The sequence below is a fragment of the Mesorhizobium sp. WSM4828 genome (assembly GCF_055811175.1).
On sequence record NZ_JBVVQK010000001.1, the window covers coordinates 53,548 to 509,645 of the forward strand.

A 456,098-nucleotide genomic window follows, 5' to 3' on the forward strand; every position below is an offset into this window, starting at 1 on the left:
CACGTCGCAACAGGCAACGCCCTGGGCGGCAGGCTCGGGATTGGGCTCGAACTTCCACTTCATCGGCGCGCCGGGCTTGGTAAGGTCAAGCGCGTAGAGGATGTTGGGAAACGGCGTCACGATGTACATCGTGTTGCCGACCACCAGGGGCGCAGCCTCCTGACCTTTGTTGACGCCGGTCGAGAAGGTGAAGGCCACCTGCAGGGTCTTGACGTTGTCTTCGGTGATCTCCGCGAGATCGCTGTAGCGGGTGGAGGCGTAGTTCTTTGCCGGCATCGCCCACTGGCCGTCGTCGGGCGGAGCGGCTGCGGCCGGCGGATTTATCGCAGGGCTTGACGTTGACTGAGCAACCGCCGCGGTAATCAGCGCGAAGCCCGCCAGCAGCGTCCATCCCAGCATCGCGGCCATTGGTCTTTTTCCCTCCTTAGACACGCTGATTCTTGCCACCTGTCGCGCTTTCCTCATTTGCGTATCGAGCCGCCGACGCCGGCGCCGAGCTCGGCAGCCACGTCCGCTTCGGTTCCGGCACACAATGGATGCCCCCATCCGGAAGGGCTCTTGCCGCCGGGATCGAGGTCGTAAATGATAGCGTCCTTGCGGTTTGGGTTGACGCCGGCCGGTACCTTGTTAAGCCCGAGTGCGGCACGCACGCGCCAGGCGACATTGTGGTCGGCACAGGAAGAATCGCCGCTTATCCCGAGAGCCCCGACGATCCCCTTGCCGTCGTAGAGAGCCAGGCCCCCGCCAAACACGACGACACCGCCGATCGGCTTTCCCAGCATCGGATCGCTGGAGCTTCCAAATGTCGAAGGGTCGCCCGCATAGGCCACCGCTGGATTGACCGGAGTGGTGGCCTGCAGGCCGAATAGAGGCCCGCCAGGCTGCACCGGCGCATAGAGGTTCGCGGTCGACAACGCCATCTGGGCGAGGCTGAGCCCGTTGGCGGTATTGGCTTTTTCGGCGGCGATCAGCCGGCTGCCGGGCCACTGGGCATCGGCGGTAGGCCCGCTGAACGCGACGGCGCAGACCGTTCCGTCGCGAGCCACGACTGCCGCCCATTCATTAGTGTCGAAACCGCCATTGCCGGGGCCGCCGCTGGCTTTGACGTTGGCCTTGAGAGCGGCCAACAATTTGTCGTGGTCGGCCGGGCAGGGTGCCTGGGCCCAAGCCTTTTGCTGGATGGCGCCGATCGTAAGCAGGAACAGACATAATGCTACTGAGGCAATCCGCTGGCGATCCATTAGCTGCGCCGTCTTTGTTGAACACTCTCCAACGCGTAGGAGGCGCAGAAGTGCCAAAGAGAATGAAATAAATATCGGATTCGGTCGGCCAAACCGCAGGGACCGGAGCTCGGAACAGCCGATCTGGGTGTTGGCAGTCCAGGCGCCGTCGGAACAGAGCAGCACTTCTGACAGTTGTGTCGAATGCTGTCTGCAGTCGAGCAACTGGCTCAATCGGTAAAAGAGCGACGAGCGATCCTGTTCGTTGGAGCCGGGGTGTCGATGAGCGTCGGCTTGCCGTCTTGGCAAAAGCTCATCGAACATATGCAAAACGAGCTCGGCCTTCACGAGGACATGATCGGCGCGCCTGAGGCCAGCTATCAGGCCCTTGCCGAATATTACCGGCTGAAGCAGGGGAGCCTCGGCCCTTTGCGCAGTTGGATGGATCGTGAATGGAGCGTCTCGCGGGAAGAAGTGCTGCGGTCGGCGATCCACAAGCTCATCGTATCGCTCGATTTTCCGATCATCTACACCACCAATTATGATCGCAACCTCGAGGTTGCCTTCGAGATACATGGCCGGCCTTTTGTGAAGGTGGCCAATGCCAAGGATTTGCCCAAGGCCACTAGCGAGGTGACGCAGATCATAAAATTCCACGGCGATTTCGACGACGACAAATCGCTGGTTCTGGCGGAGACCGATTATTTTGAACGGCTTTCGTTCGATTCGCCGCTCGATGTGAAATTTCGGGCCGACGCGCTCGGGCGCACCATCCTGTTCATCGGCTACAGCATGTCGGACATGAACATTCGTCTGCTGTTGCACAGGCTTTGGCAGACCTGGCGCCGCTCCGGCTACGAGAAGAACCGTCCGAAATCCTTCATCTTTATGCCGCAGCCGGGCATCGTCCAGGAGGCTGTCCTAGGCCACTGGGGCATCGATATGCTGACCGAAGAGGCCGACGATCCCGAAGACGCGCTGCTCGCATTCCTGAACGAACTCATGGACAGGGTCGGCCGGCCAGACCGCGCGTGAGAAACTTGCGCAAGCAAATTGGTCAGGGAGTGGGAACTGGCTGATCCGATGTGAGTTCGGGAGGACTAACGCATCCGGGACCGAGCCTCGATGGGCGCGCGCAAACACAAGCGAAGAATGCATGCAAAAGACGACCTGCCGGCCGAGTTGGCCCATGAGATCGAGTTTTTTGCCCGCAGGTGCGGCCTGACGAGGGACGAAGCGCTCAAGATGATACGAGATGCCGGCCGGTTGAAGGACGGCGCGAAGGCATCTTACGAAACCGGGGCGAAGTAGCGGCATGGATCCCGCTTCGTGGACGGCATTTGTCGGAACGGTCATCCTGATGCAGATGCCGCCGGGGCCCGACAGTCTGCTAGTGATTGCGCGCGGCATCGGGCAGGGCCGTGATGTTGCCCTGTTCACCGTCCTGGGAATGACCTTCGGCGCCGGCATGGTCCAGTTGCCGCTCCTTGCCCTCGGCATATCGTCGCTCGTCCAGGCATCGCCGCTTGCCTTTGCCATGCTTCGCTGGGCAGGCGCAGCCTATCTGGTTTGGCTTGGATCGCGTCTGGTGTTGTTGCCGTCAGCCAGCGTGGCCGTCGAGGAGCCGCACAATGTCAGACCGGTTGTAGCCGCACGCGAAGGAATGATCGCCAATCTGATAAATCCCTGGCCGATAACCTTCATGGTGGCTTTCCTTCCGCAGTTCGTCGATCCTGCTCGCGGATCGGTCACGCTGCAATTGCTGCTGCTCGGTGGCACCCAGAAAATGACCGGTGTGCTGGTGCTGGGCACCTATGCACTCGCATCCGGCACGCTCGGGACCTGGATCATGAAAAGGCCGAAGGTAAGGCTCTGGCAGCAGCGGGTGGCAGGTTGCTTCGTCGTCGGTCTCGGTATCCGCATGGCAGTCGGTGGTGGCGCGCACCGCTGAGGATCGAGCTATGCGGCGGCCGCCACTGATGGAACATCCATCGACAATTTTCGTTGACATGCTCCACAAGGCGAGAGGTCGAACATGTCGAAGTTCCAAGCCGCCACCCCGGAGCGTTTGCAGCAGCTCAGGCTCGAGGCGACGGCGCACTTTGCGCCGCTCATATTGCGCGAGGCGTTGGTCCGTCTCTGCCGCGCCTGCGGAAGCGACAGCCTCGACCGGTTCGAGAAGACTATGGTCGACCAAATCGAGGCATCGCGTGACGAAAAGGCCGATTTCGACACGATGAAGGAATTTGCCATCGAACAGCTCTATGGCTGGATTCGAGAAGTCAGGTCTTCACCGGACATGACACAGCCGCTGGAGAAGTTGGACGCCCGCAGGACGTCCGGCCGATCGGAAGAGCCGCAAACGCTGGAAGACCAGTTGCAGGCAGGCCTGGAAGATTCCTTCCCGGCAAGCGACCCGCCGGCGGTCGTCTCCACTGCGATCCCCGGCGGATCGAAGAAGCTGGTCGGAACGGACGAAATCCTCAGGCAAAAGCGGGAGAAGGAGGGCGAGGGCGCGAGCCATTCGTGATAGGGTTGGCCTGGACGGAACTGCGGGAAGGCAGCCCCTGCCGGTTCATCCGCTGTCCGACATGAGGGCTGTCGGGGCACGCGCGTCATGCGGCTCGCCTTCGACAAGAATGTTCGCCTCCCAAGTGGCGTCGACAAATGCCTGGCGTGCTTCGGCGGCCGTGATTTGACCGGTCCGGGCGCGGTTCAATACATCAGCGGCTACCAGCGCCAGCGGAGCGTTGCGCGCCGGCCATTTCTCGCTTTTCAGGCAATATATTGCTTCGAAAACGGAACTGACCAATCGCGATCGGCCGGGCTTGCCGAAATAGATGCAAACAGGTGTATCGAACTCTATTCTCGGCACCGTATTCCTCCCGGTTCAAGCAAGCTGGCCGCTTCAAGTAAGCTGGGTGTCTCCAGGGTCTACAGGGCCGTCCGATGGGCGCTTCAGCCAAACGTCGTGCGCCTTCGCAGGTGTTGTGGCGCGTGCTGGTGTTTCGGCTGCGATATCGTAGGCCAAAATACCCGCCTTGCGCGCGAAAGTGTCGAACGCCGCGCGTACCGTCTCGGCATCGACCTCATCGGCCAACCCGGCGCGACAGGCGTCGAACGCCGCCTTGTGCGCCGGACCGCGGCTCGGCCATTCGTTTAAGACGTCATAGGCCTGCCAGATATTTTCGACATGGCGAGGGAAACCAAGGCCGACGAGAATTGGAACGGGGCGGCCAAACGATCTTTTTGTCATCTGTGTCTCCGCGAAAGAGCCGCCGGGTCAACGCGCAAAGTGGACACGAGGCCCATGCTCTTTAACGCGGGATTGCTGCACGGGTTGCAGCGGGTTTTTTCGATCGTGCGCAGCCGGTCCTGGCGTCACTTTTTGGTCCGCATCTTTTGCCGGGGATTGATACCGCCTTGCGGCGTGGTGTCGTTCTCGACATCGCCTTCGAACGTGTTGTTGCCCTGGTCGAGCCGGTCGCCCTCCTTGATCGTGCCCCTGGAACTGCCGATGCCGGGATCGTTGGCAAGATCGCTATCGGCCGACGTTTTGCCTTTTGCGTGCTTGTTTCCTGTCATGGAGTCCTCCTGTTTCTTGAGGTGGGCCGTCCTTGAGGTGGCGCCAAGGCTCGCTGCAAGATCGCATTCCGATGCGCCAAATGGCGGCGCCCGACTTGTCGGACGACCTTGATTTGAACTCGGCGATCCCGCTGGTTGTTCCGTCAAAAATGCCGCCGTCGGCCGGGATTGCCCAGCCAAGCCCTCTCCGGTTTCTGGAGCCGGGTGATTTTCGCCAACCGGAACGATCTTTCGCCCAATGCATTTAACTGGTCTGCGCTCACGAACTCATTCTGGACGGGAGCTGGACCATTGCCACCCACAGCCTACGCCTTGGCGACTCGCGAAACCGAAGAAGTTTCCATCGTCGACCTCATACCCGCTTTGAGGGCTTTCGCCCGTACCTTCTGCCGCACACCCGATGATGCCGACGACCTGGTCCAGGAGACGCTGACCAAGGGCCTGGCCAACATTGACAAGTTCGAAGCCGGAACGCGCATGAAGTCATGGCTCTTCACGATCATGCGCAACACCTACTACACGCGTGTCAGGGCCGCGGTGAGGGAAGCGCCCGGCCTGCTCGACTGCGCTTCGCTGCGGCCGATCTCGGAAGCGACGCAGGAATGGTCCGTACAGGGCAAGGAAGTCCACCAGGCCATCCAGAGCCTTCCCGAGCACCAGCGCGAGGTTCTGATGCTGATAGGCGTGCTGGGCGTCAGCTATGAGGAAACGGCCGAAATATGCGGTTGCGCGGTGGGAACCGTGAAGAGCCGGCTCAACAGGGCACGCGCCGGCGTGCTGGAATACCTTGGCGAAAGTTCCTCGCAAACCCTGATGGAAAGGCGCAGCTATCTGTCAGAAGGACAACTGGACTTCGAAGCCGAGAGGCGCCGCTAATACACGTCACGTTAGTTACTGGTCTCGCGCAAGCGCTTTTCGACAAGCGCATGCTGCAATTCGATTGCAAGTTTGGTCAGCCGGTCAGGAACCCTTTCCTGTTCGATGGCCGCAAGCAGGGAAGCGATTTCCCGGTCTATCGTCAGATCGGCACGCGTGCTGACGGAATCTTCCCTTGAGCGAGACATCGCGTTCTCTTGGCAAATGTTGGTCCCTTCACCTCACTCTGGTGGCAACAGTGCGAGTTTGCAAGAATTTGCAGGTATCCATGCGACCGGCTTCGGTCCTTGCACAGCTTCCTCAGCAGTGGGGGCTCTCGCTGCGTTTCAATTGCTGGCTGCAAGCCACATGCCTGCCGCAACGATCAGTCTTCAGGCCGCCGATCCGCTGAATGATCCTGGTACTGCTCAGATTTGACCCGATTGCCGTCGAGCCCACGCTCCTTGGTGTGCTGCTTCTTGTCTCTGTTGGACAGAACGGCGTTCTCTCCGATCTTGTCCTTGGGAAGATCGGTAATCGCGCCAGCGCCAGCGCCAGCGCCTTTGCCGTGACTGCCGCGACCGATGTGCTTCTTGCTGCCGGACGCCATCTTGTCCTCCTTCATACTGTCGAATAGCGGCTTATCCCGTTCGGCATCCGAACCAGCGTTGGGCCGCAATGTTCCGCTGGAAATCGTAAGCAGGAAGGCATCGCCGTCCCAGTGCCGGAACGGCTTTTCGCCGTCGATGAGGACTTGCATGCCATTTGCATTGGCGAAGTCATGGACATCGGCGCGATCCAGCGCTGGCGATCCGCGATATGAATAATTCAAAAGCACGGCCATGCCCGGCCTCTTCAGCACGCGCGCGATTTCCACGAAATGGTGCTCCGCGAGGCCGGCCAGCACCAGATAGGGAAAGCTGTCGACGGCCAGCACGCGGTCGAAGCTGGCATCGCGAAAATCGGCAAGATCGAAACCGCGAGTAGGGTGGAATTCTACATTGCCGAGCCCGGCGCATCGCCGGCGGGCGATCGAGATCATCGCTGGGGATATATCGCTGCCGACGATCCGGTGCGACAGAGCGGAGAGCGCTTGTTCGAACCGACCGATACCACAGCCGATATCCAGTATGTCGCGGCTGGTGCCGGTAAAGCCCCGCCTCTCCAGCCATGCAACGATCTCAGCCGTCGCGGCCGAGAGCTTTTCCTCATCGCCCAGCGATGACAGCTGGACGCTCGCCGCCGGGGAGATCGCCGCCGCCGCGTCAAACCCGGCCGCCAGCCGCTTGACGACCGCATCGTCAGTCTCTCCCTCGCCGCGCTCGTGCCGAACGGCAGCACCCGTTTTGCGCAGCGTGGCGAAGATCTCGGGCCTGCGCTGAAGCAGGTCCGCAATCCGTTGCAGTTTTGCCGTCTTTCGCGGATCGGCCGAGTGCGTGTTTTGCGCAATCTTCGCTAGTTCTGCGGCTTCGATTGCTGTCTCGAAACGGAGAGCCAGCCTGGCGATGACGGCTTCGACGCCAGCACCGTCTGCCATGCAGTCCTCCAGCACCCGCCTTGCTGATGTCGACCGCCGAGATCCCGGCTGGGTCGCGCTCATCGCCCTTTGCTCCGCGTCCAGATCTTGCGCATCGTCCACCGGTCGACGGCGCCCCAGCTGTATTTGTAAGCCTCTTGTCCGCGCAGAAAATCGAACTCTTCCGCGCCTTCGCAGATCGCCTGCCTTATCGCCTGGCCGATGAGCAGCGCGCCAGGACTTTCCTCGGCATAGGCCGGATCGAAGCCACCGAGATAAGCGTAGGCGCTGCCACGATGATGGAACCCGTAATAGGCGCCCACGATCGCGTCACCGATCGTGATAAGCCAGCATCGGGCAAGCACTTGTGCGACCAGCTGCGGCAGCGCCTGACGGTGGAATGCTTCCACGCGGGTATCGGACAGAACGCCGTCGCCGTGTCCGGCCCAGCGCGCGCGGTGAAGGTGGATCAGGTGATCGAGGAATGTCTGCGGATCGGACAAAGCGGGTTCGATGGAGACCCTGCCGCGTCTCGACGCGGCCCTGTGGGCGCGGCGCAACTGGCGCCTCCGCCGCGCCGGAACGCAGCCTTGGAGCGTCTGGTCGCCGGCGAGGGCGAGCACTGGGCAAGCGGCGTGACCGATGGCTTGGCACGATTCGAGCGCGGCATGCCTGATGGCAAGGCCGGCGCCGCCGGGAGGCAGGTCCTGCAAGATCCACTGTGACCAGCCGACGGAGAAAACGGCACCGGCGATGGCGGCGCCCACCGGTTCGGCGGTTTCGGGAATGCAAAGGACATCCAGATAGTCGCTCAACGAAATGCCGAGCGGAAGCAATCGCGCGCCGGCGTCGTGGCGTTCCAGATAGAGTGGCGCCAGCCCGACCAGATCGTCGCCACGCCAGACGGCGACCGTCGCTAGCTCGCCGGGAGCGAATGTCCGCCACCACGGCAGTAGCCATGCGGGAGACTGGAACGGCGTCGCCGAGGGACTGCGCGACCAGAGTTCCCACCAGTGCGACTCGAGGGCTTCGAGGTCCGCCGGATCGTCGATGATCTCACTGCGGAGCATGTCCCGCTCACCTCGCCGTCGCGAGCTGCCCGCTGTCTGTGCCGAGCCGTGCGAGCGCCCGATAGGCGTCCATGTAGGAGGAAACCATGCGGTCGAGTGAAAAGCGCCGCCGCGCCTCGGCCCGGCAGGTCTCGGGGTTCAGGCCGGGTGCGGCAGCGATGGCTTCGGCCATCTCGTCGACATCCGCGACCAGATACCCGGTCTTGCCGTGCTCGACCACATCCGGCAGTGCGCCATTCGGGAAGGCCACCACGGGGGTGCCGCAGGCGAGCGCCTCCATGGCGACGAGCGAACTGGTTTCCGCGGCAAGGCTCGGGATGACCAGGCAGCGGGCTGTGTTCAGCAGGCGGCGCTTGGCGACAAAGCCGAGCGGACCTAGGAAGCGGCGCCGACCGTCCAGCCGGGGTTCGACCTCGTCGCGAAGATATGCGGTGTGGGTTTCGTAGGGGTAGACTTTGCCGCCGACCACCAGCGGCACACCGGCCTTCTTGGCTGCGTCCAGTGCCAGATGGATGCCCTTTTCCGGGCAGACGCGGCTGAGCACGAGGGCAAAGTCGCGTTTGGCCTGCGGTTCGCTCAGCGCGTTGATGTCCACTCCGTTTGGGATCGGTTCGATGAGCCTGGCGCCCGGCGGCGCGGTTCTTTCCTGAGCCGCCGATACCGCATGCAGCCACAGGTCCTCCCGCGCCGGATTGAGAGCGTCGGCCGGATACCAGTCGAGCGGCAAATGCAGGGTCACCAAAGTTGGCCCGTCGCCCGGCAGATAGGCGTCGAAATCGATACCGTGCAAATGGACCACGTCGATCGGCCAGCGAGCGCGCGTGGTAGCAATTGCGGCGCGATGAGCACGCTGCGCCCGGCGCTTCGCCGCTTCATCGAGCACGCCCGGTTCGGCCGGCGTCTCGATGAGCACACCCGCAGCGCTCGAGCCTTGGCAGCCGATCACGATCGAGCGGTGTCCGGCCTGTACGAGCGCTTGGTCGAGCATCGAAAGCACCTGCTCGGCACCACCGACCGCATCCGGCCCGACCGGGGCGAGGGGATAGGCGACGTTGAGGACGGTGAGCGTCATGGCTGGAGAGCCGAAGCTCCTCACGCTGCGGAGGCGCGCAGCCTGCCGACGGAAGGGGCAGCGATGCTGCCGGCATAGCGGCGCGTCATTGCCGCGCAGAACTCGGCGAATTCCTCCGGCACCAGCGGCGGGCTGCTGTGGTGCGGCATCATTCCGCGGTGTTCCGGCGTGAAGCAGAAAGTAACGGTCACGTCGAAGTCGGCCAACGCCTCCATCTGCCTGTCGAACCAGTCAAGCGCGTTCGGCCTGAAGCTGTCGGCCCAGGAAAGCCCGGTGCGCAGATTGGTGACGCCGAGGCGTTTCATCCAGGCAACGGCGTCGTCCAGCCGGTGATCTTCGAAATGGAACCACTGCACCAGTCCCATTGCCGGGGTATGGTGCAGGAACTCCTCGAGCGCGGGCTTTGGCGTGCCGTCCTGGCGAAGCAGGCCCATGTAGAAATGGCGATAATAGGAAGAGCCTTCCGCCTCGCGATGGCGCGTCGTCGCTTCCCACTCGCGCGGCAGGTCGTAGAGGCTGTACCATTGGATGCGCGGTGCGTTGCCGATCAGCAATTCCGCGGTCCGGCGCAGGCCCCAGACCTGTACCTCCTCGGCGCCGAAGGTCGACACGCCGACCTCGCTGACCCATACCGGAAGATCGGTAACAGCCGAGATCTCGCCGATTTTCTGCGGCCATTCGTGGATCTGCCAGAGGTTCCAGTCGAGCGGAAAGCCGTGCACGGCGACCGCGTCGACATGATCGAGCACGCCGAACTCCTTCATCCGTGTCATGAAGCCGGCATCGATCGGCGAGATCCCGCCAAGGACTTTGGTCAAGGCGGAATTCTCCGACGCGATCGCGTCGGCGGCCAGGATTGCCGTGGTGGCGAAGCGGCTCCAGTCGGGGTCGAGCTCGGGATCCCAGTGGGATTTGTTGTTGGGCTCGTTCCAGATCATCGCGGCTTCAATCATTTATCTGTCCTTTCGACGGGTAGACGGCGCCGCCGCCGGCCGGCGCGTCGGCGGTGCGGCAGAAATAGACCTCCTGCTCGGGTTGCAGCACGATCTCGAAGCCGGCGCTGCGCAGCATGGCTTCGGTGCAGGCGCGATTGGGAATCCACCAGTTGGTCGGGTCGTCGGCGTAACGATGCTCGATGAAATGCAGCTTTGGGAACTCCGGCCGGTCGAACAGGTCGTGAGTCCAGAAATGATAGTTCTGCTCGAGCGCCGGCACGTTGGTGCTGCCACGCTGCATCGACTGGAAGATCATCAGGTCGTCGGCGACATGCTCCCGGATCAGATCGAGAGCGAGCAAAGGATGGCGCAAGTGGTAGAGCACGCCCATGAACAGCACGATGTCGAACCGCTCGCGCAGCGCGCCAACGTCGTAGACCGAGAGCTGCCGGAATTCGATGTCGCAGTCCGCTACCTCGGCGGCAAAGCGCGCCTGCGCCAGGTAAGCCTCATCGAAATCGATGCCAAGCACGCGGCCGGCGCCGCGGCGTTTCATCTCGATCGAATAGAAACCCGCATTGCAGCCTATGTCGAGCACCGCCTTGCCGGAAAGATCGGCGGGAATCGCGTCGGCGAATTTGCGCCATTTGATTAGCGGATAGTTGCCAAGGAAATGGTCGGGAGCGGTTTCGATGCCGGCCAGTTCCATATTGTGGAACCATGGGCCGAGCGCGTCGATACGGCGGCGGATTTCGGCATCGGAATGCAGCATGGCTAGCCTCCTTCGCCTGCGAGGATAGGAACGTGCTGGTGGCCTGGCAGCGTAATGGCGGCTTGGTCGTCCTTGGTACCGGCGGCGCTTTCAAGCAGCCGCAGTGCGGTGCGGTAGCCGTTGAAGGTGCCGACGTCGACATAGGCGTTGCCTGCCTTGATGCCATAGGCTTCGCCTCCGGCGGCGAGATAGGCGTTGACCAGCGTGCCGATGTATTCGTCGCACCGGTCCCGTTCCCGCCACAGCGCGGCGAGCCGGTGAAGGGTGCGGCCGGGCATCTTGAACGCACCCCAGATCCAGTTCGATTGGGCATTCTGCTGCTTGACCTGGATTTGCTTCACCCGATCGTCCTGGTCGACAACGACGGCATCGAAGAACTCCGGCTGGTCCACCGGAAACAGCAGGAAGGACAGGCCGTCGTCCGGGAGGGCCAGGAAACCGTCTTCGGGAAACCAGATTGTATCGGGCAGCCCGACCAGAACGGTCTCGTCGGCTGCGACGAGCGGCGCGGTGCGGAAGATGGCGTCGCAAAGGCCGACCGGAGAGGGCTGCACCACAAACAGTGCAGTCGCGTCGGCATAGCCGGCAGAATAATATTCGAGGATATCCGACTTACCCGAGCCGATGACGAAGCAGATCTTGTCGGCCCCCGCGCGCACCATGCGGCGCACCAAATATTCACTGACCGCGCAAGGCCGCTCGGTGTTGCCGTCGATGCGGCTGCCGACCGGCAGAAGCTCCTTCGAAAAGCCGAGCGGCTGGATGCGGCTTCCCCGTCCGGCTGCGGGCACGATGCCCAACATCAAACTGCCTCCTTCAACGGCTCGCCATGCGTGGAGCCGTGCAGTGCATCGGACAGGATGCGGTCGAATTCCTTCGCGCGCCGCGCCGAGGTGTGTTCGTCCAGCACCCGCTCGCGCGCACGGCGGCGGATCGCGTCAAGCTCGGCGTCGGACAGGTCGAGCGCGGCGACCACGTCGTCGGTGCTGTTGGCCACGACGATCTCTTCACCGGGCCGGAAAAAGGCCTCCAGTCCGGGCCATGTGTCGCTCACCATCGCAGCACCGCAAGCGGCGGCTTCGAACAGCCGGCCGGAAGGACACCAGCCCCGTTCGGCCATCGCCTCGCGGGTCACGTTCAGGGTCAGTCGTGAAGATGAAAAGAAGGCGGGGTGGTCGGCCGGCGGCAGATGCCGGACGAAGAAGATATTGTCGCTCCACGGGAATTCTTGCGGATATTGTGCGCCGCCAATGATGAAGCGGCGATCCGGCAGGCGCGCAGCCGGACTGACCAGCAGCCTTTCGACCCCGGCCTGGCGGTCTGCCGCATAGGTCCCGAGATAGGAAAGGTCGCCGGCAAACTCCGGCCTGGGCGGGGCGGGCCGGTGTCGCTCTGGATCGACGTGGCCGTAGAGCGGCATGACGCGGCGTGCACCCAGCATCGACCTCAATGCGTCGATCGCGGTTCCTCCCGTGTAGCTCAGCACGAGATCGAAATCGCGAAGCCCTTCCGGCCCGAAATAACCCGGAGGCTCACCTTGTTCGATCCGGGCCAGCGTCACCGGCGTGTCCAGATCGTAGAACACCTTCAGCCCGCGACAGGCCTGGTGGGCAAGGCGCGACGCGCTCACGGCATCGGGGCAATACGAGGTGACGATGACGACATCGGCCTCGTTCATCGCCTGCTCGGCAACGTGCTGGACGTCCTCCCAGTCCGGGTAAAGGACAAGGCTGCCGCCATCCAACTGGTCGAGGTCGCGCGTCCCGGCATAATAGGGAGTGTTGCGTTCAAAGAAGGTGATGGACCAGCCCAGCCCGGCCATCGCCCGGATCAATCCGCGCCACAGCGTGGCGTGCCCATTGCCCCACGACGATGTCACGGTAAGACCGAAAATGACCATGCGCATCCGGCAATTCCTCGTCAGGCAGCTTCGTTGAGTCTAATCAGCTTCGACCCCCAATCTCCCCAAACAACCGTGGTGATCGACGCTGGGTCGATATCGAAGCGAAAGCAGTTCCCCAGCGACAGGCCGAGCACTTTGCACACGGCGGCCTTGATGACATCGGCATGGCTGACCAGTGCAACGCACTGGTTCTGGTAAGTGCCGCGGACCTGCTCGATCAGCGAGACGACGCGTTGCTGCACGTCCAGCATGGTCTCGCCGCTCGGTGTTCTCGCCTGCTGGCGCTGGTCGTTCCACACCCGCCAGTCGGCATCCTGGTTCAACTCCTCGAAGGTCTTTCCCGACCAGGTGCCGAAGTCGATCTCATCGAGTTCCTCGCGGATCACGATTTCACCGGCATTGCAGGCGAGCGCGATCGGATTGGCCGTCTCCTGCGTGCGTTCGCGCGGGCTGCAGAAGATTGCCGCTATCGCCTCGCGTGCCATGCGGTCTGCCAGGTGCGAGGCCTGTGCCTTGCCGGCTTCGCCGAGGCACACGCCAGCCATCCGTCCGGCAAGATAACGGCCGACATTGTCGTGCGCGGCGTGGCGCACCAGAAAGAACGTCGTCGTCATTCCGCGGCATCGAGCATCGGCTCGTCCTTGCCGGCGATGAAAGAGAGCGTGCGCTGGCGGGCTTCCGCGTCGGTGAACTGCTCGGGCGGCGATTTCATGAAATAGCTGCAGGGACCGGTCAGCGCGCCCGCGATACCGCGATCGAGCGCCAGCTTGGCGCAACGCACCGCATCGATGACGACGCCGGCCGAATTGGGCGAATCCCACACTTCCAGCTTGAGCTCGGCATTCAGCGGCACACCGCCGAAGGTCGTGCCTTCGACCCGGATATAGGCCCACTTGCGGTCGGTCAGCCACGGGACATGGTCGCTCGGCCCGACGTGAATATTGCCGGGCTCCAGAGGAACGTCGATCTGGCTGGTCACGGATTGCGTCTTTGAGATCTTCTTCGATTCCAGCCGCTCGCGCTCCAGCATGTTGAGGAAGTCGGTGTTGCCGCCGAAATTGAGCTGGTAGGTGCGATCGATGCGCACGCCGCGCTCACGGAACAGGTTGGCGAGCAGCCGGTGGACGATCGTCGCACCGACCTGGCTCTTGATGTCGTCGCCGATCAGCGGCAGGCCGTGCTGCTCGAAGCGTCGGCGCCACTCCGGCCGCGAGGCGATGAAGACGGGTATGCAGTTGACGAAGGCGCAGCCCGCCTCGAGCGCGCACTCGGCGTAAAAGCGCGTTGCCTCCTCCGAACCGACTGGCAGATAGGACACCAGGATTTCGGCGCCGCTCTCGGCGAGGATCTTGCCGACGTTGGCGACCGGCTCGTCGGCCTCCTCGATCTCGTCGCGCAGATATTTGCCGATGCCGTCCAGCGTCGGTCCGCGTTCGACGCGAGCGCCGACAGGCGCGACATTGGCAAAGCGGAAAGTATTGTTCGGCGCGCTGTAGATCGCGTCTGCCACATCGCGTCCGACCTTTCCCTTGGCGACATCGAAAGCGCAGACCACCTCAATGTCCTTGACGTGGTAGCCGCCAAGATCGGCATGCATCAGCCCGGGTATGGGTTCATTGCTCCTTGCGTCGCGGTAATAGGTGATGCCCTGTACAAGAGAGGAGGCGCAGTTGCCCACGCCTACTATTCCGATCCGAACTTTCTTCGATCCCACGAAACCGCTGCCTATGCTGTTGAAGGTAAGTTCTTCGTGCCAAACCACCTGCCTCGCTGATTGTTCCTTGCCGGCTGCAAAAATCGTGCAACCGATGGTGGATCAAAGTAGCGCCCACCGAGTTTGTGCAGCTGGGAGTGAGGCCAACCGGGACCGACAATGATCGTCTATGGCGACCACAAGCAAATGCGGAGCGCGCGATATGTTCGCGCCTCGGCCTGCGAAGCGGCCGGGCACATTGCGGACATGCCAAGCGGGATCGGACGGCACGCAGCACTGGTCGGCCTGTTCATCAAGGCTTCGGAATTGGTCCAGGGCCTTGCCGACGCGGAATTCGAGGCCAACGGCACGGACAGGATTTCCCCGCAGCGGATCGTGGGCGCGAACCTCCTGGTCGGCTTGGCCCGGGACGTGGGCAGATCGTGGGACGCCGGATTCGCTATCGACGGCCCGGTCGATGCCGAAGTGCCGCGAATGCTGGCCGAACTCGATTGCGATGGCGAAATCCTCATCGGCACGGCCGAGGGCTACGCCCATTACGCGCTCTATCCGGAGAGCTATTTCGTCGCCGCACGGCAGTCGGGTCTCGATGCTAACACATGCGTGATCGGCATCCGCAGCATCGGCCTGGGGCTGGCAGCGATGGTGGCGGCGGCCATCGGCGCACCGGCACCCGTCAGCGTCCGACCGGCCGGTCATCCGTTTCGCCGGCGGCTTGCCGCCGATCCAGAGTTGATCGGCGGCTGGAGGACAAGGCCGTCGGCCCATTTCGCTGTCGTCGATGAGGGCCCAGGCCTGTCCGGCAGCTCGTTCCACGCCGTCGTCACATGGTTACAAGCGCTGGGCATCGGTGCCAGGCGCTTCCATCTGTTCCCCAGCCATTTGGGTGGCCCGGGTCCCGAAGCATCGGCGGACGGCCGTGAGGCGTGGACTGTTTGCCAAAAACACACGGCGGATTTCGAGCGGACTTTCACCACTGGATCCGCTGTCCCGGCGCTGCGGGATTGGGTGGCCAGGACGATCGGCAGCACAGCGGTCAAGCTGACGGAAACATCCGCCGGGGAGTGGCGTCACTTGCACTATGGCTCGCAGGATCATTGGCCCCCCGTCCACCGTGGCTTCGAGCGGCGAAAGTTTCTTGCTTCTGCGGCCCGGGAAAAATGGTCGGTCAAATTCGTCGGCCTCGGTGAAATCGGCAGGCACAAGGCCGAGACTGCAAGGAGGCTGCATGATGCAGGCTTTGGCCCGGAAGTCGCCGGGCTGTGCCATGGCTTTCTCGTCGAACGCTGGATCGACGGAACAACGCTGGACCGGGCAAGGCTTTCGAAAGAAAAAGTAGTCGCGCATCTCGGACATTATCTGGCCTGGCGCGCAGCCAATCTGCCCGCCTCCGAGCCGGGCGCCTCGCTGGAGGCGCTTGCCGACATGGCCGTGCAGAATACAAGTGAGGCGCTTGGCGAAGGCCGTGCCACGGAGTTGCGGAACTGGTCCTCGAAACAGGTTCCACCCAAGACCATGCAGCGGGTCGAGATCGACGGGCGGCTTCATCCGTGGGAGTTCATCGTTTCGCGCAGTGGAACGCTCGTCAAGACGGACGCCCTCGACCATTGCCGATCGCACGATCTGATCGGCTGCCAGGACATCGCCTGGGACATTGCCGGCGCCCGTGTCGAGTACAGCCTCTCCAATGCAGCGACTGCGGCAGTGTGCAAAGCTGTCGAGGCGACTACGTCTCGTCCCGTCGATGCCAATCTGGTCCACTACTACGAGCCCTGCTATCTCGCCTTCCAGCTTGGCTTGTGGAGCATGGCTCAGCGATCGGGCGATGATCGGGAACAGATCCGGCTGGCGGCCGCGGCAAGACGTTACGCTGCCGCGCTGCTTCGCTTCTTGGAAAGCCAAGGCGACCTGCCGCCGCTCGAGCGGGATCAGTCCAGCCGGCGCAGCATATCCGCTTCCTTTTCGAGGATGGCCGCTACCTCCTCGCGCTGAAGATGCGTCAGCATCAGACTCACGCAACATTCCAGATAGGTGATGGAGGCGCGCCGCAGGAAGGCAGCCGTCTCTCTTGCGGCCATTTGCTCGATGTCTTTGGCAGATCGTTTGGGATGCACAATCGTCTCCACGCCGGTACCTTGGCAGAACCAGAAGCTGGACGGGTTGTTCCCGCGACGAGAAAAAGTGACCAAATCCGAAACGAGGGCGCTTTCCGTCGTGACCAAGCAGCGGCCAGACGCTCCCCGCCATCAGGCCGTCAGATTTTGCAGCCGGCCTGATGCAGAACGCACGGCGGGGGCAATTCGACGTCTTCTGTCGATCATCTGCGCCGCCTCAAGCTCGGCAAAATAGCCGATTGTGCGCATCAAACCCTGCCTGAGCGGCACTTTTGGCGACCAGCCGAGAAGCTTCCTCGCGCGGGAAATGTCGGGTTGCCGACGACGAGGATCGTCTTGCGGCAGCGGCAGGAATTTCAAGCCCGATTTGGTTGCGGTCATGCCTCTCACCAGGCTCGCCAGTTGCAAGATGGTGAACTCCCCCGGATTGCCCAGATTGACGGGCTGCCGCGGATTGGGATCGACCTCCATCAACCGCATCAAGCCGTCGACCAGATCGGAAACATAGCAGAACGACCTGGTCTGCAGTCCATCGCCGAATATCGTCAGCGGCCGTCTCTCGAGTGCCTGCATGATCAGATTGGAAACGATCCGTCCGTCCGCAGGGTCCATCCTGGGACCATAGGTGTTGAAGATGCGCGCGACACGGATATCGGCCTTTCCCATTCTCAAATAATCAAAGCACAAGGTTTCGGCGGTGCGCTTGCCTTCGTCATAGCAGGCGCGGGGGCCGATGCAGTTCACGTGGCCGACATAGTCTTCCTTCTGCGGATGCTGTTCGGGATCGCCATAAATTTCGCTGGTGGACGCCTGCAGGAAGCGGGCGCCGTTGCAGGCGGCGAGCTCCAGCAGATTGAGCGTCCCGATGACACAAGTCCGCGTCGTGTGCACCGGGTCGGCCTGGTAACGCGGCGGCGAGGCGGCGCATGCCATGTTGAAGATGCGGTCCACCGGTTCGCCAAGCTCCAACGGCCGGCAAATGTCTTGCTTGATCAGCCGAAAATCCGGACGATCGGCGATCGATGCTATGTTGTCCATGCGGCCGGTAAGGAAATTGTCGACGCAGATCACGCGCCAGCCTGCCTGGAGCATTGTCTCGCAAAGATGCGAACCGAGGAAGCCTGCGCCGCCGGCGACAAGCACGGTCCTGGTCCGTTGCGCCTTTCTTGATAGCTGCATCTCTATCTTCTCCCGTCTGCGGGTCATGCTGCGCTCTCGACGTCCAGATCGAGAACAGAACGTGGCGATTTGGCCTGCGCCAGCAGCGAAACGAATTCGCGGGCTCTTGCGATGCTTGTGTGAGCTGCCAGGATGAGCACGCGCGCCTGCTTGGCCATGGCAAGCCGGGCGCCGTCGGATTCCCCAGACAGGATACCGATTACGTCCTCGGTCCTGCGCGCCGTGTGGATCGTCCGCTCTGGAAACAGGCTGTCCAGTCCGGCCCAGCTATCGCTGATGATCGCCGTGCCGCAGGCGGCCGCCTCGAAGAGTCGCACGCTGGGCGACCATCCGGCCGCGATCATGGAACTGCGCGTGATGTTCAAAGTGTAGCGTTGGCGGCTGTAAAAGGCGGCGTGATCTGCCGGCGGCAGGTGTTCGATGCGATCCACATTGTCCGGCCAGGCGATTTCGCGCGGATATTGCGAACCTGCCACGACGAAGCGGCGCTCCGGCATGCGACGCGCCGGTTCGAACAGCAGGGCCTCCAGCGTCGCCTGGCGGTCGAGGCTGTAGGTGCCGAGATAGCCGAGATCCCAGCGGATTGGATCGCCGGTTCCGTGATGCCGCTCCGGGTCGACGGAGCAGTAGAGCGGCTCGGCGCGCCTGGCGCCGAATTCCGCCGTCAGACGGGCAAGCGTCGGCCCGCCGGTGAAGGAGAAATAGACGTCGAAATACGGGACCTGCCGCCTGGCAATATACTCGCAATCATCGGTTGAAAGCTTTGCCAGCGTGACCGGCGTGTCGATGTCGTAGAAGCAGAACTGACCCGTGCACAGCGATGCCACGACGTCGATGATTTCAGGGCCTTCAGGAACGAAGGAGCCGACGACCACGATATCGGCCTCGCCCAGGCAGCGCGCAAAATTGCGGCGGAGATCATCGGTCGTTTCGTAGTAGCGCAGGGCGCAGAACTCGGGATCGCGCAGGTCCCGGTGACTTGCGTACCACGGCACATCGCGTTCGAGAAAAGTGACGCGGTGGCCGAGTTCGTGGAGACCTTTGAGCAGCCCCCGAAAGGTGGTGGCGTGGCCGTTTCCCCAGGATGAGGAGAGCGACAGGCCAAGAAAGACGATGTCGAGCGGCTTCGTCATTCGGCCGCCTCCACGGTCGGACGCTCGAAATGGCGCCTGAAGATGGCGTCGGCCAAAACGGCCCGTGTCGTATAGGTATGTTCGCCAAGCACCCGCCGAAGCGCCGACGCCCCGATCGCCTTGGCCCGTTCGGCGCTAAGGCCTTGCATGATTTCGGCGACATCGTCGCCATCGCGCGCGACCAGGATTTCCTCGCCGGGTTTCAGGAACAGGTCGACACCGAGCCAGGCGTCGGTGATGAGGCATGCGCCGGCGCCCGCCGCCTCGAAAACGCGCGTCGCAGGTGAAAAGCCATTGGCCGCCATGCTGTCGCGGCTGATGTTCAGCACCGCCTTGGCCGTGACGTTCAATGCATTGTGGTCGCGCGTGCCGACATGGCCGAGCCATCGGACATTGGCGGGCATCTGCTTGTCGCCCCAGCCCGATCCGCCGAGCAGGAAGCGCTGATCGGCCGAGCGGCCGGCCGGGTCGAGGAAGAAGGCCTCGACGCGCGCCTCGCGGTCCGGCAGCCGGTTGCCGAGAAAGGCGAGATCGCAGTCGAAGCGCCTATCCTTGCCGACCGGATGATGCGTTTCCGGATCGAGCGCATTGTAGATCGGCACGCATTCGGCCGCCCCCATTGCCCGATAGGCCCAGACCACCGGGTCGCCGCCGCCATAGGTCAGCACGAGGTCGATTTCCTGCAGCGCGCGATGCAGCGGATGGTCGGGCTCGTCGCGCAACTGGCCAAGCGTCGCCGGCGCATCGACATCCCAGAATACGGTGAGCGCATCGGCACGGGCGTGATCGAGCACCGCCCGCAACAGCGCGTCGTCGGCGAAACCGACGCCACTCGCCTTGACGACGACATCTGCCTCCGCCGCCCGCGCCGCCACCTGCATCATGGCATGCGGAGTGGCCTCGTAGACGACGACGGCACACCAGTCGGGCGCCTCGATATCGCGGTTCTTCTGGCGATCGTAGACGTCCGGCTCGTAGAAGGTGATGTCATAGCCCAGCCTTGCCAGGGCCTTGAGCAGTCCACGGTAATAGGTGGCCGCGCCGTTCCAATAGGACGACAGCAGGCTCGACCCGTAAAATGCGATCTTCATTCGGCGGCCTCCTTTGCAAGGATCGTATCGGCGGCTTCGCGGTGCCCGCATTCGGCGAGCACGCCGAACAGCTCATCCGCCCGGTGCCGGCATGTGTGCCGTGAGCGAATAGTCTCGAGGCCCGATGTCGCCAGAGAAGCGGCGAGATCCGCGTCACGCAGCACGGCGCGAAGATGATGCCGCATCTCGAAACCGGTGTTTGCAAACAGGAAATCGGTGCCCGGCCTGAACAGACGTTCGACATCGGACCACGGCGCCGAAACGAGTGGGATGCCGCAGGCGAGCGCTTCGAACATGCGGATGGTCGGGATGCCGGGCAGGCTTTCGCGATATGGACGCCGCGGGATGTGAACTGTGATGCGGTTCGCCGCGAATGCCTTCGGCACGTCGGCATTGGCGATCCAGCCTTCGTAGCGCAGTCCGGCGGCCGCAAGGTCGGCGAGCGCCTCGCGCGGATAGCGAACGCCGTGGACGGTTCCGCTCAGGCCGAGCTCACGCACCGGGTCGACCAGGAACTCGCTGATTTCGGCAGTGCGCTCGTCGTCGCCCCAATTGCCGATCCAGATAAGGTCGGAACTACGCTCGATTTCAGGATAGGGCTGGAACAGGTGGTCATCGGCTGCCTCGTGCCAGGTGAAGACCCGCTTGCCCCATCCGGCGCGGAGATAACTTTCCCGCAGCGCCTCGCCGAAGGCGAGCACGCCGTCATAGTGTTCAAGCCGCAAGGCGGAAATCGCTTGCGTGGCCGAGATGGCGCGATGGTGCGTGTCGTGGAACAGCAGCGTGAAACGCCCCCCAATTGCTTTCGCCCTGCCCAGCCGCGCGACAAGGTCCGGCGCGGTCCACTCATGCACGATCACCACATCGGCATCGGAGATCCAGGCTTCGTGGTCGAAGGCGGCGTCATAGGTGACCGGCATCAACTCGGGAAAATCCTTCCGGAATCGCTCGATCGCGAAGGACCCTTTCTCGGCCAGCAGGTTCGACCGGCTCCAGCCGTCGGCGGGCTCCAGCGCAATCGCCTGGTGCCCGCGCGCGACCAGCTCGCGCATGATGCCGCGCAGGAAATGTGCGTTGCCGTGGTTCCAGTCGGAAACGATCGAATGGGTGTAGAATAAAAACCGCATGATCAACTATCCGCCATGGTGGCCAGGGCCGCCTTGTCGTAGACGCCGCGCATGGCGGTCGCCTGTCTTGCCAATGAAAATCTGCGGCTTCGGCGGGCCGCTGCCTCACCGAGTTCTCGGCGGCGCTGCGCGTCGCTGCAAAGGCTGTTGATGCATCTGGCGAGATCGTCCGAATCGCGGGCGTCGTAGAACATGGCCGCGCCGCCCCACAATTCGCGATAGGTCGAGATATCGGCGAGCACCAAAGGCGTTTTCGACATCGCGGCTTCCAGCGTGGCCAGGCCGAACGGTTCGTAGAGCGACGGCGATACGAAAATGCCAGCCCGCGCCATCAGCAAGCGCACTTCCTCGTGTGGCACCGGCCCGACGGGAACGGCGTGGCTGAAGCCAACATGCTGGCCGTCCGGGCCTTGCAAGGAGCCGGCAACGAAGATCGGCCACTGCGTCAGGGAGGCGGCCTGGTCCAGTACCGCCGCATTCTTTCCTTCGTCCCACCAGCGCGCGGCGGCGAAAACGACCGATTCTGGTCTTTCGCTCTTGGGGCCGGGCCGCGCGCCGTTGCCGACGACGCTCAGCCGCGTGATCGGCCCATAGCAGGTTTCCAGCATGTCGGCATGGCTGCGGCTCGGTGCAACGACAATGCCTGCTTTGTCGAAACCGCGCCGGTTGCGGTCCTTCTGCCAGGCCCATTCGCCGTCCGCCGCCTGTCCTTTGACGGCGTGGAACCATGTCACCACGCAGGAATGCGACACCGCCACGACCGGGCAGGGCACATCGAGCCCCGCCGCCTGCGTCGGCGCGTTGAGATGGACGACGTCGATAGCGTAGTCACGGATGAGTGGATGCAGCTCCTGCTGCAATGCGTCGAGGTCGTGCTCGTTGCGGGTCATCCAATCGGGCGGCGTGTTGAGCCATGTCAGCGCCGCGAACGACTGGGCTTCTTCGGCCTGCTGCGTGGACGGTTGCGGACCAAGCCCGGCAAGCACGACGCTGTCGCCGCCGGCGACCAGTTGCCTGGCCAGATCGAGCGCATAGCGCCAGACGCCGCCAACGGCATCGACAGTCATCAGGATACGCCGCGGCGGGCTCAGTGTCCGCAACATGTTGCCTCCAATTCGGCCAGCGGACGCGGACGCTTCTCCTGGATGTCGCTGAACGTTCGGAAGGATGCGAGATAATGTTCATGCGCGCGCTCCCAGGCGAGGTCGTCGGGCTCGCCCCAAAGTTCGCGGTAGCTCGGCGAACTCGGATAGGGATAAAGCGGCACCGGCTCGTTGGCCCAAACGCCGTTGTCGATCAGGTGCTTTCGCCAATAGTCGACCAGCGCGGGGTCGTCCTCGACCACGCCGATCAGATTGGCCTGCACGAACGGCACGTGGCGCCTTGCGTCGACCAGCAACGCGGCCAGTTCCTCGGTGCCCAGCCGGCAGCGTTTTGCCAGCATGGCGCGGCCCTCCACCGTCAGGCTTTCGAGCCCCGCTTCGATCGAGACGCAGCCGGCGGCGCCGAGCAGTTTCAGCAGTTCCGGCTTCCAGAGGTCGATACGCGTCTGCACGCCGAATTTCACATCACGATCGACCAACGCTTCCAGCAATGCCTTTTGCGGCAGGAAGATCTCGTCGATGAAGTAGATGTAGCCGACGCCCTGTGCGATCAGCCGGTCGATCTCTGCGATCACCGCCTCGTGGTTCCTGCGGCGGTAGGCATCGCGGAAATCGATCTTGGCGCAGAAGCTGCAATTATACGGGCAGCCGCGCGACGCCTCGACCTCGGCCCCGAAACCGACCTGGTCGTCGTCGAAGCGGTGATGATGATGCTGATGCGCGGCAATCCAGTCCGACGGCCATTTGAGCGCTGGGTGATCGATGAACGAGCTGGCATGGACGCCGCCGTTCGAGACCAGTTCTCCATCCTTGAAATGGGCGGTGGACGGCACAGCGCTCCAGTCTTCGCGCCGGGCAAGTTCCGCGACAACTTCCTCGCATTCGCCGCGCACGACGATGTCAACGCCGAGCTTGCGCAAAGTCGGCGTCGGCGTCGCCGAACCATGCGGCCCGACGGCGACGGTGCGGCCGCCGCGCCCGGCAAGATGGTTGAGGAAATCGGCCGGCACGCGCAACTCGGGCGGTGCGCAGCGCCAGAACAGGTAGGTCGGCGCGGTGCTGACGACGGTCATGTCAGGCTCGAAGGCGGCGACGCGATCGGCTAGCGCGGCGTTGTCGAGCTTCTGGATCTGCCCGTCCAGCATCAGCGCATCGTGGCCGGCGGCTTCGAGCAGCGCTTTCGAATAGCCGAGTTCGAGCGGCAGATGCGGCTGGCGGCAGCCGAAATAGATGCTGTCCTGGTACGTCCAGGACGGATTGACCAGAGCGACCTTCATGCCACGTACCTCGCCGGTTCGGGATGCGGGTCGAGGCGATGACGCTGCAGCCAGTCGGCGAGGTCGCGAATGCCGTTTTGCCACGAGACGTGCGCTTTCCATCCCAGCGCCGCCTCGATCGCGCGCGTGTCGGCGACGAAGAACGGTTGATCGCCAGTGCGTTCGCGGTCGTAACGAATCGGAACGTCCCGTTTCGTTACGTCGCGAATCTCCTTCAGCAGCATGCGCAGGCTGACGGCGTTTTCCGGTCCGCCGCCGAGATTGAATGCCTGGCCCTTGACCGCCTCGATCCGGTCGAGCACGGCGCGGTAAGCCGCGACCGCGTCGGCAACGTGGAGGATGTCGCGCACCTGCTTGCCGTCGCCATAAATGGTGATCGGCCGGTCGGAGAAGGCGCTAAGCAGGAAATGGGCGACCCAGCCCTGATCCTCCGTCCCGAACTGGCGCGGGCCATAGATGCAGCTCATGCGCAGCACCGCCGTCGGCAAATCGTATGACTTGGCGTAGTCGAGGACATATTGGTCCGCCGCGCCCTTGGAGCAGCCATAGGGCGTGCAGAAATCGAGGCCGCGCGTCTCGTCGATGCCGTGCGCACGGATGGCCGCGTCGCGAGGCACGTATTTGGCGTCCTCTTCGCGCATGGCGAGATCGGCGAGGCGGCCGTAGACCTTGTTGGTGCTGGCGAAAACGACGGGGATGCGCTTGCCGGTGCGGCGAGCGGCTTCCAGGACGTTGAACGTTCCGCGCAGGTTGATGTCGAAATCCTCGTCCGGCCGAACCAGGCTCGTGGTGACGGCGGTCTGCGCGGCAAAGTGGAAAACCGCCTTCGAACCAGCCACCAGCGGCATCAGCGCCTCGGCGTCGCGGATGTCGGCTATTTCGACGGTGAGGCGGCTGCCGTGCCTTTGCGTCAGCCATTGCAAGTTCTGCTCGACGCCGGGACGGCTCAGATTGTCGATGACCAGCACCGGCTCACCGTCCGACAATAGGCTGTCGGCGAGATTGGAGCCGATAAAGCCGCTGCCGCCGATAATGGCGACGGGCGCTTCGCGAAAATTGTGTGAATCCGGTCTCATGACACCAGCCCTCGCGCTTCAAGTTCCCGCTTCATCTCGGCGCTGCGATCGATGGCGACGGTGTTGCGCACCCATGCGACGAAATCGCCGAGCGAATGCTCCAACCGGTACTGCGGCTGGAAGCCGAGCAGTTCGCGCGCCTTGGAGATGTCGGCAAAGCAGTTGCGGATATCGCCGGAGCGTGCCTTGCCGAGGATTTCCGGCTGGCGGCCAGGCACGCCCATTGCTTCGGCGAGCAGCCGGGCGACGTCGCTGACCGCGTAGGCTCGCCCGCTGCCGATGTTGATGACGTGGCTGCGTGCCTGGGGCTGTTCCAGCGCCAGCCGGAAGGCGCGGGCAACGTCGCGCACATGCACGAAATCGCGCTGCTGCTCGCCATCCTCGAAAATCAGCGGCCGCTGGCCATTGGCGATGCGCGAGGCGAAGTTCGCCAACACGCCGGTATACGGGTTCGAGAGCGCCTGTCCGGCGCCGAAGACATTGAACAGGCGCAGCGCCACCGCGTCGACGCCATAGGCTTCGCCGAAGATCAGTACGGCGCGTTCCTGGGCGTATTTTGTCAGTGCGTAGATCGAGGCGAGGTCGACCGGTTTCTGCTCGTCGGTGGGCAGCGGCGACAGGACTTCACCTTCCGGCGACAGGGGATTCCATTGGCCGCTGCGGATGTCGTCCGGCTGCCGTCTTGCATTGTCGATGCGCCGGCCGTCTGGCGTGGCGTAGAGACCCTCGCCATAGACGCTCATCGAGGAAGCAACGACGATCCGTTCGATCGGCCGTTTGATCAGTGCCTCCAGCAACGTGGCGGTGCCGAGGTCGTTGGCGCCGACATAGCGGGCGATCTCGTACATGGACTGGCCGACGCCCACTTCAGCCGCCAGGTGAATGATCGCGTCGACATCCTCGACCGCCTCTGTGATGGCGTCGCGATCGCGAACGTCGCCTTTGATCAGCTTGGCGCCCGCCGGCAGGCTGATTGCCTCGCCGCCATGCACCTGGTCCAGCAGCACATCGAGAATTGAAACTCCATAAGCATGTTCAACGAGTTCCTGGGCGACGTGGCGGCCGATAAAACCGCAGCCTCCCGTGACCAGTATACGTTTCACGACAACTCCTCATATGAATGGCTTTGCCGCCCCAAACTTCCGGGCGAAAGGTTTGTTCCCTTGCTTCAACAAAGTTCCCGGAGCGCCGCGCTCGCGAAAAGCATCGTTGCCTTGGGCACGGGAACATCGAAGCGCGCTTGGTGTTAGGAGCCATAGTCGACCAACCGCGCGCACATGCCGGCCGGCGATGCATCTGCTGGTTGCAGGAAGGCGGACCGGGATCTCGCGGTGTGCGGTGGAATCGAAGGGAGATTGGAATGTCTGAATCGAAGACGACCACCGATCATGATGAAATCCGCCGTTGGGCCGAGGATCGCGACGGCCGGCCGGCGGTGGTGCGCACCAAGGGCGAGGGCGGCATACTGCGCATCGACTTCGGCGAGCCTGAAGAGACGTTCGACCCCGTCGAATGGGATGAGTTCTTCAGGATATTCGATGAGAACGAACTGGCCTTCCTCTACCAGGATGAGACCAGCGGCGGAAAAACCAGCCGCTTCAACAAATTCGTCGAACGCAGCCGGAAGTAAGGTCGCGGCCAACAGCGGCTGCGGTCAGTGCAGCAGGTTTGGCCCGCGTGCCCTGACGATGCTTCGCATGATGCCGTTGAGCCAGTCCTCGGTGGAGGAGCCGGATCGTCTCTTGTCGATTTCGCCGATGGCCTGTTCGAGCGTTCGCTCGACCAGCCGGTCGGAGGCCTCCACATCTCCCAGCAGCAGACGCGCCGCGAGCCTGAGCTTGGGAAGCAGCGAAAATACGTCATCCGAGGGCTCCGACGCTCGAGCTCCTTTCGACGACGACGTCTCGGCTGGGAAGAGAGCATCGAAAACAGCCTGGCCGTCCGAGGATTTTCGGAGGCTGCTGGCATACCGAAGGCGCTCGGGAATAACGATGTCTTCATCGCCGCTGAAAAACACGAACGGCACGCCACGGCGCATCAGTTCGTCGGCGATCGGGAATACCCGTCGTCCGTTGAGATTGACGTCCAGGATCGCGGCCTCCGCCTCGTCCGTATGTTTCGATGCCTGTTCGACTGTCGCCACCGGGCCAAGCACGACGGCGCCCATCTTGCTGAAATAACGTGCAAGATCGCCCGCCAGCATCCATTCGTCTTCGACGATCAGGATATGCAAGCCTTGCAGGTCGCGCACCTCATTGTTCCTTCTTCCTGCGGGATTTACGGCTGTCGGCGCGGACTTCTGCAAAGTGGCGAGCCAGTACCTCTTGCAACCGTTCCGCGAGCGCGAGCAGGCGAGGCGGAATATTTTCAGAAACCGGGAACTTGGTCAGATCCGGCGAAGGCAGCAGGATTCGCTTTGCCGGCTTTATTTCAGGTGATCGTTTTGCCATTGGAACCGCCTCCAAAGTCAAATGTTAATGCCCACCGGCGGTACTTTGTTCCGTTGGTGGACTATTTACTGGCCTCAGGCCCGGCCCGGTCTTAATCTGAGGCGCGATTTGGGTCTAAGGCCCGATTTGACGGCTTTGTGTTTGCGGCTGTTACCAGGGGCTTGGCGTGGCATCCCAGAATGGAAGATTTCCAATTGTCGGCGTCGGTGCATCGGCCGGCGGCATTCCCGCGATGGAGGGCCTGTTCAAAGGGCTGACCGACGGCACCGGCATGGCGTTTGTCGTCGTCACCCATCTCAGCCCGGAACGGGAGAGCCTGCTGCACGAGGTCATCCGGCGTTACACCGAAATGCCGGTCGTCGTGGCCGAGGAGGGCGTGACGGTCCAACCCGACCAGGTCTATGTGATGCCGCAAAACGTCGTCCTCACCATCCGTAAGGGTGCGCTTTCGCTGCGCCGGCCGAATACGCTCAACCGGGAGCGCAAGCCAATCGACATCTTCTTCAGCGCATTGGCCGAGGACCAGGGCGAGTATGCCGTCGGCATTATCTTGTCGGGTGGCGATTCGGACGGCACGCTCGGCGCCAGGGCAATCAAGGAGCATGGCGGGCTGACGATTGCCCAGGCGTCCAACGGGTACGGCCCCCGCAACCCGGACATGCCGCAGAGTGCGATTTCGAGCGGCCTGATCGACATAGCGGCGCCCGCCGAGCAGATCGGTGCAAAGCTTCAGGCGTTTGTCCGCGGCTTCGATGTGCTGAGTGGACTGGCCGAAGCGGATGACGAGCACAAGGCCGACCTGGATCGGGCCCGCGATGAAATCTACGCCATTTTGCGCAGCCATTCCGGTCACGACTTCTCCGGCTACAAGACCAAGACGTTCCTGCGTCGCGTAAAGCGGCGCATGCAGATCACGCAGCTGCAGTCGATCACCACCTACATAGAACGGCTGAAGAGGGACACCGACGAGGTGGCGAAGCTGTTTCGCGACCTGCTCATCAACGTCACCAGCTTTTTTCGCGACGCCGAAGCGTTCAAATTGCTGGAGGAAAAGATCATACCGCAGATTTTTGAAGGCAGGAACGCCTCCGATTCGGTGCGTGTCTGGGTGCCCGGCTGCGCCACCGGCGAGGAGGTGTTCTCGATCGGCATGCTGATGCGCGAGCGCATGGAAAAGCTTTCCGCGCCGCCGCGCGTCCAGATATTCGCGACCGACATCGATGAGCGGGCTCTCGCCGTGGCGCGTGCGGCGCGTTATCCCGAAGCGCTGCTGCACGGGCTATCGGCAAAGCGCAGGCAACGGTTTTTCCACAGCGACGGCGAGAGCTATGTGCTCGGCAAAGAGGTGCGCGAACTGTGCATTTTTTCCCCGCACAGCGTTATCCGCGATCCTCCTTTCTCGCGCATGGACATGATTTCGTGCCGCAACCTGTTGATCTATTTCGGCCCGCAGATCCAGAACCGGGTCATCCCGATCTTCCATTATGCGCTGCGGCCGGGCGGTTATCTGTTCCTCGGCACGTCGGAGAGCGTCGGTCAGCACGGCGACCTGTTCGCCACGGTCGACAAGAAGCAGCGGATATTCCAGGCGCGGGAACATGCCACGCCGCGGCCGCTGGTCCTGATCGGCAATGGCCGCACGGGTGCCCTTCCGGTCGGAAGCGGCGGCTCGAAGAAGGACGCCGCCAGCCATTCACTGCGTCAGGCGATCGAGGCTCAGGTGCTGGAGCGGTTCGCCCCGCCTCACGTTCTGGTCAATGGCGATGGCGACATCGTCTACTATTCGGCGCGCACGGGCAAATATCTGGAAGCGCCGCAAGGCGCCCCGAGCCGGCAGTTGCTGACCCTGGCCCGCCGCGGGCTGAGACTTGAGCTGCGCGCCGCATTGCGGGAAGCAGCCACGACGCGCCGCACGGTCGTTCGGGAAAACATAGCGGTCGAGGAAGACGACGGACAGCTTCAGTTCATTACGCTGACAGTCGAGCCCTACACGGAACGCGGCAAGGGCGAGCCCCTCTACCTCGTCCTGTTCAATTCGGTGGCACAGCCCCGGATGCGTTCCGAGCCGGCACGCGAAAACCGCGGCGCCGACGACGCAGCCGATCTCGAACGGGAGTTGCGCGACACGCGCGAACGGCTGCAGTCGACCATCGAAGAATACGAAACCGCGCTGGAGGAGGTAAAGTCTTCGAACGAGGAACTCGTCTCCGTCAATGAAGAGGCGCAGTCGACCAACGAGGAGCTTGAGGCCTCGAAGGAGGAGATGCAGTCGCTCAATGAAGAGCTCAACACCATCAACGCGGAGCTCACCGGCAAGATAGAGGAGCTCGACCGCGCCAACAGCGACCTCAGAAACCTGTTCGAAAGTACGGAAATCGCCACCATCTTTCTCGACCGCAACCTTGTGGTGCGGACCTTCACTCCCGCCGCATCATCCTTCTTCAATTTGCGTCTTTCCGATGTCGGCCGGCCACTGACCGATCTTTCGAGTCAACTCGACTACCCCGAGCTGAAACGGCACATCGAGGCGGTGTTCGAGACCGGAGAGACCCTGAACCATCATCTTGCGCGCGACCACAACGGCCGGTCTCACCTGGTTCGCATCAATCCCTACCGGGACAAGAGCGGCAGCATTCAGGGCGTGGTCGTGACGCTGATCGACGTGACGACGCTGGCGCAGGCGGAAGAGCGTCAGCAGGTGCTCATCTCCGAGCTGAACCACCGGGTCAAGAACATGCTGGCGGTTGTCGCCAGCATCACCAACCGGACGCGTGAATACTCGGCGTCGAAAGACGAGTTCGCCGAAGCCTTGATCGGTCGCCTGCAGGCAATGTCACGAGCCTACAGTCTGCTCTCGCGTGAGAGCTGGACGGAAGCCTCTGTCGAGGAATTGCTGCACCAGGAACTCGATCCTTTCGGGCCTGAACGGTTTAAGCTTGATGGCGAGAGAGTGAGCCTCAAGCCAGCACAAGGGCTTTCTTTCGGCATGGCGATCCATGAGCTGGCGACCAATGCCGCCAAATATGGTGCACTGTCGAAGCCAGCCGGGCGGATAGTTGTTAAATGGTCGGTGGTCGACGGGACCTTCAAGCTCACCTGGCGCGAGAAGGGCGGTCCCCGGATCAAGGAGCCAACCGACATCGGCTTCGGCCTAACCCTCCTGCGCGGAGAAATTGGCTACAGGCTGGGCGGAAAGGTTGAAACAACTTTCCACTCAAATGGTTTGGAGGCGCATATTGCATTCCCTCTGACCCGCGAGGGCTCGTCGTGACCGGACAGATGCGCGTGCTGATCGTCGAGGACGAATGGCTGATTGCCGACGACGCGGCGGCCTACCTGCGCAAAGCCGGCCATCAGGTGGTTGGACCGGTTTCGTCGGTAACGGCAGCCCTCCGGCTCGTCGGCGAAGGCGGCATCGACGCGGCGCTGCTGGATATTCAGTTGAACGACGAGACCAGCTATCCGATCGCGGAAGCGTTACGGACGCGCGGTGTTCCGTTCGCCTTCCTCTCCGGGTATGGCGAACGCGAAATTCCGGCAGGTTTCCGCACTTGCAGGATCGTGCAGAAGCCGGCGAGCCAGAGTGCGATCCTGAATGCCGTGGATGAACTCGCGCGAGCCTGCTGAGGTCGCGATTTGAAAGTCGCGCCGGGTCACATCGGCGTGGTGCGTGCCTGCCGCGAACAACGAACGCCTATGGCAAGATCCGCACAGGTACCGATTTGACTGCCGGAACATGAGCCTTCTCGGCTCTGTGCCACAAAGGAACCAATGGGTTGAGCTCGGGATAGTAACCGGCGCAATTTCCCTCCGGCACCGAGAAAGGCGTGATGCGCAGCCCGTGCACGCGGCGCTCCACGCCATCATGCGCATTGGCTTCGAGATCGACCTCCTGTCCGGCGCTCAAACCGAGGCGCTGGATATCCTTTTCATTCATTAACAGCACCATACGTGTGCCGCTGATGCCGCGCAGCCGGTCGTTGTAGCCATAGACGGTCGTGTTGAACTGATCGTTGGAGCGCACCGTGATCAGTGTCAGCACATCGCGGCCGGCGACATCGATGTCAGGGTCGGTTTCAAGGCCGCTTGGCAGCTTGAAATTGGCCTTCTTGTTCGGCGTCTCCCACACCCGCTTGCTCGCCTTGATGTCGCGATGGAAGCCGCCGGGCGTCAGGAAGCGCTTGTTGAAGTCGCGGAAATGTTGGGGATAGCAGCGCTCGATCTCGTCGCGGATGCGCGAATAATCCCCAACCCACTCATCCCATGGGATCGAACTCCTGCCCGGCACTGTCGCCTTGGCGAGCTCGGCGACGATCCTGGGCTCTGAAAGCAGATGCGGCGAAGCCGGAGGTCGCGATCCGAACGAGCCGTGGATGCAGGCGGTGGAATCCTCTACCGACACCCTCTGATCGCCGCTCGCCTGATGGTCTCTTTCCAGCCGCGACAGGCAAGGCAGCAAATAGGTTGTCCGGCCGGCGATCAGGTGGCTGCGGTTGAGCTTGGTCGCGATCTCGACATGCAGGTCGAGCCCACGCCAGGCTTTTTCGACCAGGCCGGTTTCCGGAACGGCCCGCACGAAATTGCCGCCCAGCCCGACGAAGCCCTTGACCGATCCGTCGATGACGCCTTCGCAGGTCTCGACCGTATCGAGACCTTTTTCGCGCGGCGGTTCAAAGGCGTAGAATTCGGCGAACTTGTCGAGCGGGACGAGCTCGGGTTTTTCCGATATGCCGACCGTGCGCTGCCCCTGGACATTGGAATGGCCGCGCAGCGGCGAAATGCCGGCGCCGGGTTTTCCGATATTGCCGCGCATCATCAAAAGGTTGCACAGCATCTGGACGTTCTCGGTGCCGTGCCGATGCTGGGTCAGGCCCATGCCGTAATTGCCGATCACCGCGTTGGCATGGCTGTAGACCTCGGCGACATGCTCCAGATCGGCCTGTGCGATGCCCGATCGTGCGACGATATCGCTCCACTGGGTGTTGCGCAGGAAAGCTTCGAACTCGGCGAAGCCATGCGTGTGCTCGGCGATGAAAGCCGTATCGAGGACACGCGTCCTGCCGCTTTCGCGGGCGGCATCGTCGAGCGCCAGCAACGCTTTGGCGATGCCCGTCATCGCGGCGATGTCGCCACCGGAACGAACCTGGAAGTAATCGCTGGACATTTTGGTGCCCGGCCCGGGCGACAGCATGTCGATGGGGTTTTGCGGGTTCTTGAAGCGCTTCAGTCCCCGCTCGGGCAACGGATTGAAAGTGAAGACGGGCACGTTGCGTTGACGTGCCTCCTGCAGCGGATGCAGCAGGCGCGGCGCCGTCACCCCGGTGTTGTGCCCGAAGAAGAACATCATGTCGCATTTCGCAAAGTCTTCGAGCTGCACGGTCCCGACCGGCGAGCCGATCGATTCCGGCAAGCCGACCGAGGTCGATTCATGGCACATGTTGGACGAATCGGGCAGGTTCGAAGACCCATAGATCCGCGCAAAAAGCTGGTACATGAACGAGGCCTCGAGCGAGGCGCGGCCGGAGGTGTAGAACACCACCGATTTCGGATCGAGCCGCCGCAATTCGGCAGCTATGTCGCGGAATGCATCGTCCCAGGAAACCGGCTCGTAACGGTCGACGGCGGCATTGTAGCGCATGGGCGCGGTAAGCCTGCCCTGCTTCTCCAGATCGTGGTCCGGCCAATCGAGCAAGTCCGCCACCGAGTGCTCGGCGAAGAATGCGGGTTCGCAGCGCAGTTTGGTCTGGTCCCACATCGTCGCCTTGGCGCCGTTTTCACAGAACTCGAAAGGCCTGGGCTGGGCTGGCTTTGCCCATGAGCAAGACACGCACATATAGCCGTCGGCCTTGTTCTGCTTGAGCAGCGTGCTCCATATCCCGGACAATAGCAGGCCTTCGCCTCGCGCCTTGCGGACCAGGGATTTGAGCGATCCCCAGCCGCCTGTCGGGTGGTCGTATTTCTTGGTTTCGATGCGATCGGTTACGGCGGGTCTCATGCAAGCCACTCCCTGTAGAAGAGCACTCATACGAACCCGCGGTGAGGCTGAATGTTCCCGGCCGGCTCCGTCCCGTCACGCCGTCCGTCTTACCGGAACCATTTCTGCCATCGTTTGTTCGGCTCGGAGAAAGGAGCCGTGCGAATGGAGCGACGTAACGCGTTAATTGCAATGGTGATTTCGGCCATCATCATCGTCGGCTTTCTCATAGGCTTTTTGTACGGCGATATGGGCTGGCAAACCTCGCCGCTCAAAAGAGCCCCTGAGCAGAACCAGGGTGGCAATGCTCCAGCCGACACCTCGCCTGCCGCCGGCATCAAGAAGAACCCCAAGGAAAATACCGAAATGCCGGGCCAGCAATGAAGGCCGGTCCAGCAATGAAGTTAGCCAATGCTACGAACTGAGACGGGTTCCTGTTTTTGCGGCGCCATAACGGCGCAAATGCGCGGCGAGCCGTTCTGGGTTTGCTCCGATCATGATGACGACTGTCGCAAGGCGATAGGAAGCCCGCTAACGGTGTGGGTCGGTTATCGGCCTTCTGAATTCACATTGCTCACCGGCACACCGAAGACCTTTTCGAAAACCCCCGGCGTGCTCCGGTCCTTCTGCGCGGATTGCGGAACATCGATCGGCTATGTCGACCAGGGCCTGCCCGACGAACTCTATCTGGCGATCGGCTTTCTCGATCACCCCGAACGGTTTCCGCCACAGGCCCACGCATATTGGAACATGAGGCTTCCCTGGGTCGAGTTTCCAGACGAGCTGCCGCGGGTCAGGACGTATTCGAGGCAGCGCGACCCGGCGTTCGGAAATCCGGCAGACCGCTAGCTTTCGATCCCCTCGCTGGTTGGAAAACGTGCCATTCGGGCTTGCGTACGAAAACGACGATTGGCGCGCGGCCGAAAACGCGCAATTATCGGCCGATGGGCCGCCGTTTGGATCACAAGCTCGATTGCAAGGCGTGCGGGACGATCCTGATGGAGATTCCCGACAACCGAAGGATTCGACGCCGATCTATTGCAGCAATTGCGGCGCCTATCTCGGCGAATGGGGCGATCTGCAGGAGGATTTCTTCAGGCAGGCTTTCGGCGCCCAGGCCTTCGATCTGAACAACGGAAACATCATCAAGAAATAGTCCTGGATTGTGCCGGCCTCCCGCCGGCCAAGCCACGGCCTGTGGACCCGACTCGTTGCGGCAACCGCCCTTCGTATCGGACCCTCGGGAACCTTTCTCCCGAGCCGCTTGTTTGGGTTGCGGAAGGAGACACGCCATGAGCACAAAACCTCCCCCTGTGCCGCCGAAGAATCTGAGCCCGAAGGGCGCCGGCGACAAAAAATCGGTAGCGGCCGACCAGGCACTGCAATCCACCGTTCCGGATCCCGACAAGCAGGGCCAGCAAGGCAATACGAAGGTAAACACCACCCATCAAGGCAACGTCCAAGATCGCTAGGCCATGTCCACGTCGAAAAAAACGCCTGCCAGCATCCGCCAGGGCGGTCCTGGCGCCGCGCACGAAAACGCCAAGAAGCCGCTGAGCGTCGAAAAGCCGCCCGCCGCGCCCGACCGTCGCAGCCACAGCAAGGTCTCCGGCGGCGGCGGCGAACGCGACAGCCACCATACCCACGACCCCGAAAAGAAAGGCGACACCCGGCCCGCGGATCAGGACAAGTGAAGTCGGGCAGCGAGGCGGAGATCGGTAGAGTTCGAGCGAAATGTCAGCGGGGACGTCGCGCCAAAGCAATCGGCACGACATTGTCGACATTTACTACCGGGACCATCGGCAAGTCGAACAGCATCGCAAGCCCCCGCGTCGCGGCCATTTCCACGATCAGCTCCTCGATGGATTGATCGGTCAGGCGGGTCTCGATGCTCCGCCGGATCATCGCTGCAAGCTTATGGACCGGCACCGGCACCGACTTCGCCCGGTCGTCGAGCAGCTTGCTGATCTCTATCACGACGTCAGCGTCGATATTCCTGGGCAAGTCTCGCACAAGCGCCTCCCCGCCAAACGAAACGAAAAGCCCGCCGCACCTTTCGATACGGCGGGCGATCCAGTAGTGCGCACCGGCGAGGGGATCGGGTGGGCGTGCCGGCGCGCGCAGATCGCAAGTAATTTTAGTTAAATCCGCCAGCTTCGATGTGTCACGGGAAAACGTCTGTACGTTTTTTACCGAACCGCGCCGATCGTCAGCTGTCCCGCCGTCGCGCGGCGTGGCAGCACGGATGGCGCGATCCTCTGCCCTCCGGACAGCGAACTCAAACAGTATACACTATAAACTTAAAACATCTTGCCAGGCGATCCAGCCTGTGCTCCACTTCGCATTGGAACGTGGCCTGCAGATCGAATTCTATCGACATGTGGCTGCATTTCAACGGATCACTGCGGGAAGACCAGCCTCAAACGATATACGAAATCTTCGCATGGGAAGGCGTGGATGACGGAAACGATAGAGCTCAAACGGGTTGGCGATGGCAATCTGCGTGCCCAGGTCTATCAACAAATCCGGCTGACCATTCAGCATGGCGATTTGGCGCCTGGCCAGAAGCTCGTAGATGTCGACATTGCCGCCCAGCTCGGTATTTCCAGAATGCCTGTCCGCGACGCCTTGATGCAGTTGGTGCATGAGGGCTACCTCGTCGGCACCACACGCGGCTTCACGCTACCCACACTTACCGCAACGGATGTCGCCGACATCTTTGAGGTCCGCCGCTTGCTCGAGCCGCGTGCCGCCGCACACGCTGCGCGGACACTTGACGCCGCTGGCCTCAAGACGCTGGCAGCCGCGCTTCGGGAGGCGGAGGCTGCGGCCGCAGCCGGCGATGCCGACCGCTTTTTCCAGGCCAATTCGGCATTCAGGAATTGTTGGCTCGGTGCCGTCGAGAACGAGCGCCTTTCACAAACGATTGCCCGCTTCGCCGACCACGTGCTCGTCGTCCGTTTAAGGACGCTGTCGCACCAGCCGACACAGGCCGTCGTCGTGGCCGGGATGCGCGCCATCTACGAGGCATTCGTCAAGCGCGACGCCGTCGCCGCCTACGACCGCATGACGCACTTCATTCAGAACGCCGAGGAGCGTTTCATGAAGCTGAGCCCACCGGCTCAACGTTCCAGCGGTGAAGGTGAGAGCATGTCGCAGCGGGGGAAATCATGATCAGGAAGCAGCACCCGCTGAAAGGGCCGAACCGGTTCAAGCTCGGCGTCTTTTCCATGAACGCCGATGGCGGCCTGGCAATGACCACCGTCCCCGAGCGCTGGCGCGCCCGCTGGGAGGACAATCTCAATTCTGCCTGCATCGCCGATCGCGCCGGCCTCGAGTTTCTGCTGCCGATCGCCCGCTGGCGCGGCTTCGGCGGTTTGACGCATGTGCGGGAATGGTCGTTCGAGACTTTCACCTGGGCGGCGGGTCTTGCTGTCGCCACGGAAAACATCGGCCTGTTCATGACGGTGCATGTGCCGCTGGTTCATCCGCTGCAGGCTGCAAAAGCGCTGGCGACGGTTGACCACATCTCCAACGGGCGTGCCGGCTTGAACATCGTCTGCGGCTGGAACCCGGACGAGTTCGCCATGTTCGGGCAGACGGTCGGCGATCGAACCTACGATCAGGCCGAGGAATGGATCAACATCATCGTGCGTGCCTATCAATCGAGGGAGCCGTTCGACTTCAGCGGCGAGTTCTATGATCTGAAGGGTGTCGTCAGCCGGCCGCCGAGCCTGCAGGCGCCGCGACCGGTGACCATGAACGCCGCCTTCGGCGCGCCGGGGCGCAACTATGCGGCGCGCCACTGCGACTATCTGTTTTCGACTTTTTCCGAAATCGCCGACGGCCGTGCGCATGTGGTCGACATCACCAACCGAGCGGCCGAAGTCGGACGCGAAGTCGGCGTCTATACGGTCTGTCATGTCGTCTGCCGGGAGACCCAGCAGGAAGCCGAGGATTATTACCGGCACTACGCGCTGGAATGCGCGGACGAAGGCGCTGTCGACGAGCATATGCGCAAGAAGAAGGAATTCGCGAACTCGCACGACGCGAAGGCCTTCACCGAATATCGGCAGAGGTTCGCCGGCGGTGCTGGAACCTTCCCGCTCATCGGCACGCCGGAAAAGATCGTCGACGACCTCACTGCGATCATGGAACAGGGTTATTCCGGCGCCGCCCTCACATTCGTCAACTACACCTACGAACTGCCCTTCTTCTGCGACCGCGTGCTGCCGCTGATGCGCCAGGCCGGGCTTCGAGTAAATTGATGCCGGCGGCCGCCATTCCGACGCCGTGGGTGCATGGGCACGACGCCATCAATCCGCGCGCCTTCAAGCAGGCGATGCGGGCCGTGGCGGGCTCCGTCGCCATCCTCGCCTCGGAGCATGACGAGATCGGCTTCTGCGGTATCACGGCGACGGCCCTCTGCTCGTTGAGTGCCGAGCCGCCGTCCCTGCTGGCCTGCGTCAACCGCAGCAGCACCTTTGCCTCGGCCATTCGCGAAGGCTTGCCCTTTTCCGTCAATCTGCCCGCCGGCGACCAGGAGAACGTTGTGCGTGCCTTTGGCGGCTTGACCAAAGCCAGGGGCGCCGCGCGGTTCTCGTCCGGATCATGGGTGCGCGGCGAAACCGGCGCGCCCTTGCTTGTCGGCGCGCGGGCAATGTTCGAATGCCGGGTCGCCGAAATCATCGTGCGGGCGTCGCACATGATCGTCATCGGCATCGTCTCAGGCGTCGCGCTGGATCGCGCTCACCGATCGCCGGTCTTCTACGCGCGTGGGCGGTTCCTGACAGTAGGAGATGATGTCAACTAACCGCCGTTCGTGTGGCGGCGCAGCGTGCAATTTCAGATCGGCCCGATGATGGGCCCCGGCGAAGTGAATCTATCAGAGGGAGTACGGCAATGCGCATTTGGAAATCCCTTGTTCTGGCGGCAGTCATGTCGGGTGTAGCGGGTATCGCCACGGCCGAAGAGGTCGTCCTCAATGCCGTGCATTTTACGCCGACGCAGAACGGCTACGCCCAGAGCTTCCTGAAGTTCGTTCAGAAGGTGAACGAAAAGTGCAAGGGCGTGGTCCAGATCAACGTGCGTGGCGGGCCGGAGGTCATTCCACCGATCCAGCAGGGCGCGGCGCTCAGGAGCGGCCTGATCGATGTGATCGACACACCGGCAGGGCAGTTCCTCGAGCTCGTGCCCGAAGGCGAGGTGTTCTCCGCATCGACGAAGACGCCGTGGGAGGTTCGCGAGAATGGCGGCTGGGACTTCATCAGCGGGATTTTCGAGAAGAAGGCCAATGCCCATCTGCTGGCGCATGTCGACGCGGGCTCGGGCTTCAACGTCTTCACCATCGATGAACCCAAGCTCAACAGCGAAGGCAGCATCGACTGGAGCAGCCTGAAGATCCGCTCGTCGCCGCTCTATCGCGATTTCCTCGAATCCCTGGGCGCGACGGTCATCGTGCAAGCGCCGGGGGATGTCTATACCTCGCTCGAGCGCGGCGTCGTCAATGCCAACGCCTATACCGTATTTGGTTATGCGTCCTTCGGCTGGGACAAATTCACCAAATACCGCGTCGATCCGCAATTCTTCAAAACCGACGTGCTGATCTCGATCAACAAGGCGAAATGGGACACGCTGTCGCCCGAGGCGCAGAAGCTGCTTGCCGAAACGGCCGTCGAGTACGAGCGCGCGAGCTATGACGCCAACCTTGCCGAGTCCGAAAAGCAGGCACAGGCGATGATCGCCGGCGGGCAGAAGGTGATCAGCTTGACCGGCGCCGGCCGCGACAAATTCCTGGCGGCTGCCACGCAGGCGAGCTGGGCGAGAATGGCCAAACGCGATCCCACCAACATCGATCAGTTGAAGAAATTCTTTCAGTAGCCCAAGCCGAGGGTGCCTTGTGTGCCTCCATCAAAGCTGGGCCAAGGGGACGAAGGTGGACATGAGGGTCGTCGGGCATGGATAGATTGTTTGCAGCGATTGGGAGGCTGAGCCTGGCGTTGGCGGCGGCGGCAAAAGTGGTGCTTGGCCTCATCATCGTCGCGGTGGTTGCTGATGTATGCGTCCGCAATCTGGGCCTGAGGCCGCTTGCCTGGGCGGTGTCGGCGACGGAATACGGCCTGCTCTACGCGGCATTCCTGCCGATGCCCTGGCTGGTCCACAGCAAGGGCCATGTCTTCGTCGAGTTCCTGCGCAAGGCGCTGCCGGTGCGGGCACGGTCGGTGCTTGAAAAGCTGGTCTACCTCGCCTGCATCGGCGTCAGCCTCTACCTTGGCAGCGTCGCTCTGTCGTCCCTGACAAGTGCCGTTGCGGGCGGCGAATATGAAACGCGCAGTTTCGATATGCCGAAATGGCTGGTGTTTCTGCCCATCATGCTCGCCTTCTACCTCTCGGCGCTGGAATGGCTCAGATATCTGCTCGGCCGTGACACGCTGTACACGCTCGATCCGCTGGAAATGGAAGGGCTCTGACCGGTGGCCTGGCTGTTTCCATTCGCCGTGCTCGTTGGCACCATCCTGGTGTTGATGGGGCTTGGGCTGCCGGTCGCCTTCGCGTTCTTCGTCACCAACGTGATCGGGCTGTACCTGTTCTTCGGCGGTTCGATCGGCGTGACGCAGATGGTCGCCAACTTCTCCGACGCCGTCTCGACCTATGCGCTTGCTCCGCTGCCGATGTTTCTCGTCATGGGCAGCCTGTTCTTCCGCTCCGGCCTGGGCGAGAAAGTCATCTACGCGCTCGACCTGTGCGTCGGCAATCTGCGCGGACGCCTTGCCTATGTCGTCCTCGCCGCCGGCACGATCTTTTCCGCGCTGTCGGGCTCGAGCCTCGCCAATACCGGCATGATGGGCTCGCTGATGGTGCCCGAGATGCTGAAGCGGGGCTACAAGCCGCATATGGCCTACGGCCCGGTGCTTGGCGCCGGAAGCCTTGCCGTCATCATCCCGCCATCCTCGCTCGCCGTCTTGCTCGGCTCGCTGGCCCAGATCGACGTCGGCGCGCTGCTCATAGCGGGGGCTTTGCCCGGGCTGCTGCTCGTTGTCATGTACGCGGCCCTGATCTTCGCACAGACCAAGATCGATCCGGACGCCGCTCCCCACTATCCGGTGCCCGCCGTCCCCGCGGCCGAGAAGGTGAGGGCGGTCGCCGTCAACATCATTCCGATGAGCGTCATCGTGTTCATGGTGGTCGGCACGATCATCCTTGGGATAGCGACGCCGACGGAATCGGCGGGACTCGGCTGTGCAGCCGTCGTCGCCTTGTTGTTCGTCTACCGGCGGTTCAGCTGGTCGGTTGTCTGGAAGTCGCTGGACGATGCGATGAAGGTCACCGGCATGACCTTCCTGATCATCTCGGCTTCGACGACGTTCTCGCAGATATTCGCCTTCTCCGGCGCCTCCAACGGCTTTATCCAGTTCATCGTGGGCTACGATCTTGGACCGTATCCCATGCTGCTCATGATGGTGCTCGTCATCCTGCTGCTCGGCATGTTCATGGATCAGGTCTCGATGATGCTGATCACGCTGCCGATCTTCCTGCCGATCGCCCAGCAATTCGGCTACGAGCCCGTATGGTTCGGGCTGATCCTGCTGCTCGCCTATGAGGTCGGCTTCACCACGCCGCCCTTTGGTCTGCTGCTGTTCATCATGATCGGCGTTGCGCCGAAAGGCACATCGCTCAAGACGGTTGCCATGTCAGCGGCGCCTTACATCGCGCTGACGCTTTTGCTGATCCTGCTGATTGTCCTCTTTCCGCAGATCGCTCTCTTTCTTCCGAATTTGATCTAGTCGAACTCGATCCAGAGGTTCCACATGCGCTTTGCCTATCTTGCCTTCTTCCATGATGACCGCGAGGCAAATTTGGCCATCGCCGGTGAAGATGTTGACGCTGTGCGCCGTGTGATCGCATCGACGCCGGGCCTTGCGCTTGCAAACATCTATCTGCCCGAAGTGGCGACGGACATGTTCAACAACGATGGTCCACCGCCGGTCTTTGGCTTCCAGCTCTATTTCGACGAATTGGCGGACATGGAGGCGGCGCTGGCGCCGTCCGGCCATCTGCAGGCGCTTGCCGGACCGGGTATGCTGTCGAGCATCGCCGGTTCGAGGCCGACGCAACAGGCAATGTGCGTGCGTCCGTTTCCCGTCGACGACGCTGGCGTCAAGACGTCCGGGCTGCCCTGCAGCTATCTTGTCCACTATCCCGGGCCGGCCGAAGACATGAATGTCTGGCTCCACCACTACGTGACGCACCATCCGCAATTGATGCGGGGCTTCCCCGGCATTCGCCACATCGAGGTTCTGTCGCGACTGGATTGGTGCGGTTCGCTGCCCTGGCCGCGGATCGACCATATGCAGCGCAATCGCGTCATGTTCGACAGTCCCGCGGCATTGACGCACGCGCTGCAATCGCCGGCGAGGCTGGAGATGCGCGCCGACTACAAGACATTCCCGCCGTTTTCAGGCGGCAGCCGGCATTTCCCGATGTCGACGGAAGCCGTGCATCCTTCGTCAAGGGCCACATAGCGCAAACAGGTTTTGCCGACGCCGAAAAATTTCTGGAGATTTCATGTACGACTTTCGCAAGAAATGTGTTTCTCTCGATCGCCTCATCGGCACCTTCTGCGCCATCCCGCACCCTGTGGCGGTAGAAGTGGCGGCCGCGAGCGGGGTCGATTTCCTGTGCATCGACTGGGAGCATTCGCAGATCGGCCGCGAACGGCTCGAGGATCTGGTCCGCGCCGCCGATGTCCACAAGGTTCCCGCGATGGTGCGCGTTCCCGGCCACACGCCGGAGTGGATGGCGGCCGCGCTCGACGCGGGCGCGTCGGGCGTCCTGGTACCGCGCGTCTCGACGGCCGAGCAGGCCCGCATGGCGGTCACGGCCTGCCGTTACCCGCCGGTCGGCGCACGCGGTGTCGGCCCAGGCCGCGCCGCCGGTTATGGCTATATGATTCCGGACTACCTCAAATCGGCCAACGAGGTCCTGACGGTCGCCATCCAGGTCGAGACGGCCGAGGGCCTCGCCAATATCGACGACATCGTCCAGGTCGACGGCGTCGACGTGATCTTCATTGGCCCCGGCGACCTCTCGGTCTCGATCGACGCCATGGGGCCGGCCGGCCAGGACAAGCTCAATGCCGCTATCGTCAGGATCGCGGCCGCAGTGCGCGCAGCCCGCAAGGCCGTCGGCATCTTTCGTCCTTCGGCGGATGATGTCGGCAAATGGTCGCGGCACGGCATCAGCTTCTACATGCTCGCCAGCGACACGATGTTTCTCGGCGCCGGCCTTGCCGCCGGTGTCGTCTCGGCGCGCAGCGCCTCATAGCAAGAGTTTGCCATGAAGATCATCAAGACCGACGGCGTATTGTCAGTCGAGGAAGAGCAGCTGCGCTACCTCGACGGCTTGAGCGCCGAGTTTGTCGAAAAGACGCTGCTCACAGAAGATGCCCTGATCGAACACTGCCGCGACGCCGACGCATTGATGGTATTGCGGGAGCCGATCACGGCTCGCGTTTTGGCGGAACTGAAGAGGCTCAAGGTCATCGGCCGGTTCGGCGTAGGGCTCGACTCGATCGACGTCGAGGCCGCCAGCTGTGCCGGTGTTCAGGTGACCTACGTGCCGGACGCCAATCTGGTTGAAGTCAGCACCCACGCCATGGCCCTGATCCTGGCCTTGACGCGCAGGCTGAAGCAGTTCGACAGCGCGGTGCGCGCCGGCCGCTGGGCTGCAATGACCGACGGCGCCGGCATCATGCGGCCCGACAGGCAGATCCTCGGCCTGATCGGCTTCGGCCAGATCGGGCGGCTGACTGCCGAGCGGGCGCGGGTCTTCGGCTACCACATCATCGCCTACGACCCGCACATGCCGGCAGAGCGCATCGCGGCCGGCGGTGCCGAACCGGTCGGCTTCGACGAGCTGCTGGCCAGGGCCGACATCGTCTCGCTGCACGTTCCAGCGACACCGGAAACCAGAAACATCATGTCGGCACAAGCCCTGTCGCGGATGAAGCAAGGGGCGATACTCATCAACGTGTCGCGCGGCGGCCTGGTCGACGAGGTCGCCTTGGCGGATTTGATCCGGAGCGGCCATCTGGCAGGCGCCGGCATCGACACGTTCGAGCGGGAGCCGCCTTCGCCCGACAATCCGCTGCTGGCGCTGGACACCGTCCTGGTCAGTCCACACGCGGCGCACTACTCGACCCAGTCTTACGCGGAGGTTCGCAACAAGGTGTTTGCCGATGTCGCATCGGTCCTGCGCGGCGGCAAGCCGGTCTATCCGGTCAACCGGGTATGACCAATTCCCGATGTCGGCGCCGCCCCTCATCCGCCTGCTCTCTCCCGCTCCGCGGGCGAGGAACCCAAGTCCTGCAAGCCGGCGTTCGCAAGGCGATGAGGGGCGGCGCAAACCTATCAAGATTGTCCGGATTGCCACATTTTGTTCTTGCTTTGTGCCGGCAGCTATGCTACTAATTTGGGTATGGTGCTGATTCGGACCGAGGACCCGCCGCAAGGCGGTTTTTTGTCTTTAGGTTTCGGCGCCATCCGTCGAGGCTCTGCTCGGCTTGTCGCGGCGCTCGACAATGTAGATGTGGTCGGCGACCAGCACCACGTCGCCATGCTGGTTGATCACCTCGCAGCGCTCGACGACCCGGCCTGAATCGGGTCGCTTCGGGTCGTCCTCCTTGGCCGAGATGGTGGTGCGGGTCCTGATCGTATCGCCGATGAACACCGGCTTGATGAAGCGCAGCCGGTCGTAGCCATAGGAGAAAGCAACCGGGTTGACGACGCTTGCCGTCAGCCCGACGCCGACCGAAAAGACCAGCGTGCCGTGGGCAATGCGCTGGCCGAACGGCGTCGTCTTCATGAACTCGGCGTCCATGTGGTGGGGAAAGAAATCGCCGGTATGGCCGGCATGGACGACGAAGTCGGTCTCGGTGATGGTGCGCCCGCTGGTCATGCGCGACGAGCCGATCCGGTAGTCCTCGAAATAAACAGTCTGCTCCATGTCAGGGCCTCGCCGCGATCGGTGTTGCCGGCGCCGCGCTCGATTGATAGGCGGCTTCGACCAGCGCCATGGTGTTCCAGCCGTCCTCGACGGAACTGACAAGCTCGGCGTCCTCGCCTGACGCGTAGCGCTGGACATTGGCCATGCGGCCGGCAAAGGCGTCCGGAAACCATGCGCCGACGAGCGGAACCGTAATCCAGTCCGTGCCGCCTTTGGGGTAGATTTCGAGAATGTCCGGCTCGCCGCGCGGATAGTCGAGGTTGACGCCCAGTTTGAGGTAGGCGGCGCCTTCGGTGCCGCAGATGCGGAATTCGCAGGCCTGGTGTTTTCGACCGAACTTGTGATCGTGGTTGATCGACAGCGCACAGCGCACCGTGTCGCCATAGTCGAGGATCGCGCTGGTGCGCGTTTGCGCAACCTTATGGCCGGGGTGGCCGAGCGTCTTGGCGTGAACCCCCTTGGGGTCGCCGAGCAATTGCCGGATCAGGTCGAGATAATGGATCGAATGCATGGCGATCTCGACGCGCGGCGCCTGCAACAGGAATTCCCAGAGCTGCCAGGGTGTCGCCAGCGCCAGCCATGCGTCGAAATCGACCACGTCGCCCAGCCAGCCCTTGGCGATCGCATCCCTGAGCGCCAGCATCATCGGTGCGAAGCGCAGCTGGAAATTCACCGCCGCCTTGAGGTCTTTGGAGCGGCAGATTTCGAGGATCTCGGTCGCCTCGGTGAGATTGCTGCCCATTGGCTTCTGGATCAGCGCCACCGCACCATCGGGCAGCGCGCTGAGCACGCCGGCATGATAGGCCGGCGGCGTCGCCAGATCGAAGATGGCGTCCTTGATTGCAGCGGCTTCCCCGACCGACCGGTAAGCGGTGACGCCCCATTTCTGCGCCAGTTTTTCCGCCTTGGCCAGGTCGGGGTCGAAAAGCCCGGCAACCGGGAAACCGGCTTTCCCATAGGCCGGGAAATGCGCATCGCCGACGATCGAGCCGGCGCCGAAAATCACGATCGGCCTGGGCTTTGACGGCTGTGCCCAGGCCTGGGAGAGCGAGGAAGGATCGAAAATGTCATCAGTCATAGTGGAAGACTTCGTCCATCGACGCCCACCACTCGCCCTCCTTGCGGGTCGGCAGTGGCTCCTGGCACGGCATGCACAGCGCCCACCATTCCTGCGTCGTGGGATCGGCAGCCATCTTGGCCATGTCGGCGGCATAGTCGGTGCCGTGGTACTCGAAGGTGCTGAACAAAAGGTGCTCCGGCTCCCTCAGATAAATCGAATAATTCTTGATGTTGCAGGCGGAAATCATCTTGAGGACGTCCGGCCACACGGCAGCGTGAAGCCGCACATACTCGGCGACTTTCTCCGGCTTGAGGCCGAGCACCATTCCCATTCGCTGCATGTCCGCCTCCTATTTCACTATCGTCGTGGTGAATTCCGCGATGCTCTTCGCCTTGATCGCATCCCAGTCCCAGTCGATGCCGATGCCGGGCTCGTCCGGCGCCAATGCGTGCCCGTCCTCGATACGCATTTTCTTGCCGGTCAGCTCGTCGAGCTGGGGAATATACTCGGCATATCTGCCGTTCTGAACGGCGCATGTCAGGCTGACATGCAGTTCCATCAGGAAATGCGGGCAGACCGGTATGTCGAACGCCTCGGCTGCATGCGCCACCTTCAGCCACGGCGTGATACCGCCGATGCGACCGACATCGACCTGCACGATCGAACATGCGCCCTTTTGCATATATTCGCGGAAATGCCGGATCGAATAGAGCGACTCGCCGACGGCGATCGGCGTCGATGTGGCACTCGACAGCCGCACATGGCCGTCAATGTCGTCGGCCGGCAGCGGCTCCTCGATCCAGGCGAGGTCGAGTTCCCGCAGGCGCTCGGCCCGGCGGATTGCCTCGTCGACCGAAAAGCCCTGGTTGCAATCGGTCATGATCTCGTAGGAGTCTCCAACCGCCCGGCGCACCGCCGTCAGCCGGGCAAGATCCTCGGAACCGTGCGGCTTGCCGATCTTGACCTTCGAGCCGCGAAAACCCTTGGCCTTGGCGGCCAGCGCATCCTCGACCAGCGCCTCGGTTTCGATATGCAGCCAGCCGCCTTCTGTCGTGTAGAGCGGGCAGCGGTCCTTGGCGCCACCGGCCAGTTTCCACAGCGGCAGGCCCTGCTTCTTCGCCCGCAGGTCCCAAAGGGCAGTGTCGATGGCCGCGAGCGCGATTGCCGTGATCGCGCCGATCGTCGTGGCGTGGGTGGCGAATTCCAGCTCGTGCCAGATCGCCTCGATCATGTCGGCGTCGCGGCCGATCAGCCGCGGCGCAAGGTGGTCGGCCAGCAGTCGCATCACCGAGGAGCCGCCGGTGCCGATCGTATAGCTGTAGCCGGTGCCGACCGCGCCGTCGGCGTCGGTGATGGTGACGATCGGTGTTTCCTGGCTGACAAAACTCTGGATGGCATCGGTGCGCTTGACCTTAGGCACCAGGTCGACCATCCGCAGTTCGATTTTCTCGATCTTTGCCATGATTTTAACCTCGCAATGTCTTGCCTGTTTCGGCAGAAAACAGATGGGCCTGCGACAGGTCCAGGCTCATCTTGACCCGGTCGCCGGCTTTGAGCGGCTTTGGATTGAGCATCCGCGATACCCAGTCGCTGCCGTTGAATTCGGCGAACACCAGCGTTTCGTTGCCGAGCGGTTCTGTAACCGTCACCGGCAGTTCCACCTGGTGCACGTCGACCTCTTCGCCGGAGCTGATGCCGTGCCCCGTCGGATAGATGTCGTCGGGCCTGAGGCCGAACACGACTTTGTCGCCGGTTCCGACATTTGCCTTGAACTGGCTGGGCAGGGGCAGCCTCTCGCCGCTGGCGAACAGCAGCTGTCCGTCGTCGACGTCAGCCTCATGCAAATTCATCGGCGGCGAGCCGATGAAGCCCGCCACGAAGCGGGTCTGCGGCCGGCGGAAGACCTCGTCGGGCGTGCCGACCTGCTCGATGAACCCGTCGCGCATGATGACGATGCGGTCGGCCAATGTCATCGCTTCGACCTGGTCGTGGGTGACGTAGATCACCGTCGACCGGACCTTGGCGTGCAGTTTCTTGATCTCGGTGCGCATCTGCGTCCGAAGCTTGGCGTCGAGATTGGAAAGCGGCTCGTCGAACAGGAAGACGTCGGGATCGCGCACGATGGCGCGGCCCATGGCGACGCGCTGGCGCTGTCCGCCGGACAGCTGCGACGGCCGGCGGTCGAGCAATTGGTCAAGGCCGAGAATGCCCGATGCCTCTGCGACACGGCGGTCCATTTCCTCTTTCGCGGCGCCGGCAATCTTCAGCGAGAAGCCGAGGTTTTCGCGCACCGTCATGTGCGGATAGAGCGCGTAGGACTGGAACACCATCGAGATGTTGCGCGACCGCGGCGGCAGGTCGTTTACCATGCGGCCGCCGATCTCGATGACCCCGTCGCTGATCGCCTCGAGGCCGGCGATCATTCGCAGGGTTGTCGACTTGCCGCAGCCGGACGGCCCGACCAGCGCGATGAACTCGCGGTCGGCGACCTCCAGGTCGATGCCGTGCACCACCGCCACCGGACCGTAGCTCTTGGTGAGTTTCTTGAGCGATACAGTTGCCATGTCAGCCTTTCACCGCGCCGGAAGTGAGGCCGCCGACGAGGTGTTTCTGGACGATGAAGGTAAGCGTGAGCGCCGGTATGATCATGACCACGGCCAGCGCGCACATGCCGCGCCAGTCGATGGTGAATTCGGCCGTATAGTCGAGCAGGCCGACCGGCAGGGTCTTGGAGTTGATCGAGCGTGTCAGCTGCGAGGCGAGCGCGAATTCGTTCCAGGAGGTGAGGAAGGCAAAGATGCCGGCCGAGGCAATGCCGGGGCCGGCGAGCGGAAACTCGACCTGCCAGAAGGCCTGCCAGCGCGTGCAGCCGTCGATCTGCGCGGCTTCGGCGAGGTCCTTTGGCACCTGGCGGAAAAAGCCGTCGATCAGCCAGACGGTGAACGGCACGTTGAGCGCGACATAGACCAGGATCAGCCCGAAATGCGTATCGATGATGCCGAGCCGCGCAAAGACGAAGAACAGCGGCAGCGACAGCGCGATGCCGGGCACGGTGCGCGTCAGCATCAGGCCGAGGAACATCGCCGACTTGGCGCGGAAGCGGTAGCGCGCAAAGGCATAGCCGCCGGCCATACCGATGACGATGGCGATCACCGTCGAGGTCACCGAGATGATCAGCGAATTGCGGAAGTAGTCGAGCACCGGAATGCCGCCCTGGCCGACGCCGCTGAACATGGCGATGTAGGCGTCGAGCGAGAGTTGCTGCGGGATCCACACCGGCGGCTTGGCCATGATCTCGACAGTCGGCCTGAGCGACGACAGCACGATCCAGATGCCGGGCAGGCAGATGACCAGCATGGCCAGGAACAGTCCGATGCCGTGAACGATGCCGAGCGCTTTGTTGCCGACGCGATGCAGGCTGTTCTGGTCCATCCTCACCACTCCGCCGCGATCTGCGTGCGCGCCGCGGCGAGCTTGCGGTAGAAATAGACGGTGAACAGGATGGACAGCAGGATCGAGAAATAGGCCATGGCATTGGCCATTCCCATCCTGGCGTCGCTGTAGGCGGTGCGGGCGATCAGCGTCCAGACCAGTTCGGTGCGGCCGGCAGGGCCGCCGTCGGTCATGATCTTGACGATGTCATAGGCGCGCGCGACGTCGAGCGAGCGGATGGTCATGGCGATGAAGGCAAACGGCATGATGAACGGCCAGGTGACATAGCGGAATGTCTGCCAAGGCGTACAGCCGTCGACGCGGGCGGCCTCGACCGGTTCGCGCGGCATCGCCAGCAGCCCGGCAAGGATCAGGATCGCGAACACCGAAGTCGACGACCAGATCTCGGCGATCAGGATAGCGATGAAGGCGAGATTGCCGTCGATCAGCCACGGGATGGCGCGGTCGGTCAGGCCGAGCCCCTGCAGGGCGTTGTTCACCAGTCCGATATTGTCGTTGAACATGAATTTGAACTGGAAGCCGACGAGGATCGGCGAAAACATCATCGGAAACATCATGATGGTCCGCAGGATCCGCTGGCCGCGCGATGCCTTCTCCACCAGCAGTGCAAGCCCGAGCCCGATCAGCATTTCCAGGTTGAGCGCCACCGTCAGCAGCACCACGGTGCGGGCAAAGGCGACCCAGAAAGCGCGGCTGGTCAGGATGGCGACGTAGTTGCGCGCGCCGATGAAGACCCAGAACGTCTCCGGCCTGGTCAGCCGGAACGGCGTGAAGCTGGAGTAGAGCGATAGCAGCAACGGCACTACCACCACAGCCGCCAGCACGATCACAGCCGGCAGCAGGAGCAGCAATGGCGGCGAAGGTCTCCAGCCTTTCATGGCGATCCGGTTCTGGTTGGTGCCCGGACACCGTAGGCCGCCATTGGCGAGCCGGGATCAAGACAAAGCGTGTTGCGCATGGTTCGTAAAAAGTTCGGGGGCGCCGCTCTTCGATGAGCGCGGCGCCCCTTGGGAGAATGGTCAAAGCTTGCCGGCGTCTTCAAGAATCTGGGTAGCCTTGGCGGCAGCGTCGTCCAGCGCCTGCTTGGAGGTCTTGTCGCCGAGGATGGCGGCCTGCAATTCGGGATAGACGGCGTTGGAGATTTCGATCCATTCGGGTGTCTGCGGCACGGCAAAAGCGTGCTTTGCCTCCTCCTGGAAAGCCGCCAGCACTTCCTTCTTGTAAGGATCGCTGGCCGCCTGCTGGATATCCCAGTCCCACACCGCCGTACGGGTCGGCAGTGGGCCGCTTGCCGCCTCGAGCTTCTGGCTGTCCTCATTGGTCAGGAACCAGACCAGCGACGCCGCAGCCTCCTTGCTGGCGCAGTTCTCGGTGACCGAAAATCCGTGGTGCCCCGACCAGCCGGTGCGAATGCCGGCCGATCCCTTCGGCGCTACCTTCACCCCGACATTGCCGGCGACCTTCGACGACTTTGGATCATTGAAGAAGCCTGCCCAGCCTGGCCAGTCGAGGTTGATGGCGACGGTACCCGAGGCAAAGCCCTGGCCGAGATCGTCCCAGAGATAGTTGGTGGTGCCGGCCGGCACCGCCTTGGCCTTGTAGAGATTGACGAACCAGTCGAGCGCGTGCACGCCGGCTTCCGAGTTGAAGGCCGGCTTGCCGTCCTTGTCGAGGTATTCGCCGCCGTCGGCGATGAGCATCTCGTAAAAGCGGCCGTTGATCGCCTCTTCCTTGCCGGCGAACTGGGTGCCGTAGAAATCCGGCGGGCTGGCGAAGAATTCCGCCTGCTGGGCGACCTCGTCCCAGGTGTCGGGCGGTGTCAGCTCCTTGCCGTACTTGGCCTTGTAGGCGGCCTTCTTGGCTTCATCCTGATAGAGGCTCTTCTGGTAATAGAGCGCCGAGACGTCGAATTGTGCGCGCGGCAGCATCACCAGCTTGCCCTCGAGCGTCGAGGCCTTGATCGTCGACGGCACGAAGGCGTCGATCTCCTCCTTCGGCAGCAGCTTGTTGAGGTCGGTGTAGATATCAGGATATTGCGGCGCGAAGGACGAGTGGTTCGAGCCGACGCACCAGTTAATGCTGCCGGAGGCGATGTCCGACTTGATCTCCTTGTCGAGCTCGAAGTGGTTCTTCTTCGAGATCACGTTGACCTTGGCGCCGGTCAGTTTTTCCCATTCGCCGATGCGCGCGTACAGCCCTTCATATTGCTGGCCGCCGATCAGCTTGGCGTCGATGGTGACGCCGTCGAATTTGCCGGGCAGTTCGGCAGCAAGGGCACTCGCACCCATTGCGAGCAGCGTTACGCCGGCCGACAGGCCGCAAAACAGTTTAGTCATTGGTATCCTCCCAAGAGTCTGCGTCGATCCATAGCGAGGGCTGATCGGCAGCTTCATTCATATACAAACAAAATATTTATAGGATCGTCAAGCCGAAAGTTCTTCCGGAAGCAACCGTTATGCGTATATGAAATGTGAAATTCACTGGAGAAGCCCAATGGCAGAGGACGAGGAAGACGAGCGCTATCGAGCCCCGGCGTTGGACAAGGGGCTCGACATCCTCGAGCTGCTGGCCGGCGTCGATGGCGGCCTGACGCAGGCGGAAATCGCCAAGAAACTCGACCGCAGCCCGAACGAGTTCTATCGCATGCTGGATCGGCTGGTGCGGCGCGGCTATGTCACGCGGCCGGATGGCGACCGTTATTCGCTGACGCTCAAGCTGTTTGGCCTGGCGCAGCTGCACGCGCCGGTGCGCCGGCTAGCCTCCTATGCGACGCCGCTGATGCGCGAACTGGCCGAAACCACACAGCAGGCAAACCAGCTGGTCGTCTTCGATCGCGGTTCCGCCGTGGTGATCGCACAGCAGGAGGCGCCGGATTACTGGGGCATCTCCATCCGCGTCGGCTCGCATATCAGCCTGTTCGACACCGGCTCCGGCCACGTGTTGCTGGCGTTCCGCCCGCCGGAAGAGCGGCAGATGATGATCTCAGAACATCTGCGCAGCACCGACAAGCCACCGCAGTCGCCGGAATTCTTTGCCCGCCTCGACCAGATTAGGGAACGCGGCTACGAGATGATGGCATCGCTGCAGACGGCCGGCGTGTTCAACCTGTCGACGCCCGTTCTCGGCTCGGACGGCAAGGCGATCGCCGCACTGTCGATCCCCTACATTACCCTGGTCAACGCACCCAAGGCGCCCGACATTACCAGGACGATCGAGCTGTTGCTGACGGCGACCGAAAAGCTGTCGCAACTGGCGGGATCGACCGTCAAGCAATCGCGATGAATTCTTATTTGAATGAAGAATTTCTCCGTGAGATGATCTCGAAGTCGCCAAGGAGGAGCGCGCCACCATGATCTTCGACACCCATCTGCACCTGATCGACCAGTTCGCGCTGCGCTACCCCTGGCTCTCCGGCGTGCCGGCGCTCAACCGCGATTTCTCCTACGACGAATATGCACTCCAGGCGCGCCGGGCCGGCATCGAGGGCGCATTGCATATGGAGGTCGATGTCGATCCAGCCGACATCGAGGCCGAAACCAGCCGTGTCAAAGCGCTGTCGCAGCAGAAGAACAGCTTGCTACGCGGGGCAATCGCCTCCTGCCGTCCGGAAGAGCCCGGCTTTGCCGCCTATCTCGAGCGCCAGCGTGCCGATCCTTTCGTCAAAGGCTTTCGCCGCGTGCTGCACGTCATGCCGGACGAGCTTTCGGAAGGCGCGCTGTTCCGCGAAAACATCAAGCGGCTTGCCGGCAGCGGCCTGACCTTCGACCTTGTCGTTCTGCCGCACCAGATCCCCAAGGCGATTGCACTCGCCGACCTCGCGCCGGATGTGCAGTTCGTGCTCGACCATTGCGGCGTGCCCGATATCAAGGGCGGTGCCGAGCACCCCTGGCGCGAGCACATGGCGGAGATCGCGCGGCGCCCGAACGTCGTCGGCAAAATTTCCGGTGTGGTCGCCTATGCGGATGCCGGATCCTGGACTGTCGAAACGCTGCGTTCCTATGTCGAGCACACCATCGAATGCTTCGGCTGGGACCGTGTCGTCTGGGGCAGCGACTGGCCGGTCTGCACGCTTGGCGGCGGGCTTGCGACCTGGATTGCGACAACGCACGCGCTGCTCAGCGGCGCTAGCGCTGACGAACGGCAAAAGCTGCTGTCCGCTAATGCGAAGCGGCTGTGGAGTTTGTAGGCGCCTCAGATTGTCGCCGACACGTGCCGCTCGCGGCCGTAGAGCGAAACCAGGAGCACGATGACCAGGCCAAGTGCCGCCTGCACCGTTGACGGCCTGAAGCCGAGGCCGATCAGCAGCGTGTTGATCTCCGTCAGCACCAGCACGCCGGCGATGGTGCCGAAATAGCTGCCGCGGCCGCCGACAAGGGCGGCGCCGCCGACCACCACTGCCGCGATCGTCTGGAACAGATAGGGCTGGCCGACATCGCCATAGGCAGAGCCGGTGAAGCCGAGCAGCAGCACGCCGGCCGCGGCGGCAAAGAAGGCGCTCGCGGCATAGGTGACCGTCCACATGCGGACTGGATCGATCAGCGCCAGCGGCGCAGCACCTGGGTTGCTGCCGAGGGCATAGAGACGGCGGCCATATGGCGTACGCGCCAGTACCAGCGCTACCAGCAAGGTCAGCACCACGACGCATGGCACCAGCCCCGGCACCGGCAGCGGTCCGACCGAACCGCCGATCGAAACGAAGGCGGAAACCGCAGCAGGCGCCGATCCGGATGGAAAGCCGCCGGTCCACAACAGCACGGCACCTTGCACGATCATGCCGACGCCGAGCGTGACAATCAGCGGGTGGATGTCGAGCCCGCGCGAGATCAGGCCGTTCAGCGCCCCGATCAGTATGGCGAGCGCGACGACGACCGCGCAGACAAGAGCAAAATTCCAACCGCTGCCGTAGAGCTGTGCGGCAACGACATTGGCAAAGCCGATGATGAAGGGGATCGACAGATCGATGCCGCCCAAGATGACGACGAGGGTCTGGCCGATCGATGCCACCGCCAGCAGCGAGGCGATCACCAACAGTGCCCGGATGGCGAAGGGCTGGGAGTAGCCCGGAATGAGCAAGGTGCCAAGGAGATGCAAGGCGACAGCGACGGCAAAGGCACCGGCGACGCGGGCATTGGTGGATTGGAACCAGGTCTGGCGCATGCTTCTCAGCCTTTCCGCCCTGATAGCCGCTCCTGCAGCGCCGTCATGATCACGGCCACAACCAGGATCGCACCATAGGCGATCTGCAGCACATAGGTGGAGACGTTGAAGGCGGTCAGCACGCTCTGCAGCAGGAAGATGTCGATGGCGCCGATCGCGGCCCCGGCGAGCCCGCCGCGCCCGCCGGCAAGGCTGACGCCGCCGAGCGCCACCGCGGCGATCGCGATCAGCGTGTAGGTTGGCCCGATATTGGGGTCGGCCGAGCCGATCAGCGCGGTCAGCATCAGGCCGGCACAGGCGGCGAGAATGCCGGTCATGACATAGGCGATGAAACGCACTTTCGTCACCGGAACGCCCGCCGTGTAGGCGGCGCGGTCGTCGCTGCCCACCGCCATCAGCTGGTTGTAGTAAGGCGTCTGCCGCACCAGCCACCAGAACAGGAAGATCAGCGCTAGCGGCAGCGCCGACCAGGGTCCGGCCATTGCCTTCAGCCAGCCCGGCGCCGGCCCGATCGGCGCCGGCAGGACAGTCAGCGTCATGCCGGTGAGGATCAGGTAGGTGCCGAGCGTCGCAACGATCGGCTGGATGCGGACGATGGTCGCCAGAAAGCCGTTGGCGGCGCCGACGATCGCGCCGATCAAAAGCGCCGCCGGCACAATGACCAGCGGCGAAGACATCCCAAGCCTGAGGAACAGCAGCTGGATCACCATTGCATTGACGAAGCCCATCAATGGCCCGACGGAAATGTCGATGCCGCCGCGCCCGGCGAGGATCACTGGAGCCGAGGCGAGCGCTGCGCCAACCAGCGGCGCGGCGAGCCCGATCAGCGCGCCCCAGGCGGCAGGATGGAAGCGCGCCGGATTGAGCAGCAGATTGACCGCGATCAGGATCACCAACAGCACTGCCGCAAAGCCCGCGCCGCGCCATCGCGCCGCCATGCGCCGCAAGCCGCTCATGCGGCGCGCCCGAACATGGCGGCGATCACCGCATCGCTTTTCATTGCGTCTCCGGTGATTTCAGCCGCCACCTGCTGTTCGCGGAACACCAGCACGCGATGGCAAAGCAGCAGGATCTCCTCGATCTCGCTCGACAGGATGACCAGAGCCATGCCGTCCGCCGCCAGTCCACGAAACACATCGTAGAGGACATGGCGCGTCGCCACGTCGACACCGCGCGTCGGATCGTTGAGCAGCAGGATCGCCGGTTCCAGCGCCAGTGCACGGGCCAGCAGCACCTTCTGCTGATTGCCGCCGGAGAGCGTTGTGATCGGGGCGTCCGGCTGTGGCGCGACGATGGAGAGTTTTTCGCGATAAGCGTCATAGCGCCGCCGCCGTGCGGCGAAGCTGAGCAGGCCGAAACGTATATCGCGCGACAGCGTCGAGACGGCAAAATTGTCGAGCACCGATTGCGTCGGGAAAATGCCGGTGGTGCGCCGGTCGCGCGGCAAATAGGCGATGCCGCCGGCGACTGCCTTGCGGAAATTGATGATCGCGCGCGCTCCGGTTGGCGCCTCGACGGTCACCTCGCCGCCAGCCGGGCGTTCCAGGCCGGCCAGCACTTTCAGGAACCGCTCCTGGCCGTGGCCGTCGAGGCCGGCAAGGCCGACGATCTCGCCCGGCGCAATGGTTTGCGTCACGGGGCTTGCGCCCGGCGCGATCACCAGGCCGCGCACCGAAAGGCTGGCGCGATCAGCCATGCGCCAGTTCCGCCGCCGTGCGTGGCGCCATCGCCCTGAGAAGTTCGGATGCGGTGGACGTGCCGCGTTCCTCAGTCGTCACCACGCTGCCGCCGCGCAGCACGGAAATCCGGTCCGAAAGCGCCATCACCTCGTCCATGCGATGGGTGATGAACAGGATCAGGCAGCCTTCCGAGGCAAGCTTGCGCATCATGGCGAAAACCGCCTCGCGATCGGCAAAGTCTAGCGCCGCTGTGACCTCGTCGAGGATGAGAATGCGCGGGCTGCGTACCACGGCGCGGGCGAGCACCACCAATTGCTGAACCGCCAGCGGCAATTGCCCGGCCAACTGGTCGAGCGGGATCTCGGTCACTGCGAAGCGCTTCAGCACCGCTTGCGCGCGTTGCCGCCGCTCGGCGCGGGGCACCGTGCGCGTCAGCAGGCCGTCGAGGCCGAGCAGGATGTTGTCGGTCACCGAACGGTCAGGCGCGATCAGCACTTCCTGGAACACGGTGGCGAACCCGGCGCCCTGGAAGGCCGCCGGCGAGAGGCCGGTGAAGGGCGCTCCGTCGAGCAGGATCGCGCCGCTGTCCGGCTGGACGATCCCCGACAGCAGCTTGACCAGCGTGCTCTTGCCCGAACCATTCTCGCCCAGGATGGTGTGGATCGTGCCGGCACGGAACGCAATGGAGGCATTGGCCAGCGCAATCGTTTCGCCGTAGCGCTTCGAGATGGCCTGGACTTCCAGCATGAGCAATCCTGATGGAGAAAGCCGGCACCGCTGGTGCGGAGCCGGCTTTCATAAATGCTACTTGGCGCAGGCGTCCGGCACCTTCGAATAATCCCAGCCCTTGGTCGGTGCCGGATTGGCGAAGTAGGCATCGAGCCATTCCTCCGGCATCGGATCCTTCGGCGGGACCGGGAAGATCGAGACGGCGTCCGGCGTCATGCAGTCCTTGTACCAGGTGCCGAGGTCGGCATTGTGCACCGGCGGAATCGGGATCAGCAGCGTGTTGAGCTTGGGCTTCTGCCCATCCAGCATGCGCGTCCCGACACGAAACAGCGTCTCGGCCGTCCAGTGCGGCAGAACCGCATGGCCTTCGAAGCGGTATTTGTCGGGATTGGCCTTCCAGTAGCCGAGCGCATCTCCGGTGATCGAGCCTGTGATCAGCGGGGCAGGGCGGCCGGCCTCGGCAAAGGCCTCGGCAACGACGCGGCTTTCGCTGCCGGTCGTCCACACCGCATCGATCGGCGCCGGATTGGTGGCGATCGCCTGCAGCACCGCCGTCTTGGTGACGTTAGCGGTCCAATTGCCGTTGACGCTGCGCGAGACCTTGAGCTTTGAATTTTCGGCCAGCGCCTTGTCGGCGCCCTGGCGCTCCTGCACGACGATCGGGTGACCGGCAATGCCCTCGACCAGAAGCACGCTGCCGCCGTCCGGCATCGCTTTGCCGATCGCCGTCATCATGTCATAGCCCCAGCGCGCATAGTTGGAATCGACGTTGATCGCATTCGGGCTGGTCACTGACCCAGCTGCCGTGATGAAGGGGATGCCGGCTTTGGCTGCGGCATCGATGGCATCGTCCAGCGCCGTGGCCGAGCCGGGGATCGAGGTGATGATCGAGCATTTCTTGTCGATGAAGGCGCGGATCTGGTTGATCTGCTGACTGGCGTCGTTGTTGGAATCCGACACCTCGAAGCTCGCCACGGTGCCGTCGGCGATCAGGCCGTCGACCAGCCGCTTCAACTCCTTGGTGACGGTGACGCGCCACGGATTGCCCTGGTAGGACTCAGAGTGGCACCATTTCCACGGCTTTGGCGGCGGCGTGAAATTATCCCAGGCCGACGGCAGCACCTTCTGAGGCGCGCCGTCATATTGCGCCTTCAGTTCGGTCGGCAATCCAGCAATCACGCCCGAAACGTCTTGAGCGCAGGCTATGGTCGTGACCGATGCAAGTGCGGTTGCGGCCATAAGGCCGCGGATCAGGCTGTTCATGTTCTCCTCCGTTCGCTTGTTTTCAGGCTCCTCCGCCGGCAACGCCGGACACCTGCGTCGAAAGGCTCTCCCGAAACAGGCGATTGAGATCGGCAACGACGCGAGCCGCATTGTGCCTTTCGCTCAGGCCGAGATTGATGCGATCGGACGCCGCCTGCTGGAACGCCATGTAGCCGTCATGCCGCGGCCTGACCCAGGCACCTTCGAGCGTGGCCCGCGTGTCCTTGTAGAAATTGCCGGCGGCGGCATTGACGGCGGCATCCTCCCAGGCCGCGGCGTGGCCGGGCTGGCCGCCGGCCGCGGCGTAGAGGCCGCGCTGCACCTCGCCGCTGGCGATCCAGTAGGCGAAGTCGATGGCTGCCTGCCTGGCCTTCGAGAAGGCCGACACGGCGAGGCCGGTCCCGCCGAGCGCCGAGCCTTTGGGGCCGGCATTGCCTGCGACCGGGATATCCGCGAAAGCCAGGCGGTTGGGTCGAAACCCTGCAATGGCATAGGAGACGTAGCCATAGATCAGCGGCGCGCAGGCGATCCGCGAGCCGGATCCGGCCATTTGGTCCAGAACCGCGATCGGATCCATGCCAAGACAGGCCGGGTCGACGAGGGCTGCGATCTCGCGCATCATCTCGAAGACCTGCTTGCCCGTTGCCGGATCCACATGGTCGCCAGGGCCTTCGCCGGCGGGCCGGCCGAGATTGCCGGCAATCGTGTAGAACGTCATCAGCGAATGCGGCGGCCTCAGCGGCAACAACACGTGGCCTTGCCGCGCCAGATCGAGCGCGTCGGCCCAGCTCGCCGGCGCGGCCGAAAGCATGTCGGGCCGCCAGGCCTGCACCTGGCTCGCCGCGTCGATCGGAAACGCCCACTGCCGGCCTTGCCAGTTGTAGCTCGGAAAGGACCGGCCGACACTGCCCGCCGCAAGTGCCGCGCGTTCGGCTTCCCGGCCGGCGACATCGAGCGGCGTCAGGCAGCTCTCGGCGGTGATCTGGCCGACATGCGGATGGTCGATGACGATCAGATCATAGCCACGAGCCAGTTCCTCGACCGGGAAGGATTCGAAATCCTGCAGCGAGCGCTTGCCCCATTCGATTACGACGCCGGTCCGTTCCGTCCATAGCGCCGAACAGGCGACCAACGGGTCATAGCCGCGCGGATGGCTCCAGGTCATGCCTTTGAGCGTTAGGTCGCTCACAGCCCGAACTCCGCGCGGATCTTTGCGCTGTGCTCGCCGATGCGCGGCGCGGCCCGCTCGACCTTGGCGCGGATGCCGTCGACCCTGAGCGGCGAGCGCGTGGTGAGGATCGAAACGTCATCCTCGCGCGTCACCGTCTGCAGCATGTCGAGGACCTGGAAGCCTTCGCTGGCCATCATCTCCGGCCATGTCAAAACCTTAGCGCACCAGATGTCGGCAGGCTCGAGAATGCCGAGCCACTCGTCGACCGTCCTGGTCGCGATCTTTTGCGCGATGACCGCCTTGATCTCGTCGCGGGCGGTGAACCAGGTCGACGGCTGGTCGCGGTAGGGCGCAAGTTCCTCGAGCCCGAGGAGATCGGCGAGTTTCGAGATCGGTGTCATCGCGATCGCCAGATAGCCGTCCTTGGCCGGATAGACGCCGTAGGGCGCCGACAGATAGGCGTGCGCGCTGCGGAAGCTCGACCGCCGCGGTAGCCGGCGCCCGTCATTGAGATGCGTGGTCAGCACCTCGAACTGGAAGTCGACCAGCGCTTCGAGCAGGCTGGTCTCGACGTGGCTGCCCTTGCCGGTCATGCCGCGCCGCACCAGTGCCGCAAGAATGCCTTGCGCGGCGGCGGAGCCCGCCAGCATGTCGGCGATCGCCAGCCCGAAGGGCACCGGCCCCTGGTCCTCGTCGCCGTTCAGCCACATCACGCCGGAGCGGGCCTGCGCCAGCAGATCCTGCCCGGGCCGTTTGACCCACGGGCCTTCCTCGCCATAGCCGCTGATCGAGGCATAGACCAGGCGCGGATTGATCTTGCGCACCGCCTCGTAATCGAAGCCCAGGCGTTCGATGACGCCGGGCCTGAAATTCTGGATCAGCACGTCGGCCTTGGCCAGCAGGCCGCGCAGCGCCGCAAGGTCAGCCTCGTCCTTCAAGTCGATTGCAAAGCTTTCCTTGGCGCGGTTGATCGCGTGGAAAATAGTGGAATCGCCGCCGATCTCGGTGTCACTGAGATAGAGCCGGCGCGACAGGTCGCCGCCATCCGGCCGTTCGATCTTGATGACGCGAGCACCGAGGTCGAGCAGTCTGAGCGAGCAGTAGGGCCCGGACAAGAACTGGCTCATATCGACAACGATGAGCCCGGTCAGCGGCAGTTCGGCAATGGCCGCCATTGCCTATTTCTCCGTCTTGCCGGCGAAATCGGCCGGATTGCGGTACTTCACCGTCTGCAGGTGCTCGCAATAAAGCACGAGCTCGCCTTCACCCTTGAAAACTTCGTAGCTGGCGCGGATCAGCCCCATTTCCTTGTATTTTGGCTTCTTGTCGAGGTTGGAGCGGATCGAATAAATCGTGTCGCCGATGAACACCGGCTTGATGAAGCGCAATTTGTCGTAGCCATAAGAAAAGGCGTTGATGCAGTTGGTGGCGACCAGCCCGAGCCCGGCCGAGAACACGAAAGCGCCGGCGACCAGCCGCTTGCCGAAAATGCCTTCCGTTTCGGCGAACATCTGGTCCTGCACGTATGGATGGATATCGAGTACCAGCGTGTTGAAGAGATGGCTGTCGCCCTCGGCAATGGTCCGGCGCAGCGAGCGGATCTTCTGGCCGACCGGCCAGTCTTCGTAGAACCAGTTCTCCGCATTCCAGACAGGAAGGTCGGCATGATCCCTAGGCATATTGGCGGGGTGTGTCGATGCCACGCCCACGGTTGGCGCGAAACCGCTCATGACGGCTTCCCCGGGCAGCGGGAATCGTCCATCAGGGCGCGCCGCAGACCAGCGAAATGCATGATCGATCCTCCCGTCAATCTTCTTTTGTGAATAGTATTTTCACATATGGGGTTGTGTTGCAAGCGAGTCTCGGCGAAATTTTGCCTGCTCCGTCGCGGCCAATGCCGGCGGAACAAGGGAGGAAGCGATGCAGAATGCCTGTCTGGTTTTCGTCGGCAGCCTCAATCGCGACGCCCCGTATTTTCAGGGCGCGCGCGGTGTCGGGTTGGGCGTCTACAGTTTCGACGAGGGGACGCTGGAGACAAAGAAACTGGCCGAGACGGAGGACATCGACAATCCGACCTTCCTGTCGGTGACGCCGGACGGCTCCCACGTTTACGCCAACTCCGAAGTGTTCACCTGGCGCGAAGGCGTGGTCTCGGCCTACCGTTTCGACAGGCAGACCGCCACGCTGTCCTACATCAACAAGCAGCCGACGCTGGGCAGTATCACGGCGCACAACACCATCACGCGCGACCGGACAAAGCTGCTGGTCGCCAATTACGGCATGGGCGAGGGCGGCCCCGATCGCTCGGTCGTGGTCTTGGGGCTGCGCGAGGATGGCGGCCTGACAGCGCCGTTGTCGAGCGTCGCGCATAGCGGGACCGGACCAGATCCTGCCCGCCAGGAGCGGCCGCATGCCCATAGCGTAACCGAGACGGTTGCCGGCGGCATGGCGATCGTCGCCGACCTCGGCATCGACCGGCTGGTGTCTTATCGCATCGGCTCAGACGGCAGCCTGACGAAGCTCGCGGCGTCGGCGCTCGCGCCGGGCGCCGGTCCGCGCCATTTGGCGCTGCATCCGGGCGGCCGCTTCGTGTTCGTCATGAACGAGCTGGATTCGACAGTCGTCTCGCTGGCGCTGGATGAAGCATCAGGCAAGCTTACGGTGATCGACAGCAAACCGGCCGTGCCGCCCGAGGCACGCGACGGCAATCACTGCGCCGACATCCAGATCTCGCCCGACGGCCGCTTCCTCTACGGCTCCAACCGCGGCCATGACAGCATCGCCGTGTTTTCGGTGGACCAGCAAGCCGGCAGCCTTGCCCTTGTGGGCTATACGCCTTGCGGCGGCGCCACGCCGCGCAATCTGGCCCTGACACCCTCGGGCGGCCATCTGTTCTCGGCCAACCAGAATGCCGACCGCATCTCGATTTTCGCCCGTGATGCCGCAACCGGCCGGCTGACCGACACCAGCCGATCCATCGACATTGGCACGCCGATGTGCGTGAGGATCGTGCGTTGACGTGATCTCAGAACTCGAGCGCCTGCCTGAGTGCCGGGCCGCTCCTGACGCGCAAATCGAGGTCGGCCTCGATATGGTCGATGTGGTGCAGCATCAGCGCGCTGGCGCGTTCGGTATTGCCGTTTTCCAGCGCCTCGAGGATCTGCGTGTGTTCGTTGTGGCCGCAGCTCGAGATACCCGAGCGGCCATAGAGTGCGATCACCAGCGATGAACGAGCGACCAGCTCCTCCATGAAGCGCTGCAGGATGACGTTTCCCGCGACCGACGCCAGAAGCAGGTGAAAATCCCCCGACGCCTTGATCTCCGATCGCCTTGCGTTCGGTCCGCGCTCGGCGATGAAACGGCCTTCTTCGTCGAGCTGAGCCTTGAACGCGGCGACATGCACCGGCGTCATCCGTCCGGCGGCGGCAATCGCGATGCCTGGTTCGATGAGGCGGCGCGAAGCAAAAACCTGCCGCGCCTCCTCCGGCGACGGATTGGCGACGAAGGCGCCGCGGTTGCGCTCGGTGCGCACCAATCCCTCGAAGGAAAGCATCTGCAGTGCGGCGCGCGCCACGGTGCGGCTGACATCGAACAGCGTGCCGACTTCGCCTTCGGAAAGCTTGGTTCCCGGCGCCAACCGGCGATCGACGATCGCGTCGCGCAACTGGTCGCGGATCGCCTGCGCGCGATCCTCGTTGACGGCCTCGATAGCAGGGAAAGTCTGGTCGGCAATGTTCATGGCGGTGATCCTGCGTACTTCTACCCTGAATCGCATCGCTTGGACGAGAGACAAAGTGAATACAGGGATTAAAAAGATTGCATACGATTTCTGCGAGGATCGGCGGCAATCGCCTATAATTTGTGCATTGCACAAGGATGCCGTATCGGCAGCCACGTAGATACAGCCCCGATTTCTTCGAGGATTCAGTCGGTTGGTGCGGCGGCGCGCAACTGGCACGCATGATGCTTTGGCTAATCCGACCAAAGGGGAAGCTGGATGTCCAAAGCCGCCGAAATCGACATTGTGTCCGTTTCGAAAGTCTATGGCGCGACGACTGCCGTCGAAGGCATCAGCCTGAAAATCCCTGCGGGGACCTATTGCTGCCTGCTCGGTCCGTCCGGCTGTGGCAAGACCTCGACGCTGCGCATGATCGCCGGGCACGAGAGCATATCGAGCGGCGATGTGCGGCTCGGCAACACAGTGGTTACCGACCTGCCGCCGGCCAGGCGCGGCACTGCCATGATGTTCCAGTCCTACGCACTGTTTCCGCATCTCGACCTGATCGACAATGTCGCGTTCAGCCTGAAGATGAAAGGCGTGGGCAAGGAGGAGCGCCGCGCCAAGGCACTCGACATGCTGAAGCTGATGCAGATGGAGGCCTATGCCAGCCGTCGTCCGGCGCAGCTTTCGGGCGGCCAACAGCAACGCGTTGCTCTCGCCCGCGCACTGATCACCGATCCCGAGGCGCTGTTGCTCGACGAACCGCTATCGGCGCTCGATCCGTTCCTGAAAATCCGCATGCGGGCCGAACTGAAGAAGCTGCAGACGTCGCTCGGCATCACTTTCGTCCACGTCACTCACAGCCAGGAAGAGGCGATGGCGCTGGCCGACCTGATCGTGGTGATGAACGACGGCCGTATCGAGCAGGCGGCGCACCCCCGCATCGTGTTCGAGCGGCCGGCCACTGCCTTCGTCGCCCGTTTCATGGGCGACCACAATGTCATCTCCGGCCGCGTCACCGGCAGTCGCGACGGCATGGTCGTTTTCGATGTGTCCGGCGGCGTCACGCTCGCCGCCAGCGGGCAGGGCAGGGAGACCGGGGAGCCCATCGATATCGCCATTCGCACGGACCACGTGCGCATCGGCGAGCCGCCGGCAGCCGGGCTCGGCTTCACCGGCATCGTTTCAAACGTCGAGTACCGCGGTTCGACCGTGAAGCTCTCGGTCAATGGCGCCGGCATCGACGATTTCACGGTGATCGTCGACGACACCAGCTTCTTCGCCAGGCCGGTTGCCGTCGGCGACGCCGTGCAGATCGCCTGGGACGCTGAGGACGCGATCGTCCTTGGCCGTCTCCATTCCTGAATCCAGCATAACCAACCAAAACAGGGGAACTGAACATGACCAAGACCACCGACAAGAAGACTGGAATATCGCGACGTTCGCTGCTCAAGACAGGTGCCGCCGTCGGTTTTGCCGCCGGTTCCGGCGCCATATCGGGCTTTCCGACCATCTGGGCGCAATCGAACATCACGCTGCGCCAGTTCGGCACCGGCGTGTCTAACCTCAATGCCATCGCCGACAAGTGCAAAGCCGATCTCGGCATCACGCTGGAGATGACGGCAACCGATTCCGACGCCGCCGCGCAGCGCGCCGTGACGCAGCCCGACAGCTACGACATCGCCGACATCGAATACTGGATCTGCAAGAAGGTGTTTCCGACAGGCGTCCTGCAGCCGATGGATGTCACCAAGCTGAAATACTACGACGAGCTGGTGCCGCTGTTCAAAACCGGCAAGCTGACGCCGGACAGCGTCATCGCCCAGGGCACCGCGCCGCACACGGTCGGTTACGTCGAGGCGCAGGACAGCAAGGCCTTCGCCAAGGCGCCGACCAATTGGTTCACCATGGTGCCGACGATCTACAATGCCGATACGCTCGGTATCCGCCCCGACCTCGTCGGCCGCGATATCACCACCTGGGCCGACATCATGGATCCGGCCTTCAAGGGCAAGACCGCCATCCTCAACATCCCATCGATCGGCATCATGGATGCGGCGATGATCATGGAAGCCACCGGCAATATCAAGTATGCCGACAAGGGCAACATGACCAAGGAGGAGATCGACAAGACGATCGATTTCCTCATCAAGGCCAAGCAGGACGGCCAGTTCCGCGCCTTCTGGAAATCCTTCGACGAGAGCGTCAACCTGATGGCTTCAGGTGAAGTGGTGATCCAGTCGATGTGGTCGCCGGCCGTGGCCGCGGTCCGCTCCAAGGGCATCGCGTGCCGGTTCCAGCCGCTCAAGGAAGGCTACCGCTCCTGGGGTGGCGGGCTTGGCCTGGCAGCCCACCTCTCCGGCGCCGAACTCGATGCCGCCTATGAATACATCAACTGGTACACGTCCGGCTGGGTTGGCGGCTATCTCAACCGCCAGGGCTACTACTCGGCCAACATGGTGTCGGCCAAGAAGTTCATGTCGGAGGACGAGTGGGGCTACTGGATCGAAGGCAAGCCGGCAAAGGGCGATATCCTGTCGCCGGACGGCAAGGTCATGGAAAAAGCAGGCGCCGTGCGTGACGGCGGCTCGTTCGAAGAGCGCATGGGCAAGGTCGCCTGTTGGAACTCGGTCATGGACGAGGACCGCTACATGGTGAAGCGCTGGAACGAGTTCATCGCTGCTTGATGCCAGGCGATAACTGAGATGTTGCATTCCTTCGCGCCCCCCTCTGTCCTGCCGGACATCTCCCCCACAAGCAGGGAGATCGGCTGTGGCTTTCTTCAGCACTCTTCGTCATACGGCGATGATTGGCGAAGGCCGGCTTGCAAGCCAATCTCCCCCCTTGTGGGGGAGATGTCCGGCAGGACAGAGGGGGGCGCGAAGGATCACAGCCCGGCAAAATACCACCGAGGCTGTTCCAGATGACAGTGGCACTCGATCAGCCCGCAACCATTGCCACAAAGCCGGCCAGACGTAAGCGCTCCTTAGCCGGCCTCGCACCCTATCTCCAGGCGGCACCGCTGGCGCTGATCCTCGGCGCGTTTCTCCTGCTGCCGATCCTGATGATCGCCGTGGTCTCATTCTGGGACTACGATTTCGCGGCGATGTACCCGGATTTCCTGACCACCAACTACGCCGACACGCTCGGCTCCTGGGTCACCTGGAAGACCTATCTGAACACGCTGAAATACGCCGCCATCGTTTGGGCGCTGACGCTGTTCATCGGTTTCTGGGTCGCCTATTTCCTCGCCTTCCATATCAGGACCACGGCCATGCAGATGGTGCTGTTCCTTGTCTGCACGGTGCCGTTCCTGACCTCCAACATCATCCGCATGATCTCTTGGATTCCGGTGCTTGGCCGCAATGGCCTGGTCAACTCGACGCTGGTGCAGATGGGGCTGGTCCCGAAGCCGATCGAATGGCTGCTCTATTCCGAATTCGCCGTGGTGCTGGCCATGGTGCATCTCTACACGCTGTTCATGGTGACGCCGATCTTCAACACGCTGATGCGTATCGACAAGTCGCTGATCGAGGCCGCGCGCGACGCCGGCGCTTCCGGCTGGCAGGTCCTGTGGAACGTCGTCATTCCGCTCGCCAAGCCCGGCATGGCGATCGGCACCATCTTCGTCGTCACCCTGGTGATGGCCGACTTCTCGACGGTGCAGGTGATGTCCGGCGGGCAGAGCGCCTCCGTCGCGCTGATGATGAAGAACCAGATGTCGCTGCTGCAATATCCGGCGGCGGCTGCCAACGCGGTCGTGCTCTTGGTACTGGTCCTGCTGATGGTCGCGGGCATCCTGCGCATCGTCGACATTCGCAAGGAGCTGTGAGACTTTGAGTCACGACAAGCGGACCCTCGAATTCTATGTGCTGGCGGCGTTCTTTGCGCTTTTCGTGCTGTTCCTCTACGGCCCGCTTTCGGCGATCCTCATCCTCTCCTTCCAGGGCGAGAACGGCGGTTTGACATTTCCGTTGAACGGCGTTTCGCTGCACTGGTTCGCCAATTTGTTCGAGCGCCAGGCGGTCGGCGACTTCGGCGGCAGCTTCAAACGCTCGCTCATCCTTGGCCTGATGGTGATGGTCGTCACGGTCGCCGTGTCGCTGCTTGCCGGTCTGGCCTTCCGGCAGAAATTTCGCGGCGCAACCGCACTGTTTTATCTGGCCGTCGCCAGCCTCGTCGTGCCCTCGATTATCATCAGCCTCGGCATCGGCGTTGTCTTCCAGCAGATCGGCTTCCGTCCCGCCTGGTACACGTCTGCCTTAGGCGCCCATCTGACCTGGACCTTGCCTTTCGGCGTGCTGATTATGTTTGCTGTCTTCAACCGGTTCTCGCCGGCCTACGAGGAAGCCGCGCGCGATCTCGGAGCATCGTCCTGGCAAACCTTCGCGCACGTCGTGCTGCCGATGATTGCACCCAGCCTGATCGGCGTTGGCCTGTTTGGTTTCACTTTGTCATATGACGAGTTCGCCCGCACGCTGATGACCGCGGGAACCTTCAACACGCTGCCGCTCGAGATCTACGGCATGACGACCAATGTGACGACACCGGTGCTTTATGCGCTGGGCACCGTGACGACCGTGTTTTCCTTCCTGGTGATCCTGCTGACGCTCGGCGCGATCGTCTATGTCGGCCGCCGCCGCGAGCGTGCCTGACAGTGCAGATCCTTGTCGTCAATCCGAACACCACCGCCAGCATGACCGACACTATTGCGGCGGCGGCCCGATCGGTCGCTGCTCAATCGACGAAGATCGTTGCTGTCACCTCGACAATGGGCCCGGTTTCGATCGAAGGCTATTACGATGAAGCGCTTGCCGTACCCGGCCTGCTGGTCGAGATCGCCGCCGGCGAACGCTCAGGCGCGCAAGCCGCGATCGTCGCCTGTTTCGACGACACCGGCCTTGATGCCGCGCGCGCCATGGCCAACATTCCGGTCATCGGCATCTGCGAGGCCTCGCTCAGCACGGCCTCGTTCATCGCCCAGCGCTTCACCGTCGTCACCACCACCGGGCGTTCGCGCGTGCCGGTCGAAGGGCTGGTGCAGCGCTATGGTATGGCGGGGCGCGCGCGCGTGCGCGCCGCCGACATCCCGGTTCTTGCCCTCGAAGATCCGGCGTCCGACGCACTCCTGAAGCTGCGCGACGAGATTGCGCGCGCCATCGACGAGGATTGCGCCGAGGCGATCGTGCTCGGCTGTGCCGGCATGGCCGACCTGGCGGTGGCGCTGCAGCGGGAATTCGGGCTTCCGGTCGTCGACGGCGTCGGCGCTGCGGTGAAACAGGCCGAGGCATTGATCGCGCTTGGCCTGACGACATCCAAGCGCGGCGCCTATGCAAGCCCATTGGCAAAGCCCTATCATGGTGCGCTGAAATCCTTCGCGCCTGGTGCCGCCGATTGATCGCAATGCCCCGAACGATCCGAACGCTCGCACGTGAAGAAGTGGAAACCCTTGTCGATTGGGCGGCGGCGGAAGGCTGGAATCCCGGCCTCGGCGACTCCGCGCTGTTCCAGGCAGCCGACCCGCAGGGCTTCATCGGCGCCTTTGTCGACGGCGAACTGGCGGCCGGTATTTCGGCCGTTGCCTATGGCGAGGATTTCGGCTTCATCGGCCTCTACATCTGCCGGCCGGACAGGCGTGGCCAAGGCCACGGCAAGGCCGTTTGGGATGCCGGCATGGCGCGGCTCGGCAAGCGCACGATCGGCCTCGACGGCGTCGTCGAACAGCAGGCCAACTACCGCAGCATGGGCTTTGCGCCGGCCTACCGGACGATCCGGTTCATGGGGTCACCGAATGTCCCGGCAGCCGCCGACAACGACATTCGCGCCCTAGGGCCGGAACTCGTGCCGGACATACTGGACTATGACCGCCGTTTCTTCCCCGGCCCGAGGCGATCATCCCTGGAACACTGGCTGCGCCCGCCGCATATCGCGCTTGCGATCCTCAAGCACGGCGCCATTGCGGGATACGGCGTCGCGCGCCAATGCCGGGACGGCTGCAAGATCGGCCCGCTCTTTGCCGACGATCTGGACGCGGCAAGCCATCTCTTCACCGCGCTCGCGCACATGTCCGGTCCTGGAAACGTCCATCTCGACGTTCCCGAAACCAGTGGACAATTTGCAGATTTGCTGTCGTCCGCCGGCCTTCAACCGGGCTTCGAGACCGCTCGAATGTACAAGGGAAAGGCGCCGCAGCTCATGCAGTCCGGGGTTTTTGCGATAACGACGCTGGAGTTGGGGTGAGGCGGTGCAAGCCGACTTCCAGCGCAAAGTCGGGCAACAGGAATATGTGATCTACTTTTCCTGAACTGAAATGCCGGAATCGTCGATACGAAGTTCCACGCCTTTCGGCTTAGTCTCCTCGCGATAAACGTAAATCCCCAACGCAATGACGGCGACGACCAAAGCGCCGATGATGAGATAAAGATAGTTCTGCTTCATCCGCTGTCGTTAACAACATGATGTGGGCGAGTCTAGCAGTTCGGGTATCAGGACGGCGGACGGACACGCACGTCGATCAGCGATCCAGCCGGTCGCGCAGCATGCTCCAGGGGAGGACCATGTTTGGTGCATGCCGTATCAGGCTGTGGAACGGGATCGGCGACGGCGGCGCAAACGGCAGCGGCAAATCCTGAGGCTTTGTTCGATCAACCCAATCTGCAAGCACCTTGCCCATGGCGGTGGTCATGGCAATGCCGCGACCGTTGCACGCGAAGCCCGCAATCAAGCCGGGGCCGAGATCGACGAGGTGGGGCAGGAAGTCGGGCTCGACGGCAGCCATCCCCGACCAGCTATATTCAAGCGGCGGGATTTCCGGGAGATCGAGATGCTTGGCGAGCCGTCGCCAGATCGCCCGCGGCACCCGCGTGTCGGCACCGGGGCCAAAAACATGCATGCCGCCGGTGATCAGCCTGTTTCCGCTGTCGAAGCGGAAGGTGAAAAGATTGCGCCTGGTGTCGCCGACGCCTTGCCCGCCCGGAAGCAACCGGGTGCGTGTTTCGCGCGGCAGCGGCGCCGTCGCGATCTGGAAGATTTTCAGCGGGAAATAGGTTCGCTGCAGCGCGCGATCCAGCGCGCCGCCATAGGCGTTGGTGGCGACCAGCACTTTTTCGGCACGCACCGAACCGGCGGCCGTCTTCAGAGCCCAGCCACCCCCTGTCCGGTCGATCGATTTAACCCGTGTATATTCGAAGATGCGGGCGCCGGCCTTTTCCGCCGAGTCGGCCAGCCCGCGCGCATATTCGACCGGATTGAGGACACCGCCCGACCTGTCCATCCAGCCGCCGAGATAGCCGCGAACACCGGTCAGCTCCTCGGCCGCCTGACTATCCAGCGCAATAGCCGGCCTTCCGCGTCGTGCCCATTGTTCGGCGCGCGATCTAGTTTTTTCCAAAGCGGCCGGCGAATGGGCGGGTTGTATCCAGCCGCTCTGGACTGCATCGCATTCGATGGCATGCCGCTTGATCAGGTCGAAGACGAGGTCGGCGCCGCCGGCGGCGAAATCGACAAGGCGTTCGCCGCGTTCGGGCCCAAGCTGGGCAATGATATCGTCGGGGTCTCTTTTCGCGAAATTCGGCACGACAAAGCCGGCGTTCCTGCCGGTCGCGCCCCAGGCGATGGTTTCCGCCTCGAGGACGGCGACCGCGACGCCTTTCTCGGCGGTGTGCAGCCCGGTGGAAAGGCCCAAGAATCCGCCGCCGACAATCGCCAGATCGACATCGAGTGCACCTTCGAGAGCCGGCCGGTCGCGGCGGTTGCGGCCGACCGCGTGCCATAGCGAAAGGCCGCGTGGCACGGCAATGCTGCTCATGACCTTGCAGCGCTCTCGTCTGGTGTCACTTTCGTGCTCTTGCCAAACCTCACACGCCGCGGCCTGTCGCCGAACAGGCCGTTCGGCCTGACCAGCAGGATGACGCACAGCATCACGCCGATCGCCACGATCTGCAGCGAGGCGGCGCGGGCCTGTTGTTCGGGCGAGAACAACACACTCGTCAAGGCTCCCGATCCGGCCCATATCGCCCAGACCAGGATGCTGCCGATGACGGCGCCGATGTTGCTGCCCGAGCCGCCGACGATCAGCATCACCCAGACCTGGAAAGTCAGCGCCGGCAAATAATTGTCCGGAGCGATGAAGCCGGTGAAATGCGCCTGCAGCGCACCGGCAAGCGCCATGATGGCGCCGCCGACGGCAAAGGCCTGGACGCGGTAGAACCGCGCGCTTTTGCCTAGGGATATCGCGGCCCGCTCATCCTCGCGAAGCGCCCTCAATACACGCCCCCACGGGCTGCGCGACAGATGCTCCAGCGCGAGATAGACGATCAGCGTCATCACCGAGACGATCGCAAGGTTCGAAAGGTTGAACAGCAACGGCGTTTCGGCAAGACCGCCGAACGGACGCGGAATGAAGCCGATGCCGAACGGGCCGCCGGTCAGCTTCTGGGCATTGAGCGCTACCAGTTGCACGACGACGGCGACGCCGAAAGTAGTGATCGCCAGATAGTCCGATCTCAGGCGCAGCGTGGCGATGCCGGTGATGGCGGCGGCGACACCGCCAACCAGCATGGCGCCGAGCCAGCCGACAAGGATCGGCAGACCGAAGCCGCCCAGTCGCGCGGCATCGTCGGGCGTGGTCAGCAGCGCCGAGGTGTAGGCACCGATGGCAACGAAGCCGGCGACCCCGACATTGAAAAGCCCGGTCAGCCCCCATTGCAGGTTGAGCCCGAGCGTGACGAGCGAAAAGATCAGCGCGGTGGTCAGGAAGAAGGCGCCGTAGCCGAGCAGATCCATCAGCGTTCCCTCACTCCGAAAAGGCCGATGGGCCGCATGAACAGCACGGCCATCAGGATGATGAACGAGACGGCCGCCCGCCATTCGGCGCCGATCAATTGCACGGCACCCGCTTCGGCCATGCCGATGATCAAACCGCCGAGAACGGCGCCGGGCACGCTGCCGATGCCGCCGAGGATGGCGGCCGCGAAGATCGGCAGCAGCATCTCGAAACCCATGAACGGGCGGATCTGGATGAGAATGCCGATCATGACGCCGGCGACGCAGGCCAGCGCGCCGCCGATGATCCAGGTGACGCGCACCACCCTGGCGACGTCGATGCCGACGATGCGGGCAAGTGCCGCGTTCTGGCTTAATGCCTGCATCGAGCGGCCGATCTGGGTCCGCGTCATCAGGAGATGCACGCCAAGCACCAGAATGGCGGTCAGCAGCAGCAGCGCGATCTGGTCCGGGGTGATGCGAATGCCGAAGCCTATCGGCATGGCGATCTGGATGGCCCGGCTGAAATAGGTCGGCCGCGAGGTGAAGATGAATTCGAGCAGGCTTCTCAGCGCCATCGAGGCGCCGAAGCTCGCCATCACCACGATGATCGCCTGGCCCTTGGCCCGTAGCCGCGCGAACAGCACCATGTCGAGCGCCAGCGCCAGTAGGCCGGTGGCCGCCATGCCGATGATGAGCGCCGCGATTAGCGGCCAACCGAAGGAGAGGGGCGCGATCGGCGCGATCTTGCCGAACATCGCGCCGATGGCGCTAACCACGGCCAGCGTCGCATAGGCGCCCCAGGCCATGAAGTCGCCATGGGCGAAGTTCGAGAACCGCAGGATCGAATAGGTGAGTGTCACGCCGATGGCGCCGAGGCCGATCATCGACCCTGCCAGCAGTCCGTCGACGACAAATTGCAGGTTCATGCCGCGCCTCCTTTCCCTAGCTCACGGCGGCGCTGGCCAAGGTAGAGCTCGGCGACGACCGGGTCGTTCCAGAGCTCGGAGGCGACGCCCTGGTGCCGGTCCTTGCCCTCGACCAGCACATAGGCGCGGTCGCCGATGGCAAGCGCTGCCTTGGCGTTCTGCTCGACCAGCAGGATGGTGACGCCGGACTTTCGGATGCCGGCCAGCATCTCGAACACCATCGATACGAATTTCGGCGACAGGCCGGCCGACGGCTCGTCGAGCACCAGCACCTTGGGATGGACGATTAACGCCCGCGCGACGGCCAGCATCTGCCGCTGTCCGCCCGAGAGATTGCCCGCCGCCGTTCTGCGCTGACGGGCGAGATCGGGAAAGGCCGCATACATTTCCTCGATGCGGGCGGGGACCTCGCGCGGCCTCAGGATGCCGCAGGCGACCCTTAGATTGTCCTCGACCGACATCAGCGGGAAGATGTTCTCTGTTTGTGGCACGAAGGCAAGGCCAAGGCGGACCATGGTGTGGGCGGGCGACGCCGTGATATCCTTGCCGTCCAGCAGCACCGTGCCGCCGGTGATCGGGACAAGGCCGGCGATTGCCTTGATAAGGCTCGACTTGCCGGCGCCGTTGGGACCGAGAACGACGACGATCTCGCCCTGGTCGACGGTGATCGAAGCGCCGCGCACGATCGGAACGCCAGGCTCGTAGCCGGCTTCGAGATCGCGGACATCGAGTACCCTTTGGCTCATGCCGCGCCTCCGAGATAGGCCTCGATGACGCGTGGGTCGCGCGCCACCTCCTCCGGGGTGCCTTCGCACAGAAGCTGGCCGCTCGCCATGACCAGCACGCGGTGGCAAAGCCGCGCCACCATGTCGATATTGTGCTCTATCAGCAGGAAGGTGATGCCGCGCGCATTGATGTCGCGGATGCGGTCGATAATGATCTCGAGCAGGGTTGCGTTGACCCCGGCCGCCGGTTCGTCGAGCAGGATGATCGCCGGATCGGCCATCATCACTCGGGCCAGCTCGAGCAGCTTGCGCTGGCCGCCTGACAGCACGCGCGCCGGCTCGTGTGCGAGGTGAGCGATGGTGACGAGTTCGAGTAGTTCGATGGCTCTTGTCTCGGCAGCCCTTTCTTCGGCAGCGACCCGCCGAGGGGTCAGGAAATTGGCGAGCAGTTTTTCTCCGGCCTGCCCTTGCGCGGCAAGCATGACGTTTTCGATCAGCGTCAGCTTAGGCAAGGGCCGGGGGATCTGGAACGTGCGGCCAAGGCCGCGGCCGATGCGGCGATGGGCAGCTTCCCCCGACACCGATACGCCGTTGAGAAGGATTTCGCCGCTGGTCGGCAGAATGCTGCCGGCCAGGAGGTCGAACATCGTGGTCTTGCCGGCGCCGTTCGGGCCGATGAGGCCAAGTATTTCGCCCGGCCGGACGTCGAACGAGACATTGTTGACCGCGACCAGGCCGCCGAAGCGTCTGACGACGTTCCTGGCCGTGAGGACCGGCGCGCGGATCTCCTCCTGCCGTTCCGTCGTGTCGCTCATCAATCCCTCTGGCCGAAAAGCGATCTTCGTCGCCTATGATTTGATTTGTGATCACACTTGCTTTGATCACGCTATTCGGCTTTAATTTCTTCCGCAAGCCGAAAACGGCCACGACCGGGATTGCCCATGCAGAAGGCCGCCATCGAAAAGAACAATGAGGTGATCGCGGCCCAGCTTACGCCGGTCGGCCGCGAGACCGTGCAGGATCGCGTCTATTCGGAGCTGCGCCGCGCCTTGATCGGCGGCCTTTTCGAGCCGAGCCAGGTTCTGACGATCCGCGGCCTCGCCGACGCGCTGGTCACCAGCACCATGCCGGTGCGCGAGGCGCTCGGACGGCTGATCACCGAGAAGGCTCTGGAGGCGCTTCCCAACCGCTCGGTGCGTGTGCCGCCGATCACGCTGGAGCGCATCGACGACCTCTTGCGGGCTCGCTCCCTGATCGAGGGTGAAGCGATCGCCCTGGCCGCCACGCGCATGAACGCGCGCCAGATTGCTTCGGTCGAAGCCATGCTCGGCGAGTGGGACGAGATGCGGGCGCTGAAGCACAAGAAGGATATCGACCGCGAGGCCACGCTCAACCAGAGCTTCCACTTCGAAATCTACCGCTGCTGTGGTTCCGCCGTGCTGATCCCGATGATCGAGAGCCTGTGGCTGCAGTCGGGGCCATGCATCCGCGTCGCCATCTACGCTTTTTCAGACGCTGGGGAAGTGGATACGGCCCATTACCACCGCAGCATCGTCGCAGCGCTTTCCAGGCAGGATGCAAAAGCGGCGCGCGAGGCGCTGGTGGCCGACATCAGCCGGCCTTTCGCTTTCCTGCGCGACAAACTTCAGTCCACAAGCAAGGAAGGATTGAGGGCATGACGGCGCCTGGCATCAGCATCACCGAGCCGCGCTCACAGCTTTCCGTGACCGCGCTGCTGTTGCCTGAAAAGGCGCCTGACAACGCCGCCTTCCTGCTGGCCTATCTCGAGCAGCCGCGCGTCGTTGCCGGCATCCATGCGATGTGGACGGGGCCGGAAATCTCCTGCCCGGTTCCAGCAGCCGAACTTGAGGGCCAAACCTATGCCCGGCCCTTGCCGGCGGAGAACGCAACGCTGACGCCGCAGCCGGGCGACATCGTGTTGTCCTACGTGCCGCCGCGTATGTGGGGTGGCAACCCGAATGCCATCTTCGATATCGGCTTGTTTTATGGACAGGGTGCGCGTCTGCTGTTCCCGATCGGCTGGCTTGCCGGGAGCGTCGTCGCGCAGGTGGTGGTTGAGGAGCGCGATAAATTCGCAGCCGCTTGCGGCGTGATCCGCCGCAACGGCGCCTGCGACATCACCTTCACCCGGGTGGAGATCTGAATGGCTGAGACCGACGACAGTTTCGAACTCTTCGACCTTCGCGTTGAGGCGGTTATCCCCGAGGACAAGCCGATCTATTGCGGCGCCAAGCCCGGTGACTATTTCGAGTTGAAGGGCGAGATGCTGTCGATGCCGGCGGGGCAAGGTTTCTCGATCTATTCCATCGCGGCCGTGTTGCCGCTGCTGGCCGCAAAGCAGCGCCCGACCCACAGGAACGACTGGATGACATCGGACGCCGAGATCGCCTGTCCGGATCCCAATTGCGCCAGCCGGCTGCGGATCATCAGGACCGGCAAGCGGCGGTTCAGCCATGCCGAAACGACGGCGGTGCCGCTGCCGAAGGAGAATGACCGGAGATGACCGCCAAGGCTTTCGAGCTCAGCCCCGGCTATACGATCTCGCGGGTCATTCGCGGCGGCTGGCAGCTTGCCGGCGGGCACGGCGCGATCGACCGCCAACAGGCGGTGACCGACCTGATCGCCACCTTCGACGCCGGCATCAGGACCTATGATTGCGCCGATATCTATACCGGTGTCGAAGAGCTGATCGGCGCGGCGCGCCTGCGCCTTGCCAATGAGCGTGGCCTCGACGCTGCCACCAAGATGAAGGTGCACACCAAGCTGGTGCCTGACCTCGAGCGGCTTTCCACGATCAGCCGCGACTACATCAGCAGCATCGTCGACCAGTCGCTGCGGCGGTTGAAGACTGAGCGCCTCGATCTTGTGCAGTTCCATTGGTGGGACTATTCGGTGCCCCGCTATGTCGATGCGATGGGCTGGCTCGACGAAATCCGCAGGGAAGGCAAGGTGCGCAACATCGGCACCACGAACTTCGATACGCCGCGGCTGGCCGAGATCCTGGCCGCAGGTGTGCCGCTGGTCAGCCAGCAATTGCAATACTCGGTGCTCGACCAGCGGCCGGCCAACAGCCTTGCAGCACTCGCCAGCCGGCATGGCGTCAGTTTCCTCTGCTACGGTTCGGTGGCGGGCGGCTTCCTCAGCGAAAAATGGCTTGGCGTTACCGAGCCGCAGACGCCGCTCGAAAACCGGTCGCTGGTGAAATACAAGCTGATCATCGACGACTTCGGCGGTTGGGAGCTTTTCCAAGAGTTGCTTCGCACACTGAAGGCCGTCGCCGACCGCCACGGCGTCGATATCGCCACCATCGCCAGCGCCTGGGTGCTGGAGCAGCCGCAAGTGGCGGCCGTCATCGTCGGCGCCCGCAACCAGGCGCACGCCCTTGCCAATGCCAGAATCATGGACATCGCGCTCGATGTCGACGACCGGGCGAGGATTGCTGCCGTGATCGCGCAAAGCTGTGGGCCGCTGGGCGACGTCTACACATTGGAACGCGACCGTCACGGCCGCCACGGCTCGATCATGCATTATAATTTGAATGCAGGCAGGAAATGAACGCGGCCATGGACGAAAAGCCCTCCTTGCTTTCCCGCGCCAGCGCCGAGGTGGTCGATCTCCACCGCTTCTTCGTCGACTGGTTCAATGCGGCGAGTGCGGACAATGCAGATTTCAGGCGCTTCGAGCGCGTCATGGGCGAAGGCTTCTGCATGGTTGCGCCGGATGGCCAGGTCCTCGATCGCGACGCGGTGCTCGACCATGTCAGGGCAAGCCGCGCCAGCTGCGACGGCGATTTCAGTATCTCGATCGAGGATATCCGGGCCGGCTGGCAACAAGGCGACATGATCGTCGTCTGTTACATCGAAGCACAGCAGCGCGCCGGCAAGCACAGCCGCCGCCGCTCGAGTGCGGTCTTCACCACCAGTTCATCGGCGCCCAACGGCGTCGAATGGCGACATCTGCATGAAACCTGGCTGCAGATGCCGGAAGACTGAACAGGCTCAAGGCGTCAATGAGAGTCATGTAACGAAAGGGGAACAACAATGAAAAAGACCATACTTCAGATCACCAGTGCGCTGGCTCTGGTGACAGCGGCCGGTGCAGCGCAGGCCGCCGATTGCAAGATCACAGTCGGCCTCGTCATGGAACTGACCGGTCCCGCCGGCGAATACGGCCAGGCCGGCGCCAAATCGGTCGAAATGGCCTTCCGCGATATCAACGATGCGGGCGGTGTGCGCGGCTGCGATCTAGCGACCGACACCCGCGACAGCCAGAGCCAGGGCAACATCGCGGTCGATGCCGCGACACAACTCGTGCAGGTCAAGAAGGTGCCGGTCATCATCGGCGGCATCATTTCCTCGGTGTCGATCCCGATCCTGACCTCGGTCACCGCTCCGGCCAAGATCGTCCAGGTGTCGCCTGCTTCCTCGTCGCCGACACTGACGGCGCTTGGGCGCGACGGCAAGACCAACGGCATCTTCTTCCGCACCATCACATCTGATGCGCTGCAAGGCGTCGCCGCCGCCAAATACGCTATCGACAAGGGTTTCAAGAAGCTGTCGGTCATCCACGTCAACAACGATTTCGGCGTCAACATGGTGGCGGAATTCTCACGCGCCTATAAGGCGCTCGGCGGCACCATCGTCTCCGACACGCCCTACAATGAAAAGCAGTCGAGCTATGCCTCGGAAGTGACCGCGGCGATGGCCGGCGAGCCCGACGGGCTTTATCTCGTCAGCACACCTGTCGACGGCGCAACCATCGCCCGCACCTGGATTTCGCAGGGCGGCGTCCAGAAGTTCCTGCTCAATGACGGCATGAACAGCCCGGACTTCATCGAATCCATTGGCGCAGATTACCTGAAGGATGCGTACGGCACTTCATCCGGCACCAGCCCGACCGCATCGACCGAGTATTTCACAAAGAACTACAAGGAATTTTCGGGCATCGAACCGTCCAATCCCGCAGCCGACCGATCCTATGATGCCGGCGCCATTGTCGGCTTGGCAATCGCCATTGCCGGCTCCGAGGATCCAGCCAAAATCAAGGACGCGATGTACAAGGCGGTCGATCCGGCCGGTACGCCGATCTATGCCGGCAAGGACGAGTTCGCCAAGGCGCTCGGCCTGATCAAGGAGGGCAAGCCGATCCGCTACGAAGGCGTCATCGGTCCGGTCGCCTTCGATAAGTATGGTGACATCACTGGCCCGTTCCGGCTCTGGAAGATCGTCGACGGCAAGGTGACGACCGACGGCGAAATGACGACGGATGACGTCAACGCCTTGCAGGCGAAGCTTCAGTAGACTGCCTATGTCTTGTCCGGCATCGATCCCCTTCCATTGAGGTCGATGCCGGACAGTTGCATGTCCTGCCGGTTAGCCCGGCCCGGAAACGACCACCGCACCAGCGGCCGGTATGATCCAGGGGCAGGCATAGTAATCGGTGATGCGATTTATGATCCTGCCAGCGGCTTCGATCCGAACGGGATGGGCCGGCTTCCAACCGTCTTCGCCATGGTGGAGCACGAGCAGCACTGCCTCGCCATCGATCTCGCCAATCGCCATTTTCCAGGCCGTCGAGGCTCTTTCGTATTCGACGAAGTAAGGTGATTCCGACAGCCTGCCCTTGAAACAATCCGCGACTTGCAATTGGGCATCCGCGCTGGTCAGTGCCCGTACCCCGTCCCAGTCGCGGCGGTTGAACAGTTCGACATAGCGCCTGAGCAATTCCAGAAGTTCCGGATCGCTTTGGCGCTCCGAACGCACGATCGGCTCGCCCGACAAGGCAGCCAATTTCGAGCGGCCACGGCTCAACGCAGCCTTGACGCCACCCACGGTCGAGCCGACGAGATCGGCAGTCTCTTCCAGCGAATAGTCGAAGACATCCTTGAGCAGGACGCAGGCGCGCTCCTTGGGCGGCAGGTGAATCACCAGCCGTTCGATCGCGCGATCGGCACCCTGGCCCGCCGGCTCGACCAGCAAGATGATCTCATCCTCGGCGAAATTGGCCTCAGCCTGCTGGCGCACCTGCCGGCTTCGCAGGAAATCGATGCAGCGATTATGCGCGATGCGAAACAGCCAGGGGCGAAGGGCGCTCGCATCGTCCAGCGTCTCGATCTTCCGATAGGCCTCGAACAGCGCCTCTTGCATGACATCTTCGGCGTCGAGCGCCGAACCGGTCATGCGTGCGCAGTAGCGGTGCAGCCGGCCACGCAAAATGCGCGACCGTCTCCAGGAAGCCGGCGTAGCGGACGTCGAAAAGCCCTGTCGGGTCAAGTCTTGGCTGCATCTTTATGATACACGATCACAGCGGGACATAGGTCAGCGTAATGACGCCGTTCTTGAAGCGGTGCGTATCTATAAGCTCCAGCTTGACCAGGGACGGCTCGACATCCTGGAAAGCGCGTTTGCCATGGCCCACACGGGTCGGCACGATCGAGGGTTGATACTCGTCGACAAGCCTGTTGGCGAGCAGCGCCTGGTCGAGATTGCTCACTCCATACTTCAATATGTTGCCGCCGTTTTGCTGCTTGATCCCAGCGATCTCGGCAGCGACGTCGCCTTCGATCAGCGACGCGTTCCAGCTCACTTCCTTGAGGCTGCGCGACGCGACGAGCTTCTTCAGCCCGTTCATGCGGTCCATGTACTTGCTGCCTTTGACCTGCGGCCAGCGCGCCGAAAACATTTCATAGGTGACGCGGCCGAGCAGGAAAAAATCCGCCTCGCCGGCCTTTTCATAGGAGTGCTCCTTCATCTCCTCATCGAAGAAGGGTGACGCCCACTCCATTGGTGCCTCGATGACGCCGTCCAGCGAAATGAAGCTGCCCACTATCAATTTTCTCATCGCGTGTCTCCGGTTGCGCAACAGACATCCCGTCGGACCCAAGGAACCGGCGAAAACGAAACCGGCCCGATCCACAGGATGCAGTGCCTAAGACGTTCCCGGTTCGACTTTGGATACGCGTGAGGATCGTTTGAGTTAATAGACAGGCTTGGCCATGTGCCGGGGCGTCGGCCACTCCGTCGTAATCCCCGGCTGCACCGGCCGCTCGAGATAGGTCGAGAGCACGACGTAGCTTCGCGTCGAGGTGACGCCGGGTGTTTCGTAGAGGCGCGACAGCAGGCCTTCGAGTGCTCGCGTGTCCTCGGTGCGGACCTTGATCAGCATGCATGTGTCGCCGGCCACCGAATGGATCTCCTCGACTTCGGGGTGTTCGGAAATTGCCATCAGCTCCGGCGTCTTTCCCCATCCCTTCGTGTCGATATGGACGAAGGCAAGCAGCGGCTTGTGCACCGCCTTGGGATCGATGATGACCGCGGTGTTGCGGATGGCGCCGCTGCGCCGGAGGCGCTTGACGCGTTCATGGGCTGCCGGCGGTGAAAGGCCGACGCGGTCGCCGAGCTCGGCATAGCTGATCGTGGCGTCGTCGACCAGAACGCCTAATATTTTTCGGTCGGTTGCATCGATATCGCGGGCGGCAGGCCTGTTCTGCGGAATGCCATCTGTTTCTTCATCCATATTAAAATTCCCGATTGATGCAGAATTTAATACGGCCATTATTGCCATATGTCGAACACTGATCAAGTCGCCACATTCGCAGCGGCCCCCAAGCCGCCAATCCCGGCACTAGCTTACCTGCTGACCGGGTGCATTGCCGTGATCGGCTCGAACTCGCTGGTGCTCGGTCCGATCGCACCGGCTGTGGCCGCATCGTTCGGCACAAGCGTGCCGGCGGTTATGATCGCGTCCGCCGCGTTCGGGCTCGGTACGTCGGCAAGCGCCTTGTTCCTGGCGCGCTACATCGACCGGCTCGGCGCCCGCCGCATGCTGCAAGCGGCGTTGCTGCTGCTGGCAATTGCGCTCGTCGCCAGCGCCGCTGCGCCGACCGTGCCGGCGCTGATCGCGGCCCAGCTTCTCGCCGGCATCGCTGCAGGTGTCGCCATGCCGGCAATCTACGCCAGCTCCGCCGCGATTGCGCCGCCCGGTCGTGAAAGCGGCACCATAGGCGTCGTGCTGACCGGCTGGACGCTAAGCATGGTCGCCGGCGTTTCGCTGTCGGCCGTACTTGCCGACCTGATGCACTGGCGCGCCGTTTTCGCGGCGGTCGCGGTGCTGGCAGCACTCGCCTTGGCCAGCCTGTCGCTGACGTCGTTGAGCGATGTCAGGAAGTGCGGTCCGGCGCCGACGCCGCTGGGCGCCTTGAGCGTTCCCGGCATCGTGCCGCTTCTGGTTGCCTGCGCCGCCTTCATGACCTCGTTCTACGGCGTCTACGGCTATCTTGGCGATCACCTTCACAATGGCTTGGGGCGGCCGGTCAGTGCCAATGGGCTTGCCGCGCTCGCCTATGGCGCCGGCTTTGGTGCGGCGGCACTTCTTGACGGCGTTATCGACCGCCTGGGCCCGCGGCGTGTCATGCCGTTCGCCTATCTGCTCGTCGCGGCCGTCTATGTCGCGATTGCTGCGGCAGGTGGCAGCTTCGGCCTGACCATAGCGATGATAGCCGTCTGGGGCCTTGCCAATCATTTCGGGCTGAACGTCCTGGTGATGCGCCTCTCGGCGCTCGATCCTGCGCGCCGCGGCACGATCATGGGTCTGAACAGCGCGGTCACCTATCTCGCGGTGTTCGTCGGCACCACGGCGTTCGGACCGCTTTATTCCACATTCGGTTTTGCGGCATCCGCGATGGTTGCAGCCTTGCTCATGCTGATCGCTGCTGCGGCAGCGGCGTGGCGTTCACCGAAGCTATAGCGCAGCCAGGCTTGCGTGTCGGTCCGGTCCTTCGATAGATGCTTGATGGATGGACAATACAACGCTTGAGACAACCGCCAATCCCCTGCCGCAGGAACTCGCTTTTCTCGGGGAGCGGCTTGCGGCGTTCAACGACAGTGATGTCGGCGCCTCCTGCAGGAAGGCATTGGCCGTGTTCGTGCGCGATGAGCACGGCGGTATTGTCGCCGGTATCTCGGGATATACCGCCTGGGGCTGGCTGTATGTGCAATGGCTCTGGGTCGATGAAAAACTGCGCGGCCAGCGCATGGCCGGCCGGATGCTCGAGGCGGCCGAGAGGGAGGCGATCGCGCGCGGCTGTCACGGCGCCTGGATCGACACGTTCAATCCCAAGGCTGCCAAGGCCTATGAGCGCCAGGGCTATCTGCCCTTCGGCGTGCTTGCCGATTTTCCCGTCGGCCGCAGCCGTATCTTCCTGCAGAAGAGATTGTTGGCTTGACTAGCCGGCAAGGCGTCCACCGCGCATCGGCCGGGGCACGCCGGTCGTGCTGGGGAAGCTGATCGGCAAGCCCCTAAGCACCCGCACTGCCAGGAAGGCAAAGCACTCCGCCTCCACCGCATCGCCCTTCCAGTCCATCGCCTCGGCCGGAACCGCTTCGACGCCGGCGCGGCTGGCAAGCATGGCCACCATCGTCGGGTTGTGGCGACCGCCGCCGCTGACCACCAGCCGCTTCGGCCGGTGTGGCAGAAGATCGAGCGCCTTGCCGACGGCGGCCGCGGTGAAGGCCGTCAGCAGGGCTGCGCCATCCGCGGCGTTCATTCCGCCCGCCATCGAGGCGCCGAAATCGAAACGGTCCAGCGATTTCGGGTAGGGTTTGGTCAAATACGGATGCTGCAGGAGCTTGGCCAGCCGTGCCTCGTCGACCGTGCCGGCGCGGGCAAGGGCGCCGTCGCGGTCCATTTCGCCGAGCCCCTTCGACTTGATGAAGTCGTTCAGCGGTGCGTTGGCCGGCCCGGTGTCGAAGGCGATGACATTGTCCTTGCCGTCCCACCAGGTGATATTGGCGACGCCGCCGAGATTGAGCACCGCCGTGTCGCCGCTGGCGTCGGCTTCGCGCAGCAGCGCGGCGTGATAGGCGGCCGAGAGCGGCGCACCTTGTCCGCCGGCGCGCATGTCGGCCGAGCGGAAGTCATAGGCAACTTTGGTGCCCAGGATTGCGTGCATCAGCTCGCCGTCGCCGAGCTGGCGGGTCTGGCCCAGTCGGCCCACTTGCGGGGCACGGTGCAGCACGGTCTGGCCGTGGAAGCCGACGACGCCGATGTCGGCCATGGTCAGGCCGTGGCTTTCGACAAGATCCTTGACCGCCGCGGACTGGGCGCGCGTCAGCGCCTCCTCTGCTTCGTGGAAGATTGCCGGTTCCGGCCCGGTGAAGTTCCACCTCCTTGCCTGCCTAAGCGTCTCTTCCAGCAAGGTCCGGATCGACTGCGGGTAGGGGGCCAGCGTGTAGGTGCCGAAATCCGCGATCCGCTCGCCGTCGGTCTTGATCAGCGCGACGTCGATATTGCCGTCCAGCACGGTGCCAGTCATCAGTCCGACGGCCCAGATTGGTTCGCCATTTTTCGGATTCATGATTGTCAGGCTCCATTGACGAGATCGCCGACCGCTTGCCGTAGCGCTGCGATCCCGCTGTTGAAATGACGTGTCGGATGGATCCGGTTGGTGAGCAAGGTCCAGGCTCTGCCTTTGTCAAAGTCGACCCACAGCCCGACACCGGTAAAGCCGGTATGCCCGATGGTTTCGGGGCTGCACAGCCGGCCGCCGGACCAGCCTTCGTAGGGCAGCTCCCAGCCATGGGTGCGGGTTGCCGACAAGGGCGTGCGCATCAGCGCTATCGAACTCGCGGATGCGCCGCTCCCGTCCAGCAGCCCTTGCACAAAGTCGAGGACCGAAGCCGCCGTTCCGAACAGGCCGGCGTGACCGGCACCTTGCAATGCCGAGCAATTGTCGTCGTGGACTTCGCCTGACAGCACGCGATGGCGCCATGTGCAGTCTTCTGTGGCCGCCGCTCCATCCGGTTCGGTGGAGAACGCGAAGCCCGGACCGGGATCCATGTCGCGAATGGTCTTGCCGGACAGGCGCTCCAGGGCGAAGCCGAGCAGGATGAAGTTGATATCGGAATAGACCGGCTCCCCGACTTGCCATTCGCGCTGCAGGACAAAGGCGCGCAACAGCTCGGGATCGCGGCCATAGGTGTAGATTGGAGCAACGGCGGGAAACGGCGTCTGATGGCCGAGGCACTGGCGAAACGTCACCTTCCGCTCCCAGGCTTTTTCGTCATATTGTCGAAGGTCGGGCAGGACCGAAATCAGTGGCGCGTCGAGGTCGATGACACCTTCTTCCGCCAGTGCCAGGATACGCGGCGTGGTGAAGATGACTTTGGTCAGGGATGCCAGATCGAACCAGGTCTCGGCATGCATCGGCCGCACCGTCGGCACGCGCTGGGCTGAGCCGATTGCCCGGACGATGCGTTGACCGTCCCGGTCGACTATGCCGAGCACGCCGCCCGGAATGCGCGACGCAGCCACGGCCGCTTCGAGCGGGGCGAATGCGCGGTCGAAGAGATCATGGTCGATCAATTGCGGCCTCCGTCTGAACGGCAGCGAGGAGGCTGTCGGCCTGACTCTGCATGCTTTCGGGTGATAATCATCACAAGTCCACCCGCGCTCTATGATCCGGCCCGAATTGCTGCCAATTGGCTGGGCCTGGCTCAAATCCCGGCGGACGCACGAGCGAGGGGACCTGGCGCGTGTCGAGCTCGAAACGTTCATGCCGCCGGTCTATGGAGGGAACGGCCGCGATAAGCTGTTTGGTATAGGAGTGCTTCGGCTCCGAGAGCACCGATCTGGCATCGCCGATCTCGACGATCTGGCCGGCATAGATGACCGCAATGCGATGGGCGATCCGCTCGACGACAGCCATGTCATGCGAGATGAACAGATAGGCCAGCCCGAATTCACGCTGCAGCTCGATCAAAAGCTCCAGCACCCTGGCCTGCACCGACACATCGAGCGCCGAAACCGCTTCGTCGAGGACGACAACCGAAGGATTGAGCATCAGCGCGCGAGCGATGCACAAGCGTTGCCGCTGGCCGCCGGAGAATTCGTGCGGATAGCGCTGCAGGCTGTTCTCCGGAAGGCCGACGCGTTTCAACAGCGCGGCCATTTTCGCCCTGGTTTCAGCAGTTATCCGTCCGCCGGTGGCGATCACCGGCTCTGCGAGGATGCTTTCGATGGTGAGTCTGGGATTGAGCGAGCCATAGGGATTCTGGAACACCATCTGCACGGGAAGCGCGCTCTGCCCGGCGGCGGCCTTGCGCGTGCTGGCCGAGATTGTGCCGCGCGTCGAGCGCACCAGCCCCAGAATCGCGCGGGCGGTGGTGGACTTTCCGGAACCGCTCTCGCCGACGACCGCCAATGTCTCGCCCGGCATCAGCTCGAAATCCACACCGTCCACCGCATGGATGGCACCGCTGGTACGACTGAGAAAACCACCCTTGACCGGAAATCGCACTACGAGGCCATCGACCTTCAGCGCCGGCTCGGCAGCTTTTTGCTTTTCACGTTGCGCGTCCCTGCGTGTCGCACCGCCGCCGGCGAAATGCGGCACCGCATGTAGCAGATGCCGCGTATAAGGATGCCGCGGGTCGTCCAATATCTGGTTCAGCCCGCCCTGCTCGACAGCTTCTCCGCTTTGCATCACCATGATCTTGTCGGCGATGCCCGCAACCAGACCGATGTCGTGGGTGATGAAGATCATCGACATCCCGGTTTCCTGCTTCAACTCGGCGAGCAGCGCCATGATCTGCGCCTGCACTGTAACATCCAGCGCCGTCGTTGGCTCGTCGGCAATGAGCAGGCGCGGGTTGCAGGCAAGCGCCATGGCGATCATCACCCGCTGCAGCATGCCGCCCGAAAGCTGGTTGGGCGTGTATTTCAGCCGCCGTGCAGCGTCGGGAATACGCACGCGGTCGAGCGCGTCCTTGGCCGCCGCCGTCGCTTGCCGACCGGTCAGGCCGCGATGCAGGCGAAACGATTCCTCGATCTGCCTGCCGATGGTCAGCACCGGATTGAGCGAGCTCATCGGCTCCTGGAAGATCATGCCGATTTCGCCGCCGCGGATCTTCGTCAGTTGCGGCTCGGCCGCGGCGGTCAGGTCGAAGATGCTGTTGTCGGCCCGCCTCAGCTTGATCGAACCCGCGGTGATGCGGCCGCCGCCATAATCGACAAGGCGATTGATCGACAGCGCGGTGACCGACTTGCCCGAGCCGCTTTCGCCGACGATGGCCAGCGTTTCGCCGTCGGCGAGATCGAAGCTGACACCGCGCACGACCTCATTGGCTTGCGGGTTGCGACCGAAGCCGACGCGCAATCCGCTGACGGACAGCAGGGGGATCATGCGATCGATCTCCGCATCTTCGGGTCGAGGACATCGCGCAACGCATCACCGAGCAGGTTGAAACCGAGGATGCTGATCATGATCGCCACGCCCGGGAAGATCATCAGCCAGGGAGCTGTCTCCATCAGATTGCGGCTGTCGCTCAGCATCAGGCCGAGCGAGGCGGCCGGCGGCTGCGTGCCGAGCCCGAGGAAGCTTAAGCCGGCTTCGGTCAGCAGTGCCCAGGCCAACGCCAGCGTCACCTGAACCGTCAGTGGCGCCACCAGATTGAGCAGCAGATGCCGTGTGACGATATAGCCCGCACTGCTGCCGAACGTGCGGGCCGCGTCGACGAACTCGCGCGCCCTGAGCGATAGAGCCGGACCTCGCACGACGCGCGTGAATATCGGCGTGTAGACGATGGCGATGGCAATGACGCTGGTCGAGGTTCCCGGTCCCGCAACCGCGACGATCAGCAGCGCCAGCAGGATCGCCGGGAACGCCAGCAGAACGTCCATGATGCGCATCACCAGGCCGTCCCAGCGGCGCCCGAACCAGGCTGCCGCCAGCCCGAGCACGGTGCCGGCCAGTGTCGCGACGGCGACCGAAAAGAAGGCCACGATGAAGGACTGGCCGATCCCGGTCATCAGCCGGCTTGCGACATCGCGGCCGAATAGATCCGTGCCCATCCAGTACGTGCTGTCAGGCGCATGCAGCCGCTCGACCCGGTGCTGCGTCAGCGGGTTGTCCGGCGTCAGCCCCAGCATGCCAAGTATGGCAAGCAGCAGATAAAGCGCAACGATGGCACCGCCGATGCGGCCGCTGGTGTGCGCAAGTATAGCCCGCAATGTCGCCATCAGTGCTCGCTTAGCCGAATACGCGGATCGAGCGCGACATAGGCGAGGTCGACTAGGAGATTGACGATCATGAAGTTGAAGGCGATGAACAGTACGCTTCCCTGCACCAGCGCATAGTCGCGCTGCAGGATGGCGTCCAGCACCATCCGGCCGAGACCGGGCAGCGCAAAGATCTGCTCGACGATGACTGCCCCGCCCAGGAGATAGCCGAACTCTATGCCGCTCAACGTCACGACCGGGATGAGCGCGTTGGGCAAAGCATGCCGCCAGATGACGCCGCGCGCCGAAACGCCCTTGCTGCGCGCCGTCCTGACATAGTCGTCGCTGAGCACATCGAGCATCGCCGAACGCGATATGCGGGTCACCGAAGCCGCGAAGGCAAAACCGAGCGTCACGGCGGGCAGTAACAACTGGCCTAGATTGCGCAGCGGATCCCGCCACAGCGGCGAAAACTCGCCCATCGCCGGCAAAACGCCAAACCCCGCCGACAGCGTGTAGATGATCAGCAGGGCAAGGACGAAGTTCGGCGTCGACTGCCCGATCATTGCGGCAACGCGCACGCCGAGGTCGGACAGCTTTTCATTATGGGTGGCGGCAAAAATCCCGGCCGGCATGCCGACAACCAGGGCGATGACCATCGACAGCAGGGCGAGCTCCAATGTTAGCGGGAAACGCTCGAGGACGACGTCGAGCACCGGCCTGCCATAGGTGGACGAAATGCCGAGATTACCTTGGAAAAGACCAAGCAGCCAGCGCCAGTACTGGATGAACCAGGGCTGGTCGATGCCGAAATAAGCTGCAAGCGCATCGCGCTGCTGCGGCGTCAGCAGGCCGGCTTCGGTCCCCAGCATTGCCGTGATCGAATCGCCCGGAACCATCCGGATCGCCAGGAACACCACGATGGACACGCCAAGCAGGACGAGAGGGAAGGTCGCCAGTCGCCGCATCAGATAGTTCACGCGAAGAACATCCTCTCGTCCGGCATCAAAGAGCTACTGGATCGTCACCTTGGCGAGGCTGAACAGCGAACCTGTCGGCACCGGTTCGAATCCTGCGATATTCTTCTGCTGTGCCGTGTAGCTGTAGGACGTGTAGAGCCAGATCCAGGGCGACATCTCGGTGATGTGCTTCTCGAAGTCGGCGAAGATCGCTTTGCGCGCCGCCGGGTCGGTCTCGGTGCGGCCCTTCTGCATAAGGCTGTCCAGCGTGTCGTCGATATAGTTCGCGACCTTCTGCAGATTGCCCGTCTTGGTCCAGTAGCGGTTGTACATAGTGTAGGGATCGGCCCTGCCGCCGTTCAGCGCGATGGCCATGTCGAAATCACCCTTCAGCCAGGCATCGACATAGACATTGAGCTCCATCATCTTGATGTCGAGCTTGACGCCGATTTCTGCGAGTTGCGACTGGATGACCTGGGCTTCCGCCGCTGCCGTCGGCGGCTCGCCGGTGGCGCCGATCACGGTCGCCGAAAAGCCGTCGGCGTAGCCGGCCTCAGTCATCAACTGCTTGGCCTTCTCAATGTCGCGCTTATAGCAGAACAACTTGCTTGGATCGGTCGCCAGCGCCGGGATGGTCAGCGGGCCGGTGACCTTGCCTTCGCCGAGCGAGGCGGTGTCCAGCACTTCCTGCCGGTCGATGGCGCAGGAGATCGCCTGACGCACCTTGAGTTCGGTCATCGGCTTGCGGGAAGGATTGAGCTGCAGCACGTGATAGGCAAGCACCGGCACGCGGTTCAACTGCAGGCTGGCTTCCTTGGGCACCAGCGTGGCGACAAGCGGGTCGTTGAGCAGGGCAAAATCGATCTGCTTGGTGCGCATCGCTGCCAGGATCGCCGTCTCGTCCGGCAGCACGCTGATCTCGATGCCGTCGACACCGATCGTGCCGCCCGCCCAATCCTTGTTGGCGACAAGCACTTCCTTGGAATTCGGATCCCATTTCTCGAGCTTGAAAGGACCTGAGCCGATCGTCGTCGTGCCAATCGAGCCGGCCGTGATTTCGCTTGCCGGGACGATCGCCGCATTGACGTCGCTCATCGCCGTCAGGATCGGCACATCCGGCTGCGAGAGGTGGAACACGACGGTGGCTGGATCGGGCGTGTCGATGCTGGCGATCGAGAGAAAGTTGGCGCGCGCCGCAGCACCCGTCTTCTCGTCGAGTATGCGCTCGAACGATGCCTTGACGTCGGCCGAGGTCACGGCGGCGCCGTTCTGGAATTTTGCTTTCGGATTGAGCTTGAAGCTCAGCTCCTTGCCGTCCGGCGAGAACTGCCATGAATCGGCAATCGCGGGCGTGATTTGCAGGTTTGCGTCGAGCCGCACCAGCGGTTCGTAGATCAGCTCCAGCAGCCGCAGTGAGGAGAATGCCGTCTGCTTGTGGGGATCAAGACCGGTGGCGTCCTGCGACCACGCCATGTGCAGCGTCGCCGCACTCGCCTGCACCGGGAGCGCGGCGAGGCCAACCATTGCCGCGAGCGTCATGCCGGAAAGCAGTTTCTTGCCAATGTACCGTACCATTGTCGTCTCCCATTATCGTTAAACGTGATGCCTTGCAGTTCCCCGGACCGCTTCAAAGGGACACACGCCCCGGAACATCGGCCCAGTATCCATGCGGTCTTACACCGTCTTTTCGCCTATCGCCTTGCGCAGGAAACCTCCCGCGTTGGCAAGCGCCTTACGTGCTTCTTCGACACCCATGCCGGTGATCGTCACCAGGATTGCCAGTTTTACATCATTGCCGGTCTGGTCGAGTGCCTGTCGTGCCTGCTGTGCCGCGCAGCCGGTCGTCTGCATCACGATCCTGACCGCCCTGGCGACAAGCTTCTTGTTGCTTGGATTGAGGTCAACCATAAGGTTCTGATAGCTCTTGCCGATGCGGATCATGCTGGCGGTAGACAGCATGTTGAGCACCAGCTTTTGCGCGGTTCCCGATTTCAGCCGGGTCGAGCCGGTGAGGACCTCCGGGCCAACCACCGGGGAGATGGCAATATCGGCAATGCCGGCAATGGTCGATCGAGGATTGCAGGACAGCGCCACGGTGGTGGCTCCCACCTGCTTGGCATAGGTCAAGCCGCCGATGACATAGGGTGTGCGTCCGCTGACAGCGATGCCGACCACCACGTCGTCGGCGGTCAGCTTGATGTCCTGCAGCGCCTTTATTCCCTGTTTCGGATCGTCCTCGGCGCCTTCCGCAGAGTGCACCAGTGCGTCGACACCGCCGGCGATCAGGCCCACAACCATGTCCTCGGGTACGCCGAAGGTCGGCGGACATTCCGAGGCGTCGAGGACGCCGAGCCGGCCGCTGGTGCCGGCGCCCATATAGACAAGGCGTGCACCCTTCTGGAACGCGCTCACGATCCGGTCCACGACCGCAGCAATATCGGGGATGACCTTCTCGACGGCTGCCGCAACGCCTTTGTCCTCGTCATTGATCTTGCGCAGCACCTCGAGGGTCGGCAACAGATCGATGTCCATCGTCTTCGGGTTCCGGTCCTCGGAAACCAGCCGCTCCAGCTCCGACATCAACCCTTGTTCGACCACTTCGCTTACTTTCAAGTGCGACTGCGAGCCCGCGGCAAGCGGCGTCCAGTGCCTGCACCTGGCCGTCGGCTCCGTACCGGCTGCGCCGGCTCTATTTTGTTAACTTTTTAGAATTCGATATTCCCTGTGTCAACGGAAAGCAGGAATATTATATTCCTTGCCGGGCAAGGCATCACTAGCGGCAGAGCGATTTTCTGGCCAGGATTATGGCTCCCGAAACCGCGTCGCCGTCGGCCGGCTTCAGTCGTCGGCGGACGTCGGGAGCGAGCCATGGCTCAAGCGGGCTGGACAAACCTCCGAGCAGCGTTACCCGCGGCGCGCCTTTTTCGAACAGCACCCGCACGAACGTGTCGATCTGCTCGGCAGCGCCCTGCACGATCCGCCGACCGGCCGGATCGCCCTGGTCGGCATGGCGGATCACCATCGGCGCCATGGCGGCATAGTCGGTCGCGCTGGCGCGGTCCATCCAGGCCACCGCCTCGAACGGATCGTCCTTGAAGCGCTGCATCACCTCGGCCAGCAGCGCCGTCCGCTCATGCCGGCCGTCATGGGCTCGCAAGGCAAGCTGCACTGCCTTCAGTCCGAGATCGGCGCCGCTGCCCTCGTCGGAAATCGGAAAACCGTAGCCGCCGACGCGCAGGTCTCGCCCTTCGACAAAGCCGAGCCCGATCGAACCGGTCCCGGCTATGACGATAGCGCCGTCTTGACCCGAATGCGCGCCAAAGCAAGCCGCGATGCCGTCGCTGACGAAGTCGATGGTCGCAAAGGGATGTTCGATGCCACGAAACGCCTCGAGCGCACCCTTACGGCCGATACCGGCAACACCGACACCGGCGCGGATTCTGGCGATTTCCGCCGCCGCGAACCCTGCCTCGTCGATCGCCGCGCCAAAGGCTTTGGCAATCGAGGCCCAGGCCGCCTCTATACCGAGCCGCGTTGTCGCCGGGCCCGACAGGCCTTGCCCGAGCACGGTTCCTGCCTCGTCTTCGACACGCGCCCGGCAGCCGGTTCCGCCGCCATCGACGCCCAGGAAATAATGCGGAGACGCCGTACGGGTACTCATTGCCTTATTCGTTCGATCTGGGCGCCACACAGCCGAAGCTTGCGGTCCAACTGCTCGTAGCCGCGATCGAGATGATAGACGCGGTTGATCGTCGTCTCGCCCTCCGACACCAGCGCTGCCAGCACCAGCGAGACTGAGGCGCGCAGGTCGGTCGCCATCACTTGCGCGCCCTTCAGCTTCTCGCCTCCGCGCACCAGCGCCATGGTGCCTTGCAGCTTGATGTTGGCGCCGAGCCGCATCAGTTCGGGCACATGCATGAAGCGGTTCTCGAAGATCGTCTCGCGCAACAGCGAAGCGCCCTCGGCACAGCACATCAACGCCATGAACTGCGCCTGGAGATCGGTCGGAAAGCCCGGATAAGGCTCCGTCGTCACGTCGACCGCCTTGAGCGACCCGTCTCTCGATACGATCAGCCCGCGGTCGCCCGGCCATATTTTTACACCGGCTGCTTCGAGCAGCTGGACGACGGATGCCATGTGCTCGAGCCGCGCATGGGTCAGCTCGAGCTGGCCGCCGGTGATAGCCGCTGCGACGGCATAGGTGCCGGCCTCTATCCGGTCCGGGATGATGTCGTGCGTGGCGGCGCGCCAGTCTGTGCTGCCCGCGATCAGGATACGGTGCGTGCCGGCGCCCTCGATCCGCGCGCCCATGGCGTTCAGGCAGGCGGCAAGATCGGCCACCTCCGGCTCGCGCGCCGCATTGAGGATCTCGGTTTCTCCCTTTGCAGTCGTCGCCGCCATTATAGCCGTTTCGGTAGCGCCGACCGACGGCGAGCTCAAAACGATGCGCGCGCCTTTCAGTCCGCCCGGCGCAGACGCGACGATCAGTCCGTTTTCGATCGCGATATCGGCGCCAAGTGCGGCAAGTGCGGTGACATGCATGTCGACCGGCCGTGCGCCGATGGCGCAGCCGCCAGGCAGCGAGACCCGGGCATGGCCGAAGCGGGCAAGCAGTGGACCGAGAACCAGCACCGTCGCGCGCATGCGCCTGACTGTATCGTAGCTTGTCTCCCTGGAGACGGCAGCACTGGTATCGATTGTGGCAGCATGCGCCGATCTGGTGACTTCGGCCCCATGAAGGCCGACGACGCCAAGCATGTTGTCGACATCCGTCACCTCAGGCAGGTTGGTCAGCTGCAGCGGATAGGGGTTGAGCAACGCCGCCGCTATTTGCGGCAAGGCCGCGTTCTTGGCGCCGGAGATCGTCACCGCGCCCTCAAGCCTGTGCCCGCCGACGATCCGCAATTTGTCCATGGCTCTGACCTAATCCCGAGCTGTCGCCGAGTCTACGATCTTTCATATCCGAATTGTCGACGTGCCCGAAGGCTGGGCCGCAACCGCACCAGTCGAGATTTGATGGATCATTCTTGGCTGTCAATCAGAGACGGAATAATTTATTCCTTGGCTTGGCATTGTCGATGATAGGCAATGGGGGAACGCATGTCCGTCCTGAAGAAGATCGAGGCCAAGCTCGAAATCATGGCGCCCGGCGACCGCGAGATCGGTCGGTATATCGTCGATAATCCCGACCAGATGCTCCGTCTGTCGACGGCGGCGCTTGCCGCCGAGATCGGCCGCAGCCAGTCGAGCGTCGTCAAGTTCAGCCAGAAGCTCGGCTATGACAGCTATCAGGAGCTTAAGCTCGCCGTCAGCGAGGCCAAGTCGCAGGAGTGGCACGTGCCGGCCGGCATGATCCACGGTTCGATCGAGGTCGGCGACAGCTATCTGGTCATCCTGCGCAAGCTGATCGGCAGCAAGCTTTCGTCGATGCAGCAGACCGTCGCGGCCAACACCGAGCAGGAAATCGGCAAGGCCCTTGAAGCCTTGAACGGTGCGCGCCGCATTCATTTGGCTGGCGTCGGCGCATCCTCGCTGGTGGCGCGCGATTTTTCCTACAAGCTGATGAAGCTCGGCCGCAACGTGCTGCACGACAGCGACAGCCATGTGCAAATGGCCAATGTCTCGACGCTTGGACGAGGTGACGTGCTGTTCGCGCTCTCCTATTCCGGGGCGAGCATCGAAACCCTGCGGATATCCGAACTCGCTCGCAAACGTGGCACCACCGTTATCGCCGTCACCGGACTTCGCGACAATCCGCTGAGCCGGGTTGCCGACATTCGCCTCTACACGATCGCCGATGAAGAGCGCGCGCGCTCTTCATCGATAACCGCGCGTGATGCACAACTGACGCTAACCGACCTGCTGTTCATCCTGCTCGTGCAGAAGCAGCCTGACGCCAATGAATACGTCCACAACAGCGAATTGGCCGTCTCGGTGCTGAAGGCTTAGTCGTTGGACGCGTCTCACCCGCCCTCCTTGACCAGTGCGTTTACTAGCGACCCAGAAGGTTGCGCTCGACTGTCTTGAGATGGGCGAGCATCGCCTGGTTGGCGCTTTCCGGATCACGGCGCAGCAATGCATCCAATATCGTCTGATGCTCGTCGCAATAAACGCGCCTGCGCTCCTCCGAGAATGAGCGCTTTTTCATTTCGAACCAAGGCGATTGGTTGCGGATAGTGCGCATGAGATTGTGGATCTCTTTCAGGAAGTCATTACGGCAGCAGGCGAAGACGCGGTGGTGGAACTCGGCGTCCCAATGCCGGCGCCGGCGGCATCGGCCAGCTTTTGGTGCAATGGGCACGCCATCTCGGCGCAACGGTCATTGCAACGGTGTCGAGCGACGATAAGGCGCGTATTGTCGAACGCCTCGGGGCGCATCATGTCATTGTCTATTCGCGTGAGAATTTCACTGAGGCCGTCATGCGGCTGACGGGAGGCGTCGGCGCCGATGTCGTCTACGATGCGGTCGGCAATGATACGTTCGGCGGCTCGCTGGCGGCGCTTCGCATTCGCGGTCACCTCGTCAGTTTCGGTCAGGCGTCAGGGCCGATCGGCAATTGGGACATCGGCCGCTTTGCATCGAAGTCGATCACCATATCGCGTCCCAACTACGCGCATTACACCGACACGCCCGAAAGACTGGCCCCGCACGTCGAGCGGTTTTTTGCTGCGCTACGACAGGGTGTCGTCAGGATTGAACCGCCCAAGCGCTACAGCCTATTCGATGCCGGCGACGCTCACCGCGACCTCGAAGCCAGGCGAACGACGGGCGCATTGGTGCTGGTGCCGTAGCCGACACTCGGTCGAAACAAATGTTGACAATGTCATCTGTTGTTGCGACAGCGTTCAGCCTCGAATTTGACGGCCGGGTGGCACAATGGACGACCTTGGAGCACAGGAACAAGCGGTTCTCGACCTCATTGCGGCGAACCCGTTTGCCGGCCAGCAGGATATAGCAACCGCGCTCGGCATCGCCCGCTCGACGGTCGCAGCCCACATCGTGCAACTCGTCAACAAGGGCTACATTCTCGGCCGTGGTTACGTCTTGCCGACGTCCAAGCGCATGGTCTGCGTCGGCGGCGCGGTGCTCGACCGCAAATACCACGCCAGGAAGGATCTGATTTTCGAGACGTCGAACCCGGTCGACGGCTATCGCAGCTTCGGCGGGGTTGCCCGCAACGTCGCCGAAAACCTTGCCCGCCTCGGCGTCGACATAAGCTTCGTCTCGATCGTCGGCGACGATGAAACCGGCCGCTCGCTGGTGCGGCACCTGCGCGATCTTGGCGCCGATGTCAGCCAGGTCATCACCACCACGGAGCGGCCGACGGCGGAATACGCGGCCATCCTCGACCGCAACAACGACCTCGTGCTCGGCATTGCCGACATGGAGATCTTCGATCTGTTTTCGTCGTCCTATCTCGACCGCTTCTGGCCGCATCTGGCTTCGGCGACATGGGTGTTCATCGACTGCAATCTGCCGGCCGCGACTATCGCAGCACTGATGTCGCGCAAGCAGGGTGCGCGCTTCAAGCTCGCAGTCGACACGGTATCGGCGCCGAAATCAGCGCGCCTGCCGAAGGACCTGACCGGCATCGATCTTCTGTTCACCAATCATGACGAGGCCAATACGATGCTCGGCATGACAGATGCCGACAGGCGGCTAACGCCGGAGGAGGCAGCGGCAGCGCTGCGCGGGGCCGGCGCCGGCGAGGTGATCGTGACCGTGGGCGCGCATGGATTTGCCGTTGCGACCGAGAGCGGTGTGACGACCATGCACTCCGTCCCGGCGCAGCCCGTCGATATCACCGGCGCCGGTGACGCGATGATTGCCGGCACTCTGTACAAGGTGCTTTCGGGTGAGCCGGTCGCTCATGCCGTGCGCACCGGCGCGCTGCTTGCCACACTGACCACCGAGAGCGAATCCAGCGTCCATCCCGATCTGTCGCCGCGCTTCCTTGCCGCCGGCATGTATCGCGTTCCTGCCTGAAAGCGAGATGATATGAAACCTTCCCTTGTCCACTTGAACGACGAAGTCGCTACGGCGCTTGATGAAGGCCGCGCCGTGGTGGCACTGGAATCGACGATCATCACCCACGGCATGCCCTATCCGGCCAATCTGGAAACTGCTCGCGGTGTCGAGACCGTGGTGCGTGAAAACGGCGCCGTTCCCGCCACGATCACTGTGGTCGCCGGCAAGATCAAGGTCGGACTTGACGACAATGAACTGGAAGAGTTGGCAGCGGCAAAGGGCGTGGTCAAGGCTTCCGGGCGCGATCTCGCCGCCATCATGGTGCGCGGCGGCTCGGCCGGAACCACCGTCTCGGCGACGATGCGGATTGCCGCTTTAGCTGGGATCGGTATTTTTGCGACCGGCGGCGTCGGTGGCGTGCATCGCGGCGCCGAAGCCACTTTCGATATCTCCGCCGACCTGACCGAACTCGGCCAAACCGGCACGACCGTTGTCTGCGCCGGAGTCAAGTCGATCCTCGATATTGCGAAGACGCTGGAATATCTGGAAACGCAGCGCGTGCCGGTGATCGCATACCGGAGCGACGATTTTCCGGCCTTCTACACCCGCTCCAGCGGGCTCAGGGCCGATCATCGCCTCGACACGCCCGACGAGATCGCGCGAGCCATGCTGCTGCATGACGAGATGGAATCCGGCACCGGCATTCTCGTCGCCAACCCTATCCCAGAAGCGGACGCGCTCGATCCGGCGTTCATCGACGGCACGATCGCAGCGGCCGTGGCTGAGGCCGAGAAGCGCGGCATCGGGCGCAAGGAGCTAACGCCGTTTCTGCTCGCACGCATCAATGAGCTTTCGCAGGGCCGCAGCCTGAAGGCCAACATCGCGCTGGTCCGCAACAACGCCGCGCTTGCTGCCCGCATCGCGGTTGCGCATGCGGAATTAAAGGGCGCGACCGGATAGAGGCAGCACCCGGCCAGCGCTACCTGCCTTCGATTTCAGCCCGGCGCGAGGTCGAATATGCGCCCGGCATTGAGGATGTTGTTCGGGTCGAAGGCTGCTTTCAGGCGGCGCATGGCCGCGATCTCTGCATCGCTGCGCACAAGGTGCAGCCATTCCTTCTTGTCGAGGCCGATGCCATGCTCGGCCGAGACGCCGCCGCGGGCGGCGGCAACACCGCGGTACACGACGCCGTATGCGGCCGCCGGATCCGCGGTGCGAACCTGATAATGCAGATTGCCGTCGCCGAGATGGCCGAAGACGTAGATGTCGGCGCCAGGGTCGACGGCCCTGATGGCGGCTTCTGTTTCGCGCAGGAAAGTCGCCATTCTCGCCAGTGGGATGCTGAGATCGACGCCGATCAGGCCTGCCATCGAAAACAGGAAACGGTTGACCTCCTCGCGCACCGCCCAGAGCGCCCGGAATTCGCGCGGCGATTGCGAGACGACCACGTCGTCGATCATGCCATCTTCAACCGCCTGCATCAGCACCGCGGCAAAACGTTCGCCGTCGCGGTCGGGCTCGCTGCCCTGTATCTCGGCAAGCACATAGACGGGCGAGCCGGCGGGCAGCGGCGCCGGCGCCTCCATTCCGGCGATCATGGCGCCATAGAGCGGTGCGAAATTCACCTCATAGGCCGACAGCAAGGGCCCGAGCTTTCGCTTGAGCAGCGCAAGCAACGTGATCGCTGCGTCCAGCGAAGCGAGCGCGCAGAAGGCGTTGACCTCGGTGGCTGGCTTCGGATGCAGCCGCAGGGATGCGCGCGTGACCACGCCGAGCGTGCCCTCGCTGCCGATGAACAATTGGCTGAGATCGTAGCCGGAGTTGTCCTTCGCCAAACCCTTGAGCGAGGTCAGGATACTGCCGTCGGCAAGCACCGCTTCCAGCCCAAGCACCTGCGCCCGGTACATGCCGTAGCGCAGCACGCGGATGCCGCCGGCATTGGTGGCGACATTGCCGCCGACGGTGGCCGATCCGCGCGCTCCGATGTCGACGCCGAACAGCAAGCCGGCCTCATCGGCGGCGTCCTGCACCGTTTGCAGCGGCGCGCCGGCCTCGGCGATGATGGTCGCCGCCTCGCGGTCGAGGGCTTCAACGGAAGTCATGCGCTCCAGCGACAGCACAGCTTCGCCGGGTTGGATGCGAGCGCCGCCGGCGAGCCCGGTCCGGCCACCTTGGATCACAAGCCTCTGCCCGATTTCATTGCACAGGCGCAGTATGTCCGACACCTCGCCGGCAGTGCGCGGTCGCAGCACGACCTCCGGCCGCGCACCGGTCTTGCCGTCGGGGTCTTCCCTGTAACGCGGCCCGGCCTCATCGGCCGAGACGATCGCCGACCGATCCAGCCGACCCTCAAGTCGCGACAGAAGCTCGGCGGTCAGCGGGGACAGAGCGCTCACGGATGTTGTCGTCATGCGCCGCTCCTGCAACAGGCCGACGATAGACATGGACTGCTGTTTGTCAAACCTGTGCGGGACTGCCAATCGTGGACGGCCTCAGGCTCTGCCTTTCAGGAACTCGATCACCATCGCTGCGGTCCAGGTGAAGCGATTGCCGCCGAGCGGCTCGCCACTGAGGGGATCGTAATATTCGGCAAAACCGCTCTCGGCGATCAGCTCGAGACTGGATTGCGTGATCCGTTGTGCGATTTGGCTGTGGCCGGCGGCGGCAAGGCCGTCGGCGATCATGTAATTGACCACCAGCCAGACCGGGCCGCGCCAATAGCGCTTGGCATCAACGCGGGGATCATCGAGATCGTGCGAGGGGACGATGTAACGCGCCTTGCCGGCGATGCGCTCGATCGTTGCAGCGATGGTCGCTGCCCGGCTTTCCGGGATGGCCGAAAACACCGACAGAATGCCGCCGACCGACGCGCTGTCAACGAGCTTTCCGGCCACTCGGTCGAAACAAATGTACTGGCTATGCGCGTCGCTCCACAGCCGTTCCATTGCCGAAAGCCCCTTTTCGGCACGGGCGCGGTTGGCCTTGGCGATCTTCATTTCGCCAAGTGTCTCGGCGAGATCGGCAAGATCGGCAGCGGAACGGATCAAGATGGCGTTGAAGCCGGGATCGACGACCTGGAATGGCGAGGCATCGTGCAGTCTGGCATTCTCCCAGCCAAGCCCGCGGAAATGCTGCAACAGCCAGATATAGCGGTCATACTGTGCCTCGGTTGGACGATGCGCCGGATCGGCGTGCAGGATGTCGCGGCGGGTGTAGGGCTCGACGCCTTCGGTCGGCACGCGCTCGAAGGCGTCGTCCCAGTCAATCGAGTTGTCGCGGCCGGACTCCCATGGGTGGATTATGGCGACCAACCCTTCGCCGTTCGGGTCGCGATTTTCGTAGAACCAGCGGTGCCAGATATCGATTTTTGGCAAGAGCGCACGGGCGCGCTCGGCCGCCAGTTTCTTGTCCTTTGCCCGGTCGAACAGGCGGCGCACGGCAAAGCCGGCGACCGCCGGCTGGGTGATGCCCGAGGTGGCGGTCGGGCGGTCCGTTCGCCAGACCTCAGGTCCGGGGAAATAGCCGTCGCTCCAGACATGGAAGACGATGTGCGGCACCATGCCGTCTGGCCACTGGTGGGCGAACAGCGTGTCGATCTCGGTCCAGGCCCGAGCCTCATCGTAGTGGGCAAGACCGAGCGCGGTCAGGCAGGAATCCCAGTTCCACTGGAACGGGTAGAGGCCCTTGGTCGGGATGGTGTAGTCGCCGTGGTCGTTTTCCCTGAGCACCTCGACGGCACGGGCGATGGTTTCGTTGACGGCAAGAGAGATCATTGAAGCGTTCGTACTTTCGAGATTGAGGGCGTTGGCGGGATCAAAGGGCGTTGGTGGTTTCAGGATCGAACCAGCGGATGCGATCGGCTTTGGGCGCAAGCCGCAAGTGATCTCCGACGGCGACCGCGGCGTTCGATTCGAGGATGGCGCGGAACAGGCCGCCCTCGACATCGCAGGTGACCAGCGTGTGCGGGCCGAGCGGCTCGACGACGCGCACGGTGGCATGCAGCCCCTCGTCACCTGGATCGACATCTTCGGGGCGAATGGCGAATTCAATTTTGTGCTTGTCGAATTTGGGGCCAGGCAGCGTCAGCCCGGCGACGGTCCAACTGCCGTCTGCCGCCTTGGTCGCTGGGATGAAATTCATCGGCGGGTTGCCGATGAAGGAGCCGACGAAGCGGGCCGCCGGATTGCGGTAGACCTCTACCGGCGAGGCGGCCTGGACGATACGGCCCTGATGCATGACGGCGATGCGGTCGGCGAGGCTCATCGCCTCGACCTGGTCGTGGGTGACGTAGATGGTGGTGGTCTTGGACGCAGCGAGCACGCCCTTGAGCTCGGCGCGCATTTCGAGCCGCAGCAGCGCGTCGAGGTTCGACAGCGGCTCGTCCATCAAGATCACGTCAGGCTCCATCGCAAGTGCCCGGGCCACAGCCACGCGTTGGCGCTGGCCGCCGGAAAGCTGGCCCGAATAGCGCTTCAAAAGCTGCTCGATATGCATAAGCTCTGCAGTGCGGTTGACGCGCCCCTCGATCTCCTGCTGCGGCAGCTTCTTCATGCGCAGGCCAAAGGCGATGTTTTCGAAGACGGTCAGGTGCGGAAAGACGGCGTAATTCTGGAACACCATGGCTATGCCGCGCTCGCGCGGCGGCAGATGGTCGACGCGGCGGCCGCCTATCCAGACCTCGCCCTGGCTTGGCGTTTCCAGCCCGGCGACGATCCTCAGCAGCGTCGTCTTGCCGCAACCCGAGGCGCCAAGCAGCACCATGAATTCCTGGTCGGCGATGGTCAGGTCGATCGAATGCAGCGCGGTGAAGCCGCCGAAACGTTTTGCGACCTGCTTAATGGCGATCTCAGCCATCGGCGTTCTCTTTTGTGCGCGTCATCGGTTGGCGATCCCCCACATGGCGAACAGATATTTGCGAACGGCGAAGATGAAGATCAGCGCCGGGATGACCAGTGCCGCGCCACCGGCGAATTTGAGGTAGAGCGGCGATTCGCCGAGGCTCTGCAGCAGGAAGGCGGTCAGCGTCCGGTTCTCGATGGTGAGCACGGCGGCGGCAAACACCTCGTTCCAGGAGATGGTGAAGGCAAATACCGCCGATGCCGCGATACCCGGCAGCGCGAGCGGTAGAATGATTTTTCGGAATGCCTGCAATCTCGTGCAGCCGAGCGTCCAGGCCGCTTCCTCCAGCTCGACGGGAATGCCGGAGAACAGCGAGAAGGTGATTAGCACCGCAAACGGCAGCGCCAGCGTGGTGTGGACCAGCGCCAGCCCGATCGCGGTGTCGTCGAGGCCGGTGCGGATGAACATCACCGCCAGCGGCAGTGCCAGCAGCGGCAGCGGAAAGGCGCGGGTCATCAGCACCAGGAAACGGAACGTCTCCTTGCCCGGGAATTCGAATCGCGACAGCGCGTAGCCCGCGGGTGCGCCGAAGCCGATCGAGAGGAGCATCGTCAGCGTGGCGACGAGGACGGAGTTCCACAGTGCCTTGGCGACACCGGCGAAATTGATGAAGAAAGAAAGGCTGCCGAAATCGAATGACGGGAAGAAGCGCTTGGGAAAGGCGGTCACCTCTTCCGGCGACGACAGTGCGTTGACGATCAACAGATAGATCGGCAGCAGCACCCAGACGCAAAGCAGGATGACGGTGGCGACCAACAACCAGTTGCCGGCTTTGCGGGCCTCAGGCGCGGCAATCGAGAGCTCCGCGACGGTGCTCATATGCGAGCCTCCTTCGGCACACGCAGCACCCGCAGGAAGAACAGCGTGAAGCCGATCGAGATGGCGAGGATGAACAGCGCCATGGCGGCGGCGACATTGTGGTCCTGCAGCGTGAACTGCCAATTGTAGGTCTCGCCCATCAGCACCGGCAGATTGGTGCCGCCGAGTGCTGCAACCACGGCAAAGACCTCAAAGGCAAGGATGACGCGCAGGATGATCGCCGTCTGCAGGCTTGGGCGCAGCAGAGGCAGCGTGATCTTGATGAAGCGCTTCCACGGACTAGCGCCAAAAACCTCCGCCGCCTCGTAATATTCCCGGGGGATCAGCCCCATGCCGGCGACCAGAATGACCATCATGATGGCGGTCGCGCGCCAGATCTCGGCCAGCGCCACGGCAATGAAGATCGTCAGCTTGCTCTGGTAGCCGAGGAACATGACCGGCCTGTCGATGACGCCGAGATTGGAGAGCAAGGTGTTGAGGAAGCCGGACTGGTCGAAGATGGCGAGCCAGATCAGCCCGGCGGCGAGATCGGAGATGCCAAGCGGAATAGCGAAGATGTAAAGCGCAGCGCTGCGCCCGGCCGCAAGTCGCGACACCATCGTTGCCATCAGCAGCGCCATGACCAGCTGGATGGGCACGACGACGGCGCTGAGAAGCAGCGTGTTGCGAACAGTGACCGGAAACTTCCAGCTGCTGGCCATGGTGCGGAAATTGTCGAGTGTAAAGCTGCCGTCGCGGGTGAACGCCTCGAAGGCGACCAACACGAACGGGTAGAGGAAAAAGACGCAGAGGAACAGCGTCGCCGGCATCAGCAGCAGATAGGGCAGGGCCTTGCCGTGCATGGAGCGATCCCTGTTCGGCGTTTGAAAGGGTGGGCGCCCGGCGCGCTAGGTCCGGACGCCCGGGAGGATTCTTAATCGACCGGGCAGGCGCCTTGCGAGGGCTTGTCGGGCGCCCAGCACGGCGCCTTCGCCTCGTCGATGATCGCCTTCAGCGCCGCTGCCTGTTCGTCGAGTACGCCGTGCACGTCCTCGCCGCCGAGCACGATGCGCTCGAAGCTGTCGGTGTAGATTTGATTGAACTTGCCGCTGAGGCCGCCAAGTCCCATCGGCAGCAGCGCCGGCAGCGCATCCGGGGCACCGGTCATGGTGGCGATCACTGGGCTGAAGGCCTTTACCGAGGCCGGCATGTCGTCGGGCAGCTTGACGTCGACGATCGGGAAGAAGTTTGTCGCCTTCAGCGTCGCGATCTGGGTTTCCGGTTTCAGCATATAGGCGACCAGCGCCTTGGCCTTGTCCATGTCGGGCGAGGTCCTCGGGATAGCGACGCCGGCCACCACTGGCATGTAGCCGCGGCCTGCCGGGCCAGCCGGCGCCGGGAAGGCGACGAAGTCATCGGGTCTCTGGTTGAAGGCGTCGGCGAGGCGCGCGACGTGATCGAATGCCACCCAGACTTCGCCGGTCAGCAGCGGCTCCTGCATGAAGGCGTAGTTGGTCGAATTCGGGTTGGTGTATTGCCATAGTTCCTTGAACTTGTTCCACGCCGTCTCGGCCTCCGCCGAGCGGAACTTGGTCACCATCGAGCCGGTATACGATGGAAGGAGAAAACCCTCGAAGAAACGGTGCTTCAGCCCTTTCGGGCCGGCCGGAAAACCGAATTTGGGCGAACCGGTCTTTTCAGCGATGTTTTTCGCCCACTCGATCAGTTGGTCATAAGTGATGGTGTTGAGATCGGTGCCGGCCGGCAGATATTGTAGCGCCTGCTTGTTGGCCGCCATCAGAAAGGTGGCCTGCATCCATGGCAGGTACTTCTGCTCTCCGGTGCCGAGCATGCCGAGCTTCTTGTAGGTCTCGTTGACCTTGACGCCACCGAGATCGACGCCAGAGAGATCGACAAGGTTCGCGCCGACGGTGGAGAAGTCTCCGTGCAGGCCGCCGAGCACGCCTATGGTCCCGGAGCCGGCCTGCAGTTCGGCCTGAAGGCGGGTGAGCCAGGGCCCGTCCTCGGCGACCTGATAGTCGACCTGGCCATCAAACCCCTTCAGCACTTCGCCGCGCATTTTTTGCGTCTCTTCCACAGGTCGCGCCTGTGTCGACCAGAACAACACCTGCTGGGCTTGCGCTGCACCGGCAGCGAGCGACAGCGCCAGCATGGCGCCGGCCAATATCCGCAAAGCATTCATCGTCATCTTCCTCCCTGGGTTGCGCCGCGAAGCGGGCGTCAGTTCTGTCTTGTGGGTGCCGGGCCATGGCTTGCCCGCGAGACAAGTGTCGGCCGGACCAGCCGTGTCAGTGGCGCGTCCGGCCTGTCGCCGATGACGGTCAGCAGCATCTCGCCGATCTCGCGCGCGCACTGGCGGATCGAGGCGTCGAAAGTGGTTAGCCCCGGCGGCGCATAGGCTGAGGCGGCTATGTTGTCGAAGCCGATCACCGAAAGGTCGCGAGGAACGGCAAGGCCGGCGCGGGCAGCCTCTTGCATCACCGTCAGCGCCAGCTCGTCGAACAGCGCGACAATGGCCGTCGGCCGCTCGGTGGCGTGCAGCAGCCGGTTGATTGCCTGGATGCGGGCACCGCGATCGAACCGCGGCGCCGTCGCCACATCGAGCCTGACCGACGGGTCGCCTCGGCGGGCGATCGCGGCAGCGAGCCCATCCTGCCTGAGATGGCGAAACGTCATCGGCTCGGAAATCGTCACCAGGCCGAAATGGCGGTGTCCGATATCGTAGAGCATGTCGAAGGCCTCGCCGAATGCGTGCGCGCCATCGGTATCGAGCCAATGATAGGCAAAGTCACCGTCGAGCAGCCGGCCATGCGCGACGAACGGAAAATTGCGTTGACGCAGATAGGCAAGCCGCTCGTCGACCTCTGCGATGCGGGTGACGACGACGCCATCGGCGCGTCCGGATTCGACGACATGGCGAAGTACGGAAAGTTCCGACTGGCCCTGCGCCGCTGCGGCCAGGATCAGGTCGGAGCCGTGCGAAACCAGCCCTTCGCCGAGCCCTGTGACGAATTCGCCGAGGAAGGAATCGACCAGATTGGGGCCGCGGATCGGCAGCACCATGCCGACAAAACCGCTGCGGCCGGAGACCAGCGTGCGGGCTGCCGTGTTCGGCACATAGCCGGCCTGGCGCGCGGCCTCGGTGACACGTTGGCGCGTTTTCAAGGCGATCTGCTCGTGGCCGGCAAGGGCGCGCGAAACGGTGGTAATCGACAGGCCGAGCTGCGCGGCAAGTTCCTTAAGGGTCGTAACGCGGGCCGGCATCGTTCCTCCCGAACGAAGTTTGAAACGTTTGTAATGCGTCCAAGCGAAATTGCAAACGTTTTAAATGCGAATGGTCGGTGTTGTTTCTTGCCGGTTGGTTCGCGTGGCTCCTGTTCGGCCCCGACCGGCTGGCTCCCGGACAGCGATTTAAACGCAGCGGTTGCTTGACTCGGGCGATGCCTTGTGAAAAATTTTGCAGCAACTGATAAAAATATCAAAGGGCGGAAATGGTTGGTTTTGGTAACGGCCTGCTGCGCGACGATGAGACAGGTATGGCAGCCCGTGCCGCCTGGCTTCACTATGCCGGCGGCCTGACCCAGTCGGAGGTCGCCAAGCGGCTCGGCCTGACCAGCCTCAAGGCGCATCGCCTCATCACGAAGGCCAATCAGGAAGGCCTGGTCAAAGTCTACATCGACGGCGAAGTCTCAGAATGCGTGGAACTCGAGGACGAGTTGTCCGGCCGTTACGGTCTCGACTATTGCGAGGTAGTTCCGGACTTCGATGCCGAAGACCTGCCGCTCAAGGCGCTCGGCATCGCCGGCGCGCAGTTTCTCAAGCGCGAGATCGAACGCGGCGAGGAGGCGCTGATCGGCGTCGGCCATGGCCGCACGCTTGCCGCCTGCGTGGAATATCTGCCGCGCATATCGGCCGGCAGGATCCGTTTCGTCTCGCTGCTTGGCGGCCTGACGCGCAAGTTCTCGGCCAATCCGCATGACGTCATCCACCGCGTCGCCGAACGGACCGGTGCGGAGGCCTATGTGATGCCCGTACCGATGTTCGCCAACACGGTCGAGGATCGAACCGTGTTGCTCGGGCAGAAAGGCGTCAGCGATGTCTTCGACCTCGCCAAGTCCGCCGACTTGCTCATCGCCGGCATCGGCACCGCCGAGCGTGAGGCCTCGCTTGTCGCCACCGGTATGATCGAGAAGGGCGAGATGGAGGAGATCCGCCGCAACGGCGGTGTCGGCGAACTGCTCGGCCATTTCTTCGACGATGCCGGAAAGGCCGTTGCGACGACGCTTTCCGACCGGGCGCTGGCACTGGCGCGCGAAGACATCAGCAACCGCAGGATTGTCGCCGTCGCCGGCGGCAAGGTGAAGGTTCGCGCCATCAAGTCAGTGCTGGAGGGCCGCTATCTCAAAGGCTTGATAACCGACGAGCGGACGGCGCGATCGCTCGTGGAACAGACGCCGGTCGGGTAGCCGGCAACCATTTCGTTGAAACTACCCTGTGGAGGAGAAGAGAAATGCATGAGAAAGAGAAAGACCTCATCGACGCATTCCTGCGTGGACAAGTCGACCGCCGTGGGCTGATCAAGGGCCTCGGTGCAATGGGCCTTGCCGCCAGCACCGCCGGTACACTGCTCAATTCCGGGCAGACCCGCGCCCTGGCGGCTGATTTCGACTGGCAGGCGCACAAGGGCAAGACCATCAAGCTGTTGCTCAACAAGCATCCTTACGCCGATGCGATGATTGCCAACCTCGACAATTTCAAGAAGCTGACCGGCATGGAAGTCGTCTATGACGTGTTCCCCGAAGACGTCTATTTCGACAAGGTTACCGCCGCGCTGTCGGCCAGCTCGCCCGAATACGATGCCTTCATGACCGGCGCCTACATGACCTGGACCTACGGCCCGGCCGGCTGGATCACCGACCTCAACGAATGGATCAAGGATCCGGCCAAGACCAACCCGAAATATGCCTGGGACGACTTCCTGCCAGGCGTCAAGAATTCCTGCGCCTGGAACGGCCAGCCGGGCGGCGCGCTCGGTTCGGAAGACGCCAAGCAATGGTGCATTCCGTGGGGCTTCGAGCAGAACAACATCACTTACAACAAGGGCATGTTCGACAAGGTCGGCGTCAGCGTTCCCGGCAATATGGATGAGATGGTCGCTACGGCGGCGAAACTTACCAAGGATGTCGGCGGTGGCGTCTACGGCATCGGCGTGCGCGGCTCGCGCTCCTGGGCAACGATCCACCCGGGCTTCCTGTCGGCCTACGCCAATTTCGACCAGAAGGACCTGAACGTCTCGGCTGACGGCAAGCTGTCGGCCGCGATGAGCACCGCCGAATCCAAGGCTTTCCACAAGCAGTGGGTTCAGATGATCCAGGAGAGCGGCCCGAAGGACTGGTCGACTTACACCTGGTACCAGGTCGGCACCGATCTCGGTGCAGGTGCCTCGGCGATGATTTACGACGCCGACATCCTTGGTTACTTCATGAATGGCGGCGACAACAAGATGGCCGGTAAGCTCGCCTTTTCGGCATTCAAGGCCAATCCTGCCGCCAAGGCGCCGACGCCTAACATCTGGATCTGGTCACTGTCGATGTCCAACTTCTCGAAGGACAAGGACGCCACCTGGTACTTCATGCAATGGGCATCCGGACCCGAGCACGCGTTGTTCGGTGCGACCAAGATGGACTTCGTCAATCCGGTTCGTCAGTCGGTCTGGAACGACCAGATGTTCCGTGACAAGCTGAACAAGAGCTATCCGGGTTATGTCGAAATGTTCGACGTCTCGGCGCCGGGCGCCAGCATCAAGTTCACTCCGCAACCGCTGTTCTTCGATCTCACCACCGAATGGGCGGCGACGCTGCAGAAGATGGTGGCCAAGGAAGTGCCGGTCGACGAAGGCCTCGACAAGCTGGCCGAGAGCATCAACAGCCAGCTCAAGGAAGCCGGGCTCGGCTAGGCCGCGGCCAAGGCTGACCCGTCCGCGGGCCAGCCTCTGAGATGTGATACGTTTGCGACGCGGTCCCGAAAGGTGCCGCCTGCTCGCCCGACCGGCCGCCTTGCTCCCTTGGGCGGCCGGGACGGCGAAGCAACAGGATGACGGAGCAGCCGATGACTGCGGCAACAATACAAAGAAACAGGCCGTCGGGCTTCAGGATCAGCAAGCGGGTGCTGCCCTATCTCCTCAGCTTGCCGGCCCTGCTGGTCTGCATCGGCATCCTGATCCCGTTCTTCACATCGGTGGTCTATTCGTTCCAGCGCTACCGGTTAAGCCAGCCCTGGGCGCGGCAGTTCAACTGGGGCGACAACTATATCTCCTTCTTCACGGACCCGAAGTTCTGGAACACGCTGGAGATATCGCTGCTCTACGCCGGCATCACCGTTGTGCTCGAACTGCTTCTCGGTCTCGGCATCGCCATGCTGCTGCAGAAGCGTTCGACGCTGAACAACTTCATCTCGATCATGCTGTTGATGCCGCTGATGACGGCACCGGCGCTCGCCGCGCTGATGTGGAAGCTGATGACCAACCCCGGTTTCGGCGTGCTCAGCTATCTTGCCAGCCTGATCGGCCTGCAGGATTTCCGCTGGGCCTCGTCGCCGTCGACGGCGCTGCTCACCGTCGTTCTCGTCGACATCTGGGTCTACACGCCCTTCATCATGATCCTGCTGCTTGCAGGCCTGCGCAGTCTGCCGACGCAGCCATTCGAGGCGGCAGCACTCGATGGCGTGCCACGCAGCTTCGTCTTCTTCCGCATCACACTGCCGATGCTGACGCCCTACATCCTGACGGCGACTTTGTTCCGCCTGCTCGATTCCATCCAGCAGTTCGACATCATCTACGCCATGACGCAGGGCGGTCCGGGCGATACGCTGACCGTGTTCCAGGTCGAGGCCTATCTCAACTTCTTCCAGTCGACCAATGTCGGCCGCTCGGCGGCGCTGATGATCATCCTGTGGGCGATCACCTATTTCCTCTCGAACATTTTCATCAAGAACTGGCTGCGGCTGCGCGAACGCGCCCGCGGCCAGGCATAGGAGGCTGGCGTGGAACACACCTCGCTTCTCGAACGCATCCTGCGCGGCATTGCCCTGGCGCTGGTCGTGATCTTCTTCATGTTCCCGATCGTCTGGATCCTGATGATGTCTTTCCAGACCAACGAGACGATCCTGCGGATTCCGCCACAGCTTGTCTTCGAGCCGACGCTCGCCAACTACACTGCCTTGATCACCGGCAAGCTGATGACGGCAGCCGGCACGCTCGACATCGCCTTCATGCGCAATCTCTGGAATTCCGTCTTCCTGTCGGTCACCTCGGTTGCCGTCGCGTTGCTGCTCGGCGTTCCGGCGGCCTACGCCTTTGCGCGGCACAAATTCCGCGGCTCGGAGGACATTGCCTTCACGCTGCTGTCGTTCCGGTTTGCGCCGGCGCTGCTGGTGCTCCTGCCGCTCACCCTCTATTTCCAGAAGCTCGGGCTGGCCAACACCTATATCGGGCTGATCTGGGTCTATCAGCTGATCTGCCTGCCGTTGATCCTGTGGATCGTGCGCGGTTATTTCGAGGATATCCCCGCCGATATCGAATACGCCTACCGCATCGCCGGCCATTCCTGGTTTGCCACCTTCCGCAAGATCGCGCTGCCGCTCGCCGGCCCAGGTATTGCCGCTGCCGGTCTGCTCGCCTTCATCTTTGCCTGGAACAATTTCGTTTTTGCATTGGTGCTCGCCTCGGCCGACAAGCAGCCGGTGACGGTCGGCGCGCTCGCCTTCATCACCTCCTCGGGCATCCAGTATGGCCAGATCTCGGCGGCGATCGTGCTGTCGATCACGCCGACGCTGGCGCTCGCGCTCTATGCGCAACGCTATCTCGTCGAAGGCCTGTCGCTTGGCGCGGTGAAAGGATAGTCCGATGGCAAGCCTCGAACTGCGAAACATCGTCAAGCGCTATAAAAGCCAGACCGTTCTCGACAATCTGTCGCTGACCGTCGCCGACGGCGAAACGCTGGTCCTGTTCGGGCCGTCCGGCGCCGGCAAGACGGTGCTGCTGCGGCTGGTGGCCGGCGTCATCGACCCCGACGAGGGAAAGATCCTCATCGGCGGCGAGGACATGACCGATCTCGACGCCGAGTTCCGCGGCGTCGGCATGGCCTTCCAGAACTTCGCGCTGTTCCCGCATATGACCGCGTTCGACAATATAGCGACTCCGCTGCAGGCGAAGCACTCATCGCAAGGCACGATAAAGACCGGCGTCGAGAGCGTCGCCAAGCTGTTGAAAATCGGCCATGTGCTCAGCCACAAGCCACGCGCGCTGTCCAACGGCCAGAAGCAACGCACCGCGCTCGCCCGCGCGCTGGTCGGCTCGCCGCCGCTGCTGCTGCTCGATGACCCCTTGCGCAACGTCGATGCCAAATTGCGCTTCGAGATGCGCCTCGAGCTGCCAAGGCTGCTCGCCGATCGTGGCGCGACCGTCATCTACGTCACCCAGGACTACAAGGAAGCGATGGCGCTCGGCGACCGCATCGCGGTTATGTCGCAGGGCGTCGTCAAACAGCTCGGCACGCCCGAGCAGATCTATCGCGAGCCGGCCAATGTCGAGATCGCCCGGCTGTTCGGCGACCCGACGATCAACCTTCTGGACGTCAAGCCGTCGCGGGACGCCAAGGGCATCTATGTCGGCCTGTCCAACGTCCAGGTCCATCTGGCCGGCGCTCATGAGGCGGCGGTCGGCCGCGACTGCGTGATCGGCTTGCGGCCAGAGGCACTGGCCTTTGTCGATGAAGGCACGCCCGGCGCCATCCCGGTGACGGTCGAGGCTGAGACGCCGCTCAACGAGAAGATCGTCACGCTGGTGCGAACCGTGCGCGGCCGTGAAATCCTGGTCTCGCGTCCGTCCGGGACGCCGGGCCAATCCGAAGGCCGGGCGCATATCGCCGTCGATAGCAAAAGCGCCGTGCTATTCGATCGGGCAAGCGGCGAGCGTATCGGCTCGAAAAACGTCGTTAATTTGCGCAGTGGAGAAGCGGCATGAGCCCGACCGCAATCACCATTTCGGGCGTCGACAAGTTCTACGGCCCGATCGACCGCGGCGTGCACGCCGTCAAGAACCTGACGATGGAAATCGCCAAGGGCGAGATCGTGGCGCTGCTCGGCTCGTCCGGCTGCGGCAAGACCTCGACATTGCGCATGATCGCAGGCTTCGAAGAGGTCTCGCGCGGAACCATCGCGGTTGCCGGCCGCAAAGTGCACACGTTGCCGCCGGTCAGGCGCAACGTCGCAATGGCCTTCGAGGGCTATTCGCTTTACCCGCCGCTGACCGTGCGTGAGAACATGGCCTTCGCCCTCAAGGCCGCCAGGCTGGCGAAGAGTGCGGTCGATGGAAAGGTTGCCAATATCGCCAAGCTGCTCGAGATCGAGGACATTCTCGAGCGCTATCCGAGCTCGATCTCCGGCGGCCAGCAGCAGCGCGCCAGCCTCGGCCGGGCGCTGATCCGCGAGGCCGACCTGCATCTGCTGGACGAGCCGATGGGCCAGCTCGAGCCACAGCTTCGCGCCGTGCTGCGCGGCCGCATCAAGCATTTCATCAAGGAGCGCGGCCTGACGGCGATCCTGGTCACGCACGACCAGACCGAGGCCAATGCGCTGGCCGATCGCATCGCTGTCATGGAGGGCGGGGTGCTGCAGCAGTTCGACACGCCTGACAGGCTCAAGGAGCGGCCGGCAAACCTGTTCACCGGTACCTTCGTAGGCGAGCCGCCGATGAATGTGTTCGAAGCCTATGTCGGCACGGCTGCCGGCAAGATCAGTCTCAAGCTGCCCGACGGGCTTTCGCTCGACTACGACAAGGATGCGTTCAGCGGCCCGGTTCGCGACGAATTGCTCAACCGGCAGCGCGTCGTCATCGGCGTCAGGCCCTATGCGGTCCGCCGCTCGAAGGATGGTGTGCCGGCGACGGTTTCGGCCAATCAATGGCTCGGCGACCAGACCCATATCGCCGCCGATTTCGCCGGCGGTTCGCTGGTCCTGGTCGAACATGACCGAACCCGCCTGGAGCTTGGCGCGCCAATCAAGATCAGCATCGATCCAAAAAACCTGCACGTCTTCGATCAGGCGAGCGGCAATGCCATTTCGCACGGCACGGAGCTTGCCTGATGCAGGATGTGCTGATCGGCATCGACGCCGGCACGTCTGTCATAAAATCCGTCGCTTTCGACACGGCGGGCCGGCAGATCGCGGCCGCCGCGCTGCCCAATAAATACGAGACACTGCCGGGCGGCGGCGCCGAGCAGGACCTGACACGCACCTGGGCCGATACCGCGACGACCTTGCGCGAGCTTGCCGACAAGGTGCCGGATCTCGCCGGCCGGACCATTGCCATCGCCGTGACCGGGCAGGGCGACGGTACCTGGCTGATCGACAAGGATGGTGAGCCGGTGGCCAAGGGCTGGCTGTGGCTCGACGCGCGCGCTGCCGCGGTCGTCGAGGAGATCCGCGCGCGGCCAGAGGACCGGCTGCGCTTCGAAAAGACCGGCAGCGGGCTCGCTGCCTGCCAGCAGGGATCGCAGTTCGTGTTCATGAAGCGCCACATGCCCGCGATGCTTGCCAATGCAGCGACGGCGTTCCACTGCAAGGATTGGCTCTATTTCAAGTTGACCGGCCACCGCGCCACCGACCCGTCCGAGGGCACCTTCACCTTCGGCGACTTCCGCACGCGCGGCTATTCAGATGATGTGCTCGAGGTACTCGGCGTCACCGATCTCCGGCATCTGTTGCCGCCCATCGTCGATGGCACAAGGCAAAGCACCTCGCTGTCGGCGGCAGCAGCCGATGCGACCGGCCTGCTCGCCGGCACACCGGTCGTTCTGGCCTATGTCGATGTCGCCTGCACGGCGCTCGGCGCCGGCCTGTTCGATCGCGAGCGCAAGCCGGGATGCTCGATCATCGGCTCCACCGGCATGCATATGCGGCTCGCCGAAACGCCGGACGAGGTTCTGCTCAACGAGGCTGCAACCGGCTACACGATGACGATGCCGGCACCGGGCGTCTTTGCGCAGATGCAGTCGAACATGGCGGCAACGCTCAATATCGACTGGGTCCTTGGCCTCGCCTCCGGCATTCTCGCCTCGCAAGGCATCACGCGGACCAATGGCGAGATGATCGCGCTGGTCGACCAGTGGATATCGTCGTCCGAGCCAGGCTCTCTGCTCTACCAGCCCTATGTCTCGGAGGCAGGCGAGCGCGGGCCATTCGTCGATGCCAATGCCAGGGCAGGCTTCGTCGGCATTTCGTCCAGGCACGGCTATGCCGACATGGTCCGCGCGGTGTTCGAGGGGCTGGCTTTCGCGGCACGCGATTGCTACGCCGCCATGGGGCCACTGCCCAAGGAAATCCGCCTGACCGGCGGAGCGGCCAGGAGCCCGGCGCTGCGCAAGATCTTGGGTGCTGCGGTCGGCGCCGACATTCGCACCAGCGAGCGCGAGGAGGCTGGTGCTGCGGGCGCTGCAATGATTGCTGCGGTCTGCGTCGGCCAGTACGCATCGATGGACGATTGCGTCAGTGAATGGGTCACGCCTTTGCTCCGTGCGGCCGAGCCCAGCGACCGGAAACTTGCCGTCGCCTATGAGGCGATGGCTCCGTCCTACACATTGGCGCATGAGGCGCTGCGGCCGGTCTGGCGTTCGATGGCTGCGTCCAGGCAAACCGACGTGAATTGAGAAGAGCATGCGCAAAAAGATTGCGATCATCGGCGACCGCTTCATGCTTCCGGAAGTGTTTCGCGAGAAAATCGAGGCGGCCTGCGGCGACAATATCGACATCCGCACCGTTGAGACCGCTTGGCCCGACGAGCCGATGCAATTCGGCAATGCCGCGCTTGGTCTGGACAAGGTCAAGGAGTATTTCGGCGATCCCGACGAGGTGGTGGACTTCATCGGCGACGCCGAAATCTTCGTCACCCAGCTTGCGCCGCTCTCCGAAAGCATGATGCAGCGCCTGCCCACGCTCAAGCTGGTTGCGGTGTCGCGCGGCGGGCCGATCAACATCGACATGGCGGCCGCCAAGGCCCATGGCATCACGGTGGTCAATGTGCCCGGTCGCAATGCCAGCGCCGTGGCCGAGTTCACCATCGGCGCCATTCTCGCCGAGACGCGGCTGATCCGCGTCGGCCACGAAGCCTTGCGCAATGGCGAGTGGCGCGGCGATCTCTACCGCGCCGACCGCACCGGCCGCGAACTCAACGAAATGACCGTCGGCGTCATCGGCTATGGCAATATCGGCACCAGGCTGGTTCGGCTGCTGCGCGCGTTCGGCTGCCGCATCCTGGTTTGCGATCCCTATGTGCAATTGAGCGCCGAGGACCGCAATGCCGGCGTCGAGCTGGTTGCGCTGGACGATCTCTTGTCGCGCTCCGATGTGGTCACGCTGCACTCCCGGGTCACCGAGGAGACGCGCGGCCTGATCGGCAAGGACGCCATAGCCCAGATGAAACCCGGCGTAATCTTCGTCAATACCGCGCGCGGACCGTTGGTCGACTACGATGCGCTCTACGAGGCGCTCGTCTCGGGACACATCGGCAGTGCTATGCTGGAGACGTTCGCCGTCGAGCCAGTGCCTGCCGACTGGCCGCTGTTGCAGCTGCCGAACGTGACGCTGACGCCGCATATCGCCGGCGCGTCGGTACGCACCGTGACCTACGCGGCCGAGCAGGCGGCGGAGGAAGTGCGCCGCTTCATCGCCGGCCTGCCTCCGGTCAATCCATGCTGACGACAGGGCATAGAGCGAGATGAGCGGTGAAACCGAAATCGTCGACCTCTTCGTCATCGGCGGCGGCGTCAATGGCGCCGGCATCGCGCGCGATGCGGCAGGCCGCGGGCTGTCGGTCATTCTTTGCGAGAAGGATGATCTCGCCGAGGGCACCAGTTCGCGATCGGGAAAGCTCGTCCATGGCGGTTTGCGCTATCTCGAATATTACGAGTTCCGCCTGGTGCGCGAGGCGCTGATCGAGCGCGAGGTGCTGCTGGAATCCGCGCCGCACATCATCTGGCCGATGCGCTTCGTGCTGCCGCACAGCCCCGACGACCGGCCGGCCTGGCTAGTCCGGCTCGGCCTGTTCCTCTACGACCACCTTGGCGGCCGCAAGCGGCTGCCGGCCACGCGTACGCTCGACCTGCGCACCGCACCCGAAGGCGCGCCGATCAAGGACGCCTTCAAGCGCGGCTTCGAATATTCCGACTGCTGGGTCGACGACGCCCGCCTGGTCGTCATCAACGCGCTCGACGCCGCCGAGCGTGGAGCCAGGATATTCACCCGCACCGCCAGCATAGCCGCCCGTCGCGAAAACGGCCTGTGGTCGGTGGAGATGCGCGACGGTCGAACCGGCGTTAGGACCACAGTCCGGGCACGGGCGCTGATCAATGCCGCCGGTCCTTGGGTCAATGACGTCATCAACCGCGTCGCTGGCCAGAACTCCAGGCGCAACGTGCGCCTGGTCAAGGGCAGCCACATCGTCGTGCCGAAATTCTGGGAAGGGCGGCAGGCCTATCTCGTTCAGAACAGCGACAAGCGGGTGATCTTCATCAATCCCTATCAGAACGACCTCGCGCTGATCGGCACCACCGACATTCCCTATGAAGGGCGGCCGGAGGACGTGACCGCCGATGCGAGCGAGATCGATTACCTGATCAAGGCAGTCAATCGCTACTTCAAGCGCCAGCTCGCACGAGGCGACGTCGTCTACTCATTTTCCGGCGTCAGGCCGCTCTATGACGACAATGCCGACAATCCGAGCGCGGTGACCCGCGACTACATATTCGAACTCGACGCACCGGCTGAACAGGCGCCGCTGCTTTCGGTCTTCGGCGGCAAGATCACCACCTTCCGCAAATTGGCCGAGCACGCGCTCGACCGTATCGCCCCGTTCATTCCGAAGATGGGCAAGCCGTGGACCTCGAAAGGGCACCTGCCGGGCGGCGATATCGCCAATGCCGATTTCGAGCAGTTTCTGGGCGACCTCGGCCATGAATTCCCCTGGATGCCGGCATCGCTGGCCAAGCATTACGGCAGGCTCTACGGCACAAGGACGCGCGATCTGGTCGGCGCGGCCACCTCGCTCGCCGAACTGGGCCGGCACTTCGGCAAGGATTTTTTCGAGCGCGAAGCCAATTACCTGTTCGAGCATGAATGGGCCGAGACCGCCGCCGATATTCTCGACAGGCGCACCAAGCACGGCCTGCATCTGTCCGCCGCGGAAAGAACCGCCTTCGAGGACTGGTGCTCGAGCCGGCTGGCAAAGGCCGGCTGATGGCCTTCACGCTTTCGCTCAACACCAATCCGCTGGTCAACCGCTTTGCCGAGCCGGACGACCTGATCGACGCGATCGCCTACCAGATCGGTATCAGGGACGTGCAGCTCACGCATGAATTCGTCAATCCCGGCTGGCCGGCGGCGACGATCGCGAAATTCGTCCGCCTATTCCGCTCCGCGCTCAACCGCACCGGTGTGCGCGTGACCTCCGCGATGACCGGCCCTTACGGCCGGCTCAATCATTTCGGCCATCCGGATGCCGACGTGCGGCGCTACTACGTCGACTGGTTCAAGACCTTTGCCGAAATTTCGGCTGAGTTCGGCGCTGCCGGCATGGGCACGCAATTCGCGATCTTCACCCATCGGGATTACGACGATCCTGAACGTCGCGCGCGGCTTTTCGACATCGCGCTGCAATGCTGGCGCGAGGTCGCCGAGCATGCCAAAGCAGCCGGCTTGACCTACCTGTTCTGGGAGCCGATGTCGGTCGGCCGCGAGTTCGGCCATACGATCGAGAGCTGCCGGGCACTGCAGCGCGAGATCGATGCCGCCGGCATGGCGATGCCGCTCAAGATGATGGTCGACATCGACCATGGCGACGTGACCTCGAGCAATCCGGCCGACATCGATCCTTATGCCTGGGCCGAAGCCTTTCCCCGGCAGTCGCCGATCATCCACGTCAAGCAGTCGTCGATGAACAAGGGTGGCCATTGGCCGTTCATTGCCGCCCACAACAAGGACGGCCGCATCACGCCGGAAAAGCTGCTGGCGACGGTTCGCCGTGGCGGCGGCGTCGACAACGAGATCTGCCTCGAATTGTCGTTCCGCGAGCGCGAGCCGGTCGACCACCAGGTCGTCGCCATGATCCGCGAGTCGGTCGACTACTGGGCGCCATTTATCGAGACCGGCAGGGCCGCAATTCTGCCGCGGCCTGGTGGATGAACAGGAGCCGACGCGGCTCCTGCTCATCCAGAACGTCAGCCGAATTTCGGGTCGAGGCTGCCGGACTTGTAGCGCTTGGCCATTTCCGACAGCGGCAGCGGCTTGATCTTCGGTGCGTTGCCGGCGGTGCCGAATTGCTCGAAGCGTTCCTTGCACAGCTTCCGCATGGCGGCCATTGCCGGCGTCAGATATTTGCGCGGATCGAATTCGCTCGGGTTCTCGGTCAGCACCTTGCGGATCGCGCCGGTCAGCGCCATGCGGTTGTCGGTATCGATATTGATCTTGCGCACGCCATGCTTGATGCCGCGCTGGATCTCCTCGACCGGCACGCCCCATGTCGGCTTCATCTGGCCGCCATATTTGTTGATGATCTCCTGCAGCTCTTCCGGCACCGAGGACGAGCCGTGCATGACGAGATGCATGCTCGGCAAGCGGCGGTGGATTTCCTCGATGACGTTCATGGCCAGCACGGCGCCATCCGGCTTGCGGCTGAACTTGTAGGCGCCGTGGCTGGTGCCCATGGCGACGGCCAGCGCATCGACACGGGTGTCGCGCACGAATTGTTCGGCCTGCACCGGGTCGGTCAGCAGCTGGTCGTGGCTGATGACGCCCTCGACGCCATGGCCGTCTTCCTGTTCGCCGCCGCCCATCTCCAGCGATCCGAGAACGCCGATCTCGCCTTCCACCGAGACGCCGCCCCAATGCGCCATGTCGACGACGCGGCGGGTGATGCCGGAATTATAGGCGTAGTCGGCCGGCGTCTTGCCGTCTTCCTTCAGCGATCCGTCCATCATCACAGAGGTGAAGCCGTGCTGGATCGCGGTGACGCAGGTCGCTTCGTTGTTGCCATGGTCGAGATGCATGCAGACCGGGATATCGGGATGGATTTCGACCAGCGCGTCGATCAGCTTGGCCAGCACCACGTCGTTGGCGTAGGCTCGCGCGCCGCGGCTCGCCTGCAGGATAACCGGCGATTTGGTCTCCTCGGCTGCCTCCATGATGGCGAGGCCCTGTTCCATATTGTTCATGTTGAAGGCAGGCACGCCATAGCTGTATTCGGCGGCATGATCGAGCAATTGTCTCAGTGTGATGCGAGCCACTCGGTAGTCTCCCGTATCCGGTTTCGAGCCAGTGTTTGCGGGCAGTCGGTTGTCGTCGAGCCCCTGATGCTTCTGGCCGGATTTCCGCGGCACCGCAACCGCTGGGCGCTCGGACGGCAGCAATTCTTGTTACAGCACGCGACCGGAAGCGTCATGATATCCCATAGAGATTTAACATTATCACAAAAAATGTGGTGGCTTGTACGACGTTTGCTGTTATATCGGAACCGGGTTGCACGGGAAAGCCGCGGGAATGAAGAGCGACGGCCGTCGGCAAGGCATCATGGATTTTCTGATCGACACCGGCACCGCCAGTGTCGACGATCTTGCTTCGCGCTTCGGCGTGTCGAAGATGACTGTCCACCGCGACCTCGACGAGCTCGAGGAAAGCGGTTTTCTGCGCAAGGTGCGCGGCGGCGCCTCGATCCAGCCGAGCAGCCTTTTCGAGAGCGATTTCCGCTATCGCCAGCGGCTGGCCGGCGACGAGAAGAAGCGCATCGCCGCCGCTGCCGTGACGATGATCGAACCGGGCCAGACGGTGATCATCGACGACGGCTCGACCGCGGGCGGCGTTGTTCGGCACCTTGCCGATCTGCGTCCGCTGACGGTGATCTCGAACAATCTGGCCGTCATCCAGGATTTGGCGGGCGTTGCCGGCATCAACCTGATTGCGCTTGGCGGCCAATACAGCAAGAAGTTTCACGGTTTCTTCGGCCTGCTCGCCGAAGACACGCTGAAATCATTGCGCGCCGATGTCGCCTTCCTGTCGTCGTCGGCCGTCCATGGTGCCTCTGCTTTCCATCAGGATCAGGAAGTGGTCCAGACCAAACGTTTGATGATGGCCGCAGCGGCGCGCAAATATCTGCTGGTCGATCATGGGAAATTCGGCCGCACTGCCTTGCACTTCCTGACCGATCTCAAGGCCTTTGACACGGTATTCACCGGCCGCGAGCCGCAACCGCAGATGCGCGCCGCGCTGGATGGTGCCGGCGTTTCGCTGACGGTGATCGCAGAGTAGGAGGGCACGTATGGTTTATTGGGTCGGCACCAGCTGGAAAATGAACAAGACGCTCGCCGAGGCGATGGCTTTCGCCAAGGCATTGGACACATTCGTGCCCGGTTTCGACGAACGCGTCCAACCTTTCGTCATCCCGCCCTTCACGGTGATCCGCGAGGTCAAGAAAGCGCTGTCGCCGACGCGCATCAAGGTCGGCGCGCAGAACATGCATTGGGCCGACGCCGGCGCCTGGACCGGCGAGATCTCGCCGGTAATGCTGAAAGACTGCGAACTTGATATGGTAGAGTTGGGCCACAGCGAACGGCGCGAGCATTTCGGCGAGACCGACAAGGCTGTCGGGCTGAAGACTGCGGCCGCGGTGAAGCACGGCTTGGTGCCGCTGATCTGTGTCGGCGAGACCCTGGCACAGCGCGACAGCGGGCAGGCCGCTGCGGTGCTGGCCCTGCAGGTGCACGGCGCGCTGCAGTTTCTCGAAGGCGCGGCGAAGGCGGCGACGATCCTGTTTGCCTATGAGCCGGTCTGGGCGATCGGCGACAAGGGCGTGCCGGCCAGTTCGGACTATGCCGACAGGCAGCAGGCGCTGATCAAGAAAATCGCCCGCGACCTGCTGCCGGTGGTGCCGCCGGTGCTTTATGGCGGCAGCGTCAATCCGCAAAATGCCGCCGAACTGGTCGGCCAGCCCAATATCGACGGCTTGTTCATCGGCCGCTCGGCCTGGCAAGCGGACGGCTATATCGACATCCTCAAGCGCGCCTCGGCGGCGATCTGAAGCATCGAACAGGAAGGAAACCGAACATGAAAATAGCTATTGGAGCCGACAGCGCCGGCAAGCCGCTGCTCGACGTCATTGCCGCTCACCTCGCCGCCAAGCCCGGCCTCACGGTCAGCGATCTCAGCCAGGCGGGCTACTATGCCGACCTGTCGCAGAAGCTCGCGCAGACTATCCTGGACGGCGAGAACGATCGCGGCATCCTGTTTTGCGGCACCGGCATCGGTGTATCCATATCCGCCAACAAGGTGCCCGGCATTCGCGCTGCACTCACCCACGACACCTATTCGGCCGAGCGCGCGGCAAAATCCAACAACGCCCAGATCATCACCATGGGCGCGCGCGTCATCGGCCCGGAACTGGCCAAGTCGATCGTCGACGCCTGGCTCGCATCGGAATTCGATGAGAAGGGACCATCGGCCGGCAATGTCCAGGCGATCGACAGGCTCGACGCGGCGAAACGGGGTTAGACCAGACTGTTCCACATCGCCCTGATGATCGTCACGGCCGACGCGGCGCCGGGGTCCATATGCCCGAGCGAGCGCTCGCCGAGCCGCGATGAGCGGCCCTTGGCGGCGATCATGTCCTTGGTCGCCTCGGCACCTCGTTCGGCCGCTGCAAGTGCAGCATCCAGGCTCTCGGACAGGCTCTTGCCGGCTTCCTGCGCGGCACAAGCTGCTTGCGCCGCCGGCAGCCAGGCGTCGACCATGGTCTTTTCGCCGAGCTCGGCCTTGCCGCGATCCTGGATGCCTTGCGCCATCGCCCGGAACATGGCGACGACGTCTGCGTCCTCTAGAATTGCCTTGCCTTTGACGGCGACGGCACCGCGCATGAAGGCCGTCGCATAGAGCGGGCCTGACGAGGCGCCGACGGCGTTGAGGAAGGATTTAGCCGCGGTGTTGAGCAGCGCCGTCGGCTCGGTCGCCGCGAGGTCGAGTTGCGCCAGTGCATCGCGCGCAGCAGTGAAGCCTAGTGCCATGGCGATGCCATGGTCGGCGTCGCCGATGACGCCGTCGAGCCGGCAGAGCCGGTCCTTGTCGGCGTCGATCGCCGCCGCGATCGCATCGAACATTCTTTTCAACCCGGCTGTGTCGATCGAGGTCATGACGCCCTCTCAGCCGGCACGGAACATGGCGCAGTCGCAGGGATGGTCGAGCATCGCCTGCAACTCGCCGTCGAGATGCATCAGCGTCACCGAGGCGCCGGCCATTTCGAGCGAGGTGCAGTAATTGCCGACCCAGGTCGCGTGGACGGAAACGCCGATATCGTCGAGCCTCTGCTTGACCCGCCGGTTCATGATGTAGAGTTCCATCAGCGGCGTCGAGCCGAGCGAGTTGACCAGCACCGCGACCTTGTCGCCGCGTGCCGGCGCCATCTCGTCGAGGATTTTGTCCAGCATCTCATCGGTGATCTCGTCGGCTGTTTTCAGTTTTCCGCGCGCGATGCCCGGCTCGCCGTGAATGCCCATGCCGATCTCCATCTCGTCCGGACCGATCTCGAAATTCGGCCGGCGGGTCTGCGGCAGCGAGCAGGGCGACAGCGCCACGCCCATGGTGAAGGTGTGATCGTTGGCCTTCCTGGCGATACGCTCGCACTCGTCGAATGACAGCATCTGGTCGCATGCGGCACCGGCGGCCTTGAATATGAAGAAATTGCCGGCGACGCCGCGCCGCTTCTGCCTCTGGTCGCGCGGCGCCGAGGCGACATCGTCGGTGGTCAGCACGGTGCGCACCTCGATGTCGTCCATTGCCGCCATTTCGGCGGCCATGTCGAAGTTCATCACGTCGCCGGCATAGTTGCCGTACATGAACAGCACGCCGGCGCCACCGCTGGCCGCCTTGGCGCATTCGAGGATCGGGTCCGGCGGGGGCGAGGCGAAGACGTTGCCAATCGCCGCGGCGTCGGCCAGCCCCTTGCCGACGAAGCCGAGGAAGGTCGGCTCATGACCCGAGCCGCCGCCGATGACAAGGCCGACCTTGCCGGGGCGTGGGCCGTCGCGGGCGATGATGGAGCGGGGGCTTCCGTCCGCACGTCCGAGATGGCGCGGATGCGCGGCCAGAATGCCCTCCAGCATCTCGTCGACAGTGCGGTTGCCGTCATTGATGATCTTCTTGGTCTGCACCGGCATCCTCCTGTTTCGTGAGATACTACAGCGCCTTACCGGGATTTCCACCCGGCGGGTGGAGGTTTCACGCCGCGATGTGTTCGCGTGCCGCCAGCAGTTGCACGCAGGCATTGGCCGCCTCTTTGCCCTTGACCCTGAAATGCTCGAAGAAGAAGCGGTGATGGTCCGCGCTGTCATGGTAGTTGTGCGGCGTCAGCACCGCCGAAAGCACCGGCACACCAGTCGACAGTTGCACGTTCATCATGCCGTCGAGGACCGCGCTTGCCACAAACTCGTGCCGGTAGATGCCGCCATTGACGACAAATGCCACGCCGAGGATAGCGGCATAGCGGCCGGTTTCGGCAAGCGTCTTTGCATGCAGGGGAATCTCATAGGCGCCGGGAACATCGAAGACATCGACGGCAAAGCGTTTCTCTCCGAGAACCGCCAGTTCCGCCTCGAATGCTTCAACGCATTGGTCGACGATATCGGCGTGCCAGCGCGCCCGAATGACGGCGACGCGGATCGTTTCATAGTCGTTGTGGGAATGCTGATTCATGGGTCCATCCTTCCGTTTCGAACCAGAATCAGGACGCACGATACGGAGTCCGAACCGCGAAAGCGGACCGTCTTCCATTTCGTTCTCTTCCATCCGGACTGTGACCGTCGGCTCCGGAATCGCACCGGATCTGCTGACCCCTCCGGCTAACCGGAAAGCGCTCGCGGGCTTGGGCCGAGACCCTTACCGCCGGTGGGGACTTTCACCCCGCCCTGAGAACATTGACGGCGTTTGTATGGAAGGGCCCGATAGTGCTGTCAACCACCGGCATCGTCGCGGATTGCGCAGAAATAGCCATCCGTTCCGACCTGGTCACCGTTGCGGGCGAGGGAAGAGAGCATCAAATAGCGATCACGGGCAAGGCAGGCAGCACCTTGTCCAAGGTGATGGGAAATTCACGCACTCGCGCGCCGGTCGCGTTGTAGATGGCGTTGGCGACAGCAGCCCCCGCACCGCACACGCCGAGTTCGCCGAGACCCTTTGCGCCAAGCGGGTTGGCCTTGTCGTCGTCTTCCTCGAGGAAGACGACCTCCATCGCGGGGACGTCGCCATTGACCGGCACATGATACTCGGCAAGATCGTGATTGACGAAGTGGCCATAGCGCGGATCGAGCACCGTCTGCTCCATCAGCGCTGCACCGATCCCCCAGGTCATGCCGCCGATGATCTGCGAGCGCGCGGTCTTGGCGTTGAGGATACGGCCCGCGCCGATCACAGCCAGCATCCGGCGCATGCGGATTTCACCGGTATCGCAATCGACAGCGACCTCTGCGAAATGCGCGCCATAGGAATGCTGCGAATAAGTCTTGTATGACTGGGTGGTGGCGCCCGCGGCTACGGAGCCTTCGGCCTCGAACCCGTCGGGAGCGATCCCTCGGATGAGATCGGCCAGGCTCGCCGACCGCTGGCCGATCCTGACCGCGCTGTCGGTAAAGCTTGCCTCGGTGGTGTTCGCGCCGCGCAACGGCGAGGCTTCGCTCGACTGCGCCGCCTCCAGGATCCGTTCCTTGAGGGCGTTGCACGCATTATACAAGGCCGAACCCGCGCTTGCTGCGCCCCAGGACCCGCCGGAGCCGGCGGTGCGCGGGAAGCGGCTGTCGCCGAGCTCCACCTTGACGGACGAGATCGGCAGACCGAGGCTCTCGGCGGCAATCTGGGTCAGGATCGTATAGGTGCCGGTCCCAATATCGGTCATGTCGAGCCGCGCCGTAACCCGAGCCTCCCGGTCGATCGCAACGCGCGCCGTCGCCGCGCCGATGTAGTTCGGACGGATCGCCGCCGCCATGCCGTAGCCGATGAGCTTGCGGCCCTCCCCGGTTCGGCCCGGTGTCGGGTTTCTCCGCTTCCAACCGAAACGGCGGGCGCCTTCCTCCATGCAGGCGACGAGATTGCGGGTGGAGAACGGCACGCCGCGCTCGGGATCCTGTGCCGGTTCGTTGCGGATCCTGAGTTCGATCGGGTCCAGGCCGACCCGCTCGGCGAGTTCATCGATTGCGCATTCGAAAGCCAGCATGCCGGGCGCTTCGCCGGGCGAGCGCATCCATTCGCCGCGGTTGATGTCCAGCGGAACCAGGCGATGGCGGGTGAGACGGTTCGGCGCCGCATAGAGCGAGCGCGCAAAAACTGCCGTTTGTTCGCAGTACTCCTCGAAGCTGGACGTTGCTGACCAGACATCGTGCGCGATCCCGGTGAGCCGCCCGTCGGTGTCCGCGCCGAGACGTACCTGTTGGATCATCTCTGCGCGGTGACCGGCATTGGCGAACATCTGTTGTCGCGTCAGCGCGATCTTCACGGGGCGCTGCAGCACCTGTGCTGCAAGCGCGGCCAGGATCGTATCGACATGGGCAATCAGCTTGGAGCCGAAGCCTCCGCCGATGAAGGGGCTCACGATGCGCACTCGCTCGGGCGGGATGCGAAGCGTGCTGGCGACCCCGGCCCGGAAGTTCGCGAGAGTTTGCGCCGATGTATGGATCGTCAACTCGTTGCCTGACCAGGCAGCAAGCGTCGCATGCGGCTCCATCGGATTGTGATGTTCGAAGGGGGTCCGGTAAGTGGCATCGATCTTGACCGGGGCGGCCGCAAAGGCGCTCTCGAAGTCGCCTACCGCGCTGTCGGTCTCGAAGCCGGCATTTGTCCGCTTTGGTGCATAGGCGTCGGCCTGATGGCCCGTTAGATCGTAGAGGCCCGGCTCCTCGTCGTAGCGTACTCTGATGAGGCCGGCAGCAGCGCGTGCCGCCTCGAACGTCTCCGCAACGATCAGCGCGACGGGCTCGTCGTAATACCGCACCCGATCGCTGTTGAGCGCGGGCCGGGCGCGGGTAAAGACCTCCGGCACCGTCGGCGTGATCGATGGGCCGAAATCCGGCTGGGCCGGCGCATTGCGGTGCGTCATGACGAGCAACACCGCCGGCGCCCGTTCGGCTTCGGTCGTGTCGATCTCGGCGATGCGGCCCTTGGCGACGGAGGCGCCGAGAATGTAGCCATAGGCTGTACCATCCAGCTCATTCTCGTAAGCATATGTGGCGCCGCCCGTCACTTTGAGCGGACCGTCGATGCGGTCGATCGGCCTCCCGATGATGCCAGCATCGGGACGAGGTTTCACCCTTGAATGGGTGGCGGAGCCGGGCAGTCCGGGTATGGTCTCGTTCATAAGTCACCTAAAGATTTTCATTTGGAGTTCGGAAGCATCGAGGCTGCGACGACGCCTCTCCTCGCACCTCCATGTTCGTCGCGCGGCGGGCCGGAGCTCACGCGGCGATCTCGCCGAAATACTCGCGAAACTCGACCAGCCTCCCCGTCGGGCCGGCCCGCATGAAGATCGCATGCAGGCCAGTGTAGGGCGCGCCACTGATTGTCCCGCTCCCGCGATCGCAGACGATGACCCAGTCGGCCGCGAAGAGCTTGAGATCGACGGTCGATTTCGTGATCCTGTTTCCCTGCGCTTGATGCGCGGCGGTCCAGGCTGCGAGTGCCCGCTTGCCTTCTGGCGGTCCGTGTCGGCCTCGTTGCTCGCCGACAGGGAATTGGAAGGTCATCGTCTCATCGCAACAATCGAGGAATGCCATCCAGTCGCCAGAGGCCCAGCCGGCAAAGAAGGCGTCGACGGCCGCCTCGAGCACGTGCCGAGCTCCCGGGTCGGATGTGGCGCCCCAAGCTGCGGCGGCAGAAACAAAAAGGCCGCCACCCGCGGCGGCAACGGCGCGTCGCGTGAGTTTCATATCGATCTCCTGCTCGGCGCCTGCATCCGGGAACCGCTGTTCGGGGTCGTCGTCTCTGTCATCGTGTCACCTCACGCACTCTCGACGGCAGCAGCGATTGTGTGCCGCATCGTCCGTTTCGCCAGCGGGATCTTGAAATCATTGCCGCCATGCCCGACGGCTCCGGCGAGTGCGACTTCGGCCGCGTTGGTAAAGGCAGCGTCGGACGCCGACGCTCCTGCGAGCGTGCGCTCCGCCTCGGTCGCGCGCCAGGGCTTCGCGGCCACGCCGCCCATGGTGATCCGAGCGCTTCGGATACGATCGCCGCTTTTCTCGACGATTGCTGCCACCGACACCAGCGCGAAGGCGTAGGAAGCACGGTCGCGCACCTTCCGGTAAAGCTGCCGGCCGGGCGGTGGCGGCGGCAGGGCAACCGCGACGACCATTTCGCCGTGGCCGAGCACGGTCTCCACATGGGGCATCGTCTCGGGCAATCGATGGAAATCGTCGATCGGGATCGTGCGGGTCTCGCCGCTGGGCGAGACGGTCTCGATCCTGGCGTCGAGCCCAGACATGGCGACCGCCATGTCCGAAGGATGGACCGCGATGCAGGCTTCGCTCGCGCCGAGTACGGCGTGCATTCGGTTGAAGCCTTGAAGCGCCGCGCAGCCCGAACCCGGCTGGCGCTTGTTGCAGGGCATGTTGCGGTCGTAGAAGTAGGGGCAGCGCGTGCGCTGCAGGAGATTGCCGCTGGTCGAGGCCTTGTTGCGTATCTGGCCGGACGCTCCCGCCAGCAGCGCTTGCGTGAGCATCGGGTAGCGCGACCTCACCCGCGGGTCGGCGGCAAGATCGCTGTTGCGGACCTGGGCACCGACCCGAAGCCCGCCTTCCGCCGTCTCCTCGATCCGATCAAGCGGCAGCCGGCTGATGTCGACGAGATGCGCTGGGCGCTCGATCTCGAGCTTCATCAGGTCGAGCAGGTTGGTGCCGCCGCTGATGAACCTGGCGTCCGGCCGGGCCGCGACCGCGGCGGTCGCCTGCTCGGCACTCGTTGCACGCTCATAAGTGAAGGACTGCATTGCTCATGCCTCCTCTGCCGCGTCGCGGATTGCAGCGACAATGTTCGGATACGCGGCACAACGGCAGATGTTGCCGCTCATCCGCTCGCGGATCTCGGCATCTGTGAGAGCGACGGAAGCCGCTGCCACGTCGGCGCTCGCATGGCTTGGCCAGCCGGCCCGCGCCTCGCCCAGCATGCCAACCGCCGAGCAGATCTGGCCTGGCGTGCAGTAGCCGCACTGGAAACCGTCGCGGGCGATGAAGGCGGCCTGCACCGGATGCAGCCGGTCACCCTCGGCAAGGCCCTCGACCGTGGTGATCTCGTCGCCTTCATGCATTGCGGCAAGCGTCAGGCAGGAATTGATCCGGCGTCCATCGACAAGCACCGTGCATGCGCCGCACTGGCCGTGGTCGCAGCCCTTCTTCGAGCCGGTGAGGCCGAGATGGTTGCGCAGGGCGTCGAGCAGCGTCGTTCGCGGGTCGAGCTCGATGGCAAGATCCTTGGCGTTGATCCGCAACGACATCGTCATCGTCGGTACCGGCGTGGCCGATGCCGCCGCCGTGACGGTCTCGGCCGGCTCGGCGTCAACCGGTATGCCGGTAGCCAGGAGCACCCCGGTCGCAACACCGCCTTCCAACACCATCCGACGCGTCGGCCCGCTCGTGTTGTCCGTTTTGGCCATGCATGATCTCCCAGTCGCAATGAAGCGCAGACGGCAACTTGACCCGAGCGAACCCTCGGGTTCTGTCACCCAACGACACTGGAGGTGGGAGTGCGGGCGGCGGCTTTCTTTCAAGAAACCGGCGGCACTATCAGGATTCTGGAGAAGAATTCACCCGATAGGCACGAGGCGTCATGCCCCTCAGACGTCGGAAGGTCGTGGTGAAGTGGCTCTGGCTTGAGAAGCCGAGCCGAAAGGCAATGATACCGATCGACAAACCCGTCTCGCGCAGCAGCGCCTCCGCTTGCCGCACCCTTTCCTCGATCACATAGGCATAGGGTGGAAGGCCGGTCGTCGCCTTGAAGCGACGCGCAAAACTGTCGACGGCCATGCCCGCGACGGCTGCCAGCTCGCTTAGCGAAATGTCGGAATTCATATGCGTATCGATGTAGTTCCGAACGCGACCAAGTGCCCGGCGGCTGAGACAGCCGTGACGTACAAACCGCTGTTGCTCCCGGCTCAGGTTGGCCACGCGGAGACTGACGAGGGCGACCAGATGCTCGACATAGGCAGTGTCCGGCTTGTGGCCGAGTGCCATCTCGTCACGAAGCGAACTCAGCAGCGTGGCGACGACCGCGTCTTTCTTGTTTACCAGTATAGGCAGGTTCCTCAGGCGTTCGCATCCGGGAAGCCCGATATCGGGATCGATCCACAGGGCTGAATAGGAGAGGTTTACATCTCGATAGAAGCCGTGTCGCTCCGCGCCTGCCGGGACGAAGGTGAGGGCTCCGGGACGGTCCCTTCCGTCGTAAAGGGATCGTGCCCCGTGCCGAATGGATGTGTGGGACGTGCCGCCTTCTTCGGTCAGCACGATCAGATGATGAGGGGCTGTCCAGCGGAGCTCCGCCTCCCGGCACGCCCACCGCCGGTTGTCGAAAACGATCGAGGAGCTGACCCATGACGCGGTTTGCAGGGGCTCCGACTTCTCCTCCTGGCTCCGAATCCGTCCGTCACCAAGCAACGGTCTGAATGACATCGCGGCATCCCGCTGGTTCACTCGCCGGCCCGTGGTCAGCCCCGGCTTCGAGCGTTGGGCGCCGCCCCGCCGCTACGCATACGGCCGTCTATGTGGGACAGGCAACCGGCGTTTTTAACCGTGCCGTGTTCAAGAAATCGTGAGATCAGGCAAATCCAGAGCGCCCTCCCGGCAAAGCGGATTATCCGCGCTCGGGAAACATCGCCTTCAGGCCTTCGCGCGAGGCCGTGGCGACACCGCGTTCGGTGATCAAGCCGGTGACCAGCCGCGCCGGCGTCACGTCGAAGGCCGGATTGGCCGCCGGCGTGGCTTCCGGTGACACGCGTACCTGGGCGATCTCGCCGGAAGCGGTCTTGCCCCAGACCAGCGAGACCTCGTCGGGTGAGCGCTGTTCGATCGGGATTTCGGCCAGCCCGTCGCCCACCGTCCAGTCGATCGTCGGCGACGGCAGCGCGACATAGAACGGCACGTCGTTGTCGTGGGCCGCCAGTGCCTTGAGATAGGTACCGATCTTGTTGCACACATCGCCGTCGGCGGTGGTCCTGTCTGTGCCGACGACGACCATGTCGATCTGGCCGCGCTGCATCAGATGGCCGCCGGCATTGTCGACGATCAGCGTATGCGGCACGCCGTGGCCGGCCATCTCCCAGGCGGTCAATTGGGCACCCTGGTTGCGGGGTCGCGTTTCGTCGACATAGACATGGACTGGAATGCCGGCTTCCGTCGCCAGATAGATCGGCGCGGTTGCGGTGCCGTAGTCGACCGTGGCCAGCCAGCCGGCGTTGCAGTGGGTCAGGATATTGACCGGTTCGCCCGGCTGCTTGCGCGCCGCGATCGCCTTGATGATTTCGAGCCCATGGGCGCCGATGGCGCGATTGAGGCCGACATCCTCGTCGGCGATCTCGCCGGCACGCCGATATGCAGCCGCGGCACGTTCTGGCAGGGGAAGCGTCAGCAGGAAGCGCTGCATTTCGTTCAGCGCCCAGCGCAAATTGATCGCCGTCGGGCGCGTTTCGTGCAAGGTTGCCCAGACGGCGTCGAGTGCCGCATCCGACGGATCATCGGCCATCTGCATGGCGACGCCATAGGCCGCGGTGACGCCGATCAGCGGCGCCCCGCGAACCCACATGTCGCGGATTGCCGTGGCGATGCCGGCGACGGTATCGATCTTTTCGATGCGGAAATCATGCGGCAGCCAGCGCTGGTCGATGATCTCCACCGAACGCCCGTCGTCACTCGGCCAGATGGTGCGGTAGTGGCGGTCGCCGACGTTCAAATCCTGCTCTCCCGTTCGATCAGCGCGGCCAACCGGTTGACCTCGTCGATGCTGTGGATCTGGCGCCGGTTGACGGCGAGGTGACGGCCGAATTTCAGCGCCTTTGCTTCACATCTGGCGCGCAGATCCGGATCGGCAATGGTCTCGAAATCAGCATTATGGGCAAGGCCGAGAATGCGCCGGTGAACCTCGACGCCGGCAAAGCCGAGCAGATCGGTCCAGATCGACTGCAGCATGTGGTCGAGCGCCTGCTCGGCGCCAAGCCTGTCGCCCTGATCTTCGAACAGGCTCTTCTGGTAGAGCATGCCGGTACGCTCCGTCCGCCACAGCTGCGAGAACTCGGCGCGGAATACCGACCATGTCTCGACCGTAACGCCGAGTAGATAGTCGCGCATGGAATCGCGGCTTCCGCCCTGTTCATGGCCGCTCTGCGAGAAGTACGCCATCCAGAAATTGGCGAGCAGCATGCCGACGTCGAAGGCGATCGGCCCGTAGAAGGCGAATTCGGGATCGATCATCCGCGTTTCGGCGTCGGTCACCATGATCGAGCCGGAATGCAGGTCGCCATGCAGCAGCGTCTCGGCATTGGCAGCGAAGATGTGCTTCATCCGCTGCGCCTCGACCTTGAGGTCGCGGTCGGCACGCAGCTCGGCGACAACGCCATCGAGCTGTGGGCTGGTGTGCCGGTTCATCTTGGCATCGAAATATGGATCCGAGAAAACCAGGTTCTCGGTGATGTCGCAGAGTTCGACATTGTCGGCGAACAGCGCCAGATCGGCCTTGCGATCCCTGGTCGCCATATGCAGGTCGGAGCCGCGAAACAGCGTGCGGGCCATGAATAGGCCGATGTCTGTCGCGATGTTGGGCAATTGCCGGCCCTCGATCAGCGCCCGCCGCAAGATAATGTGCGGCGACAGATACTCCATGATGATCAGCGCCTGGCCTTCGTCGAAGTGATATATAACGGGCACCGAACCCGGCGCCCGCGCCTGTTGCCGCGTCAGCGCATGGTATTCGAAGAAGGAACGCTTCAACGGCAGCGGCCAGCTGTCGCCGACCAGCCGGACGTAGGGCAGGGCCTGCTTGACGACGGCCGCACCCTCAGCCCCCTCGACGATGAACACAAGGTTCAGATTGCCGTCGCCGACTTCACGAACCTTCCACTGGCTCGTATCCTTGCCGATCTGCGAACACAGGGGCTCGTTGGCACCGAGACGGCCCGCCAGTGTCTCGACCGACAGTGCTTCGAACGGCGATTTCCCAGTCATCCTCACCTCCCGCTCATGTGCTCCGATGATAGCGGAGCCAATGCGGCCGGGCCAAGCTAGGAACCCCGCTGGCAATTGTCAATCGTGTTGACAATTGCCGATATAGCCCATAGCGTCACGGTCAGGGAGGAACGAATGGGCAATGATGCCGTGTTCCGCGTCGACGGCCTGAGGAAATCCTTTGGCCATATCGAGGTGCTTGGCGGCGTCTCGCTCGAATTGCATGTCGGCGAAGTGACCGTGCTGATGGGCGCCAACGGCGCCGGCAAATCCACCCTCGTCAAGATCATCAGCGGCGTTTACGACCATGGCGGCGGCTCGATGTCGCTTGCCGGGCATGAGTTCGACCCGAAAACGCCGGCGGAGGCGATCCGCGCCGGCGTCGTTACCGTCCACCAGAACATCAATGACGGTGTCGTCGCCGACCTCGACGTCGCCACCAATCTCACCCTCGACAGGTTGAGCGGCAGCGGCGTGCCGACCCTGTTCAATCCAGGCCGGGTGCGTCGCGAGGCCAAGGCGGTGGCCGACCGCATGGGACTGGCCATCGACCTCAAGGCCCGCATCAGCGATCTCTCGCTTGCCGACCGCCAGATGGTGGCGATCGCCCGCGCCATGGCGCACCGGCCGAAAGTGCTGATCCTCGACGAGCCGACCTCCTCGCTGTCCAGCGCCGAGGCCGACCGGCTGTTCGCATTGCTCGACCGGCTCCGCCAGCAAGGCGTGGCGATCCTCTACATTTCGCACCGTATGTCTGACATCAGGCGGCTTGCCGATCGCATCATTTCGATGCGCGATGGGGTTATCTCAGGTATCTTCGACAAGAAGCCGCTGGATTACGAAGGTGCGGTCAACGCCATGCTCGGCCGTAAGATCCAGCTCGAGCGGATCGTCGCCAGGAATTCGGCCAAAGCAATTTTCACTGCCGACGCGCTACGGATTGCCGAAGGCGCCAGGCCGATTTCGCTGACGCTCGGCGATGGCGAGGTCGTTGCCATCACCGGCCTTGTCGGCGTCGGCAAGACCGCGCTCGCCGAGACGCTGTTCGGCCTGCGCCAGCCGCTGGCCGGCACCATGATGCTGAACGGGAAACCCTATGCGCCGGGGTCGACCGGCGAAGCGATTGCCGCCGGTGTGTTTCTCGTCGCCAAGGACCGGGGCGAAAACGGCATCGTCGGCGACTTCAACATCCAGGAGAATATCAGCCTGCCGTTCCACAGGCGCATGTCGCGTCTCGGTGTCCTCAAACGCCGTATCGAACGCGCCATTGCCCGCCAGCAGATTCAGGAGCTCGGCATCGTCTGCCGCTCGGAAAAGGACGAGATGTCCGCCCTTTCCGGCGGCAATCAGCAGAAGGTGATGGTCGCCCGCTGGATGTCGCAGGCGGCAAGGCTTTTCATCCTCGACGAGCCGTTTCAGGGCGTCGACATTTCGGCCAGGCGCGACATCGCCGCCAAGCTGCGGGCCAGCGCCCATGGCCGCGCGACACTGCTGTTCGTCACCGAACTCGACGAAGCCCTGGAGACGGCCGATCGCATCCTGGTGATGTCGGAGCAGACGATCGTCGGCGAGCACCGCAATACCGATGTCGATGTCGAGCGTCTGCTGGCCGAAGTGGCGGGCGGGCCGTTGCACAGCGCAGCCTGACGGCGGGAAGACGACGAGAATTGGAATGGAGAGGGCATGAGTTCAGGTTGGGTAAAGACGTTGCCAGCAGGCAGGAGCGCTGAATGATCCTGCGCGACAATGCTATTCGCTACGGCTTCATCGTTCTGTTGTTCGGGCTGATCGCCTATTTCGCTGTTGCCGCTGATGGTTTCGTCTCGCCGCAAAGTGCTGTCTTCATCTTCCAGTCGGTCGCCATCACCGGCGTTCTGGCGCTCGGCGTCACCGCCACGCTGGTCGTCGGCGGCTTCGACCTGTCGATCGGCTCTGTCGCCACGAGCGCCATGATGGCGGCTGCCTATGTCATGGTGGTGCTGGAGCAGAACGCAGTCGTGGCGGTCGTCGTCTGTCTTGTGATCGGCGCCGTCGTTGGCCTGATCAATGGCTGGCTGATCGTCTATATGCGGGTGCCGGACCTCTTGGCGACGCTCGGCATGATGTTCCTGCTTGTCGGCCTGCAGCGCATACCGACCGAGGGCCGTTCGATCGCCACCGGCATGACCATGCCCGACGGCTCGGTCGCCAACGGCAGCTTCGGCGCCGCCTTTCTGGCGCTTGGTCGCCATCGCTTCGATTTCTTCATCCCGAACCTCATTCCGGTGTCGGTCGTCGTCCTGCTCGTGCTGGCGGTGCTGATCTGGTTCTTTCTCGAATACACCCGTTTCGGGCGCATGATGTACGCCGTCGGCAGCAACGAACGCGCTGCCGAACTCGCCGGCGCGCCTGTCAAGGCATACAAAATCTGGGCCTATGTGATTTCGGGAGTATTTGCCTCGATCGGCGGCATTTTGCTCGCCGCCCGGCTTGGACGCGGCGACATCGCCTCGGGTAATAATCTGTTGCTCGACGCGGTGGCTGCGGCACTCATCGGTTACGCAGTTCTCGGCGCCGCCAAGCCGAACGCCTTCGGCACGGCCGTCGGCGCGGTGTTCGTCGGCGTGCTGCTGCAGGGCCTGACGATGATGAACGCGCCTTACTACACGCAGGATTTCGTCAAGGGCGTGGTTCTCGTGGTCGCCCTTGTCTTTACCTTCGCCCTGTCCGGCAGGGGCAGGAGATAGGTTTCGACCGGTTACATTTTGGGTTCAACAAGTGGAGGAAGCGACGTGAACATCACAAGAAGACTTTTGGGGAAGGCAGCGCTCGGGCTTGCCGGCGCAACATTGCTGATGCAGTGGCCGGCAATGGCGCAGGACAGGCCGGCGCCGTTCGACAAGCCGGGCGCCGTCAAGATAGCGCTGGTCCGCTATCTCTCGACCGGCGACTTCTTCCAGGCGTATTTGTCCGGCGTCGAGGCGCAGGCCAAGGCGCTCGGCGTCGACCTGCGCGTGCTCGACAGCCGCCAGGACGCGGCGCTTCAGGCGGACATGGTCGACCAGGCCATCGCGCTCGGCGTCCAGGGCATCATCATCCAGCACGGACTGACGGAATCGATGAAGGACGCCGCCCAGCGCGCGGTCGACGCCGGCATCAAGGTCGTTGCCTTCGACGTCAATGTCGAAAACCCCAAGATCCCGCAGATCGAGCAATCCGACCGCGACCTCGCGCGCCTGGCGCTCGAACAGGCGGTCAAGGACAATGGCGAGAGCTGGAAGGCCGGCTATGTCTATGTCGCCGGCATCGCGCCGCTCGATCGCCGCAACGAGACCTGGGTCGAGTTCAAGAAGAAATATCCGGGCATCGACGAAGCCGCCATGTTCGGCACGCTCGACAACCCGATCGCCAATTCGGTCGCCAACCAGGCCCGCTCGGTGTTGTCGGCCCACCCCGACATCAAGGTGATGTTCGCGCCCTATGACGAATTCGCCAAGGGCGTGAAGATCGCCGTCGACGAGGCCGGACTGAACAAGGACATCAAGATCTATTCGGCCGACATCTCGACCTCGGACATCGCTGCGATGCGCGAGCCGGACAGCGCCTGGGCGGCAACCGCCGCCACCAACCCGGCCGTCGTCGGCCAGGTCTCGGTGCGCGCGCTGGCGCAGCTTCTGGCCGGCGAAGACCCGGGCCACAACGTCATCGTGCCGCCGACGCTGATCACCCAAAAGGATCTGATCGACAAGGACATCAAGAACATGGAGGACCTCTCGGCCAAGCTGCCGCAGTTCGCCCATGCCGATGTCGCGATGCCGGCCTGGATGCCGAACCCGAACGCGAAGTAGTCTTTCACTATCGGCAAAGGAAAAGAGCGGCTCGCGGGCCGCTCTTTTTTGTTGGTCCGGTGTTTAGATCTACCTCAACGCCGCCGCGATGTTGCCACCGTCCACCGTCGTCACGTCGGCGGTGGTCCGCTCGGCCAGCGCCTGATGCAGGAAGGCCTGAGCGACGTCTTCGGCCGTTACTTCCTGCCCGAGCAGGTTGCCGGACATATATTCCTTCTCCGACACGCCGCGCGCGCCCGAGCGGCTGGCGATCATGGCATCGGTCAACAGCCCCGAACGGATGCGGTCGGCGTTGACGGCATTGGAGCGGATGCCATGCGCGCCGTAGTCGAGTGCATATTGCCTGGACAAAAACAGCGTTGCCGCCTTGGGAATGCCATAAGCGCCGAACTTCGGCCCCGGATTGACCGCCTGCTTGGAGGTGTTGAACAACAGCACGCCGCCGGTGCCCTGCTCGAGCATGATGCGCACGGCATTTTGCGCCGCCGACTGATGGGCGAAGAAATTGAGTTCGAAGCTCTTGCGCAAGGTTGCGTCGTCGAGCTCGCCGATCCGGCCCTCCCAGGCAGCACCGGCATTGGAGACGAGAATGTCGAGGCCGCCGTAGACGGCGACCGCTTTGTCGAACGCAGCGCGCATCTGCGCCGGATCGGTGATGTCGGCGCCAAAGCCGATCGAACCGTTGCCGGCCTTTTTTGCCGCCTCGGCAGCCCTTGCCGCGTCGAGATCGACGACGACGGCATGGGCACCGTTGTCGGCGAACAGCTTTGCCGTGGCAGCACCGATCGCGCCGGCGCCGCCGGTGACCAGCACCACCTGGCCGGTCAGCGGCTTCGGCTTGTTGGCGGCGAGTTTGGCCTGTTCCAGCGACCAGTATTCGAGCGGGAACAGGTCGGCTTTGGAGAGCGGGCGGAAATCGCCGACGGCTTCGGCGCCGCGTACCGCCTCGATCCACATTTCGCCGACGTCGGAGGCAATCTTCGCATCCTTAAGCGTGCGGCCGTGGCCGAACATGCCGAGGCCGGGCACCAGCGTCAGCCGCGGCATCGGGTCGAGCATGGTGCGCTTCACTTCGTCGAGCGCATCATTGGTTTCGAAATAGGCGCGATAGTCCTTGGCGAATTTCTCGACATGCTGTCGGATGACGGATTTGTAGTCGCCGACCTTGTCAGCGTCGGGCGCCGGCAGTGCCATCGGTCCGGTCTTGATGCGGATCGACAGGTCGGGTGTCGACACGCCGCGCCCGGCATAGTCGGCAATTTTCGCCGAATTGATGAAATCGACGATCGCATCCGAGGTGCGGAAATCGCTGACCATGCGGTCGAAGCGGCCTTCGCCGCGTGCCACCGCCACCGCGCCGCGTAGCATCGGCGCAATCTCCGCGGGCTTCGCCAGCCCGGCCGGCAGTGCCACCTTTTCGGTGCGCGGCTTGCCGTGGCTGGCGATGAAATCCTCGGCGACGTTCACGTAATGGATCATCCGGTCGTAGGCCTGCTTGGCATCGTCGCCGAAGGTGAAAATGCCATGCTTGTCGAGGATCAGGCCTTCGACCGTCGGATCGGCGTCGAAAACATCAGCGGCCGCCTTCGCCAGATCGAAGCCCGGCATGATGTAAGGAACGAAGCCCATCTTTTCGCCGAACACCGTCCGGCTCAGCGCCTCGCTGTCCTCCTGGTCGACGATGGCGAGGATTGCGGTCGAATGCGTGTGGTCGACGAATTTGTGCGGCAGGAAGGCGTGCAGCAGCGTCTCGACGGAGGGATTGGGCGAGGACGGATCGATGAGGTTCGCCCGCTGCAGCGCGACCATGTCCTCGTCGGAGAGCTTCTTCAGCGACCGCGCCTTCAACAGCGCGCCGAGCTTGACCGCCGGCAGGCCCTGCGGCTCGATGACGCCCATGTCCCAGCCGCTGCCCTTGACGCAGAGCACGTCCCATTCGTCGCCGACAAGATCGGTGGCCCTGGTCTTGCACGAGGTGTTGCCGCCGCCATGCAGGACGAGCCGCGGCTCGCCGCCCAGCAGCCTGGTCGTGTAGACGCGCAGCGCCAGGTCGCGGGCCACACCCTTCTTTGCATAGTCGGCGACCAGCTTCTCCGCCTCGCCGTCATTCCACAGGTTCTTCATGTCAGCTTCGTCCGATTTCTCTTTGTTGTGAACAGGAATGCCGCGACGCTTTGATGACAATGCACCGGCGGCTGGAATTAACTATCAGGCGACCTTTTCTGCTGCCGCTCCGGCATTGTCGAGCAGCCGTCGCGCCATGCGCGCGCCGACGACGAGATGGGTGCAGAGCCCGCCGGCGATCGCCGCGACGAGCGGTTCGAACTTGCTCTCTTCCTGCACTACCACAAGCCGTTTTTCGATCTGGCGCAGCGATGACAGCTCTGCCGAAATCAGTCGGCGGTTGTAGCTGCAGTCGAGCGCCTGGCCGTGGGCGTCGATGATCTGTCCGGCAATGACGCCGGCCGCACCCACTTTGCGCAATACAGCCATTTCGCTTGGCGTCAGCGCGCCGCATTTGACCAGATGGCTGTCGGTGTCCACCGAGCCTACCGAATACAGCGCCAGGTCGCATTCGCCGATGCCCGACAACTGCTCGCGGATCACCGGCTCGGCGCGCAGGCCGCGTGCCAATTCTTCCGTCGTCAGCACCAGCGGCGCGTAAAAATTCAGCCCCTTGGCATTGAGCCGGCGTGCGATTTCCATCGTACATTGGTCCGGCCGGTACGAATAGGGGGCGCCCAGATTGCCGCAGAGCTGCACCACGGTGACGTCCTGCAGATCGGCATAGGACATGATGTCGGCGATGGTGTAGATCGTCCGTCCCCAGGCGACGCCGATGCGGTCGCCCTTCCTGACCAGCTCGAGAAAGACGCTTGCCGCCAGCACGGCAATGTCGGTCGAGGGGTCGGCGACATAGCCGTTTTCCGGCGCGATCCAGACCGCGTCGAGCTTCAGCGCGTCTTCCAGCTTGCGCGCCAGCACGTCGTCGGTGAAAAGCTGGGTCGAGGTCGAGATGTTGACGATGCCGGTCTCGCGCGCCTTGCGCAGATACATCGCCACCGAGGCACGGGAAATCTTGAGCTGGCTGGCCACCTGGTCCTGGCGCAGGCCGTGTGCGTAGTAAAGCCAGGCGGCCTTGTGGATAAGCTGTTCTGCCGGTCGGATCGCCATGCCATCTCCTCGCTGACATTATTCACGGCTCTCGACAAAAGTCAAATTGAGTGAGGAGGCATGATATGGCATGGGAGCATTGCCGATGTCAGTAATTGCACATTTATTGTTATTGCGGTACCATTTGATCAGACAGGAGATCCGAGAATGAACGTATCGTTGGGAGAGCGATGGGAAACCTTCGTGTCCAATATTGTCAAACGCGGCCGCTACGGTTCTGCCAGCGAAGTTGTGCGCGAGGGCCTGCGCCTTGTCGAAGAGCGCGAAGAAAAGCTGAAGGCGCTGCGTATCATGATAGACAAATCGTTTGCTGAAGGCGGCGAAGCCACCGAGCAGGATATTGATGCCTTGGAAGCCAAGGCCAAGCAGCTCGCAAAACAAGGCTTTTAGGGGTGCCACGGCTGCGCATGCTGCCGTCGGCGATGCACAAATCCTACACCGTGTTCAAAGCCAGGTGGTAAGAAGGCCTAATAACCCATTTGGGGAGGACTGGATGGGCAATTCCTACGAACAGGACCTCGATCGAAACCCGGCCAACCATCAGCCGCTGACGCCGCTGACCTATTTTGAGCGGGCGGCAAAAACCTTTCCCGACCAGACCGCCATCATCCATGGCCGCCAGCGTACGACCTATCGCGATTTCTGGAAGCGCTCGCTGAGGCTTGCCTCGGCGCTGGCGAAGCGCGGTATCGGCAAGGGCGACACCGTCACCGTCATGCTGTCCAACACACCGCCGATGCTGGAAGCGCATTTCGGCGTGCCGATGACCAAGGCGGTGCTGCACTCGCTCAACACCCGCCTCGACGCCGCCGTCATTGCCTTCCAGCTCGATCACGCCGAAAGCAAGGTGCTGATCGTCGACCGCGAATTCGCCGGCGTGGTTCGGCAAGCGCTGACGCTGGCCAAGGTCAGGCCGCTGTTGATCGATTACGACGATCCCGACTATGCCGCCGATGCGCCCTATCCCAAGGGGGAGCGGATCGGCACGCTGGACTATGAGGCGTTTGTTGCCGACGGCGACGAGGATTTCGCCTGGTCGATGCCGGACGATGAATGGGATGCTATCTCGCTCAACTACACCTCCGGCACGACAGGCAATCCGAAGGGCGTCGTCTGTCACCATCGCGGTGCGGCACTGATGGCCTATGCCAACACCATCCATGCCGGGATGAGCAAGCACCCGGTCTATCTGTGGACGTTGCCGATGTTCCACTGCAACGGCTGGTGCTTTCCCTGGACGCTTGCCGTGCAGGCCGGCACGCATGTCTGCCTGCGTTGGGTGCGGCCGAAGCCGATCTACGACGCCATAGCCGATCACGGCGTCACCCATCTGTGCGGTGCACCCATCGTCATGTCGGTGCTGATCAACGCCAGGGACGAGGACAAGCGGCAATTCCCGCAGACCGTCACCTTCAATACCGCCGCGGCGCCGCCGCCCGAGGCGGTGCTGTCGGGCATGGCCGATGCGGGCTTTGCCGTCACCCATCTCTACGGCCTGACCGAAACCTATGGCCCGGCCGTCGTCAACGAATGGCATGGCGAGTGGGACCGACTGGAGAAAGGGGCAAGGGCGGCGAAGAAGGCCAGGCAAGGCGTACGCTATGCTGCGCTCGAAGGCCTGACGGTGATGGACCCGCAGACGATGCAAGAGACGCCGGCCGACGGCGAGACGATCGGCGAGGTGATGTTCCGCGGCAATATCGTCATGAAGGGCTATCTGAAAAACCGCAAGGCGAGCGACGAGGCCTTTGCCGGGGGCTGGTTCCATTCGGGCGACCTCGGCGTCATGCATCCGGACGGCTACATCCAGCTCAAGGACCGCTCCAAGGACATCATCATCTCCGGCGGCGAAAACATCTCCTCGATCGAGGTCGAGGAGGCGCTCTACAAGCATCCCGCCGTCGCCTCTTGCGGCGTTGTCGCCCGATCCGACGACAAATGGGGCGAGGTGCCGGTCGCCTATGTCGAGCTGAAGCCGGGCAAGGCGGCGACCGAGGCCGAAATCATCGGGCACTGCCGCGCGCTGCTCGCCCGCTTCAAGGTGCCGAAAGCGGTGATCTTCGCGGAAATCCCGAAGACTTCGACGGGCAAGATCCAGAAGTTCCGGCTGCGGGAGATGGCAAAGCAGCCTTAACGCCTGATCCGAAACGGAACCGATTTCGGAAAGCATCTTTTCAAGATCCTTCGCAAAAAAAAGACGGGCGGCTTGCAGGCGCGCCCGGCGGAAACCACATGCGTTTCATGGGCCAACTCCGTCCAGAGATGTCACCATCTGTCATCAAGGGCACCGGCTGGCGAAAATCGCGCCTTGACAGGTGATGGTTTTCAATTTACGAGTGACGAAATTCTAAATTCGTCATTCGTAAATTGGCCAACGAGATGCTTGAAACCCTAGACACCACCGCCGATTCTGCCCGCCAGGAAAATGTCACGCGCATCCTGGATTGCGCGGAGCGACTGTTCCGCCACTACGGCTACGGCAAGACCAACGTCGCCGACATAGCGCGCGAACTCGGCATGTCGACTGCCAACATCTATCGCTTCTTCGCCTCCAAGGTCGAAATCCACCAAGCGGTTTGCGGCCGTATGCTCGAGACCTGCTATCGGTTGACCTACGAAGCCTGCCATGGCCCCGGCACGGCCAGCGAAAAACTCCGCCGCTATGTGCATACGCACTATCAGTGGACGCTCGAGACCATGATCGACCAGGAGAAGGTGCACGAGATGGTCATCGTCGCCATCGAGCGCGACTGGCACGTCATCGAAAAGCACATCGACAGCATCCATGAACTGGTCGCGGAAGTGATCCGCGAGGGCATCGCCACCGGCGAGTTCATCGATCAGGATCCGGTGATCGCTTCCCGGTGCTTCGGCGCTGCCATCATCAGCCTCTGCCATCCGCAGATGATGGCCCAGTGCCTCGCCAAGAAGAACCGGGCGACGCCGGACGAGCTGACAGAGTTTGCCATCAGAGCCTTGAAGAAATGACCGTTGCCGCCCGTCGGGCGGTGATACCGGCAATTCATCCCCACAGTTCGGGAGTACGAAAAGTGTCTTTGTCCAAGTCCATCACCTACAGGCGACCGGCCGCCGGCCTGGCGCTGATTGTCATTGCCGCTCTCGGCCTCGCCGGCTGCTCGCAGGAGAAAGCCGAGGTCACCGAGATCATCCGCCCGGTCAAGGTGGTCGAGATCGCCAAGGCGAGCGATACCCGGCAGCTTTCCTATTCCGGATCGGTGCGTGCCCGCACCGAGATGAATCTCGGCTTTCGCATCAACGGCAAGATCACCGAGCGCCTTGTCGACATCGGTGACCGCGTCAAGCCGGGCGACGTTCTCGCCCGCATCGATCCCACCGACTACGAACTTTCGGTGAGAAGCGCTCAGGCCAGCCTCGATGCCGCCGACCGTCAGGTCGAGACAGTCGAGCTGACGCGCAAGCGCGCCGAACAGCTCTACGCCAAGAATTTCGCGCCGAAGTCGCAGCTCGAGCAGGCGACGCTCGCCTATAACCAGGCGGTCGCCACGCGCGATTCCGCCCGCTCGCAGCTTGCCCAGGCCCAGAACCAGGTCCGCTATACCGATCTCAAGGCGGACAAGAACGGCATCGTCACTGCCGTTGCCGCCGATGTCGGCCAGGTGGTCGGCTCCGGCACGCCGGTGGTGACCGTTGCCATCGACGGCGAGAAGGAAGTCCTGATCGCCGTTCCGGAAACCGATATCGCCGAATTCAAGCCGGGCAAGACCGTCAAGGCGGGCTTCTGGTCCGATGAGGCGCTGACGCTTGACGGCAAGGTCCGCGAAGTCGCTGGCAGCGCCGATCCGCAATCGCGCACATTTGCCGTTCGCGTCAGCCTGCCCAACGATCCGCGCGTGCTGCTGGGCATGACCGCCTCCATCGAAGCCGCGGCGGACAACCGGCAGCAGCTGGTGTCGATCCCGCTGGCCGCGTTGGCGCAAAAGGACAGCCAATCGATCGTCTGGACAGTCGACCGCAATGGCGGGACCGTCCATGCGCATCCGGTCAAGGTCGCCGCCTTCACCCCCGACGGCGTCAGTGTCGCCGACGGGCTGAAGCCGGGCGACGTGGTCGTCGCCGCCGGCACGCAGTTCATGACCGAGAATCTGAAAGTCAAGCTGACCGGTGATGCAGCGCAACAGTCGGCATCGGCCGATGACGCTGCAAGGCGCTTGCGCTGACGGCCAGGCAATTCACGGTTTCCGGGCGGCAGGCGCCCGATTGTCGAGATCTCAGGTCGATGTAACCCCCACGTCGATGCTCGCGTCCCACCGCGATGTAGATCTCTCAACTCGGTAAGGCCTCGCCGTCCGGAAGCCCACATCGGAAGTTCCGTGGGCATGCCAAGCGCGTGCTCTGTTGATCAAATTGAAATGGACTGACGCCGATGACCATCGACACCAATGAAAAGCGGTCTTTCAATCTTTCGCGCTGGGCAATCGGCCATCCGAGCATTGCCCGCTTCCTGTTCGGTCTGATCATCGTCGCCGGTGCGCTCGGCCTGATGCGCATGGGCCAGAAGGAAGACCCCGATTTCACCTTCCGCGTCATGGTCGTCCAGGCGATCTGGCCAGGCTCCTCGATCAAGGAGATGGAGGACCAGGTCGTCAACAAGATCGAGCGCAAGCTGCAGGAAACGCCGCATCTCGATTTCGTCCGCTCCTACACCCGCGCCGGCAGCGCCATCATCACCTTGCAGGTCAAGGGCGACACCAATCCCGCGCAGGTCGCCGATGCTTTCTATCAGGTGCGCAAGAAGGTCGGCGATATCGCCAATGAGCTGCCGCAGGGGCTGCTCGGGCCCTACTTCAACGACGAATTCGGCGATACTTTCATCACCCTGCATTCGATCAGCGGCGACGGCTACAGCTATCCCGAGCTGAAGAAATTCGCCATCCAGGCGCGTGACATGCTGCTGACGACGCCTGGCGTCGAGAAGGCCGTGATCATCGGCGACCAGCCGGAAAAACTCTACATCGACGTTTCATCCAAGGCGCTTGCCGAACGCGGCCTGACGCTGACCGACCTGCAGAATGCGATCCGAGGCCAGAACAATGTCGACCCGGCAGGTTCGGTCGACACCGGCCAGCGTTCGGTGCGCATTTCGGTCGAGGGCGACGTCACCAGGGCGGCCGACATCCGCGAGCTTCGCCTGCGCGCCGGCAACCAGGTAACGCGCCTCGGCGACATCGCCACCGTGACCTCCGGCCTCGAGGATCCGTACCAGCGCAAATACCGTTTCAACGGTCACGACAGCGTCCAGCTCGGCGTCGTCATGGCCAAGGGCTTCAACGTCACCGACGTCGGCAAGGACGTCGAAGCGACCTATAAGCGCTTCGAAGAGGCGCTGCCCTATGGCGTTTCGGTCAATCAGATTTCCGACCAGCCGCACGTCGTGAAAGAGGCGGTGAGCGAATTCATGGAAGCGCTCGGCGAAGCGCTGCTGATCGTGCTTTTCGTCTCGTTCCTGTCGATCGGCTGGCGTTCGGGCCTGGTGATCGCGATCGTCATTCCGCTGGTCCTGGCGGCTACGTTTGCCATCATGTACGAGCTCGGCATCGACCTGCAGCGCATTTCGCTCGGTGCGCTGATCATCGCCCTTGGCCTCTTGGTCGACGACGCGATGATCGTCGTCGAAATGATGGAGCGAAAGCTCGAGGAAGGATTGGTCAAGGTCGAAGCGGCGAGCTTCGCCTACTCCTCGACCGCCTTCCCGATGCTGACCGGCACGCTGATCACCACAGCCGGCTTCATCCCCGTCGGTTTCGCTGCCTCGACCGCCGGCGAATATGTGCGCACCCTGTTTTACGTCGTCGGCATCGCGCTGATCGTGTCCTGGTTTGCCGCGGTCTACTTCACGCCGTGGCTCGGCCACATGATCCTTAAGCAGCGCAAGCACGCCGGCAACCATCACGATGTCTTCGACACCAGCTTCTACCGCCGTCTTCGCTCGACGGTGGCATGGGCGGTGCGCCATCGCATCATCGTCCTGGTGATGACACTGATGACCTTTGCCACCAGCCTGTGGGCGTTCCAGTTCATCCCGCAGAATTTCTTCCCGCAATCGTCGCGTCCGGAAATCCTCGTCGATCTCTGGCTGCCGGAAGGCACCAGCATCAAGGAGGTCGAGACGCAGGCCAAGGCGCTCGAAGCCAGGATGATGGACGACAAGGACAAGCGCTTCATCGCCACCTATATCGGCGAAGGCGCGCCGCGCTTCTTCCTGCCGCTCGACCAACAGCTTCGCAATCCGAACTTCGCCCAGCTTCTGGTGATGGCCAATGACGAACCGGCCCGCGAGCGGCTGATCGTCAAGCTGCGCACCATCCTGGCCGAGGATTTCCCATCGATCCGCGCCAAGGTCGATCGCCTGTTCCTCGGTCCGCCGACCGGCTGGCCGGTGCAGATGCGCGTCATGGGTCCGGATCGCCAGGAGGTGCGCCGCATCGCCGACGAGGTGAAGGCGAAGTTCCAGGCAAATCCGCTGCTCGGCGCCATCCACGACGACTGGCTGGAGCCGGTCCCGGCGATGAAGCTGGTGATCGACCAGGATCGCGCCCGTGCGCTCGGCGTCACCTCGCAGCGCATCCGCCAGATGCTGCAGGCAAGCATGTCGGGAGCACCGCTCGATGACTTCCGCGACGGCGAGGAGACGGTTTCGATCGTCGCCCGCGAACCGGAGGCAAGCCGTCACCTGCTGTCGGCGGTCGACTCCGTCTATATCCCGACCGATTTCGGTGGCTCCGTGCCGCTGTCGCAGGTCGCCAAGATCGTCCCGGTGCTGGAGCAAGGCGTTGAATGGCGGCGCGACCGCTTGCCGACCATCAGCGTACGCGCCACGCTTCCGGACGGCGTGCAGCCGAACGATGTCGCCATGAAGATGTACAGCGACATGCAGGGCCTGCGCGCCGGCCTCGCCCCCGGCTACAAGATCGAGATCCAGGGCGGCGCCGAGGATGCGGCCGAAAGCCAGGCCTCGATCGCGGCGAAAGCGCCGATCATGCTGGCCGTCATCGTCGTGCTGCTGATGATCCAGCTGCAGCACTTCGGCAAGGCGATGCTGGTGCTGGCGACCGGTCCGCTCGGCATCATTGGCGCGGCGGCGGCACTTTTGATCAGCGGCGCGCCGTTCGGCTTCGTCGCCATCCTCGGCGTCATCGCCCTGCTCGGCATCATCATGCGCAACTCGATCATCCTGGTCGACCAGATCGACCAGGACATCGCCGCCGGCGTGGAGCGCTCCGAGGCCATCATCGGCTCGGCGGTCCGCCGGTTCCGGCCGATCGTGCTGACGGCGTTGACCGCGGTGCTGGCGCTGATCCCGATCTCGCGCGGCGTCTTCTGGGGGCCGCTCGCCTATGCCATGATGGGCGGCATCCTGGTCGCCACGGTGCTGACCATCCTTGTCCTGCCGGCAGCCTATGCGCTGTTCTTCGGCAGGGAGCCCAAGAAGGTGGTGGAGCAGGCGGCCGAGACGGAAGAAAAGAACGAAAGGCCGCAACTGGCCCTGGCGGCCGAATAGCGGTCGAGGCAATCGCGCAGGTTGGCGCCGCCCCTCATCTGCCTGCCGGCATCTTCTCCCCGTATAGTGACGGGGAGAAGGACGCCTCGCCAGGATTTCGCCAATGTCCAGCGCTGCAAAAGGGCACTGAGGTTGCGGCCAGCCCCTTCTCCCCGTCTCTATACGGGGAGAAGTGCCCGGCAGGGCGATGAGGGGCGGCGCCGAGATCGACAATTGGTCTGAAGCGATTCCACTTGGCGTGATACCGATCACGCCTCTTGGCGATACCAACAAATTCGTTACAGATCACCCAACAGAGACTAGCGTGCTTGGTTGGAGGACCGTCATGACCATGGCTCAGACAAAGGCACCGCTGCGGCTGCCGATCGACGGGCGCCATCGCCAGATGTTCGTCGGCGGTGGCTGGGTCGATGCCCGCTCCGGCCGGACCATGGAGAGCCGCAACCCCGCCACCGGCGCGGCCATCGCCACGGTGCCGCGCGGCGACCGCCAGGACGTCGACTTGGCGGTGACTGCTGCCCGCAATGCGTTCGAGGGCCCGTGGAGCCGGTTCAAGCCTTATGAGCGGCAGGTGCTGCTGCTGAGGATCGCCGACCTCTTCGAAAAGCACTGGGAAGAGATCAGCCTCTCCGACACCACCGACATGGGTATGCCGATCGTGCGCACCCGCGCCAATCGCAACCGCGTCATCGGCATGCTGCGCTATTATGCAGGCATGGCGACGGCGCTGCACGGCGAGACGATCGAAAACTCGCTGCCCGGCGAAATCGTCTCCTTCACCCGCAAGGAGCCGGTCGGCGTCGTCGGCGCCATCATCCCGTGGAACGCACCGACGGCAGCGTCGATCTGGAAGATCGGCCCGGCGCTGGCGACCGGCTGCACCATCGTGCTGAAACCGTCGGAAGAGGCGCCGCTGACGCCACTTTTGATCGCCGACATCATGAACGAGGCCGGCGTGCCGGACGGCGTCGTCAACATTGTCACCGGCACCGGCGCGGAGGCGGGCGCGGCACTCGCCGAGCATATGGGCGTCGACAAGATCGTCTTCACCGGCTCGACGGCAACCGGCCAGTCGATCGTGCGGGCCTCGGCCGGCAATCTCAAGCGCGTCTCGCTGGAGCTCGGCGGCAAATCGCCGGTCATCGTCTGCGCCGATGCCGATCTCGACAAAGCGGTGCCGGTGGCGGCGATGTCGGTGTTTGCCAATTCCGGCCAGATCTGCATTGCCGGTTCGCGCCTGTTTGTCGAACGCGCCGTCCATGACGAGTTCGTCGAGCGGCTCGCGGCATATGCCAAGGGTCTCAGGGTCGGCGACGGCATCGACCCGGCGACCGAGATCGGTCCGCTGGTCTCCGAAAAGCAGCTGCAGCGGGTCACTGGTTACCTCGAAGCCGGCACCGCGGAAGGGGCGAAACTCGTCACCGGAGGCACCCGGCTTGTGGAAGGCGCGCTTGCCGCCGGCAATTTCGTCGCTCCGACTGTCTTTGCCGACGTCTCGGACGAGATGAAGATCGCCCGCGAGGAGATCTTCGGGCCGGTGATTTCAGCCTTGCCGTTCGACACGTTGGACGAGGCGGTCGAGCGGGCCAACAACACGCCCTACGGCCTGGCTGCAGGGGTCTTCACCCAAAATCTCGCCACCGCCCACCAGCTGTCGCGCAAGATCCGCGCCGGCTCGGTCTGGATCAACACCTATCACGCCATCGATCCGGCCGTGCCGTTCGGCGGCTACAAGATGAGCGGTTACGGCCGCGAGGGCGGCGCCGAGCACCTCGACGAGTATCTCAACACCAAGGGCGTGTTCATCAAGATCGACTGAGCCTTGCGCCAAACAGGGTCAGAAACGAAAAACCCGCCCTGGAGGGGCGGGTCTTTTGGAGCCAGTTAGCACCATAACCAAATTAGTAGCATAGCTGCCGGCACAAAGCAAGAACAAAATAGGGCTATGCCTCAAATAATCGACGTGCCGGGCGTCTCGATGTTCCGGCAGGGGATCGGGCGCATGGCGCACCCGATCCCTCAAGGCAAGCCTCAGATGACGAACAGCCAGTTGGCGAGCAGCATCACCGCGACGCCGGCGACCAGCGTCAGATAGGGCAGCATGCCTGCCTTTCGCACCGTAAGGTCGGACGAGCTCATGCCGAGATCGGCCAGCATATGGTCGGGGAACTTGCCCTTGTCCTGGATGTAATGCCGGAAGCAGAACACCGGGATGATCAAGGCTGCAGTGATCAGCCCGGCCCACAATGCCATCGGGTTCCAGACCTTGGCGCCGGCGCCCATGAAGACCGCGTTGACATAGGCAAGGATCGCGCCGAGGCCGAGCAGCCAGCTCGGCGCCTTCCATGGCCGCGCAATGTGGCCATTGTCGATGCGGTGGATCCAGCCGGCATTGAGGTTGAGGAAGTTGAAGATGATGTAGCCGCAATTCGACACCGCCAGGATGAAGAAGAAGCTCGTCGCGTCGGCCGAAGCGATGGCCAGCACAATCAGGTTGAAGATCAGGTCGGTCCACATCGCCCGCGTCGGCGCACCATGCTCGTTGACGTGGCTGAGGTAGCGCGGCAGCCAGCCGTCGACCGAACCCTGGTAGAGCGTGCGCGAAGAGCCGGCCATCGCCGTCATGATGCAGAGCACCAGCGCCAGGATCATCAGCATGACCAGCAGGCTGTGGATCAGCTGTCCGCCGCCGACCATGCCGGCCAGCGCATCGGCAACGCCGGAGCCGTCGACGATCGGCGTCGCCAGCATACCGTTCAAGCCGAGCACGCCCTGGAAGGTGAATGGCACCAGGATGAACAGCAGCATGCATAACAGGCCGGAGTAGAAGATCGCCTTGAAGGTATCGGTGCCGGGGTTCTTGAACTCGGAGGTGTAGCAGACGGCGGTCTCGAAACCGTAGGTCGACCATGCCGCGATGAACATGCCGCCGAGCACCAGCGTCCAGCCGGCGATGTTCCACGCACCGGGCTCCGGCGCATAGGCTGCCGCAAGCGGCACCAGCGGCGAGAAGTTTGTCCAGTTGATCTGGCCGGTGACGATCGGCACCACGCCGACGATCAGCATCGGGATGATAACCAGCAGGCCGATATATTTCTGCACATTGGCCGTGCCCAGGATGCCGCGATGCTGGATCGAAAAGATGATCAGCATCAGCACCGCACCGATGAAGAAGGTGGCGTTGAAGGTGAAGGAAACCGGGCCAAGCGTGTGGCCGTAGAGCGTCCAGCTGCGGATCGCCGGCGTCGCCGCCGCGGTGACTGCGGTGATGGCGTCGGCGGCGCTGGTTCCAGCATGGGCCGCGATATAGGCGGCGACTTCCGGCGAGGTGTCGGTGAACAGCGGCACCGGCGCCAGTGCGTTGAGGATATAGGCGGCGGCGATCGAGCAGCCGAGCGACAGCACCGGCGACCAGGCGAACCAGTTGCACCACACCGAAAGCGGCGCGATGAATTTGGAGTAACGCAGCCAGGCAGTGGCGCCGTATACCGAGGCGCCGCCGGATTTGTTCGGGAACAGCCCGGCGATTTCCGCATAGGTGAAGGACTGCAGGAAGCCCATCATCATGGATACCGTCCAGATCAGGAAGGCCAGCGTTCCGGTGGTGCCGGCAATGCCGCCGATCGAAAACAGGACAAGGGCCGGAACGCCGCTTGCCACCCAGAAGGCGCCGCGCCAATCGATGTTCCGGTGCAGCTGCCCTTCGGCAGGCGGCACCAGGGTGGTGACTATCGTGCTCATTTACGTGGATTCCCCATTTTTGATGTTCCCCATCGGCAACAGCCGCAATCCCGCGAGGCGTCATCGACGCTCACGTTGACCGGCCCAGGCGTTTTCCGCTCAGTAGTATTTTTTTCTTAGCAGTGAAGATTGACCCAACGCGCTTTCACGTCAAGCGCTTTGTGACGCTATGCACATTGCGCTTGTGAAACAGGCGAGCTTCGTTGGCGCTGCCAACAGGTGCGGTCTTTCCTTCTCCCCTTGTGGAGAAGGTGGCCGAGCGTAGCTCGGTCGATGAGGGGTGTTCCAGCTTGGCAAAACCGCACTTCGTCCAGCACCCCTGAACCGTCTTGGCGCTGCGCGCCAATCCACCTTCTCCCACAAGGGAAGAAGGGGAGAAGGGAAGAACCAGGCAGCGTCGATCAGGAGCGCGGTCTGGTCTTTTGCGGGTCGTAATGGGCAAAGGCGACGACGCGCGCCGGCAGCCGCTTGCTGTGGCCGTCGAGCTTGCCGATCTCGACCTCGGTGCCGATCGCCGAATGCGCGACGTCGAGCCTGGCCAGCGCGATGGTCTTGTTCAGCACCGGCGAGCGCATGCCGGAGGTGACGACGCCGATCTGGGCCCGGCCGACATGCACGCAATCGCCGTGGCCGACCGCGACATTGGCTTCGATGTCGAGGCCGACCAGCTTCTTCTGCGGGTTTTCCTTGCGCCGGATCAGCGCCTCGCGGCCGATGAAATCGTCACTTTTGGTCTTCAGCGGCACGGTGAAGCCGATGCCGGCCTCGAACGGATCGGTCTGGTCGGAAAACTCGTAGCCGGCAAAGATCAGCCCGGCCTCGATACGCACCATATCCAGCGCCTGCAGCCCCATCGGCTTCAGGCCGTGCGGCTGGCCGGCCTGCCAGATCGCGTCGAACACCTTTTCGGCGTCGCGCGGATGGCACCAGATCTCGTAGCCGAGCTCGCCGGTGTAACCGGTGCGCGAAACCACGACCGGAATGCCGTTGCCGCCGTCGATGCGGGCGACCGCGAAACGGAACCATTCGAGCTCGTCGATCGACGGCTGCAGCGGCGAGGTCCAGATGATCTCTCTGAGGATGTCGCGGCTTTTCGGTCCCTGCACGGCGACGTTGTGCATCTGGTCGGTCGACGAGCGGACCAGCACGGTGAGGCCGAGTTTTTGCGCCGTTTCTCGCAGCCATTCGCCGGATAGATCGTCGCCGCCGACCCAGCGGAAATTATCCTTGCCGAGCCGAAGCAGCGTGCCGTCGTCGATCATGCCGCCATGCTCGTAGCACATGGCGGAATAGACGACCTGGCCGACGCCGAGCTTCTTGATGTCGCGGGTCAGCGTGTATTGCAGCAGCGCTTCCGAGTCCGGCCCGGTGACCTCGAACTTGCGCAGCGGCGACAGGTCCATGATCACGGCGTCCTGCCGGCAGGCCCAGTATTCGTCGATCGGCCCTTGCCTGGCGAAGGAATTGGCCAGCCAATAGCCCTTGTACTCGACGAAGTTGCGGGTGTGCTTGGCAAAGCTCGAATGAAAGGCGGTCTCGCGGGTCATTTTCGGTTCCGAATCGGGCGTCATGCGTCTGGCGATCGCTCGCGAGAATTTGTGCTGGCCGGAATATGTTCGCACATGGATGTCGGTCAGGTTCCAGCCATTGGCCGGCGTCGTATCGTCGGGGCAGGCGGACGAGACGCAGACGATGTCGGTCAAGGCGCGCAGCAGCACATAGTCGCCCGGCCGCGACCACGGCTCGTCGGAAACCACGACGCCATGCGCGTCGATCGCCGTGTTGAAGAAGAAGTTGATCGCCATCCAGCCGGCGCGGGGCGTCACACCCTTGTCGGCTAGCGCCCGGTTGAAATTCTCCGAGCAGTTGGGATGGCCGGGGTAGCCGATGTCGTCGTAATATTTGGCCGCGCAGGCGAGCGCGAATGCATCGTGCCGGCCGCAAGTGTCCTGGATAACCTCGACCAGCGGCTCCATGTCCTGGTCATAATATTTCGAATGCAGGCCGGGCATTGGATAGCTCGAACCCATCAGCGTGCGCGTCGTCGTCACGTCGAGCGGATGATCGCGTCCCTTGTCCAACTTGCGCGCCGAAAAGCACTGGAAATCTGTACATTGGCGCCCGTCGACATCGATGATCTGCAGATAGTCGCCGGCTTTGACGAAATAGGCCTCCGCCGTCGCCGAATGGACGCGCAGGTCGAGCACGGGATCGGCCAGCGGGTCGGCAAGCCTGGATTTCGCCGCCGGGCGGATGGTGGCGCGCCGTACGATGACGCTGAGCGGCGTCGCGGTGTCGTGGCCGTCGACCAGCATCGGACCACCGGGCGCCGCAATCACCATCGACCCATCGCGGGCGACGGTAAACGCTTGTTCGGTACCGGCAGGGGTGGCGCCGCCGAAGACGCGAACCGCCTTTGCCTGGTCGAGCCGCACCTGGCGTCGCTTGAGCCCCCGGCGCAACGAAGCGAGGCTATCGTCGCCCTCGGCCAGCAGCGCCTTGATGCCGGCGGCATTGCTGTTCGATTTCTCGCCAAAAATGCCGGGATCGGTCGCGCCGCCGCTATCCCATGCCAGCAGCTCGCAGGCCTGCCCACCTTCGACGTTGCGCACGCTGATCGTATCGCCGGCCTCGACCTCGATCAGCACCGCGCCATTGCCCTGAACCGAATGGCGCTCCATCCCGGCCGGCAGCGCAATCTGGCCTGGCCGCAAGATCAGGCTCGGCCGCGGCGGTCCGGCGGCGATTACGGGGTAGGGCGACTGGCTCATCTCAACCCTGTGGTCCGAGAAACAAGTTTGCCTGTGTGTGAAATTATTTTAGCGGGAAGAATAGGGCAGAAGAGCCGGAGTTGGCAAGGTGAAGGTGGGGCAGCTCGGCCTTACCTTTCCGACGTCGGCCCTGCCCCTCATTGCCCTGCCGGGCATTTCTCCCCGTATAGTGACGGGGAGAAAGATCCTGTCACCAACGATTTCGCCAATTATCGGCGTTGCAGGAAAGGCGCAGCCGTCGCGGCAAGCCCCTTCTCCTCGTCACTATACGGGGAGAAGATGCCGGCAGGCAGATGAGGGGCGGCGCCGACGCAGATAGTTTACCCCAACTCCTCGGAATGCCCGATGTCGACGCCATATTCCGCGGCGGCATCGAGCATCGTGTGCCACAGGCTTTCGGCGAAGGTCGCGAACACCAGAAGGTTGAACACCGCCCGTCCGTCCGTCCGGTCATTGCCGCGCCAGAAATTGATGCTGGTATGGTCGATCGATGTCGCGGCAGCGGTGCCGGCCGGGAACGCCGCGGGGTGCAGGTCCAGCGACGACAGTTTGGCCAGCATCGCGCGTGCCTTTTCTCCCGAAACGCTGATCAGCACGCGGGCATGCGACTGGTGGGACAACGAGGCGGATTGCGCAAACGCCTGGCTCAGCGGTTCGATCGCGTGCTTGCCGCCATTGGACAGGACCAGGAACTGATCCGGTCCCGACCAGATCAGCGTAGCGTCGGGAACTCGGACCGCCTTGGGCGTTACCGGGGCGGCAACGCCGAAGCGGGCTTCGGCAGCCTTCGCCAGTTCTGCCGCTTTGCCGCGCCGCGCCATCACCTGGATCAGGTCGAAATTGCGGATCTCGATGAGCGATACGCCGGCCGCCGTGCCGCGCGCGCCATAGCCGCCGACAACAAGCGCCTTCTCCAGCGGACTGCGGGCAATCCAGGAAAACTCAGCCACGCTGGCGCCCTCCATCCGGATCGTAGAAGACGGGACTGCACAGCTCGACATCGTAGTCTTCGCCGCGCAGTGGATCATGCGCATGGACGATCTCGCCAATGCGATCGCGGCCTCGTTCGACCAGGCCAAGCCCGATCCACTGGTCGAGCACCGGCGAGAAGCAGACCGAGGTGACGTAGCCCTGGTCGTTATCGGGACCGGGTGTCTTGTCCTTCGGGATGATATGCGCCCCGGAGCGCAGGCGGCGCGTCTTGTCCGTCGGCTTGATGCCGATGACGACCTGCCGGTCCGGCGCAATCAGCGCCTCGCGCCCGGCCATGACGCGGCCGATGAAATCCTTCTTGGTCGACATCATCTTGCCGAGACCAAGGTCGGCGACGGTCGTCGTGCCGTTCAGCTCCGGGCCGGCGACATGGCCCTTTTCGATGCGCATGACGCCGAGCGCCTCGGTACCGTAGGGCGTCACGCCGAACGGCTTGCCGGCCAGCATCAAATTGCGCACCAGCGCGTCGCCATAGCGGGCCGGAACGGAGATCTCGAACGCCATCTCGCCGGAGAACGAGATGCGAAACAGCCGTGCCCTGATGCCGCCGCCGAGTAGCACTTCCCGCGCGCCCATGAACGGAAAGCCCTCGTTCGACAAATCCTCGGCAGGGTCGACGATTTCGCGAAGCAGGTCCCGCGTCTTCGGCCCGGCGACCGAGAACTGCGCCCACTGGTCGGAGACCGAGGTCAACTGCACGTCGAATTCGGGGAACAGCACCTGCCGGCAGAATTCGAGATGCTGCATCACCAGCCCGGCCTTGGCGGTGGTGGTGGTCAGGAAGTAGTGATCCTCGGCCAGCCGCGACGTGGTGCCGTCGTCATAGACGATGCCGTCCTCGCGCAGCATCAGCCCGTAGCGGGCTTTGCCGACGGCAAGACTGGAGAAGGTGTTGATGTAGACGCGGTCGAGGAAGGCGCCGGCATCCGGGCCGTGCACGTCGATCTTGCCGAGTGTCGAGACGTCGCAGAAGCCGACGCCGGAGCGCACCGCCTTGACCTCTCGGGTGACCGATTCCAGCCAGTCCTTTTCGCCGGCGCGCGGATACCATTGCGCGCGCTTCCACAGGCCGGTGTCGACGAACACCGCGCCCTGTTCGGCTGCCCAGTGATGCGACGGCGTCAGCCTTGTCGCATGGAAGTTCTCGTCGCGATGATGGCCGGCGAAGGCGCCGATGGCGACCGGCACATAGGGCGGGCGATAGATCGTCGTGCCGGTTTCGGGGATCGATTTGCCGCTGATTGCCGCCATGATGGCGAGACCGGCGACGTTCGAGGTCTTGCCCTGGTCGGTGGCCATGCCGAGCGTCGTATAGCGCTTGAGATGCTCGACCGATTCGAAACCTTCGCGCTGCGCCAGTTCGATGTCGGACGCGGTCACGTCATGCTGGTAGTCGACGAAGGCTTTCCCTTTGCCGGCGACATGCCAGAGCGGCGTCAGCGAAAAGGCTTCTTCGTCGGCGACCGGCGGCGTGCCGGCATTGCCGCCGCGTCCGGCGCCTTGTGCTGCTGCCGATCCGGCGGCAAAGCCCTGGCGCAGGCACTCGCCAAGTCCGAAGGCGCCGTTGGCGGCGCCGACGGCCACCATGCCGGGTGGCGCGCCGTCCGGCACGAAGGCTGCAATATCGTCCTGCCATTTCGGCCGGCCGCGATGATAGGAAGTCAGCCCGACCGCCGGATTCCAGCCGCCGGAGACGGCAAGTCCGTCTGCCTCGACCTCGGCGCGTGCGCCGCCGGTGAGCGCCACCGCAATTTTCCTAACGCCGTCCTTGCCGCCCTCGACCCCGCTGACCGAGCCGTTGAGCACGGCAAAGCCGCCTTTGGCGGCAAGCGCGCGATGCGCGGCGGAGACGTCCGGGCGTCCATCGATCACCGCCGCGATCTGCAGACCGGCGGCAAGCGCGGTCTCGACCGTGCGCCAGCCGTCCTCATTGTTGGTGAATAGGGCGATCCGCCTTGCCGGCGTCGCCGCGTAGCGCGCGACATAAGTCCGCATCGCCGAAGCCATCATCACGCCCGGCGTGTCGTTGCCGGCAAAGACGATCGGCCGCTCGATGGCGCCGGCGGCAACGACGCAACGCCTGGCTACGATCCGCCACAGTCGCTGGCGCACCTGGTGCTCGGGCGGCGAGGGCAGGTGGTCGTTGACCCGCTCGATGGCGCCATAGGTGCCGCCATCATAGACGCCGAACAGTGTCGTGCGGTTCATGATGCGGACATCGGGGAGCGCGGCGAGTTCCCCCAGCGTGCGCGTAATCCATTCGGCTGCCGGCTCGCCGTCGATCGTGCCGCCGTCGGCAAGCAGACGGCCGCCGAACGCAAAGTCTTCCTCGCACAGGATGACGCGGGCGCCGCTGCGCCCCGCCGCCAATGCCGCCGCCAGTCCGGCCGGGCCGGAACCGGCGATCAGCACATCGCAATGCGCCCACGCCTTGTCGTAATGGTCGGGATCGGCGACGCCGGCAGCGCGTCCGAGGCCGGCGGCGCGGCGGATCGCCGGCTCGTAGACCGCTTCCCAGAATTTCGCCGGCCACATGAAGGTCTTGTAGTAGAAGCCGGCGACGAAGATTGGCGCAAACAGCTGGTTGACCGCCATCAGATCATGGCGCAGCGACGGCCAGCGGTTCTGGCTGGCCGCTTCGAGCCCGTCATAAAGTTCGGCTGTGGTCGCCTTGGTGTTCGGCTCGCGCCGCGCACCGCTGCGCAGTTCGACCAACGCGTTGGGCTCTTCGGATCCAGCGGTCAGGATGCCGCGCGGCCGATGGTATTTGAACGAGCGGCCGACCAGCTTGACGCCATTGGCGATCAGCGCCGAGGCCAGCGTGTCGCCCTGGAAGCCGGCAAAGCTCTTGTCGTCGAAGCGGAAGCCCAGCGGCGCGGAACGATCGATGAGACCGCCCGATACGAGACGATAGGGCTGGCTGGAGGTCACGTTTGCCGGCCCCCATGCACGGGCGCCGCGCTGCCCCTCATCGCCCTGCCGGGCACTTCTCCCCGTATAGTGACGGGGAGAAGGACGCCTTCGTTGAGGGTTTCGCTAATCTCCAGCGTGACAGGAAGGGCGCCGAGGTTGCGGCCATATCCCTTCTCCCCGTCTCTATACGGGGAGAAGGTGCCGGCAGGCGGATGAGGGGCAGCGCTGAGTTGGCAGAGAATACTCATTTGGCAGCCAGCCTCGCACCAACGCCCGCCGCCGGCTCGACGGAGGAAATCTCATGCGTCAGCGTGTTGCGGGCGACCTTCAGCCAGGCCCGGCAGCCGCCGCCATGGTACCAGTATTCGCTCATCGGCCCGGCGACATTGTCGCGCAGATAGACGTAGTCGAAGACCTCGTCTTCGGTGGCGCCGGCCGCCGGGCGCGCCGGCTTGGCGTCGCCGAGATAGGTGAACTCGCCGAGTTCGCGTTCGCCGCAGAAGGGACAGACAATGCGCATGCTTCTTCAGCCAGCCTTCAATGCAGGTTCGGTTGGGCGCCCTGGCCCTTTTCGTCGATCATCGCACCTCGCCGGAAGCGGTCGAGGCGGAAGCGCGCCGCCTCCTTGTGCGGCTCGTCGCGCGCCAGCAGATGGGCAAAGACCAGGCCGGAGCCGGGCGTCGCCTTGAAGCCGCCATAGCACCAGCCGGCGTTGAGATAGAGCCCGTCGACCGGCGTCTTGTCGATGATCGGCGAGCCGTCCATCGACATGTCCATGATGCCGCCCCACTGACGCAGAAGCCGTATCCGGCCGATCATCGGCATCAGCGCCATGCCGCCCTCGCAAACGTCTTCCATGACAGGCAGATTGCCGCGCTGGGCGTAGGAATTGTAGCCGTCGATGTCGCCGCCGAACACCAGCCCGCCCTTGTCGGACTGACTGACGTAGAAATGCCCGGCGCCGAAGGTCATGACATTGGGGATCAGCGGCTTGATCGCCTCCGAGACGAAGGCCTGCAGCACATGGCTTTCGATCGGCAGCCGCATGCCGGCCATCGCCGCGACGCGCGACGAGGAGCCGGCGACCGCCATGCCGACCTTGGCGGCACCGATCCTGCCGCGCGACGTCTCGACGCCGGTCACCTTGCCGCTGCCGTCGCGGACAAAGCCGGTCACCTCGCAATTCTGGATGATGTCGACGCCGAGCGCGCTCGCCGCATGCGCATAGCCCCAGACCACGGCGTCGTGGCGTGCCGTGCCGCCGCGTCGCTGCAAAAGCCCGCCCTGCACTGGAAAGCGCGCATTGTCGAAGTTCAGGAACGGCATCATCTTCCTGACCGCCGTCAGATCAAGCAGTTCGGCATCGATGCCGTTGATGCGCATGGTGTTGCCGCGCCGCGCATAGGCGTCGCGCTGTGCGTCGGAATGGTAAAGGTTGATGACGCCGCGCTGGCTGACCATGGTGTTGTAGTTGAGGTCCTGCTCCATGCGTTCCCACAGCTTCATCGAAAGCTCGTAGAAACCGGTATTTCCGGGCAGCCCGTAATTGGAGCGGATGATGGTGGTGTTGCGGCCGGCATTGCCGGAGCCGATCCAGCCCTTTTCCAGCACCGCGACATTCCTGATGCCGTATTCGCTGGCGAGGAACCATGCCGTCGCCAGGCCATGGCCGCCGCCGCCGATGATCACCACGTCGTAGTGGCTCTTCGGGCTGGCGTCGCGCCAGGTCCGCTGCCAGTTCTTGTGGCCGGAAAATGCCGCCCGGGCGAGGGAGAAGATCGAGTATTTCATGAACCTGTTTCGCGCCGGGCGTGCAACAATTCCGGATCAGATGTCGAGCGTGTGGTCGCGCTCCCACTGGGTGAAGTGGGAAGCATAGGAATTCCATTCCTGCTGCTTGAGCTTTAGATAGGCCGACGAGAATTCCTCACCCAGCGCCGCCTTGAGCGATTTGTCGTTGTCGAACTCGCGCAACGCGTCGAGCAGGTTGAGCGGCAGCTTCGGCGCGCCCTCGACCGTATGGCCGAACTGGTACATGTCGATGTCGTAGCGCCGGCCGGGATCGGCCTTGGAGCGGACGCCGTCGAGCCCGGCGGCGATGATCACGGCCTGCAGCAGATACGGGTTTGCCGCGCCATCGGGCAGGCGCAGCTCGAAGCGGCCGGGACCAGGCACGCGCACCATGTGGGTTCGGTTGTTGCCGGTCCAGGTCACCGTGTTCGGCGCCCAGGTGGCGCCGGAGATGGTGCGCGGTGCGTTGATGCGCTTGTAGGAATTGACCGTCGGGTTGGTGATGGCGGCAAGTGCCGAGGCATGTTTCATGATACCGCCGAGGAAATTCCTGCCCTTGGCCGACAGGCCGAGCTCCATCGCATTGTCGGCGAAGACATTGGTCTTGCCGTCCTTGTCCCACACCGAGATATGCGCATGGCAACCATTGCCGGTCAGGCCCTGGAACGGCTTCGGCATGAAAGTCGCGCGCAAGCCGTGCTTTTCGGCAACGGATTTCACCATGAATTTGAAGAAGGAATGCTTGTCGGCGGTCGCCAGCGCATCGTCGAAGGCCCAGTTCATCTCGAACTGGCCGTTGGCGTCCTCATGATCGTTCTGGTAGGCGCCCCAGCCGAGCGCCAGCATGTGATCGCAGATCTCGGCGATCACGTCGTAGCGGCGCATCACCGCCTGCTGGTCGTAGCAGGGTTTCGACGCCGTATCGTATTCGTCGGAAATCGTCTTGCCGTCCGGCGAGATCAGGAAGAATTCGGCCTCGACGCCGGTCTTGATGTGCATGCCGTCGCCAGCGGCCTCCGCGATCAGTCGCTTCAGCGTGTTGCGCGGCGCCTGCTCGACCGATTTGTCGTCCATGATGCAGTTGGCGGCGACCCAGGCGACTTCGGGCTTCCAAGGCAACTGGATCACCGAGGCGGGATCCGGCACGGCCAGCATGTCGGGATGCGCCGGCGTCAGGTCGAGCCAGGTGGCAAAACCGGCAAAGCCGGCACCGTCCCGCTGCATGTCGGCGATCGCCTGCGCCGGCACCAGCTTGGCACGCTGCCCGCCGAACAGGTCGGTGTAGGATATCATGAAATATTTGACGCCCTTCTCCTTGGCGAAGGCGGCGAGATCGTTCCCCATTATAGTTCCTCGCTTACTGGCATTTGGTTTGTTTTAGAAGCCGTTCTTGCCCGGTATCCAGTTGGTGCCGGCCAGCGGCACGCCGGCCATGGCGGCGGCTTCGATCGTCAAGGCCACAAGATCCTCGGGCTCGAGATTGTGCAGGCTGTTCTTGCCGCAGGCGCGGGCGATTGTCTGAGCCTCAAGTGTCATCACCTTGAGATAGTTCGCCAGCCGTCGTCCGGCCGCAATCGGATCGACCCGTTTCATTAGCTCGGGATCCTGCGTGGTGATGCCGGCCGGGTCGCGTCCCTCATGCCAGTCGTCATAGGCGCCGGCGGTGGTGCCGAGCTCGTTGTATTCCGCTTCCCAGCGCGGGTCGTTGTCGCCGAGTGCGACAAGCGCTGCCGTGCCGATCGACACCGCGTCGACGCCGAGCGCCAGCGCCTTGGCGACGTCGGCGCCGTTGCGTATGCCGCCCGAGACGATCAGCTGCACCTTGCGGTGCATACCGAGATCCTGCAGCGCCTGCACGGCCGGCCTGATGCAGGCAAGCGTCGGCTGGCCGACATTTTCGATGAACACTTCCTGGGTAGCCGCCGTGCCACCCTGCATGCCGTCGACGACGATAACATCGGCGCCCGATTTCACCGCAAGCGCGGTATCGTAATAGGGCCGCGCGCCGCCGACCTTGACGTAGATCGGCTTTTCCCAGTCGGTGATTTCGCGCAGTTCGAGGATCTTGATCTCGAGGTCGTCCGGCCCGGTCCAGTCGGGGTGGCGCGAGGCCGAGCGCTGGTCGATGCCTTTCGGCAGCGTGCGCATTTCGGCGACGCGGTCGGAGATCTTCTGGCCGAGCAGCATGCCGCCGCCGCCTGGTTTCGCACCTTGTCCGACGACAACCTCGATCGCGTCGGCCCGGCGCAGATCGCGCGGGTTCATGCCGTAGCGCGACGGCAGGTACTGGTAGACCAGCGTCTTCGAATGGCCGCGCTCTTCCTCGGTCATGCCGCCGTCGCCGGTGGTGGTCGAGGTGCCCGACAGGGTCGCGCCACGGCCGAGCGCTTCCTTCGCCGGGCCGGACAGCGAGCCGAAGCTCATACCGGCAATGGTGATCGGGATTTTCAGCTCGATCGGTTTTTTCGCATAGCGCGAGCCGAGCACGACGCTGGTGTCGCAGCGCTCGCGATAGCCTTCGAGCGGGTAGCGCGAGATCGAGGCGCCGAGGAACAGAAGGTCGTCGAAATGCGGCAGCTTGCGCTTGGCGCCGGCGCCCCTGATATCATAGATGCCGGTCGCCGCGGCGCGGCGGATCTCGGAAAGCGTGTAGTCGTCGAAGGTCGCGGATTTGCGCGGCGTCGTCGGCGGGTTGCGATAGGTCATTGAGCCTCAATACGCGTCGGCGTTGTCGATATTGAAATTGTAAAGCGTGCGCGCCGAGCCGTAGCGCTTGAACTCCGCCGCCTTGACGCCGGTCACGCCGGCGCGGTCGAGCAGGTTTTGCAGCAATTCGAGATGCTCGGGCCGCATCTCCTTGGCTATGCAGTCGGCGCCGAGGCTTTCGACCTTGCCGCGCACGAAAAGCCGCGCCTCGTAGATCGAATCGCCGAGCGCATCGCCGGCATCGCCCAGCACCACCAGATTGCCGGATTGCGCCATGAAGGCCGACATGTGGCCGATATTGCCATGCACGACGATGTCGATGCCTTTCATCGAGATGCCGCAGCGTGACGACGCGTTGCCTTCGATGACCAGCAACCCGCCCCTGCCGGTGGCGCCGGCATACTGGCTGGCATCGCCCTTGACGACGATCTGGCCGGACATCATGTTTTCGCCGACGCCGGGTCCGGCCGAGCCATGCACGGTGATGCTGCCGCCGTCGTTCATGCCGCCGCAATAATAGCCGACGCTGCCGCGGACATCGATGGCGACCGGCTGGTCGACGCCGACGGCGACCGAATGGCTGCCTCGCGGGTGAAGTACTTCCCAGGCGGTCTCGTTCGAACCGGGCGCCAGATCGTGCAGCGCCTGGTTGAGCTCGCGCAGCGACATTTCGGCCAGGTCGAAGACCCTCGACGCCTGGCCCGGCTCTCGCGCGGCCTTGGAGAGGTTGCCCGTATTTAAGGCGTTGATTGCCGGCATCAGATCAATGCTCCCAGAAATAGACGGTTGCGGGCTCGGGTTCCCAGACCTTCGCATTGTCTATGCCGGGCAGTTTGGTGAGCGCTCGATATTCCGAGCCGAAGGCGACATACTGGTCGGTTTCGGCCATTACGGCAGGCTTGCAGGCGATCGGATCGCGCACCACGCCGAAACCGTTCTTGGTGCCGACGACGAAGGTGAAGAAGCCGTCGAGGTCGCTCAGCGTACCTTCCAGCGCCTCGCCCAGGTTCTTGCCATGCGCCATTTGCGAGGAGAGATAGGCGGCAGCGACCTCGGTATCGTTCTCGGTCTCGAATGTCATGCCTTCGCGGATCAGCTCGCGCCGGACATTGTTGTGGTTGGACAGCGAGCCATTGTGCACCAGGCACTGGTCGGCGCCGGTCGAGAACGGATGCGCGCCCATCGTCGTCACCGCCGATTCGGTCGCCATGCGGGTATGGCCGATGCCGTGGGTGCCGGTCATCTCGCGGACACCGAAACGGTCGACGACCGCTTCCGGCAGGCCGACTTCCTTGTAGATTTCGACGACGTCGCCGGCCCCCATGATGCGGATGTCGGGACGCAGCGCCTGGATCGCCTCGCGCGCTTGGTCGATCTTGGCAGGCGTCGTCCGGACCACCGCATGCGTCGACTTCGCAGCAATGCTCACCGGCGCGCCGATTGCCTTGGCGAGTTCGGCGTCGAGGCCGCGGAAATCGCGCTCCGGCTTGGCCGACTGGATGGTGATCTTGGCTTCACTGGAGGGCGCGCCATAGATGGCGATGCCGGCGCTGTCGGGACCGCGATCGCTGAGCGAGATCAGCATCTCCGACAGCATCGCGCCAAGCTGGGGCTCGAGCGACTTGTCCTTCAAAAACAGTCCGACGATTCCGCACATGTCAGGCTCCCGAGATTGTTCCCTTGGAGATGTATCGAATGAGTCCGGGGAATTCAATTGGTATGAAAAAAATTTTCCTGTCGTTATACATCAGCCTGGGGCGCGGCCGGGCGCACTATCGCCGCGCCCACCGCGATTGTGAACCCATTTGGCATAGCGGATGCGGGCGATCTTATAGGCATCCAGGATCGACAGGGCATAGATCAGGAAGCCGCCGGCATGGCGTCCGACGAAGCTGGCGTCGGGCGGCGCGATCTTGGCGGTGACCCAGGCCAGGATCACCATGAAGAACAGGAATTGCAGGCCGCGCACCGGCACGCCGAGCACGACATGCCCGCTCGCGGGCAAGACGATCGCAGCGCCCAGAACCAGATAGGGGCTCGGTGGTGCGGGGGAGGTGGTGATCTGGCTGGTCATGCCGCCTGCCGTTCGCTTCGATTGATGGCATCGCGCAGCGCCGAAGCCGACGACAGCAGCCTCTCGATCAGCCCCGGATCGAGCCTGACCGTGCCGAATTCGGCTTGCCGGAATACGCCGTAGCGCGCCCGCTCGGCCTCGGCCAGCAGCCAGACGATGCGCACGCCGTTCGGCGTGATTAGCAATTCCTTGGCGCGCCCCTCGGCAAAGATGTCGAGGTGACCGGCGATAAGGGCCTCGGGAAAGCGCACGCCCTTGCGGTCGGTCCGCAGCACCGCCTCGGCCGGAAATCCCGCCGCCGTCTGCAGCGTGTGGTCGAGATGATCGAAATTGGAAAAAGCCGTCGGCGATCCCGGCCGCATCATCAAATCGAAAGTGCCTGGTATCGCGACCTTTTCGGTGATCGAAACGCTCAGCCAGCGCGCCGGCAGTTTCCTGATCGCCAGCGTGTCGACGATGGTCCGCACCTGCACCCGCCGGCCGTTCCACGAGCCGGCGAAGGTGACGACGCCGGCAGTGCCATCCGAGATGATGGCCACGTCGGGGATGATTTCGCGAAGCCCCGCTTCGTCGGCGGCAAGCGCGGTCGAAGCCTTGGCGCGGTTCGAGCGCGCAAGCCAGGTTATGTGGAGGACGAGAGCCAGGGCAATCGCCCCGGCGAGCAACGCTGAGATCACCTAACGCACCTCGTCACGCAAATGCCCGCCCAGACCGGGCGCGCCGTCAGTACCCCTGCGGCTTCGGCCACGGCATGGTGAACTGGGCACCACGGCGCACGAATTTGTAGCGGTAGAAGTGGAACCACAGCGAGATCAGGAAGTAAAAGGCGACCATGGCGATCAGCTGCGAGCCGAAGCCGAGGAAGATCGCAAAGAAGGTGACCACGCAAAGGCAGAACAAGACGATCGCCGGCAGCGGATGGAACGGATGGGTGTAGCCGCGGCGGATCGAGCCGAGCGGCCACTTCTTCCTGAACATGATGATGTTGATGCTCATGAAGGTGTACTGCAGCACGCCCGACAGGATCGAGAAGGTGATCGCCTGGTTGAGGTCGGCGATGAAGGCAAAGGCGAGCGCGATCGGCAGCAGGAACAGGATCGAGCGATAGGGCGTGCGGTATTTCGGATGCACCGCCGAGAACCACGTCGGCAGATAGCGGTCGCGGCCGAGCGAGAACCAGGCGCGCGCGGCGTCGTTGATGCAGCCATTGGCGGAGGCGAGTGCGGCAAGCAGCGTCGCGATAAACAGCAGGTTCTCCAGCAGCGCGCTGCCGGTCAATTTTCCCGCGTCCCACAGCGGATAGTAGGTGATGCCGAGATATTCCCAGGGCATCAGCGAGGCGCAGACATACCAGGTCATGGCGGCCGCGATCAGAAGCGTGATCATGCCGGCCATCGTGCCGTAAGGCAGCGAGCGCGCCGGCGAGCGCACTTCCTCGGCCGCCTGCGTGGTGCCCTCGATGCCGAGATAGTACCAGATGCCGAACTGGAAGGCGGCGATGACGCCGATCCAGCCATAGGGCAGGGCGTTGCCGGGGGTGACCAGCTCGTTCAGCTTCAGCACCGCGCCTTGCGTCCACGGGCTTACCGAGAAGAACAGGATGACGATCGAGACATAGGCGATGGCGGTGATGACGAAGTTGACGTTGAGCGTCATCAGCACGCCGCGATAGTTCAGCCATGCCAGCACGACGATGGTCGCGGCAATGAAGGAATTGTGGTTGAGGCCCTCGACGCCGGCCTTGGCGACGATCGTGTCGCCGAGCAGGATCGCGTCAGACACTTCGAGCATGGTGTAGGCAAAGACCAGGAACAGCGCGACGTTGAAGGCCATCAGCGGCCCGACAATGTGCTTTGCCTGGGCATATTGGCCGCCGGCCGCAGCGACCGTCGAGGTAACTTCGGAATCGATCATCGCCACCGACGTGTAGAGCAGCCCGACGATCCAGCACACGATCAGCGCCGCCAGCGCGCCGCCCTTGTCCGCCGCGAAATTCCAGCCGGTGAATTCGCCGACCAGAACGATGCCGACGCCGAGCGCCCAGACATGGGCTGGGCCAAGCACCCTGAGCAGCGAAACCCTGTCGCCTTGCACTTGCACCGCCGGTTCAGCCGTGACCGTCATCGTTCAATCCCCCACTCAGATCCGGTGTTTTTCGGACACGGCTTCAAGTTCGCCTTCCCTCGACGAGGTCAGCGTCTCTTCGGAATAGGTCGTGTCGATCTTGAACCAGTCGTAGAGCATCCACAGCGCGAGCACGATCGAGATGCCCCAGCATGCGTAAGAGAGTGCCACCCACATGACGATGCTTCCCTATCTATTTGTCGCCGAACTTTTCGTCGATGACGTCGCGGTATTCGCGGTCCGATGCGCGGAACAGAAAGATGAAATAGCCGATCAGCACCGCGGCCATGATGACCAGCGTCGGCCAGTCGATGATGTAGTGGAACCGGTTCTGGATGATGTCATGCGCAGTTTCCGGGGTGTAGCCGAGCTTTTCCCAGATCGAGGCCATGGTCGGGTTCTGTCCGAGCGCTTCCCACGTCTTGGCGTCGAGCGCGTCGATGGATTTTGCCGCCCCTGCCAGTCCTAGTTTCAGCGGCAGCCACAGCGCGACGAAAATCGCGACAACGACGACGGCGATATCGAAAACCTGTCCGGCCTTGCTCTGTTCGGGCGGTGTATAGCGGGCCATGCGTCTCCCCCTCAGGACTTGCGGTTGCGGTAGGCGTCGGCATTCTTGATGTCGAGACCGTAGATGAAGTCCTTGTCTTCCTTGTAGTGGTTGACCATCGCAAGGATCGCGGCGGTGTTGAAGATCAGCACGGCGGCGGCGGCGACCGCGACGACGAGCTTGATGCCGGCGTCGGGGATGTACGGCCATGTCATGAACAGGACGAAGAGGATCGTCGCCCACAGGCAGACGATCAGGAGCATAGATCCACGCACGTCGGAACGGTACAACGCTTCCACGCGCTGTTGCAGGTCGGACATCGGCTTTCCCCTTTTTCAACGCCGGTCCAGATTGGCCGGTCATTGCCCTCTTTCAAGAGAGTGAAATTTTTTTCATAAAATCCGGCCGAATTCTGGAATTGTCAAGACGATTTTACGCGACGTTAACCGTTTGTTTGGGCTCGCCGGATTTGCCTGACAATGAAATTATTTGCTTACGGGTATTGCAGGCTTCCGGCGTTTGCGATCAATATTCAAGGCAACGCTCCCGCCTGTGTGCAGGGAGCAGGGGAAAGCAAAAAGTTCTTTCGAACGGAGGACCAGCGGATGACGGCATCCTGGAGATTTTCGACGCTTGCGGACCGCCATCGGGCGCTCGGCTCGAAGCTCGAGGACTGGAGCGGCATGGGCACCGCCTGGACCTACGACAAGGATGCCGACGAAGAGTATATCGCCATCCGCACCAAGGCCGGCCTGATGGATGTGTCCGGCCTGAAGAAGGTCCACATCACCGGGCCGCACGCCTCTCACCTAATCGACCTGGCGACGACGCGCGACGTCGAAAAGATCTATCCCGGCAAGTCGGCCTATGCCTGCATGCTCAACGAGGCCGGCAAGTTCACCGACGACTGCATCCTCTACCGCACAGGCCCGAATTCCTGGATGGTCGTGCATGGCTCGGGCACCGGCCATGAAGAGCTGCAGCGCGCTTCCGTTGGTCGTGACGTGTCGCTGCGCTTCGACGACAATCTGCACGACCTTTCGCTGCAAGGGCCGCTAGCCGTCGACTATCTGGCAAAGCATGTGCCGGGCATTCGCGACCTCAACTATTTCCATCACATGCAGACGCAGTTGTTCGGCTTCCCGGTGATGATCTCGCGCACCGGCTATACCGGCGAGCGCGGCTACGAGATATTCTGCCGCGGCCAGGACGCCGGCACGATCTGGGACAGGATACTCGACGAGGGCAAAAGCGCCGGCATCATCCCGTGCCGCTTCACCACGCTCGACATGCTGCGCGTCGAGAGCTACCTGCTGTTTTACCCCTACGACAATTCGCAGAAATACCCGTTCGAGAACGAGGGCCCTGGCGACACGCTATGGGAGCTCGGCCTCGACTTCACCGTCAGCCCCGGCAAGACCGGCTTTCGCGGCGCCGAGGAGCACTACCGGCTCAAGGGCAAGGAGCGCTTCAAGATCTTCGGCGTACTGCTCGAAGGCAGGGAGCCGGCCGATGAGGGCGCACCGGTCTATCGCGACGGCAAAAAGGTCGGCGTGGTGACCTGCGCCATGTATTCGCCGCTGGTCAAAAAATCGATGGGCATCGCCCGGCTCGACGTCGACTGCGCGGTGCAGGGCACCAGGCTCGAGATCCGCAACAAGAGCGGCGCCATCAGCGCAACCGCCGAGCCGCTTCCCTTCGACGATCCGAAGAAGACCAAGCGCACGGCGAAAGGCTGAGGCATACTGCGGGTATGGCAGCGAAAAGCATCATCAGCCGGCCGGTCTATGGGACTCTGTCTCCGCAGCTCGGCAAGCATCATCTTTTCATAGCGGATGCAGAGGGAGCGCTGGCCATTGCCGATCTGGCCGCCAAGGCACCGGCGGATTTCTTCGGCGGCGCCCACATCATCTTCATTCCCGGCCGCGACGGCAAATATGCCGATGCGCTCGAAGCCCTGAAGCCGGCGCAGTTCTACCTCGGCCATTCCTTCGCCAGTGCCCTGCCGCGGCTGAAGCAGACCCTGGCCAACGCGCATATGGGCCTCAGGCTCTATCTCGCCGGCACCGAAGGGCTGATCGGCCAGGCCATGCAGGCGGCGCTCGAAGCCGGCATCGATCACACCTCGATCCAGACCGAGCATCGCGGCTCGCTGGCGCGCCGCATGCAGTGCGTCCACTGTAAGGGCATCACCGAGAACGTGACGACGCAGCCGGCGACCTGTTCGCATTGCGGCCTGCTGCTTCTGGTGCGCGATCATTATTCGCGGCGCCTTGCCGCCTTCCAGGGCGTCTGTATCAACGCCGAGGACCGCAGCGAAATTCCTCCGATCGAGGAGGTCTTTCGATGAGCACCGGCACAACCAAGCTCGATGTCGTTGTCAGCGATGTCGTTCCGGTCAACGAACTGGTCACGCGCTTTCACTTCCGCAGGCGCGACGGCGAGCTCTTGCCGACCTTTTCCGGCGGCGCCCATGTCGTCGTCGAGATGCGCGATGGCGAGCGCACCAGGCTCAATCCCTATTCGCTGATGGGCTCGCCGCTCGACACCCGCGAATACACCATCTCGGTGCGCCGCGACGATGCCGGCCGCGGCGGCTCGCTGTTCATGCACAGGCAGGTCAGGCCGGGCACGGAGATGGTGGTCAGCTATCCCGTCAACCTGTTCTCGCTCGATCTGCGCGCCAGGAAGCATCTGATGCTGGCCGGCGGCATCGGCATCACCCCGTTCATGGCGCAGACCGCGCAGCTGGCGGCGGAAGGCGGCAATTTCGAATTGCATTACACCTGCCGCACCGCCTCGCTCGGCACCTATGCCGACCTGCTGAGAGAGCGCTACGACCGCCGGGTCAGGCTCTATCACGATGACCGCGACGAGCGCGTCGATCTCGACCGGCTGCTGTCGTCGCAGCCGCTCGGCACGCATCTCTATGTCTGCGGCCCGTCGGGCATGATCGGCTGGGTGCGCGAGCGCGCCGCCGCTCTCGGCTGGCCGGCGGAAACCGTGCATTTCGAGCATTTCGCGGCACCCCAGCCCGGCGCGCCGTTCGACGTGACGCTGGCGCTCAGCGGCAAGACAATCCGTGTCGACGAGCAGCAGAGCCTGCTCGAGGCGATCGAGGCGGCCGGCGTCGATCCGCCCTATCTCTGTCGCGGCGGCGTCTGCGGCCAGTGCGAGACCAACGTCATTTCGCATGACGGCAAATTCATCCACAGCGACCACTGGCTGAGCGAGGAAGACCACCGTTCGGGCTGCAAGATCATGCCCTGCGTCTCGCGCTTCGAGGGCAGGTCGCTGGTGCTGGAAAGATAGGAGGCGAGCTTGGGCATCACCTTTCGCAAGGAAACGTTCCGCGACGACTTCACTTTCAGGAACAGCCCCGAGCACATCAGGCGGTTCCCATTCCCGTTCCACGAAGACAGCTACATGTATGCGGTCAATATCGAGCCGCATGTCGTCGGGCCGAAGGGCAGCGTGCTGGAGAATCTGATCGACGTCGACGAGCACTATGTCGCCGAGATGCAGGACCGCGCTTTGGTGCTGGCGGAAGACCCGCTGCGCTGCCAGTCGCTGCCGCATATGACGCTGGCCGGCTGGGATCTGCTCGAACTTTTGATGGAGCAGCAGGCGCTGGGCTATCCAGAGCATTTCACGCTGATCCGCGACGGCGACCGCTGGCGCTGGGTCAACCGGCCGCTCGGCATCGACGACAGCTTCACCTTCGGGGACGTCTCGACGCTGCCCTATGGGCCGATGGAGTACATCACCCGGCAGAGCCAGGGCGATTTCTGCATCCTCGACCAGCGCGACGGCAATCTGTGGATGGATGCCGGCATGGTCACCACCCAGGCCGACTGGTCGCTCGATTTCGACATCGGCATGAACTTCTTCGAATGGCACGCGCCGGTGCCGCTGGCGCATGAGAAGGGCATATTCGTCCGGGCGCTGAAGTTCCTCACCAACATCCAGCAGGGCAAGCCGGCACGGCGGCTGAACTGGACGATGACCATCAATCCGCGCCTCGACACCAGCCCGGAAAACTACCACAAATGGGGTCCGGACCGCGCCACGGTGACGCCGGAAAACGTCGGCGACAAAGTGCATCTGCGCGTCGAGCTGCAGAGCTTCTGGCGGCTGCCGCGCTCGAACGCGATCGTCTTCCCGATCCGCTGCTACCTGATCAAGATGGACGAGCTGGTGACGCAGCCGAAATGGGCTCGGCGCCTGCACCGCGTCATCCGCGACCTCCCCGACGAACTCGCTAATTACAAAGGCCTGACGCGCTACCGGACGACGCTGGTCGAATGGCTGTCGAGGTTGGATGATGGCAGTGCGACGTCGCCGGGGTTCGGGCCGGATTGAGTTTTTCTTTGCGCGGTGGCGCTACCCCTAAAGCAGCCAATCTCCCCCCTTGAGGGGGAGATGCCCGGCAGGGCAGAGGGGGGCGCCGTGGAGCGCCGGCCTTGCCCAATGTCCACTCCAGCGCCTCCGCGAAGCTCACGACGCGCCGCCCAGCCCAGCCACGATCACGACATGCTGGCAGACATTGTCGATATCGCGAATGACATCGTCGTTCCAGAAGCGCAGGACTGTCCAGCCCAGCGCTTCGAACTTGGCGGTTCTTGCAGCGTCCGATTCCGATGTTTCGGCCTGGCCATGCTGGGAACCATCAAGCTCGACGATCAGCTTTTTGTCCGGGCATGCAAAATCGACGACATGGCCGGCGATAGGCATCTGGCGCCGAAACCCCAGTCCCATCAGCCTGTGTGCCCTGATCTCATTCCAAAGCTTGAGTTCGGCATCGGTCATCACCTTGCGCATCCTGCGCGCATTGCGGCGGTTGTTGGCGGATACTAGATTATGCGTCATCGCGGTTCGCCCCCCTCTGTCCTGCCGGACATCTCCCCCTCTAGGGGGGAGATCGAATGTCACTTCGGCTTTCGCCAACTACCAATGCTGCAAAAGAGTAGCCGTCGCGAAGCCGCCGATCTCGCTCCCAAGGCGACCAAGGGGGAGACCGATCTCCGTTACCCCGCGCTTTGCGGGTAGCAGATGATCGAGAGATAGCGCATCGGCAGGACGCTCAGCACTTCCGGTCCGTGCGGCGCGTCTGCGTCGAAGAACAGGCTGTCGCCGGGTTTCATCGGGTAGAGATTGCTGCCGTGCCGGTAAACCACCTCGCCTTCGAGCATATAGAGGAATTCCATGCCCTCGTGCTGGAAGGTCGGGAACACGTCGGAATCCTCGGTCAGCGTGATCAGATAGGGTTCCACGACGACGCCGCTGGTGTTGGAGCCGATATGGCCGAGCAGATTGTACTGGTGGCCGGCGCGCGTGCCGCGGCGCTCGACGTCGAGGCCTTCGCCGGCCTTGACGAAGACGGCGCTGCGCTCTTCTTCGAAGCGGCGGAAGAAAGCGGTGACAGGGACGCCGAGCGCCCGTGACAGCGCCTGCAAGGTGGTCAGCGACGGCGAGGTGATGCCGTTCTCGATCTTCGACAGCATGCCAAGCGAAATGTCGGTGGCGGCAGCCAGATCGGCGACGGTGATGCCGAGCTTCTTGCGGAAGGCCCGCACCTCGCGGCCGATGGCGACCTCCAGCACTTTTTCGCGGGTGTCGCGAATGGCGTGCGGGTTCTGGGTGAGCGGCGCGCGTATCTTGCGCGGATCGATTGCAGCGACCGACGGCTTGGCTTTGGCGGCGACGACGGCCGCAGCAGGCTTTAGACTGGATGCTTTTTTTGCCATTTTCGCCACCCCGGACCTTGCCGATTCATTTCACTCCCGGTGAACATATTCGGTGCCGATACAGAAGCGCAACTCTTACGGCAAGCCAGCCGTGTCGAATTGCGCAATGTCCGGATTTCGTCCGAGCTACCGCGTCGCCTGGAAATCCAGCTTGGTGAACCGAGGGTTTCGCGACAAGCCCTGTTGACAGCATCGAAGGGGCAATTACTGTCCTGTCAGTGAAATTTGTTTCGTTAGAGAAATGAGATCGGGAGGCCCGCAATGAAAGATCGTGTTGCCGTCATCGGAGCCGGGCCATCCGGCATGGCCCAGCTCAGGGCCTTCAAGTCGGCCGCCGACAAGGGCGCCGATATTCCCGAGATCGTCTGCTTCGAAAAGCAGTCCGACTGGGGCGGCCTGTGGAACTACACCTGGCGCACCGGCCTCGACGAGCACGGCGACCCGGTGCATGGCTCGATGTACCGTTACCTTTGGTCGAACGGCCCGAAGGAATGCCTCGAATTCGCCGACTATACGTTCGAGGAGCATTTTGGCCGGCCGATCGGCTCCTATCCGCCACGCGCCGTCCTGTGGGACTACATCAAGGGCCGCGTCGAAAAATCCGGCGTGCGCCAATGGGTGCGCTTCAACAGCCCGGTGCGCATGGTCACCTTTTCCGACGCGACGAAGAAGTTCACCGTCACCGCGCATGATCGCACCAACGACGTCACCTACTCGGAAGAATTCGACAATGTCGTCGTCGCTTCGGGGCATTTCTCCGTGCCCAACGTTCCCTATTTCGAGGGCTTCTCGACCTTCAATGGTCGCATCCTGCACAGCCACGATTTCCGCGACGCGATGGAATTCAAGGGCAAGGACATTTTGATCATCGGCCGTTCTTATTCGGCCGAGGACATCGGCTCGCAATGCTACAAATACGGCGCCAAATCGATCACCTCGAGCTACCGCTCGAAGCCGATGGGCTTCAAATGGCCGGAGAACTGGAAGGAAGTGCCGCTGCTGCAGAAGGTCGTCGGCAAGACGGCGCATTTCAAGGACGGCAGCACCAGAGACGTCGACGCCATCATCCTGTGCACCGGCTATCTCCACTCCTTCCCGTTCCTGACCGAGGACCTGAAGCTGAAGACCGCCAACCGCATGTGGCCGGACGGGCTCTACGAGGGCGTCGTCTGGGAGAAAAACCCGAAGCTGTCCTATATCGGCATGCAGGACCAGTTCTACACCTTCAACATGTTCGACGCGCAGGCCTGGTTCGCCCGCGACGTCATCATGGGCCGCATCAAGCTGCCCTCGGCCGAAGCGATGGCCGAGCACGGCAAAAAGTGGCGGGCACGCGAGGAAACGCTGGAAGACGCCGAGCAGATGATCTGGTTCCAGGGCGACTACACCAGGGAGTTGATGGAGCAGACCGACTATCCCGGCTTCGATGTCGAGGCTGTCAACCAGACCTTCATGGAATGGGAGCACCACAAGGCGGAAGACATTATGGGCTTCCGCGACAACGCCTATCGCTCGCTGATGACCGGCACGATGGCGCCGCTGCACCATACGCCTTGGCTGCAGGCGATGGACGATTCGATGGAGAGCTATCTCGAGGTAAAGGGCGTCGCGGCGGAGTAGGCAGTCCGAACGACGATTGCCTTGCCTCAGATAACTTCCCGCGCCGGGTTGGCTGCCAGCGCCAGGGAATTTGCGACGTGCTCGAGGTGCTCCTCGTCCAGGATGCTGGTCGCGACGCGGACAGCGTTCGTTTTTCCTGTCGAAAACTTCGCTCCGGCATGGACCGCGATGCCGTGCGCGGCCAGCGTGACCATTGCGTAAGGTTCCGAGGCAACCGGAATGAGGACGCTGAGACCGTATCCGGCGTCGATCGCGACATCGCGTTTCGCCAGTTCGCCGGCGAGCCGTTCGCGGCGGCGGCGATAGACCTCCTTCGCCTGCTCGACCAGGGCGGCCGTGGCCGGGTCCTGCAGCAGCCAGGCGGTGGCCGCCTGCAGGATACGGCTGGTCCATCCCGAGCTGAAGCTGCGGTAGGACTGGATCTGCTCGACGATCGTCGCCGATCCGGACAGGACGGCGAGCCGCAGGTCCGGGCCATGGGTCTTGGAATAGGACAGGATATGGACGACGCGATCGGGAAAACGCCGGCCCAGCGAGATGCGCGGCGCCGAGGCAATATCGCCGACGCCGTCATCTTCGACAATCAGCACGTCGGTGCCGGCGAGCAGGTCGCCGATGACTTCCAGCCGCGCCGACGACATGCAGGCGCCGGTCACCGAATGGACGCGCGGCTGGAACAGGAACGCGACGGGCCGCTGCCGCAGAGCGTCGGCAAGTGCATCCGGCAAGGGGCCTTCACTGTCGCAGTCCACCGGAATGATCGGCACGTCGAGATCCTCGAGGATGTCGAGCAGGCGAAGCGCCGTCGGGTTCTCGATGGCCACCGGCGCTCCCGGCGGGACCAGCGCATGCAGCAAGGTGTAGATGGCGTTGTAACCGCCATTGGTGGCCAGGAACGCGCCGGGATCGTACGGCCATGACGGGCGCACTGCGGCCTCCAGCTCGGGCAGGATGCGCACCCGCTCGTAGCTGTTGAGCTTTTCGGCGCGCGCGCCATGCGCCAGCGCGATGCCGAGCGGCGGCAAGAGCTGCACATCGGGCTCCGCGATCGCCAGGTTCAGAACGTCCGCACCGTAATTGCCGCCGCTCATGTGGCGCTCCGGCCGGGCGGCAAAGCGGTTGCCCATGATCCAGGTGCCGTTGCGCCCACGGCCGCCGATGATCTTGTAGCGCCGCAGCTCGCTCCATGCCTGCGAGACAGTCGCCGGGCTGACGCCGAGCACATAGGCCAGATCGCGCACCGGCGGAAGTTTTGCGCCAACAGGCAGCGCGCCGTTTCTGATTAGCGCACTGGTCTCGCGCGCGATGCCGCGCGTCGTGCGGTCGCCAAGGCGTTCAGCGAACCATCCTGCATCGAAATCCATCGGCACCCGCGACCGTTAAAGCTAATGTTCAATAACATAATAACATTTGATCGGCCAAAAATAAACATTTACCAATCGCCGGTCAAACATAGCTTTGAAGTTCATGCCGATGCCCGTCTCCATCACTATAGCCACCCGCGATTGGGATTATCTCACCCCTTTGGTGCTGGGTGACGTCGCCTCCAGCCGCTTGTCGGTGAAGGTTGACCGCGTCGCCACGCTGATCGCGGATCTCGGCACCGATCCGAAATACGATGCGGCGGAGGTCTCATTCAGCCGTTATGTGTCGGCCATGGCGGCGGGCCGGGATACGGTGGTTGGACTACCGTGCTTCATCATGCGCGGCTTTCGCCACCGCTGCATCATCACGGTCGAGGACAGTCCGCTGGAGCGGCTCTCCGACCTTGCCGGCAAACGCATCGGCGTGACCGGCTGGCGCGATTCCGGCAACACATGGACACGCGCGGCGCTTCGCCGGGAAGGCATCGGCGTCGAGGATGCCTATTGGTTCGCCGGCAGGCTGACATCGGAGCACCCGATCGCCGACCGCCTCGACGGATTCGGCAGGCCGGGGCGCATCGAAGCGGCACCGGGCGAACGCCCGATGATGGAGCTGCTGGCGCAAGGCGAGCTCGACGCCGTTTTCACGCCCTTCATGCCGGACGGCTTTTTCGACCCGGCTTCCGGCTTCCGGCAAGTGCTGCGCGATTTTCGTTCTGCCGAACGCGCCTATTTCGCCGACGTCGGTTATGTCCCGGGCATGCATCTGGTCGCCGTCAAGGCCGCCCTGGCCAGGGAGCATCCCTGGCTGCCTCACGAACTCGCCAGGCTGATCGACGAAAGCCAGCGCGTCTGGACGGCAAAGCGCCGAAAATATGCCGACACCTCGCCCTGGATCCTCGAGGAGCTGCTTCATGCGGGGCGCGACCTGCCTGCCTCCTGGAACGCCAGCGGCCTGCCTGCCAACCGGCGCATGATCGAGGATTTCGTCACCGAGCTCCATGCCCAGGGCATTCTGACGGAACCGATTTCCGCCGAAGCCTTGTTTCCTTTCGAAGCCAGGTCGCGGGCCACCGCAGCCTGACAACGCGCAACGAAGAACACGAAGGAGAATGCCATGAGGACAATCAGCTTCATATTCGCCTCGCTCGTCACCATGCTGGCGCAGGCCAGCTTTGCCCAGGATATCCAGAAGCAATCGGTGAACGAAGACTTGCGCGCCCGGCTGCCGGAAGAGATCCGCACGGCGGGAAAGATCACCGCCGTCAACAACGGCTCGTTCCCGCCCTATGAGATCGTCACCGGCACCGAACTGTCGGGGGCGACCAGGGACATTTCCGACGCCATCGGCCAGCTGCTCGGTGTTGAGGTCGATCACGCCTCGGTCGCCGGCCTGCCGGCTTTGCTGAGCGGCATCAATGCCGGCCGTTATCAGTTCGCGATGGGGCCTGTCGGCGACTATCCCGACCGGCAGAAATCCAACGACTTCGTCGATTGGGTGCGCGAATACGTCGTCTTCGCCGTCGAGAAGGGCAACCCGCAAGGCATCACCTCGCTCGACACCGCGTGCGGCAAGCGCATTGCCGTGATGTCGGGTGGCTCGGCAGAAAAGGTCATCAAGCAGCAGGCGCAGAAATGCACCGAGGGCGGCAAGCCGGCCGTCGAGGTGCAATCCTTCACCGACCAGCCGAGCTCGATACTGGCCGTCCGGTCGAGACGCTCTGACGCATTCTTTTCCTCGCAGGCGCCGCTGACCTTCTTCGTCGAGCAGGCGAAGGGCCAACTGGAACTTTCAGGTGTCGGCCAGGCCAATGGCTTCAAGGACATCTATCAAGGCGCCGTCGTCAAGAAGGGCTCGCCGCTGGGCGGTGTACTGCTCGACGCCTTCAAGATCCTGATGAAGAACGGCACCTACGCCGCGGTCATGAAGAAGTGGGGCCTCGAGAAGAACATGATCGACGCGCCCGGCATCAACCAGGGCCAGTAGAGGCTGCCATGACCGACGCGACCGCTGCCTACGCGGCCGAGGTGCCGCGACGTCCGGACGACGCGCTGCGCGACATCAAACGAGCCCACCGGCCGTTTCCGCTCGTCCGGCTGGCGCTCTGGGCATTCACCGTCGTGGTGGCGGCAGGCTTCGCCTATATCGTTGCGGTCAACCCGAATTTCGGCTGGCCTGTGGTCGCCCAGTATTTCTTCGATCCGACGGTCATGCAGGGGCTTTCCGTAACGCTCGGCCTGACGGTCGTGGCGATGATCCTGGGTATCGTGCTCGGATTGCTGCTCGCCATCGCGCGTATGTCGAAGGACAGGCTGGCTTCCCTTCTCTCCGGCCTGTTCATCTGGTTCTTCCGGGGAACGCCGCTGCTGGTGCAATTGATCCTGTGGTACAACCTTTCGACGTTGTTTCCGCGCATCTCCATCGGCTTCGCCAGCTGGGACACCAACGACCTGATCACGCCTTTGACGGCCGCGGTTCTTGGTCTGGCGCTGAACGAGGCCGCCTACATGGCCGAGATCATCCGTGGCGGGCTGCTGTCGGTGGACAAGGGGCAGGCCGAAACGGCTGAAGCCTTCGGCATGACCCGCGCGCGGGCCTTGCGGCGCATCATCATCCCACAGGCGATGCGGTCGATCGTCCCGCCGACCGGCAATCAGCTGATCAGCATGATCAAGGCGACGTCGCTGGTCAGCGTCATCGCCATGGCCGACCTGCTCTACTCGGTGCAGTCGATCTACAATCGCACCTTCGAAATCATTCCGCTGCTGATGGTTGCAGTGCTCTGGTATCTGCTGATCACCTCGGTTCTCAACGTCGCGCAGGGCGCGATCGAACGCCACTACAGCCGCGGCGACCGCGGCGCCCGCGAGAAGACGGCGACCGCCGCCCTGGAGGCCGCCAATGAGCGCGCATGACACGCCCCTGGTCCGGGCGCGCAACGTTCACAAGGCCTTCGGCCCGCTCGAGGTGCTGAAGGGCATCGATCTGGACGTCGCGCCTGGCGAGGTGGTGGTCATTCTCGGGCCGTCCGGCTCCGGCAAATCAACCTTCCTGCGATGCATCAATCATCTCGAGGCGATCGATCAAGGGTCGATCGAGGTGGACGGCGAGCAGATCGGTTACCGGCTGCACGACGGCCGCCTCGACAAGCTTTCCGACCGCGCGATCGCCGCGCAGCGGCGCAAGATTGGCATGGTGTTCCAGCAGTTCAATCTCTATCCCCACATGACGACCCTGCAGAACGTCATCGAGGCTCCGGTCGGCGTTCACCGGGAGAACCGCAAGGAGGCGATCGGCTACGCCCGCGAACTGCTGACCCGTGTCGGCCTCGCCGAAAAGATCGACGCCTATCCGCGCCAGCTTTCAGGCGGCCAGCAGCAGCGCGTCGCCATCGCCCGCGCGCTCGCCATCCGCCCGAAATTGATGCTCTTCGACGAGCCGACGTCGGCGCTCGATCCGGAGCTGGTCGGCGAGGTGCTCGCCACCATGCGCGATCTCGCCAGGCAGGGCTTGACCATGATCGTGGTCACGCATGAGATCGGCTTCGCGCGCGAAGCGGCGGATCGGGTGGTGTTCATGGACGACGGCAATGTGATCGAGGCCGGGCCTCCGGACGAGGTTCTCGCTAAACCCAGGCACCCGCGCACGCGGGCTTTCTTGAGCCGTTTCATCTAAAGCAAAGCCGGCGCGATTACCTGCTCGGCCGGCAAAGGACCTCCCATGCCAAAGACCTCCAACCAGTTCGCCGATATTTCCGACTTCGCCGACAAGGCCGCCGAGCTTGCGGCGGCTCGCCAGCACCTGCACGCGCATCCCGAGCTTTCCTTCCAGGAGCACGAAACCGCTGCATACGTTGCTGAACGGCTCGAAGGCTGGGGCTACGAGGTGACGCGCAATGTCGGCGGCCTCGGCGTCGTCGGCCGCCTGCGCCAGGGCAGCGGCCGCAGCATCGCCATCCGTGCCGACATGGACGCCTTGCCGATCACCGAAGCGACCAATCTCCCTTATGCCAGCCAGGCCAGCGGCAAGATGCACGCCTGCGGCCATGACGGCCATACCACAATGCTGCTCGGCGCGGCTGAATACTTGGCGCGCACAAGGCACTTCAATGGCACGGTCAACCTCATCTTCCAGCCGGCCGAGGAAGCCGGCAAGGGAAGCGGGGCGCAGGCGATGATCGCCGACGGCCTGTTCGAACGCTTTCCCTGCGATGCGATATTCGGGCTGCACAACCATCCGGGCGCGCCGGCGGGTTCATTCTTGATGCGCGCCGGGCCGCTGATGGCGGCGAGCGATACCGTCACCATCAGGATCGCCGGGCGTGGCGGCCACGCCTCGCGCCCGCACCTGACGGTCGACCCGATCGTCGCCGCCGCCAACATCGTCATGACCCTGCAGACGGTTGTGTCGCGCAACGTCAACCCGATCGAGACGGCTGTCGTTACCGTCGGCACCATTCACGGCGGCACGGCCTCCAACGTCATCCCGGAACACGCCGAGATCACGCTGAGCGTCCGCTCCTTCTCGGCCGAGATCCGCGACACGCTCGAGCAGCGTATTCGCAACATCGCAGAACTTGTGGCGCAGGCGCATGGCGCAATAGTCGAGATCGATTACGAGCGCGGCTACCCGGTGGTGATCAATTCCGAGGGCGAGACGTCCTTTGCGACAGACGTCGCTGTCGAACTCGTCGGCAAGGATAAGGTGTCCGTCTGCCCGTTGATCCCCGGCAGCGAAGATTTTTCTTATTTCCTCGAACACAAACCCGGTTGCTTCCTGCGCCTCGGCAACGGCGAGGATTCAGCCATCCTTCACAGCTCGAAATATGATTTCAACGACGGCAATTTGACCGTCGGCGCCGCGCTCTGGGCTCGTTTGACCGAAAGATTCCTGGCCGCTTGATTCATAACTGCGGCTTGGATTGTCGATCGGCCGGTCGAGCAGAATTGGGGCGACCGGCCGCGCGACGATGCACAACGAATTCTCACGCATTCCCGCTCTTCGAATGCGATAAGAGCTTCGCTTTCAGACGAACAAAAAGTCACTCGTCGTCAGCGGGTTCGTAAAGTTTGCGAGAGTAACTTGATCGACTCCCGCGGTAATGATGGTGTCGGTTCCACTTTGCGCAATTGTGAGATCATCGAACGATTGCACGCCCTCCACGCCACTAAACACAATGGTGTCGCCTTGGGTCTGGCTGAAGTCGTAGATGGTGTTTTGGGTTCCGACCGTCATTGAACCATCGTCCTTGAATATGAACTGGTCTCTGCCGCCCTGAGCCAGTTCGCTCAGTTGTCCGTCACCCCACATGTCGTTGATGACCGTGCAGCCGGGTGCCGCGCTCCCGGCGTACAGGGTATCGTTTCCACCCTTGGCCGAACCGGACATTTGCAGGGCGTCGCCGCACAGGAAGTTGCGGACCTGGCCGGTTTCGTTGTTGTCGCCCCCGGTAAGAATGTCGTTGCCGCCCTGGCCGGAACCGGACATGGCGAGGGCATCGCCGTACAACTCGCTTAGAACATCCGGACCGGAGCTCCTGTCGCCGCCGGTCAGGGAATCATTGCCGCCCACAGCGCTGCCGAGCATCGTGCCCGCATCGCCATACCCTAAGTTATGAGTGCCTTGCAGCACGGCCGTGTCGTCGCCGCCGCGAGCGTGGTCGGACATGTTGGCGCCCGCGTCACCGTAGAAACTTGTCTGGGACCCACCAGCGCTCGTGAAGTTGTCGTTGCCGCCTTTGGCAAAACCGGAAAGATCCCCGCCCGCGTCGCCAAAGAGGGTTTTGTTCGGGATCGCCCCACCCAGATCCGTGTAATGGTCGTCGCCGCCCTGAGCATGGTCCGACATGTCACCGCCGGCATCGCCGAAGAAAGTGCTGGTGGAAAAGAAGGCGCCCGTGAACGTGTCGTCGCCGCCCTGAGCATGGTCCGACATATCGCCGCCGGCATCGCCGTAGAAAGTGTTGAGCGAGTCGGTCCGGCTCGTATAGCTGTCGTCGCCGCCCTGGGCATTGCCGGACATGTTGCTGCCGGAGTCACCGAAGAAGGTGTTCGTGGCCTGCCTGGAGCCTTGGAAGGTGTCGTTGCCGCCCTTGCTGTGATCTGACATTTCGCCGCCCGCGTCACCGTAGAAGGTGTGGGTAGCTCCTTGTACAGTGCTGGTCAGGAAAGTGTCATCCCCGCCCCGGGCATAGCCGAACATCTTGCCGCCGGCGTCACCATAGAAGGTATCGACTACCTGCCTTGCCACTCCACTGTTGAAGATATCGTTGCCGCCCCTGCTATGGTCCGACATATCGTCGCCCGCGTCACCAAAGGCAGTGGTGGTGGAGGATGACAGCCCCGTGGTGAAGGTATCGTCACCGCCCCGAGCAAAATTGAACAAGCTCCGAGCCGCGTCGCCGTAGAAGGTGTAGGTCGACGGTGCGGTTTCCGTAAAGGTGTCGTTGCCGCCTCTTGAGAAATCGAGCAGGCTGCCGCCAGCATCGCCTGTCAAGATATTCGTATTCGGATCACCTGTGAGGGCGTCATCGATACCCCACTGATGATCTGCTAGATCACCGGTAGTAAAGGGAACGCGTTTAGACATAATCCGCTCTCCTGTTTAGCCTACCCGTCCCATGACAGCCGTACGATGTGAGGCAAAGCCGAGCAATAATCCCGAATGGCTATGTCTTTAGGCGTAGGGATCGGTGCCTCGTTACTGGCGCGCTTGGCGGCAGCTTACTGAGGCCGTCCTGTTCCGGACTATCCCAGCCTTGCCCGAGCCTTCGCCGTCCAGGCGTTGAACAGCCGGTCTGCGACGATGCCGATGAAGGCGATGGCCAGGCCGGCGACGATGCCGCGGCCGGAATCGGCCTTGGACAGGGCGATGAACACCTCCTGGCCGAGATCGCGGGTGCCGACCATGGCGCAGATGATGATCATCGCCAGCGCCATCAGGATCGTCTGGTTGACGCCGAGCATGATCTCGGGCAGCGCCAGCGGCAGCTGCACGCGAAAGAAAGTTTGACGCGGGGTGCAGCCCGAGACCTTCGCCGCCTCGATCAGCGCCGGCGGCACCTGCCGGATGCCGTGATTGGTGTAGCGGATCGCCGGCACCACGGCGAAGGCGACGGTGGCGATCATCGCGGTGACGTCGCCGACCCTGAACAGCATCACCACTGGAATGATGAAGCAGAACGACGGCAGCACCTGCAGCGTGTCGATGACCGGCGTGACGATCTTTTCGAAGCGGTCGCTGCGCGATGCCATCAGTCCGATCGGAATACCGATCAGGCAGGCGATAAAGGCCGAGATGCCGCACAAATAGACCGTCGCCATGGTCTTTTCCCAAAGGCCGGTGACGGCGCAGAACGCTGTCAATGCCGCGACCAGGGCGGCGAGGCGCAAGCCGCCGAGCTGGTAGCCGGCAAGGCCGAGGAGACACACCGCGCCGAGCCAGGGGAAACCCTCGCAGAAGGCGCGCACCGGGTTCAGCACATTGAGGATAAGCGCGACGCGGAATGCTTCGATCGTGTCGAAGAAGTTGATGGTGATCCAGTTCACCGCCGCCTTCCACAAAGGCGCGGTGGTGAAGGTGATCGCTTTCGGCACCGCGGCGAAGGCCGGCACGAACAGGCCGAGCAGCGTGCTGACGGCGAGGATGGCAACGGCCAGCGTCAGATTGGGATAGCGCCGCCAGAAACTGGTGCCGGGCTGATGGCGGACATTGCCCTTGGCGTGATTGCGGGCGATCGCCTGGCTCAGCCGGTCGAGGGCAATTGCCAGTGCGACGATGGCGAGGCCAGCCTCCATGGCCTCGCCGACCTTGAGCGCGCGCAACGCCAAAAGCACGTCATAGCCGAGCCCACCGGCGCCGATCATCGAGGCGATGATCACCATATTGAGCGCCAGCATGATGACCTGGTTGACGCCGACCATCAATGTCGGCCGCGCCGACGGCAACAGCACCCGCCACAGCTTCTGCCGAGCCGTGCAGCCGGCCATCTCGCTGAAATCGTCGATCTCCGACGGCACCCGCGACAGGCCGAGCATCGTCGCCCGCACCATTGGCGGCGTCGCGAAAATTGCCGTCGCGATCATTGCCGAGACTGGGCTGTTGCCGAACAGAAGCAGCATCGGGATCAGATAGGCGAAGGTCGGGATCGTCTGCATCAGATCGAGGGCAGGGGAGATCAACAGCCTCTCGGCCCAAGGCTTGCGCCATGCCCAGATGCCGGCGAACAGCCCGGTGACAATGCAAAACGGCACGGCGATCGAGATCAGGCCCAGCGTCAGCATGGCGCTGGTCCACTGCCCGAACAGCGCGATGTAGAGAAAACAGCCGCCGACCAGCGCACCCAGCTTCCAGCCGCCGGCGGCGCGCCCGGCAAGGTAGGCGGAAGCGCAGACGCCGACCCAGGACAGGCGCGGCAAGACGATCATATCCGCGCCATGGCCGATCTTGAAATTCTTGGCCAGAAGACCGAGCGCGAAATCGAGCGGCACGCCGAGCACCGCGGTGATCGAGCGGGTCAGCCAGGAGAAGTTCGACTTCAACCAGTTCATCAGCGCACTGACCCAGTCGGCGACAGGAACGGTCGCGCCGGCCGGGTAATTGACCGCCCAGGGCAGGCTTTCCTGCAGCCGGAAGACAATAAGCACGGCGGCGAGCGCACAGGCCCAGATCGCCAGCCAGGTTTGAACCGGCCGGGGCCTCGCTGCGCTGGCGCTTGCCGCGACCGTCATGCGCCGGCCCCACGACGTTCTATGCCGGCCAGAAGATCGATCACCGCCTGCGGCGTGACTTCGCCGATAGGCTTGCCCGTGCCGTTGACCACCGCGAACGGTTTGCCGGCGGAGACGATATCAGCCGAGAAACTGGCGATCTTGGCATCCGGCGCGACCGTGCCGCCGTACTCGGCGCCGTCGCAGGCGCGCATCAGGCTGCGCGCCGAGATCACCTTGGCGCGGTCGACGTCGCGGGTGAATTCGGCGACATAGTCGGTCGCCGGGTTGACCACCAGCTCTTCCGGCGTGCCGATCTGGATGACCTCGCCGTCCTTCATGATGGCGATACGATCGGCTAGCCGGATGGCCTCGTCGAAATCATGGGTGATGAAGACGATGGTCTTGTGCAGCATGGTCTGCAGCCGCATCAGCTCGTCCTGCATCTCACGGCGGATCAGCGGATCGAGGGCCGAGAACGGCTCGTCGAGGAACCAGATTTCCGGCTTCGTGGCGAGGCTGCGGGCGATGCCGACACGCTGCTGCTGTCCGCCAGAAAGCTCGCGCGGATAGAAATGCTCACGGCCGCGCAAGCCGACCAGCTCGATCACTTCGCGCGCGCGAGCCTCGCGCGTCGGCCGGTCCTGCCCCTGTATGCCGAGTGGGAAGGCAATGTTCTCCAGTACGTTGAGATGCGGCAGCAAGGCAAAATTCTGGAACACCATGCCCATGCGGTGGCGTCGCAGCTCGATCAGCGCGGCATCGGAAATCTTGAGCAGATCCTTGCCCTCGAATTCGACCTTGCCGTGGGTCGGCTCGATCAGCCGCGACATGCAGCGCACCAGCGTCGACTTGCCGGACCCCGAAAGTCCCATGATGATGAAGATCTCGCCCTGGCGGATTTCGAGATCGACGGCGCGCACCGCGCCAACCAGTCCGGCCGCGGCGATGTCCGCCAGGCTGGCCTTGCCGTCGCGCCGGCGGATGAAATTGGCCGCGTCCGCCCCGAACAGCTTCCAGACATTGCGACAGGCAAGCTTTATCGGGCGGGCATCGTTGCCCGCTTTCGCCGCCTGTTCAATCGTATCGGTCATGCAATCGTCCTTCTGGAACACGAGATCGAGACCCGGCCACGAATGGCCGGGTCGTCGGATTTCCAGTCAGACGGTCACTCGGCCCAGGCTTTCCAGTCGGCTTCGTGGGCGGCGATCCAGGCGGCGGCGACGTCTTCCGGCGTCTTGCCTTCGAGATCGATCTGGCCGCTCATCTTGTTGAGCTCGTCGGTATCGACCGTGTAGTTTTTCGCGACCTTGTAGGCGACCGGCCATTTGTCCTTCATGCCGGCCCAGGAATATTTCCAGATCTCGCCATGCGGCTTGCCGCAGTCATATTTCGCGTCGGGGTTCACACCCCATTTCGGGTCGGTGTAGCACTCTGTCGTATAGTCGGGGAATTCGACCCATTCGCCCTTGTATTTGGCCGGCGCCCAATGCGGCGAATAGATCCACAGCATGATCGGCGCCTTGCGCTGATAGGCCGAGTCCAGTTCGGCGAACATCGCCGCATCGGTGCCGGCATGGATGACGGTGAAGGGCAGTTTCAGCGCCTCGACGCGTTCGTCGTCAAAACCTTCCCATGTCACCGGGCCGCCGAGATAGCGCCCCTTCGGTGTGGTTTCGGCCGTCGAAAAGGCCTCGGCGCATTTCGGGTCTTTCAGCGCTTCCCAGTTCGGCAGGCCGGGGCATTTCTCTTTCATGTATTCGGGAAACCACCATTCTTCCTTGGCCTTGGGCCCGAGCTTGCCGAGGCGTTCGGTCTGGCCCGTCGCGTCCGAGGCCTTCATCGCCTCGCCGGCCGTCGTGTCCCAGAATTCCAGGCCGACATCGATGTCGCCATTGGTCAGGCCGGTGGTCAGGCTGGAGAGATAGTCGGCGGTCGGATACTCGACGGTATAGCCGAGCTTTTCGAGGATGCCGCCAAGGATCTTGGCGTTCAGATTGACGCTGGTCCAATCGAACAGTGCGATCTTGATCGGGTCGTTGGATTCCGGCGCTGCCGCATAGGCCGAAGATGTCAGTGCGGCTGCGGCAAGTGTTAAGGCTCCCATTGAGAAATTCGAAATCATGCTCCGAAGTGACATGCTTGTTCTCCTGTCAAGCTCTGGTGGAAGTTATCGTAGTTCCCTTCTTGCGTCTTTTTTTGATTGTGTTGGAAAAGCTGGTCGTTGCGCAAGGCCGTAGGCGCCACAATGCTGCCGAAGCGGATGCCGGCGCAAAACGGGGTGGTGCCCAAATTGGTGAAGATGTGGCGGGACAGGCCGCGTCATGATTGCCGAAGGATTGCTGCCGAAGCAGTCATCCACGGATCGATCGCCGGTCTTGAGGGGCAAACCATCAAAGTCCCATGATCTCGGCTGTTGGCTCGGCAACTCGACCAGAGCCACTTTCATGAGATGAAATTATATATACCAACGTTCACGTCGCGCAACGATTAACGCCGGTGCCGATTTTCACGGCCGTCTTTTTGCATGGACCCGTGGATCGGTTCGAAAAAAGCCAAGGTTGCCAGTCATCGGGTTATCAGCCGCGACGACACAATGCGGCAGACCAAAGCGCCTTACTTCAGCCGATGGGAAACACCTGAGATGACGGTATCGCCGTCCGCTTCTGACCGAGGCTTCCATGACCTCTTCCTTGAACAGACTGCGTATTGCCGTGCTCTTTGGCGGACGTTCCGCCGAGCATGACGTTTCGGTGCTTTCAGCAACCAATGTCATGCGGGCGCTGCTGCCCGCCAAATTCGATGCCGTCCCCATCTTCGTCACGCGCGAAGGACAGTGGCTGCTGAGCAGCTTCCAGGATGGTACGCTCGCAAAACCTGCGGGCGGCATGGAAGTTTGCCTGGTTCCGGGTGGCCGCGGACGGATGATGGCGATCCCGGCCGACGGCACGCCCTATGATCTGCAGAAGATCGACATCCTGTTTCCCGTCCTGCACGGCCTCCACGGCGAAGACGGCTCGGTGCAGGGGGTGGCCGAGGTGGCTCGAGTGCCGCTCGCCGGCTGCGGCATCCTTGGTTCGGCAACCGCGCTGGACAAGGACGTCGCCAAGCGGCTCCTGAAAGCGGCGGGGCTGCCAATCGCGCGCTCAGTGACGATTCATGAAGGAACGGCGCCTGCCCTCGCCACACTGGAAAGCGAACTCGGCCTGCCGCTCTTCATCAAACCGGCGCGTCAGGGATCGTCTGTCGGCGTCAGAAAAGTCCATGCCAGCCAGGAATTCGATGGAGCGCTTGCTGAAGCCTTCCGGCACGATTGCAAGCTGTTGGCCGAGGAATTCATTCGTGGGCGCGAGATCGAATATAGCGTGCTGGAGGACCCGGCAGGTGACCTGTTCGTCTCGCGGCCCGGCGAGATCGTGCCGGCGGAAAGCCACGGTTTCTACAGCTATGATGCCAAATACATCGACGAGAACGGCGCGGCGCTGAAAGTGCCGGCCGATCTGCCGCCGGAGGTCGAGGCAGGCATGGGGGACGTGGCCGCAAGGGCTTTCAGAGCCGTCGGCTGTGACGGGATGGCCCGCATCGACTTCTTCCTGACGCCGGACATGCAATTCCTGGTCAATGAAATCAACACCATCCCCGGCTTCACCGATATCAGCATGTATTCCAAGGCAATGGCGGCAAGCGGCGTCAGCTATTGCGAAATCATCGACCGGCTCGTGGAACATGGATTGGCACGGGCCGGCCGAGCAGCCTGAACGCAGCGAAGCGGCTTTCATATCCGGTCGATGGTACGTTGGCCCGCGCTGCTCACGACATGATCAGGCCGCCATCGACATTGATGGTCTGGCCGGTGATGTAGGCCGCATCGTCGCTGGCGAGAAAGCTGACCAGGCCGGAGACATCCTCGCCGCTGCCGGCGCGGCCCATCGGGATATTCTTCACCCATTCGGCCATCAGCTCGCCGGGCTTGTAATCGCCCATCAACTTGCCCCACGCGGCATCGTTATAGGCCCACATGTCGGTGTCGATGATGCCGGGGCAGATCGCGTTGACGGTGATCTTCTCCTTGGCCACTTCCTTGGCCAGGCTCTGGGTGATGCCGACGACGCCGAATTTCGAGGCCGCATAATGCGGCGTGTAGATAAAACCCTGCCGCGCCTGGCCGGATGCGGTGTTGATCAGCCGGCCGCCGTCGCCATGCTTGCGGATACGCGCGATCGCCTCCTGGCAGCACAGGAACACCCCCTTGGTGTTGACCGCCATCACCTTGTCCCATTCGGCCTCGGTCATCGCCTCGATCCTGGCGATGGTGATGACACCGGCATTCTGTACGGAGATATCGACGCGGCCGAACTCCTGCTCGGCCAGGTCATAGAGGGCGACGACCTCGTCCTTCTTCGTCACGTCCATGCGCAGCGATGCGACCCTGGCGCCCGCAGCCTTCAGGTCGGCGGCAACCTCGTCGACGCGCGCGTCGATGGCGCTGACGACGATCGCAGCACCTTCCGCGGCGAAGCGCCTGGCCATTGCCGCGCCGATGCCGCCGCTGGCGCCGGTGATCACCGCCGTTTTTCCCTGGAATCGCTTCTGCATCTTTTCTCCTACCAGCAGACGAAGCCGCCATCGACGATCAGGTCGATGCCGGTGACGAAACTCGCGGCGCGGCTGGCCAGGAACACGGTCGGGCCGACCATCTCTTCCGGCGCCGCCATGCGGCCCATCGGCGTGTCGCGCTCGAAGATCCTGACCTGGTCGGCGACCTCCGGCCGCTTGTTCATCGGCGTCAGCGTGTAGCCGGGGCTGACGACATTGACGCGCAGGCCGCGATCCGCCCATTCCATGGCGAGGCTCTTCGACATGTGGATCACTGCGGCCTTCGACGAATTGTAATGCGCCTGGGTCAGGCCGCGATTGACGATCGAGCCCGACATCGACGCGATGTTGATGATCGAGCCCTTGCGCCGCGTCAGCATGGCGCGCGCCTCGGCCTGGCAGGACAGGAACACGCCGCTGACATTGACGTCGTAGAGCTTCTGCCATTTCTCCAGCGACAGCGTCTCTGCCGGCTCAGCTCCGGCGACGCCGGCATTGTTGACGGCGACCGTCAGCGCGCCGAGTTCCTTCTCCGTACGCTCGATCGCGGCCGCGAGATCGGCCTCTGAAGTCACCGTGCCGTTCAGCACCAGCGCCTTGCGGCCAAGTGCCGTGATCCGGTGCGCGGTCTCCTCCAGGCCGCCTTTGGAGGCGTGGCCGAAGCAGGCTATGTCGGCGCCGGCCTCGGCCAGGCCAATGGCGATCGCTTGCCCGATGCCGCTGCCGGCGCCTGTCACAAGTGCCACGTCACCATGAAGTTCGAATAGTTTCATCGTCGGTTCCTCTGCTCCAACCGCCGTCCTCCGGAAATAAAGGGGCGCCAACTCTGTTGCTGGCGCCCCGCGCGGTCTGGTGCTTGGGAGGATACCACCTGCTGCGCTTTGTTTCGATCCTAGCTCGTGGCGAGTTCCATCACGGCGATATTGCTTGCTTCGTTGCGGTCGAGAATGCCGCGTTGCCGGCCGCGGCTCAGCACCAGCACGCGATGCGACAGGCCGAGCACTTCTTCGAGGTCGGAGCTCACCACCACCACCGCCATGCCGGAACGGGCAAGGTCGGCGATGACATCATAGATCGCGGCGCGTGCACCGACGTCGATGCCGCGCGTCGGCTCATCCAGGATAAACACCTTGGGCGGGCGCGACACCCATTTGGCGATGATCACCTTCTGCTGGTTGCCGCCTGAAAGCTTGCTGACCGCCTGGTTCGGCCGGCCCTTGACGCCGAGCCGGCGAATGCCGGCCTCGGCGAATTTCTGCACCGCCTTCGGGAAGACCCAGCCATTCGGCGCGACATGGTCGAAATTGCCGATCGCCAGGTTCTCGCCGATCGTCTGGTCGAGCACCACGCCTTGTGCCTTGCGGTCTTCCGGCACCAGAACGACGCCGGCCTTGATCGCCGCCGCCGGGCCATTGAGATGCACCGGCTTGCCGGCGACGCGCACCGAGCCGGATGAGATCGGATCGGCACCGGCGATCGCCCGCACCAGCTCCGTGCGGCCGGCGCCGATCAGCCCGGCAATGCCGAGGATTTCGCCGGCCCGCACCGAAAAGCTGACATTTTGAAAGCTGCGTTCCGGCGAGGACAGGTTCTCGACCTCGAGCAGCGTGTCGTTGCCCGGCGCCGATACCGTAGGGAACATCCGCTCGACACTGCGGCCGACCATTTGCTCGACGACGGTGCGCACCGGAATGTCGGCGCGCTCGTGCCGGGCGACGATGCGCCCGTCGCGCATCACCACCACGCGGTCGGCGATTTGGGCGATCTCGTCCAGCCGGTGGCTGATATAGATGAAGGACATGCCTTCCACCTTGAGCTTGCGGATCTGCTGGAACAGGAGCTCCGTTTCCTCGCCGCCAAGGGCTGCCGTCGGTTCGTCGAAGATCAGCAGCTCGGCATTGAGCGTCAGCGCCTTGGCGATCTCGACCTGCTGCTGGGCGGCGATACGCAGCGTGCGCACCTTGCGCTCAGGCGAGACATCGAGGCCGAGACGCTTCAACTGGGCCGATGCCCGTGCATTCATTGCCGCGCGATCGATGCGGCCGCCACGCATCGGCAGGCGCCCGACATAGACGTTTTCGGCGACCGACAGATCGGGCAAGAGCTTCAGCTCCTGGTGGATCATGCCGATGCCGGCGTCGATCGCCGCGGCAGGATTGGCGGGGGAATAAGCGTTCCCCCGCCAGGTGATGGTGCCGGCATCGGGTTTCGTCGACCCGGCGATGATGTTCGAGACGGTCGACTTGCCGGCGCCGTTTTCGCCAAGCAGCGCCACGACCTCGCCCGGCCGCACCTCGAAGCTCGCATCGGCCAGGACCTGCACCGGCCCGTAGCTCTTGCAGAGGCCGCTGACGACGAGCCCGTTATGGGGGCTGTGCGTGTGGCGAGGATCGGTGGACATCGTTGCGCTCGTCGACTGCCGGACTGGTCTCAATCAGGGATGCTTGGCGATGAACTGCTCGACATTGTCCTTGGTGGTCAGCGTCGCATCCTGCAGCTGTTCTGCGGGAATGGTCTCGCCGGCCACCAGCTTGATTGCCGCATCGACGGCAAGCCGGCCCATGCCCTGGGTCTGCTGCGTCGCCGTCACGTCGAAGACGCCGTCCTTCAGCGCCTTGAGCGCCGCCACGTCGCCGTCGAAGCCGGCAACCCAGACCTTGTGGCCGGGATTGGCGACCTTGACCGCCTGCGCCGCACCGAGCGCCAGCGCATCGGCCTGGCCGATGACGATCGACACGTCGGGATGCGACTGCAACAGATCCTGCGTCAGCTTGAAGCCTTCGTCCTGGTGCCAGCCTTCGCTCCACAATTCGCCGACGACCTTGATGTCGGGATAGCCCTTCAGCGCTTCGCCGCAGCCCTTCGAGCGATCGACCTCGGGCGTCGTACCCTTCTGGCCGTGGATGATGATCAGCTCGCCCTTGCCGCCGGCCTGCTTGGCGATGTAGTCGCAAACCGCTTTCGCCGATGCCACGCTGTTGGTGGCGATGAAGGTGTCGCCGGGCGCGCCGTCGGCGTTGCGGTCGACATTGATGACTGGGATGCTGGCAGCCTTGGCCGTCTTGGTCGGCACGGTGGCGGCGGTGGCGCCGGCCGGAATGTAGATCAGCGCGTCGATATTCTGCGTGATCAGATCCTGCACCTGGCTGACCTGGGTCGCCGAATCGCCCTTGGCGTCGACGGTGACGACCTCGATGCCCTTTTCCTTGCCGTAGGCTTCGACGGACTGCTTGATCTGGTTGAAGAAGTCGGCCTGCAGATTGGCGACGGCGAGGCCGAGCTTCTTGGCTTCCTTGGCCGAGGCCATGTCGGACAGGCTAAGCAGCGGGATGATGGCCGCGGCGGCAAGCAGCAATGAACGTTTGGTCAGCATGTTTATTCCTCCGTTGATGTTCAATCTGTCCTGCCCGCGCATCGCGGCGCCCCTTGGCCGAACAACTCCCAGTTTCGGATCACCGATCCGTTTTCGCCCGAATATCGGGGCGAATCTCATTGAGCCCAATTCTTCATTGTGCCCCATTCTTCATTGTGCTCGGCGCCGCCAGGTGTCGGTGGCCACCGCCAGCGCGATCACCACGCCGATAACCACTTGCTGGATGAAGGGCGAGACGCCGAGCAGGTTCAGCCCGTTACGCAGCACGCCGATGATGAGGACGCCGATGGCTGTGCCGCCGATCGAACCGACGCCGCCCGACAGGCTGGCGCCGCCGATTACCACCGCGGCGATGGTGTCGAGTTCGTAGCCGAGGCCGGAGCTCGGCTGGACGGAATCGAGCCGCGCGGCAAGCACGATGCCTGCGAGACCGGCCAGCACGGCGCAGATCGCATAGACCCAGTTTGTCAGTGACTTGACCGGTATGCCGGACAGCCGAGCGACTTCGGCACTGCCGCCGATTGCGTACAGGCTACGGCCGGTGGTCCGGTAGTTCAGGAAGATCGCGAAAATGACGGCAAGCACGATCATCAGCCCGACGGTGACCGACAGGAAGCCGAAATGGCGGATGATCGACAGGCTGGTGAACCAGTCGGGAAAGCCGACGATCTGCGAGCCGTCGGTGATCATGTTGGCGAGGCCGCGCGCCACCGACATCATCGCCAGCGTGGCGATGAAGGGCGGCAGCTTGGTGACCGTCACCAGCAGGCCCGAAACCAGCCCGCAAAGGCCGGCGACGACGAGGGCTGCGGCGATGCCGGCCGGCAGGCCGAGATTGAGATAGTCCGGATGGGCGACGAAGCCCATCACCATGGAAGCCAGCGCCAGCACCGAGCCGACGGACAGGTCGATGCCGCCGATCAGGATGACCAGCGTCATACCGATCGCCATGATGCCGAGCACGGTGACCTGGTCGAGCACATTGAGAATGTTGCGGACAGTCAGGAAGGTGTCGGTGGTCAGCGAGAGCGCCAGGCACAGCAGAACCAGCCCGATCAGCGGACCCATGGTTCCGGCAAAGACAGCCGAAAACTTTGCGCCCGCCGTAGCCTGCGCACCAGAGCCTGCTTTCAACTCGCTTGCGTCGTTGCTCACAGCCACTTTGTCTCCTCCACAGCAATCCGGCGCTGCATCACCGGGCCACGTTGTTCACCCAGGCCCCTCCCTGTGAACAATTTATCTTTAGTATGCAATTTTGTTCAGCTAAACTGTTCGTCGGAAAATTGTCAAGGCCTGCCGCTTCATTCGACGACGGGTTTGCGCTGTCCGCCGGTTTGCCTTACGCAAGGTCTCCGAAATCTTGGGCATTTCGAAGTCGCCGGATTGGAATATCATGAGCAGAGCCGGCGGCTGCGGCAAGGCAAACAGATGACGATCGTAGAGAACGAAAGAGCCTCGCGCTTCCCAGACGCCGAACTCAAGGCCCGCGCCGCCTGGCATTATTATGTCGAGGGCCTTACACAGGAGCGGATTTCCGAAATTCTCGGCGTCGGCCGCATCAAGGTGCATCGCATTCTCTCCGCCGCCCGCGAAGAGGGTGTCGTTCAGTTTCGCATCCGCGACAGCGTCGTCGAATGCGTGGTTTTGGAGGAAAGCCTCAAGCAGCGGTTCGGCCTCAGCCAGGCCGTGGTCGTGCCGTCCGCGGCCGACCGAAGCAACGCGCCGCTGATGATCGGCCACGCCGCCGCCGCCTATCTGGCCGACCATGTGAATGCCGGCGATGTCATCGCACTCGGCTGGGGGCGGACACTGAAATTCGCCATCAATGAATTGCCGCGGCGGCCCATCGCCAGGACGACGGTGGTTTCGATGCTTGGCGGCCTTACCCATGCACAGCCGCTCAACCCGACAGAAAGCGCCTGGGATTTCGCCGAAAAGATCGGTGCGGAGTGCTTCCTGCTGCCGGTGCCGGTCTACGCCGACAGGCCGGAGCAGCGCGACGCTTTCATGAGCCAGCGCAGCGTTCAGGATGTCGTTTTCCGTGCACGCCGGGCAAACATCGCCGTGCTCAGCGTCGGCTCGTTTTCCAATGACAGCCCGATCGCCAATTACGGCTTCATCAAGCCAAGCGAACTCGAGGAACTGCAGGCGGCCGGTGCCGTCGGCGATATTCTGTGTCATTTCATCGACGCCGAGGGCCGGCCGGTCGACCACGAGGTCAACCGCCGCGTCTGCGCCTATCCGCTGCAGGATCTGTCGGATATCCCGAGCATCATCCTGGTGTCGGGAGGCAGCGAGAAGGTTGCGGTGATGCGGGCGGCGCTCGCCAACACCAAGGTATCGGTTCTGATCACCGACGAAGACGCGGCCAAGGGCCTGCTAGGCCGCTAGATTTCGCTGAGAGCGCCGAGGCGGGTGTGGATGTCGCGCGTCGCCTGATAAAGGTCGCGGTAGATTGCCTTGCGGTCGCGATAGCCGGCGACAAGTCCGTCGACCGGATCGACATGCCTGGTGGGAGCGGCAGCCATTACTTCTGCGGCGGCTTCCGGCGAGGCAAACCAGCCGATAGCCGAGGCCGCCAGCATGGCAGCGCCGAGCGCGGCGGCTTCGTTGACCGGCGAAACCGAGAGCGGCCGCTCGAGCACGCTTGCCATAATCTGCATGAGCAGCGCGCAATTGGTGCCACCGCCGGCGGCAATCATCGCCGTCGGTCTGCTGCCGGCCTGGGCTTCCATGGCCTCGGTGGCGACGGCCTGCTCGAAGGCGATGCCTTCCAGGACAGCGCGGAAGAGATGCTCCGGCCGGTGATCGAGCGACAGGCCGACAATGGCGCCGCGCGCCGCACCATCCCAATACGGACTCATGACGCCGGCCCAATAGGGCATGATGAGCAGACCCTCGCTGCCTGCGGCAACGTCCAGCGCCGCTTTCTCCAGCGCTGCCGCTGACGGCGAACCTGTCGTGCGAACGATCCAGTCGACCAGTTGCATGCCCGAGCGCAGCACGGTCTCAAGCATGAAACCGGAGCCGGTCGGCGAGACCAGCGTGCGAAAGGCGTCCGAGGTTTTCACCTTGCCGCAATAGCAGCCGCTGACCACGCCGGAGCCGAGCGAGAGGTAGCTCTTGCCCTCGCCGTAGACGCCCATGCCGAGACCCATAGCTTGCCCGTCACCGGCTCCTGCCACAACCGGCGTGCCAGCCTTCAGGCCGATCAGTTGCGCCGCGGTTGTGGAAAGCCCGCCGCAAATTGCGCCCGGCGCGACCAACTCGGGCAATTGCTCCATCTGCAGTCCGGCGGCCGCAACGAGGCGGGGATGCCAGGTACCTTTCTCGACGTCGAGCAGCCCGAGCGGATCCGCACTTGCGGTGCTGGTGACCAATCGCCCGGTCAGCCGCTGAACGAAGAAGCCGTGCACGTCGACCAGCGCCGCTGCCTGGCGAAGCACTTGCGGCTGGTGCTCGGCAAGCCAGGCAATGGCGTAGAGTGCCGGCGTCGGGTCCGGCGGCTTGCCGCTCCAGTCGCGGATCGCCTCGCGGCCGAGTTCGGCCGAAAGCCTGATAACCTGCGGCCGGGCGCGTTCGTCCAGCCACAGAATCGCCGGGATGAGCGGCTTGCCGGCGCTGTCCACCAGCGTGAAGGTCTCGCGTTGGTGAGCGATGCAGATCGCCGCCACCCGCGCCGCGCCGACCGCCTCGGTGACCTGCTTCAATGCCCCAAGCAGCGCCGTCCACCAATGTTCGGCGTCCTGCTCGAAATGGCCGGGCTTCGGATTTGAAAGCGGATAAGTCTCGCGCGCCTGGAACAGCTCCGCGCCGGCGCGCGTGAAGGCAATCGCCTTCACGGCCGTGGTCGAGGCGTCGATCCCGATTACGACATCGTCCATCAGGCGGAGATCCGGCGGGGTCAGGCTGCGTTTGTAACGAACCGTCCGTCCGACTGGTCGAGACGGCGGCGGATCTGGGTTATCACCATCGAATCGTCGGGTACACAATTTTCATAGGTCAGGAAGTCGCCTGTCTTGAGCGGCTTGACCACCTTGGCGCGTTCGGCAAGGCCAAGCGGCAGGGCGCCGCGGGCGCGTGCATCGTCCCAGGTCATGGCGAAGCCGCGATAATCGTTTTCGCCGATCATTCCAAGCGACTGGCCAACGCCAAGATCGCTCTTGGCAACCGCCACCGCCTCGGCCACCGGATGGTCGAGCGGCTCCATGTCGGCCCGCTTGTAGACCACGGCGCGCGCCGCCGACAGCGGCACTTCCAGGCTGGTCAGATGATAGGGCCGGAAGATCGTGAAATAGGGGCCTTTGCCGACCTTGAGGTCGATCATGCGCTCCAGCACACGCGGATGCCGGGTCTCGATGATGCAGAACACGCCGGGCGCCACACCCTTGCCGATGGAATAGTCGACCACGCCCTTGCGATGCAGCACGCCGCCATCCTCGCGCGGGCAGAGCACGCTTGCGAGTTCCTCCAGCGTCGCGGTCGGGCCGTGCATGCCCGGCACGTCGGGCACCAGGCCGGTCGCATTGGCGATCGCCACCATTTCGATCGCCGTCTTCGAGCCGTCGACGAATTCGACCAGCATGCGCGCATTCATGTTGCGCTCGGCCGCCTCCTTCTCGTAGTCGGCCGGCATGGCGTCGATCTTCAGCGGATTGTTCTTGCCCTTGCCGGCGGCGATGATGTTGAAGCCGAGGCTTTTGGCAAAGCCGATGATCTCCAGCGTGCAGGCCGGCTCGTCGCCGGCGGCACCCGTATAGACGACGCCGGCCTTGCGCGCTTCGTCCTTGAGGAAACGGCCGATGGTGATGTCGGCCTCGACATTGAGCATGACGATGTGCTTGCCGTTCTTCATCACTTCGAGCGCAAACAGCGTGCCGATGTTGGGATTGCCCGTCGCGTCGATGATGACGTCGATACGGCCGGCCGCCGCCAGCGCATGCAAATCTTCGGTCACCGCGATCTTGCCGGCCTCGATGGCGCGGTCGATCGCCGCGGCATTGCCGGCCTGGACGATGTCGGAACGGTCGTGGCCAGCGAGCAGCGCCGCGTCGATCGCTGCCTGCGGCCTGACTTCGGAAATAGCGCCGATCCGCATGCCCGGCATCAGCGCCACCTGGACGACGATGTCAGTGCCCATCTGCCCGGCGCCGGCAAGCCCGATGGTGATCGGTCCCTGCTGTTCAGCGCGCTGCAGAAGTTCCGCTGCAAATTGCGGATGGGACATGTCGCTTCCTCCAGTTCCGGACGCGCCGCAGCGTCCAAATCAACGTTTTGAACATTTCTATTTCCAAATGAAAAATATTTCAACCGGCAATTGGGCATTGTCGCTCTGCAATCGGCCAAAGACTATTGGATAAGCGGTCAATCCACACGGCCGTGCCTCTGCAGTCAGAAGGACGCGGCATATTCAGGTTGATGGGGGTACAGCGTTATTGCAGCTCAGCTGCCGATTTCGAAGAAGGCCGCACCAAGCAGGTCGGGAACGACATCGATACCGAGTCCCGGCCCGTCCGGAATGCCCATGCGGCTGCCCGAAACCGGCGGCATGTTGGATGCGGTGCGCACCGTCACCCATTCGTGGAAGGCAATGGCGTGCAGCCGGCGCTCCTCCGGCGTCGACAGCGACAGATGCGCCATGGCCGACGTGTCGATCTCGGCGCCGCCAGTGTCCTCGACAGTGATCATGAAGCCGAGGTCGACGGCCAGGTCGCGGATCTGGCGCGTTTTGGTGACGCCGCCGAGGCGCGAGATCTTCAGCGTCAGCCCGTCGGCGGCGCCCTTGCGATGGATGTCGAGCATATCGTCCAGCGAGGCGACGGATTCGTCGAGCACCATCGGCTTGTCGAGCGAGCGGCGCACCGACATGCATTCGTCGATCGTCGTGCAGGGCTGCTCGAACGTATAGTCGATGTTGCGCGTCGCATCGGCGAACTGGCGCGCCTGGTAAGGGGTCCAGCCGGCATTGGCGTCGCAGAAGATGACGGTGCCCTTCGGCACCGCGGCGGCAACGGCTGTGACGCGTTCGATGTCGTCATGGACGTTGCCGCCGACCTTGACCTGAAGCCGGCGAAACCCTTCCCCGACGATGCGCTTGGCGAGTGCGGCCATAGCATCGACCGTGCCGTGGGTGACGACCTTGTAGAGTTCGGCCGTCTCGCTCTCGCGTCCGCCAAGCAGGGTGACCAGCGGCACGTCGGCGGCGCGCGCCGCGAGGTCCGAGCAGGCCATGTCGAGCGCCGACTTGATGTAGGGATGGCCCTTGAACACCGTGTCCATCAGCCTGTTGATACTGGCAAGCCCGCGCGGGTCATGGCCGACAAGATACGGCGCGATCTCGACGACGCCGGCGCGAGCACCGGCGGCGAAGGCCGGCGAATAGAAATTGCCAAGCGGCGCCATCTCGCCCCAGCCGGTGAGCCCGCTGTCGGCGGTGACGGCGACGATCACCGCGTCGAACGCATCGGCGACGCGCCCCTTGGACATGCGATAAGGCCCGTCAACGAAGGGCTGCACGACATGGTGGGCTTTGATGGTTTTGATCTGCACGTTTTCTGTCCGTTGCCTATTTTTCGGGATGACCGCCAAACTTGTCTGGCTCAGCCGCCTTTAGGCGACCGGCACGATTGGCGCCGGCGCCATTTGGGCCGCGTCGCTCCAGCCCGCGCGCATAGACGAGCAATGCTTCGAAATCGAAATCGATGTGCTCCTTGGCATGGCGCTGTGCGGCGCGCATGTCGCTGCCCTTGAGCAGCCGCACATAGGTCTCGTGAGCATCTTCCGCAGGCACCGGCTCGTTGCGGGCCCGCTGGTGCAGCGCGAAATACATCTGCAGCCGGCTGGTCAGCCGTTGCCACGTTTCAAGCAGCACCGAATTGTCGGCCCATTCGTGGATCAGGCCATGCAGTTGCAGCGCCGTCTCGATCTGCCGCGTCGTGTCCAGTTCGCGCGTCGCCTGCTTCACCGCCGCATGGCGCCGGTCGAGTTCGTCGAAGAAGCGCTGGTCGCGAAGCGGCCAGGTCCGCGCGATGGCGAACTCGTCCAGCACCTTGTTGAGCGAATAGGCATCGTCGATGTCCTTGGCGGCAACATCAATGACGAAGGTTCCGGCGTAGGGGATGCTGGTCAGGATGCCTTCCTGCACCAGTTCGCGCATCGCCTCTCGCAGCGGCGCACGGCTCACCCGCATCTGCTCGGAAATCCTGAGTTCGTTGAGCTTCTGCCCCGGCTCCATCTGGCCGGTCAGGATCGCCCGCCGGAGCAGCGCCACGATCTCGGCCCTGCGTGTCGTATCCGCGATCGGATTGAAATCCAGCTTTGCCATCTGGCTGCTCCAGGAGACCAAAAGCAACAGAAGCAGGTTGTCGACAATCTAACAAGACTAATTTCCGGATTCTCAATCCTGCATCACATTGGCGCCCTTCCGACCTCGGCCAGCCCTGGCCACGCAAGCCTGCGCTCCCTCGCTGAGCGGCAGCTGGCTTCTGGCAGCGCGAAACGGACTGGTGCGTAGGCTTAGCAATGTCCATTGACGACTAAGAAATTTTGTGCCACTAGCAGTGACATGAATTCACAAGTGATGACTCAGAAATACGATAGCCCGCTGCGGGCAGAGCAGGCGCAGGCCACGCGCGAACGCATCCTCGCGTCCATTCGAACGATCCTGGAGCAAAATCCGTACAGCCTCCTTGGCTTCGATGAGGTCGCCGAGGTTTCGGGCGTAAACCGAAGGACGATCTTCCGCCACTTCCCGACGAAGGAAGCGCTTTTGGAAGCTTTTTGGGCCAGCACCAATGCCTCCCTGGGAGTGCGGTTCTGGCCTGAGCGGGAGCAGGATCTGATCGATCTTCCTCCCGACCTTTTCGCCTCGTTGGACGCAATCGAAGGCGTAGTCAGGGCCTCGCATGCGAGCGCTACCGGGCGCGAGATGCGCCTGCAAGCCAACGGTGAGCGGCAACGTGCCTTTCGGAGCAGCCTTTCGCAAATCGTAAACGGAATGGACCCGAAGGCGGCGCGCCAGCTTGAGGCCGTGATCCAGCTTCTGTTCAGCGCCACTGCCTGGCAGACAATGAAAGACTACTGGGGTCTTACCGGCCGTGAGGCGGGAGAGGCAGCCGCCTGGGCAATTCGCGCCTTGCTCAATGCGGCAAAATCGCAGCAGGGCGCCGTTCAAAAGGGAAAAAGCAAGTGACTTGGCATAAGACGAAAGCGACGGTCCATCCGGCCGATTCGGTTCAAGGCTTCTGGGTGATGGGCGATCAGGTCGCTGTCCGGGCAAAGCTCGCTGGGACGGCACTCAACGTGATCGACGTCACGGTACCTCCTGGAAGCGGCACGCCGCCCCACACGCATCCTTCCGCGGAAATTTTCCGCATTCTCGAGGGCACCCTCACGATATGGACAATGATCGATGGTGTCGGGCAAGAATATGAGGTGGAACCCGGTGACGTCGTCACCATTCCGGGCAACGCGCCCCATGGCTATCGCAATGCTGGTCCCGTGCCGGTTATGTTCATGGCGATCGTCGACGACGAGATGATCGCATTCTTCGAAGAGGCTGCATCCAAGGACGCGCCCTCCGGCCCGCCGACCGCCGACATGATTAACCGCGTGATCGAGCTTACCGGACGGCACGGAATCCAGATCCTGCAGGCGGCCTGAGCGGCGAAACCGTTGCTCAGGCTCGGGACTTGACCTGGAGGACGGTGCCTTATGCCGCCTAAATCCAGCAGTCCATCCATCCAGGGTCGAAGCGGGCCTTCGCGCGAGTGATACGTGCAGCCGCGATAAGCCGTCGGCTGGACGGATGTCTCGTGCTGATCCACAAACTGCTTTCACAGCTAGAGCGCGCCTCTATGCTGCCATTGTCGCCAGAGCCGCCGCTTGCACGGCTTGAATCGACCGTGTCGAAACTATCAGCAAAAACGGCGCCCTTGGCGTGGGAGCCGAGGGCGCCGCGGGACCGGACCTGATGGGGGTTATCAGGTGGCCGGTTTCTCGGGCAGCGGCGAGATCGGCATTCCCGGGCCGATCTTCTGCAGATTGCCGGTAATCACCCGGTCGCCTTCGACCACACCGCTCAAGATGGCAACCTGATCGCCGTTGGTCGGTCCGAGCGAAACGATGCGCTGGTCGACGGTGTTGTCCTTGCCGACGACATAGAGGTATTTGCCGAGTTGGCCCGAGCCGAGTGCCGTCTGCGGCACCATCAGCGCATCGGGCTGCTCTTTAACGTGCAGCCGGACGCGGACATATTGGCCGGGCAGCAGCGTGAACTTGCCGTTGCCGATCGTCGCCCGTGCCGTGATCGTGCCGGTCGAGCGATCGATCGTGTTGTCTATGAAGGTGAGATCGCCCTTCTGGCGCGGTTCCGTTTCACCGGGAAGCAGGACGTCGACACTGATCGGTCCAGCGGCGCGGGCCTCCTCGATCTGCGTCAGGTCCGTCTCGCTCGGATTGAAGGTGACGTAGATCGGATCGAGCTGCACCAGCGAGTTGAGCACGGTGCCGGCAACGCTGACCAGCGTTCCGACGGAAGCCTGGCTGCGACCAATGCGTCCCGCGAACGGGGCACGGATTTCGGTATAGCTCAAATTGAGCTCGGCGGTCCGCAAGGCGGCCTGGTTCACGGCGAGCGAGGCCTGAGCCTCGCGCAAGGTGCTGGTGCGCTGGTCGAACACGTCCTTGGCGAGATAGCCGCTCTTGGCGAGCTCGCTGCCGCGCCCGAGATTGGAGCGCGCATAGTCGAGTGTTGCCGTGTCGCGCTGGATAAGCGCCTTCGCCTGCTCGAGGGCAGCCTGGAAATCCTCCGGGGCGATCTTGTAGAGAAGGTCGCCCTTTGCAACGTCGCTGCCATCGGTGGCGACCTGCTCCTGCAGATAGCCCGGCACGCGCGCCTGCAGCGTAATGCTGCGGATCGGCTCCACCCGGGCGGCATAGTCGAGATAGATCGGGATCGTCTTCTTGACGACGCTCACCACCGGCACCGGCATGACAAAGGCTTCCGGCTTGGGTGTCGCCGCCCCGGCTGTGCCGGCGTTGAGGCTGAGGCTGCCCATGTCGAGCAGGTGAACGCTCGCCACCGAAATCGCCCCAAGGGCGACGGCCGTTCCCAGCGCGATTTTCCATTTACGCATGATCAATTCTCCAGTCCTATTCAGCCGCTTCGGCCAATGGCTCGAATGCGGGTTCGGCAGTTGGTTGTTCGGTCGCTTTGGAAACCGGTTCGCTCTCGCTGCGGCGCTCGCGCAGCTGCTCGATCACCGCGTAGAAGACCGGCACGAACACCAGCGACAGGATCGTCGCCGCGACCATGCCGCCAAAGACGGTGGTGCCGATCGACTGCCGGCTCGCGGCACCCGCACCTGTGGCGAACATCAGCGGCAGCACGCCGAGGATGAAGGCGAAGGCGGTCATCAGGATCGGTCGCAGCCGAAGCCGCGCCGCTTCCATCGCGGCGTCGACGATGCTGAGGCCTTCTTCGCGCCGGCGCCGGGCAAACTCCACGATCAGAATCGCGTTCTTGGCCGCCAGTCCGATCAGCATGACGAAGCCGATCTGCGAATAGACGTCGATCTGCATGCCGCGCAGCCACAGCACGACGAACGCACCGAACAATGCAAGCGGCACCGCCAGCAGCACCATGAACGGCATCGCCCAGCTCTCATATTGCGCGGCGAGGATCAGGAAGACGAAGACGATCGCGAGACCGAAGACTACGGATGCGATCGATCCCGCCTTGAGCTCCTGATAGGTGATGCCGGTCCATTCGTAGCCGAAATCTCTCGGCAACGCCGTGGCAGCGGCACGCTCCATTGCCGCCACCGCCTGGCCGGACGAAAAGCCGGGCGCGGCGCCGCCATTGATCAGGGCCGACGCATTGTTGTTGTAGTGCGGCACGGTCTCGGGACCGACGATGGGCACAAGCTTGCCCAGCGTGCTGAGCGGCACCATGCCACCCGACGCATTGCGGACATAGAGCCGCGAAATGTCGGCCGGACCCGCACGAGAGTCCTTGTCGGCCTGGATCGTCACCCGGAAGGTGCGGCCGAACAAGTTGAAATCGTTCACATAGAGCGAGCCGAGATAGATCTGCAGCGTATTGAAGACGTCCGGCAGGTTGAGCCCGAGCAGCTTCGCCTTGGCGCGATCGAGATCGTAGTTGAACTGCGGCGTCGAGGTAGAGAAGGACGAGAACAATTGCTGCGGGTTGAGCTCCGGCTGCTTGCGCGCCTCGGCAATCACCGCTTGCGTCGCATCGTTGAGCGCCACGCTGCCGCGGCCGGTCAGGTCCTCGACCTGGAACTCGAAGCCACCAGTGGTACCAATACCCGGGATCGACGGTGGGTCGAAGCTCAGCGCAAAAGCCTCCGGAATTTGCAGCAGCTTGTTGCGCACGTCGGCGACTAGCTTCGAGGCGCTCTGGTCGGGGCCGCGTTCGTCCCATGGCTTCAGGATGGCAAATTCCACCGCCGAGTTCGACTGCGCGGCACTGGTCAGGAAGTTCAAGCCGCTGATCGAGCCGACGATGTCGACGCCGGGCGTGTTCTGCAGGATGTCGCGTGCCTTTTGCGCCACCGCGTCGGTGCGTTCCAGCGAGGCCCCATCGGGGAGCTGGATGACAACGAAGAAATAGCCCTGGTCCTCGACCGGAAGGAAGGTCGAGGGCAGGCGCTGCCAGACGAAATAGGTCGCGACAAGTCCGGCCGCGAACACGCCGAGCATGATCCAGCGCAGGCGGATGAGAATGCGCACACCATTCGCATAGGCATGCGCCAGCCGTTCGAAGCCCATGTTGAACCAGCGGAACAGCACGAACTGCGTTTCCGGCCGGTGGCGCAGGAAGGCGGCGCTGAGCGACGGGGTAAGCGTCAGCGAGACGAAGGCCGAGATGCCGAAGGAGATCGCCACCGTCAGGGCGAACTGGTTGTAGAGCCGGCCGGACACGCCGGGAATGAAGGCGACCGGCACGAACACGGCCATCAGCACGGCGGTCGTGGCGATGATCGGGCCGGTGACCTCGGCCATAGCGGTGCGTGTGGCAGCCAGCGGTTTGAGGCCGGCCTCGAGCTGTCGTTCGACATTCTCGACGACGACGATGGCGTCGTCGACGACGAGGCCGATCGCCAGCACCATGCCGAGCAGGCTGAGCATGTTCAGTGAGAAGCCAAGCATATGCATGACGGCCAGCGTCGCCACCAGCGACACCGGAATTGCGATCGTCGGGATGATCGTGGTGCGCCAGCTTTGCAGGAAGATGAACACCACGGCGACGACCAGGACCAGCGCTTCGCCGAGCGTGATCAGCACGTCGTGCATCGAGGCCGAAACGAACCGTGTCGTATCGTAATGCATGGCGTAGCTGACGCCCTTCGGGAAGCGGGCCGACAGCTCCTGCATCTTGTCCTTGACGCGCTGCTGCAGATCGAGCGCGTTGGAGCCCGGCATCTGGTAGACCGCGAGCACCACCGTCGGGTCCTTGCCGAAGAAGGCCGACGAGGAATATTGCAGCGCGCCGAGTTCGATGCGCGCAACGTCGCGCAACCTGACCAGCGAGCCGTTCGCGGTATTGGCCCGCACGACGATGTCGCCGAACTCCTTGGGATCGCTCAGCCTGCCGACCGCGTTGACCTGCATCTCGAAGGCGGTGCCGGCCGGAGCCGGCGACTGCCCGATCTTGCCGGCCGCCACCTGGACGTTCTGCTCGGCGACGGCGTTCTGCACGTCGACGGCAGTAATGCCGAGATTGGCGAGCTTGTCAGGGTCGAGCCAAATGCGCATCGAATAGCGCCGCTCGCCGAAGATCTGCACGTCGCCGACGCCGGGCAGGCGCTTCAGCGGATCGACCACCTGCAGATAGGCGAGATTGCTCAGCGCGACCGGGTTGACGGAACCGTCCGGCGAGGTGAGGTCGACGATCAGGACGAAGTTCGGGTTCTGCTTCTTGATCGTCACGCCGCCCTGATTGACGATGGCCGGCAACGAGGACGCCGCCTGCGAAACGCGGTTCTGGACGTCGACGGCCGCCGTGCTCAGGTCGTAGCCAACGTCGAAGGTGATGGTGATCGTCGAGGAGCCGTCATTGGAGCTCGACGACGACATATAGGTCATGCCCTGGACGCCGTTGATCTGCTGTTCGAGCGGCGTCGTCACCGTGTCGGCGACGACCTGCGCGCTGGCGCCCGGGTAGTGGGCGCTGACCACGACCTGGGGCGGCGTGATGTCGGGAAACTGCGAGACGGGCAGGAGGAAATAACAGATCCCTCCGGCGAGCACCATGATGATGGCGATCGCCGACGCAAAGATCGGACGATGAATGAAGAAGTTTACCATGAGATGCACGCCTCGCCCGATGCTCTGGCCCGGCCAAAGGCCTTGGCCACCCTGGACAGCCGCCGGCTGCGCATTGAGCCGGAATCTTCGAGAAAGCCGAAATCTTGCAGGGGGCGGCGCGGCGCATTGCGGCGTTCGGCCTGCTCATCCGCCAGCGCACGCAGCATCGCCTCGAAAGACCGCGGGTCGACACGGTCGGCCTTCATCAGCATGCGGATCATCGGATCCCTCACGACTTCATCGATCGTCAGATCATTGCGCTGCGACATCGAAGCGGCTCCTGCTTTTTGGCGATCCGCGGCAGGCCGCGGATCGGGTGTTCTCCTGCTCGTCGGCCGAGGCCGTAAGGTGCGGTTCGTCCCCTTGCCGATCGCGGCGGGGCGGGTGGCCGGCACTTGCGAGTTTGACATGATGCAATGCGGGTGTTACAGGTAAGTAACATCTCTAACGTTACAGACCGGTAACACCCTAGTCAAGAGGTGCACCGAGGGAATTTCGGGAAACGCAATCACGGAGGTTTTGATGACAGACGGTGTTGTGGAGCGTGTTCGCCCCCGGGACAGGATCCTGGAGACGGCACGGGACATGTTTCACAAGCATGGCATTCGCGGCGTCGGCATCGACGCCATTACCGAGGCCGCCGGCACCAACAAGATGACGCTCTACCGGCATTTCGAGTCCAAGGACGACCTGATCATCGAATGTCTGCGGGCGACCGCCTGCAGCGCCAACGCGATGTGGGAAAAGTTCGAGGCCGAGAATCCGGGCGACAAACTCGCGCAGCTGCACGCCTGGGTCCGGATGGCGGCCGATTGCCTGATGTCCGACCGTCGCGGTTGCGACATGGCCAACGCCGCCATCGAGCTGAGCGAGACCGATCATCCGGCAAGGCAAGTGATCAAGGAACTCAAGGAAGCGCAGCGCGAGCGTCTGGTCTCGCTGTGTCGCGATGCCGGTATCGGACAGGCCGAACTTCTTGCGGACACGCTGTCGCTGTTGCTCGAGGGCGCCCGTGTCAGCCTGCAAAGCGTCGGCGCCGAGGGCCCGAGCGCGCAGTTCGTCCGCATGGCGGAAGGCCTGATCACTTCTTTCAGGGCCAGATAATCTCGCGAGCGGCGAAACGATCCGTGGCGTTTCGATTGCGCGCCGCGCCGCCGGGTGATGTCTCGTCCCCTGTGCCATCTCGCGTGTCCCTTGTCGGTCCTCGCATCATTGCCGGCGCGGCGTTGTTTGCTGCTCGTGAGGCAGGATAGGGCCGCCGGCGAACCGGTGCGAGTGACAAGTGTGACAGGATTCTGCCCGCCAAGCCGCGGCGATCGCAGCCAAGCTCACAGACCCGCGGATCAACAGTCGTGTCCTGGTCACGACCCCAAGCGTCGGCCGCTATCCCAGAGCCGGAATAAAAAAAGCCCGCTGCCGGGAGGAGGTGGCAGCGGGCTCGATTTCGAATACGGCACGGGAGGAGGTGTACCGCACTCAGCGTCGGCATCGCATCTGGGAGGAGTAGATGGCCGACACCTGCGAAACTATCGATTGCCCAATGATTCGGCAACCACAAAAGTTGCATAGGTGATGTGCAGATTTGCGGTATCAACCGAATTTTAACGATCGAGGCCCGAGCGCCATCGCCTCGCGCGACATCACTGCACCGGGACATTTTCCTTGAAGATCAGGCGCGGCTCGATAAATTTCCGCGTCAGATAGGGCGCCGACGAGGCGATCGAGCCGAGCAGGCGAATGACCGACTGTTCGGCAATCAACCGCGCATTCTGGTCGATCACGACGTCGAGCAGATCGTCGACCAGATAGCCGCGCGTCTCACGCGTCAGATCATGGCAGATGAACACCGGTTTCTTCCGCGGCCTGGCTTCGAGCAATGCTTTTGCCACGCCCGAGCGCCCGGCGCCGATACAGTAGATACCGAGCAGCTCCGGCTCGTTGTGCAGCGCCTTCATGGTCGCGGTATAACTGACCTCCGGCTCGTCGTTGATCTCGACAGCGCTGGTGACGGTCAGGTTGGGGAACTCCTCGCCGAGCACGGAGCGAAAGCCCATTTCGCGCTCCTCGTGGCCGCGATAGGATCGTGAGCCGACGACCATCGCCAGATGGCCTTGGCGGCCGCCGAGGAACCGTCCCATCAGCAGCGCCGCGGTGCGGCCGGCCACCCGGTTGTCGATGCCGACATAGGCCGACCGGGGCGCGCCGGGAACATCGGACACCAGCGTGACCAGGCGGATGCCGGCCTCGACGATCTCGCGCAGGATGTTGCGCGTTCGCGGATGGTCGATGGCGATGACGCCGACCCCGTCCGCCTTGAGCGAGAGGTTTTCGACGGCCGCCTGCAAGGCACTCGGCGAGATGCCGGCGAGCTTGTGGATGCGGCAGGAGGCGACCAGCGGCAGGCGCGCCGCATAATCCTCGATGTGCCTGGCCAGATCGGCCATGAAGGCATTGCTGCCGATCGGCAGGAAGAATTCGAGATGTGCCGGCCGCGAGGGCAACGCGACCTGGTCGACGACCGGCAGATAGCCGAGCTGCTTGGCCGCCTCCATTACGCGCTGCCGGTTGGCGGCACTGGCTCCCGGTCGGTTGTTGAGCACACGGTCGACCGTCGCGGTCGACAGGCCGCAGCTTCTGGCAATATCCGAAACGGTGGCTTTCATATCGCAACCATGTGGCGATGCGATCCAGTGCCTCGACGATAAGCCCGGCCCGGCTGCTCAGCCGGGCCGTTGCGTGCCCTCGACCAGCGCGTCATGGATCTCCTTGTCCGACATGCCGGTGATGACGCGTTCGACTTCGGCGACGCTGGTCTTCTTCGGGTCGATATCGTCGGCGACCACCTTGCCGCGGCGCATGACGACGATGCGGTCGACCACCTGGAAGACATGATGGATGTTGTGGGCGATGAAGATGCAGGAATGGCCGGAATCGCGGGCGTTGCGCACGAAGCTCAGCACGCCTTGCGTTTCGGCGACGCCGAGATTGTTGGTCGGTTCGTCGAGGATGATGAGGTCGCTGTCGAAATGCATGGCGCGCGCAATCGCCACCGCCTGCCGCTCGCCGCCGGAGAGCGAGCCGATCGGCGTCGTCGGCGGGATGTTCTTCGAGATGCCGACCTGCTTGAGCAGGTCGCGGGCAACTACGTTCATCGCCTCCTGGTCCATGCGGTTGAGGAAACGCGGCGGCTTGATCGGCTCGCGTCCGAGGAACAGGTTGCGGGCGATCGACAGCTGCGTCACCAGGGCCGAGTCCTGGTAGATCGTCTCGATGCCGTGGGCGATGGCGTCGCTGGTGCTACGCAAATTCACCTTCTTGCCTCGGATGAAGATGTCGCCGCTGGTCAGCGGGACCGCGCCCGATAGCACCTTGATCAGCGTCGACTTGCCGGCGCCGTTGTCGCCGAGCAGCCCGACGATCTCCCTTTCGTTGACATGGAAATTGGCATCAACCAGCGCCTGTACACGGCCATAGGACTTGCGGATGTTTTCCATGCGGACAAGCGGTTCGGCCATGGTTCAAGTCCCTGCCTGATGCCGGCGTTCCAGCCATGAGTGGAGCGCCATCATGCCGAGAATGATGGCGCCGATGAAGATATTGTAGGCAAGGCCGGGCACGCCGATCAGCACGATGCCGTTGCGCATCACGCGCAGGATCAGGATGCCGAGCACAGTGCCGATGATTGTGCCGCGCCCACCGGTCAGCGCCGTGCCGCCGATCACCACCATGGCGATGACTTCGAGCTCGTAGCCGGTGCCGCTGTTGGGGTTGGCCGCCGAGGTGCGTAGCGAGGAGATGACGCCGGCAAGCGAGGCCAGGATCGACGACAGGATGAACAGGCCGATCTTGACGCCGCTGACATTGACGCCGCGCGCCCTTGCAGCACTCGGGTTGCCGCCGGCCGCCTGGATCCAGTTGCCTGTCCGGCTTTGCGTCAGCACGTAGCCGAGCGCGATCGCGGCGGCGATGAACCAGAACAATGACATGTAGATACGGAACGGCCCGATGAAGAAATCGCCGACCAGCGCTTCCGCCAGCCAGCTGCCCTCGGCGCTCCAGGTCCGCTGCGGAAATCCGTTGGTGACGAACAATGCGGTGCCGCGCACCACCAGCAGCATGCCCAGCGTCACCAGGAACGACGGGATCTTGAGCTGCGTCACGAACCAGCCATTGACCAGTCCAATGAACGCAGCGACCACCAGCGCGATGACGAAGGCGGCTTCGAGCGAGGCGACGCCGCTGTTGAAGAGGGTCCACATCAAGACCGGCGAGAAGCCGAACAGCGACCCGACCGACAGGTCGAATTCGCCCGATGTCATCAACAGCGTCATCGCCAGCGCGATCAGCCCGAGCTCGACCGTGAACGCCAGCGTGTTCGAGATGTTTTGCGGCGACAGGAAGTCGTGGTTGATGCCCCAGAACACAGCAATCTCGACGACGAGCAGCACGAACGGCCCGAACTCGGGCCGCGCGATCGAGCGTTGGATAAGAGAACGATTTTCCACCTTGGACCCGCGATAGGATTGGATTTGGCCGAGACCGCAACCGGCTTCGGCGGAATGATGAGACGGTCACGGCCGCCGAAGCGGCCGTGACCAACTCGATCGCGGATTTATTTGCCGGACAGGATCTTGTCGTAGACTGCCGCGGTGTCCTTCTCGTAGAGCGCGCCGGTGATCACGTCGAAGCCGGGCGGAATACCGCTCGCCGCCATGTTGGCGAGCGAGAGCGCGACATAGCTGGTCGCCTGCGGATCCTGCCACTGGCCGGCATTGACGTAGCCGTTCAGCACCTCCTGGGTTGTGTCGAGCGAGTTGCCCCAGCCGACGACCGGGATTTCGCCCGGCTTGACGCCGACCTGGTCGAACACCCGCTTGATCGAACCGGTGACAAGGTCGCCGAGGCCGATAACCGCCTTGACCTTGGCCCTGTTGGCGGTGAGGTAATCGACCATGCGGTTGATCACTTCGGCCTGGTCGAGCGTCGCTTCGGTGATTTCGTAGGTGATGCCGAGCGGCTCGAACACGCTCTTGATGCCTTCCTCTTCCTGGACGCCATAGGTGGCGCCGGGAATTTCGACCGGCATCCAGACGAAGTCGCCCTTCTTCACCAGGCCCTTGTCGACCAGATATTGCGCCCAGTGCTTGCCGAAGGTGACGTTGTCGCCACCGACATAGGCGTTGAAGTCCGCCTTCGGGTCGGGCGTGTTGAAGTTGATGATCGGGATGTTCGCCGCCCGCGCTTCCTTGACGATCTCGACAAGGCTGCCCGGATCGGGGCTGGTCGTGGTGATGCCGTCGGCCTTGGCGGCGATTGCGGCGCGGACGGCTTCCTGTTGCGACGCCACGTCGCCGTTGTGGAACGAGGTGTTGACGGTATTGCCGGTGTCCGCCGCCCATTGCTTGGCGCCGGCAAGGAAGTAGGTCCAGACCGGATCGGCTGGGCCGCCATGCGAAATCCAGTAGAACGTCTTGGCCTGTGCCGCGGCCGGAATGGCCAGCGCCATCACCAAGCCAAGTACAAGCAGTCTTAGCCTCGTCAGCATTTGATTTCCTCCCATTTGAACCGAACTCCTCCTCCGACGACGATCACCGCGAAAAGCCGTGCGCGGCCAAAACGGTGGTCGCATTTTGCCAGCGTCGACCTGGACGCATTAGAGCATTCCCTTTTTCGATCGATGGCAAGCCTCGATTGCCAATGGACGTTGGCGCAAGGCACCACGCCATCAGCAATCCCATCAGATTGCATCAGTTTGGCTGATATTTTCCAGGCGGCCGACGATCGGCCTTGCGACCGTCATGCAATGCCGCGCGGCGGCGCGCCGAGCACGGATTGCTCTAGGTCGATAAGCGTCCCGGTCATCAGCCCGGAGGCGTCGCTGAGCAGGAACAGCGTTAGCTGGGCGACTTCGTCCATGGTCAGCAATCGACCAAGCGGCAGGCCGGCGGCGGCGATCTTTGCCCAGTTTTCGCCCTTGCCCAGCGTGCGCGCCTGCATCTCTTGTTCGGCCGGCGTCGCTACCCAGCCCATGTTGATGCCGTTGACGCGGATGCGATCGGAAAGATGCGCGTTGGCAATGTTTCTGGTCAGCGTCGAAAGCGCGCCCTTGGTTGCGGAATAGATGGCAAGGTCCGGCGCACCGCAATGCGCATTCACCGACAGTATGTTGACGATGGCGCCCGCCGCCCGCCGTGTCTTGATGTCGGCTACGGCCGCCTGCATGAGGAAGAACGGCGCGCGCGCATTGACGGAAAACAACCTGTCCCAGTCGTCGATTGTGCCAGTTTCCAGCGAGGCCCGGTCGGTGAGGGCCGCGGCGTTCACCAGACAATCGATGCGGCCGAGTCTTTTGATCGCTTCCGCCATGACAGCTGCAGGCGCGGCCGGATCTCCAAGGTCGGCCTGGATGAAGACGACGGGCCGGCCTGGTCGTGAAAGCTCTTCGGCGATGCGTCTGCCACGCTCGGCGTTGCGGCCGACAATGGCGATCCCTTCGCCGCCGCCGGCTGAGGCCAGCCGGGCGATGGTCTCGCCAAGCCCTTGCGTCCCGCCGGTAACGACAAGGGTCTTGCCCTCAAGAGCGACGATCAATGGACTCTCCCGAATGCCGACGAGCAGGTAATTTCCAATCAGAGAATTCTAGAATCTATCGGATGTTGGGCTGTTAGATGAGGTCGGCCCTTGCGAGGTCGCGCATCAGATGGCTGGCGCCGTAGGTCCAGTGTGGGCAGTCGGGCGACAGCCGCACGCGGTTGACCAGGGCACCGAACTTCTCCGACGAGATGGTGACGATGTCGCCGACCTTGTGGGTAAAGCCCTTGCCTTTTTCGCCGCGATCCTTCGACGGCACGAACATCGTGCCGAGATAGAGCGCCAGCCCGTCCGGATACTGGTGGTGCGGCCCCATGGCGGCGGCGACCAGCTCTTCCGGCGAGCGGCTGATCTCGGCCATCGAACTGGCGCCCTCCAGCGAGAACCCATCCTCACCCTCGACCTTCAACCGTACGATCGCCTGCTTCACGTCGCCGATGGAAAACGCCTCGTCGAACAGCCGGATAAAGGGGCCAAGTGCTGCCGAGGCGTTGTTGTCCTTAGCTTTGCCGAGCAGCAGCGCCGAGCGCCCCTCGACGTCGCGCAGATTGACGTCGTTGCCGATCGTCGCCCCGACAATCCTGCCGCTGCTGGCGGCAATCATGGCGATCTCCGGCTCCGGATTGTTCCATGTCGAAACCGGATGCAGGCCGACATCGGCGCCGAAGCCGACCGAGGCCATCGGCTGGCATTTGGTGAAGATCTCGGCGTCGGGGCCGATGCCGACTTCGAGATATTGCGACCAGGCGCCGCGCGCAATCAGCTTGGCCTTGATCTTCATTGCTTCCGGCGAGCCGGGCTTGAGCTTCGACAGATCGTGGCCGATCAGCCCGGCGATGTCGGCGCGAATGGCGTCGGCCTTTTCGGCCGAGCCGCGCGCCTGCTCCTCAATCACCCGTTCGAGCAGGCTGACGACAAAGGTGACGCCAGATGCCTTGATCGCCTGCAGGTCGACGGGGGACAGCAGGTATGGTTTCCCCGGATCGCGCGCTGTCTCGAAACTGTTGGCGGCAATGGCATCGAGCGGACCGATCGGCCGCCCCTTGGCCGAGCGGACGTGCCCCGCCGGATCCGGGAATTCGCAAACGTCGCGTACGGTCGGCGCCACATTTGACGTGATGTCGAAGACCGTGCCGTCACGCACCGTGACCACCAGCGGATGGGAAGCATCGCTCGCCTGGGCGCGGCCTACGAAGAGGCCTTCGGTGGGCAAATGTGTGGCGTTCGTCATGGCTTACATTTCCTGTTGTCTTGTCCTTCGGCCGCGGCACTTTCAACAAATTCCCGCCAAAGGTCTATCCCGCTTGCAGGGGCGAGCTTTGTCAATTCTTTCAACCAGTCTTCGCATCGCTGGACCTTGATCGAGGCTGACGTGCGCCAACGGGAGGGAAAACGCTCTTTCAAAATAATGAAACCGTCGCTAGGGTTTTCACCTACTGAAATCTCCAGGTGACGCTTGCTCCTACGGTTTTCCGATCCAATCTGGCAGAAGCCGCGGACAGCCACCGCGTTCCAGTCGCTTTTTCCAGCCGGCCAATGCGTCGATGTCGTCATCGTCGGCGGCGGCATTCTGGGTCTGTCAACGGCCTTGCACGCTGCCCGGCTCGGCCTTGCCGTCCAGGTGCTGGAGGCCGGCGAAATCGGCAGCGGCGCGTCCGGCCTGAACGGCGGCCAGGTCATTCCCGGCCTGAAATACGATCCGGACTGGCTGCTGGAGCATTTTGGTCTCGAGCGCGGCGAAGCGCTCGTCAACTTTGCCGCCTCGACGGCGGACGCCGTTTTCGAATTGATCCGCGACGAAAGAATGGCGGTGCCGTTCGTCCGCAATGGCTGGATCCAGGCCGCGCATACCGAGACCGCGCTGAAAGCGGCGGCGAACCGGGATCGGCAGTGGCGCGCCCGCGGCGCCGATGTCCGGCTGCTGAGCGCGACGGAGATCGCGACGATGACCGGCGCGCAGGGCTATCTCGGCGGCTGGCTCGACCGCCGTGCTGGTGTCATCGATCCGCTCGCCTACATATCGGAACTGGCGCGCGTCGCTGCAGCGGTGGGCGTAAAGATCGCCGAGCGCCAGAACGTGATGCAGATCAGCAAGGATGCCGGCATTTGGCACGTTTCGACGGAAAGTGGCGCCGAACTCAAGGCCAAGGCGATCGTTCTGGCGACCAACGCCTATACAGGCGGCCTGCTTCCCGGCCTCGCCGAGACGATCGTCCCGCTGCATTCCTTTCAGATCGCGACAGCACCGCTATCGTCCAATCTCGCGGCGGCGATCCTGCCGGACGGGCAGGCGGTTTCGGATTCGCGCCGCATCCTGGTCTATTACCGCAAGAGTGCCGACGGTCGGCTGGTGCTTGGTGGGCGCGGCCGCATGACTTTGCCGAACGGCCCGGCGGACTGGGCGCATCTTGAACGCGCGCTGCTGCGGCTCTACCCGGCGCTTTCCGATGTGGCCATTGAAAAGCGCTGGTTCGGCCGGGTGGCAATGACGCCGGACCATCTCCCGCATATCCACGAGCCAGAGAAGTGTTTGCTGGCGGTCGTCGGTTGCCAGGGCCGCGGCATCGGTCTGATGACCGCGCTTGGTGAGCGCATCGCCTCCTACCTGTCGAGCGGCGACACCAGGCAATTGCCGTTCCCGATATCGCCGATCCGGCCGATCCCGTTTCACGCGTTTCGGCAGGTCGGCGTTGCCGCGACCATCGCCTGGTACCGGATGGTGGACGCCTTCGAACGCTGACGTTCATGCCCAAGCGTGAAACAGCTTGACAGCTTCACCAATATGAAAAAAGCTTGGTCGATTTCAAATTATGATGGGCAGTCGATGTCGACCATCGCCGCAACGCAGCCGCTGCCGGAAACCCGGTCTTCGCCGGGTTTTCGCTTCGCCATGCTGCTGCCCGGCGGGTTGGTCACCTTCTTGCTGATCCTTTTCGCGCTTGGCCTGGTGTTCTTCCTGGCCTTTCGCGGCAATGACGGCTCGCTGCTGGGGGCCGGTTTCACCCTTGCGAATTTCGTCACGGTGGCCACCGATCCGCTGTACTGGACGGTGACGCTGCGCTCGCTTGGCATCGCCGGCCTGGTGACGCTGGCAACCGTCGTCACCGCCTACCCCGTTGCCTACTATCTGGCTTTCCATGCCGGGCGGCGGCGTGGGCTGCTGCTGTTCCTGCTGACCCTGCCGTTCTGGACCAGCTATCTGCTGCGCGTCTTCGCCTGGAAGATCGTGCTTGCCTATAATGGCGTCCTCAACTCGGCATTGATCGAAAGCGGCCTCTGGTCGGAGCCGACATTGGCGTTCTTGAATACGCCGGCAGCGGTCGTCGTTACGCTTGCCCACGCTTATGCCCCGTTCGCCATCCTGCCCATCTATGTGGCGCTGGACACGATCCCGAAATCGCTGCTCGAAGCCGCTTCCGATCTCGGCGCAAAACCGTTCACCAGCTTTCGCCGCGTCGTGCTGCCCAATTCGATGCCTGGCGTGCTGGCTGCGGCCCTCGTCGTCTTCGTGCCGACCGTCGGCGACTATGTGACGCCGGCGCTGGTCGGTGGTCCGGCCAGCACCATGATCGGCACGCTGATTCAGGCCGAGTTCGGCAAGGCCAATGACTGGCCATTCGGCGCCGCACTTGCCGTCGCCGTCATGCTGGTCATTCTCGCCGTGGTGCTGGTGGTGCGCTTCGCCGACCGCCGATACGGCAGCCGCACATGAACACGGCGCGCCTGGACGCAAAGCAAGGCGGCGGCTGGCTTGGAGCCTACGTCCTTGCCTATCTGGTGTTCCTGTATCTGCCGATATTGCTGATCCCGCTGTTTTCCTTCAACAATTCGATCCAGGCGGCATTTCCGCTGCAAGGCTTCACGCTTGAATGGTATGGCACGCTGGTCGGCAATTCGGCGTTGTCCGGTGCGCTTGCCACCAGCCTCATCATCGGCGCCATTGCCGCCACCGGCGCAACGCTCTGCGGCATCACCGTGTCCTATATAGACCTCTACGGCCGCTCGCCGCTGGCCGCAACGATCAGCGCCATTGCGCGGCTGCCGATCCTGATCCCCGGCGTTATCATAGGCATCTCGCTGTTGATCCTGGTCAATCTCGCCGGTTTCGGGCCGTCGCGCATTGCCATTGTGCTCGGCCACATATTGGTGGCGCTGCCGACGACGGTGGTGGTCATGCGCAGCCGCTTCGCCGCCATCCCGAAGACCATCCGTGAGGCAGCGCTCGACCTCGGCGCCTCGGACTGGACGACCTTCAGACGGGTGATGCTGCCGCTCAGCCTGCCCGCCATTATTTCGGCGTTCATGCTGGCCTTCCTGACCTCGTTCGACGAGTTCATCGTCGCCTTCTTCCTCGCCGGCTCCGAGCCGACGCTGCCGCTTTATATCTGGAGCCAGCTGCGCTTCCCGAAATCGCTGCCGACCGTCATGGCGCTCGGCACCGCGATCCTGGCCGTGTCGTTCGTCATCGCCGCACTCGCTGAAATCCTGCGCCATCGCGGGCTCGCTGCCACCCGGCGGCCAGCGCCCGCCAACCTGTCAAAACCAGAAGAAACCGAAAGAGGAGAACTGCAATGGCATTCGACCTGAAATCAATAACGGCAAAGACAGCGAAAACCGGACTGGCCGCCTTCGCGCTGGCACTTGCGTCGACTGTCGCCTTTGCCGGCGACAAGCTGCAATATTTCACCTGGTCGGGCTATGAACTGCCCGACTTCAACAAGAGCTTCCTCGCCGCGCACCCCGATGGTGTCGAAGCCTCGATGTTCGGCGACGACGACGACGCTTTCACCAAGGTCAAGGCCGGCTTCCGCCCCGACATCGCGCATCCCTGCTATGACAAGGTGGCGCGCTGGAACAAGGAAGGCCTGCTGCAGCCGATCGACACCAAGCGCATCAAGAACTGGGATTCGATCTTCCCGGTCTTCAAGAACCTGCCCGACCTGCAGGCCGGCGACGGCAAGGTCTGGATGGTGCCGTGGGACTGGGGCAACACGTCGATCCTCTACCGCACCGATCTGGTGAAGAATCCGGAAGCCAGCTGGAACCTGCTCTGGGACAAGCAATATGCCGGGCGCATGGCGACCATCGATGCCGTCCACGACACACCGGTGGTGGCGGCCCTCCTCGCCGGCGTCAACCCGTTCGATATGACACCGGAACAGATGGACAAGGTGGCGGAAAAACTGCGCGAGCAGCGCCCGTTGCTCTCGAACTACACCACCGACATGACCTCGGTCGAACAGGCACTGGCGAGCGGCCAGCTGGTCGCCGCCATGACCTGGAACGCCTCGGCCACCTCGCTGAAGAAGCAGGGCGTGCCGGTCGAGTTCATGAAACCGAAGGAAGGCATGCTGACCTGGGCTTGCGGTTTCGTCATGCTCAAGGACGCCAAGAACGTCGACCTCGCTTATGACTTCATCAACAGCCGGCTTGAGGCGGACTCCGGAAAATACCTGATCCAGGCCTACGGCTATGGCAGCTCGACCAGCTCGGCTTTCGCCGCCGTGCCGAAGGAGGAGCTGGAGAAACTGCAGCTGCCTTCCGATCCCGAGGTGATGCTGAAGACCACCATCTTCACCGGGCCGATGAAACAGAATGACGAACTCGCCAAGATGTTCGAGAAGGTCAAGGCAGGCGGCTGAGCCTGGTTCTTCCTTCTCCCCTTGTGGGAGAAGGTGTCGCCGAAGGCGACGGATGAGGGGTGTTCCAGATGACACCGACGGCACTCCGTCCAACACCCCTCATCCGTCTCAGCGCTTCGCGCCGATCCACCTTCTCCCACAAGGGGAGAAGGGAAACCTTACCAAACAAGGACGAACGAATGGACATGCTGGACGAAGCGGCTGAGAAGCCGAAGGACGACGCCGACGTCAGGGTCGGCCGGCGAGTGCGGGCGCTCAGGCTGGAGCGCAATCTCTCGCTGGCCGAACTTGCCGCCAAAGCCGGCGTGTCGATCGGTGCGCTGAGCCAGATCGAGCGCGGCATGTCGTCATTGCGGGTACGCGTGATCTGGCCGCTTGCCGCCGCCCTCGACATCGAGCCGTCGGCGCTCATCGTTGACGGCAACGATGTCGGCAACGACCTCTATTGCGTGCGCGCCAACAGCCGGCGTCAGATCCCGGTCAAGTCGGAAGGCATCGCCAAGGCGCTGCTGTCGCCGCCGGCCGCCACGCTGACCGGCATGCTGGTGACGGTGGAAGCCGGTGGCGGCACCGCCGAAGCCTACGCCCATGCCGGCCATGAATTCGGCTTCGTCCTGTCGGGCGAGGTCGAGCTGGTGGTCGATTCGACCAGATACGGGCTGAAGGCCGGCGACAGCTTCGCCTTCAAGAGCACGTTGCTGCATGCCTTCCGCAATCCGGGCAGCGAGCGTTGCCAGATCCTGTGGGTCAACACCACCAAGCCGTCCGAGGTTCGCGATGGCGCCTGATCCGCTCGTCCGGCTGGACAAGGTCTCCAAGATTTTCCCCGGCGGCATCGTCGGGCTCGACACCGTCGATCTCGATATTTCGCGCGGCGAGTTCCTGACCCTGCTCGGACCGTCCGGCTGCGGCAAGACCACCAGCCTGCGGGTCATTGCCGGCTTCGAGAGCCCGTCGAGCGGCAGGGTCCTGCTCGAAGGGCGCGACATCACGGCGCTCAGGCCCTTCGACCGCCCGGTCAACACCGTATTCCAGGATTACGCGCTGTTCCCGCACATGAACGTCGCCGAAAATGTCGGCTTCGGCCTGTCGCTGCGCAAGCTCTCCGGTGCCGAACAGGCAAAGCGCGTCGGCGCAGCGCTCGACATGGTCGGCCTTGCCGAAAAGCTCGGCGCCCGCGTGTCCGAATTGTCGGGTGGCCAGCGCCAGCGCGTCGCGCTTGCCCGCGCCATCGTCTGCGAGCCGCGTGTGCTGCTGCTCGATGAGCCGCTATCGGCGCTCGATGCGCATCTGCGCGAGCAAATGCAGGTCGAATTGAAGCGGCTGCAGTCGCGGCTTGGCACCACTTTCGTCATGGTCACGCACGACCAGACCGAGGCGCTGTCGATCTCTGACCGCATCGTCGTCATGAACAAGGGCCGCATAGAGCAGATTGCGCCGCCGGCGACCCTTTACGACCGGCCCGCCACCAAATTCGTCGCCAGCTTCATCGGCACCATGAACCTTCTGCAGTCGCGCTTTGTCGGCCGTGACGGCGAGCGCTTGCGGTTCATCGCCGGCGCTCTGCCGCTGGAAGCGATTTCGGATAGAGGAGAATTGCCTGCCGAGGGCACGGTGCGCACCATTGGCGTGCGTCCGGAGGACCTTTTGGCCACGACCGAGGCCGCGGCCGGTACTGCACCGGTGCGGGTGAACAGCATCGTCTTTCACGGCCGCACCTTGCGCCTTCATGCAGAGCTCGGGCAGGGGACACAGGTGGTGATCGACGCACCACGCCGGACAGAGGGTTTTCAATTCAGCGTCGGCGACGTGGCGCATATCAGCCTGCGCCGCGGCGCCAACTGCCCTATGCTGCCCAGCTAGTCTGACTCATTTCCAGAAAACCGGAGCACAGCCCATGAGCAATCATCTCAATTTTTTCATCGGCGGCAAATGGGTCGGCCCCGTGGTTCCGGCAACGCTGGATGTGATCGATCCGTCCACTGAAGAGGTCTACACCAAAATCTCGGTCGGCTCGAAAGCCGATGTCGACAAGGCCGTGGCGGCAGCCAAGGCGGCATTCCCGGCCTTTTCGCAAACGACCAAGGCCGAGCGCCTGAAGCTACTGAAGCGCATCCTCGAAGTCTACAATGAGCGCTACGAAGACATCGCCCAGGCGGTCAGCCAGGAAATGGGCGCGCCGATCAGGTGGGCGCGCGAGGCGCAGGCCTGGGCGGGCAGGGCGCATATGGAAGCCACCATCAAGGCGCTTGAGGACTACGAATTCAGTGAGAAGCGCGGCACCACCATGGTGGTCAAGGAGCCGATCGGCGTCTGCGCGCTGATTACACCGTGGAACTGGCCGCTCAACCAGATAGTCTGCAAGGTGGCACCGGCCATCGCCGCCGGCTGCACCGTCGTTTTAAAGCCTTCCGAAATCGCGCCGATCAGCGGCATCATCTTTTCCGAGGTGATGGACGCAGCCGGCACGCCGAAGGGCGTCTACAATATGGTGAATGGCACTGGTCCCGATGTCGGCCAGGTCATGGCCGGCCATCCCGATGTCGACATGGTCTCGTTCACCGGGTCGACCCGGGCTGGCATCATCGTCGCCAAGACGGCGGCCGAGACCGTCAAGCGCGTCGCGCAGGAGCTGGGCGGAAAATCGGCCAACATCGTGCTGCCCGACGCCGACTTCGAGACGGCGGTGCGCAAGGGTGTCAACGCCTGCTTCGGCAATAGCGGCCAGTCCTGCGATGCGCCGACCCGCATGCTGGTGCCGGCCGCCCGTCACGACGAGGCGCTGACGATCGCCAAGAAGGCCGCCGAACGGCACAAGGTCGGCGACCCACGCTCCGAGGAGACCAAGCTCGGGCCGGTGGTCAGCAACATCCAGTTCGACAAGATCCAACGGCTGATCGAGGCAGGCATCGCCGAGGGCGCGACGCTGGTCACCGGCGGCCCCGGCCGGCCGGAGCACCTCAACCGCGGCTATTATGTGCGGCCGACCGTTTTCGGCCACGTCAGACCCGGCATGACCATCGAGAAGGAGGAGATTTTCGGGCCGGTCCTGTCGGTCATCTCCTATGATGACGATGATGATGCGGTGAAGATCGCCAACGACACCGTCTATGGGCTGGCAGCCTACGTGCAGTCCCGGGATATCGACCACGCGCGCAAGATTGCCGGCCGGCTGCGCGCCGGGCAGGTCTCGATCAACTATCCGGAATGGGACACGTTCGCGCCCTTCGGCGGCTACAAGCAGTCCGGCAACGGCCGCGAATACGCCGACTGGGCCATCCACGATTTCCTCGAGATCAAGGGCATCATCGGATACGGCGCCTGAGCCTTCGACATTGGCATCACGCCAACCGTCAAGTTTGTTGCAATGGTTGGTGCCTTCGGCACCGGCGTTCGCTTGAACGGCCACGACGATTCCGTGGCCGCAATGTGAGTGCGAAGCAGGGTCGCCTCAGATCGTCTTGAGATAGCCGGCCAACTGATCCGCCACCGTGCCCCAGCCGTCGTAGAAGCCCATCTCCTCGTGGCTGTTGCGCGTTGCTTCGTCGCGGTGGATGGCGGTGGCGGTGTAGCGCGTCGTCTCGCCATGCGATTGCAGCGATATGACCGCTGTAATGAATGGATCGCCTGACGGCCGGTAGCCTGGCAGCAGCGCATCGGTCCACACCAGCCGCTCGTTCTGGACGATCTCGAGGTAGCAGCAACGCCTGTCGTTGATCTCCTTGCCGTCGGGCGACTGCATGCGGGTGCGGAACAGGCCGCCGGGCCGCAGGTCGATCTCGCAATCGGTGATGATCCACGGCTTCGGCGTGAACCATTGTCGGACATGCTCGGGCTTCGTCAAGGCCGTCCACAGCAGTTCCCGTGGCGCCTCGATCGTCCGTTCGAGCACGAGGTCGAGCTTCGGATCGGGCTGGAACAACGGCACCATATTCATCTGTCTGTCTCCTTGAGTTTCAGCACGTAATCGTCGAACTGGTCGAGACGGCGCTCCCACAGCGCACGCTGCTCGGACAGCCAGTTTTCCGCGAGCTTCAGCGGCTCCGGCGCAAGCCGGTAGGTCCTGACGCGGCCTGCCTTCTCCGAATGCACCAGCCCGCAGCCTTCCAGAACCCTGAGATGCTCGATGAAGGATGGCAGGGCCATCTCGAACGGCTGCGCAAGCTCGCTGACCGAGGCGGGGCTTCGGTTCAGTCGCTCGACCACGCGTCGCCGGGTCGGATCGGCGAGCGCCCGGAAAACGCCGTCGATCGGCTGGGGGCTTTCGGTCTGCAGGCTCGTCATGGTCGTTTCCTTGCCTCGGCCATTCCGCGTGACAGAGTTGGCTTAGAAAACACTTAGGGAAATTCCTTACTATTGGCAAGCGCGAAAATCGCAGATGCCCGGCGAGGCCGCTGGAAAACCGAGAGGCGCGGTTTTAGGGTGCCGTCAGATTCGACTGGTCCGAGGACGCGTTTTGACGATCACCATGTACGGCATCACCAATTGCGATACGGTCAAGAAGGCGCGTGTCTGGCTGGCGAGCCATGATGTTGCCTATCGCTTTTACGACTACAGGGCAGACGGGCTTGACGCGGATCGGCTGAACGGCTGGTCAGGCAAGGTCGGCTGGGAAATCCTGCTCAACAAGGCGAGCACAACGTTCCGTGAACTGTCGGAGGAGGACAGACTGGGCCTGGACGAGAACAAGGCCAAGGCGCTGATGCTGGCCAAACCAACGATGATAAAGCGACCGGTGCTGGAAATCGGCGACAGGATTCTCGTTGGCTTCAAGCCTGATGTTTATCAGCAGGCGGTGAGTGGGAAATAGGACCGACCCGCCGCGATCCGTCGCGCCCCCCTCTGTCCTGCCGGACATCTCCCCCTCAAGTGGGGAGATTGGCAGCTTCGCCGAAAGCGCCCTTCGTTGGAGACCAGCGAAAGCCGAAGTGACATCCAATCTCCCCACTAGAGGGGGAGATGGCCGGCAGGCCAGAGGGGGGCGCTGTCCCGCCGGCGTGACTAATTGATCCCACGCAAATAGCTCGCCAGTGCCACCGCATTATTGTGGGCCTCGTCATGGGCGCCGTAGAGCAGCGTCACCCGGCCTTTGCCCAGCAGAGCGCGCAGTTCCGCCACCGCCTCGCCGTTCCGGTCGAGCTCATCGCGGTATCGCCGCTGGAACTCCGCCCAGCGCGCCGGCTCATGGCCGAACCATTTGCGCAACCCATCGCTTGGCGCGATGTCCTTCAGCCATAGTGTCAGTGCCGCGTCCTCTTTGCGGACGCCGCGCGGCCATATGCGATCCACCAGCACCCGCTGCCCGTCATCGGGCGACGGCGGCTCATAGATGCGCTTGACCGCGAGCTCCATTGCCAACTCCGCATGGGCCAGCAGGCGACGCTGCTTGCCGGCTTTCGCTTACAGATCCCCGGCCTAAACCCACTCGCCCTTGCGCATCACCGGCACGCGGCTGCCGTCCTTATGGACGCCGTCTATGTCGATCTTGTCCGAGCCGATCATCCAGTCGATGTGGATGAAACTCTTGTTGCCGCCGCGCGCCGCGATCTCGTCCTGGCTGAGCGAGGCCCCGTCGACGAAGCACTTCGAATAGCACTGGCCGAGCGCGATGTGGCAGGCGGCGTTCTCGTCGAACAGCGTGTTGAAAAACAAGAGCCCGCTCTTTGCGATCGGCGAGGAATGCGGCACCAGCGCCACCTCGCCGAGACGGCGCGAGCCTTCGTCGGTATCCAGCACCTTTTGCAGCACATCCTCGCCCTTCGTGGCCTTGGCCTCGACGATACGGCCCGCCTCGAAACGCACCGCAATGCCGTCGATCAGAGTACCCTGATAGGACAGCGGCTTGGTGCTGGTGACATGACCCTCGACGCGCCTTGCATGCGGCGTGGTGAAAACCTCTTCGGTCGGGATGTTGGGGTTGCAGGTGATGCCGTTCTTGGCGGTCGAGGCGCCGCCCATCCACTCGTGGCCATCGGCCAGCCCGACGGTCAGGTCGGTGCCGGGGCCGGTGAAATGCAGTGCGTGGAAATTGTGGCCGTTCAGCCATTCGGTGCGGCTCTTCAACGCCGCATTGTGCGCCGTCCAATTGCCGATCGGGTCTTCGACATCCACCCGCGAGGCGGCAAAGATGGCGTCGGCAAGCTTGGCCACGGCGACGTCTTCGGCGTCGTCCGGGAAAACCTGCTTGGCCCAGGCCTGATCGGGATAGGCGACGATGTTCCAGTTGATGTCGAAACCGGTGATCTTCTCCAGCGCCGGCTGGTAGGCCATCGAATTCGCCTTGTTGGCACGCGCCACCCTTGCCGGGTCTTGAGAAGAAAGCAGCGACGGATCCTCGCCGCGCACGGCAAGCCTCGCCGCATTGCTGGCGAAGGCTTTTGCCATGCCTTCATAGAGCCAGCCGGCGGCGCGGTCGAAACCAGCGTCGGCGCCGTACCGGAAGCGCGCCAGCGTGATCTCGTCATCGTTGAAGATCGGCGTCACCAGGCCCGCACCTGCCTTGTAGGCGTGCTCGACGATCCGCCGCGTCAAAGGCAGCGCTGCAATAGACGAGGTCAGCACCAGATCCTGACCGGGCTGCAATTGCAGCCCGACCTTGACGGCGACCTCCGCCAGCCTGTCGAGCTTTACCGGGTCGATGGTTGCGGAAACGCCGCGCGAATGTGTGGTCATGATCCTGCCTGCCGTGATTGGGGACTGTTTCTTACATAGACCGGCGCTACCGACCTTTCCACCGTGATGATGCCGGCAGCCTCAGCTGGCGCTCTCGAGCGACCTGAACTGCGCCATCGTCCCCTCGATCTCTTCGCGGATCCAGATCTTGAAATCCCTGACCTTGCGGCTTTCGCTCTTGCTGGCCGAGGTCACCAGCCAATAGCCGAGCCCGCTCTGGGCGCGTATGCCGAACGGCGCAACGAGACGGCCGTCGGCCAGCGCGTCGGCGGCCAGCAACTGCCAGCCGAGCATGACGCCGTGCCCGGCAATCGCCGATTCCAGGCACAGCATCGGATCGGTGAAGCGCGCGCCTTTCATGAAGGTGACCGGCTTCACCCCGGCCGCTTCGAACCAGCTCTCCCAACTGATCATCGATCTTTCGTCGGTGATCGCACAGGTCAAAGCAAGGTCCTCTATCGATTTCAGCTTGCTGGCGATCACCGGTGCACAGACCGGAAACACCTCCTGCGCCAGCAGCAATTCGGCCCGCCCGCCGGGCCATTTGCCGTCGCCGAGCCGGATGGCGACGTCGATGTCCGAACGATCGAGATCGGCAAGCCGCACCGAGGCATCGATGCGCAGGAGCACGTTCGGATGCCGGGCAAAATGCCGCGACAGCCGCGGCAGCAGCCATTTCGAGGCGAAAGCCGGCGCCACCGAAACCACCAGCGTGCACTCCGAGCTTTCATCGGCAAGCGCTACCGCCTGTGCGAGCTCGCGAAATCCGGCGCTGAGCCGCGCGGTAAAGACCGTGCCGAACTCCGTCGCCACCAGGCCAGCTGGCGTTCGTTCGAACAGCGCCCGGCCGAGCTGCTTTTCTGTCCGGTTGATCTGCTGGCTGACGGCGCTGACAGAGACGTTGAGCTCGCCGGCCGCCGCTGCGAGCGAGCCCAGGCGGGCGACGGCTTCGACGGCGCGCAAGCCGTTGAGATGGACGCGGTTCAGCATAGCCATACAGTTTTTCTAAACTCGAACGGCTGAAATCTCAATTGCCAGACACTCCCGGATGCCGGATTCTAAGTGGGTTACTCAGAGTGAGGAGGCAAACCTGATGAAGATTTTATCATGGCTCAGCGCCTTTTCCCCGATCGGAACGCAGCCACACTGGCATGACAGCGAGGCCACCAGCTGGGTGACCGATCCGCTGGCGCATCCGGTGCTCGACACCATGTCGGAGCGCGAACTCGCCGACATGCCGTTCAGGCTGACCGCGCGTCGTACCCGCTTCGAGACGGCATCGACCTGCTGCGGCTGAGTTCCTGAACGAGGATCGTGCTTGGCACCTCAGGCGAGCCGGCCGCCGACGTGGCTGCGCAACCCTTCTGGCCCAACAAAAGGCGGATTGTCTCACCGGCAGGCGCACCTATGGTGCACCGCGATGAACATCGCTTCACCCTTGCGCCTGGCAATCGCCGGCATGATTGCCCTGGCCGTCGCCATGGGCATCGGCCGCTTCGTCTATACGCCGATCCTGCCCGGCATGATGGAAGAGCTCGGCCTGTCGCCGGCTGATGCCGGCTGGATCGCATCGGCCAATTATCTCGGCTACCTCGTCGGCGCACTTGCCGCCACCGGCGGCTGGGCGCAAGGCCGCGAGCGCCAGCTGATGCTGGCCGGCCTTGCCGCCACCGCGATCCTCGCCGGCCTGATGGGCCTGACCGGCACCATGCCCGCCTTTCTCCTCATCCGCTTTCTTGCCGGCGTTGCAAGCGCCTTTGTCCTGGTCTTCATGACCAGCATCGTTTTCGGTCATCTCGCCGCGGCCGGGCGAAACGACCTGCAGGCGCTGTATTTCGGCGGTGTCGGCCTCGGCATCGCAGCGTCCTCGGCGCTGTTGGCAGTCCTCGTCACCGAACATGCCGGCTGGGCCGCGGGCTGGCTGTGGTCCGCGGTGATTTCGGCCTGCGGCTTTGCCGCCGTCGCCTTGCTGGCCGGCGGCACCTCGGCCGCGAACAGCACCATCGGGAGCGAGCCGGCACTGCCGAAAGACCGGTCGCTGGTGAAGATCATCGTCGCCTACGGCCTGTTCGGCTTCGGCTACATCGTCACGGCAACGTTCCTGGTCGCCATCGTCCGCCAGGGCGGCGGCGGCCGCGTCTTCGAGGCCGTGGTCTGGATGGTCACCGGACTTGCCGGTTTTCCCTCGGTCTGGCTGTGGCAGAAGCTTGCGCCCAGGATCGGGCTCTATGTCACCTACGCCCTGGGGTGCCTGGTCGAGGTGGTCGGCGTCAGCGCCAGTGTCGTCATGGGCGGGCGCACCGGGCCGCTGCTCGGCGGCCTTCTTGTCGGCGGCACCTTCATAGCCATCACCGCGCTTGGCCTGCAGGCCGGCAGGCAGCTTGCTCCGCAAGCACCACGCAGGATGCTGGCGGTGATGACCGCAGCCTTCGGCCTCGGCCAGATCATCGGCCCAATCGTCGCCGGGCTGCTCGCGCAGGCCTCGGGTAACTTTTTCCTTGCCTCGATCGTGGCCGCCGCCGTCCTGCTGACCTCGGGTGCGATCGCCTGGTCGGCTGCGCCAAAATCGCCATGATTATGGTCTTGCTCGGCGCCGGGCGTCGGGCACGGGCATTTTCTTTCCCACTAATGTGTGACTTTATGCCCGCTGAACAACGCCGCTGATTTGCGCATCGAGCGAGGATTTCCCCACAGTGTTTGTATCCTTCTTCCCGCAGCCGAAGCTGTTCTTCAGTTCGCTGGCCGTCTGGAGCCTTGCCGCTATCCTGTTCTGGTTTTTCGGTGGCGAACAGGTGGGCGCTGTGTTCGGCTTGCCGCCGGCTGCGGCTGATGCACCGCCCATTATTGGTATTGCCGTGCTCTGGTCGAACCCGTTTCTCTGGTTCTATCTCTATTTCGCTTTTTGCGTTGCCGTCTTTTATGCGTTCTGGAGTTGGTATGCACCGCATCCGTGGCAAAACTGGTCGATATTGATCAGCGCGGTCATCCTGTTCCTCATCTATTTCAATGTACAGGTCAGTGTCGCGGTCAACGCCTGGTATGGGCCTTTCTTTGACTATATCCAGGGATTGATGTCGGGGACTATTAAGTCCACCGACGCAGAGTTTTATGCCGGATTGGCCAGCTTTTCGTGGCTCGCGCTGATAGGAATGAATGTGCAGGTCGTCAATGCCTTCATCGTGAGCCACTGGATATTCCGCTGGCGCACCGCGATGAACAATTACTTCGTGGAGAACTGGAGCAGGCTCCGCCACATCGAGGGCGCCTCACAACGTATTCAGGAGGATACGATGCGGTTCTCGCAGATCATGGAAGATCTGGGTTCCAGCTTTGTCCAGTCGATCATGACCTTAATCGCATTCCTGCCGGTGATGATCCAATTGCAGAGCCATATCAGCGAACTGCCAATCGTCGGTGCGATTCCTCAGCCTTTGGTCGTTGCCGCATTGGCCTGGTGCCTGTTCGGAACAATCTCAGTCATGGTTGCCGGATTGAAACTGCCGGGCCTGCAGTTCCGGAACCAGCGTGTCGAGGCAGCTTATCGTAAAGAACTCGTCTATGGCGAAGATCACGAAGATCGAGCTCAGCCTGCAACCACTGCCGAGCTGTTTTCCAAGGTTCGTCACAACTATTTCCGGCTCTATTTTCACTACATCTATTTCAATGTTGTGCGTTACACCTACCTGCAGGCCGACAATATCTTCGCCATGCTGATCCTTGGACCATCCTTTGTGGCTCACAGAATAACTTTCGGAGCCTTCCAGCAGATTTCCAATGCGTTTGGCCGGGTAACAGGATCGCTCCAGTTCCTGCTCACATCCTGGTCGACCATCGTTGAATTGCAGTCGGTGCACAAACGCCTACGCGCCTTCGAGGCGACGCTGGAAGGGGAACCGCTGCCTGAAATCGACCAGCGCTATCTGGAACGTGAGCAAGCCGGCTTGCGCCCTGAGGACCAGCCGGTAAGCTGATGATGGCGGGCGGCGATCACTTGGGCTCAGCCGCCCACCGCCGCCTGCCGTTCGCCTCGCCGCGAAACATAGTCGCGAAAGCTGATACACTCGACTTGTTTCATCACGCAGACCTCGCCGGCAAAGCGTTCCAGCGCGTTCCAGTAGGCGCCGTCGTTCATCAGCGTGAAGTGGAAGCCGAGCTCAAGCGGAATGCGCTTGCTCTGGTATTGCGCATCGAAGGCGGCGCGAAAGGCATGATAGGTCCGCTCAGTGAACTCTTCCGCCATGCTCGGCCGCTCGAAGCCGCCGGAATGCCTGACATAGAGATTGTAGTCCATGGCGACCACCCGCCTTGAGCTCGGTCCTTCCGGGATCTGCGGCAGCGAAAAGCGCGTGACGCCCTTGACGGTCGGCGGCTCGACCGGCCCACGCGAGACGCCGCTTGCGTCGAGCAGGAAGCCGGCCGCGGGCAGCGCCTCGTAGAGCGCCTTGTTTGCCGACAGGTAGGGCGCGCGAAACCCGACCACCGATTTACGTGCGAAATCGCGCCAGCCCTTCGGTTCAGGAGCAATGCCGTTGATCGAATAGGCGTTTTCGAGAATACGCTTGAATGAGCCGAACTCGCTCAGCCAGTCGGCCTTGCTCCAGTCCTTGCCGTCGAAATGGCCGCAGCCATGGCTGCCGACATCGTGGCCTTCCGAGGCGGCGAGGTTGATCTGCTCGAGCCGGTCGGCGACTTCCTGTCTGGAGGCGGCGAAGCCGATATTCGATTTGCCCTCTGTCTTGCCCGGCGCGGTGTATTGCTTGCGTGTCTCGGGCGACAGCAGAAACACGCAGGAGACGAAATAGGTGAAATGCGCACCTGTGCGTGCGGCTAGCGCCCGGCTGCGCTGCCACTGCGAAATGTCGCGGGCGCTGTCGAACGAGATGATGACGACCTGTTTCGGCTTTGCCGGCGCCGCCGGCGGGTCGGAAAAAGCCGCGCCCGCCGCAAGCGACGCGATCGAAAACGCAACAACGCGGGACAAACGGGGCAAAGGCATCTGACTGGATTGAGGAACGTAGAAGCACCGCCTACCGGTGAAATATGGCACGGATACGATCGACCCGTGCGGCCGCCTTTGGCGGCGACTGCCTCGTGAATAGGCGATTTTCCTGCCGAACCCCTTCCATGCCGGCAAAATTTCGCTAAAACGCGGGCTCATCAACCGCCCCGGCCGGGGCATGAATGGTTTTGATCCATGTCGGACGACAGTTTTATCCGCGAAGTCAACGAAGAGATTCGTCGCGACCAGGCGCATGCGCTGTGGGACCGTTTCGGTCCCGCCTTGCTCGTGCTGGCCGTGCTGGTGGTGCTCGGCACTGCTGCCGTCGTCGGCTACCGCTATTGGGACGAGACCCGCGCTAACCGCTCGGGCGATGCCTTCTCGCAGGCGCTCAAGCTCGCCAATGACGGCAAGAACGACGAGGCGCTTGCCGCTCTGGAGGCGTTGGAGAAGGACGGCTACGGCGCCTATCCGCTGCTCGCCCGTATGCGCGCGGCAACCGTCAAGGCGGACAAGGGCGACGTCGACGCCGCCGTCAAGGATTTCGACGAGGTCGCCGCCGACACCAAGATCCCCTCCGGCATTCGCGACATGGCGCGCCTCAGGGCCGCTCTGCTGCTGGTCGATCACGGTTCTTTCGCCGATGTCTCCAGCCGCGTCGAGGCGCTCACCGCCGACACCAACACGCTTCGCCATACGGCGCGCGAGGCGCTTGGCCTTGCCGCCTGGAAGGAAGGCAAGGCGGCGGATGCATTGAAGCTGTTCGACCAGATCGCCGCGGACGACGGCGCCCCGCGCAACACGCGCGAGCGGGCGACATTGATGTCCGAGCTGATCCGCGGCTCGGGCGGCGTGTCGTGATATTCCATGACTTTCAAAGTCGCCATCATCGGCCGGCCTAACGTCGGCAAATCGACTCTTTTCAACCGGCTGGTGGGAAGGAAGCTGGCGCTTGTCGACGATACGCCGGGCGTCACCCGCGATCGTCGCGTCCATGCCGCAAAGCTCTACGATCTGCATTTCGACGTCATCGACACCGCCGGCTTCGAGGATGCGGCTGCTTCGACGCTGCCCGGCCGCATGCGCGCCCAGACCGAGATCGCCATCCGCGAGGCCGACCTGATCTTTTTCACGATCGATGCCAAGTCCGGGCTGATGCCCGACGACAAGACGTTCGCCGAGATCGTGCGCAAATCCGGCAAGCCGGTTGTCGTCGTCGCCAACAAGGCTGAGGCGCGCGGCGCCCAGGGCGGCATGCTGGAGGCCTGGGAGCTCGGCCTTGGCGAACCGATCCCGGTCTCGGCCGAACACGGCCAGGGCCTGCCCGATTTGCGCGACGCGGTGATCGCAGCACTTGGCGAGGCGCGCGCCTTCGGTGAGGACGAAGAGGCCGGTGACGAGGAGATCGCCGCCAGCGAGGTGCTGATCGGCGAGGACATCACCGACCCGGACGCCGAGCCGAGCTATGACGACACCAAGCCGATGCGCATCGCCGTCGTCGGCCGTCCCAACGCCGGCAAGTCGACGCTGATCAACGCGCTGATCGGCGAGGAGCGGCTGTTGACCGGCCCCGAGGCCGGCATCACTCGCGATTCCATCTCGGTCGACTGGGACTGGCATGGCCGCCGCTTAAAATTGTTCGACACCGCCGGCATGCGCCGCAAGGCGAGGATCCACGAAAAGCTCGAAGTGATGTCGGTGCAGGACGGCTTGCGCGCCATCCGCTTTGCCGAGATCGTGATCATTGTACTGGACGCGACCATTCCCTTCGAGAAGCAGGATCTGCAGATCGCCGACCTGATCATCCGCGAGGGCCGTGCCCCGGTGATCGCCTTCAACAAATGGGACCTTGTCGATCATCCCCAGGAGCTGCTGGCCGAGCTGCGCGAAAAAACCGAGCGGCTGCTGCCGCAGGCGCGCGGCATGCAGGCGGTGCCGGTTTCGGCCGAGACCGGGCGTGGCCTCGACAAGCTGATGGATGCCGTCATCCGGACGCATCGAGTTTGGAACAGCCGTGTCTCGACCGGCAAGCTCAACCGCTGGCTGGAAGGCATCCTGGCGCATCATCCGCCGCCCGCCGTCGCCGGGCGTAGGCTGAAGATCAAATATGTCACGCAGGCCAAGACGCGGCCGCCGGGCTTCGTCGTCTCCTGCTCGCGCCCCGATGCGATGCCGCAATCCTACGTCCGCTATCTCTCGAACAGCCTGCGCGAGGCTTTCGACATGCCCGGCGTGCCGATCCGCATCGCCTTGCGCACCTCGGACAATCCTTTCGCCGGCAGGGCGAAGAAGCGCCGCTGAGCTGCGCGTCTTCTGGGCGCCAGCATCAGGCTACGCTCCGCAGGCCGCTCGCGGGCAGCGCCTGCACATTTTCGGGGAGGCGATTCCACCGACACCTGCAGCAGGATGTCGGCAAGTCGCGCCGCCACCGGGTCTGGCTCGGCCTTCCTTGCGATGCGGCAACAGCGCCATCTCAGGCAGTGCGGGCAGCCCGGCGATCTCCGGCGTCATCGCCCTGACGGTGGCCGGCGCGAGTGGGGGCAGCCTCTGCATCTAATGGGCGGTGTAAGCTCCGTCCACCAGATGGTAGCTCCCAGTGATAAAGCTGGCCTGGTCGGACAAGAGGAAGCATACAAGAGCCGCTACCTCTTCCGGTTTCCCGCGCCTGCCCATCGGCTGAAGACCTGCCATGCGCCGGCTGGCTAATGCCTCCATTTGCTCCGATAAAAGAGGCGTTTCGATCCAGCCGGGGCCGACGACATTGATCCGGATGCCCATCCTAGCATATTCAATCGCCGCAACCTTGGTTAATCCAACGACCCCGTGTTTCGCTGCCGTGTAAGCGGACGCAGTTGGCAAGCCGACGGAACCGAGAACGGAGGACATGTTCACGATGGCACCTCCGCCTCGATCCAGCATCGCGGCGATTTCGTACTTCATGCTGTAGAAAACGCCATTGAGATTAACGTTTATCAGTTTGTGCCAGTTGTCGAGCGGATAGTCTGCCGTCGCTTTTCGAATGCCGTCGATACCTGCATTGTTTACCGCCATATCCAGTCCGCCGCATTTCTGGACAGTGAACTCGATCAGCTTTTCCACGGCTGCCGCATCCGTGACATCTACCGCAAAGTCGTAGGCCCTGCCTCCTTGCGAGCTTATTTCGGCGGCTGTGCAGTGCGCGGCCTCGGCATCAAGGTCGGCGACAACAATCTCGGCTCCTTCTTGCGCGAGTTGCCGTGAAACAGCCGCCCCTATTCCTGAGCCTGCGCCGGTCACAATCGCGACTTTACCTTGGAAGTCAGGCTTCATCGGCTCTGTCCTATGCCCATTTTTGACATAACCGAACAGAGGCAGACGGTCATCGCAAGAAGTTTCACTCCAATTCGCTTGTCAATCCTGTGAATTCATTTTGCCACCACACAGCGAGACTTGGCCCGCAGCCCTTGGAATGGTAGAGACGAGGGCGGCGGTAGATGACCAGTTTCCTAGCAGGTAGAAATGGAAGAACACCACATTGCGCGCCGGGGGCTCGTGCTGGGTAGTCTGGCTCTGATGGTCTCCGGATGTACGTCGATTTCATCCGCGTTCGGACCAAGGCTTGGCCTGAATCCTCGTTACCGACGGCAGCATGTGCGGTACGACGGAAACGAGCCGGCCGGAACGATCGTCGTCGATACTTCGCAACATTTTCTCTATGCCGTCGAGACGGACGGGTGGGCGACGCGCTACGGCGTCGGCGTCGGCGAGCAGGGACTTTCGTTCAAGGGTACAGCGACCGTCGGCCGCAAGGCGGACTGGCCGTCGTGGACACCCACCGCCAGCATGATGAAGCGCAAGCCGCGCCTGGTGCAGTATGCAGGGGGGGTTCCTGGCGGACCAAACAACCCGCTTGGTGCGCGTGCTCTTTATCTCTATCAAGGCGGGCGCGACACCCACTTCCGGATACATGGTACAAACGAGCCATGGACGATAGGCACAGCGGTATCGAACGGGTGCATCCGTATGATAAATGACGACGTCATTGACCTCTACGACCGTACTCCTTTGGGCACGACGGTGGTGGTTGTTTGATGGTGGGCAGGCCTGATCTCCGTTGGATGGTGAACTCTGCCAGCACGTCACCGCAAAGGTGCCGCCGGCAACTGGGTGCCAACTGTGTCATTTCTGCACTAGGCGTTGGTGTAGATCGCAGCTAACTTTGTGAGGCTGCATATCGTTTATTTGTGGCGATTCTATAGGCTATTCCGCCCCCGGGGAAAGGATTGCTTGATGAACAGGATATTGATTGCAATGGTTGCTGTGCTCGCCGTTGCCAGCCTGAGCGGCTGCGCGAACGACTGGATCGGCAAAGGAAAGGGTAAAGCTCCGGCGCCCGCTCCGGTAGAGCAACCAGTGATTAAGTAAGGACCGGCTTGTATGGGGAAGGGGTGCCAAGCCCTTCCCCATACATACGCAGCCGGGGCTTTGGCCGGCTTCATAGCCTAGGGCGCGGTTGGCGGGCATAGGCCGTTATTAAGTCTGTGCTTTGTGAAGTTCGGGAATGGACGCGGCGATGACGCTTGTAAATAGCCGTCTCTTGCTTGTGGCGTTGGTGGCCCTCCCGGCAGCGGCATGTCAGACGAAAGACCTGCCGCCCCAGCCGAATTTCGTATCTTATGCCGATGGCGGAGCTGCGCCTCAAAAAAACGACGAGCGGTACTTCATCGAGTTCCGCTCCCGCTACGCCCTAAGCTACGGCCACACCTACGCAGTTTTTGGGCGCGTGGACCGGGCCGGGAGAATGATCGATCCCCAAGTCGCGGGCCTTCACCCGGCTTCGAACAGTGCGGTTCCCTATGTTCTGGGCCATGTCGTGCCGGTGCCAGCCGAAACCGGGTGGAGCGACGGTGATCTGGAAGAACCATACAGATCCGCAAGCTGGCAAATCATACTGACCCGGGCCGAATACGACAAAGTCGTTGCCTACATCCGCAAGCTGCAGGCGAGTTCGCATGTCTGGCAGGCGACGGTCTTGAACTGCAACGGCTTCGTGGCGAACATCGCTCATTCCATGGGATATAAGACTCCCGCCATTCAGCTCCGGCCGCAACAATTCATAACCGAGCTTCGGGAGATGAATACATAACCAAGATTCGAGGGATGAATGGGACCGAATGCGATCGGTACTGCCCCTCCGGCTTTCGCGTCTGCGGACTAACTCGGAGAGGATCGCTGCGCCTGAAGGTCGGCCGGTGACGAAATCGAGGGCGATGGGTGAAGTGGCCATACCTAGGGGCAGCTGCTACAGTCGCGATCGCAGAAAGGGCGCTGGTGACCTGAAGTGAGCATTGCGGCAGCCTCACTTGGCGAGGTCATCTGGTTGATCGGCATCGTTGCTTGGTACGTGATCCGGTATCCCTTCGAGCGCCGGGCAAGGCGCGTGCGAATTGTAACTGGCTACCGCTCACGTTCCGACATCGTCGGGCTTGCATCTGCTCTGTTTGGCCTCGCAATCCTGCCTGCCTTCTATGTTGTCACCGGCATGCCCGCAGCGGCTGACCACCCGGCCAGCGCGTGGGCCGTGGCTCTCGGCACAATCATCTTCTGCTCCGCGCTATGGGTTTTTCGCAGGTCCCACAAGGAACTTGGCCGTAACTGGTCGATTACGCTGGAGATCCGCGAACGGCATGAACTCATCTGCGCCGGACCATACGCTTTGGTCCGCCACCCGATGTATACCTCGTTCCTGCTCATGGGCCTCGGCCAGCTCTTTCTGCTGCCGAACTGGGTTGCGGGCATATCGGGTTTGATTGGGTCCGCAGTCCTTTTCCTGCTGAGAGTGGACGAGGAAGAGCGTATGATGCTGGAGAATTTCGGCCCGCAATACCGTGCCTATATGGAAAAGACCAAGCGAATATTCCCTTATCTTTATTAGAGGTACGTTTGATGCGAGGCCGAGCCCTCAAGCTTTCCGCGCCCCGGCGCCTTGTTGGCGATCTGATGAGGTTTTCGATCGGCGTGCCACGGGTCGCGGTGCAGCGTCAGATGAACCTCGGCCCACTCGTAAGGGCTAGAATGGCGCAGCAGACCAGGCCTTCGTGGACCGCGATCTTCCTGAAAGGATATGCGCTTCTTGCCCTAGAGATGCCGGAGCTGCGGCGCGCCTATGTCAAGTTGCCCTGGCCGCAGCTTTACGAGTATCCGGCAAGCGTAGCCTCGATTGCCCACGAGCGCGAATATGATGGCGAGCCGGCCGTTCTGCTGAGCTGCATCAAGCGCCCGGAGCGCTACTCCATCACGGAACTTGAGGAATCCATCCACGCGGCTCGATCACGGCCGATCCTGGAGGTCCCGGAGTTCCGGCGCGCCTTGCGGATGGCAGGTGCGCCCGCGCCAGTCAGGTGGCTGCTTATGTGGCTAGGGTTGAACATCGCCCGGCAAAGGTCAAATTACTTCGGTACCTTCCAACTGTCCGTCTATTCTGGTCTCGGTGCGGAATCACTCAACCCGCTGACACCATTGACCACGCTTCTCAACTACGGTCCGATCGGCAAAGACGGATCGGTGAATGTCCGCATCCACTACGATCACCGGGTAATGGATGGAGCGAACGTCGCACGTGCACTGGAGAGATTTGAAAAGATCCTGAACGGCACTGTCGCCAATGAAGTGGTGCTGCTCGGTCAAAGTGTTGCCGCTCCTGCAAAACAGAGGAACGCGACATGATTTCGCACTGTGAATTCCGGCCAGCTATCGTCGTGATTGGCGGCTCGGGTGGAATTGGCCGGGCAATTGCGAGCGTCGCTGCACAGGAGCGCGGTGCGGTTGTGCTGGTTGCCCGCTCGCCCGAGGGTTTGGCCGCTGCGGCGTCTGAGGTTCGGGAGAGGGGCGGCGAGGCATTCACGCTCGAGTTGGATCTCGTGGCAGGCGATGCGCCAACGCGCCTGGAGGGCTTTCTGTCGGCACACGGCCTAGTCTGTGATGTCCTGGTCAACAGCGCCGGCTATGGCCTGCGGGGCGCGACGACGGCGCTGCCTATTAATGGTCAACTCGGCATCATCGATCTCAACATACATTCCCTCACAGAACTGACCCTCCATTTTCTGCCGGGAATGGTGGCGCGCCGACGGGGCGGGGTGCTCAATCTCAGTTCCGTGGCCGGGTTCGTTCCCGGGCCTTATATGGCTCTGTACTTCGCTAGCAAAGCTTTCGTGCGCTTCTTCTCAGAAGCGCTTCACCAAGAATTGCGCCGAACCGGTGTGACGGTCACATGCGTTGCACCAGGCCCGGTGTCGACGGAGTTTCTCGCAAGGTCAGGCGCCAATCAGACGGTGCTCTTCAACATCTTGCCCAAGGTGGATCCGGAGTATGTGGCCGAACGGGCGTGGCGAGGGTTCAAATCCGGTCGTCGCCTCGTCGTACCGGGAATCTCGGCCAAGTTGGCTGCCCTTGCGGCAGCGCTCCTGCCTTCCGCAGCGCTGCTGCCCCTGGTCGGCCGGCTGCAACGCGGCGGCAATGATCAATGTCCTTGCGGTTCAGGTATGAAGTTCAAGAAATGCTGCGGTACCCGCCAGTTTCAGCTACGCCGGGGCCCTCGGGGAATTAGCCCCTGACCGCAGCGCGCCACCGAAAAACCTCATCGAAGCAAGAGACCGCTCGCCGATGAAGGGCGTTAAGCATGTTGGTAGCATAGAGGCGAGGCTTTCGACATGCCTGGCGTGCCGATCCGCATCGCCTTGCGCACCTCGGACAACCCGTTCGTCGGCAGGGCGAAGAAGCGCCACTGAGGGGAAGCTTACGCAGCGCTGGCGGGCCAGCACCCCCCTCTGTCCTGCCGGACATCTCCCCCTCAAGGGGGGAGATTGGCAGCTTCTCCCCCGCGCCTTTTCCCAGCGTCTGAGATTGGCGAAAGCCGACGTGACAGCCAATCTCCCCCCTTGAGGGGGAGATGTCCGGCAGGACAGAGGGGGTGTGACGGAACGCGACGCTGGTATCTGGTGTCTAGGCGACTTCTCGTAGCACCTCTTTCCCCCGAGCACTTCCCGGCAACGCTTCCAGCGCCGCCTGCAGCAGGATGTCGCCAAGCCGCGCCGGTGCCGGGTCGGGCTCGGCCTCCTTGCGATGCAGGAACAGCGCCATCTTGGGCAAGGCGGGCAGCCCGGCGATCTCCGGCGTCATCGCCCTGACCGTGGCCGGCAGGCCGATATCGGTGCGGATCGTCAGTCCGAGCCCGGCGGCGACGGCTGCCCAGATGCCGCCAAGGCTCGGGCTGGAGAAGGCCATCCGCCATGCCAGGCCGGCACGGTCCAGCGTTTCAGTCGCCACGCTGCGCAGCAGGCATGGCGCCTCGAGTGCTACCAGCGGCAACGCCTCGCCTTCGCGCAGGCTGGTCTCGATCTGTTTTGCCGGGCCGACCCAGCGCATCTGGACGTCGGCGACATGCCGGCTGTAGGGCAGCGTCGCGCCATTGTGCCAGGCAAGCGCGATATCGAGGCTGCCCGACATGATCCTTTCGGCAAGCTCATGGCTGCGTGCGATCCTGGCCTCGATCTTGACCTTGGGATGGGCGCGGGCGAAGCGCCCGAGCACCTCCGGCAGCACCGCCTCGCCGAAATCCTCCTGCAGCCCAAGCCGTACCCAACCCTCCAACTCGACATCGTGGATGGCGGAGGCGGCCTCGTCATTGAGCTCGATCAGCCGCCGCGCGTAGCCGAGCATGGTCTCGCCCGCGTCCGTCAGCGCCAGGCCACGCCCAGATTTGCGGAAGATCGGCGTCGCCGCCTGCTCCTCCAGCTTCTTCAATTGCGCACTGATTGCCGAGGTCGAGCGGCCGAGCCGGTCGGCGGCCTTGGCGAAGCTGCCCAGCTCCATGCCGGTGACGAAGCTGCGCAGGACGTCGAGATCGAATGTCACGCGTCGCATGGCAATAATCCTGATATTTGGGACATTACGTCAAAAACTTCCCGATATTCAGTACGAAGCTATGGCGGTAGAGACAGCGCGTCAAGACCGAATGCAACCAGCCCATGCAGGAGCTGAACCATGTCCGCTGTCGCCACACGAGCAGATTGCAAACCGCTTCGCCCGGGCGCCATTGCCGCCCCGTCGGAAGCGGCGGCACTGCGAGCCAATCATCGCTGGAAGGTGCTGGGCATCGGCGTCGCCGCCAATGCCTGCTTTTCCGCAACCTTCTCCGGCATTCCGGCGACGGCGGTGTTCCTGCGCTCGGGCTATCATCTCTCCAATGGCGAACTCGGCCTGGCGCTTGGCCTTCTCGGCCTGGGCGTAGCGCTGAGCGAATTGCCGTGGGGACTGCTGACCGATCGCTGGGGCGACCGCCGCGTGCTGCTGACCGGGCTCGGTGCAACCGCGGTTTGGCTGCTTGTCATGGCCGCGCTGATCGTGCCGTCACCGGCCCACATTCCCGGCATCGCGCTTCTCGCCGCTGCCCTGCTGGTCACCGGATTGCTCGGCGGCAGCGTCAACGGCTCCAGCGGCCGCGCCATCATGGCCTGGTTCGGCGAAGGCGAGCGCGGCTTTGCCATGAGCATCCGGCAGACGGCGGTGCCGCTTGGCGGCGGGCTTGGCGCGCTCGTGCTGCCGTCGCTCGCTTCAGCCCATGGCTTCACGGCGGTCTTCGGACTTCTGGCGGCTGCATCCGCCGTCTCGACCTCGCTCGCCTGGCGCTGGCTGCATCAGCCGCCGGCGCATGACGATGCCAATTCGGCCGGCACGGCATCGCCGGCCGGCACGGCGCCGCTGCGCAATCCGGCCGTCTGGCGCATCGCAACAGCCATCGGCCTGCTGTGCTTTCCGCAGGTGGCGGTGCTCACCTTTGCTTCCGTCTTCCTGCATGATTTCGCCGGCATGGGAACAGCCGTGATCAGCGCCAGCCTCGCTGCCGTGCAGGTCGGCGCCATGGTCATGCGCGTCTGGAGCGGCCGCTACACCGACCGTCACGGCAACCGCCGGCCGTTCCTGCGTCTGTGCAGCATGCTGAGCGTGGCCGCCTTCACCGTGCTTGCGGCGCTCGTCTTGTTTTCGGCCCAATTCTTGTCAGGCCAAGCGCCGATGCTTTCGCCGACGATCGTTGCGGTGCTGGTCGTGGCCGGCATCTGCGTCTCCTCCTGGCACGGCGTTGCCTACACCGAGCTTGCGACGCTGGCCGGCGCGAGCCAGGCCGGAACGGCGCTCGGCCTCGCCAACAGTCTGGTCTTCATTGCCTTCTTCCTGGTGCCGATCGCCATTCCGGGGCTTCTCGTGCTCTGCTCATGGGCAGGCGTCTGGCTGGGTGCGGCTATTTGCGCGCTGATCGCCTGGCCGATCTTTCTTCCGTCAACGGATAGCCGCAAAAGCGCCTGACTTCGACATGAGATGGGAAAACAACGTTCTAAGCTGTTAACGCCCCATCAAGGTTAATGCATCATTGTAGCTCTCCAGTGGGGTCCGTCGCGTTTCTGGAGAGTTCCGTGCATCGACGTGTTTTGACGCGGCTTGTCGCCGCCGCCGGTGAAAAAAAGCGTTCGTTCCTGTCTCCGCTCGTTGTTGGCCTTGGTATCTGGATCGGCTTTCCGAGTGTCGTTGCCTATCAGGACATGACCAGCTTGGTCTCCGGCCTGGAGGCGCCGAGCGTCCGCTGGAACGCCTATGTCGAGAAATCCGTCGCCGGCTCGGTTCACGCCGCCGAAATGCCCTTCCTCGATTCCAGCAGCACCGGCTCGCTCTCAGGATCCGGCGTCCAACTGCCCGGCATCGGCGCTGTCTCATTTCGTGGCAAGGGCAGCATCGCCGGCACGACGCCGGACGAGGACCGCATCATGCGCGCCGACAAGAAGGGCCGCATCATCCAGGTCTCGCCCGTCTCGCCGCCGAAGAACTTCAACGCCGGCTCGATCTTCGAGCGCACCTCCTCGCTGCTCCGCCCAAGCATGGACAGCGGCCTGAGGATGGCCTTCGCCAAGCCCGAGATCAAAGGCAAGGAAATCCAGATCGCCGCGGCCTTCCACGCGCGCGTCGACAAGAAGCCGGATCCCGGCGTGCCGGCGATGCTTGCCGCGCTGGTCAACAATGATCATCCCGACGTGCTGGCGACCGCCTATGCATCGTCCGCTCCCGATTACGCGCAGGCATCGCCTTTCGAGGCCTTGCTGCAGGACGAGGACCCGAACGATGGCCGCTTCATCCCGCCGCTGAGCAAGGGCGATCATTCGTGGATGCAGACGCCCCTGCCGGCGAGCGTCTTTTCCAAGCCGGAGCAGGCCTGCCTCGCCAAGGGAATCTATTTCGAAGCGCGCGGCGAATCCGTGCGTGGCCAGGCCGCCGTCGCCCAGGTCATCCTCAACCGGGTCCGCAACCCGGCCTATCCGAACTCGATCTGCGGCGTCGTCTACCAGAACGACAACTGGTTCAACCGCTGCCAGTTTTCCTTTGCCTGCGACGGCAGGAAGAAGCGCATCGACAACCCCGCCGCCTACCAGACCGCACAGGATGTCGCCATGGCCGTCACAGCCGGCAAGATCTTCATTCCGGAAGTCGGCTCGTCGACCCATTATTACGCCAACTACGTCCATCCGGGCTGGGCGCGGACGATGCAGAAAATGACCAGGATCGGCCTGCACATCTTCTACCGTACCTATGGCGGCGGCTGGAGCTGAGCGCTCGGGCAGCGCTTGCGTCTTTCCCGCGAGAGCGGCCGATCGAAGGCGCATCGCCGCGGGGATTCGGCCACAGTCCGCCAGAGACTGTGTCGGGCACGATGTCGCACCCAGGCAAGTAGCTGATTTATAACGAAAAAATACTTGAGCTTGAACGTCGGCCCGTGGCTTGACGGGCGCGGACCCTCTAACTATGTTGCCGGCGACTTTAAGAAGCGGACGGACGGTGACGGTCTGACCGGGCAGGGGGGTTGCGTGGCCGACAAGAATGGGCCAGACGGAACCGGCAAAACCGGCCGCGGCAAGCAGCATGAAGCCGACATCCGCGACGACGATCTTGAGCGCCGCCGGCGCGACCTTGAAGCATCGCTTGCGACAAGGCGGCCGGATCGGCTCGAGGGGAAAGACGACGCGAAAGCGGGCAGCGTGGCCGGGTACGGCCAGGCGCTCAAATTGTCCAGCGAGTTCATCGCCGGGATAGTGGTCGGCGCGGCTCTCGGCTGGTTTATCGATCGCGTGGCGGGGACATCGCCATGGGGTCTGATAGTCGGGCTGCTGCTGGGTTTTGGCGCCGGCGTGCTCAATGTCCTGCGTTCAGCCGGGCTTGTGTCGGAATTCGGAACGGGCGACAAGCCGCGCGATCCGAAAGAATGAATTGAGGCGCCGCATGCCGGCGCATTGAACAGGATACTGAAGCCGTCTGCGGCTTTGATGGGGATTTAAAGTGGCTGCTGACAAGGTCGATCCGATCCACCAGTTCCAGATCCATCCGATCATTCCGATTCACATCGGCGGCTACGACCTGTCTTTCACCAATTCGGCTCTGTTCATGCTTGCGACGGTTGCTGTCGCAGCGGCGTTTCTCTACCTCAGCACGTCGAGCCGCAGCCTGGTTCCGGGCCGCCTTCAGTCGGTCTCGGAAATGGCCTACGAATTTGTCGGCAATATGCTGAGGGACGCCGCGGGCACGCAGGGCATGAAGTTCTTCCCCTTCGTGTTCTCGCTGTTCATGTTCGTGCTTGTCGCCAACCTGCTTGGCCTGTTTCCGTATTTCTTCACCGTCACCAGCCACATCATCGTCACCTTCGGCCTCGCTGCGCTGGTGATCGGAACGGTCGTCGTCTACGGCTTCACTAAGCACGGCCTTGGCTTCCTGAAGCTGTTCGTCCCGCATGGCGTGCCGGTCTACCTGCTGCCGCTGGTGGTGCTTATCGAGGTGATTTCCTTCGTCTCGCGTCCGGTCAGCCTCTCGGTCCGTCTGTTCGCCAACATGCTCGCCGGTCACATTACGCTGAAAGTGTTCTCGGGCTTTGTCGTCAGCCTGAGCGCGCTCGGCGCGGTCGGCGTGGCGGGCTCGGTTCTGCCGCTGGCGATGGCCGTGGCGCTGACTGCGCTGGAGCTGCTGGTCGCGTTCCTGCAGGCCTACGTCTTTGCCGTGCTGACCTGCATGTATCTCAACGACGCCCTGCATCCCGGGCACTGACAAGGTTTCCGGCATTGCCGCCGGATGGAATCGCAACGGAATTTTAGATCCAAAGGAGTTGAATAAATGGACGCAGAAGCAGCAAAGTACATTGGCGCCGGCATCGCATGCCTCGGCATGGGCGGCGCGGGCATTGGCCTCGGCAACATCTTCGGCAGCTATCTGGCGGGCGCGCTGCGCAACCCGTCGGCCGCCGACGGCCAGTTCGGCCGCCTGATTTTCGGCTTCGCCGTGACCGAAGCGCTTGGTATTTTCTCGCTTCTCATCGCTCTTCTCGCCCTGTTCGGCTGAATACTTGTTCGGCTGAACATTGGGAAGAATTGAACAGGCCGGCCGCGATCCTGCGGCGGGTCTGAATTTCGGGGATAGTCCATGTTTGTGACATCTGCCTTTGCGCAAGAGTCCGCGCCCGCCGCAACGGAAGGCGAAACGCACGCCGCCACCGGCGTGCCTGCCGAGGCGCATGGCACGTTCCCGCCATTCAATCCGGCGACGTACCCGTCACAGCTGCTGTGGCTGGCAATCACTTTCGGGCTGTTCTATCTGTTCTTGAAACGGGTAGTGATGCCGCGCGTCGGCGGCATCATCGACGTTCGCAACGACCGCATCACGCAGGATCTCGATCATGCTGCCCGGCTGAAAAGCGAGGCCGATGCCGCCGTTGCCGCCTATGAGCAGGAATTGGCGGAAGCCAAGGGTAAGGCCAATGCGATCGGCCAGCAGGCCAACGATGCGGCCAAGGCGGAAGCCGAAGCTGCCCGCAAGACGATCGAGGCAGCGCTTGACCAGAAACTTGGCGAGGCCGAGGCACGCATATCTTCCATCAAGGCCAATGCCATGAAGGAGGTCGGCACCATCGCCGAGGACACCGCTTCGGCCATCGTCGAGGCGCTTGTCGGCGGCAAGGCCAGCAAGGCCGAAATCGCGGCCGCGGTCAAATCCGTGGCCGGGTGAGGAGCGCATCATGGACGCCACATCTCTCGCGACGCTTTGGGCAACCGTTGCCCTCGTAATCTTCCTCGGCATTGCCATCTACATCAAGGTGCCGGGCATGATCGCCAAGGCGCTCGATGCGCGGGCCGACAAGATCAGCTCCGAGCTCGAGGAAGCGCGCCGGTTGCGCGAAGAGGCCCAGCAACTGCTCGGTCAATACCAGCGCAAGCGTAAGGAAGCCGAGCAGGAGGCCGCGGCCATCGTCGCCGCCGCCAAGCGCGAAGCCGATATGCTTGCCGCCGAGGCGCACAAGAAGACCGAGGACTATGTCGCCCGGCGTACCGCCTTGGCCGAGCAGAAGATCGGCCAGGCCGAGCGCGAAGCAATCGGCGAAGTGCGCGCCAGCGCCGTCGACATCGCGGTGGAAGCCGCGCGCGCGCTGCTGGCCGGCAAGATCGACGCCAAGGCCGGCGCCGACCTGTTCAACGCCTCGCTGCAGGATTTGAAGTCGAAGCTGAACTGAACGGAGCGTAATCTCCCCCCTTGAGGGGGAGATGGCCGGCAGGCCAGAGGGGGTCGGCGCGCGTGAAGCGCCAACCTTCTCTTTCGTGCCAAATAGCGTCGCGCCAGGACGTACCGACCCCCTCTGTCGCCTTCGGCGACATCTCCCCCTCGAGGGGGGAGATTACAGCTAGCCGAATCGCTCAATCCAAGCAGCCGGATCGCTCAATCCAGGCCCGAAAGGCCCTCCTCCTCAACCACCTCGGTGCCGCCGAACCGGAACGGCGCGAAGGAGGCGCGGTGTAGCCGTGCCACTGGCCCGTGCAGATCGATCGCCGTCCGATGGCGCACAGTGGCGTAGCCCATATGCAGTTCGAAGCCGTAACGCGCATGATGGCTGCCGCAGCCGCACATCATGCGGTCGCGCAACACCTTGGCGACGATCGAGGCTGCGGCGATCGACTGCGAGCGCTGGTCGCCCTTGATCAGGGCTTTGCCCTCGCAGGGCAGGCCGGGCGGCACGTCGCGGCCGTCGGCCAGCGCCAGCTTCGGCCGGATCGACAGGCCGGCCACGGCACGGCGCATCGCCTCCAGGCTGGCCTTGAGGATGTTGGAGGCATCAATGCCTTCGGCGCTGACCGAGGCCATCGATACGGCGAGTGCGGAGCCGAGGATTTTCAGGAACAGCGCCTCGCGCTGCAAATGCGTTAGCCGCTTGGAATCGTCGAGGCCGTCGGGGATGTTGGCGGGATCGAGCACCACCGCTGCCGCCACCACCGGCCCGGCGAGCGGGCCACGGCCGGCCTCGTCCATCCCCGCCACTGGCCAAAGGCCTTCGGCCATCGCCTTCGTCTCGAACGAGAAGTCGGGTCTCTCGACGATTTCGAAGAGAAGCGGAGAATCGGAACGCGGGCGAGCCATGGTGCGGCGAGGTTCGCATCGGCTCCGATTCTCCGCAAGTCCCTCCGGGTCGGGCGGGGCACCGGACCAGGAGGGGCTACCGTCTGCAAGCCCGGGGACAGGACAGGCCGGACGGGATTTTTCGCCTGTTGCCGGCCGCTTCGAGCGGCTGGCGCGAGACGCTTTGTCACAGCAACATCAGCTGCTCTGTTGCCTTGGCAGCCGGGACGAACTGGTCGGTCCTGAGCGAGCGCCGCTCGGCATTGAGGCCGAGCCGTTTGGCGGCGATCTCGAAGCGCCGGCCGATCTGCCAGGCATACGGGCCGGAGCCTTTCATGCGCTTGCCCCATTCCGAATCGTAGTCCTTGCCGTCGCGCATCGAACGGATCAGCGACATGACGTGGCGATAGCGGTCGGGATAGTGGCGCAGCAGCCAGTCCTTGAAGATCGGCGCGACCTCCAGCGGCAGGCGCAGCAGCACATAGCCGGCTTCACGCGCGCCCGCTGCCTGCGCCGAATCGAGGATGCGCTCCATTTCCGGGTCGGTCAGTCCGGGGATGATCGGCGCGACCATCACCGAGGCCGGAATGCCGGCGTCCGAAAGCTGCCTGATCGCCTCCAGCCGCTTGGTCGGCGTCGACGCGCGTGGCTCCATGGTGCGCGCCAGCATGCGGTCGAGCGTCGTCACCGACAATGCCACCTTGGCCAGCCCGCGTTCCGCCATGCGTGACAGAATGTCGATGTCACGTGTCACCAGCGCCGACTTGGTGACGATGCCGACCGGGTGCCCGCGCGCCTCCAGCACTTCGAGGATTTCGCGCATGATCCGGTATTGTTTCTCGATCGGCTGGTACGGGTCGGTGTTGGTGCCGATGGCGATGGTGCGCGGCTGGTAATTATCCCTGGACAATTCCTTGTCGAGCAGCCGCGCCGCATCCGGCTTGGCAAACAGCTTCGATTCGAAATCCAGCCCCGGCGACAGGCCCATGAAGCTGTGCGTCGGCCGCGCGAAACAATAGACGCAGCCATGTTCGCAGCCGCGATAGGGATTGATCGAGCGGTCGAAGGAGATGTCGGGCGATTCGTTGCGCGTGATGATGGTGCGCGGCTTCTCGACCTGTACCTCGGTCTTGAACGGCGGCAGCTCCTCCAGCGAATTCCAGCCATCGTCGAACACATGCCGGCTGACCGGCTCGAACCGGCCGGACGGATTGATGCCCGCCGACCTGCCGCGATTGCGTTCCGGACGGACGCGCATGCCGCTCTGCTCGATCATCGCATTCGCCATCTCGGCCCTGCCGGCACCGAAGGCGGCAATGTCGGCACGCACGATCTGTTCCATTTTGGCCCTTTCCCAGGGACTGTCCGCCCGCTGTCGAATCGCTCTGCTCATGAATGTATTCCTATCGTATCGATGAGAACAAAGCAAGAACTTTCTCGCGGTGCGCCGCAAAAACTGGCGCTGCCCACCGCTTTCCGCTATTCGGCTAGACATGCTCAGCGTCCTGATCGAAACCCTGAATGACGAGGAGGGCCTTGCCCGCACGCTCGCCTCGCTGATCGGTGGCGCCGTCGAGGGCGTGGTGCGCGACGTTCTCGTCTGCGACACCGGCTCGACCGATCAGACGCACCGCGTCGCCGAACACGCCGGCTGCCACTATGTCAGCGGCGGCATCGCCGCCGGCATCAGGCAGGCCAAGGGTGACTGGCTGCTTTTGCTGGAACCGGGCGCGCGGCTGGGGGAGGGCTGGATCGATGAGGTCGTCGCCCATACCGCAAGGCAAACCATGGCGGCGCGGTTTTCGCGGGCACGCGGCAGCCGCGCGCCGTTCCTGTCGCGCGTCTTTGCCGGAAATCGCGCTCTCGCCGAAGGCTTGGTGATCAGCAAGCGTCAGGCCGCGGCGCTGTCGAAGAACGCCCGCAGCGCCGAAGCGATCGCCCGCGGCCTGGCGACCAGGAGGCTCCAGGCCGAGATCTGGGTCGCTCCGCGGAAGTGACGGCTTACCGTGACGGTTCAGGGGCTCAAGCAAATTTTCCGGCGGGTCGCCGTTTATTGTGCATTGCACAAAATCTGCCCGGGAGTTACCATTCCCAGCGACACGGGCGAATGGGTTTGGGGTGTGCCGGAGCGGTGACGACGACTAACGTCGATGCTGTTCCCTCGATATTTTGAGGACCCCGATGACCCTTTCAAGCCCTGACAAGTCCGGCGCTGCAAGCCTCGAGGCGATCGCACGCAACGGCGGTACGCTGCGCCGCATCGCTGCCCGCATCCCGACCTATCTGTCCGACCTTCGCGAGAATCCGGCATGGCTGCCGATGTTCATGCTGGCGCGAACCATGCCGGCGCGGCGGCTGCACTGGCGCGGCGCAAAGCCCGTTCGGCCGGCGCGCAATGTCGGTGAAACGATGTTCGCCGGCGTCGATCGCGATGCCGTCGTCGGCGCGCTGAGGACGGAGGGGCTCTATTCGGGCCTGATGCTGCCAGCCGCCATCCATGAGGAGATTGGCCGCTTCGCCGAGCGCACGCCATGCTTCGGCAATTTCGACCGCCGGCTGGAATTCCTCCCCGAAAAACACGCCGATGCCGAAAAGCATTTCGGCCGCCCGCTGCTCAGCGGCCATTATTTCGAGCGGGTCCTCGACTGCAACGCTGCGGTCGCCGTGCAGCGCGATCCGCTGCTTCTCGATATCGCGGCGCACTATCTCGGCAGCCAGGCCAAGCTGATCACCACCCGCGTCTGGTGGAGCTTTCCGACCGGTGGCGTCTCGGACGCCGACAAGAACATGGCCTCGCTCGGCAAATACCATTTCGACCTCGACGACTGGCGCATGCTGAAGTTCTTTTTCTACCTGGTGCCGGTCGACGCCGACACCGGGCCGCATGTCTACGTCCGCGGCTCCCACAACCGCCGTATCCTGAAGCACCAGCTGACGCTTCTGGTCGGCCATTCGGCGGAAGAGGTGCTGGGCGTCTATGGCGAGCAGAGCCCGGTCACGCTGACCGGGCAGGCCGGCCTCGGCTTTGTCGAAGACCCGTTCGGATTCCATATGGGCACCGTGCCGACGCGCACGCCGCGGCTGATGATGGAAGTCGGCTTCGGTGTCTCGCCGCCGTCGCGCCGGCGTTTTCACGGCGAGCCGGTCATTCGCTGAAGGGATCAGCCGGCTGACCCCTTGGCTCGCCTCAGCCGCGCCGCAAATGTTCGTCCAGGCGCGGCATGATCTCGACGAAGTTGCAGGGCATGTGCCGGTAGTCGAGCTGCGGCTTCAAGATGCCGTCCCATGCGTCCTTGCAGGCGCCGGGCGAGCCCGGCAGCACGAAGACGAAGGTGGCGTTGACGACGCCGCCGGTTGCCCGGCTCTGGATCGTCGAAGTGCCGATCTTGTCGTAGGAGATGCGGTGGAACACTTCGGAAAAGCCGTCCATGCGCTTTTCGAAGATAGGTTCCAGCGCTTCCGGCGTCACGTCGCGGCCGGTGAAGCCGGTGCCGCCGGTGGTGATGACGACATCGATCGCTTCGTCCCTCGACCAACCCAGGACCTTGTCGCGGATCTTGTCGCGATCGTCGGTGACGATGTCGCGGGCGGCCAGGACATGGCCGGCCTCGGCAATGCGGTCGGCCAGCGTCTGCCCGGATTTGTCATCGGCGAGGCTGCGCGTATCGGAAACGGTCAGTACCGCGATGCGCACGGGAACGAAGGGGCGGCTCTCGTCAATCCTGGCCATGGGCATCAGCCTCCGATGTCACGCTTCGCGTCGCTGCGACAAACCAGTCAGGATGGCGGCCGCGGATATCGGCGGCCGCGCGCTTGGCCACATTGCCGGTCTCGAACAGGCCGAAGCAGGTGGCGCCGGAACCCGACATCCTGGCAAAACCGGCTCCGGCCTTGTTCAGCACGGAAAGCGCCTTGCCAATGGCGGGCTGGATTGCTCGCGCCGCAGGCTCGAGATCGTTGCGGGTGATCTCCAGCCAGTCGCGGATGCCGTGGAAGTCTAGGTTGCGCGGCAGCGGCGGCAGCCCCGCATTGTCGCGGCGGCCAAGCGCCTCGAACACGTCGGCCGTCGAGACGGCAGTGCCGGGATTGACGAGCACCAGACCCAGCGCCGGGAAACCCGGCACGAGCGTCAGCTCGTCACCGATGCCACGGGCGATCAGCGGCCTGGCGGCGAGGCACATCGGCACGTCGGCGCCGAGCGACAGGCCGATCCGCGCCAGTTCGGCATCGCCGACATCAAGTCCCCAGGTCTGGACCAGGGCGCGCAGCACCGCCGCCGCGTCGCTCGATCCACCGCCGACGCCGGACGCGACCGGCAGGTTCTTTTCGAGCCTGATGGCGACAGCCGGCGCGTGCTGGAGACCGGCCTCGCGCCGTAGCGCGTCGCGCGCTTTCACGACCAGATTGCCGTCGTCGGCCGGCACTGCGGAGGCGTATTTGCCGGACACCGAAAACCCATCGCTGTCGGCAAGTTCCGTCTCGATGCGGTCGCCAAAGCGCGTGAACACAGCCAGGCTTTCGATCGTGTGATAACCGTCGGCGCGCCGGCCGGTGACGTGCAGCGCGAGATTTATCTTGGCGTGCGCATGCGACGCCCGGATGCTGGCCCCGGAATTCATTGGCTCGGCCGCGAGGGGGACGACGGTCAATCCTTGGCCAGATGGTATTCGCCGGTCTTCGGATCCTTGACCAGTGTTCCCATCGTGCCGTTGGCCGTCTGCTTTTCGGCCCGACGTACCTTGGCGGTCACCCGCTCGGCTTCCCTGACGAAGGAGCGGTAGCCGAAATAGGCGGCAATGCCGACGACGGCGAAGAAAATGATCTGCGGCATGTCAAACTCCTCCCTCGCAAGGCCGGCAAGGCGGCCGGTCGGGTCGGTTGATGGTTTATGCTAGACGCTTTCACCGGCTTTTCAAAGCCCGAAGCGCGCCCACAGCGCGCGCTCTTCCGCCGCATCGATGACGCCGCTTGCCGCGGCGGCGGCGATATCGGGCGCCGAAAAGCTCGAGCCGAACAGGCCGAAGCGGCCGAACAGGCCGCGCGGCGCGGTGATCAGCTTGAGCTGGGTCTTCGGCCCGAAACGGCTCTTCAGCACGCTGCGCATGTCGCCGAGCGCATCGACCAGCCCGAGCTCGAGCCCCTTCTTGGCCGTCCAGAACAGGCCGGTGAACAGGTCGGGATCGTCCTTCAGCTTGCTGCCGCGCCTGTCCTTGACGAGATCGATGAAGGTCTCGTGGACCTCCAGCTGCAGCGCCTTCAGGCGCTCGACGTCTTCCTTCTTTTCCGGCTTGAACGGGTCGAGCACCGCCTTGTTCTGGCCGGCGGTGTGGACGCGACGTTCGACGCCGATCTTCTTCAACAGCTCCGGAAAGCCGAACGAGGCCGACACCACGCCGATCGAACCGACGATGGAGGACGGGTCGGCAAAGATCTCGTCGCCGGCAACCGCGATCATGTAGCCGCCCGATGCCGCCACGTCCTCGACGAAAACCAGGACCTTCTTGTTCTTCTCGCTGGCCAGGTCGCGGATGCGCCTGAAGATCAGCCGCGACTGCACCGGCGAGCCACCTGGCGAATTGATCGAGATGGCGACCGCCGGCGCGTCGAAGGAAAACAGCTTTTCGAGAAGACCGGCGGTCGACGCCAGCGACAGGCTCGGCCGGAACTGGCCGCCGCCGGGCATGATGGTGCCGTGCAGCCGGATGACCGGAATGGTGACGACGGTGGAGCGCCAGGATTTCGGCAGCAGGCGGTTGAAAAGGCGTTTCACGAGGGGGCGGTCTCCGGTCGATTTGCTTGAGGCATGTAGGAATTCGCCGGCCAACGGCAATGCCGTCACCCTGGCAATCAAAATGGATCAGTCTCCGAACAGCGACGCCAGCCCGTTATTGATCAGCTCTGCCCGTTCCGAGGGGCCATTGCCTGAATAGGCATGCAGCATCAGCGGCGGCTGGATCGACAGTTTGCCGCGTGCGCCGAGTGCTGCTCGGACGACGATGCGGATCGCTGCCGCTTCGGGGCGAGGGTGGACGGCCAGCATCTCGGCGTCGCCGAAGCGGCCGGCAACGGCATCGAGGATGGCGCCGAGCTGCTCCGGCCGCGCGATGACGGCCAGCCCGCCGCCCGGTCTGACCACCGCGGCCGCGCTGCGGATCCAGCTGTCGAACAATCCATCCTCCGAGACATGCGCGGCCTTTCTCAGCGGATCGGGCGTCGCGCGATCCACGGCGGCATTGAACGGCGGGTTCATGATAACGAAATCGAAGCTCTTGTCCTCGAGGCCGGCGGCCGTTCGCGCCCGGCCGGACAGCGCGACATCGGCGACGAGCACCGAAGCGCGATCGCTGAGATGCGCATTGCCGGGATGGGCAAGCGTGGTGGTGGCGAAGGCCGCCATTTCCGGGGAACGCTCGACAAGCACGGCCTCGGCACCGGGGCAGCGCGACAGTACCGCCAGGCCGGCGGCACCGGCACCCGCGCCAAAGTCGGCAAGCCGCCCGGCGAAGGAGGACGGCACGGCAGCCGCCAGCATCATCGCATCCATGCCGGCGCGGTGGCCTGCCTTTCTCGGCTGCACCAGCCAGAAGCGACCGCGATGGAAGGCGTCGACCGTATGAGCCGGCATGTCCGGGACAAGGGCAGCGGGCGACGCGGACATTATTTTTGGCGGATCTCGTTGGCGATGCCGGCATCCGTCAGGATGCGCCGTGCCGCATCGGCCTTGTCGGCGTCCACCATGACGCGGCGGGGCAGGATGCCGATCGAGCCGTCGAGCACGCTCATGTTCTGGTCGGCGACGAAACAGCCGATACCGGCATCGCGCATCAGCGATTCGACAAACGAAATGATGACGGCGTCGTTGGTGCGGATGAGCTCTATCATCGGATGAAACTCGCAGTTTGCGGCGTTGATGTAAACGTAGGCGTGATCATGTACCAGAGCCGGCGCGCCAATTCGCCTCTTGCCGCGCCGGTGGGTGACACCCTAGAGTCTGTCCAGGGACCATGTTGCCGTCGTGCATATCGAGGTTGGGAGTTTTGCCGTGGGTGTCGTTCTCAACATTGAAAACGGGAAGCGCGAAGCCGCCTCGATCAAGGACCTCATCGACCTGACTGCTGCCGATATGGGGCGCGTCAACAAATTGATCCTGTCGAAGGCCGGCTCCGATGTCGAGATGATCCCGGAGATTGCCAACCATCTGATCTCGTCCGGCGGCAAACGGTTGCGGCCGATGCTGACGCTCGCCGCCGCCCAGATGTTCGGCTATTCCGGCGACGGCCATGTCAAGCTCGCCACATCGGTCGAATTCATGCACACGGCGACACTTCTCCACGACGACGTTGTCGACGAAAGCGGCATGCGGCGCGGCAAGAAGACGGCGCGCATGATCTGGGGTAACCAGGCCAGTGTTCTGGTCGGCGATTTCCTGCTCGGCCAAGCCTTTCGCATGATGGTCGATGTCGGCTCGCTGGAGGCGCTCGACATCCTGTCGAGTGCGGCCTCGGTGATCGCCGAAGGCGAGGTGATGCAGCTGGCCGCCGCCAAAAACCTCGAGACCACCGAAGACGAGCATTTCGCGGTGATCAAGGCCAAGACCGCGGCGCTGTTCTCAGCCGCCGCCGAAGTCGGCCCGGTCATCGCGCTGGCGACGCGCAACGACCGCGCAGCACTCCGCTCCTACGGCATGAATCTCGGCCTTGCCTTCCAGCTGATCGATGACGCGCTGGATTATGGCGGCACCAGCAAGGATCTCGGCAAGAATGTCGGCGACGATTTCCGCGAGGGCAAGGTGACGCTGCCGGTGATTCTTGCCTATCGGCGCGGCACCAAGGCCGAGCGTAGCTTCTGGAAACGCGCCATCGAGGACAATGCTGCCGACGATGCCGGGCTGGAAAAGGCCATCGGCCTGATGCTCCGCCACGGCGCGATTGCCGACACCATTGGGCGCGCCCGCCATTTCGGCGAAATCGCCCGCGACGCGCTGGCGCCGCTCGAGGCGACGCCGCAGAAATCGGCGCTGATCGACGTCATCGATTTCTGCATCAGCCGGGTGAACTGAGAGGCGTCGGCGCCGCGACACCGGGGAGGGGCCGTTCTCATCGCGCCTTTGCCGGAAGCACCATTGCTGCGAGCAGGCTGACGACGATGCCCGCCGCCGCGAGCCAGAAGGCGACGCGGATGCCGTCGGCGACGGCGATTTTCAAGGCACCGCCGGACAGTTCGCCGATTTGGTTGTTCGCAATCGCAATCAGCACGGCCATGCCGATGGCGTTGCCGACATTGAGCGTCGTCGAAGCCATCCCCGAGGCGACGCCTTGCTGGTCATGGGCAACGCCGGAAGCGGCGGCAATCCACATTGCGGTCCAGACGATGCCTTGTCCGACGCCGGAGACGATCAGGCCAGGTACGAGGGACAGATAGCTGCTCTCTGCGGTCGCGCCTGATACCATCAATGCTGTGCCTACCGCGCCGACGATCATGCCGCCGACCAGCGTGCTGCGCGTCGAAAAGCGAGTCGCCAGACGCTCGCCGGCTTGCGTGCCGGTGGCGATGGCGACCGACGGCACGAGAAAGGCGAGGCCCGTCTGCAAGGCAGTGAAGCCGTGCACGTTCTGCAGCAGCACGGTGAGGAAGTAGGGCAGCGCGCCGAAAGTGGCCATGTAGAGGAAGGTTATCGTCATGCCGGCGACAAGGCTGCGGTTGTGGAACAGGCGCAGCGGCATGAGCGGGTCGGCGCTCTTGGCCTCGATCACGGTGAAGGCAATCAGAAACAATGCGGCCAGTGCTGCACTGACGATGATTGCGGTCGATCCCCAGCCATATTCGGGCCCCTGAACCAGGGTGAAGACAAGCAGCGTCGCGCCGGCGGTGACGGTCAGTGCGCCCGGAAGATCGAAGCTGCGGTGCTCGTGCCGCTTGCGATCGCGCGGGATGATGGCGAAAGCCGCGATGATGGCGATCCCGGCCAACAGCACGTTGACGTAGAAGACCGACGGCCAGCCGAAGGCGCTGGTCAGAAACCCGCCGGCAAGCGAACCGAGCGTGAGGCCGCTGGCGCCTGCGCCACCCCAGACGGCGAGCGCCCGGTTGCGTTCCGGCCCTTCGGCGAACAGGCGGTTGATCAGTGACAGCGTCGCCGGAAACAGGAACGCGGCGCCGATGCCTTGCACGGTGCGGGCCGCAATGATGATTTCCGGCGACCAGGCGAGGCCGCCGACCAGAGATGAGAGCGCGTAGAGCCAGAGCGCGAAGATGAAGACGCGGCGCTGGCCGATCAGGTCGGCGGCCCGGCCGCCGAACAGCAGGAAGCCGCCGGTGAACACGGTGTAGGCGCTGACCACCCACTGCAGGGTCTGGCCGGAAAATCCGAGGCCGGCGCCGATCTCCGGCAGCGCCACGAAGACGATGTTGAGGTCGAGCGAGATGATGAGCTGCGCGAAGGCGAGGAGCGCCAGCGTTGCGCCATGTTTCGCTCTGCTTGCTCCTTGCGCTGCCATTGCCCCGAGCGGCGCGCCTTGATCCAGTGAACTCATGTGGGACTCCTTGTCGATAATTATTTAATGATCGACAAAGAATTGAGATTTGCAATCCGAAGTCAAGCGGATTATTTGTTGATCGACAAAAATTGGAGACCGCCATGGCAGGCAGGCCAAGGGAGTTCGATCGCGACCATGCCTTGGAGAAAGCCCGCGACGCTTTCTGGAGGCGCGGCTACGAGGGCACTTCGATGGCCGATCTCGTATCGGCGCTTGGCCTCGCATCGGCGCGCATTTATGCCGCCTTCGGCTCGAAGGAGGACCTGTTTCGCGAAGCGGTGGCGCTTTACGAAGCCAATGAGGGCGGCTTCGCCACGCGGGCGCTGGAGCAAGAACCAAACGTCCGGCGCGTCATCGAGCGCATGCTTCGCGACGCCGTCGAAATCTATACCAGGCCGGGGCGGCCGCAGGGCTGCATGGTGGTGACGGCCGCCACCAATTGCGCCGTCGAAAATGACGCCGTGCTGCAATGGCTGGCGGAGCACCGGTTGGCGCGTACCGCATCGATCGTCGAGCGGTTGAAGCAAGCGGTGCGCGATGGCGAATTGAAGCCGGATACAGACGCCGAGACGTTGGGTGACTACTACGCCACGCTGATGCACGGTCTTTCGGTGCAGGCACGCGACGGCGTGCCGAAAAAGCGGCTGCACGATCTTGTCACCGTCGCCATGCAGGCGCTCGACACAAGCCTCTCGTAAACGTCCTGAGTTCGGGGCCGTGACGCCTCATTTGCCGGCTTGTTCGGCGGCTCTTCTGGGATTGACCTCCGGCGTCGGCGGGTCGGGTATTTCGGTGGCGACAGGCTTTGGTGGTTCCGGCTCCGTTGCCGGCGCTTCCGGGCCGGCCTTGCCGAGCGCAACCGAGATGCCGAACACCTTCCATTGCCGCTCGACCGGCGCAAACAGAAGCTCGAAATTGACCTGCATCGGCACCGAGGGAAAGAAACCGGCCATATGCAGCATGCCGTTCGGCTCGATCTGCGGCAATAGCGTCAGTTGCGGCTCCAGCACCGCGACGCCGCCAAGGTCGATGCCGTCATTGCGGTGGCCGGCGAAGATCTCGGCCAGCTTGGCCGCATTGTTGGCCTGGAAGCCCGGCGCGCCGAGGTCGCGCAGCACCGTGTAATTGCCGGTCTTGTTGGCCTGGTCGAGCGCCAGCAGAGAGGTGCGCACCAGGATCAGCACGCCGTTGCGGTCGATGTTGGCCGGCTTCGGCGCTTGCGGCTTGGCCGATTTCTGGGTCTTCGACGTTTGCGCCAGGGCAGGCGGGACAAGCTGCGGAACGGCCGTCGCCAGCACCAAGGCTGCCAGCAACATTCTACCTGCCGATCGCACCGATCCCGGCAACATTCTACGTGCCGATCGCACCGATCCCGGCAGTATTGGGCTCACGCCGGCCGCATCAGTTCAGTGTCCATGATGCGCCGACGCTGACACCGACATCGCCGCGGTTTGTCGAGGCCGACACGGCGGCGTTGAGGCGGAAATCCAGGCTTGTGCTATAGCCGAAACCGAGCGCCAGGCCCGACTGGCCCTTGAAATGGCCAAAGCCGCCGGCCAGCGACAATTTGCCGGGCCTGTCGTCATAACGCAGTCCCGCCGTCGCCAGGGCAAGCGCCGTTCCGGCACGGGCTTCCGAGCGGTTTTCGCTGACCTGCTCGCCAAGATCCTGCAAGCCGCCTTCCAGCGCACCGACACGGCCGTCGAGCAAGGCGATGTTGTTCTCGTTGACCGTCGTGCGGCTGTCGAGACTGAATATCTGCGCGGTGTGCAGGTTGAGCATGTTGGTATTGTTGGTGATGCGCGTCTCGTGGTCGGTAAGCTGTGTCGTGTGATTGCCGACTGTGGTGTTGAGCGCGTTGATCTGGTTGGTATTGTTGGTGATGCGCGTCTCGTGATCGGCAAGCTGCGTCGTGTGGCTGCTTACCGTGGTGTTGAGCGAGGCGATCTGGGTGGTGTGGGCTGCAACGTCGTCCACCAGCCCTTCGATCTCGTCGATGTTGACGGAAGCCGTCGCCAAATTGCCCGCGGCGTCGGACGTCACCAGATACTTTGTTCCGCTCTGCGCGTCCTTGCTGGCCTGGCTGTTGACGCCCGCGAGCGTGTAGGTAGCGCTGCTGTTGCCGATAGCCACCTGATTGGCCCGTGTCGTAGCCACGCCCTGGCCAATGGCGACTGAATTTGAATAATTGGCGCCAGCTTGCGCGCCCAGCGCTGTGGCGTTCAGGGCGTTGGCCTCGCTGAGATAACCTAGAGCAGTAGCATTGGCTTGATTCGTGTTGGTTGTGCCGGCTTCAGCGCCGTAGCCGACGGCCGTTGTGCCCCCATTTGAAAAACCGTTAGAAACTGTTCCACCAGCATTGGCGGAACGGCCAACAGCCACACTCTCATTTCCATTAGCGCGGCTAAACATACCGATGGCTGTAGAGTTGTTTCCGGGGGCCTTGGCGAAGTCGCCGCATGCCATGCCCGTGGGCGACGCTCCGGCGAACGCCGCTCCATCGTCAACGTCCTCGCAAACGAATGCCGCAGCCGGCGCCGGCGTCAGCACCGTACCCAGCATCAGGCCAGCCAGAACTGTACCGGCCGCCAGATACTCTTTCCTGGAAAGCATCGGCAAACCGCGCCTCTCCGGCCCGCCCGATCCCACAAGAATACTGTTTCGCCCTCGACCTGCCATTGCATACACCCCCTGTTCCGAAGCCGCCACATCGGCGGCAAGCCCAGTCATGGTGGAGCTTGAGCGTCCGCGACTTACGAATTTACGAATGGCACAGTGCGACGTAGCGGTAAGTCCCCAACATTTGGAAAGCATGCATGACATTGGCGATGGCGGGACAGTCGGCAAATGCCTACAATGCGCGGAAAATCCCCTGGTTTCGCAGCGCTTCCGACGCCTGCTGTTGTCATTGTGCAACACCGACACGAGGCGGTAGCCGCGATCACGGGAATGGCCGTGCGCTTTTCAGCAATGCCATCAGCTGACTTTGGCGGCTGGTGCCGGTTTTTCGGAAAATTCGCTCGAGATAGGTGCGGGCCGATTTGACGGTGATGCCGATTTCGGTGGCAGCCTCCTGTACGGAACGGCCGGAGGCAAGCTCGGTGGCGAGCCGGGCTTCGGCCGGTGCCAGATCGAACACGCCCGAAAGAATGTTGGGCGACGGCACAGTCGCGCTGATGCTGACGGCAGTTGCTGCAACAAGGATATCCGCGCCCGAAAAGATGTCATGTGCGGCACGGCGCAGCGGTAAAAGGTGAACGATCAGCGCAGGCCGCCCCTCGACGGCTGGAACAGGAATGGACCGCACGACGCGATTATCCTCGTTGCGCGCGATGGCCTGTTGGAAAAGCGCGTTCGCCGGTCCATCCGCAAGCGCCATGCCGCCATGCGCCAAGGCAACGAACACGTCTGCCATGTCTTCCAGAAGGCGGTTGGCCGTCAGTACGCGGCCCGCTCCGCTCATGACTGCCGCAGGCAGCCCGATTTCGCTCAGAATGGACACGGCTGTCCTGGCCCGCTCCGTGCCGAGGCGCGCGGCAACAAGGCCGGCCCGCGCCAGGTGCGGACGCAGCCCGTTCAGCAGGTCGATTGCCGCCTGATCGTATTTGCCGTCCTTCAACCAGCGCTGGAAGACGAACAGGACAAGCTCTCCGCTTGGCATGGAGATCGACGTGCAGACAGGCGATCCGACGCCGAACGCTCTTGCCCACGCATAGATCGGATCGCGCTCGATCTCATCGCCCGTCATGAAATCGTCGACCCGCACGAAGCTTGCCGGCTGGGTGCTGCACATGCGCTGCACGCTCTCGGAAAATTTCCAGTTGTCCCCGGCTATAAAAACATCGATCAAAGGCTGGGCTCGCGCCTCGCCGATGGCGCGAAGCGGCGAATGATCGCTGATCATGAAGATCGCGCCGCTTGCCGAGCGCGAGATCGCACTGGTCGCCTCCAATGCATCCGGCCACAGCTCGGCGGCGAACGCCGCTTCGTAGATACGATCGACGATTGCGAAGGTTTCTTCGTTCCGCAGCGTTTCCAGCATCGGCACCCCCTGTGGCTGGCGAAGCAAGATTTTACTCTCATCCTGCCACGCAAAGTTGCATGGCGGAAGCTTCAACCGCGGGCGCTTATGGATCGCTTACGGCATCGGGAAGTAGCGCCGCGCAGGCAGCGCCAAAGCTGACGCCACGCGGTCAAGGGTCGCAGTTCAGGCCCTTTCGGCATGGTTTATTAATTGCTTGACCCGATTGTGAATTCGGGCCGGGTTGAAGCACGACCCCAAAAAGGCCATGCTTTACCTGTAAAGATCGAGTCTACGGCGATCCCGCTGACGCGGAGATGGCGTTTGGCTGAAAGGGATATGATGCGGCAAGGATATGCGCGCTGGCTGACGGGGCTGGCAATCGCGACGGGCATGGCGATCTCGGCTTTGCCGGCGCATGCCAAACAGACCGCCGAGCCGGTCAGGATCACATCCTTCTCGGGAGCCTATCTCGCCGCGCGGATTGCCGAAGGCGACAACGACCTCGACAGCGCCATTTCCTATTACAAGCAGGCGCTTGCCTTCGATCCGAACGATACCGGACTGCAGCAGAGTCTGATGCTGTCGCTGATCGCGCAGGGGCGCTTCGATGAATCCCTGGTCTATGCCGACAAGCTCAAGGCGGTTCCCGACGTCGAGCGCTTCTCGCGCCTGGCGCTGGCCGTCGATTCCTTCCACAAGAAGGATTTCTCCAAGGCCGAATACTGGCTCAAGCTGTCGCTCGAATCCGATCTCGACCGGCTGATCTCCGGCGTCATGACCGGCTGGGCCAAGCAGGGTGCGGGCGACGCCGGCGAGGCCATGGCTTCCATCGACAAGCTGCAGGGCCCCGACTGGTTCAGCCTGTTCAAGTCGTTCCACCGCGCCTTGATTGCCGACGCCTCGGGCCTGCCCGACAGGGCGGATGCGCTCTACACCGCCACCGTGCAGGACACGGCGGCAGGCAGTGCGGCCCCCGAAACATGGATCCGCAACGCGCAGGCCTACGCCTCTTTCCTCGCCCGCAAAGGCGACAAGGCCAAGGCACTGTCGGTGCTCGACAAGGCCGAGGCGTTTGCGCCCGGCAAGGTCGAGATTGCTGCCCTTCGCGACAAGATCAACAAGGGCGAAAAGATCGAACCATTCGTTGCCGGTCCGTCGGACGGCGCCTCGGAAATCCTGCTTGATCTCGCCACCGCGCTCAACCGCGGCGGCGGCGAGCCGTTCGTGCGGCTTTATCTGCAATATGCGCTGGCGCTGCGGCCCGACAATGACGCGGCGCTCGTTCAGCTTGCCGCCGTTGCCGAGCAGTTGAAGGACGGCGAGGGGGCCATCGCGCTCTATCGCCGCATTCCCGCCGGCTCGCCGCTGAAGGAGCTTTCGGACCTGCAGCTTGGCCTCAACCTTGCCGATCTCGACCGCAACGACGAGGCGATCACCCACCTCAAGGCAATCGTCGATGCGCATCCCGACGACATGCGCGCCTATCTGGCGCTCGGCGGCGTCTATTCCTCGAAGGAGGATTTCCGCTCCGCCGCCACTCTTTACGACAAGGCAGTCGACGTGCTGACGACGCCGACCGCCGCCAACTGGAACATTTTCTACCAGCGCGGCATCGCCTATGAGCGGCTGAAGGAATGGCCGAAGGCCGAGCCGAATTTCCGCAAGGCGCTGGAGCTCTACCCCGACCAGCCGCAGGTTCTGAACTATCTCGGCTATTCCTGGGTCGACAAGAACATGAACCTCAAGGAAGGCCTCGCGATGATCCAGAAGGCCGTCGACCTGAGGCCGAGCGACGGCTACATCGTCGATTCGCTGGGCTGGGCCTATTACCGCCTTGGCCAGTTCGACGACGCGGTGCGCGAAATGGAACGCGCCGTTTCGTTGAAGCCGGAGGATCCGGTGCTCAACGATCACCTCGGCGACGCCTACTGGCGCGTCGGCCGCAAGCTGGAAGCCACCTTCCAGTGGAACCAGGCCCGCGACCTGAAGCCGGATCCGGACGTGCTTGCCGCCTTGCAGCAGAAACTGATGAAGGGCCTGCCGCCGATCGAGTCCAACACGGCGCAGGAAACCCCGAACGTAAAGCCCGTGCCGGCGCCCGCGCCGAAGGGGTGACGGGCGCCGCCCTTTTTCCTTCTCCCCTTGTGGGAGAAGGTGGATTGGCGCGTAGCGCCAAGACGGTTGAGGGGTGTTGGAAGAAATGAGGCGTTGGCGTTCCCTGGAACACCCCTCATCCGACCGAGCTTCGCTCGGCCACCTTCTCCCACAAGGGGAGAAGGGAACAATTGCAGTGCCGCCCCGTTGCCTTGACGCTCGGAGGCCGGGCATCTACGAGGTGCCGCATCCTGCCGGAGGCCGCCGTGACCGTTGATATCCCTGCCCACATGCATCCCAGCCGCTCATTCCAGGGGCTGATCCTGACCTTGCATAATTACTGGGCGGACTATGGCTGCGTGGTCCTCCAGCCTTACGACATGGAAGTCGGCGCCGGCACCTTTCACCCGGCAACGACACTGCGCGCCCTCGGCCCAAAACGCTGGAACGCGGCTTACGTCCAGCCCTCGCGCCGCCCCAAGGACGGCCGCTATGGCGAGAACCCGAACCGACTGCAGCACTATTACCAATACCAGGTGATCCTGAAGCCCAATCCGCCCAATCTGCAGGAGCTTTACCTCGGCTCGCTGGCCGCGATCGGCATCGATCCGCTGCTGCATGACATCCGCTTCGTCGAGGACGACTGGGAAAGCCCGACGCTGGGCGCCTGGGGGCTGGGCTGGGAGTGCTGGTGCGACGGCATGGAGGTGTCACAGTTCACCTATTTCCAGCAGGTCTGCGGCATCGAATGCGCCCCAGTGGCGGGCGAGCTCACTTACGGGCTGGAACGGCTGGCCATGTATGTTCAGGGCGTCGACAACGTCTACGACCTCAATTTCAACGGCCGCGAAGGCGCCGAGAAGGTGACCTATGGCGACGTCTTCCTGCAGGCCGAGCAGGAATATTCGCGCCACAATTTCGAATTTGCCAACACCGCGATGTTGTTGCGCCATTTCGAGGACGCCGAGGCCGAGTGCAAGGCGCTGCTACAAGCCGGCGCGCCCATCTCCCCCCTTGAGGGGGAGACGCCCGCGAAGCGGGCAGAGGGGGTCGCGTCAGAAGGCACCGCAGGTCAGGCGTCGGGCACTGCACGAGCGACCCCTCCCGACCAGACCTTGTCTGGCCACCCTCCCCTCAAGCGGGAGGGATACCACCGCATGGTCTTCCCTGCCTACGACCAATGCATCAAGGCCAGCCACGTCTTCAACCTGCTCGACGCCCGCGGCGTCATTTCGGTCACCGAGCGTCAGAGCTACATCTTGCGGGTGCGCAATCTGGCCAAGGCCTGCGGCGAGGCGTTTCTGCTGACGCAGGCGGGCGGAATGGCGGCTTAGCTCCAGGCGATTTCGACAGGGGCGCTGATTGGCAACGTGCCTTGGCCGCTTGCACCCGCTATTGTCCGCAGCGCTTGCCTGACCCCCGGCATCGTGAACGTGCCATGGGCCTGCGCTGCAAAACAGGCGCTTAGCGCGAGGATCTGCAGGAATGTCGATGCCGTTTTCATGCTCGTTCAGCCAATAGCTCTCTGCCTGAGCGTTGGTCGCTTCAGCGCTGCGTTGGGTTCATGGAAATCTTTGATCCAAGGACGGGCGGACCGGCGCGTGTCCGACAGGCGGCTGAATTTTTTCGGAAATCGCCGTTGGACGCATTGATCGTGCTGGCCCGATCTTGCTGGGAAGGGTGACAGCAGCCGACCGAGTTGCTATGCCCCGCTTACCTCCGCCTCGATGGGGGAGGACGCCGCCAAGCGGCGGCTGTTTTTTGTCGCGTGAGCTCTTTCAATGCCTGACCTGCTTCTAGAACTTCGTTCCGAGGAAATCCCCGCGCGCATGCAGCGCAAGGCGGCCGGCGATCTCAGGAAGCTGTTGACCGACGGTCTGGTCGAAGCCGGGCTGACCTATGAGGCGGCGCGCGAATATTGGACGCCGCGCCGGTTGGCGCTCGACATTCGCGGCCTGACCGCGCGCTCGAAGGACATCAGCGAGGAGATCAAGGGCCCATCGACCAAGGCGCCCGAGCAGGCGGTGCAGGGTTTTCTGCGCAAGGCCGGCCTTGCCTCGATTGCCGAGGCGCATGTTCATTCCGATCCGAAGAAGGGTGATTTCTACGTCGCCCATATTTCCAGGCCGGGCAGGCCGGCGGAGCAGATCATCGCCGAGCTGGTGCCGGGCATCATCCGCAACTTTCCCTGGCCGAAATCGATGCGCTGGGGGCCGGCTTCGGCCAAGCCCGGCTCGCTGCGCTGGGTGCGGCCGCTGCAATCGATCCTGTGCACCTTCGGCCCCGAGACCGAGGAGCCGGTGGTGGTCGATTTCGAGATCGACGGCATCCGCTCCGGCAACATCACTTACGGCCACCGTTTTCATGCGCCGGGCGCCATCACGGTGCGCCGCTTCGACGATTATGTCGCGAAGCTTGAGGCGGCCAAGGTCGTGCTCGATGCCGACAGGCGCAAAGAGATCATTCTTGCCGATGCCAGGAACCTCGCCTTCGCCAGCGGGCTCGACCTCGTCGAGGATGAGGGGCTGCTGGAGGAAGTGTCGGGCCTGGTCGAATGGCCCGTCGTGCTGATGGGCGAATTCGAACAGGATTTTCTGGCCATTCCGGCCGAGGTGATCCGGCTCACCATCCGCGCCAACCAGAAGTGTTTTGTGACGCGGCCGCACGGCGCGGGCGAAGAGCTCTCCAACCGCTTCATCCTGACCGCCAATATCGAGGCCAAGGATGGCGGCAAGGAGATCGCCCACGGCAACGGCAAGGTGGTACGCGCCCGGCTGTCCGACGCGCTTTATTTCTGGAAGACCGACCAGGGCGACCTGCCGGATCTCGACCAGCTGCAGGCATCGGCGCAAAAGTTTGGGCTTGATCTCAAAAAGCCGCTCGACCAGCGCATGGCCCGCCTCGACCATCTCAATGTGACGTTTCATGCCAAGCTCGGTACGCAAGGCGAGCGGGTAGAACGGATTGCGCGCTTGGCCGAAGAACTAGCACCAATCGTGGCGCAGTCGATCTCCCCCCTTGAGGGAGAGATGGCCGGCAGGCCAGAGGGGGTCGCTTCGGCTGACGCGACGCGATCTGGCCTTTCGAAGCAAGAGGAAGTTGGCGCTCCACGCGAGACGACCCCCTCTGTCGCCTTCGGCGACATCTCCCCCTCGAGGGGGGAGATTACCGCGCTCGCCCGCCGCGCTGCCGTGCTCGCCAAGGCCGATCTCACCACGGAGGTGGTCGGCGAGTTCCCGGAACTGCAAGGCGCCATGGGCCGCAAATACGCGCTGCTGCAGGGCGAGCATCCTTCCGTCGCCGCCGCGATCGAGGAACACTACAAGCCGCAGGGACCGTCAGATCGTGTTCCCACCGATCCGGTTTCGGTGGCCGTGGCGCTCGCCGACAAGCTGGATACGCTGGTTGGATTCTGGGCAATCGATGAAAAGCCGACCGGATCGAAAGATCCCTATGCGCTGAGAAGAGCGGCGCTGGGGGTAACGAGGATACTGATTGAGAACGGGATTAGGTTGTCCCTAAAATCTGTGGCCAATGTCGCGTCCGAAGATATTGCAGATCACATACGCGATCCCAAACTCGACCGGCAGTTCGAAATTGCTGCGGAGCTAGAGCAGCAACTCGGCGGGGATTCGCTTACCGATCTCGTCATCGAACGCGATTCCGCAATCTCAAACAACTCCTTTGAGCGTTCCGGAGAAAGGCAGCAGCAAGAGATCAAGGACCTCCTCGCCTTCTTCCACGACCGCCTCAAAGTCTATCTCCGCGACCAGGGTGCACGGCACGATTTGATTGACGCGGTGCTGGCGGGTGGCGCTGCCCCCTCATCCGGCCCTGCGGGCCACCTTCTCCCCGCTGGGGAGAAGAAGCTGGCACCGGCGTTGGCGACCTCTTCTCCCCTCGGGGAGAAGGTGGCCGCGAAGCGGCCGGATGAGGGGGCTTCGCAAAACGACGACCTGCTGCAAATCGTCCGCCGCGTCGAAGCGCTCGGCTCATTCCTTGACACCGAGGACGGCAGGAACCTGCTTGCCGGCACCAAGCGTGCCGCCAACATTCTCTCCGCCGAGGAGAAGAAGAAAACGACGATCGCCGACCATGTTGAGCCGGCTCTATTCCGGGAGGACGCAGAAAAAATACTGTTCGCGGCGGTGAATCAGGCCGAGAGGCAAGCCGGCGAAGCAATTCAAAACGAAGACTTTTCCGCCGCCATGCTGGCGCTTAGCGTGTTGCGCGAGCCGGTTGATTCATTCTTTGAGAAAGTCCTCGTAAACGATGAGGACCAGGCGGTGCGCGCCAATCGCCTGGCGTTGCTCGCCCGCATCCGCGCGGCAACCGACCGGGTCGCGGATTTCTCCAAGATAGCCGGCTGACGTCCGCGAAGAAATCTTCGCTTGTTGCGCTATTTGGGCTGGTCGGGAGCTGCTAGCGGCGCCGGCTGCGGCGCCGCCGGCTCGGGGGTTTTGCTGGCGACCTTTGGGTCGGCCTTGCTGTTCGCGGCCGGCGCGGCAGCGGTGGCCGGCGTGGCTTTGGGCGCGGGCGTTGCAAAGGCATCGCCGACGATACCGCCGCGAATGATCATCGGCCTTCCGGTGAAGCCATGACTCGGCTGGCTTGGGATTGCCGCGACCTTTTCATCGGTGACGGTTTCATTGACGTCAGGCAGCTTCTCGCCGAGCGCGACGATCGAAGGTGTTTTCGCCCGCTCGAGCGCGCCGGCACTTACCACCGACGGCGTCGCCGTCGTCTGCCCGACAAAAACCAGCGATGAGGCCTGTGCCGTGCCGGCCATAAAAGCCAGACCCAGCGCTCCAAGGATACGCATCGAAAGCATGACAATTCCCCTTGCCCAACAACGCAGCACCTTTAGCCGAGGGCAATTGATGCCGGCTTGCGGGGAAACATAGCATTTTAACGATTTGCGATTCGCCAACGCCGGGCTTGCTCGCCCGGCGTCGCCGTATTAGGCAGCCGCATCCGTGAGGTGACGACAGTGGCTGAAATTCGTGCCGTCGGCGAGGCGATGGAAAGGGCGTTGGCGCTGCTCGAGAGCGGCGACGTCGTCGCCATCCCGACCGAGACCGTCTATGGGCTGGCCGGCGACGCGACCAATGGCGTTGCCGTGGCTCGTATCTTCGAAGCCAAGGGCCGACCTCGCTTCAACCCGCTGATCGCCCATATAGCCGATCCGGCTATGGCCGGGCGCATCGCGCTGTTCGATCCGCTGTCGGAAAGATTGGCGCAGGCATTCTGGCCGGGGCCGCTGACGCTGGTGCTGCCGCAACGGCCCGGCAACGGCATTCATCCGCTGGTCACCGCAGGGCTGGACACCATCGCGCTGCGCATGCCGAAAGGCTTTGGCGGCGAGCTGATCGCCAGGTTCGGCCGCGCTCTTGCGGCGCCCAGCGCCAATTCCTCGGGCAGGATCAGCGCCACGACGGCCGAAGCCGTGGCCGCCGACCTCGGTCCCAGGATCAAGCTTGTGGTCGATGGCGGCGCGACGCCGGTCGGGCTGGAATCGACCATCGTCAAGGTCGAAGCTGGAAAGCTGCGGCTGCTGCGGCCGGGCGGCATTGCCGCCGAAGAGATCGAAGCGGTCGCCGGGGTGAAGTTGCTGCGCGGCGCTTCGGTCATCGAGGCGCCCGGCATGCTTGCCTCGCACTATGCACCAGGTGCGGCGGTGCGGCTCAATGCTGCGGAGGTCGCACCGGGCGAAGCCTTGCTGGCCTTCGGCCGCAGCCGTGCCGAAGGCTGGCGCGATGCAGCCGCACTGCGCAATTTGTCGCAGACCGGCGACGTGCGCGAGGCAGCAAGCAATCTCTTCGCTCATCTGCAGGATCTCGATCGCAGCGGCGCCAAAACCATCGCCGTCGAGCCGATCCCGGTCGACGGGCTGGGCGAGGCGATCAACGACAGGCTTTCGCGCGCCGCCGCCCCGCGTGACAAGATCGCCTCGCGTGACAAGATGGATTGAGCACCATAGTTTCCACCCATGAACGACATTTCCCCCGACCTCGACCCCGCCGTCGTTACGCGCTTTGCGGCAATCGTCGGTGACAAATATGCGCTGCGCGACCAGCAGGACATCGCGCCTTACCTTACCGAGCGGCGCGGACTTTGGCACGGCAGGACGGCCCTGGTGCTGAGGCCGGGGACCGTCGAGGAGGTCAGCCGCATCATGCGGCTGGCGACCGAAACCGGCACGCCCATCGTGCCGCAAAGCGGCAACACCGGGCTGGTCGGCGCCCAGGTGCCGGACGTATCCGGCCGCGAGATCGTGCTGTCGCTGTCGCGGCTGAACCGCATCCGTGAGATCGATACACTGTCCAACACGGTGACGGTCGAAAGCGGCGTCATCCTGCAGACGCTGCAGGAAGCGGCCGATGCCGCCGACCGGCTGTTTCCGCTGTCGCTTGCCGCGCAAGGCTCCTGCCAGATCGGCGGCAACCTCTCCTCCAACGCGGGCGGCACCGGCGTGCTTGCCTACGGCAATGCGCGCGAGCTCTGCCTCGGCGTCGAGGTGGTGCTGCCGACCGGCGAAGTGTTCGACGATCTGCGCAAGCTGAAAAAGGACAATACCGGTTATGATCTGAAGGACCTGTTCGTCGGCGCGGAAGGCACGCTCGGCATCATCACCGCCGCCGTGCTCAAGCTTTTCCCCAAGCCCAAGGGGCGCGAGGTGGCGTTTGCCGGCCTGTCATCGCCGGAGGCGGCACTGTCGCTGTTCAGCCTGGCGATGGACCGTGCAGGGGCAGCGCTCACCGCCTTCGAGCTGATCGGCCAGAGGCCCTACGACTTCACGCTTGCCCACGCACAAGGCGTGGCGCGGCCGCTGGCCGGCGATTGGCCGTGGTATGTGCTGATGCAGATCTCGTCGGGCCGCTCGGCCGAGGATGCACGGGCGCTGATCGAGGAGGTGCTGGAGGCAGGCCTCGAGCAAGGGATCGTCGGCGATGCGGTGATCGCGGCAAGCATGGCCCAGGGCGACGCGTTCTGGAATTTCCGCGAGGTGCTGCCCGAGGCGCAGAAACCGGAAGGTGCCTCGATCAAGCACGACATCTCGGTGCCGGTGGCGTCGATCCCGCCCTTCATCGAAAAGGCCGCCGGCGCCGTGCAATCGGTCAGTCCCGGCGCACGCGTCGTCTGCTTCGGCCACATGGGCGACGGCAACCTGCACTACAACATCTCCCGGCCGGTCGACGGCGATGACGAGGCGTTTCTCGGCCTTTACCACGTCATGAACAAGGCCGTGCACGACGTCGTTCGCTCGTTTCACGGCTCGATCTCGGCCGAGCACGGCATCGGCCAGTTGAAGCGCGACGAATTGATCGCGACGGCGCCGCCGACGGCGATCGAGCTGATGCGCAGGGTGAAGGCCGCCTTCGACCCGGCCGGCATCATGAATCCTGGTAAGGTTATCTGATCCTTTCGCCGGCCTGCGCCGGTTGGCATTCCGATAACCATCCGCCCCAGATCAGCAAAATTTAACCGACTTTCTTAAGCGCGAGGATAAGAAGCCAGCGCTAATGTTTCTCCACAACGAGGCTGGGAAAACCGGCCCGGAGAACCGGAAACACCGGCTCTCAGGAGAAACAGGAAAGGCACGATATGAACACTGGACTGAAGCCAGTCTGGGCCGGCCGCAATATGCGTCTCGACCCATTCCGCCTGCCGCAGGTGGTGAGCTACGCCACGCGCGACGACTATGGCGACGTCACCTTCACCATCGACCAGCGCGGCGCGGTTATCCGCCGCACGCTGGAGATGAGCGGCGTGCCGGCGATCATCGCTCTGCCCGCCAACGCCTTTCGCGGCGTCGCCGCCCGCGCCATGGAGGATCCGGATGGCAATGTCACAGTGACGCTTGAGCTTCTGCACAACGATCCGATGCTGTCGGTGCCGCTGCTGGTCGCCGACGATCTCGACGACGTCGCCGCCGACTGGCGTGCCTGGGCCGACGCCTACCGCCTGCCGATGCTGCTGATCGAGGCCGACGGCATTGCCCGCACGCTGGAAGAATCGCTCGGCGCCGCCATCAAGGCGCTGCCGGCGCAGGACCGCCGCAAGGGCCGCGTCTCGACCATGCGCCGCCCGCGCTTCCTCGCCCGCCGCCGCGCCGGCGACCTCGGCCTCAGGCTGGTCATCGGCGGCGAAGAGCTCATTTCGCGGGAGTAGGCCTGAGCGCCTCTTCCTTCTCCCCCTGTGGGAGAAGGTGGCCGTGCGAAGCTCGGTCGGATGAGGGGTGTTCCAGGGAACGCCAACGCCTCATTTCTTCCAACACCCCTCAACCGTCTTGGCGCTGCGCGCCAATCCACCTTCTCCCACAGGGGGAGAAGGGAAAAGGCTCCTAAACCAGCGGCTTCAGCGCCACCCAGACCGCGCCGCCGATCAGGCCGAGGAAGATCAGCCAGCCGACCTGGTTGTTCGATCTGAACAGCCTTAGGCACTGGTCCGGATCGTCGATGTCGAGCACGGCGGTCTGCCGTGCCATATGGGCGCCGGCGGCGATCAGCCCGGCGAGCGCCGGCACCGGTGCCTGCGCCGAGGCGAAAGCAATGGCGAAGCAGACCAGCGCTCCGCCATAAAGCCCGGCCAGCCAGGCCTTGGTGTTGTCGCCGAACAGGCGCGCCGTCGAACGCACGCCGACGATGGCGTCGTCCTCCTTGTCCTGATGCGCATAGATCGTGTCATAGCCGATCACCCACAGGATCGAGCCGATATAGAGCATGATTGCCGGCCCATCGAGATCGCCGAACTCGACAGCCCATCCCATCAGCGCACCCCAGGAAAAGGCAAGGCCGAGAACGAGTTGCGGCCAATTGGTGTACCGTTTCATGAACGGGTAGACGGCGACGATGACCAGCGAGCCGATGCCGAGCGAGATGGCGAAGCTGTTGAACTGCAAAAGCACGGCAAGGCCGACCAGTGCCTGCACGACAACAAACATCCAGGCCTGCCGGCGCGTGACCTTGCCGGCCGGCAGCGGCCGCGAGCGTGTGCGTTCCACCTGGTTGTCGATGTCCTCGTCGACCAAATCATTGTAGGTGCAGCCGGCACCGCGCATGGCGAACGCACCGAGAAAAAACAGCAGCAGATACCACGGCGACGGCAGCAGCGAGAGCAGCGGATCCGTCGGACGCGGATAGGCGCTCGCGGCAAGGGCAGCCGACCACCAGCATGGCCACAGCAGCAATTGCCAGCCGATCGGCCGGTCCCACCGGGCAAGCTGAGCATAGGGCCACAACCCCCGCGGCAGCGCGCGATAGACCCAGTGGCCGCTCGGCGCATCGGCGACGCGGCCCTGGGCCGCTTTCGACTGGACGGTTTCCATTTTGCTGGAGTGGCAGCAGAGGCGAATGCCGTCAAGCGTCAAGCAGGCCCCGCACGCTCGCCACGCGCAATCGGCGCTTCGCCAGCCAAATGTCTTGACCCGTCGCGCGCGGCGCAATAGCGCAGTCCTGGTCTTGGAATGACGAGGAATCTGGGCATGCGTGTTTTGTTGATCGGCTCCGGCGGACGAGAACATGCGCTTGCCTGGAAGATCGCGGCGTCGCCGCTGCTGACCAAGCTCTACGCGGCTCCCGGCAATCCGGGCATCGGCCGCGAAGCCGAACTGGTGAAGCTCGATACTACCGATCACGCAGCGGTGGTCCGGTTTTGCCGCGGGAATGAAATAGACCTCGTCGTGGTCGGGCCGGAAGGGCCGCTGGTCGCCGGCATTGCCGACGACCTGCGCGCCGAGGGCATCCGCGTCTTCGGCCCGTCAAAGGCAGCGGCACGGCTGGAAGGCTCGAAAGGTTTCACCAAGGACCTCTGCGCCAAATACGGCATCCCGACCGCCGCCTATGGCCGCTTCGGCGATCTGGCTTCGGCCAGGGCCTATGTCGAGAAGACGGGCGCGCCGATCGTCATCAAGGCCGACGGCCTCGCTGCCGGCAAGGGCGTCACCGTCGCCATGACGCTTGACGAGGCACTTGCCGCGCTCGACGCCTGTTTCGACGGCTCCTTCGGCCAGGCTGGCGCGGAAGTGGTGGTCGAGGAGTTTCTCATCGGCGAAGAAGCAAGTTTCTTCTGCCTGTGCGACGGCACCACCGCGCTGCCCTTCGGTACCGCGCAGGACCATAAGCGCCTCAGTGACGGCGACACCGGCCCGAACACCGGCGGCATGGGCGCCTATTCGCCGGCCCCGGTGATGACGCCGGAGATGATCGACCGCACCATGCGCGAGATCGTCGAGCCGACCATGCGCGGCATGGCTGACACAGGCGCGCCGTTTTCCGGCGTGCTGTTCGCCGGGCTGATGATCACTGATAACGGGCCGAAGCTGATCGAATACAACACCCGTTTCGGCGACCCGGAATGCCAGGTGCTGATGATGCGGCTAAAGGACGATCTGCTCGTCCTGCTCAACGCCGCCGCCGACGGCCAGCTGGCGCATACTTCGGTGCGCTGGCGCGACGAGGCGGCGCTCACCGTGGTGATGGCAGCCAGGGGTTATCCCGGCACGCCGGAAAAGGGCTCGGTCATTCGCGGCGTCGAGGCGGCGGCAGGTGAGGGCGTCGAGATATTTCATGCCGGCACCGCCATCAACGGTGGCGCACTCGTCGCCAATGGCGGTCGCGTGCTCAACATTACGGCGACCGGCCGCACCGTCGGCGAGGCGCAGAAGAAGGCCTACGCCGCGCTCGACCGGATCGACTGGCCGCAAGGCTTTTGCCGCCGCGACATTGGCTGGCTGGCAGTGGCGCGCGAGCAGTCGAACTGACGCTTGAGGCGGCCCTCGAGCTCAATGCAGGCCCCGATCGAATCCGGTCGAGACGCTGCTGACCGCATCGGCGGTGGGGGCAATTCCAGACACCGATGCCAAGCGCTCTTCGTTTCGCGTCCAGGCGACATATTCGGCAATCCCGCGCGGAAGGCTCGGTGCCGTCTTGGCCGTAGACATTTGAAAGCCGCTGCTGAATTTGGCCAAGCGCCTTCTAAATACCGCGACCAGTTGCTCGAGGCTCGGGGGTGCTGCCACGGTGGCGTAGGTCATGGCAGTGCCGGCGAGCCCCGCCTCGCGTGAGAGCGGCACCGGTATCGAGGCGAGATAATCCGGCTGCACGTCTATCAGGCCGCCGAACGGCCACTGCGCGCGCAATTCCGTCGCGTTCATCGGCGCGACGCTGACGTCGATATCGTTGGGTGTGCCCGCAACCCTGTAAGGACAGCGGAACCGGCCGCAATTTGCGCGCGCCGAAAACTGCCAGAGCGCATAACCCTGCCAGTTGCCCATCGGAAAATGCACGCCGATGTCTGGCTTGTAGCGCGCATACCACAGCGGCAGCCGGGACAGGAGCGGGTATTTATACTTGTTGCCGGCGATATGCCTGGCTGTCGTGCCGTTGGTGTAGAGCACCGGAAAGCGGCCAACCCGACGATGCACATGGCGCACGAATTCCTCGGCATCCTCGAGCGACATCCACTGCGTCGGATCATCGTCCTCGATGTCGAGGGCAAGCAGGTCATCCGGCCCGGGTTTCACGAAATTGATGAAATTATTGGCCTGTCCCACGGGGTTGCCGGGGCGGGCGAGATGATAGGCACCCCATTTCAGGCCCAGCGCCTTGGCCACCACCTTGCGCGTCTGGAAAAGTTCCTGTGCCATCGCATGACGCTTCCAAAGCGTCTTGCATAGCCGCATCTCGGTCTCGTCGCCGAAACAGAAATAGGGTGGCGGCATTCCGTCGGATGCCTTGTTGATGAAGCCGACAAGACGCTTGTCGGCGGCCAGCCGGGTCCAGTCGATGGAATTGTATTCGTAGGCGTCGACGACCAGCGCCCGGTCCGCATCCTTCCACGGTTCGGAGAAATCCGAGGCCTTTGCCGGCGTCAGCGCCAGGGTCATCGCGGCGACAAGGAGAAGCGCTGAGCGGACAAGGGGATGCGCCGGCGTTTTCAAACAGCAGGTCCTTGCTGGCCAAAGCCCAATCCTGAGCCGCCATGGTTAAGGAAATGCTTCGGGTGCCGAGGGGGCGAGTTGGAGCGCAGGCGAAGCGACCCTTGGTGCTCCTCTAGAGGAAAGCGATGGTTGCGATTGTCAGCCAAATAGTTTCAACGCTGTTGCTATGGGCAGGAACAGTGATGGCGGGCGGCTCTGAAATGAGGTGAAGCCATGTTTGCGATAAAACGCGACCGCCTGGTCATCCTTTGCATCGACAATCAACACGAAGGCTGCCGGGGCAGCGCCAACGCTGCGTCGTAGCGCATCCACGATCAGCGCCGACCCGATCCGCCGCCCCTGGTATCGGGCATCGACGGCCAGCCTGCCGACCAATATCGCAGGCAGGACCGGGTAGCGTGGCAGATGTCTTGTCTGTTCGTCAGGCAAGGACGCGATTGGTATGCTCGACGCCGCCAAAGTGTAGTATCCGGCGATCGCGCCGCCATCGCGATCCACGGCAACGAAGCAATTGCCGACTCGGCGTTTGACATCTTGGCTGGCTTGCTCCCGGATATAACGGTCGAGCGCCGACACCCCACAAGTGAAAGCCTTGCGATCATGCGATCCGCCGAGCGGTTCGATGATCACGGCGAAATTCACCGGGATTCGATGACAAGGCGCTTGTGGGCGTCGGCAGCTTTGCGCAGTGCTTCATTGGGCTCGGGCGGATTGAGAATTGCCTCCATCATGGCGCGCTGATCCTCGACGGAAATACGCATGATGGTGGTGCTCTCGATGGTACGCTGAGCCGCCTCTTGAGCGGCAGCGACCACGAAGTCGCTGACGCTGCGGCCCTGGATTTCGGCGGCGCGTTTCACCACGTCCAGAATATCCGGCGAAATACGAGCTTCGAGACGAGCGGTACGCGTCTGTTGGTTTGGCATTATCTTCACCCCTGATGGACGACTTGTACGGGAATTAGCCGTACAGATCAAGTGCGTGGTCCGACTTGTAATTTTGAGGCGAGGCAGCAACTGCAAAATCCGCGTGACAAAAGTTGACGTTTACGTAAAAAGAAGATGGGCTGGGAATTCCAAAAGCAGATGGTTTTGCGTCGGCGCGGGTCTTAAGTTGACCCGCTGGGCTGAGGAGGAGCGAACGCCATGTATCGGGCACCGGTCGAGGAAATCGCCTTCACCCTGAAACATGTCGCCGGCCTGAAGCCGGCGCTCGATGCCGCCATTTTTAGCGAACTCGGCGAGGACCTCGTCGACGCCATTCTGGCAGAGGCCGGCCGCTTCGCCAGCGAGGAGGTGGCGCCGCTCTATACGGTCGGCGACCGGCACGGCGCGGTGCTCAGCGGCGCTGCCGTCACTACCCCGCCCGGCTGGAAAGAACTTTATCGCCGCTGGATCGGCGGCGGCTGGAATGCGCTGTCCGCGCCGGAAGCGTATGGCGGCCAGGCGCTGCCGACCATGCTCGGCGTCGCCGCGCTCGAAATGTGGAACTCCGCCTCGATGGCGTTCGGCATCGCCCCGACGCTGACCATGGCCGCGGTCGAAGCACTCGACAAGCATGGCTCGCAGGCACTCAAGGCCAGATATCTGGAAAAACTGGTCTCCGGCGAATGGATGGGCACCATGAACCTGACCGAGCCGCAGGCAGGCTCGGATCTGAATGCCTTGCGAACCCGCGCCGAACCGGCCGGCGACGGCACCTACCGCATCTTCGGGCAAAAGATATTCATCACCTATGGCGAGCACGATTTCACCGACAATATCATCCATCTGGTACTGGCGCGGCTGCCGGACGCGCCGCCCGGCACGCGCGGCCTGTCGCTGTTCCTGGTGCCGAAATTCCTGGTTGGCGACGATGGCGCGCCGGGCGCACGCAACGACGTCTTCTGCTCCGGGCTGGAGCACAAATTGGGCATCCACGCTTCGCCGACCTGCACCATGATCTATGGCGATGGCTTCGAAGGCAGCAGGCCCGGCGCGATCGGCTGGCTGGTCGGCGAGGAGAACAAGGGCCTCGCCTGCATGTTCACCATGATGAACAATGCGCGCCTTGCCGTCGGCATACAGGGCGTCGCGGTCGCCGAGGCGGTGACGCAGAAGGCGCTCGCCTATGCAAACGACCGCCGGCAGGGCAAGGCGGCGAGCTATCGCGGTGCCGGCATGGCGCCGATCGTGCATCACCCCGACATCCAGCGCAGTCTTCTGACCATGAAGGCGCTGACCCAGATTGGCCGCGCCATCTGCTATTCCTGCGCCCACGCCATCGATCTCGCGTCGCGGAGCGAGGATGCAAAGCACTGGCAGGAGCGCGCCAATCTTTTGACGCCGCTGGCCAAGGCATTTTCCACCGATGTCGGCGTCGAGGTCGCCTCGCTCGGGCTGCAGGTGCATGGCGGCATGGGGTTCATCGAGGAGACAGGGGCCGCAGCACTTTATCGCGACGCGCGCATCGCGCCCATTTACGAGGGCACCAATGGCATCCAGGCGATCGATCTGGTGACGCGCAAGCTGCCGCTCGGCGGCGGCCGGCATGTGCATGGCTATATCGCCGAACTCAAGGCCGTCGCCGATGCGGTGCGAGCGTCGAACCTCGAAGGCTTCGGCCGCACCGCCGATCGCCTCGACCAGGCGCTCGACGACCTGTCACAGGCGAGCCGTTTCCTGCAAGACCTGCAAGCCGAAGGCCGTTCGGACGATGCGCTGGCCGGCGCCACACCCTATCTCAGGCTGATCTCGCTTGCCGCTGGTGGGACCTATCTGGCACGCGGCGCGCTTGCCGACCAAAGCCGCATCGCGCTGTGCCGTTTCTTCGCCGAGAACCTGCTTGGCGAAGTGGGCGCGCTGAAGGAGCGCGTCATCGGCGGCGCCGACAGCCTTGCCGTTGCCGCCAAGGCGCTGATTTCAGCCTGACGTTCGAGGAGGCCGAAATTCACAACGGCCCGAAATTCGCAAAGGACCAATCCGTGACAGAGCAAATCCTCGTCGAACGCCAGGGCGCCATCCAGATCATCCGTATCAACCGTCCGGACAAGAAGAACGCCCTGACCCGCGCCATGTACGCGACGATGTCTGCGGCTCTTGCCGGCGGCGACGCCGATCCGGCGATCCGCGTCCATGTCTTTCTCGGCGTGCCCGGCGCCTTCTCGTCCGGCAACGACCTTGCCGATTTCATGGTCGTCGCCTCGGGCGGCGAAGGCGGTACCGAAGTCTGGGATTTCCTGATGGCCCTGGCCAAAGTGGAAAAGCCGATGGTTTCCGGCGTCGACGGCATTGCGGTCGGTATCGGCACCACGCTCAACCTGCATTGCGACCTGACCTTCGCCACGCCGCGCACAATATTCCGGACGCCCTTCGTCGACCTCGGCCTTGTGCCGGAGGCCGGTTCGAGCCTGCTCGCACCGCAGATCCTCGGCCGGCAAGGCGCCTTCGCGCTGCTTGGCCTCGGCGAGGGCTTTTCGGCCGAGCGGGCGAAGGCCGCCGGGCTGATCTACGAGGTGGTCGGGGAGGGGGAACTCGAAGCATCGGCATTGACGGCGGCGGGCCAGATCGCGGCCAAGCCGCCGCAAGCGCTGAAGATCGCGCGCGACCTGATGCGCGGCTCGCGCGAGGCCCTTGTCGAGCGCATCGGCCAGGAAAGCGAGCATTTCCGCGAGCGGCTCAAATCCGACGAGGCCCGCGCGGCCTTGACGGCCTTCATGACCAGGAAAAAGGCCTAGACCATCTGGCCTTGTCTGGCATCGTGGACCCGCCGGCAGCAACCGGCGGGTTTCTTGCCATGATCTCTTTATCACATCGCCATTTTTTTACATTCGGCCTGGGCCTTTGCCGAAGACGTGTCGATCATGAATGTCTTGCCTTTGGCGTCGGTCATCAACATCATGCAATGCTTGATCGGTTTCGCCATTTTCATCATTTCGGCGCTCATCTTCGCGTCGGGCATCATGGTGCCCATATGTCCATCGGGCATGATCGCCATGACCTCCCCACCCTTCATCACTGTCATTGTCCCCATCGCGTCCTCCGCAAAGGCTTGCGAAGCGAAAAGGCAGGCAAGACCGGCCATCGTGACCAACCTGAGTGAATGCATTGCTTCCTCCTGAATTTGCGCCAGCGGCGCGTTGAGCCCTTCCCTGGTTCGTTCCGGCAAGCTGGAACGTTTCACGCACACGAGATCGTGATAGTGGGAATTGGAAGCACAAGGTCTCTGTAGCCCGGGGAGTTCTGGGTTGTTCGGCGCAGGCGCCATGGCCTGACCTGGGTGCCAAGCGACTCACAAGGCCTGGGGCCACCTCTGGGCGGCGTGCACATTCCCTTGGTTCACTATGCATGGTTCGTCAGGAACCATTCAACCGTCACCGGTGCTCGGTCGCGATCCGGATGCCGAGCCCGATCAGCACCATTCCGGTCACGCCCTCGATGACGCGGCGGATCGACGGCCGGCGCAGGAAATCGCCTGCCTTGGCGACGACCGTTGCGTAAAGCGTCAGCCAGGCAAAGGTCATGACGGCGAAGACTGCCCCCAGGCCGAGCAGCGCAGTGAAGATCTCTCCACCGGGGGGCACGAATTGAGGCAGAAGGCTGGCGAAGAACACGGCCATCTTCGGATTGCCGAGATCGCTGATCAGGCCTTGGCGAAAGGCGTTTGCTGCCGTCATCCGCCGTGCTGGTGTGGTGAAAGCCGCCTCGTGCTGTTGGGGCGGCCGCAACGCCTCCTGCAGTGCCTTGACGCCAAGATAAACGAGATAGGCAGCACCGGCATATTTGACGGCAAGAAACAGTGGCTCCGAAGCGACAAGCAGGGCGACGATACCGGCGCTGGTGGCCAGTGCCCAGATCGTCTGGCCGCTGGAGATGCCGAGCGCCGTGAACACGCCGCCTGCGCGTCCGCCAAGCAGCGCGTTGCGAATGGTGATGGCGGTATCCGGCCCGGGTGTTGCGATGACAACAAACGAGACGCCAAGAAATGCCAGGAACAGGCTCATGGGTCACTCCTGCGATTGGAACAGCGCGGCGTCGTCCCCTAGGGATAAAGCCTCACCTTGTCCCAGCCGCTCTCGGCGTTGCGCGAAAACACGACACGGTCGTGCAGCCGGAACGGACGGTCATGCCAGAACTCGATGGTCTGCGGCACGATGCGGAAGCCCGACCAGTGTTTTGGCCGCGGGATGTCGCCGATCGCGTGGCGCGCCGTATATTCGGCGACCGCCTTTTCCAGCGCGAAGCGGCTTTCCAGCGGCCGCGACTGTTTGGAGGCCCAGGCGCCGATGCGGCTGCCGCGCGGACGGGTCGCATAATAGGCATCGGCTTCGGCGTCTGTGACGATCTCCACCGGGCCGCGCGCCCGCACCTGCCTGCGCAACGATTTCCAATGGAAGCAAATCGCCGCTTTCATGCTTCCAAGAATCTCGCGGCCCTTGGCGCTCTCGAGATTCGTGTAGAAGACAAAGCCGCCCTCGTCGAAGCCCTTGAGCAGCACCATGCGCACGTTCGGCATGCCCTCGGCGTCGACCGTCGCCAGCGCCATTCCGTTGGGGTCGTTGATCTCGCTCTTCGTAGCGTCGTCGAGCCACGCCGCAAAAAGCCGGAACGGCTCCGCCGCCTCGGTAAAGTCACCGCTTGTTAACCCGGTTTCGCTCATAGTTTTCCCAAATTTGTCGCCGGCTGGGGAGATTGCCGATTGTCGCGTATCGCGCAAGCTTTTGACAGTGGGCAATGGAGCGTTATCGCTTCGGCCAGCGTCAAAGCCATGATCGTGACAATCATTCTTCCGCTTGCCGCCTGTGGCGGGGGCGGCTTCAGCCTGGAGCAGGCGGAGGTGGACCGCTCGATACTGACCTCGAGCACGCCGGCCTCAGTCACGCCGCTCGATCAGGACCGCGCTTCCGACCAGGCCACGATCCGCAACGCCGTGTCCTCGGCCGACGTCGAGCAACTGGCCGGGCAGGCCGTTCCCTGGGCGAATGCCGACACCGGCTCGCGCGGCTCCATCACCGAGCTCGCGGAATTCAGGGCTAACGGCGAGACATGCCGCCGCTTCACCGCGTCACGCGAAAGCTTCGACGGCGTCGCGCTGTTCAAAGGCGAAGTATGCCTGGCCGGCGGCAGCTCCTGGCGAATGCAGGACTTCAAGGCGCTCTGATTTTCCGCCGGTGATATAGTGGTAAGCCACTGGAATTTCTTCCTATGCAAGCGCATATAGGAGGCGATCATGGAACCACTCCTTCTCCAGGGCAGTAAGCATGCGCGACCCCTATGAGGTGCTGGGCGTTGCCAAGAACGCATCGGCCAAGGACATAAAATCGGCGTACCGGAAGCTCGCCAAGAAGTATCATCCGGACCAGAATCCGGATCCCAAGGCAAAGGAGCGTTTTGCCGCCGCCAACCAGGCCTACGAGATCGTCGGTGACGAGAAGAACCGGGCGGCTTTCGATCGCGGTGAGATCGACGCCGAAGGCAAACCGCGGTTCCAGGGGTTCGAAGGCGCGACTGGCGGCGCCGATCCTTTCGCCGGTTTCCGCCGGCAGCAAGGGCCGGGCGGCGCGCATTTCGAATTCCGCACCGGCCGTCCCGGCGGTGATCCGTTCGACGGCAACAGCGACATCTTCAGCCAGATCTTCGGCGATGCTTTCAGCCAGCAGCGCGGTGCCGGCATGGGCGCCGGCCGCCGGATGCCGACGGCAGCCGACCTCAACGTGACGCTGGACGTCACCATCGAGGAGGCCGCAACCGCGGAGAAGGTGACGGCGATGTTCCCTGACGGCCGCAAGATGGCGGTCAAGTTGCCGGCCTATGTCGAGGACGGTCAGACCATCCGGTTGAAAGGCCAGGGTGAGCAAGGACCGGGGCAGCCGGGCGATGCACTGGTCAAGATCCGCTTCCGCCGGCACCCGCGCTACCGCGTCGAGGGCCGCGACCTGCATGTCGACCTGCCGGTGGAACTGGCCGATGCGGTGCTTGGCGCCAAAGTGGCGGTCGAGACCCCGACCGGCAGGATTGCGGTCAATGTCCCCCCTTGGTCGAGTTCGGACAAGGTTCTGCGGCTGAAGGGCAGGGGCCTGCCGGAAAAAGCCGGCGGTCACGGCGACCTCTACGCGCATGTGCGGCTGATGCTGCCGGGAGGCGGCGACGCCGAGCTCGAGGCGCTGATGCGCCGGCGAAAGGGCTGACGGTCGAAAGGCCAGCGCTTGATACCATGTGTGAAAAGCGTGCACTCCCGGGTGAGCATGCCCGCGACCATACGGATCACAATGGAAAGGGAACCTCGTGGATGGCCTGGGAAACTGATGGCATCAAACCTAGGCGCACAGGAACATCATAGAGCCTGCCGCCGCCAAACCGAGGCTTGGTAGGACGAAGTCCAGGTACAAACACTCGTGCAACAGGCGATTCGGCGTTGTGCGTCAGGTTGACCGCGAAGATCTCAAGTTCCTGCTCGTGGCAGATGTCGAGGCAATAGTTCCAATCCAGTCGCAACTCGGCCGACGAGGCCTGAACTGCTGAATTGCCGGAAAGGTGAGGAAGGCGGTGAATGTTCTCGTCCATGTGCCACCGATAGAGGTGCAGCGCGCCGGGGGTAAAGGCCGCCGTGCCGGACGTATCGGCATTCCGTTTGAGCAGGGTAAGGTTCGCCTCACATTCCGCAAGTTCCCCCACCGCGCGCCGGGCCGCCTCCGACATGGATCGTCCGGCCGCGAATCCGAACGCAATCGCGCCACCCCCGATGTGATGAGAAATTGCAGCGACAATGGGGATGGGCAGGTCAAGCGTCAGGAGCAGAAGCCGCAATTCGCGGTTCTGCGTCTGCAGCCAGTCGGCGTATTGGGACGCCAGTCCATCCGACAGCGAAGTCAGGTCTATCCGAGGCAGAACCAGCCGATTGTACCACCATATGGCTGTTGCATCGCGCTCCACGACTTCGCAGAAGCCGCGCACGACCGCGTCCTCTATGCTCGATCCCCTCGCAAGACCATTGGAGTCCGCCGGGGGCAGACCTGATGACTCATTGTTGGGATACCCGAGAAAGCACAATCCCGCAGGCACCCAGGCCTCGCTCGTGCTGAAGCGCGGATCGCTCCGGATCCAGTCCAGCGGCTGCGACCTGTGCCAGCGGATCGGGACCGCGCGGCTATCATCGATGTTTTTGTTCCAATGCAGCCGCTCGCGATACTGCGCATCACTGAAAAGTGTGAGTGCAGGCGGCTCGATCACGCGCCCGCGTAATTCGCCGGCGCGGGCGCGTGAGAGTCGCTCATGAGGAATCATCTGGGCGAAATAGGTTTCATCGGCCTCATACCCGCAGGCGGTTGCCGCCTCCTGGGTGGTGTTGCCCCACCCTGACACAAAACGAGAAGGTCTGGCCCCTCGGACGGGACCGACCGCGACCGTGATCGGGCATCCGAGCGTGGGATCGGTGATCACGATGGGGCCGTAAACCAGGCTTGACCCGCCGGCCCCTGCCTCGGACCCCTGCCGCTCCGGCATTATGGACCCTTCACCCAAGCACGGCCCTCACTGTTCAATCCTCTACACCAAATGCTCATTCGCACGCTGACACGCACTGGAGTATGATGCAAACTCCTGCGAGACGCTTCGATATCGTCAAGCCGACGTTGAACATAATATAACCCGCCGAGGGAGAGAATGAACGCGGGCGACAGCAATCTTCAGCGACGTCTGACGGCTATCCTGGCTGCTGACATGGTCGGTTACTCGTCGCTGATGGCCCGCGACGAAGAGCGCACCTTCGCGCTCGTCAAACATCTCATGCAGGACGAAATAGAGCCTAGGATCACGCAGCACCGGGGACGGGTTGTGAGAACGACCGGAGACGGGATGCTCGCCGAGTTTCCAAGCGCTTTCGGAGCCGTGCAGTCAGCAGTGGAAGTCCAGGAACTGCTTGTCGGCCAGTCTTCGGGGAAGGCTAGCCAGGAAATTTTTCTCCGGATTGGGATCAACTTCGGTGATATCATTGTCGATACCGATGGCGATGTGTTTGGAGATACCGTCAACATAGCCGCGCGCCTCGAACAGTTCGCAAGCCCGGGCGGTATTTGCCTTTCCGGAAAGGTGCACGACGAAGTTCGCGACAAAATTAATCTTCCGTTTGAATATTGCGGCGAACAGCATCTCAAGAACATTCCACGCCCGATTTCCGTATACTCGTTGTTCCAAAAGCCCAAAGGGCTGCCACCTGCATCGACTGCGCAGGTGGCTGGTCCGAGCAAGCCCTCCATCCTCGTTCGCCCGTTCAAGAGCGCGGGCGACGTCCAACCCTATTTCAGTGGCGGCTTCACCGAAGATATCGTCACGGAACTGACGCGCTTTACTCAGTTTACGGTTGCGTCCCATTATACGTCGACGCGGCTCAAGGATGTGGACCTGGTCGCGGATAGCGGCGTGGATTTCGTCATCGAAGGCGGCATCCGCCGCATGGGCCGGCGAATGCGCATTACATGCGAGCTGGTCGACGCAACCTCGGGCGAGTGCTTGTGGGCCGAGCGCTACGACGGGGACGAGCAGGACATCTTCGATGTCCAGGACGAACTGATCGGGAAGATCGTCGGGACCGTTATCGGCCGTCTTACGGCCGCCGGCGCCGAGAAGGCGCGGCGTAAACCACCTGCCAATCTCGCGGCCTATGAGTGCGTGCTTCGGGGCAATGCCCTGCCCCTGGGCGACATCGCGGCCGAAATGGAGGCTCGACAATGGTATCAGCGGGCGATCGAGCTCGATCCATCCTACGGGCGCGCGTACGCCAAGCTCGCCCACTATAAACAGCTTGAATGGTTTCGCGACATGGGGCCGTCGGATGCGGTGCTTGCCGAGGCTTATGACATCGCCAAAAAAGCGGTGGCGCTTTCCCCCAATGATCCAGTCTGCCTGAACATACTGGGCTGGGTGCTCCTCCACCGTCGTGATTTCGACGTCGCATCTCAGCTATACACACGCGCGCTCGAACTCAATCCGCACGATCCCGAGCAGGTCTCCTATCAAGGGACTTATCAAACATTTGCCGGCGAGCCCCAAAGCGCCTTGGACTGGTTCGAACGGGCGCGAGTGCTCGATCCCCTGTACGAGCCTTCATGGTATTGGCCGTTCCGCGGTCTTGCCCATTTCATTGCCCACCGTCCGGACAAGGCAGTTGTCGATCTGGGCCGCTCGTCCACCATGCCGACCTGGGTTAAGGTCTATCTGGCTGCAGCGAACGCCCTGCTTGGCCGAAGCCAAGAGGCGAAGAGCTACACGTTGCTGGTTCTGCGTGGCGCACCGGAGTTCTCCCGGCGGCGGTTCGCCACCAAGGAACCTTACAAGCTGGACGGAGACCGCAACACGCTGCTCAACGGCATGCGGGAAGCGGGATTGCCCGAGTAGGGACTGGCGACTATCTGCAGCCGAAGAGCACGGCCGTGGCTAGCTCGTCATGGTAGTGCCTGCCCTGGGCATATTTGTGATAGTCGTGGAGATAATCGATCAGATCGCCGCGGGTCAGGACCCCCCTCGGCACCTGGGGCACCACCACATTGATCAAGTTCGGTTCGTCCACGTGAACTTCGACAGACACTCCCGTTTCCACGATGTCTTCCAGCACGATCTTGAGATCACGCTTCAGGTCCGCATAGGCGGCAGCATCCGGGATCGCGTCGCCCCCGTCGAGAGGGTCATCCTCGTATTTTATGGGCTGCCCATTCAGATCTTCTATCGTCAGTGTCTGTGAATGTGGCGCTGTTCCGGCGGCGGCGGTCCGGACCCTAATGTTGCCGATGGCACGGCCTGCTTCCGGCCGAAGTCTGATAGTATCACCGACGGCGAAAATCTGCCGATCAATGGTAATTGTTAGGGGATCTGTTGAATCCATGGACAAGATACGTGACGAGGCCGGCAAAAGCTTGAGCCAGGCCCCTACGATCGCTGCGCCGATCTCTTGGACTTGCCGACCTGGCTTCAATTCTGCCCTGGGCATCGCCGAGGCTCCCCTCCGAGGTCAATGCAAATAGCCTAAACGCATTTTGCATCTGTCGCAAGCAATGCGCAGGCGGCATGCTCCCATCGACTCGATGTTTTCATGGACAGAAAGCCGTATTGGGAGCATTCTGATCCTCGCGGTATCAGTAACGACAGCCGGAGGGTGTACGAATGATACTTGCTCAACTTCGTGTGCTGTTGCTCGGCTGTCTCCTCGCCGTTGTCGGAACAGTGAGACCGGAAGCGTCAAGCGAGGAGGGCCTAACCGACAGCGGTGACATCGAAAAGACTTTCATCGTCGACATCGCCAGGGCGGCGGAGTTACGCAAGGATATCGGCGCGCTGAACAAGTTCATCGCAGGCAAGGGCAAGCTGGAAGCGGTGGATATGCCGGATATCGGTATCAGCATCGTGACGGGGACCTTTTCCGAGAGCGAGATCGAAGAGCTGCGCTCCAGGGGATATGAGGAGCCGGATCCTTTCGTGGTGAACCTGTTCGATGGTGCCAGCTGCGAGGGGCCGGAACTCCTGGGCATCTCGCCGACTGCGGACGTTGTCCCTCCCAGCGTCTGCAGGGTCGTCGGGTCACCACAGCCGGTGGCTTCAGGATCGCCCACCGTATGGATCATCGACAGCGGAGTGGATTGGAACGTTGTCACCGCCGGGCTCCTCAAGGTTCAGGAAGCCATCGATTGCACGAGCAGCCCATGCCAGACCGTGTCGAGCCTCGACGACACGGTAGGGCACGGGACGATGGTGGCAGCAATTATCGGCGGAAAGCGTGTCAAGCAGGGCGAACAGTATATAGGTCTGGTTGGTGTCAGCCCCGACGCCCCGCTCAAGATCGTAAAGGCCTTCAGTAAGCTGAAGACCGAAATTTTCGGCCCGCCTCTTCTCGCGCTTCGCTATGTTCGGGACAACGCGGTCGCCGGGGATATTCTGAACGTGAGTTGGGGTGCATTATATCTGGAGAGCACCAGACGCGGAAGCACGTTGCAAGATCTTAAGTTTCTCGACGCCCTTCTTTATCAGATCGCCGACCGTCAGGTGCGCGTTGTGATAGCTGCGGGCAACCCCCGGGAAGACGAAGAGGGTCCTTGGGTACAGTCTTATTTCCCGGCCAATGCGGCGACTTATTTTTCGCCTGTGACGACAGGAAACAAGGTGGGAGCGATATACAGCGCGTCGGCTTCCAACAGCGAATATATTCAGGTGGCAACTCCTGGGAAATGCCAAGGCATCAGCAACGCCTGGTGCGACACGCTATGGCGCAGGGGGGCATTCGGCGCGTCCTATGCTGAACCGGGCGTCAATGTCCTGTCACTGTGGAAGAGCCGAAAGAGCGGCAAGCTCCGGAGGAACATCTGTTCGGGCACATCTTTCGCAGCCCCGGCACTTGCCGGTCTTTTGGTTCGCAATGCGCAGCCGACTAACAAGGCTTTGACAACGGGAAGTCTTATCCCGAATACGGATCTGCTAGGGTATATGACCGCGGGTACGCCGGTGAACCCAAGTTCGGACGAGCCTAAATGCAACTGACCCGAAGGGCAGCGCTGCAAGGTTTGGCCTTGGCGTCCGCGTTCGGTAGCGTGCGTCTGGCCGGTGCCTCGCTTGTGGACGAAGATCCTCGCCTTCTGCTCGTCCACGTGCGTGGCGGACTAGATGCATTAGCTGCCGTGCCGCCCTACGGCGATCCGCATTTTGCTTCGGCGCGCGGGCCCCTCGTGCCTTTCCCGAACTCCGGCGTCGCCGAGATGCTCAAGCTCGATGGGCTCTTCGCGCTTCATCCGGCGCTCGGGCCCCTCCTGCCCTACTACTCGTGCGGCGAGTTGCTCATCGTGCCCGCGACCGCCATTCCGGATGCGGGCCGGTCCCACGCGGCCGCCCAGGCGACGCTGTTCGACGGCGATATCGACGGCGGCAGCGCCGGATGGCTCGACCGGGCTTCGTCTGTACTGTCGCGCCGGCAGAAGCCGGTGTGGCGGGCCAGACCGGCCGATCGATCGATGGACATGCTGGCCGATCTTGCGCTGGCCAATCCTCGGCTCGACTTCGTCCGTCTCTGCACCGAGGGCACTTGGCCGTCCGGCGCAAAGGCCGGCGAAAGCCTTCTGGAACAACATGCCGCATGCGACGCGGCTCGCTTCGGCGACGCGGCCAGGAGCGCGGCGCTTGCCCTGTCAGCTACGGGCGGACCGCGAATCGCGATGCTCGAGGTGGCCGGCTTCGACACGCATGTGGCGCAGGGAGCGGACTTCGGAAGGCTGGCGCGGAGTTTGAATGGGCTGGCGCAGGGTCTCGTTGCATTTGCCCAAGCGTCCGGGCCTGCCTGGAACAGGACTGCGGTGCTGGTGGTCACGGAGTTCGGCCGTTCCGTGGTGCCCAACACCGACGGCGGCACTGATCACGGCGTCGCGAGTGTCACCTTGTTAATGGGTGGCGCCGTTGCCGGCGGGCGAGTAGGCAATCGCTGGCCAGGTCTTGCTCGAGACCTGCTTCATGGCGGCACAGACTTGGCTGCTACGACGGACGTACGATCGATCATAAAGGGCGTGCTGACGGAACACCTGCGTCTTTCTGACCGAGCAGTGGCTAAAATTTTCCCAGGCGCTGCCGGGATACCGGCGATGCGTGGACTGTTTATCAGGAGCCGTTGTCCAGGCGGAGACTGCTTCGATGTGATCTCCAGCGCGGTTTAGCTTCTTATCCGCGTTTTCGTCGGCTACGGGGCACGTCGAACTGCAATACGCGACGCCTAATCTTAAGTGGCCGCTTCTAAGAAGCTTCCGGAATGACGGCTATTGTGAAGGGTTTCGAATGCCGGCCTCCAGCGCGGTCGCCTATAATGTCCAGTTTAAGGCAATGGCCGAGCTGACTTGAATGCCGAGACGAGGCGCAAAGCGGTCGTCCACGGCCCAAACCATGGAAGTTGTCTTGAGTCATGGCGTGACGTCGGCTGACTAACGAACTTCCCCCAAAGGGTCATCTTCCGCCGTGCCACACCGATACCAAGTGTCCGATCTTTCCACTGGCCCACGACTGCAAGGTCAACGTGCTACAGCATTCTTTGCGCGTCCAAAGGATGCGCGGCTCTGTAGACCAACAGCTTTGTCCCCCGAACTGTCCGCTTTGAACGCTTGAAGGGGCACTGTGGCTGTGCGATAGGCACTCCACGAAGTAGAGAACCTTGCGGAGAGCGCTGACATGGCGGGTGGACGGGGCCTTATGGCCGGCAAGCGCGGCCTTATCCTTGGCATCGCCAACAATCGCTCGATCGCTTACGGCATCGCCAAGGCCTGTGTCGACCACGGCGCCGAGATCGCGCTGACCTATCAGGGCGAGGCGTTCAAGAAACGCGTCGAGCCGCTTGCGGCGGAACTGGGCGCGCATGTCGCCGGCCATTGCGACGTGACCGACCCGGCCAGCCTCGATGCGGTGTTCGCCGATATCGCCAGCCATTGGGGCAAGCTCGATTTCCTCGTCCACGCCATTGCCTTCTCCGACAAGGACGAGCTGACCGGCCGCTATGTCGAGACGACGCGCGACAATTTCCTGCGCACCATGGATATTTCGGTCTATTCCTTCACCACCATCGCCAAACGTGCCGAGGCGCTGATGACCGAGGGCGGCTCGCTGCTGACGCTGACCTATTACGGCGCGGAAAAGGTAATGCCGCACTACAACGTCATGGGTGTCGCCAAGGCGGCACTCGAAGCCAGCGTGCGCTATCTGGCCGTCGATCTCGGCGCCAAGAAGATCCGTGTCAACGCGATCTCCGCCGGCCCGATCAAGACGCTTGCCGCATCCGGCATCGGCGACTTCCGCTATATCCTGAAGTGGAACGAATACAATTCGCCATTGAAGCAGACGGTCACGCAGGAGGAAGTTGGCGATTCCGGCGTTTATTTCCTGTCCGACCTTTCGCGCGGCGTCACCGGCGAGATCCATCATGTCGATTCCGGCTATCATGTCGTCGGCATGAAGGCGGTCGATGCGCCGGATATTTCGACCGTCAAGGACTGACGTCGCCGCCTGACCTCTTCCGGAAGACCTGATGTACCCGCTCGTCTATATCGTGCGCCACGGCCAGACGGCGTGGAACGCCGAGGCCCGGCTGCAGGGGCAGGCCGATACCGACCTCAACGAGCTTGGCCGCGAGCAGGCTAGCCGCAACGGGCGCAGGCTGGCCGAACTCATCGACAAGCCCGACGATTTCGACTTTGTCGCCAGCCCGATGCGGCGCACGCGCGAGACGATGGAGCGCCTGCGCGCGGCGATGAAGCTCGATCCGCACGCCTATCGTACCGAGCCGCTGCTCGTAGAATTGAGCTTTGGCGACTGGCAGGGTTTCACCTTTGCCGAACTCGAGGCGAACAATCCCGGTTCGACCAGGCAACGCCGCCTCGACAAATGGAATTTCCAGCCGCCGGGCGAGGGCGCCGAAAGCTACCAGATGCTGCTCGAACGGGTGAAGCCGTGGTTCGACGCGCTCGATCGCCAGACGGTCTGCGTGACCCATGGTGGCGTCATGCGCGCGCTGTTCCGCTTCGTGCTGGGGATGTCCGAACAAGATGCGGTCAGCATGGAAGTGCCGCAGGACCGCCTGCTCAGGCTGGACGGCCGGCGCCTGGAGTGGCTTGAGGGGTCAAACTCTTAACGATCAGCCCCTTCACAGGCATTGAAGGCAAGTCGGGACGATGCAAGGTGACCCGACCTCCAGATGGCGAGCCGCGAATAGCCGCTTTGCGCCGCATATCAGCCGCTCAGCATCCCCTCGCCATTGCCTGAAAGCGGACGTCGTCGACAGCGAAGTTCCGTTCGAGGGTACGCAAGGAGCGGCACTCGGTCTCAACTAATCGGGCGACTGCTGCCAGTTGGATTGCCTTGGCCCGTTCCATTTGCCGCTGGCCGCCAGGTCCAGCAGAGTTTCACGGCATAGGCCTCGACCGTCAGCGATTCAGCTGGCAAGTATCATTCTGTCATTTTGCGGCATCAAGCTCGGCGGGAAAGAGCTAGTTCGGCTGATGCGTGTCTTCTGAGGTGTGCGACCATACGCCTCTCGGTATACCTTCGAAAAATGCGATGCCGATACAAATCCGCACGCGACAGCGATGTCGACAATCGGCAGTTTGGTCTGAATAAGGAGCCCATCGGCATGCTCAAGTCTCAAATTCATGTAGTACCTAGCCGGCGAACAGCTGAACTCATTTCGGAACAACCGCTCAAGCTGCCGACGCGAGAGACGAGTAGCGGCAGCCAAAGCGCCCATTGGAATCGGATCTGCGAGATTTTCTTCCATCCTCCGAACAACATGCAGTACCACCTCGTTACATGGCCCTAGTCGTTTTGACAGAGGCAACCTCTGCCGAGCTGTTGCCCCCCGAATCTGGTCGGCGACGAGATGTTGACATACCCGCGCAAACACATCCTCCCCGAAGTCTCGGCCGATGATGCAGGCCATCATGTCTATCGAAGAGGCGCCTCCCGCCGAGGTGTAAATGTCTCCATCGATCTCGTAGATACCCAGACTGACGTTAACCCAAGTGTTATGCTCAACGAACGCGGGAAAATTCCGCCAATGAATGACGCATCTGCGGCCTTCAAGCAGGCCTGCCGTTGCTAGCACCTGAGCGCCGGAGGATAGCGCAGCGAGAACAACGCCGCGATGACTGCATTCTCGCAGCCACGCATCCACTGCACGATCGCGATACCTGTCAACATTAGGACCTGAGCAGACAATCACTTTGTCTGGACGCTTGCCGCCAACCAGGTAGGATCTCTCGCGATAAATCGAATTGACCGTCTGAATATCCAGACCGCAGCTTGCCCTGACGTCACTCCCGTCTGCAGAGAGAAGCCTCCAACTGTAAGCCTGGTAGCCCAAGACCAGGTTCGTAAGGCGGAACACCTCAAGCGCGCCTCCGAACGACAGAATATCGAACTCCGGTACCAGATAAAAAACTACATCTCGGGGTACGGTGTTTAAGTTGGCCACAGTTTCCCCTGGCATTTAAATCAGTTGGCCTTTTCCAAGCTCGACATAGATCCCGCAGGGTGTCGCTGGCAGCATCCGGTGTCCGCTGCGGCGGTAACAGGACTGGCTCGTCGACCGATCGATGAGCTGGAGCCGGACGGTCAACTTGGAAGGGACGCATACTGCGTGGCTATTGGAGCATGTCGGCGAGTTCGAGCAGGTTCTTCGCTTTGTAGTCCCAGCCGTCCTGTGCCTTCTGGTTACCTACCTTGGATGGGTCTTCAGCATTGGCGCGAACGATGTAGGCGGTCTTCAATCCGCAACGACGGGCCGCTTCCAGGTCGTAGTCATGCGCCGCCACCAGCATGGCATTCTCCGGCTGGACCTCGAGCAACTCGCAGGCCCGCAGGTAGACCTGCGGCATAGGCTTGTAAGCCTGAGACATATCGGCGCCAACGATAAAATCCCACGGCAGATTATTGAATTTCGACACGTTCACCAGAAGCCGGGCGTGTCCATCGGACAGCGGAGCGATTATGAAACGCGACTTTAAGCGAGAAAGACCTTCGCCCAAGTCCGGCCAGGGCTTCAGGCGGTGCCAAGACAGATTGAGGTCTTCAAGTTCCTCCGGTGGCAATGATGCGGAGGACAAGCCGAATTCCTCGAGGCTGGCAACGAGATTTTCTCTGTTTACCTGATCGAGGGAAACGAATGATCGCTCACCTGCCCGGATCGGGTCGACTGAAGCGTCGTAGCGTCCTACCCACGCGTCGGCAAAACGAGCAGGGTCTATGCGGCCAAGGTTGTGGCGTTTCAGAAACTCTCCGACCTCGGCCGTGATGCTGCCACGCCAGTCGACCATCGTCCCCAGGACGTCAAAGAACAGAACTTCAATATTACGCACGTTTTCTCCTTACGCCGTGAAGTCCAGGGCTAGCCGCGATATGAAGGGTCGTTTCTGTCCAATTGCCGCTTCAAGTAGTCGAAGTGCGCGAATGCCTGGTCATTGTAGGGAAGCCAGCCATCGGCTGTCTTCTGGGCGAGGTCGTCGGACATGACATTCAGAGGCTGGCCAGTTGAATATGCGAGCACAAGGATCTTGGCCGCGCGCTCTACGAAATAGAGGTCTTCAAAAGCCTCGGCGACTGTTCGGCCCGTGACCGTGACACCATGGTTGCCCATGATGATGACGCTCTTGTTGCCGAAAGCAGCCGCCAAGCGTTGCCCTTCGGCGGCATCGTCAGCAATACCGCCGAAGCCGAGATCAAACCCGAGCTTGCCAAAGAAACGGGCCGTGTTCTGGTCGACAGGCTTCATGTCAGGATCTTTCAGGCTGGCTAGCGCCGTCGTATACGGCGGATGGCAATGCAGCATAACCCTGACTTCCGGGCGCGCGCCGTGCACGGAACCGTGGATCGTCCACGCGGAAGGATCTGGAGCGTCAGGCCGAGTCATCACCTCGCTGTCGCCAGCGTTAAGAACCAAGAGATCGCTCGCCCGAATCTCCCCGAAGTGCCGCCAGCGTGGGTTCATGAGAAATTTCTTCCCGTCAGCGGAAAGTGCGGCACTGAAATGATTTCCCACCGATTCATGCCAATCGAACTGAGCTGCCAGACGAAAGGCTGCAGCAAGATCGACCCGAAGCGACTGTGTTTCTTCCGCAGTCAGTTCGGAGGGATGGGGATGGGCGTTCATGAACTCGCTCTGGTTAAGGTGTGCTTATATTGTAACTGTGGATCGGCCCTCGCTAGTTGCGATAATTGCGTTATTTGATTAGGTTTGGAAGATCTGAAAGTCTAATCTGACATAAGCAAGGGATTATGATATTGCGTCGACATCTCCCTCCCCTCCGGCTTCTGACAGCCTTTGAAACCGTGGTTCGTGCCGGCGGTGTCCAGAGCGCGGCGGCGGAGTTGAATGTCACGCAGCCCGCCGTCAGCCAAGCGCTTCGGAATCTCGAGGACCACATCGGCACGAAGCTGCTCGATCGACGGATGCGTCCTTCTGCGTTGACAGACGCAGGCCGGGTTCTGCTTCACGCAGTTTCGGACGGAATGGATCGGATCGAGAGCGCAATCGGAAAAATTAGAGCACTAGAGCGAAGCGAGCAGAACGTCGTTACGATCGCTTGCACCGTCTGTACTGGCACATATTGGCTAATGCCACGTTTGGCGACGTTCTACGCTCGACACCCCGACATTATTGTCCGGGTTGTACCAACATCCGGCAGCCCGCAGTTTACGCCCGAAGCCGACCTGGTGATTCGCTATGGGGCGGGCGACTGGCTTGATGGCAAATGCGAACCGCTGTTCGATGAGCGCTTGATCCCAGTCTGTAGCCCGAAGGCCGTTGAACGGCTCGGCTCTGGCAATTTCGGGCAAGCTACCCTCCTCCACGTTAATGCCGACGAGGAATTTTCGCCAGGCTGGGACGAATATTTCGACGCGGTCGGTCTACCGCATGACCGGGAAGGAGATCTCTCATTTGACAATCACGTTCAGGCAACTCAGGCTGCGCTAGCAGGGATGGGAGTGATGCTCGGATGGATTGCGAACACCGGTGACCTTGTCCGGGAAGAGCGGTTGGTGATCTTCCGCAATCAGTCCATCATCCCCGGTGGCGCCTACTACTTAATGAGCCCGTTGCAGAGCCCGAGCAAGCCCGCGTCCGAACTATTGGCGTCTCACCTGCGGACTTGCGTGGCCGCCTCGTAAATACGGTCATGAGCTGAATGGCTACTTTGCCAACTAGATGCTCGAAAGATGCCAGTCCGCTCCCGGCTCATTTCAGCCGTTCAGTGACAAGCATTCCTATGCCGTTCAGAGCGCTATGTGCTCGTTTCCACCCGCCGGCTTCGGGATGGATCGGCCGGAAAGACTCTACTCGGTCGATCCGGTGTCCGGCAGTTCCATGTCGGTGACGACGTTCTCGCCATTGGTCACGTCATAGGCGAGGACGATGTCCATGCCTGGCTTCAGCGCATCGAGATCGGTTTCGGCGTTCAGCTTGTAGGACTTGCCGTCGTCCAGCGTCAGCGTCAGCGCGTCCTTGTCGACCTTCTTGATCAGGCCTTCGGTCTGGCCGGCGAAGGCGGCGGTGGAAATCAACAGCGTGGCGGCAACAGCGCCAATCAGGATACGCATCATCGTCCTCTTTAATCATTGCCGGTACAGCGGCTCGGTCCAACGGAACGGAACTGAGCAGAAACCAATCGAATGTGTCAAAACTAAATCCGCGGGATCACAGTTTGACCACTGTGGAAAACGCCAATAGAAGGCAGGCGACAGCGCCGCGCGTCCTCCTGGACGCGCAAAGGACGCTGTAGCACTTTTGATTTTGTGCATGATCCTTTCCGAAAATCGCTCCGATTCTCGGGGTCATGCGCTAGGCCGGCTCCGACGCCGGCAGGGCTGGTTCCATGTCGCACAACACGTTCGGCCATCTTTTCCGCGTCACCACCTGGGGCGAAAGCCATGGGCCGGCGCTGGGCTGCGTCGTCGACGGCTGTCCGCCCGGCATCCGCTTCACTCGCGACGAGATCCAGGCCGAACTCGACAAGCGCCGCCCCGGCCAGTCGCGTTTTGTGACGCAGCGTCGCGAACCGGATGAGGTCAAGGTCCTGTCCGGCTTCATCCTCGATGAGGACGGTGAGACGATGATCACCACCGGCACTCCGGTGTCGATGCTGATCGAGAATGTCGACCAGCGCTCCAAGGACTATGGCGACATCGCCCGCCAGTTCCGGCCGGGCCATGCCGACTACACTTACGAGGTCAAATACGGCCTGCGTGATTACCGCGGCGGCGGCCGCTCCTCGGCGCGTGAGACGGCGGCGCGGGTGGCGGCCGGGGCGCTTGCCCGCAAGGTCGTGCCAGGCATGGTGGTGCGCGGCGCGCTGGTGTCGATGGGCGATAAATCGATCGATCGCGCCAATTGGAACTGGAATTTCGTCGGCGACGCCGAAAACCCGTTCTTCACGCCCGATCCGGCGTCCGTCGCCGTCTTCACCAAATATCTGGACGGCATCCGCAAGGCCGGCTCCTCGGTCGGTGCGGTCATCGAGATCGTCGCCGACGGCGTGCCGGCGGGGCTTGGCGCGCCGATCTATGCCAAGCTCGACCAGGACATCGCGGCCGGCCTGATGTCGATCAACGCCGTAAAGGGTGTCGAGATCGGCAACGGTTTCGAGGCCGCCCGTATCACCGGCGAGGAGAATGCCGACGAGATGCGCATGGGCAATGACGGCAAGCCGGTCTTCCTGTCCAACAATGCCGGCGGCATCCTCGGCGGCATCTCGACCGGCCAGGCGATCGTCGCGCGTTTCGCCGTGAAGCCGACCTCGTCGATCCTGACGCCGCGAAAGTCGATCGACAAGGACGGTAACGACGTCGAGATCATGACCAAGGGCCGGCACGATCCATGCGTCGGCATCCGCGCCGTGCCGATCGGCGAGGCGATGGTTGCCTGCGCCATTGCCGATCATTATCTGCGTCATAGGGGACAGACAGGGAAGGCAGTAGGGCAGTAGGGCAGTAGGGCAGTAAGGCAGTAAGGCAGTAAGGCAGTAAGGCAGTAAGGCACGCAGCTCCGGCGACAGCAATTTTTTCCTTTTCCCTACTCCCATACTGCCCTACTCCCTTACTCCCCTATTCCCTGCGAGTGAAACGAGCGTCCATGCCTTACGACCAGAAGAAGATCGTTGAAGCCCTGCGCGCCTTCGAGCGCGGCGAGATTGTCGTCGTCATGGACGATGACGGGCGCGAGAACGAGGGCGACCTGATCGTCGCCGCCGTCCATTGCACGCCGGAAAAGATGGCGTTCATCGTCCGCAATACGTCAGGCATCGTCTGCACCCCGATGCCGCGCGAGGAAGCCAAGCGGCTCAACCTGTCGCCGATGGTGGCGGACAATGATTCTGCCCACACCACCGCGTTTACCGTCAGCGTCGACTTCAAGCACGGCACCACGACCGGCATTTCGGCGGACGATCGCACGCTGACAGTGCGCAATCTCGCCAATGGCAATGTCGGCGCGTCCGATTTCGTGCGCCCCGGCCACATCTTTCCGCTGATCGCGCGCGAAGGCGGCGTGCTCATGCGTTCGGGCCATACCGAAGCCGCGGTCGATCTCTGCAAACTCGCCGGCCTGCCGCCGGTCGGCGTCATTTCCGAGCTGGTCAATGATGACGGCACCGTCAAGCGGGGGCCGCAGGTGCAGGCCTTCGCCGAAAACCACGGGTTGAAGCAGATCTCGGTTGCCGACCTCATCGCCTACCGGCAACGCAAGGAAACGCTGGTCGAACGCGTCGCCTGTTCCGACATCGAGACGCCCGGCGGCAAGGCGCAGGTCTTCACCTATACGCTGCCCTGGGATTCCATGCATCACGTGGCGGTCGTCTTCGGCGACATCCGTGACGGCATCGAGGTGCCGGTGCGCCTTCATTCCGAAGACGTGGTCAGCGACGTCTTCGGGACCAGCCACAGGCTGGACGCCATCATGAAGGCGATGGGCGAGCGCAAGCGCGGCGTCATCGTCTATCTGCGCGAAGGCTCGGTCGGCGTCGCCCATCAGGAACGCAAGCGGCCGGCTGCCGGTGACCGAGAGGATCATGAAGAGGCGCGCCGGCGCGAGAACGAATGGCGTGAGATCGGCCTCGGCGCGCAAATCCTCAAGGATCTCGGCATTTCCTCGATCAATCTGATCGCCTCGCGCGAGCGCCATTATGTCGGCCTCGAAGGTTTTGGTATCCACATCGCCAAGACCGAGATTCTTTAGGCCATTCTCACGCTGCTGGTATGCGTCCGGCCCCGCCTCGGGACCGGACGCACCGGAAACTATTCCGCAGCGACCGCGGCTGCGTCGCATGCAGCCATGTCGCAGTCCGGCGCGGCAAGGCTGCGCTGGCCGGCGAGCACGATGACCAGCGCGATTGTGCCTGATGCCACCGATACCCAGAACCCGTTCTGCGCGCCGAAAGCGTCCACCACCCAGCCGGCGGCGAACGAGCCGAGCGCCATGCCGATGCCGATGCCGGTCATCACCCAGGTCACGCCCTCGGTCAGCACCGCCTCGGGCACGCGCCGCTCGATCAGGCCGAATGCCGTGATGAAGGTCGGCGAGATCGCCACGCCGCTGACGAAGACGGCCAGTGCCAGCAGCGGCACGGTGTCGGCTACGAGCAGCGGCAGCGTGGTAAGCGCAATGATGGCGATTGCGATGGCAAGCTGAATTTGCAGCGGCACTTTCAGGTTCAGGGCGCCGATGATGATGCCGACGACGAACGATCCGAGCGCGTAGACGCCAATGACGAAGCTGGCGGCCCCCGGCTGGCCAAGCTCCTTGGTGATCGCCACCGTGCTCACCTCCGTGGTGGCGAAGGTCGCGCCTATGAAGATCAGGGCCAAGGTGATGACCTGGACCGGCCGCAGGCGGATTGCCGAGCCGCCTGAACCATGTTCCACCGGTCGGGCTCGCGGTTCGGTCGAGCGCTGCAGGATGAAGGCCGTCGAACCGAAGGCGAGGAACAATGTGCTCGCGAGCACTCCCGCCTCGGGGAAAAGCGCGACGCTCAGCCCTACCGACAGCGATGCGCCGGCGATGTAGACCAGTTCGTCCGCCGCCGACTCGAAGGCGAACGCCGTGTTCAGTTCGGGGCGGTTGCGAAAAATCTCGGTCCAGCGTGCGCGCACCATTGCCGGGATACTGGGCATGATGGCGGCGAGCAGCGCCGAGACGAATAGCGTCCATATCGGCCAATGCTGATTGGCCGCCGCAATCAGGATCGCGAAAGCGAGCGTGGAAATCACGGTGGTCGGCACCACGATCCGCGTCTGGCCGAGGCGGTCCACCAGTCGCGATACCTGCGGGGCGACGAAAGCGTTGGCCAGCGCATATGTCGCGGAGACGGCGCCGGCCAGCCAGTATTCGCCATCGGTCTGCGACAGCATCGCGACGATCCCGATCGGAGCCATGGCGATCGGCAGCCGGGCAACGAAGCCGGCGGCGGCAAAGCCCTTGGCGCCGGACGCGCGAAAGATCTGCGAATAGGGATTTTGCATGGTCTGGCTCCTCGACAACGGCCGGTTCGGCGATTACATACGTAGCGTATGAGTTTAAATAGATCATACGCTGCGTATGTCAATTGGCATACGAAGCGTATGTTAATAGGGCCAGAGCATGCACAGACCGCGCAAGGAAATGATTGCCGAGACCCGCGCCAAACTGATTGCCGCGGCGCGCCAGGCCTTCGGCACGCTCGGCTATGCCGAAGCCTCGATGGATGACTTCACGGCATCGGCCGGGCTGACGCGCGGTGCGCTCTATCACCATTTCGGCGACAAGAAGGGCCTTCTCCAGGCGGTCATCGCCGAGATCGACGCCGAAATGTCGGCCCGGCTGAAGGTCGTTTCGGCCAAGCCGGACGATCTCTGGCAGGGCTTTGTCGACGAATGCACCGCCTATATCGAGATGGCGCTGGAGCCCGAGATCCAGCGTATCGTGCTTCGTGACGGGCCGGCGGTGCTCGGCGATCCATCGCAATGGCCAAGCCAGAGCACATGCATCCGTTCGATGACAGAGAGCCTGCAAAGACTGAGCGACAAGGGGACAATTCTCGCCGTCGATCCCGAAGCCGCGGCAAGGCTGGTCAGCGGCGCCTCGTTGCATGCGGCGCAGTGGATCGCGAATTCGAACGATCCCGAAGCGACATCGAAGAAGGCAGTGAAGGCGTTCAAGGTTCTTCTGGAAGGGCTGCTCAATCGCACCGGCAGGCTGCATCAACCTGATCGCCTGTCGGCGATTCAGCCCGAGGTTGACCGATCACCGGCCTGAGGTCATCTTTTCGCCAATGTCAGACGGCTCGATCCAGCCGAGGCCAGCCGCGTAAACCCTGTTGAACATCGCACCAGCGACACGCGAAAACATGGCCAAAGCGGTAAGGCGCGCCTATATCGGGGGCATGGTCACGAGACTTTACACCCATCCGATTTTCCTCGAGCACATAACACCGCCCGGTCATCCGGAGCGGCCGGACCGTCTGCGCGCCATAGAGCGTGTGCTTGACGACGAGGCCTTCGCGGCGCTCGATCGCGTCCAGGCGCCTGAAGGCGACGAGGCAACCATCCTCTACGCGCATCCGCCCGAATTCGTCGAACGTGTCCGCGCAGCGATACCGGACACCGGCATCGCCCGTATCGACGCCGACACCACCGCCAGCCCGAAGAGCTGGCAGGCGGCCGTGACCGCGATCGGGGCTGCCAACGCCGCGGTCGACGACGTCTTCACCGGCCGTGCCGACAACGTCTTCGTCGCCGCGCGGCCGCCCGGCCATCACGCCGAAAAGACCACCTCGATGGGTTTTTGCCTGTTCAACACCGCGGCGATCGCGGCGCGCTACGCGCAGAAGAACCATGGCGCCGACCGCGTCGCCGTCGTCGACTGGGATGTGCATCACGGCAACGGCACGCAGGACATCTTCTGGGACGATCCGTCGGTGCTCTATTGCTCGACACACCAGATGCCGCTTTACCCGGGAACCGGGGCCGTGAGCGAAACCGGCGCCGGCAACATCGTCAACGCGCCGCTGGCGCCGCAGAGCGGCAGCGATGTTTTCCGCGACGCCTTTCTGTCACGCGTCCTGCCGGCGCTCGACAATTTTGCGCCCGACCTCATCATCATCTCCGCCGGTTTCGACGCCCACCACCGCGATCCGCTGGCCGAGATCAACCTGACCGAGGATGATTTCGACTGGGCGACTGGCCAGTTGCTCGAACGCGCCGGACGCCATAGCGGCAACCGGCTCGTCAGCCTGCTCGAGGGCGGCTACGATCTGCAGGGATTGGCATTTTCAGTAGCCGCGCATGTCGGGCGGCTGATGAAGGGATAGACGATGGCTGGTGAGACCAACGAGGACGTCAAGGCGATGAGCTTCGAGCAGGCGCTCGAGGCGCTGGAGAGGATCGTCGACGATCTGGAGCGCGGCGACGTGCCGCTCGACCAGTCGATCCGCATTTATGAGCGCGGCGAGGCGCTGAAGGCGCATTGCGATCGGCTGCTGAAAGCGGCCGAGGACAAGGTCGAGAAAATCAGGCTGTCGCGCGACGGCAAGCCGGTGGGGACAGAGCCGCTGGATGCGGATTGAGGCGCGGCCTCGAACGACGATTGTGCTTACCGGCTTTGGACATCATGATTGAGGATAAAACTCATCCCGTTTGAAACGGCTCCAGGACGAGAGGAGATTGCGAACGATGTGCAGAAACATCAAAACCCTGTTCAATTTCGATCCGCCGGCAACCAATGACGAGGTCCGCGATGCCGCACTTCAGTTTGTCCGCAAGCTGAGCGGAACGACGCGGCCGTCGAAACAGAACCAGCATGCGTTCGACCATGCCGTCGAGGCCATTGCCGCCTCGGCGCGCGAATTGCTCGACAGCCTCGAGACAACGCAGCATCCGCGCAATCGCGAAGAGGTGGCGGCCAAGGCGAAGGCCAAATCTGCACTTCGCTTCGCCTGAGGGGACCGCGTGAGCTTCTTTCCCGGAAACGATCCGCAGATGGGCGATGCCTTCGCCAGCGATCAGATCGAACTGATGGTCATTCCGAACGCCAAGGACATCGGCGGATTCCAGGTTCGCCGCGCCTTGCCGACGGCCAGGCGCCGGCTGGTCGGACCCTTCATCTTCTTCGACCGCATGGGTCCAGCCGTTCTGCGGGCCGGCCAGGCGCTCGACGTGCGCCCGCATCCACATATCGGCCTGTCGACGGTGACTTACCTGTTCGACGGCAAGATCAGGCACCGCGATTCGCTCGGCACCGAGATGGTGATCCAGCCCGGCGATGTGAATTTGATGACCGCCGGCCGTGGCATCGTCCATTCGGAGCGCACACTGGAAGAACTGCGCGGCGCGCCGATGTCGGTTTCCGGCCTGCAGACATGGCTGGCGCTGCCGGATGGCAAGGAGGAGGTCGCGCCGGTCTTCGAAAACACCGCGGCTCTGCGCCTGCCCGAAATCGATGCCGAGGGGGTCAGCGGCCGTATCGTCATCGGTGCGTTTTCCGGACTGCGCTCCCCGGTCGCCACCGCTTCGGACACGCTTTATGCCGATCTCAGGCTGGCGCCGGGTGCCAGCGTGAAAATCCCGGCAGATGCCGAGGAGCGCGCCATCTATACGCTGGAAGGCGAGGTTTCGATATCCGGGGACCGCTCCCCGGCCGAGCGGCTGCTGGTTTTCCGGCCCGGCGATGAGATCGTTGTTTCATCGGAGGGCGGCGCCCATTTCATGCTGTTTGGCGGCGCTTCGCTCGGTTCGAAACGTTATATCTGGTGGAATTTCGTATCGTCCTCAAAGGAACGCATCGAACAGGCGAAAGAAGAATGGAAGACGGGCCGCTTCGATATCGTTCCTGGAGACGAGCAAGAGTTCATCCCGCTGCCCGAAAGCTGATGCGCGTTACCGCCACATTTACATTCGCCGGCCAGCGGCATATTTCACGATGAACAGAAAATCTGACCAGGCTCGCAAACAGTGAACGCAAAGCCCGATACGCCGCTTCTCGACAAGGTCCGCGTCCCAGCCGATTTGCGCACGCTTGCCGAAGGCGACCTGCCGCAGCTGGCGTCAGAGCTTCGCGCCGAACTGATCGACGTCGTTTCCCACACCGGCGGGCATCTCGGCGCCGGCCTTGGCGTCGTTGAACTGACCGTCGCGCTGCACTACGTCTTCAACACGCCGGACGACCGGCTGATCTGGGACGTCGGCCACCAGGCCTATCCGCACAAGATCCTGACCGGCCGCCGCGACCGCATCCGCACGCTGCGGCAGGAGGGCGGCCTGTCCGGCTTCACCCGTCGCGTCGAGAGCGAATACGATCCGTTCGGCGCAGCCCACTCCTCAACCTCGATTTCAGCCGGCCTCGGCATGGCGATGGCGCGCGATCTGTCCGATGGCCGCAACAATGTCATTGCCGTCATCGGCGACGGCGCCATGTCAGCCGGCATGGCCTATGAGGCGATGAACAATGCCGGCGCACTGGATGCCCGGCTGATCGTCATCTTGAACGACAATGACATGTCGATCGCTCCGCCGACCGGCGCGATGAGCGCCTATCTGGCGCGGCTCGCCTCCGGCAAGACCTATCTGGGGTTGCGCGATTTCGGCAAGAAGCTGACGTCCTATCTCGGCGAGCGCGCCGATCGCGCCATCAAGCGCGCGGTCGAGCACGCGCGCGGCTACGTCACCGGCGGCACGCTGTTCGAGGAGATGGGTTTCTACCACATCGGTCCGATCGACGGTCACAACCTCGAGCACCTGATCCCGGTGCTGAAGAATGTCCGCGACAATGCCGACGGCCCGGTGCTGATCCATGTCGTGACCCAGAAGGGCAAGGGCTACGCCCCGGCCGAGGCGGCCCCCGACAAATATCACGGCGTCAACAAATTCGACGTCATCACCGGCGCCCAGGCCAAGGCGCCCGCCAATGCGCCGAGCTACACCAAGGTGTTTGCCGAAAGCCTGATCCAGGAGGCCCGAGAGGACGACCGCATCGTCGCCATCACCGCCGCCATGCCGACCGGCACCGGGCTTGACCTCTTCGGCGAAGCGTTTCCGGCGAGGACCTTCGATGTAGGCATTGCCGAACAGCATGCGGTGACCTTCGCCGCCGGCCTTGCCACGGAAGGCTTCAAGCCTTTCGCGGCGATCTACTCGACCTTCCTGCAGCGCGCCTACGACCAGGTCGTCCACGACGTGGCGATCCAGAAATTGCCGGTGCGCTTTCCGATCGATCGCGCCGGCTTCGTCGGCGCCGATGGTGCCACCCATTGCGGCGCCTTCGACACGACCTTCCTGGCGACGCTGCCCGGCTTCGTCGTCATGGCCGCGGCCGATGAGGCCGAACTGCGCCACATGGTACGCACCGCTGCAAGCTACGATGACGGCCCGATCGCCTTCCGCTACCCGCGAGGTAACGGCGTTGGTGTCGAGATGCCGCAACGCGGCTCGGTATTGGAGATCGGCAAGGGCCGGATCGTCAGGGAAGGCGCCAAGGTTGCGCTGCTTTCCTTCGGCACCAGGCTGCAGGATTGCCTGGCCGCGGCCGAGGAGCTCGGCGCGGCCGGCCTTTCGACCACGGTGGCCGATGCCCGTTTTGCCAAGCCGCTCGACGAGGACCTGATCCGGCGGCTGGCCCGTTCGCACGAGATACTGGTGACGGTGGAAGAGGGCGCGGTCGGCGGCTTCGCCAGCCATGTGCTGCAGTTCCTGGCCCATGAAGGGCTGCTGGAGAGCGGCCTGAAGGTGCGCCCGCTGGTGCTGCCCGATGCTTTCGTCGACCATGCCAAGCCGGAAAAGATGTATGCCGACGCCGGGCTGGACAGCGCCGGCATCGTGCGCACCGTGTTCGTGGCGCTGGGGCATACAGCGCAGGCCCAGCGCGCCTAACTTGGACGCATTCCAGCGACGCCGAAGCGATCGACTTTGCTGCAAGATGCTAGTCTGAATCAAAATCTCAACTGCTTGAATCAAATCGCCGGCGAACTGCCGTAAGATGCTGATTACGCAGCCGTTTGGCGATTTGCTTACCGTGTTCTTTGGCCGTTCTTCAACGCTGCCCTGCTAGAAAGCGACCGGCAGGGGAAAGAAGACCAATGAGATCGCTTTTGGGCGGCATCGCGCTAACGGCCACCTTCGCCGCGTCGGCCGCGGCCGAAACGCGCTACGACCGCAAACTCGAAGAGGCGGTGATGGGGATCGTCGCCGGCAAGATCGGCGAAATCCGTGGCGGCTTCTCCTACAAGCAGGCGCCGCAATTGGTCGTCGTGCCCGATACCTTGCCGAAGGCGTCCAGTTCCATTGACCGGCCGCGCACACAGGTGTCCGGCGACAGCGGCGACGGTCTGACGCCGGCCGTCGAACGGCGGGTTTCGCGGACCATATTCTAAAGCATGATCCCGAAGAGACTCTAGAAACTAGAACCACATATCCCGCACACAGCGACCATCTCTCGGCAAATCCTCGAATGTATCGAGACCATCGAAATGGTCGATCGGGAGATCGGCGACAGCCTCGGGCGGCGCAAGCCTCACATTGACGGCGATGCGGTAGCGCCCAGCCGCATCGGGATGCACACCGCGCCATGCCAGGACGCAAGCGCACGTTGGACAGAAGAGAATCTCAAGCGAAGGATGAGCCTTTCCGACGCGCCGATAGGCGCTTACGGGCCCGGCAAGGCGGATTCGTTCGTCGACATAGTCGTAAGCCCAGAGCGTGCCGTAACGACGGCAAAGTGTGCAATTGCAGGCAGTGATCGAACCGGGGTCGCCCTCCAGGGTCCAGTGGGCTGCGCCGCAGTGGCAGGTTCCCGTCAGCATGTTCCTCCTCCACGTTTCGACGGCTAAACGGCATCTCTTTCTTAGCATTGCGTCGGGTCTCGTGCGAGATTTGACAAACAGCACAGCGGCTGATGAGTTCACTCGCTTTTCCAACTATGCCTTCTCTCATCGCCAATATCCTTGCCATCATCGTTGGCTTTCGCCATGAAGGCCGATGACTTCCCTTCCGCCAGCCAGCATACGCCAGCGGCTCGACGAATTGCTCGTCCAGCGCGGCCTGTTTGCCAGCCGCTCGCGTGCCCGCGACGCGGTCGAGCGCGGCACCGTGACGGTCGACGGCATCGTCGCCATCAAGCCGGGCCAGGCCGTTCTGCCTGAGTGCAACATCGTCGTTGACGATCCGGCGCAAGGTTACGTGTCGCGCGCCGCGCTGAAGCTGAAGGCTGGTCTCGACCATTTCGCGCTCGACCCAACTGGCTGCGAAGCGCTCGATGTCGGCGCCTCGACCGGCGGCTTCACGCAGGTGCTGCTCGAACGCGGCGCGGCGCATGTCATGGCGATCGATGTCGGGCACGGCCAGATGCACTCCGACATTGCCGGCGATCCGCGCGTGACGGTAATTGAAGGCCTGAATGCGCGCGAACTGACTACCGCCGATCTCGGCGGCCGTGTGCCGGATTTCATCGTCTCGGATGTCAGCTTCATCTCGCTGAAACTGGCGCTGCCGCCGGCGCTTGCCTTGGCCAGGAACGGCGCAAAAGCCGTGTTTCTGGTCAAGCCGCAATTCGAGGCCGGCCGCGAGGCGATCAGCAAGGGCGGCCTGCTGAAGGACCCCTATGATGCGGCGCGCATTGCCGGCCTGATGCAGGACTGGCTCGACACCATTCCCGGCTGGCGCTCACTGGGGCTGCATCTGTCGCCGATAGAGGGCGGCGACGGCAACCGCGAGTTCCTGCTCGGCGGCATCAAGGACGTCGAGACCCAGAAGCGATGAGCACCCGTTTCACGATCGCAAAATTGGGCTCGCAGGGCGACGGCATCGCCGAGACGGAAACCGGCGAGGTTTTCATTCCGTTTGCGCTGCCGGGAGAGGTGGTCACCGCCGCGCGGGAGAAAGATCGCGCTACCTTGATGTCGGTGCTTGAGGCTTCGCCGCTGCGGGTCGATCCGCCGTGCCGGCACTTCGGCGCGTGCGGCGGCTGCGCCGTCCAGCATCTCGAGACTGAAGCCTATAACCGGTGGAAGCGCGAAAAGGTCGTACACGCACTGAAGAGCAAGGGCATCGCTTGCGATGTCGGCGCGCTGGTGCCGTGCGCGCCGCACACGCGCCGCCGCGTCGTCTTCACCGCCCGGCGGAGCGAGGCGGGAATGCAGTTCGGCTTCGTTCGCGCGCTGTCATCCGAGATCATCTCGATCGAGGAATGCCCGATCTCGCTGCCGCAGATCGTCGCTGCGCTCCATCGCTTGAAAGCCCTTGCCGGACTGATCTGCACCACGACCAAATCGTTCCACATGGCGGTGACGGTGACCGGTTCCGGCCTCGATGTCGCGGTTCACGATTCCGGCAAGCTCGGCGAGAACCAGCGCCGCGTCGCGTCCAACTTCGTCATCGCCGAGGGGCTAGCCAGGCTGTCGGTCGACGGCGAGATCATTATCGAACCAAAGAAACCGGTCGTCCTGTTTGGTGGCGTCGCCGTCGCAGTGCCTCCGGGCGCTTTCCTGCAAGCGACCGAGGCTGCCGAACAAGCGATGGCCAACATTGTCGGCCAGCATCTCGCGCGTGCCAAAAAGGTTGCCGATCTCTTCGCCGGCTGCGGCAGCTTCGCGCTGCGCCTGGCCGCAAGATCGGAGGTTCATGCGGTGGAAGGCGATGCGGCAGCACTCGCGGCGCTCGACCGGGCATTCCGTTTCGGCAGCGGCCTGAAGCGGGTGACCGGCGAACGTCGCGACCTGTTCCGGAGGCCGCTCACATTCAAGGAGTTGAATGCCTTTGACGGCCTAGTTTTCGACCCGCCTCGCGCCGGCGCCGAGGACCTGTCGAAGCAGATCGCGCGCTCCGACGTGCCGCTCGTCGCCGCGGTGTCCTGCAATCCGGTAACGCTGGCGCGGGATCTTCGCATCCTCCTCGATGGCGGCTACGCCTTGAAGAGCGTGACGCCGATCGACCAGTTTCTGTGGTCGCCGCATGTCGAGGCCGTGGCGCTGTTGGAGAAGCCGAGGCGAAGGCGCTAGCAGCATTTATGGGGGCGTCAAAATGCGCACCAACAACGCGCATTTGAACGTGCGTTGTTCAAAATGTGCTAGGAAATTGTAATGAGCACCAAAGCCTTTGAGATTTCGGCATCGCGCTTCGGCGAGGAGCGGACGCCGTTTCTCTCGCCGAAGCGGGTCGCTGAACTGCTCGGGATCACTATGACCGAACTGGCGGGCCTGACCGGCATCGCCCGCAACACGCTTGCCGCCAAGTCCGGTGCGCGCAAGGTCGACACCGCGTTGAGTCCCATTGTCCGTATCCTGGCGATGGCCGGCGAGATGGCCGGTGATGAACAACGTGCGGCGATCTGGTTCAAGCATCAGCCGATCCCCGGTTGGGCCGGAAAGACCGCCTACGATCTGGTTCGCGAAGGCAAGACGGACAAGGTGCTTGCCTATCTGGAGGGAGTCCGCTCCGGCATCTATGCCTGAAGCCACCCTGTGGCGCGCTTTTGTGCCGCGCTGGGCATGCGTGACATCGTGGATAGAGGCTTTGTGCCCGAGACGCACGCGCTGTGGCGCTGGAACGAAAACGACGCTCCGGGTCTCGAAATCACCGATCCCGACCATCGCCTGCCGAAAACACCGGCTTCATGGCTTTAGCGCAGTTCGAGCTGCGGCGAGCACACCCGCCTCCATTTCTTCCAACGTCTTCGGCCTGCTTCTGTGGGGCAGGGATCCAAACACGTCCTCTGGCCGCGTCTCGGCAAAGACCCGCGCCGGCTTCAGCAGCACGCCCTCCGGAGTATCTTCGACCAGCAGGCATGTGCCGGCGGCCCATTGCCTCTGCTCTCGGATCGCGCTGGGCAGTAGGACGCTTCCGTCGGCCGAGACTGTGGTCGTGAGTCCTTTCGTAGTAGGCATCGCCGCGCATCCTTTTAGCGAACGCAAGACATAAACCAGCCGCCAGCCGCGATCAAACCCTGGTGCCGCCGACCGTCATCTGGTTCATCCTGAGATGCGGCTGGCCGACGCCGACCGGCACACCCTGTCCGGCCTTGCCGCACATGCCGATGCCGGTGTCGAGCTTCATGTCGTTGCCGATCATCGTAACCCGATGCATGGCATCCGGCCCATTGCCGATCAGCATGGCGCCCTTGATCGGTTGCGTCACCTTGCCGTTCTCAATCATGTAGGCCTCGGTGCAGCCGAACACGAACTTGCCTGAAGTGATGTCGACCTGGCCGCCGCCGAACGACACGGCATAGATGCCGTTCTTGACCGAGGCGATGATTTCCTCCGGCTCCATGCCGCCTGCTGTCATGTAGGTGTTGGTCATGCGTGGCATCGGCTCGTGCGCGTATCCTTGGCGCCGCCCGTTGCCGGTGGCTTTCATGCCCATCAGCCGGGCATTCTGGCGGTCCTGCATGTAGCCGACCAGCTTGCCATCGTCGATCAGCACGTTATGGGCCGAAGGCGTGCCTTCGTCGTCGACGGTCAGCGAACCTCGCCGCTCGGGCATGGTGCCGTCATCAACGACGGTGACGCCTTTCGCCGCCACCTGCTGGCCAAGCAGGCCGGCGAAGGCCGACGTCTTCTTGCGGTTGAAATCGCCTTCCAGCCCGTGGCCGACGGCTTCGTGCAACATGACGCCCGGCCAGCCGCTCGACAGCACGATGTCGAAAGTGCCGGCAGGTGCTGGAACCGCTTCGAGATTGACGAGCGCTTGCCGCAATGCCTCCTTGGCAGCGTGCCGCCAGCTGTCCTCGACCAGGAATTCGCCAAAATCCTTGCGGCCTCCCATGCCGTAGGAGCCGCTCTCCTGGCGGTCGCCGTCGCCGACCACCACCGACACGTTGATCCTGACCAGCGGACGGATGTCGCGCACCATCTGGCCGTCGGCGCGCACGATCTCGACATGCTGCCACGAGGCGGCGAGCGACGCCGTCACCTGCCTGACGCGCGGATCCTCGGACCGCAGCCACGCGTCGATTTCCTGAAGCAGCTTGGCCTTGGCCTCGAAGGAAGGCGAGGGGATAGGGTTTACGTCGCCGTAGAGATGGCGGTTGGTGCGGGCGGGCGCTGCGGCAAGCGTGCCGGAATAGCCGCTCTTCACCGTCGAAACGGCATCGGCGGCGCGCAGCAGCGAGGCTTCGGAGAGATCGCTGGAATGGGCGTAGCCGCTGGCTTCGCCGGCGACGGCGCGCAGGCCGAAACCCTGGTCGGTGTTGAAATTCGCTGTCTTCAGCTTGCCATTGTCGAACATCAGCGCTTCGCTTTCGCTGTATTCGAGAAACAGTTCGCCGTCATCGGCGCCGTTGATAGTCTCGGCGACGATCTGCTTGATGCGATCGTCGGAAATGTCGAATTGTCCGATCAGGCTGTTCATGGCGTATCCGTTCGCAGGAGGATTGTTTCCCACGATGTAGGCGCGAAGGCCCGCGCAGACAATCTGAAATGAGGCTTGCCGTGACCGCGGCCGGTCAACATCACTGGATCGTGCTACAGCACCGCGTTCAGGGCAGGGCGGCGAAGCCGTCGGCGAAACCCTTGAGGTCGACGGGAATGCCGATGCCCTCTTCCGGTGTCTGGAAGACGATGAAGGTCGCGGACGTACCGGTCTTCAGCGTGTCGAGCAGCGGCTTTTCGAGGATGACCTCGGCATAACAGCCGTCCTGGAAACAGCGCACGAAGTAGGCGCGGCCGATATCCTTGCCGTCGACATTGAGGCCGAGGCCGTTGGGCAACAGCACACCGAGCGGCGCCAGCACACGCAGGATTTCGGCCTTGTTGTCGGCTGTGCGCAGCACGACGACGGAAAGCCCCATTTCCGGGCGGTCCTCGGCGACGACGTTCTGCATCATCACGCATTGTTCGGATGTAGCACCGGCCGGCGTATCGCAGATGATCGACCACGCTCCATGCGTCGACTTCACCGTGCCGCTTGGCTGCGCGGCATTGGCCAGGCCGGCGCCGGGCAAGGCTATTGCGGCGGCAACAAGGATGACCTTCGCCAAGGTTCTCGAAAGCCAAGGGTTCATGACGGCTCCATTGCGAATCACGGCACTTTAAGCCGCACTAAACCCAAGTAAAGGACGAGACCCCGGCGATCTGCCCCGACACAGGCGACAATGCGCTTTTCTGTGCCAATTTCGCCCTAATTGCGACGGTTCCGCGCGCCGCGCGGCTCATTCTACCCGGATGCCGCTCTGGTGATTCGCGGCGAGCTGTCACCGCACGAAGCCAGCGCCGCGCTTGCGCGCAAAAATGCCGCACGGGTTCCGGCGCTCCCTTCTTGCGGAGGCAAATAGAGTATGGTTTGAACCAGCCTTGAATTGTCCGGGATTCCCGTCCCGGCATTGTTCGACATTCTTGCGGTTCGATCGCGAGGAACTGGGAGATGACGAGGGCGATGAGAAAATTCCTGGCAACCGCCAAAATCGTAGCTAGTGCCGCTGCCACGTTGTTTGCCGCTGCATCCGCTCATGCAGCCCAGCCCCAACCTTGGGAAACCAGTTTTCAGCCTCCGGCAACCGACATCATGCGGCAGATCGAATGGTTCGGGAACTACTCGTTCGCGTTCATTATTGTGATCACCGCCTTGGTGCTTTTTCTGATCGCCTACTGCATTTTGCGGTTCCGGGCGAGCGTCAACCCGACCCCGTCGCGCACCAGCCACAACACGCTGATCGAGGTCATCTGGACTGTCGGTCCCGTCGTCATCCTGCTCTGTCTCGCCATTCCCTCGTTCCAGCTGCTGACCGCGCAGTACACGCCGCCGGAAGAAGCCAAGCTGACCGTCAAGGCGACCGGCAATCAGTGGAACTGGGACTACGAATACCAGGTCGACAACACGCTTTCCTTCAATTCCGCGATCCTTCAGGATGCCGACAGGGCTGCTGCCGGCAAGGAAGATCGCGCCGCGTATCCGCGCCTGCTCGCCGTCGACAATGAGATGGTGGTGCCGGTCAACACCATGACCCGCGTGCTGGTGACGGCGACCGATGTCATTCACGCCTTTGCCATGCCGTCCTTCGGCATCAAGACCGATGCGGTGCCGGGTCGCATCAACGAGGTGTGGTTCAAGGCCGACAAGGAAGGCCTCTATTACGGCCAGTGCTCGGAACTCTGCGGCAAGGACCACGCCTTCATGCCGATCGCCATTCGCGTCGTCTCCGATGCGCAATACAAGACCTGGCTGGCGGCAGCCAAGACCGACCTTCCCGGCGCCAACAAGGCGCTGATGGCCGAGGTCGATGGCACGAACAAGGTAGCGGCCGCCGGCAACTGATGCCGCGACCAGAAAAGATTCAGGGAACGGAGCCGACCATGGCAGACGCTGCAGCTCACGACGACCACGACCACAAGCCATATCATGGCTGGGTCCGGTGGGTGTATTCGACCAACCACAAGGACATCGGTACGCTTTATCTGATCTTCGCAATCATGGCGGGCTGCATCGGTGGCGCCTTGTCGGTCGTCATGCGCATGGAATTGCAGGAGCCGGGCATCCAGATATTCACTGGCCTGGCGCAGATGGTCTACGGCATGAACGGCGACGCCGCCATCGACGGCGGCAAGAGTATGTACAATGCTTTCACCACCGCGCATGCGCTGATCATGATCTTCTTCATGGTGATGCCGGCGCTGATCGGCGGCTTTGCCAACTGGATGGTACCGATCATGATCGGCGCGCCGGATATGGCCTTCCCGCGCATGAATAACGTGTCGTTCTGGCTGCTGCCGCCGGCTTTCATCCTGCTGATTTTCTCGGCCTTCGTCCCGAGTGCGCCCGGCGCCTATGGCGTCGGCGGCGGCTGGACGCTTTATCCGCCGCTGTCGACATCGGGCCAGCCTGGGCCGGCCATGGATCTGGCGATTCTTTCAATCCACATCGCCGGCGCCTCCTCGATTCTTGGTGCCATCAACTTCATCACCACCATCTTCAACATGCGCGCGCCCGGCATGACCATGCACAAGATGCCGCTGTTCGCCTGGTCGGTGCTGATCACGGCCTTCCTGCTGCTGCTGTCGTTGCCGGTGCTGGCCGGCGGCATCACCATGCTTTTGACCGACCGCAATTTCGGCACCACCTTCTTCGCCCCGGACGGCGGCGGCGATCCGATCCTGTTCCAGCACCTGTTCTGGTTCTTCGGCCATCCGGAGGTCTACATTCTGATCCTGCCGGGTTTCGGCATCATCAGCCACATCATCTCGACCTTTTCGAGGAAGCCGGTGTTCGGCTATCTCGGCATGGCCTATGCGATGGTTGCCATCGGCGCGGTGGGCTTCATCGTCTGGGCCCACCACATGTACACGACGGGCCTGTCGCTCGACACCCAGCGCTATTTCGTCTTTGCCACCATGGTCATCGCGGTGCCGACGGGTGTGAAGATCTTCTCGTGGATCGCCACTATGTGGGGCGGGTCGATTTCGCTCAAGACCCCGATGCTGTGGGCGATCGGCTTCATCTTCCTGTTCACCGTTGGCGGCGTCACCGGCGTGCAGCTGGCCAATGCCGGCCTCGACCGCCCGCTGCACGACACCTATTTCGTGGTCGCGCACTTCCACTACGTGCTGTCGCTGGGCGCGGTCTTCGCCATCTTCGCAGGCTGGTACTACTGGTTCCCGAAGATGACCGGCTACATGTATTCGCCGGTGATCGCGAACACCCACTTCTGGGTCACTTTCGTCGGCGTCAACCTGGTCTTTTTCCCGCAGCACTTCCTCGGCCTTTCGGGTATGCCGCGCCGTTATATCGACTATCCCGATGCCTTCGCCGGCTGGAATATGGTGTCGTCCTACGGCTCGTACATCTCGGCTGTCGGCGTCGTCATCTTCCTGTTCGGCGTCTTCGAGGCGTTCCAGAAGAAGCGCGTCGCCGGCGCCAATCCTTGGGGCGAGGGTGCGACCACGCTGGAATGGCAGCTGCCTTCGCCGCCGCCGTTCCACCAGTGGGAACAGTTGCCGAAGATCAAGTAGGCGGTTGCCTCCTTTAATACGGAACCGCCGGCCGGCCGGCGGTTTTGGCCAACGGAATGATGGACTTTAAGTACGCATGGCCCTTGCCGAAGACAGACTGATTGACGAGCCGGGCTTCCGCATGTCGGAAGCGACGGCGGGCGATTTCTTCGCCCTGCTGAAGCCGCGCGTCATGTCGCTGGTGGTGTTCACCGCGTTTGTCGGCATGGTCGCCGCCCCGGTGACCATCAATCCGCTGCTGGCGGTGATCGCGATCCTGGCTATTGCCATTGGTGCTGGCGCATCCGGTGCGCTCAACATGTGGTACGACGCAGACATCGATGCGGTGATGACGCGCACCGCCGGCCGTCCCGTGCCGGCCGGCCGCATCCGGCCAGGCGAGGCGTTGAGCTTCGGATTGGTGCTGTCGGTTCTGTCGGTGATGACGCTCGGCGTGCTGGTCAACTGGTTGGCAGCGTCGCTTCTGGCCTTCACCATCTTTTTCTATGCCGTCATCTATACGATGTGGCTGAAGCGCTGGACGCCGCAGAACATTGTCATTGGCGGGGCCGCCGGTGCCATTCCGCCGGTCATCGGCTGGGCGGCGGTAACCGGATCGGTCAGCCTCGAAAGCTTGGTGCTGTTCCTGATCATCTTCCTGTGGACGCCACCGCATTTCTGGGCGCTCGCGCTGTTCAAGTCGGAGGACTACGCCAAGGCAGGTATTCCGATGATGCCGAATGTCGCCGGCCATCCCGCGACCAGACGCCAGATCTTTGCCTATGCGCTGGTCCTCGCGCCGGTTGGCGTGCTGCCATGGGTTCTCGGCTTCACCACGCCGGCCTATGGCATCGTTGCATTGCTGCTCGGCGCCGGCTTCGTCTGGTATGCGTGGAAGGTGCTGCAAATGGCCGATGACGACAGGGCGATGAAGCCGGCCAAGGCCTTGTTCGGCTATTCGCTGCTTTATCTCTTCGCCATCTTCGCCACCTACCTTGGCGATTGCGTCGTCGCGCGCGCGCTGACCATCGGTGGAGCATGAGCATGGCCGAAAAGAAGCTTGAACTGGTCACGCTGACCGAACGTCAGCAGAAGGCCCGCCGCAATCGCTCGGCCGCAATCGGTTTCGCGCTGGCGGCGCTGGTCGTCATATTCTACGTCGCGACCATCGTGAAATTTGGTCACAGTTTCCCCGGCTCGATGTGAGCTGACGATGACCAGGCAAACAGTCACCGATCCTACGAAGAAAAATACGAACCGCGTCGTCGCTGGCGTCTGCATCGCGTTCTTCGGCGGCATGATCGGCATGGCCTACGCCGCGGTGCCGCTCTATGCGATGTTCTGCCAGGCGACAGGCTACGGCGGCACCGTCAAACGGGCGACCCAGCAATATGCCGATCGGGTGCTCGACCGCGACATCACCATCCGCTTCGATGCCAACACCGTCGGCGTTCCCTGGCAATTCCAGCCGGTCGCCCGCTCGATCACCATCAAGATCGGCGAGACCGCCGAGGCGCATTTCAGCGCGACCAACAAATTCAGCCGGCCCATCACCGGACGCGCCACCTTCAACGTGCAGCCTGAACTGGCCGGACCTTACTTCAACAAGGTCGAGTGTTTCTGCTTCACCGACACGACGCTGAAGCCCGGCGAGACACTGGACATGCCGGTCGTGTTCTATGTCGATCCCGACATCGTCAACGCGCCGGAACTGAAGGATTTGAAGACGATTACCCTGTCCTACACGATGTTCCCGGTCGACAAGACCAAGCCGGTCGCATCGGTGCCGGCCGACGGCCGCCGCAACAAGATTTCAGATACCGAAGCAAGCCTCGGGGGTTGATATGGCAGACGCACACGCAAAACCACAACATGACTACCACCTCGTCGACCCGAGCCCGTGGCCTTTCCTGGGCTCCGTCGGGGCGCTGGTGACCGCGTTCGGCGGCGTCTGTTACATGCAATACCTCAAGGGCGGCGATTTCCCGATCTTCGGTTTCAATGTCGCCAATCCATGGCTGTTCTTCATCGGCCTGTTGATCGTCATCTACACGATGTTCGCGTGGTGGTCGGATACGATCAAGGAAGCGCATGAGGGACACCACACCCGTGTCGTGTCGCTGCACCTGCGCTACGGCATGATCATGTTCATCGCCTCCGAGGTGATGTTCTTCGTCGCCTGGTTCTGGGCCTTCTTCGACGCCAGCCTGTTTCCGGGCGAGGTCCATCAATACGCCCGTACCGCCTTCACCGGCGGCGTTTGGCCACCCAAGGGCCTCGAAGTTCTCGACCCCTTCCATCTGCCGCTCTACAACACCGTCATCCTGCTTCTGTCGGGTACCACGGTGACCTGGGCGCACCACTCGCTCATCCACGGCGACCGCAAAGGCCTGATCAATGGCTTGGTGCTGACCGTCGGCCTCGGCATGCTGTTCACCATGGTGCAGGCCTACGAGTACATGCACGCGCCGTTCGGCTTCAGGGATTCAATCTACGGCGCCACCTTCTTCATGGCGACCGGCTTCCATGGTTTCCACGTCATCATCGGAACGATCTTCCTGCTGGTCTGCCTGATCCGCGCCATGAAGGGCGACTTCACGCCCAAGCAGCATTTCGGCTTCGAGGCCGCCGCCTGGTACTGGCACTTCGTCGACGTGGTGTGGCTGTTCCTGTTTGCCTCGATCTACGTCTGGGCATCGAACGGCGCGATGATCGAACCGCACTGAGATCGAGCTGAGGAAATCGACAAGGCGGCTGCGGCGACGTGGCCGCCTTATCTTTTACGGCAAATGCTCCTAGGATGACCTCATGAGCGACGACAAGGCGATCTGGCCACCAATCGATGCGATCTCGGCCGGCCTGCATGGCCGCTGCCCCCGCTGTGGCGAGGGCAAGCTGTTCTCCGGGTTCCTCACGGTCGGCAATCGCTGCACCAATTGCGGCCTCGATTATTCCTTCGCCGATGCCGGCGACGGGCCGGCGGTGTTCGTTATCCTGATCATCGGCTTCATCGTCGTCGGCCTGGCGCTGTGGATGGAGGTGACGCTCAATCCGCCGCTCTGGCTGCATCTGCTGCTGTGGATTCCGCTGACGCTGGTGCTCTGCCTGGCAGCGCTCAGGCTGATCAAGGGCGTGCTGCTGACGCTGCAATACCGCCACAAGGCGGCCGAGGGCCGGCTGGACCGCGGCGAATGAGCGAGGCATCAGGTTCGGTGGCCGGCCGGTCGCGGCCGAAGCGCGCATTGGCGCTCGGCCTGGGTATCGTCGTGTTTTTGATCCTGCTGGCGCTCGGCACTTGGCAGGTTCAGCGCCTGCACTGGAAAGAGGGCCTTCTCCAGACGATAGACCAGCGCACGCATTCGGCGCCTGTGCCATTGGCCGAGGTCGAAAAGCGGTTTGCTGCCACCGGCGACGTCGACTACACGCCGGTAACGCTGACCGGCACTTTCCTGCATCAAGGCGAGCGGCATTTTCTCGCCACCTGGGAAGGCCAGTCCGGCTTCGATGTCTTCACGCCGCTGCAGCTCGACGATGGCCGTTTCGTACTGATCAACCGCGGCTTCGTGCCTTACGATTTCAAGGACCCAGCCAAGCGGCCGCAGGGGCAGGTGACGGGCAAAGTGACGGTGATGGGGCTCGCCCGCAACCCGCTGTCGGCCAAGCCCTCGATGATGCTTCCCAACAATGATCCGCAGAAGAACATCTTCTACTGGAAAGATCGTGACGCGATGGCCTCGAGCGCCGGCCTGCCGGCAGGTGCGGCGCTGGTGCCGATCTTCATCGATGCGAACGCCGCGGCCAACCCCGGCGGGCTGCCGGTTGGCGGTGTCACCGTCATCGACCTGCCGAACAGCCATCTGCAATATGCGATAACCTGGTACGGCCTTGCCGCCGCCCTTGCCGGTGTCCTTATCTCCTGGCTCCGCCGCCCGGCGAAAGACCAATGATCGCCGCCACAACCCTTGACAGGGCAGGGCCGCACACCTCATTTCGCGCCTTGAGCTCAGAAGTCATAGCCGGATCAACCGGCCTACAATCAGCGTAAGATGCAATCATGCTTCACACAAAGCCACCGCTGACCATCCGGCTCTGCCAGCCGCGCGGTTTCTGTGCGGGCGTCGATCGTGCCATCCAGATCGTCGTGCTAGCGCTGAAGAAATACGGCGCGCCGGTCTATGTCCGCCACGAGATCGTGCACAACCGCTACGTCGTCGAAGGGCTGCAAAGCCTCGGCGCAGTGTTCATCGAGGAGCTCTCCGAGATCCCGCCCGAGCATCGCCAGAGCCCGGTCGTCTTTTCGGCGCATGGCGTGCCGAAATCGGTGCCGGCAGACGCCCAGTCCCGCAACCTGTTCTATCTCGACGCGACTTGCCCGCTGGTCTCGAAAGTCCACAAGCAGGCAATGCGCCATCAGCGGCTTGGCCGCCACGTGCTCTTGATCGGCCATGCCGGGCACCCGGAGGTGATCGGCACAATGGGCCAGTTGCCGGACGGCGCGGTCACCCTGATCGAGACCGAAGCCGACGCCGCAAGCTTCGTGCCTGCAGACCCGCAAGCGCTCGGCTTCGTCACCCAGACGACGCTGTCGGTCGAGGACACCGCCGGTATCATTCGCGCCCTGCAGCAGCGTTTTCCCGAGCTGCATGCGCCGGCGGCGGAATCGATCTGCTATGCCACCACCAATCGCCAGGAAGCGGTCAAGGAAACAGCGGCCGGCGCCGATCTCTTCCTGGTTGTCGGCGCACCTAACTCCTCCAACTCGCGACGCCTGGTCGAAGTGGCCGAGCGCGCCGGCGCTTCGATGTCGCTTCTCGTGCAGCGCGCCTCCGAAATTCCGTGGGATGACATTGCCGGCATTTCGACGCTCGGCCTGTCGGCGGGCGCCTCGGCGCCAGAGATCATCGTCGACGAGATCGTCGATGCTTTCAGACAGCGCTTCGACGTGACCATCGAGCTGGCCGTGACGGCGACGGAGACGGAGGACTTTCCGGTGATGCGGGTGTTGCGCGATGTCGAACTGACGGCAGCCGACATGGCCTTCGTCAACGGGGCTGCGTAGCAACGATGGCGGTCTACACCGACGTCAATGAGGGCGAACTCGGCGCGTTCCTCAGCAACTATCCGGTCGGCGATCTCTTGTCCTACAAGGGCATCGCCGAAGGCACCGAAAACTCGAATTTTCTACTGCACACCAGCAGCGGATCCTACATCCTGACGCTTTACGAGAAGCGCGTCGACAAGGCTGACCTGCCGTTCTTTCTCGGCCTCATGGCCCACCTGGCCAGAAAGGGCATTTCGTGCCCGCTCCCGGTCACCGCACATGATGGCGGTGTGATCGGAACACTTGCCGGCCGGCCGGCGGTCGTCATCACCTTTCTCGAAGGCCTGTCGCTGCGGCGGCCGACGGCTGCGCATTGCGGCGAGGTCGGCAAGGCACTGGCGGCACTGCATCTCGCCGGCGCGGATTTTCCGATGACCCGCCCCAACGCCCTTGCCATCGATGGCTGGCGCAAGCTGTGGAATGCCGCCCGCGCCCGCGCCGATGAGGTCGAGCCTGGACTGGCGGCCGAGGTCGATGCCGACTTCGCTGATTTCGAGCGGAACTGGCCGAACGGTCTGCCGCAAGGCATCATCCATGCTGATCTTTTCCCGGACAATGTGTTCTTCCTCGGCGAGAAACTGTCCGGGCTGATCGACTTCTATTTCGCCTGCAACGACCTCTACGCCTATGACGTTGCCACGTGCCTCAACGCCTGGTGCTTCGAGAAGGATTTTTCCTTCAATCTGACCAAGGGCACGGCGCTGCTTGCCGGCTACCAGAGCGTGCGGCCGTTGAGCAGTGACGAGAAAGCCGCGCTGCCGATGCTGGCGCGCGGCTCGGCGCTGCGCTTCATGCTGACCCGGCTCTACGATTGGCTGACGGTCCCGGACGGCGGGCTGGTGATGAAACGCGACCCGACCGAGTATATCCGCCGGATGCGCTTCCACCGGGCGATCAACTCTCCTTCCGAATATGGACTGACATGACCAAGCGCGTCGAAATCTTCACCGATGGTGCCTGTTCGGGCAATCCCGGGCCTGGCGGCTGGGGCGCAATCCTGCGCTTCAACGGCGCCATCAAGGAGCTCCATGGTGGCGAGGCTCTGACCACCAACAACCGCATGGAGTTGTTGGCTGCCATCTCGGCGCTCAATGCGCTCAAGGAGCCTTGCGTCGTCGACCTCTATACCGACAGCAACTATGTCAAGGACGGCATTTTCGGCTGGATCGATGGCTGGAAGCGCAACGGCTGGAAGACCGCCGCCCGGCAGCCGGTGAAGAATGCCGAGCTGTGGCAGCAGCTCGACGCGGCGCGCAACCGCCACCAGGTCACCTGGCATTGGGTCAAGGGCCATGCCGGCCATCCCGAGAACGAGCGCGCCGATGAATTGGCCCGGCTCGGCATGGCGCCATTCAAGACGAAGTCGGCGAAACCCGTGCTCGCCTCCGTGCCGCCGAAGCAAGGCACCCAGTCCAAGCAATCGGCGGCCAAGAAGGTTCGGCGCTCGACCCAGAGTTATTGATCCGGTTGAGCTGGCGTGTCAGCGGATCAGAAGGGCGGTGCCGAACAGTCCGATTGCAAACACCATATGCGACACGAGATTGAGGGCGCGGACCTGCATCGGATTGGGGCGCTTCGAAGCAGCCCAGCCCGCACCCATGCCGGGCGCCAGCAAAAACCACCCGGCGCCGACGGTGACGATGCCGAGGATAAAGGCTGGCAGAAAGGTCGGCGCGGTGAGCCAGGCCGTTCCGGCCAGCACGACCAGTATGATGCCGTAGACGATGCCGACAGCATAATGAAAGGCCCAGCCAAGTACTGATTCATGCGCGTAGGGCGAGGCCTCGCCAATGTCGTCATGGAAGACCTTGCCTTCCCTGAGATGCCAGACCCAGCGGCCGACCAGCCCCCAGTTCGGCCGCGGTTGAGCAAACGCCTTGTTCAGGAAAATCGCCCAGACATCCATAAGCGCGGTTGCGCCGATACCGATCGCGACGCTGCGCCAGACGATGTCAGTCATAATCGAGGTCCCCAAAAGCAAGCAGTTCCGAAGCGCCGACGCATGGCCCCGAAAACCGGGTCGGCTTTCGGAAGGATCATGCGCGGATGCAAAAGTCAGCGTCCTTTGGACGCTGAGCGCTCGAAGGCGCCCTTTGCCGTCCCTGGCCTAGGCTGTCGCCAAGACGGAAAGCTGTCCGAGAATGTGAGCCGCACCGGATTCGTCGACGCCGGGCTTTGTCTCGACATTGAGCGCGGTGACCTTGCCGTCGTCGACGATCATCGAAAAACGCTTCGAGCGCAGCCCCATGCCGCCGCTGGAGAGGTCGGCGTCGAGGCCGACCGATTTGGCGAAATCGCCATTGCCATCGGCAAGATAAAGGATTTTGCCTTCACCGCCGCTGAAGCGGGCCCAAGCCCCCATGACGTGAACATCGTTGACCGAGACAACGGCGATAGTGTCGACGCCGCGCGCCAGGATGGCGTCGTAATTATCCAGGTAGCCGGGCAGATGATTGTTGCTGCAGGTCGGCGTGAAAGCGCCTGGAACGCCAAACAGCACGACCGTCTTTCCCGAGAATATCTCGCCCGTCGTGATCGGCTTTGCACCGTCGGCGGTCATTGTCTTGAAGGTCGCATCGGGCAGTTTGTCGCCAACGGAGATCGTCATGATGGTCCTCGCTTGAGAATGGAAAGGGAGTGTCCTTGCGATAGCGAACTAAGGCGCGCCCGGCAACCGTCCAGACGCTGGCATCACGGAAAAGGCAGCAGGCCTTCGACCGCGCCAGCGGCACTTATCAGTGTGTAGTGCAGGCCGCCATCGGTTGGCGTCGTCGACGGCCTGTCGAGGATCGGCACTGTGAAGATCAGCTTGCCATCCTTTTCACTGCGCGCGGGGGCACCGAACATGTAGTCGCGTTCGCCGGCAACGAAGAAGTCGGCGGCCTCGGGACTGCCCGGAAAGCTCGCCTCGACAATCAGCGTCTCGTGGTCCCCTGGCAGTACGTTTATGCCGAAACCAGGAGTCGCGGCAGCGGGCAGGGTTGCAAGGCCTGCCTTGACCAGCGCCGCATCCTCGGCGTTGTCCGGATCGGCGCCGGGATCGACGGTCAGTCTTGCCTGCACCGGGATGCAGATGGTTTCGCAGATGCCGAGGAAAATGTCCGCATCGATGACGGCCGGCTGGCCGGGCGCGGCAAGCGTGAACGTCACCGGCAACGAAACCGGGTGGTCGTAGCCGGCCCATTTGCCATAGCCGTCGTCATGGCGCTGCGGCGGCGGAAACGAAAGCGTCGCGTCGGCAATGTTGGTGCTGGCCGAGACGTCGATCTGTGGCGGCACGCCCGCATCGCCCGGGTCACGCCAATAGGTTTTCCAGCCGGGCTTCAGCGCAATGTCAAGGACGCCCTGGAGACGTCCGGCCTCGTCGGCTTTGCCGCTCGTTACCAGCCGCACCCTGCCGCCTTCGCTGTTGTACCAAGCCGACGAGGAGGCTGAGGCGGGGAAGCCGGTCGCCGATCCAATGGCCACACCAAGCAGCAGGGTTTTCAAGCTTTGCATGACGGTGATTTGATCGTCCGTTGATGGCCGCACAATGATTTCATGACGCGGCCGGCATCATATTTGCGTGACCGTCGATTTACGAGCCTGATCAAATCGGGCGCCGCCCATCTTTTCGACGCCCCGGAAACGCGTTACGCTGTGGCCATGGATTTGTTGCGCCATAAAAGGACGGCCGCAGGACCTGGCTTTCTCGACGACCAGTTCCTGATCGCCATGCCCGGCATGAAGGACGACCGCTTCACGCGCTCTGTCATCTACATCTGCGCGCACAGCGACGAAGGCGCGATGGGGCTGATCATCAACCAGACCCAGCAGATGCTGTTTCCGGACCTGCTCGTGCAGCTAGGCATCATGAATGAGATGGAGGCGATTCGACTGCCGCCGCCAGCGCGCGACTTCGTCGTGCGCAATGGCGGACCGGTGGATCGCAGCCGCGGCTTCGTCCTGCATTCGGGCGACTACCGGGTGGAATCCTCGCTCGCCGTGTCCGACGACGTCTGCCTGACCGCGACCGTCGACATATTGCGCGCCATCTCCTCCGGCCGCGGACCCCGGCGGGCGCTGATGGCGCTCGGTTATGCCGGCTGGGGTGCGGGCCAGCTTGAAAACGAGATCGCCGAGAATGGCTGGCTGACTTGCCCGGCAAGTGCCGAGCTTCTGTTCGACGCCGACATCGACCGCAAATACGACCGGATCCTTGCCTCGATCGGCATCGATCTCGCGCATCTCAGCCTGGCTGCCGGTCACGCCTGAGCCTCATCACGCCCGAAATTTGTCACGCCCGAAATTTGTTACGCTTGAGTGAGCGGATACTGTTCCTTCAGCGTCTTCAGCACCTGGTCGCCGGGCATCGGCGCGCCGAACATAAAGCTTTGCACGTATTCGCAGCCCATCTGCCGCAGCTCCAGCGCATCGCTTTCGTCCGAAATACCTTCGGCAACGACCGACAGGCCGAGCTCATGCGCCATGTTGACCATGGATTTGAGCAGCACCGCGCGTTTCGGCGTCGCGTCGTCGACGAAGCTCTTGTCGATCTTGATGGTGTCGAACGGAAAGCGCGTCAGATAGGCCAGCGATGAATAGCCGGTGCCGAAATCGTCCAGCGACAGGCCGATGCCAAGTTGTTTTAGCTTGGTCAGCACATGAGCGGTCTGCTCGGGATTGTCCATCACCAGCGATTCGGTGAGTTCGAGCCGGAAGCAGCGCGGTTTCAGATTGGCCCGCGCGATCACCGAGCGGACGTCGCTGACCAGGTCGCGGCGGATGAGCTGGCGGCTGGACAGATTGACCGAGACCGACAGCGGTGCATCGCCGATCTGCTTTTGCCATCCCGCCAGGTCTTCGGCAGCCTGTTGCATGGCAAACAGCCCAAGCTGCACGATCAGGCCGCAGTTTTCGGCAACCGGAATGAAATCCGCCGGCGGGATCATGCCGCGCCGGGGATGGTCCCAGCGCAGCAACGCTTCGAAGCCGGCAACGCTGCCGTCCTCCAGCCGCACGATCGGCTGATAGGCAAGCGTGAATTCGCGTCGCTCGATGGCGCGGCGCAGGTCGGACTCGAACTGCAGCCGGTCGGTGCCGACCGTGCGGAAGGCGGGCCGGAACGGCTCGATCCTGTCGCCGCCGAAGCGCTTGGCCTGATGCATGGCAAGCTCGGCATCCTTGACCATGTCCTCGGCCGAGGTCTGCGTGGAGGTCCAGGTGATCAGCCCGATCGAGGCGGTCAGCACGATCTCGCGCTTGGCGAAGGTGATCGGGTTGTTGATGGCGTGCTTGATGGCATCGGCAATGGCCGCGATGCGAGCCGGATCCTGCTCCGACAAAAGCATCAGCGCGAACTGGTCGCCGGCAAAGCGCGACAGCGAATCCTTCGGCTTGAGCAGCCGGTGCAGCCGCCGCGCGATGGTCAAAAGGATGGTGTCGCCGGCCGAGATGCCGAGCCCGTCATTGACCTGCTTGAAGCGGTCGATGTCGATGACGAAGACGGTCGGGCGCACCTTCTCTTCGGTGCGGGCGATCGAAATGATCGCCTCCAGCCGGTTCATGAACAGCTCGCGGTTAGGCAGGCCGGTCAGATTGTCATGTACGGCGTCATGCAGCAGCCGTTCCTCGGACTTCTTCTGCTCCGTCACATCGACCATGGTGCCGACGCAGCGGATGACCTCGCCGTCCGAGCCGATCACCGGCCGGGCGCGCAGCGCAAACCAGTGATAGTGTCCGTCGGCGCCGCGCAGGCGGAAGTTTTGCGACACCCGGCCGCGCCGGTGCTCGAGCACCACGTCGAGCGTCGTGCGAAACGTGTCGCGGTCGTCGGCATGCAGCACCGGCAGCCAGTTGCGGGCGGGACCGCCGAGGCTGTTGGGCGCAAGACCGAGCTGGATGCTGACGTCGGGACGAGTGACGACGCGGTCGCGCAGCACGTCCCAGTCCCACACAGTATCGCCCGATCCGGCAACCGCCAGCGCCTGCCGCTCAAGATCGGAGAACAGGCCCTGATGCAGGGCGCCGCCGGCAAAAGCGTGCTGCATCACGGTGAAGCCGATCAGCAGGATGATGAGGATCAGCCCGCCGCCAAGCGCCGGCTGGGCGATATCGTTGTCCAGCATGCCGGTGATCGCCATCCACGATCCGCATAGCCACAGCAGAACCATCACCCAACTGGGCACCAGCATGATGGCGCGGTCGTAACCGCGGATACCGAGGAAGATGATCAGGCCGAGCCCGGTCAGCGCGGTGGCGGCGAAGGACAGCCTGGCAATGCCGGCGGCAACCGCCGGATCGATGATGGCGACGCCGGCGATCAGCACCAGCCCGAGAATCCAGACCAGTGCGCCGTAGCTGAAATGACCGTGCCACCGGTTGAGGTTGAGATAGGCAAACAGGAACACCACGAAGGTCGCCGCGAGCGCCACCTCCGTTCCGGCGCGCCACATCTGCTCATTGCCCGGTGAGATCTCTATGATCTTGTTGAGAAAGCCGAAATCGACGCAGATATAGGCAAGCACCGCCCAGGCCAGGGCCGCCGTTGCCGGGAACATCGAGGTCCCCTTGACGACGAAAAGAATGGTCAGGAACAGCGCCAGCAGGCCGGCGATGCCGATGACGATGCCACGAAACAGCGTGTAGGAATTGACCGAGTCCTTGTAGGATTCAGGGTCCCACAGATAGACCTGCGGCAGCTTGGGCGAGGCGAGCTCGGCGATGAAGGTGATCACCGTTCCGGGGTTCAGCGTGACCCGGAACACGTCGGCGTCGGGGCTGGTCTGGCGGTCGAGCGCAAAGCCTTCGCTGGGCGTGATCGCGGCGATACGGGTCGAGCCGAGATCCGGCCAGAACAGGCCGGAATTCACCAGCCGGAAATGCGGTGCGACAATCAGCCTGTCGAGTTGCTGGTCGGTGGTATTAGCGAGCGCGAACACCGCCCAGTCGCCGGTCGAGCGAGCGTCATTGGCCTCGACCTCGATGCGCCGCACGATCCCGTCCGGGCCGGGTGCCGTCGAGACCTGGAAATTCTCGCCCTGGTTGCGGTAGATTTCGACGGCGCCCGAAAGGTCGAGCGCCACGTCGTCGCGGGCGATCTTGATCGGTTCGACGGCAAACGCCGAGGATGCCGCGCAGAGCGTGACGATTGCCGCCAGCATAAAGGCAAGCAGCGACCCGTTGCGCAGAAAATTCGTCAAAATCAGCCCTTTGTTCCAACGCCCGGCGGATCGTCCGCGATTCGGGCGTATAGGTAATGGTCCTGCCAGATGCCGTTGATCCTGAGATAGGATCGTAGCAGTCCTTCGCGCCGGAATCCGGCTTTTTCAAGCACGCGGATCGACCGGGCGTTATCGGGGATACAGGCAGCTTCGATCCGGTGCAATCGCAGCGTTTCGAAGGCGAAACGCGTCACCACCTTGACGGCATCGGTCATCAGGCCGCGTCCGCTGAAGCGCTCACCGATCCAGTAGCCGATATGGCCGCTTTGGGCGACCCCGTGGCGGATATTGCCGAGGGTGATACCGCCGGCCAGCTTGCCGCTGCTTTTCTCGAAGATGAAGAAGGCGATTGCCGTCCCCTGCGCGTAATCCTCGCGGTAGCGGCCGATACGATGCCGCCACGCCGGGCGGTCGAGTTCGTCAGGGGTCCATCGCGGCTCCCACGGCTCAAGAAAAGCGCGGCTTTCGCTGCGCAGCACCGACCACTCGCGATAGTCGTTGGTCAGCGGTACGCGCAGCGTGACAAGCTCGCCCTTCAGTGCCGGCAGGTCGCGGCGAAAGAAAGGGAGCGCGAACACGACGCTCGAATAGGCTTAGACGGCAAGCTTACGGGCAGTGGTCTGCGTGCCCGAAAGCGAATCGAGGATCGCCTCATAGGGCGCGAGCGTACCCACCGGCCCGACGGCTGTAAGCGTCGGCTTGGTCGAAAAAAGCCGGGACGACAGATCCGTCAGCCGCTCGACAGTCAACGCCGCCAGCCGCTCCATCAGCTCTTCCTTGGCGATCGGCCTGCCGAACAGAAGCAACTGCCTGGCGATCTGCGAGGCGCGGCTGGCCGGGCTCTCGGCCGACATGATCAGCCCGGCGCGGTATTGGGCACGCGCCCGGTCGAGCTCCTCCTGCAGGATGTTTTCACCGGCCTTTTGCAGCTCGTCGATGATCACAGGCACCAGCTCGGCAATATCGCTTTGTCCGGTCGCCGCATGGACCCCGAAGACGCCGGTGTCGGAAAAACCCCAATGGAAGGCATAGACCGAATAGCACAGGCCGCGTTTTTCACGGACTTCCTGGAAAAGCCGCGACGACATGCCGCCACCCAGGATCATCGACAGGACCTGAGAGGCATAGAAATCGCGGACGTGATAGGCGCGGCCCTCGAAACCCAGCACGATCTGCGCGTCCATCAGGTCGCGGTCCTCGCGAAAATCGCCGCCGACATACTGCGCGTATTGCGGGATGGTGCCGTCGGCCTTGCCGCGGAAGCTGCCGAGACGCTTTTCGACCTCGCGCACGAAATCGTCGTGCTTGATGTCGCCGGCCGCCACCATCACCATGTTCTCGGCGCCGTACTGTCGTTCGATGAAGTCGTGCAGCTGCTTCGAAGTGAAGGATTTGACGGTTTCCGGCGTGCCAAGAATCGAGCGGCCGATAGTCTGGTGGCGGAAGGCGGTCTCGGTAAAGTGATCGAAAACGACATCGTCGGGCGTATCGTGCGCGGCGCCGATCTCCTGCAGAATCACATGCTGCTCTCGCTCCAGCTCCTGCGGATCGAATTCGGATTCCTGCAGGATGTCGGAAAGGATATCGACCGCCAGCGGCACGTCGTCGCTCAGAACCCTTGCATAATAGGAGGTCGTCTCGACGCTGGTGGCGGCATTGATCTCGCCGCCGACGTCCTCGATCTCCGAGGCGATCTCGAAGGCGCTTCGCCGCCTGGTGCCCTTGAAAGCCATGTGCTCGAGCAAGTGCGCCATTCCGTGCTCTTCGTCACGCTCGTTGCGTGCGCCCGACTTGACCCAGGCGCCAAGGGCAACAGATTCGAGGCTTGGAAGGGTTTCGGTGGCGACTGTCAGGCCGTTCGACAGACGGCTTACCTCAACACCCATATGGCAATTACTCCCTAACGCGCCGCCCGCGTGTGGCGGCCGAGATAATCTTCCACCATTTTCAGGTCGGATGGAAGTACCGTGTATTTTTCCTCGGCGCTCATCAACCCGCCTAGCCATGCAGGCAGGGCAGGCGACACGCCACTGGCGGCTTCGACGGCGGCGGGAAACTTTGCCGGGTGCGCAGTGCCCAGCACCACCATCGGCACCTCACCCGCAGCCTTGCCGGCGGCCACATGCACGGCTGCGGCCGTATGCGGGTCGAGCAGATAGCCGCTCGCCGCAAGTGTTGTACGGATGGTGGCGGCAACCTCGTCCAGGGTGGCGCGGCCGGCGTCGAATTCGGAGCGGATCTTGGCGATTTCGCCGGCCTCGATGGTGAAGGCGCCGGACTGCTTGAGCCCGTCCATGTAGCGCCGCACGGTCGAGGCATCGCGGCCGGCTGCCTCGAACAGCAAGCGTTCGAAGTTCGAAGACACCTGGATGTCCATCGAGGGCGACGTGGTCGAAAAGACCCCCTTCATGCGGTATTCGCCGGTCGCCAGCGTGCGCGCCAGGATATCGTTGTCGTTGGTTGCGATAATCAGCCGTTCGATCGGCAGCCCCATCTTCTTGGCGGCATAGCCGGCGAAGATGTCGCCGAAATTGCCGGTCGGCACGGTGAAGGAAACTGGCCTGTCGGGCGCGCCGAGCGACAGCGAAGAGGAGAAATAATAGACGATCTGGGCCATGATGCGGGCCCAGTTGATCGAGTTGACGCCGGACAGCGATACCCGGTCGCGAAAACCGTGGTCGTTGAACATGTCCTTCACCAGGCCCTGGCAGTCGTCGAAATTGCCTTCGATCGCCAATGCGTGGACGTTTGCCGCGGTCGAGGTCGTCATCTGCCGCTGCTGTACCGGCGAGACGCGGCCGTGCGGGAAAAGCACGAAGATGTCGGTGCGGTTGCGTCCGGCAAAGGCGTCGATGGCCGCCCCTCCGGTGTCGCCGGAGGTGGCGCCGACAATGGTGGCGCGCTGGTCGCGCTCGGCCAGCACATGGTCCATCAGCCGCGCAAGAAGCTGCATCGCCACATCCTTGAACGCGAGCGTTGGGCCGTGGAAGAGCTCGAGCACGAAGCTGTTCGGCCCAGTCTGCACCAGCGGGCAGACGGCCTCATGGCGGAACGTCGCATAGGCTTCGCGTACCAGCCGTTCGAATACCGGCGCCGCGATCTCGCCGCCGAGGAAAGGCGACAGCACACGGATGGCAAGATCGGGATAGGCAAGGCCGCGCATGGCGCGGATCTCGGCTGCGGAAAAATGCGGCCAAGCGCTCGGCAGGTAGAGCCCTCCGTCGCGCGCCAGTCCGGCCAGCACCGCGTCGGAAAATCCAAGCGCGGGCGCTTCCCCGCGGGTACTCACATATTGCATCGTCAGGTTTCCATTGCCGCCGGGAATTTTCGCCCGCTGCGAGGTGGTGGATTTCTGCGCAGGCTCAGTCGCATTTTTGCCGCGCGGTTGATATACGTCACCGGCTTTGCGAGAGGGAAGTGCAGTTCATGGCGTTTCATTCATTCAACGGTCGTTTTGTCGCGGGTCTGGCGCTCGCCGGCTTTATGCTTGCCGCCGCAGGCTGCCAATCGAGCGACAATGGCATACTCGGCTTCGGCAAGAAGGATACGACGCCGCCACCGCCACCCGATCCCAAGGTGCTTTCCAGCCAGCTGCAGGCCTATTGCCCGAAAGTGACGTTGCGTGACGGCACCGCCTTCTTCAATACCTACGCTAAGAGCGGTCCGAAGCCGAAGAAAAAAACCGATGTTGCCGCCGAGGAAGCCGCCCAGCCGGCAGCGGACGCGGCAGGCGTCAATCAGCCGGACGATTCCGCCAAGATCATCTATCAGGCTTCGATCACCGATGTGACCCGCGACTGCAGCCGCGCCAACGGCTCGTTGTCGATGAAGATAGCCGTCGCCGGCAAGGTCGTGCCTGGCCCGATGTTCACGCCCGGCACCATCACCATGCCGATCCGCATCGCGGTGATGCACGGCACCGAAGTTCTCTATTCGCAACTTCACTCCTATCAGGTCCAGGTTACCGATCCTTCGAGTGCCACGCAGTTCGTCTTCACCGATTCCAACGTCGTCGTTCCGGAGCCGACGGCGAAGGACTACCAGGCATATGCCGGGTATGACGAGGGCGCTCCGAAAGTAGCGACAGACAAGCCGAAGAAGAAGAAAGCCGCCGCGACCAACTGAGCCGCTGCATTCGCGCCACGGCGGTTGGAGGCGGCCGCTCAGGCGTCCGCCGACCATTCCGACAGCGCGGCGATCACGCTTTTCAGTTCCGCCCAGCGGCGGATGACTGTTTCCGCGCCGGCCTCGGTCAGTGCATCGGCGTGGCCGGGATAGCTGTGCGCCGCGCCGGTGAAGCCGATTACGCGCATTCCCGCCGTCTTGGCGCCGGTGACGCCATGCACGGAATCTTCGATGACAAAGGTGTTCGCAGGGTTCGCCTTGAGCTTTTCCGCGGCGAACCGAAACACGTCCGGCGCCGGCTTGGTCTTCCCGGTCGGGGTTTCCAGCGAGGAAAAGATACGGCCGGCGAAGAACGGCAAAAGCTGCACCTTCTCCAGCATGAATTCGATCCGCTCCGAACGCGAATTCGAACAGACGCAGCGCGGCACTGCTACCGCGGCGACAGCCTCGTGCGCCCCGTCGATGGCACGCACGTCGCTGCGCAGCCGGCGATCGACCAGCTGTTCCTCCTTGTCGATCAGCGAGGCCTGGAACGGGATCCGGGACTTTTCCTCGACCCGCATCATGATGTCCTTGAAAGTCAACCCGGCATAGATCTCGGAAATCTCCTCGGCCGATATCTCGTAGCCGGCCGAGGTCAACAGCTCGGCATCGATCCGCGCGGCGATGATTTCGGAATCGACGAGCACGCCGTCGCAATCGAAGATGACAAGATCTGGCTGGGGCATGGTGATCCGGAAAGCGGGATGAAGGGAATGCCGAGGGCCCGTTGGTCCAAACGGCTCAGGCGGCGCGGCATACACCAACAGACCGGGCTTCGCAAATTCAGCAGCCTGCTTCATTGAATATTTACGCTGATCGGTAACCATAACGGACAGTAAACAGTAACGCGTGCCTTGGGTGTCACAATGTCTGCCGTGCGTCTTCTCGACGAGCTTTCCGATGCTCCCCAGCAATCCGAGTGGCTGGATACGATCCTGAAGGGCGACTGTGTCGCCGCGCTCGAACGGCTGCCGGAAAAGTCGATCGACGTGATCTTCGCCGATCCGCCCTACAATCTGCAGCTCGATGGCGATCTGCACCGGCCCGACCAATCCAAGGTCGATGCCGTCGACGACCATTGGGACCGGTTCGACAGTTTTGAGGCCTACGACGCCTTCACCCGCGCCTGGCTGCTGGCGGCGCGCCGTGTGTTGAAGCCCAATGGCACGATTTGGGTTATCGGCTCCTACCACAATATTTTCAGGGTCGGCGCCAAGATGCAGGACCTGGGCTTCTGGATCCTCAACGACGTCGTCTGGCGCAAGACCAATCCAATGCCGAATTTCCGTGGCCGCCGTTTCCAGAATGCCCACGAGACGATGATCTGGGCCTCTCGCGACCAGAAGGGCAAGGGCTACACTTTCAACTACGAGGCGCTGAAGGCATCGAATGACGACATTCAGATGCGCTCCGACTGGCTGTTTCCGATCTGCACCGGCGGCGAGCGCCTGAAGAACGACAATGGTGACAAATTGCATCCGACCCAGAAGCCGGAAGCGTTGCTTGCCCGCGTCATGACGGCATCGACCAGGCCGGGCGACATCGTGCTCGACCCGTTCTTCGGTTCAGGCACCACCGGGGCTGTGGCCAAGCGGCTTGGCCGCCACTTCGTCGGCATCGAGCGCGAACAAACCTATATCGATGCCGCCATGGAACGTATCGATGCGGTCCGGCCGCTGGAAGGCGCCAATTTGACGGTACTGACTGGCAAGCGCGCCGAGCCGCGCGTCGCATTCGTCACCCTTCTCGACAATGGCCTGGTGGCGCCGGGCGCCACGCTCTACGATGCCAAGAAGCGCTGGGCGGCAAAAGTGCGCGCCGACGGCACGCTGGCCATCGGCGACAGTGCCGGGTCGATCCACAAGGTTGGCGCCGAGGTGCAGGGGCTTGACGCCTGCAACGGCTGGACCTTCTGGCATTATGAGCGCAGCGGCGGCCTGACCCCGATCGACGAGCTTCGCCGCATTGTTCGCCTGGGCATGGATCGGGCAGGGGCCTGAAGCTCCTGAAGTTTCAGCAAATCGCGTTAAAGCGACGCCTCAATCAGTCTTCCGAAGTGATTCAAATCACATCTTGATCCCAAGCCGCTCAAGATCTGCCCTAAGCGTCTGGGCGTCGGTGAACAGCACCGATTGCCAGCCGGCCGCCTTGGCGCCGTCGACGTTCTTCTGGCTGTCGTCGATGAACAGCGTGGCTGACGGTTCGAGGCCGAACGCGGCAACGTGGTGATCATAGATGGCGCGGTCCGGCTTGATCTGGCGGATGTCGCCGGAAACGGTGACGCCGCGCGGCCGATTGAGGAAATCGAAGCGCTCGCGAGCCTCGGCGAGCGTATCCGCAGCGAAATTGGTGAGCATCGTCACGTCATGGCCGCTGTCGATCAGGCCGATCATGATGGCGACGCTGTCCTCATAGGCGTGAGGCACCATCTCGTGCCAGTGCCGGCGGAAATTGCGGATGTTTTCGGCGTGCTCGGGATATTGCGCGATCGCCAGCGCTTCGGCCTCTTCCCAACTGCGGCCGCGGTCCTGCTCGATGTTCCAATCATGCGTGCAGACATTGTCGAAGAACCATTTCCGTTCGTCGGGATCGGGGATCAAGCGGCTGAAGGGCAGGTTCGGATCATAGTGGATCAGTACTTTGCCGATGTCGAAAACGATGTGGCGGATTTCAGTCATTCTTCTCTCTTTCAACGCGGGCGCTGCTTTTTCGTCGCGCCCGGTATCGCCGCTTCGATTACCTTTTTCATGACGCTCGGCAGCGCTTCCCCGGAAATTTCATGGGCCAGCGACCAGAAATGCCCGGCCGGGGCGGCACTGTCGGTGTCCGCCTTGAACACGTCGAGTTCAAGCGCAAAATGGGTGAAGACATGGCCGATGCGTCCGGCCTGCCGCCAGTTGCCGGGGAAGGGGGCTGCCGCTTCCGTGGTGGCGCCGTCGATGCGCGACGTCCAGCCGGTCGTCGGCACCTCGGTCATGCCGCCGAGGAGGCCCTTTTCGACGCGCTTGCGCAAAAGCACGGCGCCGTCGCCCCTGACGGCAACGAAGGCGGCACCGCGGCGTAAGGGCCTTTCGGCCTTGGGCAGGCGGACCGGAAAGCGTTCGGGATCGCCCGAGATTGTGGCGCTGCAGTCCTCGCGAACGGGGCAGAGCATGCAGCGGGGCCGGCGCGGCGTGCAGATCGTCGCGCCCAGGTCCATCATCGCCTGCGCGAAGTCGCCGGGCCTTGTCGGGGGAACCATGCCTTCGACCTGGCCGCGTATCTCGCCCTTGGCTTCGCCCAGCGGCGTGGCGATCGAAAACAGCCGTGAGACGACCCGTTCGACATTGCCGTCGACGACCGCGGCTGGTCGGTCGAAGGCGATCGCCGCGATCGCCGCCGCCGTATACGCGCCGATGCCGGGCAGTTCCTTCAAGCCGGACTCGCTGTTCGGGAAGCGGCCGCCTTGCCGCGCGACGAGATCGGCACAGGCTTTGAGGTTACGGGCGCGGGAATAATAGCCGAGCCCGGCCCAGGCCTTCATGACGTCTTCGGTCGGTGCCGCCGCCAGCGCCTGGACGGTTGGCCATTTCTCTACGAACGCCCGAAAATAGGATTTTACCGCCTCAACCGTGGTTTGCTGCAGCATCACCTCGGAAAGCCAGACCAGATAGGGATCGGGCCGCGCCCCGCCCGCCAGCGCGTGCGGCGAAACGCGCCAGGGCAGGTCGCGGTGATGCGCGTCGTACCAGCCAAGCAGCCGGGATGCGATCTCGCCATTGTCTCCGGATACGGCCTTGCGGGTCTGGTCGTGCAGTGCCATTGATCGAGGGTCGGCCCTAATCCATTGGTGCTGAAGCTGGAGAACGCACATGGCAGGGAAAAGGCCCTTCGGCAATCCCGTTCCGGTGAGCGATCTCGCAACCGAGATCCTCGACCCTGTGCTGCGCAAGCGGGCCGGCATGTCGATCGGGTTGGTCCAGTCATGGGAAGAAATAGCCGGGCCGCGGCTTGCCGGCCGCTCGCGCCCCGAAAAAATCCAGTGGCCGCGCCGCATGCACGAGGACGATCCGTTCGAGCCGGCGGTGCTGGTGATTGCCTGCGAGGGTGTAGCGGCACTGCACCTGCAGCACGAGACCGGCGAGATCATCAACCGGGTCAATGCCTTCCTCGGTTTCAATGCGATCGGCCGGATCAGGATCGTGCAGAAGCCGGTAATGGCGGGCAAGGAAAAGCCGAAACCCAGCTTGCGGCCATTGACCGCGGCCGAGAAAGCGAAGCTGTCGGGCACCGTCGGTTTGATCGAGGACGGCGGGCTGCGCGCCTCGCTGGAGCGGCTTGGCGCCACCATTCTCGGGCAAAAGAAGCCGTGATCTCGCGCTATCGTGATGGTATGCCCGGAATTGGCGATTGGAATAGGGGCGGTAATGCCTTAATTCCCGCCAACTCTCGCTTTTTGTAGCCTTTGCATTGCAAAATCCAACTATTGCCAGGTGATTCGTATGATCCGTTCCTTGTCCCGCAGACACCTTTTGACTTCGCTGGCCGCAATACCAGCGGCGGCGCTGCTTGCCGCCTGCAGTGACTCGGGCGAGAAAGCCGAGGCGCAGGATGTGAAGCCTGCGGCTCCCGCGGATCCTGCGAAGCCGGCCGCTCCGGCCGCCGCCACAGCGCCTGAAGCTCAGGGCACGGTGGATATGGCAGCCTTGTTGAAGCCCGGTGCGCTGCCCGACATGCAGCTCGGCAAGGACGATGCAAAGGTCACCATCGTCGAATATGCATCGATGACCTGCCCGCATTGCGCGCATTTCGCCGAGACCACTTTTCCGGAGCTGAAGACGAAATATATCGACACCGGCAAGGCCCGTTACATACTGCGCGAGTTTCCGTTCGATCCCAGCGCCGAGGCCGGTTTCATGCTGGCGCGCTGCTCCAAGGACAACTATTTCCCGATGGTCGACGTACTGTTCAGGCAGCAGGCGAACTGGGTTGGTGTGAACAATACCAAGGACGCACTGCTGCAAATCGCCAAGCTTGCCGGTTTTACACAGGAGTCCTTCGAGGCCTGCTTGACGGACCAGAAACTTCTGGACGATGTGAGATCCGTCCAGAAGCGCGGCGCCGACGAATTCAAGGTCGATTCCACACCGACCTTTTTCATCAACGGAAAGACCTACAAAGGGGCGATGTCGATTGCGGAAATGTCGGCCATCATCGACCCTCTGCTCTGACGTTTCGGCAGCGCCGAAGCGGCGTAGCTTCGGCGTGCGCACTTCTTTGTGTTGCCGCGGGTTCTCGTTGCAAAATCGCGGCACAGTTTTGCGAAACTTGGCTATGGGCCGGCGCGAATGAAGTTCTCGCGCCTTCGCCTGCTCGGCTTCAAATCCTTCGTCGAACCCGGCGAGTTCGTCATCGAACGCGGCCTGACCGGCATCGTCGGGCCGAACGGCTGCGGCAAGTCGAACCTGGTCGAGGCGCTGCGCTGGGTCATGGGCGAAAGCTCCTACAAGAACATGCGCGCGTCCGGCATGGACGACGTCATCTTTTCCGGCTCGGGAACGCGTCCGGCCCGCAACACCGCCGAAGTCACGCTCTTCCTTGACAATAGCGACCGCACTGCGCCGTCCGCCTTCAACGACGCCGATGAGTTGCAGGTCTCGCGCCGCATCGAGCGTGAGGCGGGCTCGCTCTACCGCATCAACGGCAAGGAGGCTCGCGCCAAGGACGTTCAGCTGCTGTTCGCCGACCAGTCGACCGGCGCCCGCTCGCCCTCGATGGTCGGCCAGGGCCGCATCGGCGAGCTGATCCAGGCAAAGCCGCAGGCGCGCCGCGCACTGCTGGAAGAGGCGGCCGGCATTTCCGGCCTGCATACGCGCCGCCACGAAGCCGAGCTGCGGCTGAAGGCGGCGGAACAGAACCTCGAAAGGCTGGACGACGTCGTCGGCGAGCTGGAAAGCCAGATCGAAAGCCTGAAACGCCAGGCCCGCCAGGCCTCGCGCTTCAAGAACCTGTCGGCCGACATCCGCAAGGCCGAAGCGACGCTGCTGCATCTGCGCTGGACGCTGGCCAAGACGCAGGAAGGCGAAGCGCGTTCGGCGCTGGCGATTGCCACCGCGCTGGTCGGCGACCGCGCCGCCGCCCAGATGGCTGCCGCCAGGGAACAAGGCATCAACGCCCACCGGCTGCCGGACCTGCGCGATGCGGAAGCCGCTGCCGCTGCCGCCTTCCAGCGTCTGTCGATCGCCAAGGCGCAGATCGAGGAAGAGGCAGGCCGCATCCGCGCCCGCCAGGCTGAGCTCGACCGCCGACTGCAACAGCTCGATGGCGACCTTGCCCGCGAGGAGCGCATGGTCCGCGACAATGCGGATATCCTCGAACGCCTCGCCGCCGAAGAAGCCGCGCTCAACGCCGAAAACGCCGGCGCCGCCGAGCGCGAGGCCAGCACCCGCGCGGCTTTCGAGCAGGCGGCATCGACCCTTGCCTCGAGCGAGGCCAGGCTCGCCGCGTTGACCGCCGAACGGGCGGAGGCCGCCGCCTCGCGCAACCAGATCGAACGGACGCTGCGCGACACCGCTGAGCGCCGCGACCGCTTTGCCCGCCAGCTTGCCGATGTCGACCGCGAACTGTCGGAGATTGTCTCCAGGGTCGCCGGCCTGCCCGATCCCGCCGAGAAGCGGCTGCTGGTCGATCAGGCGCTGGCGCTGCTCGAAGAGGCCGAGGCAGCCGCCATTGCCGCTGAACAGACGGTTGCCGAGGCGCGTGCAGGCGAAGGTGCTGCCCGCCCACCGGTTCAGGACGCAAAGGCCGAGCTGGCGCGGATCGAAACCGAGGCCCGCACGCTGGCCAAGATACTCAACGCCGCCAGCGGCGATCTATTTCCCTCGGTGCTGGAGCAGATCAGCGTCGAGCGCGGCTATGAGACGGCGCTGGGTGCCGCGCTTGGCGAAGATCTCGACGTGCCGCTCGACCGCAGTGCGCCGGTGCATTGGGGCCAGAGCGAAATCCAGTCCGCCGACGCCGCATTGCCCGAAGGCATAAGGAGCCTCGCCAGCGTTGTGCGCGCGCCGGCACAGCTGGCCCGCAGGCTGGCCCAGATCGGCATTGTCGAAGCCGCCGACGGAAGACGGCTGCAGACGCTGCTTGCTCCCGGTCAACGATTGGTCACCCGCGAAGGCGCGCTGTGGCGTTGGGACGGCTTCACCGCCAGCGCCGATGCCCCGACCGCCGCCGCACAGCGGCTGGCGCAGAAAAACCGGCTGGCCGAGCTCGATGCCGAAGCAGTCCATGCCACGCGCATCCTGCGCGAAGCTGAACAAGCCCTTGCCCAGGCCGAACAGGCGCTTGCCCAGGCGAGCGAGGCTGAACGCAACACCCGGCAGGCCGGGCGCGACGCCCAGCACGGGCTGGACGCTGCCCGCAATACGCTGGCCGAGGCCGAAAAAGCCGGCGGCGAGCTGTCGAGCCGGCGTGCCGCCCTTGACGAGGCGCGCGCACGCATAGTCGACAGCCATGAGGAGACGGCGGCGGCATTCGTCGAGGCCGAAATGCTGCTGCAAGACGCGCCCGATCTCGGCGATCTGCAACTGCAGCTCGAGCAGTCGGCGGCCAACGTCGCCGGCGACCGCGCCGCCCTTGCCGATGCGCGTGCCGTTCACGAGGGCCTGAGGCGGGAAGCCGAGGCACGTGCGCGCCGGCTCGATGCCATCGGCTCTGAACGGCGCAACTGGGTGGAGCGCGCCGAAAATGCCTCGACGCAGATCGCGGCGCTCGGCGAACGCAAGGCCGAGGCCGAGGCCGAGCGCGAGCAACTGGCCGACGCCCCCGACGAGATCGACGCCAAGCGGCGCGCCTTGCTGTCGCAGCTCGCCGAGGCCGAAAGCCTGCGCAAGGCAGCAGGCGACCGCTTGCAGGAAGCGGAGAACCGGCAGTCCGAGCTGGACAAGGCTGCGACTGCTGCCATCCAGTCGCTGGCCGAGGCGCGCGAATCCCGCGTTCGCGCCGAAGAGCGGCTGACCGCCGCCGACGAGCGTCGGCTGGAAGTCGAGGCGCGCATCCAGGAAACGCTGAACACGCCGCCGCATCTGGTGATCCGCCACACCGGCCTCGAACCCGACAGCCCGATGCCCGAAATGGCCGAGATCGAGCGTCAGCTCGACCGGCTGAAGGTCGAACGCGAACGGCTGGGCGCCGTCAATCTGCGCGCCGAGGAAGAGCAGAAGGAACTGTCGGACCGGCTGGAGGCCATCGTCTCCGAGCGCGACGACATTATCGAGGCGATCCGCAAGCTGCGGCAGGCGATCCACAGCCTGAACCGTGAAGGCCGCGAGCGGCTGCTCGCTGCCTTCGAGGTGGTCAACGGCCATTTTCAACGGCTGTTTTCGCACCTGTTCGGCGGCGGCGCCGCCGAGCTGCAACTGATCGAGTCCGACGATCCGCTCGAAGCGGGGCTCGAGATCCTGGCGCGACCGCCCGGCAAGAAGCCGCAGACGATGACGCTGCTGTCCGGCGGCGAGCAGGCATTGACGGCGATGTCACTGATCTTCGCCGTGTTCCTGACCAACCCGGCACCGATCTGCGTGCTCGACGAAGTCGACGCGCCGCTCGACGACCACAATGTCGAGCGTTTCTGCAATCTGATGGACGAAATGGCCGCAACCACCGAGACACGCTTCGTCATCATCACACACAACCCGATCACCATGGCGCGCATGGACCGGCTGTTCGGGGTGACCATGGCCGAGCAAGGCGTCAGCCAGCTGGTGTCGGTCGACCTGCAGGCGGCCGAAGCCATGCGCGAGGCAAGCTGACGCATCAGCTTAATGGTGGTCTCCACCTCGACTTTCGACTATAGCACGACGAAATGGCCCGGATCTGCCGCTCCAGATACCGGCCCGGCTATGTGCGTGGAGAAGCTTGTTGCCTATACTTGTCACCGGAGCCGCGGGCTTCATTGGCAGTCACGTTTGCCACCATCTCCTCGACCGGGGAGAAGCGGTTGTCGGTGTCGACAACATGAACGACTATTACGACCTGGCGCTCAAAAAGGGGCGGCTTGCCCGCCTTCTGCCCCATAAGGATTTTTCGTTCCACCAGATCGATATTGCCGAACAGGGCGCGCTTGCGGCCGCTTTGGCCGGGCAAGGCATCGTCAGGATCGTCCATCTCGCCGCGCAGGCGGGCGTGCGCCACTCACTCGACAATCCGCGGCTCTATATCCGCTCCAATGTCATGGGCCACCTCGAAGTGCTCGAATTCTGTCGCGCCGAACCGGCATTCGAGCATCTGGTCTATGCCTCGTCGAGCTCGGTGTATGGCGGCAACCGCAGCGTGCCGTTCAGCGAAGCCGATCAGGTCGACAAGCCCGTTTCGCTTTACGCTGCCACCAAGAAAACCGATGAGTTGATGAGCCACACCTACGCCCATCTGTTTGGTATACCGCAGACCGGCCTGCGGTTTTTCACGGTCTACGGTCCCTGGGGCCGTCCCGACATGGCCTATTGGATGTTCACCCAGGCGATGCTCGAGGGCAAGCCGATCCGGGTCTTCAACAATGGCGAAATGTGGCGCGATTTCACCTACATAGACGATGTTGTGAAGGCGGTTGTCGCCGTGCTCGACAAGCCGCCGTCGGCTGACGTTCCGCCGAACAGGCTCTACAATGTCGGCAACAACCGGCCGGTGCGGCTGGGCGACTTCATCGACATTCTGGAAAGGCTGCTCGAGGTCAAGGCAATCCGCCACAACGAGCCGATGCAGGCGAGCGACGTCGAGAAGACTTACGCCGACATGACCGCGCTGGAGCGGGATTTCGGCTTCAGGCCTAGCGTTTCGATAGAGGACGGGCTGAAGAAGTTTGTCGACTGGTACCGGCCGTACTCGAAGCAGTGATTTGCACCGCTCGCCGTGACGCCTTCATGCGTGACACCTGGAGTGGCGCGCAAGTCGGTCCGCAAAAGCATCATTTTATCCTAACATCCTGTTAACCACATGCTTGCTGAAACATATCCGATTAACCTTTGAGGCGCTTATGACCGCTATGTTTCGTGGCTTGCTGTTCAGTATGAGCTGTGTGGATGTGCGGATTCGGGGGCTATTTCGGTTCAGTCCGGGATGCGGAAGCTTTGCTTGCGCGCATGACGTCTGCGATCGCCCATCGCGGGCCGGATGAACAAGGGAAATTCGTAGCGCCCGAGGCTGGACTTGGGCATGCGCGGCTGTCGGTGATTGGAATTGGTGATGGCCAGCAGCCGATGTCCGACGAAACCGGCAATTTGACGATTGCGTTCAACGGCGAGATCTTCAACTACGTGGAATTGCGGGAAGGGCTGCTGGCCAAAGGCCGACGCTTCCGCACGTCGAGCGATACAGAAGTTCTCCTGCAGCTGTATGACGAGATGGGCGAAGACTGCCTGTCGCTCCTGAACGGCGATTTCGCCTTCGCGATTTGGGATAACCGGCGGCGGCGGATGGTGCTTGCAAGAGACCGCATGGGTGTTAGGCCGCTGTTCTACACCAGCAAGGACGGGGTGCTCTACTTTGCGTCGGAGATAAAAGCCCTGCTGAAGGTACCCGGCATCTCGGCTGAAATCGATCCGATTGCACTCGACCAGATCTTTACCCTGTGGGCGCCGATAGCTCCACGCACGGCTTTCCGCAACATCCACGAGCTGGAGCCGGCAAGCGTGATGATCGCGACACAGGGGCAAGTGACGGTCAAACCATATTGGCACCTGGACTACCCGTATCCGGATACGCCATCGAAGATCACCAATGAGGACGACGCGGCCGAGGAACTGCAGGCCCTTTTGACCGACGCGGTGAGGCTTCGCATGCGCGCCGACGTGCCGGTCGGTTCTTACCTTTCGGGCGGGCTCGATTCATCCCTCGTTTCGGCACTCGCGGCCGGCATGACTCCTCTTAAGCTGCAGACATTTTCCGTGACGTTCGACAGCGCCGAGCATGACGAAAGCGCCTTCCAGACCGAAATGGCGTCAGCACTTGGCACGCGTCATCGAACCATAGCCTGCCGTGCCGGCGATATCGCCGGTGTGTTTCCCGAAGTCATTCGCTTTACCGAGCGGCCGATCATCCGCACCGCCCCGGCGCCCCTCTATCAACTGTCCGGCCTCGTTCGCCAGGCCGGTTTGAAAGTAGTGCTGACAGGTGAAGGCGCCGACGAGGTCTTTGCCGGCTATGATGTCTTCAAGGAAGCGCGGGTTCGCCGTTTCTGCGCACGACAGCCGGCATCGCGCATAAGGCCACAACTGTTCCGCAAGCTTTATCCCTATCTGCCGGGCCTGCAACAGCAGTCCGTGGAGTACCTGGCTGCGTTCTTCGGCACCGGCAGCGCTGCCCTGGACGATCCGCTGTTCTCGCATCGGCCGCGCTTCAAGACCACATCAGCGGCCAAGATGTTCTTCTCCGGTGACCTGCGCGCGACATTGAAGGGCTATGACGCAGCCGAGGAATTGGCCAGCCGGTTGCCTGAGGCGTTTTCCCGGTGGCATCCGCTGCACCAGGCGCAATATCTCGAAACCCGCTTTCTCCTGCCGGGCTACATCCTCTCCAGCCAGGGCGATCGCATGGCCATGGCGCACGGTATCGAGGGGCGGTTCCCCTTCCTTGACCATCGCATGGTAGAGTTTGCGGCAAGACTTCCGCCGGAGATGAAGCTGAAGGGACTGGTGGAAAAACATATATTGCGCAAAGCTGCCAACCACCTGCTTCCGACGGCCATCCGCGAGCGCACCAAACAGCCTTACCGGGCGCCGGAAGCCCGCTCCTTCGTTGGAGCGGGAGAACTGGACTACGTACGCGACTCGCTGAGCGAAGCGAGTATCGCCGCCGGAGGACTATTCAACGCCAAGGCGGTGGCGAACCTGCACGAGAAATGCCGCTTGCAGCCAGCGTCCGGATTCCGCGACAATGCGGCTTTCGTCGGCATTTTGTCGACGCAACTGTGGCAGAAGATTTTCACCGGCGAAAAGGTCGGTGCAGCACGAGCGGCCTGAGAAATCGAGGGAATGAAGAAATCATGGTAGCAATCAAGGACAAGGTCAAAACCTTTATCGTCGACAACTTCCTGTTCGGGGACACGTCCTACGAGCTTGCAGACTCCGCATCACTGATCGAGAACGGCATCATCGACTCGACGGCCGTGTTGGAGCTAGTGGCATTCATAGAGGATGATTTCGGCATAGCGATGGTCGATGCCGACATCGTACCGGCCAATCTGGATTCGATTGACCGCATCTCAGCCTTCATCAAGGCAAAAGCAGAAGCGCTGGCAGCTTAGGCGCCATCGGCGAGGAGCGTCCGTGCGGATCGAACATTTTCTGACGGCGAAGGCCGCTGCCCATCCAGCCAAAACGGCATTGATCACCGAGCACAAAAGGCTGTGCTACGAAGAGCTGGACGATCTCTCGAGCCGCCTGGCCGCCGCCCTTTTCATGAATGGCATCAGGCGCGACGACCGGGTGCTGATCTTCATGGACAATTGCTGGGAGGCTGCGGTTTCGATTTTCGCAGTTCTTAAAGCAGGCGCGACTTTCAGTCCGATCAACGCATCCACCAAGGCCGAAAAGCTGGCCTACATCATCGCCGATTGCGATGCCGCTGCGATCCTCACGCAAGCAAAACTGATGCCCGTGGTCGCCGAGGCGTCCGGATCCTCCGGCAAGACGTCCTCCGGCAAGACCGGCATCTTCGTGGCTTCCACCGTTGCCGCCGATAACCAATGCCCGGCAGGAGCCACATCGCTGGCGGATTGCTTGACGTTCCAAGCCAGGGAGATCGACCATCGCGGCGTTGACGTCGATCTTGCGATGTTGATCTACACCTCCGGCTCGACCGGCCGCCCCAAGGGCGTGATGATGACGCACCGCAATTGCGACGCGGCGGCCGACTCCATCACCACCTACCTGCGCAACTCGCCCGACGACATCATCTTGAATGTTCTGCCCCTCGCTTTCGACTACGGCCTTTACCAATTGCTGATGGCAGTCAGGCTCGGCGCCACGCTCGTGCTCGAGAAGTCCTTCGCTTTTCCCCAGGCGGTCTTTGAGCGCATCCGCCAGGAAGGCGTCACCGGGCTTCCGCTCGTGCCCACGATGGCAGCGATGATCCTGCAGATGAGGGATCTGGCACCGGGCTTCCTGCCCAGCCTTCGCTATATTTCCAACACGGCGGCTGCCTTGCCGCCGCCTCACATAGAACGCCTTCGGTTCCTTTTCCCTGGTGTCAGGCTCTATTCGATGTATGGCCTGACAGAATGCAAGCGCTGCACCTATCTGCCGCCCGAGGAACTCGACCGCCGGCCGGGCTCGGTCGGAATAGCCATTCCGAACACCGAAGCCTTTGTCGTCGACGACGAGGGGCAACGGGTGCCGCCGGGCGTAGCAGGTGAGCTGGTTATTCGCGGGCCGCACGTCATGCAGGGTTATTGGCGAAACGAAGCTGCGACGGCACGAGCCCTGCGCCCGGGTCCGAACCCTTGGGAGAAGGTTCTCTACACCGGCGATCTGTTCAGGGCCGATGAGGAAGGCTTTCTCTATTTCGTCGGCCGCAAGGACGACATCATAAAGTCGCGGGGAGAGAAGGTGGCGCCCAAGGAAGTGGAAGCCGTGCTTCACGCTCATCCGGGCATCGCGGAAGCGGTGGTTGTCGGTGTGCCGGATCCCGTGCTCGGGCATGCGATCGGCGCAGTTATCGTACGGTCCGACCCGGCGCTTAGCGAAAAGGATATCATACGCCACTGTGCACGCCACCTTGAGGACTTCATGGTCCCCAAGGTCATCGAGTTCCGCAGCGAGCTGCCGAAGACCGATACCGGCAAGGTCAGCCGTCGGCTTGCGGCAGAAACCATGGAGGCCGCGCAATGAATGTTCGCCCGACCGAGGATGCGCGGACCTTTCTGGCGCAGGCTCTGGCGATCGACCTGGCCACCGAAACGGACCGTATCGTAACGGCCTTACGCCAGCAGTTGCGCGGGCTTCGCAAGCGGGGCCTTGTGCTCGGTCTTTCGGGAGGGATCGATTCGAGCGTGTCGGTCGCGTTGGCGGCACGAGCCGTCGGCCCCAAGAATGTGCTTTGCCTGTTCATGCCGGAAAGCGATTCCGATCCTGAAAGTCTGCGGCTCGGCCGCCTCGTCGCCGAAACTTTCGGTGTCGAGGCTGTGACGGAGGATATCGCGCCGATCCTGCGCGCAATGGGCTGCTACAAGCGTCGCGATGCCTTCATCCGCGAATTGGTCCCGGAATACGGCGAAGGCTGGGCCTCGAAGATCGTGATCGCGAACGCGCTCCAGGGCGGGGGTTACAACATCTCATCCCTGGTGGTGCAGGATCCGGAAGGCAGGCAGACGAAACTGAGAATGCCGCTGCCTGTCTATCTCGGCGTCGTCGCCGCTACCAATATGAAGCAGCGCACCCGCAAGCAGATTGAATACTATCATGCGGATCGCTTGAACTTCGCCGTTCTTGGTACGCCGAACCGGCTGGAGTACGATCAGGGTTTCTTCGTGAAGAACGGTGACGGCGCCGCGGACGTCAAGCCGATCGCCCACCTCTACAAAACGCAGGTCTATGCGCTTGCGGCCCATCTCGGTGTTCCGGAGGAAATCCTGAACCGGCCTCCGACAACCGATACCTACTCGCTGGCTCAGACCCAGGAGGAGTTCTACTTCTCGCTTCCTTATGACCGTATGGATCTTTGCCTTTACGGTCTCAACAACGGCGTGGCGGCTGAGGTGGTGGGGCAGGCGGCGGGGTTGGCCGCCACACAAGTGGAACGTGTCTGGGCCGATATCATCGCCAAACGCAAGGCGACGCGTTATCTGCACCAGCGTCCGCAACTCGTTGATGACGTAGAGGAAATCGGTACCTGATAAACAGGTAAAGCGGTGTGCACGGTTCGATTTGAATGCGTCCGGCTTTAACTGAAACGGCTGCCGATCAACCGGCTCCACTGCTCGCCCGCAAGCCCGTTCAGGAAGACTTGCGAGTTCTTCATGGCGTCCAAAAGCTCTGGATCACGTGAATGTACCACCGTTGAGGCAACGGTCAGGAAAGCGATGCGTCGTCCAAGCATCGCCTCCAGAAGTGCAGGTTGAATGCGTCCGCGCAGGCCGCTGACGCTGCGCGCGGCGGCGTGATCGATCAGGCAGTCAATCACCGGGGCCGCCTGGCCGGGGAGGGCGAAGATCTGCAGCACGCGACCAATTTCATACTTCCGCGCGTAATAGGCGAAAGCGCCGACATTGGTGCCGACTGGCGACGTCACACAAACGTAGACAAGCTCGCCCAGATCCGGCTTTTGTGCCGCATCGGTCAGGATGTGGTCGAGTTGGCCTTTCGTCCAATCCGGCCGCAGGGCGAATTGAGCGGTAAACGGTTCGATGAGCCTGGCAAATGTGTGGCTGTCGATTTCGGATGTACGAAATGCTCCGTGGCCTGCCCCGTCCACCGCCACACCCGACCAACGTCGTTCGCTGGACGTCATCCTCCTGCAATAAAATCGGTCGACTGTACGCGCCAACGGATTGAGCATTCGCGCAAGCGCCAAGCGATTGGCGGAAAGGCTAAGCATGAAGGCCGCGGGGCGCATCACGCGGACCCAGTCAAGGCTGTATTGCGGCAGGACCACACCGCGCAGCCGGGTCCACAATTTCACGGAAATATCGTTGGCCGTCTCGCTGAAGGAGATGTCCTGCGGACCATCCAGGTAAGCTTTCAGCAAGCGGGCGCCGGCCAGCGGGTCATGCTCATGGTCCTCGACCATGAGCGAGCTACAGATTGCCGCGCGTAGTCGTCGGCCGTTGAACGTCATCGGCAGGACGTGGACGCCGACAAATCCGGAGACGCGACCGGCGTCGTTGACATGGACAAGCGACCGGAGGTTGTCTCCGCAACCGGGCGCATCCAGATAAAACCGTTTCATGTATTCCACGAGAGAGGCCGGCGCTTCGGTCCTCTCCTTCAACAGCACGCGCTGAAACATGTTCGCAACTGCCGGGAGGTCGGCGCCTTGCAAGGCGCGAATGACGCTCAAACCCGGCTCCCGCCACCAAAGTCCCGTCCACCGAGCTTCCGGGCCAAGGCGACACGAGGCACGAGAACATCGGACGCGAGTTCCAACTCGACGCCCATGAAGCCGTGCAACCTCGGCCAGTTGCGATCGCCCCGGTGACCGAACGGATTGCTGAATTGCTGCGGCAAGGTGGAACCCTTTGCTTGACCGACGAAAAACCGGCGTCATTGCTGCTAGCAGATTCAGGTAAACCGATATTAAAGTCGTTCCTTTGAATGGTAGCGAACCGGGTTTGTCCGGCCCCATACCTGGACATCAGCAATTTCGTTCCTGGCGGAATTTATACAACCCGCGGGCATGAGTTGCGTGCTCCACGTCGAACTGTTTTCGGCTAGCCAAAGTTTCGCGCGGCGGCTCTTGACTGGGAGCGCGGGCGTAATACGGTGAGGACAAATACCGGCTCTGACCGCCGGGCGGCAAGAATGCCTCGTATGCCTCGCCTTGCGGCGGTGGCTGCGGGGCATTGTCATTTTGAGGCTTTGCTTGAAACGGCATATCGAGATCGGCATTCTCTATTCGCGGTCCGGCAACTACCGACTGGTGTCCGAATCCTGCCGTGCGGGTGCGATGAACGCCATTGCCGACCTCAATGCCGATCCCGCTATCCCGTTCGAATTCGTCCCGGTCGAGCGCGACCCGCAGGGTAACATCGATCGGTATGCAAGCGGCTGCGCGGACATTCTCGCCAACAGCGGCGCGCGTCACATCATTGGCTGCGTCACCTCGTGGAGCCGCAAGGAGGTCATCCCAATCCTGGAAAGGGCAGGCGGCACGCTCTGGTACGCCTGCCCGTACGAGGGCTTCGAAGCCAACGAGCATGTCGTCTACACGCACGCCTGCCCCAATCAGCATCTCGTACCGCTGCTTGCCTATGTCGTGCCTCGTTTCGGCGCCGACGGCTTCCTGCTCGGCTCCAACTACATCTGGGGTTGGGAGACTAACCGCGTGGCGCGCGACCTGATTGCGGACGCCGGCGGCAAGGTGCTGGGCGAACGCTATCTGCCGCTCGGCGAGGTCGATGTTGCGCGGCTGATCGCGGAGATACAGGCGACGAGACCTGATTTCATTCTGAACAATCTCATCGGCCCTTCTTCTTATGTCTTCATCGCTGCCTATGCCGAGCTTGGCCGGCGCGACCCGCATTTCAGGCCGGAGCGTTGCCCGATCCTGTCCTGCAATCTCACGGAATGCGAATTGCCGGCGCTCAACGGGGCAGGCGATGGCCATCTTTCCGTTGGGCCCTATTTTCATGACATCTCGGGGGCGGATCGCGGAGCGGCTTCAGTGTCTTCCGTCATGCCTGCCTCATCCTTCGAGGCGGCGGCTCATGCCTCGGTGCGCACCCTCGCCGAGATCCTCACCCGCAGCCCCGATGCACAATGGATGGATCTTCCCAAGGTCTTTGCCGAAACATCATTTCGAACGCCGCTGGGCGACATCGCCATCGACCCGCAAACCCAGCACACTACCTTGCCGGTGCAGATCGGACGTATCGATGGAACATCGTTCAAAACGGTCACGCTGACGAAGGGCGTGGCACCCGATCCCTACCTTTCCCGCTATGACCGGACGGAGACGTTCGGGCGGCCACGCCTGCGGGTGGTGTCGTGAGCAAGATGGCGCGTATCCCGAACCTTGGAGGCGCCAGGGCTTTTGTCCTGCATCGTCCACATCCGATCGTGCAGGCGATCACAAGGCAATTGTCGGCCATCGGCCTTGAGGCGATTGGCTTCTGGCCGGAACTGCCGGCCGAAGCCTTGGCGGCGGACTTCGTTTTCTTCGACGTCGACCTCGGCTTTGACGAGCAATTTCCATGGAAGCCGGGCGAGGCACCAATGCCGCTGATAGCACTGATCGGCTCCGAGGCGCCGGGGCGTGTCGAATGGGCACTGTCGCACAAGGCCGATGCCCAATTGCTGAAACCGGTCGGCAATGCCGGCGTCTATAGCGCGCTTTTGATCGCAAGGCAGAGTTTCGAGGCGCGCAAGCTTCTGGCCAGCGAGATTGCCTCGCTTCGTCAGCGGGTCGCGGAGCGCCAGACCATCGTACGCGCCGTGGAGGTCTTGTCGAAGGGCGCCGAGGACGGCCGTGCCTATGCGCAGCTCCGCTCGCTGGCGATGAGCTGGCAAATCAGCGTCGAGGACGCCGCGCGCAGGATCGTGGCGATGACACAGGAAGAAGGCGACGATGACCAATCCGAACGCGCCTGAGCTTTCAGCCGCCGGGCGTATGCCAGCCAAGCCTCGCGCCGGCGTCTGGCGACGTCTGCTAAAACGGCCTCTCGCTTTGCTCGGCCTCGGGATTGTTGCCGTTGTCTTGACCGGCGCCATTCTTGCACCGTGGCTGACAGGCTACGATCCGAATGAGCAGATGTTCGACGGGCTCACGCTTGAAGGCGCGCCACTGCCGCCGGGAGCCCAGTTCTGGCTGGGCACCGACCTGCTTGGCCGCGATCTGCTGACCCGTCTCCTCTTCGGCGCGCGCACGTCGCTGATCATCGGCATCGTCGCCAATGGCGTGGCGCTTCTGATCGGCACGCTGGTCGGCATCACCGCCGGCTATTTCCGCGGCCGGATCGGCAGCGCGCTTATGCGCTTCACCGATCTGATGATGGCTTTCCCGGCGCTGCTGCTCGCCATCTGCCTGGCGGCGGTGCTCCAGCCGAGCCTGTGGATCGTCGCCATGGTGATCGCACTGGTGAACTGGGTGCAGACCGCCCGCGTCATCTATACCGAGACAAGTTCGCTCTCCGAGCGCGAGTTCATCGATGCCGAGCGCACCATCGGCGCAAGCGCTCCACGCATCCTGTTTCGTCATATCCTGCCGCACCTTTTGCCGACGATCATCGTCTGGGGCACGCTCGGCATCTCGACAACGGTGCTTCTGGAAGCGACGCTCAGCTATCTCGGCATCGGCGTGCAACCGCCGACCGCGTCCTGGGGCAACATCATCTTCGAAAACCAAACCTATTTCCAGGCAGCGCCCTGGCTGGTTTTCTTTCCGGGTGCGGCGATCCTGGCGCTGGCACTAGCCTTTAACCTGGTCGGCGATGCGTTGCGCGACGTCCTCGATCCGACGCAAAGGGGGCGGGCATGATCGCCTATCTCGGCCGCCGCGTTGTCCAGTCCGTGCTCATCTTGCTCGGCGTCTCTCTGATCACCTTTGCGCTGCTCTATCTGCTGCCCGCCGATCCCGTCCGCCAGATCGCCGGCCGCAGTGCCACGCCCGAGACGGTCGAGAACATCCGCCGGCAGCTCGGCCTCGACCAGCCCTTTGTCGTCCAGTACTGGCACTACCTGACCAGCCTCCTCAGCGGCGATCTGGGGCGCTCCTACATTCAGCGCTCGGAGGTCACGGAGCTTATCGTCTCGCGGCTGCCGGCAAGCCTGCTGCTGATGGTCGGCGCCATTGCCTGCGAAGTCGTGATCGGGCTGACGATGGGCCTCATCGCCGCCGTCAAGCGTGGCACCGCAACCGACCAGTCGCTGATGGTCGCCTCCTTCGTCGGCGTCTCGGCGCCGCAATTCGTTGTTGGCCTGCTGCTGCTCTATGTGTTCGCGGTCCGGCTCGGCTGGTTCCCGATCGGCGGTTACGGCACCTGGCGTCATCTGGTGCTGCCATCGCTGACCATGGGAATTCTCGGTGCCGGCTGGTACGCCCGCATGATGCGCTCGTCAATGATCGACGTGCTGCGCCAGGATTACGTGCGTACCGCGCGTGCCAAGGGTCTTGCACGCAGCGCCATTATCTTCCGCCACGCGCTGCCCAACGCCATCCTGCCGGTCATCGCCATGATCGGCATCGACATCGGCATCTTCATGGGCGGCATCGTGGTTGTCGAAAGCGTGTTCGGCTGGCCAGGCATCGGCCAGCTGGCCTGGCAGGCCATTCAGCGCATCGATATTCCGATCATCATGGGGGTCACCCTGGTTTCGGCTTTTGCCATCGTGCTTGGTAATCTCCTGGCCGACACCGTCGCACCGTTCATCGATCCACGCATCAAGCTCAGATGAAAACCAAGAAAAACCAAAGAAGGGAACATGACATGAGAAAATATCTGATATCGACCGTGGCGGCATCGGCGCTTGCGCTGGTGCTTGGCATGACAAGCGTACGCGCCGAAGACGCCGTCGATCCGAACGCCAAGCAGGGCGGCGCGATTATCATCACCTACAAGGACGACGTCGCCACGCTCGATCCAGCCATCGGCTATGACTGGCAGAACTGGTCGATGATCAAGAGCCTGTTCGACGGGCTGATGGACTACGAGCCGGGCACCACCAACCTGCGGCCCGACCTTGCCGAGAGCTACGAGATTGCGCCCGACGGCAAGACCTTCACCTTCAAACTGCGCCAGGGAGTGAAGTTCCACAATGGCCGCGAGATGACCGCCGACGACGTGAAATATTCGCTCGACCGGGTCACCAATCCAAAGACACAGAGCCCGGGTGCCGGCTTCTTCGGCTCGATCAAAGGCTATGACGACGTCGCTGCCGGCAAGGCGGAAAGCCTGGCCGGCATAACCGTCGTCGATCCCTACACGATCAAGTTCGAGCTGACGCGGCCCGACGCCACCTTCCTGCATGTCATGGCCATCAACTTCTCGCATGTCGTGCCGAAGGAAGAGGTCGAAAAATACGGCGCGGACTTCGGAAAGCATCCGGTCGGCACCGGCGCCTTCAAGCTCGCCGAATGGACACTCGGCCAGCGCGTGGTCTTCGAGCGCAACCCGGATTACTGGCACAAGGGTCTGCCGCATCTCGACAAGATCACCTTTGAGATCGGCCAGGAGCCGATCGTGGCGCTGCTGCGGCTCCAGAAAGGCGAGATCGACGTTCCCGGCGACGGCATTCCGCCGGCGAAATTCCAGGAGGTCATGGCCGATCCCGAGCAGAAGGCCCGTGTCGTCGAGGGCGGCCAGTTGCACACCGGCTATGTCACCATGAATACCACCATGGCGCCCTTCGACAATGTGAAGGTGCGGCAGGCGGTCAACATGGCGATCAATAAGGACCGCGTCGTCCAGCTGATCAACAACCGTGCGGTGCCGGCCAATCAGCCGTTGCCGCCGTCGATGCCTGGCTACGACAAGGAATTCAAGGGCTATCCCTATGACGTGGCCAAGGCCAAGGCCTTGCTTGCCGAGGCCGGGCATCCCGACGGATTTGACACGCAGCTGTTTGCCATGAACACCGATCCCAACCCGCGCATCGCGCAGGCCATTCAGCAGGATCTGGCGGCGGTCGGCATCAAGGCCAGCATCCAGTCGCTCGCGCAGGCCAACGTCATCGCCGCCGGCGGCGACAAGGCCGGTGCGCCGATGATCTGGTCCGGTGGCATGGCCTGGATCGCCGACTTCCCCGATCCGTCGAACTTCTACGGCCCGATCCTCGGCTGTGCTGGTGCCGTCCCGGGCGGCTGGAACTGGTCGTGGTATTGCAACAAGGAGCTCGACGCCAAGGCAGCAGAAGCCGACTCCATCGTCGACCCGGCCAAGGCTGGCGAACGAGCCAAGATGTGGAGCGAGATCTACCGCAAGATTATGGAAGACGCGCCCTGGGCACCGGTCTTCAACGAGCAGCGTTTCACCATGAAATCAACCCGCATGGGTGGCGCCGACAACCTCTATGTCGACCCGGTCCACATCCCGATCAACTACGACAATGTGTATGTGACCGATGTGCAATAACTGCGACTACACCATCCATGGGCGCCACCATCATTTCGGCTGGGACAATTCCTTTGTCCCGGCCGAACGAGTGGCGCCAGGGTCGACGATCGAGTTCCAGTGCCTGGACTCGTCCGGCGGGCAGCTGACGATGGAGAGCACCATCGACGACGTTGCTTTGCTCGACTTTGCCAAGGTGAACCCGGTCACTGGGCCAATCTATGTCGACGGGGCAGAACCGGGCGATGCCCTGAAAATCACCATCGAGGCGTTCAAGCCGTCGGGCTTCGGCTGGACGGCGAATATCCCGGGATTCGGTCTGCTGGCGGATGACTTCACTCAACCGGCACTGAATATCTGGAAGTACGATGCCGCGTCGCTCGAACCGGCGCTGTTCGGCAAGAGCGGCCGGGTGCCGCTCAAGCCCTTCGCCGGCACCATCGGCAATGCCCCGGCTGAGCCGGGTCTGCATTCGGTGATCCCGCCGCGGCGCGTGGGCGGCAATCTGGACATCCGCGATCTTGCCGCCGGCGCGGTGCTCTACCTGCCCATAGAGGTCGCGGGAGCGTTGTTCTCGGTCGGCGACACGCACGCCGCGCAAGGCGACGGCGAGGTCTGCGGCACGGCGATCGAGAGCCCGATGAACGCCGTGCTGACGCTCGATCTGGTCAAGGATGCCCGGCTGCGGACGCCGCGTTTCACGACGCCCGGTCCGGTGTCGCGACATCTCGACGCCAAGGGCTATGAGGTGACAACCGGTATCGGGCCGGATCTGATGAACGGCGCCAGGAGCGCCGTCTCGCAGATGATCGACCTGCTCTCTGGCCGCTACGGTATGGATCCGATAGACGCCTACATGCTCGTGTCGGTTTGCGGTGACCTGCGCATCAGCGAGATCGTCGACATGCCCAACTGGGTGGTTTCTTTCTACTTCCCCCGCTGCGTCTTTGAATGAAGGTGGAGGACATCAAACGATCCGGGCAGGCCGCCGCGGAGAGTGGCTCCATCAGGCCGGTACTCAGCGTCTCAGGTCTGAGCGTCACCGTGCGTGGTGAGGAGGGCGAGCGCGACGTCGTTTCCGACCTCACATTCGACCTGATGCGCGGCGAAACGCTTTGCATTGCCGGCGAGTCCGGTTCCGGCAAGTCGATGACGGCGCTGGCCATCATGGGCTTGCTGCCGCAGCCGGCGGCACGCATCGGATCAGGCTTCATCCGGCTCGGCGATCAGGATCTCGCGGCTCTCAGCGAGAGCGGCATGCGCCGCATCCGCGGCGACCGTATTGCCATGATCTTCCAGGAACCGATGACATCGCTCAATCCGGTTCTGTCCGTCGGCCGTCAGCTCACGGAGGCGATCGAGGCACACACCTCGCTGTCGCGCTCCGAGTCTCGGCTGAGGGCGCTAGAGGCGCTGAAGGCAGTCCGAATTCCGGATGCCGAACGGCGGCTCGAGCACTATCCGCACGAACTCTCAGGCGGCATGCGCCAGCGCGTGATGATTGCCATGGCTCTGGCCCTGAACCCGGATGTGCTGATCGCCGATGAACCGACGACTGCTCTCGACGTCACGGTTCAGGGCGAGGTGCTGGAGTTGCTGCGTGACCTGCAGCGCGAGCACGGCACTAGCGTTATCCTGATCACGCACGACATGGGCGTCGTCGCCGAGATGGCGGACCGCGTCATCATCATGCGCGATGGCCGGATGGTCGAGCAGGGCAGGGCGGCCGACATCTTTAATCGCCCGCAGGCCGACTATACGCGCGAGCTTCTGGCCGCCGTGCCGCGCATCGGCGGAGGACGGACCGCCGAAGACCGACAAGACGCCGCCAACATGCCGGCCGAGCTTGTATCTGTCAGCGATCTTCACGTCCGCTTCGACCTGCACGGCGGCTTCTTCGGCCGCGTCGACCGCAGGGTGCACGCGGTCGAAGGCGTCAGTTTCTCGATCGCGCCGCACGAAACCCTGTCGCTGGTCGGCGAATCGGGCTGCGGCAAGTCGACGACGGCCAAGGCGATCGCCGGGCTGGTGCCCTACACTGGCAGCATTTCAATCGGCGGCCACGACTTGTCTGCGCTCAGCCGCAAGGAGCGCAAGGCTGTACGCCGCAATGTGCAGATGATCTTTCAGGATCCCTTCGCGTCCCTCGACCCGCGCATGCGAGTAGGCGATCTCGTCGCCGAGCCTCTGCTGATCCACGGCCTCGGCGACAGAGAGCAACGGCATGCCCAGATCGCCACCCTGTTCGAACGCGTCGGCCTCTCCGCTGACCAGATGGAGCGCTACCCCCACGAATTCTCCGGCGGGCAGCGCCAGCGAATCTGCATTGCACGAGCGCTGGCGCTGCGACCGAAGCTGATCATTGCCGACGAAAGTGTTTCTGCCCTCGACGTATCGGTGCAGGCGCGCGTGCTAAGATTGCTGAAGGAGCTGCAGCGCGAATTCGGCGTCGCATATCTCTTCATCTCGCACGATATGGCAGTGGTGGAGAACATCTCTGATCGCGTGGCGGTAATGTATCTGGGGCAGATCGTCGAGATGGGCACCCGCGACCAGATATTCTCCAACCCGCGCCATCCTTACACAAAGCGGCTGATCGAAGCCGTTCCGGTTCCCGATCCGGGCCGGCGCCGCGCCCGGTTCGCCCGTTTGGACAGCGAAATTCCAAGCGCTGTGCGGCGCATCGGTGACGAGCCCCGGAAACTCAAGCTCGAAGATGTTGGCGACGGCCACCTCGTCGCCACTTGATCGAGCTTAGGCTGCCTCGTCCAGCCAATCCCGCAGAGGCTCGGGGACAGCTGCATATGTGATGTTCGAGCGTCGGAAAACGATCGGCGATGGCGCTGCCGCGGCAGCGCCGTTCGGCGATGCCGAGTTGGCAGTTTACATCTGACATGTTAGCATGCTATCGCTACGTGCACATTGATTTCAACGGAGATCGCATTGGCTTCCCGCTTTGGTCTTTCGGTTGCCCTGACCACACCCTTCGACCCGTCGGGGAAGATAGCGCTCGCGCCGATGATCGCCCACGCCCGAGCCTGCCTTGGCGCCGGTTGCAGCAGCGCGACGCTGTTCGGCACCACTGGCGAAGGGGCCTCGGTCGGCACCGACGAGCGGCGGATCGTCACCGAGGCCATGCTGGCGGCCGGTATTCCGGCACATCAGCTCGTCGCCGGAGTGCTGGTCGATGCAGCCGAAGATGCCGCCGATCAGGCCCGGCACGCTTTGCAGCGCGGCGTTCGCAACATTCTGCTCGCCCCGCCGAGCTACTTCAAGAATGTCGGCGAGGACGGGCTGTTCGGATGGTTTTCCGCCGTCTTCGCCGCACTCGGTCCGCTGGCGCGCGACGTGCTGCTCTATAACATTCCCTCAGTCACCATGGTGCCGCTCCCGCTTGGGCTGATCGGCCGGCTGCGCACCGCTTTTCCCGCTGTGGTGGCCGGGGTGAAGGATTCCGGCGGGGACTGGAGCTACAGTGAGGCGCTGCTTGAAGCGCACAGCGATCTGGTGATCCTCATCGGCGACGAACGGCATCTGGCGAGAAGCGTGCGCCACGGCGGACAGGGCGCGATTTCCGGCATGGCTAATTTTGTTACCGCCGAAATCCGCGCAATGGTCGAAGACGGCCGCGACGACCCACGCGTCGAGGACTTCGTGCTCGAATTGCTCAAATACCCGGTCACGCCGGCGGTGAAGGTCATGGTTGCGCGCAAGACCGGCGACGAGCGCTGGCTGGCGGTCCGCCCGCCCCTGGAGGCGATCGATCCGCAAGGACAGCGGCAGCTTGCCGCGGCTTACGACAGGCTGTTTGCGACAGAGGCGGCCTGACCGACAAGGCCGGGCTGACCGATAAGGAAGCGAGCTGAAGTGGAAGACGGCAGCGAACCGATCACTCTCCGGGAGAAGGCCTATGCCAGCTTCACGCGGCATTTGCTGGCCCGCGATCTGCGGCCGGGGCAGTTCGTGTCACAGCGCGAATTGGTCGCTTTCACCGGACTGCCGCTGGGTGCTATTCGCGAGATCGTCCCGCGTCTCGAGGCTGAGGGACTGCTGACCACCATCCCGCAGCGCGGCATGCAGATCGCGCATATCGACATCAATTTGATCCGCGAGGCGTTTCAGTTTCGGTTGTTCATGGAACGCGAGGCAGTGGCGTTATTCACGACCAGCGCTTCTGACGCCGAACTTGCCCGCATGCGGCGCGAACATGAGGAGATGCTGGCTCAAGCTCTGGGACAGGCGCCGACGCCGGAAATGGAAGCCAAGGCCCAGAACATCGACTGGGCCATGCACGACACCTTCATCAATGCGCTCGGCAACGAGATTATCGCCAAGGCCTATCTGGTCAACTCGGTGAAAATCCGGCTGATCCACCAGGAGCGTTTCCGCATCGATGGACGTGTGGTGCCGGTGATGCGCGAACATTTGGCCGTCATCGAAGCCATGGAGAGCCGCAATTCGCAAAAGGCGGTTGAAGCGATCAGTCTGCATATCGACAATGCGCGCCGGCTGGCGCTCCAGATCTGAGGAAATATAGCCGCGCCGCAGTTCGCGGCGCATCCACAACGACAGCAACCGGGAGGAAGAAATGTCGTCCAATCTGTTCAACCCAACCAGGAGGCAACTCCTTGCCGGAACCGCAGCGCTCACCGCCGCCGGCCTTGTGGGGCTTCGCCCCGGCTTTACCGCAGGCGTTGACTGGAAACGCTTTGCCGGGACGACGCTTGACGTCAATCTGGTGAAAAGCCCGCGCAGCGACACCATCCTGAAATATCTCGCCGAGTTCGAGGAACTGACCGGCATCAAGGTCAATGCCGAGGCGACGCCCGAGCAGCAGCAGCGCCAGAAGACGGTGATCGAGTTGAGCTCGGGCAAGCCGAGCTTCGACGTCGTGCATCTGAGCTACCACGTGCAGAAGCGCCAGTTCGAGAAGGGTGGCTGGCTGGCCGACATCGCCGGCTATCTCGCCGATCCGTCGCTCACCGACCCGGCGCTTGTCGAAAGCGACTTCGCCGAAGCCGGCATGCTGTTTGCCAAGGACGGCCAGGGCGTGCTGCGCTCGCTACCGTTCTCGGTGGACTACTGGATCCTCTATTGGAACAAGGAGCTGTTCGAGGCCAAGGGCCTCAAATACCCCGAGACCTTCGAGCAACTGGTGGCCGCCGCCGAAGCGCTGACCGACCCCTCGACCAATACATACGGGTTCGTCGCGCGCGGGCTCAAGAACGCAAACACGCCGGTGTGGACGTCGCTGATGCTCGGCTACGACATGACGCCGCTCGACGACAAGGGCAAGCTGCGCACCGAGGCCCCCGAGGCGATCGAGGCTGCCGCGCTCTATCAAAGATTGATGACCAAGTCCGCCCCTCCGGGCGTCACAGGGTTCAATTGGGCCGAAGCACAATCTGCCTTCCTGCAAGGCAAGATCGGCATGTGGCTCGACGGCGTGGGCTTTGCCCCGCCGATGGAAAATCCGGAAAAATCGAGGGTGGTCGGCAAGGTCGGTTACGGCGTGATGCCCAAGGGTCCCAAGGCGCATGCCTCGGGCACCTTCGGCGACGGGATTGGCGTTACCGCCGCCAGCGAGAAGAAGGAGGCCGCCTATCTGTTCTGCCAGTGGGCGGTATCGCCAACCATGGGCGCGCGGCTGTTGCAGGCCGGCGCCGGTGTTCCGTTCCGCAAATCCGTGCTGGAGGATCCCAAGGTGCGCGAAGGCGTCACCATGCCGGCAAGCTGGCTCGATGCCGTGGTCGGCTCGGGCAATATCAGCCGGCTGGCGCTGCCGGTCATTATCCCCGTCACCGAATTCCGCGACATCTATGGCGTGGCGCTGACCAACATGATTGCCGGCGCCGATCCCGCCGCGGAGCTGAAGAAGGCCACCGAGCAGTTCCAGCCGGTTCTCGACAGGAGCGAGCAGGGCTGATGTCGGCCACCACCCCAGAACAGACCGGGGTGACGATGCCGGTTATCGACGGGAGCCAGACGATCCGGCTGGCTCCCAACTACTGGCCTTTCGTTGTCCCCGCACTCGTCGTCGTCGGCGCAGTCATCGTCTTCCCCTGGGCTTTCACCCTGTGGATGAGCGTCAATCGCTGGACGCTCGGCCAGTCGCGGAGCTTTGCCGGGATGGAAAACTATCTCCGCCTGGCCAGCGACCCACGGTTCTGGGAATCCCTTGTTCATACATTGACCTACACCTTCCTCTCGGTTGCAGCGCCGATGCTGCTGGGCACACTGGCCGCCCTGATCTTCGACGCCAGGTTTCCGCTGCGCGGCCTGCTGCGTGGCGTCTTCGTCATGCCGATGATGGCGACACCCGTTGCCGTGGCACTGGTCTGGACAATGATGTTCCATCCTCAGCTTGGCGTGCTCAACTACCTGCTGTCGCTGGTCGGCATCCCGGCTCAGGAATGGATATTCAACGCCAACACGGTCATCCCGTCGCTGGTTGCGGTCGAGACCTGGCAGTGGACGCCGCTGGTCATGCTGATCGTGCTTGGCGGGCTGGCCTCGGTGCCGCGCGAGCCCTTCGAAAGCGCCGAGATCGACGGCGCGAATGCCTGGCAGCAATTCCGCTATCTCACTCTGCCGATGATCGCGCCGTTCCTGATGATCGCGGTCATCATCCGCACCATCGATGCCTTGAAGAGCTTCGACATCATCTATGCGATGACCCAGGGCGGGCCGGGAACGGCGTCGGAGACCATCAACATCTATCTCTACAACACCGCCTTCTCCTACTACGATATCGGCTACGGCTCGGCCATGGCCGTGGTGTTCTTCATTGTCATCGTGGCCCTGTCGTTTGTCCTGCTGATGCTGCGCCAACGCTCGCAGTGGATCGATACGGAGGGCAAATAGATGAGTTCACGGCTGCTCAACCAGATCGGTCTGTTTTTCGCTGCCCTGGTTTTCGTCTCGCCGGCGATCCTGTTCTTCCTCTGGATGATCTCGCTGTCGCTGAAATTCGAGATCGATAACGGTGCCTATCCGCCGATCCTGGTCCCCGAACGCTTCGCCTGGTCGAACTATGTAAAGGTGTTCGAGGAGAACAATTTCCTGCTCTATCTCTGGAACTCGGTTCTGGTGACCGGCACGGCGACCTTGCTGGCGCTGTTGATCGGCGTACCGGCCGGCTATGGCATCGCACGGCTAAAGGCTGAACGGTCGGCGGTCGTCATCATGATCGCCCGCATGACGCCTGGGCTATCCTATCTCATCCCGCTGTTTCTGCTGTTCCAATGGATCGGGATCCTCGGCACGCTATGGCCGCAGATCATCATCCACCTGGTTGTGACGGTGCCTATCGTGGTCTGGGTGATGATCGGCTATTTCGAGACCACGCCGATGGAACTGGAGGAGGCGGCCAACATCGACGGCGCCAGCTCCTGGCAGGTTTTCCGGCTGGTCGCCCTGCCCATCGCTAAGCCGGGCATCGTGGTGGCCTTCATCCTGTCCGTGATCTTCTCGTGGAACAATTTCGTCTTCGGCGTGGTGCTCGCCAGCCGTGAGACGCGCACCCTGCCGGTCGCCGTCTACAACATGCTGTCCTACGAACAGGTCAGCTGGGGGCCGCTCGCCGCGGCGGCGCTGGTGGTGACGTTGCCGGTGCTGATCCTGACCATGTTCGCGCAAAGGCAGATCGTCGCGGGGCTGACCGCCGGCGCCGTCAAGGGCGGCTGAGGGCGGATCCGGACATCACTCTTTTCTGGGAAAGATCCAATGGCATCGGTAACGATCAACAACGTGCAGAAGGCCTTTGGGGCCACCAAGATCATTCACGACGTCAGCGTCGATATCGCCGACGGCGAATTCGTCATCCTGGTCGGCCCGTCGGGATGCGGAAAATCGACGCTGCTGCGTATGATTGCGGGGCTTGAAACGATCTCAGGCGGGAAGATCGCCATCGGCGAGCGTATGGTCAACAACCTGCGTGCACGGGACCGGAACATCGCCATGGTGTTCCAGAATTATGCGCTCTATCCGCATATGACTGTTGCCGACAATATGGGCTTTGCCCTCAAGATCAAGAAAGCCGACCCGACCGATACCGCTGGCCGGGTCAGGAAGGCAGCCGGCATCCTCGGCCTGGAAAAGCTGCTTGACCGTTATCCGCGCCAGCTTTCGGGCGGCCAGCGCCAGCGCGTCGCCATGGGCCGCGCGATCGTACGCGACCCACAGGTCTTCCTGTTCGACGAGCCGCTCTCCAACCTCGATGCCAAATTGCGCGTCCAGATGCGCGGCGAGATCAAGGCCCTGCACCAGCGGCTGGGTACCACGACGATCTATGTCACGCACGACCAGATCGAGGCCATGACTATGGCCGATAAGATCGTCGTGCTGCATGACGGCCTGGTCGAGCAGATCGGCGCGCCGCTGGACCTCTACGACCGTCCGGCCAACCTCTTCGTTGCCGGTTTCATCGGCTCGCCCGCCATGAACTTCATTGCCGGCCGCATCGAGGAGGGCGTGTTCCGCAGCGCCGGCGGGTTGATCCTGCCGTTGCCGGAAGGCGCCCAGCCGGCGGATGCCGCAGGACGCGAACTCGTCTACGGCATTCGCCCGGAACATATCCGGGCGACGGGGCAAGGTATGCCGGGCACGGTCACGCTTCTCGAGGCGACCGGCTCGGAAATCTTCGCCAGGGTCGACTGCTCCGGTGAAGAAATCTCCTGCCTCTTCCGAGAAAGGCTTGCGCTCAAGCAAGGCGAAGGGATGCGGATCGAGATCGACCGCGCATGTGCGCATCTGTTCGACGCCGAAACTGGTCGGCGCATCTGACTCGGTGGTCCGATTAATGCGTGGTCGGCCTAGGTAGGCAACGCGAATTCACCGGCGAGTTCGATGGCGCGGCCTTCGCGGGCCGATCTCTGGGCGGCGAGACCCATGACGACGGCCCACCAGCCGTCTTGCAAGGTCACTTCCACTTTGCCTTGTCCGCACACCGCAGCGGTGAAGCGGGCGTGCTCGAAATAGGTCGAACCGTTATGGTCGCCTGCCTCGAGCAGCCGGGGGTCGACGGGAATCTCCAGCAGTCGTGGTCCAGGCGGATTGCGCGGACTGACGATCAACTGGGGCACTGGCGCAGGGCCAAGGTGGGTCGGCCAGAAACGGCCTGGTCCGGGCACCAGACATTCGATCTTTCCGTCGCCGCCGACAGCGCAGAGTTCCTCCTGGTAGCGGCTGCCCTCGGCAAACATGCACAGTTCCAGCATGGCGCGCGTGCCGCTCGCGAAATCAACCAGCACATAGCCATGGTCAAGGATATCCGGCCTCTCACCGCCATAGCGTTCGTCGAGATGGTTTACGGCTTGTCCAGCGCTCGCCATCACGCGGACGGGATCCGATTCAAGGATCAGCCGCATCAGGTCGAAGAAGTGGCAGCACTTCTCGACGAACGTGCCGCCGGTGTTGCGGTTGAAGCGGTTCCAGTCGCCGACCTTGGCCAGAAACGGGAAGCGGTGCTCGCGGACCGTCAGCATGCGGATGCCGCCGGTGGCGTGGCGCGCCTGCTCGACGAATGCGGCGACGGGCGGCATATAGCGGTATTCCATGGCCACCCAGACGAGCGGAAGCCGCGCTTTCAACACCGCGATCCGCCCCTCGTCGGCGGTCTCGGTGAAAAGCGGTTTTTCCACCAGCACAGGCAGCGGTCGAAGTGCGGCGATCTGCTCCATCTGACTGAGGTGATGGTGGTTGGGGCTGGCGATCAAGACGCAGTCCACCTCGTCCATCGCCAGCAGCTCGGCGATCGATGCCGCCGATCGCGCGCCCGACGCCGTCGCCAGCGCCGCCGCCAACATGCCGGGGTCCGGCTCGAAGATCGCGGCCACATGCGCGTCGGGCAACAGAGCGATGTTGCGGATATGCTCGCGGCCCATCATGCCGCAGCCGATGATGCCGTAGCCGATTGATGATCTGGTCACGCTGCGTCTTCCTCCGGCCTATCTGAAACGCGTGACATACCGCGCCGCGCCCGGATCGAACCAGCTGCGGGAATATTCCGCGCTGGCGCCGTCGCCAGCCCAGGCGATACGTTCTATGAACCCCACGACCGTCCCCGGCGGTGGCCTGAACTCGAGCGGGGCCCAGTCCGGCGCAGGCGCGACGGCGACACGGTCTTCGGCGCGAACGATCGAAAAGCCGAGCGCAAGCCGGTAATGGAGATAGAGGGATTCCGACAAATCCTCGCGCTTGAGCCGCTCGGCGCGGCTGACGTCGAGCCAGATCTCCTCGACTGCGGCCGGCTCGCCGTCGAGCCGTCGCAGCCGGCGTATGCGGTGGGCTTCGCCGGCGCTGCCGAATTGCGGCAGGTCGGCGGGCTTGGGCAGCCGCTCGACGGACAGCACGTCGGCACTCGGCAGGCCGCCACCGCCGATGCGCTCCAGGCGAAAGAAGGCATAGATCCCAAGCAAGTCGCCGCGCGCCCGCACATAGTTACCCGAGCCCTGGATGCGGTCGAGAAGGCCCTTTTCGGTCAAATCTGCCAGCGCCCGCCTGAGCGTGCCGACGGCAATCCCGAGGCTCGCGGCCATCTCGCGCTCGGGCGGCAGCCGCGCCCCGTCGGCCAGCCGTCCAGCCGCGATTTCGCGGATCAGCATTTCGCTCGTCTGCAAGTGCACAGGCAAGGGGCCACGCATCTGGCTGGATCGGTGGCCGGGGTCAGCCCTTGTCAAATGCATCCGGTGTTCCAATCGCATCCCGGTTTCGGGTTTGGCTCCAAATTGATACAGTATTGATCTACATCAAAACGAATGCTACGCAAGCCCTATTCGCAGCTCCGGACGTCATTGAAGAGTGGCCCGGACGTCTTTTCTGAAGAGTGGAAATGAGCACCGTCCCAATCACCTCGCCGGATCTCGATGCTGCCGAAGTCTCGTGGTTCGCCGCACTCTGCTCGGACGACTACCAGTATCTCGGCGTGCCGGACGGCGCGCTGCGCTCGAGCTGGGCGCATTGCTCCGAGATCGTGAAGACGTCCGAGGAACTCGGTTTCCGCAACATCCTGTGTCCGTCGTCCTATCAGGTCGGCCAGGACACGCTGAGCTTCGTTGCCGGCTGTGCGCCGATCACGTCGAAGATCAATCTGCTTGCCGCTGTGCGCTGCGGCGAGATGCAGCCAATCATGCTGGCGCGCACGATTGCGACGCTGGACCACATGCTGGAAGGCCGGCTGACGGTGAACATCATTTCATCGGACTTTCCGGGCGAGACAGCCGACAGCGCCTACCGCTATCGCCGTTCCCGCGAGGTGGTGCAGATCCTGCGCCAGGCCTGGACCAGGGACAGCATCGATTTCGAGGGCGAGGTCTATCGCTATAACGGGCTCTCGACGGCACCGGCGAAGCCCTATCAGCAGAATGGCGGTCCGCTGCTCTATTTCGGCGGTTATTCGCCCGACGCGCTCGAGCTTTGCGCCGAACAGTGCGACGTCTACCTGATGTGGCCGGAAACCAGGGAGGAGCTTGCCGGCCGCATGAGAGCCGTCCACCAACGCGCCGAGCGTCATGGGCGGACGCTCGACTATGGCCTGCGCGTCCACATGATCGTGCGCGATACCGAGGCCGAGGCAAAGGAATATGCCCGGGAGCTGGTTTCGAGGTTGGACGACGAGCAGGGCAGGGCGATCCGCGAGCGCGCGCTCGACGCCCGATCGCTCGGCGTATCGCACCAGGCCAGGAACCGCCAGATCGCCGACGCCGAAGGCTATGTCGAGCCGCATCTGTGGACGGGCGTCGGGCGGGCGCGCTCTGGTTGCGGCGCGGCGCTGGTGGGCTCGACCGATCAGGTTCTGTCGGAAATCGAAGCGTATATGAAGATGGGGATCCGCGCTTTCATCTTTTCCGGCTACCCGCATCTCGACGAGGCGCGTCATTTCGGCACCAAGGTGTTGCCCCAGCTCAAGACATGCTCGCTCCCGCACGCCTATGGCCGGGTGCCGGAACGGATCCCGGCGACACCACTGGGAACGGGAGAGCGCCGCTGATGGAGCATGTCGTGTGTGATCCCCGCCTTTTGCGCAACGCCTTCGGACGTTTCGCCACCGGCGTCACGGTCGTCACCACCGGCACGGCCGACGGCCCGGTCGCGATCACTGCCAACAGCTTCTCATCCGTGTCGCTCGATCCGCCGCTGGTGCTCTGGTCAATCGGCCGCCACTCGCGCCGGTTCGAAGCCTTCGCCAATTCCGCGCACTACGCCATTCACGTGTTGGCGGAAGATCAAATCGATCTGTGCTGGCGCTTTTCGAAGTCGGGGACGGACTTTGCCGATCTTGACCTGTCGTGGAGCGAGCACGGCGTGCCATTGCTGCCGCGCGCACTGGCGCGGTTCGAATGCAGCGTCGTCGACCGCTTCCCGGCTGGCGACCATATGATCCTGCTTGGACGTGTCCTTGAACTGGAGACGCAAGAGGGTTTGCCGCTGCTCTTTGCTAGCGGCAAGTCGCGCGCTCAAAAGGCCAGCTGATGACCGCCGCTTCGGGCTGGTGCCGTCGACTGGCGAACCACGAGATTGCAGGCAAGTTCGACGCGACGCGGCGGCGACCCCGAATGGGCCATATCGTCGAGCAGCAGGCTAAGCGCCGCCGATCCGATCTCGCGCATAGGAATGTGCATCGCCGTCAGCGGCGGATTGCAGAAGGCAGCGAGCGGCAAGTCGTCCATACCGACCACGGACACGTCGCCAGGCACCGAGTATCCGGCCTCCTGGACGCCGGCGATGGCACCAAACGCCAAGCTGTCGCCAGCCGTCAGCACGGCGGTGAAATCGAGGCCGCGGGCCGCGATGCGCTCGCTGACGGCCCTGCTCGCAAGTTCCGGCAGCCAGTCCTGCACCTCGACCACGAAGTCGTCGAAGCCGGCAATGCCGGCCGTGATCAGCGCGTCGCGCCAACCTTCGTAGCGCCGCTCGATCGTGCGCCGGCCACGCCGCATCAGGAACAGGATGCGGCGGTGGCCGAGGCCGATCAGATGCTGCGCCGCAAGCATGGCGGCAGAGCGATTGCAGGGCGTCACGCTCGAATGGCGCATCGAGGGATCGTCGCCGTTGACGAGCACGATCGGTTTGGCGAATCCGGCTGTCAGCGTCAGCACATCGTCATCGTCCAGCGTCAGAAACAGGCAACCGGCGACGCTGTCGTCGCGCTCGGATTCACGCAGCAGCGCGATTTCGTCCTCGGGCGCCGAAACCGGCCGGGTCACCAGTTCGACGCCCAGCAACCGGGCACGCTCGTTGAGCCCGTCAAGGACATGGTAGGTGAACTGATTGCGGGCACTGTCCACCATTGCCACGCTGCTTGCGGCCAGGATGACCTTGCGGCCGGCAACCGAGGCGGGAACGGCATAGTTCATCGACTTCGCCGTTTCGATGATCTTGGCACGAAGCTCATCCCTCACGCCACCGACGCCGCTCAGCGCACGAGAGGCGGTGCTGACCGACACGCCGCAACGCGCCGCGATCTCTTCAAGTCGAATGCGGCGGCTGGGGCGGCCGCGCTTGCCCTGGATATTCATCCGCTCCGTCACCTCCGGCAAAGTCATCCGATTAATGCAAAAAATTTTCAGATTGCGCAAGAAAAATGGCTGTGAAACAGTTCCGATGAAGCGGGAGAAACGGGAGGAGTGATGCCGCTATCGGCCGAACGCCTGAATTCCGCGCTTGCCAGCCTCGTGGCCGGCATGACCGGCTTGCGTCATGACGGGCGGTTCCATGAGCCGAATCTCGACGGCACGCCGGGCGACTATGTTAGCTTCGACAGCTGGGAATGGCCGCAAGGCGTCGGGCTCTACGGGCTGGTTCGGCTGTGGGCGCAGACCGGCGACGATCGGCTGCTGCAGACGATCGAGGCCTGGTATGACCGACGCATCGCTGCCGGTCTGCCTGCGATGAACGTCAACACCACCGCGCCCCTTTTGGCGCTAAGCGAATTGTGGCGGCGCCGGCGCCAGCCGCGCTTCGAGCCGGTGCTGCGCGAATGGGCCGAGCGGGTCGCCACCGCCTTGCCGCGGACGCCCGAAGGCGGTTTCCAGCATGATGTTTCGGACCGGGTCAACGACGACGAATTGTGGGACGACACGCTGTTCATGGTGGCGCTGTTCCTCGCATCGTATGGCCAGGCTGCCGGCCAACGTCGCTTCGTCGAAGAAGCAGAAAGGCAATTCCTGGTCCACGCCCGTTATCTCGCCGACCCGGCATCAGGGCTGTGGTTTCACGGCTGGACGTTCGCGGGACGGCACAATTTCGCCCGTGCGCGTTGGGCGAGAGGCAATGCCTGGATTACTGTCGGTATCCTCGAACTGGTGGAGTTCGCCGAAATTGCGCCTTCGGTCCGGGCCTATCTGCTCGGCGTGCTGGAGACGCAGATCAACGCCCTGCTCGAGGTGCAGGCAGGTTCGGGAGCATGGCACACTCTGCTCGACGACCCGACGTCTTACGAGGAGATTTCCGCCACGGCCGGCTTCGGCTACGGGTTGATGAAGGCCGCGCGGCTCGGCATCGGCTCGACAGAGTGCCGTGCCGCCGGCCTCCGCGCCTTGGAAGCCGTGGTGGCCAACATCGATGACAAAGGTGTGGTGGCGAACGTGTCCTATGGCACACGCATGGGCGCCGACCTGCAGTTCTATCGCGATATACCCATCCATCCGACGGGCTACGGGCAGGCGCTGGCCATTCTGTGCCTGACCGAAGGGGCGCGGCATCTGCAGTCGAAGGTGGAGGCGGCATGATGCGGACGCTCTATGGCGCGTCGCCGGCCGATATTGCCGGCATGGACACGGACCGGTTGAGGGCAGAGTTCCTGGTCGACGGCTTGTTCCGGCCTGGCGCGATCGAATTCGTCTACACCCATGTCGACCGCATGATCGTCGGTGGCGCGGTGCCGCTGGCCAACCCGCTGGCATTCGGCAACGGGGCCGAAGTCGGCACCCCGCTCTTCTTTGACGCGCGCGAGATGGGCATCGCCAATCTCGGCGGCAATGGTGCGGTCGCGGTGGACGGCCGGCGCTTTCCCGCGGCTAACCGCGACATCGTCTATGTCGGACGCGGAGCGCGTGAGGTGACGCTGGCGAGCGACGATCCGGAGAGGCCGGCACGCTTCTACATGAACTCGGTGCCGGCCGGCGCCGATATTGCGCACCGTCTCGTCGTCAGCAGCGAAGCCAAGCCGCTTGTGCTCGGCGAGGAGGCTCGTGCGAACAGGCGCACGCTGCGCATGTACATCCATCCCGAAGTGGCCCCGTCCTGCCTCTTGCTGATGGGGATCACCGACCTCGCGCCGGGCAGCGTGTGGAACACGATGCCGCCGCATCTGCATGAGCGGCGCATGGAAGCTTATTGCTACTTCGACCTCGCCGAAGCCGACCGTGTAATCCATCTGATGGGCCGGCCAGACAAGACGCGCCACCTGATGGCCGCTGACGGTGACGTTGTCCTGTCGCCCGCCTGGTCTATCCATATGGGCGCCGGCACCGGCCCCTATGCTTTCGTCTGGGGCATGACCGGCGAGAACCAGGCCTACACCGATGTCGATCCAGTTGCCGTGAAGGATTTGCGATGAGCGAGGCCGCGCAAAGCGTTCGGACGGATTTTACGCTGCGCCGGCCGCTCATGGCGGGGCAGCCAATCGTCTATTGGCGGCTCGGGTCTATCGCCGAGCAACGCTACGACGTGGCCGACCAGCCCATGCAAGGCGAGATGGATCCCTTCTTCTTCCTGACCAAGCACAAGAATTTCATTCCGCATGAATATCCGTGCCGCACGCGGTTCGCGGCGGAACGACGCGGCAAGCGACCACAGGTCAGCGCCGAATTCGGCGCCGAGCGCCTCTGGCTGCCCTTCGCCTCGCCGCGCATCGACCTATCGGGCTTCTGGTTTCGGCCGACGGTGCTTGGAACCTGGGTCGAGACCACCATCGAGGTGGCCTCGAGTGGCGAGGTGATGGTGCGGCTGCGCACATGCGGCGGCGCCATACTCTTTGCCAATGGTGAGGAAGCCGGCTGGATGGCGCCCTACGGCCGCAATCTGGAAAGTGCCGAGCACTTCAAGATCGCGCTGAGGGCCGGCCGCAACGACATTCGCATATGGTTCGACGATCTCGCCGAGCGCGATGCCCGCTACTATTTTCAGCTCGACTATCTATCCGGTCCGGCTGCTTCGGTGGCACTGCCGATCGAAGTCGAGAGCGGCGTTGCCGATGCGATGGAAGCAGCCCTCGACGACATGCATTTCGAGCGTCCCGCCTATGACGGCGGCGAGGTGGCGCTCGTCACCGGCGTGGCCCTGCCGCGCGACGCGCAAGTCGAGGTCGAGATCGAGGGCGATTTCATGTCGATCGAGACGCCGGTGCGCTTCGCCTTCGATCTGCCGGCGGGCCAGACGCGGCTGCCGATCGCCGATGCCGAGCAGCTGCCGGCCGACTTTCGCCATTTCAAGGTGACGCTTACGGTCGCAGACCATGCCGTATCGCGTGTCTTCGGCGTCGAGATATGCCACGCGCGCCGTCAGGGCGAGGCGCCGGAAACGCTTACTGCGCGTATCGATGAGGCCTTGCGCGAGGTCGCCGGTCACGCCGAGGCCGACACCGTGCGCGCGCTGGCGCGCCTGGCGATCGGACAGCAGGGCTCCGAGACCGACGCCATGATCTCCGGCACGCTGCCGGCGATCGAGGATTGTCACGATTGCGCCGACTTCATCCTGGTGCCGCTGTTGTGGTGCCGCAAGGCCTATGGCGATCGGCTGGAAGCGAGCCTGCGCGCGCGCGTCGACAACGCCATCCTCGGCTATCGCTACTGGATGGACGAGCCCGGCAATGATGTGCAGTGGTACTTCTCCGAGAACCACGCGCTGCTCTTCCACACCGCCGCCTATATTGCGGGAGTGCTGTTGCCCGATTCACGGTTCGTGCGGTCGGGCCGCCTTGGCCGCGAACAGTCCGCGGTTGGAGCCGCGCGGGTACGCGCCTGGCTCGACCATTTCGAGGCATGGGAGATGGCCGAGTTCAACTCGGCGCCCTATTTCCCGATCGACCTCAAGGGCCTGTGTGCGCTCTACGCGCTGGCCCCGGACTGGGACATCGCCGAACGTGCTGGCAAGGCAATCACACGCCTGCTTGAAATCGTCGCCCGCTCGGCGCATCGCGGCATCCTCACCGGGGCGCAGGGCCGCTCCTATGAGCACACGCTGCGCGCGGCGCGTTCCCTGGAATTATCCGGCATCTGCCGCATGCTATGGGGCAAGGGCAATTACGGCATGCGCTTTCACGCGCTGCCGCAGCTGGCACTCTGCCTGCGGGATCACGATTTGAGCGTTCCGGAGGGGTTGGCAGCAATTGCTTCCCTTACCGGCGATGCGGCGTGGGAATGGACTTTTGCGCAGGGACAAGACCGCTTCGCGCGGCTCTACCACTATAAGACGCGCGACCATGCGATGGGCAGCGCCGCTGGTTACCGCTGGAATCAATGGGGTTATCAGGAGACCGTCATTCACGCCCGGCTCGGCAAGAATCCGGATGCGCAGATCTGGATCAACCACCCCGGCGAAGTGCTGCAGTCGGGATATGGCAGACCATCATATTGGGGTGGCTCAGGCACTTTGCCCCGGCTCCACCAATACCGAGACCTCGCCGTCGTCAGCTTCTCTTGCTCGGATGAACAGCCCGACTTCACGCATGCCTGGTTCCCCGCACGTGCCTTTGATGCCGTGCAAGTGGGTGGCGATCGGGCGTTCGCGCAATCGGGCGAAGCCTTCGTCATGCTGAAGACGGATGTTCCGCTCACGCAGGTCGTGGCCGGCCCGACGGCCGGCAACGAGTTGCGGGCGGCGGGACGCAGGACGACATGGATCGTCCGCCTCGGTGACCGGAATGCCAATCTGCCGGTCCTCGACGCCTGGGCGGGCGCCTTTGCCGGCCTGTCGGTGCGGTCGGGTCCCGACGGCGAGTTGATCGTTGAGGATCCTGAGTACGGCACGGTGCATTTCCTCGCCGACGCAAGGATCGTGGCTGAGGGACGTATACTCGATCCGGCCAACTGGACCGTGCGCGGCGAGGCGATGCGCATGAAGCAAAGAGAGTAGGGAGGAAATCGGCTGCGACGCTCAAGAGGAGAGGGCGTGGCCGCTTGAACCATCGGGGCGCCGCCCCGGCAAAGGAGGAGACGAAGCATGAATAAGACCCGCACTTTGGTGGCCGCGCTATCGGTCAGTCTGCTCGCATCGACCAGCGCGTTTGCCGGCGACGTGCGCATCATGTGGTATTCGGACGGTGTCGAAGGCGATGTCATCCAGGACATCCTGAACCGCTTCATGAAGGACAATCCCGACATCCACGTCACGCTCGACAACGTCGCCTACAAGGTGATCCAGGAGCAGTTGCCCATCCAGCTCGAGGCCGGCCAGGGCCCGGACATCGCCCGCGTCACCAACATCAAGGAGCTTGCCCAGCACTGGCTCGATCTCAGGCCACTGCTGGCCGATCCGAAATATTGGGAGGACAATTTCGCCGACACGCTGGACTGGATGCGCCCCGACGGCTCCAACGCCATCCCGGGTTTCATGACCCAGCTCACGCTCACCGGCGGTTTCGCCAACAAGACGCTGTTCGAACAGGCCGGCGTGCCGCTGCCCGGCGACAAGGCGACCTGGGACGACTGGATCAACGCCGCCGCCGAGGTGGCGAAGAGCCAGCAGCTTCCGGCTGCCTTCGCCATCGACCGTTCCGGTCACCGCATTTCGGGTCCGAATGTCTCCTTTGGAGCGAACTATATCGGCCCCGATGACATGCCGGCGAAAGTGGACGACGGCACCAAGGCTTTCGTCGGCAAGCTCGTCGACTGGACCGCCAAGGGCCTGATGCTGAAGGATACGTGGGTGTCGGCGGCAGGCTCGACCTACCGCGCGGCCGCCGATGACTTCATCAACGCCCAGATCCCGTTCTACTATTCTGGCAGCTGGCAGGTCGCCAATCTGTCGACCAAGATCGGCGACAGTTTCGACTGGGTGGCAACCGGCTCGCCCTGCGGTACCGCAGGCTGTTCGGGCGTGAAGGGCGGCGCGGCGCTGGTCGCCATCAAATACACGAAGAATCCCAAGGACGTCGCCAAGGTCATGGATTATCTGGCCCGTGAAGACGTGGTGAAAGAATTCAGCGAGCGCACGCTGTTTCTGCCCGCGCACAAGGGCGTCGTAGACAAGGGCGGGCTGAAATGGGTCTCTGCCGACAAGAACGTCGGTCCGGCGCTCGACAAGTTCGTCAAGGCGGCGGGTGAAACCCTGCCGGCGGCCGATGCACTGCCGCCGTGGAAGTGGGCCAACGCTTACTTCGCCGCGCTGGTGACGCGCGTCAGCCAGGTGATGGCCGGCGAGCTCAGCCTCGACGATGCCTGGGGCAGGATCGACCAGGATATCGCCGACAAGGTTGCCGAGGCGAAGTGACCGCCGCCGCGACACTGAAGGCATGGATTGGCGCCGCCCTCGCGGGGCCGGTCGTGTGGCTGGCGTCGATCATCAACGTGCCGCTGAAGTTCTGGCAGCGCGCGACGGGCACCGGCGGCATGGCCGCGTTCTTCCTCGCCCCAAACATGGCGATCTTCGGCATTTTCGTCCTGGTGCCGATGATCATCAACTTTTTCTATTCGGCCACGTCAGGAACGGCCTACTTCCTGCAGGACCGAACCTATGTGGGGCTCGAGCAATACCAGCGCCTGCTCGATTGCGGCAACTACCTGGACACTGCGACTTGCCACGAGGATCTCTTCTGGAAGGCCGTGCACAATACCGGCCTGTTCGTCGTCGTGCAGGTGGCGCTGATGACGGTCGTGTCGATGGCGACGGCGTTGATCCTCAACCGCGAGATCGTCGGGCGTAGCTTCTGGCGCGCGGTGTTCTTCTTCCCGGTGCTGTTGTCGCCCGTCGTCACCGGCCTGATCTGGCGTTGGATCCTGCAGCGCCAGGGCCTGCTCAACCTGATCGTCCATGATATGGGCGGCGAGCCGCACAATTGGCTGACGGACCGTTTCTGGGCTTTCACCGCCGCGGTCAGCGTTTCGGTCTGGGCCCATATGGGCTTCTATACGCTGATCCTGCTTGCCGGATTGCAGGCGATCCCGCGCGACCTTTACGAAGCGGCCGAGATGGACGGCACCAAGCCGGCGCGGGTGTTCTGGCGCATCACGCTGCCGCTGCTGATGCCGAATCTGCTTGTCGTCATCGTACTGACGCTGATCCGCGCTGTGCAGATCTTTGACGAAGTCTATGTGCTGACGGGTGGAGGGCCGGGAACCTCGACCCTCTATATCACGCAGTACATCTATGAGATCGGCTTCGCCTCCCTGCTGCGCAATCCGGGGCTGGCTTCGGCGGCTTCGATCCTGATGGGGTTGGTGCTGGTCGTGCTCACCTTGGTTCAACTGCAGGTCGGACGCCGGGGTGAGCGGAAAGGAGCCCGCGAATGAGCCGGGTCGTGACATTCCTGACCCGCAGGCGCGGCGGTCGCGGCTGGCACTGGACGGATATCGTGAGCTGGCTGTGGCTGCTCGGCGGCGTTGTCATCATGTTCGGTCCGGCCGTCTGGCTGGTGGGTTCGTCATTCAAGACGCCCGCACAGCTCGCCGAGTTCCCGCCGACCATAATGCCTTATGTCAGCCAACAGGCGAGGGTTGAAGGCTACGAAAAGCCGCTGGCCCTCTACAGGGTCAAGCTGCCGGATGGTTCGACCAAGGTGCTGGCCGAGGTGCGGCGCATCGGCATCATGGCGCAGATGGTGGACCCGCAGGCGCCGAACGATGTGGTCAAGGTCAACATCGCCGACCGGCAGCCGGTACGCGAAATCGGCTTCGCGACGGAGAACTACACCGAGCCCTTCGTCCATTTCGACTTCCTGCGCTATCTGCGCAATTCGGTATTTGTGACGGCAATGGCGACGCTGATCACGCTGCTCACCAATTCGATGGCCGCCTTCGCCTTGTCGAAATATAAGTTCCGCGGCCGCGATCTGACGATGCTTGTGATCGTCGGTACGCTGATGGTGCCGCTGTCGGTCATCCTGGTGCCGCTCTATTCGGTGGTGGGCGCCGTCGGGCTGCTCGATTCGCTGTGGGGCGTGATCTTGCCGACCGTGGCGACGCCGACCGGCGTCTTTCTGCTGCGCCAATATATGCTGACCATTCCCGACGAGTTGCTCGATACGGCGCGCATGGACAACGCTTCCGAATGGCAGATCTACTGGCGGATCGTATTGCCGCTTGCAGCACCGGCGCTCGCCGTGCTGGCGATCTTCTCGGTCGTCTGGCGGTGGAACGACTTTCTGTGGCCGCTGGTGGTGCTGTCGCGCAAGGAACTCTACACACTCCAGGTCGGCCTCAACACCTATGCCGGCCAGCTAAACGTGCAGTGGCACTACATCCTGGCGATGACAGTCGTGACGATGATCCCCGTCGTCCTCGTCTTCGTCTTCCTGCAGCGTTACATCACTTCCGGCATTGCCGGCACCGGGCTGAAGTGAGGATGTCATGGGACGGATAACGCTGACCAACATCGATCGCGCTTACGGCAAGATGAAGATCTTGCACGGCATCAACCTCGACGTCGGTGACGGCGAGATGCTGGTCCTCGTCGGCCCGTCGGGTTGCGGCAAGTCCACGCTGCTGCGGCTGATTGCCGGGCTCGATCGGCCGACCGACGGCAAGATCGAGATCGACGGGGTCGACGTCACCAACGTTTCGGCCGCGCAGCGCGGCCTGGCGATGGTGTTCCAGTCCTACGCGCTCTACCCGCACATGAGCGTGCGCCAGAACCTCGCCTTCGGGCTCGAAAACATCCGTATGCCGAAAGCCGAGATCGACGCGCGGATCACGGAAGCGACGCGCATGCTGGAAATTGCTCCCTATCTGGACCGCCGGCCCGGTCAATTGTCGGGCGGCCAGAAGCAGCGCGTCGCGATCGGCCGTGCGGTGGTGCGCAATCCGACCGCCTTTCTGCTCGATGAACCGCTGTCCAACCTCGATGCCGAACTGCGCATCACCATGCGCGCTGAACTGGCGGGCCTGCACCGGCGGCTGGCAACCACGATGGTCTACGTCACCCATGACCAGATCGAGGCGATGACCCTGGCGGACCGCATCGTGGTCATGCGCTCGGGGCGGATCGAACAGGTCGGCCGGCCGCTCGATCTCTACAACGCGCCGGCCAACCTGTTCGTCGCCGGCTTCATCGGCGCGCCGCGGATGAACCTGCTGCCGGTAAAGGTGCGTTCGGCAAGCGCCGCCGAGGTGCGTGTCGAAGGTCCAGGCGGGCTGTCGGCCTCGGTCGCGGCCGACGGAGTCGCGCTGAAACCGGGGGACGACGCGACGCTTGGCATCCGGCCACACGACATCCAACTTTCGAATGGCAGCAAGGGATCGGTGGAAGCGCGGGTAACGCTGGCCGAGGCGTTGGGACCGGAAACCGTTGTCCACGCCACCATTGCCGGCGACAGCAAACTTATCGCCGTTCTCAAGCAGCAGGGGGTTGAATCGCAAGGGCCGCCGATCAACCTCGCTCTGCCGTCGGAGCGTATGCATCTCTTCGATGCCGCCGGGCTGCGTGTCGCACCGCGTTAGCCGGAGGCAAGATAGCGGGTTGCTTTCATGAACCGTCGTGACTGCCGCACAGCGAACGCGTGTTGCGCGCATGTCAAAATAGGTGAACGTTAAGACAACCGAACTCTTCAAGAGGGCGCTCTCTGCGATCATTGCTGCCACGGTCTTCGGCGATACGGAGCTCGGCGCCGGCACGTTCGCGCGCCTGAGGAATCCGGCTGACTGATAATACGACCTGTGCTGAGGTTCAGTACGAACCACCGATCAGGGCAGATGGGATGTTCGTCCGCGTGATAGCGGCGAGGCCGTGAAATCCGCGATCGTTCTGCAGTTCTGCTTTGTTGCAGAACCGCAGCTCGACGGAGACGTTCTCGTGAAACTGTACTGCGCACCATGGGCTTCCAGCCTTGGCGAACATCTCGCTCTTCGGGAGGCGGATACCTCCTTCGATAGCGAGCGCATCGACCGGGTGTCGAGGCAATCATGAGCCGAGCCCGCAAGATCGCAATCGTCATCGTTGCCCTTATGGTGATTCCAATGGCAGCTATATGGAGCTGGCAATGGTTCACGCGGGGCCGGTTCGAGGAAACGACCGATAACGCCTATCTCCGCGGAGACATTACCAGCATCGCTCCGAAGCTTGCCGGTTACGTCGTCGAAGTCGACATAGACGACAATGCCAGTGTGTCTAAGGGTGCTGTCCTGTTTCGCATCGACGACAGCGACTACAAGGCCAAGGCGGAGCAGGCGAAAGCCAACGTCGCCGCTCGGCAGGCGGAAATCGCCAACATCAAGGCGACCCGTGAACTGCAGGACGCATTGATCGCGCAGGCTGAGGCGCAGAAGCAATCTGCCGCAGCCGACCTGCAATTCGCCCGCGCCAACCTGAACCGCTACGTCACGCTGCAGAAGAACGGGACCGCAAGCGATCAGAAGCTGCAGGATGCGCAGGCCGGCCATGACAAGGCAAAGGCATCGCTGGACGGCACAGAGGCCAATCTGCTGGCTCAAAAGTTGAAGCTCGGTGTTCTGGATGCACAATTGTCCGGTGCGCAGGCAGCCCTGTCGCAGGCACAGGCAGCGCTCGACCTGGCAATGCTCGACCTGGCCAACACCGTCGTGCGGGCCCCGGTCGACGGCATCGTCGGCAATCGCCAGATCCGTGTCGGCCGCTATGTCAACCCAGGGACAGCAGCCCTGGACATCGTTCCGGTTAACGATGTCTGGATCGTCGCCAATTTCAAGGAAACACAGCTGAAGCAGGTTGAGATCGGCCAACGCGTCCGCGTCATGGTTGACGAATATCCAGATCTGCAAATCGACGGCTTTGTCGACAGCTTCGCTCCCGGCAGTGGCGCGGCATTCAGCCTGCTGCCGCCGGACAATGCCACCGGAAACTTCATCCGCGTCGTCCAACGCGTGCCGGTCAAGATCAGGATGACGCGCAATCCGTTGCCCGGCCGCCTGGTTCCGGGACTCTCGGCTCGTGTTGCCATCACCGTCGGCACCAGGGATGCTCCGGCAGTAGCGCAGGAAATGCAGACAGGCGGGACCGCGGACGGGCGCTCAGCACAATGATGCACCTCGCCGAAACGGCGGCTGTGCAGCGCCATCCCGGCACCCTGCGCGCTTGCTTGATAGCAACCGGCGTCGTGCTTGCCGCCTTCATGGACGCGGTCGCATCCACCGCACTGTCCATCGGCCGGATCGACATGCTCGGCGACACCTACGCAACGTTGGACGAACTGGCGATGATCGACGTTGTTTTCATCGCGGCCAAGCTGACGGCGTTCCTTGTCGCTCCGCTTCTTGTGACAGCAGCCAGGCCGACCGCCTGCCTGCGCGCGGGGGTTGTCGCCCTTCTGCTGGCATCCGCGACCTTGACGTTGTCGGTGGACCTCACCTGGATTTGCATCTGCCGCATTGTCCAAGGACTGGCCGGCGGCACAGTTCTCGTCGCCGGCCAGACACTACTGTTCTTTCGCTTCCCGCACCGGCATCAGCCCGTCGTTCAGGCGGTTTTTGCCGTAGGCGCCGTCATGGCTCCGACGACCGTCACGCCGGCCCTGCAGGGCTGGCTTGTCGATCATCTGACCTGGGAGTGGATATTCCTGAGCATCAGTCCGCTCGGCATCGTCTCCCTTCTCCTTCTGGCGGCGGACGGCGATCAGACCTTTTGGCGGAAAACCAGGTTTCCTGCCGTCGGGATATTGTTGCTCGGCATCAGCGCCGCGCTTTTGACCTACGTCCTGCTGCAAGGCAGCAGGTTCAACTGGTTCGACGACACCGACATCACCTTCCTTGCCGCAACCGGTGTGACGGCCGCCGGCCTTCTGGCCGTCTGGGAGACCCGCTTTCGTTCAGAAGGCTCACTGCTGGCCATCTCGCCCCTTGGCAATCCGGACTTTCGCTTCGGCCTGCTCGTCAGCTTCGTCGCCGGCTCTGCTCTTTCAAGCAGCGCCTATCTCATTCCGGCTTTTGCCCTCAACGTGCTCGATTTTACCGCCACGGGCGCAGGAGTGCTTCTGCTGCCCAGCGGAGCCATGCTCGCGCTTGGACTTCTGTTGTCCGGCTTCGTCATCCAAAGGACCGGGATGCGCCCGATCACGCTTGCGCCATTTGGCATTCTGCTCTTCGCAGGCGCCATGTGGATGCTGTCCGCTTCGACGAGCGGTAGCGGATCACCGGACCTGACCCTTGCTCTGCTGCTGCGAGGATTCGGCCTCGGCCTTCTGTTCGTGGCACTGACGCTGGTTACACTGCAGGGCCTTGCCGCCAATGCGCTGCCGTTCGGCATCGGGCTGTTCAACTTCGGCAAGCAGGTGGGCGGTCTGACCGGCACAGCCCTCTTGCAAACGTATGTTGATCACCAGAATGCCCACAATCGGACGATACTGGCGTCCCACCTCGTCAATGGCGATCCAGCCGTAGACCAGCGCTTGAGAGCCACTGCGAACGCTCTGGCGAACAGTGTCGACGGCACTGCGGCGACCAAGGCCGCCCTGCCGCTGCTGCAGCGCGCGCTTGAGAAGCAGGTCGCCACGATCTCGTTCGACGAAGCTTTCTTCGCGCTCGTCCTGCTGTTCGCGGTCGCTGCTCCCTGTCTCATTGTCGCCAAACAATTGCTCGGCCGCCAAGCCGCTCCGCAGAACTAAACCGCGTACAGGTTCTATACTTTGGAACAGATGTATTGGACGGGAGAGGTTTCCAGATTACCCCAAGAGCCGTGTTAACCGGACGAGACAGGGATGACGAATGCAGAGGTTTTTCCGGTTTCACTCTGCAGCCGACGAAGAGGCAGCCGAGCGTCTTACCTGTCCGGCTCGTATTCCCAGTGGTAGGTCTTGATGCATCGATCCGCGTCGCTCCTCGCGCGAGGCGATCGTTAGGGCCCCTGTAGCAGCGATATCTGCGCGCAATGCATGGATTTCCATGAGATGCAGCCGAGGCATGGCGGGCCTAGATTTAGGCGGTGAGTTCGCCTGTCCAGATATTGAAAACAAGTGCTATATCAGGCGCTGACCGTCCCCAGGCTTTTTTGTCCGACAGGAGAAGCCAATGACAGCAGCGTCCAACTCACTTGGCGAAATCGACCCCGAAGCAACGCTCGCGCTGCAAATCATCGAGAGCATGCCCGGCCATGCGTGGGCAGCCGATGCCGCCGGAAGGTTCACCTATGTCAGCCCAAACACCCTGGCGTTCCTCGGCAACACGCATGAGGATCTCAACACTTCCGAAGACGACGATGAGTTCGGCTGGCGTCGAGCCGTCCATCCCGACGATTATGATCCTGTAGCCGCCAGATGGCGGCATTGCCTCGAAACCGGCGATCCCTATGATACCGAGCATCGTCTACGGCGCGCCGATGGCGTCTATCGCTGGTTTCGAAGCTCAGGACGACCATTTCGCGATAGCCAGGGGCGCATCGTTCAATGGTACGGCACGACAATAGACATTGAGGACCAGAAGCGGGCCGAGTCAGCATTGCGTGACCGCGAGCGGGAACTCTCGCAACTGGTGGACATGGTCCCGAGTCACATCTGGCGGCTCGATCCCGACGGCGAGCCGATCTTCTTCAATGGGCGCATGGTTGACTTTGTCGGCCTCGACGTAGCGGATCTGGACCGACCGGGCATAAGCCGGCTGGCGGCGATGATACAGGCCGCCGTTCATCCGGACGACGCGGCAGCGTTCGGCGATGCACTCCATGGTTGCTTCGCTACCGGTGCGAGCTTCGCCATGCGCTATCGCCTGCGCCGTGCCGATGGCGTCTATCGCTGGATGTCGAGCCGGGCGGAGCCGATGCGCGATGACGCCGGCCGCATCGTCCAGTGGTACGGCCTCTGTCACGACATAGACGATCAGATGCACGCCGAAGCGGCGTTGCGGCAGAGCGAGCAGCAACTTCAGCACATGATCGACGCCGTGCCGGTCCGCATCTGGAGCGTGATGCCGACCGGCGGGCCGGTCTACTTCAACAAGCGATACCAGGACCATTTCCGCTCCGTTATCGCGAACTTTGATGCGCTCGGCGAGCCGGGCATCGAAACGTTGCTGCACAAGGTGATTCATCCCGAAGATGCACCCGAGGTGCAGCGCACGTTGCTGAGGTGTTTCGAAACTGGCGGCGGCTCCGCGATGCGGTTTCGCTGGCGCGAAAAAGACGGCACCTATCGCTGGGCTGAGTGCAGGGTCGAGCCGCGGCGCGATGACGACGGAACGGTCGTGCAGTGGTACGGGGTTTCTCTCGACATCGACGATGAGGTGCGCGCGCAAGCGGCGTTGCGCAAAAGCGAGCGGCGCCTTCAGCAGCTTATCGACACCGTGCCCGCTTTGATCTGGAGTACGACACGGGAAGGGACGCCTTCCTACGTCAACAAGCGGTTCACCGATGTAACCGGGGCCACGCTCCATGACATCACCGCCCCGGACGGATCGCCGTCGCTGAGCGTGATCCATCCAGACGATATCGACACCGCACGGCAGGCGATCCGCCATTCATTCGCAACGGGCGTACCTTACGTTCAGAGATATCACCAGAGGCGGGCCGACGGCGGCTATCGCTGGACCGAGACTCGCGCCGAGCCGCTGCGCGACGAAGATGGCAGCATTCTCCAATGGTACGGCGTGAGCGTCGACATCCATGACCTGGTGACCACGCAAGCCGCGTTGCACGACCGGGAACGAGAGCTCTCGCAACTCGTCAACATGGTTCCGAGCTACCTCTGGCGGCTGTCTCCCAACGGTGAGCCGACCTTCTTCAACAAGCGCCTGATAGATTTTCTCGGCCTGGACATAGCGGACGCGGAAAAGCCGGACACGAGCCGGTTGGCGGCCTTCATTGCCACCGTCGTCCACCCCGACGATGCAGCCAGCCTGAGGGAAGCACTCGACAGCTGCTTTGCCACCGGCGAGCGCTTCTTCATGAAGTATCGCCTGCGCCGTGCCGATGGCGCTTATCGCTGGATGGAGGGCCGCGCGGAGCCGCTGCGGGACCAGGGTGGACGCATCGTCCAATGGTACGGCCTTACGCACGACATCGACGATCAGCTGCGCGTCGAAGAAGCGCTGCGCGAGAGAGAACGCGCGCTCTGGCAGCTCGTTGAAACGCTGCCGGCAATGATCGATTGCGCCGCGCCGAACGGCGAACCGATATATCGCAGCCAGCAGCTCCGAGAATTTCTCGGATACAATCTTGAGGAGTTGGACGAAGCGGGAAAGTCCCGGCTGGCCGGCACACTCGACGCCGGTGTTCATCCCGACGACCTGACAGGTGTCAAAGAGAGATATGCCCATTGTCTGTCCACAGGCGAGCCGTATGCGCGACGGCACCGTCTGCGGCGCTTCGATGGTGAATATCGCTGGGTCGAGACGCGCGCCGCGCCGATGCGCAACGCTGAAGGCGCCATCGTGCAGTGGAACGTTATCTGCCTCGACATCGAAAATGAGGTGCGGACACAAGAGGAGCTTCGGCTGGCACAAGAGAGACTTGCGCGCGCGAGCCAGGCGGCGAGCCTTGCCGAACTCTCCGCATCCATCGCTCATGAGGTGAACCAGCCGCTGGCCGCCATCGTCGCCAACTCCAGCGCATGCCACCGTTGGCTGTCCGCCGAGCCCCCGAACGTCGAGCGCGCGAAGATCACGGCCGAGCGCATCAGCCGCGACGCCAACTCGGCGGCGGAGGTCGTCGGCCGCATCCGTGCCCTGTTCAGACCTTCGCTTGAAATGAGAACCAGCACGCCGATCCCCAGCGTCGTTGCCGAAGCACGTGACCTTATGGCCGAGGAGGCCATGCGGCGTCGCGTTCGCATGGACATCGACGTCGAAAGCAACCTTCCGCTGGTTGCGTTCGATCGCGTCCAGATCCAGCAGGTCCTGGTCAACCTCATTCGCAACGGCATGGAGGCAATGGACACCACCGCGGGCGACAAGGTTCTCGGGATGCGCGTGCGCCGGATAGAGGACACGATCCAGACCGAGGTCAGCGACCGCGGCCCGGGTATCGAACGTCTCAACAAGATATTCGAGCCGTTCTTTACAACGAAAGGGAACGGGATGGGCATGGGGCTCGCGATCTCCCGTTCGATCGTCGAGTCTCACGGCGGACGTCTTTGGGCGGAGAATAACGTGCCGCGTGGGGCGACATTCATCTTCACCCTTCCGGTTGAAGCGAAAGCTGCGCAATAACGGGCGGCGCTCAGTAAGCGCTTAGTTTTTTCGGCTCTCGGTGAAGGGGCGCCGCCGCCCCGTGCAATGCATGGATTTCCATGAGGTGCGGTTGGGGCGTGGCGGGATTAGGGTGGCGACGTGAGTCCGTCAGCCCAGTCCAGCTATCAAGAGCAAGTGCTACAAGAAGCGCCGACAATCTCCAGAGTTTGTTTGTCCGTCAGGGGCACCCGATGACGACAGCGCCCAACTCACTTGGCGAGACCGATTCCAACGCAACGCTCGCGTTAACTCATGACTTGGACCGATCCGGACCGGGAAGTGGCCGACCTTTCGCGACGATTGAATCGGGCCTGATTGACGGCAACATGATCAGCGATCTTGAAAGAGGCAGGTTGTCGCGCGTCTGGTCGCACCGTCCCCAACTCTTGCACCTGGGGCTTTTTATTACGGCCTATGTCCTGGGCTGCGGATTCGCCCAGTCGCTCGCAATCATATCTGGAACCGGGATTTCCATTTGGCCTCCGAGCGGGCTGTTCATCGCTACGCTGGTCTTCGCCTCCAGGTATAGCTGGCCGTGGTGGGTGCTGGGGGCCTGTCTGGCCGAACTGTTCGGCAACTTGTTGTGGTTCCACACTCCGCTGCCCCCGGCCTTCCTGATCTTTGCCGGCAACGCTCTTGAAGCGGTGGCCGGCGCATGGCTTGTGAACCAGACCTGCAAGCGCCCAGTTCGGCTGGAAACGTTGCGGGACGTTCTTGCTTTCATCGTACTGGCCGCTGGAATTGCGCCAGTCGCAAGCGCGACGGTGGGGAGTGCGGCGCTTGCGTGGTTTGGCATACAATCGCAAACCTTTGCGACGGCTTGGCCGCTGTGGTGGATCGGAGACGCGACGGGAGTCCTGATCGTAGCACCACTGGCGCTGGTCGTGTTCCAGAACTGGCGCGGTAAGGCGCAGCTCTCGGCAGCGCGGTGGATGGAAGCTTGCGTCCTGGGGCTGATTTTTCTTGGTATCGCCGCCCTTTCCTTGAGCAGCTATCTGCCCTTCGCCTACATCATCATGCCGCCTCTTCTTTGGGCCGCAGTGCGCTTTGAGTTCAGAGGCGCCGCCGTAGCATTGACCGTCCTCGCTCTGATCACGGCGGTATTCACGATATCCGGCGCCAGCCAATTTGCCGGCGATCCCGAGTCCCAGAAGCACAACCAGATCATGCTGCAGCTTTTCCTGGCCATCTCGGCATTTTCGGCGCTCGTCGTGGCCGCCATATCCCGGCAGCATCAGGCGGCGGTGCTCACTTTGCGCGAAAGCCTGGAGGCATTGCGCGACCGGGAGCGGGAGCTCTCGCAGCTTGTCGACATGGTTCCGAGCCACGTTTGGCGCCTGACGCCGGACGGCGAGCCGACCTTTTTCAACAAGCGAATGGTCGACTTTCTCGGCCTTGACGTAACGGATTTGGACAAACAGGGCATCAGCCGGCTGGCGGCGATGATAGCGGCCACCGTCCATCCGGACGACACAGCAGCATTCGGCGATGCGCTCAGTCACTGCCTCGCCACCGGTGAGCGCTTCTCCATGAGGTATCGCTTGCGCCGCGCCGATTGCGTCTATCACTGGATGTCGAGCCGGGCGGAGCCGATGCGCGATCAGACTGGCCGCATCGTCCAGTGGTACGGCCTCTGTCACGACATAGACGATCAGATGCAAGCCGAAGAAGCCCTGCGGCGGAGCGAATTGCAGCTTCAGCAGATGATCGACGCGGTGCCGGTCCGCATCTGGAGCGCGGTGCCGACTGGCGGGCCGGTCTACTTCAACAAGCGATACCAGGACCATTTCCGCTCCGTGATCGCCAATTTCGAAACGCTCGGAGAGCCGCGCATCGAGGAATTGCTGCAAGAACTGGTTCATCCCGAAGATGCTCCCGAGGTGCTGCGCACGTTGCTGACCTGTTTCGAAACAGGCGGCGGTTCCGCGATGCGGTTTCGCTGGCGCGAAACAGATGGCTATCGCTGGGCGGAGTGCAGGGTCGAGCCGCGGCGTGATGAAGACGGGGCGGTTGTGCAATGGTACGGGGTTTCCCTCGACATCGACGAAGAGGTGCGCGCGCAGGAAGCGCTGCGACAAGCCTCCGACAAACTCGCGCAAGCCACTCAGGCTGCAAGTCTCGCCGAGCTTTCCGCTTCGATCGCGCACGAGGTGAATCAGCCGCTGGCCGCGATCGTCGCCAATTCCCATGCATGCCACCGTTGGCTGGGCGCCGTCCCTCCGAACGTCGAACGCGCGAAGATTACCGCCGAGCGCATTATCCGGGACGCCAATTCGGCGGCGGACGTCGTCGGCCGCATCCGCGCGCTGTTCAAGCAATCCACCGAGACGAGGACCAACGCGACGCTCAGCAGTGTCATCGCAGAGGCACGCGACCTCGTGGCCGAGGAAGCGATGCGGCGGGGCGTTCGCATCAGCGTTGATGTCGGAAGCGACATTCCGCTAGTCGCGTTCGATCGCGTCCAAATCCAGCAGGTTCTGGTCAATCTCATCCGCAACGGCATGGAGGCGATGGACTCTGGTGCGGACGACGGAGTTATCAAAATCCGCGTGCGCCATATCGGGGATGTTGTCCAGACCGAAGTCAGCGATCGCGGCCGGGGCGTCGATTTTCCCGACCGGATATTCGAACCGTTCTTTACCACGAAAGAGCAAGGGATGGGCATGGGACTGGCGATCTGCCGTTCGATCATCGAGTCGCACAGCGGGCGTTTATGGGTCGAGAAGAACGAACCACGTGGAGCGACGTTTATGTTCACGTTGCCGATTGAGGCGAAAGCGGCGTCATGATGACGGACGGCCAAATTGTCTTCATCGTAGATGACGATGAACGCATCCGGGAGGCGCTCAGTGAGCTGCTGGCCGCACACGGCATGCGTGCCGTAGTGTTCGGATCGGCGGGCGATTATATCCGCGCTGACAAGCCGGACGTCCCTGCCTGCCTCATCCTCGATATCGAGTTGCCGGATATTAACGGCCTCGATCTGCAGCGGCAGATTGCCGAGGGCGATCATCCGCCGATCGTTTTCCTGACAGGACACGGCGATATCCCGTCCTCCGTGCGTGCGATCAAGCACGGCGCCGTGGATTTCCTGACTAAGCCCTTCAGCGATGCAGACCTCATGGCCGCAATCCATGCAGCGATTGCCCAAGATCGGGCACAGCGATCGGAGCGTGCCGAGTTGGGCGTGCTGAAGCAACGTTATCTCGAACTGACGCCGCGCGAACGTGAGGTGCTGCCGCTGGTGGTCAGCGGCCTGCTCAACAAGCAGGCGGCCGCTGAACTGGGGATCAGCGAAGTTACGCTGGAAATTCATAGAAGGAACGTCATGCAGAAGATGGTCGCGGCGTCGCTCGCCGACCTCGTGCGCATCGCCGAGCGATTGGGAATACCGATCACGCACTCGCGCAGGGCAGGGGGGAGCTGAGCGTGAGCAAGCGGAGGCCTGTCGTGGCGATTGTCGACGATGACCCAAGACTGCTCGAGTCGCTGGAGGACCTTCTGGAGTCCGCCGGCTATGTGGCCCGCAGCTTCTCGTCGGCGGGGGCATTGCTGGTCAGCGGCCTGTCTGGATTGGACATGCTTATCACCGACATCGGGATGCCCGGCATGGACGGCTTTGAACTTCGTGACCTGGTCAAGAAGGCGCGTCCGGACCTGCCTGTGTTCCTGATCACCGGCCGCCACGAGATAGTGGATCAGCACCGCGCCAAGGGCATTGGCGGGCTTTTTCGCAAGCCATTCGATGGCCAGGCACTGCTTGCGGCGATCGGCGACGCTTTACGCAACCCAGAAACGGAGGCTAAACATGAGAGTTGACCAATTGCCCTTACGGAGATCGACGCCGTCATCACAGCAGCGAAGGGTTGAAGCCGAGCAGCCGCTGGTCATTATTGTCGATGATGATGCCTCTGTCCGGGAGGCGCTGTCTGAATTGATCCTGTCGGCGGGTTTCCTGCCGGTGTGCTTTACCTCGACCCGTGAATTGCTTGACGCCGACGTGTTGGAGAGCCCCGGCTGCTTGATCCTCGACGTGCGCATGCCAGGGACGAGCGGTCTCGATCTGCAGCACCATCTTGCGAAAAACGGCAACCCCAAACCCATCATCTTCCTGACCGGGCATGGCGACATCCCGATGACTGTCCAGGCGATGAAGGCCGGCGCCGTGGACTTTCTCACCAAGCCGGTGCGCGATCAGACGCTGCTTGACGCCGTGATCGCGGGCATTGCGGTGGACGCCAAGCGGCGGGCGGATGCGGTGATCGTCAAGCGCAACATCGAGCGCGTCGAGACGCTGACGCCGCGCGAGCGCGAGGTTCTGCGTGAAGTGGCGCGCGGGCGCCTCAACAAGCAGGTCGCCTTCGACCTCGGCATCAGTGAAGTGACGGTCAAGCTTCACCGCGGCAATGTCATGCGGAAGATGGAGGCCGCTTCTATCGGTGAACTGATCCGGGCGTGGGAAACGCTGCCCGCGCCGATGCGCCAGGTCTAGAATTTGGCACAAGCCGAACCATGCCCATCCAATAGGATCGCCCGGCGCGCCCGGCTGTTTCAGGCTGCGGGAAATTGCTTCCTCAGCGCGCCCAGGCCTTTCTGCCTGTTGGTACGCTCGTGCTGCTGCGGGTGATCTGATGTACATCGGTGGTCCTGTTGGGTGTTTCGCGGCAAGGCCCGCGCCAACATCGGTTACCATTGAGCGGCGCTCCTCGGCGGCGCCAGCCTGACCGACAAACTCGCAACATTTCATGCAACAGCAACTGACGCCGGCCATGCCGCGTCGGTCCCCGCGCCGCTACCAAGCCTAAATTGACGTGTGTCTATAAGAGCTTGCCTTAGCCCGGCCCTATCCTCGGCGTGCCTGCCCTGCACCTTGGCATCGTATGACAGATGCTTCCGTAGAATAGGTTCGCGGCCCGGATCGATGCATCCTGTTCCTCGCAAGCCATCACGACCGTCGGGTTTCGAGCGCTCCTCGCTCGCTCCTCCCCGAACGCGACCGCGCAGGCCGACTCGACGGTCGTGATGGTGAGCAGGATGTTCAAAGCACATGGATGGACATGATGAACAAAGACGGACTTTTCTCCGTCGGCGGATCTCGCCGCGATGTCTTGTTGGCGGGCCTGATCGCCACCGTTGCCGCCGGACTGCCCCGCGCTGCTTCGGCTGCGAGCCGAAAACAAAACCTTTCCTCTTCGCCCTCAATCAAAGGAACCAAGACGATGAGCACCATCACGACCAAGGACGGCACCGAAATCTACTACAAGGATTGGGGCAAGGGTCCTGTCGTCACGTTCTCGCACGGCTGGCCGCTGAATTCCGACGCCTGGGACGGCCAGATGCTCTATCTTGCGCATAACGGCTTTCGCGTCGTTGCGCATGACCGGCGCGGCCATGGCCGATCGAGCCAGGCCACGTCCGGCAACGACATGAACGGCTATGCCGACGATCTTGCAGCTGTGATCGAGGCGCTGGATCTCCGGGACGCCACGCTGGTCGGCCATTCCACCGGAGGAGGCGAGGTTGCTCGCTATATCGGACGGCACGGGACGAAGCGGGTGGCCAAGGCTGTTCTTATCGCCGCTGTTCCGCCGATCATGGTGAAGACGCCGGCCAATCCGGAAGGTCTGCCGATCGAGGTATTCGACGGCATAAGGGCTGGCCTCGTCAAGGATCGTTCGCAGTACTACCGGGACCTCGCACCGTTGTTTTATGGCGCGAACAGGCCGAGCGCCAAGGTTTCCCAAGGGACTCTGGATCAGTTCTGGCTCTGGAGCATGCAGGCGGGTCTCGTGAACGCGTACGAAAGCGTCAAGGCGTTCTCCGAGACCGATTTTACCGAGGACCTTAAGAAGTTCGACGTACCAACCCTGGTCCTGCATGGCGAGGACGATCAGATCGTCCCCGTCAAGGACTCGGCAGTCAAGTCGGCCCGATTGATCAAAGGCGCAAAGGACGTCTATTACCCCGGCGCGCCCCACGGGATCACGGCCACGCACCAGGATCAGGTCAATGCTGACCTGCTCGCCTTCATCAAAGGATAGCACGCCCTCAGTCACGACCGCACGTTCTCCGCAATTTCCTGGAGCCGCCGATGACCACCTTTGGCAGTATTTCGCGCGCCCTGAATCGCATTTCAGGTGGCGCGCCAGGTCAAACCTTGTGCGCTCGCATAGCCGAGCGGTGGCCTGAATGCTGGTTCTGCCGGCTCATGTCCCGGATTGTGGAACCGAACCACTGCGCCATCGAGCTGGAGCGCTGGCAAAGGCGCGAAACATATGCTGCGCCACGGCTGCCATTCGGGCAACTGCGCCTGTGCAGCGCGGAGGCGATCGCCGGCGTTCGACACTACGTCGCGCTGTCGGGGGTCGTCGCCGCGCGCTTGTTCTGCCTTGAAGGCCAAAGCGCTCTCGAAGACATCAAACTGGCTAAGCGCCGGGAGTTTATCAATCGGTAGCCGTTTGCGATTGCAGCTCATTTTGGCGGTCTCAATTCGGCGTGAAATTTTCTTGGCCAGCAGTTGCGACTATCGCAGCAGCACCGGCACAATTTTTCGAAGGCAGGAACGACATGGGCGCACTATCAGGCAAGATCGCGGTGGTCACCGGCGGAAACAGCGGGATCGGACTATCGGCTGCAAAAATCTTTGCGGCCGAGGGCGCACAAGTCGTCATTACCGGCCGCCGGCGGCAGGCGGTCGAGGAAGCGGTCGCACAGATCGGGGCAGGCGCGCTGGGCATTCAGGGAAATGTGGCCGACGTGGCGCACCATGATGAGGTCGCGCAGCAGGTCCTCCAGAGGTTCGGGACGCTCGACATCTATATGGCGAACGCCGGCATAAACACCATCACGCACTCGGCCGACGTCTCCCAGGCAGAATATGATGCGCAATTTGCCGTCAACACGCGAGGCGTCTTCTTCGGCGTCCAGAAGCTGATTCCGATCATGCGGAACGGCGGCGCAATCATCCTCACAGGCTCGCTGGCCAGCGAGAAGGTTCTGGACGGTCATGCTGTTTACGCGGGCTCGAAGGCGGCAATAAATGCCTTTGCGCGCGCTTGGGCGATCGAACTGAAGTCTCGCGGCATCCGGGTCAACGTGCTCAGCCCAGGTCCGGTGGATACGGCTATTCTCGATAAGCTAGGCATACCGTTTGAGCAGCGCGGGCTGTTTGAAAAGGCGATGGCGGAGGCAATACCCCTTGGCCGGATGGGGCAGCCGGACGAACTGGCAAAAGCCGCCCTGTTCCTTGCCTCGGACGCGAGCAGTTTCGTCACGGGCATCAATCTGCGGGTCGACGGCGGGATGGCAGTGCTCTGAGCCATGACTGCGATGTCGTCGCGCCAATAGACTGCCGAATAACGCCGGAGCAATCGGTCTTCCTCACGACGATTTTCCGGGAAGCTGCCGCACGAATCCCGCCAAATAGGTCGGAGGCGAGACGTTTCGTCGACGTGGTGCAAATTGAGCCACGTAAGCGGCAAGTCGCATTGCAGGGATCGACGCGCAAGAGGGAAGTCCGCTCGCCGATACGGAAGGACCGAGGTCTCGCCCCGGTCCTTCAATTTTCTGTAGGTCGGGATCAGTGACCCCAGATGCCCTGGCCATATTCATCGTTGGGAACAGTCGGCTTGCGTACGGTTTTCGGCGCCCCGATATCGTTGTTCATTTCTTGGTCGAGGATGTATACATGTTGTCAGACGCAGTCGCAGGCTGCTGGGCTCCGTTTGATCCATAGTGGTCGCTTCCGGCAATGGCGCTTCCTGCTGTAATAACAAGCGCGGCGACAGCAAGGACTGTCATTTTCATTTCAGTAACTCCATTGATAGCTTGGATGGTATTCACCCATACAAATATAAATGCCGTGACGCAGCGACACGATCAGACGGTCCGGCTGTTTGACCCATACCAAGGCATTGGGCGATGCGGGCCGAAGGCTACCTCAATCATGCTGCAGGGCACCTGATCTCCCTGGTGACCTACCCTGCACCTTGGCATTGTATGACAGACCCTTCCGCACAATAGGTTGGCGGGCCGCGTCGGCGCATTCTCCTGAGCATTGGTCACCACAGGCCACACGGGAGAAAGCAAATGCGAAACATAACTCGAGTCCTGGCGCTCACAGCGGCGCTTGCCGCGTCGGGCGGCGGGATGGCGCAGGCGGCGAATTCTCAGCCCAAGCCGACGATCGTACTAGTGCACGGCGCCTTCGCGGAATCGTCGAGCTGGGACGCAGTCATCACCAAGCTCAGCAAAGACGGTTATGTAGCGATAGCCGCAGCTAATCCGCTCCGCGGCGTTGCCAGCGATGCGAAAGCAGTCTCAGCCATCGTCCGGTCGGTTTCCGGGCCGGTCGTGCTGGTGGGGCATTCCTACGGCGGGCCCGTCATCACCGAGGCCGCCAATGGCAATCCCAATGTAAAGGCGTTGGTCTACGTGGCGGGTTTCGCGCCGGATACCGGCGAATCGAGCCTTACGTTGTCCAGCATGTTTCCCGGCAGCACCTTGGGGAGCGCGCTTGCTCCAGTAGCGTTGCCGGACGGCGGACAAGACCTCTTCATCGAGCCGGCCAAGTTCCGCGCCCAGTTCGCCGCCGACGTTCCGCAAGAGCAGACTTTGCTGATGGCTGCCACTCAGCGCCCTGTTGCGCAGGCAGCTCTGGCTGAAGCCTCGGGCGTCGCCTCATGGAAGACGCTGCCGTCCTACATGATCTACGGCTCGGATGACCGCAACATCCCGGCAGCCGTCATGAGCTTCATGGCCAAGCGTGCGCACGCGGTAAAGACCGTCGTCATCGAGGGTGCGTCCCATGCGCTCATGGTTTCGCATCCCGACGAGGTCACGTCACTCATCGAGGATGCTGCTGCATCGGTCAGTCAGTAGCAGGCCGGAAACGCCAGCATTCGATCGAGCAACGAAAATAAACACGCAACACCAGGAGACTAGACATGAAGATCGTCGTCATCGGCGGAACCGGGCTGATCGGTTCAAAGACCGTGGAGAGACTGCGAAACAAAGGACACGACGTGCTTGCGGCGTCGCCGAATTCGGGCGTCAACACCGTTACGGGAGAGGGTCTGGCGGCCGCGCTTGCCGGTGCGCAGGTTGTTGTCGACCTCGCGAACTCGCCGTCGTTCGAGGAAAAGGCTGCCCTGGAGTTCTTCGAGGCATCCGGGCGTAATCTTTTTGCGGCCGAAACGGCCGCCGGCGTCCGTCATCACGTGGCACTGTCGGTCGTCGGTACCGACCGGCTGCAGGGCATGGGCTATTTCCGCGGCAAGTTGCTTCAGGAAAAGCTGATCAGGGAGTCCGGAATTCCCTACACCATCGTTCACGCCACTCAGTTCTTCGAATTCACCGCCGCCATCGCAAACACGGGCGCCGTCGGGGATACCATTCATATGTCGCCGGCCTACTTCCAACCCATGGCGGCTGATAATGTTGCCGATGCGATGGCGGACGTCGCGCTTGCCGCGCCGTTGAACGGCATGATCGAAATTGCCGGTCCGGAGCGTGTTCGCATGAGCGAACTTGTCGAGCGCTTCCTGAAGGCCACCAACGACCCTCGCAAAGTCGTCCCGGATCCCGGCGCGCTCTACTACGGCCAAGTGGCAATCGACGATCGAACGCTTGTGCCCGGCGAGGACGCGCGCATCGGCGCCGTGCGTTTCGATGATTGGCTCAGCCGATACACACCACCGAAGTAAGTAATCATCGGATAGGCCCACCATTCGCATTACAACAAGGAGACCAGACATGATCAAGATACTTCTCTGCGCCGCGCTCACCGCCGCTTCCGTCACCGCGGCAATGGCCAAAGACGCCGCCAGCGTGAAGCTTGTCTACGACCAGGCTCTCCCAAACGTGCCTGGCAAGAGCATGAAAGCCGTGCTCGTCGAGTACGCGCCGGGGGGTACGTCGCCGGCCCATACCCATCCCAAATCCGCGTTCATCTATGCCACGGTCCTTGAGGGGGCGATCCGAAGCCAGGTCAACGATGGACCGGTGAAGACTTATCGCGCCGGCGAGAGTTTCTCGGAATTCCCGGGCGACCGTCATGCCGTCAGCGAAAACGCCAGCAAGACGGAAGGCGCTCGCCTGCTTGCTATTTTCGTCGTCGACACCAGCGAGACGGAACTGACGACGAACGCGAACTGAAATCGTAGCCCCCGGGGCGTACGCGAAGGGACGGTCAGTGACATGAATTCGATCGCCATCCGCACACTTGCGGGGATTTCGGTCCCCGATACACCGCTTGTTGGCCGAGCAATCGAACATGCCCGCCAGCGATGTGAACCCTACTTGTTCAACCACGTGGTCCGATCCTGGCTTTTCGCGGCCCGGATCGGACAGATTCAGAATATCCAGCACGACGCGGAGGTTGTTGCCGTTGCAACCCTGTTGCACGACGTCACGCTCAATGAGGACTTCGCCGGGCCGCGCCGTTTCGAAGTGGAAGGCGCCGATCTTGCCCGCACCTTCGTTCGGGAAGGCGGCTTCGACGAGCGGCGCGCCCAATTGATCTGGGACAGCGTTGCCCTCAACTCGACGCCGTCGATCGGCCTCTACAAGGAGGCTGAGGTGGCGCTTTGCACAGCCGGCATCTGCCTCGATGTCGTCGGCTTGCAATACAGCCTCGTTTCGTCAGCCGAGTTTGCAAAGATCATCGGTGAGTTTCCACGCCTCCAAATGAAGCGACGGATGACCCGATGCTTTTGCCATGTCGCCGAGGTCCGGCCGGAAACCACCTACGACAACTTTGCCCGGGACTTCGGCGAGCGCTTTGTTTCAGGCTACAAGGCGACTTCGGCAGTTGATCTTGTGATGAACGCTCCCTTCGAAGAATGAACACAGTTTCTATCCAGGTCTCTCGATCGACGCCAGCTCAGCCGAGCCCTTCATATGATCCAAACGCCGAGCGCCTGTCGCATGCCTGCGGCAAAGCGAATTGCCGAGCGCAGCGTTCTGGGTGCCGATTTCCACCTCCTATACTTCGGTTTAGGCGCCCCAAACCAATCGATTGGCAATACATATCACCGGCACGACAGCAACATTTTGGCTCACTGGTCATCCTTAGGCTGCAATGGATTGCAAACACCTAAAGGAGATAAGTAATGAATATTGCAGCGCCACCGGTCGCTCCGAAAGGAAAAGCCGTCGCCCAACGCGCGAGTTACGCGGAGCAGTCGCCGGAATTTCTGAAGAAATTTATTGAATTTCTTGGTGCGACGCGAGAGGGGTCGATCGAAGAACCGATCCGCGACCTTGTTGCAGTCCGAGCCGCGCAGCTGAACGGGTGCACCTTCTGCCTTGATATGCACGTCAAACAGGCAAAGATTCATGGCGAGCGCGAACTGCGCCTTTACCATCTGGCAGCCTGGCGGGATTCGACCTTGTTCGTTCCTCGCGAGCGTGCAGCCTTGGCATGGACGGAAGTCTTGACCAAGCTGCCCGAGCAGGGTGTCCCGGACGAGATCTACGATCGGGTCAGGTCGCAGCTCTCCGAGAAGGAAATCTCCGATCTGACCTTCGTCGTCATGGCGGTCAACTCTTGGAACCGTCTGAACATCGGCTTCAAACCCGTCCCGGGCTCAGGCGATGCGAAGTTTGGCCTGAGCAAAGCAGCACTAAGCTAATCTTTGGAATGGGTCAGAATGGCGCTTGTTAGCGCGCCATTCTGACCGGCCAGGCGAAGGCGCGCCGACCTAGGCGACCAACCTGGAACCGATCCCAACCTCCCGGCCGCGGCCGCGAGGCGCTCTCAGGAGGGTGTCATGCGCATTGACAGTCTGCATCCAGTAATATCGGCCCGTCTTATGGTGATCGATGTCGACGCTCCACTCCGCAGTGCAGCACTCTCACTTTCCAGGCCCGCAATAGGCCTGGTCGTGGTGTGCCACGGCAGTGGGGAGGCGGCAGGCGTGCTGAGCAAGTCCGACCTCGTCCGTCATCTGGCGAATTCAGGGCCAACAGAAGCGCCGATTGCAGCATTGATGAGCACGTCCATCGTGTCCTGTGGTCCCGATGACGACCTTCATTCAGTCTGGCAGACCATGGCCGCGCAAGGCCTTCAGAATGTGCCGGTGCTCGGGGCTGACTCGAAACCGCTAGGCGTCCTCGATATCCGCGATGCGATGAAGGCGCTCTTCAAACAAGAGGAACTGCAGGAACGGCTGCTTGCCAACTATATCAGCGGGATCGGCTATCAATAGATCATGGTCTCGCGTTTGGGTATACAGAAGTATGTATCGAAGTCTTCTTAGATATAATGGATAATAAATATCATAAATTATAGAGTATTGAAGCAAATAGGCGTCGACTGAGCCGACGGGGGAATGAAATGTTTCGTCCGGACATAAAAGAAGATGTCTTCGACAGCCCGCCCGATGGTCCTGGAAGTGGTATGTCCGTGCAAATGTCGACGGCCGGCATAGTCCATGACCTGGGCAATCTCATTCAGGTCGCCTCGTCGGCGTTGAACCATCTGGCCCGCGATCCGAGCATCCAGGCGGCTCCGGCGCTTGGGCCTGTAATTGCCGGCGCCAAAACGGCTTTGGAACGGGCCGGGGGCCTTGTCCGGCAAACCATCAGCCTGGCCCGAGAGAGCCACGCGGAAATCGAATACACAAACGTAGGTGCTTGCCTGGCTGAGATCGAAACTCTCGTGCGGAGCGCCTTGGATGCCAATTTCGATCTTGAGCTTCGGGTGGGGCCGGACCTGCCTTTGGTGAGATGCGATCGCTTTGGATTGCAAAATGCGGTTCTGAATCTTCTGTTCAACGCGCGCGATGCAATGCCTGACGGCGGTTTGATCTCGATCGATGCCGGCTTGGCCTCTGAAAGCTCTACCACCGGTCAGGTAGATATCCGTGTCGCGGACAACGGTATCGGAATGACCAGCGAGACGATGGTCTGCGCCTTCGATCCGTTCTTCACCACCAAAAGCGAAGGCCTCGGCGGCGTCGGGTTGCCTATGGTGAAGCGCTTTGCCGAGCAATCAGGCGGAAGCATCGATATTCAGAGCACGCTTGGGGCAGGCACGACCGTCACTCTGCGGTTGCCTGCGGTGCGATAGCGGCCGGCCAATCTGTCTCCGGTGACAGACGTGACATACAATCGAGAGATAAAGATGGATGCACAAGTCGTTGAAAACGTCCAACAGCACCGTTTCGAGCTGCCGATCGCCGGCGATATGTTTGCGGTGGCCTACTATCGGCTCGAGGGCGGGAAGGTCGCGCTGATACACACCGAAGTCCCGTCGGAATTTTCCGGACAAGGGATCGCGTCGCGATTGGCCCAAGGGACCTTCGAACTGCTCCGCAAAACCGGCCGTAAAGCGATCTTGAAATGTCCCTTCATGAGCCGCTTTTTCGCCAAGCACCCGGACTATGCAGATGTCGTTGACGGCTAGTCAGGGCACGAATGTTGAGGGTTTCTCAGGGATCTATCCAAATGCCTGACGAGTATGATTTGCAGAGGTTCGTCAGCGCGCAGGATCCGGTCTACGACGACGCGCTGGCCATTCTACGTCGAGGAATGATGTGCACTCCCTACATGGAGTTCATCTTTCCAATGTTGGCCACCAGGCGAAGCGGTACTGCGCTTGAGCCATATGCAATCGCATCGCTCGACGAAGCCAGCGCCTATCTCTCATTTCCGATTCTCGGAGGCCGTTATCGGGAATGCGTTGGCACCCTGCAGCGGCTCTCCGGCCTAAGCGCTCGCGCTGTCTTCGGTGAGGTTGATGCGAAGAAGTTGCACGCGTCCCTCACGCTGTTTTCCGAAGCAAGCAACGACGAGTTCCTGCTCGAGACAATCTTCGACGTCTGGTTCGACGGTTTGCTCGATGAGGAAACGATGAACGATCTCTACTTGATGTCGTAGCGGTCTGCCTGCGCCACCGGCGTAAAGCCGTCGCGGCGCAGAGGTCACCATCCGCTGCCTTATCCCTTACACGCTGTCATCTGGCGGAGGCATGAGTTCGTGCTCTCCCGGCACGCCGGGGAAGCGGCGTTCGCGCCAATCCGCCTTTGCCTGCTCGATCCGTTCGGCTGAAGACGAGACGAAGTTCCAATAGATATGACGTGGCTCGGAAAAGGGCTCGCCTCCTATCAGCATCAGTCTCGCCGCATGAAAGGCAGGCGCCTGGAGCACAATCTCAGCGCCGGGCGCCAGAGCTATCAATTCAGCCTCATGAAACCTACCGAGCTGGCCGACAATTCCAACCTCACCGGCGACGATGTAGATCGCACGCTCACGGTGTTCGGGTTTCACCTGGTATCGGGCACCGCTCGTGAGCACAATTTCGGCATAGATCATGTCGGAGAACGTCCTTACCGGCGAGACCAACCCGTCGGACGCGCCGGCGATCAACGTAAACTCGACGCCGTCGGCACAGATCCTCGGTATTTCGGGAGCGCCAAAATGTGCGACGTCGGCGGCAATTTCTTCATAGCGGGAGGGGAGGGCGATCCAAGCCTGAGCGCCGAAGAGATTGCTTCCCGACGCCCGGACTTCCGGTGGCGTGCGCTCGGAATGGACGATGCCCGACCCGGCCGTCATCCAGTTGACCTCGCCAGGACGGATGGTCTGCACTTTACCGAAATTGTCGCGATGGACGATCTCGCCATCGATCAGGTAGGTCACGGCCGCAACGCCGATATGCGGATGCGGTCCCATATCGAAACCGTGACCGGCATCGAATATGGCGGGGCCGAAATGGTCGAACAGGATGAAGGGCCCGATCATGAGGCGATTCGAGGAGGGCAATACACGCCTTATCTTCAGTCCGTCCGCAAAATCACGGATAGCCGGCTGGACGAGTGTATCGATGCCTGTGATATCGCTTTGGCGGATGGTCATGGATCTCTGTCCTTCTGCATGCCTTGTCAGCCAGGTGCTCGAACGCGCTTGAACGGAGCGGCGCGAAAGACCGTCTGAATGGCATTGAGGAGCGCGAATTTGGAGCTCGCGTGGTGCTGTCCGGCGATGCCGCTTTCATTAAAAGCCGACACCCTCATCGACAGGATCGCGGCAAGATCTTCGGCCATTTCGGGCCGGTCGTGCAGCAGCGGCGCAAAGCTTTCCTGGTCTATCTCGTAAACCGTGACAGGGGTCATTGCCCGCAAACTCGACATCTCGCCAATGCCGGCGAGCAAGCCGGTCTCGCCGAAGAAATCGCCAGGTGCAAGCCGGCCGATCTCCTGCAGTCGATCATCGTCCTCGCCAATTTGCCGGACGATGACTCCCGTCCGTACGATCATGAGCGACGGCAGCATCTCCCCCTGTTGTGCGACGATCTCGCCCTTGTGGTAGGTGCGAACCGAGGCCGCTTTGGCGAGCGACTCCTGCTCGGTACCCGTCAGTGCTGAGAATACCGGTATGGAATTGATGAGTTCGATCGGGGTGAAGCCTTGCGAGGCTGCCGTCTCGTCGCCCGGCCGGTTGGTCATAGCAATCGAAGCCGAAAGCGGCTGCGCCAGCAGCATGCCGGTCGACTTTGAATGGCGATAAATGAGATCGAAGATGTCGTTCCGAGCGGCACTTCGCTGGTCAATACTTGCGACGCGAAACGACAACTCGATCTCGATAGCTGCGGCATCCAGGCTTCTGATGGTAACTGAAGGCGAAGGGTCTTGGAGGATTGAATTGCAGCTCAGCAAGACAGTGCGCATGAGATCTACGATGATCGCCGGTGTCTTCGTTGGCGCCACCTTGACGGTTACGGCAAGTCCATGGCTCTCGTCCGGACCGCTTAAATTTGTTACCCCGATCTTGGCGAGAAGGCTGTTTGGCAGCGCGACGACATTGTGGGTCGGGGTCAGGAGTTGAGTCGACCGCCAATTGGTCTCGACAACGCGGCCTTCGGTTCCGTCGCCCAGAATGATCCAGTTTCCAAGCACGTAAGGGCGGCCGAGGTTAAGCGCGATCCCCGAAAATACGTCACCAAGCGTATTCTGGAGCGCCAGTCCAAGGATGACGGCAAAGACGCCCGACGTGGCAATGAGCGTTCCGACCGGCACCGCAAAGACAAACGCCAGGATCGACAGGAACATTCCAGCGTAGACAACACCGACCACGACGTCCTGCAGGAGACGTGCCTCGCGCGGCTTTCGCTCAAAGACGAGATAGATACGGACAAATCCGATCAGCGCCCAGGCAAGGTGAACCCACCAGAGCAGCTTGACCGAGCCGATGAGGATCGCTCCTCCGGTTGTATCGTTGTCCCCTGCGGCCTCGTATGGCACGACTCGCAGGTCGAGAATCATGGCCGACATCGCGACGAAAAAGCCGAGTTGGACGACCAGCTTCGCATTGGCGAAGCGTCTGGGGATGAGGGTCCAAACGACGATCCCGGCGAGGCCGAGCAACACGATGTAGACCAGAGGAGAGTTCCACCAGTTCATGAACGATCACCGCGATGCCCAGTTCAATGTTTGGTCTCCGGCCCGGCGATCGGGCCTCTGCCGCTGGCCTTGTCTTTTTCGAGAATTGCTTCGGTGATCGAATTCGGCAGCCGTCGCGGCTTTTCGATCAGCCCGAGCACCGGCATGGCGACGATGAAGAACGCAAAATAGTAAAGCGTCGCCAGTTGGGACATGACGACGTATGCGCCTTCCGCCGGCCGGGAGCCGAGCCAGCCGAGAAAGAGGGCGTTGGCAACGAACAGCCAGAAGAGCACCCTGTACCAGGGCCGGTAGACAGCCGAGCGTACCTTCGAGGTGTCGAGCCAGGGCACCAGGAACAGCACCGCGATCGAGCCGAACATCGCGAGCACGCCGCCGAGCTTGGAATCGATCGGCCCGATATTGAAGGTGATGGCGCGCAGGATCGCGTAGAACGGCAGGAAGTACCATTCCGGCACGATATGGGCCGGCGTCTTCAGCGGATTGGCAATGCTGTTATTGTCGGGATGGCCGAGATAGTTCGGCAGGTAGAAGACGAAATAGGCGAAGAAGAACAGGAATACGAGGATGCCGAAGGCATCTTTGACGGTGGCATAGGGCGTGAAGTCCACGACATCGGTCTTCGATTTGACCTCTATGCCGGTCGGATTGTTCTGGCCGACGACGTGAAGCGCCCAGATATGCAAGGTCACCACGCCCGCAAGCACAAATGGCAGAAGGTAATGCAGCGCAAAGAAGCGGTTCAGCGTCGGATTATCGACCGCGAAGCCGCCGAGCAAAAGCTGCTGGAGCCAGTCGCCGACCAGTGGGACGGCCGTGAAGAAGTTGGTGATGACAGTAGCGCCCCAGAACGACATCTGTCCCCAAGGCAGCACGTAGCCCATGAAGGCCGTCGCCATCATCAGCAGGAGGTTGGTGCAACCGAGCACCCACAGCAACTCACGCGGCGCCTTGTACGAACCATAGTAGAGCCCACGACAGATATGGATGTAGACGGCAATGAAGAAGAACGACGCGCCGTTGGAATGGAGATAGCGCAGCAGCCAGCCCGAATTCACGTCGCGCATGATCTGCTCGACCGAATTGAAGGCCAGCCCCGTATCAGGTGCGTAATGCATCGCCAGCACGATACCGGTCAGGATCTGTGAAACCAGCATGATCGTGAGAATGCCGCCGAACGTATAGGCGTAGTTCAGGTTGCGCGGGACGGGATAGACGATGAAGCTGTCGTGCACCAGCCGCGGCAGCGGCAGGCGGGCGTCGAACCAACGTTCGATTCTGGTTTTGGGCGTATAGGTCGAGTGTTTGTTGCCGCTCATCGAAATGCCCCGCCTCAACCGATGCGGATCTTGGTGTCGGAAACGAATTGGAACACCGGTACCGCCATGTTCTCCGGCGCCGGACCCTTCCGGATGCGGCCGGCAGTATCGTATACGGAACCGTGGCATGGGCAGAACCAGCCGCCGAAATCGCCTTCCTGGCCGAGCGGGATGCAGCCAAGATGGGTGCAGACCTGTACCATCACCATCCAGGCTTCCTTGCCCGGCGTGGTTCGGTTGGCATCGGTTGCCGGCGCGTCGGCCGGCAGGTTGGCATTGCGGGCGATTGGATCCTTGAGCTCGGCGAGATTGACCGCCTCGGCTTCCTTCCTCTCTTTTTCGGTGCGGTTGCGCACGACCACCGGCTTGCCGTGCCAGTCGACGATCAGCGACGTTCCCGGCGCCAGCGAGGAGACGTCGACCTCGATCGCGGCGGGCGCTTCGACGCGCAATGTGTGCTCGGCTGTGGAGGTCTCGGAAAGGTCGGCCATGATGGCGACTCCTGTTGTTGGAAGCTGCGTCATCGCGTTGGTGGCAATCGAGCAAAAGCAGGCCACGGCTTTCGCCTTTCCAGTCTGCTCATGCCGCGCGGAATATGCCGGCCGTGGCCGGGTGTGAGCCATCGTGCCAACGGCACGTGCGTCCAATACTTTCGTTTAGGATTTCCTGAGCGAAGGACTGGCCGGGCTGGCGATGATGCCATCATGGAAGGTTCTGGATCTCTCGAGATAACCGTTGGTCACTGAGCTGGCACGCGCCCCGGCATTGCGCACGGCGATCCCCGAACTTCAGCCCGACCATACCTCGGCATAGGCACGTCTAGCTGTCGGTGTTGTAGTCGTGGTCTCCGCCAGGTGCGAGTTTCTGGGGCGGCTGTCTCGCGTGGCAGGTTTTCCGCCCGGCGAGGACCAGCGCGATTCAATCGGGTTCCGAAAAAGGGAAAAGCGGTGAAACTCTATTACAGCCCTCTCTCCTGCAGCCTGGCGGACCACATCGCACTGGAAGAAGCGGGTGTTTCCTTCGAGCGCGAAAGCGTGAACCTCAAGACCAAACGAACGGGCTCCGGGGATGATTTCACTACCGTCACGCGCAAGGGCTATGTTCCAGCCCTCGTGCTGGACAGCGGCGAAACGCTGACGGAAAATATCGCCGTCCTCGAGTGGATTGCGTCGCAATACCCGGCACTGGGAGCGGCGGGGCCGTTGGGCCGTACCCGCCTTCTCGAAGCGTTGGCCTACGTCTCAACTGAAATACACCGAAGCTTCAAGCCGATGTGGCACCAAAGCAGCGATGCCGAAAAGGCCAAGGCGAGCGCGACGATTACGAGCCAACTCGAGTTCTTCGCTGACGGGCTCGAGACCGACTATCTGTTCGGCGACAAACCCAGCGTCGCGGATTTTTATCTTTTCGTGATGCTGCTTTGGGCGGCGCGCTTCCACGTCCCTGTTCCCGCGCCTTTGCAAGCGCTCCGCGCCCGAATGGCTGCCCGGCCGGCCGTGCGCATCGCAATGGATCGTGAGGGCCTCGTCTAAAGCCGAGGGTGGCTTCGAGCATAAGATCAGACGCAACATATCCTCTCGCCCCAACAGAAGATCAGGAGTCATTCTCATGCTGGAGTTTCTGCGGATGCTGCATCCAGCCGCTTCCAAGCGCGGGGAAGGCCAAAGTCTCGAATTTCTGAGGAGGGAAATCGAGGAAACGCTGGACCTTACCGACATTCAGTCAGAGCTCGCCGCACTGCCTCCTGGCCGAGTGGTTACAATCCTGGATTCGCCCCAGTCACCGTCGAAATAAGCGCAATATTTCCTGTCGGCCGATGCGGGCGGTCTGGTCGTTCCGGCTTGTTGGTCATCATAGAGGCTTTATCATGAATGCGAGTAAGGCTCCCGAGACGGTCGATCATCGCCGCCGGCGCATTGTTGGTGCAACAGCAATGACGCTCGCCGCCACCGAACTCGGCTTGAGCGCGCCGGCAGCCACTTGGACGGTCGAGGCAAGGGCATCCGCGACGCAAGCCCGGCAGAAATCATTCGGCTCGCCTAGACAGGTCAATGCCGGAAAACTGAGCGTCGGATATGCCGAGCTAGGGCCTGCTGACGGTGCCCCAGTGATCCTGCTTCATGGCTGGCCTTATGACGTTCACACCTACACCGACGTCGCTCCTTTGCTTGCCGCAAAGGGGTACCGCGTGATTGTGCCCTACCTGCGCGGCTACGGCACTACGCGCTTCCTGTCGGACGAGACGATGCGCAACGGCCAGCAGTCGGCGCTCGCCGTGGATACGATTGCCCTGATGGATGCGCTGGGGATCGAAAAGGCCACGATCGCCGGCTGCGACTGGGGCGCCCGAACGGCCAATGTTGTTGCCGCGCTCTGGCCCGAGCGTTGCAAGGCGATCGTCTCGGTGAGCGGCTATCTCATCGGAAATCAGCAGGTCGGCATGGTGCCGCTGCCACCCGAGGCGGAGCTTCAATGGTGGTATCAGTATTACTTCGCCACGGATCGCGGCCGCGCCGGCTATGAGAAATACACGCGCGATTTCGCCAAACTCATTTGGCAACTCGCTTCGCCGCAGTGGAATTTCGACGATAACATCTTCCAGCGCAGCGCCGCAGCCCTGGACAACCCGGATCACGTCAGCATCGTCATTCACAATTACCGCTGGAGGCTCGGCCTGGCGCAGGGCGAGCCGGAATATGACGGTCTGGAAAACCGGCTGGCCGAAGCTCCCGTGATCATCGTGCCGACTATTACCCTTGAGGGTGATGCCAACGGCGCACCCCATCCCGACAGCAGTTCCTACGCCAAGAAATTTTCGGGCAGATACACGCACCGGATCATCACCGGCGGTATCGGCCACAACTTGCCTCAAGAAGCCCCGCAAGCCTTTGCCCAGGCTGTCATCGACGTCGGCGAATATTGATATCCATTCTGGTTCTCGGCACAGCCTCCTGTCGGCTTAGGCGAGAACAGCTCTCCCGCCGACCCAGACCGACGCGATGTTGGCCTTGGAAGCGGAGTAGACGATCTTCTGAAGGATGCCGTCGCCGTCGTCGAGTTCGTCCCACAGGTGAATTGTGCCTCTGGGCGCGGCGGTGTCGACCAGGATCGCATCGAAATGGTAGCCAGGCGAGAATCGCCCCACAGGCAAGCCGAGTGCCGCGCCGCCGCCTACCGTCGCTAGGTGGAAGGCCTCGCGAAAGTCGACGCGGGCTGTTCCGGCCGTGCCGCGCGCCTCGGCCGCTAGCGCCGGGTCGGTGCCGGTTTCCAGCATGCGCGACGACATGACCGTCGCGCGCATCGCATCGAACATCGAGGCGCTCGGTCCCCCGGAAATATCGGTGCCGAGCCCGACCTTGACACCCTTCTCGAGGGCCGCCCTCAACGGGAACACGGCGCCTGCGAAATAGGCGTTGGAAACGGCGCAGTGCGCCACGGCCGCCTTGCGCACGCGGATCGTCTCCATGTCGGCAAGCGTAATGAAATTGGCGTGCGCGAGCACGCTGCCGGCGCGCAGCAGGCCAAAGCGATCAAGGCTCGACGTGTCGCTGATCCCGTGGCGCTGCAGCACGTAGCCATGCGCCCAGTCGCTCTCCGAGCAATGCGTCTGCACATGGCAGCCGCATTCCTGCGCAAGCGTGCCGAGCCCTTCGAGGGCGGCGTCGGTACAAGAGGGGATGAAGCGCGGCGTAATGACCGGCTTTACCCGTCCCGTGGCATTGTCCGGATGCCCATGCACGTAGTCGATCAGAGCGCGCGTGCCATCGATGGCCGCGTCCGCCGAGCTATCGCGATAATAGGCCGGGCATTCGTTGGGATTGTCCATCGCCACTTTGCCGACCAGCGCACGTTGTCCGCGTTCGAGGCAGATGTCGACGAGCAGCCTTGTCGCGTCCTGGTGGATGGTTGCGAAGTAGAGCGCTGTGGTCGTGCCGTTGGCGATCAGGTCGTCGACCAGCAGGCCGTAGCTGCGCCGGGCGAAGGCGAGATCGGCGTAGCGCGCCTCCAGGGGAAACGTGTGTTTGTGAAGCCAGGCCTCGAGCGGCACGTCCAGCGCCCGGCCGAGCTGCGGATATTGTGGCGCGTGCACGTGAAGATCGACGAAGCCGGGCAGCAGATAACTCTGCGCCGGCAAGGTCGCCAGCGAACCGGTCCGGCGCGCGGCCTCCAGCGCCTCGTCATAGCCGGCATCATGCGGATGCAGCACCGAGGCGATGATGCCTGATTGATCGACTGCGATCAGGGCATGGCGCAACTCTTCCACGAGCCCGCGCTCCGGCGCGTGAAAGCCGCTGGCCAGAAGCGTCTTGCCGCTCAGGTCGCTCACCTGTCCTCCGCCGAAGAACAGTTACGCACTGCCGTCGCGAAGCGCCAGAGCGCGTTTGCCCGTCCGTCGATGCCGATGACAATAGCGGAAGGGCTGCCGCTCATGCGGCTTGCGCCGTCGTGCCGTAGGTGATGCCTTTCTCCTTCAGCCAGCGGCGATAGGCGATCGACGAGCCGTCGGCCCGCGTCGGGATTTCCGCGCGCGGCTCGAGCGGCAAAAGAAGTGGCCGCTGGTTCTCCAGGATGATGCGGTCCTGCAGGAAGATGAGCTGCTGGAACTGCACCAGTTCGGTCGTGGTCGATACGTCGTCGATCAGGAACATGACGGGGTGTGCGCGGCAGCGGTCCGGATCGAGGGGCTGCACGAATAGGCAGATCACGTCCCACCGGGTAGCCGAGTTGGGGCAGGTCTTGTAGAGCATCACCGCGAAAGGATTGGCGACCCGGTACATGTATTGGGTCATGATGCCGCCGGTCGCCGAGAGTGCTGCCTGCGGCTGGAAGAATTCGCAGTTGGTCGCCCATACCTCATCCACGTCGCGGCGGATTTCGGTTGTGTAATGCCGCACTTCCGTGTGCGGCTCGGCGCCCAATATGTCGGTATGGACGAAGGGGAAATGCGCCATGTCGAGGAAATTCTCGATGATGCGCAGGCCGGACGCCTTTACCGCGATTGCTCCGCAAACGACAGGCCGGCGGTCGTCCTCATAGGCCTCCGGGATCGACAGCACATCGCCGGCCGGCATGCCGAGCGTGATCCATAGATAGCCGTAGCGTTCCTTGGCCGGGACTTGGCTGCCGTCACCGGCACGCGACACATTGACCGCGCCTGCCGTATCGCGGGCTACCAACAGATCGATGCCCAGAAGCCGGTTCGGCATCGTGCCGACCGGAATCTCGTTCACCGCTTCAATGCAATACCATTGATCGAGGGCCGCCTGCTCCGCAGCTCGCTTAATGGTCATTGTTGCGTCCTTCCTGTGCTGTCTCACTGCCGATAGATGCGGTCCATCACGGCCCGGTGGTCGGCCATCGCCGCCTCGACATCGAAAGAGGCGAAGTCGCCTCTCGCGATAATCTGCCGGCCGTTGATGTAGGAATAGTCGACCTTGAAAGGTCCGCAAAGCACCAGCGCGGCGAGCGGGTCGCGCTCGGTGCCGGAAAGGCCGAGTTGGCTGCGTTTGACCGCGATGAAGTCGGCGCACATGCCGGGTGCGAGATGGCCGATGTCATTGCGGCCGAGCAGGGCAGCGCCGCCGCGCGTCGCCATTTCGAGGGCTTCGCGCGCGGACAGCGCCGTCGGCGTGCCGCCGAAACCGCCGCGGCCGCCGGGCTTTTCGGAGAGATAGTGGTGCGGCGCGACACGCTGAAGCATCAGCGCCAGCCGCGCTTCCATGAACAGGTTCGACGTGTCGTTCGAGGCCGAGCCGTCGACGCCAAGGCCGACCTTCACACCCTTGTCGAGCATCTCGCGGATCTTCGCGATGCCCTGCCCGCAGCGCATGTTGGCCGACGGGCAATGGGTGACCCCGGTGCCGGTTTCGGCGAAGCGGTCGATCTCGTCGCTGGTCATGAAGATCGAGTGGGCGAACCAGACGTCGTCACCGAGCCAGCCGACGGATTCGGCGAACTCGACCGGCCGCTTGCCATAGATTTCGAGGCAGTACTTCTCCTCGAAAAGCTCTTCGGCAAGGTGCGAATGCAGGTTTACGCCCTTGTGGCTGCGCGCCAGCGATGCCGCATCGCGCATCAGCTCCGGCGTCACCGAGAAGGGCGAGCAAGGAGCCACGATGATGCGACTCATCGAATGCCGCGACGCGTCGTGATGGCTGCCGATCAGCCGTTCGGCATCCTTCAGGATATCCTCTTCCTTTTCGACGCAGCGGTCCGGCGGCAGGCCGCCCTGGCTTTCGCCGCGCGACATGGCTCCACGCGCAGCGTGGAAACGCAGACCGATATTGCGGGCCGCACCGATCGTCGCGTCGAGCGTGCAGTTGTTGGGCAAGATGTAGAGATGATCGGAGCTGGTCGTGCAGCCCGAATGGATGAGCTCGGCCATCGCTACGCGCGCCGAGACGCCTATCGCATCGTCGTCGAGCTCGGCCCAGATCGGATAGAGCGTCTTCAGCCAGACAAGCAGCTCGTCGTCCTGAGCCATCACACGGGTGAGGTTCTGGTACATATGATGATGCGTGTTCACCATGCCCGGCATGACGACATGGCCCGATAGGTCGAGCACTTCGTCGGCGCTGGAGGCACTGAGTTCGGCGGTGGTGCCGACCGCTTCGACGACGTTGTCGTCGATCAACAAGGCGCCGTCGGAAATCTCGCGGCGCGTATCGTCGAAGGTGGCGAGCAGATCGATGTTCTTGACAAGCAGGCGAGGCATGATGGTCTCAACGCATGTCGCGGAAATAGGGTTCGCCGAGAGCAGCCGGCGCGGCCATTACCCGGCGCATGCGCTGCCAGGTGAGTACCGGCACGATGATCAGCGCGATTGTGCCGAGATAGGGTAGCATCGACAGGATCGGCGCGGCGATCGGCCAGTTGCGTGCCTGGCCGACGAAGCCGAGCGAGGTGATGAGACCGAACAGCAGAGCGGCCAGCACGGCGTTGAGGGGCCGGTAGCCTGCGAAGATAACGAGAGAGACGGCAATCCAGCCGCGGCCGGCCACGACGCCTTCCGACCAGGAGGGAACGAAGGCAAGCGTGAGGTAAGCGCCGGCGCCGGCCGCCAGCGCCGAACCCGCGGCGACATACCAGAAGCGGATGCTTTGCACCGAAATGCCGGCGGCGTCGGCTGCCGCGGGGTTTTCGCCCACCGCGCGCATATTCAGCCCGTGGCGCGTGCGGAACATGATGTAGTGCAGCACAACCGGCAAGACGATGTAGATCAGGTAGACAAGAATGTTCTGTGTGAAGATCGCGCGACCGAGCAGTGGGATGTCGCTAAGATAGGGAATAGCGATCGGCGCGAAGGTCGCCGGCGCCGGCATGCCGGAATAGGCGCGACCGATCGTTGCGGCCATGCCGGTGCCCATCAGCGTCAGCGCCAGGCCGCACAACACCTGGTTCGCTTTGACGACGACGGTGCCAAGCGCGAAGACACAGCCAACGAGGAAACCGACGGCAAGCGCAAGGACGAAGCCGAGCATAGGGTGCGGCGTGGCGACGACGACCGCGATGCCAGTGATTGCACCGAGCGCCATAAGCCCTTCGACGCCGAGATTGACAACGCCGGCGCGCTCGGAGAGCGTCTCGCCCAGCGCCGCCAGCGCCAGCACGCCGCCGGCGAGAATGGAGGTCTGGATCAGTCCGGCGATCATGTCCATGGGTGTTTCCTCAGCTCGCGGCCGGTTCAGTCCGCGTGATGCGGTAGTGAGCGAGTTCGTTGCCGATCGCCGTGAAGAACAGGATCAGTCCGGTGATGGCGAGCACGGCCGAGACGGTGATGCCTTGCGTCTGCAGGATGATGCCCGAATTCAGGATGACGCCCATCAAAGCCGCGCCCGCGAGCACGCCAAGTGAGGAACCACGCGCCAGCACCGCGACCATGATGCCGAGATAGCCGAAATTGTTGGAGATGCCGCCCTGCAGGCGATGCACCGTGCCAGCTACTTCCAGCATACCGGCGATGCCGGCAATCGCTCCCGACATCAGCAGGACGACGATCAGGCGGCGGCGGAACGGCATGCCTGCATAAAGCGCCGCGCTCGGGTTCGACCCGGCGACCCGCACCTCGTAACCCCAGCGCGTGTAGTTGAGCAGTCCTGCGATGGCAAAGGTGAGCAGGATCGCCAGCGGGAAACCGTAGTGCACGATACCCCAGAATTCGGGCACGTCATGCGGCAGACGCGCAGTGGTCGCGAGCGCGTGGCCGCTCGGGTCGAGCCATGGGCCGGTGGCGACATAATAGACCATCAGCGTCGCCACGAAATTCAGAAGCAGGGTGGTGATGAGTTCGCTGACATCGGCGTAGGCGCGCGCCAGCGTCGGCACCAGTATCCAGAGCAGCCCGCCGAGCGCGCCAGCGATGAACATAACAGGCAGGATCAGCCAGGTCGGGCCGGGAATGAACAGCGCGACCGCCGTGGCGCCGAAGGCGCCGGCATAGAATTGGCCCTCCGCGCCGATGTTCCAGGCGCCGATTCTCAGCGCTACCCAGACCGACAGGCCTGTCAGAATCAGGGGAGTGACCAGAAGTCCGACATCTTCCAGCCCGAAGCTCGAGCCAAAAGTCGAGCTGAGCACCTCCCAGGCGAGTTCGATGGGAGCGTTGCCGCGAGCGGCCAGAACCAGGCCGGCGACCACCAGCGCCAGCACGATCGCCAGGGCACGTGCCGCAAAGGCAACGGAGGGCTGCGCGGATGGAACGCGCTGGAGCTTGATCGCCAAGGTCAGTGCTTCCCGGCAGCGGCCTGGGCGCCGGCGCTGGACCGCATATGCCCGCCCATCATCAGGCCGATTTCCTCGATGTCGGTGGCGGCAGTCTCCACCGCGCCCATGATCCTGCCATGGAACATCACGGCGATGCGATCCGACAGGTTGAACAGCTCTTCCAGTTCCTCGGAAATGAAGAGCACCCCGACGCCGGCATCGCGCAATTCGACGAGATGGTGCATCATCGTGTTGATCGCTCCGACATCGAGGCCGCGGCTCGGATAGGCGGCGATCAGAACCTTGCTTGCGATGCGCATCTCGCGGCGTGCGACGAGGCGCTGCTGGTTGCCGCCGGAAAGGTTGCGCATGGGCATGCCGAAATCGGGCACCGCAACGGATGCCGCTTCGGCGATCGTGCGCGCGAGAGCAGCCGCAAGGCGCGGTCGGAATGCGAGGCCCTTTGAAACAGGCGCCGACGCATATTCGCGGATTATGGCGTTGTCGGTGATTGAAAGCGCCGGCGCCAGGCCGCTGTGCAGCCGGTCTTCGGGAATGTGGCCGACGCCGAACTTCGCGTAATCGACCGCGCCGGCGGTCGTGACGTCCTTTCCGCCGAGCACTATCTGGCCGGAGTGGATCGGCCGTAAGCCGGTGACGGCCTGGGTCAGCTCCTTCTGGCCGTTGCCGGCCACGCCGGCGATGCCGAGAATCTCTCCGGCATGGATGTCGAGCGAAATCTCGTCGAGAAGGATGCCGCCCACGTCGTCACGCGCGACGACGGATTTGAGGCTGAGCACCGGCTCGGCGGAGATGCCGGCCGCGCCTGGCTGCCTGGCACGCAGATTGCTGAGCACGATCTCACGGCCAACCATCAGGCGCGCCAGCATCTTCTCGCTGCAGTCCGCGGTCTTCTCGGTGGCCACCTTGCGGCCGCCGCGCAGCACGGTGATGCGGTCGGATATCTCCAGGACCTCGTCGAGCTTGTGGCTGATGAAGACCACCGCATTGCCCCGGGACACGAACTGCTTGAGCGCCTTGAAGAGCTCGCGCGCCTCCGCCGGAGTAAGCACTGCAGTCGGCTCGTCGAGGATCAGAACGCGGGCGTTGCGCGCGAGCACGCGTAGGATTTCCACGCGCTGCTGCTCCCCGGTCGAAAGATCGGCGACGCGCGCGGATGGCCGCACCGCGAGGTTCAGCTTCTCGGCCAGTGCGGCAGTCCGCGCCTCGAGCACGGACGAGCCAATACGCTTGGGCGTTTCGGACCAGCCGAGATGAATATTCTCGGCGACCGTGAAGGCGGTCACCAGCTTGAAATGCTGGTGGACCATGCCAATACCGGCGGAGATCGCATCGACCGGAGACGCGAAGCGTTTGGCATAGCCGTCGACGACGATCTCACCGGCATCCGGCTGATAGATGCCGGTGAGGATGTTCATCAAGGTCGACTTGCCGGCGCCGTTCTCGCCGAGCAAGGCGTGGATCTCCCCCGGCATCACGTCCAGGTCGACATCCTGGTTGGCAACGACGCCGGGGAAATATTTGCTGATGCCCTTGAGCAGCACGAGCGGCGGCGCGCCGGAGCCCGGCTCGTAACGCCCCGGGGAGCTGGACGGCACCTGCACGCCGCCGTAGCGGTGCTCACTCGAAGCATGATGAACTGGAACAAAATCATTCATCCTGCTTAGCTCTTGCCCTCTGCCGCATAGTCTATCCGAAAACTCTGCAATCTTCGGGATCACGCTTGGAGGCCGCTGACGCCTTCGATCGACCAATCCCAGTTGTAGAGTTCCTCTTCGGTCATGCGATGGCCGGCAGCCACCTTGACGTTGCCGTTGGTGTCCTTGATCTCGCCCTCGAACGGGCTCCAGCCACCGAGAATCTTGTCGCGCACGACATCTGCCTGCTTTGCGACCTCCGGGGGCACCGTCTCGCCCCAGGCATCGCGGTCGATACCGCCGCCCATCGGCAGGATGGTCTGCGAGGGCGTCCACTTGCCTTCGAGCCGCAGGCGCACCTGGTCGACATAGAATTTCTTGAAGTCGATGGCGATCGAGGAGACGTAGGCCTTCGGCCCGTAGCGGCGGATGTCGGTATTCCACATGACGGCCTTCGCGCCGCGCTGCTCGGCCACCTGCAGATAGCCGGCTTCGTCCATGATGCCAAACAGAAGGTCGGCGCCGTTGTCGATTAGCGCGGTGCCGGCCTGGGTGGCCGCCTGCGGATCGAACCACGAGTTGATGACGATGGTCTGCATCGTGGCGTTGGGATTGACCGAACGGGCGCCCATCAGGAAGGCGTTGGTGCCGGAAAAGACCGACGGAACCGGGAAGGAGGCGACGTAGCCGAGCTTGCCGCTCTTGCTCATCAGGCCCGCGGCGACACCGGTGACGTAGGTCGGATACCAGTGGGCAAGGTAATAAGTCGAGAGATTTTCGAGCGGGTTGCGGCCATCGCATTCATAGAAGGCGACGTCCGGCGAACGCTTGGCCACGTCGTAGAGGAAGTCGCCATAGTTGGAAGTGGCAAACACCATGTTGGCACCTTCCGAGACAAACTGGCGGAAAGTGCGGGTCGCGTCGGCCGAGTAGGGGATGCTTTCGACGAACAGCGTCTTCAGCTTCGGGAACGCTTCTTGCACGGCCTTCATGCCCTGGTCGTGGCTCCAGGTCCAGCCTTCATCGGTCACCGGACCGGTGTGGCCGAAGGCGATGACAGCGTTTTCCTCGGCGACGGCGGCGAGCGGCGTTTGTGCATGCGCGGGCGTGATAAGGCCGGATTTCGGCAGGAGCAGCGAGGCGCCGGCTGCGGCGCCCATGTTGAGGAAGCCTCGGCGGGAGAGATTGCGCAGGTCGATCATGCGTCGGTCCTTTGTTCCGTGTTATGTTCAGTTCGGGAGAGACAGTTCGGTTTCCATGAGGCGGTCGATTTCTGCCGACCAGTCGGCCAGCCATGCCTGTTTGATGTCGTCGTCGAGCCATGCGGCGGACACGCCGGCCAGCGCGATCTGCTTCAGTGCTTGCGGCCCGAGCGCAAAATTTTCGGCGATCAGCGCGTATTCGCGGTCGAGCGTCGTGCCGAACATGGGCGGATCGTCGGAGTGGATCGTCACGGTAAGCCCGGCCTCGATCATGCGGCGGATCGCGTGGTCGGGCGCGGAAAGGTCGCGCCAGACAGTGGTGGCCAGCGTCGTACTCGGACAGCAGGTGAAGACGATGCCCATCTCCCTGCACTGTTCCATCAGCGCCGGGTCGTCGACCACGTGGTAGCCGTGGTCGATCCGTCTTAGGCCGAGGACGTCGACGGTATCGCGGACGTAGCCCGCCGGGCCGTCCTCGCCCGCATGGTTGGTGACATTGAGCCCGGCCGCCCGCGCCGCTCGACGATGCGCGCGAACATCGGCGGCGGGTTCGGGCGTTCCTCGTAATCGAAGCCGATGCCGATCACCTCTGCCGGGCGCTCGGCCAGAACCATGTCGAGGAAGCGCTCGCCACCTGCCGCGCCGAGCGGCTTCGCATGCGCCGGTATCAGCTTTGCTATAAGCCCATAGCGCTCCTTCGCGCGGTGAAAGCCGTCGAGGATGCCTTCGAGCATAGTCGAATAGGCCACGCCATGAGCCAGATGCGCATGCGGGCTGAAGAACAGTTCGACGTAGCGCGCACCGGCCTTCGCGCAGCGCTCCAATGCCTCGAACGTGATGCGAGAGAAATCGTCCGCGGTCCTGATCGAGGCGCAAACCAGATCGTAAATCTTCAGGAAATCCAGCAGGTTGCCGTAGCTGTAGAGCTCCGATGTCGGTCTGCCGTCCGGCAGCGGCACCGCGTTCAGCGCCGCCAGCTCGGCGAATGTCTCTGTGGAGACGGCGCCCTCGAGGTGCAAGTGCAACTCGACCTTGGGTATAAGCTGAATGAAACTTGACAACGACATCGACGCTCACCCGCCCGGACCGGCAATCCCAAGCCGTACCTGGTTTTCTTGGGCGACGGACGGCTGCCGAGTTGTTCGATAATCGCGGCTTTTTCCAACTGTCCGATCACCTGATACGCAACAGATGTCAGGGAAACGGGGCTTGCACAAGCCAAAAAATGATGCCTAACTAGACACATTCTAAAACTGCATAAAAAATGTGCAGGCCGGGAGAAATATAGGCATGAAGCACCTACTGGAAGCGCAGAACCTTGCGCCTCCGCCTCAAACAACGTGCCTGCGCTTCGTCGGCCAACTGGTGTCGTCGAGCTTTAGCGAGTTCGCCGACAGGCGTGCCGCTCGGCTCAATCTCGATCTGCTGGTGCACGAAGCCGCGGACGATCTTTTTGTCGTCCAGGTTTCGGGCCAGCCCGATCTCATCGATGCCTTCGAGATGGCATGTAGCCTGGGACCAATCGACTGTCTGGTGATGGACTGCGAACGGGCCGAAATTCGGGAATATTCCAGAGAGGAAGACGCAGAATGACGATACAGGCTGGATGGCACCCAGTGGCGCTGTCGGGGTCGATCGAACCGGGCAGTTCGGCGGGGGCGCGCCTTTGTGGAAACGAACTGGTGGTGTGGCGCGACAACAGCGGCGCAGCGCATGTGTGGGAGGATCGCTGCCCGCATCGCGGTATGAAGCTGAGCTTCGGTTTTGTCCGCAGCGATCATATTGCCTGTCTTTATCACGGCTGGCAGTACGATGCGGCCGGCCAGTGCCGATACATTCCGGCCCACCCCGATCTCAGGGTGCCGGCGTCCATTACCGTGTCTGCCTACATCTCGGCCGAAGCGGCTGGCATGGTCTGGACGGCGCTGGACCCGGCAGCAGCATTGCCAGAACTGCCTGCCTTGCCAGAGGAGGTGGTGCCGGTCCGCAGCCTGTATCTCGACAGTCCCGCCGCAATGGTGATCGATGTCGTGAAGGCCATGCCGCCTTCGCCCTCCTCCAGCGGATCCGGGGTGGCCGATCTGAAGGTGCTGAGCGGGATGCTGTTCAGCCTGACGGCCGGCGAAGACACGCTGCTTCTTGGCCTGCAGGAGCTGACCGGCAAACGATCGGCCCTGCACGTCGTGATTGACGGACCGGCAGCCAAGTATGCCGGCAGGGGGCAGGAGCACTTCTTCGCTTGGACGAGCGAGCTGCGTCATCATCTCGAGACCGGGCGTACCGGCGCGACCTCGACGACGCGGGCCGCATGATGGCGGGGATCACGCTCTACAACTACGAGCTGGACGAAAACTGCTACAAGGTGCGGCTGGCGCTTTCCATGCTCGGCCTGGAATGGCAGACCGTTGCAGTCGATGCATTTCCGGGGGCGGAGCAGAAGACGCCGCCATTCCTGGCCATGAACCCGGCGGGCAGCCTGCCCATTCTCCGCGACGACGAGGTAACGATGTTCGGCGCCGAGTCCATCGTCGTCCATCTGGCGCGCAGCCACGATTCAACGGGTGCATGGCTGCCGGCGGATGGTGCGGATTTCGCCAAGGTGATGCAGTGGCTTTTCTTCGCGGCCGGCGATCTTGGCGTTGCAGGCGCCGCGCGCCGCCATGCCATGTTCGGTGCCGCCGGCGACGAGGCTACGCTGCGCGCCGGTGCCGCGCACGCGCTCCGCGCCATGGACGACCATATGACCGCGCGGGGTTTCGAGAAGAAAGAATGGTTCGCTGCTGACCGCCCGACCATCGCCGACATCGCACTTTTTCCGGCTTTTGCGCTGAGCCGCGATTTCGGCGTCGACCATGACGAGTATCCGGCGCTGCGCCGCTGGGCGCGGCGCTTCCGCGTGCTTCCCGGCTTCATGACCATGCCGGGCATCCCCGACTACCATTGACGCCCAACATTCAACGAGAACGAGGCTGGCAGCAAAATGACCTTTCTCACGCGCTTTTCCGTCCAGCCGCTCTCGTCCATGACCCGGCGGCTGGCCGGCGTCGCTTCCGGGCGAGCCGATCCCGATCTGGTCATTGCCGGCGCACGCGTGTTGTCGACCTACTCGGAGCGCGTGCTTCCGGGCCGCGAGATCTGGTTGTGGGGAGGGCGGATCGCCGCTGTGAAGCCGGCCGGCACCTATAAGGGCGGTACCGCCAGGATATATGACGCCAGGGGCGGCATCGTCGCCCCCGGCCTGGTCGATCCGCACATCCACATCGAATCCTCGATGGTGACGGCCTGCGCCTATGCCGAGGCGGCGCTGCTCAACGGCACCACGACCCTCTTCTGCGACAGCCACGAGATCGGCAACGTCATGGACGTTGCTGGCATCGAGGCGATGCTGGAGGACGCACGCCTGGCGCCATTGTCCATTTTCCTGACGGTTCCGAGCACCGTCCCGGCAACTTCGCCGTTGCTGGAAACGGCCGGTGGCGACCTGACAGCCGAGAAGGTGGGCGCATTGTTCGACAAATGGCCGGAAGCCGTGGCGCTCGGCGAGAAGATGGATTTCGTGCCAGTGGCTATGGGCGATGAGCGCAGCCATGCCATCCTCGCTGCGGCGCTGAAACGCGGCCGTCCGGTGTCGGGCCACGTCTATGGACGCGAATTCGTGTCGGCCTATGCCGCGTCCGGCGTCACCGATACGCATGAGGCGATCGACCGCGAGATCGCTGACGACATGCTCGAAGCCGGCATCTGGCTGTTCCTGCGTGGCGGCCCGCCGACGACGCCCTGGCACAGCCTGCCCGCAGCGATCAAAACGATCACGGAACTCGGAGCCTCGCACAAGCGCGTCGCGGTCTGCACCGACGACCGCGATGCTGACGACCTGATGCTCTTCGGCCTGGACTGGGTGACGCGCGAGGCGATGAAGGCCGGCATGACGCCGGAGCAGGCCTGGGCGATGGGCTCGCTGCATGGCGCGACGCGCTTTGGTATGGAAGGCGAAATCGGAGGCCTCGGTGGTGGCCGCCGTGCCGACCTGGTGCTGCTCGACGACGGCTTCGATCCCGTCAGCACGTGGTATGGCGGCGAACTCGTCGTCGATGACGGCAAGATCACGCCGCTGCTCGACCAGGCCCTGTCGACCCGCTACCGCTATCCGGACGCGGCCTACCACACAGTGAAGCTGCCGAAGCAGATCAAGCTGACGCCGGACCTGCCAACCGGCAAGGTGGTGGCCCATACCATCCGCACCGAACTGCCGGGGATCACGCTCGGCCACCAGAAGATCACGCTCGATCCGGCCAACGGCTGGCAGAACCATTTCGACCGCCACGGCCTGTGCTTCGTCACTGTGGTCGAGCGCCATGGCAAGTCGGACGGCAACGTCGCCTACGGGCTGCTCAGCAATTTCACGCTGCGACGCGGCGCCGTCGCATCGTCTGTCGGCCACGACAGTCACAACATCATCATCGCCGGCCTCAACGAGGCCGACATGCAGGTGGCGCTGCGGGCCATCGAGGAAACGCAAGGCGGCGTCTGTGTCGTCGTCGACGGCAAAGTGACTGCCATGGTTGAACTGCCGATCGCCGGCCTTTTGTCCGACAAGCGCGTCACCGAGGTCGCGGAGGAGGTGAAGATCCTCAAACGGGAATGGGAGGCGGCCGGCTGCTGCATTCCCTATATGGGCTTCAACCTCATCCCGCTCTCGGTCATCCCCGAAATTCGTATCACCGACAAAGGTCTCGTGCTGGTGCCGGAAATGGAGATCGTCCCCGCCTTTGAGGCCGCCTGAGTGGATCCCTTCCGACTTGGGCTGGTCTCACCGCGCATCCATTATTTCCAAATGGTCGCGCGGCTGGGCTCGGTTCGCCAGACCGCGCAGGCGCTCAACGTGGCGCCATCCTCCATCAGCCGCGTCATCAAGGGCCTGGAGGACGAACTGGGCACGCCGCTCTTCGAGCGTGTGCGCCAGCGACTGAAACTGACCAGCGCAGGCGAGCTTCTGCTCTACCACGCGCGTCAGAGCATCACCGAGTTGGCGCGCGCCTCGTCCGAGATCAACGATCTCAGTGGCCTCAACCGCGGCTCGTTGTCCGTGGCGATCGTGGAGAGCGCGGCGCGCGGGCTGGTGCCGAACGCGCTGAAGGAATTCTGGAAGCGCCACCCGCAGATATCGGTCGATGTGCATGTCGCCGGGTCGCAACGCGCCTGCGATGCGGTTGCCGACGGCGAATGCGATCTGGCGCTTGCTTTCGACGTGCGCGTGCCGCGCAACGTGCGCAAGATCGCGAGCACGCCTCTGCCGCTGGGCGTCGTCGCTCATCCGGACAGCCGCCTTGCCGGCCGCAAGGAAGTGAAGCTGTTCGATCTTGCCGGCGAACAGGTCATCGTCTCGGACAACAGCCTTGCGCTGGGGATTTCGATCGACGATGCGATCGGGCGCTCCATGATCGACCTCACGCGACGGTCACGGACCAACTCGATCGGACTGATGACCGAGATGGTGCGCCTCAACCTCGGCGTGGTGCTTCGCACCAAGCTCGGCATCGAACCGGAAGTGGCTGACGGATCGCTCGTTTTCGTGCCGTTGCGCGATTCTCGCATGAATCCGCACCGGCTGATGCTGCTCGCCCGACTTGAACGCGAAATGTCGGATGCGGCCTCCGCATTCGCGGCGCTGCTGGCCCGCATGGTCGAGGCGTTGCATGATTAGTTGTTGCATTTTGCGCATCGATAGAGAGAGAAATTTGTCTCTATCTCGAACAACTGAGCTTTGCGAGACTTCCCGGCCGAAGGGGATGTCATGAAGCAGAGTGCGGTCGACGCGGTCATTCGGGGGCTGAAACGGGCAGGAGTGAGCATCGTCTGCTACCTGCCCGATTCGCTGTTCAAGGAGCTCTACCCGGCCCTTGATGCCGATCCGGATATCCGCACGATCCGCGTCACCAACGAGGGTGAGGGCGCGGCGATCTGCGGCGGGGTCTTCCTGTCGGGCAAGCGCGCGGCGCTGGTCATGGAAAATTCCGGCTTGCGCGCGTCGGTCGAGCCGCTGGCCCGCATGGGCCTCGGAGCCGGCATCCCGGTCGTGATGCTGATGAGCTATCGCGGCGAGCTCGGAGAGAACAACTGGTGGGCAATTCCGCATGGCATCACCATGGAGCCGGTGCTGAACGCGCTGCGCGTGCCCTACCGGATCGTCACCGAGGAGGCGAAGATCGAGCGCGCCATCGTCGACGCCTATTCCTGGTCCTATGCGTCCTACTACCATTCGGCCGTGGCTCTCGGCGGCGAGGTGGTGCGATGAAACGCTTCGACTGCATGAAGGCTCTTGCCGCGCGGCTGAAGGATGAGCTGGTGATCCTTTCGCTCGGCGGCAGCGTCGACGAGTGGTACAACGCCGCGCCGCATATGCGCGAGGCGAGCCTGTTCCAGCAGCAACTCGGCTGCGTCACGCCGCAGGCCTTCGGGCTCGCCGCCGGGTTGCCGCACCGCCGCGTCGTTTCGCTTGATACGGATGGCGGCCTGCTCTTCAATCTGGGCATCCTGGCCACGCTCGGCAACGAACAACCGAAAAACCTCTTCATCGTGGTCTGGGACAATGAGTGCTACCAGTCGATCGGCGGGCCGCCGACGCATACGGCGCTGGGCCGCGTCGACCTTGCTGCGATCGCGCGCGGCGCCGGTGTCGAGAACGCCCATACAGTGCGCACGGTGGACGAGTTCGACGCGCATTGCGCAAGGGGGCTCGCGATGGAGGCACCCTATATAGTGGTCGCCAAGGTCTCGGGAACGGTCCAGCCGGACATCAAGCGCAAACACAGCGACGGCCGCGAGGACAAGTATATCTTCGTCCGCCACGTCGAGGCGAGCGAAGGCATCGTCATCATGGGCCCGAGCGAGCACAACTGACGAGATCATGGGCATCCTCGGACCTGTCGTCCCCCGACGCGTGTTGAAACGCAGCTACGATTACGTGGTGGTCGGCTCGGGTTCCGGTGGCTGTGCGGTGACGCGGCGACTGGTCGATGCCGGCGCCGACGTCCTCCTGATCGAGGCCGGCCCGACGGGTCTTGGGATCGAAGAGATCGAGGACCCCGGCAAGTGGGTGCCGCTTGGCCGCGGCACCTATGACTGGGGCTATGACTATGCTCCGACACTGAGCATGAACGGGCGTACTATCGGCATCCCGCGCGGGCGCCTGCTTGGCGGCTCAAGCGCCATCAACGCGATGATGTGGTATCGCGGCCATCCGCATGATTACGATGCCTGGGAGGCTGGCGGCGCCAAGGGCTGGAGCTTCGCCGACGTGCTGCCCTATTTCCGGCGCTGCGAGGACTGGCGCGACGGTGCAAGCGAATTTCGCGGAGCGGGCGGTCCGCTCCGTATCGAGCGCCCGGCGGCACTGCACCCGGTCGCGCAGGCGCTGATCGATGGCGCGGCCGAGATCGGCATCCCGGTGATCGACGATCCGAACGGCCCGAGCAACGAGGGGGCGGCGGCCGCGAATTTCAACATCTTCGACGGCAAGCGCTGGAGTTCGGCGACGGGCTATCTCGTGCCGATCCTGGATCACCCGATGCTGACGGTGCTGACCGGATCCGCGGCCATCGGCCTGACGGTCGAAGGCAGCCGATGCGTCGCGATCAAGCACCTCGTCGGCGGCGAAATCCGCGAGACGCGCGCGCAACAGAGCATCGTGCTCGCGGCAGGGGCCATCGACACGCCACGCCTGCTGATGCTGTCGGGCATCGGCGATCCGGTCGAACTGCAGCGGCTTGGTATTGCGGTCATTTGCGCCCTGCCGGGTGTCGGCCGGAATCTTCAGGACCATCCGCTGGCGCAGGCCTGCGTCTTCCGCGCGAAACGACCGATCGGACCGATAGTGGGCAATGGCGGTGGCTCGATGGTCAACTGGAAGTCACGGCCGGACCTGTCGCAGCCCGACCTGCATGCCTTCCCCGTCCAGGGCAACAGCGCCGAACCGGCGATCCGCGCGCGCTACGATACATCCGGCGATGTCTTTTCCTTCGGTGCGGGCCTGATGCGCTCGAAGAGCGTCGGGCACTTGAAGCTGCTCGACGGCACGCCCGGCGGGCGGCTCGAAATCCAACCGAACTTTCTGGCGGAACCGGAAGACCTCGACGCCATGGTCACTGCGGTCGAGATGGTGATGGAGATGGCGGCTGCAAAGGCGAACGCCGGTCTCTTCCGCAACTTTGCCGCACCTGACCGCCGACTGACCCGCACCGAGACCATCGCCTTCATCCGCGAGGCGTGCTCGACGTTCTTCCACACCTGCGGAACCGCCAAGATGGGCGAGGACGCGATGGCCGTCGTAGACAGCCGTCTCGCCGTGCACGGGCTGGACGGCCTGCATGTCGCCGATGCCTCGGTGATCCCGACGATCCCGACCTGCAACACCCACGCGCCCGCCACGATGATCGGCGAGCGCGCCGCCGATTTCCTGCTCGCGGCGGCAGCTTGAGGATGCCATGACCGACGGAACGCACACAGGGTACCCGCGATGACCCCAAGCCTCATCCTTGCTGCCGACACGCTGCTCACCATGGATGAAGATAACCACGTGCTGCCTGACGGCGCCGTGCTGGTCGAGGATGGTCGTATCGCCGCGGTCAGCGCACTCGCAGCATTGCGCGCTGCGTATCCGGCCGTGGCCGTGAAGAAGCTCGACAATGCGGTGCTTCTGCCCGGGCTGGTCAACGCGCATGCGCATTCCGGCTTTCTGCGCGGCACGGCGGAGCACCTGCCGGTCTGGGACTGGCTGACGCTCCATATCAATCCAATGCATCGCGTGCTGCAGCCGCACGAGGCCGAGGCGGCATCGTGGCTCTGCTACGCGGAATCCGTGCTCGGCGGCACGACCACCGTCGTCGACATGTGGCGGTTCATGGAAGGAAGCGCCAGGGCGGCCGAGGCGATCGGCAACCGCCTGGTCGCCGTGCCTTACGTCGGCGAGCATCCCGACTACAACTACTTCGACACGCTCGACATGAACGAGGCGATGATCGAGGGCTGGCATCGCAAGGCGGGCGGCCGCATCAATGTGTGGGTCGGGCTGGAGCATCTGTTTTATGCCGACGAAGCCGGCCAACGCCGGGCTATCGAACTCGCAAGGAAACACGACACCGGCTTCCACACCCATTGCAGCGAGGCCGAGATCGAGATCGCGGAATTTGAGCGGCGCTACGGCAAACGCCCGATGTTCGCGCTGGACGACCTTGGCTTCTTCGAAACGCCGCGCGCCATGATCGCCCACGCCGTCTGGCTCGATCGAGAAGAGATCGAGCTTATTTCCAAGCGCCGCGTTTCGGTGGCCCACAATCCTGTTTCCAACATGAAGCTGGCAAGCGGCATCGCGTTGGTGGCCGAGATGCTGAAGGCCGGCGTGCCTGTCGGGATCGGCACCGACGGCGAGAAGGAGAACAACAATTTCGACATGTTCGAAGAGATGAAGGTGACTTCGCTGCTGGGCAAGCTGAAGGACCTCGACGCCGCCGCCATGGATAGCTGGCAGGTGCTGCGGATGGCCACCATTCTCGGCGCCAGAGCGATCGGCCTCGACCACGAGATCGGCTCGATCGAAGTCGGCAAGCGCGCCGACATCATCGCGGTCCGCACCGATACGCCGCGCATGACGCCCGTCTTCCGCGACGGACCTTATTTCAACTTCCATCACAATCTTGTCCACGCTGTGCGCGGCAGCGACGTGTCTTTGACTATGGTCGATGGCGAAATCCTGGCCGAGGACGGCGCGTTGCGCACCGGCGAGCTGCGCGAGATCATCGCCGAAATCCATCGCGTCGCGCCTGGTCTGTTCGCCCGGCGCGCCGCTTTCCTTGCCGAGAATTCCGGCGGCAGCCTGCAATGGACCCAATAGGGCGGGCCTCGGTGATGAAGACGACGGACAGGGCGGCACTGGACGATTGGTACGCGGTGGAGACGGTCGCCGATCTAGATGGCGCGCCGAGCCGCACGCGGCTGCTCGGCCAGGACATCGAACTGGTCCGTGACATCACGGGTGCAATCACGGTTCGGGAGATACTGGACGACGGCAACCGCGGCCCCGCGCTGCCCGTCCGGCAGCGCTACGGCTGCGTCTGGACGACGCTGGGCCGGCCCGGGAAGGAAATCTTCGAGATCGCCGAGGCATCGGAGCCCGACCGCCGATACGTGCCCTGCGGCTGGGTGACGATGCGGGCTTCGGGTTTGCGCGTCGTAGAGAATTTCCTCGACATGGCGCATTTCCCCTTCGTGCATACCGACATTCTCGGTTCGGAGCCGCACACGGAAGTGCCGGCCTATCTGAGCGAGATACGTCGCGAGGTGGACGAGGTCTGGGCGACCAACTGCACGTTCTTCCAGCCGCGCATTGCCGCAACGGAAAGCTCCGGCGCGTTTGTGCATCTGACCTATCGTGTGCCGAGCCCATTCGTTGTGATGCTCTACCGTGTATGCCCCGGAGCGCCCGGTCGGCTCGATGCGATCGCGCTGTTCATCCAGCCCATCGAGGAAGACCTCTGCCGCGCCCAGCCGGTCATGTATCTTGTCGACTCCGCTTCGACGCAGACGGCGTTGCTCAACTTCGAACAGGTCATCTTCCTGCAAGACCGGATCATCGTGGAGAACCAGCGGCCGCTGCGCCTTCCGCTCGAGCCGCGGATGGAAATCCCGACACGCGCCGACGGTTCCTCCATTGCCTATCGCCGCTGGCTGAAGGAAAAAGGCATTCGTTTCGGCACGACCGCGGTAGCCACATGACCGGGCCGGATCTCCAGGTGCTTCGCCCGGCCTCCGTTGCCGAGGCGCTGTCGTTGGCAGGGGAGTGCGCATCGCAACTGGTCGCCGGAGGCACGGCGCTGCAACTCTGCTGGGCCAAGGGCCTGCCAAAGCCGCGGTGCCTCATCGACATCGGCCGTATCGCCGGCCTGAAGGGCATCCAACCGGCCGCCGATGGGTTTCGCATCGGCGCACTGACGACCCTGGGTGCCTTGGAGCGTGACCGGGCAATAGGCGAGAATTTGCCTCTGCTCGCCGCCGCCGTCCGCGCCACGGCGGGACCTGCCGTCCGCAATCTCGGAACTCTGGGCGGCAACGTCGCCGGGCGCATGGGTTGCCTTCTGCCGGCCCTGCTCGCGACCGACGCGCAGCTGGAGATCGTCTCACCGGCCGGGCACGCCGTCGTGTCGCTCGCGCAATGGCTGGCCGCCGCGCCGTCCGCGGGCCTCATCAAGGCGGTGATTGTTCGACCGCAACCAACTGCCGCTCGCTGGACCCATCGCAAAGTCGGCCTGCGCGCCGCCTTTACCCGAAGCGTGGCCGGTATCGCCGGGCTGATCGAAACGGCGCATGATCGCATCATCGTCGCGCGGCTCGCGGCCAGCGGCGGCGGGCAAGCGGCCCGTCTCGACCGCGCTGAAGCGCTGCTTGTCGGCCGGCACCTGCGGGAGATCGATTGGGCCGAGCTGCACGCCGCAATTCTCGAAGAGGCGCCGGCGATCGATGATGCATGGCGGTCCGACCGCTATCGGCGCAGTGTCGTGGCGAATGCGCTGGTCTTCGGGCTCGGCGGAAAGTTGTCCCAAGGAGCACATTCGCCGCGCCGGCGGACCGTACCGTCCGGAGACCCACCTGCCGAAATTCTCGTGTCCCGATCGGAGACCGGTGCACGCTGGTACCAGCGGCCGGACGGTGCGCCGAAAATCGCAGGCAGGCTCGAATACCTGACCGACCATCGCGAGCCCGGCATGCTGGTCGGGCGCATTCGGCGTGCCGGCGTTCCCCATGCAAGGATCGTTTCCATCGATACGAGCGCGGCCGAGGCGCTGCCCGGCGTCGCGGCGGTTGTAACGCACCGCGACATCGCCGGCAGCAATGCCTACGGCATTGTCGTGCAGGATCAGCCTGCACTGTGCTTCGACAAGGTGCGCTATATCGGCGACGCTGTTGCTGCCGTTGCCGCTGTTGACACGAAGACGGCCGAACGCGCGCTTGCTCTCATCAGGGTCGAATACGAGCCGCTGCCAATTGTGAGCGATCCCCAACAGGCACTCGCCGCTGGAGCCGAGCCGGTCCACGTCTCAGGCAATCTGCAGTGCAGCTTCGAGTTCATACGTGGCGATGCCGCCGCGGCTTTTGCCAAGGCGGCTCATATCGTCGAGGCTGTCTACGAAACGCCGAGCCAGATGCACGGCTTTATGGAGACGGAGGGCGGCTACGCTTTCGTAGGTACGGATGGCACCCTGAACGTCTTTGCCGGTGGGCAGCATGGCCGCCGCGACCGCATGCAGCTCTCGCGCATCCTCGGCATGCCGCAAGAGCAGATACGGGTGGTCACCAGCCCGACTGGCGGCGCTTTCGGCGGCAAGGACGAGCTGACCGTGCAGCCGGCCCTGGCCCTGCTGGCACTAAAGACCGGACGCGCCGTGCGGCTGCATCTCGGCCGGGCGGAATCCGTCATCGCGGGTACCAAGCGCAATGCGATGCGCATCCATATGCGCACCGCCTGCGACGCCGAGGGTCGGCTGCTCGCCCAGCAGGTGGATGTGATCGCGGATGCCGGCGCGTATGCGTCGCTCGGCCCGGGCGTTCTTGAGACAGCGCTCGAACACGCCTGCGGGCCATATGTCGTTGCCAACATCCTCAGCTCGGGCCGGCTCGCCTACACCAATAACGGCGTCTGCGGCGCGTTTCGTGGCTTCGGTGCCAACCAGATGGCCTTTGCGGTAGAGTGCCAGCTGGATCGGCTGGCCGAAGCCGCCGGCATCGAGATTATCGAGATACGGCGCCGCAATTTGCGCGAGCCTGGCACGCGAGGCCATCTCGGCCAGCAGGTCGCGCCGTCCGAACGTCTGGCCGAGATGCTGCAAGCCGCCGCTGCTGACCCGATCTGGGCCAAGGCGCGCGGCCCGTCGTTCGACGGCTATGAGACGATCGGCGTCGGCATGGCGATGAACTATCAAGGCAACGGACTCGGCACGCTGCCGCCGGACCCGGCCGGAGGCGCGTTGCGCCTGGCTCCGGATGGCATGATCGAAGCTCTCTACGGCCTGGACGAGATGGGACAGGGCCTGCTCACCTCGGTGAAGGCCGCGGTCGCCGGAGCGCTCGGCTGCGGCCGCGACGATGTCCGGCCGGTCACCGGCGATACGGCGGCGACGCCCGAATCCGGTTCCTCTACCGCCTCGCGCGGCACTCACGTGGCCTGGCGGGTCGCGGCAGTCGCCGCACCACCTTTTACGCGCGACCTGCTGGCCGCAGCGGGCCAGTTGCTTTGCCGCGAAGCCGGGACGCTGGCGCTGGCGCCCGGCGGCATCGTCGAGCGACATTCCAACAGCGGCTCACGGCTCATGAGTTTCGCCGAGCTTGCCAAGGCGTTGCCTCCGGACCGGCTGCCAGCTGCTGCCGTCAGCTTTGAGTTTCCGAAATCGGACTATCTGGAAGGCAATGCACGTCTGATCTTCGCCTTCGGCGCGACACTGGCGCGCGTTGCCGTGAGCCGCATCACTGGGCAGGTACGCGTGCTCGAGCTCCATCAGCACACCGCGGCCGGACCGATGCTCGATGCTGCCGCCTATCTTGGCCAGATCGAAGGCGGCGGCGTCCAGGGGCTGGGCTTCACCCTCACTGAGGACGCGGCGATGCGGGATGGCCGGTATCTTGCCGGCAACCTCGATTTCTACATGCTGCCAGGCATTGCCGACACGCCGGAAAGCCTCGCGACCTTCGCGTTGGAGGATCTGGACGAGAACGACCCGTTCGGTCCGCGCGGAGTTGGTGAGCTTGGCATTGGCGCCGTGACGCCAGCCATCGTCAACGCGATTGCGGATGCCACAGGAGCTTGGCCCGAGCGCATCCCGGTCGATCCTGAATGGGTACTCGACGCCCTGCAGAGGAGTGCAGCGTGAGTGCCGAGATCGAGATTACCTTTAACCTCAACGGCTGCCGCCGGGCGCTGGCCATGCCTGCCGAGTTACGCCTGATCGACCTGCTACGCGACCATTTCGGCATGACTGCCGCCAAGATGGCTTGCGGCATCGGCCGCTGCGGCGCTTGTTCCGTGCTGATGGATGATCGCGCGGTCAATGGCTGTCTGGTCATGTCGTGGCAGCTCGACGGGGCCACCATCATCACCCCGGAAGGTTTCGACGTCGTTGCCGAAGCCGTTGTCCTGCGCCGAGGCTCTGGCGGCCGAAAACGCCTTCCAGTGCGGCTACTGCGCACCCGGCATCACTGTTGCGCTGACCGCTCTGCTGCTGGAGAATCCGGCTCCAGACGTGTCTCAGATCCGCGCTGCGCTCGAAGGCAATATCTGCCGCTGTACCGGCTATCATTCCATCATCCGCGGTGCTCTCGCCGCGGTCGAGGCGCTCGCTTGCGGGATACGGACATGACGATCATCATCCGAAATGATGAAGCCAGACATGCAGGCGTCAAGGCGTTCCTGGCCAAACCCAGAATGCGGCACCTGATCGGCGGCGGCTGGTGCGACGCCAGCGATGGCGCAACCTTGCCCGCGACCGATCCTGCGAATGGCGACACGCTCGCGCTGCTGGCGCAAGGCACAGCCGATGACGCCGGGCGCGCCGTTGCTGCGGCGCGTGCTGCTTTCGAAGGCGAGAGCTGGCGCGACATGACACCGTCGGCACGCGGCAAGCTGCTATGGCGCATCGCCGACCTGATTGAGCGCCATGCCGATGAGCTTGGAGAGCTCGAGACGCTTGACCAGGGAAAGCCGTTGAAGACCTCGCGCTTCGCCGAGATTCCCGCCTCGGCCGAGCAGTTCCGCTATTTTGCCGGTTTTGCCACGAAAATCCTCGGCACGACCATCCCCACCTCCATCAGCTACCAACCGGCGGGCAGCAAGATTTTCGCCTATACGGTGCGCGAGCCGATCGGTGTCGTGGCAGCCATAACGCCATGGAATTCGCCGCTGCTCATGGCCTCGATGAAGCTCGCCCCGGCACTTGCCGCAGGCTGTACGATCGTGCTCAAGCCGGCTGAGGAAACGTCGCTCACCGCGCTCAGGCTCGGCGAACTGATGATCGAAGCCGGCTTGCCGGACGGCGTCGTCAATATCGTGACCGGTCTCGGTGAAACTGTGGGCGCAGCATTGGCTGCAGATTCCGATGTCGATAAGGTCGCCTTCACCGGCTCGACGGAAGTCGGAAAGATGATCGTCTCCGCAGCGCGCGGCAATCTGAAGAAGCTGACGCTCGAACTGGGCGGCAAGTCGCCGGCCATCATCATGCCCGATGCGGACATGGGGCTCGCAATCCCCGGAGTGGCCCGGGGGATCTTCGCCAATGCCGGCCAGGTCTGCGTCGCCGGCTCGCGTGTCTATGCGCATCGCTCGATCTACGACCGTCTGGTGGAGGGTCTGGCGGAAGAGGCGCGAAAGCTGCGTCTCGGACACGGGCTTGACCCGAACACCGACCTTGGTCCGCTGGTCAACGGAACCCAGGCTGCGCGCGTCGCCTCCTATGTCGGCGATGGTGCTTCCAGCGGCGCCGAGATCATCACCGGTGGCCGGCGCTTCGACAACTTCTTCGAGCCGACCGTGGTCACCGGCGTCCGCCCGGACATGCGCATGATGCGCGAGGAAATCTTCGGCCCGGTGGTTGCCGTGACACCGTTCGACGATGTCGCGGAGGCGGTAAGCCATGCGAACGACTCGCCCTACGGCCTCGCCGCAAGCGTCTGGACCCGCGACCTTTCCACTGCGCATCGCCTTGCCGCACGTGTCCGGTCGGGCACCGTCTGGATCAATTGCCATTCCTACTTCTCGCCGGAATTGCCGAAGGGCGGCCACAAGCAATCCGGTTGGGGCTATGAGAACGGCGCACCGGGCCTGGAGAACTATCTCGAGACGAAAACGGTCTGCGCGGTGATCTAGCCGCGCCTTCGCCGCGATGTTCGCGGATCGGCGGCTGACAGCCTTTCCATCCGCGCACAAGGATTGATCGAAAATTGCCAGGACCCTCCTAAGGACCAGTTCCTTGACGGCGCTGGTCCACATCGACGTTGCGCTTGACTCGTCCATATTATTCATAATAAATCATACATATTGCTTCGAAAAAAGACGGCAGGTCTGGGAGGACCAATGAAAATCACGGCCATCAAGGCGCGCGTCTGCAATGCGGAAATGCGCAACTGGGTTTTCGTTCGCGTCGAAACCGACGAGCCCGGCTTGTTTGGCTGGGGTGAGGCTACGCTGGAATGGAAGACCCGAGCCGTCGTTGGGGCGCTTCAGGACCTTGAGGCCCTGCTCATCGGGCAAGATCCGCGCAATGTGGAGCAGTGCTACCAGATACTTACGCGCCACGGCTTTTGGCGCCTCGGCGTCGAGGGAATGTCCGCCGTCAGCGGCATCGAGATCGCGCTCTGGGACATCCTGGGCAAGTCATTGGGCGTCCCCGTCTGGCGCCTTTTGGGCGGTCGGGTCCGCGACTATCTGCGCACCTATACGCATCTCGGCCTCGGGGACATGAAGGCGGTCTATGAGACCGGATCCGCGGATGCCATCGTGGAACGCGGACGCATCGTGACGCAAGCAGGCTACGACGCGGTCAAGGTCGTCTGCATTCCCTACACCCACTACGTATCGCCCGCCAAGGCAGTCGACTCCGTTGCCAATATGGTTGGCTCGCTTCGCGAGGCGGTGGGCCCGGATATCGACATCATGGTCGATTTCCACGGACGCCCTGCATCGGTTAACGCTGCGATGGATTACCTCAAGGCAATCGAACCGGCCCGCATCATGTTCGCGGAAGAGCCCGTTCCACCCGAAGATGTTGCCGGACTGGCGCATATCACGGCGCGATCGGCCGTGCCGATCGCGTCCGGCGAACGGCTGATCGGGCGCCGCGAATTTACGCACTCGATCGCAGCCCGCGCCTTCAACATTGCCCAGCCTGATATTTGCCACACTGGCGGTCTGCTCGAGACAAAGAAGATCGCGGCCATGGCGGAAACCGCAGGCATCGGCCTTGCGCCGCACAACCCGCTCGGTCCGATCGCCGGTGTGGCTGCTCTTCATTTTGGCATATCGACGCCAAACGTTGTCATTCAGGAGGAGATGTCCGGTGCCGTCGCCTGGTACGACGACGTCGTCACCTGGCCAATTCAGCGTAACCCAGGCCGCTGGGATCTGCCCGAACTGCCGGGCCTTGGCGTCACCGTCAATGAGGACGTGATCGCGCGCCACCCCTTCAAGCAGGAAGTGCTGCATGCCCGCAACGCCGTCATGCCGGACGGCACCGTGGTGGACTGGTGAATGCAATGGCAGGTCGGCTGCAAGGAAAGATCGCAATCATCACGGGCGCCGGCCAAGGCATCGGTGCCGCCACCGCCCGCGCCTTTGCAACACATGGGGCAAAGACCGTCATTGCTGAACTGAATGCGGCAAGCGGGAAAGCGGTCGCCGACGAATTGCGTGCCCAGGGCGCGGACGCCCTGTTCATCGAGACGGACGTCACCGACGCATCCGCGGTCGCGGACATGGTCTCCCGGACGATCACGGCCTATGGCGGCGTCGACATTCTGGTCAACAATGCCGGCGCCAACGTCTTTTACGAACCGCTGGCGATGCCGGATGAGGAATGGGAGCGCTGCCTCAAGCTCGACCTCCAGGCCGCGTGGTTCTGCGCCAAGGCGGTTTTGCCGACGATGCTGGCGAACGGCTCAGGCTCTATCGTCAACATAGCGAGCTGTCACGCGTTCCAGATCATTCCCCATACATTTCCATACCCGGTCGCCAAGCATGCGCTTCTGGGCCTGACCCGTTCGCTCGCCATCGAATATGCCGCGCGTGGCATCCGGGTGAACGCGATAGCACCCGGCTATATCGAGACGCCGATCGCGGAAGCCTACTGGAACACATTCCCGAACCCCGCCGAGGAGAAGCGGCGAGCCTACGACCTCCATCCGCCTAAGCGTATTGGCCGGCCGGACGAGGTTGCAATGACGGCGGTTTTCCTCGCCTCGGACGAAGCGCCGTTCATAAATGCCGAGACGATCACCATCGATGGTGGGCGCTCGGTTCTCTACCACGACTAGCAACCACCATTGAGCTCAGGGAGGATCTTCATGAAAACCACAACAAAGGCTTTGGCGACATTTGCGGTACTGGCTGCCGGACTGATGAGTGGCGCAGCAAGCGCAGACGACATCAAGATCGGCTACATCAACAAGATGGGAGACCACCCATGGTTCGTCGCCGAAGTCGGAGGCGCCAAGAAAGCGGCTGAGGCGGCAGGGGCTGCATTCGTGTCACAGGACGTTCAGTTTGACGCCAATTTGACGATCACGACCTTCGATACGATGGTCGGCGATGGCGTGAAAGGCATCGCCATCGTTGTCCCCGACAAGGCGCTGGGACCGGTCATCGCGGAGAAAGCAAGGGCCGCAAAAATTCCCTTGGTGGCGGTGGACGACGATATCTACTACCAGGATGGCACCCAGGTCCCCTATGTCGGCATGAATGCCTACAACATCGGTGCGCGGGTGGGCGAAGAGCTTGCCAAGCTCTACAAGGCTGAAGACTGGGCCGGCAAAGAGGTGCGCATCGCCTCGATCGAGGACCGCAAGGCCGATACCTGCATGCAGCGCAACAAGGGCGCGGAAGAAGCGTTCCTGAAGGCGGTGCCCGATTTCAAGCCGGGCAACATCGTTCGCGTCCCCTACGACAATACGATGGTCAACGCCATCGATGTGATGACCACCACATTGACGGCCAATCCCAGCGTCACGAACTGGATATTCTATTCATGCAACGATGATGGCGTGCTGGGTGGTGCGCGAGCACTGGAGAATGCCGGCTATTCCGCAGACCAGGGCATGGGGATCGGCATCGACGGGAGCCGCGCCTGCGACGCCTTCGGATCGGGAAAGCCATCGGCGTTCCGTGGTACGATGTGGCTCAATTCGGAAAATCATGGCGCGCTGGCGGTGAAGATTCTCTTGGCATCCATCAAGGACGGAACGAAGCTTCCCGTTCAGTCCTTCACTGACCCGGAATACATCACCGCCGACAATTTTGCGTCGGACTACAAAGCCAAGCTCTGCCACTGAACCAGATATGCGTCATGCGCAGCAGGGCGCATGACGCTCTTTGGGCCGGCAGTTCGTCGGCAGGCACACGGGATCGATCCTCGGGAGGGAGCTTTTGATGCAATCGGATTTCTTCTCGCTCGATAGGATTTCGAAGCGCTTCGGCGTCGTGCAGGCGCTCGACAATGTCTCGATTACCTTTCGGCCAGGAGAGGTGCTTGCCCTGGTTGGCGAGAATGGCGCCGGCAAATCGACAATGATGCGAATTCTCGAGGGCGTGTTCGCACCGGACACCGGCACCGTGCTGCATGGCGCCACGCCGATCGTTTTCGGCGAACCGCGCGACAGCCACAGAGCCGGAATACGCGTCATCCATCAGGAGCCGGAGATCGTTCCGAACCTGACCGTGGCCGAGAACATTTTCGTCGGCGAACTGCCGCGGCTGGCAGGCGTCCTGCTCGACTGGCACAGGCTCGAGGAGCAGACCGATCGGGTGCTTGCGACCTTCGGCATGCAGCAGGATATGCGGCCGCGTCAACTCTGCAGCACACTCGGTCCGGCACAGCGCCAGATGATCGAAATCATGCGCGCCATACGTGCCGGCGGCCGGCTGATCGCATTTGATGAGCCAACCTCGTCGCTGACCGACGACGAAGCGCGCCGTCTGTTTTCAGTAATTCGCCGGCTGCGCGAAGAGGGCACTTCGATCGTCTACATCTCTCACAGGCTGAACGAGGTCATCGACCTTGCGGATCGCATTGTCGTTTTGCGGGACGGCCGGCTGGTCGATGATTCCCCCGCGGCCGGTGCCAGCGAGCAGACCATAGCCAAGCTCATGGTCGGCCGCGACATTGCCGATCTGTTTACGCGCGAGACGTGGCAATCGGGGCAACCGTTGCTGGAGGTGACGGGCCTGACCACTGACCACGTCACCGATGTGAGCCTCAAGGTCCGCCATGGCGAGGTCCTCGGCATTGCCGGCCTTATGGGTGCGGGTCGATCCGAGTTGGCAAAGGCGATTGTCGGCTATGACAGGCGTCTCGACGGAAGCATAACGATGAATGGGGTGCCCGTTGGCCCTAACAGTCCGCATGCAGCGATCGTGGCGGGCATCGGCTTTGCCCCGGAAGACCGCAAGCACGAGGCGCTGCTGTTGTTCCGAAGCATTCTTGATAACGCCTCGCTTTGCGTGCCCGACAGAACGTCGACCTTCGGCTTCTTCAACCGGCGCAAGGCACTGGAGATCGTCTCACCACTTGCAGCAAAGATGTCGATCAAGGCGCCCGACCTCGACGAACAGGTTTCCAAACTGTCGGGTGGCAATCAACAGAAGGTCGTTCTCGCGCGCTGGCTTGCGCGGCAGCCGATGCTTCTCATCCTCGACGAGCCGACCCGCGGCATCGACATCGGCGCCAAGGCGGAAATCTATCGCCTGATCGATGAACTCGCCGCCAGCGGCATCGGCATAATCCTGATTTCCTCGGAAATGCCGGAACTGATCGGGCTCGCCGACAGGGTGCTTGTCATGGCTGGAGGTCGGATCACGGCCGAACTTTCCCGCCCTGACATCGACGAGACCACGATCCTGAAATACGCCATGCCGCAATCTGTAGCATCGCTCGGAGGACAAATTCAGTGAACAGCCTTGAGCTCAGGACAGCAACAACACAAACCGGAAAAAGGCGCGCTTCGTTGCGCATCGCAGAGCGCATCGGCATTCACAACATAAGTCTTCTTGTTGCTCTCGTCATTCTCGTGCTCATTTTCGGCACTCTGAGAGGCGACGTGTTCTTCTCGAGCCGAAACCTGCTGAACATCGGTCTGGGCATCACCATCCTGGGCGTCCTGGCGATGAGCCAGACCGTGGTCATCGTCGCCGGCGGGCTTGATATTGCTGTCGGCGCAATTGTCGGTCTGACCACGGTATCGACGGCAATGGCCATCCAGGCCACCGGATCACCCACCGCGGGCATTCTTGCCGGCCTGGTCCTGGGCGGTCTTGCCGGCCTCGTGAACGGCATCATCATCACCTATGGGCGGGTCAACGCTGTCATCGCGACTCTCGGTACGATGGCGATCTTCCGCGGCATCGCTTTCATCATGTCCGATGGGCAATCGATCGCGATTTTCAGCGAGACTTTCCGCTTCATCGGGATCGGACGAATCCTCGGCCTGCCTCTGCTGATCTGGATTCTTTTGCTGACCGCCATCGTGTTCCATCTCTTTCTTGCCCGCTCGATCGTTGGCCGCAACATCTATGCCCTGGGCGGCAATCCCGTTGTCGCACGCTTCTCCGGCATCAACATCAACCGCTACCGCGTCGGCATCTACATCATGAGTGGAGTGGCGGCCGGATTGGCCGGGATTCTGTTGGCTGCCCGTACCGGCTCCGGGCAGCCCGTATCCGGATCCCAAGGCCTGGAACTCGAGGCCATCACAGCGGCCGTTCTGGGTGGCTGCGCCTTGCAGGGCGGCAAGGGCACGATCGTCGGCGCACTGCTGGGCGTCGCCATCATTGGCGTCCTCAACAACGGAATGATACTGACCTCCGTGCCAACCTTCTATCAGCTGCTTGCCAAGGGCTCGCTGCTGATACTTGCTGTGGTAATTGCCGAGTACCACTTGAACAGGACATGACGATGGACGCGGCGATCGTTTCGACTGGCCAAGGCAAGCAGGACATTCCTGCCGCAGATGGCACCACGTCATCGCTCAAGGACCGCATCGCACGCGATCTCGGACAGCGCATCCTCGCCGGCTCCTACGCCCAGCACTCCGTCCTGCCGACGGAAGCCGAACTTTGCGTTATCTACGGGGCGAGCCGCACCGCGCTTCGCGATGCTCTTCTGACGCTTTCGGCGAAAGGATTGATCGAGGCACGCAAGCGGGCCGGGACGCGTGTGCGCGTGTCGAGCGAATGGAACAGGCTGGATGCACAGGTTCTGGAATGGATGCGCGATATCGAGCCTGACCTCGATTTCGTCCGTGGATTGATCGAGGCGCGGCTGGTCATTGAACCCGCTGCCGCCCAACTTGCGGCCAAGATGGCGACGTCAGGCGATCTCGCAGTCATCGAAGCGGCGTATGAAGCCATGCGCATTGCTCCGCAGGACGATCTCGCTGCGTGTCTCGATGCCGATGTCAGGTTTCATACCGCCATCCTTCGTGCCAGCCGCAACCCGGTATTCGCCAATCTCGGCAATATGCTTGCGGCCGCCCTCAGCTTCTCCTTCCGCCTGACCACATCGGCCACCGCTAATTACCAGCAGACGCTGAGCGCGCATGGCGACGTGCTGGAGGCAATCAGGATGCGCAGGGCCGACGACGCTCACGATCAGATGAAGGCGCTCATCGGCATCGCGTCGAACGACCTTCTTGCAGTGGCTCGCAAAGGCCGCCATCAACAGCCGATCGCCGCTGCCAAGGCCGACACCGTCTGAACTGATGGCCCCGACGATCAAGATCAGAAGCGGAGACCTGTCCGCTGAAATCGTCCCGTCGCTTGGGGCAGGTCTTGCGAGACTGGACTATGGGCGCGTGCCGCTCTTCCGGCCGTGGCCGGATGGCGGGAGCAGCAACCCGTTCGACCTTGCCTGCAACCTGCTTTTGCCGTGGTCAAATCGCATCTCGGGCGCCGGGTTCACATTCGACTCCAAATTCCACGAACTGCCTGCCAATGTTGCAGGCGAGCCATTTCCCATTCACGGCAATGGATTTTCGAGCGAGTGGGACGTCGACAGCGTAGCGCAGGACAACGCAAAGCTGTCCCTCATCAGCAATGGACCCGGCCCATACCGATATCGCGCCGAGGTGCGCTACACGCTGACCGGACAGGGGCTCGAGCTGAAGCTTCGCGTCGTCAATCGGGCATCGATCAGGTTGCCGTTCGGGCTTGGCATCCATCCATGGTTCCCGAGAACGGCACGGACCGCGCTTCATGCGCCGGCCTCGCAGGTTTGTCTCGAACTGCCCAACCATCTCCCCGAACGGTTTGTGGATATCAAAACCCGTCCCCATTGGGATTTCGGCGCCCCGGCCGTATTGCCGAGTGGATGGATAAACAATCTGTTTGCTGGTTGGAACGGCGTCGCCACCATATCGTGGCCGGAGCATAGTTGCAGCCTGCGGATTGAAGCTTCATCGCCCTTGAATTTCTACCTGGTCTATTCGCCATCGGACGAGAGCGACTTCTTCTGTTTTGAACCGGTCAGTCATGCTGTCGATGCTCACAATCGTGGTTCGATCGACAAATGGAATGGACTGTCGGTGCTTGGGCCCGGCGAGGCCCTGGCAGCCCGTTGCAGCTTCGCCGTCAGTTAGGCGGATCTCTGCGGCGCCATCGAATTGGCGGACCTTTTGTCCAAACGGAGCTTGGGAAGAGGGAACTCCGGCGACCGGGAACCCGTGAGCCCGTTCGACGTTTGCCGGATGTCGCGGCGCAGTTCGTCTGCTTGACGGCCCCCAAAAATGTGCTTGGCAGGATTGGATCAATGACGGATGTTGAACCAAAAGAATTCGTGCTCGCAGGCATCGTCATGAGGCGACTGGTCTCCGGCGAACAGACGGGAGGCTTGTTGAGTCTCTTCGAAAACAGAAGCGACGGGCACACGAAAACGCCAATCCATGTTCATGCGAATGACGACGAGACGGTCTACGTCATCGAAGGGCAGTTGACCGCAATTGTGGACGGTGTGGTCCGAACGCTCTCGCCCGGCGAGAGCATGTTTTTGAAGCGTGGCATCCCGCACCAGCTTATGAATCCCGGCAATCAGCTCGTTCGCTATATCCTGATAGACACGCCAAGTGTGTTTGAGCAGTTTCTCGCCGAAGGTGGCCATGAACTCGGCAAGGGAGAGGTGGTCGAGCCGCCGACGCCTGCCGATATCGAGCGGCTCAAAGCAGCCGCGCCGAAGTATGGGATTACGCTTCTGCAAGACTGGCCGGCAAGAGAGTAGAAGGCTTCGTGATGGCGGCTTGGATCGCCGCTAAAGCCGGCCCTTGCCCGAGGAACCGGTATTGGCTAGCCGACGGCAATCCAATCCAAGAGGCTGCGGGCAAAACTTCGCGGCGCGATGAGTTCGCAAGCGGTCTCACCGGTGCGCAGGAAGAGCACGGGCACGTGGTGGAAGGATGTTTGCACGGCGCGGCCCGGAGCGGCGGTCGGCGCGTGCCAGTCGACGGCAATGCAGCCGGACAGAAGCCTTGCGATACCAGGGCCGGCCATTTTCAAACGAGCACGGCCTTCCCCAAGGGGAACGGAACAGCCGAGATCGGGGTCGACGACGAGGGCTGGCACTTCTGTGCCTTCGTCGAGAGCCAGCCAAAGGCGGCGAGGTGCAACGCGGATTATTAGAAGCCCCTTGTGGCGAACCGTCTCTCCGACCGAAGCGGGAAGTTTCTTGCCGAGCGACGCCGAGACGCTCTTTTCGAATTGTCTCAGTGTCCCGTCCCAGCCCTCGACCTGGATAAGCGGACAATCTGCCACGGACAGGCTGAAATCCCGAGAAGAGGTCAAGCTAGCCATGCAGCCGTTCTCCCTGCGGATCGACGAATACCGGCGAGACAATGCGGGCGCGAACCGTTTCGGCCTTCATCGGATAGACCGCCACGACCTCGCTTCCTTCTGACGCAACATCCCCGGCAAGGAGTGCCAGACCGACATAATGGCCGCGTTCGGGGCTGAAAGTGACGGAGGTGACGCGACCGCGCCCATGGCCATAGGGTTTCTCATCCGGCAGGAACAGGATGGCGCCGCCGCGCAGGCGTTTTCCGTCCTCGATGCATTCCAGTCCGATCAGGCGCTGCCGGTTGGGCGCCTGGAGGGCAGGGCGCCGTCGCAGGATGTCGCCGACGAAGCCGCTGCGCTTGCCGGCCATGCGGCCGAGGCCGAGATCGTCGAGCGTCGTGCGCCCATCGATCTCCGGTCCGGCGACATGGCCCTTTTCGACGCGTAGCGCGCCAAGCGCCTCAACGCCGTAAGGCTTCAGGTCGAAGGGTCTGCCGGCTTCGAGCAAGCGGCTCCAGAGCTGTTCACCCGCAGTGGCGCCGACATAGACTTCGTAAGCACGCTCGCCGGAATAACTGAGACGCAGGATGCGGAGCCCACGGCCCTCCCACTCGCTTTCGAGTAGCCCCATATGCGGAAGCGCCGCGTCGGAGACGTCGAGACCAGGAAAAGCAGCGCTGAGGATTGCGCGGCTGGCTGGCCCGGCAACCGACATTGCCGCCCATTCATCGCTGACCGAGGTGACGGCCACACGCAAATCCGGCCAGGCCGTGTCGAGCAGGAATTCGAGACGCGACAGCACGTCGGCAGCCTTGGCCGTCGAAGTGGTCATGAAGAACCGGTTTTCCGCCAGCCGCGTCGTGGTGCCGTCGTCGAAGACGATGCCGTCGTCACGCAGCATGACGCCGTAGCGGGCGCGGCCTACCGCCAGTTTGGCAAAGCCGTTGGCGTAGACGCGGTCGAGGAAGATTGCCGCATCCGGGCCCTGGACATCAATCTTGCCAAGGGTGGAAATGTCCATAAGGCCCGCCGCCTGACGTACGGTACGCATTTCGGCGACATAGGCCTCGTTCACGTCGCGCCCCGACTGCCGGTAGAAATAGGGCCGCATCCAGAGCCCGACCTCGAGCATCTCGGCGCCGTTCGCCATGTGCCAGTCGTGCATCGGCGTGCGGCGGATCGGCTTGAAATGATGGCCGATGGCGCGCCCGGCAAGCGCCCCGATGGCAACCGGCGTATAAGGCGGGCGGAAGGTCGTGGTGCCGGTCTCGGGGATCGTTGCGTTGCGCAGCGCTGCCATGGCGGCAAGTGCGGGAAAATTGCTGGTCTTGCCCTGGTCGGTGCCCATGCCGAGCGTGGTGTAGCGTTTCAGGTGCTCGACCGATTCATAGCCCTCGCGATGGGCGAGCTCGATGTCTTTTGTCGTCACATCCATCTGGAAATCGACAAAGGCTTTTCCGCGTCCAGCGGGCAGGACCTCGTAATGCGGGGCCGCGGCGGTCTCGCCGAGATCTAGTTTCGATGGAGTGGGCGCCGGCGCCGACTTGCCGCAGGAGACTGCCGCGTCGATGCCAGCACGATGACCGTCCTCGATGGCTTCGGCAGTTGCATAGGCCCCCAGCATTGCGCCGGCGCCGAACCGGCCGGCCGGAAAAGCGCCCGGCACGAAGCCGCCGATGTCGTCGCGATAGACAGGTTTGACACCGAGGTGTGAGGTGAGATGCACGGTTGGCGACCAGCCGCCGGAGATGCAGACCAGGTCGCAGGCGGCCGAGGACTGGCCCTCCGGCCCGTTGAGCGTTACGTGCCTGACGGCATGGCCGCCGTGCAGGTCGACGATGCGCGTTGCGGCCCGCACCACCACGCCGAGCCGTGCGGCTTCTGCGGCAAGTGCTGCGGGCGGGACGGGGCGCAGATCGGCAACCGTCACCTCCGCGCCGGCTGCGGCATAGTCGAAGGCGGTGCGCCAGGCACCGTCATTGGTGGTGGCGACAATGATTTTCTTGCCCGGCAGGACGGCGAAACGGTTGAGGTAGGTCCGGGCGGCCGAGGCAAGCATGACGCCGGGCCGGTCATTGTTCGAGAACACCATCGGCCGCTCGATGGCGCCGGTGGCAAAAACGATCGAGCGGGCGCGCAGCATGGTGACCGTTTGCCGTGTCTGGCCATTCGGCTGCGGATCGGTTGGATCGCGCTGTTCGACCAGTCCAAGGACATTGCCGTCATAGCTGCCGAAAGCGGTCGTCCGCTTCATCAGCGCGACGGTTTCGAAGCCCTCCAACTCGGCCTCGGCCTGCCTCAGCCATGCGGCCGCTGCGCTGTCGGACGGTTCCGCCAGAAGCTGGCCGCCAAGCAGGAAATCCTGCTCGATCAGCGCGACCCGCGCGCCGGCCGCGGCGGCTGCCCGCGCCGCCGACAGTCCCACCGGGCCGCCGCCGACGATGGCGACATCGGCGAAGGCATGACGGACCTCGTAGTGGTCGGGATCCGGGCCGGTGCCGGCCCTGCCCAGACCGGCCGCCTTGCGGATAAAGTGCTCGTAGAACATCCAGGCGCGGCGCGTCGGGCCCATGAAGGTCTTGTAGTAGAAGCCGGCGGACAGAAACGGTGCCAACAGCCCGTTGACGCTTTGCACGTCGAAGGCAAGCGACGGCCAGCGGTTCTGACTCTCCGCGACCATCCCGTCGGCGAGTTCCAGCGTCGTCGCCGGCAGGTTCGGCTCGCGCCTGCCGGCGCTCCCGAGCGTAACCAGCGCATTCGGCTCTTCGGGCCCGGCGGAAAAAATGCCGCGCGGGCGATGATATTTGAAGCTGCGACCGACCAGCGTGACGCCATTGGCGAGCAGCGCGGAGGCAAGCGTGTCGCCGCGATATCCAGCCAGCTTGCGGCCGTCGAAGGTAAACTCGACCGGCTGCTCGCGGACGATGCGGCCACCCACCGACAGCCGTTTGCGGTTCGCACTCATGCCGGTGATTTCCTGAGAGTTGATCTCCTGGCCGGCAATTTTCTGGCGAAGTCGACGGCTGCGATGACGTGGTTGCGTGTGTCGCGTTCGACCACCAGCCATTGCCGGCAACCGGTCACGTGCTGCCAGTATTCACGGTGCGGGCCGGCCGGGTTTTTCCTGACATAGACATAACGGTACCAGGCCTCCGGATCGGGGTCGGCATGGGCCGGACGCGTGACCGAGGCATCGCCGCCATAGCGGAACTCGTCATGGTCGCGCGGGCCGCAGCAGGGGCATTCGATAAGCAGCATTTTGTTTCCGCCTCCTATTGCAGCCAGGCCGAAGGGCCGACGCCGGCTTCGTCGAGCGTGTGGCCGGTGCGGAAACGATCGAGCCCGTAGACCGCGATCAAGGGATGCGGCTTGCCGGTGGCGATCGTATGGGCGAAGCACCAGCCGGAAGCCGGCGTCGCCTTGAAGCCGCCATAGCACCAGCCGCCGTTGAGATAGAGGCCGTCGATCGGCGTCGGGCAGATGATCGGGCTGGCATCGGGGGTCATGTCCATGACGCCGCCCCAGTGGCGCAGCAGGCGGACGCGCGAAATGCACGGCATCAGCGCAATGGCCGCCTCCGCCACTTCGCGCACGACGCCGAGATTGCCGCGCTGGGCGTATGAATTGTAGCCGTCGAGATTGCCGCCGAAGACCAACCCCCCCTTGTCGGACTGGCTGACGTAGAAATGGTCGGCGCCATAGGCGACGACGTGATCTACCAGCGGCTTCAGCGGCTCGGTTACGAAAGCTTGCAGAACATGGCTTTCGATCGGCAGTTCAAGCCCGGCCCTGGCGCCGAGCACGGACGTATGACCGGCAACAGCGAGGCCGATCTTGCCGGCGCCGATCCGGCCTTTCGTCGTTTCGACGCCGACGATGCTGTCGCCGTCGCGGACGAAGCCTGTCACCTCGCAGTTCTGGATGATGTCGACGCCATGGCCGTCGGCGGCGCGCGCATACCCCCACGCCACGGCGTCGTGACGCGCCGTGCCGGCGCGGCCCTGAAAGATGGCGCCATGGATAGGAAAGCGGGCGGTGTCGGAAAAATCGAGATAGGGCACCAGCCTGCGCACTTCTTCCCGGTCGAGGATATCGGCATCGATGCCGTTCAGCCGCATGACATTGGCCCGGTGGCTGAAGCTGTCGAGCTGATCGGCCGAATGCGCTGTGACGAGCTGGCCGCGCTGGGAAAACATGACGTTGAAGTTCAGCGCCCGCGACATGCCCTCCCAGAGCTTCATCGAGAATTCGTAGAACTGGGTGTTGCCGTCGAGCAGGTAGTTGGAGCGGATGACGGTGGTGTTGCGGCCGACATTGCCGCCGCCGACATAACCCTTTTCGAGCACCGCGACGTTGCGGATACCGTGGTTCTCGGCAAGGTAGAAGGCGGTGGCGAGGCCGTGTCCACCGCCGCCGATGACGATCACGTCATAGGACGGTTTTGGTTCCGCCGCACGCCAGGCGCGCTGCCAGTTCTTCTGGCCGGACAGCGCGTTGCGTAAAATCGAAAATGCCGAATAGCGCGCCATGCGTGCGGGCCTATCGAACGATCGGGCGGGCCGGCGTACAGGTGAGCACTTCGGCACCCGCATCGGTCAACAGCACCGTGTTCGAGACGAAGTCATTGCCGCGGCCCGTTCCCATCAGCCACGACAGGATGTGGAAGCTCATCCCGGTCTCGATCTCGAGGTCGGAATCGTGCCTCAAGCCGGTCACCGAATTGCCGCCGGTCCATGACGGCGGCTGGCCGGCGCCGACGAGATAACCGCAGTGATGGCGGCGATAGTGGGAAAGACCGGCCTCGTCGGCGACGGCCTGCCAGGCGGCGTAGACATCGCGCGCCTTGGCGCCCGGCCGCAGCGCCTCAACGACCGCGTGGAACGCCTTGGCGGTCACCTCCGCCATTGCGGCGTCTTCGTCGCTGATGTGGCCGATGCGAACAAGCCGGCCGAGCGGCGCGTGGTAGCGCGAGATGCACCCGGACAGTTCGACAAAGACCGGCTCGCCGTTGCGGTAGATCCCGTCGCCCCAGGTCGTGTGCTCTTCACCCAGGCGCGCGGCCGGGCGGATGAACGGTCCGAAGCCCGGCGCATGACCGCCGGCGAGGATCATTGCCGCAACACATTGGGCGGCGACCTCCTGTTCGGAAGCGCCATCCGAGATCGCGGCGATCGCGGCACCGGCGGCGGCGTCCGTCACCTTTGCGGCACGCCGCATCAGCGCCTGTTCTTCGGCGCTCTTCACCCGCCGCATCTTGTCGATCAGACCGGAGACATCGCTCCACTTTGCATCGGCTTGCATCTGGAGTGCCACGGCAAGTCCGTGGCTAAGGCCGGCCGTCCAGTATTCGAGGCCGATCCGCTTGCCGGACAGGCCGAGCTCTGCAAGCACCCGCGCGGCAAGGTCGGCCGCGGTTTCGCTGTCGGAGTGGCCACGGAATTCCGCTGCCTTCACCTGCTTCTCGATTGTCACCTTCTCCATCGAGCGGGTGACCAGAACAGGTTTTCCCCGGAGCGGCACGATCAGCAGGTGAGGGGCAAAATACCCCCAGTGATCAAGCCCGGTGAGATAGAAGACGTTCTCCGGCGAGGCAAACACCGCTGCGTCGAGCTCGCGCTCAACCAGTGCAGTACGGACCTTTGCCAGGCGGCCGGCGATTTCGGCTTCGGAAAACGGATTGCGGTCCATCGGGCGTCCTCGTGCTTGTTGCCGGCTTGGTGGCGGGCTGGTCTTTTCGGCAGCCGGTTTCCCGGCGGCCATGTCAGTCGATGACGATGACTTCGCGCGCCACATCGCAGAGGCGTTCGCCGCCGCGTTCCGTGACGACGAACGATTCCGAGATGGCGATGCCGAAATCGTCGAGCCAGACGCCGGCCATGAAATGGAAGCACATCCCAGGCTGCATCTCGGTGGTATCGCCGGGACGAAGGCTTGCGGTGCGCTCGCCCCAATCGGGCGGGTATGCGAGCCCGACCGGATAGCCGACGCGGCTGTCCTTCTTCAGCCCGTTCCGTCGCAGGACTGCCTGCCAGGCGGCTTCCACCTCTTCGGCGGTGTTGCCGGGGCGCGCTTTCTCGAGGCCAGCGTCGACGCCCTCGACGATCGCCTTGGCCATGTCGAGGATGGCTTGCCGCGGCTTGCCGAAGTGTACCGTCCGGGTCAGCGCCGCATGATAGCGGCGCCGCACGCCGGCGATCTCCAGAATGGCGAGGCCGCTGTCCGGCAGCGGCGCGTCGGACCACGTCAGATGCGGCGTGCTGGTGCCCTCGCCAACGGGCATCAGCGGACAGATCGCGGCATAGTCGCCGCCCGCTCCAGGCACGCCCATGATCTGTGCGTGATAGATTTCCGCAATGACATGGTTCTGAGGCACACCGGGCCGCATTTTCTCGATGGCGCGGTTCATGGCATGCGTGCAGATCGCACCCGCCTCGCGGATCAGCACCAGCTCGGCTTCGGATTTGACCAGCCGCGCCCAGTTGACGAGATCGTGGTTGTTGGCGAAGTGCGCGTCGGGCAGCCCCTCGACAAGGTGGGCGTGGCAGCGCGCAGTGTAATAATGCGCGTCCATCTCGACGCCGATGCGGGCCTTTCCCCAGCTGCGCGACCGGATCAGTTGGGCGAGTTCGTCATAGGGGTGTTCGACCGGCTGCTGCACCAGCCGTTCCGAGAACGGCACGATGTTTGTCTCGGGCAGGCCGGTGGTTAGGCGTGCACTCTTGGCGTCCTGCGCCCTGCCGAACCAGATCGGCCGATCCTCCTCCAGATGGACGAGGACGCACTGCGGAACGTAGAACGACCATCCGTCATAGCCGGTCAGCCAGCACATGTTGGCTGGATCCTGACAGACGATGAGATCGAAGCCGGCTTTTTGCATGCGTGTCTTCACGCCGGCGAGGCGCTGCCCATACTCCGCTTGCGTGAACGTCCCGAACCCGTTCGCAGTCGCCACCGAAATCCTGCCTTCCAGCTACGCCGCATGCCCTTTGATCAACATGGGCAAACAGGCCAAATTGTGCACAACTCGACGTCAATTTGTTGGCTAGCTACGAATTATCGCCGAATTTTCATGGCTTCTATATCTCTGCTTGCGAAATGTCTAGGGCAGTTGTATACGTCTTATCAAGCAGGCGTCGACCTCGAAGAAGGCCGCGCCCTGGGAACCATCCACAGTTGTCCAATGGGAGAAAAGCATGTTCAAATCATCGATATCGCGCCGCATGGTCGTGAAAGCGGCTGCCTGCATCGCGCTGGCCGCGACGTCATTGACCTCGCTGTCCGCTCACGCGGAAACCACTCTCGAACGGGCCAAGAAGGACGGCTACATCCGCGTCGGTTTCGCCAACGAGGCGCCGTTCGGTTACGCCACGCCAGACGGCAAGCTGACCGGCGAGGCGCCGGAAGTCGCCAAGGCGGTGCTCGCCAAGATGGGCATACCGCAGGTCGACGGTGTTCTGACCGAATTCGGCTCGCTCATCCCGGGTCTCAAGGCCGGCCGCTTCGACATCATCGCTGCCGGCATGTTCATCACTCCGAAGCGCTGCGCCGAGATCAACTACTCCGAGCCGTCCTACGGCATCGGCGAGGCTATGCTGGTGGCTAAAGGCAATCCGAAAGGCATCAAGGATTTTTCCAGCATCAAGGACAATCCGGATCTCAAGCTTGCCGTGATGGCCGGCGCCGTCGAAGGCGGCTTCGCCAAGGATGCGGGCGTTGCCGGTGGGCAGATCGTCTCCTTGCCCGACCAGTCAAGCCTGGTCGCCGCCGTCCAGTCGGGCCGCGCCGATGCTGCCGCGCTGACCGCTCTTTCGATCGCCGACATGGCCAAGAAAGCCGACGGCGTCGAATCGACCAAGCCCTTCGGCGAGGTCGGCGGCAAATCGGTGAAAGGCCATGGTGGGTTCGGCTTCCGCAAGGAAGACACGGACCTGCTGGAGGCGTTCAACGCCGAGCTGAAGAAGTTCATCGGTTCGCCAGAGCACATCGCGCTGGTCGAGCCACTCGGCTTCGGCAAGGATTATCTCCCCAACAAGACCACCGCGGAGCTCTGCGCTGGCAAATAGGTTCCCAACTGCTGGCGGCGCGAAAGCGCCGCCCTTTTTTCCCGGGGGAATCGCATGGGAATCCGTACGCTCATTGCCATGTTGGTCATCGCGCTCGTCGTGATCGGCGCGTTGGCAACACAGGAAAGCTATAGCGTTTTCATGCCGGGGCTGCTGCAAGGCGCGGTCCTGACGGTCGAGATCGCCGTCCTCGGCAGCCTGCTCGCAATTGTCATGGGCGTACTTGCAGCACTTGCAAGGATGTATGGCCCGACGCCGCTCAGATGGCTGGCCACGGTTTACGTCGAGATCTTCCGCGGAACGTCGGCACTGGTGCAATTGTTCTGGCTGTTTTTCGTGCTCCCGCAATTCGGCGTCACGATCAACGCATTCGTTGTGGCGGTGCTCGCGCTCGGCCTGAATGTCGGCGCCTACGGATCGGAGTGCGTGCGCGGCGCGATCCTGTCCGTCGCCCGCGGGCAGTGGGAAGCGTGTACGGCATTGAACATGACCCGCCCGCAGATGTTGCGCCGGATCATCCTGCCGCAGGCCTTTGTCGCGATGATCCCGCCCTGGGGCAATCTGTTCATCGAGCTTCTGAAATCGACAGCGCTGGTCTCGCTGATCACGCTTTCGGATCTCGCCTTCAAGGCCCAGCAAATGAACCAAAACACTTTCAAGACCATTCCGATCTTCACCCTCGTGCTTTTGATGTACCTGGCAATGTCGCTGGTCGTGACCATCGGCATGCGGCTTCTCGAAAGGCGGGCTTCGCTCGGATTGGCGCGGGGGAAGGCAGCATGATCTGGGACTGGGCATTTGCTTTTGAAATCCTGCCGGTGCTCGCCCGCGCTGCCATCGTTTCCATCGAGGCGACGCTGATCGGGTTTGCGCTTGCCGCCTCGCTTGGCCTGGTGCTGGCGGTCGTCCGCATCGCCGTGCCGTGGACCGGCTGGACGATTTCGGTGCTGGTCGAACTGATCCGGTCGACCCCGCTGCTGATCCAGATATTCTTTCTTTATTTCGTCTTTCCGAAATTCGGTGTCGTGCTCGACGCCTTCACCGCCGGGGTGCTTGCCATCGGCATCCACTACGCTGCCTATTGTTCCGAGGTCTATCGCGCCGGTTTCGACAACATCCATCGTGGCCAATGGGAAGCCGCGGTCGCACTCAATCTGTCAGCCTGGACGACGTTCCGCGACATCATCATTCCGCAGGCGATCCCGCCGATCGTTCCGGCGCTCGGCAACTATCTGGTTGCCTTGTTCAAGGAGACGCCATTGCTTTCCGCAATCGCCGTGCTGGAGCTGATGCAGACGGCCAAGATCATCGGCTCCGAAACCTTCCGCTACACTGAGCCGATGACTCTGGTCGGCCTGTTCTTCCTTGCCATGAGCCTGGTTTCTGCCGCGCTCATTCGCTCCCTCGAAGGCCTGCTCAACCGGAGGACGATGCGATGACGGAACAACCGATGGTCCGCTTCGACAATGTTTCGAAACGCTACGGCGCGCTGACCGTTCTCGACGGGCTCAATCTGGAAATAGCACGCGGCGAGAAGGTCTCCATCATCGGGCCGTCCGGCTCCGGCAAGACCACGGTGCTGCGCATGCTGATGACGCTGGAGACGATCAATGACGGCGTCATCTGGGTCGAAGGCGAGCCGCTCACCCACATGCAGAGGAACGGCAAGCTTGTTCCCGCCGATCTCGCACACATCCGCAAGATCCGCGCCAAGATCGGCATGGTGTTCCAGTCGTTCAACCTGTTCCCGCACATGACGGCGATCCAGAACTGCATCGAGGCCCCGATAACCGTGCTCGGCATGAAGCGGCCCGATGCCGAGGCGCGTGCTGCCGAGCTGCTCGACATGGTCGGTTTGTCGGAGAAGAAGGACCACTATCCATCGCAGCTTTCCGGCGGCCAGCAGCAGCGTGTCGCCATCGCCCGCGCCTGCGCCATGCGGCCCAAGATCATGCTGTTCGACGAAGTGACCTCGGCACTCGACCCCGAACTCGTCGGCGAAGTGCTTGAAGTCATCCGAAAACTCGGTAGGGAACATGACCTCACCATGCTGATGGTCACCCACCAGATGGGATTTGCCAGGGAATTCTCCGATCGCGTCTGCTTTTTCCATGCCGGCAAGATCTGCGAGCAGGGGCCGCCAAGCGAGTTGTTCGGCGCCCCCAAGAACGAGCGGACGCGGCAGTTCCTGCACGCTGTCCTGGAGGCTGGATGACGCTTGAGACGGATGCCACGCCCCTGGCCGCGACCGCCGCACCGCCGCGCCCGCTCTCGGCGCGGGAACGGTTCGAGCGTATCTACCGGATACTGCGCGACCGCATCTGCCTGCTTGACTACGCGCCGGGTAGCCATCTCTCCGAGGAAGAGCTTGCCCAGGAATTCCAGATCAGCCGCACGCCGGTTCGCCGTGTCCTGGCGCGCCTCGAATCCGAGGGTCTGGTTCAATCCGTCCATGGTGTCGGCACGATCGTCACCGATGTCGACATCGAGGAATTGCAGCAGGTCTATCACTTGCGCCTGGAGTTGGCGCTCCTCGTCGGCAAGCTTTCGCCGATCCCGCGCACGGCGGACGACCTCGACCGGATACGGGCGCTCATCGCGCGCTGCGATGCCGATATACTCAATCCCGACCAGCGCGCTTTCCTGCGCCTCAACATGGATTTTTTCTACGAGCTCACGGCGATGACCGGCAACCAGCCGCTGCGCGAGATCAGTGAGCGCCTGTATTTTCAGGTCGCGCGCGTCGTCCTGAAGCTGATGCCCCAATTGGGCCTTGTCGAGGAGTTCACCGCGTTCCGCCGCGAAATGGAAGAGGTCCTTGCCGCCGCCGAGATCGGCGACTGGGAGTCCATAGGGCACATAAGGCGGGCGCATATCTCGATGAGCTTTCGCCGCATGATGCGTCATGCAGGCGAGGCGAACCTGGATCGAGCTACATAGTCAGCCCCTCACGGTTGTGCTGGTCGCCTGCCGCCGAACTGGCTTCGATGCCCGAAGCCCCGCCCGGTACCGACAGGATTTGCCAGCACCGGGATGACTGACGCGGTTCGATGCTGCAGGCCCGTGCCGCGCTTAAAGAGGATCCTCGCTCGGTATGTTGGCGGGGTTCCAGACGACCTCCCACAGATGTCCGTTCGGGTCGCGGAAGTATCCGGCATATCCGCCAAAGAACGTGTCCCGGGCAGGCCTGATGATCTCGGCTCCGGCGCGGGCGGCCTCATCCATCACTTGATCGACTTCTTCGCGGCGCACGACGTTGTGGCCGATTGTGAACGAGGTCGAGGTAATCGGCGCCTCGGGCAGGCCGGTGTCGTAGGCGAGGTCGTCCTGAGCCCAGATCGCGAGCTTCAACCCGCCGGACAGCCTGAAGAACGCGACGGCGCCATGCTCGAACTCGCGGCCGATGATCCCTTCCGTCGGTAAGCCGAGACCGTCGCGGTAGAACGCAAGAGAACTCTCGAGGTCGGCGACGCCGATAGTCAAAACCGAAATGCGCGGTTTCATGGCAGTCTCCTCTGGTTGTCGGAGACACCAGGATAAGGTCGGGCGACAGTGAGGACTTGAACAAAACGGCCAAAGGCGTGCCGCCAAGTCGAAGGACGCGCTGAGGTCTCACTCGTTGTGCAGCAGGTGATGAATCTGTCGCGGGGTGCTTCCTGTCAGGCGGCGGCTCTCGCGGACAAGATGCGCCTGATCGGAATAGCCCGCCTCGGCTGCCAGCATGGCGGCGGAGCTGTTGGGGTGGCTCGAAAGCCGCAGAAAGCGCTGGTAACGGAGGATACGGTCAAGCGTCTTGGGGCCATAGCCGAAGCTCTCGTCGAAGCGCCGACGCAACGTCCTTTCGCTCATCTCGAGCGCGCGCATCAACCAAGGGACGAGCGGCGCGTCGGGTGGCGGCCCGCGCTCGATCAAGCGATATGCCGCCTGCATGGGAACGTCTGGCGCGCGGGAGGCCACCTCCTCGGCGACGACCTGTTGGAGCGAGCAGGCCAGATCCTCGAGATTATCGCTGGCGCGCACGCGGCTGGCGAGGCGGCGAGCTCGCGCCCCCCACAAATCGTCGAGCGACAGCCTCTTGCCGACCAGCTCGACTTGCGGCACACCGAGCCATGCCGTCGCCGCGGCAGGATGGAAGCGCAAGCCGATCACGACCTCGTCTGCTGCAAGAACCTCGGTCTGCGGCTCCTTGTCGGGGCCGGCAATTCGGAAGCTGCCTCCGATCCATTGCAGATCGATCGTTGCGTCGGGCATGACGACGATTGGCGGTGAGCCCGCCGGGTCCATCCGATGCACCCACACCGAAGCAAAGCTCCCGCGAAGCCGCGCCGACGCTGGACGTTGCTGAAATGAACCCGTTGCCTGCGCTGGGACGGGATCGCTCATCTCGCTCCCCTTCGGATTAGCGGCGGTGAACCTACGGCGCAGCGGCTGCGCCCGGCCGTCGCTCGAGGCAACAATCTGCACGACCGACAACGTCTTCCAATCGAGAACGGTTGCAAGAATCGGTCGTTTTCTTCCGGCCGGGAACGAAGAGGGCGGGTGATGCCACTTGCATCGCCATCGGCAGCGCCGTGTGCGGCTCATATGTCGATGGCCGTTTTGTTCAATCCGGCAAGGGAGAGGCGTGCTTATCTTTCCGCGTCGTACATCACATGAGAGGTATGCATCATGAGCAACAACAACGACCAACGGATCGACTACGTCGAATTCAATGTGAAAGACATTCAGCGGTCACGCGACTTCTACGGAAAGGCGTTCGGCTGGACCTTCACCGACTACGGCCCGCAATATTGCGAGTTCAACGACGGGCGCTTGTCCGGTGGCTTTGCTGCTGGCCCAGCGAGGTCCGGAGGAGGCCCGCTCGTCATTCTCTATGCCGATGATTTGCCGGGAACGGTCAAGCGTGTCGAACAGGCGGGAGGCAAGATCGTCAGGCCGATCTATGGCTTCCCCGGCGGCCGGCGCTTCCATTTCGCTGACCCGGATGGTTACGAGCTTGCGGTTTACACCGAGGACGGCAGCAAGGAATGAGCCGCACCGTTCGTCCGGCCTACTCCTCGAAGCGACCCGTGGCGTCACGATCGCGCTCGTATCGTCTCTTGAACGGAAACGGCGGCAACCAGGACTCGCGACGGATGATCCAGCTTTCGTAGGTTGGCATCAGTTGGTCAGGCGCATCCAGGGACCCCAGGTTCACTTCGATTTCGTCTGCGGTGCGTGCGAAAATGGAGGAGCCGCAGCGGGGACAGAAAAACCGACCGGCGTAGTCGCGTGTTTCGCCGTCGATCGTCACCGCATCCTCAGGAAATATCGCGGAAGCGTGAAAAAGGGCGCCATGATGCTTGCGGCAGTCGAGACAGTGACAAAGGCCGACCCGGTATGGGCGCCCCGACGCGACAATTCGGACGTTGCCGCACAGGCAACCGCCGGTGAATCGGTCCATGCTGCGTCTCCTCCAAAATCAAGCGGCCGGAATGGTTACAACGACCGGCACTGTTGTTGCAATCGCCGCGCCGCGGGCGGGGACGCGTCGTTCTTCCGTGGCGATGACATTGCAGCCGCCTCTCTATGCCTTATGCGAGCTTGCCGCCGAAAATAGGCTTTGGTTTGTCATATGGAACGAAACGGCGCGTTCCATTGAGCGGCCAACTCGGCGGCCGAGGCGATCTTGACGCCGCAGTCGGCGAGTATGCGTGCGACCGTCGCTACCGGTTCGGCGTTGGACGAGGCTATGCTGCCGTTCGGAAGGAAAAGATTGTTTTCGAAGCCGGCCCGGACATGGCCGCCAAGCAATGCGGCGGCGGTCACGCACGCCGCTTCGTAGCGGCCGAAGGCGCAGACGCTCCAATGGTCGAAGTGCGGTATGTTCGCCGCGAGGAATGGCAGGAGATCGGCAGGAACGGACGTCTGTCCCGGCGTGTAGCGGCCCAGCACGTAGAGAACCGGTATGCTTGCCCAGGGGATCAGTCCGCGCTGCTTTATGTCCGCAAGCCTGACGGCCTCCTCGGGCGAATAGAGGATGATCTGCGGCGCAACCCCCTCGGTGTGCAGCCAGGCCATGAAGCGCGCGAAGGCGAGTTCCGATCCGGCATCAGGAACGATTTCGCGAAGCGCCAGCGAGACAGCTTGCGGCTTCACATCTTGTACGACGGCCATCTGTTGGGCCGGCGAATAGATGCCGAGCGCTTCGGAGGTGATCTGGATTACCAAGCGGTCGCCGGCAGCACCGCGGATGGCGGCGATCGCCTGGCGGTAGGCGTCGGCGTCGAGCAGATGATTGCCGCTTCTGTCGCGGACATGGACGTGGATCATAGCCGCACCGGCATCGGCGCATTCCGCGGCCGTCCTTGCAAGTTCGGCTGGTGTCAGCGGAATCGCCGGATGGTCGGCCTTGCTGCGACGTCCCCCGTTCGGCGCGACGGTTATGGCGATGCGGTCGAGAGCATGGGCCGGCTTCATGGGGACGTTCTGTGAGTGACAAGATTCATATGAATCAATCTTTGACCACACTGAAACAGACGTTGCAATCGCTGGTCTGGCGAGCTAGCAATATCCATGGACCAGGGAGAGCTTGCTGGACAGATCGTCATTGCCTTCGACGGCATGTCGGCGCAGCTTCGGTCCGCCGCGCGCTATGTCCTTGATAAGCCGTATGATGTCGCGCTGTTGTCGATGCGTGAGCAGGCCCGGCACGCAGGAGTGCAGCCGGCGACGATGACGCGGCTGGCCCAGCATCTCGGCCTTGATGGCTACGAGGCGGTACGCGATATCTACGCCGCCGCGATCCGGGACGGCGAAATCGGTTTCGCCGGCAAGGCGGGTCTTCAGGTGGCCAGCCAAAAGCTCAAGGGCGACCACGCGCTGGCGGCCGATATTCTGGATTCGATTTCCAGCCAGCTTGCCCATCTCGCCGAAGGCAGATCGATCGACCGTCTGGTCGAGACGGCCAGGGCGCTGAGTGCGGCAAGGCGCGTCTATTGCCTCGGCCTGCGCTCGAGCCACGCAGTCGCCTGGCATCTGCATTACATCCTGTCGCTGATCGGCGAGAAGTCGGTGCTGCTGCACGGCATCGGCGGAACCGACGGCGACGCTCTCGCCCACGCGACCAAGGACGACGTGCTGATCGCCGCCAGCGTCCTGCCCTACACGCGCTTCACCATCGAGCTTGTCGAGTACGCTGCCGGCCGCGGCGTACCGGTCATTGCGATCACCGACAGCGGGGTGGCGCCCTTGGCGCTGCTTGCCGATCACCTGGTCATCGTGCCGACGGGCAGCCCGTCCTTTTTCCACACCATGACGCCAGCTTTCATCGTTGCGGAGGTCCTCGGTGCTCTTGTCGCAGGGCAGGCAGGCGAGGGCGCTGTTCAGTCGCTGCGACGTTTCGATGAGCAGGGCGCCGCCCTCAAGACCCATCTGAACCAACGTCCGTCGAAGAAAATGCCCATGAGGGACCGTCGATGACACACATTCTTCATCGAACCATCCACTCGACGCTGCCGGTCGCCGTTCGCGGCCAAGGCATCGAACTGTTCGATGCCGAGGGCAAGTCCTATATCGACGCTTCGGGCGGAGCCGCCGTGTCCTGTCTCGGCCACGGCCATCCCGACGTGATCGCTGCACTGCACACCCAGCTTGACCGCATCGCCTACGCCCACACCAGCTTCTTCACCACCGAGGTGGCGGAGCGCCTGGCGGATCGGCTGGTCGAGGACGCGCCGAAAGGGTTGGACCACGTCTATCTGGTCAGCGGCGGCTCGGAGGCGGTCGAGGCCGCGCTCAAGATGGCCAGGCAATATTTTGTCGAGAAAGGCGAGCCGCAACGGCGCCATCTCATCGCACGCCGGCAGAGCTATCACGGCAATACGCTCGGCGCTCTCGCCTCCGGCGGCAATGAATGGCGGCGCGCCCAGTTCAGGCCGTTGCTGATCGAGACCCACCATATCGACCCCTGTTACGCCTATCGCTATCAAAAGCATGGCGAAAGCGACGAAGCCTATGCGGCGCGCGCCGCCCAGCAGCTCGAAGACAAGATCCTCGAACTCGGCCCGGACGAGGTCATCGCCTTTGTCGCCGAGCCGGTGGTGGGTGCGACGCTCGGCGCCGTGCCGTCGGTCGCCGATTATTTCAAGCACATTCGCGCGATCTGTGACCGCTACGGCGTGCTGCTCATCCTCGACGAAGTGATGTGCGGCATGGGCCGTACCGGCACGCTGCATGCGTGCGAGCAGGACGGCATCGCTCCCGACCTGCTGACAATCGCCAAGGGGCTCGGCGGCGGCTACCAGCCGATTGGCGCGGTGCTGCTCGGCCGGCATGTCTTCGACGCCTTTGCCCAAGGCTCGGGCTTCTTCCAGCATGGACATACCTATATGGGGCATCCAATGGCAGCGGCGGCCGGCCTTGCCGTGCAGGAGGTCATCCGGCGTGACCGTCTGCTCGACAACGTCAGCGCAATGGGCGCGCAGCTGGACGAACGCCTGCACCAACGCTTCGATAACCACCATCACGTCGGCGACATTCGCGGGCGGGGCCTGTTCAGGGGAATCGAGCTGGTGGTTGATCGCGCCAGCAAGGAACCGTTCGACCACAGGCTTGAACTCAACGCCCGCATCAAGCGCGAAGCAATGGCCCGCGGCCTGATGATTTATCCGATGGCCGGGACGATTGACGGTGTGCGCGGCGTTCACGTGCTTGTGGCGCCGCCTTTCATCATTTCCAAACAGGATATCGATCGGATCGTCGAACGGCTCGGTGAGGCAATCGACGCTGCGATTGCTTCAGCGGCCTGACCCGCACGACGCGGACCGCCTCAAACCAGTTCCAACGCGTCATCGGCGACGGGCCGGGACACCCACCAGAGAGGTAGCAACCATGTACAGTTCGATGAAAACCCTGATCGGCGCGGCAGCCTGCATGCTGCTGGCGCTGCCATCCGTCGGAGCCGAGCAGCGCTTCGTCACGGTCGGCACCGGCGGGGTCACCGGCGTCTACTACGCCGTCGGCGGCGCCATTTGCCGACTGATGAACAAGGACCGGCAGAAAACCGGCATCCGATGCTCGACGGAGTCGACCGGCGGTTCAGTCTTCAATGTCAACTCCATCCAGACCGGCGATCTCGATTTCGGCTTGACCCAATCGGACGTCCAGTACCAGGCCTATGAGGGGACCGGAAATTTCGACGGCAAGCCGTTCAAGGATCTGCGGGCCGTGTTCTCCGTCCATCCCGAGCCGTTTACCGTGCTGGCGCGGCCGGATGCCGGCGTCACCAAATTCGAAGATTTCAAAGGCAAACGCTTCAACGTCGGCAATCCCGGGTCAGGCACCCGCTCGTCCATGGAGGAGTTGCTCAAGCAGATGGGCTGGACGCTCGGCGATTTCTCGCTTGCCGCGGAGCTGAAGGCGGACGAGCAGGGCAGCGCGCTGTGCGACAACAAGATCGACGGGTTCTTCTACGGCGTCGGTCATCCTTCCGCCGCGATCCAGGATCCGACCACGGCCTGTGGCGCCAAACTCATCCCGCTGACCGGTCCGGCAGTGGATGCGCTGTTGGCAGCTCATCCGTACTATTCGGTCGCCACCATCAAGGGCGGCATGTACGCCAATAATCCGGACGACGTGACGACATTCGGCGTCCGCGCGACAGTGGTGACGAATGCCAGCACGCCCGATGAGGTGGTCTACGAACTGGTGAAGTCGGTCTTCGAAAATTTCGACGACTTCAAGAAACTGCATCCGGCTTTCGCCAATCTCGATCCCAAGGAGATGATCAAGACCGGTCTGTCGGCGCCAATGCATCCGGGCGCGGAGCGCTATTACAAGGAGAAGGGTTGGCTCTGAGGCCTTCAATGCGAGGCGTCAAGGGCGCCTCGCATCGCAAATAATTGTGGGGAACGATGACAGATCAAAGCCAGCGGGCGGCAGCGCCTGACCAACCCGTTATCGACATCGACAAGCTCAGCGAGATCGTCGCCGAGGCCGACACCGGTGGGCGCAAGCCGACCGGCCGCACTGCGAAACTGATCCTCGGCGTATCGCTGGCATGGTCGCTGTTCCAGCTCTGGTATGCCTCGCCCCTTCCGTTCATGCTCAATTTCGGCGTCGTCAGCGACGGCATCGCCCGCTCCATCCATCTGGCCTTCGCCCTGTTTCTGGCGATGCTGACGTTTCCGGCCTTCAAGACCTCGTCGCGCAGCCGCGTGCCGCTGCCCGACTGGGTGCTAGGCATCGCCGGGGCGGCGTCCGCCCTCTATCTGTTGGTCTTTTACAGCGATATCGCCCATCGGCCGGGTCTTCCTACTACGGCTGACCTTGTCGTCTCGATCGCCGGCGTCCTCATCCTGCTCGAGGCCGCGCGTCGCGCCGTCGGGCCTGCCATCACCGTCATCGCGGCGATCATGCTGATCTATATCTTCGCCGGGCCTCACCTACCTGGCCTGCTCGGCCACAAGGGCGCGACGCTGTCGCGCGCAGCCTCGCAGATGTGGCTGACGTCAGAGGGGGTCTTCGGTGTTGCCCTCGGTGTGTCCACCAACGTCGTCTTCATGTTCGTTCTGTTCGGAACATTGCTGGAGCGCGCCGGCGCCGGCGGCTTTTTCATCCAGCTTGCCTTCTCGCTGCTTGGCAAATACCGCGGCGGTCCGGCCAAGGCCGGTGTCGTGGCTTCCGGCCTGACCGGCATGATTTCCGGGTCGTCGATCGCCAATGTCGTGACCACCGGAACCTTCACCATCCCGTTGATGCGCCGGGTCGGATATTCTGCGGTGAAGGCGGGCGCCATCGAATGCGCGGCCGGCGTCAATGGTCAGCTGATGCCTCCGGTGATGGGCGCGGCCGCGTTCCTGATCGCGGAATATGTCGGCATCTCCTATGCCGAGGTGGTGAAGCACGCCTTCTACCCAGCGCTGCTGACCTACGGCTCGTTGTTCTATATCGTCGATATCGAGGCGATGAAAACGGGGATGAAGGGCCTGCCGTCACGCAGCACGCACTCCGCATTTCAGGGTGCGCTGCGCGGGCTGATGGGCATATGCGGCTTCATCGTCCTCGCAGGGCTTGTCTATTACGGCATTGGCTGGACGAAGATCGTTTTCGGCGCGGCCGCGACCTGGATGATCACTGCCGCGCTGATCGCCGTTTACATCGGCCTTGTCGCCTACCGGGCGCGCTATCCCGACCTGCCGCTGGAGGATCTGGAGGGCGAGATCGTCAGGATTCCGCACTTCGGCGAGACGGCGCGCACCGGCCTGCATTTTCTGCTGCCGGTGATCCTGCTGATCTGGTGCCTGATGGTGGAGGAGTTGTCGCCCGGCCTGTCGGCATTCTGGGGCGCTGTCGCCCTGATGGCGCTGATCGTGACACAGCGGCCGCTCACCGCCTTTTTCCGCAAGGACCGCGCGCTGGCACGGCATTGGCTTCACGGTTTCGACGATCTGGTCGGTGGCCTGTCCGCCGCCGCACGCAACATGACGACGGTCGGCATTGCCACTGCGACGGCCGGCATCATCGTCGGCACGGTTCTGCTCACCGGCATCGGGCTGGTGATGACCGAGCTGGTCGAATTCATCTCGGGCGGCAGCTTCATCGTCATGCTTTTGTTCACCGCTGTGATCTGCATCATTCTCGGCATGGGCATGCCGACCACTGCAAGCTATGTCGTCGTAGCCACCTTGATGGCGCCGGTCATTGTCGATTTGGCGGCGCAGAACGATCTTGCCGTGCCGCTGGTCGCCGTCCACATGTTCGTTTTCTATTTCGGGCTGATGGCGGACGTGACGCCGCCAGTGGGGCTGGCGGCTTATGCTGCTGCGGCAATTTCCGGCGCCGATCCGGTGAAGACCGGCATTCAGGGTTTCAAATACGAGATCCGTACCGGCCTCTTGCCGTTCATCTTCATCTTCAACACCGGACTGCTGATGATCGATCTCGAAGGTCCGTTCGACTTCGTCGCGATGGTGGCGACATCGACGCTGGCCATGGTCTCGTTTGTAGCAGCGACGCAGAATTGGATGCTCGTGCGCAACCGCTGGTACGAGACGATTGCGTTGCTACTGGCCTGTTTCATCTTGTTCAGGCCGGGATTGTTGCTCGATCAGGTGAGCGAACCCTATCGGGCAGTGCCGGCCTCCGAACTCAGCCGCATCGTCGACGAGACGGCCGAGGGAGGCGCGGTTCGCTTGCGCCTGACGACACTGAACCTCAACGGCGATGAGATATCGAAGCTGGTGCGGCTACAGCTCGGGCCCGGAAATTCATCGGCCGAACGCCTGAGGGCCGCGGGCCTGGACGTCAGTGCGCTTGGCGACAGCGTGACGATCGGCGTCGTGCGACTGGGCAGCCAGGCGGCCAAATTCGGCCTGCAGCCCGGCGACGAAATCAACCAGGTGCTAGTCCCTGCGGAACGGCCGTCACGCTATTGGTTCGCGGTTCCAGCGCTGCTGTTGCTCGGTCTCATCTTCTGGGTTCAGAAGCGGCGAAGGCGGACAGTGGGTCTATAAGTGTCTTATGAGCGGAAGAGTCTTGGCCAACATGTCGGTAACAAGAGAACCAAACGGCGCCGCGGAACCGGCTAACGCGGAAATGCGCATGACGACGCGCGACCGCCCCTTCGAACCCGTCGACTACGGGCTCTACGCGCTGACGGTCATTGCCTGGAGCGCATCGTGGTTCGCGATCGAACTTCAGGTCGGCAGCGGCGTGTCGAACGAGGTCAATCTGGTCTGGCGCTTCGCCATCGCCACGCTGCTGATGTTTGCCTGGGCGGGTTTTTCCGGTCGGCGGCTCCGCTTTCCGATTCCCGATCATTTGCGCTTTGCTGTGCTCGGCATCCTCATCTTCTCGTCGAACTTCCTGTTTTTCTATTACGGCGCCGGCTATCTCGTCAGCGGCTTGCTCTCGGTCGTCTTCTCGCTCGCCTCGGTCATCAACATGCTGCTCGGTGCCTTGGTCATCGGCGAGCGCCCGGCGCCGCGCGTTCTCGCCGGCGGCATCATCGGCTTCGCCGGAATAGCGCTGATGTTCTTTCCCGAAATCGCCGCGAACGGGCTTTCCGGCGGCACGTTGGTGGGCCTTCTTCTGTGCCTCTGCGGCACGTTGAGCTTCTGTGCCGGCAATCTTGTCTCCGTCGCAAACCAGCGCCGCGGCCTGCCGCTCGTTTCAACCAGCGCCTGGGGCATGCTTTATGGCACTCTGTGGTCGGCGTTCCTGGCCTTCCTGCTCGGTGAGCCGTTCGTGTTCGCGACGACCGCCTCTTATATCGGCTCGCTGGTCTTCCTCGCCGTCATATCGACCGTCATGGCTTTCGCCGCCTACCTGGCGCTGCTCGGACGCATCGGCGGCGCCCGCGCCGGCTATGCGACCGTCATATTTCCCGTCTTTGCGCTTTTGATCTCCACGGCGCTGGAAGGCTATGCCTGGACCGCTTACGCGATCATCGGGCTCGTCCTCGTCGCCGCCGGAAACGTCCTGGTCATTCGCGGCGGACGGCGCTGACGCATGTTTCGCAATGCGCCGCCTTCCGCGGCGCGCCCCGGTGAGTGGTCCGAGACATAGGTGTACTGGATGGATGGGGCAGGCGCCTCTTCTGCCTTTTTATCCAGCTTGACTCTCTTGGTCGTCCGTTTAGGCTGCGGTCAATGGGTCAGACCAATGTACCAGGGGATGGCCCGGGAGGAAGCAAACGCCCATGCCGATCCAGGCCGTTGAACCACGCCGGCTTTACCGACAGGTCGCCGATCAGCTCAGGCAGCTGATCGATGCCGGCGAGTTTTCCGTCGGCGACCGTCTGCCGACCGAGCGGGATCTGGCCGACCAGCTCGGAATTTCCCGCCCGACGGTCCGTGAAGCGCTGATAGCGCTGGAGGTCGAAGGCCGCATACGCATCCGCGTCGGTTCGGGTATCTACGTCACCGATCCGCCGAGCGCCGCCGCCTCCGAACCCGAAGTCGAGGAAGGCCCGTTCGAGCTGTTGCGCGCGCGCGAATTCGTCGAAGGCGCGATCGCCGCCGAAGCGGCCCTTCACGTGCGGCCTGCAGATATCGAACGGCTCGACGACGTGCTGCGCCGGATGGAGGCCATGCGTCACCCCAACAAGATGACCATTGCGCTCGACCGGGAATTCCATACCGCTGTCGCCGGCATTCTCGAGAATGCGGTGCTGGTGCGCTTCATCGGCGAGCTTTTCGACCAGCGCATGAATCCGTACTTCGAACGCCTGTCGATCTATTTCGAGACCAGCGATTCCTGGCAGGTCGCGGCAAAGGAACATCGTGCCGTGCGCGATGCAATTGCCGCGCGCGACCCCGAGCGGGCCAAGGCCGCCATGCAGCAGCACCTGCGCCAATCGCAAATCAGATTCTCACGCAATTTCGATGAGAGAGCCGCAGCCAGGGAGGTTGCGGAATAGCAGTTGGCCGGGGGGAGATCCGGCCGTCAAGTTCAACCAGGGAGGAATTAGATGCTGAGAAAATACGCAGTTCTGCTCGGTGCGATCGCCGCAATTGCCATACCCATGGCGTCGGCCTCGGCGGAAACGGTCCTGAAATGGGCACATGTCTACGAGACGACGGAGCCCTTCCACACCGAGTCCGTGTGGGCTGCCGACGAGATCAAGAAGCGCACCCAGGGCCGCTATGCCATCGACGTCTATCCGGCCTCGCAGCTTGGCAAGGAAGCAGACATCAACCAGGGCCTGATGCTCGGCACCGTCGACATCATCATTTCCGGATCGAGCTTCGCGGCGCGCGAATATCCGCCGATCGGCGTCACCTATTTCCCATACACTTTCCGCGATGCCGACCATCTGCTGAAATACACCAAAAGCGACGTCTACAAGGCCCTGACCAAGGGCTATGAGGACAAGACCGGCAATCATATCGCCGCCACCACCTATTACGGGACGCGGCAGACCACCTCGAACCGGCCGATCGCCAAGTGCTCCGACATGCAGGGCTTGAAGATGCGCGTTCCCGACGTGCCGGCCTATCTGGCCATGCCGCGTGCCTGCGGCGCCAACACCGCGCCGATTGCCTTCGCCGAGGTCTATCTGGCCCTGCAGAACGGCACGGTCGAGGCCCAGGAGAACCCGCTGACCACCATCGAGGCGAAGAAATTCTACGAGGTGCAGAAGAACATCGTGCTCACTGGCCATATCGTCGATCATCTCAACACCATCATATCGGCGTCGCGCTGGGCCTCGCTGTCCGACGAGGACAAGAAGATCTTTACCGAGGTGATGCAGGAGGCTGCCGCCCGCGCCACGGCGAAGATCGTCGCCCGCGAAAAGGAACTGGTGCAGGTATTCAAGGACCGCGGCATCACCGTAACCGATGTCGACCGTGCCGATTTCGAGAAGAATGTGCTGGAAAAGGTCACCTTCGAGGAGTTCGGCTACAACAAGGCCGATTGGGAAGCGATCCGCGCCATCAAGTAGAGCATCGGAAACCGGATGCTCAATCAAGAGGATAGGGCGGCGATCGGATTCGCCGCTTTAACCTGCCCATCCGTCCGGCTTCAAATTGCGCCGGACGGCCTTTCCAATCCTTGACGATCCACTAGCTTTGGGAGTCCGCGCCAATGGCCGAGGAACACCACACCGAGATCACCGTCGAAGAGATCGCGCACGCATTCGAGGAGGTGCCGGTACACGTCGACCTGTCGGACCACGGTATCGAGGACTGGGTCACGCTTGCCGTGTTCTGGGGCATGGTCGTCTGTGTCTTCCTGCAGTTCTTCACCCGCTATGCGCTGAACAACAGCTTTGCCTGGACCGAGGAGATCGCCATCAACGCGCTCGTCGTCGTTGTCTTTCTTGGCGCCGCCATGTGCGTGCGCCTGTCGCGCCATATCCACGTCGACGTGCTTTACCACTATCTGCCGGAGCGTGTCGGCCGCTGGCTGGCGCTCGCCGTCGATATTATCCGCATCGCATTCTTCGCCTACGGAACATGGCTGATGTGGCGCTATGTCATGATCGTGGCGCATGAGCGCATGGTCACCGTCAACCTGCCGCGGCGCTGGTTCTTCTACGCCGTACTGGCCGGCTTCGTGCTGATGCTTCTGCGCTCGATCCAGGTCTTCATCGGCAATTACCGGCGCGGCTATTCGGTGCTCGAGCGTCCCGGTGCGTTCGAGACGGCGGGGGTCTGAGCGATGCTGCTTCTGGTAGGGGGCTTTCTTGTCCTGATGCTCATCGGCGTGCCGGTCGCTGTTTCGATGGCGGCCGCCTCGATCCTTTACCTCGTCATCTACGGCGTGGCGCCCGATATCATCGCAGCCCAGCGCATGATCGCCGGTGTGGAAAGCTTTCCGCTGCTCGCCGTGCCCTTCTTCATCCTGGCCGGCAACCTCATGAACATCGCCGGCGTCACCGGGCGCATCTATTCCTTCGCCCTCGCCCTGGTCGGCTGGATGAAGGGCGGCCTGGCGCAGGTCAACATCATCGGATCGGTGATCTTTTCCGGGATGTCGGGCACCGCGCTCGCCGACGCTGCCGGCATTGGCACCATCGAGATCAAGGCGATGAAGGACCACGGCTATCCGATCGACGCCGCGGTCGGCGTCACCGCCGCTTCCGCCACGCTCGGGCCGATCTTTCCGCCCTCGCTGCCCTTCGTCATCTACGGCATGATGGCCAATGTCTCGATCGGCGCGCTGTTCATGGCCGGCATCCTGCCCGGCGTGGTCATGACCGTGCTGATGATGATTACGGTCGCCATCTTTGCCTACAGTCGCGGCTGGGGCTCCGACACACCTTTCGAGCTTCGGCGGCTCGCCGAAGCAGCGGGCGAGGTGCTGGTGGTGGCTGCCTTTCCGATTGGCTGTTACGTGCTTGTGCAACTTGGCCTGTCGATCAACATCGCGGTCGGCATCGCGCTGCTGGTGCTGATCGCAGCTGACTGGTATTTCGATTTCTCTGCGGTCATGGCGCTGATGACGCCGGTCATCCTGATCGGCGGCATGACAATGGGCTGGTTCACGCCAACCGAAGCGGCGATGGCGGCTGTGATCTGGTCGCTTTTCCTCGGGCTGGTGCGCTACCGCACGATGACGCTGCGTTTGCTTGCCAAGGCCAGCTTCGACACGATCGAGACGACCGCCTCGGTGCTCTTCATCGTTACCGCCGCATCGATCTTCGCCTGGCTGCTCACCGTCAGCCAGGCGGCACAGCTGTTTTCGAACTTCATTTTCGCGCTCACCGAAAACAAGTGGGTCTTCCTGATCCTGGTCAACATCCTGATGCTGGTGGTCGGCTGCTTCCTCGATACGATCGCCGCGATCACGATTCTGGTGCCGATCCTGCTGCCGGTCGCCGCCGTCTACGGCATCAACCCGGTGCATTTCGGGCTGATCATGACGCTCAACCTGATGATCGGCCTTTTGCACCCGCCGCTCGGCATGGTGCTGTTCGTGCTGTCACGCGTCGCCAAGCTTTCTGTCGAGCGCACCACCATGGCGATCCTGCCGTGGCTGGTGCCGCTTATCGTGGCGCTGCTTCTGATCACCTTCATACCCGCCATCACGCTCTGGCTGCCGACAGAGATGGGTTTGATCCGGTGAGTGGCCAGGTGATTGCCGCGACGCTGTTCGGCGCGCAGGACCTGCGCGTCGTGGAGCGTCCGCTCGAACCGCT

At 63.0% G+C, this 456,098-nt stretch carries 442 protein-coding genes, 5 pseudogenes and 1 riboswitch (2 of these 448 only partly in view); of the genes and pseudogenes, 245 read left to right on the plus strand and 202 right to left on the minus strand.

The window, feature by feature from the left end; all coding sequences use genetic code 11:
* Both AC0L2X_RS00315 and AC0L2X_RS00320 read right to left on the minus strand, forming a co-directional pair.
* Positions 1-408 carry the start of a methanol/ethanol family PQQ-dependent dehydrogenase gene (locus AC0L2X_RS00315; RefSeq protein ID WP_473552848.1) on the minus strand. 1,395 nt of this gene lie to the left of the window's left edge, so the window shows 408 of its 1,803 coding nt (coding positions 1-408); its start codon is at positions 406-408; the stop codon falls past the left edge of the window.
* Between the two features lie 53 nt (positions 409-461).
* On the minus strand, positions 462-1,241 hold the full coding sequence (locus AC0L2X_RS00320) for a heme-binding protein (RefSeq protein ID WP_473552851.1): 780 nt from the start codon (positions 1,239-1,241) through the stop codon (positions 462-464).
* A 183-nt stretch (positions 1,242-1,424) separates the two neighbouring features.
* On the opposite strand from AC0L2X_RS00320, the gene AC0L2X_RS00325 reads away from it, so the two are divergent.
* From AC0L2X_RS00325 to AC0L2X_RS00340, 4 genes are all read left to right on the plus strand, one after another.
* Positions 1,425-2,255, plus strand: coding sequence for an SIR2 family NAD-dependent protein deacylase (locus AC0L2X_RS00325; RefSeq protein ID WP_473552853.1), 831 nt, complete (start codon positions 1,425-1,427; stop codon positions 2,253-2,255).
* 90 nt (positions 2,256-2,345) lie between these two features.
* The gene (locus AC0L2X_RS00330) at positions 2,346-2,531 is read left to right on the plus strand and encodes a hypothetical protein (protein ID WP_473552855.1); all 186 of its coding nucleotides are present in this window, start codon (positions 2,346-2,348) and stop codon (positions 2,529-2,531) included.
* A 4-nt stretch (positions 2,532-2,535) separates the two neighbouring features.
* Positions 2,536-3,171, plus strand: a complete 636-nt coding sequence (locus AC0L2X_RS00335; RefSeq protein ID WP_473552857.1) for a LysE family translocator — start codon at positions 2,536-2,538, stop codon at positions 3,169-3,171.
* Between the two features lie 84 nt (positions 3,172-3,255).
* Positions 3,256-3,750 (plus strand): hypothetical protein, encoded by a 495-nt coding sequence (locus tag AC0L2X_RS00340; protein ID WP_473552859.1) that lies wholly within the window; start codon positions 3,256-3,258, stop codon positions 3,748-3,750.
* Between the two features lie 45 nt (positions 3,751-3,795).
* On the opposite strand, the gene AC0L2X_RS00345 is transcribed toward AC0L2X_RS00340, so the two are convergent.
* From AC0L2X_RS00345 to AC0L2X_RS00355, 3 genes are all read right to left on the minus strand, one after another.
* Positions 3,796-4,095: a DUF982 domain-containing protein gene (locus tag AC0L2X_RS00345; protein WP_473552861.1), complete on the minus strand. Its 300-nt coding sequence runs from the start codon at positions 4,093-4,095 to the stop codon at positions 3,796-3,798.
* Positions 4,096-4,128: 33 nt separating this feature from the next.
* Positions 4,129-4,476 (minus strand): DUF982 domain-containing protein, encoded by a 348-nt coding sequence (locus AC0L2X_RS00350; protein ID WP_473552862.1) that lies wholly within the window; start codon positions 4,474-4,476, stop codon positions 4,129-4,131.
* A gap of 125 nt (positions 4,477-4,601) precedes the next feature.
* Complete coding sequence (locus tag AC0L2X_RS00355; RefSeq protein WP_473552865.1) at positions 4,602-4,805, minus strand: hypothetical protein; 204 nt, start codon at positions 4,803-4,805, stop codon at positions 4,602-4,604.
* Between the two features lie 312 nt (positions 4,806-5,117).
* On the opposite strand from AC0L2X_RS00355, the gene AC0L2X_RS00360 reads away from it, so the two are divergent.
* Positions 5,118-5,681, plus strand: coding sequence for a sigma-70 family RNA polymerase sigma factor (locus AC0L2X_RS00360; RefSeq protein WP_352488584.1), 564 nt, complete (start codon positions 5,118-5,120; stop codon positions 5,679-5,681).
* A 50-nt stretch (positions 5,682-5,731) separates the two neighbouring features.
* Positions 5,732-5,860: a hypothetical protein gene (locus tag AC0L2X_RS00365; protein ID WP_473552867.1), complete on the plus strand. Its 129-nt coding sequence runs from the start codon at positions 5,732-5,734 to the stop codon at positions 5,858-5,860.
* 185 nt (positions 5,861-6,045) lie between these two features.
* Here the strand turns inward: AC0L2X_RS00365 and AC0L2X_RS00370 are convergent, their stop codons facing one another.
* The 10 genes and pseudogenes from AC0L2X_RS00370 to AC0L2X_RS00415 form a co-directional block, all read right to left on the minus strand.
* Positions 6,046-6,270 carry a hypothetical protein gene (locus AC0L2X_RS00370; RefSeq protein ID WP_473553659.1) on the minus strand — a complete coding sequence of 75 codons (225 nt, stop codon included), beginning with the start codon at positions 6,268-6,270 and terminating at the stop codon, positions 6,046-6,048.
* Positions 6,271-6,465: 195 nt separating this feature from the next.
* Positions 6,466-7,260 (minus strand): annotated as a pseudogene (locus tag AC0L2X_RS00375) (class I SAM-dependent methyltransferase); the annotation flags it as partial.
* Positions 7,257-8,246 carry a GNAT family N-acetyltransferase gene (locus tag AC0L2X_RS00380; RefSeq protein WP_473552868.1) on the minus strand — a complete coding sequence of 330 codons (990 nt, stop codon included), beginning with the start codon at positions 8,244-8,246 and terminating at the stop codon, positions 7,257-7,259. The gene AC0L2X_RS00380 and the pseudogene AC0L2X_RS00375, both read right to left, overlap by 4 nt.
* A 7-nt stretch (positions 8,247-8,253) precedes the next feature.
* Positions 8,254-9,318, minus strand: a complete 1,065-nt coding sequence (locus AC0L2X_RS00385) for a glycosyltransferase family 4 protein (protein WP_473552871.1) — start codon at positions 9,316-9,318, stop codon at positions 8,254-8,256.
* A 20-nt stretch (positions 9,319-9,338) separates the two neighbouring features.
* Positions 9,339-10,271 (minus strand): glycoside hydrolase 5 family protein, encoded by a 933-nt coding sequence (locus AC0L2X_RS00390; RefSeq protein ID WP_473552873.1) that lies wholly within the window; start codon positions 10,269-10,271, stop codon positions 9,339-9,341.
* A complete protein-coding gene (locus AC0L2X_RS00395) occupies positions 10,264-11,025 on the minus strand; it encodes a TIGR04290 family methyltransferase (RefSeq protein WP_473552875.1) in 762 nt (253 codons plus the stop codon). The genes AC0L2X_RS00390 and AC0L2X_RS00395 overlap by 8 nt, the downstream gene beginning before the upstream one ends.
* 2 nt (positions 11,026-11,027) lie before the next feature.
* Positions 11,028-11,828, minus strand: coding sequence for a nucleotidyltransferase family protein (locus AC0L2X_RS00400; RefSeq protein ID WP_473552878.1), 801 nt, complete (start codon positions 11,826-11,828; stop codon positions 11,028-11,030).
* Positions 11,828-12,931 (minus strand): CgeB family protein, encoded by a 1,104-nt coding sequence (locus AC0L2X_RS00405; protein ID WP_473552879.1) that lies wholly within the window; start codon positions 12,929-12,931, stop codon positions 11,828-11,830. The genes AC0L2X_RS00400 and AC0L2X_RS00405 overlap by 1 nt, the downstream gene beginning before the upstream one ends.
* Before the next feature lie 14 nt (positions 12,932-12,945).
* Entirely contained in the window at positions 12,946-13,542 is a 597-nt protein-coding gene (locus tag AC0L2X_RS00410; RefSeq protein ID WP_473552883.1) for a histidine phosphatase family protein, read from the minus strand.
* On the minus strand, positions 13,539-14,642 hold the full coding sequence (locus AC0L2X_RS00415) for an inositol-3-phosphate synthase (RefSeq protein ID WP_473552885.1): 1,104 nt from the start codon (positions 14,640-14,642) through the stop codon (positions 13,539-13,541). Before AC0L2X_RS00415 ends, AC0L2X_RS00410 begins: the two co-directional genes overlap by 4 nt.
* Positions 14,643-14,801: 159 nt before the next feature.
* Here AC0L2X_RS00415 and AC0L2X_RS00420 point away from each other — a divergent pair, with 159 nt between their 5' ends.
* Complete coding sequence (locus AC0L2X_RS00420; protein WP_473552886.1) at positions 14,802-16,634, plus strand: hypothetical protein; 1,833 nt, start codon at positions 14,802-14,804, stop codon at positions 16,632-16,634.
* On the opposite strand, the gene AC0L2X_RS00425 is transcribed toward AC0L2X_RS00420, so the two are convergent.
* From AC0L2X_RS00425 to AC0L2X_RS00465, 9 genes are read right to left on the minus strand one after another with little or no spacing between them, the layout of a single operon-like run.
* Positions 16,571-16,864: a hypothetical protein gene (locus AC0L2X_RS00425; RefSeq protein WP_473552888.1), complete on the minus strand. Its 294-nt coding sequence runs from the start codon at positions 16,862-16,864 to the stop codon at positions 16,571-16,573. The genes AC0L2X_RS00420 and AC0L2X_RS00425 overlap by 64 nt on opposite strands.
* A gap of 24 nt (positions 16,865-16,888) precedes the next feature.
* The gene (locus tag AC0L2X_RS00430; RefSeq protein WP_473552891.1) at positions 16,889-17,935 is read right to left on the minus strand and encodes a UDP-glucuronic acid decarboxylase family protein; all 1,047 of its coding nucleotides are present in this window, start codon (positions 17,933-17,935) and stop codon (positions 16,889-16,891) included.
* A 23-nt stretch (positions 17,936-17,958) separates the two neighbouring features.
* Entirely contained in the window at positions 17,959-19,068 is a 1,110-nt protein-coding gene (locus tag AC0L2X_RS00435) for a CgeB family protein (protein ID WP_473552893.1), read from the minus strand.
* Positions 19,065-20,159 carry a CgeB family protein gene (locus tag AC0L2X_RS00440; protein ID WP_473552896.1) on the minus strand — a complete coding sequence of 365 codons (1,095 nt, stop codon included), beginning with the start codon at positions 20,157-20,159 and terminating at the stop codon, positions 19,065-19,067. Before AC0L2X_RS00440 ends, AC0L2X_RS00435 begins: the two co-directional genes overlap by 4 nt.
* Positions 20,156-21,286 (minus strand): CgeB family protein, encoded by a 1,131-nt coding sequence (locus AC0L2X_RS00445; protein WP_473552898.1) that lies wholly within the window; start codon positions 21,284-21,286, stop codon positions 20,156-20,158. Before AC0L2X_RS00445 ends, AC0L2X_RS00440 begins: the two co-directional genes overlap by 4 nt.
* Before the next feature lie 2 nt (positions 21,287-21,288).
* On the minus strand, positions 21,289-22,389 hold the full coding sequence (locus AC0L2X_RS00450; protein WP_473552900.1) for a glycosyltransferase family 4 protein: 1,101 nt from the start codon (positions 22,387-22,389) through the stop codon (positions 21,289-21,291).
* Positions 22,374-23,666, minus strand: coding sequence for a TIGR04295 family B12-binding domain-containing radical SAM protein (locus AC0L2X_RS00455; RefSeq protein ID WP_473552902.1), 1,293 nt, complete (start codon positions 23,664-23,666; stop codon positions 22,374-22,376). The genes AC0L2X_RS00450 and AC0L2X_RS00455 overlap by 16 nt, the downstream gene beginning before the upstream one ends.
* Complete coding sequence (locus AC0L2X_RS00460; protein WP_473552905.1) at positions 23,663-24,742, minus strand: NAD-dependent epimerase/dehydratase family protein; 1,080 nt, start codon at positions 24,740-24,742, stop codon at positions 23,663-23,665. The genes AC0L2X_RS00455 and AC0L2X_RS00460 overlap by 4 nt, the downstream gene beginning before the upstream one ends.
* Complete coding sequence (locus AC0L2X_RS00465) at positions 24,739-25,845, minus strand: NAD-dependent epimerase/dehydratase family protein (RefSeq protein WP_473552907.1); 1,107 nt, start codon at positions 25,843-25,845, stop codon at positions 24,739-24,741. The genes AC0L2X_RS00460 and AC0L2X_RS00465 overlap by 4 nt, the downstream gene beginning before the upstream one ends.
* 257 nt (positions 25,846-26,102) lie before the next feature.
* On the opposite strand from AC0L2X_RS00465, the gene AC0L2X_RS00470 reads away from it, so the two are divergent.
* Positions 26,103-26,372 carry a hypothetical protein gene (locus tag AC0L2X_RS00470; RefSeq protein ID WP_473552910.1) on the plus strand — a complete coding sequence of 90 codons (270 nt, stop codon included), beginning with the start codon at positions 26,103-26,105 and terminating at the stop codon, positions 26,370-26,372.
* Positions 26,373-26,396: 24 nt separating this feature from the next.
* On the opposite strand, the gene AC0L2X_RS00475 is transcribed toward AC0L2X_RS00470, so the two are convergent.
* On the minus strand, positions 26,397-26,993 hold the full coding sequence (locus AC0L2X_RS00475) for a response regulator (protein ID WP_473552912.1): 597 nt from the start codon (positions 26,991-26,993) through the stop codon (positions 26,397-26,399).
* 1 nt (position 26,994) lies between these two features.
* Complete coding sequence (locus AC0L2X_RS00480) at positions 26,995-27,192, minus strand: hypothetical protein (protein ID WP_352660374.1); 198 nt, start codon at positions 27,190-27,192, stop codon at positions 26,995-26,997.
* Positions 27,193-27,358: 166 nt separating this feature from the next.
* Between AC0L2X_RS00480 and AC0L2X_RS00485 the strand changes: the two genes are divergently transcribed.
* Together AC0L2X_RS00485 and AC0L2X_RS00490 are read left to right on the plus strand one after the other, a co-directional pair.
* Complete coding sequence (locus tag AC0L2X_RS00485; RefSeq protein WP_473552915.1) at positions 27,359-30,463, plus strand: CheR family methyltransferase; 3,105 nt, start codon at positions 27,359-27,361, stop codon at positions 30,461-30,463.
* Positions 30,460-30,819: a response regulator gene (locus tag AC0L2X_RS00490; protein ID WP_473552917.1), complete on the plus strand. Its 360-nt coding sequence runs from the start codon at positions 30,460-30,462 to the stop codon at positions 30,817-30,819. The genes AC0L2X_RS00485 and AC0L2X_RS00490 overlap by 4 nt, the downstream gene beginning before the upstream one ends.
* Positions 30,820-30,886: 67 nt before the next feature.
* On the opposite strand, the gene AC0L2X_RS00495 is transcribed toward AC0L2X_RS00490, so the two are convergent.
* Entirely contained in the window at positions 30,887-33,187 is a 2,301-nt protein-coding gene (locus tag AC0L2X_RS00495) for an FdhF/YdeP family oxidoreductase (RefSeq protein WP_473552919.1), read from the minus strand.
* Positions 33,188-33,331: 144 nt separating this feature from the next.
* Here AC0L2X_RS00495 and AC0L2X_RS00500 point away from each other — a divergent pair, with 144 nt between their 5' ends.
* The 5 genes from AC0L2X_RS00500 to AC0L2X_RS00520 all read left to right on the plus strand — a co-directional run bounded on the left by AC0L2X_RS00500 (position 33,332) and on the right by AC0L2X_RS00520 (position 34,860).
* Positions 33,332-33,550: a hypothetical protein gene (locus AC0L2X_RS00500; protein ID WP_254818791.1), complete on the plus strand. Its 219-nt coding sequence runs from the start codon at positions 33,332-33,334 to the stop codon at positions 33,548-33,550.
* A gap of 27 nt (positions 33,551-33,577) precedes the next feature.
* Entirely contained in the window at positions 33,578-34,015 is a 438-nt protein-coding gene (locus AC0L2X_RS00505; RefSeq protein ID WP_473552922.1) for a GFA family protein, read from the plus strand.
* Between the two features lie 133 nt (positions 34,016-34,148).
* Entirely contained in the window at positions 34,149-34,322 is a 174-nt protein-coding gene (locus tag AC0L2X_RS00510; protein WP_473552923.1) for a hypothetical protein, read from the plus strand.
* Positions 34,323-34,458: 136 nt separating this feature from the next.
* Positions 34,459-34,638, plus strand: coding sequence for a hypothetical protein (locus AC0L2X_RS00515; protein ID WP_473552926.1), 180 nt, complete (start codon positions 34,459-34,461; stop codon positions 34,636-34,638).
* A gap of 3 nt (positions 34,639-34,641) precedes the next feature.
* The gene (locus tag AC0L2X_RS00520; RefSeq protein ID WP_473552928.1) at positions 34,642-34,860 is read left to right on the plus strand and encodes a hypothetical protein; all 219 of its coding nucleotides are present in this window, start codon (positions 34,642-34,644) and stop codon (positions 34,858-34,860) included.
* A gap of 43 nt (positions 34,861-34,903) precedes the next feature.
* Here AC0L2X_RS00520 and AC0L2X_RS00525 read toward each other — a convergent pair whose 3' ends face one another.
* Positions 34,904-35,179, minus strand: coding sequence for a hypothetical protein (locus tag AC0L2X_RS00525; protein ID WP_473552930.1), 276 nt, complete (start codon positions 35,177-35,179; stop codon positions 34,904-34,906).
* Positions 35,180-35,623: 444 nt separating this feature from the next.
* Here AC0L2X_RS00525 and AC0L2X_RS00530 point away from each other — a divergent pair, with 444 nt between their 5' ends.
* From AC0L2X_RS00530 to AC0L2X_RS00570, 9 genes are all read left to right on the plus strand, one after another.
* Positions 35,624-36,340: a GntR family transcriptional regulator gene (locus tag AC0L2X_RS00530; RefSeq protein WP_473552932.1), complete on the plus strand. Its 717-nt coding sequence runs from the start codon at positions 35,624-35,626 to the stop codon at positions 36,338-36,340.
* Positions 36,340-37,434, plus strand: a complete 1,095-nt coding sequence (locus AC0L2X_RS00535; RefSeq protein ID WP_473553661.1) for an LLM class flavin-dependent oxidoreductase — start codon at positions 36,340-36,342, stop codon at positions 37,432-37,434. Before AC0L2X_RS00530 ends, AC0L2X_RS00535 begins: the two co-directional genes overlap by 1 nt.
* Positions 37,434-37,979, plus strand: coding sequence for a flavin reductase family protein (locus AC0L2X_RS00540; RefSeq protein ID WP_473552936.1), 546 nt, complete (start codon positions 37,434-37,436; stop codon positions 37,977-37,979). Before AC0L2X_RS00535 ends, AC0L2X_RS00540 begins: the two co-directional genes overlap by 1 nt.
* An 89-nt stretch (positions 37,980-38,068) precedes the next feature.
* Complete coding sequence (gene dctP / locus AC0L2X_RS00545) at positions 38,069-39,046, plus strand: TRAP transporter substrate-binding protein DctP (protein ID WP_473552938.1); 978 nt, start codon at positions 38,069-38,071, stop codon at positions 39,044-39,046.
* Between the two features lie 77 nt (positions 39,047-39,123).
* A complete protein-coding gene (locus AC0L2X_RS00550; RefSeq protein ID WP_352488503.1) occupies positions 39,124-39,636 on the plus strand; it encodes a TRAP transporter small permease in 513 nt (170 codons plus the stop codon).
* Positions 39,637-39,639: 3 nt separating this feature from the next.
* A complete protein-coding gene (locus AC0L2X_RS00555) occupies positions 39,640-40,950 on the plus strand; it encodes a TRAP transporter large permease (protein WP_473599222.1) in 1,311 nt (436 codons plus the stop codon).
* Positions 40,951-40,974: 24 nt separating this feature from the next.
* Complete coding sequence (locus AC0L2X_RS00560; protein ID WP_473552942.1) at positions 40,975-41,688, plus strand: hypothetical protein; 714 nt, start codon at positions 40,975-40,977, stop codon at positions 41,686-41,688.
* Between the two features lie 43 nt (positions 41,689-41,731).
* Positions 41,732-42,490: an HpcH/HpaI aldolase family protein gene (locus tag AC0L2X_RS00565; RefSeq protein ID WP_473552945.1), complete on the plus strand. Its 759-nt coding sequence runs from the start codon at positions 41,732-41,734 to the stop codon at positions 42,488-42,490.
* A 12-nt stretch (positions 42,491-42,502) separates the two neighbouring features.
* Positions 42,503-43,459 carry a C-terminal binding protein gene (locus AC0L2X_RS00570; RefSeq protein ID WP_473552947.1) on the plus strand — a complete coding sequence of 319 codons (957 nt, stop codon included), beginning with the start codon at positions 42,503-42,505 and terminating at the stop codon, positions 43,457-43,459.
* Between the two features lie 231 nt (positions 43,460-43,690).
* On the opposite strand, the gene AC0L2X_RS00575 is transcribed toward AC0L2X_RS00570, so the two are convergent.
* The 8 genes from AC0L2X_RS00575 to AC0L2X_RS00610 all read right to left on the minus strand — a co-directional run bounded on the left by AC0L2X_RS00575 (position 43,691) and on the right by AC0L2X_RS00610 (position 51,019).
* Positions 43,691-44,170: a MaoC/PaaZ C-terminal domain-containing protein gene (locus AC0L2X_RS00575; protein ID WP_473552950.1), complete on the minus strand. Its 480-nt coding sequence runs from the start codon at positions 44,168-44,170 to the stop codon at positions 43,691-43,693.
* 1 nt (position 44,171) lies between these two features.
* A complete protein-coding gene (locus AC0L2X_RS00580; protein ID WP_473552952.1) occupies positions 44,172-45,248 on the minus strand; it encodes a Gfo/Idh/MocA family protein in 1,077 nt (358 codons plus the stop codon).
* Positions 45,241-45,570 carry an L-rhamnose mutarotase gene (locus AC0L2X_RS00585; RefSeq protein ID WP_023676093.1) on the minus strand — a complete coding sequence of 110 codons (330 nt, stop codon included), beginning with the start codon at positions 45,568-45,570 and terminating at the stop codon, positions 45,241-45,243. Before AC0L2X_RS00585 ends, AC0L2X_RS00580 begins: the two co-directional genes overlap by 8 nt.
* 9 nt (positions 45,571-45,579) lie before the next feature.
* Positions 45,580-46,692, minus strand: coding sequence for a mandelate racemase/muconate lactonizing enzyme family protein (locus AC0L2X_RS00590; protein ID WP_473599223.1), 1,113 nt, complete (start codon positions 46,690-46,692; stop codon positions 45,580-45,582).
* Positions 46,693-46,696: 4 nt separating this feature from the next.
* The gene (locus AC0L2X_RS00595) at positions 46,697-47,794 is read right to left on the minus strand and encodes an ABC transporter ATP-binding protein (protein ID WP_473552957.1); all 1,098 of its coding nucleotides are present in this window, start codon (positions 47,792-47,794) and stop codon (positions 46,697-46,699) included.
* A 1-nt stretch (position 47,795) separates the two neighbouring features.
* Entirely contained in the window at positions 47,796-48,662 is an 867-nt protein-coding gene (locus tag AC0L2X_RS00600; protein ID WP_352465970.1) for a carbohydrate ABC transporter permease, read from the minus strand.
* Between the two features lie 2 nt (positions 48,663-48,664).
* Entirely contained in the window at positions 48,665-49,561 is an 897-nt protein-coding gene (locus tag AC0L2X_RS00605; protein WP_473552960.1) for a carbohydrate ABC transporter permease, read from the minus strand.
* A gap of 141 nt (positions 49,562-49,702) precedes the next feature.
* A complete protein-coding gene (locus AC0L2X_RS00610) occupies positions 49,703-51,019 on the minus strand; it encodes a type 2 periplasmic-binding domain-containing protein (RefSeq protein ID WP_473552962.1) in 1,317 nt (438 codons plus the stop codon).
* 157 nt (positions 51,020-51,176) lie between these two features.
* On the opposite strand from AC0L2X_RS00610, the gene AC0L2X_RS00615 reads away from it, so the two are divergent.
* Both AC0L2X_RS00615 and AC0L2X_RS00620 read left to right on the plus strand, forming a co-directional pair.
* The gene (locus tag AC0L2X_RS00615; RefSeq protein WP_473552964.1) at positions 51,177-51,965 is read left to right on the plus strand and encodes an IclR family transcriptional regulator; all 789 of its coding nucleotides are present in this window, start codon (positions 51,177-51,179) and stop codon (positions 51,963-51,965) included.
* A 67-nt stretch (positions 51,966-52,032) separates the two neighbouring features.
* On the plus strand, positions 52,033-52,869 hold the full coding sequence (locus tag AC0L2X_RS00620) for an amidohydrolase family protein (protein WP_473552967.1): 837 nt from the start codon (positions 52,033-52,035) through the stop codon (positions 52,867-52,869).
* A gap of 5 nt (positions 52,870-52,874) precedes the next feature.
* Here AC0L2X_RS00620 and AC0L2X_RS00625 read toward each other — a convergent pair whose 3' ends face one another.
* From AC0L2X_RS00625 to AC0L2X_RS00660, 8 genes are read right to left on the minus strand one after another with little or no spacing between them, the layout of a single operon-like run.
* Positions 52,875-53,840, minus strand: a complete 966-nt coding sequence (locus AC0L2X_RS00625; protein WP_473552969.1) for an ABC transporter permease — start codon at positions 53,838-53,840, stop codon at positions 52,875-52,877.
* Positions 53,841-53,845: 5 nt separating this feature from the next.
* Positions 53,846-54,796 carry an ABC transporter permease gene (locus AC0L2X_RS00630; RefSeq protein WP_473552971.1) on the minus strand — a complete coding sequence of 317 codons (951 nt, stop codon included), beginning with the start codon at positions 54,794-54,796 and terminating at the stop codon, positions 53,846-53,848.
* On the minus strand, positions 54,793-55,536 hold the full coding sequence (locus AC0L2X_RS00635) for an ATP-binding cassette domain-containing protein (RefSeq protein ID WP_473552972.1): 744 nt from the start codon (positions 55,534-55,536) through the stop codon (positions 54,793-54,795). The genes AC0L2X_RS00630 and AC0L2X_RS00635 overlap by 4 nt, the downstream gene beginning before the upstream one ends.
* On the minus strand, positions 55,529-56,266 hold the full coding sequence (locus AC0L2X_RS00640; RefSeq protein ID WP_473552974.1) for an ATP-binding cassette domain-containing protein: 738 nt from the start codon (positions 56,264-56,266) through the stop codon (positions 55,529-55,531). The genes AC0L2X_RS00635 and AC0L2X_RS00640 overlap by 8 nt, the downstream gene beginning before the upstream one ends.
* 57 nt (positions 56,267-56,323) lie before the next feature.
* Positions 56,324-57,511 (minus strand): ABC transporter substrate-binding protein, encoded by a 1,188-nt coding sequence (locus AC0L2X_RS00645; protein ID WP_473552976.1) that lies wholly within the window; start codon positions 57,509-57,511, stop codon positions 56,324-56,326.
* Between the two features lie 22 nt (positions 57,512-57,533).
* Positions 57,534-58,676, minus strand: coding sequence for an extracellular solute-binding protein (locus AC0L2X_RS00650; protein ID WP_473553662.1), 1,143 nt, complete (start codon positions 58,674-58,676; stop codon positions 57,534-57,536).
* 20 nt (positions 58,677-58,696) lie between these two features.
* Positions 58,697-59,857, minus strand: coding sequence for a CaiB/BaiF CoA transferase family protein (locus tag AC0L2X_RS00655; RefSeq protein WP_473552978.1), 1,161 nt, complete (start codon positions 59,855-59,857; stop codon positions 58,697-58,699).
* 3 nt (positions 59,858-59,860) lie between these two features.
* On the minus strand, positions 59,861-60,412 hold the full coding sequence (locus tag AC0L2X_RS00660) for a MaoC family dehydratase (RefSeq protein ID WP_352660477.1): 552 nt from the start codon (positions 60,410-60,412) through the stop codon (positions 59,861-59,863).
* A 190-nt stretch (positions 60,413-60,602) separates the two neighbouring features.
* On the opposite strand from AC0L2X_RS00660, the gene AC0L2X_RS00665 reads away from it, so the two are divergent.
* Positions 60,603-61,700, plus strand: coding sequence for a lactonase family protein (locus tag AC0L2X_RS00665; protein ID WP_473552981.1), 1,098 nt, complete (start codon positions 60,603-60,605; stop codon positions 61,698-61,700).
* A gap of 7 nt (positions 61,701-61,707) precedes the next feature.
* On the opposite strand, the gene AC0L2X_RS00670 is transcribed toward AC0L2X_RS00665, so the two are convergent.
* Positions 61,708-62,421: a GntR family transcriptional regulator gene (locus AC0L2X_RS00670; protein WP_473552983.1), complete on the minus strand. Its 714-nt coding sequence runs from the start codon at positions 62,419-62,421 to the stop codon at positions 61,708-61,710.
* Between the two features lie 258 nt (positions 62,422-62,679).
* Between AC0L2X_RS00670 and AC0L2X_RS00675 the strand changes: the two genes are divergently transcribed.
* The 6 genes from AC0L2X_RS00675 to AC0L2X_RS00700 all read left to right on the plus strand — a co-directional run bounded on the left by AC0L2X_RS00675 (position 62,680) and on the right by AC0L2X_RS00700 (position 68,643).
* Complete coding sequence (locus AC0L2X_RS00675) at positions 62,680-63,768, plus strand: ABC transporter ATP-binding protein (protein ID WP_352488532.1); 1,089 nt, start codon at positions 62,680-62,682, stop codon at positions 63,766-63,768.
* Between the two features lie 35 nt (positions 63,769-63,803).
* Complete coding sequence (locus AC0L2X_RS00680; RefSeq protein ID WP_473552990.1) at positions 63,804-65,090, plus strand: ABC transporter substrate-binding protein; 1,287 nt, start codon at positions 63,804-63,806, stop codon at positions 65,088-65,090.
* 236 nt (positions 65,091-65,326) lie between these two features.
* The gene (locus tag AC0L2X_RS00685; RefSeq protein ID WP_473552992.1) at positions 65,327-66,235 is read left to right on the plus strand and encodes an ABC transporter permease; all 909 of its coding nucleotides are present in this window, start codon (positions 65,327-65,329) and stop codon (positions 66,233-66,235) included.
* 4 nt (positions 66,236-66,239) lie between these two features.
* Positions 66,240-67,058 carry an ABC transporter permease gene (locus AC0L2X_RS00690; protein ID WP_473552995.1) on the plus strand — a complete coding sequence of 273 codons (819 nt, stop codon included), beginning with the start codon at positions 66,240-66,242 and terminating at the stop codon, positions 67,056-67,058.
* A gap of 2 nt (positions 67,059-67,060) precedes the next feature.
* Positions 67,061-67,801, plus strand: coding sequence for an aspartate/glutamate racemase family protein (locus AC0L2X_RS00695; RefSeq protein ID WP_473552996.1), 741 nt, complete (start codon positions 67,061-67,063; stop codon positions 67,799-67,801).
* A gap of 5 nt (positions 67,802-67,806) precedes the next feature.
* Positions 67,807-68,643, plus strand: coding sequence for a GNAT family N-acetyltransferase (locus AC0L2X_RS00700; protein WP_473552999.1), 837 nt, complete (start codon positions 67,807-67,809; stop codon positions 68,641-68,643).
* A gap of 51 nt (positions 68,644-68,694) precedes the next feature.
* Here AC0L2X_RS00700 and AC0L2X_RS00705 read toward each other — a convergent pair whose 3' ends face one another.
* From AC0L2X_RS00705 to AC0L2X_RS00730, 6 genes are all read right to left on the minus strand, one after another.
* Positions 68,695-68,841, minus strand: a complete 147-nt coding sequence (locus tag AC0L2X_RS00705) for a hypothetical protein (protein ID WP_023716676.1) — start codon at positions 68,839-68,841, stop codon at positions 68,695-68,697.
* Positions 68,842-68,917: 76 nt separating this feature from the next.
* Positions 68,918-70,210 carry an NAD(P)/FAD-dependent oxidoreductase gene (locus AC0L2X_RS00710; protein WP_473553001.1) on the minus strand — a complete coding sequence of 431 codons (1,293 nt, stop codon included), beginning with the start codon at positions 70,208-70,210 and terminating at the stop codon, positions 68,918-68,920.
* The gene (locus AC0L2X_RS00715; protein WP_352564867.1) at positions 70,207-71,190 is read right to left on the minus strand and encodes a branched-chain amino acid ABC transporter permease; all 984 of its coding nucleotides are present in this window, start codon (positions 71,188-71,190) and stop codon (positions 70,207-70,209) included. Before AC0L2X_RS00715 ends, AC0L2X_RS00710 begins: the two co-directional genes overlap by 4 nt.
* The gene (locus tag AC0L2X_RS00720) at positions 71,187-72,095 is read right to left on the minus strand and encodes a branched-chain amino acid ABC transporter permease (protein ID WP_473553003.1); all 909 of its coding nucleotides are present in this window, start codon (positions 72,093-72,095) and stop codon (positions 71,187-71,189) included. Before AC0L2X_RS00720 ends, AC0L2X_RS00715 begins: the two co-directional genes overlap by 4 nt.
* Complete coding sequence (locus tag AC0L2X_RS00725; protein WP_473553006.1) at positions 72,092-72,841, minus strand: ABC transporter ATP-binding protein; 750 nt, start codon at positions 72,839-72,841, stop codon at positions 72,092-72,094. The genes AC0L2X_RS00720 and AC0L2X_RS00725 overlap by 4 nt, the downstream gene beginning before the upstream one ends.
* On the minus strand, positions 72,838-73,635 hold the full coding sequence (locus AC0L2X_RS00730) for an ABC transporter ATP-binding protein (RefSeq protein WP_473553007.1): 798 nt from the start codon (positions 73,633-73,635) through the stop codon (positions 72,838-72,840). The genes AC0L2X_RS00725 and AC0L2X_RS00730 overlap by 4 nt, the downstream gene beginning before the upstream one ends.
* A gap of 126 nt (positions 73,636-73,761) precedes the next feature.
* On the opposite strand from AC0L2X_RS00730, the gene AC0L2X_RS00735 reads away from it, so the two are divergent.
* The 6 genes from AC0L2X_RS00735 to AC0L2X_RS00760 are packed head-to-tail and all read left to right on the plus strand — an operon-like array spanning position 73,762 to position 78,141.
* On the plus strand, positions 73,762-74,499 hold the full coding sequence (locus AC0L2X_RS00735; RefSeq protein ID WP_473553011.1) for a GntR family transcriptional regulator: 738 nt from the start codon (positions 73,762-73,764) through the stop codon (positions 74,497-74,499).
* Positions 74,496-74,984 (plus strand): DUF3830 family protein, encoded by a 489-nt coding sequence (locus AC0L2X_RS00740; protein ID WP_473553013.1) that lies wholly within the window; start codon positions 74,496-74,498, stop codon positions 74,982-74,984. The genes AC0L2X_RS00735 and AC0L2X_RS00740 overlap by 4 nt, the downstream gene beginning before the upstream one ends.
* On the plus strand, positions 74,985-75,344 hold the full coding sequence (locus tag AC0L2X_RS00745; protein WP_473553015.1) for a TIGR04076 family protein: 360 nt from the start codon (positions 74,985-74,987) through the stop codon (positions 75,342-75,344).
* Positions 75,341-76,396: an aldo/keto reductase gene (locus AC0L2X_RS00750; protein ID WP_473553017.1), complete on the plus strand. Its 1,056-nt coding sequence runs from the start codon at positions 75,341-75,343 to the stop codon at positions 76,394-76,396. Before AC0L2X_RS00745 ends, AC0L2X_RS00750 begins: the two co-directional genes overlap by 4 nt.
* Before the next feature lie 8 nt (positions 76,397-76,404).
* On the plus strand, positions 76,405-76,833 hold the full coding sequence (locus AC0L2X_RS00755; RefSeq protein WP_473553019.1) for a DUF4440 domain-containing protein: 429 nt from the start codon (positions 76,405-76,407) through the stop codon (positions 76,831-76,833).
* Positions 76,834-76,881: 48 nt separating this feature from the next.
* Complete coding sequence (locus AC0L2X_RS00760) at positions 76,882-78,141, plus strand: ABC transporter substrate-binding protein (RefSeq protein ID WP_473553022.1); 1,260 nt, start codon at positions 76,882-76,884, stop codon at positions 78,139-78,141.
* A gap of 72 nt (positions 78,142-78,213) precedes the next feature.
* Here AC0L2X_RS00760 and AC0L2X_RS00765 read toward each other — a convergent pair whose 3' ends face one another.
* From AC0L2X_RS00765 to AC0L2X_RS00775, 3 genes are all read right to left on the minus strand, one after another.
* Positions 78,214-79,053, minus strand: a complete 840-nt coding sequence (locus tag AC0L2X_RS00765) for a sigma-70 family RNA polymerase sigma factor (protein ID WP_473599224.1) — start codon at positions 79,051-79,053, stop codon at positions 78,214-78,216.
* A gap of 88 nt (positions 79,054-79,141) precedes the next feature.
* Positions 79,142-79,681, minus strand: a complete 540-nt coding sequence (locus AC0L2X_RS00770; RefSeq protein WP_473553027.1) for a dihydrofolate reductase family protein — start codon at positions 79,679-79,681, stop codon at positions 79,142-79,144.
* A gap of 135 nt (positions 79,682-79,816) precedes the next feature.
* The gene (locus AC0L2X_RS00775) at positions 79,817-80,356 is read right to left on the minus strand and encodes an Lrp/AsnC family transcriptional regulator (protein ID WP_473553030.1); all 540 of its coding nucleotides are present in this window, start codon (positions 80,354-80,356) and stop codon (positions 79,817-79,819) included.
* Between the two features lie 48 nt (positions 80,357-80,404).
* On the opposite strand from AC0L2X_RS00775, the gene AC0L2X_RS00780 reads away from it, so the two are divergent.
* Entirely contained in the window at positions 80,405-81,586 is a 1,182-nt protein-coding gene (locus AC0L2X_RS00780) for an MFS transporter (protein WP_473553032.1), read from the plus strand.
* Between the two features lie 49 nt (positions 81,587-81,635).
* Positions 81,636-82,064, plus strand: a complete 429-nt coding sequence (locus AC0L2X_RS00785; protein WP_473553035.1) for a GNAT family N-acetyltransferase — start codon at positions 81,636-81,638, stop codon at positions 82,062-82,064.
* On the opposite strand, the gene AC0L2X_RS00790 is transcribed toward AC0L2X_RS00785, so the two are convergent.
* The 9 genes from AC0L2X_RS00790 to murA form a co-directional block, all read right to left on the minus strand.
* Entirely contained in the window at positions 82,065-83,195 is a 1,131-nt protein-coding gene (locus AC0L2X_RS00790; protein WP_473553038.1) for an anhydro-N-acetylmuramic acid kinase, read from the minus strand.
* 5 nt (positions 83,196-83,200) lie between these two features.
* Positions 83,201-84,202 (minus strand): serine hydrolase domain-containing protein, encoded by a 1,002-nt coding sequence (locus tag AC0L2X_RS00795; protein ID WP_473553040.1) that lies wholly within the window; start codon positions 84,200-84,202, stop codon positions 83,201-83,203.
* 70 nt (positions 84,203-84,272) lie between these two features.
* Positions 84,273-86,021, minus strand: a complete 1,749-nt coding sequence (locus AC0L2X_RS00800; RefSeq protein WP_473553043.1) for an ABC transporter ATP-binding protein — start codon at positions 86,019-86,021, stop codon at positions 84,273-84,275.
* A complete protein-coding gene (locus AC0L2X_RS00805) occupies positions 86,018-86,857 on the minus strand; it encodes an ABC transporter permease (RefSeq protein WP_473599225.1) in 840 nt (279 codons plus the stop codon). Before AC0L2X_RS00805 ends, AC0L2X_RS00800 begins: the two co-directional genes overlap by 4 nt.
* Positions 86,857-87,816, minus strand: coding sequence for an ABC transporter permease (locus AC0L2X_RS00810; protein ID WP_473553048.1), 960 nt, complete (start codon positions 87,814-87,816; stop codon positions 86,857-86,859). The genes AC0L2X_RS00805 and AC0L2X_RS00810 overlap by 1 nt, the downstream gene beginning before the upstream one ends.
* A gap of 33 nt (positions 87,817-87,849) precedes the next feature.
* Positions 87,850-89,370, minus strand: a complete 1,521-nt coding sequence (locus AC0L2X_RS00815; RefSeq protein ID WP_473553050.1) for an ABC transporter substrate-binding protein — start codon at positions 89,368-89,370, stop codon at positions 87,850-87,852.
* Between the two features lie 99 nt (positions 89,371-89,469).
* Positions 89,470-90,393, minus strand: coding sequence for an N-acetylmuramic acid 6-phosphate etherase (gene murQ, locus AC0L2X_RS00820; RefSeq protein ID WP_473553664.1), 924 nt, complete (start codon positions 90,391-90,393; stop codon positions 89,470-89,472).
* A 175-nt stretch (positions 90,394-90,568) separates the two neighbouring features.
* The gene (locus tag AC0L2X_RS00825) at positions 90,569-91,456 is read right to left on the minus strand and encodes a glucosamine kinase nucleotide-binding domain-containing protein (RefSeq protein ID WP_473553053.1); all 888 of its coding nucleotides are present in this window, start codon (positions 91,454-91,456) and stop codon (positions 90,569-90,571) included.
* Positions 91,453-92,709 (minus strand): UDP-N-acetylglucosamine 1-carboxyvinyltransferase, encoded by a 1,257-nt coding sequence (gene murA / locus AC0L2X_RS00830; protein WP_473553056.1) that lies wholly within the window; start codon positions 92,707-92,709, stop codon positions 91,453-91,455. The genes AC0L2X_RS00825 and murA overlap by 4 nt, the downstream gene beginning before the upstream one ends.
* Before the next feature lie 186 nt (positions 92,710-92,895).
* On the opposite strand from murA, the gene AC0L2X_RS00835 reads away from it, so the two are divergent.
* Positions 92,896-93,744, plus strand: coding sequence for a MurR/RpiR family transcriptional regulator (locus tag AC0L2X_RS00835; RefSeq protein ID WP_473553058.1), 849 nt, complete (start codon positions 92,896-92,898; stop codon positions 93,742-93,744).
* Positions 93,745-93,787: 43 nt separating this feature from the next.
* Here the strand turns inward: AC0L2X_RS00835 and AC0L2X_RS00840 are convergent, their stop codons facing one another.
* Positions 93,788-94,111 (minus strand): FadR/GntR family transcriptional regulator, encoded by a 324-nt coding sequence (locus AC0L2X_RS00840; protein ID WP_473599226.1) that lies wholly within the window; start codon positions 94,109-94,111, stop codon positions 93,788-93,790.
* Positions 94,112-94,125: 14 nt separating this feature from the next.
* Between AC0L2X_RS00840 and AC0L2X_RS00845 the strand changes: the two genes are divergently transcribed.
* From AC0L2X_RS00845 to AC0L2X_RS00855, 3 genes are all read left to right on the plus strand, one after another.
* Positions 94,126-94,587, plus strand: a complete 462-nt coding sequence (locus AC0L2X_RS00845) for a zinc-binding dehydrogenase (protein ID WP_473599227.1) — start codon at positions 94,126-94,128, stop codon at positions 94,585-94,587.
* Between the two features lie 85 nt (positions 94,588-94,672).
* On the plus strand, positions 94,673-95,782 hold the full coding sequence (locus AC0L2X_RS00850; RefSeq protein ID WP_473553060.1) for a carbohydrate kinase: 1,110 nt from the start codon (positions 94,673-94,675) through the stop codon (positions 95,780-95,782).
* A 12-nt stretch (positions 95,783-95,794) separates the two neighbouring features.
* Positions 95,795-96,724: a pseudouridine-5'-phosphate glycosidase gene (locus AC0L2X_RS00855; protein ID WP_473553063.1), complete on the plus strand. Its 930-nt coding sequence runs from the start codon at positions 95,795-95,797 to the stop codon at positions 96,722-96,724.
* A gap of 35 nt (positions 96,725-96,759) precedes the next feature.
* Here AC0L2X_RS00855 and AC0L2X_RS00860 read toward each other — a convergent pair whose 3' ends face one another.
* The 7 genes from AC0L2X_RS00860 to AC0L2X_RS00890 form a co-directional block, all read right to left on the minus strand.
* Positions 96,760-98,175 carry an FAD-binding oxidoreductase gene (locus AC0L2X_RS00860; protein WP_473553066.1) on the minus strand — a complete coding sequence of 472 codons (1,416 nt, stop codon included), beginning with the start codon at positions 98,173-98,175 and terminating at the stop codon, positions 96,760-96,762.
* An 81-nt stretch (positions 98,176-98,256) separates the two neighbouring features.
* Positions 98,257-99,537 carry an amylo-alpha-1,6-glucosidase gene (locus tag AC0L2X_RS00865; protein ID WP_473553068.1) on the minus strand — a complete coding sequence of 427 codons (1,281 nt, stop codon included), beginning with the start codon at positions 99,535-99,537 and terminating at the stop codon, positions 98,257-98,259.
* Positions 99,538-99,577: 40 nt separating this feature from the next.
* Positions 99,578-100,618 carry an ABC transporter ATP-binding protein gene (locus AC0L2X_RS00870; RefSeq protein WP_473553070.1) on the minus strand — a complete coding sequence of 347 codons (1,041 nt, stop codon included), beginning with the start codon at positions 100,616-100,618 and terminating at the stop codon, positions 99,578-99,580.
* 21 nt (positions 100,619-100,639) lie between these two features.
* On the minus strand, positions 100,640-101,482 hold the full coding sequence (locus AC0L2X_RS00875; protein ID WP_473553073.1) for a carbohydrate ABC transporter permease: 843 nt from the start codon (positions 101,480-101,482) through the stop codon (positions 100,640-100,642).
* Positions 101,479-102,324: a carbohydrate ABC transporter permease gene (locus AC0L2X_RS00880; RefSeq protein WP_473553076.1), complete on the minus strand. Its 846-nt coding sequence runs from the start codon at positions 102,322-102,324 to the stop codon at positions 101,479-101,481. Before AC0L2X_RS00880 ends, AC0L2X_RS00875 begins: the two co-directional genes overlap by 4 nt.
* Before the next feature lie 71 nt (positions 102,325-102,395).
* Positions 102,396-103,664, minus strand: a complete 1,269-nt coding sequence (locus AC0L2X_RS00885; RefSeq protein ID WP_473553078.1) for an ABC transporter substrate-binding protein — start codon at positions 103,662-103,664, stop codon at positions 102,396-102,398.
* Positions 103,665-103,702: 38 nt separating this feature from the next.
* Positions 103,703-104,746 (minus strand): LacI family DNA-binding transcriptional regulator, encoded by a 1,044-nt coding sequence (locus tag AC0L2X_RS00890; RefSeq protein ID WP_352489458.1) that lies wholly within the window; start codon positions 104,744-104,746, stop codon positions 103,703-103,705.
* Between the two features lie 227 nt (positions 104,747-104,973).
* Here AC0L2X_RS00890 and AC0L2X_RS00895 point away from each other — a divergent pair, with 227 nt between their 5' ends.
* From AC0L2X_RS00895 to AC0L2X_RS00940, 10 genes are all read left to right on the plus strand, one after another.
* Positions 104,974-105,948 (plus strand): sugar-binding transcriptional regulator, encoded by a 975-nt coding sequence (locus tag AC0L2X_RS00895; protein WP_023676028.1) that lies wholly within the window; start codon positions 104,974-104,976, stop codon positions 105,946-105,948.
* 44 nt (positions 105,949-105,992) lie between these two features.
* Complete coding sequence (locus AC0L2X_RS00900) at positions 105,993-107,438, plus strand: ABC transporter substrate-binding protein (RefSeq protein ID WP_473553081.1); 1,446 nt, start codon at positions 105,993-105,995, stop codon at positions 107,436-107,438.
* A gap of 152 nt (positions 107,439-107,590) precedes the next feature.
* Positions 107,591-108,514 (plus strand): carbohydrate ABC transporter permease, encoded by a 924-nt coding sequence (locus AC0L2X_RS00905; RefSeq protein ID WP_292653833.1) that lies wholly within the window; start codon positions 107,591-107,593, stop codon positions 108,512-108,514.
* A 9-nt stretch (positions 108,515-108,523) separates the two neighbouring features.
* Positions 108,524-109,381, plus strand: a complete 858-nt coding sequence (locus AC0L2X_RS00910) for a carbohydrate ABC transporter permease (RefSeq protein ID WP_023676025.1) — start codon at positions 108,524-108,526, stop codon at positions 109,379-109,381.
* A 4-nt stretch (positions 109,382-109,385) separates the two neighbouring features.
* Entirely contained in the window at positions 109,386-110,504 is a 1,119-nt protein-coding gene (locus AC0L2X_RS00915; protein WP_473553084.1) for an ABC transporter ATP-binding protein, read from the plus strand.
* Positions 110,501-111,625 carry an ABC transporter ATP-binding protein gene (locus AC0L2X_RS00920; protein ID WP_473553086.1) on the plus strand — a complete coding sequence of 375 codons (1,125 nt, stop codon included), beginning with the start codon at positions 110,501-110,503 and terminating at the stop codon, positions 111,623-111,625. Before AC0L2X_RS00915 ends, AC0L2X_RS00920 begins: the two co-directional genes overlap by 4 nt.
* On the plus strand, positions 111,625-113,187 hold the full coding sequence (locus AC0L2X_RS00925; RefSeq protein WP_352489462.1) for an FGGY-family carbohydrate kinase: 1,563 nt from the start codon (positions 111,625-111,627) through the stop codon (positions 113,185-113,187). The genes AC0L2X_RS00920 and AC0L2X_RS00925 overlap by 1 nt, the downstream gene beginning before the upstream one ends.
* A 7-nt stretch (positions 113,188-113,194) precedes the next feature.
* Positions 113,195-114,235 carry a 2-hydroxyacid dehydrogenase gene (locus AC0L2X_RS00930; protein WP_473553089.1) on the plus strand — a complete coding sequence of 347 codons (1,041 nt, stop codon included), beginning with the start codon at positions 113,195-113,197 and terminating at the stop codon, positions 114,233-114,235.
* A 19-nt stretch (positions 114,236-114,254) separates the two neighbouring features.
* On the plus strand, positions 114,255-115,772 hold the full coding sequence (locus AC0L2X_RS00935) for a glycerol-3-phosphate dehydrogenase (protein ID WP_473553090.1): 1,518 nt from the start codon (positions 114,255-114,257) through the stop codon (positions 115,770-115,772).
* Positions 115,772-116,716, plus strand: coding sequence for a sugar phosphate isomerase/epimerase family protein (locus AC0L2X_RS00940; protein ID WP_473553668.1), 945 nt, complete (start codon positions 115,772-115,774; stop codon positions 116,714-116,716). Before AC0L2X_RS00935 ends, AC0L2X_RS00940 begins: the two co-directional genes overlap by 1 nt.
* A 35-nt stretch (positions 116,717-116,751) precedes the next feature.
* On the opposite strand, the gene fba is transcribed toward AC0L2X_RS00940, so the two are convergent.
* Positions 116,752-117,816 (minus strand): class II fructose-bisphosphate aldolase, encoded by a 1,065-nt coding sequence (fba, locus tag AC0L2X_RS00945; RefSeq protein ID WP_352489465.1) that lies wholly within the window; start codon positions 117,814-117,816, stop codon positions 116,752-116,754.
* 253 nt (positions 117,817-118,069) lie between these two features.
* Here fba and AC0L2X_RS00950 point away from each other — a divergent pair, with 253 nt between their 5' ends.
* Genes AC0L2X_RS00950 through derI form a run of 3 tightly spaced genes read left to right on the plus strand, consistent with a single transcriptional unit; the run spans position 118,070 to position 120,073 of the window.
* A complete protein-coding gene (locus AC0L2X_RS00950; protein ID WP_352489466.1) occupies positions 118,070-118,834 on the plus strand; it encodes a DeoR/GlpR family DNA-binding transcription regulator in 765 nt (254 codons plus the stop codon).
* 10 nt (positions 118,835-118,844) lie between these two features.
* Positions 118,845-119,603, plus strand: a complete 759-nt coding sequence (locus AC0L2X_RS00955; RefSeq protein ID WP_473553092.1) for a triose-phosphate isomerase — start codon at positions 118,845-118,847, stop codon at positions 119,601-119,603.
* 26 nt (positions 119,604-119,629) lie between these two features.
* Positions 119,630-120,073 (plus strand): D-erythrulose-4-phosphate isomerase, encoded by a 444-nt coding sequence (gene derI / locus AC0L2X_RS00960; protein WP_473553094.1) that lies wholly within the window; start codon positions 119,630-119,632, stop codon positions 120,071-120,073.
* On the opposite strand, the gene dhaL is transcribed toward derI, so the two are convergent.
* The 10 genes from dhaL to mtnK all read right to left on the minus strand — a co-directional run bounded on the left by dhaL (position 120,070) and on the right by mtnK (position 130,764).
* Positions 120,070-120,708 carry a dihydroxyacetone kinase subunit DhaL gene (dhaL, locus tag AC0L2X_RS00965; protein ID WP_473553096.1) on the minus strand — a complete coding sequence of 213 codons (639 nt, stop codon included), beginning with the start codon at positions 120,706-120,708 and terminating at the stop codon, positions 120,070-120,072. The genes derI and dhaL overlap by 4 nt on opposite strands.
* Before the next feature lie 9 nt (positions 120,709-120,717).
* Positions 120,718-121,725, minus strand: a complete 1,008-nt coding sequence (locus tag AC0L2X_RS00970; RefSeq protein WP_473553098.1) for a dihydroxyacetone kinase subunit DhaK — start codon at positions 121,723-121,725, stop codon at positions 120,718-120,720.
* Positions 121,726-121,792: 67 nt separating this feature from the next.
* Positions 121,793-122,266 carry a 6,7-dimethyl-8-ribityllumazine synthase gene (locus tag AC0L2X_RS00975; RefSeq protein WP_473553100.1) on the minus strand — a complete coding sequence of 158 codons (474 nt, stop codon included), beginning with the start codon at positions 122,264-122,266 and terminating at the stop codon, positions 121,793-121,795.
* Positions 122,267-122,343: 77 nt separating this feature from the next.
* A riboswitch (FMN riboswitch) is annotated at positions 122,344-122,490 on the minus strand.
* 116 nt (positions 122,491-122,606) lie between these two features.
* A complete protein-coding gene (locus AC0L2X_RS00980; protein WP_473553103.1) occupies positions 122,607-124,916 on the minus strand; it encodes a xanthine dehydrogenase family protein molybdopterin-binding subunit in 2,310 nt (769 codons plus the stop codon).
* Positions 124,917-125,013: 97 nt separating this feature from the next.
* Entirely contained in the window at positions 125,014-125,484 is a 471-nt protein-coding gene (locus AC0L2X_RS00985) for a nuclear transport factor 2 family protein (RefSeq protein WP_473553105.1), read from the minus strand.
* Positions 125,485-125,555: 71 nt separating this feature from the next.
* Complete coding sequence (locus tag AC0L2X_RS00990; RefSeq protein WP_473553107.1) at positions 125,556-126,542, minus strand: FAD binding domain-containing protein; 987 nt, start codon at positions 126,540-126,542, stop codon at positions 125,556-125,558.
* Positions 126,543-126,545: 3 nt separating this feature from the next.
* Positions 126,546-127,205 carry a 2Fe-2S iron-sulfur cluster-binding protein gene (locus AC0L2X_RS00995; RefSeq protein ID WP_473553109.1) on the minus strand — a complete coding sequence of 220 codons (660 nt, stop codon included), beginning with the start codon at positions 127,203-127,205 and terminating at the stop codon, positions 126,546-126,548.
* Positions 127,206-127,335: 130 nt separating this feature from the next.
* Positions 127,336-128,220: a helix-turn-helix domain-containing protein gene (locus AC0L2X_RS01000; protein ID WP_473553670.1), complete on the minus strand. Its 885-nt coding sequence runs from the start codon at positions 128,218-128,220 to the stop codon at positions 127,336-127,338.
* 181 nt (positions 128,221-128,401) lie between these two features.
* Complete coding sequence (gene mtnA, locus AC0L2X_RS01005) at positions 128,402-129,496, minus strand: S-methyl-5-thioribose-1-phosphate isomerase (protein ID WP_473553112.1); 1,095 nt, start codon at positions 129,494-129,496, stop codon at positions 128,402-128,404.
* On the minus strand, positions 129,493-130,764 hold the full coding sequence (gene mtnK, locus AC0L2X_RS01010) for an S-methyl-5-thioribose kinase (protein ID WP_473553114.1): 1,272 nt from the start codon (positions 130,762-130,764) through the stop codon (positions 129,493-129,495). The genes mtnA and mtnK overlap by 4 nt, the downstream gene beginning before the upstream one ends.
* Positions 130,765-130,899: 135 nt before the next feature.
* On the opposite strand from mtnK, the gene AC0L2X_RS01015 reads away from it, so the two are divergent.
* From AC0L2X_RS01015 to AC0L2X_RS01025, 3 genes are all read left to right on the plus strand, one after another.
* On the plus strand, positions 130,900-132,411 hold the full coding sequence (locus tag AC0L2X_RS01015; RefSeq protein ID WP_473553116.1) for a sugar ABC transporter ATP-binding protein: 1,512 nt from the start codon (positions 130,900-130,902) through the stop codon (positions 132,409-132,411).
* Between the two features lie 83 nt (positions 132,412-132,494).
* Positions 132,495-133,490, plus strand: a complete 996-nt coding sequence (locus AC0L2X_RS01020; RefSeq protein WP_352466051.1) for an ABC transporter permease — start codon at positions 132,495-132,497, stop codon at positions 133,488-133,490.
* 45 nt (positions 133,491-133,535) lie between these two features.
* The gene (locus tag AC0L2X_RS01025) at positions 133,536-134,591 is read left to right on the plus strand and encodes a substrate-binding domain-containing protein (protein ID WP_473553118.1); all 1,056 of its coding nucleotides are present in this window, start codon (positions 133,536-133,538) and stop codon (positions 134,589-134,591) included.
* 69 nt (positions 134,592-134,660) lie between these two features.
* On the opposite strand, the gene AC0L2X_RS01030 is transcribed toward AC0L2X_RS01025, so the two are convergent.
* Both AC0L2X_RS01030 and AC0L2X_RS01035 read right to left on the minus strand, forming a co-directional pair.
* Positions 134,661-136,715 carry a bifunctional aldolase/short-chain dehydrogenase gene (locus tag AC0L2X_RS01030; protein WP_473553121.1) on the minus strand — a complete coding sequence of 685 codons (2,055 nt, stop codon included), beginning with the start codon at positions 136,713-136,715 and terminating at the stop codon, positions 134,661-134,663.
* Positions 136,716-136,799: 84 nt separating this feature from the next.
* The gene (locus AC0L2X_RS01035) at positions 136,800-137,765 is read right to left on the minus strand and encodes a sugar-binding transcriptional regulator (protein ID WP_473553124.1); all 966 of its coding nucleotides are present in this window, start codon (positions 137,763-137,765) and stop codon (positions 136,800-136,802) included.
* Between the two features lie 147 nt (positions 137,766-137,912).
* Between AC0L2X_RS01035 and AC0L2X_RS01040 the strand changes: the two genes are divergently transcribed.
* The 6 genes from AC0L2X_RS01040 (at position 137,913) to AC0L2X_RS01065 (ending at position 147,124) form a co-directional block, all read left to right on the plus strand.
* The gene (locus AC0L2X_RS01040; RefSeq protein WP_473553126.1) at positions 137,913-138,155 is read left to right on the plus strand and encodes a type II toxin-antitoxin system ParD family antitoxin; all 243 of its coding nucleotides are present in this window, start codon (positions 137,913-137,915) and stop codon (positions 138,153-138,155) included.
* 103 nt (positions 138,156-138,258) lie between these two features.
* On the plus strand, positions 138,259-139,899 hold the full coding sequence (locus tag AC0L2X_RS01045) for an acyl-CoA synthetase (RefSeq protein WP_473553128.1): 1,641 nt from the start codon (positions 138,259-138,261) through the stop codon (positions 139,897-139,899).
* A gap of 245 nt (positions 139,900-140,144) precedes the next feature.
* Positions 140,145-140,753 carry a TetR/AcrR family transcriptional regulator gene (locus AC0L2X_RS01050; protein ID WP_352489486.1) on the plus strand — a complete coding sequence of 203 codons (609 nt, stop codon included), beginning with the start codon at positions 140,145-140,147 and terminating at the stop codon, positions 140,751-140,753.
* A 62-nt stretch (positions 140,754-140,815) separates the two neighbouring features.
* The gene (locus AC0L2X_RS01055; protein WP_473553130.1) at positions 140,816-141,964 is read left to right on the plus strand and encodes an efflux RND transporter periplasmic adaptor subunit; all 1,149 of its coding nucleotides are present in this window, start codon (positions 140,816-140,818) and stop codon (positions 141,962-141,964) included.
* Between the two features lie 206 nt (positions 141,965-142,170).
* The gene (locus tag AC0L2X_RS01060) at positions 142,171-145,305 is read left to right on the plus strand and encodes an efflux RND transporter permease subunit (RefSeq protein ID WP_473553132.1); all 3,135 of its coding nucleotides are present in this window, start codon (positions 142,171-142,173) and stop codon (positions 145,303-145,305) included.
* A gap of 325 nt (positions 145,306-145,630) precedes the next feature.
* Positions 145,631-147,124, plus strand: coding sequence for an aldehyde dehydrogenase family protein (locus tag AC0L2X_RS01065; protein WP_473553134.1), 1,494 nt, complete (start codon positions 145,631-145,633; stop codon positions 147,122-147,124).
* 212 nt (positions 147,125-147,336) lie between these two features.
* On the opposite strand, the gene AC0L2X_RS01070 is transcribed toward AC0L2X_RS01065, so the two are convergent.
* From AC0L2X_RS01070 to AC0L2X_RS01150, 17 genes are all read right to left on the minus strand, one after another.
* A complete protein-coding gene (locus tag AC0L2X_RS01070; protein ID WP_473553136.1) occupies positions 147,337-149,046 on the minus strand; it encodes an APC family permease in 1,710 nt (569 codons plus the stop codon).
* A gap of 145 nt (positions 149,047-149,191) precedes the next feature.
* Positions 149,192-149,392, minus strand: a complete 201-nt coding sequence (locus tag AC0L2X_RS01075) for a hypothetical protein (protein ID WP_473553139.1) — start codon at positions 149,390-149,392, stop codon at positions 149,192-149,194.
* Between the two features lie 55 nt (positions 149,393-149,447).
* Positions 149,448-151,817 carry a DUF1989 domain-containing protein gene (locus AC0L2X_RS01080; RefSeq protein ID WP_473553141.1) on the minus strand — a complete coding sequence of 790 codons (2,370 nt, stop codon included), beginning with the start codon at positions 151,815-151,817 and terminating at the stop codon, positions 149,448-149,450.
* Positions 151,818-152,137: 320 nt separating this feature from the next.
* Positions 152,138-152,767: a sarcosine oxidase subunit gamma gene (locus AC0L2X_RS01085; RefSeq protein ID WP_473553143.1), complete on the minus strand. Its 630-nt coding sequence runs from the start codon at positions 152,765-152,767 to the stop codon at positions 152,138-152,140.
* Positions 152,760-155,741: a sarcosine oxidase subunit alpha gene (locus AC0L2X_RS01090; RefSeq protein WP_473553146.1), complete on the minus strand. Its 2,982-nt coding sequence runs from the start codon at positions 155,739-155,741 to the stop codon at positions 152,760-152,762. Before AC0L2X_RS01090 ends, AC0L2X_RS01085 begins: the two co-directional genes overlap by 8 nt.
* 226 nt (positions 155,742-155,967) lie before the next feature.
* The gene (locus AC0L2X_RS01095; protein ID WP_473553148.1) at positions 155,968-156,243 is read right to left on the minus strand and encodes a sarcosine oxidase subunit delta; all 276 of its coding nucleotides are present in this window, start codon (positions 156,241-156,243) and stop codon (positions 155,968-155,970) included.
* 17 nt (positions 156,244-156,260) lie between these two features.
* Complete coding sequence (locus AC0L2X_RS01100; protein ID WP_352569362.1) at positions 156,261-157,514, minus strand: sarcosine oxidase subunit beta family protein; 1,254 nt, start codon at positions 157,512-157,514, stop codon at positions 156,261-156,263.
* 36 nt (positions 157,515-157,550) lie between these two features.
* Positions 157,551-158,858, minus strand: a complete 1,308-nt coding sequence (gene glnT, locus AC0L2X_RS01105) for a type III glutamate--ammonia ligase (RefSeq protein ID WP_023673983.1) — start codon at positions 158,856-158,858, stop codon at positions 157,551-157,553.
* A gap of 33 nt (positions 158,859-158,891) precedes the next feature.
* Entirely contained in the window at positions 158,892-160,220 is a 1,329-nt protein-coding gene (locus tag AC0L2X_RS01110; RefSeq protein WP_352489496.1) for an FMN-binding glutamate synthase family protein, read from the minus strand.
* A 6-nt stretch (positions 160,221-160,226) separates the two neighbouring features.
* Positions 160,227-160,889, minus strand: coding sequence for a GltB/FmdC/FwdC-like GXGXG domain-containing protein (locus tag AC0L2X_RS01115; RefSeq protein WP_473553671.1), 663 nt, complete (start codon positions 160,887-160,889; stop codon positions 160,227-160,229).
* A 94-nt stretch (positions 160,890-160,983) separates the two neighbouring features.
* A complete protein-coding gene (locus AC0L2X_RS01120) occupies positions 160,984-161,877 on the minus strand; it encodes a class II glutamine amidotransferase (protein ID WP_352660738.1) in 894 nt (297 codons plus the stop codon).
* Between the two features lie 90 nt (positions 161,878-161,967).
* Positions 161,968-162,294, minus strand: coding sequence for a hypothetical protein (locus tag AC0L2X_RS01125; protein ID WP_352489498.1), 327 nt, complete (start codon positions 162,292-162,294; stop codon positions 161,968-161,970).
* Entirely contained in the window at positions 162,291-162,971 is a 681-nt protein-coding gene (locus AC0L2X_RS01130) for a hypothetical protein (protein ID WP_473553154.1), read from the minus strand. Before AC0L2X_RS01130 ends, AC0L2X_RS01125 begins: the two co-directional genes overlap by 4 nt.
* A 46-nt stretch (positions 162,972-163,017) precedes the next feature.
* Complete coding sequence (locus tag AC0L2X_RS01135; RefSeq protein ID WP_473553156.1) at positions 163,018-164,418, minus strand: APC family permease; 1,401 nt, start codon at positions 164,416-164,418, stop codon at positions 163,018-163,020.
* Between the two features lie 15 nt (positions 164,419-164,433).
* Positions 164,434-164,595, minus strand: a complete 162-nt coding sequence (locus tag AC0L2X_RS01140; protein WP_473553159.1) for a hypothetical protein — start codon at positions 164,593-164,595, stop codon at positions 164,434-164,436.
* A gap of 16 nt (positions 164,596-164,611) precedes the next feature.
* The gene (locus AC0L2X_RS01145; protein ID WP_473553161.1) at positions 164,612-164,989 is read right to left on the minus strand and encodes a hypothetical protein; all 378 of its coding nucleotides are present in this window, start codon (positions 164,987-164,989) and stop codon (positions 164,612-164,614) included.
* Between the two features lie 11 nt (positions 164,990-165,000).
* Positions 165,001-165,288: a hypothetical protein gene (locus AC0L2X_RS01150; protein WP_352476575.1), complete on the minus strand. Its 288-nt coding sequence runs from the start codon at positions 165,286-165,288 to the stop codon at positions 165,001-165,003.
* Between the two features lie 285 nt (positions 165,289-165,573).
* On the opposite strand from AC0L2X_RS01150, the gene AC0L2X_RS01155 reads away from it, so the two are divergent.
* Genes AC0L2X_RS01155 through AC0L2X_RS01170 form a run of 4 tightly spaced genes read left to right on the plus strand, consistent with a single transcriptional unit; the run spans position 165,574 to position 169,330 of the window.
* Positions 165,574-166,707, plus strand: coding sequence for an aminomethyl transferase family protein (locus AC0L2X_RS01155; protein ID WP_352773122.1), 1,134 nt, complete (start codon positions 165,574-165,576; stop codon positions 166,705-166,707).
* A 14-nt stretch (positions 166,708-166,721) separates the two neighbouring features.
* Positions 166,722-167,318, plus strand: a complete 597-nt coding sequence (locus AC0L2X_RS01160) for a dimethylamine monooxygenase subunit DmmA family protein (protein WP_352489502.1) — start codon at positions 166,722-166,724, stop codon at positions 167,316-167,318.
* Positions 167,315-168,280: a PDR/VanB family oxidoreductase gene (locus AC0L2X_RS01165; protein WP_473553164.1), complete on the plus strand. Its 966-nt coding sequence runs from the start codon at positions 167,315-167,317 to the stop codon at positions 168,278-168,280. The genes AC0L2X_RS01160 and AC0L2X_RS01165 overlap by 4 nt, the downstream gene beginning before the upstream one ends.
* Before the next feature lie 9 nt (positions 168,281-168,289).
* Positions 168,290-169,330, plus strand: a complete 1,041-nt coding sequence (locus AC0L2X_RS01170) for a heme-dependent oxidative N-demethylase family protein (RefSeq protein ID WP_473553166.1) — start codon at positions 168,290-168,292, stop codon at positions 169,328-169,330.
* Between the two features lie 135 nt (positions 169,331-169,465).
* Here the strand turns inward: AC0L2X_RS01170 and AC0L2X_RS01175 are convergent, their stop codons facing one another.
* Complete coding sequence (locus tag AC0L2X_RS01175) at positions 169,466-169,837, minus strand: endonuclease domain-containing protein (protein WP_352489505.1); 372 nt, start codon at positions 169,835-169,837, stop codon at positions 169,466-169,468.
* Between the two features lie 158 nt (positions 169,838-169,995).
* Complete coding sequence (locus tag AC0L2X_RS01180) at positions 169,996-170,715, minus strand: helix-turn-helix domain-containing protein (RefSeq protein ID WP_352452528.1); 720 nt, start codon at positions 170,713-170,715, stop codon at positions 169,996-169,998.
* 261 nt (positions 170,716-170,976) lie between these two features.
* On the opposite strand from AC0L2X_RS01180, the gene AC0L2X_RS01185 reads away from it, so the two are divergent.
* Positions 170,977-172,335, plus strand: a complete 1,359-nt coding sequence (locus tag AC0L2X_RS01185; RefSeq protein WP_473553169.1) for an NAD(P)-binding domain-containing protein — start codon at positions 170,977-170,979, stop codon at positions 172,333-172,335.
* Between the two features lie 26 nt (positions 172,336-172,361).
* Here AC0L2X_RS01185 and AC0L2X_RS01190 read toward each other — a convergent pair whose 3' ends face one another.
* Positions 172,362-173,699, minus strand: a complete 1,338-nt coding sequence (locus AC0L2X_RS01190) for an aminotransferase-like domain-containing protein (RefSeq protein ID WP_473553171.1) — start codon at positions 173,697-173,699, stop codon at positions 172,362-172,364.
* Positions 173,700-173,808: 109 nt separating this feature from the next.
* Between AC0L2X_RS01190 and AC0L2X_RS01195 the strand changes: the two genes are divergently transcribed.
* From AC0L2X_RS01195 to AC0L2X_RS01215, 5 genes are all read left to right on the plus strand, one after another.
* Positions 173,809-174,783, plus strand: a complete 975-nt coding sequence (locus tag AC0L2X_RS01195) for a substrate-binding domain-containing protein (RefSeq protein ID WP_473553174.1) — start codon at positions 173,809-173,811, stop codon at positions 174,781-174,783.
* Positions 174,784-174,855: 72 nt separating this feature from the next.
* Positions 174,856-175,686: an ABC transporter substrate-binding protein gene (locus AC0L2X_RS01200; protein ID WP_473553673.1), complete on the plus strand. Its 831-nt coding sequence runs from the start codon at positions 174,856-174,858 to the stop codon at positions 175,684-175,686.
* A gap of 8 nt (positions 175,687-175,694) precedes the next feature.
* Positions 175,695-176,615: an amino acid ABC transporter permease gene (locus AC0L2X_RS01205; RefSeq protein WP_473553177.1), complete on the plus strand. Its 921-nt coding sequence runs from the start codon at positions 175,695-175,697 to the stop codon at positions 176,613-176,615.
* A complete protein-coding gene (locus AC0L2X_RS01210; RefSeq protein WP_473553180.1) occupies positions 176,602-177,375 on the plus strand; it encodes an amino acid ABC transporter ATP-binding protein in 774 nt (257 codons plus the stop codon). Before AC0L2X_RS01205 ends, AC0L2X_RS01210 begins: the two co-directional genes overlap by 14 nt.
* Before the next feature lie 45 nt (positions 177,376-177,420).
* Complete coding sequence (locus AC0L2X_RS01215; protein ID WP_473553183.1) at positions 177,421-178,602, plus strand: M20 aminoacylase family protein; 1,182 nt, start codon at positions 177,421-177,423, stop codon at positions 178,600-178,602.
* Positions 178,603-178,725: 123 nt separating this feature from the next.
* On the opposite strand, the gene AC0L2X_RS01220 is transcribed toward AC0L2X_RS01215, so the two are convergent.
* The 4 genes from AC0L2X_RS01220 to AC0L2X_RS01235 all read right to left on the minus strand — a co-directional run bounded on the left by AC0L2X_RS01220 (position 178,726) and on the right by AC0L2X_RS01235 (position 184,548).
* Complete coding sequence (locus AC0L2X_RS01220) at positions 178,726-180,288, minus strand: hypothetical protein (protein ID WP_473553185.1); 1,563 nt, start codon at positions 180,286-180,288, stop codon at positions 178,726-178,728.
* Between the two features lie 158 nt (positions 180,289-180,446).
* Positions 180,447-182,429 carry an ABC transporter permease gene (locus tag AC0L2X_RS01225; RefSeq protein WP_473553187.1) on the minus strand — a complete coding sequence of 661 codons (1,983 nt, stop codon included), beginning with the start codon at positions 182,427-182,429 and terminating at the stop codon, positions 180,447-180,449.
* Positions 182,426-183,502 carry a quaternary amine ABC transporter ATP-binding protein gene (locus tag AC0L2X_RS01230; protein WP_473553190.1) on the minus strand — a complete coding sequence of 359 codons (1,077 nt, stop codon included), beginning with the start codon at positions 183,500-183,502 and terminating at the stop codon, positions 182,426-182,428. The genes AC0L2X_RS01225 and AC0L2X_RS01230 overlap by 4 nt, the downstream gene beginning before the upstream one ends.
* A 74-nt stretch (positions 183,503-183,576) precedes the next feature.
* Positions 183,577-184,548 (minus strand): ABC transporter substrate-binding protein, encoded by a 972-nt coding sequence (locus AC0L2X_RS01235; RefSeq protein ID WP_352489517.1) that lies wholly within the window; start codon positions 184,546-184,548, stop codon positions 183,577-183,579.
* Positions 184,549-185,089: 541 nt separating this feature from the next.
* Here AC0L2X_RS01235 and AC0L2X_RS01240 point away from each other — a divergent pair.
* On the plus strand, positions 185,090-186,166 hold the full coding sequence (locus tag AC0L2X_RS01240; RefSeq protein WP_473553193.1) for a D-alanine--D-alanine ligase family protein: 1,077 nt from the start codon (positions 185,090-185,092) through the stop codon (positions 186,164-186,166).
* 52 nt (positions 186,167-186,218) lie between these two features.
* Here AC0L2X_RS01240 and AC0L2X_RS01245 read toward each other — a convergent pair whose 3' ends face one another.
* The 5 genes from AC0L2X_RS01245 to AC0L2X_RS01265 all read right to left on the minus strand — a co-directional run bounded on the left by AC0L2X_RS01245 (position 186,219) and on the right by AC0L2X_RS01265 (position 191,538).
* On the minus strand, positions 186,219-187,004 hold the full coding sequence (locus AC0L2X_RS01245) for an SDR family oxidoreductase (RefSeq protein ID WP_473553195.1): 786 nt from the start codon (positions 187,002-187,004) through the stop codon (positions 186,219-186,221).
* A gap of 8 nt (positions 187,005-187,012) precedes the next feature.
* Complete coding sequence (locus AC0L2X_RS01250) at positions 187,013-187,777, minus strand: SDR family oxidoreductase (protein WP_473553200.1); 765 nt, start codon at positions 187,775-187,777, stop codon at positions 187,013-187,015.
* A 119-nt stretch (positions 187,778-187,896) separates the two neighbouring features.
* A complete protein-coding gene (locus AC0L2X_RS01255; RefSeq protein ID WP_473553202.1) occupies positions 187,897-189,405 on the minus strand; it encodes a sugar ABC transporter ATP-binding protein in 1,509 nt (502 codons plus the stop codon).
* A 33-nt stretch (positions 189,406-189,438) separates the two neighbouring features.
* The gene (locus tag AC0L2X_RS01260) at positions 189,439-190,377 is read right to left on the minus strand and encodes a sugar ABC transporter substrate-binding protein (RefSeq protein WP_352484098.1); all 939 of its coding nucleotides are present in this window, start codon (positions 190,375-190,377) and stop codon (positions 189,439-189,441) included.
* 150 nt (positions 190,378-190,527) lie between these two features.
* Positions 190,528-191,538: an ABC transporter permease gene (locus tag AC0L2X_RS01265; protein ID WP_473553205.1), complete on the minus strand. Its 1,011-nt coding sequence runs from the start codon at positions 191,536-191,538 to the stop codon at positions 190,528-190,530.
* Between the two features lie 267 nt (positions 191,539-191,805).
* On the opposite strand from AC0L2X_RS01265, the gene AC0L2X_RS01270 reads away from it, so the two are divergent.
* On the plus strand, positions 191,806-192,768 hold the full coding sequence (locus AC0L2X_RS01270) for a sugar-binding transcriptional regulator (RefSeq protein WP_352466100.1): 963 nt from the start codon (positions 191,806-191,808) through the stop codon (positions 192,766-192,768).
* On the opposite strand, the gene AC0L2X_RS01275 is transcribed toward AC0L2X_RS01270, so the two are convergent.
* The 4 genes from AC0L2X_RS01275 to AC0L2X_RS01290 all read right to left on the minus strand — a co-directional run bounded on the left by AC0L2X_RS01275 (position 192,765) and on the right by AC0L2X_RS01290 (position 197,701).
* Entirely contained in the window at positions 192,765-194,261 is a 1,497-nt protein-coding gene (locus tag AC0L2X_RS01275; RefSeq protein WP_473553208.1) for a xylulokinase, read from the minus strand. The genes AC0L2X_RS01270 and AC0L2X_RS01275 overlap by 4 nt on opposite strands.
* A gap of 20 nt (positions 194,262-194,281) precedes the next feature.
* Positions 194,282-195,604: an NAD(P)H-dependent oxidoreductase gene (locus tag AC0L2X_RS01280; protein ID WP_352489525.1), complete on the minus strand. Its 1,323-nt coding sequence runs from the start codon at positions 195,602-195,604 to the stop codon at positions 194,282-194,284.
* Between the two features lie 215 nt (positions 195,605-195,819).
* Entirely contained in the window at positions 195,820-196,926 is a 1,107-nt protein-coding gene (locus AC0L2X_RS01285) for a mandelate racemase/muconate lactonizing enzyme family protein (protein ID WP_473553211.1), read from the minus strand.
* 16 nt (positions 196,927-196,942) lie between these two features.
* Positions 196,943-197,701: a GntR family transcriptional regulator gene (locus AC0L2X_RS01290; protein WP_473553213.1), complete on the minus strand. Its 759-nt coding sequence runs from the start codon at positions 197,699-197,701 to the stop codon at positions 196,943-196,945.
* 255 nt (positions 197,702-197,956) lie between these two features.
* Here AC0L2X_RS01290 and AC0L2X_RS01295 point away from each other — a divergent pair, with 255 nt between their 5' ends.
* Complete coding sequence (locus AC0L2X_RS01295) at positions 197,957-198,568, plus strand: TetR/AcrR family transcriptional regulator (RefSeq protein WP_473553216.1); 612 nt, start codon at positions 197,957-197,959, stop codon at positions 198,566-198,568.
* Between the two features lie 59 nt (positions 198,569-198,627).
* Positions 198,628-199,038 carry a cupin domain-containing protein gene (locus AC0L2X_RS01300; RefSeq protein ID WP_352564771.1) on the plus strand — a complete coding sequence of 137 codons (411 nt, stop codon included), beginning with the start codon at positions 198,628-198,630 and terminating at the stop codon, positions 199,036-199,038.
* Positions 199,039-199,358: 320 nt separating this feature from the next.
* Here AC0L2X_RS01300 and AC0L2X_RS01305 read toward each other — a convergent pair whose 3' ends face one another.
* From AC0L2X_RS01305 to AC0L2X_RS01315, 3 genes are read right to left on the minus strand one after another with little or no spacing between them, the layout of a single operon-like run.
* Complete coding sequence (locus AC0L2X_RS01305) at positions 199,359-200,513, minus strand: efflux RND transporter periplasmic adaptor subunit (protein ID WP_352489529.1); 1,155 nt, start codon at positions 200,511-200,513, stop codon at positions 199,359-199,361.
* 16 nt (positions 200,514-200,529) lie between these two features.
* A complete protein-coding gene (locus AC0L2X_RS01310; RefSeq protein ID WP_473553220.1) occupies positions 200,530-203,709 on the minus strand; it encodes an efflux RND transporter permease subunit in 3,180 nt (1,059 codons plus the stop codon).
* Positions 203,703-203,978 carry a hypothetical protein gene (locus AC0L2X_RS01315; protein WP_352720687.1) on the minus strand — a complete coding sequence of 92 codons (276 nt, stop codon included), beginning with the start codon at positions 203,976-203,978 and terminating at the stop codon, positions 203,703-203,705. The genes AC0L2X_RS01310 and AC0L2X_RS01315 overlap by 7 nt, the downstream gene beginning before the upstream one ends.
* Before the next feature lie 253 nt (positions 203,979-204,231).
* On the opposite strand from AC0L2X_RS01315, the gene AC0L2X_RS01320 reads away from it, so the two are divergent.
* A complete protein-coding gene (locus AC0L2X_RS01320; RefSeq protein ID WP_023716803.1) occupies positions 204,232-204,813 on the plus strand; it encodes a TetR/AcrR family transcriptional regulator in 582 nt (193 codons plus the stop codon).
* A gap of 536 nt (positions 204,814-205,349) precedes the next feature.
* On the opposite strand, the gene AC0L2X_RS01325 is transcribed toward AC0L2X_RS01320, so the two are convergent.
* The 6 genes from AC0L2X_RS01325 to AC0L2X_RS01350 form a co-directional block, all read right to left on the minus strand.
* Complete coding sequence (locus tag AC0L2X_RS01325) at positions 205,350-206,372, minus strand: LacI family DNA-binding transcriptional regulator (RefSeq protein ID WP_473553223.1); 1,023 nt, start codon at positions 206,370-206,372, stop codon at positions 205,350-205,352.
* A 57-nt stretch (positions 206,373-206,429) separates the two neighbouring features.
* Complete coding sequence (locus tag AC0L2X_RS01330) at positions 206,430-207,224, minus strand: ATP-binding cassette domain-containing protein (RefSeq protein ID WP_473553227.1); 795 nt, start codon at positions 207,222-207,224, stop codon at positions 206,430-206,432.
* Between the two features lie 3 nt (positions 207,225-207,227).
* Positions 207,228-208,214 carry an ABC transporter permease gene (locus AC0L2X_RS01335; RefSeq protein WP_352489534.1) on the minus strand — a complete coding sequence of 329 codons (987 nt, stop codon included), beginning with the start codon at positions 208,212-208,214 and terminating at the stop codon, positions 207,228-207,230.
* 107 nt (positions 208,215-208,321) lie between these two features.
* Positions 208,322-209,254: a substrate-binding domain-containing protein gene (locus tag AC0L2X_RS01340; protein WP_352489535.1), complete on the minus strand. Its 933-nt coding sequence runs from the start codon at positions 209,252-209,254 to the stop codon at positions 208,322-208,324.
* Positions 209,255-209,505: 251 nt separating this feature from the next.
* Positions 209,506-210,300 carry an SDR family oxidoreductase gene (locus AC0L2X_RS01345; protein ID WP_473553230.1) on the minus strand — a complete coding sequence of 265 codons (795 nt, stop codon included), beginning with the start codon at positions 210,298-210,300 and terminating at the stop codon, positions 209,506-209,508.
* Positions 210,301-210,373: 73 nt separating this feature from the next.
* Positions 210,374-211,531, minus strand: a complete 1,158-nt coding sequence (locus AC0L2X_RS01350) for a fumarylacetoacetate hydrolase family protein (RefSeq protein ID WP_473553234.1) — start codon at positions 211,529-211,531, stop codon at positions 210,374-210,376.
* Between the two features lie 225 nt (positions 211,532-211,756).
* On the opposite strand from AC0L2X_RS01350, the gene AC0L2X_RS01355 reads away from it, so the two are divergent.
* The 7 genes from AC0L2X_RS01355 to AC0L2X_RS01385 all read left to right on the plus strand — a co-directional run bounded on the left by AC0L2X_RS01355 (position 211,757) and on the right by AC0L2X_RS01385 (position 219,267).
* Positions 211,757-213,040, plus strand: a complete 1,284-nt coding sequence (locus tag AC0L2X_RS01355; RefSeq protein ID WP_473553237.1) for an NAD(P)/FAD-dependent oxidoreductase — start codon at positions 211,757-211,759, stop codon at positions 213,038-213,040.
* 84 nt (positions 213,041-213,124) lie between these two features.
* Positions 213,125-214,012 (plus strand): ABC transporter permease, encoded by an 888-nt coding sequence (locus AC0L2X_RS01360; protein ID WP_473553239.1) that lies wholly within the window; start codon positions 213,125-213,127, stop codon positions 214,010-214,012.
* Positions 214,009-214,887, plus strand: a complete 879-nt coding sequence (locus tag AC0L2X_RS01365; RefSeq protein WP_473553242.1) for an ABC transporter permease — start codon at positions 214,009-214,011, stop codon at positions 214,885-214,887. The genes AC0L2X_RS01360 and AC0L2X_RS01365 overlap by 4 nt, the downstream gene beginning before the upstream one ends.
* On the plus strand, positions 214,872-215,942 hold the full coding sequence (locus tag AC0L2X_RS01370) for an ABC transporter substrate-binding protein (protein WP_473553245.1): 1,071 nt from the start codon (positions 214,872-214,874) through the stop codon (positions 215,940-215,942). The genes AC0L2X_RS01365 and AC0L2X_RS01370 overlap by 16 nt, the downstream gene beginning before the upstream one ends.
* 179 nt (positions 215,943-216,121) lie before the next feature.
* Positions 216,122-216,730 (plus strand): cupin domain-containing protein, encoded by a 609-nt coding sequence (locus AC0L2X_RS01375; protein ID WP_473553248.1) that lies wholly within the window; start codon positions 216,122-216,124, stop codon positions 216,728-216,730.
* Complete coding sequence (locus tag AC0L2X_RS01380) at positions 216,720-217,805, plus strand: ABC transporter ATP-binding protein (protein ID WP_473553251.1); 1,086 nt, start codon at positions 216,720-216,722, stop codon at positions 217,803-217,805. The genes AC0L2X_RS01375 and AC0L2X_RS01380 overlap by 11 nt, the downstream gene beginning before the upstream one ends.
* Positions 217,806-217,839: 34 nt before the next feature.
* Positions 217,840-219,267, plus strand: coding sequence for an aldehyde dehydrogenase family protein (locus tag AC0L2X_RS01385; RefSeq protein WP_473553253.1), 1,428 nt, complete (start codon positions 217,840-217,842; stop codon positions 219,265-219,267).
* A gap of 126 nt (positions 219,268-219,393) precedes the next feature.
* On the opposite strand, the gene AC0L2X_RS01390 is transcribed toward AC0L2X_RS01385, so the two are convergent.
* Both AC0L2X_RS01390 and AC0L2X_RS01395 read right to left on the minus strand, forming a co-directional pair.
* On the minus strand, positions 219,394-219,879 hold the full coding sequence (locus tag AC0L2X_RS01390) for an SRPBCC family protein (RefSeq protein ID WP_473553256.1): 486 nt from the start codon (positions 219,877-219,879) through the stop codon (positions 219,394-219,396).
* Positions 219,876-220,226, minus strand: coding sequence for an ArsR/SmtB family transcription factor (locus tag AC0L2X_RS01395; protein WP_352489544.1), 351 nt, complete (start codon positions 220,224-220,226; stop codon positions 219,876-219,878). Before AC0L2X_RS01395 ends, AC0L2X_RS01390 begins: the two co-directional genes overlap by 4 nt.
* Positions 220,227-220,398: 172 nt before the next feature.
* Here AC0L2X_RS01395 and AC0L2X_RS01400 point away from each other — a divergent pair, with 172 nt between their 5' ends.
* Positions 220,399-220,752 carry an ArsC family reductase gene (locus tag AC0L2X_RS01400; RefSeq protein WP_473553674.1) on the plus strand — a complete coding sequence of 118 codons (354 nt, stop codon included), beginning with the start codon at positions 220,399-220,401 and terminating at the stop codon, positions 220,750-220,752.
* A 191-nt stretch (positions 220,753-220,943) separates the two neighbouring features.
* Here AC0L2X_RS01400 and AC0L2X_RS01405 read toward each other — a convergent pair whose 3' ends face one another.
* The 3 genes from AC0L2X_RS01405 to AC0L2X_RS01415 all read right to left on the minus strand — a co-directional run bounded on the left by AC0L2X_RS01405 (position 220,944) and on the right by AC0L2X_RS01415 (position 223,610).
* Positions 220,944-221,300, minus strand: coding sequence for a DUF488 domain-containing protein (locus tag AC0L2X_RS01405; RefSeq protein ID WP_473553259.1), 357 nt, complete (start codon positions 221,298-221,300; stop codon positions 220,944-220,946).
* Positions 221,301-221,357: 57 nt separating this feature from the next.
* Positions 221,358-222,614, minus strand: a complete 1,257-nt coding sequence (locus tag AC0L2X_RS01410) for an aminopeptidase (RefSeq protein ID WP_473553261.1) — start codon at positions 222,612-222,614, stop codon at positions 221,358-221,360.
* A gap of 81 nt (positions 222,615-222,695) precedes the next feature.
* Positions 222,696-223,610 carry a LysR substrate-binding domain-containing protein gene (locus tag AC0L2X_RS01415; RefSeq protein ID WP_473553263.1) on the minus strand — a complete coding sequence of 305 codons (915 nt, stop codon included), beginning with the start codon at positions 223,608-223,610 and terminating at the stop codon, positions 222,696-222,698.
* Between the two features lie 97 nt (positions 223,611-223,707).
* Between AC0L2X_RS01415 and AC0L2X_RS01420 the strand changes: the two genes are divergently transcribed.
* The 3 genes from AC0L2X_RS01420 (at position 223,708) to sbmA (ending at position 226,585) form a co-directional block, all read left to right on the plus strand.
* The gene (locus AC0L2X_RS01420) at positions 223,708-223,911 is read left to right on the plus strand and encodes a hypothetical protein (RefSeq protein ID WP_473553265.1); all 204 of its coding nucleotides are present in this window, start codon (positions 223,708-223,710) and stop codon (positions 223,909-223,911) included.
* Positions 223,912-224,034: 123 nt separating this feature from the next.
* On the plus strand, positions 224,035-225,189 hold the full coding sequence (locus AC0L2X_RS01425) for a YbfB/YjiJ family MFS transporter (RefSeq protein ID WP_473553269.1): 1,155 nt from the start codon (positions 224,035-224,037) through the stop codon (positions 225,187-225,189).
* A gap of 118 nt (positions 225,190-225,307) precedes the next feature.
* A complete protein-coding gene (gene sbmA, locus AC0L2X_RS01430) occupies positions 225,308-226,585 on the plus strand; it encodes a peptide antibiotic transporter SbmA (RefSeq protein ID WP_473599228.1) in 1,278 nt (425 codons plus the stop codon).
* A 26-nt stretch (positions 226,586-226,611) separates the two neighbouring features.
* Here the strand turns inward: sbmA and AC0L2X_RS01435 are convergent, their stop codons facing one another.
* Positions 226,612-227,604 carry a polysaccharide deacetylase family protein gene (locus AC0L2X_RS01435; RefSeq protein WP_473599246.1) on the minus strand — a complete coding sequence of 331 codons (993 nt, stop codon included), beginning with the start codon at positions 227,602-227,604 and terminating at the stop codon, positions 226,612-226,614.
* 204 nt (positions 227,605-227,808) lie between these two features.
* Here AC0L2X_RS01435 and AC0L2X_RS01440 point away from each other — a divergent pair, with 204 nt between their 5' ends.
* Positions 227,809-228,474 carry a tetratricopeptide repeat protein gene (locus AC0L2X_RS01440; protein ID WP_023674063.1) on the plus strand — a complete coding sequence of 222 codons (666 nt, stop codon included), beginning with the start codon at positions 227,809-227,811 and terminating at the stop codon, positions 228,472-228,474.
* 6 nt (positions 228,475-228,480) lie between these two features.
* Positions 228,481-229,914, plus strand: coding sequence for a ribosome biogenesis GTPase Der (gene der, locus AC0L2X_RS01445; RefSeq protein WP_473553274.1), 1,434 nt, complete (start codon positions 228,481-228,483; stop codon positions 229,912-229,914).
* Positions 229,915-230,166: 252 nt separating this feature from the next.
* On the opposite strand, the gene AC0L2X_RS01450 is transcribed toward der, so the two are convergent.
* On the minus strand, positions 230,167-230,922 hold the full coding sequence (locus AC0L2X_RS01450) for an SDR family NAD(P)-dependent oxidoreductase (RefSeq protein ID WP_473553278.1): 756 nt from the start codon (positions 230,920-230,922) through the stop codon (positions 230,167-230,169).
* A 189-nt stretch (positions 230,923-231,111) separates the two neighbouring features.
* Between AC0L2X_RS01450 and AC0L2X_RS01455 the strand changes: the two genes are divergently transcribed.
* The 6 genes from AC0L2X_RS01455 (at position 231,112) to AC0L2X_RS01480 (ending at position 235,205) form a co-directional block, all read left to right on the plus strand.
* On the plus strand, positions 231,112-231,684 hold the full coding sequence (locus AC0L2X_RS01455; protein ID WP_473553281.1) for a L,D-transpeptidase: 573 nt from the start codon (positions 231,112-231,114) through the stop codon (positions 231,682-231,684).
* A 198-nt stretch (positions 231,685-231,882) separates the two neighbouring features.
* A complete protein-coding gene (locus AC0L2X_RS01460) occupies positions 231,883-232,017 on the plus strand; it encodes an ABC transporter (protein WP_352503875.1) in 135 nt (44 codons plus the stop codon).
* A gap of 148 nt (positions 232,018-232,165) precedes the next feature.
* A complete protein-coding gene (locus AC0L2X_RS01465; RefSeq protein WP_473553677.1) occupies positions 232,166-232,738 on the plus strand; it encodes a hypothetical protein in 573 nt (190 codons plus the stop codon).
* Between the two features lie 201 nt (positions 232,739-232,939).
* Positions 232,940-233,527 carry a protein-S-isoprenylcysteine O-methyltransferase gene (locus AC0L2X_RS01470; protein WP_473553678.1) on the plus strand — a complete coding sequence of 196 codons (588 nt, stop codon included), beginning with the start codon at positions 232,940-232,942 and terminating at the stop codon, positions 233,525-233,527.
* An 11-nt stretch (positions 233,528-233,538) separates the two neighbouring features.
* Positions 233,539-234,318 (plus strand): hypothetical protein, encoded by a 780-nt coding sequence (locus AC0L2X_RS01475; RefSeq protein WP_473553284.1) that lies wholly within the window; start codon positions 233,539-233,541, stop codon positions 234,316-234,318.
* Positions 234,315-235,205, plus strand: a complete 891-nt coding sequence (locus AC0L2X_RS01480; protein ID WP_473599229.1) for an SDR family NAD(P)-dependent oxidoreductase — start codon at positions 234,315-234,317, stop codon at positions 235,203-235,205. The genes AC0L2X_RS01475 and AC0L2X_RS01480 overlap by 4 nt, the downstream gene beginning before the upstream one ends.
* A 388-nt stretch (positions 235,206-235,593) precedes the next feature.
* On the opposite strand, the gene AC0L2X_RS01485 is transcribed toward AC0L2X_RS01480, so the two are convergent.
* A complete protein-coding gene (locus AC0L2X_RS01485; protein ID WP_473553289.1) occupies positions 235,594-236,514 on the minus strand; it encodes a LysR substrate-binding domain-containing protein in 921 nt (306 codons plus the stop codon).
* Positions 236,515-236,634: 120 nt separating this feature from the next.
* On the opposite strand from AC0L2X_RS01485, the gene AC0L2X_RS01490 reads away from it, so the two are divergent.
* The 7 genes from AC0L2X_RS01490 (at position 236,635) to AC0L2X_RS01520 (ending at position 242,185) form a co-directional block, all read left to right on the plus strand.
* The gene (locus AC0L2X_RS01490) at positions 236,635-237,954 is read left to right on the plus strand and encodes an MFS transporter (RefSeq protein WP_473553291.1); all 1,320 of its coding nucleotides are present in this window, start codon (positions 236,635-236,637) and stop codon (positions 237,952-237,954) included.
* A 107-nt stretch (positions 237,955-238,061) separates the two neighbouring features.
* Positions 238,062-239,246, plus strand: coding sequence for a cell wall hydrolase (locus AC0L2X_RS01495; RefSeq protein WP_473553295.1), 1,185 nt, complete (start codon positions 238,062-238,064; stop codon positions 239,244-239,246).
* A 255-nt stretch (positions 239,247-239,501) separates the two neighbouring features.
* Positions 239,502-239,900 carry an AtpZ/AtpI family protein gene (locus AC0L2X_RS01500; RefSeq protein ID WP_023716852.1) on the plus strand — a complete coding sequence of 133 codons (399 nt, stop codon included), beginning with the start codon at positions 239,502-239,504 and terminating at the stop codon, positions 239,898-239,900.
* Between the two features lie 70 nt (positions 239,901-239,970).
* Positions 239,971-240,729, plus strand: coding sequence for a F0F1 ATP synthase subunit A (locus AC0L2X_RS01505; protein ID WP_352476629.1), 759 nt, complete (start codon positions 239,971-239,973; stop codon positions 240,727-240,729).
* Positions 240,730-240,795: 66 nt separating this feature from the next.
* Positions 240,796-241,020 (plus strand): F0F1 ATP synthase subunit C, encoded by a 225-nt coding sequence (locus AC0L2X_RS01510; protein ID WP_006206606.1) that lies wholly within the window; start codon positions 240,796-240,798, stop codon positions 241,018-241,020.
* Positions 241,021-241,101: 81 nt separating this feature from the next.
* On the plus strand, positions 241,102-241,683 hold the full coding sequence (locus tag AC0L2X_RS01515) for a F0F1 ATP synthase subunit B (RefSeq protein ID WP_352469058.1): 582 nt from the start codon (positions 241,102-241,104) through the stop codon (positions 241,681-241,683).
* A gap of 10 nt (positions 241,684-241,693) precedes the next feature.
* Positions 241,694-242,185 carry a F0F1 ATP synthase subunit B gene (locus AC0L2X_RS01520; protein WP_023674071.1) on the plus strand — a complete coding sequence of 164 codons (492 nt, stop codon included), beginning with the start codon at positions 241,694-241,696 and terminating at the stop codon, positions 242,183-242,185.
* A 203-nt stretch (positions 242,186-242,388) separates the two neighbouring features.
* Here AC0L2X_RS01520 and AC0L2X_RS01525 read toward each other — a convergent pair whose 3' ends face one another.
* Both AC0L2X_RS01525 and AC0L2X_RS01530 read right to left on the minus strand, forming a co-directional pair.
* Positions 242,389-243,084, minus strand: coding sequence for a ribonuclease HII (locus AC0L2X_RS01525; RefSeq protein WP_473553299.1), 696 nt, complete (start codon positions 243,082-243,084; stop codon positions 242,389-242,391).
* Between the two features lie 166 nt (positions 243,085-243,250).
* Entirely contained in the window at positions 243,251-244,405 is a 1,155-nt protein-coding gene (locus AC0L2X_RS01530) for a PA0069 family radical SAM protein (RefSeq protein ID WP_473553302.1), read from the minus strand.
* A gap of 151 nt (positions 244,406-244,556) precedes the next feature.
* On the opposite strand from AC0L2X_RS01530, the gene AC0L2X_RS01535 reads away from it, so the two are divergent.
* Both AC0L2X_RS01535 and AC0L2X_RS01540 read left to right on the plus strand, forming a co-directional pair.
* Positions 244,557-245,060 (plus strand): glycosyltransferase, encoded by a 504-nt coding sequence (locus AC0L2X_RS01535; RefSeq protein ID WP_352661321.1) that lies wholly within the window; start codon positions 244,557-244,559, stop codon positions 245,058-245,060.
* Between the two features lie 184 nt (positions 245,061-245,244).
* Positions 245,245-246,219: a phytanoyl-CoA dioxygenase family protein gene (locus AC0L2X_RS01540; protein ID WP_473599230.1), complete on the plus strand. Its 975-nt coding sequence runs from the start codon at positions 245,245-245,247 to the stop codon at positions 246,217-246,219.
* A 31-nt stretch (positions 246,220-246,250) separates the two neighbouring features.
* Here AC0L2X_RS01540 and moaB read toward each other — a convergent pair whose 3' ends face one another.
* The 6 genes from moaB to AC0L2X_RS01570 form a co-directional block, all read right to left on the minus strand.
* Complete coding sequence (gene moaB / locus AC0L2X_RS01545) at positions 246,251-246,793, minus strand: molybdenum cofactor biosynthesis protein B (RefSeq protein WP_352489568.1); 543 nt, start codon at positions 246,791-246,793, stop codon at positions 246,251-246,253.
* Positions 246,780-247,682, minus strand: a complete 903-nt coding sequence (locus AC0L2X_RS01550) for a 4-(cytidine 5'-diphospho)-2-C-methyl-D-erythritol kinase (protein ID WP_473553307.1) — start codon at positions 247,680-247,682, stop codon at positions 246,780-246,782. Before AC0L2X_RS01550 ends, moaB begins: the two co-directional genes overlap by 14 nt.
* 26 nt (positions 247,683-247,708) lie before the next feature.
* Complete coding sequence (locus AC0L2X_RS01555) at positions 247,709-247,894, minus strand: hypothetical protein (protein WP_473553309.1); 186 nt, start codon at positions 247,892-247,894, stop codon at positions 247,709-247,711.
* An 81-nt stretch (positions 247,895-247,975) separates the two neighbouring features.
* On the minus strand, positions 247,976-248,833 hold the full coding sequence (locus tag AC0L2X_RS01560) for a S49 family peptidase (protein WP_352456850.1): 858 nt from the start codon (positions 248,831-248,833) through the stop codon (positions 247,976-247,978).
* Between the two features lie 87 nt (positions 248,834-248,920).
* Positions 248,921-249,721 carry a tRNA1(Val) (adenine(37)-N6)-methyltransferase gene (locus AC0L2X_RS01565; protein ID WP_473553313.1) on the minus strand — a complete coding sequence of 267 codons (801 nt, stop codon included), beginning with the start codon at positions 249,719-249,721 and terminating at the stop codon, positions 248,921-248,923.
* Positions 249,721-249,945, minus strand: coding sequence for a putative signal transducing protein (locus AC0L2X_RS01570; RefSeq protein WP_023674082.1), 225 nt, complete (start codon positions 249,943-249,945; stop codon positions 249,721-249,723). The genes AC0L2X_RS01565 and AC0L2X_RS01570 overlap by 1 nt, the downstream gene beginning before the upstream one ends.
* A gap of 160 nt (positions 249,946-250,105) precedes the next feature.
* On the opposite strand from AC0L2X_RS01570, the gene AC0L2X_RS01575 reads away from it, so the two are divergent.
* Positions 250,106-251,122: a polyprenyl synthetase family protein gene (locus AC0L2X_RS01575; protein WP_352489572.1), complete on the plus strand. Its 1,017-nt coding sequence runs from the start codon at positions 250,106-250,108 to the stop codon at positions 251,120-251,122.
* A gap of 37 nt (positions 251,123-251,159) precedes the next feature.
* On the opposite strand, the gene AC0L2X_RS01580 is transcribed toward AC0L2X_RS01575, so the two are convergent.
* Positions 251,160-252,596, minus strand: a complete 1,437-nt coding sequence (locus AC0L2X_RS01580) for an MFS transporter (protein ID WP_473553316.1) — start codon at positions 252,594-252,596, stop codon at positions 251,160-251,162.
* A 104-nt stretch (positions 252,597-252,700) separates the two neighbouring features.
* Here AC0L2X_RS01580 and AC0L2X_RS01585 point away from each other — a divergent pair, with 104 nt between their 5' ends.
* A complete protein-coding gene (locus AC0L2X_RS01585; protein WP_473553318.1) occupies positions 252,701-253,297 on the plus strand; it encodes a TetR/AcrR family transcriptional regulator in 597 nt (198 codons plus the stop codon).
* Positions 253,298-253,324: 27 nt separating this feature from the next.
* On the opposite strand, the gene AC0L2X_RS01590 is transcribed toward AC0L2X_RS01585, so the two are convergent.
* From AC0L2X_RS01590 to AC0L2X_RS01600, 3 genes are all read right to left on the minus strand, one after another.
* The gene (locus tag AC0L2X_RS01590) at positions 253,325-253,915 is read right to left on the minus strand and encodes a hypothetical protein (protein WP_473553321.1); all 591 of its coding nucleotides are present in this window, start codon (positions 253,913-253,915) and stop codon (positions 253,325-253,327) included.
* A gap of 85 nt (positions 253,916-254,000) precedes the next feature.
* On the minus strand, positions 254,001-255,212 hold the full coding sequence (locus AC0L2X_RS01595) for a YadA-like family protein (RefSeq protein ID WP_473599247.1): 1,212 nt from the start codon (positions 255,210-255,212) through the stop codon (positions 254,001-254,003).
* Positions 255,213-255,540: 328 nt separating this feature from the next.
* On the minus strand, positions 255,541-256,668 hold the full coding sequence (locus AC0L2X_RS01600; protein ID WP_473599231.1) for a helix-turn-helix transcriptional regulator: 1,128 nt from the start codon (positions 256,666-256,668) through the stop codon (positions 255,541-255,543).
* Positions 256,669-256,962: 294 nt separating this feature from the next.
* Between AC0L2X_RS01600 and AC0L2X_RS01605 the strand changes: the two genes are divergently transcribed.
* The 3 genes from AC0L2X_RS01605 (at position 256,963) to glyS (ending at position 263,087) form a co-directional block, all read left to right on the plus strand.
* On the plus strand, positions 256,963-258,738 hold the full coding sequence (locus AC0L2X_RS01605; RefSeq protein ID WP_473599248.1) for a tetratricopeptide repeat protein: 1,776 nt from the start codon (positions 256,963-256,965) through the stop codon (positions 258,736-258,738).
* 245 nt (positions 258,739-258,983) lie between these two features.
* Positions 258,984-260,051, plus strand: a complete 1,068-nt coding sequence (locus tag AC0L2X_RS01610; protein ID WP_473553328.1) for a glycine--tRNA ligase subunit alpha — start codon at positions 258,984-258,986, stop codon at positions 260,049-260,051.
* Positions 260,052-260,498: 447 nt separating this feature from the next.
* Complete coding sequence (glyS, locus tag AC0L2X_RS01615) at positions 260,499-263,087, plus strand: glycine--tRNA ligase subunit beta (RefSeq protein WP_473599232.1); 2,589 nt, start codon at positions 260,499-260,501, stop codon at positions 263,085-263,087.
* A gap of 29 nt (positions 263,088-263,116) precedes the next feature.
* On the opposite strand, the gene AC0L2X_RS01620 is transcribed toward glyS, so the two are convergent.
* The gene (locus AC0L2X_RS01620) at positions 263,117-263,548 is read right to left on the minus strand and encodes a hypothetical protein (protein WP_473553333.1); all 432 of its coding nucleotides are present in this window, start codon (positions 263,546-263,548) and stop codon (positions 263,117-263,119) included.
* Positions 263,549-263,707: 159 nt separating this feature from the next.
* Here AC0L2X_RS01620 and AC0L2X_RS01625 point away from each other — a divergent pair, with 159 nt between their 5' ends.
* The 3 genes from AC0L2X_RS01625 (at position 263,708) to AC0L2X_RS01635 (ending at position 266,889) form a co-directional block, all read left to right on the plus strand.
* The gene (locus tag AC0L2X_RS01625) at positions 263,708-264,688 is read left to right on the plus strand and encodes an L-threonylcarbamoyladenylate synthase (protein ID WP_473553336.1); all 981 of its coding nucleotides are present in this window, start codon (positions 263,708-263,710) and stop codon (positions 264,686-264,688) included.
* Positions 264,689-264,706: 18 nt separating this feature from the next.
* On the plus strand, positions 264,707-266,137 hold the full coding sequence (locus AC0L2X_RS01630; protein WP_473553338.1) for an FAD-binding oxidoreductase: 1,431 nt from the start codon (positions 264,707-264,709) through the stop codon (positions 266,135-266,137).
* A gap of 185 nt (positions 266,138-266,322) precedes the next feature.
* Positions 266,323-266,889 carry a DUF6101 family protein gene (locus AC0L2X_RS01635; RefSeq protein ID WP_023674094.1) on the plus strand — a complete coding sequence of 189 codons (567 nt, stop codon included), beginning with the start codon at positions 266,323-266,325 and terminating at the stop codon, positions 266,887-266,889.
* A gap of 172 nt (positions 266,890-267,061) precedes the next feature.
* On the opposite strand, the gene ubiA is transcribed toward AC0L2X_RS01635, so the two are convergent.
* Positions 267,062-268,045 (minus strand): 4-hydroxybenzoate octaprenyltransferase, encoded by a 984-nt coding sequence (gene ubiA, locus AC0L2X_RS01640; RefSeq protein WP_473553341.1) that lies wholly within the window; start codon positions 268,043-268,045, stop codon positions 267,062-267,064.
* A gap of 156 nt (positions 268,046-268,201) precedes the next feature.
* On the opposite strand from ubiA, the gene purD reads away from it, so the two are divergent.
* On the plus strand, positions 268,202-269,479 hold the full coding sequence (gene purD / locus AC0L2X_RS01645; RefSeq protein ID WP_473553343.1) for a phosphoribosylamine--glycine ligase: 1,278 nt from the start codon (positions 268,202-268,204) through the stop codon (positions 269,477-269,479).
* A gap of 21 nt (positions 269,480-269,500) precedes the next feature.
* On the opposite strand, the gene AC0L2X_RS01650 is transcribed toward purD, so the two are convergent.
* The 3 genes from AC0L2X_RS01650 to AC0L2X_RS01660 all read right to left on the minus strand — a co-directional run bounded on the left by AC0L2X_RS01650 (position 269,501) and on the right by AC0L2X_RS01660 (position 271,584).
* Positions 269,501-270,658: a glycoside hydrolase family 25 protein gene (locus tag AC0L2X_RS01650; RefSeq protein ID WP_473553346.1), complete on the minus strand. Its 1,158-nt coding sequence runs from the start codon at positions 270,656-270,658 to the stop codon at positions 269,501-269,503.
* 138 nt (positions 270,659-270,796) lie between these two features.
* Positions 270,797-271,288, minus strand: coding sequence for a GNAT family N-acetyltransferase (locus AC0L2X_RS01655; protein WP_473553348.1), 492 nt, complete (start codon positions 271,286-271,288; stop codon positions 270,797-270,799).
* Positions 271,289-271,296: 8 nt separating this feature from the next.
* Complete coding sequence (locus AC0L2X_RS01660) at positions 271,297-271,584, minus strand: type II toxin-antitoxin system TacA family antitoxin (protein WP_352863215.1); 288 nt, start codon at positions 271,582-271,584, stop codon at positions 271,297-271,299.
* Between the two features lie 219 nt (positions 271,585-271,803).
* Here AC0L2X_RS01660 and AC0L2X_RS01665 point away from each other — a divergent pair, with 219 nt between their 5' ends.
* Together AC0L2X_RS01665 and AC0L2X_RS01670 are read left to right on the plus strand one after the other, a co-directional pair.
* Positions 271,804-273,567 carry an acyl-CoA dehydrogenase gene (locus AC0L2X_RS01665; RefSeq protein ID WP_473553352.1) on the plus strand — a complete coding sequence of 588 codons (1,764 nt, stop codon included), beginning with the start codon at positions 271,804-271,806 and terminating at the stop codon, positions 273,565-273,567.
* A gap of 53 nt (positions 273,568-273,620) precedes the next feature.
* Complete coding sequence (locus AC0L2X_RS01670; protein WP_473553354.1) at positions 273,621-274,373, plus strand: crotonase/enoyl-CoA hydratase family protein; 753 nt, start codon at positions 273,621-273,623, stop codon at positions 274,371-274,373.
* Positions 274,374-274,444: 71 nt separating this feature from the next.
* On the opposite strand, the gene AC0L2X_RS01675 is transcribed toward AC0L2X_RS01670, so the two are convergent.
* The 3 genes from AC0L2X_RS01675 to pdxH form a co-directional block, all read right to left on the minus strand.
* On the minus strand, positions 274,445-274,903 hold the full coding sequence (locus AC0L2X_RS01675; protein WP_473553357.1) for a hypothetical protein: 459 nt from the start codon (positions 274,901-274,903) through the stop codon (positions 274,445-274,447).
* 106 nt (positions 274,904-275,009) lie between these two features.
* The gene (locus tag AC0L2X_RS01680) at positions 275,010-275,639 is read right to left on the minus strand and encodes a LysE family translocator (protein ID WP_473553360.1); all 630 of its coding nucleotides are present in this window, start codon (positions 275,637-275,639) and stop codon (positions 275,010-275,012) included.
* Between the two features lie 38 nt (positions 275,640-275,677).
* The gene (pdxH, locus tag AC0L2X_RS01685) at positions 275,678-276,295 is read right to left on the minus strand and encodes a pyridoxamine 5'-phosphate oxidase (protein ID WP_473553362.1); all 618 of its coding nucleotides are present in this window, start codon (positions 276,293-276,295) and stop codon (positions 275,678-275,680) included.
* Between the two features lie 39 nt (positions 276,296-276,334).
* Between pdxH and AC0L2X_RS01690 the strand changes: the two genes are divergently transcribed.
* Both AC0L2X_RS01690 and AC0L2X_RS01695 read left to right on the plus strand, forming a co-directional pair.
* Positions 276,335-276,796: an RT0821/Lpp0805 family surface protein gene (locus tag AC0L2X_RS01690; protein WP_473553364.1), complete on the plus strand. Its 462-nt coding sequence runs from the start codon at positions 276,335-276,337 to the stop codon at positions 276,794-276,796.
* A 100-nt stretch (positions 276,797-276,896) separates the two neighbouring features.
* Positions 276,897-277,823: a DnaJ C-terminal domain-containing protein gene (locus AC0L2X_RS01695; protein ID WP_473553366.1), complete on the plus strand. Its 927-nt coding sequence runs from the start codon at positions 276,897-276,899 to the stop codon at positions 277,821-277,823.
* 76 nt (positions 277,824-277,899) lie between these two features.
* Here AC0L2X_RS01695 and AC0L2X_RS01700 read toward each other — a convergent pair whose 3' ends face one another.
* Entirely contained in the window at positions 277,900-279,075 is a 1,176-nt protein-coding gene (locus AC0L2X_RS01700; protein WP_473553367.1) for a YcaO-like family protein, read from the minus strand.
* Between the two features lie 222 nt (positions 279,076-279,297).
* Between AC0L2X_RS01700 and AC0L2X_RS01705 the strand changes: the two genes are divergently transcribed.
* Complete coding sequence (locus AC0L2X_RS01705) at positions 279,298-281,028, plus strand: adenylate/guanylate cyclase domain-containing protein (protein ID WP_473599233.1); 1,731 nt, start codon at positions 279,298-279,300, stop codon at positions 281,026-281,028.
* A gap of 10 nt (positions 281,029-281,038) precedes the next feature.
* On the opposite strand, the gene AC0L2X_RS01710 is transcribed toward AC0L2X_RS01705, so the two are convergent.
* Positions 281,039-281,617, minus strand: coding sequence for a hypothetical protein (locus AC0L2X_RS01710; RefSeq protein ID WP_473553370.1), 579 nt, complete (start codon positions 281,615-281,617; stop codon positions 281,039-281,041).
* Between the two features lie 173 nt (positions 281,618-281,790).
* Here AC0L2X_RS01710 and AC0L2X_RS01715 point away from each other — a divergent pair, with 173 nt between their 5' ends.
* The 4 genes from AC0L2X_RS01715 to AC0L2X_RS01730 all read left to right on the plus strand — a co-directional run bounded on the left by AC0L2X_RS01715 (position 281,791) and on the right by AC0L2X_RS01730 (position 286,276).
* Entirely contained in the window at positions 281,791-283,158 is a 1,368-nt protein-coding gene (locus AC0L2X_RS01715) for a S8 family serine peptidase (RefSeq protein WP_473553372.1), read from the plus strand.
* Positions 283,149-284,318: a DUF1501 domain-containing protein gene (locus AC0L2X_RS01720; RefSeq protein WP_473599234.1), complete on the plus strand. Its 1,170-nt coding sequence runs from the start codon at positions 283,149-283,151 to the stop codon at positions 284,316-284,318. The genes AC0L2X_RS01715 and AC0L2X_RS01720 overlap by 10 nt, the downstream gene beginning before the upstream one ends.
* Positions 284,319-284,823: 505 nt before the next feature.
* Positions 284,824-285,642: an enoyl-ACP reductase FabI gene (gene fabI / locus AC0L2X_RS01725; RefSeq protein WP_352489596.1), complete on the plus strand. Its 819-nt coding sequence runs from the start codon at positions 284,824-284,826 to the stop codon at positions 285,640-285,642.
* A gap of 31 nt (positions 285,643-285,673) precedes the next feature.
* Positions 285,674-286,276 carry a histidine phosphatase family protein gene (locus AC0L2X_RS01730; protein WP_473553375.1) on the plus strand — a complete coding sequence of 201 codons (603 nt, stop codon included), beginning with the start codon at positions 285,674-285,676 and terminating at the stop codon, positions 286,274-286,276.
* A gap of 300 nt (positions 286,277-286,576) precedes the next feature.
* On the opposite strand, the gene AC0L2X_RS01735 is transcribed toward AC0L2X_RS01730, so the two are convergent.
* The 3 genes from AC0L2X_RS01735 to AC0L2X_RS01745 form a co-directional block, all read right to left on the minus strand.
* Positions 286,577-287,614: a GlxA family transcriptional regulator gene (locus AC0L2X_RS01735; protein ID WP_473553376.1), complete on the minus strand. Its 1,038-nt coding sequence runs from the start codon at positions 287,612-287,614 to the stop codon at positions 286,577-286,579.
* 169 nt (positions 287,615-287,783) lie between these two features.
* Positions 287,784-288,497, minus strand: a complete 714-nt coding sequence (locus tag AC0L2X_RS01740) for a haloacid dehalogenase type II (RefSeq protein WP_352807798.1) — start codon at positions 288,495-288,497, stop codon at positions 287,784-287,786.
* Positions 288,498-288,526: 29 nt separating this feature from the next.
* Positions 288,527-289,288 carry a class II aldolase/adducin family protein gene (locus tag AC0L2X_RS01745; RefSeq protein WP_352489600.1) on the minus strand — a complete coding sequence of 254 codons (762 nt, stop codon included), beginning with the start codon at positions 289,286-289,288 and terminating at the stop codon, positions 288,527-288,529.
* A gap of 131 nt (positions 289,289-289,419) precedes the next feature.
* On the opposite strand from AC0L2X_RS01745, the gene AC0L2X_RS01750 reads away from it, so the two are divergent.
* Positions 289,420-290,307 (plus strand): LysR substrate-binding domain-containing protein, encoded by an 888-nt coding sequence (locus AC0L2X_RS01750; RefSeq protein WP_473599235.1) that lies wholly within the window; start codon positions 289,420-289,422, stop codon positions 290,305-290,307.
* Positions 290,308-290,472: 165 nt separating this feature from the next.
* Here the strand turns inward: AC0L2X_RS01750 and AC0L2X_RS01755 are convergent, their stop codons facing one another.
* Positions 290,473-290,736: a DUF1344 domain-containing protein gene (locus tag AC0L2X_RS01755; RefSeq protein WP_023716902.1), complete on the minus strand. Its 264-nt coding sequence runs from the start codon at positions 290,734-290,736 to the stop codon at positions 290,473-290,475.
* Between the two features lie 275 nt (positions 290,737-291,011).
* Here AC0L2X_RS01755 and aroC point away from each other — a divergent pair, with 275 nt between their 5' ends.
* Entirely contained in the window at positions 291,012-292,121 is a 1,110-nt protein-coding gene (aroC, locus tag AC0L2X_RS01760) for a chorismate synthase (RefSeq protein ID WP_473553380.1), read from the plus strand.
* A 146-nt stretch (positions 292,122-292,267) separates the two neighbouring features.
* Entirely contained in the window at positions 292,268-293,368 is a 1,101-nt protein-coding gene (ribB, locus tag AC0L2X_RS01765) for a 3,4-dihydroxy-2-butanone-4-phosphate synthase (protein ID WP_473553382.1), read from the plus strand.
* Positions 293,369-293,427: 59 nt separating this feature from the next.
* Here the strand turns inward: ribB and AC0L2X_RS01770 are convergent, their stop codons facing one another.
* Entirely contained in the window at positions 293,428-294,651 is a 1,224-nt protein-coding gene (locus tag AC0L2X_RS01770; protein ID WP_473553383.1) for an MFS transporter, read from the minus strand.
* A 118-nt stretch (positions 294,652-294,769) separates the two neighbouring features.
* Between AC0L2X_RS01770 and AC0L2X_RS01775 the strand changes: the two genes are divergently transcribed.
* The 7 genes from AC0L2X_RS01775 to AC0L2X_RS01805 all read left to right on the plus strand — a co-directional run bounded on the left by AC0L2X_RS01775 (position 294,770) and on the right by AC0L2X_RS01805 (position 300,530).
* Positions 294,770-295,423 (plus strand): TetR/AcrR family transcriptional regulator, encoded by a 654-nt coding sequence (locus tag AC0L2X_RS01775; protein ID WP_473553385.1) that lies wholly within the window; start codon positions 294,770-294,772, stop codon positions 295,421-295,423.
* Between the two features lie 127 nt (positions 295,424-295,550).
* Positions 295,551-296,477, plus strand: a complete 927-nt coding sequence (locus AC0L2X_RS01780) for a histone deacetylase family protein (protein WP_473553681.1) — start codon at positions 295,551-295,553, stop codon at positions 296,475-296,477.
* A gap of 3 nt (positions 296,478-296,480) precedes the next feature.
* Complete coding sequence (locus AC0L2X_RS01785) at positions 296,481-296,732, plus strand: exodeoxyribonuclease VII small subunit (protein ID WP_031211056.1); 252 nt, start codon at positions 296,481-296,483, stop codon at positions 296,730-296,732.
* A 106-nt stretch (positions 296,733-296,838) separates the two neighbouring features.
* A complete protein-coding gene (locus tag AC0L2X_RS01790; RefSeq protein WP_023716908.1) occupies positions 296,839-297,105 on the plus strand; it encodes a DUF2277 domain-containing protein in 267 nt (88 codons plus the stop codon).
* A 9-nt stretch (positions 297,106-297,114) separates the two neighbouring features.
* Positions 297,115-298,035 (plus strand): pirin family protein, encoded by a 921-nt coding sequence (locus AC0L2X_RS01795; RefSeq protein WP_473553386.1) that lies wholly within the window; start codon positions 297,115-297,117, stop codon positions 298,033-298,035.
* An 81-nt stretch (positions 298,036-298,116) separates the two neighbouring features.
* Positions 298,117-300,030, plus strand: a complete 1,914-nt coding sequence (gene dxs / locus AC0L2X_RS01800) for a 1-deoxy-D-xylulose-5-phosphate synthase (RefSeq protein WP_473553388.1) — start codon at positions 298,117-298,119, stop codon at positions 300,028-300,030.
* A 206-nt stretch (positions 300,031-300,236) separates the two neighbouring features.
* Positions 300,237-300,530 carry a hypothetical protein gene (locus tag AC0L2X_RS01805; protein WP_352489607.1) on the plus strand — a complete coding sequence of 98 codons (294 nt, stop codon included), beginning with the start codon at positions 300,237-300,239 and terminating at the stop codon, positions 300,528-300,530.
* A 27-nt stretch (positions 300,531-300,557) separates the two neighbouring features.
* On the opposite strand, the gene AC0L2X_RS01810 is transcribed toward AC0L2X_RS01805, so the two are convergent.
* Complete coding sequence (locus AC0L2X_RS01810) at positions 300,558-300,959, minus strand: GFA family protein (RefSeq protein WP_352489608.1); 402 nt, start codon at positions 300,957-300,959, stop codon at positions 300,558-300,560.
* A gap of 175 nt (positions 300,960-301,134) precedes the next feature.
* Between AC0L2X_RS01810 and AC0L2X_RS01815 the strand changes: the two genes are divergently transcribed.
* From AC0L2X_RS01815 to AC0L2X_RS01830, 4 genes and pseudogenes are all read left to right on the plus strand, one after another.
* Positions 301,135-301,914 carry a TlyA family RNA methyltransferase gene (locus AC0L2X_RS01815; RefSeq protein WP_352489609.1) on the plus strand — a complete coding sequence of 260 codons (780 nt, stop codon included), beginning with the start codon at positions 301,135-301,137 and terminating at the stop codon, positions 301,912-301,914.
* Positions 301,911-303,152 (plus strand): class I SAM-dependent RNA methyltransferase, encoded by a 1,242-nt coding sequence (locus tag AC0L2X_RS01820; RefSeq protein ID WP_473553390.1) that lies wholly within the window; start codon positions 301,911-301,913, stop codon positions 303,150-303,152. The genes AC0L2X_RS01815 and AC0L2X_RS01820 overlap by 4 nt, the downstream gene beginning before the upstream one ends.
* 81 nt (positions 303,153-303,233) lie before the next feature.
* Positions 303,234-303,605: an antitoxin Xre/MbcA/ParS toxin-binding domain-containing protein gene (locus tag AC0L2X_RS01825; RefSeq protein WP_473553392.1), complete on the plus strand. Its 372-nt coding sequence runs from the start codon at positions 303,234-303,236 to the stop codon at positions 303,603-303,605.
* 39 nt (positions 303,606-303,644) lie between these two features.
* A pseudogene (locus AC0L2X_RS01830) lies at positions 303,645-303,776 on the plus strand (RES family NAD+ phosphorylase); the annotation flags it as partial.
* Here AC0L2X_RS01830 and AC0L2X_RS01835 read toward each other — a convergent pair.
* The 3 genes from AC0L2X_RS01835 to AC0L2X_RS01845 all read right to left on the minus strand — a co-directional run bounded on the left by AC0L2X_RS01835 (position 303,765) and on the right by AC0L2X_RS01845 (position 306,154).
* The gene (locus AC0L2X_RS01835) at positions 303,765-304,037 is read right to left on the minus strand and encodes an AbrB/MazE/SpoVT family DNA-binding domain-containing protein (RefSeq protein ID WP_473553394.1); all 273 of its coding nucleotides are present in this window, start codon (positions 304,035-304,037) and stop codon (positions 303,765-303,767) included. The pseudogene AC0L2X_RS01830 and the gene AC0L2X_RS01835 overlap by 12 nt on opposite strands.
* Before the next feature lie 52 nt (positions 304,038-304,089).
* Complete coding sequence (gene tldD / locus AC0L2X_RS01840) at positions 304,090-305,502, minus strand: metalloprotease TldD (protein ID WP_352489613.1); 1,413 nt, start codon at positions 305,500-305,502, stop codon at positions 304,090-304,092.
* Positions 305,503-305,629: 127 nt separating this feature from the next.
* Positions 305,630-306,154, minus strand: a complete 525-nt coding sequence (locus AC0L2X_RS01845) for an invasion associated locus B family protein (RefSeq protein WP_254818452.1) — start codon at positions 306,152-306,154, stop codon at positions 305,630-305,632.
* Between the two features lie 371 nt (positions 306,155-306,525).
* Between AC0L2X_RS01845 and coxB the strand changes: the two genes are divergently transcribed.
* From coxB to rnhA, 11 genes are all read left to right on the plus strand, one after another.
* A complete protein-coding gene (gene coxB / locus AC0L2X_RS01850) occupies positions 306,526-307,404 on the plus strand; it encodes a cytochrome c oxidase subunit II (protein ID WP_352489615.1) in 879 nt (292 codons plus the stop codon).
* 38 nt (positions 307,405-307,442) lie between these two features.
* Entirely contained in the window at positions 307,443-309,095 is a 1,653-nt protein-coding gene (gene ctaD, locus AC0L2X_RS01855) for a cytochrome c oxidase subunit I (RefSeq protein ID WP_292657466.1), read from the plus strand.
* A gap of 76 nt (positions 309,096-309,171) precedes the next feature.
* The gene (locus AC0L2X_RS01860; RefSeq protein ID WP_352476672.1) at positions 309,172-310,116 is read left to right on the plus strand and encodes a heme o synthase; all 945 of its coding nucleotides are present in this window, start codon (positions 309,172-309,174) and stop codon (positions 310,114-310,116) included.
* Between the two features lie 2 nt (positions 310,117-310,118).
* Positions 310,119-310,280, plus strand: a complete 162-nt coding sequence (locus tag AC0L2X_RS01865) for a hypothetical protein (RefSeq protein WP_198023516.1) — start codon at positions 310,119-310,121, stop codon at positions 310,278-310,280.
* Between the two features lie 7 nt (positions 310,281-310,287).
* Positions 310,288-310,917 carry a cytochrome c oxidase assembly protein gene (locus AC0L2X_RS01870; protein ID WP_473553396.1) on the plus strand — a complete coding sequence of 210 codons (630 nt, stop codon included), beginning with the start codon at positions 310,288-310,290 and terminating at the stop codon, positions 310,915-310,917.
* 1 nt (position 310,918) lies between these two features.
* Positions 310,919-311,800 (plus strand): cytochrome c oxidase subunit 3, encoded by an 882-nt coding sequence (locus AC0L2X_RS01875; RefSeq protein WP_023674137.1) that lies wholly within the window; start codon positions 310,919-310,921, stop codon positions 311,798-311,800.
* Positions 311,801-311,882: 82 nt separating this feature from the next.
* A complete protein-coding gene (locus AC0L2X_RS01880; RefSeq protein WP_352489617.1) occupies positions 311,883-312,269 on the plus strand; it encodes a DUF983 domain-containing protein in 387 nt (128 codons plus the stop codon).
* Positions 312,266-313,021: an SURF1 family protein gene (locus AC0L2X_RS01885; protein ID WP_473553398.1), complete on the plus strand. Its 756-nt coding sequence runs from the start codon at positions 312,266-312,268 to the stop codon at positions 313,019-313,021. Before AC0L2X_RS01880 ends, AC0L2X_RS01885 begins: the two co-directional genes overlap by 4 nt.
* Positions 313,022-313,128: 107 nt before the next feature.
* Positions 313,129-314,133 carry a 4-hydroxy-3-methylbut-2-enyl diphosphate reductase gene (ispH, locus tag AC0L2X_RS01890; RefSeq protein ID WP_352489619.1) on the plus strand — a complete coding sequence of 335 codons (1,005 nt, stop codon included), beginning with the start codon at positions 313,129-313,131 and terminating at the stop codon, positions 314,131-314,133.
* A 5-nt stretch (positions 314,134-314,138) separates the two neighbouring features.
* The gene (locus AC0L2X_RS01895; protein WP_473553399.1) at positions 314,139-315,101 is read left to right on the plus strand and encodes a homoserine kinase; all 963 of its coding nucleotides are present in this window, start codon (positions 314,139-314,141) and stop codon (positions 315,099-315,101) included.
* Positions 315,098-315,637: a ribonuclease HI gene (gene rnhA, locus AC0L2X_RS01900; RefSeq protein WP_352489622.1), complete on the plus strand. Its 540-nt coding sequence runs from the start codon at positions 315,098-315,100 to the stop codon at positions 315,635-315,637. The genes AC0L2X_RS01895 and rnhA overlap by 4 nt, the downstream gene beginning before the upstream one ends.
* Positions 315,638-315,655: 18 nt before the next feature.
* On the opposite strand, the gene AC0L2X_RS01905 is transcribed toward rnhA, so the two are convergent.
* The 3 genes from AC0L2X_RS01905 to AC0L2X_RS01915 all read right to left on the minus strand — a co-directional run bounded on the left by AC0L2X_RS01905 (position 315,656) and on the right by AC0L2X_RS01915 (position 317,673).
* Positions 315,656-316,135 (minus strand): DUF2938 domain-containing protein, encoded by a 480-nt coding sequence (locus tag AC0L2X_RS01905; RefSeq protein ID WP_473553401.1) that lies wholly within the window; start codon positions 316,133-316,135, stop codon positions 315,656-315,658.
* 147 nt (positions 316,136-316,282) lie between these two features.
* Positions 316,283-316,783 carry a peroxiredoxin gene (locus AC0L2X_RS01910; RefSeq protein ID WP_292657494.1) on the minus strand — a complete coding sequence of 167 codons (501 nt, stop codon included), beginning with the start codon at positions 316,781-316,783 and terminating at the stop codon, positions 316,283-316,285.
* Positions 316,784-316,866: 83 nt separating this feature from the next.
* Positions 316,867-317,673: a protein-disulfide reductase DsbD domain-containing protein gene (locus tag AC0L2X_RS01915; RefSeq protein WP_473553402.1), complete on the minus strand. Its 807-nt coding sequence runs from the start codon at positions 317,671-317,673 to the stop codon at positions 316,867-316,869.
* A gap of 147 nt (positions 317,674-317,820) precedes the next feature.
* On the opposite strand from AC0L2X_RS01915, the gene AC0L2X_RS01920 reads away from it, so the two are divergent.
* Entirely contained in the window at positions 317,821-318,429 is a 609-nt protein-coding gene (locus AC0L2X_RS01920; RefSeq protein WP_352489755.1) for a YqgE/AlgH family protein, read from the plus strand.
* Positions 318,430-318,467: 38 nt separating this feature from the next.
* Here the strand turns inward: AC0L2X_RS01920 and AC0L2X_RS01925 are convergent, their stop codons facing one another.
* The 4 genes from AC0L2X_RS01925 to thrC are packed head-to-tail and all read right to left on the minus strand — an operon-like array spanning position 318,468 to position 324,675.
* Complete coding sequence (locus AC0L2X_RS01925) at positions 318,468-321,356, minus strand: EAL domain-containing protein (protein ID WP_292657502.1); 2,889 nt, start codon at positions 321,354-321,356, stop codon at positions 318,468-318,470.
* 2 nt (positions 321,357-321,358) lie between these two features.
* Positions 321,359-321,955 carry a GNAT family N-acetyltransferase gene (locus AC0L2X_RS01930; protein ID WP_473553404.1) on the minus strand — a complete coding sequence of 199 codons (597 nt, stop codon included), beginning with the start codon at positions 321,953-321,955 and terminating at the stop codon, positions 321,359-321,361.
* Between the two features lie 15 nt (positions 321,956-321,970).
* Positions 321,971-323,263, minus strand: coding sequence for a M16 family metallopeptidase (locus tag AC0L2X_RS01935; RefSeq protein WP_023674150.1), 1,293 nt, complete (start codon positions 323,261-323,263; stop codon positions 321,971-321,973).
* 14 nt (positions 323,264-323,277) lie between these two features.
* Positions 323,278-324,675 carry a threonine synthase gene (gene thrC / locus AC0L2X_RS01940; RefSeq protein ID WP_473553405.1) on the minus strand — a complete coding sequence of 466 codons (1,398 nt, stop codon included), beginning with the start codon at positions 324,673-324,675 and terminating at the stop codon, positions 323,278-323,280.
* 128 nt (positions 324,676-324,803) lie between these two features.
* Between thrC and AC0L2X_RS01945 the strand changes: the two genes are divergently transcribed.
* A complete protein-coding gene (locus AC0L2X_RS01945; RefSeq protein ID WP_473553407.1) occupies positions 324,804-325,502 on the plus strand; it encodes a hypothetical protein in 699 nt (232 codons plus the stop codon).
* A gap of 38 nt (positions 325,503-325,540) precedes the next feature.
* Here the strand turns inward: AC0L2X_RS01945 and AC0L2X_RS01950 are convergent, their stop codons facing one another.
* Positions 325,541-326,230, minus strand: a complete 690-nt coding sequence (locus AC0L2X_RS01950; RefSeq protein WP_473553408.1) for an HAD family hydrolase — start codon at positions 326,228-326,230, stop codon at positions 325,541-325,543.
* A 180-nt stretch (positions 326,231-326,410) separates the two neighbouring features.
* On the opposite strand from AC0L2X_RS01950, the gene AC0L2X_RS01955 reads away from it, so the two are divergent.
* Entirely contained in the window at positions 326,411-327,544 is a 1,134-nt protein-coding gene (locus AC0L2X_RS01955; RefSeq protein ID WP_473553410.1) for a DNA methyltransferase, read from the plus strand.
* A 66-nt stretch (positions 327,545-327,610) separates the two neighbouring features.
* Here AC0L2X_RS01955 and AC0L2X_RS01960 read toward each other — a convergent pair whose 3' ends face one another.
* Positions 327,611-328,222 carry an HAD family hydrolase gene (locus AC0L2X_RS01960; RefSeq protein ID WP_473553411.1) on the minus strand — a complete coding sequence of 204 codons (612 nt, stop codon included), beginning with the start codon at positions 328,220-328,222 and terminating at the stop codon, positions 327,611-327,613.
* An 11-nt stretch (positions 328,223-328,233) separates the two neighbouring features.
* A complete protein-coding gene (gene mutY / locus AC0L2X_RS01965; protein WP_473553413.1) occupies positions 328,234-329,346 on the minus strand; it encodes an A/G-specific adenine glycosylase in 1,113 nt (370 codons plus the stop codon).
* Between the two features lie 49 nt (positions 329,347-329,395).
* On the opposite strand from mutY, the gene AC0L2X_RS01970 reads away from it, so the two are divergent.
* The 8 genes from AC0L2X_RS01970 (at position 329,396) to nadE (ending at position 340,407) form a co-directional block, all read left to right on the plus strand.
* Positions 329,396-329,896 (plus strand): DUF721 domain-containing protein, encoded by a 501-nt coding sequence (locus tag AC0L2X_RS01970; protein WP_292657525.1) that lies wholly within the window; start codon positions 329,396-329,398, stop codon positions 329,894-329,896.
* Between the two features lie 129 nt (positions 329,897-330,025).
* Positions 330,026-330,754, plus strand: coding sequence for a DsbA family protein (locus AC0L2X_RS01975; RefSeq protein ID WP_352489631.1), 729 nt, complete (start codon positions 330,026-330,028; stop codon positions 330,752-330,754).
* Between the two features lie 117 nt (positions 330,755-330,871).
* On the plus strand, positions 330,872-334,330 hold the full coding sequence (smc, locus tag AC0L2X_RS01980) for a chromosome segregation protein SMC (protein ID WP_473553414.1): 3,459 nt from the start codon (positions 330,872-330,874) through the stop codon (positions 334,328-334,330).
* A 109-nt stretch (positions 334,331-334,439) separates the two neighbouring features.
* Positions 334,440-335,411 carry an NAD-dependent epimerase/dehydratase family protein gene (locus AC0L2X_RS01985; protein ID WP_473553416.1) on the plus strand — a complete coding sequence of 324 codons (972 nt, stop codon included), beginning with the start codon at positions 334,440-334,442 and terminating at the stop codon, positions 335,409-335,411.
* A 185-nt stretch (positions 335,412-335,596) separates the two neighbouring features.
* Complete coding sequence (asnB, locus tag AC0L2X_RS01990) at positions 335,597-337,534, plus strand: asparagine synthase (glutamine-hydrolyzing) (protein ID WP_473553417.1); 1,938 nt, start codon at positions 335,597-335,599, stop codon at positions 337,532-337,534.
* A 20-nt stretch (positions 337,535-337,554) separates the two neighbouring features.
* Positions 337,555-337,818: an acyl carrier protein gene (locus tag AC0L2X_RS01995; protein WP_254818658.1), complete on the plus strand. Its 264-nt coding sequence runs from the start codon at positions 337,555-337,557 to the stop codon at positions 337,816-337,818.
* A 22-nt stretch (positions 337,819-337,840) separates the two neighbouring features.
* Positions 337,841-339,403: a class I adenylate-forming enzyme family protein gene (locus AC0L2X_RS02000; protein WP_473553419.1), complete on the plus strand. Its 1,563-nt coding sequence runs from the start codon at positions 337,841-337,843 to the stop codon at positions 339,401-339,403.
* Positions 339,400-340,407: an NAD(+) synthase gene (gene nadE / locus AC0L2X_RS02005; RefSeq protein WP_473553420.1), complete on the plus strand. Its 1,008-nt coding sequence runs from the start codon at positions 339,400-339,402 to the stop codon at positions 340,405-340,407. The genes AC0L2X_RS02000 and nadE overlap by 4 nt, the downstream gene beginning before the upstream one ends.
* A gap of 47 nt (positions 340,408-340,454) precedes the next feature.
* Here nadE and AC0L2X_RS02010 read toward each other — a convergent pair whose 3' ends face one another.
* The gene (locus AC0L2X_RS02010) at positions 340,455-341,570 is read right to left on the minus strand and encodes a hypothetical protein (RefSeq protein WP_473553422.1); all 1,116 of its coding nucleotides are present in this window, start codon (positions 341,568-341,570) and stop codon (positions 340,455-340,457) included.
* A gap of 522 nt (positions 341,571-342,092) precedes the next feature.
* On the opposite strand from AC0L2X_RS02010, the gene AC0L2X_RS02015 reads away from it, so the two are divergent.
* From AC0L2X_RS02015 to AC0L2X_RS02075, 13 genes are all read left to right on the plus strand, one after another.
* Positions 342,093-343,220 carry a transporter substrate-binding protein gene (locus AC0L2X_RS02015; RefSeq protein ID WP_473553423.1) on the plus strand — a complete coding sequence of 376 codons (1,128 nt, stop codon included), beginning with the start codon at positions 342,093-342,095 and terminating at the stop codon, positions 343,218-343,220.
* Entirely contained in the window at positions 343,217-343,819 is a 603-nt protein-coding gene (locus tag AC0L2X_RS02020) for an ANTAR domain-containing response regulator (RefSeq protein ID WP_473599236.1), read from the plus strand. The genes AC0L2X_RS02015 and AC0L2X_RS02020 overlap by 4 nt, the downstream gene beginning before the upstream one ends.
* Positions 343,820-343,838: 19 nt before the next feature.
* Positions 343,839-344,705 carry an ABC transporter permease gene (locus AC0L2X_RS02025; protein WP_473553684.1) on the plus strand — a complete coding sequence of 289 codons (867 nt, stop codon included), beginning with the start codon at positions 343,839-343,841 and terminating at the stop codon, positions 344,703-344,705.
* Positions 344,702-345,622 carry an ABC transporter permease gene (locus tag AC0L2X_RS02030; protein ID WP_352489639.1) on the plus strand — a complete coding sequence of 307 codons (921 nt, stop codon included), beginning with the start codon at positions 344,702-344,704 and terminating at the stop codon, positions 345,620-345,622. Before AC0L2X_RS02025 ends, AC0L2X_RS02030 begins: the two co-directional genes overlap by 4 nt.
* Positions 345,623-345,654: 32 nt before the next feature.
* Positions 345,655-347,298: an ABC transporter substrate-binding protein gene (locus AC0L2X_RS02035; protein ID WP_473553426.1), complete on the plus strand. Its 1,644-nt coding sequence runs from the start codon at positions 345,655-345,657 to the stop codon at positions 347,296-347,298.
* On the plus strand, positions 347,288-348,232 hold the full coding sequence (locus AC0L2X_RS02040) for an acetamidase/formamidase family protein (RefSeq protein ID WP_473553427.1): 945 nt from the start codon (positions 347,288-347,290) through the stop codon (positions 348,230-348,232). Before AC0L2X_RS02035 ends, AC0L2X_RS02040 begins: the two co-directional genes overlap by 11 nt.
* Positions 348,229-350,025, plus strand: coding sequence for an ABC transporter ATP-binding protein (locus AC0L2X_RS02045; RefSeq protein WP_352489642.1), 1,797 nt, complete (start codon positions 348,229-348,231; stop codon positions 350,023-350,025). The genes AC0L2X_RS02040 and AC0L2X_RS02045 overlap by 4 nt, the downstream gene beginning before the upstream one ends.
* Positions 350,026-350,220: 195 nt before the next feature.
* Positions 350,221-351,105 carry a dihydrodipicolinate synthase family protein gene (locus AC0L2X_RS02050; RefSeq protein ID WP_473553428.1) on the plus strand — a complete coding sequence of 295 codons (885 nt, stop codon included), beginning with the start codon at positions 350,221-350,223 and terminating at the stop codon, positions 351,103-351,105.
* Positions 351,106-351,144: 39 nt separating this feature from the next.
* The gene (locus tag AC0L2X_RS02055; protein ID WP_352489644.1) at positions 351,145-351,804 is read left to right on the plus strand and encodes a GntR family transcriptional regulator; all 660 of its coding nucleotides are present in this window, start codon (positions 351,145-351,147) and stop codon (positions 351,802-351,804) included.
* A 61-nt stretch (positions 351,805-351,865) separates the two neighbouring features.
* Positions 351,866-353,203, plus strand: coding sequence for an extracellular solute-binding protein (locus AC0L2X_RS02060; protein WP_473599237.1), 1,338 nt, complete (start codon positions 351,866-351,868; stop codon positions 353,201-353,203).
* 35 nt (positions 353,204-353,238) lie between these two features.
* Positions 353,239-354,141, plus strand: a complete 903-nt coding sequence (locus AC0L2X_RS02065; protein WP_245274609.1) for a carbohydrate ABC transporter permease — start codon at positions 353,239-353,241, stop codon at positions 354,139-354,141.
* A complete protein-coding gene (locus AC0L2X_RS02070) occupies positions 354,142-354,963 on the plus strand; it encodes a carbohydrate ABC transporter permease (protein ID WP_473553430.1) in 822 nt (273 codons plus the stop codon).
* A gap of 39 nt (positions 354,964-355,002) precedes the next feature.
* Entirely contained in the window at positions 355,003-356,061 is a 1,059-nt protein-coding gene (locus tag AC0L2X_RS02075) for an ABC transporter ATP-binding protein (RefSeq protein ID WP_473553431.1), read from the plus strand.
* A gap of 29 nt (positions 356,062-356,090) precedes the next feature.
* Here AC0L2X_RS02075 and AC0L2X_RS02080 read toward each other — a convergent pair whose 3' ends face one another.
* Entirely contained in the window at positions 356,091-357,206 is a 1,116-nt protein-coding gene (locus AC0L2X_RS02080) for a Gfo/Idh/MocA family protein (RefSeq protein ID WP_473553433.1), read from the minus strand.
* Positions 357,207-357,224: 18 nt separating this feature from the next.
* On the minus strand, positions 357,225-357,881 hold the full coding sequence (locus AC0L2X_RS02085) for a GntR family transcriptional regulator (protein WP_473553434.1): 657 nt from the start codon (positions 357,879-357,881) through the stop codon (positions 357,225-357,227).
* 227 nt (positions 357,882-358,108) lie between these two features.
* Here AC0L2X_RS02085 and AC0L2X_RS02090 point away from each other — a divergent pair, with 227 nt between their 5' ends.
* Both AC0L2X_RS02090 and AC0L2X_RS02095 read left to right on the plus strand, forming a co-directional pair.
* A complete protein-coding gene (locus AC0L2X_RS02090; RefSeq protein ID WP_473553436.1) occupies positions 358,109-359,266 on the plus strand; it encodes an LLM class flavin-dependent oxidoreductase in 1,158 nt (385 codons plus the stop codon).
* An 11-nt stretch (positions 359,267-359,277) separates the two neighbouring features.
* Positions 359,278-359,748, plus strand: a complete 471-nt coding sequence (locus tag AC0L2X_RS02095; protein WP_473599238.1) for a flavin reductase family protein — start codon at positions 359,278-359,280, stop codon at positions 359,746-359,748.
* Here the strand turns inward: AC0L2X_RS02095 and AC0L2X_RS02100 are convergent.
* Positions 359,733-360,794 (minus strand): LacI family DNA-binding transcriptional regulator, encoded by a 1,062-nt coding sequence (locus AC0L2X_RS02100; protein WP_352489651.1) that lies wholly within the window; start codon positions 360,792-360,794, stop codon positions 359,733-359,735. The two genes, AC0L2X_RS02095 and AC0L2X_RS02100, sit on opposite strands and share 16 nt — an antisense overlap.
* A gap of 111 nt (positions 360,795-360,905) precedes the next feature.
* On the opposite strand from AC0L2X_RS02100, the gene bglB reads away from it, so the two are divergent.
* The 18 genes and pseudogenes from bglB (at position 360,906) to AC0L2X_RS02190 (ending at position 383,876) form a co-directional block, all read left to right on the plus strand.
* Entirely contained in the window at positions 360,906-362,006 is a 1,101-nt protein-coding gene (gene bglB, locus AC0L2X_RS02105; RefSeq protein WP_473553440.1) for a beta-galactosidase BglB, read from the plus strand.
* The gene (kduI, locus tag AC0L2X_RS02110; RefSeq protein WP_473553442.1) at positions 362,003-362,836 is read left to right on the plus strand and encodes a 5-dehydro-4-deoxy-D-glucuronate isomerase; all 834 of its coding nucleotides are present in this window, start codon (positions 362,003-362,005) and stop codon (positions 362,834-362,836) included. The genes bglB and kduI overlap by 4 nt, the downstream gene beginning before the upstream one ends.
* Positions 362,833-365,352, plus strand: coding sequence for a hypothetical protein (locus AC0L2X_RS02115; RefSeq protein ID WP_473553443.1), 2,520 nt, complete (start codon positions 362,833-362,835; stop codon positions 365,350-365,352). The genes kduI and AC0L2X_RS02115 overlap by 4 nt, the downstream gene beginning before the upstream one ends.
* 87 nt (positions 365,353-365,439) lie before the next feature.
* Positions 365,440-366,708: an ABC transporter substrate-binding protein gene (locus tag AC0L2X_RS02120; protein WP_473553445.1), complete on the plus strand. Its 1,269-nt coding sequence runs from the start codon at positions 365,440-365,442 to the stop codon at positions 366,706-366,708.
* Positions 366,705-367,727: a carbohydrate ABC transporter permease gene (locus AC0L2X_RS02125; RefSeq protein WP_473553446.1), complete on the plus strand. Its 1,023-nt coding sequence runs from the start codon at positions 366,705-366,707 to the stop codon at positions 367,725-367,727. Before AC0L2X_RS02120 ends, AC0L2X_RS02125 begins: the two co-directional genes overlap by 4 nt.
* Positions 367,724-368,776 (plus strand): carbohydrate ABC transporter permease, encoded by a 1,053-nt coding sequence (locus tag AC0L2X_RS02130; protein ID WP_473599239.1) that lies wholly within the window; start codon positions 367,724-367,726, stop codon positions 368,774-368,776. Before AC0L2X_RS02125 ends, AC0L2X_RS02130 begins: the two co-directional genes overlap by 4 nt.
* Before the next feature lie 7 nt (positions 368,777-368,783).
* On the plus strand, positions 368,784-369,872 hold the full coding sequence (locus AC0L2X_RS02135; RefSeq protein WP_473553450.1) for an ABC transporter ATP-binding protein: 1,089 nt from the start codon (positions 368,784-368,786) through the stop codon (positions 369,870-369,872).
* Positions 369,873-370,334: 462 nt separating this feature from the next.
* Positions 370,335-371,429: an HlyD family secretion protein gene (locus AC0L2X_RS02140; RefSeq protein ID WP_473553452.1), complete on the plus strand. Its 1,095-nt coding sequence runs from the start codon at positions 370,335-370,337 to the stop codon at positions 371,427-371,429.
* Between the two features lie 74 nt (positions 371,430-371,503).
* Positions 371,504-373,006, plus strand: coding sequence for an MFS transporter (locus AC0L2X_RS02145; RefSeq protein ID WP_352489660.1), 1,503 nt, complete (start codon positions 371,504-371,506; stop codon positions 373,004-373,006).
* A 403-nt stretch (positions 373,007-373,409) separates the two neighbouring features.
* Positions 373,410-376,538 carry a PAS domain-containing protein gene (locus AC0L2X_RS02150; RefSeq protein WP_473599240.1) on the plus strand — a complete coding sequence of 1,043 codons (3,129 nt, stop codon included), beginning with the start codon at positions 373,410-373,412 and terminating at the stop codon, positions 376,536-376,538.
* A 374-nt stretch (positions 376,539-376,912) separates the two neighbouring features.
* A pseudogene (locus tag AC0L2X_RS02155) lies at positions 376,913-378,658 on the plus strand (MASE1 domain-containing protein); the annotation flags it as partial.
* Positions 378,659-378,688: 30 nt separating this feature from the next.
* A pseudogene (locus tag AC0L2X_RS02160) lies at positions 378,689-379,348 on the plus strand (sensor histidine kinase); the annotation flags it as partial.
* Complete coding sequence (locus AC0L2X_RS02165) at positions 379,345-379,986, plus strand: response regulator transcription factor (protein WP_473553455.1); 642 nt, start codon at positions 379,345-379,347, stop codon at positions 379,984-379,986. The pseudogene AC0L2X_RS02160 and the gene AC0L2X_RS02165, both read left to right, overlap by 4 nt.
* Positions 379,987-379,988: 2 nt before the next feature.
* Entirely contained in the window at positions 379,989-380,378 is a 390-nt protein-coding gene (locus AC0L2X_RS02170) for a response regulator (RefSeq protein WP_023716983.1), read from the plus strand.
* Positions 380,368-381,051, plus strand: coding sequence for a response regulator transcription factor (locus AC0L2X_RS02175; protein ID WP_473553689.1), 684 nt, complete (start codon positions 380,368-380,370; stop codon positions 381,049-381,051). The genes AC0L2X_RS02170 and AC0L2X_RS02175 overlap by 11 nt, the downstream gene beginning before the upstream one ends.
* A 568-nt stretch (positions 381,052-381,619) precedes the next feature.
* The gene (locus AC0L2X_RS02180) at positions 381,620-382,600 is read left to right on the plus strand and encodes an alpha/beta fold hydrolase (protein WP_473553457.1); all 981 of its coding nucleotides are present in this window, start codon (positions 381,620-381,622) and stop codon (positions 382,598-382,600) included.
* 50 nt (positions 382,601-382,650) lie between these two features.
* Positions 382,651-383,013, plus strand: a complete 363-nt coding sequence (locus tag AC0L2X_RS02185; protein ID WP_473553458.1) for a hypothetical protein — start codon at positions 382,651-382,653, stop codon at positions 383,011-383,013.
* A gap of 113 nt (positions 383,014-383,126) precedes the next feature.
* On the plus strand, positions 383,127-383,876 hold the full coding sequence (locus AC0L2X_RS02190; RefSeq protein WP_473553460.1) for a glucose 1-dehydrogenase: 750 nt from the start codon (positions 383,127-383,129) through the stop codon (positions 383,874-383,876).
* Positions 383,877-384,221: 345 nt separating this feature from the next.
* Here AC0L2X_RS02190 and AC0L2X_RS02195 read toward each other — a convergent pair whose 3' ends face one another.
* The gene (locus tag AC0L2X_RS02195; RefSeq protein WP_473553461.1) at positions 384,222-384,365 is read right to left on the minus strand and encodes a DUF680 domain-containing protein; all 144 of its coding nucleotides are present in this window, start codon (positions 384,363-384,365) and stop codon (positions 384,222-384,224) included.
* A gap of 282 nt (positions 384,366-384,647) precedes the next feature.
* Between AC0L2X_RS02195 and AC0L2X_RS02200 the strand changes: the two genes are divergently transcribed.
* The 9 genes from AC0L2X_RS02200 (at position 384,648) to AC0L2X_RS02240 (ending at position 390,440) form a co-directional block, all read left to right on the plus strand.
* Complete coding sequence (locus tag AC0L2X_RS02200; protein ID WP_352592496.1) at positions 384,648-385,439, plus strand: alpha/beta fold hydrolase; 792 nt, start codon at positions 384,648-384,650, stop codon at positions 385,437-385,439.
* Between the two features lie 65 nt (positions 385,440-385,504).
* The gene (locus AC0L2X_RS02205) at positions 385,505-386,263 is read left to right on the plus strand and encodes an SDR family oxidoreductase (RefSeq protein WP_473553463.1); all 759 of its coding nucleotides are present in this window, start codon (positions 385,505-385,507) and stop codon (positions 386,261-386,263) included.
* 49 nt (positions 386,264-386,312) lie between these two features.
* Positions 386,313-386,714, plus strand: a complete 402-nt coding sequence (locus AC0L2X_RS02210; protein WP_473553464.1) for a cupin domain-containing protein — start codon at positions 386,313-386,315, stop codon at positions 386,712-386,714.
* Positions 386,715-386,756: 42 nt separating this feature from the next.
* Entirely contained in the window at positions 386,757-387,404 is a 648-nt protein-coding gene (locus AC0L2X_RS02215; RefSeq protein WP_473553465.1) for an HD domain-containing protein, read from the plus strand.
* Between the two features lie 266 nt (positions 387,405-387,670).
* Positions 387,671-388,192 (plus strand): carboxymuconolactone decarboxylase family protein, encoded by a 522-nt coding sequence (locus AC0L2X_RS02220; RefSeq protein WP_473553467.1) that lies wholly within the window; start codon positions 387,671-387,673, stop codon positions 388,190-388,192.
* A 138-nt stretch (positions 388,193-388,330) separates the two neighbouring features.
* Positions 388,331-388,768, plus strand: coding sequence for a CBS domain-containing protein (locus tag AC0L2X_RS02225; protein WP_031211084.1), 438 nt, complete (start codon positions 388,331-388,333; stop codon positions 388,766-388,768).
* A gap of 128 nt (positions 388,769-388,896) precedes the next feature.
* Entirely contained in the window at positions 388,897-389,631 is a 735-nt protein-coding gene (locus AC0L2X_RS02230; RefSeq protein ID WP_473553468.1) for a sensor histidine kinase, read from the plus strand.
* Between the two features lie 54 nt (positions 389,632-389,685).
* Positions 389,686-389,967 (plus strand): GNAT family N-acetyltransferase, encoded by a 282-nt coding sequence (locus AC0L2X_RS02235; protein WP_473553469.1) that lies wholly within the window; start codon positions 389,686-389,688, stop codon positions 389,965-389,967.
* 41 nt (positions 389,968-390,008) lie between these two features.
* Positions 390,009-390,440 (plus strand): DUF1810 domain-containing protein, encoded by a 432-nt coding sequence (locus AC0L2X_RS02240; protein ID WP_473553471.1) that lies wholly within the window; start codon positions 390,009-390,011, stop codon positions 390,438-390,440.
* Positions 390,441-390,506: 66 nt separating this feature from the next.
* Here AC0L2X_RS02240 and AC0L2X_RS02245 read toward each other — a convergent pair whose 3' ends face one another.
* Genes AC0L2X_RS02245 through petA form a run of 4 tightly spaced genes read right to left on the minus strand, consistent with a single transcriptional unit; the run spans position 390,507 to position 394,772 of the window.
* On the minus strand, positions 390,507-391,418 hold the full coding sequence (locus AC0L2X_RS02245; protein ID WP_473553472.1) for a pirin family protein: 912 nt from the start codon (positions 391,416-391,418) through the stop codon (positions 390,507-390,509).
* 26 nt (positions 391,419-391,444) lie between these two features.
* Positions 391,445-392,962: a mechanosensitive ion channel family protein gene (locus AC0L2X_RS02250; RefSeq protein WP_473553473.1), complete on the minus strand. Its 1,518-nt coding sequence runs from the start codon at positions 392,960-392,962 to the stop codon at positions 391,445-391,447.
* 23 nt (positions 392,963-392,985) lie between these two features.
* On the minus strand, positions 392,986-394,281 hold the full coding sequence (locus AC0L2X_RS02255; protein WP_473553475.1) for a cytochrome b: 1,296 nt from the start codon (positions 394,279-394,281) through the stop codon (positions 392,986-392,988).
* Positions 394,282-394,295: 14 nt separating this feature from the next.
* Positions 394,296-394,772 (minus strand): ubiquinol-cytochrome c reductase iron-sulfur subunit, encoded by a 477-nt coding sequence (petA, locus tag AC0L2X_RS02260; RefSeq protein ID WP_473553477.1) that lies wholly within the window; start codon positions 394,770-394,772, stop codon positions 394,296-394,298.
* A 456-nt stretch (positions 394,773-395,228) separates the two neighbouring features.
* Between petA and AC0L2X_RS02265 the strand changes: the two genes are divergently transcribed.
* Together AC0L2X_RS02265 and AC0L2X_RS02270 are read left to right on the plus strand one after the other, a co-directional pair.
* Positions 395,229-395,813, plus strand: coding sequence for a glutathione binding-like protein (locus tag AC0L2X_RS02265; RefSeq protein ID WP_473553478.1), 585 nt, complete (start codon positions 395,229-395,231; stop codon positions 395,811-395,813).
* Positions 395,814-396,148: 335 nt separating this feature from the next.
* A complete protein-coding gene (locus AC0L2X_RS02270; RefSeq protein ID WP_473553691.1) occupies positions 396,149-397,204 on the plus strand; it encodes an alpha/beta fold hydrolase in 1,056 nt (351 codons plus the stop codon).
* A 36-nt stretch (positions 397,205-397,240) separates the two neighbouring features.
* Here the strand turns inward: AC0L2X_RS02270 and guaD are convergent, their stop codons facing one another.
* The 8 genes and pseudogenes from guaD to add all read right to left on the minus strand — a co-directional run bounded on the left by guaD (position 397,241) and on the right by add (position 406,911).
* Complete coding sequence (gene guaD / locus AC0L2X_RS02275; protein ID WP_473553480.1) at positions 397,241-398,608, minus strand: guanine deaminase; 1,368 nt, start codon at positions 398,606-398,608, stop codon at positions 397,241-397,243.
* A 100-nt stretch (positions 398,609-398,708) separates the two neighbouring features.
* Positions 398,709-399,572 carry an aromatic ring-hydroxylating dioxygenase subunit alpha gene (locus tag AC0L2X_RS02280; RefSeq protein ID WP_473553481.1) on the minus strand — a complete coding sequence of 288 codons (864 nt, stop codon included), beginning with the start codon at positions 399,570-399,572 and terminating at the stop codon, positions 398,709-398,711.
* Between the two features lie 23 nt (positions 399,573-399,595).
* Complete coding sequence (locus AC0L2X_RS02285; RefSeq protein WP_473553482.1) at positions 399,596-400,996, minus strand: 8-oxoguanine deaminase; 1,401 nt, start codon at positions 400,994-400,996, stop codon at positions 399,596-399,598.
* A gap of 7 nt (positions 400,997-401,003) precedes the next feature.
* Complete coding sequence (locus AC0L2X_RS02290; protein WP_473553484.1) at positions 401,004-401,939, minus strand: ABC transporter permease; 936 nt, start codon at positions 401,937-401,939, stop codon at positions 401,004-401,006.
* 10 nt (positions 401,940-401,949) lie between these two features.
* Positions 401,950-403,002, minus strand: a complete 1,053-nt coding sequence (locus tag AC0L2X_RS02295) for an ABC transporter permease (RefSeq protein WP_473553485.1) — start codon at positions 403,000-403,002, stop codon at positions 401,950-401,952.
* Between the two features lie 2 nt (positions 403,003-403,004).
* Entirely contained in the window at positions 403,005-404,663 is a 1,659-nt protein-coding gene (locus AC0L2X_RS02300; protein WP_473553487.1) for an ABC transporter ATP-binding protein, read from the minus strand.
* 59 nt (positions 404,664-404,722) lie between these two features.
* Complete coding sequence (locus AC0L2X_RS02305; RefSeq protein WP_473553489.1) at positions 404,723-405,844, minus strand: BMP family ABC transporter substrate-binding protein; 1,122 nt, start codon at positions 405,842-405,844, stop codon at positions 404,723-404,725.
* Between the two features lie 27 nt (positions 405,845-405,871).
* Positions 405,872-406,911: pseudogene (gene add, locus AC0L2X_RS02310) on the minus strand (adenosine deaminase).
* 223 nt (positions 406,912-407,134) lie between these two features.
* Here add and AC0L2X_RS02315 point away from each other — a divergent pair.
* The 21 genes from AC0L2X_RS02315 to AC0L2X_RS02415 all read left to right on the plus strand — a co-directional run bounded on the left by AC0L2X_RS02315 (position 407,135) and on the right by AC0L2X_RS02415 (position 429,858).
* On the plus strand, positions 407,135-407,437 hold the full coding sequence (locus AC0L2X_RS02315; protein ID WP_473553492.1) for a hypothetical protein: 303 nt from the start codon (positions 407,135-407,137) through the stop codon (positions 407,435-407,437).
* Entirely contained in the window at positions 407,434-408,156 is a 723-nt protein-coding gene (locus AC0L2X_RS02320) for a Rieske 2Fe-2S domain-containing protein (RefSeq protein WP_473553494.1), read from the plus strand. The genes AC0L2X_RS02315 and AC0L2X_RS02320 overlap by 4 nt, the downstream gene beginning before the upstream one ends.
* Complete coding sequence (locus tag AC0L2X_RS02325; protein ID WP_473553495.1) at positions 408,153-408,788, plus strand: glutathione S-transferase family protein; 636 nt, start codon at positions 408,153-408,155, stop codon at positions 408,786-408,788. Before AC0L2X_RS02320 ends, AC0L2X_RS02325 begins: the two co-directional genes overlap by 4 nt.
* A 36-nt stretch (positions 408,789-408,824) precedes the next feature.
* A complete protein-coding gene (locus AC0L2X_RS02330) occupies positions 408,825-410,627 on the plus strand; it encodes an adenine deaminase (RefSeq protein ID WP_473553497.1) in 1,803 nt (600 codons plus the stop codon).
* The gene (locus AC0L2X_RS02335) at positions 410,628-411,548 is read left to right on the plus strand and encodes a LysR family transcriptional regulator (protein ID WP_352489696.1); all 921 of its coding nucleotides are present in this window, start codon (positions 410,628-410,630) and stop codon (positions 411,546-411,548) included.
* Between the two features lie 90 nt (positions 411,549-411,638).
* Positions 411,639-412,139, plus strand: coding sequence for a thiamine pyrophosphate-binding protein (locus AC0L2X_RS02340; protein ID WP_023674235.1), 501 nt, complete (start codon positions 411,639-411,641; stop codon positions 412,137-412,139).
* A complete protein-coding gene (locus AC0L2X_RS02345; protein ID WP_352565710.1) occupies positions 412,136-412,744 on the plus strand; it encodes a thiamine pyrophosphate-dependent enzyme in 609 nt (202 codons plus the stop codon). The genes AC0L2X_RS02340 and AC0L2X_RS02345 overlap by 4 nt, the downstream gene beginning before the upstream one ends.
* Before the next feature lie 7 nt (positions 412,745-412,751).
* Positions 412,752-414,320, plus strand: coding sequence for a GMC family oxidoreductase (locus tag AC0L2X_RS02350; RefSeq protein WP_352489698.1), 1,569 nt, complete (start codon positions 412,752-412,754; stop codon positions 414,318-414,320).
* Between the two features lie 39 nt (positions 414,321-414,359).
* Positions 414,360-415,733 (plus strand): amidohydrolase family protein, encoded by a 1,374-nt coding sequence (locus AC0L2X_RS02355; protein WP_473599241.1) that lies wholly within the window; start codon positions 414,360-414,362, stop codon positions 415,731-415,733.
* Between the two features lie 14 nt (positions 415,734-415,747).
* On the plus strand, positions 415,748-416,614 hold the full coding sequence (locus AC0L2X_RS02360; RefSeq protein ID WP_352489761.1) for an aromatic ring-hydroxylating dioxygenase subunit alpha: 867 nt from the start codon (positions 415,748-415,750) through the stop codon (positions 416,612-416,614).
* The gene (locus AC0L2X_RS02365) at positions 416,611-419,760 is read left to right on the plus strand and encodes a molybdopterin cofactor-binding domain-containing protein (protein WP_473553500.1); all 3,150 of its coding nucleotides are present in this window, start codon (positions 416,611-416,613) and stop codon (positions 419,758-419,760) included. The genes AC0L2X_RS02360 and AC0L2X_RS02365 overlap by 4 nt, the downstream gene beginning before the upstream one ends.
* A gap of 246 nt (positions 419,761-420,006) precedes the next feature.
* The gene (locus AC0L2X_RS02370; protein WP_473553502.1) at positions 420,007-420,246 is read left to right on the plus strand and encodes a (2Fe-2S)-binding protein; all 240 of its coding nucleotides are present in this window, start codon (positions 420,007-420,009) and stop codon (positions 420,244-420,246) included.
* Complete coding sequence (locus AC0L2X_RS02375; protein ID WP_473599242.1) at positions 420,243-421,748, plus strand: aldehyde dehydrogenase family protein; 1,506 nt, start codon at positions 420,243-420,245, stop codon at positions 421,746-421,748. The genes AC0L2X_RS02370 and AC0L2X_RS02375 overlap by 4 nt, the downstream gene beginning before the upstream one ends.
* 249 nt (positions 421,749-421,997) lie before the next feature.
* On the plus strand, positions 421,998-423,128 hold the full coding sequence (gene dgoD, locus AC0L2X_RS02380; protein WP_473553505.1) for a galactonate dehydratase: 1,131 nt from the start codon (positions 421,998-422,000) through the stop codon (positions 423,126-423,128).
* Positions 423,129-423,133: 5 nt separating this feature from the next.
* On the plus strand, positions 423,134-423,910 hold the full coding sequence (locus AC0L2X_RS02385; RefSeq protein WP_473553506.1) for an SDR family oxidoreductase: 777 nt from the start codon (positions 423,134-423,136) through the stop codon (positions 423,908-423,910).
* Positions 423,911-423,940: 30 nt separating this feature from the next.
* Positions 423,941-424,924 carry a substrate-binding domain-containing protein gene (locus tag AC0L2X_RS02390; protein WP_473553507.1) on the plus strand — a complete coding sequence of 328 codons (984 nt, stop codon included), beginning with the start codon at positions 423,941-423,943 and terminating at the stop codon, positions 424,922-424,924.
* 97 nt (positions 424,925-425,021) lie between these two features.
* Positions 425,022-426,542 carry a sugar ABC transporter ATP-binding protein gene (locus tag AC0L2X_RS02395; protein WP_473553509.1) on the plus strand — a complete coding sequence of 507 codons (1,521 nt, stop codon included), beginning with the start codon at positions 425,022-425,024 and terminating at the stop codon, positions 426,540-426,542.
* A 53-nt stretch (positions 426,543-426,595) separates the two neighbouring features.
* Positions 426,596-427,540, plus strand: coding sequence for an ABC transporter permease (locus tag AC0L2X_RS02400; protein ID WP_473553511.1), 945 nt, complete (start codon positions 426,596-426,598; stop codon positions 427,538-427,540).
* 2 nt (positions 427,541-427,542) lie between these two features.
* Positions 427,543-428,343 carry a FadR/GntR family transcriptional regulator gene (locus tag AC0L2X_RS02405; RefSeq protein WP_473553513.1) on the plus strand — a complete coding sequence of 267 codons (801 nt, stop codon included), beginning with the start codon at positions 427,543-427,545 and terminating at the stop codon, positions 428,341-428,343.
* Positions 428,344-428,347: 4 nt separating this feature from the next.
* Positions 428,348-429,223 (plus strand): aldose 1-epimerase, encoded by an 876-nt coding sequence (locus tag AC0L2X_RS02410; protein WP_473553515.1) that lies wholly within the window; start codon positions 428,348-428,350, stop codon positions 429,221-429,223.
* A 170-nt stretch (positions 429,224-429,393) separates the two neighbouring features.
* Positions 429,394-429,858 (plus strand): cupin domain-containing protein, encoded by a 465-nt coding sequence (locus AC0L2X_RS02415; RefSeq protein ID WP_473553517.1) that lies wholly within the window; start codon positions 429,394-429,396, stop codon positions 429,856-429,858.
* 65 nt (positions 429,859-429,923) lie between these two features.
* Here AC0L2X_RS02415 and AC0L2X_RS02420 read toward each other — a convergent pair whose 3' ends face one another.
* From AC0L2X_RS02420 to AC0L2X_RS02445, 6 genes are all read right to left on the minus strand, one after another.
* Positions 429,924-430,427: a sarcosine oxidase subunit gamma gene (locus AC0L2X_RS02420; RefSeq protein WP_473553519.1), complete on the minus strand. Its 504-nt coding sequence runs from the start codon at positions 430,425-430,427 to the stop codon at positions 429,924-429,926.
* Positions 430,420-433,374 (minus strand): sarcosine oxidase subunit alpha family protein, encoded by a 2,955-nt coding sequence (locus AC0L2X_RS02425; protein ID WP_473553521.1) that lies wholly within the window; start codon positions 433,372-433,374, stop codon positions 430,420-430,422. The genes AC0L2X_RS02420 and AC0L2X_RS02425 overlap by 8 nt, the downstream gene beginning before the upstream one ends.
* Complete coding sequence (locus tag AC0L2X_RS02430; RefSeq protein WP_473553523.1) at positions 433,371-433,667, minus strand: sarcosine oxidase subunit delta; 297 nt, start codon at positions 433,665-433,667, stop codon at positions 433,371-433,373. The genes AC0L2X_RS02425 and AC0L2X_RS02430 overlap by 4 nt, the downstream gene beginning before the upstream one ends.
* Before the next feature lie 14 nt (positions 433,668-433,681).
* Complete coding sequence (locus AC0L2X_RS02435) at positions 433,682-434,938, minus strand: sarcosine oxidase subunit beta family protein (protein ID WP_473553525.1); 1,257 nt, start codon at positions 434,936-434,938, stop codon at positions 433,682-433,684.
* A 10-nt stretch (positions 434,939-434,948) separates the two neighbouring features.
* Entirely contained in the window at positions 434,949-436,097 is a 1,149-nt protein-coding gene (locus AC0L2X_RS02440) for a M24 family metallopeptidase (protein ID WP_473553527.1), read from the minus strand.
* 73 nt (positions 436,098-436,170) lie between these two features.
* Positions 436,171-437,361, minus strand: a complete 1,191-nt coding sequence (locus AC0L2X_RS02445; protein WP_473553528.1) for a M24 family metallopeptidase — start codon at positions 437,359-437,361, stop codon at positions 436,171-436,173.
* Positions 437,362-437,602: 241 nt separating this feature from the next.
* Here AC0L2X_RS02445 and ehuB point away from each other — a divergent pair, with 241 nt between their 5' ends.
* Genes ehuB through AC0L2X_RS02470 form a run of 5 tightly spaced genes read left to right on the plus strand, consistent with a single transcriptional unit; the run spans position 437,603 to position 441,412 of the window.
* The gene (ehuB, locus tag AC0L2X_RS02450) at positions 437,603-438,472 is read left to right on the plus strand and encodes an ectoine/hydroxyectoine ABC transporter substrate-binding protein EhuB (RefSeq protein ID WP_352489715.1); all 870 of its coding nucleotides are present in this window, start codon (positions 437,603-437,605) and stop codon (positions 438,470-438,472) included.
* 54 nt (positions 438,473-438,526) lie between these two features.
* Positions 438,527-439,255, plus strand: coding sequence for an ectoine/hydroxyectoine ABC transporter permease subunit EhuC (gene ehuC, locus AC0L2X_RS02455; RefSeq protein ID WP_352489716.1), 729 nt, complete (start codon positions 438,527-438,529; stop codon positions 439,253-439,255).
* The gene (gene ehuD, locus AC0L2X_RS02460) at positions 439,252-439,911 is read left to right on the plus strand and encodes an ectoine/hydroxyectoine ABC transporter permease subunit EhuD (protein ID WP_352489717.1); all 660 of its coding nucleotides are present in this window, start codon (positions 439,252-439,254) and stop codon (positions 439,909-439,911) included. The genes ehuC and ehuD overlap by 4 nt, the downstream gene beginning before the upstream one ends.
* On the plus strand, positions 439,908-440,687 hold the full coding sequence (gene ehuA, locus AC0L2X_RS02465; RefSeq protein ID WP_473553532.1) for an ectoine/hydroxyectoine ABC transporter ATP-binding protein EhuA: 780 nt from the start codon (positions 439,908-439,910) through the stop codon (positions 440,685-440,687). The genes ehuD and ehuA overlap by 4 nt, the downstream gene beginning before the upstream one ends.
* The gene (locus AC0L2X_RS02470) at positions 440,684-441,412 is read left to right on the plus strand and encodes a GntR family transcriptional regulator (protein WP_473553534.1); all 729 of its coding nucleotides are present in this window, start codon (positions 440,684-440,686) and stop codon (positions 441,410-441,412) included. The genes ehuA and AC0L2X_RS02470 overlap by 4 nt, the downstream gene beginning before the upstream one ends.
* Positions 441,413-441,544: 132 nt before the next feature.
* Here AC0L2X_RS02470 and AC0L2X_RS02475 read toward each other — a convergent pair whose 3' ends face one another.
* Together AC0L2X_RS02475 and AC0L2X_RS02480 are read right to left on the minus strand one after the other, a co-directional pair.
* Positions 441,545-441,976, minus strand: coding sequence for a VOC family protein (locus AC0L2X_RS02475; protein ID WP_473553536.1), 432 nt, complete (start codon positions 441,974-441,976; stop codon positions 441,545-441,547).
* A gap of 108 nt (positions 441,977-442,084) precedes the next feature.
* Entirely contained in the window at positions 442,085-442,855 is a 771-nt protein-coding gene (locus AC0L2X_RS02480) for a helix-turn-helix domain-containing protein (protein WP_473599249.1), read from the minus strand.
* 282 nt (positions 442,856-443,137) lie between these two features.
* Between AC0L2X_RS02480 and AC0L2X_RS02485 the strand changes: the two genes are divergently transcribed.
* Positions 443,138-443,503, plus strand: coding sequence for a VOC family protein (locus AC0L2X_RS02485; RefSeq protein WP_352489762.1), 366 nt, complete (start codon positions 443,138-443,140; stop codon positions 443,501-443,503).
* A gap of 19 nt (positions 443,504-443,522) precedes the next feature.
* On the opposite strand, the gene AC0L2X_RS02490 is transcribed toward AC0L2X_RS02485, so the two are convergent.
* Positions 443,523-443,915, minus strand: a complete 393-nt coding sequence (locus tag AC0L2X_RS02490) for a GFA family protein (RefSeq protein WP_352489722.1) — start codon at positions 443,913-443,915, stop codon at positions 443,523-443,525.
* Between the two features lie 167 nt (positions 443,916-444,082).
* On the minus strand, positions 444,083-444,931 hold the full coding sequence (locus AC0L2X_RS02495) for a beta-keto acid cleavage family enzyme (protein ID WP_473599243.1): 849 nt from the start codon (positions 444,929-444,931) through the stop codon (positions 444,083-444,085).
* A 96-nt stretch (positions 444,932-445,027) separates the two neighbouring features.
* Here AC0L2X_RS02495 and AC0L2X_RS02500 point away from each other — a divergent pair, with 96 nt between their 5' ends.
* The 10 genes from AC0L2X_RS02500 to AC0L2X_RS02545 all read left to right on the plus strand — a co-directional run.
* Entirely contained in the window at positions 445,028-445,933 is a 906-nt protein-coding gene (locus AC0L2X_RS02500; RefSeq protein WP_352489724.1) for a MurR/RpiR family transcriptional regulator, read from the plus strand.
* Positions 445,930-447,261 carry an aspartate aminotransferase family protein gene (locus AC0L2X_RS02505; protein ID WP_473553538.1) on the plus strand — a complete coding sequence of 444 codons (1,332 nt, stop codon included), beginning with the start codon at positions 445,930-445,932 and terminating at the stop codon, positions 447,259-447,261. The genes AC0L2X_RS02500 and AC0L2X_RS02505 overlap by 4 nt, the downstream gene beginning before the upstream one ends.
* Before the next feature lie 94 nt (positions 447,262-447,355).
* On the plus strand, positions 447,356-448,309 hold the full coding sequence (locus AC0L2X_RS02510) for a TAXI family TRAP transporter solute-binding subunit (protein WP_023674270.1): 954 nt from the start codon (positions 447,356-447,358) through the stop codon (positions 448,307-448,309).
* A gap of 56 nt (positions 448,310-448,365) precedes the next feature.
* Entirely contained in the window at positions 448,366-450,966 is a 2,601-nt protein-coding gene (locus AC0L2X_RS02515; RefSeq protein WP_473553540.1) for a TRAP transporter permease, read from the plus strand.
* 88 nt (positions 450,967-451,054) lie between these two features.
* Positions 451,055-451,960, plus strand: a complete 906-nt coding sequence (locus tag AC0L2X_RS02520) for a DMT family transporter (protein WP_473553542.1) — start codon at positions 451,055-451,057, stop codon at positions 451,958-451,960.
* Positions 451,961-452,153: 193 nt separating this feature from the next.
* Entirely contained in the window at positions 452,154-452,873 is a 720-nt protein-coding gene (locus tag AC0L2X_RS02525) for a FadR/GntR family transcriptional regulator (RefSeq protein ID WP_473553544.1), read from the plus strand.
* Positions 452,874-452,924: 51 nt separating this feature from the next.
* Positions 452,925-453,899: a sialic acid TRAP transporter substrate-binding protein SiaP gene (locus tag AC0L2X_RS02530; RefSeq protein ID WP_473553546.1), complete on the plus strand. Its 975-nt coding sequence runs from the start codon at positions 452,925-452,927 to the stop codon at positions 453,897-453,899.
* 143 nt (positions 453,900-454,042) lie between these two features.
* Positions 454,043-454,615 (plus strand): TRAP transporter small permease, encoded by a 573-nt coding sequence (locus AC0L2X_RS02535; protein WP_473553548.1) that lies wholly within the window; start codon positions 454,043-454,045, stop codon positions 454,613-454,615.
* 3 nt (positions 454,616-454,618) lie between these two features.
* The gene (locus AC0L2X_RS02540) at positions 454,619-456,025 is read left to right on the plus strand and encodes a TRAP transporter large permease (RefSeq protein WP_352452150.1); all 1,407 of its coding nucleotides are present in this window, start codon (positions 454,619-454,621) and stop codon (positions 456,023-456,025) included.
* Positions 456,022-456,098: the 5' end (the start) of an L-idonate 5-dehydrogenase gene (locus tag AC0L2X_RS02545; protein WP_473553550.1), read on the plus strand. Its footprint extends 973 nt past the window's final position; the window shows 77 of its 1,050 coding nt (coding positions 1-77); it begins with the start codon at positions 456,022-456,024; its stop codon lies beyond the right edge, outside the window. Before AC0L2X_RS02540 ends, AC0L2X_RS02545 begins: the two co-directional genes overlap by 4 nt.

Coding starts and splice junctions, on each gene's coding strand:
- AC0L2X_RS00320 (WP_473552851.1), bottom strand. CDS start 1,241: ATGGATCGCCAGCGGATTGCCTCAGTAGCATTATGTCTGTTCCTGCTT.
- AC0L2X_RS00325 (WP_473552853.1), top strand. CDS start 1,425: ATGCTGTCTGCAGTCGAGCAACTGGCTCAATCGGTAAAAGAGCGACGA.
- AC0L2X_RS00330 (WP_473552855.1), top strand. CDS start 2,346: ATGGGCGCGCGCAAACACAAGCGAAGAATGCATGCAAAAGACGACCTG.
- AC0L2X_RS00335 (WP_473552857.1), top strand. CDS start 2,536: ATGGATCCCGCTTCGTGGACGGCATTTGTCGGAACGGTCATCCTGATG.
- AC0L2X_RS00340 (WP_473552859.1), top strand. CDS start 3,256: ATGTCGAAGTTCCAAGCCGCCACCCCGGAGCGTTTGCAGCAGCTCAGG.
- AC0L2X_RS00350 (WP_473552862.1), bottom strand. CDS start 4,476: ATGACAAAAAGATCGTTTGGCCGCCCCGTTCCAATTCTCGTCGGCCTT.
- AC0L2X_RS00355 (WP_473552865.1), bottom strand. CDS start 4,805: ATGACAGGAAACAAGCACGCAAAAGGCAAAACGTCGGCCGATAGCGAT.
- AC0L2X_RS00365 (WP_473552867.1), top strand. CDS start 5,732: ATGCTGCAATTCGATTGCAAGTTTGGTCAGCCGGTCAGGAACCCTTTC.
- AC0L2X_RS00370 (WP_473553659.1), bottom strand. CDS start 6,270: ATGGCGTCCGGCAGCAAGAAGCACATCGGTCGCGGCAGTCACGGCAAA.
- AC0L2X_RS00380 (WP_473552868.1), bottom strand. CDS start 8,246: ATGCTCCGCAGTGAGATCATCGACGATCCGGCGGACCTCGAAGCCCTC.
- AC0L2X_RS00385 (WP_473552871.1), bottom strand. CDS start 9,318: ATGACGCTCACCGTCCTCAACGTCGCCTATCCCCTCGCCCCGGTCGGG.
- AC0L2X_RS00390 (WP_473552873.1), bottom strand. CDS start 10,271: ATGATTGAAGCCGCGATGATCTGGAACGAGCCCAACAACAAATCCCAC.
- AC0L2X_RS00395 (WP_473552875.1), bottom strand. CDS start 11,025: ATGCTGCATTCCGATGCCGAAATCCGCCGCCGTATCGACGCGCTCGGC.
- AC0L2X_RS00400 (WP_473552878.1), bottom strand. CDS start 11,828: ATGTTGGGCATCGTGCCCGCAGCCGGACGGGGAAGCCGCATCCAGCCG.
- AC0L2X_RS00405 (WP_473552879.1), bottom strand. CDS start 12,931: ATGCGCATGGTCATTTTCGGTCTTACCGTGACATCGTCGTGGGGCAAT.
- AC0L2X_RS00410 (WP_473552883.1), bottom strand. CDS start 13,542: ATGACGACGACGTTCTTTCTGGTGCGCCACGCCGCGCACGACAATGTC.
- AC0L2X_RS00420 (WP_473552886.1), top strand. CDS start 14,802: ATGATCGTCTATGGCGACCACAAGCAAATGCGGAGCGCGCGATATGTT.
- AC0L2X_RS00430 (WP_473552891.1), bottom strand. CDS start 17,935: ATGCAGCTATCAAGAAAGGCGCAACGGACCAGGACCGTGCTTGTCGCC.
- AC0L2X_RS00435 (WP_473552893.1), bottom strand. CDS start 19,068: ATGACGAAGCCGCTCGACATCGTCTTTCTTGGCCTGTCGCTCTCCTCA.
- AC0L2X_RS00440 (WP_473552896.1), bottom strand. CDS start 20,159: ATGAAGATCGCATTTTACGGGTCGAGCCTGCTGTCGTCCTATTGGAAC.
- AC0L2X_RS00445 (WP_473552898.1), bottom strand. CDS start 21,286: ATGCGGTTTTTATTCTACACCCATTCGATCGTTTCCGACTGGAACCAC.
- AC0L2X_RS00450 (WP_473552900.1), bottom strand. CDS start 22,389: ATGTTGCGGACACTGAGCCCGCCGCGGCGTATCCTGATGACTGTCGAT.
- AC0L2X_RS00455 (WP_473552902.1), bottom strand. CDS start 23,666: ATGAAGGTCGCTCTGGTCAATCCGTCCTGGACGTACCAGGACAGCATC.
- AC0L2X_RS00460 (WP_473552905.1), bottom strand. CDS start 24,742: ATGAGACCGGATTCACACAATTTTCGCGAAGCGCCCGTCGCCATTATC.
- AC0L2X_RS00470 (WP_473552910.1), top strand. CDS start 26,103: ATGTCTGAATCGAAGACGACCACCGATCATGATGAAATCCGCCGTTGG.
- AC0L2X_RS00480 (WP_352660374.1), bottom strand. CDS start 27,192: ATGGCAAAACGATCACCTGAAATAAAGCCGGCAAAGCGAATCCTGCTG.
- AC0L2X_RS00495 (WP_473552919.1), bottom strand. CDS start 33,187: ATGAGACCCGCCGTAACCGATCGCATCGAAACCAAGAAATACGACCAC.
- AC0L2X_RS00500 (WP_254818791.1), top strand. CDS start 33,332: ATGGAGCGACGTAACGCGTTAATTGCAATGGTGATTTCGGCCATCATC.
- AC0L2X_RS00505 (WP_473552922.1), top strand. CDS start 33,578: ATGCTACGAACTGAGACGGGTTCCTGTTTTTGCGGCGCCATAACGGCG.
- AC0L2X_RS00515 (WP_473552926.1), top strand. CDS start 34,459: ATGAGCACAAAACCTCCCCCTGTGCCGCCGAAGAATCTGAGCCCGAAG.
- AC0L2X_RS00520 (WP_473552928.1), top strand. CDS start 34,642: ATGTCCACGTCGAAAAAAACGCCTGCCAGCATCCGCCAGGGCGGTCCT.
- AC0L2X_RS00530 (WP_473552932.1), top strand. CDS start 35,624: ATGACGGAAACGATAGAGCTCAAACGGGTTGGCGATGGCAATCTGCGT.
- AC0L2X_RS00540 (WP_473552936.1), top strand. CDS start 37,434: ATGCCGGCGGCCGCCATTCCGACGCCGTGGGTGCATGGGCACGACGCC.
- dctP (WP_473552938.1), top strand. CDS start 38,069: ATGCGCATTTGGAAATCCCTTGTTCTGGCGGCAGTCATGTCGGGTGTA.
- AC0L2X_RS00550 (WP_352488503.1), top strand. CDS start 39,124: ATGGATAGATTGTTTGCAGCGATTGGGAGGCTGAGCCTGGCGTTGGCG.
- AC0L2X_RS00560 (WP_473552942.1), top strand. CDS start 40,975: ATGCGCTTTGCCTATCTTGCCTTCTTCCATGATGACCGCGAGGCAAAT.
- AC0L2X_RS00565 (WP_473552945.1), top strand. CDS start 41,732: ATGTACGACTTTCGCAAGAAATGTGTTTCTCTCGATCGCCTCATCGGC.
- AC0L2X_RS00570 (WP_473552947.1), top strand. CDS start 42,503: ATGAAGATCATCAAGACCGACGGCGTATTGTCAGTCGAGGAAGAGCAG.
- AC0L2X_RS00575 (WP_473552950.1), bottom strand. CDS start 44,170: ATGGAGCAGACTGTTTATTTCGAGGACTACCGGATCGGCTCGTCGCGC.
- AC0L2X_RS00580 (WP_473552952.1), bottom strand. CDS start 45,248: ATGACTGATGACATTTTCGATCCTTCCTCGCTCTCCCAGGCCTGGGCA.
- AC0L2X_RS00585 (WP_023676093.1), bottom strand. CDS start 45,570: ATGCAGCGAATGGGAATGGTGCTCGGCCTCAAGCCGGAGAAAGTCGCC.
- AC0L2X_RS00590 (WP_473599223.1), bottom strand. CDS start 46,692: ATGGCAAAGATCGAGAAAATCGAACTGCGGATGGTCGACCTGGTGCCT.
- AC0L2X_RS00595 (WP_473552957.1), bottom strand. CDS start 47,794: ATGGCAACTGTATCGCTCAAGAAACTCACCAAGAGCTACGGTCCGGTG.
- AC0L2X_RS00600 (WP_352465970.1), bottom strand. CDS start 48,662: ATGGACCAGAACAGCCTGCATCGCGTCGGCAACAAAGCGCTCGGCATC.
- AC0L2X_RS00605 (WP_473552960.1), bottom strand. CDS start 49,561: ATGAAAGGCTGGAGACCTTCGCCGCCATTGCTGCTCCTGCTGCCGGCT.
- AC0L2X_RS00610 (WP_473552962.1), bottom strand. CDS start 51,019: ATGACTAAACTGTTTTGCGGCCTGTCGGCCGGCGTAACGCTGCTCGCA.
- AC0L2X_RS00615 (WP_473552964.1), top strand. CDS start 51,177: ATGGCAGAGGACGAGGAAGACGAGCGCTATCGAGCCCCGGCGTTGGAC.
- AC0L2X_RS00620 (WP_473552967.1), top strand. CDS start 52,033: ATGATCTTCGACACCCATCTGCACCTGATCGACCAGTTCGCGCTGCGC.
- AC0L2X_RS00625 (WP_473552969.1), bottom strand. CDS start 53,840: ATGCGCCAGACCTGGTTCCAATCCACCAATGCCCGCGTCGCCGGTGCC.
- AC0L2X_RS00630 (WP_473552971.1), bottom strand. CDS start 54,796: ATGAGCGGCTTGCGGCGCATGGCGGCGCGATGGCGCGGCGCGGGCTTT.
- AC0L2X_RS00635 (WP_473552972.1), bottom strand. CDS start 55,536: ATGGCTGATCGCGCCAGCCTTTCGGTGCGCGGCCTGGTGATCGCGCCG.
- AC0L2X_RS00640 (WP_473552974.1), bottom strand. CDS start 56,266: ATGCTGGAAGTCCAGGCCATCTCGAAGCGCTACGGCGAAACGATTGCG.
- AC0L2X_RS00645 (WP_473552976.1), bottom strand. CDS start 57,511: ATGAACAGCCTGATCCGCGGCCTTATGGCCGCAACCGCACTTGCATCG.
- AC0L2X_RS00650 (WP_473553662.1), bottom strand. CDS start 58,676: ATGACCTGGAGCCATCCGCGCGGCTATGACCCGTTGGTCGCCTGTTCG.
- AC0L2X_RS00655 (WP_473552978.1), bottom strand. CDS start 59,857: ATGGCGGCCATTGCCGAACTGCCGCTGACCGGGCTCATCGTTGTCGAT.
- AC0L2X_RS00660 (WP_352660477.1), bottom strand. CDS start 60,412: ATGAGCGGTTTCGCGCCAACCGTGGGCGTGGCATCGACACACCCCGCC.
- AC0L2X_RS00665 (WP_473552981.1), top strand. CDS start 60,603: ATGCAGAATGCCTGTCTGGTTTTCGTCGGCAGCCTCAATCGCGACGCC.
- AC0L2X_RS00670 (WP_473552983.1), bottom strand. CDS start 62,421: ATGAACATTGCCGACCAGACTTTCCCTGCTATCGAGGCCGTCAACGAG.
- AC0L2X_RS00675 (WP_352488532.1), top strand. CDS start 62,680: ATGTCCAAAGCCGCCGAAATCGACATTGTGTCCGTTTCGAAAGTCTAT.
- AC0L2X_RS00680 (WP_473552990.1), top strand. CDS start 63,804: ATGACCAAGACCACCGACAAGAAGACTGGAATATCGCGACGTTCGCTG.
- AC0L2X_RS00685 (WP_473552992.1), top strand. CDS start 65,327: ATGACAGTGGCACTCGATCAGCCCGCAACCATTGCCACAAAGCCGGCC.
- AC0L2X_RS00700 (WP_473552999.1), top strand. CDS start 67,807: ATGCCCCGAACGATCCGAACGCTCGCACGTGAAGAAGTGGAAACCCTT.
- AC0L2X_RS00705 (WP_023716676.1), bottom strand. CDS start 68,841: ATGAAGCAGAACTATCTTTATCTCATCATCGGCGCTTTGGTCGTCGCC.
- AC0L2X_RS00710 (WP_473553001.1), bottom strand. CDS start 70,210: ATGAGCAGCATTGCCGTGCCACGCGGCCTTTCGCTATGGCACGCGGTC.
- AC0L2X_RS00720 (WP_473553003.1), bottom strand. CDS start 72,095: ATGAACCTGCAATTTGTCGTCGACGGACTGCTGGCAGGGTCGATGATC.
- AC0L2X_RS00725 (WP_473553006.1), bottom strand. CDS start 72,841: ATGAGCCAAAGGGTACTCGATGTCCGCGATCTCGAAGCCGGCTACGAG.
- AC0L2X_RS00730 (WP_473553007.1), bottom strand. CDS start 73,635: ATGAGCGACACGACGGAACGGCAGGAGGAGATCCGCGCGCCGGTCCTC.
- AC0L2X_RS00735 (WP_473553011.1), top strand. CDS start 73,762: ATGCAGAAGGCCGCCATCGAAAAGAACAATGAGGTGATCGCGGCCCAG.
- AC0L2X_RS00740 (WP_473553013.1), top strand. CDS start 74,496: ATGACGGCGCCTGGCATCAGCATCACCGAGCCGCGCTCACAGCTTTCC.
- AC0L2X_RS00745 (WP_473553015.1), top strand. CDS start 74,985: ATGGCTGAGACCGACGACAGTTTCGAACTCTTCGACCTTCGCGTTGAG.
- AC0L2X_RS00750 (WP_473553017.1), top strand. CDS start 75,341: ATGACCGCCAAGGCTTTCGAGCTCAGCCCCGGCTATACGATCTCGCGG.
- AC0L2X_RS00755 (WP_473553019.1), top strand. CDS start 76,405: ATGGACGAAAAGCCCTCCTTGCTTTCCCGCGCCAGCGCCGAGGTGGTC.
- AC0L2X_RS00760 (WP_473553022.1), top strand. CDS start 76,882: ATGAAAAAGACCATACTTCAGATCACCAGTGCGCTGGCTCTGGTGACA.
- AC0L2X_RS00770 (WP_473553027.1), bottom strand. CDS start 79,681: ATGAGAAAATTGATAGTGGGCAGCTTCATTTCGCTGGACGGCGTCATC.
- AC0L2X_RS00775 (WP_473553030.1), bottom strand. CDS start 80,356: ATGGATGAAGAAACAGATGGCATTCCGCAGAACAGGCCTGCCGCCCGC.
- AC0L2X_RS00780 (WP_473553032.1), top strand. CDS start 80,405: ATGTCGAACACTGATCAAGTCGCCACATTCGCAGCGGCCCCCAAGCCG.
- AC0L2X_RS00785 (WP_473553035.1), top strand. CDS start 81,636: ATGGACAATACAACGCTTGAGACAACCGCCAATCCCCTGCCGCAGGAA.
- AC0L2X_RS00790 (WP_473553038.1), bottom strand. CDS start 83,195: ATGAATCCGAAAAATGGCGAACCAATCTGGGCCGTCGGACTGATGACT.
- AC0L2X_RS00800 (WP_473553043.1), bottom strand. CDS start 86,021: ATGATCCCCCTGCTGTCCGTCAGCGGATTGCGCGTCGGCTTCGGTCGC.
- AC0L2X_RS00805 (WP_473599225.1), bottom strand. CDS start 86,857: ATGGCGACATTGCGGGCTATACTTGCGCACACCAGCGGCCGCATCGGC.
- AC0L2X_RS00815 (WP_473553050.1), bottom strand. CDS start 89,370: ATGGTACGGTACATTGGCAAGAAACTGCTTTCCGGCATGACGCTCGCG.
- AC0L2X_RS00825 (WP_473553053.1), bottom strand. CDS start 91,456: ATGAGTACCCGTACGGCGTCTCCGCATTATTTCCTGGGCGTCGATGGC.
- murA (WP_473553056.1), bottom strand. CDS start 92,709: ATGGACAAATTGCGGATCGTCGGCGGGCACAGGCTTGAGGGCGCGGTG.
- AC0L2X_RS00835 (WP_473553058.1), top strand. CDS start 92,896: ATGTCCGTCCTGAAGAAGATCGAGGCCAAGCTCGAAATCATGGCGCCC.
- AC0L2X_RS00850 (WP_473553060.1), top strand. CDS start 94,673: ATGGACGACCTTGGAGCACAGGAACAAGCGGTTCTCGACCTCATTGCG.
- AC0L2X_RS00855 (WP_473553063.1), top strand. CDS start 95,795: ATGAAACCTTCCCTTGTCCACTTGAACGACGAAGTCGCTACGGCGCTT.
- AC0L2X_RS00860 (WP_473553066.1), bottom strand. CDS start 98,175: ATGACGACAACATCCGTGAGCGCTCTGTCCCCGCTGACCGCCGAGCTT.
- AC0L2X_RS00865 (WP_473553068.1), bottom strand. CDS start 99,537: ATGATCTCTCTTGCCGTCAACGAAACCATCGCCCGTGCCGTCGAGGTG.
- AC0L2X_RS00870 (WP_473553070.1), bottom strand. CDS start 100,618: ATGGCTGAGATCGCCATTAAGCAGGTCGCAAAACGTTTCGGCGGCTTC.
- AC0L2X_RS00875 (WP_473553073.1), bottom strand. CDS start 101,482: ATGAGCACCGTCGCGGAGCTCTCGATTGCCGCGCCTGAGGCCCGCAAA.
- AC0L2X_RS00880 (WP_473553076.1), bottom strand. CDS start 102,324: ATGCACGGCAAGGCCCTGCCCTATCTGCTGCTGATGCCGGCGACGCTG.
- AC0L2X_RS00885 (WP_473553078.1), bottom strand. CDS start 103,664: ATGAATGCTTTGCGGATATTGGCCGGCGCCATGCTGGCGCTGTCGCTC.
- AC0L2X_RS00890 (WP_352489458.1), bottom strand. CDS start 104,746: ATGCCGGCCCGCGTTACGACCCTTAAGGAACTTGCCGCGCAGCTCGGC.
- AC0L2X_RS00895 (WP_023676028.1), top strand. CDS start 104,974: ATGGTTGGTTTTGGTAACGGCCTGCTGCGCGACGATGAGACAGGTATG.
- AC0L2X_RS00900 (WP_473553081.1), top strand. CDS start 105,993: ATGCATGAGAAAGAGAAAGACCTCATCGACGCATTCCTGCGTGGACAA.
- AC0L2X_RS00905 (WP_292653833.1), top strand. CDS start 107,591: ATGACTGCGGCAACAATACAAAGAAACAGGCCGTCGGGCTTCAGGATC.
- AC0L2X_RS00915 (WP_473553084.1), top strand. CDS start 109,386: ATGGCAAGCCTCGAACTGCGAAACATCGTCAAGCGCTATAAAAGCCAG.
- AC0L2X_RS00920 (WP_473553086.1), top strand. CDS start 110,501: ATGAGCCCGACCGCAATCACCATTTCGGGCGTCGACAAGTTCTACGGC.
- AC0L2X_RS00925 (WP_352489462.1), top strand. CDS start 111,625: ATGCAGGATGTGCTGATCGGCATCGACGCCGGCACGTCTGTCATAAAA.
- AC0L2X_RS00930 (WP_473553089.1), top strand. CDS start 113,195: ATGCGCAAAAAGATTGCGATCATCGGCGACCGCTTCATGCTTCCGGAA.
- AC0L2X_RS00935 (WP_473553090.1), top strand. CDS start 114,255: ATGAGCGGTGAAACCGAAATCGTCGACCTCTTCGTCATCGGCGGCGGC.
- AC0L2X_RS00940 (WP_473553668.1), top strand. CDS start 115,772: ATGGCCTTCACGCTTTCGCTCAACACCAATCCGCTGGTCAACCGCTTT.
- AC0L2X_RS00950 (WP_352489466.1), top strand. CDS start 118,070: ATGAAGAGCGACGGCCGTCGGCAAGGCATCATGGATTTTCTGATCGAC.
- AC0L2X_RS00955 (WP_473553092.1), top strand. CDS start 118,845: ATGGTTTATTGGGTCGGCACCAGCTGGAAAATGAACAAGACGCTCGCC.
- derI (WP_473553094.1), top strand. CDS start 119,630: ATGAAAATAGCTATTGGAGCCGACAGCGCCGGCAAGCCGCTGCTCGAC.
- dhaL (WP_473553096.1), bottom strand. CDS start 120,708: ATGACCTCGATCGACACAGCCGGGTTGAAAAGAATGTTCGATGCGATC.
- AC0L2X_RS00975 (WP_473553100.1), bottom strand. CDS start 122,266: ATGAATCAGCATTCCCACAACGACTATGAAACGATCCGCGTCGCCGTC.
- AC0L2X_RS00980 (WP_473553103.1), bottom strand. CDS start 124,916: ATGAACGAGACCATACCCGGACTGCCCGGCTCCGCCACCCATTCAAGG.
- AC0L2X_RS00985 (WP_473553105.1), bottom strand. CDS start 125,484: ATGAAACTCACGCGACGCGCCGTTGCCGCCGCGGGTGGCGGCCTTTTT.
- AC0L2X_RS00990 (WP_473553107.1), bottom strand. CDS start 126,542: ATGCAGTCCTTCACTTATGAGCGTGCAACGAGTGCCGAGCAGGCGACC.
- AC0L2X_RS00995 (WP_473553109.1), bottom strand. CDS start 127,205: ATGGCCAAAACGGACAACACGAGCGGGCCGACGCGTCGGATGGTGTTG.
- AC0L2X_RS01000 (WP_473553670.1), bottom strand. CDS start 128,220: ATGTCATTCAGACCGTTGCTTGGTGACGGACGGATTCGGAGCCAGGAG.
- mtnK (WP_473553114.1), bottom strand. CDS start 130,764: ATGACTGGGAAATCGCCGTTCGAAGCACTGTCGGTCGAGACACTGGCG.
- AC0L2X_RS01015 (WP_473553116.1), top strand. CDS start 130,900: ATGGGCAATGATGCCGTGTTCCGCGTCGACGGCCTGAGGAAATCCTTT.
- AC0L2X_RS01020 (WP_352466051.1), top strand. CDS start 132,495: ATGATCCTGCGCGACAATGCTATTCGCTACGGCTTCATCGTTCTGTTG.
- AC0L2X_RS01030 (WP_473553121.1), bottom strand. CDS start 136,715: ATGAAGAACCTGTGGAATGACGGCGAGGCGGAGAAGCTGGTCGCCGAC.
- AC0L2X_RS01035 (WP_473553124.1), bottom strand. CDS start 137,765: ATGGCGATCCGACCGGCAGAACAGCTTATCCACAAGGCCGCCTGGCTT.
- AC0L2X_RS01040 (WP_473553126.1), top strand. CDS start 137,913: ATGAACGTATCGTTGGGAGAGCGATGGGAAACCTTCGTGTCCAATATT.
- AC0L2X_RS01045 (WP_473553128.1), top strand. CDS start 138,259: ATGGGCAATTCCTACGAACAGGACCTCGATCGAAACCCGGCCAACCAT.
- AC0L2X_RS01050 (WP_352489486.1), top strand. CDS start 140,145: ATGCTTGAAACCCTAGACACCACCGCCGATTCTGCCCGCCAGGAAAAT.
- AC0L2X_RS01060 (WP_473553132.1), top strand. CDS start 142,171: ATGACCATCGACACCAATGAAAAGCGGTCTTTCAATCTTTCGCGCTGG.
- AC0L2X_RS01065 (WP_473553134.1), top strand. CDS start 145,631: ATGACCATGGCTCAGACAAAGGCACCGCTGCGGCTGCCGATCGACGGG.
- AC0L2X_RS01070 (WP_473553136.1), bottom strand. CDS start 149,046: ATGAGCACGATAGTCACCACCCTGGTGCCGCCTGCCGAAGGGCAGCTG.
- AC0L2X_RS01080 (WP_473553141.1), bottom strand. CDS start 151,817: ATGAGCCAGTCGCCCTACCCCGTAATCGCCGCCGGACCGCCGCGGCCG.
- AC0L2X_RS01095 (WP_473553148.1), bottom strand. CDS start 156,243: ATGCGCATTGTCTGTCCCTTCTGCGGCGAACGCGAACTCGGCGAGTTC.
- AC0L2X_RS01100 (WP_352569362.1), bottom strand. CDS start 157,514: ATGAAATACTCGATCTTCTCCCTCGCCCGGGCGGCATTTTCCGGCCAC.
- glnT (WP_023673983.1), bottom strand. CDS start 158,858: ATGGGGAACGATCTCGCCGCCTTCGCCAAGGAGAAGGGCGTCAAATAT.
- AC0L2X_RS01110 (WP_352489496.1), bottom strand. CDS start 160,220: ATGACCTATCGCAACCCGCCGACGACGCCGCGCAAATCCGCGACCTTC.
- AC0L2X_RS01115 (WP_473553671.1), bottom strand. CDS start 160,889: ATGTCGCTGCGCGAGCTCAACCAGGCGCTGCACGATCTGGCGCCCGGT.
- AC0L2X_RS01120 (WP_352660738.1), bottom strand. CDS start 161,877: ATGTGCGGAATCGTCGGACTGTTTTTGAAGGACAAGTCGCTCGAGCCC.
- AC0L2X_RS01125 (WP_352489498.1), bottom strand. CDS start 162,294: ATGACCAGCCAGATCACCACCTCCCCCGCACCACCGAGCCCCTATCTG.
- AC0L2X_RS01135 (WP_473553156.1), bottom strand. CDS start 164,418: ATGACGGTCACGGCTGAACCGGCGGTGCAAGTGCAAGGCGACAGGGTT.
- AC0L2X_RS01140 (WP_473553159.1), bottom strand. CDS start 164,595: ATGTGGGTGGCACTCTCTTACGCATGCTGGGGCATCTCGATCGTGCTC.
- AC0L2X_RS01145 (WP_473553161.1), bottom strand. CDS start 164,989: ATGGCCCGCTATACACCGCCCGAACAGAGCAAGGCCGGACAGGTTTTC.
- AC0L2X_RS01150 (WP_352476575.1), bottom strand. CDS start 165,288: ATGTCCGACCTGCAACAGCGCGTGGAAGCGTTGTACCGTTCCGACGTG.
- AC0L2X_RS01155 (WP_352773122.1), top strand. CDS start 165,574: ATGACGGCATCCTGGAGATTTTCGACGCTTGCGGACCGCCATCGGGCG.
- AC0L2X_RS01160 (WP_352489502.1), top strand. CDS start 166,722: ATGGCAGCGAAAAGCATCATCAGCCGGCCGGTCTATGGGACTCTGTCT.
- AC0L2X_RS01165 (WP_473553164.1), top strand. CDS start 167,315: ATGAGCACCGGCACAACCAAGCTCGATGTCGTTGTCAGCGATGTCGTT.
- AC0L2X_RS01175 (WP_352489505.1), bottom strand. CDS start 169,837: ATGACGCATAATCTAGTATCCGCCAACAACCGCCGCAATGCGCGCAGG.
- AC0L2X_RS01180 (WP_352452528.1), bottom strand. CDS start 170,715: ATGGCAAAAAAAGCATCCAGTCTAAAGCCTGCTGCGGCCGTCGTCGCC.
- AC0L2X_RS01185 (WP_473553169.1), top strand. CDS start 170,977: ATGAAAGATCGTGTTGCCGTCATCGGAGCCGGGCCATCCGGCATGGCC.
- AC0L2X_RS01190 (WP_473553171.1), bottom strand. CDS start 173,699: ATGGATTTCGATGCAGGATGGTTCGCTGAACGCCTTGGCGACCGCACG.
- AC0L2X_RS01195 (WP_473553174.1), top strand. CDS start 173,809: ATGCCCGTCTCCATCACTATAGCCACCCGCGATTGGGATTATCTCACC.
- AC0L2X_RS01200 (WP_473553673.1), top strand. CDS start 174,856: ATGCTGGCGCAGGCCAGCTTTGCCCAGGATATCCAGAAGCAATCGGTG.
- AC0L2X_RS01205 (WP_473553177.1), top strand. CDS start 175,695: ATGACCGACGCGACCGCTGCCTACGCGGCCGAGGTGCCGCGACGTCCG.
- AC0L2X_RS01210 (WP_473553180.1), top strand. CDS start 176,602: ATGAGCGCGCATGACACGCCCCTGGTCCGGGCGCGCAACGTTCACAAG.
- AC0L2X_RS01215 (WP_473553183.1), top strand. CDS start 177,421: ATGCCAAAGACCTCCAACCAGTTCGCCGATATTTCCGACTTCGCCGAC.
- AC0L2X_RS01220 (WP_473553185.1), bottom strand. CDS start 180,288: ATGTCTAAACGCGTTCCCTTTACTACCGGTGATCTAGCAGATCATCAG.
- AC0L2X_RS01225 (WP_473553187.1), bottom strand. CDS start 182,429: ATGACGGTCGCGGCAAGCGCCAGCGCAGCGAGGCCCCGGCCGGTTCAA.
- AC0L2X_RS01230 (WP_473553190.1), bottom strand. CDS start 183,502: ATGACCGATACGATTGAACAGGCGGCGAAAGCGGGCAACGATGCCCGC.
- AC0L2X_RS01235 (WP_352489517.1), bottom strand. CDS start 184,548: ATGTCACTTCGGAGCATGATTTCGAATTTCTCAATGGGAGCCTTAACA.
- AC0L2X_RS01240 (WP_473553193.1), top strand. CDS start 185,090: ATGACCTCTTCCTTGAACAGACTGCGTATTGCCGTGCTCTTTGGCGGA.
- AC0L2X_RS01245 (WP_473553195.1), bottom strand. CDS start 187,004: ATGCAGAAGCGATTCCAGGGAAAAACGGCGGTGATCACCGGCGCCAGC.
- AC0L2X_RS01250 (WP_473553200.1), bottom strand. CDS start 187,777: ATGAAACTATTCGAACTTCATGGTGACGTGGCACTTGTGACAGGCGCC.
- AC0L2X_RS01255 (WP_473553202.1), bottom strand. CDS start 189,405: ATGTCCACCGATCCTCGCCACACGCACAGCCCCCATAACGGGCTCGTC.
- AC0L2X_RS01260 (WP_352484098.1), bottom strand. CDS start 190,377: ATGCTGACCAAACGTTCATTGCTGCTTGCCGCCGCGGCCATCATCCCG.
- AC0L2X_RS01270 (WP_352466100.1), top strand. CDS start 191,806: ATGACGATCGTAGAGAACGAAAGAGCCTCGCGCTTCCCAGACGCCGAA.
- AC0L2X_RS01275 (WP_473553208.1), bottom strand. CDS start 194,261: ATGGACGATGTCGTAATCGGGATCGACGCCTCGACCACGGCCGTGAAG.
- AC0L2X_RS01280 (WP_352489525.1), bottom strand. CDS start 195,604: ATGTCCCATCCGCAATTTGCAGCGGAACTTCTGCAGCGCGCTGAACAG.
- AC0L2X_RS01290 (WP_473553213.1), bottom strand. CDS start 197,701: ATGGCAAAGCTGGATTTCAATCCGATCGCGGATACGACACGCAGGGCC.
- AC0L2X_RS01295 (WP_473553216.1), top strand. CDS start 197,957: ATGACTCAGAAATACGATAGCCCGCTGCGGGCAGAGCAGGCGCAGGCC.
- AC0L2X_RS01300 (WP_352564771.1), top strand. CDS start 198,628: ATGGGCGATCAGGTCGCTGTCCGGGCAAAGCTCGCTGGGACGGCACTC.
- AC0L2X_RS01305 (WP_352489529.1), bottom strand. CDS start 200,513: ATGCGTAAATGGAAAATCGCGCTGGGAACGGCCGTCGCCCTTGGGGCG.
- AC0L2X_RS01310 (WP_473553220.1), bottom strand. CDS start 203,709: ATGGTAAACTTCTTCATTCATCGTCCGATCTTTGCGTCGGCGATCGCC.
- AC0L2X_RS01315 (WP_352720687.1), bottom strand. CDS start 203,978: ATGTCGCAGCGCAATGATCTGACGATCGATGAAGTCGTGAGGGATCCG.
- AC0L2X_RS01320 (WP_023716803.1), top strand. CDS start 204,232: ATGACAGACGGTGTTGTGGAGCGTGTTCGCCCCCGGGACAGGATCCTG.
- AC0L2X_RS01325 (WP_473553223.1), bottom strand. CDS start 206,372: ATGAAAGCCACCGTTTCGGATATTGCCAGAAGCTGCGGCCTGTCGACC.
- AC0L2X_RS01330 (WP_473553227.1), bottom strand. CDS start 207,224: ATGGCCGAACCGCTTGTCCGCATGGAAAACATCCGCAAGTCCTATGGC.
- AC0L2X_RS01340 (WP_352489535.1), bottom strand. CDS start 209,254: ATGCTGACGAGGCTAAGACTGCTTGTACTTGGCTTGGTGATGGCGCTG.
- AC0L2X_RS01350 (WP_473553234.1), bottom strand. CDS start 211,531: ATGACGAACGCCACACATTTGCCCACCGAAGGCCTCTTCGTAGGCCGC.
- AC0L2X_RS01360 (WP_473553239.1), top strand. CDS start 213,125: ATGTCGACCATCGCCGCAACGCAGCCGCTGCCGGAAACCCGGTCTTCG.
- AC0L2X_RS01365 (WP_473553242.1), top strand. CDS start 214,009: ATGAACACGGCGCGCCTGGACGCAAAGCAAGGCGGCGGCTGGCTTGGA.
- AC0L2X_RS01370 (WP_473553245.1), top strand. CDS start 214,872: ATGGCATTCGACCTGAAATCAATAACGGCAAAGACAGCGAAAACCGGA.
- AC0L2X_RS01375 (WP_473553248.1), top strand. CDS start 216,122: ATGGACATGCTGGACGAAGCGGCTGAGAAGCCGAAGGACGACGCCGAC.
- AC0L2X_RS01380 (WP_473553251.1), top strand. CDS start 216,720: ATGGCGCCTGATCCGCTCGTCCGGCTGGACAAGGTCTCCAAGATTTTC.
- AC0L2X_RS01385 (WP_473553253.1), top strand. CDS start 217,840: ATGAGCAATCATCTCAATTTTTTCATCGGCGGCAAATGGGTCGGCCCC.
- AC0L2X_RS01390 (WP_473553256.1), bottom strand. CDS start 219,879: ATGAATATGGTGCCGTTGTTCCAGCCCGATCCGAAGCTCGACCTCGTG.
- AC0L2X_RS01395 (WP_352489544.1), bottom strand. CDS start 220,226: ATGACGAGCCTGCAGACCGAAAGCCCCCAGCCGATCGACGGCGTTTTC.
- AC0L2X_RS01410 (WP_473553261.1), bottom strand. CDS start 222,614: ATGACCACACATTCGCGCGGCGTTTCCGCAACCATCGACCCGGTAAAG.
- AC0L2X_RS01415 (WP_473553263.1), bottom strand. CDS start 223,610: ATGGCTATGCTGAACCGCGTCCATCTCAACGGCTTGCGCGCCGTCGAA.
- AC0L2X_RS01420 (WP_473553265.1), top strand. CDS start 223,708: ATGAAGATTTTATCATGGCTCAGCGCCTTTTCCCCGATCGGAACGCAG.
- AC0L2X_RS01425 (WP_473553269.1), top strand. CDS start 224,035: ATGAACATCGCTTCACCCTTGCGCCTGGCAATCGCCGGCATGATTGCC.
- AC0L2X_RS01440 (WP_023674063.1), top strand. CDS start 227,809: ATGTCGGACGACAGTTTTATCCGCGAAGTCAACGAAGAGATTCGTCGC.
- der (WP_473553274.1), top strand. CDS start 228,481: ATGACTTTCAAAGTCGCCATCATCGGCCGGCCTAACGTCGGCAAATCG.
- AC0L2X_RS01450 (WP_473553278.1), bottom strand. CDS start 230,922: ATGAAGCCTGACTTCCAAGGTAAAGTCGCGATTGTGACCGGCGCAGGC.
- AC0L2X_RS01455 (WP_473553281.1), top strand. CDS start 231,112: ATGGAAGAACACCACATTGCGCGCCGGGGGCTCGTGCTGGGTAGTCTG.
- AC0L2X_RS01460 (WP_352503875.1), top strand. CDS start 231,883: ATGAACAGGATATTGATTGCAATGGTTGCTGTGCTCGCCGTTGCCAGC.
- AC0L2X_RS01465 (WP_473553677.1), top strand. CDS start 232,166: ATGACGCTTGTAAATAGCCGTCTCTTGCTTGTGGCGTTGGTGGCCCTC.
- AC0L2X_RS01475 (WP_473553284.1), top strand. CDS start 233,539: ATGCGAGGCCGAGCCCTCAAGCTTTCCGCGCCCCGGCGCCTTGTTGGC.
- AC0L2X_RS01480 (WP_473599229.1), top strand. CDS start 234,315: ATGATTTCGCACTGTGAATTCCGGCCAGCTATCGTCGTGATTGGCGGC.
- AC0L2X_RS01485 (WP_473553289.1), bottom strand. CDS start 236,514: ATGCGACGCGTGACATTCGATCTCGACGTCCTGCGCAGCTTCGTCACC.
- AC0L2X_RS01490 (WP_473553291.1), top strand. CDS start 236,635: ATGTCCGCTGTCGCCACACGAGCAGATTGCAAACCGCTTCGCCCGGGC.
- AC0L2X_RS01510 (WP_006206606.1), top strand. CDS start 240,796: ATGGACGCAGAAGCAGCAAAGTACATTGGCGCCGGCATCGCATGCCTC.
- AC0L2X_RS01515 (WP_352469058.1), top strand. CDS start 241,102: ATGTTTGTGACATCTGCCTTTGCGCAAGAGTCCGCGCCCGCCGCAACG.
- AC0L2X_RS01520 (WP_023674071.1), top strand. CDS start 241,694: ATGGACGCCACATCTCTCGCGACGCTTTGGGCAACCGTTGCCCTCGTA.
- AC0L2X_RS01525 (WP_473553299.1), bottom strand. CDS start 243,084: ATGGCTCGCCCGCGTTCCGATTCTCCGCTTCTCTTCGAAATCGTCGAG.
- AC0L2X_RS01530 (WP_473553302.1), bottom strand. CDS start 244,405: ATGGAACAGATCGTGCGTGCCGACATTGCCGCCTTCGGTGCCGGCAGG.
- AC0L2X_RS01535 (WP_352661321.1), top strand. CDS start 244,557: ATGCTCAGCGTCCTGATCGAAACCCTGAATGACGAGGAGGGCCTTGCC.
- AC0L2X_RS01540 (WP_473599230.1), top strand. CDS start 245,245: ATGACCCTTTCAAGCCCTGACAAGTCCGGCGCTGCAAGCCTCGAGGCG.
- moaB (WP_352489568.1), bottom strand. CDS start 246,793: ATGGCCAGGATTGACGAGAGCCGCCCCTTCGTTCCCGTGCGCATCGCG.
- AC0L2X_RS01550 (WP_473553307.1), bottom strand. CDS start 247,682: ATGAATTCCGGGGCCAGCATCCGGGCGTCGCATGCGCACGCCAAGATA.
- AC0L2X_RS01555 (WP_473553309.1), bottom strand. CDS start 247,894: ATGCCGCAGATCATTTTCTTCGCCGTCGTCGGCATTGCCGCCTATTTC.
- AC0L2X_RS01565 (WP_473553313.1), bottom strand. CDS start 249,721: ATGTCCGCGTCGCCCGCTGCCCTTGTCCCGGACATGCCGGCTCATACG.
- AC0L2X_RS01570 (WP_023674082.1), bottom strand. CDS start 249,945: ATGATAGAGCTCATCCGCACCAACGACGCCGTCATCATTTCGTTTGTC.
- AC0L2X_RS01580 (WP_473553316.1), bottom strand. CDS start 252,596: ATGAGTTCACTGGATCAAGGCGCGCCGCTCGGGGCAATGGCAGCGCAA.
- AC0L2X_RS01585 (WP_473553318.1), top strand. CDS start 252,701: ATGGCAGGCAGGCCAAGGGAGTTCGATCGCGACCATGCCTTGGAGAAA.
- AC0L2X_RS01590 (WP_473553321.1), bottom strand. CDS start 253,915: ATGTTGCTGGCAGCCTTGGTGCTGGCGACGGCCGTTCCGCAGCTTGTC.
- AC0L2X_RS01595 (WP_473599247.1), bottom strand. CDS start 255,212: ATGCTTTCCAGGAAAGAGTATCTGGCGGCCGGTACAGTTCTGGCTGGC.
- AC0L2X_RS01605 (WP_473599248.1), top strand. CDS start 256,963: ATGCGGCAAGGATATGCGCGCTGGCTGACGGGGCTGGCAATCGCGACG.
- glyS (WP_473599232.1), top strand. CDS start 260,499: ATGCCTGACCTGCTTCTAGAACTTCGTTCCGAGGAAATCCCCGCGCGC.
- AC0L2X_RS01620 (WP_473553333.1), bottom strand. CDS start 263,548: ATGCTTTCGATGCGTATCCTTGGAGCGCTGGGTCTGGCTTTTATGGCC.
- AC0L2X_RS01630 (WP_473553338.1), top strand. CDS start 264,707: ATGAACGACATTTCCCCCGACCTCGACCCCGCCGTCGTTACGCGCTTT.
- AC0L2X_RS01635 (WP_023674094.1), top strand. CDS start 266,323: ATGAACACTGGACTGAAGCCAGTCTGGGCCGGCCGCAATATGCGTCTC.
- ubiA (WP_473553341.1), bottom strand. CDS start 268,045: ATGGAAACCGTCCAGTCGAAAGCGGCCCAGGGCCGCGTCGCCGATGCG.
- purD (WP_473553343.1), top strand. CDS start 268,202: ATGCGTGTTTTGTTGATCGGCTCCGGCGGACGAGAACATGCGCTTGCC.
- AC0L2X_RS01660 (WP_352863215.1), bottom strand. CDS start 271,584: ATGCCAAACCAACAGACGCGTACCGCTCGTCTCGAAGCTCGTATTTCG.
- AC0L2X_RS01665 (WP_473553352.1), top strand. CDS start 271,804: ATGTATCGGGCACCGGTCGAGGAAATCGCCTTCACCCTGAAACATGTC.
- AC0L2X_RS01675 (WP_473553357.1), bottom strand. CDS start 274,903: ATGGCGCCTGCGCCGAACAACCCAGAACTCCCCGGGCTACAGAGACCT.
- AC0L2X_RS01680 (WP_473553360.1), bottom strand. CDS start 275,639: ATGAGCCTGTTCCTGGCATTTCTTGGCGTCTCGTTTGTTGTCATCGCA.
- pdxH (WP_473553362.1), bottom strand. CDS start 276,295: ATGAGCGAAACCGGGTTAACAAGCGGTGACTTTACCGAGGCGGCGGAG.
- AC0L2X_RS01695 (WP_473553366.1), top strand. CDS start 276,897: ATGCGCGACCCCTATGAGGTGCTGGGCGTTGCCAAGAACGCATCGGCC.
- AC0L2X_RS01705 (WP_473599233.1), top strand. CDS start 279,298: ATGAACGCGGGCGACAGCAATCTTCAGCGACGTCTGACGGCTATCCTG.
- AC0L2X_RS01710 (WP_473553370.1), bottom strand. CDS start 281,617: ATGCCCAGGGCAGAATTGAAGCCAGGTCGGCAAGTCCAAGAGATCGGC.
- AC0L2X_RS01715 (WP_473553372.1), top strand. CDS start 281,791: ATGATACTTGCTCAACTTCGTGTGCTGTTGCTCGGCTGTCTCCTCGCC.
- AC0L2X_RS01720 (WP_473599234.1), top strand. CDS start 283,149: ATGCAACTGACCCGAAGGGCAGCGCTGCAAGGTTTGGCCTTGGCGTCC.
- fabI (WP_352489596.1), top strand. CDS start 284,824: ATGGCGGGTGGACGGGGCCTTATGGCCGGCAAGCGCGGCCTTATCCTT.
- AC0L2X_RS01730 (WP_473553375.1), top strand. CDS start 285,674: ATGTACCCGCTCGTCTATATCGTGCGCCACGGCCAGACGGCGTGGAAC.
- AC0L2X_RS01745 (WP_352489600.1), bottom strand. CDS start 289,288: ATGAACGCCCATCCCCATCCCTCCGAACTGACTGCGGAAGAAACACAG.
- AC0L2X_RS01755 (WP_023716902.1), bottom strand. CDS start 290,736: ATGCGTATCCTGATTGGCGCTGTTGCCGCCACGCTGTTGATTTCCACC.
- aroC (WP_473553380.1), top strand. CDS start 291,012: ATGTCGCACAACACGTTCGGCCATCTTTTCCGCGTCACCACCTGGGGC.
- ribB (WP_473553382.1), top strand. CDS start 292,268: ATGCCTTACGACCAGAAGAAGATCGTTGAAGCCCTGCGCGCCTTCGAG.
- AC0L2X_RS01770 (WP_473553383.1), bottom strand. CDS start 294,651: ATGCAAAATCCCTATTCGCAGATCTTTCGCGCGTCCGGCGCCAAGGGC.
- AC0L2X_RS01775 (WP_473553385.1), top strand. CDS start 294,770: ATGCACAGACCGCGCAAGGAAATGATTGCCGAGACCCGCGCCAAACTG.
- AC0L2X_RS01780 (WP_473553681.1), top strand. CDS start 295,551: ATGGTCACGAGACTTTACACCCATCCGATTTTCCTCGAGCACATAACA.
- AC0L2X_RS01785 (WP_031211056.1), top strand. CDS start 296,481: ATGGCTGGTGAGACCAACGAGGACGTCAAGGCGATGAGCTTCGAGCAG.
- AC0L2X_RS01790 (WP_023716908.1), top strand. CDS start 296,839: ATGTGCAGAAACATCAAAACCCTGTTCAATTTCGATCCGCCGGCAACC.
- AC0L2X_RS01805 (WP_352489607.1), top strand. CDS start 300,237: ATGAGATCGCTTTTGGGCGGCATCGCGCTAACGGCCACCTTCGCCGCG.
- AC0L2X_RS01810 (WP_352489608.1), bottom strand. CDS start 300,959: ATGCTGACGGGAACCTGCCACTGCGGCGCAGCCCACTGGACCCTGGAG.
- AC0L2X_RS01815 (WP_352489609.1), top strand. CDS start 301,135: ATGACTTCCCTTCCGCCAGCCAGCATACGCCAGCGGCTCGACGAATTG.
- AC0L2X_RS01820 (WP_473553390.1), top strand. CDS start 301,911: ATGAGCACCCGTTTCACGATCGCAAAATTGGGCTCGCAGGGCGACGGC.
- AC0L2X_RS01825 (WP_473553392.1), top strand. CDS start 303,234: ATGAGCACCAAAGCCTTTGAGATTTCGGCATCGCGCTTCGGCGAGGAG.
- AC0L2X_RS01835 (WP_473553394.1), bottom strand. CDS start 304,037: ATGCCTACTACGAAAGGACTCACGACCACAGTCTCGGCCGACGGAAGC.
- tldD (WP_352489613.1), bottom strand. CDS start 305,502: ATGAACAGCCTGATCGGACAATTCGACATTTCCGACGATCGCATCAAG.
- AC0L2X_RS01845 (WP_254818452.1), bottom strand. CDS start 306,154: ATGAACCCTTGGCTTTCGAGAACCTTGGCGAAGGTCATCCTTGTTGCC.
- coxB (WP_352489615.1), top strand. CDS start 306,526: ATGAGAAAATTCCTGGCAACCGCCAAAATCGTAGCTAGTGCCGCTGCC.
- ctaD (WP_292657466.1), top strand. CDS start 307,443: ATGGCAGACGCTGCAGCTCACGACGACCACGACCACAAGCCATATCAT.
- AC0L2X_RS01860 (WP_352476672.1), top strand. CDS start 309,172: ATGGCCCTTGCCGAAGACAGACTGATTGACGAGCCGGGCTTCCGCATG.
- AC0L2X_RS01865 (WP_198023516.1), top strand. CDS start 310,119: ATGGCCGAAAAGAAGCTTGAACTGGTCACGCTGACCGAACGTCAGCAG.
- AC0L2X_RS01870 (WP_473553396.1), top strand. CDS start 310,288: ATGACCAGGCAAACAGTCACCGATCCTACGAAGAAAAATACGAACCGC.
- AC0L2X_RS01875 (WP_023674137.1), top strand. CDS start 310,919: ATGGCAGACGCACACGCAAAACCACAACATGACTACCACCTCGTCGAC.
- AC0L2X_RS01880 (WP_352489617.1), top strand. CDS start 311,883: ATGAGCGACGACAAGGCGATCTGGCCACCAATCGATGCGATCTCGGCC.
- AC0L2X_RS01885 (WP_473553398.1), top strand. CDS start 312,266: ATGAGCGAGGCATCAGGTTCGGTGGCCGGCCGGTCGCGGCCGAAGCGC.
- ispH (WP_352489619.1), top strand. CDS start 313,129: ATGCTTCACACAAAGCCACCGCTGACCATCCGGCTCTGCCAGCCGCGC.
- AC0L2X_RS01895 (WP_473553399.1), top strand. CDS start 314,139: ATGGCGGTCTACACCGACGTCAATGAGGGCGAACTCGGCGCGTTCCTC.
- rnhA (WP_352489622.1), top strand. CDS start 315,098: ATGACCAAGCGCGTCGAAATCTTCACCGATGGTGCCTGTTCGGGCAAT.
- AC0L2X_RS01905 (WP_473553401.1), bottom strand. CDS start 316,135: ATGACTGACATCGTCTGGCGCAGCGTCGCGATCGGTATCGGCGCAACC.
- AC0L2X_RS01910 (WP_292657494.1), bottom strand. CDS start 316,783: ATGACGATCTCCGTTGGCGACAAACTGCCCGATGCGACCTTCAAGACA.
- AC0L2X_RS01915 (WP_473553402.1), bottom strand. CDS start 317,673: ATGCAAAGCTTGAAAACCCTGCTGCTTGGTGTGGCCATTGGATCGGCG.
- AC0L2X_RS01920 (WP_352489755.1), top strand. CDS start 317,821: ATGGATTTGTTGCGCCATAAAAGGACGGCCGCAGGACCTGGCTTTCTC.
- AC0L2X_RS01935 (WP_023674150.1), bottom strand. CDS start 323,263: ATGGGTGTTGAGGTAAGCCGTCTGTCGAACGGCCTGACAGTCGCCACC.
- thrC (WP_473553405.1), bottom strand. CDS start 324,675: ATGCAATATGTGAGTACCCGCGGGGAAGCGCCCGCGCTTGGATTTTCC.
- AC0L2X_RS01945 (WP_473553407.1), top strand. CDS start 324,804: ATGGCGTTTCATTCATTCAACGGTCGTTTTGTCGCGGGTCTGGCGCTC.
- AC0L2X_RS01950 (WP_473553408.1), bottom strand. CDS start 326,230: ATGCCCCAGCCAGATCTTGTCATCTTCGATTGCGACGGCGTGCTCGTC.
- AC0L2X_RS01955 (WP_473553410.1), top strand. CDS start 326,411: ATGTCTGCCGTGCGTCTTCTCGACGAGCTTTCCGATGCTCCCCAGCAA.
- AC0L2X_RS01960 (WP_473553411.1), bottom strand. CDS start 328,222: ATGACTGAAATCCGCCACATCGTTTTCGACATCGGCAAAGTACTGATC.
- mutY (WP_473553413.1), bottom strand. CDS start 329,346: ATGGCACTGCACGACCAGACCCGCAAGGCCGTATCCGGAGACAATGGC.
- AC0L2X_RS01970 (WP_292657525.1), top strand. CDS start 329,396: ATGGCAGGGAAAAGGCCCTTCGGCAATCCCGTTCCGGTGAGCGATCTC.
- AC0L2X_RS01975 (WP_352489631.1), top strand. CDS start 330,026: ATGATCCGTTCCTTGTCCCGCAGACACCTTTTGACTTCGCTGGCCGCA.
- smc (WP_473553414.1), top strand. CDS start 330,872: ATGAAGTTCTCGCGCCTTCGCCTGCTCGGCTTCAAATCCTTCGTCGAA.
- asnB (WP_473553417.1), top strand. CDS start 335,597: ATGTGCGGATTCGGGGGCTATTTCGGTTCAGTCCGGGATGCGGAAGCT.
- nadE (WP_473553420.1), top strand. CDS start 339,400: ATGAATGTTCGCCCGACCGAGGATGCGCGGACCTTTCTGGCGCAGGCT.
- AC0L2X_RS02025 (WP_473553684.1), top strand. CDS start 343,839: ATGCCAGCCAAGCCTCGCGCCGGCGTCTGGCGACGTCTGCTAAAACGG.
- AC0L2X_RS02030 (WP_352489639.1), top strand. CDS start 344,702: ATGATCGCCTATCTCGGCCGCCGCGTTGTCCAGTCCGTGCTCATCTTG.
- AC0L2X_RS02035 (WP_473553426.1), top strand. CDS start 345,655: ATGAGAAAATATCTGATATCGACCGTGGCGGCATCGGCGCTTGCGCTG.
- AC0L2X_RS02040 (WP_473553427.1), top strand. CDS start 347,288: ATGTGCAATAACTGCGACTACACCATCCATGGGCGCCACCATCATTTC.
- AC0L2X_RS02045 (WP_352489642.1), top strand. CDS start 348,229: ATGAAGGTGGAGGACATCAAACGATCCGGGCAGGCCGCCGCGGAGAGT.
- AC0L2X_RS02060 (WP_473599237.1), top strand. CDS start 351,866: ATGTCGTCCAATCTGTTCAACCCAACCAGGAGGCAACTCCTTGCCGGA.
- AC0L2X_RS02065 (WP_245274609.1), top strand. CDS start 353,239: ATGCCGGTTATCGACGGGAGCCAGACGATCCGGCTGGCTCCCAACTAC.
- AC0L2X_RS02070 (WP_473553430.1), top strand. CDS start 354,142: ATGAGTTCACGGCTGCTCAACCAGATCGGTCTGTTTTTCGCTGCCCTG.
- AC0L2X_RS02075 (WP_473553431.1), top strand. CDS start 355,003: ATGGCATCGGTAACGATCAACAACGTGCAGAAGGCCTTTGGGGCCACC.
- AC0L2X_RS02085 (WP_473553434.1), bottom strand. CDS start 357,881: ATGCTGATCCGCGAAATCGCGGCTGGACGGCTGGCCGACGGGGCGCGG.
- AC0L2X_RS02090 (WP_473553436.1), top strand. CDS start 358,109: ATGAGCACCGTCCCAATCACCTCGCCGGATCTCGATGCTGCCGAAGTC.
- AC0L2X_RS02100 (WP_352489651.1), bottom strand. CDS start 360,794: ATGAATATCCAGGGCAAGCGCGGCCGCCCCAGCCGCCGCATTCGACTT.
- bglB (WP_473553440.1), top strand. CDS start 360,906: ATGCCGCTATCGGCCGAACGCCTGAATTCCGCGCTTGCCAGCCTCGTG.
- kduI (WP_473553442.1), top strand. CDS start 362,003: ATGATGCGGACGCTCTATGGCGCGTCGCCGGCCGATATTGCCGGCATG.
- AC0L2X_RS02115 (WP_473553443.1), top strand. CDS start 362,833: ATGAGCGAGGCCGCGCAAAGCGTTCGGACGGATTTTACGCTGCGCCGG.
- AC0L2X_RS02120 (WP_473553445.1), top strand. CDS start 365,440: ATGAATAAGACCCGCACTTTGGTGGCCGCGCTATCGGTCAGTCTGCTC.
- AC0L2X_RS02130 (WP_473599239.1), top strand. CDS start 367,724: ATGAGCCGGGTCGTGACATTCCTGACCCGCAGGCGCGGCGGTCGCGGC.
- AC0L2X_RS02135 (WP_473553450.1), top strand. CDS start 368,784: ATGGGACGGATAACGCTGACCAACATCGATCGCGCTTACGGCAAGATG.
- AC0L2X_RS02140 (WP_473553452.1), top strand. CDS start 370,335: ATGAGCCGAGCCCGCAAGATCGCAATCGTCATCGTTGCCCTTATGGTG.
- AC0L2X_RS02150 (WP_473599240.1), top strand. CDS start 373,410: ATGACAGCAGCGTCCAACTCACTTGGCGAAATCGACCCCGAAGCAACG.
- AC0L2X_RS02165 (WP_473553455.1), top strand. CDS start 379,345: ATGATGACGGACGGCCAAATTGTCTTCATCGTAGATGACGATGAACGC.
- AC0L2X_RS02175 (WP_473553689.1), top strand. CDS start 380,368: ATGAGAGTTGACCAATTGCCCTTACGGAGATCGACGCCGTCATCACAG.
- AC0L2X_RS02180 (WP_473553457.1), top strand. CDS start 381,620: ATGAACAAAGACGGACTTTTCTCCGTCGGCGGATCTCGCCGCGATGTC.
- AC0L2X_RS02185 (WP_473553458.1), top strand. CDS start 382,651: ATGACCACCTTTGGCAGTATTTCGCGCGCCCTGAATCGCATTTCAGGT.
- AC0L2X_RS02190 (WP_473553460.1), top strand. CDS start 383,127: ATGGGCGCACTATCAGGCAAGATCGCGGTGGTCACCGGCGGAAACAGC.
- AC0L2X_RS02195 (WP_473553461.1), bottom strand. CDS start 384,365: ATGAAAATGACAGTCCTTGCTGTCGCCGCGCTTGTTATTACAGCAGGA.
- AC0L2X_RS02200 (WP_352592496.1), top strand. CDS start 384,648: ATGCGAAACATAACTCGAGTCCTGGCGCTCACAGCGGCGCTTGCCGCG.
- AC0L2X_RS02205 (WP_473553463.1), top strand. CDS start 385,505: ATGAAGATCGTCGTCATCGGCGGAACCGGGCTGATCGGTTCAAAGACC.
- AC0L2X_RS02210 (WP_473553464.1), top strand. CDS start 386,313: ATGATCAAGATACTTCTCTGCGCCGCGCTCACCGCCGCTTCCGTCACC.
- AC0L2X_RS02215 (WP_473553465.1), top strand. CDS start 386,757: ATGAATTCGATCGCCATCCGCACACTTGCGGGGATTTCGGTCCCCGAT.
- AC0L2X_RS02220 (WP_473553467.1), top strand. CDS start 387,671: ATGAATATTGCAGCGCCACCGGTCGCTCCGAAAGGAAAAGCCGTCGCC.
- AC0L2X_RS02225 (WP_031211084.1), top strand. CDS start 388,331: ATGCGCATTGACAGTCTGCATCCAGTAATATCGGCCCGTCTTATGGTG.
- AC0L2X_RS02230 (WP_473553468.1), top strand. CDS start 388,897: ATGTTTCGTCCGGACATAAAAGAAGATGTCTTCGACAGCCCGCCCGAT.
- AC0L2X_RS02235 (WP_473553469.1), top strand. CDS start 389,686: ATGGATGCACAAGTCGTTGAAAACGTCCAACAGCACCGTTTCGAGCTG.
- AC0L2X_RS02240 (WP_473553471.1), top strand. CDS start 390,009: ATGCCTGACGAGTATGATTTGCAGAGGTTCGTCAGCGCGCAGGATCCG.
- AC0L2X_RS02245 (WP_473553472.1), bottom strand. CDS start 391,418: ATGACCATCCGCCAAAGCGATATCACAGGCATCGATACACTCGTCCAG.
- AC0L2X_RS02250 (WP_473553473.1), bottom strand. CDS start 392,962: ATGAACTGGTGGAACTCTCCTCTGGTCTACATCGTGTTGCTCGGCCTC.
- AC0L2X_RS02255 (WP_473553475.1), bottom strand. CDS start 394,281: ATGAGCGGCAACAAACACTCGACCTATACGCCCAAAACCAGAATCGAA.
- petA (WP_473553477.1), bottom strand. CDS start 394,772: ATGGCCGACCTTTCCGAGACCTCCACAGCCGAGCACACATTGCGCGTC.
- AC0L2X_RS02270 (WP_473553691.1), top strand. CDS start 396,149: ATGAATGCGAGTAAGGCTCCCGAGACGGTCGATCATCGCCGCCGGCGC.
- AC0L2X_RS02280 (WP_473553481.1), bottom strand. CDS start 399,572: ATGACCATTAAGCGAGCTGCGGAGCAGGCGGCCCTCGATCAATGGTAT.
- AC0L2X_RS02285 (WP_473553482.1), bottom strand. CDS start 400,996: ATGCCTCGCCTGCTTGTCAAGAACATCGATCTGCTCGCCACCTTCGAC.
- AC0L2X_RS02290 (WP_473553484.1), bottom strand. CDS start 401,939: ATGGACATGATCGCCGGACTGATCCAGACCTCCATTCTCGCCGGCGGC.
- AC0L2X_RS02300 (WP_473553487.1), bottom strand. CDS start 404,663: ATGAATGATTTTGTTCCAGTTCATCATGCTTCGAGTGAGCACCGCTAC.
- AC0L2X_RS02305 (WP_473553489.1), bottom strand. CDS start 405,844: ATGATCGACCTGCGCAATCTCTCCCGCCGAGGCTTCCTCAACATGGGC.
- AC0L2X_RS02315 (WP_473553492.1), top strand. CDS start 407,135: ATGAAGCACCTACTGGAAGCGCAGAACCTTGCGCCTCCGCCTCAAACA.
- AC0L2X_RS02320 (WP_473553494.1), top strand. CDS start 407,434: ATGACGATACAGGCTGGATGGCACCCAGTGGCGCTGTCGGGGTCGATC.
- AC0L2X_RS02325 (WP_473553495.1), top strand. CDS start 408,153: ATGATGGCGGGGATCACGCTCTACAACTACGAGCTGGACGAAAACTGC.
- AC0L2X_RS02330 (WP_473553497.1), top strand. CDS start 408,825: ATGACCTTTCTCACGCGCTTTTCCGTCCAGCCGCTCTCGTCCATGACC.
- AC0L2X_RS02340 (WP_023674235.1), top strand. CDS start 411,639: ATGAAGCAGAGTGCGGTCGACGCGGTCATTCGGGGGCTGAAACGGGCA.
- AC0L2X_RS02345 (WP_352565710.1), top strand. CDS start 412,136: ATGAAACGCTTCGACTGCATGAAGGCTCTTGCCGCGCGGCTGAAGGAT.
- AC0L2X_RS02350 (WP_352489698.1), top strand. CDS start 412,752: ATGGGCATCCTCGGACCTGTCGTCCCCCGACGCGTGTTGAAACGCAGC.
- AC0L2X_RS02355 (WP_473599241.1), top strand. CDS start 414,360: ATGACCCCAAGCCTCATCCTTGCTGCCGACACGCTGCTCACCATGGAT.
- AC0L2X_RS02360 (WP_352489761.1), top strand. CDS start 415,748: ATGAAGACGACGGACAGGGCGGCACTGGACGATTGGTACGCGGTGGAG.
- AC0L2X_RS02365 (WP_473553500.1), top strand. CDS start 416,611: ATGACCGGGCCGGATCTCCAGGTGCTTCGCCCGGCCTCCGTTGCCGAG.
- AC0L2X_RS02375 (WP_473599242.1), top strand. CDS start 420,243: ATGACGATCATCATCCGAAATGATGAAGCCAGACATGCAGGCGTCAAG.
- dgoD (WP_473553505.1), top strand. CDS start 421,998: ATGCGCAACTGGGTTTTCGTTCGCGTCGAAACCGACGAGCCCGGCTTG.
- AC0L2X_RS02385 (WP_473553506.1), top strand. CDS start 423,134: ATGGCAGGTCGGCTGCAAGGAAAGATCGCAATCATCACGGGCGCCGGC.
- AC0L2X_RS02390 (WP_473553507.1), top strand. CDS start 423,941: ATGAAAACCACAACAAAGGCTTTGGCGACATTTGCGGTACTGGCTGCC.
- AC0L2X_RS02395 (WP_473553509.1), top strand. CDS start 425,022: ATGCAATCGGATTTCTTCTCGCTCGATAGGATTTCGAAGCGCTTCGGC.
- AC0L2X_RS02405 (WP_473553513.1), top strand. CDS start 427,543: ATGGACGCGGCGATCGTTTCGACTGGCCAAGGCAAGCAGGACATTCCT.
- AC0L2X_RS02410 (WP_473553515.1), top strand. CDS start 428,348: ATGGCCCCGACGATCAAGATCAGAAGCGGAGACCTGTCCGCTGAAATC.
- AC0L2X_RS02415 (WP_473553517.1), top strand. CDS start 429,394: ATGACGGATGTTGAACCAAAAGAATTCGTGCTCGCAGGCATCGTCATG.
- AC0L2X_RS02420 (WP_473553519.1), bottom strand. CDS start 430,427: ATGGCTAGCTTGACCTCTTCTCGGGATTTCAGCCTGTCCGTGGCAGAT.
- AC0L2X_RS02425 (WP_473553521.1), bottom strand. CDS start 433,374: ATGAGTGCGAACCGCAAACGGCTGTCGGTGGGTGGCCGCATCGTCCGC.
- AC0L2X_RS02430 (WP_473553523.1), bottom strand. CDS start 433,667: ATGCTGCTTATCGAATGCCCCTGCTGCGGCCCGCGCGACCATGACGAG.
- AC0L2X_RS02435 (WP_473553525.1), bottom strand. CDS start 434,938: ATGGCGCGCTATTCGGCATTTTCGATTTTACGCAACGCGCTGTCCGGC.
- AC0L2X_RS02440 (WP_473553527.1), bottom strand. CDS start 436,097: ATGGACCGCAATCCGTTTTCCGAAGCCGAAATCGCCGGCCGCCTGGCA.
- ehuB (WP_352489715.1), top strand. CDS start 437,603: ATGTTCAAATCATCGATATCGCGCCGCATGGTCGTGAAAGCGGCTGCC.
- ehuC (WP_352489716.1), top strand. CDS start 438,527: ATGGGAATCCGTACGCTCATTGCCATGTTGGTCATCGCGCTCGTCGTG.
- ehuD (WP_352489717.1), top strand. CDS start 439,252: ATGATCTGGGACTGGGCATTTGCTTTTGAAATCCTGCCGGTGCTCGCC.
- ehuA (WP_473553532.1), top strand. CDS start 439,908: ATGACGGAACAACCGATGGTCCGCTTCGACAATGTTTCGAAACGCTAC.
- AC0L2X_RS02470 (WP_473553534.1), top strand. CDS start 440,684: ATGACGCTTGAGACGGATGCCACGCCCCTGGCCGCGACCGCCGCACCG.
- AC0L2X_RS02475 (WP_473553536.1), bottom strand. CDS start 441,976: ATGAAACCGCGCATTTCGGTTTTGACTATCGGCGTCGCCGACCTCGAG.
- AC0L2X_RS02480 (WP_473599249.1), bottom strand. CDS start 442,855: ATGAGCGATCCCGTCCCAGCGCAGGCAACGGGTTCATTTCAGCAACGT.
- AC0L2X_RS02490 (WP_352489722.1), bottom strand. CDS start 443,915: ATGGACCGATTCACCGGCGGTTGCCTGTGCGGCAACGTCCGAATTGTC.
- AC0L2X_RS02495 (WP_473599243.1), bottom strand. CDS start 444,931: ATGAAGCCGGCCCATGCTCTCGACCGCATCGCCATAACCGTCGCGCCG.
- AC0L2X_RS02500 (WP_352489724.1), top strand. CDS start 445,028: ATGGACCAGGGAGAGCTTGCTGGACAGATCGTCATTGCCTTCGACGGC.
- AC0L2X_RS02505 (WP_473553538.1), top strand. CDS start 445,930: ATGACACACATTCTTCATCGAACCATCCACTCGACGCTGCCGGTCGCC.
- AC0L2X_RS02510 (WP_023674270.1), top strand. CDS start 447,356: ATGAAAACCCTGATCGGCGCGGCAGCCTGCATGCTGCTGGCGCTGCCA.
- AC0L2X_RS02515 (WP_473553540.1), top strand. CDS start 448,366: ATGACAGATCAAAGCCAGCGGGCGGCAGCGCCTGACCAACCCGTTATC.
- AC0L2X_RS02520 (WP_473553542.1), top strand. CDS start 451,055: ATGACGACGCGCGACCGCCCCTTCGAACCCGTCGACTACGGGCTCTAC.
- AC0L2X_RS02525 (WP_473553544.1), top strand. CDS start 452,154: ATGCCGATCCAGGCCGTTGAACCACGCCGGCTTTACCGACAGGTCGCC.
- AC0L2X_RS02530 (WP_473553546.1), top strand. CDS start 452,925: ATGCTGAGAAAATACGCAGTTCTGCTCGGTGCGATCGCCGCAATTGCC.
- AC0L2X_RS02535 (WP_473553548.1), top strand. CDS start 454,043: ATGGCCGAGGAACACCACACCGAGATCACCGTCGAAGAGATCGCGCAC.
- AC0L2X_RS02540 (WP_352452150.1), top strand. CDS start 454,619: ATGCTGCTTCTGGTAGGGGGCTTTCTTGTCCTGATGCTCATCGGCGTG.